The organism is Klebsiella pneumoniae complex sp. WS1778 (genome assembly GCF_049472055.1).
Taxonomy (GTDB): domain Bacteria; phylum Pseudomonadota; class Gammaproteobacteria; order Enterobacterales; family Enterobacteriaceae; genus Klebsiella; species Klebsiella quasipneumoniae.
The window spans coordinates 115,344-567,072 of sequence record NZ_JBKGTJ010000003.1 but is presented as its reverse complement, the minus strand read 5'-3'; the positions used below and the strand labels follow the sequence as shown (position 1 = coordinate 567,072).

Below are 451,729 nucleotides of genomic sequence, written 5' to 3'. Positions count from 1 at the left end.
AGCAGGAACTTGATCTTGCGCTCGGCAATCTCACCGCCGCCGATCACCAGTACGGGCCTTTGTTTCAGTTCGGCAAAAAGGGGCAAGTAATCCACGGGGTAACAACTCTCTTACAATCAGCGATACTGCGACTATAGGGTGCGCCTTAGAGCAAATGAAATTACGAAATGGAATGAGTTGTGACGCAAAGGAATAACGCGATGGAAATCCAAATATCAAAAAGTGCTTAACACGCTATTTTTCCGCTATTTAAGAGCAATTGAAATTGTTTAACCGCAGTCACAGTTTCATACTGTACGCGTCAAATTGTCTCGTTCGTGTAAGGACCCCTTATGTTTTCCGCGTTGTGCCGCCGTCTGCTTCCGCTGGCGCTCGGCACCGGTTTTGTTTTCGCCGCCGCCCCCGCCTTCTGCGCGCTGGGCGACACCGCCAGTAGTCAGGCTCGCCATATCGCCACCGTCTTCCCGGGACGCATGACCGGAACGCCCCCGGAAATGCTCTCAGCTGACTATCTGCGCCAGCAGTTCGCCCGGATGGGCTATCAGAGCGACGTGCGGAGCTTCAATACCCGCTACATCTATACCGACAGCAACCAGCGTAAAAACTGGCATAACGCCACCGGCAGTACGGTGATCGCCGCCCATGAAGGCCAGTCTCGCCAGCAAATCATCATCATGGCGCACCTTGATACCTACGCGCCGCAGAGCGATAAAGACGTCGAAAATAACCTCGGCGGCCTGACGCTGCAGGGAATTGACGACAACGCGATGGGGCTCGGGGTGATGCTGGAGCTGGCGGAGCATTTAAAGAACGTCCCCACCCGCTATGGCATTCGCTTTATCGCCACCAGCGGCGAAGAGGAAGGTCGTCTCGGCGCGCAAAACCTGCTGCAGCGGATGAGCGAGGCGGAAAAGAAAAATACCCTGCTGGTGATCAATCTCGATAACCTGGTGGTGGGCGATAAGCTTTACTTCAACAGCGGCCGCCGCACGCCGGCCTCGGTACGCAAGCTGACCCGCGATCGCGCGTTGGCTATCGCCCGCAGCAAAGGCATTGCCGCCTACACCAATCCGGGACTCAATCCGGCTTACCCGAAAGGCACCAGCTGCTGTAATGACGCCAGCGTCTTCGACAACGCGGGGATCCCGGTGCTGTCGGTGGAAGCGACCAACTGGTCATTAGGCAAGAAAGATGGCTATCAGCAGCGGAGCAAATCGCGCAGCTTCCCGCAGGGCATCAGCTGGCATGACGTGCAGCTGGATAATCAGCAGTATATCGACCACGCGCTGCCGGGACGGATCGAGCATCGCGGGCGCGATGTCGTGAAAGTGATGCTGCCGCTGGTGAAAGAGCTGGCGAAGGTGGAGAAGAAAAGCTGACGGCTGCAAATGAACACGCGGCATCACCCGCGTGTTCTCATGCCCCCCCTTCCCTCAGGAGGCGCTATTAACCCTCGTGCAATCCGCACTCGCGTTTAAGCCCGAAGAACCGGGTCTCTTCTTCTGCCATGCCCGGCTCCCATTTGCGGGTGGTGTGGGTATCGCCTACCGACAGATAGCCCTGATCCCACAGCGGATGGTATTTCAGCCCGTGCTTTTGCAGGTACTGATACACCGTCCGGTTATCCCAGTCGATAATCGGCAACACCTTGAACACCCCGCGCTGGACCGCCAGCACCGGAAGCGTAGCCCGGCTGCCCGACTGCTCGCGGCGCAGACCGGCAAACCACGTCTGCGCGTTGAGCTCTTTCAGCGCCCGGTTCATCGGTTCAACCTTGTTGATCTCATTGTATTTCTCAATGCCCTCAACGCCCTGCTCCCACAGCTTGCCGTAGCGCGCCTCCTGCCAGGCCGCGCTTTCAGCCGCGCGGTAGACCTTCAGGTTCAGCTTGAGTTTATCCGTCAGCTCATCAATAAACTGGTAGGTTTCCGGGAACAGGTAACCGGTATCGGTAAGGATCACCGGAATGTCCGGGCGGATCTGGTTCACCAGGTGCAAACTCACCGCCGCCTGAATGCCAAAGCTTGACGACAGCACATAGTCTCCCGGCAGGTTTTCCAGCGCCCAGGCCACACGCCCTTCGGCGTCGAGCTTTTCCAGCTGGGCGTTGGTTTCCGCGAGTGCCAGAATGCGTTCCACTTTCGGCAATGCATTAAGCGCGTTTAGATCGAGTACGGACATAAGAACCTCGTTTGCCTGTTTTGCCGGGCGGCACTGCGTTTGCCCGGCCTACGGGTTTTACAGGCCCGGATCGCTACGCGCCACCGGGCACCAGGATGTTACTCCCAGAAATCGCGGGCTGGATCGAGCACCGGGCGAATGATGCCCGCACGCACCGTAAAGTCGCCGAAGCCTTCACCCGCTTCGCGCTCTTTCGCCCAGCGCCCTACCAGTTGGTCTAGCGAGTCGAGAATTTCCGACTCGGTAATGTTCTCCCGGTACATCCGCGGGATGCGGGTGCCGCTGCGGTTACCGCCGATGTGCAGGTTATAGCGACCTGGCGCTTTCCCCACCAGCCCCACTTCCGCCAGCATCGCGCGACCGCAGCCGTTCGGGCAGCCGGTGACGCGGGTGACGATATGCTCATCGCTGACGCCGTGCTTGCTCATCACCCCTTCCACCTTGTCGATAAACGACGGCAGGAAACGCTCGGCTTCCGCCATCGCCAGCGGGCAGGTCGGGAAGGAGACGCAGGCCATCGAGTTTTCGCGCTGCGGGGTGACGGCATTCATCAGGCCATGATCCCGCGCCAGCTTCTCGATCCGCGCCTTCTGATCTTCCGGTACGCTGGCGACGATCAGGTTCTGGTTGGCGGTGATGCGGAATTCACCTTGATGGATCTTAGCAATCTCCAGCAGACCGGTTTTCAGCGGGCGCCCCGGATAATCCAGAATGCGGCCGTTTTCAATAAACAGCGTCAGGTGCCATTTATCATCAATCCCCTTCACCCAGCCGATGCGGTCGCCGCGGCCGGTGAATTCGTAGGGGCGGATCGGCTCAAACTTAATACCTGCCCGGCGCTCCACTTCCGCCTTGAAGGTTTCGACGCCAACGCGCTCAAGGGTGTACTTGGTTTTCGCATTCTTACGGTCGGTACGGTTACCCCAGTCGCGCTGGGTGGTCACGACCGCTTCCGCCACCGCCAGAGTATGCTCCAGCGGCAGATAACCGAATTCGCTCGCCGTGCGGGCGTAGGTTTTTTTGTTACCGTGTTCGATAGACAGACCGCCGCCCACCAGCAGGTTAAAGCCCACCAGCTTGCCGTTTTCGGCGATCGCCACGAAATTCATGTCGTTGGCGTGCAGATCGATATCGTTCTGCGGCGGGATCACCACCGTGGTTTTAAACTTACGCGGCAGATAGGTCTGACCGAGGATCGGCTCTTCGTCAGTGGTGGCGACCTTTTTCTGATCCAGCCAGATTTCGGCATAGGCGCGGGTGCGCGGCAGCAGATGCTCGGAGATCTTTTTCGCCCACTCGTAGGCCTCGGCGTGCAGCTGCGACTCGTACGGGTTGGAGGTGCACAGCACGTTACGGTTCATATCGTTGGCGGTGGCCAGCGCGTCCAGCCCCACCGAGTGCAGCATCTGATGCACCGGCTTGACGTTCTTTTTCAGAATGCCGTGGAACTGGAAAGTCTGCCGGTTGGTCAGGCGAATACTGCCGTAAATGGTGTTCTCGGCGGCAAACTTATCGATCGCCTTCCACTGGGTGGTGGTGATCACCCCGCCCGGCAGACGGCAGCGCAGGAGCATTGCATGGCGCGGCTCCAGCTTCTGAGCGGCGCGTTCCGCGCGGATATCGCGATCGTCCTGCTGGTACATACCGTGGAAACGGATCAGCAGGAAGTTATCGCCTTTAAAACCGCCGGTCAGACCGTCGTTTAAATCTTCCGCAATGGTGCCGCGCAGGTAGTTGCTCTCGAGCTTCATACGCTCGGCATCGGTCAGTTTACCTTCGACCACTAAAGGCCCCGGATGTTTTTCGCTCATTAGTAGACATCTCGCTGATAACGGCGCTCAACGCGCAGCTCACTTAAAAATTCGTCCGCCGCTTCGGCGTCCATCGCGCCGTATTCGGCAATCACTTCCAGTAAAGTCTGTTCCACGTCTTTCGCCATACGATTGGCGTCGCCGCAGACATAAATGTGGGCGCCATCATTGATCCAGCGCCACAGCTCGGCCCCCTGCTCACGCAGTTTGTCCTGCACATAGATTTTTTGTTGTTGATCGCGGGACCAGGCCAGATCGATACGGGTCAGCAGCCCCTCTTTTACATAGCTCTGCCACTCCACCTGATAGAGGAAATCTTCAGTGAAGTGCGGGTTGCCGAAGAACAGCCAGTTCTTACCTGGCGCCCCGTCCGCTGCGCGCTGCTGCATGAAGGCGCGGAACGGCGCAATACCGGTGCCCGGGCCAATCATGATCACCGGCGTCTCCGGGTTTGCCGGCAGACGGAAGTTGTCATTGTGCTCGATGAAGACGCGGACTTCGCCATCCTCTTCCACGCGGTCGGCGAGGAAGCTGGAGGCGCCGCCAGCCCGGGCGCGGCCTTCAATGTCATAGCGCACCACGCCCACGGTGACATGCACTTCGCTCTCCACTTCCGCCTGCGAGGAGGCAATGGAGTACAGACGCGGCGTCAGCGGGCGCAGCAGACCGATTAACGCCTCAGCGTCCAGCTGCGCGGGTGAGAAACGGACCATATCGACGATCGGCGTCGCGGCGGCATACTGCTGCAGCTGAGCTTTATTGCCCACCAGCGGCAGCAGCGATTCGCTGCGGGTCAGGGTGGCGTAGTTCTCAACGATAGCGGCGGTGTTGACCGTCAGCTCAAAATGCCACTGCAGGGCTTCCGCCAGCGGCAGGGTTTTGCCCTCGACGGTTACCGGCTCGTCGCCTTTCAGCCACAGCAGCTCCACCAGCTCTTTCACCAGCTGAGGATCGTTTTGATACCAGACGCCCAGCGCGTCACCCGGCTGATAGCGCAGACCGGAATCACCGAGGTCAATTTCGATATGGCGTACATCTTTTTCTGAATCGCGGCCGGTGATTTTCTGGTTGACCGACAGGGTCGCCGTTAGCGGAGCCTCTTTGGTGTATGGGCTGGTATGAATGTCGTTCACTGCGCCGCTGGCGGCCAGTTGAGCGGGCGCGGCGACCGGCGCACGAGCCTTCAGCACCTCAACGACGCGCGCGCGCCATTCAGCGGCCGCAGCCTGATATTCAACGTCGGCGTCGACGCGATCGAGCAGGCGTTCCGCGCCAAGTTCGGCCAGCTTGCTGTCGAAATCTTTGCCGGACTGGCAGAAGAATTCATAAGAGGTATCGCCGAGGCCAAAGACGGCGAATGCGGTTCCGTCCAGCTTCGGCGCTTTTTTAGAGAACAGAAACTTATGCAATGCGACCGCTTCTTCCGGCGGCTCACCTTCCCCCTGGGTGGAGGTCACGACCACCAGCAGTTTTTCAGCAGCAATTTGTTTAAATTTATAATCACCTGCATTCACCAGCTTCACGTTCAGCTTCGCCGCCAGCAGATCGTCACGCAGCGCTTCGGCGACGCGGCGAGCGTTGCCGGTTTGCGAGGCGGAAATCAGCGTGATCGTCGGGACCTCGGCGGCCGGGGCGGGAGCGGCTGCCGCTGCGCCAGAGTGCTGATTCAGCACGCCCCAGAAATAGCCAGACACCCAGGCGAGCTGAGTGGGCGTGAAGTCAGTGGTGGCCGCCTGAAGGCGCGCCAGTTGCTCCGGGTTGAGCGGCAGCAAGTTGGAAGGTGGGGCCTGTGTCGTCATGCGTCGTTTGTTCCAGTAAGCAAAGCTGTTATTCGCACCCTGTCAGCGCGACAAAAACAGAAGAGAATAGAAGGTTAACGGCGGGCATAGTAACAATTAAAGAAGGGATGGAAATAATAAATAACCAAATGGACTAACCGGTTTTAGTTGTAGTTATTAACAACAAAATCGATTAAATAACCATCTGAAATATCGAAACTTTATGGACTTAACCCAGATAAATGTGTCGATTTTCTGTTCAGGGCCGTTTTAGTTAATGCGAAAAAATGTACTTTCCGGTACCCTACGGCGGTTTTTTTCGTCCTGTTGAGAGTCAATGATGTCCACCACGCTGTTTAAAGATTTCACCTTCGAAGCCGCCCACCACCTGCCGCACGTCCCGGAAGGACACAAATGCGGTCGCCTGCATGGCCACTCCTTTATGGTGCGTCTGGAGATAACCGGTGAAGTCGATCCCCATACCGGGTGGATCATGGATTTCGCCGAGCTGAAGGCCGCCTTCAAGCCGACCTACGATCGCCTGGACCACTATTATCTGAACGATATCCCCGGTCTGGAAAACCCTACCAGCGAAGTGCTGGCCAAATGGATCTGGGATGAGATGAAACCGCGAGTCCCGCTGCTGAGCGCGGTGATGGTGAAAGAGACCTGCACCGCCGGCTGCGTCTATCGCGGCGAGTAAGCGAAAAAAAGCCCGGTCAGTATGCTACCGGGCTTTTTTATCAGGCGATATTCAGATATTTGTGCGTCTGCATGGACAGGCGCCAGTTGCGGGCGATGCAGGTGTCGATACACAGGCGCGTCGCGTCTTCTTTCTGACTGATCGGCTGCAGGGCGATGATCCGCGGTTTGTCATCGCTCAGCGTTTCCAGCAGTTCGTCCAGCGCTTCGATGTCGCGGACGCGCCCTACCGGATGCTTGATCTCATCCGCCCGCTGCAAGGCCTGAGACAGCACGTCATACCCGCCGCGCATGTTGACCTTCGGGGAAACCGTCACCCAGGTGTTGTGGCTGCAAAGCACTTCATGGGTGCCGCTGGTTTCAATCTGACAGCTAAAGCCGTTTTGTTCCAGAAGCGAGGTTAACGGCGTTAAGTCGTGAATGCAGGGCTCACCGCCGGTAATGACCACGTGGCGGGCAGTCCACCCCTGACGACCGATAATCGCCAGCAGATCTTCACTGCTTGCCGGCCCCCACTTATCGCTCTCTTTGGTTTTCGCCAGGATGCTGAACAACGACACTTCCCGATCGGCCAGTTTGTCCCAGGTATGCTTGGTGTCACACCACGCGCATCCTACCGGGCATCCCTGCAGACGAATAAAAATGGCAGGCACGCCGGTGAAGTAACCCTCGCCTTGCAGGGTCTGGAACATCTCGTTAATCGGGTACTGCATAGTCATCTCTGTTTAGGGTGATAAACGCTTATTATCGCAGATTTCACTGTCCAGGTCTTGTCCTGCGCTGCGATCGTTTTTCCCTCACGGGGTCGCTTTCTCACCCCGGACGTTATTCATTGTTAATTAAAAGTATGCATCTGTTTTCGTTTATTTCATTAGTGTGGTAAGGATTTAAATAAACAGCGGAGCGTACTGCAGCGAAGAAAGATGTAACAGAAGATGTTTTTCGTGTTATATACCAGAGCATAAAAAACGTCAGTGGAAAAATAAAAACATGTTTAAATACATGCATGTACAAATTGATACATGAAAGAGTGAATTATTTACCTGGTCTGAGAGTCGAATCCAATCCGCCGCCGAAAATAAGCTTAAGCCCCTCTTAATAAAGTCCTGCTGCCCGCCATTTTTTATTTAATCGTCGTTTACTTTGGCCCTCCTAGAATCCCGCAGACCAACCATAATGAGATAGCGTTTATGACCACATTATTCATTACCGGCGTCACCGGTTTTCTGGGCGGCGCGGCGTTAGAGAAAATACTCCATCAGGATAGCCAATTAGATCTGCTGCTACTGGTGCGTGCCAACAGCCCCGAGGCAGGCCTGGAACGGGTCAAGGAAAACATGCGTAAGTTCAACATCGCCGAGGAGAAACTGGCGATGCTGCGACTGCAGCAGATCCTGCTGGGCGATCTCGCCTCTCCGGAGCATTTTCTTAACGATCCGCGGCTTGAGCAAGTCACCCATGTTCTCAACTGCGCCGCTGTCGCCTCGTTTGGCAGCAACCCGCTCATCTGGAAGGTTAACGTTACGGGTACGCTGCGTCTGGCGCAACGGATGGCGCAGGTGGCGGGTCTGCAGCGTTTTCTCCACGTCGGCACCGCAATGTCCTGCTCACCGGAGCCGGATTCGCTGGTCGCCGAGAGCGCGGAGTTTCGGCAGCGCGCCGAGCATCTGGTGGAATATACCCACTCGAAATCGGCCATCGAGCAACTGATGCAGCAGCACTGCCCTACGCTACCGCTGGTCATTGCCCGCCCTTCTATTGTGGTGGGCCATACTCATCACGGCTGCCGGCCTTCCAGCAGTATTTTCTGGGTATTCAGCATGGGACTGATGCTGCAGAAATTTATGTGCGCGATGGAGGACCGAATCGATGTTATCCCGGTGGACTACTGCGCCGACGCCCTGCTGATGCTGCTTAACCAGCCGCTGGCCCACGGCGAGGTAGTGCATATCTCTGCCGGTGAGGAGAACAGCGTGAAGTTTGCCGACATCGACCGGGCGATGGCCCTGGCGCTGGAGCAGGCGCCGGTGGGAGATAAGTACGCCCAGGTGAGTTATGAAACGCTGGTCAAAATGCGTCGCGAACTGAAAGGAATTTTTGGGCCGTGCAATGAGCGACTGATGCTGAAAGCGATGCGCTTATATGGCGCGTTCGCCACGCTGAACGTGCGCTTTAGCAACGACAAGCTGCTGAGCATGGGGATGCCAAAACCGCCGCGCTTTACCGATTACATCGACCGCTGCGTGGAAACCACCCGCGGGCTGTCGATTCCTCAGCAAATGGCCGTCGACTTTAAATAATGGCCGCAGGTATAAAAAAAATGCCAGCCCGAAGGCTGGCATGGTTATTTCATCAGGACAGGATTAAGCCTGGCCTTTGATCTCTTTACGACCATTGAACGGCGCTTGCTCACCCAGCGCTTCTTCGATACGAATCAGCTGGTTGTATTTAGCAACGCGGTCAGAACGGCTCATAGAACCGGTTTTGATCTGGCCTGCAGCGGTACCCACAGCCAGGTCGGCGATGGTCGCGTCTTCAGTTTCGCCAGAACGGTGAGAGATGACAGCGGTGTAGCCAGCGTCTTTCGCCATCTTGATAGCAGCCAGAGTTTCGGTCAGAGAACCGATCTGGTTGAATTTGATCAGGATGGAGTTAGCGATGCCTTTTTCGATGCCTTCTTTCAGGATCTTGGTGTTGGTTACGAACAGGTCGTCACCAACCAGCTGGATTTTGTCGCCCAGTACTTTGGTCTGGTAAGCGAAACCTTCCCAGTCAGATTCGTCCAGGCCATCTTCGATGGAGACGATCGGGTACTGTTTGGTCAGCTCTTCCAGGAAGTGAGTGAACTCTTCAGAGGTGAACGCTTTGTTGCCTTCGCCGGCCAGAACGTATTTACCGTCTTTGTAGAATTCAGACGCTGCGCAGTCCATCGCCAGGGTGATGTCTTTGCCCAGCTCGTAGCCTGCTGCTTTAACCGCTTCAGCGATAACAGCCAGCGCTTCGGCGTTGGAACCCAGGTTCGGCGCGTAGCCGCCTTCGTCACCAACGGCAGTGTTCATGCCTTTGGACTTCAGCACTTTCGCCAGGTGATGGAACACTTCAGAACCCATGCGTACTGCTTCTTTCAGGGTCGGCGCGCCAACCGGCTGAATCATGAATTCCTGGATGTCGACGTTGTTGTCAGCGTGCTCACCGCCGTTGATGATGTTCATCATCGGAACCGGCATGGAGTATTTGCCCGGAGTGCCGTTCAGTTCAGCGATGTGCGCGTACAGCGGCAGGCCTTTGGAGGCAGCAGCTGCTTTGGCGTTCGCCAGAGAAACGGCCAGGATTGCGTTCGCACCGAAGTTAGATTTGTTTTCAGTACCGTCCAGGTCGATCATGATCTTGTCGATGCCAGCCTGATCTTTGGCATCTTTGCCCAGGATTGCCTGAGCGATCGGGCCGTTTACCGCAGCAACAGCTTTGGTTACGCCTTTACCCAGGAAACGGGATTTGTCGCCATCGCGCAGTTCCAGCGCTTCGCGGGAACCAGTAGAAGCACCTGACGGAGCAGCTGCCATACCGACGAAACCACCTTCCAGGTGTACTTCGGCTTCAACAGTCGGGTTACCACGGGAGTCGATGATTTCACGACCGATGACTTTAACGATTTTGGACATTAGGTTTTCCTCAGTACAAGTTAAACTAAAACTCCAGACAAACAATGCACCCGGATGGGTGCATTGCCGTTCTAACTCTTTTTACTTCGCCTGGCGTTTCTGGTACTCGCTGGCGGCTTTCACAAAGCCGGCAAACAGCGGGTGTCCATCACGCGGCGTCGAAGTAAACTCCGGGTGGAACTGGCAGGCCACAAACCACGGATGGTTCGGCACTTCGATGATCTCGACCAACTGATCATCCCCGGAACGGCCCGCAACGCGCAGACCGGCAGCTTCAATCGGTTTCAACAACATGTTGTTGACTTCGTAGCGGTGACGATGGCGCTCGGTGATGGTCGGCTCGCCGTACAGCTGGCGTACCAGAGAATCCTCATCCAGCTGGCACTGCTGCGCGCCCAGGCGCATGGTGCCGCCCAGATCGCTCTTCTCGGAGCGGACTTCAACGTTGCCATCTTCGTCACGCCATTCGGTAATCAGGGCCACAACCGGGTATTTACAGTCTGGCACAAATTCCGTCGAGTTGGCGTTTTCCATACCCGCTACATTGCGCGCGAATTCAATCAGCGCAACCTGCATACCCAGGCAAATGCCCAGATAAGGAATATTGTTCTCACGCGCATAGCGCGCGGTGGCGATCTTACCTTCCACACCGCGGTAGCCGAAGCCGCCCGGGATAAGGATAGCATCTAAATCCTTGAGGATTTCGACGCCGCGCGTTTCCACATCCTGCGAATCGATCAGCTTGATGTTGACGGTAACGCGGTTTTTCAGACCACCGTGTTTCAGCGCTTCAATCACCGACTTGTAGGCGTCCGGCAGTTCAATGTACTTACCGACCATGCCGATGGTGACTTCGCCTGCCGGATTGGCTTCTTCATAGATTACCTGTTCCCATTCGGCCAGGTTTGCTTCCGGACAAGTTAAGCTGAATCGTTTACAAATATAATCGTCCAGCCCCTGAGATTTCAACAGGCCTGGAATTTTATAAATGGAATCGACGTCTTTCAGAGAAATAACAGCCTTTTCCGGAACGTTACAGAACAAAGCAATTTTCGCCCGTTCGTTGGCCGGAACCGCGCGATCGGAGCGGCAAATCAGGATGTCAGGCTGAATACCGATGGAGAGCAGCTCTTTCACGGAGTGCTGAGTCGGTTTGGTTTTGACTTCACCGGCGGCGGCCATGTACGGCACTAAAGTCAGGTGCATAAACAGGGTATGCTCGCGGCCGATCTCTACCGCCATCTGACGAATAGCTTCGAGGAACGGCAGGGATTCGATATCGCCTACGGTACCGCCGATTTCCACCAGCACCACGTCATGGCCTTCGCCGCCAGCCAGTACGCGCTCTTTAATGGCGTTGGTGATGTGCGGAATAACCTGTACGGTTGCGCCCAGATAGTCGCCACGGCGCTCTTTACGCAGCACGTCGGAGTAGATTCGACCGGTGGTGAAGTTGTTACGACGAGTCATCTTGGTGCGGATGAAACGCTCGTAGTGGCCCAGGTCCAGATCGGTTTCTGCGCCGTCTTCAGTAACGAACACTTCCCCATGCTGGATTGGGCTCATGGTGCCCGGATCGACGTTGATATACGGATCCAGTTTCATGATGGTCACGTTGAGACCACGGGCTTCAAGAATGGCTGCCAGGGAGGCTGCGGCAATGCCTTTACCCAGAGAGGATACGACCCCGCCGGTCACAAAAATATAGTTCGTTGTCATGCTGAACCTGAGAAGTTAGGGTAAAACGATGGAATAACCAGGACGGGAAAGTAGTATACCCGAACATGCGTGACGCCACAAACTTTCATTCTTCCCCTCCCCTTCGTTCTTCAAGTTGCACCTGTGTTGCGACCCGAACAACTCGAAGAGGCAGGCTACATGGTGTTTCAACGACATAACGGAAAGAGAAAATAGACGCTTTTGGCGAAATGTTTTTGACGTAAATCAAGCGCTTGTTATTTATAAAATCACACAAATCGCGCTTGATCACGAAAACTCGTTAGAGATCAGTTTCCTGGCGTTTTACCTGTTGCCATACTTCTTCCATGGTATCGAGGTCGACGCCGGTCATTTCCAGGCCGCGGGCGGCGACAATGCGCTCGACTTCGCGAAAGCGCCGCTCGAATTTGCGGTTCGCTTTTTGCAGCGCCACCTCGGCTTTGACCCCTAAATGGCGGGATAAATTCACCGTGGCGAACAGCAGATCGCCCACTTCCTCTTCCAGTTTCGCTTCATCCACCACCGCCTGCTGCGCTTCATGCATCACTTCATCAATTTCTTCATGCACTTTGTCGAGCACCGGGCCCAGCGAGGTCCAGTCAAAACCGACCGCCGAGCAGCGACGCTGGATTTTATGCGCGCGCATCAGCGCCGGCAGGCTATGCGGAATGTCGTCCAGCGCCGAGTGCTGGGCTTTTTCCGCCCGCTCCGCGCTTTTGATCTGCTCCCAGCGGGCCAGGACTTCGCTGCTGTTTCCCGCGGTGGCATCAGCGAAAATATGGGGATGGCGGCGCTCCAGCTTGTCGCTGATGGCGGCGCAGATATCGTCAAAGTTAAAACGTCCCTCTTCCTGCGCCATCTGCGCATAGAACACCACCTGGAACAGCAGATCGCCCAGCTCACCGCGCAGGTCGTCAAAATCCTCTCGCGAAATAGCGTCCAGCACTTCATAGGTTTCTTCGAGGGTATAGGGAGCGATGGTGGCAAAGGTCTGCTCTTTATCCCACGGGCAGCCGTTTTCCGGGTCGCGCAGGCGGCGCATGATGCCGAGCAAGCGGTCAATTTGAGTCATGTGACAATCCTGGAAATTCAAAAAAAAAGTCGGCTGGATAAGGCCTTTCGACCTTATCCGACGTTGCGAAATTGCCGGATGGCGGCTTCGCCTTATCCGGCCTGGAGACGAATTAACCGCCGTGCAGACGACGCGCGTCGATCACATCGGGCACCTGGTTCAGCTTACCGAGCACCCGGCCCAGCACCTGCAGGTTGTAAATCTCGATGGTCATATCGATGGTGGCCAGCTGCTGACGGGTATCGCTGCGGCTGGCAACGCCCAGCACGTTCACCTTCTCATTGGCGAGGATGGTGGTGATATCGCGCAGTAACCCGCTGCGATCGTTCGCCTCCACCCTGACCACCAGCGAATATCCCGCCGAGTAGCTTTCGCCCCATACCGCATCGACGATGCGCTCCGGGGCATGCGACTGCAGTTCAGCGAGCTGATCGCAGTCGGCGCGATGCACGGAAATCCCGCGCCCTTGAGTGATAAAGCCGACGATCTCATCGCCCGGGATCGGCTGGCAGCAGCGGGCAATATGGTGCATCAGATTGCCAACCCCTTCCACCACCACCCGGCCATTATCCTTGGTGCGGTTCTGCGGAGCATAGGTTTTCTGCTGCAGCTGCTTCAGCGCTGCCGCATCCTGCTCGGCGGCGCTCGGTTTATTGAACTGCGCCTGCAGGAAGTTGACCATCTGGTTGAGACGGATATCGCCGCCGCCGATGGCCGCCAGCAGTTCATCGAGCTCGTTGAAATTGTAGCGCGGCAGCAGGTGCTTTTCCGCATCCTTCAGGCTGATGCCCAGATGCTCCAGCTCGTCATCAAGGATCTGCCGGCCGGCAAGAATGTTTTTGTCGCGATCCTGCTTACGGAACCAGGCGTGAATTTTGGAGCGTCCGCGGCTGGTGGTAACGTAGCCGAGGTTAGGGTTGAGCCAGTCGCGGCTCGGGTTCGGCTGCTTCTGGGTAATAATTTCGATCTGATCGCCCATCTGCAGCTGATAGGTAAACGGCACGATGCGGCCGCCGATTTTAGCGCCGATGCAGCGATGACCGACGTCGCTGTGGATATGGTAGGCAAAATCGAGCGGCGTCGACCCCGCCGGCAGGTCCACCACGTCGCCTTTCGGCGTAAAGACATACACCCGGTCGTCAAAGACCTGGCTGCGCACTTCGTCGAGCATTTCGCCGGAGTCGGCCATCTCTTCCTGCCAGGCAATCAGCTTGCGCAGCCAGGCGATACGGTCCTCATAGCCGCGACCGCCGCTGGTACCCGCTCCCGCGCCCTCTTTGTACTTCCAGTGCGCGGCCACGCCCAGCTCGGCGTCTTCATGCATCTGCCGGGTGCGGATTTGAATCTCCACCGTCTTGCCGCTCGGCCCCAGCACCACGGTGTGGATAGACTGGTAGCCGTTGGGTTTCGGGTTGGCCACGTAATCATCGAACTCATCCGGCAGATGACGGTAGTGAGTATGAACGATCCCCAGCGCGGCATAACAATCCTGCAACCGCTCGGCCACGATGCGCACCGCGCGAACGTCAAACAGCTCGTCAAAGGCGAGGTGTTTTTTCTGCATTTTGCGCCAGATGCTGTAGATATGCTTCGGCCGACCATAGACCTCGGCCTTGACCCCTTCGGCTTTCATTTCTGCCCGCAGGTGGCCGACGAACTCGTCGATATAATGCTCGCGGTCGATACGGCGTTCGTGGAGCAGTTTGGCAATACGCTTGTACTCTGCCGGGTGCAGGTAGCGGAAGCAGTAATCTTCCAGCTCCCACTTCAGCTGGCCGATACCTAAGCGGTTCGCCAGGGGAGCATAGATATTGGTGCACTCTTTCGCCGCCAGCACGCGCTCATCTTCCGGCGCGTCCTTGACCTCGCGCAGATGCGCGATACGTTCGGCAAGCTTGATCACCACGCAGCGGAAATCGTCCACCATCGCCAGCAGCATGCGGCGAATGTTATCCACCTGCTCGGAAGATACTGAGTCGGTATGAGTAGCTTTCAGCTGACGGATGGCGGCCATGTCCCGTACCCCGTGAATCAGGGTCACGACCGATTTACCCACGCTCTCCTGCATAACCGCTTCGCTGACGACTTCGCTGTCGGCCAGCGGGAACAGCAGCGCCGCGCGCAGGGTATCGATATCCATACTTAGGGTGGAGAGGATCTCCACCATTTCGACGCCCCGCCACAGCAGCAGGTCCGCCAGCGGGTGTCCTTGCGTTTTTTCGCGACAATAATCCCAGGTTTCGGCTAAGCGCTCACACGACTGCTGGCTGGAAATCCCCAGACTCGCGATCCATTTCTTCGGGTCAAATTCACCAGCTTTATTAAGATGTGCACTTCTTACCGCAACCATTGTCCTCTCCTTAAGGGACCGGCCTGCCGAAGTCGGCAAGCCTCAACTTTCTACATGTCATCCTGCAGGTCGCGTCAGCATTGATGGCCGGGGCGGCTCTTCTGCGACGTTGTGAATGACCTTATGTAAGCCTGCGCTCAAACAACACCATTGATTCCAGATGACCGGTATGCGGGAACATATCCAGCATCGCCAGGCGTTGAATCTGATATCCAGCCTGCAACAGGGTTTCGCTGTCTCGCGCCAGCGTCGCCGGGTTGCAGGAAACATACACCACCCGCCGCGGCGCCAGTTTTATAATATGCGGCATCACGCCCGGCGCGCCGGCGCGGGCCGGGTCCAACAGCACTTTATCAAAGCCGTGCTTCGCCCAGGCCTGGCGGGTGACATCCTCTTCCAGATTTTCATGGAAGAAGGTGACATTGGATAAACCATTGAGGGCGGCATTTTCCCGCCCCTTCTCCACCAGCGCCGGCACCCCTTCCACCCCGGCCACGTGGGCGGCGCGAGTCGCCAGCGGCAGGGTAAAATTGCCCATCCCGCAGAACAGATCCAGCACCCGGTCTTCGGGCTGCAGATCCAGCCACGCCAGCGCGGTACGCACCATCTGCTGATTCACGCCGTCGTTGACCTGGATAAAATCCCGCGGACTGAACACTAAGCGTAGTCCGTCTGAGGTATACCATGGCGCTTCGCCGTGAATATGTTCCAGTATCTCGCTTTGCGGCGCGAGGTACAGGGAAAGACCGTGAGTTTGCGAAAAACGTTCCAGTTTTTCCCTGTCAGCGGCCGGCAGCGCAGCGGTATGGCGCAGCACCATTAGTGGGCCGTTGTCCGCCAGCACCAGCTCGACATGGCCAAGGCAGCGTAATGCGCTCAGCGCGCTTAAGCACTCGCGCACGGCGGGCAGCAGCGCCTCAAGTTGGGGCACCAAAACAGGGCACTGCACCACATCGACGATCGCTTTGTCGCTGGCCTGACGAAAACCCATCTGCAATTGTTGGGTCTTTGGCTGATAATTCAAGCTTAAGCGCGCGCGACGGCGATAGCCCCACGGCTCGCCGGCGATGATCTCATCCACCTCGCGCTTCATCAGGCGCGCCAGCGCGGCGCGTTTACTTTGCTGCTGAAGCGTGATGCTGGCATGCTGCTGTTGGCAACCGCCGCAAACGCCAAAATGGGGGCAGCGCGGCGCCTGGCGCTGCGGGCTGTCGGTCAGACGGCGTTTTACCTGAGCGCGGGCGTACTGCTTTTTGTCTTCCACCAGCACCACCTCAGCCTGCTCCTGCGGCAGCACGCCGCCGACGAACAGCGCTTTCCCCTGGTGGCGGGCCACGCCCTGGCCAAAGGGATCGAGGTCGTTGACTGTAACGGTTATGATCTGGCGCGTCGTCACACGCCGTTTTGCAGAGTAGAATTGCGCCATCGTAGAGAGTTGTCTCAATCAAATAAAACGAGCTCGTTCAGAGCGGCAGCGCCGCGAAGCGCACCGACGCGCACCGAACGATGATGTCTATATTCTCCCATAATGGAACCGCATGACCAACTACAGCCTGCGTGCTCGCATGATGATTCTGATTCTGGCGCCAACCGTCCTGATAGGGCTGTTGCTCAGTGTTTTCTTTGTCGCTCACCGTTATAACGACCTGCAACGTCAGCTGGAGGACGCCGGCACCAGCATTATTGAGCCGCTGGCGGTCTCCAGCGAATATGGCATGAATCTGCAAAACCGCGAATCCATCGGCCAGTTGATCAGCGTTCTGCATCGTCGCCACTCGGAGATCGTGCGGGCCATCTCGGTGTACGATTCGCATAACCGCCTGTTTGTCACCTCCAATTACCAGCTCAACCCCAGCGACCTGCAGATCCCAAAAGGCGAGGCGTTTCCCCGTCGTCTCAGCGTCATCCGCGACGGCGACATGATGATCCTGCGCACGCCGATCGTCTCGGAAAGTTATTCGCCGGATGAATTCCCCGAATCCGATGCCAAAATGCCGGGCAATATGCTGGGCTACGTCGCGCTGGAGCTGGATCTGAAATCGGTCCGCCTGCAGCAGTACAAAGAGATTTTCATCTCCAGCGTGATGATGCTGTTCTGCATCGGCATTGCGCTGATCTTCGGCTGGCGCCTGATGCGCGACGTCACCGGCCCTATCCGCAATATGGTCAATACCGTCGACCGCATCCGCCGTGGGCAGCTGGACAGTCGGGTCGAGGGCTTTATGCTCGGCGAGCTGGATATGCTGAAAAACGGCATCAACTCGATGGCCATGTCGCTGGCGGCGTACCATGAGGAGATGCAGCACAACGTCGACCAGGCCACCTCCGATCTGCGGGAAACCCTTGAGCAGATGGAGATTCAGAACGTCGAACTGGACCTGGCGAAAAAGCGCGCCCAGGAGGCGGCGCGCATTAAGTCTGAATTCCTGGCCAATATGTCCCACGAACTGCGCACCCCGCTCAATGGGGTGATCGGCTTTACCCGCCTGACGCTGAAAACCGATCTCAACGCCACGCAGCGCGACCACCTGACCACCATCGAACGCTCGGCCAATAATCTGCTGGCGATCATCAATGATGTGCTCGACTTTTCCAAGCTGGAAGCCGGGAAGCTGATCCTGGAGAGCATTCCGTTCCTGCTGCGCACCTCGCTTGATGAGGTGGTCACCCTGCTGGCGCATTCCGCGCATGATAAGGGGCTGGAGCTGACGCTGAACATTAAGAACAACGTGCCGGATAACGTCATCGGCGACCCGCTGCGTCTGCAGCAGATTGTGACCAACCTCGTGGGCAACGCCATCAAATTTACCGAGCACGGTAATATCGACGTGCTGGTGGAGCAGCGGGCCATCAGTAATTCGCGGGTGCAGATCGAAATTCAGATCCACGATACCGGCATCGGCATCCCCGAGCGCGATCAGTCCCGGCTGTTCCAGGCCTTCCGTCAGGCCGATGCCAGTATTTCACGCCGCCACGGCGGCACCGGGCTCGGGCTGGTGATCACCCAGCGTCTGGTCAAGGAGATGGGCGGCGATATCTCGTTTCACAGTCAGCCGAACCGCGGCTCCACCTTCTGGTTCCATATCAACCTCGATCTCAACCCGAACGCCATCCCGGATATGCTGAATACCGACGGGCTGGCGGGCAAGCGTCTGGCCTATGTGGAAGCCAACGCGACGGCGGCGCAGTGCACGCTGGAGATGCTGGCCGCCACGCCGCTGGAGGTGATCTACAGCCCCACCTTCTCCTCGCTGGCGGAAGCCCAGTACGACATTCTGCTGGTCGGTATCCCGGTCTCAATGCGCGATTTGTCACCGCACCGGGAAAAATTAGCCAAAGCCTGCGCGATGTCAGACAACGTACTGCTGGCTCTGCCGTGTCATGCCCAGGTTAGCGCCGAAGCCCTGAAACGCGATGGCGTCGCCGCCTGCCTGTTGAAACCGCTCACCACCACCCGTTTACTGCCAGCGCTGGTGGCCACCAATCATGCGACAGCCTCCGCGCCGTTGACGCAGGCCGACAGCCATAAGCTGCCGATGACCGTGATGGCCGTCGACGACAACCCGGCAAACCTGAAGCTCATTGGCGCCCTGCTGGATGACCTTGTGCAGCAGGTGATCCTCTGCGACAGCGGCCAGCAGGCGGTGGACAAGGCCAAGCAACTGCAGATGGATCTGATCCTGATGGATATTCAGATGCCGGATATGGACGGCATCCGCGCTTGTGAGCTTATCCATCATCTGCCGCATCACCAGCTAACGCCGGTTATCGCCGTCACCGCACACGCCCTGGAGGGCCAGCGCGAGAAGCTCCTGAGCGCCGGCATGAACGACTATCTGGCGAAGCCGATCGAAGAAGAGAAACTGCACGCCCTGCTGCTGCGCTATCAGCCCGGAGTACACAGCATCGCCCCAGCGGCGATACCGCCCACAGAGCCGGTCATCGACCATAACCAGACGCTCGACTGGCAGCTGGCGCTGCGCCAGGCGGCGATGAAGCCAGATCTGGCGAGGGAGATGCTGCAGATGCTGATCGCTTTTATGCCGGAGGTACGTAACAAAGTGGAAGAGCAACTGGTTGGCGAGCAGCCGGAAGGGCTGGTAGATCTGATCCACAAACTGCATGGCAGCTGCAGCTACAGCGGCGTGCCGCGGCTGAAAAAGCTGTGCCACACCCTGGAGAGCCAGCTGCGCGCAGGCACCGCCGCCGAGGATCTGGAGCCGGAGCTGCTTGAGCTGTTAGATGAGATGGACAATGTGGCGCGCGAAGCGTGCCGGATGGGAGTGTAAACCCCGGATAGCGGCGCTATGCGCCTCATCCGGGCTACGCCCTACGGTCCGGTATTCGGTTGGTAGCCCCGGTAAGCGTAAGCGCCACCGGGGATGGTTCCCGGATCGCGGTGCTACGCACCTTATCCGGGCTACAAATACCACTGCGCCAGCCGGGATCCCTCAATTACAGCTTACCGCCCATCTGCAAAACCGCGGCGACGTTTCGCGCCGTCATCCGCAGATTGGCGGCGGCATTGGCCAGCGCTTCATCCAGAGTGCAGATGGTGTACAACACGCTGAATACCGCATCCAGCCCGTGCTGATGCACGACGCCGACATCGGCGGTCAGGCTGCCGGCAATCCCGATCACCGGTACGTTAAATCGCTTCGCCACCCGGGCCACCCCCACCGGCACCTTACCGTGGATAGTCTGACTGTCGATACGCCCTTCGCCGGTGATCACTAAATCAGCATCCGCCACCCGCTCCGCCAGCTGCAGCGCATCGGTGACAATCTCAATGCCCGGGCGCAGCTGAGCGCCGCAAAACGCATACAGCGCCGCGCCCATCCCGCCCGCCGCGCCGCCGCCTTCCAGGCTCAGCACGTCGCAATCTAAATCACGGGCGATGATCCGGGCATAGTGCCGCAGGCCGCCGTCAAGCCGGTCAATCATCTGCGCCGTCGCCCCTTTTTGCGGGCCGAATACCGCGCTGGCGCCCTGCGGGCCGGTCAACGGGTTGGTAACGTCGCAGGCCACTTCAATCCGACAATCTGCCAGCCGTGGATCCAGCTCGCTAAGATCGATGCGCGCCAGCGTCTCCAGCGCACCGCCCCCTGGCGCGATCTGCTGACCGTCGGCGGTCAGCAGTTTCGCCCCCAGCGCCTGCGCCATGCCGGCGCCGCCGTCATTGGTCGCGCTGCCGCCAATGCCAATAATGATCTGCCGCACACCAGCGTCCAGCGCATGGCGGATGAGCTCCCCGGTGCCCCAGGAGGTGGTCAGCAGCGGGTTACGCTGCGCCGGGGGAACGCTTTCCAGCCCGCTGGCCGCCGCCATTTCGATAAAGGCGCACTGGCGATCGCCGGACAGCCCATAAAATGCCTCTACCGGCTCCCCCAGCGGCCCGGTCACCGTCAGCGGAACCTGATGCCCGCCGGTCGCCGCCACCATGGCTTCCACCGTCCCTTCCCCGCCGTCGGCAACCGGCAGCCTGACATATTCCGCGTCAGGATAAATCTCGCGAAAGCCTTGCTCTATCGCACTGGCTACTTCCAGCGCGCTCAGGCTCTCCTTCCAGGAATCCGGTGCGATCACTATTTTCATCTGCAGTCCTTACTCTGAGCTAACCCTTGTGGCTATCGCGCAATGCCGGCCCCCGCAGAGGCCGGCGGCCTTTTAGCGCACCATGCATGGACGCTTGTTGTCAAAGGTCCAGCCCGGGATCAGGTACTGCATCGCCATCGCATCATCGCGGGCGCCAAGACCATGTTTCTTATATAGCTCATTTGCCTGCATTACGCGGTCCATATCCAGCTCAACCCCCAGACCCGGCGTGCTCGGCACCTGCACCATTCCGCCTTTAATTTCAAACGGTTGTTTGGTCAGACGCTGATTGCCCTCCTGCCAGATCCAGTGGGTATCGATAGCGGTGATCTTGCCCGGCGCCGCAGCCGCAACGTGGGTGAACATCGCCAGCGACACGTCGAAGTGGTTATTAGAGTGCGAACCCCAGGTCAGGCCAAACTCATGGCACATCTGCGCCACGCGAACCGATCCCTGCATGGTCCAGAAGTGCGGGTCCGCCAGCGGGATATCCACCGACTGCAGGGAGAGCGTATGGCCCATCTGCCGCCAGTCGGTAGCGATCATATTGGTGGCGGTCGGCAGGCCCGTCGCGCGACGGAACTCCGCCATCACTTCGCGGCCGGAGAAGCCCTGCTCAGCGCCGCACGGATCCTCCGCATAGGCCAGCACTCCCTTCAGCTGCTTGCCAATCTGAATGGCTTCTTCAAGCAGCCAGGCGCCGTTCGGATCGAGGGTCACGCGGGCATTCGGGAAGCGCTTCGCCAGGGCGCCGATCGCTTCGGCCTCTTCAAAACCGGCCAGCACGCCGCCCTTCAGCTTAAAGTCGTTGAAGCCATATTTTTCATACGCCGCTTCCGCGAGGCGGACCACCGCATCCGGCGTCATCGCCTCTTCATGGCGCAGGTGATACCACTCGCATTGTTCATCCGGCTGGCTCTGATAGGCCAGCGGCGTGGCGTGGCGGTTACCGATAAAGAACAGGTAGCCCAGCATTTCAACTTCGCTGCGCTGTTGTCCATCGCCGAGCAGCGAGGCGACGTTGACCCCAAGGTGCTGGCCCAGCAGGTCCAGCAGCGCCGCTTCGATTCCGGTCACCACGTGGATGGTGGTGCGCAGGTCAAAGGTCTGCAGGCCGCGGCCGCCGGCGTCACGGTCGGCGAACTGATTGCGCACCGCACCGAGCACGTTTTTATACTCGCCCAGCGTTTTGCCCACCACCAGCGGAATGGCATCCTCCAGAGTCTGGCGAATTTTTTCGCCCCCCGGAATTTCACCGACGCCGGTATGGCCGGCGTTATCTTTGATAATCACGATATTGCGGGTGAAGTACGGAGCGTGGGCCCCGCTCAGATTCATCAGCATACTGTCATGGCCGGCAACCGGGATCACCTGCATGGTGGTGACAACGGGCGTGGAAGAGAAAGTCGTCATAGCATCATCCTTTTGTAATTAGTGGCGGCCGAAAACGGGACGTTTGCGGTCGAATGTCCAGCCGGGGATCAGGTACTGCATCGGGCCCGCGTCGTTGCGTGCGCCGCCCGGCAGCGCTTTATAGGCCTCATGGGCTTTGCGCACCTGCTCCCAGTCAAGTTCCACGCCGAGTCCCGGCGCGTCTGGCACGGCAATCTTGCCGTTAATAATCTGCAGCGGATTTTTGGTCAGGCGCGCCTCGCCTTCCTGCCAGATCCAGTGGGTGTCGATGGCGGTGGGCTGACCCGGCGCCGCGGCGCCGACGTGGGTAAACATCGCCAGGGAAATATCAAAATGGTTGTTGGAATGGCAGCCCCAGGTCAGCCCCCATTCGTCGCACAGCTGCGCCACCCGTACCGCGCCGGAGAGCGTCCAGAAGTGCGGGTCCGCCAGGGGAATATCGACGGCGTTGAGCATCACCGCATGACCCATCTCGCGCCAGTTAGTGGCGATCATATTGGTGGCGACCGGTAGCCCGGTGGCGCGGCGGAACTCGGCCATCACCTCCCGGCCGGAAAAACCCTGCTCGGCGCCGCACGGATCTTCGGCGTAGGTCAGAACATCCTGCAGCCCTTTGCACAGGGCGATCGCCTCATCCAGCAGCCATGCGCCGTTAGGATCGACGGTGATGCGCGCGTCCGGAAAGCGCTTTTTCAGCGCCCGGGCGGTGTCAATTTCCTGCTCGCCGGGCAGCACGCCGCCCTTCAGCTTAAAATCTTTGAAACCGTAGCGATCCTGAGCGGCTTCCGCCAGGCGCACCACCGCTTCGCTGCTCAACGCCTGCTGGTGGCGCAGGCGATACCATTCGTGATCGCCCGGCGTATGGTCCAGATAACCAAGGTCGGTTTTCTGCCGATCGCCGATATAGAACAGGTAGCCCAGCACGGTGACGGCATCACGCTGCTTGCCCGGCCCCAGCAGCTCGCAGACCGGCACATTGAGCACCTTGCCGAGCAGATCGAGCAGCGCGGCCTCCAGCGCCGCTACCGCGTTGACTTTCAGTTCAAAGGTCCACGCCCCTTTGCCAAAGGTGTCGAAATCCGCCGCCTGATTGCCTTTGTGTACCTGCTGCACCACGCGATTCAGCCTGGCGACCTCCTGACCTACCACCTGCGGGATCGCCGCCAGCAGCGTCTGGTAGATAACCTCACCGCCAGGGGCTTCGCCCACGCCGGTGTTGCCGGCGTTATCGGTCAACACCACGATATTGCGGGTAAACCAGGCGTTATGTGCCCCACCGATGTTCAGCAGCATGCTGTCGTGTCCGGCCACCGGAATGACCTTCATCTCTGTAATAATCGGGCTGGATTGGGTAGTCATGATTAACGTCCCGCTACAGGTTTCAGTTCAATACGTTTGATGTCGCCCACCAGCACCAGGTAGCTCAGCACTGCCACCAGGGCATGGATGCCGACGTAAACCAGCGCCCCGTTGAACGAGCCGGTGGTGCCGACGATATAGCCGATAGCGATCGGAGTGACGATACCGGAGATATTGCCGAACATGTTGAACAGGCCGCCGGAAAGACCGCTAATCTCTTTCGGCGCGGTATCCGCCATCACCGCCCAGCCAAGCGCGCCGATCCCTTTGCCGAAGAAGGCCATCGCCATAAAGCCAATCACCATCCACTCCACGTTGACATAGTTACACATCAGCATGGTCATGGAGAGCAGCATCCCCAGTACTATCGGCGTTTTGCGGGCAATGTTCAGCGAGCCGGTGCGGCGCATTAACCAGTCAGAGATCACCCCGCCCAGCACCCCGCCGACGAACCCGCACACCGCCGGAACGGAGGCGACAAACCCCGCTTTGAGGATCGACATGCCGCGCGCCTGCACCAGGTAAACCGGGAACCAGGTAATAAAGAAATAGGTCAGGGCGTTAATGCAGTACTGACCGATATAGATGCCGATCATCATCCGCGATCCGATCAGCTGCTTGATTTGGCCCATTTTGACGCTGAACGGCACCTTCTGCGCGCTGCTCTTTTGATCCATGTTGATCAGGGCGCCGCCTTCGGCGATATATTCCAGTTCCTTCTTGTTTACTCCCGGATGGTTGTTCGGATCGTGGATCACTTTCAGCCAGACAAAGCTAATCACAATCCCCAGGCCGCCCATAAAGAAGAAGACGTGCGACCAGCCCACCTCATGCGTCAGCCAGCCCATGATCGGCGCGAAGATAACGGTGGCAAAGTACTGAGCGGAGTTGAAGATCGCCACCGCCGTGCCGCGCTCCTGCGCCGGGAACCAGGCGGCCACGATACGGCTGTTACCCGGGAACGACGGCGATTCGGCCAGGCCAACGAGGAAACGCAGGGTAAACAGCGCGACGATAATGCCAAAGCCGCTGAAGATGTCGACGAAGCCCTGCAGCAGGGTAAACATCGACCAGATGAAGATCGACCAGAAATAGACGCGCTTCGAACCGAAGCGGTCGAGCAGCCAGCCGCCCGGGATCTGGCCGATGACATAAGCCCATGAGAACGCGGAGAAGACATACCCCATCCCCACCGGATCCAGGCCGATATCTTTGGCCATTTCCGAACCGGCGATCGACAGCGTCGCCCGGTCGCCATAGTTAAAAGAGGTGACGATAAACAGCATCACCACTATCCAGTAGCGGGCATTGGTGCGCTTTTCAGCCGCCGTCGCCGCCTGACTTAATGAACTCATTGTTGTACTCCTGAATCATAGCGTTTAGCTACGTTCATTCTGAACAGCACAACCTGTAGGGTAATCAGAATGACGTGGTCGTGTTTTGATAGTTGTCGTTATATCTGGCACTGCATTTGTCACTGGCTGGAGCAGTATATGAAGAGGCACACCGCGGCTCACCGTGCATCTACACAGCTTTTATGCCGCTATTGCAGGTGGTTTATGGCGTATGCCTGAAAGAATGGGGGGAAGTTCACGGAAATGAAAAACCAGCGCCGCGGGTGGTCAAAAGGGCAGCAAAAAGAGCCGGAGTGTGAAATACCTCTCTTGACGCGGTGAAACTGGCTAGCTTAACCCATGATATTGCTAAGGATATTGTGCATTTGCCTGAAGGCGTGCGGCCCGAAAAGGGCTACACTTTTGCTGTCCGCGTATCTGGCCGCGACAGCTTGAAAGGGCGCCCTCTGCGTAGGGAGAGGGCAGCGCTTTTATTCTAGCAGGGTAGCCCACTGCTCAACCCATGGATTAGAGACGCTCTCCGGCTCCGGATCTTCGCTGGCGTCAATCTTCAGCATCTCGCCGATGCGCTTCGCGCCCTGCTCCTGCAGTAGCTGATCGAACTTCAGGCCGCCGCCGCAAAAGTTGGCGTAGGTGCTGTCGCCCAGCGCGATAATGCCGTAGCGCAGGTGAGGTTGATACATATCTTTGATGCCCTCATACAGCGGGACGATGCTGTCCGGCAGATCGCCCTGCCCGGTGGTGGAGGTGACCACCAGCACATACTTCCCCGTATAGGATTCCCAGTCGTTGACCTGCGGATCCTCATACACGGTAGCCTTGTGTCCCAGTCCGCTGAGGATCGCTTCTGCTTCTTCCGCAACCAGCAGCGAGTTGCCGTACATGGTGCCGACAAAAATTCCGACTTCCGCCATGCTATTATCTCCCAGGATTGTCCTTATTCTCTTCATCCTGACCGCAGTCGTCGGCAAACTCAACCCTTTCATTTAGCGGGAGAAGCCCGCGCCAGCCAAACTGCGACAGCGCACGCATCCAGACGTCGTCAAAACCGGCGCGCAGGGTCAGCGGCTCACCGGTAAAGGGATGAGTTAACGACAGTTCGCTGGCGTGCAGCATCAGGCGGTGGCAGCCGAAATGCTCCGCGGCGCTGCGGTTTTGCCGCAGATCGCCGTGCTTGCTGTCGCCGAGGATCGGATGACGCAGGTGGGCCAGATGGCGGCGCAGCTGGTGCTTGCGGCCGGTTTTCGGCTCCAGTTCCACAAGCCCGTAGCGCGTGGTGGGATAACGCCCGGTAGCGACCGGCATCTCTACCGTCGCCAGACCACGATAATGGGTCACCGCCGGCTGCGGGCCTTTATCTTCGCGGGCGAACTTATCGGCGATTTTATCCAGCTCTTCCACCAGCGGATAATCGAGCAGCGCCTCTTCCATCAGCCAGCCGCGGACGATCGCATGGTAGCGCTTCTGGATCTGATGCTGCTCGAACTGCTGCGCCAGCAGCCGACCCGCCTCGCTTGACAGTCCCATGAGCAGGACGCCGGAGGTGGGCCGGTCGAGGCGATGGGCAGTAAAAACGTGCTGACCGATCTGGTCGCGCACGGTCTGCATCACCACCACTTTCTCATCGCGATCGAGCCAGCTGCGGTGCACCAGCCAGCCCGACGGTTTGTTGACCGCCACCAGCCAGTCGTCCTGGTAGATTATCTCCAGCATCAGGCCTGCTCACCGGCAAACAGCGCGTCCAGCAGCAGCAGCTCCGCCAGCATGGATTCGCGAACCGGGTGGGCTTGATCCAGCGCCATTTCGTAATACGGCGCAACGGCGAAATTTTGCGGCAGCGGCTGGCCGCTCTCCAGCAGCTGATGCATACGCGGGATCAGGACCCACTGCAGCCACTCCAGCGGCTCCAGGGTATCCAGGCAAAACGGCTTATCGCTGGCGAAGGCGCTGCTGTCCGGCGCCGTCTCCTGCCAGTGCTCTGTTTCGCGCAGCAGGGCTTCAATGGCGCGCAGGCGATCGCGCACGCTATCGTGAAGAGTCATGGGGGAAACCTCGATGAGTTAAAAACCGGGCGCAGGATAGCAAATCCGCAGGAGAAATAAAAAAAGGGAGCACTGTATAAACAGTGCTCCCGGTTCGTTTTGCAGCATTCCCGCTACATTGGTGCTCCCTGCTCGTCCTTGAAAACTTTTCCTGAGGTCTCCTGACCATGTTCATCCATAAACTCGTGCATCCTGCTTTCACACCACCCCGATGTGAAATGACTTATCCTTAAGTTTGTCCCGATCTTCCTGATCCACCGTTCATCCTGAGCGGCTCTCATTCTCCATCCTGGAGGTGTCCATTACGCGATCCTGCGTTATCCTTGCTTCATCCTGAAGCCTGTCCTTGCAACGCCATCCTGGCGGGTCCTGCAGAAGCGCCATCATCCTGATGTTCGCTTCATTTCGCGACTTCCTGTCGACAGACATAGGATCACTGATTCTGCCTCTTCTTACAACCCTTCTTGAGACAATCTCTTAAGATTAGTCCCCACTCAAAAGGACGAAAAAATTAAGATCTAATTTAATACCAATAACTTAACAAAAAAAGATTGGATTAAATTTGCCTTAAATGATGATGATCTCTTACAGGTTTTGTAAGAGATCTCTCACAAATGACCAGGCAGACTGGATTACAGCACCGGCTCAAGCTGGTTGAGGAAACCCGCAAGCGAGGGGGAAAGGGTGAGGCGTTTGGCGGTGCCGAGGGTCTCTTTGACGACTTCACCGCTGAGATTACAGACGGAAATGACATCCAGTTCACTCTCGAGGGTAGCGATGAACAGCGTCGGCGCCAGCTTCAGCCGCTTCTGCACCACCAGGTGCCCGATGAGGTTTTCCTGCACCCGCTGGAAATCCTCTTCACTCCAGGTCTGCAGCAGCGTTAGCGTTTCGCCGGCGAACCGGCCGGTCATATCGCCGGCAAACTGAGTGGTATAATAAGAATGAAGCGGCTGTTGTACCACAATATCCAGGGCGCGTTCAACCGCACTGATATTTTGCGCCAGCGAAAACGGCTGCGGCTGCCAGAAAACGGCCTCGTCCTGGGTGTCGACGACGCAAGGCGACGGAACGCCGTAAAGCTCTTCACTGCGCGGCAGGCTGTGGCGCTGCTGCTGCCAGGCGGCGCAATAACGTTGGGTAAAAGCATGCAGCGCTTCTGCGGTCTGATGGTCCACCGGTTTCTCTCTTCACGTTAGACAGGATACACTGGGGTAATAGTGTACCCGCTTTACTATGGTGAAACATGTCTTCTTACGATAATCATCAGGCGCTGGCCGGCCTGACGCTCGGTAAATCAACCGATTACCGCGATACCTATGACGCCTCGCTGCTGCAGGGCGTTCCGCGCAGCCTTAACCGCGACCCGCTTGGCCTGCATGCCGACAACCTGCCGTTTCACGGCGCCGATATCTGGACGCTCTACGAACTCTCCTGGCTGAACGGCAAAGGCCTGCCGCAGGTGGCCGTCGGCCACGTCGAACTGCCCGACACCACCGTCAATCTGGTGGAATCAAAAAGCTTTAAGCTCTATCTCAACAGCTTCAACCAGACGCGTTTCGCCAGCTGGCAGGAGGTTGAAGAGACGCTAACCCGCGATCTGAGCGTCTGCGCGCAGGGCGAGGTCAAGGTGTCGCTGTATCGGCTGGATGAACTGGAAGGCCAGCCGATTGCCCACCTGCACGGCGCCTGCATCGACGATCAGGATATCGAGATCGATAACTATCAGTTCAGCGCCGACTACCTGCAGGGCGCCGCCAGCGGCAAAATCGTGGAAGAGACGCTGGTCAGCCATCTGCTGAAGTCCAACTGCCTGATCACCCACCAGCCGGACTGGGGCTCGGTGCAGATCCAGTATCGTGGGGCGAAAATCAACCGCGAGCAGCTCCTGCGCTATCTGGTTTCTTTCCGCCACCATAACGAATTCCATGAGCAGTGCGTCGAGCGCATCTTTAACGATATTCTCCGTTTCTGCCAGCCGGAATCGCTTTCCGTTTACGCCCGCTATACGCGACGCGGCGGTCTGGATATCAACCCCTGGCGCAGCAACGGCGACTTTTCCCCCGCCACTGGCCGCCTCGCCCGACAATAATAAATAATTTCACAATATGCGTGCGTTTAGGCGCGCGCAAGGTTGTGGAAACGCCGCTCGCAGGGCTATTGTAATCACAGGAAGACCATAAGCGTCCTGTAAGGAGTTCACTTGATTACACATGTTAGCCCGCTTGGTTCAATGGATATGCTGTCGCAGCTGGAAGTGGATATGCTTAAGCGCACCGCCAGCAGCGACCTGTATCAACTGTTTCGCAACTGCTCGCTTGCTGTGCTCAACTCGGGGAGCCTGACCGATAACAGCAAGGAGCTCCTGTCCCGTTTTGAAAATTTCGATATTAACGTGCTACGTCGCGAACGCGGCGTGAAGCTGGAACTGATCAACCCGCCGGAAGACGCCTTCGTTGACGGGCGCATTATTCGTTCCCTGCAGGCCAACCTGTTCGCCGTACTGCGCGACATCCTCTTCGTGTACGGCCAGATCCACAATACCGTTCGCTTCCCGAACCTCGATCTCGAAAGTTCGGTCCATATCACCAACCTGGTGTTCTCGATCCTGCGCAACGCCCGCGCGCTACACGTCGGCGAAGCGCCGAACATGATCGTCTGCTGGGGCGGCCACTCGATCAACGAAAACGAATATCTCTACGCCCGCCGCGTCGGTACGCAGCTGGGACTGCGGGAACTGAATATCTGCACCGGCTGCGGGCCTGGCGCGATGGAAGCGCCGATGAAAGGCGCCGCCGTCGGCCACGCGCAGCAGCGCTACAAAGACAGCCGCTTTATCGGCATGACCGAACCGTCCATTATCGCCGCAGAACCGCCAAACCCGCTGGTCAATGAACTGATCATCATGCCGGACATCGAAAAGCGTCTGGAGGCCTTCGTGCGCATCGCCCACGGGATCATCATCTTCCCGGGCGGCGTCGGCACCGCCGAAGAACTGCTCTACCTGCTGGGTATTCTGATGCATCCGGATAACAAAGCGCAGGTGCTGCCGCTGATCCTCACCGGACCGAAAGAGAGCGCTGACTACTTCCGCGTGCTGGACGAATTTATCACCCATACCCTGGGCGAATCCGCCCGTCGCCACTACCGGATCATCATCGACGACCCGGCGGAAGTGGCGCGGCAGATGAAAAAAGCGATGCCGCTGGTGAAAGAGAGCCGTCGCGAGACCGACGACGCCTACAGCTTCAACTGGTCGATTCGTATCTCGCCGGACCTGCAGATGCCGTTTGATCCGACCCATGAAAACATGGCCAACCTCAAACTCTCCCCGGACCAGCCGGTGGAAGTGCTGGCCGCCGACCTGCGCCGCGCCTTCTCCGGCATTGTCGCAGGTAACGTCAAAGAGGTGGGCATCCAGGCCATCGAGCAGTACGGTCCATACAAGCTGCACGGCGACCCGGAGATGATGCGCCGCATGGACGATCTGCTGCAGGGCTTCGTCGCCCAGCACCGCATGAAGCTTCCTGGCGGTACCGCCTATATTCCCTGCTACGAAATCATCGCCTGATTTCCGTCCCGCCGGGGCAGCGCCTGTTGCCCCGGCGGGCACGCTTTCTCTGACTTCCAAAACGCGCCAAAAACCTTTCTGTGACTAATCAAACACCTGAATTGTTTTTACATAGCCAATCGTTTGCGTTGGTAAAAACTGCGACAATTATCACTGCAAAAAATGGTTTTAAGCGCAAAAACGTCGACCACTTCTCTTTTTTACAGTAAATCCCTCGTTATTACGCCGCCCCGCTTTTATCTCATATGCTGCAAATGGTAGCCTGCGCGCCACAAATCGCTGGCTGATCACCAGAAACAGGCTGTTGGACTAAAAATACGCACATTGAAAGTGGATTATTGCATTTGAGATCGCGATCACTGATGCATAAACCATATAAATGTATCTTTCCGGCCCAATTATTACGGAGAAAATTTCTAAAAAAACCGTAATTAAACGAATTTCGTGTTACGCAATTGTATTTGTTCATTAGATTTTGTTGATTCCTCCAGGAGATACAGATGGAAACCACTCAAACCAGCACCATCGTTTCGGGCGAAACCCGCAGCGGATGGCGTAAAACCGACACCATGTGGATGCTGGGCCTGTACGGTACAGCGATCGGCGCGGGCGTCTTGTTCCTGCCGATCAACGCCGGCGTCGGCGGCATGATCCCCCTGATTATCATGGCGATTCTGGCCTTCCCGATGACCTTCTTCGCCCACCGCGGTATGACCCGCTTCGTGCTCTCCGGCAAAAACCCGGGCGAAGACATTACTGAAGTGGTTGAAGAACACTTCGGCGTAGGCGCAGGTAAGCTGATTACCCTGCTCTACTTCTTCGCTATCTATCCAATCCTGTTGGTCTACAGCGTGGCGATCACCAATACCGTCGAAAGCTTCATGGCGCACCAGCTGCACATGACGCCGCCGCCGCGCGCTATTCTGTCGCTGATCCTGATCGTCGGCATGATGACTATCGTGCGTTTCGGTGAGCAGATGATTGTAAAAGCGATGAGCGTGCTGGTGTTCCCGTTCGTTATCGCCCTGATGGTGCTGGCGCTGTACCTGATCCCGCAGTGGAACGGCGCGGCGCTGGAGACCCTCTCCCTTAGCGGCGCCTCCGTCACCGGCAACGGCCTGCTGATGACCCTGTGGCTGGCGATCCCGGTAATGGTCTTCTCTTTCAACCACTCGCCGATCATCTCCTCCTTCGCGGTTGCCAAGCGTGAAGAGTACGGCGAAGGCGCCGAGAAAAAATGCTCCAGCATCCTGGCTCGCGCCCACATCATGATGGTGCTGACCGTGATGTTCTTCGTCTTCAGCTGCGTCCTGAGCCTCTCTCCGGCAGACCTGGCGGCGGCGAAAGAGCAGAACATCTCGATTCTGTCTTACCTGGCGAACCACTTTAACGCGCCAATCATTGCCTGGATGGCGCCGATCATCGCGATGATCGCCATCACCAAATCCTTCCTCGGCCACTACCTTGGCGCCCGCGAAGGCTTTAATGGCATGGTGATTAAGTCCCTGCGCGGTAAAGGCAAATCGATCGAAATCAACAAACTGAACAAGCTGACCGCGCTGTTCATGCTGGTTACCACCTGGATTGTAGCGACGCTGAACCCGAGCATCCTCGGCATGATCGAGACCCTCGGCGGCCCGATTATCGCGATGATCCTGTTCCTGATGCCGATGTACGCGATTCAGAAAGTGCCGGCGATGCGTAAATACAGCGGCCACGTCAGCAACGTCTTCGTGGTGATTATGGGTCTGATTGCCATCTCCGCGATCTTCTACTCGCTGTTCAGCTAATTCAGTCAACACCTCCCCCCGCGCCGCTGAACGGCGGCGCGCTTTCCGACAGCACGGGAATACATATGATCAGCGTATTCGATATCTTTAAAATCGGCATTGGCCCTTCCAGCTCCCATACCGTTGGACCGATGAAAGCGGGCAAACAATTTACTGACGACCTGATCGCGCGCGGCCTGCTGGCCGAGGTGAGCAAAGTCGTCGTCGACGTCTACGGCTCCCTCTCCCTGACCGGTAAAGGCCACCATACCGATATCGCGATTATCATGGGGCTCGCCGGCAACCTGCCGGACACCGTCGACATTGACGCCATTCCGGGATTTATTCAGGACGTTAACACCCACGGTCGCCTGATGCTGGCCAACGGCCAGCACGAAGTGGACTTCCCGGTCGATCAGTGCATGAATTTCCATGCCGACAACCTGTCGCTGCATGAGAACGGCATGCGCATCACCGCCCTGGCCGGCGACCAGGTGCTCTACAGCCAGACGTACTACTCCATCGGCGGCGGCTTTATCGTCGATGAAGCGCACTTCGGCCAGACCACTGACGCGCCGGTGGCCGTCCCTTACCCCTATAAAAACGCCGCCGACCTGCAGCGTCACTGCCGCGAAACCGGGCTGTCGCTCTCCGGCCTGATGATGCAGAACGAACTGGCGCTACACAGTAAAGAGGCACTGGAGCAACACTTCGCCGCGGTGTGGGAAGTGATGAGCGCCGGGATTGAGCGCGGCATTACCACCGAAGGCGTCCTGCCGGGCAAACTGCGCGTTCCGCGCCGGGCCGCCGCGCTGCGCCGCATGCTGGTGAGCCAGGACACCACCAACAGCGACCCGATGGCGGTGGTCGACTGGATCAATATGTTCGCCCTCGCGGTGAACGAAGAGAACGCCGCCGGCGGCCGGGTGGTAACCGCGCCGACCAACGGCGCCTGCGGTATCGTGCCGGCAGTGCTGGCCTATTACGACAAGTTTATCCGCAAGGTGAACAGCAACTCCCTGGCCCGCTATATGCTGGTGGCCAGCGCGATTGGTTCGCTGTATAAGATGAACGCCTCGATCTCCGGCGCCGAAGTGGGTTGCCAGGGTGAAGTGGGCGTCGCCTGCTCAATGGCGGCGGCCGGTCTGGCGGAACTGCTGGGCGGTAGCCCGGGCCAGGTGTGCATCGCGGCAGAGATCGCTATGGAGCATAACCTCGGTCTGACCTGCGACCCGGTCGCCGGCCAGGTGCAGGTGCCTTGCATCGAACGCAACGCTATCGCCGCCGTGAAAGCGGTCAACGCCGCGCGAATGGCGCTGCGCCGGACCAGCGAGCCGCGCGTCTGCCTCGATAAAGTCATTGAGACCATGTACGAAACCGGCAAAGACATGAACGCCAAGTACCGGGAAACCTCCCGCGGTGGTCTGGCGATGAAGATCGTCGCCTGCGATTAACCTGCTGGCCCGCCACGCGTCGCCGCGGCGGGCCCTCTCACCCACCTTTTGTTATATCAATTAAAATTTAGTTATTTAATGGTTATAAGCGCTGTTTGTTACCTTACGCAAAACGCTAAGGAGAACAGACAATGTCCAACCGATTCCGCCCCGCCTGGCTGCTGGTCCTCGCCGCCCTTTCCGCCTCCGCGCTGGCCAAAGCGCCGGAGACCGTCAACATCGGCTATCAAAAGGCGAACATCTTCGCGCTGCTGAAATATCGCGGCACCCTGGATGAGAGCCTGAAAAAACAGGGCATTGCCGTCCGCTGGGTCGAATTCCCCGCCGGTCCGCAAATGCTGGAGGGGCTCAACGTCGGCAGTATCGATCTGGCCGCCACCGGCGATGCGCCGCCGGCCTTTGCCCAGGCGGCGCAAGCCGATCTGGTCTACCTTGCCCACTCCCCCGCTAACCCAAAAACGGAAGCGATTGTGGTCCCGGAGCAGTCGACGATCCGCAGCGTAGCCGATCTGAAGGGCAAGCGCGTGGGGCTGAACAAGGGGTCCGACGTCAACTACCTGCTGGTCGCCGCGCTGGAAAAAGCGGGCCTCAGCTATAAAGACATCACCCCGGTCTATCTGCCGCCGGCGGACGCCCGCGCCGCTTTCCAGCGCGGGGCGATTGATGCGTGGGTGATCTGGGATCCGTTCCTCGCGGAAGTGGAAACCAACGCGAAAGCGCGACAAATAAGCAACGCCGAGGGGCTGGTGCCGCACTACACCTTCTATCTCGCCAGCCGTAAGTTTGCGGATACCTACCCGGAGACGGCAAAACAGGTGGTGGATGAGCTGGGTAAACTCAGTGTGTGGGCGAACAGCCATCAGGACGAGGCCGCCGGCCTCCTGTCGACCTCAACCGGGCTGGATAAAGCCATCTGGCTGAAGACCCTGGCCCGCCTGCCCTACGGCGCTGAACGCATGACGCCGGCGGTGTATAACGAACAGCAGGCGCTGGCGGATACCTTTACGCGCATCGGCCTGCTGCCGGTGAAAGTCGACGTACGCAGCGCCACCTGGTCGCTGGATAAACCTTAGTTTTCCCGGCGGCGGGAGGCATTGCGCCCCCCGTCGCCGACGGACTTATCCCGCCGTTTTCTCACCATTGCCAATCTGCCAGATGAAGGTCGGCGCCTCACCGTTCACCAGCCAGTTTCCGATATTGCGCGCCTTGTAAATCACCGGATTATGCGAGGCGACCGTCCGCGCATTGCGCCAGTGACGGTCCAGCGCCAGACGGGTACGCGTATCCGACGCCCCGAGGGCATTGAACAGCTCCGTCGCCGCCCGCGGGATCCAGTCGCTGGCGATCACCTGCGCCTGCGCCGCTTCCACTTCCGCCAGCTGGTTGCGCCGGGCGATCAGCGCTTCGTCGTCGCTGACGTGCGCCACATAGGCCTGCTGCAGCGATTCCGCGGCCTGCAGGACCGCGGCCCGGGTCGCCCATGCCCAGCTGCTAATCTGCCCAACGACCTGCAGAACCTGGGCATCATCGCGCGGTACGGCGGCGTTGCCGTGGCTGTACATCCGGGACCGGTGTTTGACGCCCTGCGCGGCATCCCGCTCAACCGCCAGGCCGATGCCCGCGAGGGTCGCCAGCAGCACATGCTGATAGAAGGCGGTCTGATAGCGAAAGCGCTGGGCAAAGTCGTAGACGTGGTCGGTTTCCACCCGGGCGTCGGTGAAGCGGGTGGTCCCGCTGCCGGTCAGCCGCTGGCCAAAGCCATCCCAGTCATCTTCCCGCGCCACGCCGGGCTGTTGGGTGCTGACCAGGGCAATCACATCGCCACCGGTATCGCTGCGCCGGGCAAACACATCGATCCAGTCGGCGTACAGCGCGCCGGTGCTGTAGAACTTCTCGCCGTCGAGTCGCCAGCCGCCCTCTGCCGGCGTCACCCGAGTGTTCACGTCCCCCAGCTTAATCGCGCCGATCTCCGTCCAGCCGCTGCCCACCAGCTCGCCGTCAAGGAAGCGACGAAACCAGCGGTCGCGCCCGGCGGAATCCGGCTGATTCAGCTGATCTTCCACAAAAGCAAAGTGCGCGCGCAGGGCCTGCGGCAGGTTAGAATCCGCTTGCGCCAGCTCAATCAGCAGCGCGCTGAGCTGCGGCAGCGAAGCGCCCCAGCCGCCCTTCTCGCGCGGGATACGCAGCGTGCCGAAGCCCGCTTCTTTCAGCCAGCGGATCGGCTCCTCGGGCAGAACGCGCTGCTGTTCGCGTTCCGCGGCGCCCTGGGCGATGCGGGTGAATATCGGGCGGAAGGCGGCCGCCAGCGCGTCATAATCGGTGCCAGTGGAGAGCAAGGTCATAGTCGGTTCCTTATTCATGAATTGCGTCAATATCTTCTCGTGTCGGTTCATGACGGACCGCCAGCAGGAAGAAAATGGGAATAATGGCGGCAAGCGAGACCACCCAGAACATCTGCGTGCCGAGCGAGGCCTGCAGCAGCGGCAGAATAAACAGCGCCAGCGCGCTGCCGATCCCGGAGAGCGCCCGGCTGAAACCGACCCCGGTGGCGCGAATGGCGGTGGGATAGGAGAGCGCCGGGTAGATCATCAGCTGCGCCCCCGGGCCAAATCCTTCGGCGAAGAGCCACAGTCCCAGCATCGCGATGGCCAGTACGATGCCTGCCGTCGCGTGCGGTTGCCCCACCAGCGCCAGCACAATCAGCGCCACAAACTGCAGGGCAAAGCCGGCTATCGCCACATGACGCGAAGGGTATTTCCACGCCAGATGCATACCAAGCAGCCCGCCGGTAAAGGCAAACAGGGCGTTCAGCCCCAGTGATGCCGAAATAGTTTCGAAGACGCCAGCCCCGAGAAACTGGGCAAGAATTGACGGCAGGAAAAAGGCAATCGCCGTGTACTCGAAGGAGATACAGATATTCATCACCCCGGCGACGATAGTCCGCTCACGGTAGGGTTTTTCGAACAGCACGCGAAAGCTCACTTTCGGCGCCGACGCCGGCTTCGCCGTCGGGAGCTCATGGGCATGGATCCCCCAGGAGTCGCGTAAGATGCGCACCGCAGAGGTCAGATCGCCCTGGTTCGCCGCCCACAGCGGGGATTCGTTCATGAACCGGCTGCGGACGGCGATAATCAGCAGCGCCGGCACGGCGCCGAACAGCAGGGAGGCGCGCCACAGCCAGTCAAGATGCTCCTGCGGCAACAGGAAATAGAGACCGAAGATAATAAGAAAGCAGACGGTTGAGGCGGCGTACCACATCGGGCACCACGCCGCGAGGCGAGCCGCTTTGTTGCCTTTGCCGGCAAAGCGGGAAAACTCGGCCAGATAGGACATCGCCACCGGCAGGTCGATGCCGACGCCGATGCCCATCAGGAAGCGAGCGCCAATCAACACCCAGACGTTTGGCGCCAGCCCGGCGGCGATAGCCGAAATAACGAAAAAGAACATATCGGCCATAAACACCGAATAGCGACCATATTTATCGGTCAGCCAGCCGCCAATAATATTGCCGACAATGGTCCCGACCATAATGGAGGAGGTCACCAGGCCGGTCAGCAGCGGCGAGAGCTGAAATTCACGCACGACGTCATCAATACCGTAAGAGAGCGTGGTTAAGTCATACGCGTCGAGAAAAACGCCGCCCAGCGCGAGGAAGACAATCATCCGCGCATATTTCGCCTGTTCCCTGCCGGAATTAATTAGCCGCGCCACATCCCCGACGCTACTGACCGGTACCGAAGCGATACCGGGATTATCCACTGGTAATGTACTCATTTTTTCACCTTATTATTTTGTGCAGGTCATCAGCGGTTATAAACCTCGAGCGGCGAGAATCAAAACAACAATTCATACTATAAAAATCAATATAATCAATAAGTTAATTAAAATCACCAGCACAAAAAGGACGCGCTTTCGCGCATCCTAAAAGGAAGTAAATAACAACGAAAAGAGACGTCGTGCAGGACGCTTATTCCGCCGATACCGGAACTAATACGTCTTTTACCAGCGGATCGTTGGTGGTTTTTAACCACGTCTGGATCCGTGGGTCAGAAAAGGCCTGTTTTAATTTGACGATATTTTCCTGCGATAAATACGGCGTACCAATCACTAATTGCGAAGCAAAGGTGCGCGGCGCCGGCGGGAATAAAATGCCTTTCTCACGCGGCACTTTCCCGGCGTCAAATTGCGAGACATAGCCGATGGCGGCATCCACCGAATTTAACGCCCGCGGCATGGTCAGCAGATCCAGCTCTTTAAAGACAAACTGATGCGGGTTGTCGACAATATTTTTCAGCTTCGCCGTGCGCGGCTCTACCGCCGGGTCGAGCGAGATCAAACCAATGCGCTGCAGCAGCCACAGAGCCTGTCCCTGATTGGCGCCGTCGTCAGGCACCACGATGGTCGCGCCGTTGGGCAACGCCTGTACCGACGAGTAGCGGTCGGAATAGATGCCGAACGCCCACTGGAACACCGGCACCGTAGTCGACAGCGCAAAGCCATTGGCGTCCACCACTTGTTTAAGCCACCACTGATGCTGATAGATCGTCCCGGCATACTGTCCTTCCGCTACCGCGCGGTCAGCCTGAACCGGATCCTGCACCCCCACCGCCTCCAGCTTCAGGCCGTAATCGGGCGCAATATGCTGATTAATATACTCAATAATCCGCTGCTCGCCGGCCATCGCCGGCTCGTAGTGAATTTTTAACGTGCTGCCGAAGACCACCTGCTGGCTTTGGGTATGTCCCCGCCACCACCAGAAAGCGATGGCGAGCAGGATAATCACCGCCAGCGCCGCCAGCCAGGGCCAGCGCCGCGCTTTACGTAACTCAAATTGCTCTGTTGTCATACAAGGTTCCCCTGCGTGTGGCGTAAACGGTTGACCAGGCGGTCACCCAAAAATTGAATCACCTGGATCGTGGCGATCAGGGCCACGATCGTCGCGATCATGATGTGGTTGTCGAAGCGCTGATAGCCGTACACCACGGCCAGGTAGCCGATGCCCCCGGCGCCGATGGTCCCGGCGATGGCCGAATACTCGATCATCGAGACCAGGTTTAGCGTCACCGCCGCCACCAGCGCCGGCAATGCTTCACTGAGCTGCGCGCTGGCAATGATTTGCCAGCGCGATCCACCGCAGACGACGCCCACCGCGGTGACCTCCGCCGGCAGCTCGCGCAGCGCGTTCTCCACCAGACGGCCAAAGAACGGGACGCCGGCGGCGATCATGGGCACCACCGCGGCGGGGATGCCAATCGTGGTGCCGGTCAGCCAGTAAGTGAACGGGATAATAGCGGCCATCAGCACCAGAAACGGCAGCGAACGTCCCATGTTGACCACCCAGTTCAGCAGCCGGTACAGCAGTGCGTGCGGAAATAATCCCCGCGGCGAGGCGTTAAATAGCACCACCCCCACCAGCCCTCCCAGCGTGACGACAAACAGCATCACAATGGCCACCATTAGCCAGGTTTCGCCATAGGCGGGAAGCAGCAGCGAAGGGATTTCGCTCCAGGGGGTGTCCTGGCTGATGACTGTCGGTTTCATACCGCCTCCCTGAGCAACGGCGCGCTGTCGAGGATCTCCGCCGTCATGCCGAGCTGCGCCAGCAGGCCCTGCAGCCGCGCGGGCGACAGGCGTTCGCCCTGAAAGCGCACTCCAACCTGCAGACGACCGGCCAGTCGACCGTTAATCACCTCGACGTGGCCGCCAAGGAGATCGATCTGCAGCGCCCACTGCTGGCTCAGGCGGCTGATCCAGTCGGTGGCCACCGGCACATCCCAGCGGTAGCTCAGACGCAGCAGCAAATCACTGTGGGCCGCTGCCGCCGGCGTCAGCGGCAACAGCTGCTGGCCGAGCAGGGAATCGGGACGCGCCAGCAGATCTTCGAGCCGCCCGTACTGGACGATCGTCCCGTCGCGGATCTCCGCCACCGCATCCGCCGCCGAGCGCACGGCGTCCATTTCATGGGTGATCAGGACGATCGCCAACTGGTACTCATCACGCAGCCGCTTGAGCAGAGTCAGCACCGAGGCCGTGGCCTGAGGATCGAGGCCGGAGGTGGCTTCATCCGCCAGCAGAACGGACGGGCGCAGCGCCAGCGCGCGGGCAATGGCGATCCGCTGGCGCTGGCCGCCGGAGAGCTGGGCCGGCCAGGCATCCGCTTTGTGGCTCAGGCCGACGCTCTCCAGCAGCTCACCGACCCGCGCCTTGATATCGCGCTCCACCACGCCAAGCCACGCCAGCGGCAGGGCGACATTCTCCCAGGCGGTCCTGCGGCTCAGCAGCGCCGAAGACTGGAAAACGGTGCCAATCGCCCGCCTCTCCCGGCGCAGCGCCTCGCCGGACAGCACCGACAGATCCAGGCCATTGATACGAATGCTGCCGCTGTCCGGGCGCTCCAGCAGGCTGATGCAGCGCGCGAGAGTTGATTTACCGGCGCCGCTCGGCCCCACCACCGCGGTGATGGAGCGCTCAGGCACCTGCAGCGATAGCCCTTTCAGCACCGCGCTGAGCCGGCCATCCGCCGTGCGGTAGCTTTTATGCAGATCATCGATAGCGATCATGTCACCTTCTCCTCTACCGATGCCGCCGTGCGCGCATCGCGTCGGTAGCTGGCGCCCGGGTGAGGCGCGGCCAGACGCGGACCGGCGCCGAACAGTTTTTCGCGCAGGGTCCCCTCACGGTACTCTTGCTTAAAGACGCCGCGCTTTTGCAGCTCTGGCACCAGCAGCTCGACGACGTCGCGGAAGGTTTCGTGGGTGACGGCATAGGCAAGGTTAAAGCCATCGACATCCGTCTCTTCGACCCAGGACTGCAGTTCGTCCGCCACGGTTTGCGCGCTGCCGACCACCAGCGGGCCGAATCCGCCGATACCGGCCCAGTCGGCCAGGGCCTGCACCGTCCACTGCCGGTTCGGGTCCGCAGTGGAGAAGGCCTCCACCGCCGACTGAATGGCGTTGGTGTGCAGATACTTCAGCACCTGATCCGGCTGATACTGGCCGAAATCAATCCCCGTCCAGCCGGAGAGCAGCGCCAGCGCGCCTTCATAACTGACGTACTGCTTATATTCCTGCCATTTCGCCTGCGCCTCGCGGTCGGTGTCGCCAACAATTACCGTCTGCAGATTGAAGATCAGAATGCTGTGCGGATCGCGCCCGGCCTCAGCCGCCCGGCGGCGAATATCCGCCACCGTCTTCTTCAGCAGCACTTTCGACGGCGCAGCGACGAAGACGCATTCGGCATGGCCGGCGGCGAACTGTTTGCCGCGGCTGGACGCTCCCGCCTGATACAGTACCGGTGTGCGCTGCGGGGATGGCTCGCAGAGGTGGATCCCCGGCACGGAAAAGAACTGTCCCTGATGGTTAATGGGATGGATTTTCCGCGGATCGCTGAAGATCTTGCGCTCTCTGTCGCGCAGCACCGCCCCGTCCTCCCAGCTTCCCTGCAGCAGTTTGTAGATCACCTGCAAATACTCATCGGCATAGTCATAGCGGGTGTCGTGGTCGGTCTGAGTTTGCTGGCCGATATTGCGCGCCCCGCTCTCCAGATAGGAGGTGACGATGTTCCAGCCCACCCGCCCTTTGGTCAGATGGTCGAGCGTCGACAGACGACGGGCGAAGGGGTAAGGATGCTCAAACGACAGCGAGGCGGTCAGACCGAAGCCCAGATGCTCCGTCACCAGCGCCATCGGAGTGATCAGGGCCAGCGGATCGTTGACCGGCACCTGCGTCGCCTGGCGGATCGCCGCGTCGCCGCTGCCGTTCAGCACGTCGTAGACGCCAAGCACGTCGGCGATAAACAGCCCGTCGAACTTGCCGCGCTCCAGCAGTCGCGCCAGATCCACCCAGTACTCCAGATCTTTATACTGCCAGGAGCGATCCCGGGGATGCGCCCACAGGCCCGGCGACTGATGACCGACGCAGTTCATATCGAAAGCGTTAAGACGAATTTCACGTTGTGATGACATAGCAATCTCCATAGCGCGGCCCGTCGCCGGGGCGCACGCGGCAAAATGAATCAGGGAAAAGAAAGAGAGGTATTCAGTACGCTGGACATCGGGAGTCCTGCGGGATCCCGAGCGTGAGTAACGCTTGCGCCGCCACCTCAGCGGCATGGTCGGCTACCTGCGGCAGGCCCATCAGTTCGCCAAAACGCCCGCGGGCGGCCGGACCGGCCACCAGCACCGGCAGCGCCTCAACCTGCGGATCAGCCACTGCCCGGGAACGGCTGTCCACCTCCAGGCCCATGCCGAGAGCATCAGCGCGAATAAGGCCGCGGCGGGCAAGGTCCTGTAAAAATGGCTGGCTGTCGGTTAGGGCACGGTGCGCGGGTCCGGTCGTCAGGATCAGATGATCGACGCTCAGGGTTTGCACGCCGCCGCCGCGCCGCGCCAGCGTCAGACGCAGCGTCTCGCCTTCAGCGCTCATCGACTGTAGCCTGGCCGCCTGCACCTGCAGACTGCCCGTGCGCTGGCGCGCCTCCAGCACCTCGGCGACCTGCGGCGCCACGCGGTAGCGGTGGACATCCCAGTAATGGCGCAGATGGCGCAGAAAACGCTGGCGATCGGCGACGCTGAGCGCCTGCCAGATCCGCTGCCCCTGCTGGCGGACCGCATCCAGCACCACCTGCCAGCTCAGGCCCTGCTGCGCCGCATACGCCACATCGAGGCGGATCTGGCGCAGGCGCTGGCGCAAGTTGCCCTGCTGATAGTCGCCGGGCCATGCTGCCCCCGCGCCGCTGAGGTTACCGCGCGACAGCAGGCCGTGGCGCGAAAAGGCGATGATACTGCCGCGGTGGCCCAACCGGTCCAGCGTCGCGACCGTATCGGCCATGGTTAATCCGGTGCCCATCACCGCCACCCGGGCGTGCGGGGCGATGGCGTCGAGCGCGCCAGGCTGCCACGGGTTGGCAATCAGCGCCGGATGGTGACGCCAGGCTTCGGCCTGCGCCGGCAGCGAAGGCGGTGGATGGCTGATCGCCAGCACCAGCAGGTCGGCCTTAAGCTGCAGTCCACCCTCGGTGCGAACCGTCCCCTGATCAAAAGCGAACGCCCGATCGCGCAGGTGGCGCAGCCGTCCGCCGCTGGCGGCCGCGGCGTCGGAAAAACGCTGTGCCACATAGCGACCAAACTGGCCGCGCTGAGGGTAGACGGAACCGTCCGGGCGCAGCGCCTGCGCATCGGCGGCAAAGGCAGGCTGACGGCGGTACCAGCGATCGAAGGCGCCCTCTTCATCACCGGTCAGTTGCATACGGGCGGCCGGGACGTTAATCCGGTGCGTCGGCTCCGCGGTGGAGTAGGCTACCCCGGCGCCGGGAGTCTGACGCGGCTCCAGCAGCGTCACGCGCACCCCGTTCGGCGCCAGGCGCAGAAGCTCAATCGCCACCGCCGCGCCGCTAAAGCCGCCGCCGATAATCACGATATGCGGTTCTGCACTCATCGCCGCCCTCCTCCGGTATGCTGTCTCATGGTCGCGCTCCTGGCCATCAGCTGGTGCTGGCCTGGCGCACCGGGCGCTTATCGCCGCCGATGGTTTCGCCAAAGGGACCGGTGTTCACGCTGCGCGCCTTCGACGAGGCCGCGTTTTCCAGCGGCAGCAGAGGCATCACCAGCTCAGCGAAGCGGTGTGCCTCTTCCAGATGCGGGTAGCCGGAAAAGATAAAATTGCTGATGCCGAGCGCCTGATATTCGCGGATGCGCTCCGCCACCTGCTGCGGATTACCCACCAGCGCGGTTCCCGCGCCGCCGCGCACCAGCCCGACGCCGGCCCACAGATTAGGGGCAATACGCAGATTGTCGCGCGATCCCTGATGCAGGGCGCTCATCCGCGCCTGGCCAGCCGAGTCCATACGGGCGAAGATCTTTTGCGCCTGAGCGATGGTGTCGTCGTCAAGATGGGCGATCAGCCGGTCGGCGGCGGCCCACGCCTCCTCTTCCGTTTCGCGCACGATAACGTGCAGACGGATGCCATATTGCAGGGTGCGTCCGCGGGCCGCGGCGCGCTCGCGCACCACCGCCAGCTTCTCCGCCACCAGTTCCGGCGGTTCGCCCCACGTTAGATAACTGTCGATCTGTTCGGCCGCCACATCGATAGCCGCCTCAGAAGAGCCGCCGAAGTACAGCGGCGGGCCATTCTCCTGAACCGGCGGAAACAGCACTTCCGCCCCCTCGACATGAATATGCTCCCCGTGATAGTCCACTTTCTCCCCGCGCAGCAGGCGGGAGTAAACGTCGAGAAATTCGCGGGTCACCTGGTAGCGTTCGCTGTGGCTGAGAAAGATGCCATCGCCTTTGTTTTCCACCGGGTCGCCACCGGTGACGACATTGATCAGCAGCCGTCCTTCCGATAAACGGTCGAGGGTGGCCGCCATCCGCGCCGCCAGAGTGGGCGGCTGCAGACCCGGTCTGACCGCCACCAGATAGCGCAGACGGCGGGTCAACGGCGCCAGCGCCGAGGCCACCAGCCACGAATCTTCACAGCTTTTACCGGTGGGGATCAGCACGCCGTAATAACCCAGGCTGTCGGCCGCCAGCGCCACCTGCTGCAGATAAGGTAAATCGACCGGACGTCCACCCTCGGTGGTGCCCAGATAGCGGCCATCGCCATGGGTAGGTAAGAACCAGAAGACATTGATCTTGTCGGGAACTTGCTGCGTCATTATCTATTTCCTATATAACCATATCCGATATTTATCGAAGAGAAGTTTTAATTTGGTTATATGAGTGTTAGCGATAATCATGCCAATGGTGAATAAAAAATTACATTTTTAAAATCAAGGGATTGAAAACATCCCACGCGCGTCGTGCTGTTGCAAATCCCGCAGCCGCCGCGCATCCGCTGGCGCATTTGCAACAGCCGTCGGCCTTTCCCCCTCTGGTTTCCGCCGCCGCCGCAGGATAAGTTCAGGAGGTCAACGACCGGAGGCCCGCTATGCTGAACCCAGAATCCCCTTCCACCGCGCCCGCGCTGATCGACCCGGCATCGAAGGCTTTCCAGAGCCTGCTGGACAAGCTCGCGCCGACGGAGGCTACCGTGCTGATCGTGGGCGAAACCGGCACCGGCAAGGAGGTGGTGGCGCGCTATCTCCATCACCACAGTCCCCGCCGCCAGCAGCCGTTTCTGGCCGTTAACTGCGGCGCGCTAACCGAGAGCCTTGCCGAAGCCGAACTGTTCGGCCATGAGAAAGGCGCCTTCACCGGCGCGCAGCAGGGACAGCCCGGCTGGTTTGAAGCCGCGGAAGGGGGGACGCTGCTGCTGGACGAGATCGGCGAATTAAGCCTGCCCCTGCAGGTCAAGCTGTTACGGGTGCTGCAGGAGCGCGAAATTACCCGCGTCGGCTCGCGCAAAGCGATTAAAGTGAATGTCCGGGTGATTGCCGCCACTCACGTCGACCTGGCCCAGGCAATCCGCGAGCGCCGCTTTCGCGAAGATCTCTACTATCGGCTGAATATCGCGGTGGTGCCGCTGCCGCCGCTGCGCCAGCGTCGGCAGGATATCCCGCAGCTGGCGCACCACTTTTTATCGCTCTATGCCCGCCGCCTCGGCCGGCCAACCCTGCGTCTGGCGCCGGAGTCGCTGGCCCGGCTGATGGACTATGCGTGGCCGGGTAATATTCGTGAGCTGGAAAACACCCTGCACAACGCGGTGCTGCTCAGTAAAGAAGAGGAGATTAGCCCCGCCCAGCTGCGCCTGGCGACGCTCAACGACGCCCCGTCGCCGGCGAGCGATCATGAACTGGACGACTTTATTCGCCACCAGCTGGCGCTTCCCGGCGAGCCGCTGTGGCAGCGGGTGACCAGCGCGCTGATCCGCCACGCCATGGCGCATTGCGACGATAATCAGAGCCAGGCGGCCGCGCTGTTAGGGATCAGTCGGCATACCTTACGCACCCAGCTCGCTAACCTCGGGCTGATCAAAAGCCGCCGCCGTCCGCCTGCGCCGCCGCGGGCATTCGCCAGCGCGACCGGGGCCGATCGCGAGCTGCGCATTGGCTACCAGCGCTTCGGCAGCCTCGGGATCCTGAAAGCCCGCCAGAGTCTGGAGACCGCCTTCGCCAGCCTCGGCGTCAACGTGCTGTGGAGCGAGTTTCCCGCCGGACCGCAGCTCCTTCACGCCCTCGCCTGCAACGAGATCGACTTTGGCACCACCGGAGAAGCGCCGCCGGTGTTCGCCCAGGCCAGCAACAGCGAACTGATGTACGTGGCATGGGAGCCGCCGGCGCCGCGCAGCGTGGCGATGGTCGTCCCGCAGGAGAGCGACATTCGCCAGCTCAGCGATCTGCGCGGAAAACGCATCGCCCTCAATAAAGGGTCGAATGTCCACTGGCTGCTGCTGCAGATCCTCGAGGACGCCGGGCTGGGGCTGAACGACGTGCGGGTGGTCTATACCCCGCCGAAATACCCGCTGACCGCCAGCGACTATCTGGCGGTGGACGCCTGGATGATGTGGGATCCGCTGCTCAGCGACGCCGAACACACCGGCGAGCTGCGGGTGGTCGCCAGCGGCGAAGGACGGGTCAACAACCATCAGTTTTATCTCTCGCGACGGGACTATCTCGCTCAGCACGGCGATATCATGCGCCGCCTGCTGACGGAGCTGACCCACACCGGGCAGTTTATCGACTCGCATCGTGGCGAAGCGGCCCGCTTACTCTCAGCAGAGCTGGGGATTGACGCCCGGTCGCTGCGCATCGCCCTCGCCCGCCGTAGCCATCGCCCAAGGCCGATGGATCTGTCAGTGATCCGCGCCCAGCAGACTATCGCCGATCGCTTTTACGCCCTCGGGCTTATCACCAAACCGGTCCCGGTGCGGGAAGCGGTGTGGTACGGCGAGCCCGCGCCCGGCGTCGCCAGCTCGCTGATGGCGGTCAGTTAGCGAAAATTGCGCGTTATCTTCCTGATTGTTCAGGCGCAGATAGCCTCGATCCGATGGCGATGTTACCCTAAAGACGCTGAGAATAAGGGGGTATCTGTGGCTGTTCATCTGTTAATCGTCGACGCGTTAAATCTGATCCGCCGCATCCACGCGGTGCAGGGTTCGCCCTGCGTCGATACCTGCCTGCATGCGCTGGAGCAGCTGATTGTCCACAGTCAGCCCACCCACGCGGTGGCGGTGTTTGATGATGAGGATCGCGCCCACGGCTGGCGCCACCAGCGCCTGCCGGAGTACAAAGCCGGCCGCGCGCCGATGCCGGATACGCTGGTCGCCGAGATGCCGGCGCTGCGGGCCGCCTTCGAACAGCGGGGGATCCGCTGCTGGGCCTCGCCGGGCAGCGAAGCGGACGATCTCGCCGCCACCCTGGCGGTGAAGGTGGCCCAGGCGGGCCATCAGGCCACCATTGTCTCCACCGACAAAGGCTACTGCCAGCTGCTGTCGCCCACCATCCGCATCCGCGACTACTTTCAGAAGCGCTGGCTGGACGCCCCCTTCATCGCCAGTGAGTTCGGCGTCACCCCGGAGCAGCTGGCGGATTACTGGGGGCTGGCGGGGATCAGCAGCTCGAAGGTGCCGGGCGTGGCGGGCATTGGCCCGAAAAGCGCCGCCCAGCTGCTGAACGAGTTTCAGGACCTGGAGGGGCTGTATGCCCGCCTGGCAGAGGTCCCGGAAAAGTGGCGCAAAAAGCTGGCAGCGCATCAGGAGATGGCCTTCACCTGCCGGGAAGTGGCCCGCCTGCAGACCGACCTACAGCTGGATGGCAATCTGCAGCAGCTGCGGCTGACGCGCTGACCCTACCCGAGCGTGGTGCCGGCGCGGCGGCACCGCCTGCTTCCCCCGGGCCGGCCCCTCACCAGGCCGCCTGATATAACTCGACGATATCGGCCAGGCTCGCCTCGCGCGGGTTGCCGCCGGTACACACATCCGCCAGCGCCGCCTGGGCCAGCGCCGGAATATCCTCTTTCCTGACATCCACCTCGCGCAGATGGCCGGGAATACCGACATCGCGGTTTAGCTGGCACACCGCCTCCACCGCCGCCAGACGCGCGGCGCTCAGGCTTAACGCTTCCCCTTTGACGCCCATCGCCCTGGCGATATCGCGATATTTTTCCCCGGTCGCCTCAGCATTAAAGCGCATCACGTGCGGCAGCAGGATGGCATTCGCCACGCCGTGCGGCGTGTTGTAAAAAGCGCCGAGCGGATGCGCCATGCCGTGCACCAGGCCAAGCCCGACGTTGGAAAATCCCATTCCCGCCACATACTGGCCGAGCGCCATAGCTTCCCCCGCTCCGGCGTCGCCGGCAACCGAGCCGCGTAGCGCGCCGGCGATGATCTCGATGGCCTTGAGGTGCAGCGCATCGGTCAATGCCCAGGCGCCGCGAGTGAGGTACCCTTCGATAGCGTGCGTCAGGGCGTCCACGCCGGTGGCCGCCTTCAGCGTCGGCGGCATGGCGTCCATCATATCGGCATCGATAAAGGCCACCTGCGGAATATCGTGCGGGTCGACGCAGACGAATTTGCGCCGCTGTTCTTCATCGGTGATGACATAGTTAATCGTCACCTCCGCCGCGGTCCCCGCGGTGGTCGGCACCGCGAAGATCGGCACGCTGGGCTGACGGGTGGGCGACAGCCCCTCCAGGCTGCGAACATCGGCGAACGCCGGGTTACGCTGAATAATACCGATCGCCTTACAGGTATCCTGCGGCGAACCGCCGCCGATGGCGATCAGGTAATCCGCCCCGCTGCGCTGAAAGGCCTGCAACCCCTGCTGAACCACGGCGATGGTGGGGTTCGGGATCACGTCGCTGAACATGTCCCATGCCAGCCCGGCGGCGTCCAGTTTGTCAGTGACTTTTGCCGCCACGCCGCACTTCGCGAGGGTCCTGTCGGTCACGATCAATGCCTTGCGATAACCGCGCCGCATCACTTCATCGGTTAATGCGTTTATCGCCCCCCGGCCAAACCACGCCGTTTCGTTGAGGATCATTCGGTTTGCCATCGCGTCTCTCCTGTTAGGGTTGCGGCATCACTCTTCAATGCGTAATCCGTAGGTTTTAAACTTCTCCAGCACGATGGCGATCGCCTCGTCATCCAGCACGGGGACCGGGTCGGTAATCGCCAGGGTGCTGAGATAGAGCTGGGCCAGGACTTCCACTTCATGCGCCAGCCAGAGCGCTTTCTCCAGGCTGGCCTCGCAGGCGATCAGGCCATGATGCTGCAGCAGCGTGGCTTTGCGGTGCTTCAGCGCCACCGCGACATGCTCAGACAGTTCGCGGGTGCCGAAGGTGGCATAGGGCGCGCAGGGGATCGAATTCCCGCCGGCGGCGGCGATCATATAGTGGATGGCCGGAATGGGTCGGTTGAGGATCGACACCGCCGTACAATGGACTGCGTGATTGTGAACTACCGCCTGGGCATCGGGCCGCGTCTGGTAGGCCGCCTGATGGAAACGCCATTCGCTGGAGGGCAGTTTTCCCTGCTCATGCTGACCGTCGGCATCAATAAAGACGATCTTGTCTTCCGTCAGTTTTTCATACGGGATGCCGGTGGGCGTGATCAGCATCCCCCCCTGATAGCGCACGCTGACATTGCCGGCGGTCCCCTGATTTAACCCCAGGCGGGTCATTTCCAGGCAGGTATCGATAATCTGCCGGGCCAGTCTGTTTCTTTCCATTGTTTTCCTCTTTTAGCGACTCATCATCCGTCAACGGCAGGGCAACATAATTATTGTTGGCGACCGTGGGATAGGTTGAATAATGATCTCCATCTTCAGCCTGAATAATCGCAGGGGAATTTCCATCGCTATATTTTGTGAACCACGTCAATTATTCCATCATAAAAAAAGGGATGTAACTGGTTAAGCGGATGTTGAAAATGCCCGTTCTTAAAAATATTTCTTCAAGCGGGCATTTTATTTTTCTGTAACATTTGCCCGTTTTCCACGATATATATTCAATCGGTCATTGGCGTTGTGGTTTTGTGAATTTATTTCCTCAAACGGTCAGTCATTTTGAAAAATTAAAGTGACAATTATCACATAAAATGGTCCACAGAGCGTTAAGTGTGACCCTCATCATATTAACAGGCGGTTTTTATTTGAAAATGAAGCCATGAGTTCCGCCGTGACTTTCATTTCACTCACCGGCGCGTCACCTGAGCTCACTTAATTTTGCGGTCTGCTGCAGCACCAGACTGCGCCCTGAATGCTGTTGTAAATGCTTCTGAACTGATGAGGACGCTATGGGAAACACAACGATACCAACGCAAAGTTACCGCGCCATGGAGAGCGGGCAAAGTAAGAGCTACATTATTCCTTTTGCTCTGCTGTGCTCCCTCTTTTTTCTGTGGGCCGTGGCCAATAATCTCAATGATATTTTATTACCGCAGTTTCAACAGGCCTTTACCCTGACTAATTTTCAGGCCGGATTAATCCAGTCGGCTTTTTATTTTGGCTATTTTATTATTCCCATCCCCGCCGGGATGCTGATGAAAAAATTCAGCTATAAAGCCGGCATTCTTACGGGTCTGTTTTTATATGCTTGCGGCGCCGCGCTGTTCTGGCCTGCCGCCGAAGTAATGAATTACACCTTATTCCTGATTGGGTTATTTATTATCGCCGCCGGGCTTGGCTGTCTGGAAACCGCGGCCAACCCATTTGTCACCGTCCTCGGTCCGGAAAGCGGCGGTCACTTCCGCCTGAATCTGGCCCAGACCTTTAACTCATTTGGCGCCATTATTGCCGTGGTATTTGGCCAGAGCCTTATTTTGTCCAACGTCCCGCATCAGCCGCAGGAGGTGCTGGATAAAATGACGCCAGAGCAGCTCGGCGCCTGGAAGCACAGCCTGGTCCTGTCGGTACAAACCCCCTATATGATTATCGTGGCCATCGTGCTGCTGGTCGCCCTGCTGATCGTCTGTACCCGTTTCCCGTCGCTGCAAAGCGATGACCACAGCGACAGCGCGCAGAGCACGTTTCTCGCCTCGCTGTCGCGCCTGATGCGCATCCGCCACTGGCGCTGGGCGGTACTGGCTCAGTTCTGCTATGTCGGTGCGCAAACCGCCTGCTGGAGCTATCTGATTCGCTACGCTGTCGAAGAGATACCGGGCATGACGGCCGGTTTCGCCGCCAACTACCTGACCGGCACCATGGTCTGTTTCTTTATTGGCCGTTTCACCGGCACCTGGCTGATCCGCCGCTTCGCGCCGCATAACGTGCTGGCGGTCTATGCGCTTATCGCCATGCTGCTCTGTCTGCTCTCCGCCTTCAGCGGCGGCCACGTCGGTCTGCTGGCCCTGACCCTGTGCAGCGCCTTTATGTCCATTCAGTACCCGACCATCTTCTCGTTGGGGATTAAGCACCTGGGCCAGGACACCAAATATGGCTCGTCATTTATCGTCATGACCATCATCGGCGGCGGGATCGTCACCCCGGTAATGGGCTTTGTCAGCGACGCCGCCGGCAATATCCCGACCGCCGAACTGGTTCCGGCGCTGTGCTTCGCCATCATCTTTATTTTTGCCCGTTTCCGCTCGCAAGCGGCGACGAACTAAACCTGTTATCCGCATAACCTGAGGGATCTGTAATGAAAAAAATCAGCTTACCGAAGATCGGTATCCGCCCGGTAATCGATGGTCGTCGCATGGGGGTTCGCGAATCGCTGGAAGCGCAAACCATGAACATGGCGAAAGCCACCGCCGCGCTTATCAGTGAGAAGCTGCGCCATGCCTGCGGCGCCCGGGTGGAGTGCGTGATCGCCGATACCTGCATCGCCGGCATGGCCGAGTCGGCCGCCTGTGAAGAGAAATTCAGCAGCCAGAACGTTGGCGTCACCATCACCGTCACCCCCTGCTGGTGCTACGGCAGCGAAACCATCGATATGGATCCGCTGCGCCCGAAGGCCATCTGGGGCTTCAACGGCACCGAGCGTCCGGGAGCGGTCTATCTGGCCGCGGCGCTGGCGGCCCACAGCCAGAAAGGGATCCCGGCGTTCTCCATCTACGGGCATGATGTGCAGGATGCCGATGACACCTCGATCCCGGCGGATGTCGAAGAAAAATTGTTGCGCTTCGCTCGCGCTGGCCTGGCGGTCGCCAGTATGAAAGGGAAAAGCTATCTGTCGCTGGGCGGCGTCTCAATGGGCATCGCCGGCTCCATCGTCGACCACAACTTCTTTGAATCCTGGCTCGGGATGAAGGTTCAGGCTGTCGACATGACGGAGCTGCGCCGGCGAATCGATCAGAAAATCTATGATGAAATCGAGCTGGAGATGGCGCTGGCGTGGGCGGATAAACATTTCCGCTACGGCGAAGATCAGAACGCCGAGCAGTATAAGCGCAATGAGGCGCAGAGCCGCGCGGTGCTGAAAGAGAGCCTGCTGATGGCGATGTGCATCCGCGACATGATGCAGGGCAACGCGAAGCTGGCGGAAAAAGGGCTGGTGGAGGAGTCGCTGGGCTACAACGCCATCGCCGCCGGTTTCCAGGGTCAGCGCCACTGGACCGATCAATACCCCAATGGCGATACCGCCGAAGCGCTGCTCAACAGCTCCTTTGACTGGAACGGGGTGCGCGAACCGTTTGTCGTCGCCACCGAAAACGACAGCCTCAACGGCGTGGCCATGCTGATGGGCCATCAGCTCACCGGCACCGCCCAGGTGTTTGCCGACGTGCGCACCTACTGGTCGCCGGATGCCGTTGAACGGGTCACCGGGCAGCCGCTCACCGGCCGGGCGGAGCACGGCATCATTCACCTGATTAACTCCGGCTCCGCGGCGCTGGACGGCTCCTGCCAGCAGCGCGACGCGCAGGGCAACCCGACGATGAAACCTCACTGGGAGATTGAGCAGAACGAGGCGGATGCCTGCCTCGCGGCCACCGAATGGTGCCCGGCGATCCATGAATACTTCCGCGGCGGCGGCTTCTCTTCCCGCTTCCTGACCGAAGGCGGCGTGCCGTTCACCATGACCCGGGTGAACATCATCAAAGGCCTGGGACCGGTACTGCAAATCGCCGAAGGCTGGAGCGTGGCGCTGCCCAAAGCGATGCACGACCAGCTCGACGCCCGCACCAACTCCACCTGGCCCACCACCTGGTTTGCCCCTCGCCTGACCGGCAAAGGCCCGTTCAGCGATGTGTACTCGGTCATGGCTAACTGGGGCGCCAACCACGGCGTGCTGACCATCGGCCATGTCGGCGCGGATTTCATTACCCTCGCCGCCATGCTGCGCATTCCGGTCTGCATGCACAACGTGGAAGCGGCGAAAATCTACCGCCCCTCCGCCTGGGCCGCGCACGGTATGGACATCGAAGGCCAGGACTACCGCGCCTGCCAGAACTACGGGCCGCTGTATAAGCGTTAACAGGTGGGTTTAGCCCGGTGGCGCAGGCTTACCGGGCCTACAGACGCGCGCTGTTTGTAGGCCGGATAAGCACCGCGCCATTCGGCAATGTTGTTTCGGGAGTCACTATGAAGCAAGACGTAATCCTGGTCCTCGACTGCGGCGCCACGAACGTGCGGGCGATGGCCGTTGACCGACAGGGGAACATTATCGCCCGCGCCGCAACGGCGAACGCCAGCGACATTGCGGCGGAAAAAAGCGACTGGCACCAGTGGTCGCTGGAGGCCATTATGCAGCGCTTTGCCGACTGCTGTCGGCAGATCCATGACCAGCTGGCCTCCTGCACGGTGCGCGGCATCACCGTCACGACCTTTGGCGTCGATGGCGCGCTGGTGGATGAGCAGGGTGCGCTGCTGTATCCGATAATCAGCTGGAAATGCCCGCGCACCGCGGCGGTAATGGACACCATCAGCCGGTATATGTCCGCGCGCCAGCTGCAGCAAATCGCCGGCGTCGGCGCCTTTGCATTCAACACCCTGTATAAGCTGATCTGGCTGAAAGAGAACCACCCGCAGCTGCTGGCGCAGGCCCATGCCTGGCTGTTTATTTCGTCGCTGATCAACCATCGGCTGACCGGGGAGTTCACCACCGACCTCACCATGGCGGGCACCAGCCAGATGCTCGATCTCCGGCAGCGCGATTTCAGCGCGCCGATCCTGCAGGCGACCGGCCTGCCGCGCCGCCTGTTCCCGCAGCTGGTTGAAGCAGGCCAGCCGATCGGCGCCCTGCTGCCGGAGGCCGCTGCGCTGCTGGGCCTTCCCGTCGGGGTCCCGGTTATCTCGGCCGGGCACGACACCCAGTTCGCCCTGTTTGGCGCCGGCGCCGGGCAGGATGAGCCGGTGCTCTCCTCAGGGACCTGGGAGATCCTGATGGTGCGCAGCGCGCAGGTCGACACCTCGCTGCTCTGCGACTACAGCGGCTCCACTTGCGAGCTGGACAGCCAGCCGGGACGCTATAACCCGGGGATGCAGTGGCTGGCCTCCGGCGTGCTCGAGTGGGTGCGCAAGCTACTGTGGAACACTGACACGCCGTGGCAAACGCTGATTGACGAAGCGCAGGCGATCCCGCCCGGTGCCCAGGGCGTCAGAATGCAGTGCGACCTGCTCGCCAGCCAGCACGCCGGCTGGCAGGGCGTCACGCTCAACACCACCCGCGGCCATTTTTACCGCGCCGCGCTGGAGGGGTTAAGCGACCAGCTGGCGAAGCATCTGCAAACCCTGGAAAACATCGGCCGCTTCCGGGCGCAAGAGCTGCTGCTGGTCGGCGGCGGCAGCCGCAACGCGCTGTGGAACCAGATCAAGGCTGACCGGCTGGGAATACCGATCAAAGTTCTCGACGATGCCGAAACCACGGTGGCCGGCGCGGCGATGTTTGGCTGGTATGGCGTGGGCGAGTTCTCTTCCCCGGAACAGGCCAGAGCGCAGGTCGCGTACCGCTACCGCTATTTTTGGCCGCAAACTGAACCTGAATTAACAGAGGAAGCCTGAGATGCTCAAAACCATTTCCCCGCTGATATCGCCGGAACTGCTGAAAGTGCTGGCCGAAATGGGCCATGGGGATGAAATTATTTTTTCCGATGCCCACTTCCCGGCGCACAGCATGGGTCCGCAGGTGATTCGGGCCGACGGCCTGCGGGTCAGCGATCTGCTGCAGGCGATTATCCCGTTGTTCGAGTTAGACAGCTATGCGCCGCCGCTGGTGATGATGGCCGCCGTCGAAGGCGATGCGCTCGACCCGACGGTGGAACAGCGCTATCGGCAGGCGCTTTCGGCGCAGGCCCCCTGCCCGGATATCGTGCGGATTGACCGCTTTGCCTTCTACGACCGGGCGCAAAAAGCCTTTGCGATCGTTATCACAGGAGAGTGCGCTAAGTACGGAAATATCCTTTTAAAAAAAGGAGTCACGCCGTAATCTCATGCCGGAGCGTCTGCCTGATGCAGACGCTCAATCAATGATGGGGTGAGAATAAATGAAAGCGGCCCGCCAGCAGGCGATCGTCGATCTCCTGATCAACCACAGCAGCCTGACCACCGAAACGTTGTCAAAACAGCTCAACGTCAGCAGGGAAACCATTCGCCGCGATCTCAGCGAGCTGCAGGCGCAGGGCAAAGTGCTGCGCAACCACGGCCGGGCTAAAGTGATCCACCAGCGCAGCCAGGACAGCGGCGACCCTTTTCACATGCGGCTGAAAAGCCATTACGCGCATAAAGCCGATATCGCCCGCGAAGCGCTGGCCTGGATTGACGAAGGGATGGTCATCGCCCTCGATGCCAGCTCCACCTGCTGGTATCTCGCCCGCCAGCTGCCGGACCGCCCGCTGCACGTCTTTACCAACAGCCAGCCCATCTGTCAGGAGCTGGCTAAACGCGACCAGATCATGCTCACCTGCTCCGGCGGTACTCTGCAGCGGAAATATGGCTGCTACGTTAACCCGGCGCTGATTTCCCAGCTGAAATCGCTGGAGATCGATCTGTTTATTTTTTCCTGCGAAGGCATCGACCCGCAGGGCGCGCTGTGGGACTCCAATGCCTTCAATGCCGACTTCAAATCGATCCTGCTTAAGCGGGCGGCGCAGTCGCTGCTGCTGATCGATAAAAGCAAGTTCAACCGCTCCGGCGAAGCGAGGATTGGTCATCTGGATGAGGTGACGCATATTGTGTCGGATGCGCCGGAGCCTTAAGCATGCGGCGAAGGCCAGAGGACATGCGCGTCTCTGGCCTCAGGGTGAGTGATTAACGCTCGTCGCGACGTCCGCCAACGGCGGCCCACAGGCGACGCACGTGAACGGTCACCTCTTCACGATCGTGATACAGCTGACGCGCCTGGATCTGGGCGTTAACGCCGTGCTCGTCCAACTGGGCCTGAATGTAGGCCAGATTCTGCGACACCTCTTCATAGCGCTTTTTCATCGGCAGCTTGAGGTTGAAGATGGTCTCCCGGCACCAGCCGTTGACCAGCCACTGCGCCATCAGCGCCGCCACTTTCGCTGGCTTTTCCACCATATCGCAGACCATCCACGAGATGTTATTGCGGTTAGGACGATAGCGGAAACCGTCTTCACGCAGCCAGGTCACCTGGCCGGTATCCATCAGGCTCTGGGCCATCGGGCCGTTATCGACCGAAGAGACCCACATGTTGCGTTTCACCAGCTGATAGGTCCAGCCGCCCGGGCAGGCGCCGAGGTCAACGGCATACATGCCGTTTGCCAGGCGCTCGTCCCACTCGTCCGCCGGAATAAAGACGTGGAACGCCTCTTCCAGCTTGAGGGTGGAGCGGCTCGGCGCGTCGGACGGAAACTTCAGCCGCGGAATGCCCATATAGAACGGCGAGTTATTGTTACTGTACGAGTAGCCGGTATAGCAGCAGCCCGGGGCGGTAAAGAACACATGCACCACCGGACGCTTCGGCGTTTCATAGCTGGTCAGGACGCCCGCTTCGCGCAGCGCCGCGCGCAGCGGCACGGTAAACTTGCGGCAGAACTTCATCAGCTCTTTGCTTTCGTTGGTGTCCGCCACCTCGACGCGCAGATCGCCGCCCTTCTCCACCACGCCCTGCAACATGCCGACGATCGGCGTAATGCGATCCTCCGGCGGCAGGTCGCGCAGCAGTTCGCCAACCACAAACATCTGGCGGGCGAAGATCAGCGAGCTGAACGGCAGATCGCGCACCAGCTTCTCGCCATCATCCTGCTGATAGCCTTCAAAAATCACATAGCCAGAGTCTTCTTTGACCCGGGCGAAACCAAACACCTCGAGGCGGGCTGCCTTATCGGTAATTTCTGCTGCGCACTCTTTCTCAAACCCAGGGCGACAATAGAGGACAACCTTATTCATGAACAACGCCCTTACGTTTCAGACGAATTGCACCAATTAACATTAACACCCAGCCGGCGAGGAAGCTCACGCCGCCCACCGGGGTCACGAACGCCCACAGGCGTAAATGAGAGAGCGCCAGGCAGTAGAGGCTGCCGCTGAACAGCACGGTCCCTAACGCCAGAAACACGCTACTCCAGTAGAACCAGATACTGATCCGACGCTGCATCGCCACCGCCAGACCAAAAATCGCCAGGGTATGGAAGGCCTGATACTCCAGGCCGGTATGGATCCAGGCCATCTCCGCCGCGCCGAGCGATTGACTTAAGACATGCGCGCCGAAGGCACCCAGAGCCACAAAGATAAAGCCGCTAATCGCGGCGAATATCAGCATAAAACGGCTGGTCATGTTGTTACCCTACAAGTAATTATTGTTCATAACGAAAGCGGAATTTTTCTTGTTCACTTGCCGCTTTCGCCAGAATCCACTGCCGGAAAGCGGCTATTTTACCCAGTTCTGCCTGACTGTCATGGCAAACAAGGTAAAACGCATTCTTACTGACCAGAACATCATTAAATGGACACACCAGGCGACCGGCTTCAATTTCGGACTGCGCCATGACATTGTTGGCCAGCGCCACGCCCTGCCCGTGAATGGCCGCCTGCAGCACCATCGCGCTGTGGCTGAAAATCGGCCCCTGCTGCACATTAATATGGCTTAGACCAAGCTGGCGGGTATAAGTTTGCCAGTCGCGGCGGGACGCATCGTGAAGCAGCGTATGTTGCGCCAGATCGGCAGGCGTTTTCAATGCTTTATCGCCGGTGAGCAGCAGCGGGGAACAGACCGGCAGCAGATACTCGGCGTACAGTTTTTCCACACGCAGGCCCGGCCAGTTGCCGCGACCGTAAAAAATCGCCACATCGACATCGTCCGCCAGCTTATCCTCCTGACGGTCCACCGCCTGGATCCTGACGTCGATTCCCGGATAAGCTGAGTTAAAGCTTGTCAGTCTCGGCACCAGCCACTGGATGGCGAAACTTGGCAATAAACTGACCGTTAATGCCCCTTTGGCGCTGCGCGCCTGCAGTTTACGCGTCGCTTCCGTCAGTTGCGAAAAAATCTCTTTAATATCCTGAAAATAGCTCTGCCCTTCTTCCGTTAACAGCAGCGAACGATTGCGCCGACGGAACAGCTTAAGGCCCAGAAAATCCTCGAGAGACTTGATTTGGTGGCTGACTGCGGCCTGCGTCACAAAAAGCTCATCGGCTGCCCGAGTGAAGCTGAGATGGCGTGCGGCTGCATCAAAAACACGTAATGCATTCAGAGGAGGTAATCGCTTCGACATGGTTATTCTGGCTTAGATGTTAACTCAATTTAACAAATAGGAAACAATGGTTAACCTATTAGTTTTTTTTATCTGAGCCATTATAAATTGTCCGTTGAGGTTCTACCAGCAAATACCTATAGTGGCGGCACTTCCTGAGCCGGAACGAGAAGCTTTTTTTGGAATGCGTGTTCCATCAAGCTTTTGGCTTACGGTTGTGATGTTGTGTTGTTGTGTTTGCAATTGGTCTGTCTTTGCAGACCCCGGTAGCAAGGCTACCCCTTTTCACTTCCTGTACATTTACCCTGTCTGTCCATAGTGATTTAATGTAGCACCGCAACGCGCGGTGCTTTTTTTTGCCTTTTTACTGCCTTACTCGTCCAGCTCACCCAGCTGTTTCACGTCAGAGCGATTGATCTGCTGTTTGTTGCCCCACGCGTCCTTATACGAGATCATGCCAGTATCATTATCGGTTTGCGGTTTCCCGTCGGTAACGATGGTCCGCCCATCATTGGTATGCATCACATAGTTAGAGGAACAGGCGCTCAGGCCTAAAGTCAGCATACAGGCAGAGATAATCGCAGCGGCCTTAGTCATTTTCATTTTTCTCTCCTTACGGCTATTTATACTATTCGTGACTCGTTAAGTAATAGGTTAAAACACAAACCCAACACTTTTCAGCATAACCCTCTTTGACCCACGTGGAGTCACATTCGGACAATTCCACAGAGCGCAGAGGCCTTGTCACGCCCGACAAATTGCGCGACGATCGCGGTATTGATACGAGGAATTCCATGAACGCATTCAACCCTGCGCACTTTCGCGCGCAGTTTCCGGCTCTGGCCGATGCCGGCGTCTATCTCGACAGCGCGGCGACGGCGCTCAAACCGCAGGCGGTGATCGACGCCAGCGACCAGTTTTATCGCCTGAGCGCCGGCAACGTCCACCGCAGTCAATTCGCCGCCGCCCAGCGGCTGACCGAGCGCTATGAGGCGGCCCGCGAGCGCGTGGCGGCGTGGCTGAACGCCCCCTCAGGCAAAGATATCGTCTGGACGCGGGGGACCACCGAGGCCATCAATATGGTGGCGCAGAGCTACGTCCGGCCGCGCCTGCAGCCTGGCGATGAAATTCTCGTTAGCGAAGCCGAGCATCATGCCAACCTCGTGCCCTGGCTGATGGTGGCCGGGCAAACCGGCGCCAGAGTGGTCAAGCTGCCGCTCGGCGCCGACCGCCTGCCGGATATCGCCAGCCTCAGCGCGCTCATTACCCCGCGCAGCCGGGTGCTGGCCATCGGCCAGATGTCCAACGTCACCGGCGGCTGCCCGGACCTGGCTCAGGCCATCCGCCTTGCTCACGCCGCCGGGATGGTGGTGATGGTCGACGGCGCGCAGGGGGCGGTGCATTTCCCCGCGGACGTGCAGGCGCTGGATATCGATTTTTACGCCTTTTCCGGCCATAAGCTGTATGGCCCGACCGGGATCGGCGCCCTGTACGGCAAAAGCGAACTGCTGGCGGCGATGTCGCCCTGGCTCGGCGGCGGGAAGATGATCGCCGAGGTCAGCTTTGACGGCTTTACGCCACAGCCGGCGCCCTATGGCCTTGAGGCCGGTACGCCCAATGTCGCCGGGGTTATCGGCCTCAGCGCCGCGCTGGAGTGGCTGGCGCAGAGCGATATCGGCCAGGCGGAAAACTGGAGCCGCAGCCTGGCGAGCCTGGCGGAAGAGGCGCTGGCGAAACGGCCGGGCTTCCGCTCTTTCCGCTGCCAGCAGTCAAGCCTGCTCGCCTTTGAGTTCGACGGTATTCATCACAGCGATCTGGTGACGCTGCTGGCCGAGTCCGGCATTGCCCTGCGCGCCGGGCAGCACTGCGCCCAGCCGCTGCTGGCGGCTTTAGGAGTCAGCGGCACGCTGCGGGCCTCTTTCGCCCCCTACAATACCCAAGACGATGTTGCAGCGCTGGTCCACGCGGTGGATCGCGCCCTGGAAATTTTGGTGGATTAATGACGACCCTGCACCCCTTCGGCACGACCATTACCGACGCCACGCTGCGCCAGACCTTCGCCCCGCTGAACCAGTGGGAGGATAAATATCGGCAGCTGATTTTATTGGGCAAAAAGCTGCCGACGCTGACCGATGAGCGCAAAGCGCAGGCCCATGAGATTGCCGGGTGTGAGAACCGCGTCTGGCTGGGCTATGAGGAGGACGCCGAGGGCAGGCTGCACTTCTTTGGCGACAGCGAAGGAAGGATTGTGCGCGGTCTGCTGGCGGTACTTTTAACTGCCGTGGAAGGAAAAACCCGCGCCGGGATCCTGGCGCAGGATCCGCTGGCGCTGTTCGACGAGCTGGGGCTGCGCGGCCAGCTCAGCGCCTCGCGCAGCCAGGGCCTCAGCGCCCTGAGCGAGGCGGTGCTCGCCGCCGCCCGCGAGCGCTAATCTCAAGCTTTCGCTTACCCGCCGAACTACTTCCCGGAAGCCGCAGCGTCGCGCTGCGCTTTCGCCAGCATCTTCTTCAGGGCATGCGACACCGCGACAAACCCGAAGGTCGCGGTCACCATCGTCGCCGCGCCAAAGCCGGCAGCGCAGTCCATCCGCTTCGGTCCTTCCGCCGTGCTCTTCATCGCGCAGACACTGCCGTCCGCCTGCGGGTAGACCAGCGCTTCCGTAGAGAATACGCAGTCCACGCCGAGCTTGCCTTTACTGTTTTTCACCACCCCAAACTGGCTTTTCAGCCGCTCGCGCAGTTTAGCCGCCAGCGGATCCTGGATGGTCTTCGCCAGGTCAGCGACCTGGATCTGCGTTGGGTCAATCTGGCCGCCCGCCCCGCCGGTGGTGACCAGCGGCACTTTGTAGCGGCGGCACCAGGCGATAAGCGCCGCTTTTGGCCGGACGCTATCGATGGCGTCGATGACATAGCTGAAGCCGGCGCCAAGGTATTCGGCCACGTTTTCCGGGGTTACGAAATCATCCACCACCGTCACCCGGCACTCCGGGTTGATCAGGCGAATACGCTCCGCCATCACCTCCGCTTTCGCCAGCCCGACGTTGCCGCTGAGGGCGTGGATCTGGCGGTTGGTATTGGTAACGCAGACATCGTCCATATCGATAAGGGTGATCGCCCCGATGCCGGTCCGCGCCAGCGCTTCCGCCGCCCACGAGCCGACCCCGCCGATCCCGACCACGCAGACGTGGGCGTCGGCAAAACATTGCAGCGCTTTTTCACCATATAAACGTGCCGTACCGCCAAAACGCTGGCGCCAGGCATCGCTGATTACAACAGACATAGGACCTCAGAACAAAATGACAGCGCCCGGAGGCCGCCGCAAACGGCGTCATCCGGGCGCCCTGGTCAACAGGCACGGCCAGGGGTGTTAGCCGCTAAAAACATTTCCCGCGCCTGGCGCGTTTTTCAGCACCCATACGCGGCCGTAGTGGTTATACCAGCCGGCACGGTGGCCAGCGTCAGGCCCAATGCCCTGATAGATGTCGAAATGCTGGCCTTTGATGGCCCCACCAACGTCGAGGGCGACCATCAGACGCAGTTCGTACTGGCCGTTAAACTTGCCGTTATTATCCAGCAGAGGTACCTCGGCCAGCAAGGTGGTTCCCGGCGGAATAATCGACCGGTCGGAGGCCACCGAGGCGCGGCCGATCAGCGGCACGGCGCTGGCGCCTTTCACCGGCGCGAAAGACTGTGGTTTAAAGAACACGAACGACGGGTTCTGCTCTAGCAGCTCGCGCACTTCCGCTTCGCTGTGCTTTTCACCCCACTCGCGGATCGCCTGCATCGACATATCTTCTTTCTTCACTTCCCCGCGGTCGATCAGCACTTTGCCGATGCTGCGATAGGGCCAGCCGTTTTTCCCGGCATAGCTAAAGAAGTTGAGCGGCGAACCGTCGCCAAAATCGATATAGCCGCTGCCCTGCACGTCCATGATGAAGTTATCCATCAGCGAATTGCTGTACGCCAGCACATAGTTGTCGCTCAGCGCGCCGGCATAAATGCTGGCGCGGGACGGCAGCTTGCCGCGCTTCGGCGGCATCCGGTAAATGGGGTACTGGAATTCGCCCTGACGGGTGTGGCGCGCCTGCACCACCGGCGTGTAGTAGCCGGTAAACTGGACGTTGCCATAGTTGTCGACGCCCTGCATCTGCCAGGCGTCGATGCCAAACTGGCGCAGCGTGCGGGTGTCGCCGCCGGCGCGCAGCCACTCCTGCAGCGCGTTATAGACGTTGCTCTGGCTGTTATAGAGGCGCGGAGAGGCGTTACGAATTTGATTAACCTGCTCGGAGAAGTCGCCGGCGTTGATCGGCGCCCCGACGGCATCCGGCTGGTTTACCAGTGAAAACGGCTGGGTGAACTTGCCATCGCTATATTGCTGACCGCGGTCGGTCGGTTTTGAGGAACAGGCGGCGAGCATAGCCAGCATTGCCCCCGTCGCTACGTATTTTGCCCAACGTCCTTTCATGGTGTCTCATCTTTTGCTGCGAAGCCTTAGTGCGTGTTGAAGATAACAAAGCGCCAGAGCTATTGAAATGCGCGATCTCATCGATGGCACAGATTTGTGTAAAAAAACACCACAACGTGGCGTTTTATAAGCCAATTCTTACAAAAATGTCGATTTGGTCGAAAAAAGGTTGCATCATCTCGCTAGCGGAGTATAGTGCGCTTCCACGGACGCGGGGTGGAGCAGCCTGGTAGCTCGTCGGGCTCATAACCCGAAGGTCGTCGGTTCAAATCCGGCCCCCGCAACCAATTAAAATTTGATGAAGTAAAGCAGTACGGTGACGCGGGGTGGAGCAGCCTGGTAGCTCGTCGGGCTCATAACCCGAAGGTCGTCGGTTCAAATCCGGCCCCCGCAACCAATCAAATTTGACAACGTGAAGCAGTACGGTGACGCGGGGTGGAGCAGCCTGGTAGCTCGTCGGGCTCATAACCCGAAGGTCGTCGGTTCAAATCCGGCCCCCGCAACCAACATCATAAACACCCTCAAGGGTGTTTTTTTGTTTCTGCCGCCGGCAAAACCTCTGCCGAAAACGGGAACGGCCATTGCCGCCCCCATCTCCTGCTTACCCCTTAGGTAACACAATATTGCTGGCCGCCAGCATGCCCATGCGATGGTACATCGCACAGGCCGCCTCGACGATCGGCATCGCCAGCGCCGCGCCGCTGCCTTCCCCCAGCCGCATACCCATATTGAGATACGGTTCGAGTCCGAGGTGCGCCAGCGCGATACGCGCCCCCTTCTCCGCCGAATAGTGGGACGGGATCAGATACGGTTTTACCGCCGGCGCTATCCGGCACGCCGCCAGCGCCGCCGCGTAAGAGAGAAAGCCATCCAGCACCACCGGCAGCCCGCAGGACGCCGCCCCCAGCATGACGCCGGTCATCCCCAGCAGATCAAATCCACCGACTTTGCTCAGCACGTCGAGGCCATCCTTCGGGTCGGGCTGATTAAGGGCGATAGCCCGCCGCACGACCTCCACCTTGTTGCCAACCTTCGCCAGCGGCAAATTGGCGCCAATCCCGACCACCTCCTGCGCATCGCTGCCGGTCAGGACGCTGACCATCGCCGCCGCCGGCGTGGTATTGGCCATCCCCAGTTCGCCGACGCCAAACAGAGTCACGCCCTCCTGCGCCAGCGCGCGGGTGTAGCGCATCACCTCCAGCAGCAGCTCCTGCCCCTGCTCGCGGCTCATGGCCGGGCCGCGGGCAATATTGCCGCAGCCCCGCGCCACCCGCATATTCACCACGCCGGGCAGCGGTTCGCTATCGATCCCGACATCAATCACGTGCACTTGCGCCCCGGCCTGGGCGGCGAGCACGCAGACGCCGGTGGTGCCGCGGGTCATATTGGCGGCCTGGATGGCCGTGACCGCCTTCGGCGAAATCGCCACCCCTTCGTCCCATACCCCATGGTCGGCGCACATCACCAGCAGGGCCTTTTTCGCCACCTGCGGCTGGCCGCCCAGGCCGGGCATTCCCGCCAGCTGCACCGCCAGCGCCTCCAGACGCCCGAGGCTGCCGGGGGGCTTGAGTAAGCCGTCGATGTGTTGCTGTGCCCGCGCCATGGCGTCGGCGTCCGGCGCGGGGATCGCCCGCAGTACCTCGTTTACGCTTTGCATACAGAATCCCTGCCAGGGCTGGCCCGGTCGGCCAGCGATTGAGTTATTTGATTTTGACGCCGATGCCGGAGACCACCAGCCAGACCGCATCCGCCGCGGCCGCCAGGCGCTGATTGACCCGCCCGGCGATATCGCGAAAATGCCGCGCCAGGCGGTTCTCCGGCACAATGCCCATCCCCACCTCGTTGGTCACCAGCACGACGTGCGCCGGGCAGCGCTGACAGGCGGCAATCAGCACGCCAATTTCGTCATCAATAGCCCGCTCCATGGCGGCGTAATCCCAGCCGTCGGGGTCGCTGTCGCCGCCGAGCGCGAACAGCAGGTTGGTGACCATGGTGGTAATGCATTCCAGCAAAATCGCCTCCTCTGGGGCGGTATCCGGGGTGATCAGTTCATCAAGCTGCTGCCAGCGCTCGGCGGTGCGCCAGTGGGCGGGCCTGCCGTCGCGATGATGCTGGATCCTTGCGGCCATCTCGTCGTCAAATATTTGCGAGGTGGCGATATATAAAACCTGCGGCGCATCGGCAATCAGCGCCTCGGCATGGCGGCTTTTGCCGCTGCGCGCGCCGCCGGTAACCAAAGTCAGCATAGGGGCTCCTGATGTTGGCGCATGATGGCGTAAATTTTATCGATGGCGATATGTTCGCGCATGGCATCGGCCAGCAGGTCAAACTGGCGGGTTTTATAGCGGGCATACTCAAGGGCGCTGTCCAGCGGCGCCAGCCCTTTGCGCTGACGCAGGCCGTTGAGCAGCGCCCGGGTAAAGGCATCGTTGTCGAACAGGCCGTGCAGATAGGTGCCAAACGCCAGGCCGTCGTCGCTGACCGCGCCGTCTGCCACTGACTGTCCCGCTTTATGCAGCTGCAGCAGCGGCGCGCAGCCTGCCTCACGGCGCGTCTCGCCCATATGAATTTCGTAGCCACTGACCCGCAGCCCCGCCGCGTCGGCTAACCAGTCCGGGAGGTTAGCCTCCAGGGTCGCCTGCACCTGAGTGGTGGTTTTGCGCTGGGCGAAGTGGGTCACGGTCTTCAGCACCCCCAGTCCGGGCTGGGTGCCAAGGCCAGACTCCACCTCATCGATAATGGTATCGCCGAGCATCTGATAGCCGCCGCAGATCCCCAGCAACGGCACCTTGCGCTGCCGGGCCTGCTCGACCGCGTGCGCCATGCCGCTTTCACGCAGCCAGCACAGATCGCCGAGGGTATTTTTACTGCCCGGGAGAATGACCAGGTCGACGTCGGCCAGCGCCTGCGGGTCGCGGACATAGCGCACCCGGACGTCAGGCTGCGCCGCCAGGGCGTTAAAGTCGGTAAAATTGGCGATATGCGGCAGGTGAACGACGGCGATGTCGATATCGCGCCGGTCGGTGCGGTGGTATTTCCCGGCCTGCAGCGCGACGCCGTCCTCATCCTCAAGGTCAACTTCAAGCCACGGCATAACGCCCAGCACCGGCACGCCGGTCAACGCCTCGATCTGCTCGATCCCCGAGCGCAGGAGCGCCACATCGCCGCGGAATTTATTGATAATCACGCCTTTCACCCGCGCTCGCTCCTCGGGCTGCAGCAGCGCCAGCGTGCCGTAAATCGCGGCAAATACCCCGCCGCGGTCGATGTCGGCCACCAGGATCACCGGGCACTGCGCCATTTCGGCCATGCCCATATTGACGATATCGCGGTCGCGCAGGTTAATTTCCGCTGGGCTGCCGGCCCCTTCCAGCACCAGCGCCTCATACTCCCCGGCCAGGCTCTGGTAGACCGCGAGGATCTGCTCGCGCAGGCGTGGCTTGTACTGGTGATAGCTCACCGCGTCCATGCTGGTCGCCACCTCCCCCATCAGCACCACCTGCGCCTGACGGTCGCTGGTGGGCTTGAGCAAAATCGGATTCATGCGGACATCCGGGGCGATCCCGGCTGCTTCGGCCTGGAAAATCTGCGCCCGGCCCATCTCTTTGCCATCCGGCGTAATGCCGGAGTTCAGCGCCATATTCTGTGATTTAAACGGCGCGGTGCGCAGTCCATCCTGATAAAAAATGCGGCACAGTCCCGCCACCAGCACGCTTTTCCCGACGTCGGAAGCGGTGCCCTGTAACATAATCGCCAGCGTCATGACGCCTCCTTAATCGCGCCTATCGCATCGTTGCGCATCCGCTGAAAAAACTCCGCTTCGGTTTTACACAGCGGCAGCCCCAGTTCGCTATGAAGTTTCACCAGCCACGGCTGGGTCAATCCCGCCCGGGCCATGGTCTCCGCGCAAGCAAACACCTCGCCGGGTTCCCCTTCGGCCAGCACTTCGCCGTGCCGCAGAACGTAAACGGCGTCGCTCACCTCATAGATCAGATCGATATCGTGGCTGGAGATCGCCACGTGGTTGCCGCGATCGGCAATGCGCTTGATGATGTCGATCATCTGCGCGCGCCCGCGGGGATCGAGGCCCGCGGTGGGCTCGTCAAGCAGCAGGTAGCGCGCCTGCAGCACCAGCGCCCCGGCGATCGCCACCCGTTTTTTCTGCCCATGACTGAGGCACTGGATCGGCTGCTGGCGAAATCCCTGGGCATCGACGAGGGTCAGCGCCTCGTCCACCCGGCGGGCGATCTCCTCTTCCGCCACCCCGAGGTTACGCAGACTAAAAGCGATATCGCTATCGATATCGGTATAGAAGATTTGCTGGTCCGGATCCTGAAACACCGTCGCCACCTGCTGGCGCAGCGCCAGCAGGCCGCGCTTGCTGTAGTCCAGCGGTTTTCCCTGCCATAGCACCGCCCCGCTCTGCGGGCGCAGCAGGCCGCTCAGGTTCATAAACAGCGTCGACTTTCCGCAGCCGTTGGCCCCCACCAGGCCGGTCACCGCATGGCGGGAAAAATCCAGCGTCAGCCCTTTAAGCACCGGCTCATCCTGATAGCGAAACCAGAGATCGGTTGTGGCAAGCATACTTATCCTTAAAGGTGAAAATCACCCTGGTACAATTTGATATCCAGCGCCGTGCTCATCTGTTGATAGCGCAGGAGGACGCGGGTGAACAGCAGTCCCACCAGCATCGCCAGCGAGCGATAGCCCTGCGGCACGCTACCATAGCCAAAACGCAGGGTTTGCGCGCGGTGAATCGCCATCGCCTCGTCCAACAGAATAAAAATGAAGCGCCAGGTCAGCAGGATCTGCTCCGTCAGCAGTCGCGGTACACGACCGCGCTTGAGTAAAATAATCAACTGCGGGAAAGGCAGATTGAGCACCAGCCAGAGCGTCGCCGCCATCGCCGCCAGGCTGCGCCAGAAAGTCTCCCCGGCCACGGCCAGCCCCTGGGCGGAAATCCCTATCGAGAAAGCGCCCAGCCGAAAGCTCGCTAACAGCATCTGCGGGTCGCGGCTGACGCTGAACAGAATGGTCAGCACGCCGACCAGCAAAAAGCCAAAGGGCAGCGCCATCCAGCGGCACCAGCGCTTGAATGAGACCCGTAGCAGCCAGCAGGTCAGCGCGGCGGTTAGCGCCAGCGTCAGCGCCTGGCCCCATGCCGGAAGCGTAAAGGCCAGCGCCATCAGCAGCAGCCAGAGCAGAAACTTCCGCTCTGGCGCCACCTGCAGCCAGCGGCTCTGGTAGCTGAGTCGGTCAAACCCGGTCATCACGGCGCTGTCTGCCCCTCGCATATCCGAGAATGTAAAAAATCACCGCCGCGCCCAGCGAGCCCTGCAGGGTAAACAGCAGGCTCTCAATCTCGCCGCTCGCCGGTTCATATAGCGGCTGGAACCAGGGTTGATAATCCGGCGCCACCGCCTGGATCTGGCTCTCCGCTTCGCCGTCCGAGCCGCCAAACTCGCCGCCGTGGTTAATAAAAAATGGCAGGATCATCAGGGCGACCACCATCGCCAACAGGATCAGGGTCTTTTTCATATTAATGTCCCTCCGCGGCGATCAGTCGCCGTTTGGTTAGCTGATCGTAGATCATCACGGTGAGCAACCCTTCCGCGATGGCGATCGGGATTTGCGTCAGGCAGAAGATGCCCATAAACTTGGCGATCGATCCACCTGCTCCGGTTGCCGGATCGGGAAAGGCCACCCCGAGCTGGACGGAGGTGACAAAGTAGGTCATCAGATCCGCCAGCATGGCGCAGAGAAAGACCCCGACATCGCGACGGATCCCCGCCCGACAGGCCAGCTTCCACACCAGATAGCCGACCATCGGACCGATCACCGCCATCGACATCCCGTTGGCGCCAAGGGTGGTCAGGCCGCCATGCGCCAGCAGCAGCGCCTGGAACAGCAGAACGATCGCCCCCAGCACCGCCACTACGCCCGGCCCGAAGAGGATCACCGCCAGACCAACGCCGGTGGGATGCGAGCAGCTGCCGGTCACCGACGGGATCTTCAGCGCCGAAAGAACAAAAATAAACGCCCCGCAGAGAGCCAGCAGCACCTTCTGATTGCTCTCTTCCTGGACGATACGCCGCAGGCGCACCAGGCCGTACCACAGGCAGGGTAAAAACAGCAGCCACCACGCCAGCGCCCACATCGGCGGCAAAAAGCCCTCCATGATATGCATGGCGAACGCCTCCTGTGGGACGATGATCAGCAGAACAGCAGCCGCCAGCCCCCCATACGAAAGCTGCTTCAGCGATTGCACCTGATTCATTACGCCTCCTCCCACTGTTTGTTAACCAGGATGGTCGAGAAATAGGGCAGCGGCTGGTCATCGCTGACCTCGCGCAGGCTGCGCCAGCACTGCTCACCCGGCAGGGTGGCCTCTGACATCATCAGCGCCGCATCCAGCAGCCCCGCCTGCGCCAGCAGCGCCTTAATGCGGGCGAAGCGGCCGTAGACTTTCATCAGAACCAGACTGTCATGCTGGCGCAGCGCCGCGGCAATGTCCGCTTCCGGCGCGGTGCAGGAGATCACCGCCAGCGACTGCTGCTCCATGGCCAGCGGGGTTTTCGCCCGCGCAGCAATGGCGGCGAAGGAGGTAACGCCAGGGACAATCTCCAGCCAGTCCGGGCAGCCAATCCGCTGCAGCAGAAAGACCCAGGTGCTGAACAGCATGGCATCGCCGAGGGTGATAAATCCGACCTGCCTGCCCTCCGCCACTTCCTGGGCCAGCGCCGCGGCGACATCGTTCCACACCGCCTCTTTTTCCGCGCTGTCGGCGCTCATCGGAAAATGGCAGCAGCGGACCTCCGTGTGTGCGCCAAGGTACTCGCGCATGATGGAGAGGGCCAGGCTGTCGCCGCCTTTGCGACCGGCTGGCGCATACAGCACATCCAGCTGGCCGAGGATCCGCGCCGCACGCACAGTGATCAGATCGGCCGCCCCCGGCCCGGTGCTCAGGGCGTACAGTTTGCCGCTCATGCTGCTTTCTCCATCGCGTTATTCAGCGCCTGCTGCAGATGGGCGACGAACATCGCCCGCACCGCCGGATTTTCCCCTAACCCGCTCAGCCACGGCGTTGCCGTGATACCGGCGGCATTGAACAGCGTTTTCCAGGAGTCCTCTTCGTCCGAGGCCATATCGTTAATGGCGTGATCGCCGGCCACCAGCATCAGCGGCATCAGGTGCACGCCGGTCACGCCCTGGCGAGCGAGTTCGTTAATCACGATGTCCACTTCGGGATAGCTTTCCACCGCCCCCACCCGCGCCGGAAAACCCTGCACCGCCATCATATGATCCAGACAGGCGTAGGCCGCGAAGGCGTGGTGGCTGGCGCCATGCCCCATAAATACCACTCGTTCCGTCGCCGCCAGCGGCGGCATCTGCTGGCGCAGGGCCTGCATTAGCTGCACGTAATCGCCATGACCGCTCAACAGCGGCGCGCCCAGCGTCAGACGCTGAAAGCGCGGGCGCATGCTCTGCACTTCGCGAACGATCTTCTCGTACTCGTCGCCGTTGATAATGTGCAGGGACTGGATCGCCACATCCTGGTACCCCTGCTCGGCCAGCTTTTGCAGGGCCTGCAGCGGGGTATCGATATGGATGCCGTCGCGCTGCTGCAGTTTGCGAATAATCATCCCCGAGGTGAAGGCGCGAAACAGCGTGCGGTCCGGGCAGCTGGCGGCCAGATCGCGCTCGCAGGCAGCGATGTTCTTCTCGCGGGTGTCGTGATAGCTGGTGCCAAAGCTCACCACCAGAAGTGCTTTTTTCATATCCTGTTCCTCAAGTCGCCGACAGCCAGCGCGTCAGCCGCGCAGCGAAATCGGCCTGGCTTTGCAGTAATTCATCGCCCGTCACCAGCGGCGCCGGACGGGTAATGACGATGCAGGGGATCCCCGCATCGAGACAGGGTTGTACTTTTTCCTGATAGCCCCCTTCCGCCCCAGAGGCTTTCGTCACCACGACGTCGGCCCGGCACTGGCGATAAAAGGCGGCGTTAAATTCAGCGCTGAACGGCCCGCAGAGGGCAAAGATCTCCCCCACGCCAAATCCCAGTTCGCTGCAGTGCTGAACTACCTCCGGCACCGGCAGCACCCGGGCAAGCAGCGTTTTATCCGCCAGCCCCGCCCGCCAGGCCGCCAGATCTTTGCTGCCGGTGGTCAGCAGGATCCGCTCGCCGAGGCGATGGGCTACCGCGCAGGCCTCGTTCAGATCGCCGACGACGTGAAGAAGCGGATGGCGCAGATCGCTCAGCTGCTCCGGCCTTTGATAGCGGCTGAGCAAGACTCCGACGCTGGCGCAGGCGCGTACAATATTCTCGCTGACCACCTCGGCGTAGGGGTGAGAGGCGTCGATTACCCAGCGGGTGCGTTGCGCCTTCAGCCACTCCGCCATCTGCTGCCACTCCATGCGCCCGCAGCGCACCTGGCCGCGAATATCCCCCGCCAGCTGCTGACCGGTGAGCGTCGCCACCGACAGGGTGTAGCGCACGCCGGCGGCGTCCAGCTGCTGGCAGATCGCCCGCGCATCGCTGGTGCCTCCGATAACCAGCACGTCGCCGTGGTTCACAGCGCGTAGCCTCGCGGGGTAATCATCAGACCTTTATCGATGTATGTCGCTTTGTTGCCGACGATCACCAGGCTGGTCATATCCACCGGGGCGAAATCCATCTCCCCGAGGGTGGTCAGCCATTTCTCCTGCTTTTTACGCCCGGCGGATTTGACCACGCCAACCGGCGTATCCGCGCTTTTGCTGGCCGCCAGCAGCGCAAAGGCGCGCGCCAGATGCCCTTCGCGGCCGCGGCTGCGGGGGTTGTAAAAACAGATAACGAAGTCCGCTTCCCCGGCGGCGACAATGCGTTTTTCAATCACCGACCACGGCGTCAGCAGATCGCTGAGGCTGATATGGCAGAAATCATGCATCAGCGGCGCTCCGAGCAGCGAGGCGGCGGCGATACTGGCCGTCATCCCCGGGATCAGGCGGACCTCAATGTCCAGCTGCTGCTTATTAACCAGCTCCAGCACCAACCCCGCCATGCCGTAGATGCCGGCGTCGCCGCTGCTGATCAGCGCAACGTTGTGCCCGGCCTGCGCCAGCTCGATGGCCGCCTGGCAGCGTTCAATCTCTTTGCACATGCCGGTTTTGATCACCTGCTTGTCACCGGTAAAGGCTTTTACCAGGTGGGTGTAGGTCTTGTAGCCCACCACAATCTCCGCCGCCTGCAGGGCCTCCACGGCTTCCATGGTCATCATCGCCTGCGAGCCAGGGCCAATTCCGATTACGCTTAACATCAGTGTGAAACTCCCAAAGTAATAGTGACGCCCTGCTCGCGCAGGGTTTCGCCGGACAGGTTTCCCTGACTCAGCAGCCAGGCCACCGGGCCGGAGACGCTGCCGACGCCGACCATCTCCCGGACAAAAGACGAGGCCGGAAAGCGGTGCTCGTGCTCGCGCAGCGCCTCGGCGCTGAAGGTTTCGAACGGCACCCGGCAGCGATGAGCCAGCTGGCGGAGCCCCGGCTCGTTTGCCTTCAGGCTCACGCTGCCGATCGCTTTCAACGCCAGTGGGTCAAGGCGCTGGGCAGCAAGCTGGCGCTCCAGCAGCGTACTGAGCAGCGCGCAGGGGGTGTCGCGCCGGCAGCCGATCCCCGCCACCACCCGCTGGGGCACCAGCTTCCAGTGAGGTATCGGCAGCGGCGGCAGCGACCGGCGCAGGGTGATGCAGATCAGCGCGTCGAGCGACGGCAAGCGCGTAAGGTTCCTCACCGGAATAAAGCCGCGCTGGTCGCAGCGGCTTAGCGCCTCGGTAAATTCAGCGTCGCACCACAGTCCCACCCGCTTACCGCTCACCAGCATCTGATTAACGGTTTTCACCGTCGCGCGAAAATCGGTCATCCGGGCGTTCAGCTCAACAGCCAGTGTGTCGAGGGCGGCCAACTCGTTGACGTCGGTTGCGGTGGTGATCACCGGGTCGGCGCCGAGCATCCCGGCGAGATAGCGGGTCAGGGCATTGGCCCCCCCGGCATGGCCGGAGATCAGGCTGATGACGTGCCGGGCGCGCTCATCAATCACCACCACCGCCGGGTCGCTGAGCTTGTCATTCACCAGCGGCGCCAGCACCCGCACGGCAATCCCGGTGGCGCCGATAAAAATCAGCGCCGAAAAGCTGCTGAACGCCTCGCGGGCAGCGCTGGCAAAGCCGCCGTTAAAGGGGATAAACCCCTCCTCCTGCAGCGCCTCGCTGGTGTAGCAGGTGAGCGGCAGCATGGCCGCCAGCCTTTTTGCCAGCCGCACGCCGCCGGGCGTCAGGCAAAACAGGGCAATGGATTCAGGCTTTACGGTATTCATGGCTAAAATCCGCTGCGTACAGTTTGGAGTAGTGATACTCATCGCCGAGGAAGGGACCGACGAGGATCAGCGCCGTTTTGCGGATCCCGGCGTCGCGTACCTTATCGCCGATGTCCGCAAGGGTTCCGCGGACGGTCTGGCTTTCCGGCCAGGTGGCCTTATAGATCACCGCGACCGGGGTGGTCGCCGGGTAGCCGCCCTCCACCAGCCGCTCCGCCACCCGGTGAATACGCTGCACTGACAGGTAAATCGCCATCGAGGTCTGGTGGCTGGCAAAGGCCTCCAGCTGTTCGCGCGCAGGAACCGGCGTGCGCCCTTCCAGACGGGTAATAATCAGACTTTGCGATACCTCGGGCACCGTATATTCCACCCCCAGCTCCGCCGCCGCCCCGAGGAAGGCGCTGACGCCCGGCACCACCTGCCAGCGGATCCCGCGGCGGGTCAGCTCTTCGCCCTGCTCGCGCACCGAGCCGTACAGCGAGACGTCCCCCGTCTGCAGGCGCACCACCGTTTTTCCCGCCTTCACGCCCGCTTCCATCAGATCGAGGATCTGCTCCAGATGCAGCGCGGCGCTGTCGTGACACTCCGCCTGTGGCGGACAGTAGGCCAGCAGCTCGGTGTTAATCAGCGACCCGGCGTAGATCACCACCTGCGCCTGCTGCAGCAGACGGTAGCCTTTGAGAGTAATCAGTTCGCAATCGCCAGGACCGGCGCCGACGAACCACACGCAATGGGGATCAAAAGTCTTAGCCATGGTTTCCTTCCTTCTGACAGGCGATGACAAAAACGGGATTATGGGGTTTGAAGTAGTGGCCGCTGCCCAGCGTGGTCAGCGATGAGACGTTCAGCTGCAGGCAATCAATCTGTGTAATCCCCCGCTGCTGCAGATAGTCGAGAGCCGCATTCAGGTTCTCCTGCAGGATAAAAGTCATCACCAGACGGCCACCGGGATAGAGCTGCTGCCACGACCAGTCAATGAGCTCGTCGAGGCGGCCGCCGCTGCCGCCCATAAAAATGGCGTCGGCGCGTTCGGTCATCACCATCGGCGCTTCGCCGGGCAGGATCTCAATATTGCCGCAGGCGAAATGCTGGCGGTTTTCGTCCAGCAGCCGGAGAGCCGCGGGGTTGCGTTCGATGGAGGTTACCTGCAAAGAGGGATACTGCAGCGCCGCCTCAATCGACACGCTGCCGGTACCGGCGCCGATATCAATCAAGTGGCTTGCCCGGTGTAGCTCAAGTTTGGCCAGCGCCAGCGCGCGAACCGCCTCTTTGGTCATCGGCACCTTCTCGCCGCGCAGAAAAAGCTCATCTTTCATCGAGGATCACCACCGCGTTCATCTCAAATTCGGCATCGACCTCACTGACCGGTAGCCAGTGGATCCGCTCGTTATCCATCGCCAGATTTTCGCCAATCACCATCCAGCGATACCCTTTACCCCGCGCCGCCAGCTGGGCGGCGATTTCCCGCGGCCCGCAGCGCCCGTCGGTCACCATCGCCACCTTGCGCTGGCGCGCCAGCTCATCAAAACAGACGTCCCGTCCGTGGCTGCTGGTCAGCCAGATATCGTTCATATCGATACCGGCCTTCGCGCAGAGATACTGCACCGCGCTGATGCCGGGGATAATGCGCACGCGCTCGATGCCAAAGTGGGCGATCAGCCGCGTGCCGATGCCGTAAAAGAGCGGGTCGCCTGAGGCCAGCACCACCACCTTCTGCGCTGCGCGTTCGCCGAGCCAGACCAGCAGTTCGGCAATATTGGCGCCCAGCGCAAACCGTTCGCCGCGAAATCCGGGGAACTGCTCTAAATGCCGCTTACCGCCTACCAGCGCATCCGCGCTGGCGACCGCATCTTGCGCCGCCGGCGTCATCAGATGCAGGCCTGACGGCCCCATGCCGACCACCGTTAACATGACATCTCCCGCGCAATCTCGGCGATCGGCCGATTGCTGCCGAGAACCTTGTTATCAAAGGAGAACATGATGGCGTCGCAGACGGGCGGCGCTTTGGTAAAGCGCAGCATCTGCATCACCCGCAGACAGATGCGTTCAGCAAGATGGTTATAGATAGGCTGAAAACCGTACGCGTCGATGTGCTCCATCGCCGCTTCGGTGGTATCGCATTCGCTCACCAGCTGCAGCAGCGCCAGCGGTGCCCCCTGCAGCGCCAGATGCGCGACCAGCGTTTCCATGCGCGCATCGGCGATATGGCTGTGGGTATGGAAGATCCCGGCGGCGACTTTAATCAACTTGCCGGGATGGCCAATCAGCACGATCTGACGGAACCCGAGGCGCACGGCCTCTTCAATCATGTAGCCGACGAAGTTGCTCATGGTGACCACCACCTGCGAGTCGATGCCCATCTGCTCACGTACGAAGCGCTCGCCGTGGTTCCCCGGCACCAGCACCACGCGCTCCAGTCCGGCGGCGCGTTTGATCTCCAGCTCGAGGGAGAGCGAGCGCTTCCAGCTCTCTTCCGACATCGGGGTGACGATCCCGGTGGTGCCGATAATCGAAATCCCGCCGAGGATCCCCAGCCGCGCGTTATAGGTTTTTTGCGCCCGCACCTCGCCCTCCGGGGCGAAAATCTCTACCGTCGCCCCGCGCGACGGGCCAATCGCCTCGCGCACCGCCGACTCGATGGTGTGGCGCGGGGTGCGGTTAATCGCCGGGCTGCCGATGGGCAGGCCGATCCCTTTGCGGGTGACTGTGCCGATACCTTCGCCGCCGCGCAGGGTTATCTCGCCGGAGTCGTCGAGCGTCACGCGGGCGAAAATCAGCATCCCGTGGGTGGCGTCAACGTCGTCGCCGCCGTCTTTACGGATGGCGGCGATCGCCTGCTGCCCTTCGACGTGCGGCGACTCGACGTTAAGACACAGCGTGACGCCGGAAGGGGTGACAATGGAGACCTGATGAATGAGGTGCTGGCGCATCACCATCAGCGCCGCCACCTTAGCCGCCGCCGTCGCGCACGAGCCGGTGGTGTAGCCTTTGCGCAGCGCTTTGCCGTTGTGCCACACCGGGGCGTCGAAGGATTGCTCGCTCATCGCGCCTCCCGCAGGTGGTACAGCAGGGCGTTCACAATTGCTGCCGCCACGTTGCTTCCCCCTTTGCGGCCGAGCGCAGCGATAGCCGGCAGGCCGCTCTCGCTGAGCGCCGCTTTCGACTCCGCGGCGCCGACGAACCCGACCGGCACCCCCACCACGCCGCCGATAGCCGTTTCGCGGTGTTCCAGCAGGCGAAACAACGCAGTTGGCGCATTGCCAAAGACAAACACTTTCTCCCCGGGCTCCTGCACCGCAATATCCACCGCCGCCATCGAGCGGGTCATCCCCCGGCTTTGCGCCTCGCGCACCACCCGCGGGTCGCTGATATAGCAGCGGCATTCGCCGCCAAAGCGGGCTAACAGGGTTTTGTTGATCCCGGACAGCGCCATGGTGGTATCGGTATACAGGGTGCAGGGCCGGCTCAGCGCCTCGCTCAGAGCGATCAGGGCATCCGGAGAAAACCACAGAATATCCAGCCACTCGAAGTCAGCGGTGGTGTGGATCACCCGCTTGATAATCGCCTCGTGCAGCGGGCTGGCGAAACGGTAGTCCGGTCGCGTTTCGGCGATGATCTCGCTGATGATGTCGAAGCTTTTCGCCTCAATCGCCTGCGGTTGTTGTATGTACTGCATCAGGTTCTCCTCAGGCCGCGCCGACCAGCCAGTAGCGCAGGCCGATAAACAGCGCCAGCGCCAGGGTTGACGCCACCCACATCAATCGAATGGTTCGGGAAATATCGTCCACCGCAATGTCGCGGACGGCGTCGCCTATCCAGGGTTTTTCAACGCGCTGGCCGAAGTAGTCGTTCGGGCCGCCAAGGCGGATCCCCAGCGCGCCGGCGACGGTCGCTTCCGGCCAGGCGCAGTTAGGACTGCTGTGCTGATAGCGATCGCGCCAGCCCGTCCGCAGCGCCCGGGCGCCATCTTCCCGACATACCACAGCGGCGAGGCTAAGCAGCAGCCAGCTCAGCCGGGCGGGAAGGAAGTTGGCCACATCGTCAAGACGGGCGCTGACCATGCCGATCGCCCGGTATTTTTCGTGCTTATAGCCGACCATGGAATCGAGGGTGTTGACCGCCTTATAGGCCATGGCCAGCGGCGCGCCGCCCAGCAGCAGGAAGAAGAGCGGCGCGATAATGCCGTCGACGGTGTTTTCCGCCACGGTTTCCACCACCGCGCGGTTAATCTGCTGCGGCTGGAGCTGTGTGGTGTCGCGCCCGACAATCCACGACAGCTTGCTACGGCTTTCCGCCAGATCCCCCGCGCGCAGCGGTCGCTCGACGTCCCGCGCCGACTGCGCCAGACAGCGCCCCGCCAGCACGGTGAAGATCATCCATACCTCCACCAGCCATCCCAGCCAGGGGTGGATCCCGCGCGCCAGCGCCAGTACGCCCCAGGCCACAGCCCACGTCAGGCCGGTCACCACCAGCCACATCACTCCGCCGCCGATGCGCAGCGTCCGCTCGCTATGGCAGACGCGCCGCACCACGCGCTGGCTGATGTTGATCAGACGACCTATCCAGCGCACCGGATGCGGCCAGTGCGGCGGATCGCCAATGACGACATCGAGTATCCAGGCCACACACCAGGCGAGAAGAGTCATAGCGTCCTCCTTGCCGCCTGCAGCCAGTGGTTGAGCATGGTGGGTCGCTGGGCAAAATGGACATGGAGATAGCTGGCAAAGGCGCTGCCGGACTGCCATCCTCCCTGCCACTGCTGAAGCGTCTTGCCGTCCCGCTGTTTACGGCAGGCCAGCACGGCGGCGGTGGCGGGAGTAAAATCGGAGTAATGAAATTCATGGCCGCGCAGCCACTCGCCGGGGGCGGCCAGCAGCGTCTGCTGCTGCGCCTGCGCTTCGCAGTAGCCGAACCGGGTCAGACGCGTCCCCATCCGGCTGTAGCCGGGAATGATATCCGCCATCGCATAGCACTCGCCGCCGGTGACCTCCAGGGCGGAGCCCAGATACATCAGGCCGCCGCATTCGGCGTAGATCGCCACCCCGCGCCGGTGCGCCGCGCGGAGCTGCGCCAGCATCTCCTGGTTGGCAGACAGGCCGGCCGCGTGCAGCTCCGGGTAGCCGCCGCCAAGCCAGATCATCTGGCAGGCCGGCAGCTGGCGATCGCGCAGCGGGCTAAAGCGCACGATCTTCACGCCGCAGCGGGCCAGCAGCGCCAGGTTATCGGGATAATAAAAATTGAAGGCCTCGTCGTCGGCGAGGGCCAGCGTCAGCCCTTCGCCGGCGTCGGCGGCAAGCTGCTCCCCCCACTCGCCGGCCGGCAGGTTCGCCAGTTCGCTGAGGGACAGCAGCCGGTCGATGTCAAGGGTGCGCCCCAGCAGGCTGGCAAAATCCCGCCATGCCTGTTGATTAACCACCGACTCGCGGGCGGTCACCAGCCCCAGATGCCGCTCGGGCAGCGCCACGCCTTCCACGCGCGGCACATAACCGAGCACCGGCGCCTGGCAGTAGCGCTCAATGGCGCTTTTCAGCAGCTGGAAGTGAGTGTCGCTGTTGACGCGATTAACGATCACGCCGGCGATATTGAGGGCCGGATCAAAATGTTGAAAGCCCATCACCGTGGCGGCGATGGAGGTCGAGACCGCTTTGCCATCCACCAGCAAAATCACCGGGCAGCCAAGCTGTTTGGCCATCGCCGCGCTGCTGCAGTAGTTGGGGTCGGTGCCGTAGCCGTCATAGAGGCCCATAACCCCTTCAATGACTGCGATATCGGCCTGCTGCAGCTGGTCGGCAAACAGCGCGTTGAGTATCGGGGCGGGAAGCATAAAGCTGTCGAGATTGCGGGAGGCGACGCCGCTGATGGCGGTGTGCCAGGCGGTGTCTAAATAGTCTGGCCCCACTTTACAGGGTTGCACCCGCAAACCGCGCTGTTGGAGCAAGCTGAGCAGGCCGAGCGTCACGGTGGTTTTGCCACAACCGCTACCGGTACCCGCAAGAATGAACGCACGCCTGGTTGCCATACCCTGTCCTGTTCAGGTGGTCAGAGTATAGCTGCGCGCATGCCTGGTCCTGCGACCACGCACCGCTAAGCCACCCACTTCCCACCGAAGTTGTTGGTCTGTTACCGGCAGGCAGGTCTTCTGGCTTAGCTTCGTTCTCGCCCGCCCTTCCCAATCTTACGATCAGTGGTTTTTACGGGGTCGTCAGCATCACAGCAGCGGGGGCTGCGGGGGATTGACACCCCCTTCCCTGACACCAAACTGGTGTCGAACCTGTCGGTTTTATTCGCCGATGCGCCCTGCATCGGCGGTTAATGTTTCAAGCTTACTTTTACCGCCTTATCCCCGCCAGAATGACGCCTGCGGAGTGAAGCGGTTTTGAATAATCATCGGTCTCGTATTAACGGACACTCTATCCCATCACAAAAATAAAAACTGGTGTAGTTTATCCCTCGAATATCATTATTTTGTTGCGCTATGACAATTTATTGCTCTACTGTCGTTTTTTTCATTTTATAATGATGAAGATACTCCGGGATATCAAAAATCGGCAATAGCAAAATATTGTCATTTAAAATGACTCAGTTTGTGATCCGGCATTAATTTGCTGACGAAACGCCTGCGGCGTTACCTGATAGGTCTGGCGAAACACTTTACAAAAATAGCTGGTTTGCGAAAAACCTAAATTCCGCGCAATGCTGGCAATGCTCCAGTCGCTGTGGCAAAGCAGTTCTTTTGCGCTCGCCATCCGCTGCTGATTGACCCAGGCGTTAAAGCCGATCCCCTGATATTTTTTAAACAATTTGCTGAAGTAGTACGGGCTGAGATAGACGTGCGCCGCCACCTCCTCCAGACGCAGTTCATCAGAGAGATGCGCGTCGATATAGCGCAGCGCCTTCTTCATTTTGCCATCGTGCGGCGAGGCCGCCCGGCTGCTCTGCGCCGGGTCGTTCTGCGGCGGGTTATCCTTGATAACCACGAAGTTAAGCTGTTTTTTCAGGCAATTCTCGACGATCAGCTTGAGCAGATCCGCAGAGGCGATAACCCGCGAATAGTCCATCTCAGGCACATCGCGGAACGCCTGAACCAGCGCCGGATCGTCCTGCCAGCGGTCATCCACGTTAAGGATGTCCACCAGTTCGATATCGTTGCTCAGACGAACCTGACCGCAGAGCACAAAGCCCACAAGGTGCCCGGCGATAACCAGCGGAATGGAAAAATCGGTTAACCCGGCGTGGCAGCGGTAGATACAGAGCGCATCGGTTTTCGAGGCCTCGAGGCCGCCGCAGCGGTCGCTCATGCGACAGCGGGAGCTGTGCTGGGGGTGCTGGCGCATCAGCTGGCAGAAAGGGGTGAAGTTAAACAGTTCAGATATTTCATCACCGTGAATATTGACAACCACAACCGCCAGACTGGTGGCCTGCGCAAAATCCTGTGCGATTTTATTAATGAGTTCTGAGTTCAGTGTGCTCGCAGAAATCATGATAAAACCTCTCAGTTAATTTTTTGTTATAAATAAAACATTTCTTTAATATTCACTTCCTTTCATCATCATTTACCGCCAACGATAAAAGAATATTACGATAGCAAAAGTCTCCCATCCGTGGGAGACGTTTTTAGCCAGTTCGTGATACCGGTTCATGAAAATTTTTCGCTATTTCAGCGGATGCATTAATCCTCTAATTTACAGGTATTACACGGTAGATTATTACCAATCAGATAACGATAGATGGCCGCGCCGAGACAGGCGCCGATCAGCGGCGCAATAATCGGCACAATAAAGTACGGTATATCCCTTCCGCCGGTCATCGCGATATCGCCCCAACCCGCCATCCACGTAAACAGCTTCGGCCCAAAATCACGCGCCGGATTCATCGCAAAACCGGTCAGCGGCCCGGTTGAAGCGCCAATGACCGCCACCAGCAGGCCGATCAGCAGCGGGGCCAGCGGCCCTTTCGGTACGCCGTTGCCGTCGTCGGTCAGCGCCATAATCATCCCCATCAGCATGGAGGTGATCACCACTTCAACCAGCGCCGCATGCCAGATGCTCAGCGATGCCGCCGGGTAGGTGCTGAAAATACTCGCCAGCTGCAGGCTCTCTACGCTGCCGCGCGCGATATGGTGGGCGGATTCAAACTCGGTAAACATCGTGCTGTACAGCACATAGGCCAGCACCGCGCCGCCAAAGGCGCCGGCAACCTGTGAAACGATATAGGGGAAAACTTTTCGTCCGGGAAAGCAGGCAAACAGCCATAACGCGACGGTCACCGCCGGGTTGAGATGGCCGCCGGAGATCCCCGAAGTCAGATACACGGCAAGCGAGATCCCCAGCCCCCAGATAATGCATATCTCCCACAGTCCGAGGCTGGCTCCCGCCACCTTTAACGCGCTCAGGCAGCCGATGCCGAAAAACAAAAATAGCCCGGTGCCCAAAAACTCGGCGGTACATTGCGCTTTTAACGAATCATTCATTATGACACCTTCTTAGCAGAGTTCGTGTCCTGACCAGCCAACATCCTGCTGGCAGTAGAGTACAACGGGCACCACTATATGAACTCCCGTCCGCAAATTGTTGGCAACCTGCTGACGGCAGCCTCCGGAAAATTCGGGCATCAATAACAAATTATTGTCATTAAATAACGCAGAATTGCATTGCTCACGCGCGGCTTTCGCCATTATGCCACCACCATGGCATGCAAAAATATTGCTAAAACCAGCTCATCGTTTTCCAACAAACATCACAAATCAGTTTCTCGCGCATAGCAGATAAAATTGAAATCGTCATGAACAAATTTGTAAATATGGAATATACAAAACAAGATAATCACATCAACACAAATAAAAATATTAATTAACATCAAACACTTAAATAAATAAAAGACAATTTTATATTATCCAATACCCACTATTTTTTCACCATCACATTGAAGTCAGCCATTCTTTTTCCTCGCATCTTCTTATAGTCCCCACTATCGGAACACTCCATGCGAGGTCTTTATGCAACAAGAAGCACTAGGAATGGTAGAAACCAAAGGCTTAACCGCAGCCATAGAGGCCGCTGATGCAATGGTTAAGTCAGCCAATGTGATGTTAGTGGGCTATGAAAAGATTGGCTCCGGGCTGGTCACCGTCATCGTGCGCGGCGACGTTGGCGCGGTGAAAGCGGCCACCGATGCCGGTGCCGCCGCCGCACGTAACGTGGGAGAAGTGAAAGCCGTACACGTCATCCCACGCCCTCACACCGATGTAGAAAAAATCTTACCGAAGGGAATTAGCCAATGAGCAGCAATGAGCTGGTTGAACAGATCATGGCTCAGGTGATTGCCCGTGTGGCAACGCCGGAACAGCAGGCCATCCCTACTGAAAACCATCCAATACGAGAGACGGCTATGGCAGAAAAAAGCTGCAGTTTAACGGAATTTGTCGGGACCGCCATTGGCGACACCCTGGGCCTGGTGATCGCCAACGTCGATACCGCCCTGCTGGACGCGATGAAGCTTGAAAAACGCTATCGCTCCATCGGCATTCTCGGCGCCCGCACCGGCGCAGGCCCGCACATTATGGCGGCGGACGAAGCGGTGAAAGCCACCAACACCGAAGTGGTCAGCATTGAGCTTCCGCGCGATACCAAAGGCGACGCGGGCCACGGTTCGCTGATTATTTTAGGCGGCAACGACGTTTCCGACGTTAAGCGCGGTATCGAAGTCGCCCTGAAAGAGCTCGACCGCACCTTTGGCGATGTTTACGGCAATGAAGCCGGACATATCGAGCTGCAGTACACCGCCCGCGCCAGCTACGCCCTGGAAAAAGCCTTCGGCGCGCCGATTGGCCGTGCCTGCGGCATTATCGTCGGCGCACCGGCCTCCGTTGGCGTGCTGATGGCCGATACCGCCCTGAAGTCAGCCAACGTAGAAGTCGTGGCGTATAGCTCTCCGGCGCACGGCACCAGCTTCAGTAACGAAGCCATCCTGGTGATTTCCGGCGACTCCGGCGCGGTCCGCCAGGCAGTCACCTCCGCGCGCGAAATCGGTAAAACCGTCCTTGCGACCCTCGGTGCTGAACCGAAAAACGATCGCCCCTCCTACATCTGATACCCGCGAGGCTGATTCATGAGATCGAAAAGATTTGAAGCACTGGCGAAACGCCCTGTGAATCAGGACGGCTTCGTTAAGGAGTGGATCGAAGAAGGCTTTATCGCGATGGAAAGCCCGAACGATCCGAAACCGTCGATAAAAATCGTTAACGGCGCGGTGACCGAGCTGGACGGGAAACCGGTGAGCGATTTTGACCTGATCGACCACTTTATCGCCCGCTACGGTATCAACCTGAATCGCGCCGAAGAAGTGATGGCGATGGATTCGGTCAAACTGGCCAATATGCTCTGCGATCCGAACGTCAAGCGTAGCGAAATCGTCCCGCTGACCACCGCGATGACGCCGGCAAAAATTGTCGAAGTGGTTTCGCATATGAACGTCGTTGAGATGATGATGGCGATGCAGAAAATGCGCGCCCGCCGCACCCCGTCTCAGCAGGCGCACGTCACCAACGTCAAAGATAACCCGGTACAGATTGCCGCCGACGCCGCCGAAGGGGCATGGCGCGGATTTGACGAACAGGAAACCACGGTTGCAGTCGCGCGCTATGCGCCGTTTAACGCCATCGCGCTGCTGGTCGGCTCGCAGGTAGGCCGCCCGGGCGTACTGACTCAGTGCTCGCTGGAAGAAGCCACCGAGCTCAAGCTCGGCATGCTGGGCCACACCTGCTACGCCGAAACCATTTCCGTTTATGGTACCGAACCGGTCTTTACCGACGGCGACGACACCCCGTGGTCGAAGGGCTTCCTCGCCTCCTCCTACGCCTCTCGCGGCCTGAAAATGCGCTTCACCTCCGGCTCCGGCTCCGAAGTGCAGATGGGCTACGCCGAAGGCAAATCCATGCTGTATCTGGAAGCGCGCTGCATCTACATCACCAAAGCCGCCGGCGTTCAGGGGCTGCAAAACGGCTCGGTAAGCTGCATCGGCGTACCGTCTGCGGTGCCGTCAGGCATTCGCGCGGTGCTGGCGGAAAACCTGATCTGTTCGTCGCTGGATCTGGAGTGCGCCTCCAGTAACGACCAGACCTTCACCCACTCCGATATGCGTCGTACCGCGCGTCTGCTGATGCAGTTCCTGCCGGGTACCGACTTTATCTCCTCCGGTTATTCCGCGGTGCCGAACTACGACAACATGTTCGCCGGTTCCAACGAAGATGCCGAAGACTTTGACGACTACAACGTTATCCAGCGCGACCTGAAGGTCGACGGCGGTCTGCGTCCGGTTCGCGAAGAAGATGTTATCGCCATCCGTAACAAAGCCGCCCGCGCGCTGCAGGCCGTGTTTGCCGGAATGGGGCTGCCGCCGATTACCGATGAAGAAGTGGAAGCCGCCACCTACGCCCACGGTTCGAAAGATATGCCGGAGCGCAACATCGTCGAAGACATCAAATTCGCTCAGGAGATCATCAACAAGAACCGCAACGGCCTGGAGGTGGTGAAAGCGCTGGCGCAGGGCGGCTTCACCGACGTGGCCCAGGACATGCTCAACATCCAGAAAGCCAAGCTGACCGGGGACTATCTGCATACCTCCGCAATCATCGTCGGCGACGGACAGGTGCTATCAGCCGTCAACGACGTTAACGATTATGCCGGTCCGGCAACGGGCTATCGCCTGCAGGGCGAACGCTGGGAAGAGATTAAAAACATCCCTGGCGCTCTTGATCCCAACGAGATTGATTAAGGGGTGAGAAATGGAAATTAATGAAAAATTGCTGCGCCAGATAATTGAAGAAGTGCTTAGCGAAATGAAGGGCAGCGATAAACCGGTCTCGTTTAATGCGCCGGCGGCCTCGACTGCGCCGCAGGCAACCGCGCCTGCTGCCGACGGCTTCCTGACGGAAGTCGGCGAAGCGCGTCAGGGCACGCAGCAGGACGAAGTGATTATCGCCGTCGGCCCGGCTTTCGGCCTGGCGCAGACCGTCAATATCGTCGGCATACCGCATAAGAGCATTTTGCGCGAAGTGATTGCCGGTATTGAAGAAGAAGGCATTAAAGCGCGCGTAATTCGCTGCTTTAAATCCTCCGACGTGGCCTTCGTCGCCGTTGAAGGCAATCGCCTGAGCGGTTCCGGCATCTCTATCGGCATCCAGTCAAAAGGCACCACCGTTATCCACCAGCAGGGCCTGCCGCCGCTCTCTAACCTGGAGCTGTTCCCGCAGGCGCCGCTGCTGACGCTGGAAACCTATCGTCAGATTGGTAAAAACGCCGCCCGCTATGCGAAACGCGAATCGCCGCAGCCGGTCCCGACGCTGAACGACCAGATGGCGCGGCCAAAATACCAGGCGAAATCGGCCATTTTGCACATTAAAGAGACCAAGTACGTGGTGACGGGCAAAAACCCGCAAGAACTGCGCGTGGCGCTTTGATAAAGGATAACTCCATGAATACCGACGCAATTGAATCGATGGTGCGCGACGTATTAAGCCGCATGAACAGCCTGCAGGGCGAGGCGCCGACGGCGGCTCCGGCGGCTGGCGGCGCGCCCCGTAGCGCAAAGGTCAGCGACTACCCGCTGGCGAATAAGCACCCGGAATGGGTGAAAACCGCCACCAATAAAACGCTGGACGACTTTACGCTGGAAAACGTGCTGAGCAACAAAGTCACCGCCCAGGATATGCGTATTACCCCGGAAACGCTGCGCTTACAGGCTTCTATCGCCAGGGACGCGGGCCGCGACCGGTTGGCGATGAACTTCGAACGCGCCGCCGAACTGACCGCGGTACCGGACGATCGCATTCTTGAAATCTACAACGCCCTCCGCCCCTATCGCTCGACGAAAGAGGAGCTGCTGACGATCGCCGACGATCTCGAAAGCCGCTACCAGGCGAAGATCTGCGCCGCTTTCGTTCGCGAAGCGGCAACGCTGTACGTCGAGCGTAAAAAACTCAAGGGCGACGATTAATTACAGGGGCATGTGATGCGATATATAGCTGGCATTGATATCGGCAACTCATCGACGGAAGTCGCCCTGGCGACCCTGAATGAGGCTGGCGCGCTGACGATTACGCACAGCGCACTGGCGGAAACCACCGGGATCAAAGGCACGTTGCGTAACGTGTTCGGCATTCAGGAGGCCCTCGCTCTCGTTGCAAAGCGCGCGGGGATCAATGTCAGCGATATTTCGCTCATCCGCATTAACGAAGCCACGCCGGTGATTGGCGATGTGGCGATGGAAACCATTACCGAAACCATCATCACCGAATCAACCATGATCGGCCATAACCCGAAAACGCCCGGCGGCGCGGGGCTTGGCGTGGGCATCACCATTACGCCGCAGGAGCTGTTAACCCGCCCGGCGGACGCGCCCTATATCCTGGTGGTGTCGTCGGCGTTTGACTTTGCCGATATCGCCAGCGTGATTAACGCTTCCCTGCGCGCCGGATATCAGATTACCGGCGTCATTTTGCAACGTGACGATGGCGTGCTGGTCAGCAACCGGCTGGAAAAACCGCTGCCGATCGTTGACGAAGTGCTGTACATCGACCGCATTCCGCTGGGGATGCTGGCGGCAATTGAGGTCGCCGTCCCGGGGAAGGTCATCGAAACGCTCTCTAACCCCTACGGCATCGCCACCGTATTCCACCTCAACGCCGAGGAGACGAAAAACATCGTCCCGATGGCGCGAGCGCTGATTGGCAACCGTTCCGCCGTGGTGGTCAAAACGCCATCCGGTGACGTCAAAGCGCGCGCGATACCCGCCGGTAACATTGAGCTGCTGGCCCAGGGCCGGAGCGTGCGCGTGGATGTCGCCGCCGGAGCCGAAGCCATCATGAAAGCGGTCGACGGCTGCGGCAAACTCGATAACGTCACCGGCGAGTCGGGGACCAATATCGGCGGCATGCTGGAACACGTGCGCCAGACCATGGCCGAGCTGACCAACAAGCCCAGCAGCGAGATTTTCATTCAGGATCTGCTGGCCGTTGACACCTCGGTTCCGGTGAGCGTCACCGGCGGTCTGGCCGGGGAGTTCTCGCTGGAGCAGGCCGTGGGCATCGCCTCCATGGTGAAATCTGACCGTTTGCAGATGGCGATGATTGCCCGCGAGATCGAGCAGAAGCTCAATATCGACGTACAGATCGGCGGCGCAGAGGCCGAAGCCGCCATTCTCGGCGCGCTGACCACCCCCGGCACCACGCGTCCGCTGGCGATCCTCGACCTGGGCGCAGGCTCCACCGATGCCTCCATCATCAACCCCAAAGGCGAAATCATCGCCACTCACCTCGCCGGAGCTGGCGATATGGTGACGATGATCATTGCCCGCGAGCTGGGGCTGGAGGATCGCTACCTGGCGGAAGAGATCAAAAAATATCCACTGGCGAAAGTCGAAAGTCTGTTCCATCTGCGCCACGAGGACGGCAGCGTGCAGTTCTTCTCCACGCCGCTGCCCCCCGCCGTATTCGCCCGCGTCTGCGTGGTGAAACCGGACGAACTGGTGCCGCTTCCCGGCGACTTAGCGCTGGAAAAAGTGCGCGCCATTCGCCGCAGCGCCAAAGAGCGCGTCTTTGTCACCAACGCCCTGCGCGCGCTGCGCCAGGTCAGCCCGACCGGCAACATTCGCGATATCCCCTTCGTGGTGCTGGTGGGCGGCTCGTCCCTCGATTTTGAGATCCCTCAGCTGGTCACCGATGCGCTGGCGCACTACCGGCTGGTGGCCGGGCGAGGAAATATTCGCGGCAGCGAAGGCCCCAGAAACGCGGTAGCTACCGGGCTGATTCTCTCCTGGCATAAGGAGTTTGCACATGGACAGTAATCACAGCGCCCCGGCTATTGTGATCGCCGCCATCGACGGCTGCGACGGCTTGTGGCGCGAAGTGCTGCTGGGTATCGAAGAGGAAGGCATTCCTTTCCTGCTCCAGCATCACCCGGCCGGGGATGTCGTGGACAGCGCCTGGCAGGCGGCGCGCAGCTCGCCGCTGCTGGTCGGCATCGCCTGCGACCGCCATACGCTGGTCGTGCACTACAAGAATTTACCCGCATCGGCGCCGCTTTTTACGCTGATGCATCATCAGGACAGTCAGGCCCACCGCAACACCGGTAATAACGCGGCACGGCTGGTCAAAGGGATCCCTTTCCGGGATCTGAATAGCTAAGCAACAGGAGAACAGCAGTATGAATAACGCACTGGGACTGGTTGAAACAAAAGGGTTAGTAGGCGCCATTGAAGCCGCCGATGCCATGGTGAAATCGGCCAACGTGCAGCTGGTCGGCTACGAAAAAATTGGCTCGGGTCTGGTGACCGTCATGGTTCGCGGCGATGTCGGCGCGGTCAAAGCGGCGGTGGATGCGGGCAGCGCGGCGGCAAGCGTGGTGGGTGAAGTGAAATCCTGCCACGTGATCCCGCGTCCGCACAGCGACGTTGAGGCCATTTTACCGAAATCAGCCTGATTGATGGCGAATAAGGAGCACCGCGTGAAGCAATCACTGGGATTACTTGAAGTTTGTGGTCTGGCACTGGCTATTAGCTGCGCCGATATCATGGCGAAATCCGCTTCTATCACGCTGGTCGCCCTCGAAAAGACCAATGGTTCAGGCTGGATGGTCATTAAAATTACCGGTGATGTGGCCTCAGTACAGGCGGCCATCACCACCGGTGCACAGTTTGCCGAACAGCGAAACGGTCTGGTGGCTCATAAAGTCATCGCCAGACCCGGAGAAGGGATCCTGCCAGCAGAGGCTCCCCCACCCTCCGTCATGGAACCTGAGCCTGAAGAGTCAGAGACGGCTGATGTCGTTTCTGAAGCGCCAGCAGAAGAGCCCCTCCAGCAACAAGGCGTGGTGAGCTGCAACCTGTGCCTGGATCCAAAATGTCCGCGCCAGAAGGGCGAGCCGCGCACCCTTTGCATTCATCCCGGCAAGCGAGGTGAAGCGTAATGGATAAACAGCTTCTCGAATCAACGGTCAGTAAAGTCCTCGACGAGATGCGTCTGCGGCCCATTCCGCTGGGGGTTTCAAATCGTCATATCCACCTGTCGGCGTCGGATTATGAACGCCTGTTTCCCGGTCATCCCATCAGCGAGAAAAAAGCGCTGCTGCAGCCGGGACAGTACGCTGCGGAGCAAACCGTCACCCTGGTAGGGCCGAAGGGGCAGCTTAAAAATGTGCGCCTGCTCGGCCCGCTGCGCTCGGTAAGTCAGGTGGAAATCTCGCGTACCGATGCCAGAACCCTGGGGGTGGCGGCGCCGCTGAGAATGTCCGGCGATCTGAAGGGGACGCCGGGCATCCGTCTGGTCAGCCCTTTTGGCGAGCTAGAACTCTCGACAGGGGTTATCGTCGCACAGCGGCATATCCATATGTCGCCGCTCGATGCGCTGATCCTGCGGGTCTCGCACGGCGATATGGTTTCGGTGGCCATTGAAGGCGACGAGCGCGGGCTGATCTTCAACAACGTGGCGGTTCGCGTTTCACCGGACATGCGTCTCGAAATGCACATTGATACCGATGAAGCCAACGCCGCCGGCGCTGATAACCCGCAGGCCTTTGCCCGGCTGGTAGGCCCGCGATGAACGGCGAAATTCTGCAGCGCATTGTGGAGGAAATCGTCTCCCGGCTGCAGCGTCGCGCCCATAGCACGGCGACGTTGAGCGTTGCGCAGCTCCGTGATGCCGACTGTCCAGCGCTGTTCTGTCAGCACGCCTCGCTGCGCATTCTGCTCGTTGACCTGCCGCTGCTGGCTCAGCTTGCTGATGCGGAAACCGACGATGCCTCGGCGCGGAAAATTCACGAGGCGCTGGCTTTCGGCATCCGCGTGCAGCTCACCCTGCACAGCCAGCTGCTGCCGGTTATCCCGCTCAAAAAACTGGCGCGCCTGCCGGTGATATTCACCGACGAGCGCGGACTGCCGCTGATCCTGCATGCAGGTTCAGTGCTGAGCTATCGCGACGTCGCGCAGCTGGGCCAGGGGCGTCTGGTTATCCACCGCAAATGCATCGTGACCGCGCTGGCGCGCGAAGCGGCACAGGCGCGGCATATTCAATTCATTAAGCAGGAGTAAATCATGCATCTGGCACGAGTCACGGGCGCGGTTGTCTCCACGCAAAAATCGCCTTCCCTGATCGGCAAAAAGCTGCTGCTGGTGCGGCGGGTCAGCGCCGATGGCGAACTCCCCGCCTCCCCCACCTCCGGCGATGAAGTCGCCGTCGATTCCGTCGGCGCGGGGATCGGCGAGCTGGTTCTGCTCAGCGGCGGCTCCAGCGCCAGGCACGTTTTTTCCGGGCCAAACGAGGCCATCGACCTCGCCGTTGTCGGCATTGTCGATACGCTTTCACGTTAAGGAGCGAATATGGCGATTTATACCCGAACGGGCGACGCTGGCACCACCTCACTCTTTACCGGCCTGCGGGTAAGCAAAACGCATCCGCGGGTTGAAGCTTACGGCACGCTGGACGAGCTGAACGCCGCGCTGAGCCTGTGCGCCTGCGCCGCCGCGGATCAAAATCACCGCGCCTTACTCGAGGCCATCCAGCAGCAAATATTCTGGTTTAGCGCAGAACTGGCCAGCGACAGCGAACAGCCGTCGCCCAAACAGCGCTACATCAGCAGCGAGGAGATTTCCACCCTGGAAGCCGCTATCGATCGGGCCATGGCCCGCGTCGAACCGCTGCATAGCTTTATTTTACCCGGCCGCTGCGAAGCCGCGAGCCGCCTGCATTTTGCCCGCACGCTGGCCCGCCGCGCCGAACGCCGTCTGGTTGAGCTGGCGGCGGAAGTTAACGTGCGCCAGGTGCTGATGCGCTACATCAACCGCTTATCAGACTGCCTGTACGCCCTGGCCCGCGCGGAAGATAGCGATGCGCACCAGAACAATATTATTCGTGAGGTTAGCAGGCGCTATCTGGCCGCCAGCCAGCCGAGCCACAGCAAGGAGACGACGCCCATGGCGCTCTCATTCCACGATCTGCACCAGCTCACCCGCGCCGCGGTTGAGCGCGCGCAGCAGCTTCAGGTGCCGGTGGTGATCAGCATCGTTGATGCCCACGGTACGGAAACCGTCACCTGGCGGATGCCGGACGCCCTGCTGGTCAGCAGCGAACTGGCGCCGAAAAAGGCCTGGACCGCGGTGGCGATGAAAACGGCGACCCATGAGCTGAGCGATGTCGTTCAGCCGGGCGCGGCGCTTTACGGCCTCGAAACGCATTTACAGGGAAAAGTGGTCACCTTTGGCGGCGGTTACGCCCTGTGGCGCGACGGCTCATTAGTTGGGGGTCTTGGCATCAGCGGCGGCAGCGTTGAACAGGACATGGATATCGCACAGACCGCCATTGCGGCCATTAACGTGGGAACACATCAATGAATACTTCTGAACTCGAAACCCTGATTCGCACTATTCTTAGCGAGCAATTAACCACGCCAGCGCAAACGCCGGCCCAGCCACAGGGCAAAGGGATTTTCCAGTCCGTCAGCGAGGCCATCGACGCCGCGCACCAGGCGTTCTTACGTTATCAGCAGTGCCCGCTAAAAACCCGCAGCGCCATCATCAGCGCAATACGTCAGGAGCTGACGCCGCTGCTGGCGAGCCTGGCGGAAGAGAGCGCCAATGAAACGGGGATGGGCAACAAAGAAGATAAATTCCTGAAAAACAAGGCCGCGCTCGACAACACGCCGGGCGTAGAAGATCTCACCACCACCGCGTTGACCGGCGACGGCGGCATGGTGCTCTTTGAATACTCACCGTTTGGCGTTATCGGGTCCGTCGCGCCAAGCACCAACCCGACGGAAACCATCATCAACAACAGCATCAGCATGCTGGCGGCAGGCAACAGCGTCTACTTTAGTCCGCATCCGGGGGCGAAAAAGGTCTCTCTGAAGCTCATCAGCCTGATAGAAGAGATTGCCTTCCGCTGCTGCGGCATCCGCAACCTGGTGGTCACCGTGGCTGAGCCGACTTTCGAAGCAACCCAGCAGATGATGGCCCACCCGCGCATCGCGGTGCTGGCTATCACCGGCGGCCCGGGTATTGTGGCAATGGGCATGAAGAGCGGTAAGAAAGTCATTGGCGCAGGCGCAGGCAACCCGCCCTGTATCGTTGATGAAACGGCGGATTTGGTGAAGGCGGCGGAAGATATCATCAACGGCGCTTCGTTCGATTACAACCTGCCCTGCATCGCCGAGAAGAGCCTGATTGTGGTGGAGAGCGTGGCTGAACGCCTGGTGCAGCAAATGCAAACCTTCGGCGCGCTGCTGCTCAGTCCAGCCGATACCGACAAACTTCGCGCCACCTGTCTGCCTGAAGGCCAGGCGAATAAAAAGCTGGTCGGCAAAAGCCCATCGGCCATGCTGGAAGCCGCCGGGATCGCCGTTCCGGCAAAAGCGCCGCGTCTACTGATTGCCATCGTCAATGCCGACGACCCGTGGGTCACCAGCGAACAGCTGATGCCGATGCTGCCGGTGGTGAAAGTTAGCGATTTCGATAGCGCGCTGGCGCTGGCGCTGAAGGTTGAAGAGGGTCTGCATCATACCGCCATTATGCACTCGCAGAACGTATCGCGCCTGAACCTTGCAGCCCGCACTCTGCAAACCTCGATTTTCGTCAAAAACGGCCCCTCTTATGCCGGGATCGGCGTCGGCGGCGAAGGTTTTACCACCTTTACCATTGCCACACCAACCGGTGAAGGGACAACGTCGGCGCGCACCTTTGCCCGCTCCCGGCGCTGCGTGCTGACCAACGGCTTTTCCATCCGCTAACCGAGGTCGCGATGAATACTTTCTCACTACAAACGCGGTTGTACAGCGGTCAGGGCAGTCTGGCGGTGCTCAAGCGCTTTACCAATAAGCACATCTGGATAATCTGCGATGGTTTTCTGGCGCGCTCGCCGCTGCTGGATACCCTACGTAACGCGTTGCCCGCAGATAACCGCATCAGCGTCTTTAGCGAGATAACGCCAGACCCCACTATCCATACCGTGGTGCAGGGCATTGCGCAAATGCAGGCCCTGCGGCCGCAGGTGGTCATCGGCTTCGGCGGCGGTTCGGCAATGGACGCGGCGAAAGCGATTGTCTGGTTCAGCCAGCAGAGCGGCATCAACATCGAAACCTGCGTGGCGATCCCGACGACCAGCGGCACCGGCTCGGAAGTGACCAGCGCCTGCGTGATTAGCGACCCGGATAAAGGCATTAAGTACCCGCTGTTCAACAATGCGCTGTATCCGGATATGGCGATCCTTGACCCGGAGCTGGTGGTCAGCGTGCCGCCGCATATTACCGCCAACACCGGCATGGACGTGCTGACCCATGCGCTGGAAGCGTGGGTTTCACCGCACGCCAGCGACTTTACCGACGCGCTGGCGGAAAAAGCCGCCAAACTGGTGTTCCAGTATCTGCCCACGGCGGTGGAAAAAGGCGACTGTGTGGCGACGCGAGGAAAAATGCACAATGCCTCAACGCTTGCCGGAATGGCCTTCAGCCAGGCGGGATTAGGGCTTAACCATGCCATAGCTCACCAGCTTGGCGGGCAGTTTCATCTGCCGCATGGCCTGGCCAACGCGCTGCTGTTAACCCAGGTTATCCGCTTTAACGCCGGCAATCCACGCGCCGGCAAACGCTACGCGCGGCTGGCCAAAGCCTGCGGCTTTTGCCCGGCAGAAGCCAACGACATCACGGCAATAAATGCGCTGATTCAGCAGATCGAACGACTCAAGCAGAGCTGTGCGCTTCCCTCGCTGGCCGTTGCGCTTAAAGAAGGAAGATCCGACTTTTCCGCACGTATTCCGGCGATGGTGCAGGCCGCGCTGGCGGACGTTACCTTACGCACCAACCCGCGTCCAGCCTGCGCTGAAGAAATCAGGGAACTGCTGGAGGAACTGCTATGAGCGCCGCCATCAACAGCGTTGAAATCTCCCATAGCGCCGATGAAATCCGCGAGCGCGTGCGCGCAGCAGGCGTCGTCGGCGCGGGCGGCGCGGGGTTTCCCGCCCACGTTAAGCTACAGGCGCAGGTAGAGATTTTTCTGGTGAACGCCGCCGAGTGCGAACCGATGCTCAAGGTCGACCAGCAGCTGATGTGGCAGCAGGCTGCGCGCCTTGTGCGCGGCGTGCAGTACGCAATGACGGCGACCGGCGCGCGCGAAGGGGTCATTGCCCTGAAAGAAAAATACCGCCGGGCTATCGACGCCCTTACCCCGCTGCTGCCTGCCGGTATCCGTCTGCATATTCTGCCGGATGTCTATCCCGCGGGCGATGAAGTGCTGACCATCTGGCTGGCAACCGGTCGCCGGGTCGCGCCCGCCGCGCTGCCGGCCAGCGTCGGCGTGGTGGTCAATAACGTGCAAACGGTCCTCAATATTGCCCGTGCGGTTGAGCAGCAGTTTGCGGTGACCCGCCGCACGCTGACCGTTAACGGCGCGGTCGCCCGACCGCTGACCGTCACGGTCCCCATCGGCATGCCGCTGCGCGAAGTACTGGCGCTGGCGGGCGGCGCGACGGTCGATGACCCCGGTTTTATTAACGGCGGTCCGATGATGGGCGGCCTGATCACCTCTCTCGATAACCCGGTGACCAAAACCACCGGCGGCCTGCTGGTGCTGCCGAAAAGCCATCCGCTTATTCAGCGGAGAATGCAGGACGAACGCACGGTGCTTTCCGTGGCTCGCACCGTCTGCGAGCAGTGCCGGCTGTGTACCGATCTCTGCCCCCGGCATCTGTTCGGCCACGAACTCTCTCCGCACCTGCTGGTGCGGGCAGTGAACTTTCATCAGGCCGCTACGCCGCAGCTGCTGCTTAGCGCCCTCACCTGCTCGGAGTGCAACGTCTGCGAAAGCGTGGCCTGCCCGGTCGGCATTTCGCCGATGCGCATCAACCGCATGCTGAAACGCGAGCTGCGCGCGCAAAACCAGCGCTATGAAGGGCCGCTGTATCCTGCCGACGAAATGGCGAAATACCGCCTCGTACCGGTGAAGCGATTGATCGCCAAACTGGGATTAAGCCCCTGGTACCAGGAGGCGCCGCTGGTTGAAGACCAACCATCAGTAGAAAAAGTGACTTTGCAGCTGCGCCAGCATATCGGCGCCGGCGCGGTGCCCAACGTTGCGGTTGGGGAGCGCGTAACGCGCGGACAATGCGTTGCCGATATTCCGGCAGGTGCATTAGGCGCGCCGGTTCACGCCAGCATTGATGGCGTTGTTACGACCATCAGCGAACAGGCCATCACGGTGGTAAGAGGTTAACCATGTCTCAGGCTATAGGAATTTTAGAACTCACCAGCATTGCCAAAGGGATGGAACTCGGCGATGCGATGCTGAAAAGCGCCAACGTCAATCTGCTGGTCAGTAAGACCATCTGTCCGGGGAAGTTTTTGCTGATGCTCGGCGGCGATATCGGCGCTGTCCAGCAGGCCATTGAAACCGGCACTTCGCAGGCCGGCGAAATGCTCGTCGACAGCCTGGTGCTGGCGAATATTCATCCCAGCGTCCTTCCGGCCATCAGCGGCCTGAATATCGTCGATAAGCGCCAGGCGGTAGGTATCGTCGAAACCTGGAGCGTGGCGGCCTGCATCAGCGCCGCTGACCGGGCGGTGAAAGGCTCAAACGTCACCCTGGTGCGGGTGCATATGGCTTTCGGCATCGGCGGTAAATGCTACATGGTGGTGGCGGGCGACGTTTCTGATGTCAACAACGCGGTGACGGTTGCCAGCGAAAGCGCGGGCGAAAAAGGGCTGCTGGTTTACCGCTCGGTGATCCCGCGCCCGCATGAAGCGATGTGGCGACAGATGGTGGAGGGATGATGGAAAGGCAGCCAACAACGGATCGCATGATTCAGGAATATGTTCCCGGAAAACAGGTGACCCTCGCGCACCTGATTGCCAATCCAGGGAAAGATCTCTTTAAGAAGCTGGGCCTGCAGGATGCGGTATCCGCCATTGGCATCCTCACCATTACGCCCAGCGAGGCGTCGATTATCGCCTGCGATATCGCCACCAAATCCGGCGCGGTAGAGATTGGTTTTCTTGACCGCTTTACCGGCGCCGTGGTGCTGACCGGCGACGTTTCCGCCGTCGAGTATGCCCTCAAGCAGGTGACGCGCACGCTGGGTGAAATGATGCAGTTTACAACCTGCACTATCACCCGGACGTAACGCGATGAAACGTCTGATGCTTATCGGTCCCAGCCAGTGTGGGAAAACCTCGCTCACCCAGGGTCTGCGAGGTGAAGCGCTCCATTACAAGAAAACCCAGGCTATTGAGTGGTCGCCAATGGCCATCGACACGCCGGGCGAATATCTGGAGAACCGCTGCCTTTATAGCGCCCTGTTAACCAGCGCCTGCGAGGCCGACGTTATCGCGCTGGTGCTGAACGCCGACGCCCAGTGGTCGCCGTTTTCTCCGGGTTTTACCGCTCCGATGAACCGCCCGACGATTGGTCTGGTCACTAAAGCCGACCTTGCCGATGCGCAGCGGATATCGCTAATCGGCGAGTGGCTCAGGCAGGCTGGCGCCCAGCAGATTTTTATCACCAGCGCGCTGAATAATCTGGGTCTTGATGCCGTGCTGGATTTTCTGAATTCGAAGGAACCTTTATGTCTTACAAAATAATGGCCATTAATGCCGGCAGCTCATCGTTAAAATTCCAGCTGCTGGAGATGCCTCAGGGCGATATGCTCTGCCAGGGATTGATCGAGCGTATCGGCATGGCAAACGCCCAGGTGACCCTTAAAACGCCGGCGCAAAAATGGCAGGAAACGGCGCCCGTAGCCGATCACCGTGAAGCCGTCACCCTGCTGCTGGAAAAGCTCCTCGACCATCGGATTATCCAGAGTTTGCAGGATATCGATGGCGTCGGCCACCGCGTGGCGCACGGCGGGGAGCGCTTTAAAGATTCGACGCCGGTGACCGATGAGACCTTAGCGGAAATCGAGCGCCTGGCGGAACTGGCCCCGCTGCATAATCCGGTCAACGCGCTGGGCATTAAAGTTTTCCGCCAGTTGCTGCCCGACGCGCCGTCGGTGGCGGTGTTTGATACCGCTTTTCACCAGACGCTGGACGAGCGCGCGTTTATCTATCCGCTGCCCTGGCGCTACTACAGCGAGTTGGGCATTCGCCGTTACGGCTTCCACGGCACCAGCCACAAGTACGTTAGCGCGACGCTGGCGGAAAAGCTGGGCGTACCATTGAGCGCTCTGCGCGTAGTGTGCTGTCATCTCGGCAACGGCAGCAGCGTTTGCGCAATCAAAGGCGGGCGTTCGGTTAACACTTCAATGGGCTTTACGCCGCAGTCCGGGGTGATGATGGGCACCCGCAGCGGCGATATCGATCCGTCGATTCTACCGTGGCTGGCGCTGCATGAGGGTAAAACGCCGGAGCAGCTGAATCAGCTGCTGAATAACGAGTCCGGCCTGCTGGGCGTTTCCGGCGTCTCGCACGATTATCGCGATGTCGAGCAGGCGGCGGACAGCGGTAATCGTCAGGCAGCCCTGGCGCTCTCGCTGTTTGCTGAGCGCATTCGCGCCACTATCGGCAGCTATATTATGCAGATGGGCGGCCTGGACGCGCTGATCTTTACCGGCGGCATCGGCGAAAACTCCGCCCGAGCCAGGAGCGCCATCTGCCATAACCTGAATTTCCTCGGGCTCTCGGTCGATGAAGAGAAAAACCAGCACAACGCCACCTTTATTCAGGCCGAAAATGCGATGGTCAAAGTGGCGGTGATCAAAACTAATGAAGAGCTGATGATCGCCCGCGATGTGATGCGCCTGGCGCTGCCGCAGGCGCGCGAGCTGGCGGTACCAGCCTAAACGACGCATCTCCCCTTTGCGGAGAATCATGGTAACCGGCGGGTCGCCGTGCCACTATGCGCCCTGGCGAAGGTAAGCGGAAAGGTGAAAACGTGGCCGTTGCACAATGTCCCGCCTCGTGCGGAGAACTTATCCAGGGCTGGATCCTCGGCAGCGAGAAGCTGGTCTCCTGCCCGGTGGACTGGTACAGCACCGTCGAGGTCGAGACCGGCAAACCGCGCAACGATGAGCGGCCGCTGTCGCGGGCGATGGTCGACCAGCTGCTGGCCCACTGGGGCTACCCGGCGGCGCTGAGTCAGCAGATCCGCATCACCCTGCACTCGACGATCCCGGTAGCCAAAGGGATGGCCAGCAGCACCGCCGATATCGCCGCCACCGCGGTGGCCACCGCCCATCATCTGGGCCACGCGCTGGATGAGCCGACGCTGGCGCGTCTGTGCGTCGCGCTGGAGCCCACCGACAGCACCCTGTTCCACCAACTGACGCTGTTCGATCATAATACCGCCGCTACCCAAATCGCCTGCCCTGCGCCGCCGGCGCTCGACCTGTTAGTGCTGGAGAGCCCGCTGACGCTGCGTACCACCGACTACCATCAGCTGCCGCGCGAGGCGGGTCTGCTGGCTAACGCCTCCCGGCTGCAGCTGGCGTGGGAGAAAGTGCAGCAGGCCTGCCAGCATGGCAGCCCGCAGCTGCTGGGCGAAGCGGCCACTATTAGCGCCATCGCCAGCCAGCGACTGTTGCCCAAGCCGGGGTTTGACGCGCTGCTGGAGCTGGTGGAAAGCGCAGGATTGTATGGCCTCAACGTGGCGCACAGCGGCAGCGTCGTCGGCCTGCTGCTGGACCGCCGTCGTCATGACGTGGATTTTTTGCAATGGCGGCTGGCAGAGCGCGGCATCGCCGCCCACTGGCCGCAACAGCATCTGCTGGCGATGGTGCCGGGGGGCGTCGCCCTGCAGTAGGGCTCAGGCCTGCGCCCGGCGCAGCGCCGCCAGCAGCTGGTCGTTTTCGCCGGCGCTGCGGATCGCCACCCGGAAATAGCGGCTATCCAGCCCCGGGTAGTTGGCGCAGCTGCGGATCAACACGTGCTGGCGCAGCAGGGCGTATTGCAGGTCAAGATCGGGTCTGTCACAGCGCAAGAACAGGTAGTTGGCGCGCCCGGGCCACACGGTCAGCCCGGCCATCTCCTGAAGCTGCGCGTAGAAACGCGCTCCCTCCTCCTGCAGCCACTGCCAGGTGGCCCGCTGATACGCCCGGTCCTGAAGAATGATCTCCCCGGCCAGAGCGGCATAGGCATTGATGGACCATGGCATTTGTCGCTCGCGCAGCCGGGCCACCGCCCGGGCGTCAGCGTTGAGCAGGTAGCCTAGACGCAGCCCCGGAATAGCATAAAATTTAGTCAGCGAGCGCAGAACCCAGACGTGCGGATACTGCGCCAACAGGGGAATAAACCCCGGCTGATCGGGAATAAAGTCGAGGAAGGCTTCATCGAGGATCAGGCTGATATTCAGCGCCCGACAGCGTTGCGCAATGGCTTCCAGCAGGCCACGCTCCGGCAGCAGACCAGTGGGGTTGTTCGGGGTGCAGAGAAACAGGCAGTCCAGCGCCGGCGTGAGAGCATTGAGGATCCCGTCGGTCAGCTGCCAGCCATCGCGCTCCTGCAGAGCATACTCCACCACCTCGCAGTCCACAGTCTGCAGCGCGCGCCGGTACTCTGCGAATCCGGGAATGACGATCATCGCCCGCCGCGGCTTAAGGCCGTGGACAAGGGTGAAGATCGATTCAGTTTCGCCGTTGCCGGCGAGGATATGCGCCGCCGGCAGCCGATGGTGGGCTGCCAGCGCCTGATGCAGCTGTTGATACTCAACGTCAGGGTAGCGCTCGGCGCAGCCGGGATTGTCGACGATCGCCTGCCTGAGCGAGGCGGGCATTCCCAGCGGATTGATGTTGGCGCTAAAGTCCAGCAGTTCGCCGGGCGCAATGCCCAGCAGGGCGGCGGCCTCGCGGATATTGCCGCCATGGGCGCTTTTCAGTAAGGCCATGTCCCTTTCCTGTGTGGTTATCCGCGGCGGGCCAGCGTCGCGCCGTCGGCGAAGTAGGCTTTAATCCCGGCGAGGATCGACTCGGCCACCTGCTGCTGGAATTTGGCCGTTTTCAGCTTCCGCTCCTCTTCCACGTTACTGATAAACGCCGTCTCCACCAGAATGGAGGGGATATCCGGCGCCTTCAGCACCGCAAAGCCCGCCTGCTCTACCCGGTTCTTGTGCAGGTTATTGATATTGCCCATTTTCTCCAGCACTGCCTTACCAAATTTGAGGCTGTCGGCGATGGTGAGGGACTGCACCATATCGAACATGGTGTGGTCGACATAGCGATCGCCGCTCTTGCTGACCCCACCGATCAGATCCGAGGCGTTCTGCGTCTGGGCGAGATATTTTGCCGCGGTACTGGTGGCCCCCTTGGTGGAGAGCGCAAACACCGAGGAGCCGCTGGGCTGGCGGCTGGTAAAGGCGTCGGCGTGAATCGAAACGAACAGGTCGGCGCGCTGCTTCTGCGCTTTGGCGACACGCACCTTCAACGGGATAAACACGTCTTCGTTGCGGGTCATATAGGCCTTCATATTGCCTTCTTTGTCGATCAGCGCCCGCAGGCGGCGGGCAATTTGCAGCACCACGTCTTTCTCGCGGGTGCGATACTTGCCCACGGCGCCGGAGTCTTCGCCGCCGTGGCCGGGATCGAGCATGATGACAATCGGCCGGTCGCGCCCGGCTTTGCCCGGCTGCGGCCCGCTTTGCGCCGGCGGCACCTGTCGCTCCAGATCGCCTTTGTTGTAATCCTCAAGCAGCGCCAGTAGCGGATCCTGAACATCGGTGGCGTTGGCGGGGTAGAGATCCATCACCAGACGCTCTTTAAAGCCAGCTACCGGCGCGAGGGCAAACAGCTGCGGCTTAACGTTCTGCTTGAGCTCGAAGACCATGCGCACGGTTTGCGGATCAAACTGGCCCACGCGGGCGGACTTAATAAAGGGATCGTCATCGCGGATCTGCCCCCCCATGCCTTTCAGCACCGAGTTGAGATTAACCCCTTCCAGATCCACCACCACCCGTTCCGGATTACTGAGGGCAAACTGCCGGTATTTCAGCACATGATTCGATTCCACCGTGACGCGCGTGTAGGTCGATGCTGGCCAGACGCGAACAGCGACCACCCGCGCGGCGGCGGCCAGCCCAACGGGGCTCACGCTCATTAACCACATGGCGCCCGCGCCCTGCAGCAGACGGCGACGGCTTAATCCAGAGTTGTTTCCCGACATGCCACTCCCAAGCAATAAAAACGCATTTATACCCAAAACAAACAGATTGACCAGAAACTTTAACGAAAGGCATATAACCTGTCATCTATAAAAGGGTAAACATTCATTGACACCCTGCGCCGGGTCACATGTTTTTCGTAGCTTAGCCTCAAATTGGGGCTTGCGTTTAACGGCAAAACAGAATAAAAATACAATAATTACGAATAATCATGCATTGAGGGTTTGTCATGGTGAAGGAACGTCGCACTGAACTGGTAGAAGGATTCCGCCATTCTGTTCCCTATATAAATGCCCATCGGGGAAAAACGTTTGTCATCATGCTGGGCGGCGAAGCCATTGAGCATGAAAATTTCTCAAATATTGTCAATGACATAGGACTACTGCATAGCCTGGGCATTCGCCTGGTGGTGGTCTATGGCGCCCGCCCGCAGATTGACGCTAATCTCGCCGAGCACCACCACGAGCCGGTCTATCACAAGCAGACGCGAGTGACTGACGCCAAAACGCTGGAGCTGGTTAAGCAGGCGGCGGGGATGCTGCAGCTGGAGATCACCGCCCGCCTGTCGATGAGCCTCAACAACACCCCGCTGCAGGGGGCCCATATCAATGTCGTCAGCGGCAACTTTATCATCGCCCAGCCGCTGGGCGTCGATGACGGCGTCGATTATTGCCACAGCGGGCGCATTCGCCGCATTGACGAAGAGGCGATTCATCGCCAGCTCGACAGCGGCGCCATTGTCCTGATGGGGCCGGTCGCGGTGTCGGTCACCGGCGAGAGCTTTAACCTGACTTCGGAGGAGATCGCCACCCAGCTGGCCATCAAGCTGAAGGCGGAGAAAATGATCGGCTTCTGTTCTTCGCAAGGGGTTTACAACCAGGCCGGGGAAATTGTCTCTGAACTGTTCCCCAATGAAGCGCAGGCCCGCGTCGAAGAGCTGGAAGCGGACGAAGATTATAACTCTGGCACCGTACGCTTCCTGCGCGGGGCGGTGAAGGCCTGCCGCAGCGGCGTGCGGCGCTGCCACCTGATCAGCTATCAGGAAAATGGCGCGCTGCTGCAGGAGCTGTTCTCACGCGACGGCATCGGCACCCAGATCGTCATGGAGAGCGCGGAGCAGATCCGTCGGGCGACCATCAACGATATCGGCGGTATTCTTGAGCTGATAAGCCCGCTGGAGCAGCAGGGCATCCTGGTGCGCCGCTCCCGCGAACAGCTGGAGATGGAGATCGACAAGTTCACCATTATTCAGCGCGATAACACCACCATCGCCTGCGCCGCCCTCTATCCTTTCCCGGAAGAGAAGATCGGCGAAATGGCCTGCGTGGCGGTGCATCCGGATTACCGGAGCTCGTCGCGGGGAGAGGTGCTGCTGGAGCGTATTGCCGCCCAGGCCAGACAGATGGGCCTGAGCAAGCTGTTCGTGTTAACCACCCGCAGCATCCACTGGTTCCAGGAGCGCGGCTTCACGCCGGTGGATATCGACCTGCTGCCGGAGAGTAAAAAGCAGATGTATAACTATCAGCGCCGGTCGAAGGTGCTGATGGCCGACCTCGCTTAGCTCCTTCTCCCCCTTTCTAACGGCCGAGGATAGCGCGACGCTCATCACGTTAACCCCGGCCGGTATCCCCCTCTTCGGGCCGATCTGACGTGCGGCACGCGGGCTAAATTCCTGGTTTCCGCGCAGACCATATCTTTCTCGCTGGCTCACCGATATGCTACTGGCTGTCGACAGGATATCGACTGGCGCCACGGCCACCACCCGCCCTGCAAGGATCGCTTAACGAATGGAAACCCAACCGAACTGGCTGATCAGACATATCAACCTCATTACCGCCGCGGTCGCCCTCTATCCGTGGTTGCTGTTGATTTTGTTGCTCTGGGACAACCAGCGCCATCATCAGAATGGCTATGCCGCGCTTGGCGCCGCCGTGGCGATATTATTTCTGCTGGCCCTGACGTCCGGCATGAATCTTCTCATCTCCTCGCTGGTGATTTTTTGTGCCCGCTGTTCCACCCCACCGCTGGCCGGCGGCGCAGCAGTCCGCTTTTTCGCCATGAACTCGATCTCGGCGCTCTGGCTTATCCCTCTGTTCTTCAGTTACTGATTTTTCCGCCAGCCCGGGCAACGGCTGCAGCATTTTCCATCGCCCGGACCCGGCGTCTCAGGGGGCTTCACGCCCGGCGAAAATCTCCGCCAGGCCGCTGCGCCGCTCGGTGCGGGTCACAATGGCCTGGGAGAGCACCTGCTCGTCGGCATAGAGCGACAATCGCCGTTTTGCGCGGGTGATCGCGGTATAGACCAGTTCGCGTGTCACCAGAGGAACGCTGCGCGCCGGCAGGATCAGCGCCGCATGGTCGAACTCGGAGCCCTGCGATTTATGCACGGTCATCGCCCAGGCGGTGTCATGCTCCGGCAGGCGGCTCGGCTGCACCGACTTGATGGCGCCGTCGGGCATCAGGAACCATACCCGCAGCTCGCCGTTGCGCTCCAGGGCGATGCCGATATCGCCGTTAAACAGCCCCAGCGCGCTGTCGTTGCGCGCGATCATAATCGGCCGGCCGTCATACCAGCGGGAGTGGCGCGGCAGGGCGATCGCCCGCTGGCGGTTGAGCCGCTGCTCCAGCCGTTCATTGACGCCGCTCACGCCGTACGGCCCTTCCCGCAGCGCGCACAGCAGCTGAAACTCGCTGAAGGCGGCCAGCATGGCCTGCGGTTCCGCCCGCTCGCGGCGCAGCTGCAGGTAGCGCTCATAGCCCTGCTGGGCCGCGCCGAGCATGGCTTCGTACTCTTCGGTCGTACTGAGGGGATGAAGCGCGATATCGTCAAACGGCTGGCGCAGCGTGGCCTTCATCTCCGCGCGCGCGCCAGCGTTCACCGCCCGCGCCAGGCTCCCGATGCCGGAGTGACTGCCGAAGCGATAGCTCTTTTGCAGCAGGCACAAGCTGTCTCTCAGCGCGCCAGCGATAGCCCCCTCGCCCGCTGGTACCGGCGAACCGGTCAGCCGGGTCAGCTCCTGCGCCCGCGCGGCGGTGTAGCCCGAGCTCGCCCAGGCGCAGATATCGCCCAGCACCGCCCCCGCTTCTACGGAGGCCAGCTGGTCACGATCGCCGAGGAAGATCACCCGCCCGTGAGCCGGCAGCGCGTCGATGAGCCGCGACATCATCGGCAGGTCGATCATCGAGGCTTCATCCACCACCAGCACGTCGAGATGCAGCGGGTTGCCGGCGTGATAGCGCATGCGCTGGCTGCCTGGCTGGGCGCCCAGCAGACGATGCAGCGTGCTGGCCTCGGTGGGAATCAACGCTTTCTGCGCGTCGGTCAGCGGCAGTTTTCTCAGCGCCGCGCCCAGCGATTCGGTCAGGCGCGCCGCCGCTTTCCCCGTCGGCGCCGCCAGACGAATACGACAGCGCGGACTATCTTCAATCTGGATCAGCGCCGCCAGAAGTTTGGCCACGGTGGTGGTCTTCCCGGTCCCGGGACCGCCGGAGATCACCGAGATGCGGCGGGTCAGCGCCACCGCCGCGGCAACTTTTTGCCAGTCGGTTTCGCCGGTAGCAGGGAACAGGGCATTGAGGGTTGCCGCCAGCCGGGCCTCATCCATCTCCAGCACCCGATTGGCTTCGTTGAAGAAGCGGGCGACGGTCAGCTCGTTGCGCCACATCCGGTTCAGATAGAGCCGGTCGCCGCATAAAATCATCGGCGCCGGGGCATCGCCGCAGCTCACCGCCGACGAAGCGAGCAGCAGCGCGGGCCAGTCCTCCGGCGCGCCGGCGTCGGCCAGCAGCCGATCGCGGATCTCCCCCGCTTTCCCGCTCAGCACCTCGTCGCCGCTCAGCCGCGAGAGCGGCAGGCACACGTGCCCCTCTCCGGCATCACGGCTCAGCAAGGCCGCCGCCAGCTTGACCGCCGGCGGGTCGTTTTGCGCCACCATCAGGGCAAACTGGACGTCCAGCGGCCGCAGCAGACGCTGCTCCACCGCCGCCAGCAGTAGTTGATCAAAAGTCATGAGGCCTCCTCCTGAGTTTCTCCGGCAAAAAGCTGATCCAGACCGTCAATCAGCGGTCGCACCGGCCGGGTAGTGAAGATCCCCTGCCCCCCCTCCTGACCGTCCATGCCGCGCAGGAAGAGATAAATCACGCCGCCGAAGTGGCGGTCATAGTCGTAATCGGCCAGCCGGTGGCGCAGATAGCGGTGCAGCGCCAGGCTGTACAGCTGATACTGCAGATCGTAGCGGTGGGCCCGCATCGCCTGCTCCATCGCCGGCCGGGTATAGGCCTCGCGATCTTCCCCCAGCCAGTTGGATTTGTAATCCAGCAGGTAATAGCGGCCTTCGTGGCGGAAGACCAGATCGATAAAACCCTTCAGCATGCCGCGCACCTGGCGGAAATCCAGCGGCGGCGTGTCGGCGGAAAGGGGATCGTACTGGCGGATAAGCGCATCAAGGCGCTCCGCCGTCAGCAGCTGCGCAATGGGCAGGTAAAATGCCATTTCCACCTGTTTATCCCGCGCCGCAAGCTGATTGAGCGCGATATCCGGCCCCGGCAGGCGGGTCTTCAGCACGCCCCCCAGCCAGTCGGTCAGCACCGGCGCCCACTGTGCGTCAAATCCGCTCAGCTGCAGTTTCTCCGCCATCCATCCGTCCGGCACCGGCTGGGTAAAGTCCAGTTCCTCAAACAGACTGTGCAGGAAGGTCCCCGGCGCAGCGCCGCGCGGGAACTGGTGCGGGGTCAGCTGCGGCTCTTCCACCACCTCGCCGACGCCGACGGCATCGATATCCAGACGTGGCAGCAGATCCTGCCCGCTGCTGAAGCCATGCTGCTGCAGACCGGAATAGCTGGTTACCCGCCAGTCATCGGCGATGCGGCGCTGCAGCTCGCGCGCCGATAGCGGGGGGATGCTCGCCGCCGGCGCCTGCCACGGGGTCAGATCCAGCTCGCCCGGCCTCTGCAATGCAATATCGCCATGGCAGAAGTCCGCTAAGCGCGCGGCCAGCCCGGCGGCATCCATGGCTTCGCCCGCCTGCAGCAGCCGCCCCAGGGCGCTTAGATGAAAATCGCTGTTGCCGGACTTTCGGCTGCTGAGGGGCGCTACGCCGAGGCTGCAGTGCCAGACCGCGCGGGTCAAGGCGACGTACAGCAGGCGCAGATCTTCCGCCAGCCGTTCCGCCTCCGCCAGTTCGAGGCTGGCCTCATCCTGGCCCAGATCCAGCACCGCCGCGAACGTCTCGCGATCGTGATAGAACGCCTGGTCCTGTTTGCGAAACCGGGCGATAAACGGCAGCCAGACCAGGGGATATTCCAGCCCTTTTGACTTATGAATAGTGACGATTTGCACCAGGTGCTTATCGCTTTCCAGACGCATCTGCTGGCTGGCAGCGTTGCTGTCCGGCTCGGCGATATGCTGCGTCAGCCAGCGCACCAGGGCATGCTCGCTTTCCAGCTGGCTGGCCGCCTCCTGCAGCAGTTCGCTGATGTGCAATATGTCGGTTAAGCGCCGCTCGCCGCCCCGGGTCGCCAGCAGGTTCTCGGCGATATGCCGGGCCGTCATCAGCGCCCGCAGCATCGGCATCACCCCGCGCTGACGCCAGATCTGGCGGTATTCACTGAACTCCTCCACCAGCGCGTCCCACGCCTGCTCATCTTGATTGAGATTTTCAATATCCAGCGCGGTCAGGCCAAACATCGAGGTCGCCAGCGCGCTGCGCAGGGTATTTTCCCGCTCCGGGGACAACACCGCCTGCAGCAGCCAGAGCAGCTCCTGGGCCTCCAGCGTCTCAAAAACGCTGTCGCGGTTGGAGAGGTAGACCGAAGGGATGCCCAGCGCCTGCAGCGCTTCACGCACCTGCGCCGCCTCCAGCCGGTTGCGCACCAGCACGGTAATATCCGAAGCCTGCACCGGGCGCGAGGTTTCCCCACGCCACAGCAGCGCGCGCCCCTGCTGACCAGCGCTTAGCCAGTCGCGGATCTGCGTGGCGCAGAGCTGCGCCATAAACGTCTGATAATCGCCGGCGCCCACGGTGTCGCCGGGCATCAACCAGACGTTCATCGCCGGTACGTCCGCCGCGTCAACGGTAAAGCGCAGCCCCTGGTTCTTCGCCGCCGCCTTCACCGGCAGGAACGGGATCTCGCGAAACATGAAGGGGTTATCACTGAGGCTGAACAGCCGGTTGACGCTGCCCACCATGCCCGGCGAGGAGCGCCAGTTGGTGTCTAGCGTGTAGTGCGCAGCAACGTCGCCGCGCGCTTTCATATAGGTAAAGATATCGGCGCCGCGAAAGGCGTAGATGGCCTGCTTCGGATCGCCGATCAGCAGCAGCGCCGTCTCCGGCTGCTGGCGCCAGATACGGCGGAAAATCCGGTACTGTTGGGGGTCGGTATCCTGAAATTCGTCGATCATCGCCACCGGAAAACGCTGGCGAATGGCGCTGGCCAGCGCCTCGCCGCTGTCGCCGCGCAGCGCCTCGTCAAGCCGGCTGAGCATATCGTCAAACCCCAGCTCGCCGCGGCGGCGCTTTTCGCGCGCGACCGCATCGCGGATCTCGACCATCGCTCTCGCCAGCACCAGATCGGTGAGCGTCAGCGACGAGGCCAGCAGCGATTCTACGGCGCTAAACAGAGGATGTACGGGCGGTTCGCCACCGGCTTTGGTACGCTCAAGCAGAAACGACTGGGCAAATTTTTCCAGCGCGTCGGGTAACTGATAGCTCAACGTCTCTTCCTGCGCCCAGGCGGTCACTTTCTCAAGCCATTTGCCCTGGTTGCCGCGATTGAACTTCCGCCGGTCAAGACCCGAATCTTCAAGCACGCCTTCGATCTCGCCCACCTGCTCGCGCCACTGCTGCTTGAGCGAGTCAATGCGGTCGATGATTTGCTGATGGCGTTCGGCCAGCGTCTCGTCGGCGGCTGGCGGCGACTTAAGCTGCGGCGCTTCGCCCTGCAGCCAGCGGTCAAGGGACTTCAGCAGATCGCGCGGCCCTTTCCAGACATCGTGGATCACCGCCGCGATATCGCGGGTCAGCGGATAACAGTGACGGCGCCAGAAGTCGGCGCAGGCCTGATAGCGCAGGCGGGATTCATCCTCTATCAGCTGCTGCTCGAACAGCATGCCCGATTCGAAGGCGTTAAGGCTCAGCATCCGCTGGCAAAAACCGTGGATGGTGAACACCGCCGCCTCGTCCATCTGCCGTTCAGCCAGCAGCAATGTCTTTACGGCGTCGTCTTTATCGACGATCTCCGCCAGCAGCGCGCTGTAGAGCGGGTTATCGGATTCACCGCGCATACAGGCGATGCGCAGCTCGTGGATGTTGCTGCGGATACGCCCGCGCAGCTCTTCGGTCGCCGCCTCGGTAAAGGTCACCACCAGCAGTTCTTCAACGCTGATGGCGCGGGGATAGGCTGCCTCGCCGCCCAGCCCCAGCAGCAGCCGCAGATACAGCGCGGCGATGGTAAAGGTTTTTCCGGTGCCCGCAGAGGCTTCTATCAGGCGCTCGCCCCTCAAGGGCAAGCGCAGGGGATCCAAAGACTCAGCGGTGTCGGTCATTCATTCTCTCGCATCAGGGGTAAGGATTGCTGCAATGCGCTGACGTTTTCCCACACTTTGCCGCCTGCCGGCTGGGCATAGTCCGCTTTGCCATTCTGGCTACCGGAAATCTGGGACAATATCGTCATGCCCTGCGGCTCCACCACCGTCTGATGGAAGAAGTCAGCAAGTTTTTGCGGCGTCAGCAGTTTAATCTGAGCCACTACTTTATCACGTGAATCAAAACGCATATTACCGCGATCGAAATCTTTGCTCAGTTTCGATGCCTCTTCGCCCAGCGTCTGCGGCGCCTGCATCATCTGGCTTATCACCGCCTGCTGGAGCTGGGCAAACTCTTCCGGCTTCATCGCCCGCAGCTTCGCCTCCGCGGTGGGGAAGAAGGCCTGGAACCGCTGCCAGAGGAAAGCCGGCTGCTTATCGCTACTTTGCAGCAGGAAGCCCATGCCCCACTGACGTCCCACGTTCATCGGGAAGGCAAAGACCGCGTAGCCGAGCTGCTCTTCGGTACGCAGCTGGTTATAGAACCACGGCTGAATAATCTGTCCCAGCAGGGTGCTGGCGGCGGTGCTGCTGAACTCATCCACGTTGGGCGGTGCGAACACCGCGGCCAGCGCAGAGTCGGTGCTGTTGCCCGCTTTGTTGAAGATCGCCAGCTGCTGCCGGTTCACCACTACATCTTTATTGCGGCACCATTCGTTGCCGTCAGCGCCCAGCTGCTGCTGGATCTGGCGAGCCAGCGTCGTGGCGGCATCGGCGGACATATTGCCGATCACCATCAGTTCAGGGCGTCCCTTGGTTTTCAGGTTGGCGCGGTAGTCGAGCACCTCCTGCAAGGTGATGGAAGGCAGCAACGCCCGGCGTACTTCGCGCTGGAAATACGGAACCTGGGAGACCATCTGGATCGGCATTATCGCCTGATCGTAGGCTTTGCCCTTCTCAGCGGAGTCCATCATTTGCGCATACCACGATTTGGCCTGCTCCAGCTGCTCCTCGGTCGGCGTATAGCTGAAGTACCCCTGCAGCAGGTCGCTGAACAGCGCCGGCAGGTGCTGGGTGTAGCCGTTGGCATTGACCATTAACCCATTATTGGCGCCGGTGGAGAACGAAATGCCGCCGACCGCCGCCTGGTTACTAAGCTGATCGAGGGCGATGCCGGCGAGATAATCATTGAGGGCAAACATCACCTGCCGGCGAGCGCTGTCCATCGCCTGGGGATTACGCAGCACCAGGGAGATATCCGCCTTCGGTTCGCTGGCGAAATACTGGCTCGGGGCATAAACCACCCGCAACGTCGGTTCATCGAGGATCAGCTGCGGGTGCGGCCAGGCTTTATCGCTTTTGATGAGGGTGAAATCATCCGGAATATAGGGGTTGAGCACCGGCAGCTGCAGCTTGATGGCCTGCGCTTTTTGCTGCCAGTCAGCGAAGGTCTGCTCGCTAATCTTATCCACCTGATACGGCGCATCGACAAAATAGGCGGTCTTGTTATGCGGTTCCTGCGGGCTGATATACCAGATGCGCGCGTTCTGCGGGGTCATCATCGCCAGCCGGTCTTTAATCGCCTGCGGGTCGTACCGATCGGCAATGTTGACCACGTCCAGCGCATGCTCGACCGGCACCCGGATCATGGTATCCGCCAGCCATTCCACGTAATCCATATCACGGTTGATCGACGGATAGCGGAAATCCAGCGCCAGCACATGCGCCAGCTCGTCAAAGTAACGTTTGTCGACGCCCTGGGTACGCAGGAGGTTGAGGTAGCTGAATATGGCCGCCGTCACTTCGTCGCGGTGCGCCAGGCCTTTATCGGTGAGGGTGGCAGATATCGCCAGCACGCCGCTGTTGCCGTTCACCACCGGGTCAGAATCCGCGCGAATGCCTTCCGCCAGTCCCTGCTTTTGCAGCCAGTCGGAGAGCGTCCCCGGACTGCGGTTGCCGATCAGGTAAGTGACCAGCTCATCGGTTTTGCTGCGGAAGCGATCGCTGTTGTTGTCGATGCGAAACTCGACGCGCAGCACTTTACGCGGCATCGCCGGCACATAGTGAATAATGATGCCTTTTTGCGCATCGGTTACCACCGGCACGCTTATTTCCGGCCTGCTGATTTGACGATTCGGCACGCGGCCAAAGGTGTCAGCGGCCATGCGCGCCAGCTCCGGCAACGGCTTGTTGCTGTAGATCACCGCCTTCATCAGATTGGCGGAGTACCAGCTATCGCGGAAGGTATGCAGCGCATCAAGTACCGGGCTGCCGGGCTTATCGCTGAGCGTCTCGAGGTTGCCGCCAGAAAAGTGGGCCGCCGGGTGAGCCGGGTTAATGGTTTCTGCGCTGACCTGGGCCATGCGCATCCCGTCTCGCGTCCGGGCCATGGTTAGCTCGGCGTTGACCGCGTTACGTTCGCGGTCGGCATATTTTTTATCCAGCAGCGGCGCGGCAATGGCATCCGCCAGGCGGTCTACGGCCCCGTCCAGCGCATTATTCTCCACTTCGAGATAGAACGCGGTGCGGTAGGGCGCGGTGCTGGCGTTATGGCTGCCGCCGTGCAGTTTAAGAAACTCTGCCAGACTGTCAGGCTGGGGATATTTTTGTGACCCCATCAGCGTCATATGTTCCAGAAAATGCGCCAGACCCTGATGATCGGCCGGATCCTGCAGGGATCCCACCGGTACCACCAGCGCCGACAGCGATTTCACCGCCTGCGGATCGGAAACCAGCAGCACGACCATGTCGTTATCAAGACGGATCGCCTGATACTGACGTGTATCTTTTTCGCTTTTGCGGATCGTCTCCTGAACAGGCTGCCATCCGGTGTCGGCCTGACTAAACGGCGCCCAGAGGGCGGCCAGCACAACAAAAATCTTGAACCATAAACTGCGGGGCATTCACGAACCTCATCATTAACAAACTTGCGCTGCACAGCGTGCAGCCTTTTATGTCCATCAGTCCGTGATACGTTGCGCATAATAAATGAACCGCCATTCACTGCGCAATTTTTATACTATTTAAATTTGTGTGGACCGATGGTAACGATATAGCGGTAACAGATAACGCTGCGTCTGGGCAATGATTTCTTCGTAATGCGCCGGCTCCAGCGAACGCCACAGGCGTTGATACCAGATATCGGCCCCCTCCCCGCTGACCACCATGTTACCTTCGTAGGTCTGCAGGAATTTGCTCCGCGCTTTCTGCTGCGTCTCTTCGTCCATTAAAATGACATCCTTTTCGGCGTCATAACAGGCTTTCAGCCAGGCGCCACCGCTTTCCGGCAGCAGCAGCAGCGGCTGCGACATCCCCAGCAAATAGCCATCCACCAGCTCATTCAGGTACGCCTGCGCCTCGGCGGGCGCCAGCGGCGGAAAACGCCACTCTCCCTCTTTACGCACAAACAGCCGGCTCTCGCCGGTACCGCCGCTGGCACAGTAGACAAGGTGTTCCAGCCAAAGTTGCATCCCCTGGGAGACGCTCAGCAGCGAAGGCCGCCAGCGCAGCAGCCCGTCCGGCTGCACCTGCTGCAGCCAGCCGGTCAGATTTACGCCGCCGCACTGGAGATCGATCTCCATGCTCTGCGCCTGCTGGCGCTCGGCCATCACCCGCTCGGCCAGGGCCTGCATCTCCAGTCGCTGCGTCTCCCACACCAGTTCGCCAAAGGCGCCATACGGCAGCTCGCCGGCGGCGCGGAAGCGGCGGAACATGGCCGAGACGTCCTGCTCCTCGATAAGGGTATTAAGCAATTGCTGGTTCAGTTGATAACGGCTCAGCCCTTCCAGGGTGAAGGGCTCGTCATCGGGAATATCATCCTCTTCCGCACGGAAATTGACCCGCAGACGCTGCTGAAAGAACGCGCGAACCGGGTGCTGCCAGAAGCGCAGGAGCTGCTCGAACGGCAGGCTGTCTATCGGCGGCGGGGTAAGCGGTTGAATGAAGTCGCTATGCGCCTCCCCCTGCTGGCCGGCGGCAGCCAGCCATTCCCGGGCGTAGCTCTTATTCTCGTTATCCTGGAAATTAGCGACGTCGAACGGCATGCGGGTATGCAGATGGGTGATGTGGGCTTTAACCCGCGCCTCGCTGGCGTCGCAATCAAGCTCCTCATCGCCGGCGAGACAGTGGCTCTGGCCGACGTAATCCACCAGCTCCTGCACCAGCACCGAGGGAAAGCGCTCGCTGTTGTCCTGGATAGAACGGCCGATGTAGCTGATATACAGCGTCTGTTCGGCGGACATCAGCGCCTCCAGGAACAGGTAGCGGTCATCATCGCGCCGGCTGCGGTCGCCGCGCTGCGGCTTCTGGCTCATTAAATCAAAACCCAGCGGCGGCAGCGTTCGCGGATAAACCCCATCGTTCATCCCCAGCAGGCAAACCACTTTGAAAGGAATAGAGCGCATCGGCATCAGGGTACAGATATTGACCGGGCCGGCGAGAAAGCGCTGGCTGATCCGTTGCTGATCGAGGCGCTGGGCCAGCTCATCGCGCAGCAGCGTCAACGGCACCTGGTCGCCATACTGCGCCTCCAGACCGCTATCAATCACCGCCAGCCACTGCTGCTCAATCAGCGCCAGCGCCGCTTCGGTCTCACTGTCCGGCAGGAAAAAGTCATTCAGCAGATCGCGACAGACCGGCAGCCACTCCGCCAGCGGCCGCTGTTGGGCGAGACCGCGTCGCCACAGGTTAAGCTGCATCAGCAGCGATGCGAGGTTACCTACCAGCTCGGCGATCAAACCGCTGGATTCGTCATAGGGCAGCACCGACTGCCATTCGCCCTCCCGGCTGTCCATCGCGTAGCCCAGCAGCATGCGGGTAAGGCCGAACCGCCAGGTGTGCTGGCCGGTCGCCGGCAGGTCCAGCTCACGGACGTTGTCGTCATCCATTCCCCAGCGGACCCCGGACTCGTTGACCCACTGGCGCAGGTAGCGCAGACCCTCTTCATTGATGTTAAAGCGCGCCGCCAGCACCGGCACGTCCAGCAGCGCCAGCACATCTTCGCTGGCGAAGCGGCTGTCGGGCAGCGAGAGCAAAGTGATAAACGCCTGCAGCACCGGGTGCGACTCGCGGGCGCGGCGATCGGAGATCGCCCACGGCAGCCAGCGGTCGCCGCTGGCGGCGCCAAACACCGCCTGTATATAGGGGCTGTAGCTGTCGATATCCGCCACCATGACGATGATATCCCGCGGCGTGAGCGTCGGATCCGCCTCCAGCATCGCCAGCAGCCGATCGTGCAGAACCTCCACTTCACGCTGCGGACTGTGGCAGACATGAATGCTCAGGCTGCGGTCATCCTGCGCCAGCGGACGTTTGTCGCGACTGTGGGCGAAAGCCTCCGCGCTCTGCCCGGCCACCGCCGCGTTGCGCAGTTCCAGGATATCCGACTGTAGATTATGCAACAGGTTATCGGGAACGATATCGACAAAGGCGTCCAGCTCCTCATAGCGCTCCAGCCCCGCCAGCAGGTAGATATAATCGCGCCCCAATTTACCCCAGGAGGCGAGCAACGGGTTGCCGACATCCTGCTCCCCGGCGTCATTAAACAACCCCGGCGCCTGCTCGGTGTCGCGAAACAGGGGTAGCGCGCGCGCCTCGCGGTGATGGCGCCGCTGACGCGATAGCAGCTTCGCCAGGAACGCCGGATCTTTAATATCACCCCAGTAATAGCGGCAGGGGTTGGTGAACAGCACATAGACATCGACATGCTTACCCAGCGCCTGCAGCGCCTGTAGGTAGACCGGCGGCAGCGCGGAAATTCCACAGATAAAGACGCGCGACGGCAGCCCGGCGGGCGGTTCATCCGCCTTTTCCAGGGCGCTGATAAAGCGCTGATAGAGATTGGCGCGGTGCCACTGCGGCTGCCCCAGCTCGGCGGTATAGCGCACCAGCGCTTTCCACAGCGGCGCCTGCCACTGCTGGGCGTCGCCGAGGCCGTCAACCCGCTGGTCGGCCTCCCAGCGCATCAGCCATTCCGGGCGATAAACCAGATACTGGTCATAGAGATCCGCTACCCGGGCGGCCAGCTGAAACAGCTTGCGCTTGTCGCCGTCATCGCTCAGATACTGGCGCAGCAGGATAAAATCGTCCTCTTCCAGGTGCTGCGGCAGGAGAGTCATCAGCTTCCAGCTCATGCTCTGCTTGCTGAAGGCGCTTTCGCCAGGGATATCCTTCAGGACGCGCACGAACATATCCCAGATAAAGCTCGCCGGCAGCGGGAACTCGATGTTGGCGGCAATGCCGAAGCGCGAGGCCAGGGTCATCTGCAGCCACTGCGCCATACCGGTACTCTGCACCAGCACCATTTCAGCCTGAAAAGGGTCATCCAACCGCTGGCGCTCGACGATAAACTCCATCAACGCCTCGAGAACATCCAGCCGGTTTGAGTGGTAAACCCTTAACATAATTGCTCCTGACTACTGGCTGACCGGGCAATGCAGCCGGGTCATCTGCGCCCGCTTTGCAACGGGCATACTGATCGTTACCGTGATGCTGACACATCTTTGCGCCGATGTCTGCATACGGCTTACCTGTCCGCCTGCCGGCGGAGACGGCGCAGAGAGCTGACTATAGCGCCAGGCGTCGCGCCATAGCTGACGCGTCTGGTTGAGCTGGTGGACCCCTTGCGCCATTCCGCGCTGATAGCCGCCCAGCGCGGTGACCGTTAGCACCATCAGCGCCATCGCCAGAACGGTCTCCGGCAAGCTAAAACCCCGCTGGCGCTTCATGGCATTTGACATAGGCTCACCTCCCTGAGCGGGCAAAAATCGCTCCAGCCATGGGCGGAGAAATGCACTTGCCCGCCGCGCACCTCGCCGGACTGCCAGACCTGCACCTCGCCGCTGGCGCTGCTGAGCAGCAGCGAACCGTCGTCGAAGATGCGCAGACAGGCGCGCCAGCCCTGCTGCGCCTGCTCGCGGCAGGCCAGCGGCGCCTGCGCCGACCAGGCCTGCTGTTTTCCCCACTGTAGCGCCGAATGGGCCACCGCCGTATCGCGGATCGCCTGCGTTTCGCTGGCGGTTTGCGCCAGCAGCGCCCGCTGCTGCAGGTTAAGCCCCTCCAGGAGCAGGCTGCCGAGAGTCAGCAACAGGAGCACCATCAACAGCGACGACATTCCACGCTGGCGGATCACAGGTTATACCCCGTCACCCGCTGCTCCACCTCGGCCGCCAGACCCATCTGCCGGGCAGAGCGCGCTGCCAGCGTCACGCTCAGCTCCGGCGCGAAGCCCTCGGTCAGCCGACGCTGCACCGCAAAGCGCGTCACCACGATAGCGGCCGGATTGGTGATTTTCTCCCATCCGCTTCCGCGGCAGTCGCTGGCTCCGCGCAGAGTCTCCAGTGCGCCGTCGCGCAGGCGAAAGCCGGTGCTCTCCGCCGCTGCCGCGGGGGAGGTTTCCCATGTCCCATTGCTGTTCGCGTCCCAGCGCACAATCAGGCACTCGCCGTCGGCGGCGAGCTCCAGCCCGGCTCCGCCGCACACTCCCCGGCAGTATCCGGCGCGCTGCAGATGCTTCCCCACGGCATGCACCCGCTGCCACAATTCGTTCTCCAGGGCCAGCTGTTCGCCCTGACGCAGAATATGGCGCTGCAGAGCGGGTAGAAAGCGGCAGGCGCCGATCAGCAGCAGCGAGCCTATCGCCATGGCAATAAGCGCCTCCGCGAGGGAAAATCCGCGGCGGCTCACTGACATCCTCCTGCGCTGTTACTGCGGCATAAACGAATCCGCCCCCAGTGTGAAATCACAATGCTCCAGCTGCCGGCCTCGCTCTGCAGACGCAGATTCCCCGCCCAGGCGGTGCTGCGCAGGCCATAGAATCCCAGGCCAGGGGTGACGCCTGCCAGCGAGATCCCCGGCCAGCGCGGGCGCAGCGTTAAGGGCGACCCGGAGGCGCACGCCGGCCCCTCCCCCTGGGCACTCAGGCACCATCCCTCTTCATCCTGGCCGACGCGAAGCACGCGGTCCCGGTTGTAGGCGTTGGCGTCATCGCGCAGGAAAACCAGGAAATCCCGCACCTGAACGGCGGTTTGCCACAGTCGTTGCTGCTGCTGCCAGCGCTGCCAGCCGTACAGGCCGCCGACGCTGAGGATCATCATTAACGTCAGCGTCACCAGGGTTTCCATCAGGGTATAACCATGTTCTCTGTTCATGGCGCAGAGTATGCCGCTGCGGTTAGCCCTGGCGCGACGACGGAAAATGGCTTTCCCGGCCAGACACGCAAAAAAGGTTTGCATGACCAACAGCAGAACATTTTTTTGCGAGCCTCTTTCCAGCTTTACCGCCCACCAACGCCTGCGGCCAGCGGGCGGGATGAAGCGTTCCTATCGTAATGGCAACGAGGGTAGCCCCCCCTATTCAGGTGGTGAAAACGGCATAAAAAAACCGGCGCCATCAGACGCCGGTTGGTCATATCTGCAGAGGGGGTTAAATCGCCACCGGCGCTTTGATTCCCGGGTGCGGATCGTAACCTTCAATCTCGAAGTCTTCAAAGCGGTAGTCGAATATCGACTCCGGCTTGCGTTTGATGACCAGCTTCGGCAGCGGACGCGGTTCGCGGCTCAGCTGCAGATTGGTCTGCTCGAGATGGTTGCTGTACAGATGAGTGTCGCCACCGGTCCAGACGAAATCGCCGACCTGCAGATCGCACTGCTGCGCCACCATATGCACCAGCAGCGCGTAGCTGGCGATGTTGAACGGCAGGCCGAGGAATACGTCGCAGGAGCGCTGATACAGCTGGCAGGAGAGCTTGCCGTCAGCGACGTAGAACTGGAAGAAGGCGTGGCACGGCGCCAGGGCCATTTTATCCAGCTCGCCGACGTTCCACGCCGAGACGATGATCCGGCGGGAGTCCGGGTCGTTTTTCAGCTGCTCCATCACTGTGCTGATCTGGTCGATATGACGACCGTCCGGCGCAGGCCAGGAACGCCACTGTTTGCCGTAGACCGGTCCCAGGTCGCCATTTTCATCTGCCCACTCGTCCCAGATGGTGACGTTGTTGTCGTGCAGATAGGCGATGTTGGTGTCGCCCTGCAGGAACCACAGCAGTTCATGGATGATGGAGCGTAAATGACAGCGCTTGGTGGTCACCAGCGGGAAGCCTTCCTGCAGGTTAAAACGCATCTGATGGCCGAAAATAGAGATCGTGCCAGTGCCGGTGCGGTCATTTTTTGGCGTGCCCTCGGCGAGCACTTTCTGCATCAAATCAAGATACTGTTTCATGGTTCCTCAAGAATTCAGTTGCTGCGGACGGTGGCGGTAAGCCCAAACCATCATGATGATACCCGCAAGCACCATCGGGATCGAAAGAATCTGCCCCATGCTGATGTACTGCACCCAGCCGCCGGTGAACTGGGCGTCGGGCTGGCGGAAGAATTCCACGATAATGCGGAACAGGCCGTAGCCAATCAGGAACAGGCCGGAAACGGAACCGGTCGGGCGCGGTTTACGGATAAACAGGTTCAGGATCAGGAACAGCACCACGCCTTCCAGCGCCAGCTCGTACAGCTGCGACGCGTGGCGCGGCAGCGCGCCGTAGGTATCAAACAGCGATTGCCATTCCGGATGGGTCGGCAGCAGCGCCAGATCTTCGGCACGGGAGCCCGGGAAAATCATCGTGTAATGGAAGCTCGGGTCCACGCGGCCCCACAGCTCGCCGTTGATAAAGTTGCCCAGACGCCCGGCGCCAAGGCCAAACGGGATCAGCGGCGCGATAAAATCGGAGACCTGGAAGAAGGTGCGTTTGGTGCGTCTGGCGAAGATAATCATCACCAGGATCACGCCGATCAGGCCGCCGTGGAACGACATACCGCCATCCCAAACGCGGAACAGATACAACGGATCGGCAAGAAATACCGGCAGGTTGTAGAACAGCACGTAACCGATACGGCCGCCCAGAAAGACGCCGAGGAAGCCCGCGTAAAGCAGGTTTTCCACTTCATTTTTCGTCCAGCCGCTGCCCGGACGATTCGCCCGACGGGTGGCCAGCCACATCGCAAAGACAAAGCCCACCAGGTACATCAAACCGTACCAGTGGAGGGAGACCGGGCCTAGAGAAAAAATGACCGGATCGAACTCCGGAAAATGCAGGTAGCCACTATTCATCTGTCACCATAAAGACTTGTTATTCCGCCGAAAGTGGACAGCGGTGATGATCCATGCCCGATTAAAACGGGCACGCCGAAGGAGGCGAATCATAGCATAAGCCAGGAGTGCGATCCGCGCCGGCGTGTAAAAGATATGTATACGGATGCTAACAGAAGCCGTTTCGCCGGCTGTACTGTATTTTGCCGGATGGTGTGAACAGAGTATTCCCGGGTTACGGCTTACGCCTCACCCGGGCTATCGCTACCGCCCGCCGCGGATCAGGCCGCCGAGACCGCGACGCTCCATAAAGGCCGCCACCTGATGGCGCACCTCGGCGGTCATCTGGGCTTCGAGGCTGCGACGAGACAGCTCCTGCGCCTCTTCGATATCGATGCGGCGCAGCAGATATTTCACCCTCGCCACCGAGCGGCCGTTCATCGACAGGTGGCGATAACCGAGACCGACAAGGATCGTCACGCACATCGGGTCGCCTGCCATCTCGCCGCACAGTCGCAGATCGATGCCAAAGCGCTCCGCGTCATGAGCGATCATCGCCAGCGCCCGCAATACCGCAGGATGCAAGCTGTCATACATGCTGGCGACCCGGGTATTGTTACGGTCGACGGCCAGCAGGTACTGGGTCAGGTCGTTCGTTCCTACCGAGATAAAATCGATCCGGCTGGCCAGCTGCGGCAGCATAAAGACCATCGACGGCACCTCCAGCATCACCCCCAGACGCGGACGCGGGATGGCGTAGCCGATCATCTCTTCCACTTCCCGACTGGCGCGGTCGATCAGTCGGCGGGCCTCATCGACCTCTTCCAGACTGGTCACCATCGGCAGCAAAATGCTGAGGTTGCCAGTAGCGGCGTTGGCGCGCAGCATCGCCCGCACCTGGATCAAAAAGATCTCCGGCTGATCGAGGGTGATGCGGATCCCGCGCCAGCCGAGGCATGGGTTCTCTTCACTGATCGGCATGTACGGCAGCTGTTTATCCGCGCCGATGTCCAGGGTACGCAGGGTCACCGGTTTGCTGTTAAACATCTGCAGCATGCCCTGATACTGAGCGACCTGCTCCTCTTCAGAGGGGAAGCCGCTCTGCAGCATAAAGGGAATTTCGGTACGGTACAGACCAATGCCGTCCACAAAACTGCCGAGCTTCTCTTCGTGCTCCGGGCTTAAGCCGGCGTTGAGCATGACTTTTACCCGCTCGCCGCTTTTCAACTCCGACGCACGCTGGAGATCGTCCTCCGCCAGGCGGCTGAGCTCGTTCTCTTCACTGATAAGGCGCTGATATTCCTGTAACAGAACAGGTTCAGGATCCACCAGCAGCTCACCGCGATAGCCATCGACAATCAGCGTATGGCCATGCAACAGCGAGGGCTGAATATCGGCGCCCATCACCGTTGGGATGCCAAGGGCCCGCACCATAATGGCGGCATGGGAGTTGGCGGCGCCATCGCGCACTACCACGCCGGCCAGGCGATCCTGCGGCACTTCCGCGAGGGTGGTGGCCGACAGCTCGTCCGCCACGAGGATAATGCGCGCCGGCCAGGTGTTGGGGCCCTGAATACTGTCGTCGAGATGGAACAGCAGACGCTGACCCAGCGTGCGCAGGTCGCCGGCCCGCTCTTTCAGATAGCCGTCGCTCAACGCGGCAAACTGTTCGGCGAACTTCTCAATGATCTTTTTGACCGCCCACTCGGCGACGGCGCCTTTGTCGACTTCGGCAAAGAGCTCGCGACGCAGGCGGGCGTCGGAGAGCAGGTGCGAATAGAGATCGAAGATCGCCGCCGTCTCTTTTTGCGCGCCGGCGGCGTAGCGTTTGCTGTAGCGACGAAACTCGTTGGCCGCTTCTTCCAGCGCGCCGGTCAGGCGTTCACGTTCCGAGGCGGTATCCAGCGTCGAGGCTTCATACACCTGTTCCATCAGCGGCAGGCTGACGTCCATCCAGCCCTCGGCGATCGCCACCCCGGAAGAGGCCGGCAGCGCGCGAATGCGCGTCTGACGATACTGGCCAAACAGGGCGTTCAGCTGGGACTGGGAGAGGATCGCCGCCATCTGGGTGGCGAGGGTGACGAGGAAAGACTCTTCGCTTTCATCAAACTGGCGCAGCTCACGCTGCTGGACCACCAGCACGCCCAACAGCTGGCGGCGCTGGATGATCGGCACGCCAAGGAAGGCGCGGAAGCGGTCCTCTTTGACGGCGGGGATATACTTGAAGCTGGGGTGTTTTTGCGCATCGGCGAGGTTGATGGGCTCCGCCAGGCGGCCAACCAGCCCCACCAGGCCTTCATCGAACGCCAGCGCAACGGTGCGCCCGCGAGGTTTTTTTAACCCGCGGGTGGCCATCAGGTAATAGCAGCGTCGGTCATTGTCAGCCAGGTAAACCGAGCAGACTTCCGTCTCCATCGCCTGGCAGACATCTGTCACCAGAATATCCAGCGCCTCGTTTAAACGCGGCGCACTCGCGACCTTCTCGACTATTTCTCGCAACCGAGTGAGCATAATGTGCGTGGCTTAACCTCTTTTACGTCGATAAGCAGGCGCGCTTTGCGGCTTAGGGGCGCTCTCCGCCAGCGACATGGTTACGCTGGCGAACTCTTTCATCACCCGGCGGTAGACGTCGCGTTTGAACGACACCACCTGACGAACCGGGTACCAGTAACTCACCCAGCGCCAGCCATCAAATTCAGGCGTGCTGCTGGTTTGCATATTGATGTCCGCGTCGTTACCGATCAACTGCAAAAGAAACCACTTTTGTTTCTGGCCGATACAAACCGGCTTTGTGTCCCAACGCACCAAACGTTTAGGCAACTTGTAACGCAGCCAGTTACGGGTTGAGGCCAGGATCCGCACATCTTTACGGCTTAACCCGACCTCTTCAAACAATTCCCGATACATCGCCTGCTCTGCGGATTCTCCTGGATTTATGCCCCCTTGCGGGAACTGCCACGAGTGCTGACCATAGCGTCGGGCCCACATGACCTGGCCCTGACGATTACAGATTACAATACCGACATTTGGGCGGTAGCCATCGTCATCAATCACCGGACTACCTCAAGATAAGCTTCAATGTGAATGATTGTTTCACACTCGTCGGAAACGGTAAACCACTCTGTTCGCACACTGAGAACGGATAACATTTGAATAACTCACAGTAATTGCCAGAGTTATAAACAGCGAAAGCGCCCGACGGCCGATTTTATTCACTTTTTCTGTGGATAGAGTTGTGAAGAAGTACGGAATTAACCCGGGAAAACCCGGAGTAATCTGAACATCGCACCGCTAACACCTTCTAATAATGATAGCATATTCATTTAGTTAGAATATATTCCTTTCACTTATTACAGCATAACGTGACGATCATCACACATACGATCCGCCGACTGATGAAAGATCGAACAATGTCGATTTTATCCACAGATTACGCGCAGGTCGCGGGCAGATTTTCTCTAAAAATTCGATTTTCGTCGCACGTCAAGGCTGTAAATCGAACCAGTAGTGGGGCTTTTCCCCAGTTATCCCACTTTTCTGTGGATAACATGGTGTAAGATCCTGTTTATTGTCAGTGACCAGTTCTGGAAAACCTGTTTTCATGGTTTTCACCTGCAGCGCAATGACCTTAAAAAGGCATATAAATCATGGGATTGGTATAGTTACTCAGAAAACGGTAAACTCTATCCACAACGCGCAAAATTAGCGCTCATTTTTTAGCCAAAGGTGTCGCCCTATGCCCGCTATCGCTCCTCTCTCCTCTCCGCCGCAAAGTCAGGAACAGCTGTTGGCCCAGGCCCGACAGCTGGCCGGCTATACGCTGGGCGAGCTGGCGGCGCTGGCCGGGATCCCCATTCCCCGCGACCTGAAGCGTGATAAAGGCTGGACGGGCATCCTGCTGGAGCTGTGGCTGGGGGCCAGCGCGGGCAGTAAACCTGAACAGGATTTCGCCGCGCTGGGGGTGGAGCTCAAAACGATCCCTATCGACAGCCGGGGTCGTCCGCTGGAGACCACCTTTGTCTGCGTCGCTCCGTTAACCGGCAATAGCGGCGTCACCTGGGAGAGCAGCCATGTGCGGCATAAGCTGCAGCGCGTCCTGTGGATCCCGGTGGAAGGAGAGCGCACCATTCCTCTGGCGGCGCGGCGCGTCGGCGCACCGCTGCTGTGGAGTCCGAACGAAGAAGAGGAGCGCCAGCTGCGCATGGACTGGGAAGAGCTGATGGATCTTATTGTCCTCGGTGAGGTGGAGCGCATTACCGCCCGCCACGGCGAGGTGCTGCAGTTAAGACCGAAAGCGGCCAACAGCAAGGCGTTGACCGAAGCCATCGGCGCCCGCGGGGAGACGATCCTCACCCTGCCGCGCGGTTTCTACCTGAAAAAGAATTTCACCGCCGCCCTGCTCGCCCGCCATTTCTTGTTACAACACGATTAATTTTTTGTTCTGCGTTGGGGCGTGCATATAATTGCTGCTTTCTATTTTGCAGGACTTTGAACAATGTTATTTGCATGGATAACCGATCCTAACGCCTGGCTGGCGCTGGGCACCTTGACGCTGCTGGAGATCGTGCTCGGGATCGATAATATTATTTTTCTCTCTCTGGTCGTGGCCAAGCTCCCCACCGCCCAGCGCGCTCACGCGCGACGGATCGGTTTAATGGGGGCGATGGTCATGCGCCTGGCGCTGCTGGCCTCTATCGCCTGGGTCGTTAAGCTGACCAACCCGCTCTTCACCGTCCTCGGTCAGGAGATTTCGTTTCGCGATCTGATCTTGCTGTTAGGCGGACTGTTCCTTATCTGGAAAGCCAGTAAAGAGATCCATGAGTCTATCGAAGGTGAAGAGGAGGGGCTGAAAACTAACGTTCACTCCTTCCTCGGCGCCATCGTGCAGATCATGCTGCTGGACATCATCTTTAGCCTCGACTCGGTGATCACCGCCGTCGGTCTGTCGGACCATCTGTTTATTATGATGGCGGCGGTCGTGATTGCGGTGGGGGTAATGATGTTCGCCGCACGACCTATCGGCGATTTCGTTGACCGTCATCCGTCGGTGAAAATGCTGGCTCTGTCGTTCCTGATCCTCGTTGGCTTTACCCTAATGCTGGAAAGTTTCGACGTCCATGTGCCGAAGGGATACATCTACTTCGCCATGTTCTTCTCTATTGCGGTGGAGAGCCTTAACCTGCTGCGCAATAAGAAAAACCCGCTGTAAACCACAAAATTGCAGCCTGGCCACAGGCTGCAACCCTTTTTCAGACTTTACTGCTTTTTATGTCTCACAAATCAGGCTATTAATAGATGGGTATGGGGTGCAGCTACTCAAGAGGTGATGACGATGAAAAAATGGGCAGTATTGATTTCCGCCGTAGGACTGGCGTTCTCGGTTTCCGGTTGCAGCAGCGATTACGTCATGGCGACCAAAGATGGGCGCATGATCCTGACCGACGGTAAACCTACCGTGGATGACGATACCGGTCTTATCAGCTACGAAGATCAGCAGGGTAATAAAATGCAGATCAATCGTGACGACGTTTCACAAATCATTAAGCGTTAATTTTTCCCCGTCGGCCCCAGCCTCTGTTGACGCTGCGCTTACCGACAACCAGTCTTCTGAGAAGAGTCGGGACACACCAGGACACCGCGGGTTTCACCCACCGCTCCTCCTCGTCACCCGGCTTTTTTGATTTTTTTACTTCCTCTTTTTCTCACCCTCTGCCATGTTGATACTCCTTTGTCGGGGAATGCCTGACCTTATAAATAAAAAGGAAGCTGGCTATGCAGTATCACCGTATCCCACACAGTTCACTTGAAATCAGCACCCTCGGGCTGGGAACCATGACCTTTGGCGAGCAGAACAGCGAAGCCGATGCCCATCAGCAGCTCGACTATGCGGTCGCCAACGGCATCAATCTGATCGATGTCGCCGAAATGTACCCTGTCCCGCCGCGCCCGGAGACCCAAGGGCTGACCGAAACCTACGTCGGCAACTGGCTGGCGAAACGCGGCAATCGCGAAAAGCTGGTGCTCGCCTCGAAGGTCAGCGGGCCCGCGCGCAATAACGACAGCAGTATTCGACCAAACCACGTCCTGGACCGGAAAAATATCCGCGAGGCGCTGCACGCCAGCCTGAAGCGTCTGCAGACCGATTATCTCGACCTGTACCAGGTACACTGGCCGCAGCGCCCCACCAACTGCTTTGGCAAACTGGGCTACACCTGGGCCGACGCCGCCCCTGCAGTGACGCTGCTGGATACCCTCGAAGCGCTGACCGAGTTCCAGCGCGCCGGCAAGATCCGCTACATCGGCGTATCGAATGAAACCGCCTTCGGCGTGATGCGTTATCTGCACCTGGCGGATAAGCACGACCTGCCGCGGATCGTGACGATTCAGAATCCTTACAGCCTGCTGAACCGCAGCTTTGAAGTCGGCCTCGCGGAAGTGAGTCAGTTCGAAGGCGTGGAGCTGCTGGCCTACTCCTGCCTGGCTTTCGGCACCCTGACCGGGAAGTACCTCAACGGCGCGAAGCCGGCGGGGGCGCGCAATACGCTGTTCAGCCGCTTTACGCGCTACAGCGGCGAGCAGTCGCAGAAAGCGGTGGCGGCCTATGTGGATATCGCCAAACGCCACGGCCTCGATCCGGCGCAAATGGCGCTGGCCTTTGTGCGTCGGCAGCCGTTTGTCGCCAGCACCCTGCTGGGGGCGACGACCATGGCGCAGCTGCAGGCCAACGTGGAAAGTTTGCAGCTTGAGCTGAGCGAAGAGGTATTAGCGGAGATTGAAGCGGTGCATCAGGTTTATACCTACCCGGCACCGTAGCACAACCTGTCGACGCCAGCTTCTGGCGTCGCGTTGTTGCCCGGTGGCGGCTACGCCTTACCGGGCCTACGCTACCCAGGGCGGGTAGCCGCCTCAGTAGCCGCGGTAGCCCGGATCAGGCGCAAGCCGCAACCCGGGAGGTTCTCTCTGCCGCGCGCCTGGCAGGGGCGACGATTTCAAGTCAACCGCGACGAGAAGTTATTTACGCCGCCCCCAGACCCACAGCGCGGCGATGGCCACAGCAAACACCGCGCCAAAGCCTATTCCCACAGCGACCGGCGGCACGCCCACGCTTACCGCCAGAGAATAGAGCCCCAGCATCAGCAGCATCGCCACGTTTTCGCCCAGGTTCTGTACCGCAATGGCGTTACCCGCCCCGACCGAATGTTTCCCGCGCTCCTGCAGCAGCGCATTCAACGGCACGATAAAGAAGCCGCCGAACACCCCGAGCAGCAGCAACAGACCGAACGCCGGCAGCAGCGACTGCTGCACGGCAAAGGCTATCACCGCGATACCGATCAAAATCCCGGCCGGCATACAGCGCGACACTGTCTCCAGGGTCACCAGCTTCGCCGCCGCCCCGGCTCCCAGTACAATCCCCACCGCCACCATCGCATTAAGATAAGTGGGCATGGCGTTGCTGGTAATACCCAGCGCCACCGGCACCCAGATCACCAGCAGGAAGCGCAGGGTCACGCCAGCGCCCCAGAACAGGCTGGTGCCCATCAGCGAAAAGCGGGTTTCGCCGTTGCGCCACAGCGTGCGGCAGGCGCTGAAGAAGCTGTGCGTCATCGGCTTGAAACGCCATGACTGCCCCGGACGCGCCGCCGGCAGCCTGGGTATCCACAGGTTAGCCACCACCGCCCCACCGTAGACCAGCGCGCAGACGATCAGCGCCGCCAGCACGTGCCAGTCGGCGAGGATCCCGCCGGCCATGGAGCCCAGCAGGATCGCCGCGATGGTCGAGGACTCCATCAGTCCGTTAGCCTTCACTAACTTATCGCCGGTGGTCAGTTCGCCGAGAATGCCATACTTGGCCGGCGAATAGGCGGCGGCGCCAATCCCCACCAGCGTATAGCCGATAAACGGATTCACGCCGAAGCAGATACAGCCGGCGCCGAGCAGCTTCAGGCCGTTGGCCACCATCATTACCCGGCCTTTGGCAAAGCTGTCGGCGAACTGGCCGACAAAGGGGGCAAAAAGGATGTAAGCGCCCACAAACAACATCTGCAGGACCGGCTGGCTCCACTCCGGATAATAGAGCTGCTTCATCAGCGCCAGGGTGGCGAAGAGAAGCGCATTGTCGCCGAAGGCCGACAGGAACTGGGCGCAGATCACCGCCATCATCCCTTTCGAATACAGCGACGGGTTAGTATGCACTGACTCACTCATGGGTTGTTTCCGCCTCGTCGACCATATTTTTCAGGGTGACATAGTCTGGCTTGCCGCTGCCGAGCACCGGCAGCTGTTTCAGCCAGCGTATATCGCGCGGCACCGCCAGCTCCGGTACGCCGTGCTGGCGAGCGTAGCGCAGCAGGGCTTCGCGAGTCAGTTCATTATCGGTGGTAAACAGCACCAGCGCCTCGCCTTTGCTGGCGTCCTGTTTAATCGCCGTGGCGTGCATTTTGTCCGGCGACGCGCCGAGGGCCACCTGCTCCACCATCTCAAGAGAGATCATTTCGCCAGCGATTTTGGCGAAGCGCTTCGCACGGCCCTGGATGCGGACATAGCCCTGCTCATCGAAAGTCACGATATCGCCGGTGTCATACCAGCCCGCTTCCTTTTCGCCGTGTTGATTTTCCGCCGTCGGCGCTTCCAGCACCCCGGGATTTTCCACCCGCAGGTAGCCTTTCATAATGTTCGGCCCTTTCAGCTGCAGTCGTCCCCCCTGCTCAATGCCAGGCATCGCCAGCAGGCGGGCGTCCATCCCCGGCAGAATCCGCCCCACGGTGCCGACCTTCGCCGCCATGGGCACGTTGATCGAGACCACCGGGGCGCACTCGGTCACACCGTAGCCTTCGAGAATACGCAGGCCGAATTTATCCTGCCACAGCTGTTTGGTGCTCTCCTGCAGCTTCTCCGCCCCGGCGACCACGTAGCGGAGACGATAGAAATCATAGGGGTTAGCGAAGCGAGCATAGTTGGCGAGGAAGGTTGAGGTGCCGAACAGCACCGTGCAGTTGCGATCGTAGACCAGCTCAGGCACCACGCGATAGTGCAGCGGGCTGGGATAGAGAAACACCTCCGCGCCGGTAAGCAGCGGCGTCAGCAGGCCGACAGTGAGGCCAAAAGAGTGGAACAGCGGCAGCGCCGACATAAAGCGGTCGTTAGCGGTAAAGTCGGCGATGGTTTTGATCTGCTCGACGTTGGCCAGCAGGCTTTTATGGCTGTGCACCACCCCTTTCGGGTTGCCCTCCGAGCCGGAGGTGAAGAGGATCATCGCCGCGTCTTCCGGCTGCTGCTTAACCTGCGCCAGACGCGGCGCCAGCAGATGGCCGAAAATCCACAGTTTGTCTGCGGGGGTGATATCGCCTTTGAGATCTTCCAGGAACACCCAACGCACCTGGGTCAACTGCTCCGGCAGGTGCCAGAGCTTGCCTTTATCGAGGAAGGTGCGCGAGGTAAAAATGGTCTTGAGTTCCGCGGCGGCGATGGCGCTGCTGAGTCCTTTCACCCCGGCGGTATAGTTCATCATCGCCGGAATGCGCCCGCGGGCGATCGCGCCGAAAATCACCGCTGCGCTGATGCCGGCGTTGGGTAGCATCAGGCCTATCTTCTCGCCCTGCTGACTGTATTTTTCCAGAATGCGGGCGACAAACAGGGTTTTGGTCAGCAGCTTGCGATAGGTATCCGGCTGGAAGTTGATATCCTCCACGCAGGGTTTGCGCGCGCCGAAGCGGTCTTGCGCCGCCAGCAGCGACTCATACAGGGTTTCCCGCGGGCGCACCGCCATCCGGGCCTCCATCATGATCTGATGCAGCATTTCCCCGGCGATTTTGCGCCGGTCGCGGGCGCGCGGCGCCTCGGGCATCGGCAGATGGGTAGGCGGCAGCAGGTGCAGCTGAATCCGCGGGAACAGGCGACGCTTTACCAGCCCCTTCAGCCGGCTGAAGGGCGTCAGTTCAGCGCCTTCAATGCGCAGCGGCACGATGGTCGCCTGCGATTTGGCGGCGACAAAGGCGGCGCCGTCATAAATTTTCATCAGCGAGCCGCTGACCGAGATTCGCCCTTCCGGGAAGATGACCACCGGCCGCCCCTGTTCGATCAGGCGCACCAGATATTTGATCGACATCGGCTTGGTCGGGTCCAGCGGCACAAAATCGATAATCGGCGTCAGCGCGCGCATAAACCAGCGCTGGCTGATTGAGGTATAGACGGCAAAAACCGGTCGGACCGGCAAAAACAACGCCAGCAGAATGCCGTCGAGGAAAGAGACGTGGTTCGGGGTAATTAAGACTTTTTGCTGGTGCAAAGCCTGCGTGTCGCCGGTCAGTCTGACCCGGTATAACCCCTTGAACAGCAGTCTGAAAAATCCCAATAGCATAACAACTCCATGTGACCGGTGATGAGTCAAAGCAGGTTACACGAGAAGGCGTGGGAAAGCAGTGCGGCGGGGGGATTTTCAGAATAAAAAAAACCTGCGCATCCGCGCAGGCTGGTGTAAGACGTCCAGTACGAAGAGCGTACCTGAGAAACTCACCTATCAATACCTCTGGGATCTCGATTGTCGCGTTTTTCGCCCGCTTCGGGCCAGCGGGAAAACGCAAGTGAGTGAGCCTAAGTGCAACCAGTTATTACGATTTTCGCTATCTGTAACAACGCCGGCGACGGGCAAAAAAAAACCTGCGCATCTGCGCAGGCTGGTGTAAGTAAAGTGGTCAACTTGACGTTGACTCCACCTATCAATACCTCTGGGAGAGCCAGAATATCAACCTGCTCGGCGGACAAACCAGCGAACATTCGCAACAGCGCATCGCAAAGTGTAAGCAAAGGTTTGTATTTCCCCGAGCCGGTTTCAATTACTGATAGCGTCAATGTAAACAGGTCACCGATAAGCCCGCTCTGAATCACATTTGCGCCATTCCTTCGCCGCCGCGCCTTGAATCTGCCGCTCTTTCCCGTAACATAGCAGTATGTAAACGCTTACCCTATAAAAGGCATGGTATGGCGACAATTAAGGATGTAGCCCGACTCGCAGGAGTCTCCGTCGCTACCGTCTCCCGCGTCATCAACAACTCTCCCAAAGCCAGCGAAGCCTCGCGTCAGTCCGTGGGCGCGGCGATGGAAACCCTCAACTATCACCCCAACGCGAACGCCCGGGCGCTGGCCCAGCAGTCCACGGAAACCGTCGGCCTGGTGGTGGGCGATGTCTCCGACCCCTTCTTCGGCGCGATGGTCAAAGCCGTCGAACAGGTGGCCTACCGCACCGGCAATTTTTTGCTGATTGGCAATGGCTACCACAACGTGCAAAAGGAGCGCCAGGCGATAGAGCAGCTGATCCGCCACCGCTGCGCGGCGCTGGTGGTGCACGCCAAAATGATCCCCGATGAGGAACTCGCCGGGCTGATGAAACAGATCCCCGGCATGGTGCTGATCAACCGCATCCTGCCCGGATATGAAACTCGCTGCGTGGCGCTGGACGATCGCTACGGCGCCTGGCTGGCGACCCGACACCTGATCCAGCAGGGGCACACGCGTATCGGCTATCTGTGCTCAAACCACAATATCTCTGATGCGGAAGATCGCCTGCAGGGGTACTACGCGGCGCTGGAGGAGAGCGGCCTGCCCTGCAACGACCGGCTGGTCACGTTTGCCGAGCCGGATGAAAGCGGCGGCGAACAGGCGATGACCGAACTGCTTGGCCGCGGCCGCCACTTTAGCGCCGTCGCCTGCTATAACGACTCGATGGCCGCCGGCGCGATGGGGGTGCTGAACGACAATGGTATCGACGTCCCGCGGGAAATTTCGCTGATCGGCTTCGACGATGTCCTGATTTCGCGCTATGTCCGCCCGCGGCTGACCACTGTCCGTTATCCGATCGTCACGATGGCGACCCAGGCGGCCGAGCTGGCCTTAGCCCTGGCGGAGCAGCGCCCGGCGCCGGAGATCACCCACCTGTTCAGCCCGACGCTGGTGCGCCGTCATTCGGTGGTGGCCCCGCAGGAAGGCGATAAGTCGTAGCGATAGAGATGCACGGCGGTGGCCGGGTAATCCAGCCCCTCGCCGATGTAGCGCCAGCCGAAGCGTTCATAAAAATCGCGGCAGGTGGAGTAGAGATAAAGCTCCTGATAGCCCGCGCGGCGGGCATAATCGATCACATGCCGCTGCAGCTGTCCGGCCAGCCCCTGACCGCGAGCGGCGGGCGCGACGTACAGCGCCGCCAGCCAGGGAAACAGATCCTGGCGGCTTATCAAATCGCAGCGCCAGAGGCCAATCGTTCCGAGCAGTTGCTCCCCTTCCACGGCAATAAAGGTCAGCGGTAGCGCCTCCGCCGTCTGGCTATGCTGCACAATGCTGGCGAAAAATTCCCGCGGCAGCGCCTCGCCGCCAAAGGCCTGCCACAGCCAGTCGGTCACCTGCCGGGCGAACTGCGGCGCGGCGTACAGCGGCAGGATCGTCATACCAGCTTCCCCTGAAAAATCGGCACCGAATCGAACAGATAGCCGTCAAAGTCCGGGGCGTCTTCATCGGACAGCTCCAGCAGACTGTTTTTGACGTTTTCCAGATGCTGCCACATCGCCTGCCAGGCGCCCATCACATCGCGACGCCGCAGCGCGGCGAGCAGCGTCTGCCGGTCGCCGAGCCACTTCAGCCGCCAGGCGCGGCTGGCAATATGCACATTGAACTGCTGCCACAGCGGGCTGCTGTCCATCTGCAGCCAGATCCGCTCCACCGTCGCCAACAGCATCTGGTTCTGCGTCGCACCGGCCAGCACCAGATGGAACAGGCGGGCGTTATCCTGGGCGGTATCGTTGAGAGCGATAGCCCGCTGCTCCTGCTCGATAATCCGCTTCAGATTGTCGATATCGGCGCGGGTGGCCATTTTCGCGGCAAAGGCGGCGATATTGCTCTCCAGCAGCTGGCGCGCCTGGAGAATTTCAAACGGACCGACGTCGCTGCTGAGCAACTGCTCTTCTTCGCTGTCGTTTTCATGCGGGATACGCATGACGTACACCCCGGATCCCTGACGGATATCCACCGTCCCCTGCAGCTCCAGCATCAGCAGCGCTTCGCGCACAATGGTCCGGCTGACGCCATAGGTTTCGGCAATATGGCGTTCCGGCGGCAAACGCGACCCGACCGGGTAGCGCCCCTGCGCAATCTGGGCGCGCAGGTCATCACCAATCTCCTGATAGGGCTTCTTTTCCGGCGGAATTATCGCTTTTTCCACAAAATCACCTGTGCGTTACATGCCTGCGAGTCGAATACGCCGCTATCTTAGCAAAGATTGCTCCCCGCTAGCGGTATTCATCGTCGATATCCAGCACCAGCTCACGCCGTTCGCCGAGCTGACGAAACCAGTGCGCCGAAGCTTTGGGCCGCCGGGCGCGATGGTTTTGCAGATCGATTTCGATTAGCCCGTAGCGGTTTTTAAAAGCGTTCATCGGCGACACGTTGTCGGTAAACGCCCACAGCATATAGCCCTGGCAGTTGGCCCCTGCCTCGCGGGCGCGCAGGGTGTGCCAGAGATGTTCGCTGATAAAACGAATGCGGTAGCTGTCATCGATGACGCCTTCGCGGTTACGGAACTGGCCTTCGTTTTCCACCCCCATCCCGCTCTCGGCCACGAACCACGGGATGTTGCGATAGTCATTTTTGATCCGCATCGCCATATCAAAGATGATTTGCGGGTAGATTTCCCAGCCGCGGGAGGCGTTCATCCGCCGGCCGGGCAGCTCAAACGGCTCATAATACCAGGCTGGATGGAACGGGGTATGCGGATGCCAGGCCCGCGACGGGGCTTTGACCCGGTGCGGATAGTAAAGGTTAATCCCCAGCTCATCGACGGTGTGCTCGCGGATAATCGCCAGCTCCTCCGCGCTGGCCTCCCACGTCACCTGATGCTGCTCAAGCAGCGCGAGAAGCGCCGGCGGCCAGACCCCGTGCACCAGTGGGTCGAGAAACATACGGTTGTAGAACAGATCGTAGATCTCCGCCGCGCGCAGGTCATGCGGGGCGCGGGAGCGTGGGTAGGTCACCTCCGGATTGAGGATGCAGCCGACGGTCCCGGGATAGCCGAGTTCGCGAAATCGCTTCACCACGCAGGCGGTCGCCAGCACCTTATGGTAGTTCCACTGCATCCAGGTGCTGGTGTTCTGCTCATAGGGCCAGCGCAGGGCATCCAGATAGACCCGGGTCTGCACCACGATCGGCTCATTAAAGGAAAACCAGCGGGTTACCTTCAGGTGGTAGCGGGCAAAGACCTGCTCCGCGTAGCGCACAAACAGCTCAACCACTTTTTTCGACCCCCAGCCGCCATACTTTTCCAGCAGATAGCCCGGTAATTCGTAATGCTCAAGGCAGATCATCGGCGTAATGCCGTTGGCCAGTAGCGCATCGAACAGCTGGTCGTAATAGGCCGCATACTCCTCATCCACCGTGACGTTTTCATAGTCGATCAGAAAGCGCGACCAGTTGATCGAGGTGCGGTAGTGGGTCAGCCCGGCCAGCTTCATCAGCTGCACGTCTTCCTGAAAGCGGTTAATAAAATCGGTAGCCACCGCCGGGCCATAGCCGTTATGCCAGACGTGGCGGTCGTTTTTGTACCAGAGATCGGGCCAGGAGTCCTGCCCCGGTTTTTTTCCGCTCCAGCCCTCGGTCTGCCAGGCGGAAGCCGCCGCGCCAAGGATAAAATCATCGGGAATGGTCATCCGTACGCTAGTCATAGGCTCCTCAGACAGGGTTGGCGGTCTGTTGATTGTCGGCCTGACGCTGTGCGGCATCGGCACGGCGGGAGGCAATTTTGACGAAAGGCAGATAGATAAGCACCGCGACGACGATGCAGATAAGCTGGGTCACCACCGCTCCCATCGAGCCGGCGGTGGACAGCCAGGCGTTGATCAGCGGCGGCGTGGTCCAGGGCACCATCACCACCGCCTTGCCGGCGAAGCCGGTCAGGGTGGCGAAATAGCCGATGCTGCCGGTCACCAGCGGGGTGATGATAAACGGGATGGCGAGGATCGGGTTGAGCATGATCGGCATCCCGAAGATCACCGGCTCGTTAATATTGAACAGCCCCGGGCCTATCGACAGCTTGGCGATCTCTTTCATCTCTTTGCGCCTGGTGGCGATCATCACCGCAATCAGCAGGCCGATGGTCAGCCCCGAGCCGCCGATGCTCATGTAAACATCCCAGAAGGGCATCGTGATGATGTTCGGTACCTCTTTCCCCTGCTCAAAGGCGCTCATATTGACGGTGATCGCCCCCAGCAGCAGCGGCTCGCGGATCGGCTTGATCATCTGGTTGCCGTGAATACCGATCACCCAGAACAGCTGGGCGACGAACATCAGCAGCAGGATCCCCGGCAGGCTCTGCACCACCCGCTCCAGCGGCTGCTGCACCACCTGGTAGACCGCATCGTAGAGATACATTCCCGTCAGCTGGTGGAAGAGAAAACCAAAGGTGGCGATCGCGGTGGTGGTGATGATCGCCGGGATCAGCGCGGAAAAAGAGGCAGAAACGTTCGGCGGCACGGTATCCGGCATCTTGATCTTCAGCCCCTTGCGCCCCTCCAGCCAGCAGTAAATCTCGACCGACAGAATGGCGATGAACATTCCGAGGAACAGACTACGGGTATCGGAGAACTGACGCAGCAGGACATCTTTCACCACGTGCATCTGGCCATCGACCATCATCTCCACCGTGGTCGGCGTGACGCAGATAAAGCAGATCACCGCCAGCAGGCCGGGAAACAGGCTTTTGATGCCGTTGATCCGCCCCAGCTCAATGCCGATCAGAAACACGGCGCCGATATTGAGGAAGTTGAGCGTGGCGTAGTTCAGCGCGCTGGTGATCGGCTTCAGAGCCGCGAGAAAGGAGAGTGAGGAAAAGCTGGCGAGCCCATTCTTCGGATCCAGCACCATATTGGAGATCAGCACCGAAAAGGCCCCGACGATGATCACCGGCATCAGGGTAATAAACGCCGATTTGATCGCCATAATGTAGCGATAGCTGTTGAATGTCGTCGCGAAACGCCCCAGCGCGTCGATCAGTTTGTCCTGTAATGCCATAAAAGAGTACCTCAGAGTAAAGGGCTTATTGCGGCCAGGTAGACAGCCAGAGACTTTTGGCATACCAAAACATAGTCGCCAGGCAAAAATTGTTCTGTGACAGCGCTCGCAACCCGCTTCGTGGTATCCCAAATATCGATAAAAACAACCATTGGCATACCAGATAGCGCCGGTTGGTCAGTTCCTGCTAAAAGCGTGATCGCGATGGTTTTTCCGCCCCGCCCCGTCGATATGTCCCTTTTCGGTCTGTGATAAACTGCGCCTTACCACGTGAAATCAGGAATCGATGAATGGCTACAATGCTGGATGTCTCAATTCGCGCAGGCGTCTCGAAAGCGACGGTTTCCCGCGTGTTGAACGGCACAGGTCAGGTGAAAGAGAGCACCCGCCAACAGGTCTTTAAAGCGATGGAAGAGCTGGGCTACCGGCCGAATTTCCTTGCCCGCTCGCTGGCCAATCAGACCAGCAACAGTATCGGGCTGGTTGTCTCCACCTTTGACGGCTTCTACTTTGGCCGTCTGCTGCAGCAGGCGTCACGCCAGACAGAAGCCTGGGGAAAACAGCTTATCGTCACCGACGGCCATGATACGCCGGAGCGCGAAGAGGAAGCGGTGCAGATGCTCGCCGACCGGCAGTGCGATGCGATCATCCTCTATACCCGGCATATGAGCGAGAAGGCGATCATGTCGCTGATTAACTCGATCGCCATGCCGCTGGTGGTGATTAACCGTGATGTGGCGCAGGCCCGCGAACGCTGCGTGTTTTTCGAACAGCAGGAAGCCGCCTTCCAGGCCGTGGAGTATCTGATTACCCAGGGCCACCGCGATATCGCCTGCATCACCGTCCCGATGCACACCCCCACCGGCCAGGCGCGCCTGCAGGGCTATCGCAACGCGCTGATAAAACATGGTATTGAATGGGATCCGAGCCGGGTGAAATACGGGGACTCGACGATGACCCGCGGCTACGAGCTGTGCCGGGAACTGCTGGACGAGAAAGCCCGCTTCAGCGCGCTGTTTTCCTGTAACGATGATATGGCGCTGGGGGCCTCAAAGGCGCTGCATCAGGCGGGGCTGCGTATTCCGCAGGATGTGTCGCTGTTTGGCTTCGACGATGCGCCAAGCGCGAAATGGCTGGAGCCGGGGCTGTCGACGGTCTATCTGCCCATCGACAACATGATCACCACGGCTATCGATCAGGCGATCAAGCTTGCTAATCAGCAGCCGATCGAAACGATCCCGCCGTTCACCGGCACGCTGGTGTTGCGCGAGTCGGTAACGACGGGACCTTTTTTTAAATAAGCTCTAAGGCCAGCAGCTCCTGGATGGTCTGGCGACGACGGATCAGCCGCGCCTTGCCGCCATCAAACAGCACCTCCGGCAGCAGCGGACGGCTGTTATAGTTGGATGACATCGAGGCCCCGTAGGCGCCAGTGTCATGGAGCACCAGATAATCCCCTGGGGCCACCGCCGGCAGCAGACGGGTCTCGACTTTACCCCCTTCCTGCTGGGTAAAGACGTCTCCGGACTCGCACAGCGGCCCGGCCACCACGGTCTCCACCTGCGGCGCGGCGCTGAGATCGCGCCCATCCGCCGCCAGAGCGGTGATATGGTGATAGCTGCCGTACATCGCCGGGCGCATCAGGTCGTTAAAGCCGGCGTCAATCAGCACGAAGTGGCGGCTGCCCATCTCTTTCACGCTGCGCACCTGCGACACCAGCACGCCGGACTCGGCCACCAGGAAGCGTCCGGGTTCAATCTCCAGTTTCACCGGGTGCCCCAGATGGGTGGCGATCTGCTCCCGGGCGCGGTTCCACAGGCCGTAATAGTGGGCGGTGTCGATGGCCTCTTCACCCTCGCGGTAAGGAATAGACAGGCCGCCGCCGGCGGAGATGGCCTGCAGATCCTGGCCAAAGTCGACAACCTGGCGCACCATCGCGCCGCACACCTGCTCCAGGTGACCGTAGTCGACGCCAGAGCCGATATGCATATGGATCCCCACCAGCTGCAGCTGATAACGACGCATCACTTCCAGCGCCGCCGGCAGATGGCTGTACCAGATGCCATGCTTGCTGTTCTCACCGCCGGTATTGGTTTTCTGGCTGTGGCCGTGGCCAAAGCCCGGGTTGACGCGTAGCCAGACGCGATGGCCCGGCGACACCTCCCCCAGCTGGCTTAGCATGTCGATCGAACCGGCGTTCACCGGGATCTGTAACGCCTTGACGCGATCGAGGGTGGCGTCGTCGATCAGATCGGCGGTGAAGACAATATCCTCTGGATTCTGCTGCGGATCGTAGCCTGCCGCCAGCGCACGCTCGATCTCCCCCAGCGACACCGAGTCCACCTTCACCCCCTGCTCACGCATCAGACGCAGAATATGGATGTTAGAGCAGGCTTTTTGCGCAAAACGCACCACGTCAAACTGGCTGAGCTGGGCAATCTGGCGGCGAATAATCTGCGCATCATAGACCCAGACCGGGCAGCCAAATTCCGCCGGCAGGCGCAGCAGGTTGTCCGCGGTTAGATCGGTATCAGTGGCGTAAAGCGAATGTGGCATAAAAACTCCGGTGCAGTGCGTGTGTTGGTCGCTGTTTTTTCTGATTACGCCACAGTGCCTGACCAATAAAAAATATCGTTTTATCGCGACTCTATGCAAAAATGATATGGTTACAGCCGAGCCTCAGGGAGACCGCATGCCAGCCGTCAATTTGCGCCATATCGAAATCTTTCACGCGGTGATGACCACCGGCAACCTGACCGAAGCCGCGAGGATGCTGCACACCTCGCAACCCACCGTCAGCCGCGAGCTGGCGCGCTTTGAGAAGGTGCTCGGCCTTCAGCTGTTTGAGCGGACCCGCGGTCGCCTGCAGCCAACCGTGCAGGGCCTGCGCCTGTTTGAGGAGGTTCAGCGTTCCTGGTACGGCCTGGACCGCATCGTCAGCGCCGCTGAGAGCCTGCGCGAGTTTCGCCAGGGCGAGCTGTCGATCGCCTGCCTGCCGGTGTTTTCCCAGTCCTTTCTGCCGCTGCTGTTGCCGCCGTTTCTCGCCCGCTACCCGGAGGTCAGCCTGCAGATCGTCCCTCAGGAGTCGCCGCTGCTGGAGGAGTGGCTCTCCGCCCAGCGCCATGACCTTGGCCTGACGGAGACCTTGCATACCCCGGCGGGCACCGAACGCACCCCGCTGCTGACGCTGAATGAAGTCTGCGTGCTGCCTGCCGGCCATCCGCTGGCGGCGCAGACGACGCTGACCCCCGCCGATTTTCAGGGCGAAAACTACATCAGCCTGTCGCGCACCGACAGCTATCGCCAGCTGCTCGACGCCCTGTTCCTTGAGCATCAGGTTAAACGGCGGATGGTGGTCGAAACCCACAGTGCGGCCTCGATCTGCGCCATGGTGCGCGCCGGCGCCGGGATCTCGGTGGTTAACCCGCTGACCGCCCTGGACTATGCCGATAGCGGCGTGGTGGTGCGCCGCTTCAGCGTTGAGGTGCCGTTTACCGTCAGCCTGATCCGCCCGCTCCATCGCCCGCGCTCGGCGCTGGTCGATGCCTTCGTGACGCACCTGCAGCAGAGTCTGCCGCAGATCCTCGCGCCGCTGGCGTCGGTCATGCAGAGAGCATAAAGTTGACCGCGTCTTCCGCATGGATCGCCGCGGTGTCAAAGACCGGCAGCGGGCTGAGCTCGGCAGGCACCAGCAGGCCTATCTCCGTACAGCCGAAAATAACCCCTTCCGCTCCCTGCTCCGCCAGGGCGGCGATCGTCTGCAGATAATAGTCCCGCGACGCCTCGCTGAAGGTGCCGAGACAGAGCTCGTCGAAGATGATCTGATTGATCCGCGCCCGATCGTCGGTCTCGGGGATCAGCGTCTCGATGGCAAACTGCTCCTGCAGACGACCGCGATAAAAGGTCTGCTCCATGGTATAGCGAGTGCCCAGCAGCGCGACCCGCCGCTGGCCTTTGGCGGCAATCGCCCGCCCGGTGGCATCGGCGATATGCAGAAAGGGAACCTGGCAGCGGGCGGCGATGGCATCCGCTACCTTGTGCATGGTGTTGGTGCACAGGACAATGCCCTCGGCGCCCGCCTGCTGGAGCCCGACCGCGGCTTCGGCAAGGATCGCCCCGGCGCGATCCCAGTCGCCGGCGGACTGACAGGCTTCGATGTCGTGAAAATCGACGCTGTGCAGCACCAGGCTGGCGGAGTGCAGCCCGCCCAGTCGCGCCTTCACGCCTTCATTAATCAGGCGATAGTAAGGGATCGTTGACTCCCAGCTCATGCCGCCTAACAGGCCAATGGTTTTCATCTTCTGCTCCTTATGTCGTTTCTGCCAGTGAAACAAACTTGTGATCAACTTTCCACTTCTCTGGCCGCGTATTTCTTTTTCATGAAGAGTGGGATAAGTTAAGTGAAACAACGTTTCATTTTAACAACAGGAGCGCCCGATGTTTATTTTCCATAAAGACACCACCCTTGAAGACCTCGGCAATGGCGTAACCCGCCGCATTCTGGCGCACGACGGCAAAATGATGGCCGTAGAGGTGAATTTTGCCGCCGGCGCCGTCGGCCCGATGCATAACCATCCTCACGAACAGCTCACCTATGTGCTCTCGGGCGAGTTCGAGTTCACTATCGGCGAGGAGACGCGCGTCGTCAGCGCTGGCGATACGCTGTATAAGCAGCCGGGGATCATGCACGGCTGCTTCTGTCTGCAGCCCGGCACGCTGCTCGACACCTTTACCCCGATCCGCGAAGATTTTCTCGCACGCTGATGAAAGACGGGGGCGATCGCCGCCCCCGATCCAGGTTTCACAGCACGCGCTAAAAAAGATGCCGCCCCAATCATTATCCTGGTAATAATATTTCCCGCTCAGTTCAGACTGATTATTCCTTGTTTTCAAGCTCCCTCAGATCCTTAAAGTGCTTACCACCTCACCTTTTTGAAACATCGTTTCGACTTTGATCACATTTCCATCCAGATCTGCATGACGCGGAAATAAATCGCAATAAAATGAAATTAAAACGGTGTTTTATAAAAAAAGATCAGCATGAAAAAGAACCTGACGGCCCCTCCCCGCTGGGCCAGATAAAACTTAAGCCATTCATTAACAAGGATATGTTAACCAGAGGAAACGTTCAGACTTTTTGCGTTGGTCGCGGCAAAAGGCCGACAGCGCCGCGTCACCCGATCCGTATTACAACTCGTAAGCCAGGTAGGTATGTATGAATGAAAACAAGCTGCTGGGATTGGCATGGATATCGCCCTATATCATCGGGCTGATTGTCTTTACTGCTTTTCCTTTTGTTTCATCTTTCTTTCTCAGTTTTACTGAGTACGACTTGATGAGTCCGCCGGTATTTAACGGCATTGAAAACTATCGCTATATGTTGACCGAGGATAGCCTGTTCTGGAAATCGATGGGGGTGACCTTTGCCTACGTCTTTTTAACCATCCCCTTAAAACTGGCTTTCGCCCTCGGCATTGCCTTTGTGCTCAATTTCAAACTTCGCGGCATCGGCTTTTTCCGAACCGCCTACTACATCCCGTCGATCCTCGGCAGCTCGGTGGCGATTGCCGTGCTGTGGCGCGCCCTGTTCGCCATTGACGGCCTGCTGAACAGCTTTCTCGCCGTCTTTGGCATCGATGCCGTCAACTGGCTGGGGGAACCCTCGCTGGCTTTAATGTCGGTCACCCTGCTGCGCGTCTGGCAGTTTGGCTCCGCGATGGTCATCTTCCTCGCCGCCCTGCAGAACGTCCCGCAGTCGCAGTATGAGGCGGCAATGATCGACGGCGCCTCGAAGTGGCAGATGTTTATGAAGGTCACCGTGCCGCTGATCACCCCGGTGATTTTCTTCAACTTTATTATGCAGACTACCCAGGCGTTCCAGGAGTTTACCGGCCCGTACGTGATAACCGGCGGCGGCCCGACCTATTACACCTACCTGTTCTCGCTCTACATCTACGATACCGCCTTTAAGTACTTCGACATGGGCTATGGCGCCGCGCTGGCGTGGGTGCTGTTCCTCGTCGTGGCGGTCTTTGCGTCGATCGCCTTTAAGTCATCGAAATACTGGGTCTTCTACTCCGCCGATAAGGGAGGCAAAAATGGCTGATATTCAACAGATGGCGCTGGTGATGAGCGACGCCGATCGTGAGGTCGCCCGTACGCTGCGCCGGGAAAAAGTGAGCCGGGTGGTGCGCTACGTCGTGCTGATATTCGTCGGCCTGCTGATGCTCTACCCGCTGGCGTGGATGTTCTCCGCCTCGTTCAAGCCGAACCATGAGATCTTCACCACCCTCGGGCTGTGGCCGACCCACGCCACCTGGGACGGGTTTATCAACGGCTGGAAGACCGGCACCGAATACCATTTCGGCCACTATATGCTGAACACCTTTAAGTATGTGATCCCGAAGGTGGTGTTAACCATCATCTCCTCCACCATCGTGGCGTACGGCTTTGCGCGCTTTGAGATCCCGTGGAAGAAGTTCTGGTTCGCGACGCTCATCACCACCATGCTGCTGCCGAGCACCGTCCTGCTGATCCCGCAGTACCTGATGTTCCGTGAAATGGGAATGCTGAACAGCTATCTGCCGCTCTATCTGCCGCTGGCCTTCGCCACCCAGGGATTCTTTGTCTTTATGCTGATCCAGTTTCTGCGCGGCGTCCCGCGGGATATGGAAGAGGCGGCGCAGATCGACGGCTGCAACTCCATCCAGGTGCTGTGGTATGTGGTGGTGCCGATCCTCAAGCCGGCCATTATCTCGGTGGCGCTGTTCCAGTTCATGTGGTCGATGAACGACTTTATCGGTCCGCTGATCTACGTCTACAGCGTCGATAAGTATCCCATCGCGCTGGCGCTAAAAATGTCTATCGACGTCACGGAAGGCGCGCCGTGGAACGAAATTCTGGCAATGGCGAGCATCTCCATTCTGCCGTCCATCATCGTCTTCTTCCTGGCTCAACGCTACTTCGTGCAGGGCGTGACCAGCAGCGGAATCAAAGGTTAAGAGGGAAATATCATGGCTGAAGTGATTTTCAACAAACTGGAAAAAGTTTACTCCAACGGGTTTAAAGCGGTGCATGGTATCGACCTGAAGATTGCCGATGGCGAATTTATGGTGATCGTCGGCCCTTCCGGCTGCGCCAAATCGACCACCCTGCGCATGCTGGCGGGTCTGGAGACCATCAGCGGCGGCGAGGTGCGGATCGGCGACAAGATCGTCAACAACCTGGCGCCTAAATCCCGTGGTATTGCGATGGTGTTCCAGAACTACGCTCTCTATCCGCATATGACGGTGAGGGAAAACCTCGCCTTCGGCCTGAAGCTGAGCAAGCTGCCCAAGGCGCAGATTGATCGGCAGGTGGAGGAAGCGGCGAAAATCCTCGAACTGGAGGAGCTGCTGGAACGTCTGCCGCGCCAGCTCTCCGGCGGCCAGGCGCAGCGCGTGGCGGTGGGCCGGGCGATCGTCAAAAAACCGGACGTCTTCCTGTTCGACGAGCCGCTCTCCAACCTGGACGCCAAGCTGCGCGCCTCGATGCGCATCCGCATTTCCGATCTGCATAAGCAGTTGAAAAAATCCGGTAAACCGGCGACCACCGTCTACGTTACCCACGATCAGACGGAAGCGATGACCATGGGCGACCGCATCTGCGTGATGAAGCTCGGCCACATTATGCAGGTCGATACCCCGGACAACCTTTACCACCAGCCGAAAAATATGTTTGTCGCCGGCTTTATCGGCGCGCCGGAAATGAATATTCGCCCCAGCCAGCTGGTTGAGCATGACGGCCGCCTGTGCCTGACCCTTGGCGACCAGCGCCTGCCGTTGAACGACCGTCTGGCGGAGAAAGTCGGCGCCTATCAGCATCAGGAGGTGTTCTACGGGGTCCGCCCGGAATTCGTGTCGCTCTCCGACGCACCGTTCGCCGAAGGCAGCTGCATGGGCGAGATGGTGCGGGTGGAAAACATGGGTCATGAGTTCTTTGTCTATCTGCAGGTCGCGGGCTACGAGCTGACCGCTCGCGTGCCGTCGGACGATGCGAAGCCGATGATTGCTAAGGGACTGAATCGAAAAGTCTATTTCACCTTTGATCTTAACAAGTGTCACATCTTTGACGCCAAAACCGAACAGAACCTCTCTCTGTGAACCCTGGAGCATAACAATGAAAAACGTGCTGATAAGCGCCACCCTCTCCGCCACCCTGGGCCTTAGCGCCTTCTCCTCGCTGGCGCAGGATGTCGACCTGCGCATGTCCTGGTGGGGGGGCAATGGCCGCCATCAGGTGACCCTCAAGGCGCTGGAGGCTTTTCACCAGCAATATCCTGATATCAATGTCAAAGCGGAATATACCGGTTGGGACGGCCATCTTTCGCGCCTGACCACCCAGATAGCCGGCGGCACCGAGCCTGACGTGATGCAGACCAACTGGAACTGGCTGCCGATCTTTTCGAAAAATGGCGATGGCTTTTACGATCTCAATACCCTGAAAGACGAGATCGATCTCAGCCAGTTTGACGCCAAAGAGCTGCAGTCCACCACGGTCAACGGCAAGCTCAACGGCATCCCGGTGTCGGTCACCGCCCGCGTTTTCTACTTTAACGACGAAGCGTGGAAAAAGGCGGGCATCCCCTTCCCGAAAACCTGGGATGAACTGCTGGCGGCGGGAAAAACTTTCGAAAGCAAACTCGGGAAACAGTACTACCCGGTGGTGCTTGAGCACCAGGACGTGCTGGCCCTGCTCAACTCTTACATGGTGCAAAAATACAACCAGCCGGCCATCGATGAGAAGGGCCGCAAATTCTCCTACAGCAAAGCGCAGTGGGCGGACTTCTTCGGCATGTATAAGAAGCTTATCGACAGCCATGTGATGCCGGACACCCGCTACTATGCCTCGTTCGGCAAGAGCAACATGTACGAGATGAAGCCGTGGATCCAGGGTGAATGGGGCGGGACCTACATGTGGAACTCCACCATCAATAAATATTCCGACAATCTGAAGCCGCCGGCGAAGCTGGTGCTGGGGGAATACCCGATGCTCCCCGGCGCCACCGATGCCGGACTGTTCTTCAAGCCTGCGCAGATGCTGTCCATTGGCAAATCGACGAAAAACCCGCAGGCGGCGGCGAAATTGATTAACTTCCTGCTGAACAGTAAAGAAGGGGTGGATATTCTGGGTCTGGAGCGTGGCGTGCCGCTGAGCAAAGCGGCGGTCACCTACCTGACCGAGGACGGGATCATCAAAGCCGACGATCCGGCGGTGTCCGGCCTGAAGCTGGCGCAATCCCTGCCCACCACCCTGCCGGTCTCGCCGTACTTCGACGACCCACAGATCGTCGCCCAGTTCGGCACCACCCTGCAGTACATCGACTACGGTAAAAAGTCGGTGGAAGAAGCGGCCGAGGACTTCCAGCGCCAGACCGACCGCATTCTGCGCCGCGCGATGCGTTAACCTGCCCACCTGAACTCTCCCGCGGCGTCCGCCGCGGGAGAGCCTGCCTGAGTATCCTGTCAGAAGAAATATCAGAAGAAATATTTAAAGCGCACCCGGGCGCCATAGCGTTCGTCGGGATTCCCGCTCTTCGCCGCCGTGGAATCGAGCCACGAGGCGTAGGCGCCAAGGTAAATATTGAAGTTCGGCATCGCCATAATATTCGGCAACTGCCAGGATGTATGCACGGTATGGATGTCATAGCGCCCCGGCGCGAGGATTGCGCAGTCGCCATCGCACTCGCCATTCACCCCGGCCATGTTGAACTGATCGATTTTGTTATGCGCGTAGATATAGCCCAGCTCCACGCGATGCCACAGGGCATTGATTCCGGCGCTGAAGTCGGTTTCATCCGCCGCGTCCAGCAGGGCAGTACTCAGATTGACCACCGCCCCATCGTGCGGATCGCTTTTCAGGGTGTTCCAGCTCATGGTCATCCCGTAGCCGGTGCGGTTTGACTGGTCGACCCAGCGCCCGCTCTGACTCTGATAGCCGTAGGCGTTGTTGACGAGGTTGCTCTCTATCGCTGCCGCCGCCGACCACGCGCCGGACTGCCACACCGCCACCGGCCGCACGTACACTACGTTTTTGCGGTTTTCCAGCGCATTACCGTGATAGTTCTGATCGACAAACAGCGAACTGCCGTCCTCCACCAGGGTATTGACCTCGAAATACCAGTTATCTACGGTTTTGCTGAACAGGAGGTTGCCGCCGCTGCTGCTGCGCCCGCGCCCCTCTTTCATCATGTAAATATAGCCATAGCCGTCGGAATAAAGGTCGTTGGCGGTATTTCCTGAATATTCAATAAAGGTATCCTGATTCAGGGGGAACATATCCCAGGCTTCAAAGCGGCCTATTTTTATTTTCCAGTCATCCTGCTGACCAAAGAAAAATACCGCATCGTCGAGATTCATTTTGCCATCCATATCCGCCAGCGGCTGCACGCTGAATCCGGCATATTTCCCGTCGTCGCCATTACGTCTGCCATCAAAACCCAGCAGAATACGGCCATTAATATCCCAGCGTTCTTTCTCGCCGGGCGCCCAACTTTTATTCGCGCTGGTTTTGACCGACGTCAGGCTACCGGTGCGGCTGGCGCCATCAAGATTAAATTCGACGTCGCCATAAAATTTTAATTCGCCATTGTCGTTCAGCTGCAGGCGCGGCGTAGCCGGCGCCGCGCGGGCGACCGTCGTGGCCTGCTGCTGGCCTTTCAGCGTCTTAATCTCCGCCTCTGCGCTGGCGGCGCGCGCCTCCGTCGCCTTCAGCCGCTGCTCCATTTGCGCCAGCCGCTCTTCCAGCGATAACGGCGCCTGCGCCATCGCCTGTGGCAGATACAGAGACGTGAGAAAACACCCGACCCAGATTTTATTCATCGGTAAACCCTTTTATTATGGAATGAACTGAATTTTTTATTAATGGGTAATGCACGACGATACAGGCAATAATAACCCGCCCATCGTCAAAGACGGGTTATTAACGACAACAGCCTTTTTATTATTCGAGCTGCCAGGCTCCGGCTTCGGTTAATGCCGCCGAACCGCTCCAGGCAAATAACGCTAATTCACGGCGGGGAGCCTGCGGATAGATACGGCTGCTCAGGCAGGCCTCGCCGTCATTGACAAAAACCTCCACCGAAGAGCTATCGAAAAATATCCGCAGATTGAGATCCGCCCCGGCGGTCAACGGTACGCTGCGCGTCCCGCACAGGCCATACTGCGGATAATGCCGCTCCAGCACCAGACGCTGCTGTTGGGCATCCACGTAGAGGCGCAGGCCATCGCCAAAGCGCAGACCATACTGCTCGGCGCTGCTGCTGGCGCAGTTCCAGCGCAGGTTGACCTCCATCGCCTCGCAGTTGTCGACCATCGTGGTCTGCTGATTGTTCAGGGTGCTTACCGGCCACGGGAACCAGGCGCCGCGCAGGCTCTCCACTTCTTTCGCCGGGCGCATCTGCAGGCGGTTATCCGCGCTCAGGCTCAGCTCGCGCGGCAGGGAGAGCATGCCCGCCCAGCCGTCCTGCTGCTCCGGCAGCGGCGATTCCCACATATCCAGCCAGCCAATCACGATCCGCCGGCCATCGGGGGTGGCGAAGCTTTGCGGCGCATAGAAATCGTGGCCGTGATCCATCTCCGTGAACTCGCCGTGACGGACGAATCGCTGCCCCGGCTGCCACTCGCCGATCAGATAGCCGCTCTGGAACAGGTTGCGGTTGCGGAACCCCTCGGCCTGCATCCCCTGCGGGGAAAACATCAGGACGCGTTTGCCGTTGAGGGTGAAGAAGTCCGGGCACTCCCACATATAGCCCATGGTACTTTCCGCTTCATCCAGCACCCCCGCGTCCTGCCACTGGCGCAGATCGGCTGAACGGTACAGCCGTACCTGACCGGTGTCGCCTTCGCGCGCGCCGACGATCATGTACCAGCTGTCTCCCTCCCGCCAGACCTTCGGGTCGCGGAAATGGTGCATGCCCGGCGGAGTGTCGACCACCATCCCCTGGCGCTCGAAGTGGATCCCGTCCCGGCTGGTGGCCAGGCACTGTACCTGATACAGATTGGCTTCGTCGCCAGAGTCGCCGTGGAATTTATGCCCGGTGTAAATCAGCGCCAGGGTATCGCCATCGACCACCGCCGAGCCGGAGAAGCAGCCGTCTTTATCCTCCGGCCCCTCCGGCGCCAGGGCCACCGGCAGATGCTCCCAGTGCACCAGATCCTTGCTCCGCGCATGCCCCCAGTGCATCGGCCCCCACTGGGTGGAGTACGGGTGATGTTGATAAAAAGCATGGTACCAGCCGTCGAACCACACCAGACCGTTTGGGTCGTTGATCCACCCGGCGCGGGCCGCCAGGTGATAGTGCGGATACCAGCGCAGATTGAGCGCCTGGCGTTGTGTCTGGAGTACCTGTTCAGCCCTGGAGATTGTGTAAGTCATCGTTTTCACTCTTTTTGATTCAGATAGCGGTAGGTTGCGACATCAGCGGATCGGCGGAGGATTTGCCGGAGCGCAACAAGAAGATGGAAATAAAGGTGGTGCAGAACACCAGCAGGCCCATGATCAGATAGGACTGGGCGAAGCCATATTTTTCATAGCTGTAGCCCGCCAGCGGCGACAATACGCTGGCGATAATCGAGCTGGTGCAGGCGAAGCCCACCAGATAGAGGGTGGAGGAGAGGCGTTTATCGAAGTTGATGCTGTTGTACTTAAAGATAGCCACCAGCAGTATCGGCAGCTCCACCGCGTGCAGCAGTTTGGTGATGGAGATCAGCAGCGGCCCCTCCACCAGGCCGGAGGCCACCATGCGCATCGCCATCACCATGCCGGCGAAAATCAGACCGTTTTTGGCCCCGATGCGGTTCACCAGCCACGGCGCGCAGAACATGCCGGCCGCCTCGAGGAACACCTGGAAGGAGTTAAGGTAGCCATACATCTCATTGCCTTCCTGCAGGGTCGCGAACTGCGATGAGAAATAGACCGGGAACTGCTGGTCATAGACGCCGTAGATGCAGGTGCCGATGACGAAGAAGACCAGCGCCCAGAAGCGCGGCAGCGTCAGCAGGCGCAGCGCATCTTCCAGGGTCACCTTGCCGCCTGAAACCGCCTCCTGCATCGCATGCGGTGCCGAGGAGACGCGCAGCCGGGCCAGCAGAATAAAAAACACCAGTCCGGAGCAGCTGGCGACGAGGAAGTTAAGCTGCGGGTTGATGTTAAACAGCAGACCGGCGAAGAAGGTGGCCACCGCCCAGCCCAGCGAGCCCCACATCCGCGCCCTGCCGAATTCAAACTGGCTCTGGCGCGCCACGCGCTCGGTATAGGATTCCAGCACGCCAATGCCGCCGTTAAAGGTCAAGCCGATGTAGATCCCGCCGAAGATGCTGCCCAGCAGGACGTTAATTTTCAGCAGATGGCCGAACAGCAGATACGCCGGACCGGAGAGGATCAGCAGCGCGGTGATATACCAGAGCAGATGTTTGCGCAGCCCCAGCTTATCCTGGATAAAGCCATAGCAAACTTGCGCAAACAGCGCGGAAACCGACAGCACGGCGTAGATGATACCGGTATCGCCGGCCTTCAGCCCCACCTCCTGGTGCAGCCAGATGGAAAGCAAGGAGCCGGATGACGACCAGGTCACGAAAAAGAAAAACAGTAAGGCACTGAGCAACGGGTAGCTGTGTGAGTGATGCGCTTTCATCATGACATTCTCGTGTTAGAGGAATGCAATTATGGTAACGTTAACAAAAAACAAAGCGCAGAGGGATTCGCTGCGATATATGATGTTAATCACAAAAGTTAACGTTAACATAATGAAGATGCGATCGCGATCAAAAATCAACCGCAACATCGCTCACGACGGCGTTAGCAGAAAATCGTTTCACGCTTTTACATCAGCGACTTAGTTGTATAGCCTGTACTCTGCAGCAATGGCGGAGGAAAAAATGGCATCCCTGAAAGATGTAGCAAAACTGGCGAATGTATCTCTGATGACCGTCTCACGGGCGCTGAACACCCCGGAGCGGCTCAAGCCGGAGACGCTGGCCCGCGTGCAGGCCGCCATCGCCGAAACCAACTACGTCCCCGACCTCTCGGCGAAAAAGATCCGCGGGGCGCGGGCCACCCCCAGCACCATCGGCGTGCTGGCGCTGGATACCGTCACCACGCCCTTTTCGGTGGAAATCACCCTGTCGATCGAAGAAACGGCCCGCGCCCACGGCTGGAACAGCTTTGTGGTCAATATGTTTTCTGACGATCGGCCGGAAGCAGTGGTCGACCTGCTCCTCTCCCACCGTCCGGACGGCATCATCTTTACCACCATGGGCCTGCGTCAGGTGCCGCTGCCGGACAAACTGCTGACCCTGCCCTGCGTGCTGGCTAACTGCGAAAGCCTCAGCCAGCCGGTGGCCAGCTATATCCCGGACGATGAACAGGGCCAGTACGACGCGGTAAAAGCCCTGCTTGCCGCCGGCTATCGTTGTCCGCTGTGCCTGCACTTACCCGCCAGCCAGCTGGCGACAATCCGCCGCCGCCAGGGGCTGGAGCGCGCCTGCCGGGAGGCGGGCATCGAACCGGAGAGCCTGACCCACTCGTATATGGCCCAGGGCGATGAGCATTACCACGATATTCCCGCGGTGGTGCTGGCGCATATCCGCGAGGGTAAACCCGGCTTCGACTCGGTGATCTGCGGTAACGATCGCATCGCCTTTATGGTCTATCAGACGCTGCTGGGCCAGGGGTTACGCATTCCACAGGACGTGGCGGTGGTGGGATACGACAATATGGTGGGCATTGGCGATCTGTTTCTGCCGCCGCTCTCCACGGTGCAGCTGCCGCACTACGACATCGGGCGCCTGAGCGCCCTGCATATCATTCACGGCGACAACCATCGGGAGACGCGCAAGGTCGCCAGCCCGTGGTTGCCGCGCGCCTCGCATTAACGGTTACCGATATTGCGCAGCTTCTCGCCCGCCATCAGGTTGCGCTCAATGTGTTCAAGGCTGACATTTTTGGTCTCCGGGATCAGCCAGAAGGTGACGCCGATAAAGGCCACGTTGAGCACCGTGTAGAGCCAGAAGGTCCCGGCGGCGCCGATCGCGTCAAGCAGCGTCAGGAAGGTGGCGCCGATGATCATGTTCGACACCCAGTTGGTGGTGGTGGAGCAGGTGATGCCGAAGTCGCGGCATTTCAGCGGCTGGATCTCGGAGCAGAGGATCCACACCACCGGCGCCGCGCTCATCGCATACCCGGCAATACACATCATGGTCATGCCGACGGAAAGCCAGGAGAGGCCGCTGGAGGCGGTGCCATTGTCGAACTGCATCAGGCAGTAGCCAAGCACCAGGGTGCCCAGCGCCATCACGCTGAAGCCGATTTTCAGCGCCGGCTTGCGGCCTGCTTTATCCACCGTGAACACCGCGATAAAGGTGGCAAACATAAAGGTCAGGCCCACCACCAGGGTGGCGATCATCTGCTGTTCGGTAGTGGTAAAACCCGCCATTTTGAAAATACGCGGGGCGTAGTACATGATGATGTTCATGCCGGTGAACTGCTGCATCGCCTGCAGCAGCATGCCAAGGAACACCGCCCGGCGTACGTTACGATTGACCTTGAACAACGCCCAGCCGCCCTGCTTCAGCTTCAGGCTTTCGCGGATCTCGTTAAGCTCAGCGCGCGCCTTCTCCGAGGTATCGCGCAGCATCCGCAGCACCTCTTCCGCTTCGATATGGCGCCCTTTCTCCGCCAGCCAGCGCGGGCTGTTCGGCAGAAAGACGACCAGAACGATCAGGATCACCGCCGGCAGCGCCAGCACGCCCAGCATGGCGCGCCAGTTACCGCTGTAGCTAAAGGCGGTATCGGAAAGAAACGCCAGCACAATGCCGAGGGTCACCATCAGCTGATACATACTGATCATTTTGCCGCGCACGTTCTCGCTGGCCATTTCGGAGAGGTACAGCGGCGCGGTGTAAGAGGCGATCCCAACGGCCACCCCCAACACCACGCGGGCCACCAGCAGCACTTCGACGCTGGCGGCAAAAGCGGAGCCGATAGAGCCGGCGACAAAGAGCACAGCCCCCGCCATCAGGCTATATTTGCGGCCAAGGCGGAACGACAGCCAGCCGTTAAACAGCGCGCCTATCGCCGCCCCCAGCATCATGCTGCTGACCACCCACTCCTGAAGCTGGCTGGATAAGGTGAAGTGGTCGGTAATAAAGGGCAGCGCCCCGGATATCACGCCGATATCCAGGCCAAAGAGCAACCCCGCCACCGCCGCGGCGATAGAAACAAACCAGTTCATCCGCCGGGTGTCACGTTGCGCCCGCGGCGTTAATGCAGAGTCGTTACTGATTGAAGTCATTTTTATTCCTGCCACACAGAGAAAGACATAGGACGAAAGTACGTGACTGGCGGAGGAGTTTGTCAGGCTGGATACGCCAAAGATATGGACTATTTTGCTGGCAAGATGGGTTTTGTGATGGACATTAAAGTTTCAACGTAACGAAAAATTCGTTTCGCATCGTTAATAACCCTGTTCATACAGGGCGGTAACATTAATTCTGCATTATGGAATATGGACGATCCTCATTTTACGGTATGGACAATAATTGCTCAGACGGCCGGAGCGGTGTGTGCCGCGCCGGCCGTCGCCGTCGGTTAGCGCGCCAGCCAGCCGCCGTCCACCGCCACCGTGTAGCCATTGATGTAATCGGAGGCTGGGGAAGCGAGGAAGACCACCGGCCCCATCAGGTCGGCCGGCAGGCCCCAGCGCCCGGCGGGAATGCGGTCGAGGATTTCGCTACTGCGCTGCTCGTCAGCGCGCAGCTGCTGGGTGTTATTGGTCGCCATATACCCCGGGGCGATGGCGTTGACATTGATATTGTGTTTAGCCCACTCGTTGGCCAGCAGGCGGGTAACGCCCATCACCGCGCTTTTGGACGCGGTATACGACGGCACACGGATCCCGCCCTGGAACGACAGCATCGAGGCGATGTTAATGATCTTCCCGCCGCTGCCCTGGGCGATAAAGTGCTTCGCCGCCGCCTGGGACATGAAAAATACGCTCTTGATGTTGAGGTTCATCACGTCGTCCCAGTCCTTTTCGCTGAACGCCAGCGCGTCCTCGCGGCGGATCAGGCCGGCATTGTTGACCAGAATATCAATATGGCCAAACTCCGCCACCGCCCGCTCCAGCAGCTGAGGGATACCGTCGATCTGGCGCAGGTCGGCAGTCAGGCTGAGAAAGCGGCGTCCCAGCGCCGTCACCCGCTCGATGGTTTCCACCGGCTCGACAATATTGATACCGACGATATCGCAGCCCGCTTCCGCCAGCCCGAGGGCCATCCCCTGACCTAAACCGGTATCGCATCCGCTCACGACGGCCACTTTTCCCTGCAGGGAGAATGCATCAAGAATCATAATGTGTTCCTTAGTCGTTCAGAGCCTGCAGTATGCAGGCAAGGTTCTCTCGGCCCGGCTCGCGCCGGCGGCGCGACTGAGCGTGGGGCGAACTCACGGGCATAGCCCATCATAAAAATAAAACAGAGTTCCGTTTTACTGATGGGTGCCATCTTAGCCCCGCCCTCTGTCATTTTCAATGATATTTAAAACGTTGTTTCATTTTTTATGACGCCGATTACAAAAAAAGAAAACGCGAACGGATCCGGTAACCCACGCCGGACAGGAAGCGGTTTTAAAAGGATGATGATTCAATCGGTTGTCCGGAGAGGCGGCCAAAGTGAGGCCAGCAGGCCGCAGAAGATGCAGGAATTACGCTGAACTGCGTGGGATATCACAAATAATGAAACCTTGTTTTGATAAATTGACACCCATCTTTTAAAACACATCACTCAGCGACACGCCTCTGGTCCAGCGGCATCGCAGGAAAGAAAGGAGCACTACATGGCTAAAGGCATGCGGGTCAAACTGAATTACCACGTCAGCCGCGATCCGGATACCGGGGCGGAAGTCACCCGCTTAACCCCCCCGGAGGTCACCTGTCATCGCAACTACTTCTATCAGAAGTGCTTTTTTAACGATGGCAGCCATTTACTGTTCGCCGGCGAGTTTGACGGCCACTGGAACTACTATCTGCTGAATATCGCCAGCGCCGAAGCCGTCCAGCTGACGGAAGGCGCCGGGGATAACACCTTCGGCGGCTTCCTCTCCCCGGACGATAAGTCACTCTATTACGTGAAAAATGACCGTACCCTGCTGGAGGTGAACCTCACCACCCTCGCCGAGCGTGAAGTTTACCGCGTCAGCGAGGCGTGGGTCGGCTATGGCACCTGGGTGGCAAACAGCGATTGCAGCAAACTGGTAGGCATTGAGATTGCGAAAAGCGACTGGACGCCGCTCAACGACTGGCAGATTTTCCATGACTTCTTCCACAAAGGACCGCATTGCCGCCTGCTGCGCGTCGACCTGTGCAGCGGTGAGAGCCAGGTGATCCATGAGGAAAAAATCTGGCTGGGACACCCGATCTATCGTCCCTTCGACGACCATACCGTCGCCTTCTGCCATGAAGGGCCGCACGATCTGGTTGACGCCCGCATGTGGCTGGTCAATGAAGATGGCAGCAACGTGCGTAAAGTCAAAGCGCATGCCCCGGGGGAAAGCTGCACCCATGAATTCTGGGTCCCGGACGGTTCAGCGCTGATCTACGTCTCCTATCTGAAAGGCCAGCAGGGGCGGACGATCTATCGCTTTGATCCGGAGAGCGGCGTCAACGAGGCCCTGATGACGATGCCCGCCTGCTCGCATCTGATGAGCAATTTCGACGGTACGCTGCTGGTGGGCGATGGATCAGGCACGCCGGTGGATGTCAAAGATACCGGCGGCTACTCCATTGATAACGATCCTTATCTGTACGTCTTTAACGTGGCGGAGAAGCGCTACTTCCGCGTCGCGCGCCATGATACCTCGTGGGCGACGGTGGCCAACAGCCGCCAGGTGACGCACCCGCACCCCTCGTTTACGCCGGACGACAGCGCCATTCTGTTCAGCTCTGATAAAGACGGCAAGCCGGCCATCTATATCGCGAAATTACCTGACCATCCGCCGATGCTGAGCGCCTGAGCCCCGGCGAACGTTTTTCTGTAACTGGCCTTGCCCTCCTTCGCGGAGGGCTTTTTTTTGTTCCCCCGCTTTGGCCCATAAAAAACCCCGGCTGACGGCGCCGGGGAAAACAGACGATGAGGGCCTGATGGAAATCAGAATGAGTAAGCCACCCCGACGCGGAAACGGGTCTGGCGATCGCTGCGGTCATTCACGCCGACGTTGCCGATTTCACCATACGGCGACCAGTTGTTATCCAGCTTATAGGCCACCTTCACGTTATATTCCTGCGAGTAGGGTTTGTTGTCGTTGCGGTTCACCCCTTCCGAACTGCGGGCATAGACATAGTTCAGCTCGGTGCGCCAGTCGCCGAGAGCAAACCCGGCCCACGCGTCGCCGCGATTCACCTTGTCATCATCTTTGCCGGCATCATTCGGATAGCGGGTGTACTCATAGCGATAGCGAGCGGCGACATAGAAGCCATTGTCGAAACTGTATTGTACGTGCAGGTGCGGCTTGTAGATGGAGCGGCTGTCGTTGCTCTCTATGGTAAACCCGGGGGTGAGGAACAGGTTCGATGTCGCTTTCCAGCGCCAGCTGATGGTGTCTTCATGGCCGTTGCCCACCACGTCCGAATAGGGTTGCGAACCGTTGTCGCCGCCTGAACGCCATTTGGCCTCTACGGTAAAGCCTAGCCCGTTGGCGAAGCGGTGGGACACCGAGACGCGGTCAGCATTGCTTTTATCGCTCTTGCCGCCATCAATAAATTCATGACGTAAATCTATCGTGACCGCGGTTGCCGCAAAAGACATACCGCAGAGGGCGGCCAGAACCAGAGATCGTTTCAACATAGGGTACCCCTTATAATAAATAAAATGTCATTTCGTTTTTATGAAACGTTATTTTATTTTTTAAGCACCTTAGTTTTAGTGACCAGGATCGTAGTTATTTGTTTCAAAAAAGGTGGCACAACAAGACGTGACGGAGCTCAATAAATTGGCGGTGGGTGAGGGAAATACGGGAGAAAAAAGAGGGGTCGGCAAAGCGCGGCGCATAAAAAAGGCCTCCCGCAGGAGGCCATGGAAATCGACATGCAGCGCTACGCGCGTTCTACCGCCAGCGCCACGCCCTGACCGCCGCCGATGCACAGCGTCGCCAGCCCTTTACGCGCATCGCGCTTGATCATTTCATGCACCAGCGACACCAGAATCCGACAGCCGGAGGCGCCGATGGGGTGGCCGAGGGCGATCGCGCCGCCGTTAACGTTGACCCGTCGCTCATCCCACTCCAGTACCCGGCCAACGGAGATAGCCTGAGCGGCAAAGGCCTCATTGGCTTCGATCAGATCGACGTCGTCCAGCCGCCAGCCGGCCCGCTCAAGACAGCGACGAGTGGCGTGCACCGGCGCGATGCCCATCAGCGCCGGATCGACGCCGACACTGGCGAAGGCGCGGATCCGCGCAAGGATCGGCAGCCCCAGCGCCTCGGCTTTCGCCTCACTCATCATCATCACCGCCGCCGCGCCGTCATTGATGCTGGAGGCGTTGCCGGCGGTTACCGATCCGAGACGATCGAAGGTAGGCTGCAGGCTGGCCAGCCCTTCCGCGCTGGCATCCACCCGCGGTTGTTCATCGGTATCCACGGTGCGCGCCGCGCCGTTATGCTCGGTAACGACCGGGACAATCTCATCGCGAAAGCGTCCGGAATCAATCGCCTTGCGCGCTTTCTGCTGCGAGCTGAGCGCCCAGGCGTCCTGCAGTTCGCGGCTGATGCCATATTCCCGGGCGAGGTTCTCCGCCGTGACGCCCATATGATAATCGTTGAAGGCGTCCCACAGGCCGTCATGGACCAGGCTGTCAATCAGCTGGCTGTTGCCCAGCTGGGCGCCGGTGCGGCTGTCGGTGAGGACATGCGGAGCGCGGCTCATGTTCTCCTGGCCGCCGGCGATCACCACGTCCGCCTCCCCGCACTGGATCGCCTGGGTGGCGAGGTGCAGGGCTTTCAGGCCGGAACCGCAGACGTCGTTAATGGTGATCGCCGATACGGTGTTGGGCAACCCGCCGCGAATAGCAGACTGACGGGCCGGGTTTTGCCCGGTTCCCGCGGTCAGCACCTGGCCGAGGATCACCTCATCCACGCTCTGCGGATCGATTCCCGTCTTCTCCACCAGCGCCTTCACCACCACGCTGCCCAGCTCAACGGCTGAATGGCGCGATAACGCGCCCTGAAAGCAGCCAATCGGCGTACGTAGCGCCCCGACGATCACGACATCCTTCATCCTCTACCCCTGCCCGTGCTTTTGCGCAAAGAAACAGCGATATACTAGATAATTGTTATCAAAAAACTTTGTAATTGTTTAAAAAAGTGAAGCCAATCACAAAGAAATAGCTATTCGTTAACGCTCACGCCGCTGCAGATGCTGACGCAGCCAGCTGCCGGCCGCCCCGGGCGGCGCTTTCTTATTCCACAGCAGATCCACCGAAATCGCCCGCGGCCAGCCGGGGATATCGAGCGCCACCAGTCCGCCCTGCGGCGCAAACTCCGCCACCAGCGCACAGGGCAGAATGCACCAGCCGAAGCCCTGCACCGCCATGCTGAGCAGCAGCAGGTAGTTTGGCGCCGACCAGACCTGCCCGGCGGCAGGCTCCGTCGCGCTGGCCAGAAAGGTGCTCAAACGCAGCTCGCGCCAGCTGCGCAGCTCATCCCAGACAACCTTGCCCTGCCCCGCCAGCGGATGGTCAGGCGCCACGTAAATGCCCATCGCCGTCTGCAGCGGCAGGCGGGTGCTGCCGATATCGGTCGGGTAGCGCTCTCTCGCCTCAATCAGTCCCACCTGGGCGCGGGATTTTTGCAGGAGATCGATCACGTCCTCATCTTCGCCAATCAAGCATTCAAATTCGGTATGAGGGAAGCGGCGGTCAAACTGCACAAGCAGATCTTCCAGCACGTCCGGGTGCAGGGTGTCCGAGAGCACAAAGGTCAGCCGCGGCTCCGTCTCGCCGGACAGCGATACCGCCAGCTCATCCAGCCGCTCGCTGGCGGCGAGGATCGCTTTGACATAGCTCAGCACCTGCTCCCCCTGCGGCGTCAGCGTCGGCTGCCGCGTTGCCCGATCGAAGAGAGTCACCCCGAGGTCAGCCTCCAGGTTGGCGATAGCGGTACTGATCGTCGACTGGCTTTTGCGCAGGCGACGGGCGGCGGCGGAGAACGACCCGCTGTCAACGGCCTCGACAAAGGCGGTTAACGCTTCCGGTGAATAACGCATGATGTATCTATTTTATCGATGGTTTCTATCTTTTGTTTATCACATTTTTCCATAAACTGCCGGGTAATTTCCTGTTCAGGCTAAAACTGGAGGTAGCTCGCCATGCAACAGACCCCACATCAGCGCAAGACGCTCACCGAGCGCGTTATCCACGCCATCACCTTCGAAGGGCTGGCGACGCTGATCCTCGCCCCCACCGCCGCCTGGCTGATGCAGCGTTCGGTGGTGGAGATGGGCGGACTGAGCATTCTCCTCGCCACCCTGGCGATGGTATGGAACATCATTTATAACGCGGCTTTCGATCGCCTGTGGCCAGTCTCCCGCGTCCCTCGCCGGCTGAAAGTGCGGGCGCTGCACGCGATCGGCTTCGAGACCGGCTTTGTTATCATCGGCGTCACCATGGTGGCCATCGTGCTGGGGGTATCGCTGCTGCAGGCGTTTATGCTGGAGATCGGCTTCATGCTCTTCTTCCTGCCCTACACCATGGCGTTTAACTGGGTCTGGGACACCCTGCGCGAGCGCGTTATCCGTCACCGCCGCCCGCGCCAGGCGGCGCGCGGCTAGCCTCGCGGCGGATCCTTCGCGATCCGCTGCCACTTTATCACCAAAAACTATCGCAACAGACGAACCATAAATATGGTAAATTGCACTCCTTTTTTTTGGTTTGACGGTTGATAAAGTCGCATAATGTCTAAAATTTGGTCTAAAGAAGAAACTCTATGGAGTTTTGCCTTATATGGCACTGCAGTAGGCGCTGGGACGCTATTTCTACCGATCCAGCTGGGTTCGGCTGGCGCCATTGTCCTTTTCATCACCGCGCTGGTCGCCTGGCCGCTCACCTACTGGCCTCACAAAGCGCTGAGCCAGTTTATTCTCTCGGCCAATATCGCGCCGGGAACCGGGATCACCGGCGCAGTAAATCACTACTATGGTAAGAAAATTGGCAACCTGATCACCGGGCTCTATTTCCTCGCCTTCTTTGTGGTCGTGCTGATCTACGCCGTGGCCATCACCAACTCGCTGGCCGAGCAGGTGGCACATCGCACGCCGATGACGCCTGCGCTACGCGCGCTGCTGAGCCTGGGGGTCGTGCTGGTCCTTAACCTGATCTTTCTCATGGGCCGGCAAATCACCATCAAGGTGATGGGCTTTCTGGTCTTCCCGCTTATCGCCTGCTTCCTGTTTCTCTCCCTCTATTTAATCCGCGACTGGCATCCGGAACATCTCACCAGCCAGATGCAGTTCAGCTCGCAGACGCTCCACCAGGTCTGGATCTCCATACCCGTGATGGTTTTCGCTTTTAGCCATACGCCGATCATCTCGACTTTTGCTATCGACCAGCAGGAGAAGCACGGCGACCTGGCCATGGGTAAATGCAAAAAAATCATGAAGGTGGCCTATACCATCATCTGCGCCAGCGTGCTGTTTTTCGTCTTCAGCTGCCTGCTGGCCATCCCGGCGACCTATATTGAGACCGCCCGCGATCAGGGGGTGACCATCCTCTCCGCCCTGTCGATGGTGCCGGGCGCGCCGGGCTGGCTGGCGGTGACCGGCATTATTGTCGCCGTGGTCGCCATGTCGAAATCCTTTCTCGGCACCTACTTCGGGGTCATTGAAGGCGCCAGCGAAATCGTCAAAAGCTCGCTGGGCCTGATGGGCGTGCGCAAGAGCCGCGCCTTCAACCGCGCGATGTCGATCATGCTGGTCTCTGCCTTCACCTTTGCGGTGTGTTTTATCAACCCGAATGCGATCTCGATGATCTACGCCATCAGCGGACCGCTTATCGCCATGATCCTGTTTATCATGCCCACGCTGTCAACCTGGCTTATCCCGGCGCTGAAGCCGTATCGCTCGGTGGGTAACGCCATCACTCTGGTGGTCGGCCTGCTCTGCGTCTCCGTGATGTTCTTCGGCTAATCCGTCTCCGGCGACAGCGGCTTGCCTGAGCCGCTGTCGCACATTCTGACAATATTCTCACCCTTCCCTTCCTTGTTAGCGCATTACACTTACGGCTTAGCCACCGTGAGGAGAGTTCCTATGTCCAGTGTCACCTTATCCGGTCGCGGCACGCTCGGCGATCGCCAGGTCTATCGGTTGGGTTACGGCGCCATGCAGCTGGCCGGCCCCGGCGTTTTCGGCCCGCCGAAAGATCCAGAAGAAGCGGTGCGCGTGCTGCAGGCCGCCGTCGAAGCCGGGGTAAACCATATCGATACCTCGGATTTCTATGGCCCCCATGTGACCAATCAGCTGATCCGCAAAGCGCTCCACCCCTACCCCGACGATCTGTGCATTGTCACCAAGGTCAGCGCCCGTCGTGACGAGAAAGGCAACTGGCTGCCGGCCATATCGCCCGCTGAACTGACCCAGGCCGTCGAGGACAATTTGCGTCACCTGGGGCTCGACGTGCTGGAGGTGGTGAACCTGCGCAGTATGCTGAGCCCCCACGGCCCGGTAGAAGGGTCGCTGGAGGCGCCGCTCGCCACCCTGCTGGAGCTGAAGGAGCGAGGATTGATCCGCCATATTGGCCTCAGCAACGTGACGGCAAAGCAGGTGGCGGATGCACAGAAAATGACGCCTATCGTCTGCGTGCAAAACCTCTATAACATTGCCCATCGCGCCGACGACGCGCTGGTGGATGCGCTGGCCGCCCAGCACATCGCCTGGGTTCCCTTCTTCCCGTTGGGCGGTTTTACTCCCCTGCAGGCGCAGGAGCTGAACGAGGTCGCGGCCTCGCTTGAGGCGACGCCGATGCAGGTCGCCCTCGCCTGGCTACTCCAGCGCGCGCCCAATATTCTGCTGATCCCAGGCACCTCATCCCGGACGCACCTGGCGGAAAATATTGCCGCCGCCGGGCTAATTTTGCCGGCGGATGCGCTGCGCACCCTGGATAATATCGCCACCCGCAAGCATCCCTGACCCGTCAGGCCGAAAGGAGGGAACGACTTCCCTCCTCAATATTTGCCTGGAAAAACCTCATCACTGCTGGCACTATAGATCCTACAAATGGGGCGTGATCGACGATCGTTCTCTCATTATCCCCGTTAATTAAACTTAAGTTTTTTATCCTTCGACCGGTCTCCAGCTTGGAGGCCGTTGTCGTTTTTGTCATGACCAAAATTTGAAACGCTTGATTACAGGAAACACAATATCGAATTCCAAGTTTATACATATCAATCTGGCTGCAAAGATAGTCAATAACATCAAACGCTCATAAAAACATCTGATTAACCCAATCAGAATGTTGCTATTGCTATAAGAAAAATCAAACGCCTCACGACAACTATTTACAAGGGATGCACATGACAGAGGGAACGATAAAGACCAGTAAGTATGAAATTATTGCTATTTTCAGAGAGGAGTTGCGCAAACGTACTGAAATTGAAATATTTTTTAACAACACCAGTATCATAACCCAACTGACGCGCGTGGACTTTGCCGAGTTCCATATTCAGACCCATCGCAAAATCCCGCCCGGGCATAAAATTCGCTTTCTCCTGCATAGCGATTCAGGGAAAATAGAGTTTAATGCGGCCCTGACAAAACATGACAATAGCGGTGTCGATAAAGGTATCCGCTACGCCTTTTCCTTGCCTGAATGCCTGCAGGTGGTGCAGCGTCGCCGCGATCCCCGCTTTCGTTTACGCCACGAGCATGATTTTTATTGCCGCGGTCGCCATAAAAATGGCGAAAACTATCTTTTCGACATCAAGGACATTTCAGACGGCGGTTGCGCACTGATGACCAAAACGCCGAATCTGAAATTCCTCAGTCATAACGCATTGCTGAAAAACGCCGTACTGATGCTGGCGGAATATGGCGAGATCACCATCGACCTGGTGGTAAAGAATGTCATTATTATCACCCTTGATGACCCTAATGAAGAGAGCGAAAGCTACTATCAGATATCCTGCCAGTTTAAGTTCCGCCATCTCGACGACCAGCGCAGAATAGAGAAAATTCTGCTGGACCTGATCTTAGAAGCCAAGCGAAAAAAGAGAATCTGATACCCTTGGAAAGTATATTGCTGTACACCAATGATAATCTCATTGGTCACTCAATCTATCACTACCTTATTGATAGTCATGAAAACGCCACCCGTTTTGGCTATGACGAAGTCATCCATGGGAAACAGCTGCCTGAGGCCCAAACGGTTATTTTCAATTTAATCAATAAGGATATTTCTGCCATCAGAATCGTTGATCTATTGAATGCGCTCCGCCTTTCCCTGCAACGCTGCCAGCAGCCGGTGCTGATGATAAAAAGCGACATTGCCGGACTGTGCAGAGAGTTAATAACCGTCGATAATGCCATGATTATTAGTGAAAAATCGCCGCTATCTATGTTTGCTTCTATTATCCAGCGGGCGAAGGGCGCCAGCGAACAACCGCCGCGACGATTGCGCAAACAGCTGTCGCCGCGGGAGTGCCAGATCCTCGAGCTGCTGATTGCCAACAATAATAATAAGCGGATTGCCGCCCTGCTCGGCATTGCCCATAAAACGGTCCACAGCCATCGAATCCATATCATGCAAAAGCTGGGCATTGATAATTCCCGCACGATGAACCAGCGTATTGCCGCCCTCCATCAATGCTAAATTACGCAGAGGTAAATCAATAGCGGATAAAGCGTACTTATTCGTTGTTGATTTACATTTCCTGCCATTCCCATTAATCATCAGGTAGCCTATAATTAACCTATCCTCTGCTTATTGTCTGACTAACCTCGTGAAGAGGGATAATGAACACTAAAATATTCGAAGACAACATTTTATCTCGTAATGATATCGCTGTACGCTACGTCTTTCAGAAAATGTTTTCCCCACAAGGTACCTTAGTCGCGGTTGAATGCTTAAGCCGCTTCGATAATCTTCCCGTTTCGCCAGAATATTTTTTCCGCCATGCCACCGCGGCAGTTCGTGAACGTATTTTTCTCGAGCAACTGGGGTTGATTGAACAGCATAAAGCATGGTTTTTACGTAACCATATTTCCGCTACCATTAACGTTGATGACCATATCCTGACTCTGCTGCGCCAGAAGGAAATAAAAGAGAAAATCGCCGCCCTGACCTGCGTCCATTTTGAAGTGACCGAAAACGCCGAGAAACTTCTGAATAATTCCCTGGCCGCCTGGCAAAGCCCGCAGGATACCTCGCTGTGGCTCGATGACTTCGGCTCTGGCTACGCGGGGATTAACGCCATCAGCGGTTATCATTTTGACTATGTCAAAATTGATAAAGATTTTTTCTGGCATCTGATGCGCAAAGAGTCCGGCCGTCAGCTGATGGATGCGCTGGTCACCTTTTTATCCCGCAATCATCACAACGTGATTATTGAAGGCGTGGAAAGCGAAGCCCATAAAAAATGGCTGCAGGGTATGGAGTGGTTTGCTATTCAGGGGCATTACTGGCAGGAAGTCAGCATTGAGCAACTGGTTGCCGACGATATTGGCATATAAAAAAGCCGGGCTTGCCCGGCTTTTTCGTCCCGCTTAATTATAAACTAATTCCCACGTTGCCCAGCTGGTAATTGGCCCGCTGGTGGCGCTTTTCGGGGTCGGCGAAACGTAGCCCACATAATAGGTGAACAGGCCGCCGCTGACCGCGTTTTCCTGTAAATGCACCTGATTTTGCTGCGGATCCGCAGGGACAATTTTATTACTCTTATCCAGCGTATTATTATCATTGGTCGACAGCGCCAGATAAATATTCTGCGCGCCGTCTGGCAAGGTATTGGCCAGATAGCCCGCGTTCTCATTGCCAACCGCCGTCAGTAAAAAACCGTCGATCCAGCGAACGCTGACCCGTCGCACCTCGTCCTGCGAAGCGGCGCCGCCGTCATGACGTAGCTGGCAGTTTGACAGCGCCAGGGTAAAAGGCTGCGGCTTCATAAACGCGCCGGCCCCGCGATCGTGCACTTCCGCCAGGCTGACCGGCGCCAGCCAGACGTTGCCGCTGCCGGCATGCTGGCCGCCATTGAGCGCGACGCTGCAGGAGATATCCGTCACCCGCCCGGCAAAATCGACCCGTCCGCGGTCGTAATTGGTCTCGAAACCCCACGCCGAGGGGGCGGCGAGGCTGCCGCAGAGCAGCAGCCACGCGATAGTATGTTTCGGCAATCCCTTCATTCCCCCTCCCGTATTAATCGTACGTCAGGTTAAAGATCATATGCGACTCCACCTCGCCGGTGCTGGTCGTCGGGCCATACTGATAAAAGCGCGCGTGCAGCGGTATGGTGATGTAGCGGGTCTCCTGATTATTCAAGCGGCCAACGGTATATTTCTTATTAAACTGCAGCGGGGATCCATCCTTCAGCACCTGGATGCCGACGCCTTTCGCCATCCCGCTGCCGGCCTTTTCATTCAGCAAGGCGCCCATGGTGGCGGTGGTGCTGGTAGCCAGGGTGCCGGAGAAAGAGGTGCTGATGTTGGCATATCCCGTTTCACTCAGGCCGCCGCTGCACTGCAGCTCAATATTAAAATCCTTCCCGCCCGCGGTGGTGCCAACCCCTTTCAGGTCAGTACGTCTGATGGCGCCCACATCAACATTCATATTTTTCCCACTCAATACCGAACAGGAGGGCGAGACCACGGTGATCGCGTTGGCGCTCAGATAGGTTTCGAGGATCGGGTTGCCGCCGCTCTCCCAGTCGTAGGAGGTGTATTTTCCCGCCGCGAGGGTACCGCTGCCGGTGGTTGCCGCGGTTTTGATAATCTCCAGCGTAAAACGTGATCCTTCAAGGGAATAGTTGGTGGTGTTATACACTCGGGACGAATAGACGTCGGGATAGACGATATTCACCGTCGCGCCGCCGCGGCTGAAACGCATACCAATTCCCGGCACGTTGGTGGAATAAATTTTATTCCCCAGGTCCGTGGCCCCTGGCGACACGATCTTCGCCGCGAAGCGGTTGGTGCCGGAGGTACAGCGATAGCTCGCCCCGCCGGGGGCGCTCATCGTCCAGTCGCGGGTGAGGATCACCGAACCCACCGGCAGATCCGGGGGCACCACCACCCTGCCCACCACCATGTCCAGCATCACCGTTGGCGAAGAAAGGCGCGTACAGACGGCCCAGGACGAGGTGGTGCCCAGCGCCATCAAGACGATAAAAAGCGTCAGTAATTTCCTCAGCGACATACGCTATCCTTTGTTGTTTGCTGTCCCAGATCCACCGAACACTGCCCGCCGCTCCACTTCACAATCGCGCGTTTGGCGTTCGCATCGCTGATAAACATCATGCTGCCCTGACCGACGACGCCGATCTCCTTGCCGTCGGGGGAGAATATACTCGCCGCAAACGGCAGCGGCTCATGGTTCGCCTGGCGCGCCTGCAGGGTGAGGTTGTTCTGCACCGTGGTGCCAAACGCCACCTTAACCACGCTGCCTTCCCACGGCACAACCTGCGCCACGGTGCGATCGAAGGCCACGTCGTCATGGCTGCCTTTCGGGTCGATCTCGACGGCGTTAATTCGGTACGGGCGCAGATACGGCAGGATGGCGTAACCATTGCTGTCCACGCGGGTGCCCGGCGATCCCGGGAGCATAGCGCCGGCCGCGTCTTTGGCTTCAATCAGCGCCATCGTCGAGCCGCTTTCCGGTGAGAGCACCACGCCGCCGCTGTGGGCGATCATCGTCCCGCTGGCGCCAATGCCGCTCTGACGATAGCCTTCGCCCTGGCTGTAGCTGCCGTTGAGGGTGGTCCATGGCGTACGGTAGCTGCCGTTGAGCGCCACATCATGCTGACCGCCGGTGGCGGTGGTGGTCGACACGCCGTAGTTAAGGTTGTTTTCACTGTCCAGCGAACCGTTGATACCAATCTGCGAGCTGGCAAAGCGCGAGTTGTTGAACGAGGTGTTCGACGTCAGGTTGGCGGTGCGGTTGTCGCCAAACCACAGCGGGTAGCTGAAGTTGAGTGAAATGCGATCGTCGCGGCGATGGCCGGAGCTGTCCGGGGTATAGACGCGCTGGGCGCTCGCCGACCAGGAGAGACGACCAAACGAATTGTTATAGCTGACCTGATACTGCTTCTCGGTCCCGGAGCGGTTCCAGTAATCGGAAATACGACCGCTGAGATAAAACCCGCCCCAGCCGTCAGGCAGGTTCTGGTTTACCGTGAAGGTCATGCCGTTTTTTTGCCGCCAGAGGGTGTAGTTGCTGCGGCTGTTTTTTTCCTGATCGACGGCGTACAGCGCGTCGTTGAGGTTGTAATAACCTTTCGTCGAGTAGCGATACGCCGCCAGCACGATGCTGGTCTGGGTATCGGTGAACATGCGGTTAAAGGTGGCGCGATAGCTCTGCCCCGAGTCATCATGGCTATCGCTTTTCAGCCGAGAATGGGTGACGTCAAAAGAGAGGGCGCCGATCCCGGTGTTCATCCCGGTGCCCACCAGGAAGGCCTGATAGTCGTCAAAGCCGGTGACCCCGGTGTAGCCGGTCAGCAGGTTATTGATCCCGTGCTGCCAGGTCGCCTGATAGAGCATCGGCTTATTGCGCAGCCCGCTGTCGTCCACTTTACCGGCGGAGAGCGCGTAGCGGGTCATGCCCGGACGCAGCAGCTGAGCAACGGAGGCGTAAGGCACGCTGAACACTTCCACCGAGCCATCCGCCTCTTTTACCGAAACCTCAAGATCGCTGCCATAGCCGGATGGATAGACATCCTGCAGCGTAAACGGCCCCGGCGGAACGGTGGTCTGATAGATAATGTTGCTGCCCTGGCGCACGGTGACGAGGGCGTTGCTCTGCGCCACGCCGCGAATTTCCGGGGCATAGGAGCGCATGCCGTCCGGGAACATATTGTCATCGGTGGAAAGATTAACCCCACGCAGACCGATGGTGTCGAAAAATTCACCATTGGTAAAGATCTGCCCACCGCTGACGATGGAGTTGATCTGCGGGATCGGCCGCTGGAGATAGGTCTGGTTGCTGTTCCAGTGCGCTTTACCCTGCTGCTGCTGCCAGTTCAGGTTACCGATATGCTTCAGCAGCCAGCCGTCCCACGACAGGCCGGCATTGACGCCAAGGTAGGCGCTGCTGTTATCCGACCCGCCGACCGAAGAGGTGTGGCTGTTCCAGGCGTTGGCCATCCAGCCAAGATTAAGCGCGGTAATGCCTTTGTCCCAGAACTCCGGGCTGACATAGTTTTTCAGGCGTTGATCTTCATAGATCTGCGGCACCGAAATGTTCAACCGCAGGGAGGACTGGACCAGGTTGTCTTTGACGTTGTCTTCGTTGCGCCAGGATTTGAGGCTACCGCAGTAGCCTTCCTGTTCGCTCAGCTGCGGATTGAGCTTTTCCGCCGCGATGCCGTACTGCGTCAGCATCGCTTTGGTGTAGCAGACCCCAAGGTTACCGTCTTTGTCGCGCGCGATGCGCAGATCGTAGCGCCCTTTCCATTCGTCGTTGGTGTAGACGTCAAGGGAGTAAGTGCCTTCGGTAATCGCGCTGGTCGAGAAGCGTGACAGGTCGACCTTTTCGCGACTGCCGACAATAAAGCCGTCGTTAAATTGATATACCGTTCCCGGGTTTTCCTGTCCGCTGGAAAATGGCGGAAAGCAGCACAGCGCGATGGCGATCGCGGTGCTTAATCTTCCCGGGCAGAATGACCTCTGCTTCATTAGCTTTTCCCTTATTTAACGGCCACTTTCACTGCGACATCGGCGCCATAGTCATTAATGTTGTTAACGGTCAGGGTTTCGCCGCGGTTGACGGCGGAGGAAAGCGCCACCGTCTGGCTGGACTGCGGCGCCAGCATCACGGTTTTGCTGTTCAGGGCTTTACCGCCGTCGCGGGAAATACGGCTGACGGTAATGTAGAACGGCGTCGGGTTGCTGATGGCGAGACTACTGCCGCTGGCGGTCAGGGTCAGCTTCTCGGCCGCCGCATCGCGGTTGCCCAGTCCGGCAGGACGATAAATAAATTTAAAGCGCGAACGGATCGCCAGCTGCAGCACGTTCTGGCCTTCATTTTTCTGATTGGCCACCACCGGCGGAATTTCCAACAGATTCAGCCACCACAGCGTCTCTTTATCTTTCGCCAGACCGGCGCTGCTGCCGAGCTTAATACGCAGCGTCTGGCCGCTCTTGGCGTCAACGCGCGAAATCGGCGGGGTGATAATAAACGGGGTGGTGATGGTATCCGGAGTGGCATCGGCATCGCCGTTATCCAGCCAGGCCTGCGCCAGCGCCGGACGGTCGGCGTTATTTGAAAGCTGTACCGTTATTTCTTTTTCATTTCCTGGATAAATAAAGCGGGTACCGTTAACAATAATATTGTTGGCGTGGGCCGCAAAACTAAAAATGAAACAGAAAAAAAGGGCAATACGCTTCATGCTGACCTCAGAATAAAAATACAAGCGGCGGTCATCGCCGCTTTATTATTGTTATTAACTGCCCCATCGCGGGGCAGTTTTATTTTCTGACGGAATTACTGGTAAGTAATTTCGTAAGTCGCGTAGCTGTTAACCACACCAGTGGTCACAGTGGTCGGCGCGCTGGTGGCGTAGCCTACGTAGTAGGTGAAACGCGCGCCATCAGCGACAGCGGAAGCGTCGCCTTTCGCTTTCGGCTGAGTGCTGTCACCCGGGATGATTTTGTTGGTCAGCGCGGTAGCGTTGTCAGTAGACAGTACCAGCTGGATGTTCTGAGCACCGGAAGCTTCGGTGTTCGCCAGGTAGCCCTGTTGTTTGCTGGTAGCGCCAGCCAGCAGGTTACCGCCGGTCCAGTTTACGCCCAGTTTGCTTACGTCATCCTGTTTGGTGCCGTCAGCAGCCTGGCAGTTAGAGACGTCAATGGTGAAAGATTTCGGTTTCAGGTAAGTATCCGCTGCTGCCGCTTTAACTTCAGTCAGAGTTACCGGAGACAGGTAAACGTTCGCATCGCTGCCCTGGCCGTTAACAGAAACAGTACAGGATACATCGGTAACTTTACCGAAGAAATTAACCTGGCCGCCGCCAACATTGGTATCAGCTGCATGGGCAGCAGTCATGCCAAAAAACGCGGTTGCCATTGCTGCAGAGAGAAGAACCTTTTTCATTGCCATTTCCTTGTCAGAGTGAATTACGAATCAATGAGCACACTGTGAATTCGCATAGAACCAGAAACATCAGGCGATGCTGATTTATGCCACTGCTAATAGAATCTTCGACTGACCGGGAGCCGCAATATTTAAGGCGTCAGGTAACGAACTTAAAAATATAAGTTCGCTGGTGCTATCGGCGTCAAAGAATGCTATTTATTCGCCGACAAATATACATTTGTTCACGTTTCATTAAGTTATATAACAGATAATCGATAACTATTAATAAATGCTTATTGATAGATCAAAACGGGGTGATGGATGTTTACAGCGCGGAAAGCCTAACGCCAGGGCATGAGAGAAATGGCCGTCTCAGCATGCCGAAATGGCCGCCAGAGGGCTATTGCGAATCGTCCGAATCCGCCCCAACGGCGGCTAAAAACCGCCCAACTAATTCATACAACGAATGGTAACCGCGTAAATGAGGCGCATTCTACATTCTGATCGCAGGCAGTCCGCGTGATACTCCCATCAAAAAATAATCAATAATCCATTGTTTTTAAATTAAAAAATAGAGAAACATTCATATCTCCGTCATCAAACCGCCATAAAAATGTGATCTAAATCGCACTTTTTGCCACGCGCGTTATAGTTAGCAGACTTATTATAAGCCCATCGAAAGCAAACACGCTTTCCACCATAAAAGTTAAAAGGACAAACACCATGAAAAACGTAAAATTACTCGCCGCTGCCGGTATGCTCTCCCTGGTCTCTTTCGCTAGCTTCGCTCATCCGGTGAGCGTAACAGCAGACACCCTGGACAGCGCAGAAGCGAAAATCGCGACCATTGCGAAAGAACAAGGCGCTTCCTACCACATCACTGAAGCGTACACCGGCAACCAGGTCCATATGACCGCCGAGCTCTCTAAATAAGCGAATGGTTGCAGAGGGAGCTGCCGGACAGGCCGCCTGCGGGCGGCTGGTCTGGCTCCCGCCGCCCACCCCGCACACAGCAATGTCGAGCCCCGTTATGGGGCTTTTTTCGTTTTTGCCCCCGCCGCCTGACGCGCCAGCGCGCGCTGAATAGACAACACGCTCGCCAGCACCACGATCAGCCCGACCAGCGCCATCCCCTGGATCTTTTGGCCAAGGAAAATCCACCCCAACACCACGGCGGTCACCGGGCTCAGCAGGCTCATTGCCGATACCGCCACCGGCGAGAGGCGGCCAATCCCCCGGAACCACAGGCCATAGGCCAGCATCGCGCCCGCCACGCACAGCCACAGATAGCCGGCCACCTGCAGCGCTGTCACCTGTTGTAAAGGGGGATCAACGATCAGCGCCACGGGCGCCAGCACCACCCCGCCGATCGCCAGCTGCCAGCCGGTTAACGCGACGATCGGCAGGGAGAGCGCCCAGCGGCGGGAGAGCCAGGTGCCCAGCGCCATACTGATCGCCCCGAGAAACGCCGCGCCGATGCCCAGCGGGTCGAGGACGGTGCGCGGCGACAGCAGCAGCATGGCCATACCGAGTATGCCGGCGAGGGCTGAGAATACCGCCAGCCAGGGCGAGCGCTGCCGGTCTACGCACCAGGCGAGAAGCATCACCAGCAGCGGCTGGATCGCGCCAATCACTGCCGCCAGACCGCCGGGTAAGCGATAGGCGGCGATAAACAGCAGCGCCTGAAATGCGCCGATATTTAAGATGCCGGTAACGATAAGCTTTAGCCATTCGCCGCGCTGTGGAAAGCGGCGGCTCCAGATCAGCAGGGCGATGCCTGCCGGCAAAACCCTCAGCAGGGCGGCGATAAACGGCCGGTCGGGGGGAAGAAACTGGGAGGTGACGATGTAGGTCGTCCCCCAGATAGCGGGCGCCAGCGCCGTGAGCAGCAGGTCGAGCATCAGACTACGCGAGAGAAAAGCCATGATTTTATCTTCACTTCAAGTTAAATTGGTGCCGCAAGTATGTACACGCAATTATCTTGATATCAAGACAAGTGAGCACTTATGGACAAATCACCGCCGATCGACGCCGTTGATCGGATCCTTGCCCAGTGGCAGCGGGAGCGGCCAGACCTCGACTGCAGCCCAATGGGGCCAATTGGCCGTCTGAAACGATGCGCCATGCTGCTGGAGCCGCAGGTGGAAGTGGCTTTTACACGCCATGAGCTGGTGCGCTGGGAGTTTGACATGCTGGCGACGCTGCGCCGAGCCGGGGCGCCGTTCATTCTTTCGCCTACCCAGCTCTTCTCCACGCTGATGATCACCTCCGGCACCATGACTCATCGCCTGAAGGCATTGGAGAAACGCGGATTTATTACCCGCCTGCCCAATCCGGAAGACGCCCGCAGTATGCTGGTCGCCCTGACGCCCGCCGGACGTGAACGCATCGATGAAGCGGTGGAGACCCATGTCGATAATGAACGGCAGCTGCTGGCGGGGCTCAGCGATGGCGAGCGCCAGCAGCTGGATCAGGCGCTGCGGGTATTGATGCGCCTGCTGGAGAGCCGTTAACAGCCGGCGGCGATAAAGTCGCCGTTAGCGCTGATCGGCACCACGGTGAAAAACAATGTCGCGGCAAAGAGGATCAGCGCCAGCCCGCCGAGGATCTTCACCAGCGGCACCAGCCAGGGCCGCGGACGGCTGGTCGCCGTCAGCCGGTTGACGGTACGGTGACGGGCATAGTGCACCGCCAGCGACAGACCAAGGATCGACAGTGCGGTGCCCAGCGCCATGGTCATCACCGCGGCGATGCCCCAGCTGACGATCCCCAGCGCGTTGGCGAACAGCAGGATCATAATCGCTCCGCTGCAGGGCCGGGCGCCGATGGCCAGCACCACGCCCAGGCGTGTCTTCCAGTCGGCGCCCTGCAGGTCGTGTCCCACGCCGTGGTGCCCGCAGCACGAGGCATCATGCTGATGCGCCGGCCTCAGGGCGCGTATTCTCCTTTTACCCGGCAGCAGGCTCTGCAGCGCACGACAGATAACGTAAACCCCAAAGGCGGCGATGGTCAGGGCGCTGATCTTCTCGACGTACCAGCGGCTGGCGCTGAGATCGCCAGCGGCCAGATTCAGCCCCACCGCGAGAATAAAGACAAACAGGATGGCGCTGACGCCCTGCAGCAGGCTGCCGAGAAAAGGCACCACCCGCGCCGCGGTCAGGCTCTCCTGATTGGTGCTCAGGTAAGTGGTGACGATAAACTTGCCGTGGCCCGGTCCGATAGCGTGGAGCACGCCGTAGAGAAAAGCGCCCACCAGCAGCCAGACGCCGCCGCTGTACTGATGGTTGTTCAGCAGCAGAAGGTACATCACCAGATAGCGATGCAAGGTAATTTGCGTGGCGAGGCACCACTGGAGGAAGTCGCTCCAGTGGCTGTGCAAGGTGATGCCGGCGGCCAGCAGAAGAAGGCCGCCGCTCCCGGCGGCCAGCAGGCGCCAGTCGCGTTGCGAAGTCGGTATCATCATCGGTAAGCCATGGTGAAAAGAGATCAACCGCCAGACGACAATCTCATGCCCGGCGAACAATAGTGCCTGGATAATTTGTCGGATTTTTCTCGTCAATGCTTAAGGTCACAAGGCTCCGCATTATCAGCATCAGCGGGCTCCTACACCTACCCTCTGCCCTACCTTTGCACAAAGCATTTTCATATTTTCAGCATACCACAGACGTTTGTTTTTGCTGTTGACGCCCTGCATAACATATTAGAGCAATCGTTACACACCTAAAAAAGATAAAAATAAATCAGTTATCGCTATCCTGGCACTTTTTGTACTTTATCATCCTGCGCATCAGGCACGAATATTCATTAACTGCTATTAATTTAATATATTCATTAACAGGACCACCCCCATGAAAAGATGCTTACTCGCCCTGGCGTGCGTCGCGCTGCTGACGCCCTCGCTTTCGGCGCAGGCGACCTGGCGCAGCGACCAGCGCCAGGACGCTCGCGATATCCGCCAGGATAGCCGCGAGCAGGGCCGTGAAACCAAGCAAGAGTGCGTCAGAAATAATAATCAAAGCAACGCCAGCTGCCGTCACGATAAGCGGGAAAACCGCCGCGAAGGTCGTCAGGAAGCCCGCGACGAAAAATGGTAAGTCAGCCTGCTCCGGTGGATATCAGATCGCGGACTTCTGCCACCGGAGCCTTTAACACCGCCTGCGACGCCGGACCGTCGCGTCTGTCCCCTACCTGCTCTTTATTCTTAGCTCGCAGCAGAATATTACCCACACCAGTCTGCAGCCTATGCCTCTCTTATACCCACCGCCTGATATCACCGCTTCCGCCGATTACCGCCCGCGCTCCCACAGCACCATTAAGATTAAGCTCAACCCGTTAAATAAGACGTAAAGTGCCCTCACAGAGACAATGGCTATTATCCCCAGGCTTTTTGCAGTATGGTTTAATCTCTGTTGTAGTTTTGCAGTGAATGCTATCCAGACGGTTCAAGGTTGTATTCTGTCTGAGAAATTACTCATGCCATTCCCGTCGCTGAGATACGGGAGGCCGGCTGGCTGACGCCGTGCCGCCCCAACTGCCGGGAAATAAATCATGACGGCATTGATGGCCGCCTTGCCGTGGCCGGAAGCCAGTGCCTCCATCATCAAGCGGGCATCATCAAGAGGATCAGGGATGTACAGGACGTGGAAACCTCCAGGAAAGATTCGCCAGTTCAACCAGCTAACCCTTTCTTTACCCTTCAGCATACGGCGTCTTATCGCTGGGGATGGCGATAGCCCATGATACCGCATGCTCCCGTAGCAAATAAAAACGTTATCAGCACGCTGTTTAAAAATAAAAAGGCAGTCGCATTTAACAATGACCTGACGCAGGCCTGGAAAGCGTAATATTTGCCTGCCATAAAAGGGAACACTATGACGAATAACGCCGAGATTAAAAAAAGGAACTTCCTGACTCAGAATGAAATCGAGTCACTACTTAAAGCCGCCGATAGCGGTCCCTATGCCGCACGTAATTATTGCCTGACGCTGCTGTGCTTCATCCATGGTCTGCGCGCCAGCGAGATCTGTCGCCTGAGAATATCCGATATCGACCTTGCTTCCCGCTGCGTTTATATCCATCGGCTAAAAAAGGGGTTTTCGACCACCCACCCTTTGCTGAATAAAGAGATCCACGCCCTAAAGCGCTGGCTGGCCATTCGCAACACCTGGCCGCAGGCCGCCAGCGAGTGGCTGTTTCTCTCCCGCAAAGGCAATCCCCTTTCCCGCCAGCAGTTTTATCAAATTATCGCCTCCTCTGGCGACCAGGCGGGATTGCCGCTGGAGATCCACCCGCACATGCTGCGCCACTCCTGTGGCTTTGCGCTGGCCAATATGGGTATCGATACCCGTCTGATCCAGGACTATCTCGGACACCGCAATATTCGCCATACCGTCTGGTATACCGCCAGCAACGCGGGACGCTTCTATGGTATCTGGGACAATACGCGCGACAAACAGCGCCTGTCGCTGCTTCAGTAAGCCTGACGCCACGGATGGCGTTGTACCGCGTTGCGGGGAAATTAAATAGCAATAAATTAACCCTCAGTTAATTATGATTACTGTTCCCGCAAGTTCTTATTTAATCCTGCGGTCTCATCGTTAAATTGACCCTGTATTAATTCCGGTTTTGCCGTGATTCTTTATTGTTGGCTAAAAATCCATCCCGCTATTTTTTTAAAATCTACCGAGTGAAAAATCCCTTTTATTTTATGCACATGCTATAAAACCCGAGCAGATCTATTGTGACCTTGCTTAAAATCTCTAAAATTAAGAATTATCGCCAGGCGATATTTTGACTGGCTGTAAATATAATATGCTATCTATACGTGGTTAATCGCCTTCACCTTGTACCGTTCTTACATTACGGATCTTTTCCGTCATGGCGTATGGTTTCGCCATGACGACCCCTCACCTCTTTTTCAGGAGTAATTATTGTGAACCGACGTCGTTTTCTTACCGCCAAAGAAGTTCAGGCTATGATGCAGGCCGCGCGTCAGGGCGCCACCGGCGAGCGGGACTACTGTCTCATCCTTCTCGCCTTTCGCCACGGGATGCGCATCAGCGAACTGCTGGATCTGCACTATCACGATCTGGATCTACGGGAAGGCCGGGTCAATGTGCGGCGGTTGAAGAACGGTTTTTCAACTATTCACCCGCTGCGCTTTGATGAACGTGAGGCCATTGAGCGCTGGAGTCAGGTCCGCGCCGGCTGGAAAGCGGCGGCCAAAACCGACGCGCTTTTTATCTCCCGTCGCGGGACCCCGCTCTCACGCCAGCAGGCGTATCGTATTATTCGCTCCGCCGGGGAAAAGGCGGGTACCGTGACGCAGACCCACCCCCATATGCTGCGTCACGCCTGCGGCTACGAACTGGCGGAAAGAGGTACAGATACCCGTTTGATCCAGGATTACCTCGGTCATCGTAATATTCGACACACGGTACGCTACACCGCCAGCAATGCGGCGCGTTTCGCTGGAATATGGGAAAGAAATAATCTTATTGGAGAAAGCATTGCAGAATCGGGAGTTGATACAACTGATTGAATTTAATTAAAAAAATAAACCGTGAACAGGTCAATTGGGGCCAAACTGTTTATATCATAAAAATGTTTTGACATATTTTGCAACTCACCACGCCATATTTCTGCAGAAAAATTATTAACTACATGTTTTTAATATATTTTTAAAGCGTCAATTACGCACTTTTCCCCACCCTGCCCTCCCGTTGCATTGGCGCGCCTTCGCCAGCGGTATCTCTCTTCCTTTCGCACTCTCGCTAACATCACCAGATTAAATAACCAATAAAACCACATTAAACAGATTTTAATACCGAAAAACAGGCAAGATTAAACAACGAACAGATCGTTTATCTCAACGAGTCAAAATGGCCCCAATTGTCTCATCGGTTGGGCGAAAACTGTGCAGAGCCGGCAGCCAGACCACTCGGCTGAAATCTGAAATGCCTGGAAGGCACAACGGCTGCCAATCCGGTTCGTTATTTCGACATCGTTCAAAGGAAAACAGTATGAAAATCAAAACACTGGCAATGATTGTTGTGTCAGCCCTGTCTCTGAGCTCCGCGGCGGCCCTGGCCGATACCACCACGGTTAACGGCGGGACCGTCCATTTTAAAGGGGAAGTCGTTAACGCGGCCTGTGCGGTGGATGCCGGCTCTATCGATCAAACCGTCCAGTTGGGCCAGGTGCGTTCCGCGAAGCTGGCCACGGCGGGGAGCACCAGTTCGTCCGTTGGTTTCAACATTCAGCTGGATGATTGCGACACCACGGTAGCAACCAAAGCGTCCGTCGCCTTCGCCGGTACGGCCATCGACAGCAGCAATACCACCGTTCTGGCGCTGCAAAACTCTGCCGCCGGCAGCGCGACCAACGTCGGCGTGCAGATCCTCGACAACACCGGCACGCCGCTGGCGCTGGACGGCGCCACCTTCAGCGCAGCCACCACGCTGAATGACGGCACCAACATCATTCCGTTCCAGGCACGTTACTACGCCACTGGCGCCGCGACCGCCGGTATCGCGAACGCTGACGCCACCTTCAAAGTGCAGTACGAGTAAGGCAAACATCAGGCAAGGAAGCCATCCGGGCCAGGAGGGCCCGCGCTTAATTTTGCAACCGGGGTGAAACGATGCAGGGAATGAAATCGGGTCTGCTACTGCTGCTGCCTCCGCTGGCGCTGGCCGGTAATCAGTGGAACGTCACGCTGCCGGGGGGCAGCATGCGCTTTCAGGGCCTGATCATGGCCAGTTCCTGCCGCGTCGAAGCCGGCGATCGGCAGATGACGGTCAATCTGGGACAGATCAGCAGTAACCGATTTCACGACGTGGGCGAAGACAGCAACCCGATCCCTTTCACGATTCATTTACAGGATTGCAGTACGGCAGTCAGCCAGCATGTCGGGGTGGCATTTCACGGCGTGGCTGACGGCAAAAACCCCGACGTGCTGTCGGTGGGTGAAGGCCCGGGGATCGCCAGCGGGATCGGCATCGCGCTGTTCGACAGTCACGGCCAGCAGCTGCCTCTCAATCGTCCGCCGGATCGCTGGGTGCCGCTCTACCGCGGACCGACGACGCTAAATTTCGTCGCCAAATATCGGGCGACCGGACGCCAGGTCACCGGCGGCGCGGCCAACGCCCAGGCCTGGTTCTCATTAACCTATCAGTAATCAACCCGCAGACCAGCAGGACAACACCGTGAGCAGACAAGGAGATAATGTGAGAAAAACAGCAACGACGATACGCGGCATACTGACGGGATGTGTGCTTTTCGCCGCCGGCGCGTTGAGCGCCAGCGCGCACGCGGGCGTCGCGCTGGGCGCGACTCGGGTCATCTACCCGGCGGGTCAGAAACAGGTCCAGCTGGCGGTGACCAATAACGACGACAACAGCACCTGGCTTATTCAGTCATGGGTGGAAAATGCCGATGGGCAGCGAGACGGCCGGTTTGTTATCACTCCCCCGCTGTTTGCCATGCAGGGCAAAAAAGAGAATACCCTGCGCATTATCGATGCGACCAATAACCAGCTGCCGCAGGATCGGGAAAGCCTGTTCTGGATGAACGTGAAGGCTATTCCCTCAATGGATAAATCGAAGCTCAGCGACAACACCCTCCAGTTGGCGATTATCAGCCGCATCAAGCTCTACTACCGACCGGCAAAACTGACCCTGCCCCCGGATCAGGCGGCGGACAAGCTGACCTTTAGCAGCAATGGATCGTCGCTAACGCTGACGAATCCTACCCCTTATTACCTGACGGTGACCGAACTGAACGCCGGAACGCGCATTCTGGAAAACGCCCTGGTGCCGCCGATGGGTAAAACCAGCGTCAAGCTGCCTGCGGATGCCGGCAACACCATCACCTATCGCACCATTAACGATTACGGCGCGCTGACGCCGAAAATGAATGGCGTACTGCGTTAAATCTGGTGTGCCCCGCCGCGCGGGCCACGCTGCGCATGACCAGAAGCACTGACAGCCGGGCAACGTCGGACCGGAGGGATTATGTCACATCGAAAATATGGACTGGACCATGGGGGTCGCCGAAGCGCCCGGCGCCTGATTACGCCGGCGCTGACGCTGTGGCTCTGCTCACAGCCGTTCGCCGCGCAGGCGGACCTCTATTTTAACCCCCGCTTTTTAGCTGACGATCCGGCGGCGGTGGCAGACCTGTCGGGATTTGAAAAAGGCCAGGAGGTCCCGCCGGGCACCTATCGCGTCGATATTTATCTCAATAACGGCTATATGACCACCCGGGACGTCACTTTCCAGGCCGATGCCCAAGGCAATGGCCTGTCGCCCTGCCTGACCCGCGGCCAGCTGGCGAGCATGGGGGTGGATACCGGACGGGTGACGGGCATGGCGGCCCTGGACAGTACGGCCTGCGTGCCGCTAACGACGCTCATCAGCGAAGCCACCACCCGCTTCGATGTCGGCCAACAGCGCCTGTATCTCACCGTACCCCAGGCGTTTATGGGCAGCCACGCCCGCGGGTATATCCCGCCGGAGCTATGGGATAACGGCATCACCGCCGGGCTGGTTAACTATAACTTCACCGGCAACAACGTCCATAACACCACCGGGGGCAACAGCCGTTACGCCTATCTGAATCTGCAAAGCGGCCTGAATTTCGGCGCCTGGCGCCTGCGCGATAACAGCACCTGGAGTTACAGCAGCGGCGGCAGCGCGTCATCCAATGAGAACCGCTGGCAGCACGTCAACAGCTGGCTTGAGCGGGACATCATTTCCCTGCGATCGCGGCTTACCCTCGGGGATAGCTACACCAACGGCGATGTCTTCGACGGGATCAACTTCCGCGGCGCGCAGCTGGCCTCGGATGACAATATGCTGCCGGACAGCCAGAAAGGCTTCGCGCCGGTGATCCACGGGATCGCCCGCGGCACCGCGCAGGTGTCAGTCAAACAAAACGGCTACGAAATCTACCAGAGCACGGTGCCGCCGGGGCCGTTTACCATCGACGATCTCTACGCCGCGGGCAACGGCGGCGATCTGCAGGTCACCATTAAAGAAGCGGATGGCACCCGCCAGGTCTTCAGCGTGCCCTGGTCAACGGTGCCGGTGCTGCAGCGCGAAGGCCATACCCGCTTCGCCCTCACCGCCGGGGAGTACCGCAGCGGCAACAACCAACAGGAAACGCCCGATTTTTTCCAGAGCACGGCCATGCATGGCCTGCCGGCCGGCTGGACCCTGTACGGCGGCACCCAGCTGGCGGACCGCTATCGCGCCTTTAACCTCGGGGTGGGGAAAAACATGGGCTATTTCGGCGCCTTATCGCTGGATATCACCCAGGCCAACGCCACCCTGCCTGACGACAGCGAGCATCAGGGACAGTCGGTGCGTTTTCTCTATAACAAGTCACTGGATGAGACCGGCACCAACCTGCAGCTGGTGGGCTACCGCTACTCCACCCGCGGCTACTATAACTTTGCCGATACCACCTACCGCCGGATGAGCGGCTACAGCGTGGAAACCCAGGACGGGGTTATCCAGGTGAAACCCAAATTTACCGACTACTACAATCTGGCTTACAGCAAGCGCGGTAAGGTGCAGCTGAGCGTGACCCAACAGCTGGGGCGCACCGCCACCCTCTATCTGAGCGGCAGCCACCAGACCTACTGGGGCACCGACGATGCCGATGAGCAACTGCAGGCCGGCCTCAACGCCGCCGTAGACGATATCAACTGGTCGCTAAGCTACAGCCTGACGAAAAATGCCTGGCAGCAGGGGCGCGATCAGATGCTGGCGGTCAACGTCAATATCCCCTTCAGCCACTGGCTGCGTTCCGATAGCCGTTCGGTCTGGCGGCACGCCAGCGCCAGCTACAGCCTGTCGCACGATCTCAATGGCCGCATGACCAATCTGGCGGGCCTGTACGGCACCCTGCTGGAAGACAATAACCTCAGCTATAGCGTGCAGACCGGCTATGCGGGCGGCGGCAACGGCGACAGCGGGAGCACCGGCTATACCGCGCTCAACTACCGCGGCGGCTACGGCAACGCCAACGTCGGCTACAGCCGCAGCGATGGTTTCAAACAGCTCTACTACGGGGTCAGCGGCGGCGTGCTGGCGCACGCCAACGGCATCACCCTGAGCCAGCCGCTGAACGATACCGTAGTGCTGGTGAAAGCCCCCGGCGCCGGCGGCGTGAAGGTAGAAAACCAGACCGGGGTACGCACCGACTGGCGCGGGTATGCCGTCCTGCCGTATGCCACCGAGTATCGCGAAAACCGGGTCGCGCTGGACACCAATACCCTGGCCGACAATGTCGATCTTGACGATGCAGTGGTCAGCGTGGTGCCTACCCATGGGGCGATCGTCCGCGCCAGCTTTAACGCCCAGGTGGGAATGAAGATTCTGATGACGCTGACCCATCGCGGCAAACCGGTGCCGTTTGGCGCCCTCGCCACCAGCGACAGCAACCAGAGCGGCAGCATCGTCGCGGATAAAGGTCAGGTCTACCTCAGCGGGATGCCGCTGGCGGGCAAGGTGCGGGTGAAATGGGGCGATGGCCCGGACGCCCAGTGCGTGGCCGATTATCGTCTGCCGCCGGAGAGCCAGCAGCAGTCGCTCAGCCAGCTGTCCGTCGCGTGTCGCTAAGGAGATGATGATGAGAACACCGCAGTTTCTGCTGAGCGCCCTGCTCGCTCTGTTCGCGCCGCTGGCCTTCGCTGCCGACAGCACGATCGCCATCAGCGGCTATGTGCGCGACAACGCCTGCGCGGTGGCCGGAGAGTCGAAGGATTTCACCGTCGATTTGCAGGACAACGCCGCGAAGCAGTTTTACGCCGTCGGGGCGACGACCCCGCCGGTGCCGTTCCGTATCGTTCTATCGCCCTGCGGCACTTCCGTCACCGCGGTGAAGGTCGGTTTCACCGGCGTGGCGGACAGCGTCAATACCAGCCTGTTAAAACTCGACGCCGGCGCCTCGGCGGCGGCGGGAATGGGGGTGGACATTCTCGACCAGCAGCAGTCCCGGCTGCCTGTCAATGCCCCGTCGTCAGCCATCGCCTGGACCACGCTGATGCCGGGCCAGACCAACATCCTGAACTTTTACGCCCGTCTGATGGCCACGCAGGTGCCCGTCACCCCCGGGCATGTCAATGCGACAGCAACATTCACCCTGGAATTTCAGTAAGTGGAGGCTGAAATGAAATGGACCCACGTGGGCTGGCTGCTGGCCGGCCTGTTAACCGCGAGCCCTTCCCTGCGGTCGGCCGACGTCACCCTTACCGTCAACGGGAAGGTGGTGGCCAGACCCTGCACGGTCTCCACCGTCAATGCCACCGTCGAGCTGGGCGATCTCTACACCTTCAGCCTGATTGGCGCAGGCTCGGCATCGGCCTGGCACAGCGTGGCGCTGGATCTCAGCAACTGCCCCGTCGGTACCTCACGGGTGAAGGCCACCTTCAGCGGAACGGCGGACAGCACCGGCTATTACAAAAACCAGGGGACGGCGGGCAATATTCAGCTCGAATTGCAGAGCGAGGATGGCACCACGCTGAACAATGGCAGCAGCCAGTCGGTACAGGTGGATGAGGCCAGCCAGTCAGCCCGCTTCCCGTTGCAGGTCAGGGCCCTGTCGGTCAACGGCGGTGCCACGCAAGGCACCATTCAGGCGGTGATTAACGTGACCTATACCTACGCCTGAGCCAGGAGAGCATCATGATGAAAAAAATTATCCCTTTATTCACCACCCTGCTGCTGTTGGGCTGGTCGATGAACGCCTGGTCCTTCGCCTGCAAAACAGCCACCGGCGCGACGATCCCCATCGGCGGCGGCTCAGCCAACGTCTACGTTAACCTGACCCCGGCGGTCAACGTCGGGCAAAACCTGGTGGTCGACCTCTCCACGCAGATTTTTTGCCATAACGACTATCCGGAAACGATCACTGACTACGTGACCCTGCAGCGCGGATCCGCCTATGGCGGTGTGCTGTCAAGTTTCTCTGGCACCGTGAAATATAATGGCACCTCTTACCCCTTCCCGACCACCACGGAAACGGCGCGGATGATTTACGATTCCCGGACCGATAAGCCCTGGCCGGCCGTCCTGTATCTGACGCCGGTCAGCACCGCCGGCGGGGTGGCGATCACCGCAGGATCGTTAATCGCGGTGCTGATCCTGCATCAGACCAACAACTACAATAGCGACTCCTTCCAGTTCATCTGGAATATCTACGCCAATAACGACGTGGTGGTCCCCACCGGCGGCTGCGATGTCTCCGCCCGCGATGTCACCGTCACCCTCCCCGACTACCCGGGCTCCATGGCCGTGCCGCTCACCGTGCACTGCGCGCAGAGCCAACAGCTGGGGTATTACCTCTCCGGCGCCACCGCGGACAGCGCTAACGCGATCTTCACTAACACCGCCTCCGCCTCGCCGGCGCAAGGGATAGGCGTCCAGCTTACCCGCAACGGCAGCGCCGTGCCGGCGAACAGCACGGTCTCACTGGGCACCGTCGGAACCTCGCCGGTCAATCTCGGCCTGACGGCGACCTACGCCCGGACCACAGGCCAGGTAACCGCCGGCAACGTGCAGTCGATCATCGGCATTACCTTTGTCTATCAATGATGACCGAGTACATCCTCTCTCCCTGCTCGCTGGCCGCCCGTGGGTTGAGCCAGCTGATGCACAACGCGGGGAAGCGGCCCGTCGTGCTGCCGGTGGAGGGCGTCTCTCTGCGGGAGCTGGCCGCGGTGAAGCGGATCGTGGTCTTTCTTCCTGACGATCCCCTGTGGATGCTCACCACACTGCGCCAGGCGGCCAGGCTGCTCGACCAGGCATCACGCCCGTTGCCGATGCTGATGCTTAGCCGCAGCCCGGCCATCTGGCTGTGGCGAACGCTGCTTTATCAGGTGAGCCATCCGGATCGTTTGCGCAACGTCCATGCCGCTCCTGCCGACCTCCCCTGCGCGCAACTGATCCATCGGCTGAAGAACGCGCCGCGGCTTGAACGCCTTGCCAGTGAAGCCGCCCTGATCCACCGAAAACGGGCCGCCGGTTTAAGTCATGCCGAGCTCAAAGCGCTCCTCGCCCTGCTGCAAGGGCAGACGATAGGCGAGCAGTCGCAACGTCTCGGATTGAGCCAGAAAACGCTCTACGCTCAGCGGCTGGCGGGGGTGAAAAAGCTGGTGGAATATCACCCGCATCTGGCCCCTCGCTTTCCGCACAGGCAGCCGCCTCGTTCATCAGCAAACTCACGGTCGGCATTTGTACAGGCATGAGGGGAAGCGATGAGTGACTAAAGGCGTGGATTCGCTGGCGAGAGAAAAGCGCACCGGTTTACACCGGTGCCGGTACGTCAGGCGCGAATATCGTCGTATTCACGGGTGTTATCGAATTCATGTTTGGCAAACGGGCAGAGAGGAATAATCTTCCGCTGCTCCTGGCGCATTTTTTCCACCACCTTCGCCACCAGCTGTTTCCCCACCCCCTGGCCTTTCAGGCTGGGATCGACATCGGTATGTTCGATAATGCTGAGGTGTTCGCCGGTGGGAACAAAAACAATCTCCGCGACCTGGTTACCCTGCGCGTCGTTAACATAAAATTTGTTGTGCCCTTCCAGTATTTCCATCTTCTCCTCGCTTATTTATGACGATATTGCAGCGCGCCGCTCGGGCAGGTATCGATCACCTTCACCACCGTCGCGACATCTACTTCATCCGGGATGATCCACGGCTTACGCTTGAGATTGAACAGCTTCGCGCTGCCGCGCACGCAGTTCCCGGAATGCTGACAGATCGCCGTATTAAAGTAGACGTCGATTTTCTCCCCGGTGTAGGCCCGGTAGCCGGCTTCCAGTAATTCCTTATCCATGACATTGCCTCGGTCTTGTTTCATGACTTTCAGGCTAAGCATAGTCCTCCGCTTGACGGCTGACTATGCGCAAGTCGGTAATGGGCGTGAGGAGAGCGATTTGGCGCATCCTCCCCCTCTCCCGGCGCGCAAGGATCCCGCAGTCAACGAACGGTTGACTTTCATTCCCGCAACGAGGCGATTACACTCATGACACACTGGTAAGAGCACTCAGGGATGTTCCATTGAATCATATTGCCACCATAGCCCGCCCAGCGCGGCTACTGCTCGTCTTGCCGCTGACCGGCTGCTCACTCTCACCAGCGATCCCGGTACTGGGCGCCGCATTCCCCGGCTGGTTTTTCTGCTTGTTGGGCGGGGCGTTTTTACTGATCCCCTGCCATATCCTGATTACCCGTAAAGGCTGGCAGCCTCGCTTTTCTCCCCTGGTCTTCAGCTATGTCGCGCTGATGTTCCTGTTCGCCACACTGCTGTGGTTTCTGTTTTTTGTTCACTGATCGCTTATGACTACTTCCCGCACTCCCCTGTTACGCAAGAAATGGCCTCTGCTGGCGCTGGTCCTGGCCGCCATCCTGGCACTGATCCTGGTTATCTGGCAGTTGCAAACGTCGCCAGAGACCAATGACGCCTATGTCTACGCCGATACCATCGATGTGGTGCCCGAGGTCAGCGGGCGCATCGTGGAGATGCCCATTCGCGATAACCAGCGGGTGAAAAAAGGCGATCTGCTGTTCCGCATCGACCCCCGCCCCTATCAGGCGATGCTCGATGACGCGAAAGCGCGGCTGACGACCCTCGACGCGCAGATTATGCTGACCCAGCGCACCATCAAAGCGCAGGAGTATAACGCCCAGTCGGTGGCGGCCGCCGTCGAGCGCGCCAGAGCGCTGGTCAAGCAGACCACCTCCACGCGCATCCGCCTTGAGCCGCTGGTGCCGCAGGGGTTTGCCTCGCAGGAAGATCTCGATCAGGCGCGCACCGCCGAGAAAGCGGCGCGGGCGGAGCTGGAGGCCACGCTGCTGCAGGCCAGACAGGCCTCGGCGGCTGTGACCGGCGTGGATGCCATGGTGGCGCAACGCGCCGGGATCCTGGCGCAAATCGCCCTCGCCGAACTGCATCTGGAATTCACCGAAGTGCGCGCGCCGTTCAACGGCGTGGTGGTGGCGCTGAAAACCACCGTCGGCCAGTACGCTTCGGCGCTGAAGCCAGTCTTCACCCTGCTGGATGACGACCGCTGGTATGTGATCGCTAACTTCCGCGAAACCGACCTGAACAACGTGCACCCTGGGGTGGCGGCGCGCATCACCGTGATGACCAACCACAACCGGACCTTTAACGGGGTGGTGGATTCGGTCGGCTCCGGCGTCCTGCCCGAAGGCGGGAGCGTCATCGAAGGCCTGCCGCTGATCCAGAAAAGCATTAACTGGGTCCACGTCTCGCAGCGCTTCCCGGTGAAAATCGCCGTCAGCGATCCCGATCCGGAACTGTTCCGCATGGGCGCCTCGGCCAGCGCCGTGCTGCAGCCGTAGCCGGGCGACGCGATGTTTCCTCTCGCCCATTTTTTACGCCAGGAACTGCGCGACGCACCGGGACGCGCCAGCTACACGCTGCGCCTGACGCTGAGCTGTGCGGTGCTCATCACCCTGTTCATGACCCTGCAGATCCCCTTTCTGGCCGTCGCGCTGATCGTCGTGTTCTACGTCAGCCAGCCTAACGTGTTGATGATTAAGTTAGTCAGCGTGGTCTTTTTTGTCACCGTCAGCGTGGCGCTCGGCGGCGTGCTGCTGATCATCAAGTGGACCTATGACTACCCGCTGATCCGCCTGGCGGCCTCCGTGGCGCTCTTTTTCTGCGCCATCTATCTAATGCGGGTGCTGGGCAAGCTGGGACTGGCCTTTTTCGTGGTGGCGCTGGCGGTGATTTACGCCCAAACCTTCCCGTCGATGACCAGCCAGAGTGAAATCCTGGTGCGGCTGCTGCTCTGGCTGTGGGTGGCGATTAACACCGCGATCCTCGTCACCCTGCTGGTCAACGCCTGTTTTCAGCAGGCCTTTCCCGGCAACCAGTTTAAGGCGCGTCTGGCGGAGATGCTGCAGGCGGTCGCCAGCCGGCTGGCAGACCCGGACGCTGAAGCGCCACCGACCTTCGGCGAGACCGCCGCGCAGTTCAACCAGCTGCAGTCGCTGTTCGCCCAGGCCAGCCGGGCGACGCCGGAGATCGCCGCCGATCCCCAGGCCTGGCGCTCGCGGCTGGCCGCCACCCTGCGCTGCTACCAGCTGGCGGCGCTGCTGCAAGCGGACGAGGCCGATAGCGACGATCGCCTGCGGCTGTCGCAGGCGGTGCTGCAGCTGAAGAGTGCCCTCAGCGAGGGGCCGTTTGACGGCGCTATTCCTCCCCTGGCGCTCAGCGGCCGCGGCGTCAATCGCGCCGTTCTGCAGGCGATGGCAGCCCTTCTGCAGCGGCTGGCCCAGGGTGAGCCCGTTGCTCTGCCACAGGGCGAGGTGGAGAAGCCGCCCCTGCTAGCGCCGGACGCCTGGCGCAACCCGGCGTATCTCCATTTTGCGCTCAAGACCCTGCTGGCGACGCTAATCTGCTATGTCTTCTATACCGCTGCCGACTGGCAGGGACTGCATACCATTATGCTGAGCTGCGTGATCGTCGCCCAGCCCGGGCTGGGCGCCACGATGCAAAAGACGTGGCTGCGCATCGGCGGCGCGCTGTTCGCCACTCTGCTGGCGCTGCTGTTAATCGTTTTTGTCCAGCCCTGGACCGACTCGCTGTCGGGGCTGCTGGCGATGTCCCTGCCAGTGCTGGCGCTGGCGGCCTGGATTGCCGCCGGTTCGGAGCGTATCGCCTACGCCGGGATCCAGATTGGCTTCACCTTTGCGCTGGCCTTCCTCAGCTGGTTTGGTCCGCTGACTAACCTCACCGAGCTACGGGACCGGGTGCTGGGTATCCTGCTCGGGGTGCTGGTCTCCTCCATTGTCCATTTATATCTCTGGCCGGACAGCGAAGCGCCGCAGCTGAAATCGCGCCTCGCCGGACTCTATCGCCGGCTGGCGGACTGCCTCGCCGCCCCGCACGATGCGGTGCCGCTGGCCCCTCTGTTTGTCGCCTTCACCGACAGCGAAGCGCTTATCCATCGGGTTCGCGCCGAACCGCTGGGCACGTATGCCCACCCCTGGCCCCAGGCGAAAAACTGGCCGATGCGCGCCACCCTCGCCCGGGCCGAGGAGATCGCCCGCCTCACCGAAGGGTACCGGCTCAACGCCGCGCCGGGAGACCCGACCCTGGCCCGCTGCGCCGAACAGCTGCGGCGCTACGCCGAACGTATCGAACAGGAGGCAACGGCCCCTGCCGAACCGCTGGCCACCGACCTGACTAACCCCTTTGGCCCGGCGCTGGCCGCCGCGCTGGCCACCCTGCCCGACTGGGGCCCGACACCGATAGCGACTGAGCAACAGGCTAAAACGTCATGATGATCCTTCCTTTCTCCGCGCGGCTGCGCGACACTCTCCTTACCCTGACGCTGACGCTGCTCAGCGGCTGCGCGCTGATTCAGGACGAGCCTGCCCAGGTCGCCATCGTCAATCCGCAGCAGGCCCAGCTGGCGCAGGTGATCCACCTAGCGAACAGCAACTGGCCGGCAGCCCGCTGGTGGGAGGCCTACGATGACCCTCAGCTCAATATGCTGATCAATCGGGCGCTGCAGAATTCGCCGACCATGCAGGCCGCCCGGCTGCGCATCTCCCAGTCGCAGTCTACGGTGGAACTCGCCCAGTCGGCGATGGGCCTGCAGGCCACCGCCGTCGCGGCGCAAAACCGCCTGCGGATCACCGACAAATCCTTTAGCTGGCCCTACTCCTACTCCCTGCCGGTGGATAAGAACGGTCCGTGGTATACGCTGAACACCGTTGGCGTCGGGGCGCAGCTGAATATCGATCTCTGGGGAGCCGATCGCGCCCGGGTCGCCGCCGCCATTGGCGAGAAAAACGCCCGGCTGGCGGAGACCGCCGGCATTGAGCTCGACATCGCCAGCAGCGTGGCGCAGCTCTATTTCGCCATGCAGGCGACATTCCAGAAAATCGCGCTGCTGCAGGAGCTGGAGGGCATTGCCCAGTTCTCGGTGACGGCCCACGAGCACCGGACCCAACGCGGTGTGGAGGATAGCGTGGATGTGGCCAACGCCCAGGCCGAACAGCTCGCCGCCCGCCAGCAGATCATTAGCGCCGAGGGGATGCTGACCCAGTATCGTGAAACCCTGCGGGCGCTGATCGGCGCCGATGCGCAAAGCATGCCGGCGATCCATCCGGTAGCGCTGCCTGCGCTCCAGGAGACGCTACCGCCGTCGCTCTCTTTCGAGCTGCTGGCCCGCCGCCCGGACCTGCAGGCGCTGCGCGGGTACGTGACCGCCTCCCTGAGCCAGGTCGACGCGGCGAAAGCGGCCTTCTATCCCCATTTTGATATCAAAGCGTTCTGGGGCTATAACGCCCTGAGCGTCGGGGATCTGTTTAAGTCCTCTTTCCAGCAGATCAACCTGCTGCCCGGGCTCTATCTGCCGATCTTCGACGGCGGTCGTCTGAACGCCAATCTGCAGTCGGTGCGCACCGCCAGCAATATTCTGATCAAACAGTACAACCAGGCGGTGCTGGACGCGGTTCGCGATGTCGCCATCAGCTCCAGCCAGCTTAACGACCTGAATCAGCAGCGTGCGCTGCAGCAGCTGAAGGTCACCGCGGCGCAGACCACCACCGACAGCGCTCGCGCCCATTATCAGCGCGGCCTGCTCAGCCGCTACGCCGCCGAAGAGGCCCGACGGGCGGTTCTTGCCCAGCAGCTGTTGCTGCTGGACATTGAGGCCCAGCGGCTGAGCACCGACATTACCCTGATCAAAGCCCTGGGCGGCGGCTACCGCGGCCAGTAACAAAAATGCCTTCCCCGGAGGGGAAGGCATTCAAACTGCAGCCAAAGGGCAATCTTCAGGGATTGCCCGGCGGCACTGCGCTTGCGCGGGCCTACAGCCAACCGCATAACGGTTTGATATTGCTGCCTTTCGTAGGCCGGGTAAGGCGAAGCCGCCACCCGGCAGAAAGGCGGGCACAATAACCAAACAGGTTTGTCATCAGCAAGAATGCCTTCCCGGATGGGGAAGGCATTTAACAGAAGACGCGGGATTGATGCGCGGCGATTACACCAGGGCGCGCAGCTCTTCGCGCATGTAGGTGGAAAAGAATTCCGGATGCTTAATCACCAGCCGTTCGCCGGCGGCGACCCGTTCAGCCCACTCCGCCACTTTGTCGGTAAACCCGGCGCTCCAGCCCTGCTGCTGACCGCGCTCAGCGACATCGGCCGGGCTGGCTGGCACGCCCAGTTCTTTCAAATATTTGAGAATTCCCTTCGCGGTACTTTCATCCATAGACTGTGGTACTGGCTCAGACGTATTCATACCACCGATGAAATCCAATGCTTTATCAATGACTGCTGGCATAGGTGTGTCCTTATATTAACCACATAGTAAACCTGGCTACACTATGGACCGGAAAGCGACGTGATTTCAAAGAACACGCTCACGTTATGGGACATCGCGCATTCAGAAAAGGGGATTTTGCACAGCTGAGGCGGGGATTGGACAAAAAACAAGCCGGTCCCGGGGGACCGGCCTGGGGATCGCGTCAGGCGTTGCTGACGGATTTTTGCGCGGCGCTGGACTGACTGTTCTCCAGCATCCGGCGGACCGGGACAATCAGCACGGCCAGTACGGCGGCGCAGATCAGCAGCGCGATAGAGCAGCGGGCAAAGAGGTCCGGCAGCAGCGACAGCTGATCGGCCTTCACATGACCGCCAATCAGCCCCGCCGCCAGGTTACCCAGCGCGCTGGCGCAGAACCACAGCCCCATCATCTGGCCGCGCATTCTCTCCGGCGCCAGCAGGGTCATGGTCGCCAGACCAATCGGGCTCAGGCACAGTTCGCCGAGCGTCAGCATCAGGATGCTGCCCACCAGCCACAGCGGCGACACACCGGCCCCGCCGTTGTTCAGGACGTTCTGCGCCGCCAGCATCATCAGGCCAAAGCCCGCCGCCGCGCACAGGATGCCAATGACGAATTTGGTCATACTGCCCGGACGGACGTTTTTGCGCGCCAGCGCTGGCCACGCCCAGCTGAAGACCGGCGCAAGCAGAATGATAAACAAGGCGTTAATCGACTGGAACCAGACCGCGGGGATCTCAAAACCGCCGATCATCCGGTTGGTGTAGTCGTTAGCAAACAGGTTGAAGGAGGTCGGTTTCTGTTCAAACGCGGACCAGAAAAAGGCCGCCGAGACCAGCAAAATAAAGCATACCAGCAGGCGCGCCCGCTCTTTACGGCTCAGGCCGGCGAAGACGAACAGCCAGATGAAATAGAGCGCCACGGAGGCGGCAATCACATAGACCAGCACGCTGGCCACCGCCACCGGGTTAATCACGATCGTGCCCAGGCTAATGAGCGTGACCAGCACCGCCACTCCCAGGGCCAGCGCCAGCAGCCACGCCCCAACGCCATTCTTTTTCGCCACCGGGCTGTTCCAGGTGGAATCGAGGCCAACCTCCGCGTCATAGCGCTTCATCGACGGTACGGCAAAGAGACGGAAAATGATCAACGCCACCAGCATCCCGATCCCCCCGATGCCGAAGCCCCAGTGCCAGCCATGGGATTTAATCAGCCAGCCGGAGATTAACGGCGCGATAAACGAGCCGATGTTGATCCCCATGTAGAACAGCGAGAAACCACCGTCGCGGCGCGCGTCGCCTTTTTTATACAGGGTACCGACAATCACCGAGATACAGGTTTTAAACAACCCGGAACCGAGGACGATAAACATCAGGCCGATAAAGAACAGGTCGTTGCCCAGCCATGCCGACAGGGCGATCGACAGGTGCCCGAGGGCGATAAGAATCGAGCCGTACCAGACGGCGCGCTGCTGGCCTAGCCAGTTATCCGCCAGCCAGCCGCCCGGCAGCGCGGCCAGATACATACTGCCGGCAAAAATCCCGACGATCGCCGAGGCGTTCTCCCGCGCCAGCCCCATCCCGCCGTCGTAAACCGTCGCCGCCATAAACAGGATCAGTAAGGGACGGATCCCGTAAAACGAGAAACGCTCCCACATTTCAGTGAAGAACAGGGAGCCCAGCGGATAAGGATGGCCGAAAAAGGTACGGCTTTCGTTTTTATTAACAGAGGAATGCATAAATTCTCCAGAAAAGGTGCGCCGCAGCGCAAGTTAACCGTATAAAGCGGGCTGACGATTTATAATTTGTTTGTCTTAACATCAGATACGAGCATTTTTAACCATTTGATAACCATGCAGTGGTTTTGTCCAGCCCCTTACCGTTCCTTTTTAGATGAAAAGTCGACAAACATCTAGTTTTATAGATTTAATGTTCGCAAAAACGTAAACGGCGTTGACATTATGCCATTGTGCAGAATACATAATTTTATTTATTAAAAACAGTAAGTTGATTGATTAACAAAGGACAAAAACCGTCGGTGCGGGCAGGGCATATAACGACAGCAAAAGTAAGGGAAACGGGCCGGAGGAGGCAGAAATAGCGCTAAGGGAGAATATTGTTAAGCCATCCAGGTGCTACCCCCGGAGAGCCAACCGTGCGGCAGGATTTACAAGGCTTGCCGGCTGCTATAGCCGGCGCCATTTTGCGCGCTATTTTACACGCTGCCCCGCCCGATCAATGACCCGCTCACCGTCTTCCTTCACGAAGGCGCCTTTTTGCGGCGCCGGCAGGATCTCCAGCACCACCTCTGACGGGCGGCAGAGCCGGGTGCCCCGCGGCGTCACCACGATCGGGCGGTTAATCAGGATCGGATGCTGGAGCATAAAGTCGATTAACTGGTCATCTGTAAACCGGTCTTCCGCCAGGCCCAGCGCATCGTAGGGTTCGACGTTTTGCCGCAGCAGCGCCCGCACCGGGATCGCCATCGCGGCGATCAGCTGACGCAGCTCATCGCGCGACGGCGGCGTCTCCAGATAATAGATAATGGTGGGCTCAGCGCCGCTGTTGCGGATCAGCGCCAGGGTATTACGCGAGGTGCCGCATTCAGGGTTATGGTATATGGTGATGCTCATAGCACGTTCTCATGGCTGATTGAAGGAGAGACGCAGCGCCAGCGCGGCCAGCGTCACAAGCAGCACCGGCAGGGTCATGGTGATGCCGCAGCGGAAATAATACCCCCAACCGATGGTGATGTGCTTCTGCGTCAGCACATGCAGCCAGAGCAGCGTGGCCAGGCTACCAATCGGCGTGATTTTGGGCCCCAGATCGCAGCCGATGACGTTGGCATATATCATGGCCTCTTTGATCGTCCCTGTTGCCGCACTGCCATCAATCGACAGGGCGCCGACCAGTACGCTGGGCATATTATTCATGATCGAAGAGAGGAAGGCCGACAGGATACCGGTGCCCAGCGTCGCGGCCCACAGCCCGCGCTCCGCCAGCATGTTCAGCACCGTGGTCAGATAATCCGTTAATCCGGCGTTTCGCAGGCCATACACCACCAGATACATCCCCAGCGAGAAGATCACAATCTGCCATGGGGCGCCGCGCAGCACCTTGCCGGTGTTAATCACCCGCCCGCGCTTCGCGACAGCAAACAGGATCCCCGCTCCCGGCGCCGCGATGGCGCTGACCGGGATCCCCAGCGGGTCAAGAACGAAAAAGCCGACCAGCAACAGCAGCAGCACGCCCCAGCCGGTGCGGAACGTCGCCGGATCTTTTATCGCCGTGGCCGGCGCTTTCAGTAACGCCATATCCCAGGCGGGTGGGATATCCTTGCGAAAGAACAAGTGCAGCATCGCCAGGGTGGAGAGGATTGCCGCGAGATCGACCGGCACCATCACCGAAGCGTACTCCCTGAAGCCAATGGCAAAGAAATCTGCCGACACGATATTCACTAAATTCGACACCACCAGCGGCAGGCTGGCGGTATCGGCAATAAACCCGGCTGCCATGACAAAGGCCAGCATCGTTCCCTTACTGAACCCCAGCGCCCGCAGCATGGCAATTACGATGGGCGTGAGGATCAGCGCCGCGCCGTCGTTGGCAAACAGCGCCGCCACCGCCGCGCCGAGCAGGATAATCCAGGTAAACAGCAGACGACCCCGCCCTCTTCCCCAGCGGGAAACGTGTAGCGCGGCCCATTCAAAAAAGCCGGACTCGTCGAGCAGCAGGCTGATAATGATCACGGCGATAAACGTGGCGGTGGCATTCCAGACGATATGCCACACCACCGGGATATCGGCTATCTGTACGCCACCGGTGACCAGCGCCAGCGCCGCGCCAAAGGCCGCGCTCCAGCCGATCCCTACCCCCCGCGGCTGCCAGATCACCAGCACCAGGGTCAGGACAAAAATCGCACCTGCCAGCAACATCGTTCCTCCACCAATCACATTCGAAAAATCATATATGATAAGATAAATTTTTTTACCGACAACCTGGCCCGTCGGTCAGTCTGCTGATCATCAGCCGCACATCGTCCTGCTGACTTAGCCAGGCCTGCTCAATCACCTGCGCCGCCCAGGCCGGCATCTGCGGAGAGAGGCGATAATGGACCCACTTACCCTGTTTTCGATCCCGCAGCAGCCCACTCTCCCGCAGCATTGCCAGATGGCGGGAGATCTTGGGCTGGGACTGGGCGAGCGCCGTACAGAGATCGCACACGCACAGCTCTCCCCGCGCCTTGAGCAACAGCACGATCCCCAGCCGGGTTTCATCGGCGAGGTTTTTGAACAGTTGCAGGGGTAATAAAGACATGGTTTCTCCTCAAGCGTGACGGACAGCATACGGGACCACGATTAAAGATCAATATACATTCGAAAATACATATATGTTTTTTTCACAGCTGCGATAAATCTCCCTGCAGTTGCAACACGCGCCTCCTGCTCAATAGCACGCAAAAATGCCGCGCTTTCTTTTATCCATCATTGAAATGTGTCAGGCTGAAGATCCCATCGGATTGACAGGGTTTTCAGGATGAGTACGATTTATGTGGTTGTTTTAACGTATATAAAACCGCTCGAAGAGATTGACAACGCGATCCCCGCCCACGTCGAATGGCTCAAAAAATGCTATGCTGACGGCCTCTTTCTCGCCTCCGGCCGCCGTATTCCTCGTACCGGCGGGGTGATTCTGGCGAAATGCGACAGCCGGGAAATTCTGGAATCGCGTCTGGGCCAGGATCCCTTCCAGCAGCTGGGCCTCGCCCATACGGAGATTATTCCCTTTGAGGCCAGCATGGCGTCGCCCGCGCTGCAGTCGCTGTTATAAGCCTGTTCCGGAGGAAAAATGCAGCCATCCTTTCACTGGATTAATGAACCTGCCGAGTGGCACCGCGATGCCGACGGCCTGACGGTGGTCACCGATAAGCATACCGACTTCTGGCGCCATACCTGGTATGGCTTCGAACGCTTCTCCGGCCATCTTTATGCCGCTGAGGTGGAGGGCGATTTTACCCTGCAGGCAAAAATCTGTGCGGATTTCACCACGCTTTACGACCAGGCCGGGCTGATGATGATGGCGGACGAGCAGACCTGGCTGAAAGCGGGGATTGAGTTTAATGACGATGCCCCGGCCATCGGCAGCGTGCTGACGTTAACCCACTCCGACTGGGCCACCGGGCTTTTCCCCGGCGACCCGCGCACTTTCTGGCTACGGCTGACCCGCAAAGGCGATGCGTTAAGGCTGCAGTATTCGACCGACGGCGAGCGCTGGCCGCTGCTGCGTCTTGGCTACTTTCCGCCAGGCCCGGTAAAAGCCGGCGTTATGTGCTGCTCACCGGAGCGCGGCGGACTGGCGGTTGCATTTCGGGATATTCAGCTTTCCCCGCCGCTGGACAAAGCGCTGCACGATCTGAGCTGAACGCTAGCGGGAAGACCCGACTTTCTCTGCATCCTGAGGGCCAGGATTGCAGGGTTCGCGGGTGCCGGGCAGGTAAAAATGGCCGTGCTTATCGGGATCGGTGCCGCCCGGGCACCCTGCCCTGCCTGAGGAGTTATCGCTACTGCCGCCGTCCGAACCGTTGCCGCCGTCGGCGCTCGATATTACCGACTGGCCGTGATGGCCATGCGCTGCAGTGGCTGAAAACGCCACCAGCGCGAACACACAGACCATTAAGCGTCTGCCCATTGCTGCCTCTCCCTTATTGAAATTCCCCGCCCATCGCGTTGACGATGGGATAAGCCGTTACACCGCGATAAAAAACTGCTTTATCCGCAGGGAGTATAGGGTTAAGGCAGAGGGAAAGACAGTGCCGGTGTCTTCAGACATTTCGCACGCAAAATAGCCTTTATGCCGCGGTATGCGCTATCAGAAAATCAATCAGGGCTTTCACCCTTTTCGTTTTACCCGCGTTTTTCGGGTAATAGAGATAAACCGGCGGATAGGTTTTCCAGTAGTCCTCCATCACCGGTAGAAACTGTTCACGATCGGGCTGTAGCCGCCAGATAGGTTCAAACAAGCGGCCAATCCCCAGTCCATGGCGGATACCGTCTGCCATGACGTCAATATCATTGCTGATTAACTGCCCCGGCATCTCCACGGTGAGTTGCTCGCCGTGGTCATTGAGGATCAGCGGCAGGATACGGTGGTTGGTAATAAAGCGATAGCCAATCAGCCGGTGATGGCTGAGATCGGCGGGCGACTCAGGCACGCCATATTCGGCCAGATAGGCTGAGGAGGCATATAACCCTTCGCGAAACGGTTTCATTAACGGGCGGGCGACCACCCCGCCTTCGAGAATATCGCCAAAGCGGATCCCAAGGTCGAATCGTTCTTCAATGATATTGACGGTACCGTCATAGACCGATATTTCCAGCTGGATCCCCGGGTATTGCTGACAGAAAGCCGCCATCGCCGGTTTAAGAATAAGCAGGTAGGCAAAGCGCGAGAGCGTAATTCTCACCGCCCCGGAGGGTTCCCGATTCTGATCGCGGAGGCTCTCCAGCGATGTTTCCAGAACCTCGACCGCCGCAGCGGTTTGCTCCAGCAACTGTTGGCCAGTTTCCGTCAGCTCGATTCGCCGGGTGGTACGCACAAAAAGCGGATGACCGATATGCTCCTCCAGCAACTTGAGGGCATTGCTAACAGACGGCGGCGTGATTTCTAATTTCCTCGCCGCGGCCGAGATATTGCCTTCGCGCGCAATGCTCTGAAAGATGCGTATTTGATTATAAAGGGCGTTATTCATAGCATCTCCTTGCGACAGTCTCGCCTGATTATTAAGTACAGGCTAAATATTCTTAAGTCAATGACCGCCTAATCTTCACTCCCTGTGGCTCGTATACTTTTGTCTCTTCCCGCTGATAACGACTTTCCGGAGACAACGATGCGAATTTTATGTCTGGATATCCCCGCGCCCGGCGCAACGCTGGAACACTATGCGCCGCACCTTACCGCGGAAGCCCTCCATGCCTGGGGGCTGTATAAATCTGGCTTTATCCGCGACATCTATTTCCGTCAGGACCGACCCGGCGTCGCTATTTTCCTCGAGTGCGACACCGTGGAAGAGGCGAATAACATCATGGCCGAATTTCCGCTGGCGAAGGCGGGTTTATTAACCTTCGAGTGTATTCCACTCGGCTCGTTTATTAACTGGGAAAACCTCTTCTCTGCCGAATTTAAACCTCAGGAGTAACGATGAGAAAGCCTCATATCCTTATCGTTTCCGGACATCCGGATCTTAACCATTCCATCGCCAACGCCAACATCCTCGATGAGCTGGCGACCGCCCTGCCTGATGCGGAAATCCGTCGTCTGGACTGGCTCTATCCGGACGGCAAATTCAACATCGCCGCAGAGCAGGAAAGCCTGCTGCAGGCGGATGTGATTGTCTGGCAGTTTCCCTTTAGCTGGTATGGGCTGCCCGGGTTAATGAAACAGTGGCTGGACGAGGTCTTTGTCCACGGCTTCGCCCATGGCTCAACGGCGAAACTGGGTGGTAAAAAGCTGATCCTCTCCTTCACCACGGGAGCGCCACAGACGCTCTATACCGCTGACGGTTTCTTTGGCCATGCCATTGAGGAGTATCTCCTTCCCTTCGAGACCACGGCCAGGCTGTGCAATCTTGAGCTGCTGGCGCCGGTTTATACCTGCGGCATTAGCTACGCCGACCGGGATGCCGACAAAATCGCTCAGCAAAAAACGCGTGCCCGGGAACACGCGGCCAGACTGATCGCACGGCTTAAAACTCTGGTGGAATAACCCAAAGGGAGAAAATAAAGATGCAGTATACCCGGCTCGGGAAGAGTGACTTACTGGTCTCCCGCATCTGCATGGGATGTATGGGGTTTGGCGATCCGTCAACGGGCCAGCATCGCTGGACGCTGGACGAAACAGCCAGCAGGGAGATCATCCGCTACGCGCTGGAACAGGGCATCAATTTTTACGATACCGCCATCGCCTATCAGAACGGCTCCAGCGAACGGTACGTTGGCCGGGCGCTGCGGGAGATGGCAAAACGCGAGGATGTGGTGCTGGCCACCAAGTTTCTGCCACGAACCGCTGCCCAGATTGCCGGGGGGATCAGCGGAAAACAGGCGATCACCCGCTCGCTTGACCAGAGTCTGCGAAACCTCGGGATGGACTACATCGACCTCTACATTTACCACATCTGGGATTACAACACCCCGGTTATCGACGTGCTGGAGGCGCTGCATGCCGCTGTCGCCGCCGGCAAGGTGCGCGCGATTGGCATTTCCAATTGTTATGCCTGGCAGCTGGCGAAGGCGAACGCCCTTGCCGAACGCGAAGGGCTCACGTCCTTTGTTTCTGTGCAGAGCCACTACAACCTGATTATGCGTGAAGACGAACGAGAGCTGTTCGGGCTGTGCGCGGAAGATAATATCGCGATGACTCCCTATAGCGCGCTGGCCAGCGGCCGTCTCGCCCGCTTAGAAGGCCACACGCGGCGAGCGGTGGAAGATGATTATGCCCGGGGCAAATACGACCGCACGGCAGAGCAGGATCGGAGCATTATTGCCCGCGTCGCCGAACTTGCCGAACGGCATCAGGTCTCCATGACCGAAATTTCGCTGGCCTGGCTGCTGACTAAAGTCACCGCCCCGGTGGTCGGCGCCACGCAAAAGCATCATGTTGACGGCGCGGTCAACGCTGTAGCCCTTCAACTGAGCCCGGAAGAAATCCGCTATCTGGAAGAAGCCTATCAGCCGCACTTCCTCACAGGCGTGATGGCGCAAAACACGCCGCAAGCCAAAGACCATCCTCAGGTGTGGACGCGATAACGATCCGCCCAGTGGATCGGAAAGGAGCAAATATGAAAAACGTGATTGCCGCGGCAGCCTTGTCGCTTGTGCTGTCTGATTTTGCTTATGCCAACGAACAAAGAGATGAAGCTATGATGAAAATTACCCCTTCTACCCTTACGGACGCTGATATTCAAGCGGTGTCGCCGGCGCTGGCGCGCTTCGGCCGCGAGGCCATCAGCAACGACCTCTGGCAACGTGACGCCCTGTCCGCCCGCGACCGTAGCATCGTGACCATGGCGATGCTGATTGCCCGCAACCAGCCAGAAGAGCTGAAGCACTATATTGCCGTCGCGCTCGATAGCGGCGTGACGCCAGCGGAAGTGTCAGAGATCATTACTCACCTCGCCTTCTACGCTGGCTGGCCCAATGCGATGTCAGCCGTCAGCGTCGCTAAAGCCATCTTTGAAGCCAGGGGCGTGACGGCAGAGGCCCTGCCCGCCGCCTCGCCGACGCTGCTGCCCCTCAATGAACAGGTAGAAAAGCAGCGTGCAGATACCGTGGAGAAAAATGTCGGCCCCATTTCGCCTGGCCTGGTTAAATTTACCGCCGACCCGCTGTTTCTCGACCTCTGGCAACGGCCCGCGCTTACCCCCCGCGACAGAAGCCTGGTGACGGTCAGCGCGTTAATCGCCGCCGGACAGAGCGCGCAGATTGGCTACCACCTAAACAGAGCCATGGATAATGGGCTTTCGGCTGAAGAGGCCGGAGAAGTGGTTGCCCAGGCGGCGTTCTACGCGGGATGGCCAAATGCGTTTACCGCTGCTCCTGTGGTCGGTGAGGTATTGCGATCGCGCGAGAGCAAAACTGAATAAAAAAGAATAAAGGACAGGGAAGCTGTCCTTTATTCGTCGTTAATTGTTAATTTAAAGGTACCACGAGGGCTTTCGATTAGGTCTCACGGAAAGAACATAAACGGTCTATCGAAGTATGGAGACTTCGATCGTGAATCTGTTCAGATCGCTCATTGAGAAAATTTCCGTTCCGTATGCCGTCATGAGTCTCATCCTTTGAAAGCAGCGATCGCTGTGGCGAGACTGTAGCGCGGACATGTCTATTTGGTCAGGCCATGACTGACCTCCCCCCACCGCATATCGCAAGAATTTGCTTTCTCAGCCAGCGGTGACCGGGGTCGCGTTCCATCCTTGGGTGCCACATCTGCGATACCGTAATACGACGGCTTTTGAACGGCAGCTCGAAAACGTGTACCTGGTCCGTTACCTGCTGATTGAGTAAATAGAGTGCGGGTATCATGGCGATAAGATCCGATTCCAGCGCCACGGACAGTGCTGTCGGAAATCCCGGTACGACGCTCGCAATTTTACGTTTTGTCCCCAGTTCGGCCAGCGCATCGTCAACGGATCCGTGCAACGCGCCCTCGGGTGACGCTACCACATGGCCCCAGGCGACATAATCACTCACGCCTATTTCTGCCTGCTTAGCCAACGGGTGCCCTTTACGCACGACGCCAACAAACCGATCCTCAAACAGTCGTTGCAGCCGTATTTCTGGCCCCATATTACTCTGAACGCCAATCTCCAGATCAACCAGCCCTTCCCGAAGATAGCGCGACGTTTTTTCCGGCTTAGGCGCGAAGCGTATACAGACGTCAGGCGCGGCGTCGGCAACCGCTGCGATGAGCGCAGGCCCAAACGCCACCACAAAACCATCGTTTGCCCTGATGGTAAAAAGACGCGCCAGACTTCGCGCGCAGAACGTTTCCGTTGAGGGCTGCAATACTGCCCTGGCCTCGTGCACTGCACGCCTGGCGCGATCCCGGGTCGCTTCGGCCCACGGGGTCAGTACCATGTTACGCCCGGCGCGCACCAGGATCGGGTCTCCTGTGACATCGCGTAACCTGCTTAATGTTCGGCTCATGGCCGAGGTGCTGAGGTTCAGACGACGTGCCGCACCTGCGACACTCGCTTCACTCAGCAATATGTCGAGAGCTACCAGCAAATTAAAATCGGGATCAGACATTACCCTTTCTCCCAGCACATTAAGATAAGGCGTTTGATGCAACAATAAAGTGAAAATAGTGCGCCTTCCGCCTGGTAAAAGCCATCTTTATAGTTTTGTCATCCATACACTCTTCTCAGAGGACAAATGATGACGCTCTTTTCCAGCCAACCCGGCGACGAAGGACTGCCTGGCCCGGCGCGCGCACGGGTGATGGCCGCAATCATGACCACCACCTTAATGGGCGTGTTTGATGGCACCATGATCAACATTGCCCTGCCCTCAATGGCTCAGGAGATGCAGGTACCTGCCGGTATTGCCGTCTGGTTCGCCAACGGGTATCTGCTGGCGGCTGCGATGACGCTGGCGATATTCGCGGCGCTTGCGGCCCGTCTGGGTTATCGCCCCGTATTTCTGGCGGGCCTGACGACCTTTACCCTGACATCACTGGGTTGCGCGCTGGCGAATAAGCCCGAAGTGCTTATCGGTATGCGCGTGCTTCAGGGGATCGGCGGCGCGGCAACGCTGAGTATTGCCCCCGCAATACTCAGGTCCGTATTTCCCGGACGATTACTTGGCCGCATTCTGGGATTCCATGCCCTGCTCATTGCCTCCAGCTCCGCTATCGGCCCGGTATTGGGTGGTACGATCCTTCACACCCTGAGCTGGCAATGGCTGTTTGCGATAAACGTTCTTCCCGGCACCCTCGCCTTACTGCTGGCGGTCAGAGCGCTGCCGCGGGATGCGATCCGTATACAGGCGCCCTTCGACACCCTGGGCGCCATATTGTCGGCGCTGCTGTTGGGTTCGACGATCATGGCGGCGAACAGCCTACAGAACGCCACTTATCAATTCGGCAGCCTTAGCTGGATGGCCCTCGCTGCGCTGAGCGGCATGGCTTTTATCTGGCAAATCCGCCGCACGGGTCATCCCTTACTGCCGCCGACCATGTTTAAAAATGAACGTTTTACCCTCGCGGCTTTCACGTCGATGATTGCTTTTGTCAGCCAGGGGATCACCTTTATTGCGCTACCCTTCCTGTTTCAGAGCGAATACGGCTACAGTCCGGTAGTGTCTGCCCTGCTGTTTACGCCGTGGCCATTAGGGATCGTGCTGATTGCGCCGCATGCAGGCCGTTGGGCGGACACGATATCAGCCCCGGCGATATCCACCCTGGGGCTGGTAATATTTGTCGTCGGTTTGATCCTGCTGGCGACGTTACCCGCCAGCCCTTCAATGTGGGATATCTGCCTGCGAAGTCTGGTGTGCGGAATAGGGTTTGGCTGCTTTCAGAGTCCCAATAACCGGGAAATGCTCTCAAACGTTATTCGTGAGCACGCGAGTTATGCGTCCGGTGTTTTATCCATTATGCGCACTTTCGGGCAGTGCCTGGGAGCCGCCGCCGTAGCCGTTCTGCTGGCAGCAGATGAAAGGGCAATTCATGTTGCGCTGTGGAGCGCCGCCGCGGCCTCTGCGGTATCGGTCGTCGTCAGCGCGAGCCGGTTGCGTAAAATCACTCATCCTGCGGAAACAGGATAAGTGCGAAAATATCACTAAACGCTACGACTCCAGCGCCAGCAGCGCAAAACGCCGATCCGGCAACCAAAGTGGAGTCCTCCGTCGGAGTTCAATAGACTAACAGAAAGCTATAACCGCTTATTTTTCAAGGGAAAATTGAGTTGGGTAGACTTCAGGAGACTTGAAATTGGAGCGGGCGAAGGGAATCGAATAAAAATCCATTCCACTTCTGTAACCTACTGACAGATAACGATATTGCGATCAGCATAGGTAACTGATTACGTGATAATAGAGGATCATTATCGTGTCAATCAAGGGCCAGGCTTACCTTTACAAGCGAAAAGATGGAATCTGGATGTTTCAGATCTTCGTCCCTAAGTACCTCAGATTTTTATATCCTTGCCGGATGTGGCGCAAAACCACTTCAACCCGCGATCTCAATGAGGCTCGACGGTTCAGGAATCACCTGTTATTAGAATGGGAAGAGCTAAAGCGGAAGTACAATCCGAGCAACCCCGATCAGTGGTTGCAGCAGTCAATAGCCGCCTTGCATACCGAAGGGAAGAAGAACAAAAGCCGCCCTCAACCCGTAGCGCGATCCTGTTCGATTCCCACTTTGTGCCTATTACGTGACGAATACGCCGAAAGCTACAAAGACCGCCGCTCTTATTCAACACTGAGCAAATCGGCGCGAGCCGTTGAGCTATTCCTTGAAAGTGCCAAACAACCGGACATTGCTTTGGAAAGGATAGGCCGCCGCCTGGTGACTGAGTTCCTCGAGACACAAAAGGAGAAGGGAGCCGCCGATCAATCTCGTCAAAACTGGCTAACGTGTTTAGGGAGCCTCTACGAGTTTGCAAAGCGCCGCTACGATGGCATACCAGACCGCAACCCTTTTCACGGTCATAACCTCGAAGCGAGAGCCAGCATTGTAAGCTATGAACCATTTGAGCCTGATCAGATGCAAAAACTACTGGATGCAGCAGAGCCGGAGATCAGGAACATTATAGTAATGGGACTGTTTTCAGGATGCCGCCTTGATGAACTGGCAAGCCTCAAGAAGTCAGAGATCCAAACGGTGGAAGGTGTACGCTGTTTCTACATTTCGAAATCAAAGACCAAGGCGGGGGTACGGTACGTCCCTCTTCATTCCCGATTAGCTGCAATTGTCGATGTATACCTAAGCCATAGCTACGGAGAATACCTATTCCCACAGGCTAATAAGATTAACCGTGCTGACGGTAAAAAAGGCCCGTTTTACTCTCAAGCGTTCACCAGGCTACGCCGTCGTGTATTGCCTACTGCTACAGATCGTCAATGCTTCCACAGCTTGCGGGGAATGTTTATCACCTGCTTAGACCGCGCCGGGGTTAGCGAGACCAGGATCGGCAGCATTACGGGCCACACAGAGCAGAAGGCGAAAACCGAAGCATTCCGTACCTACAGCCAGGGGGCCAGCATGGAGGAATTAAAACAAATAATAGAGCTTGTATCATATCCAGAAATAGAAAAAGGGGCGTAATGCCCCTTGCTTTTAGCCACCTGTGGTTGATTGACCGCTATTTATTTGCAATGTTAATGATTGTTCAAAACTACGGGCAGAAGCCCTCGCCTGAAAATCAATATAATCGCTGAGTCTAGAGGCGTCACTAACCAGGGTCAGAGGTACCTCCGGGGCTACTGTTAAATTAAATACAGGATTCACCTGATAACTCATTGCCGGGGTTGATGGCAGCGCTTGAGCACTATCACGGAGAGGAGAGCCATTAGTGTCATATTGGTTGGCTGCTGTCCCTGTTGATGATGGTCCCATCCCCAGCCATGACATTACTGCCGGTCCTACGCTCTGCGTATCGATTCCTGTGTTTGACCTAATCCAAGCTGCCACAGCATCCGCAGATCCGCCTATGGCCCCGTTATATAGCTGTTGGGCCGCAGGCTGGTTGTTATCACCACTAAACCATTCAGGGAACTTGGATTTTAGGTAATCGTTAATAGCCTGCACGCTCTGACTGATTTGCACTGTTGCACCTGTCACCTGTGTAGCCAGATTGCCTAATCCCTCTCCGAGGAGATGAGCGCTTTCATTGAGATTCTTAGTGTTTTCAGTTAGTTGATCACCAGATTTTCCAAATCCATCCATAAACCCGGTAAACAGATTAATGTCCAGGCCGTTTGTCAGAGCCGCCATTTTCGTAGAAAGATCCCCGTACTCCATTATCTGTTTTATTTGTTCATCGTTTAACGTCTGACCGCTCTCTTTAAGCTGTTTCAGCGTCTTGATAAACTCTGCCCCGTTATTCATGAACATGTCAGTGTAGTGCATCAGGTCATCACCTAAACTCTCGATCAGCGTACCAATCTGAGCCTGTTTCATCCCTCTACGTTGACCTTCATTTACGGTTGCCTGGATAAAATCGAGTGGGGAATCCTGGAATTTCCCGATCTGCTCCTTTGACCATCCAAATTTGTTCATGATGGTAGTGATCCCACCGTCTCCGCCTTTCCATTCGCCATTTTTCATCTGAGCATCGTTAACCGTCATAGCAAGGCGTTCTCGAACGTCTTTCATGTTATCGACGGCTTTTGAGGTATTAGCGGAATCAACGCCATGCTGTTGACCCCATGTCACCATCGTCTTGATTGCATTAGGATTAGTCTTAACTCGCTCGCTCATCCTGATCAGTTCGAGGTTTTCATCCCCTGTCTGTTTAATACGTGCAGCGAGGTTGCCTGCGGCGAACATGCTCCCAATTCCCGTTGCAGCACTCTGCAATCTGGCAATGCCAAATTCTTTGCTGTTAGGATCTTTGAACTTCTTCGCAGCCCCAACATAGTTTGTTTTCTGTGCCTGAGCGGCTTTCTGTGCGGCTGCTGCTGCCCTGCGCTCCAGGGTGATGCGCTCACGAATGAGAGCATTCATTCGGGCGCTGGTAATTTGTCCCTGAGCAAAAGCCTCTGTTTGTTGACGGATGTAGCGGAGAGCTTCAAATTGAGACTTAGGATCTAATCCATACTTACCTTTAATCCCGCCTAGCTGTAGCCCTGCATGACGGAGTTTTAGCTCTGCTGTCTCCTGGCGGCGCTGTAGCTGCTGCTGCGCTCTCAGATTGGCTTTTTCTTCCCTGGCTTTCTGTTTCTCAGCCGCACGCTGAGCTTTCATTTCGGCAGCATTACGAGGTTTATCGTTAAATCGGGCATCATCAGCCATCTGGCGCGCCTTCTGTCTACGTTGTTTCTGCTGCTGAAAGCGGATTTTGGGGTCTTGTATCTTCTGGAAATATTTGTGCAGGTCATCAGCAGCTTTCTTCGCGGTGGCAATGCTGCTTTTATCGACTACGAATGTTACGGTATTTTTCAGAGTACTAACGGAGAGATCTAATGACATTATTCGCCTCCTTTAGCCAGGAGTTCCCTGATAGCTGTGTCTACATTCTGCCCTCTGTAAATGCGTTGTTTCAGGGCAGGATACGAAATTTCGAGCATCTCTGCCAACGCCTTGATTTTTATCAGGTCGGTAGCGTTGTTGGCATCTAACGCAATGTGAATACCGTGGGATTTTGATTTTAAAATCAGTTGCATAATAGGTTTTCTCCATAGAAAACAAAAAAGGCCTGAAAGGAACCCCGGAGATTTGCGCTCTCATGTGTCGGAATCCCAAACAGGCCTAAATCTAAATTATTAAATTGTATTACGAGCCGAGCGTGATTTTCACTTGCATACCTAACCCGTGCGAGACAGGTAGCGCAGTATTCTCGGTGATACAGTTCCACTCTGAGCCTCGCTCATTCTGGTATCCCCAGCTATAGAATTCAGCCGGAGCCGCATCAAGCAGAGCAAACGTAGAGCTTGCTGCTCCATACATCACTTGATAGACACCAGAGCCTTTGCTAAATACCGGGATAGCGATCATGTCGGCATCTTCCGGCATCTGTGCAAGGAGTAGCGGATCAGTCACTTTGATAACATCGATAGGGCTGCCTGGCATAGAGAATGTACTAACACCCGGCAATAGCTCATTACGCTGGAATACGATGTTACGGCTATCGTATGGGGCTACATACTGGAACGCAGTAGCCATTGCATCAGAGAAACGCAGGGAGCTAAAGGCCGCAGGCTTTGCGAATACAACCACTCTCTCAATCATTCCGGCTAATCCGCCTGCTGCCTGTTGGATTTTATCCAGCACATCATCCAGATCTTTAGCTGGGGTAGCTGCGCTCACAGTGTGAGTCATTGGAGAGACACCAAATAACGTTGAATAATCGATTAACAGGTCGTTGGTTTTCGGTGTATACACCTGACCTTTGAACAGAGCACGTGCAAGATAGCTCTCACGAGTACGCATGTAGGCAATCTTATGTTTGGCGGTATACTCTGCATAAAGATCAGCTACGGTTTCCTCGAAGGGGGTGCCTTGTTTACGTTTGCCCTGCACATCTGCTGGGGTGAACATGTCCTCCCTCAGGAAGAACGGCGCTTCAATCAACCATTCCTGCCCGTTCTGGCGTGCCGTTACGTTATGTTCGCTTGATCCGCGTGAGGTAGGCTCGTTGAACAGGGAATAGTTATCTTCTACGAGCTGAGAAACGATAACTTTTGGAGAGGTGATTCCTACGCCATCAAATAAATCTAGAGCATTAAATAGGTAGTTGCGTTCTGGCAATGCCTGGAAAATAGGAGCCAGGTCTACGACTTCGCTCCCAATTGCTAATTTCGTCATTTTTTATCCTTTATTATTATGATGTGTAGAATACACGGCAAACAAATCCCTTAGCTTCAAGGGCTGCTACAGCGGCTGCTTTATCAGCTACATTAACATTATCGATTTTTAATCCTACGTATGAGCCGACGTTAGGCGCACGTAGAACATTTACGGCCTTATTAGAGCCAGCGCTAACAAAATCAGAAACTACGATGAGAATGTCATCTCCGCTGGTATACGCAGCGCCTGTAGAGGTGATAGCATCTCCGCATTCTACGTCAGCAGGGAGAGACGCAAAGGTTTTACTGTCGACTGCTGCAAATGAGTCTGTAGCGAAGCTGATAATGTCTGTGAGGGATTTACGGTAGGGAAATAGGTCTGTCAGATTGATCATGTTTTTTCCTGTTATTATTTATTAATTCGTTGATTAATCCGGTCTTGCATAGAGATTTTCTGAGGCGCTAACAGTTTAGTAATAAGAGCGTCCACCTCATCCATAGAGACGTCTAGCGATTTGGCAATAAACTGTTTCTGCGCCTCGCTGAGATTTTTAAAATCGTCGTGCATTTTCTGGATTTTATGGTTTTGTGGTTCGTTTAGTAGAAGCACGTAATGCCTCCTTTTTTTTATTTATAAAACACCTGTATTTACTCTCTTAAAAATAAATACAGCTATTTTAGATAGAAGAAAAGCCGGGTCATTACCCCCGGCTTTGTACAGGAATCACAGTATGATAGCTCTTAGGATTGCATCTCATAAAGGAAAGGTGATTTTACATGCCAGCTATTATCATAAATCCTAACGAACTAGTTATAGAGATAATACGATAATAGTTAAATAAAATCACAGGGAAATAGAAATTTCCTTTTTCAAATACACTGGAAGGAAGAGCAGCAGGGGGATCACCAATCCCTGCCGCTTTCCTGGAGGAACAACCGAACAATAAATAACATTAACGGAGGAAATTACACCAGCAATGTATTCCAAGAAGGATTTTTCAGGGGAGCTACATAAAATGTTACTTTTAAATAACCCCATACTCTTATCTTACCATCAAAACCTTACTCTGTCAAGAGATTATTGACATTATATTTAAAATGTGTTATTTGAGAGTAACAATTAGGAACATTCCTAGTATGGGAACATTCCTAGTATAGGATTATTCCTAGTAGTTGTATAAATTTTCTCGTGTTTTGGTGTTCGGCGCCAGTTCAAGCGCCATTTCGCAGGTTTCCTCAATACTCTGCAATAGCAGCAGCAGAGCATCAGAAATTTCTTCTGAAATACTATCAGCCTCCTCCTGTGTTAGCGATGAATGTTCCATAGCCGCTATACGGCTCGCTACGTCGCCAACGTGCGAAAGCATTGCTTGTGCTAAATCTTGCGCGTTAATCGCCGCCAGGAGGCTTTCAGGCGTTCTGTCGCGTTGCATTTCGTTCAATAGCTTCAGCATAGGGATAGCGTGATTATCGTGGTAGGTTTGTAGGACAGATTGCAGAGTGTTGTATGAGGTGGAGTTATTCATTATTGATCCTTTAATTGTGTTATTGCTGTTTTGATTTTATTGCCTAGTACGATGAGAGGCATTTATCCAAGATTTCCTCAAGCGCTGCTATTTTTTCCTCTTCACTCAGATAGGCATCTTCTAAAATAAAATCCATTTCCCTTACCTGCCCCTGGCACCAATTGAGGATTCTATTAAAGTGTTTAGTTTTTGTTGTTTCTTGGTGCATCATTCCTCCTTATCGCCGTATACTACGTCAAAATCTCTTACCAGGTTGTTTAATCCGTTAACGCTGAGATAGCCACAGTATGAAACATAGTCCTCAAAACCTAAAATCTGGTATTTGCGTAGGTCTGTGCTATCTACAATGTACGATTTTCGTTTACGAGGATTGAAATAGACACCATCATCACAGGATGAGAGAATGTCATCTAGAGCGTTCTGCTCTTCCTCTGATAACGGAGGGCTATCGTGCTCGATTATTTCTGTTTTCCATTCTCCGGGAACACTATTCCATTCCATAGAGAGGCGGGATAGCTCTCTAAACTCTCTACGGCTGGCTAGCGATTTAGCGGGGGGTAATACTGTGGATTGTCGTTCAATACGTGCTAGTACGTTACGTTGTTTTTTGCTCATTATTATTGTTCCGTTTAACGGAAAACATCCCTGAATAATAAACTGTTATGTAAATAAATAATGTCCAATAAAGCATTATGATCATAGATGTTTCCTGATTGTTATTTAGTTGGTTGTCGTGATGAAGCTCACCGTTTCGTTTACGGTAATGTCGTAATACTTGCCGTGACGCTCCATTGTAATAACGGCGGCATCTTGCATTAATAGCATCCAATACCGCGCCCCGCTTTCGCTTATTCCTACACCATCAGCAAGGTGTTTCACTGTGGCACGGATCTTTCCGTGTTCACGTATTAGAGATGCGAGATGATAATAAAGACGCTGGCAAATGGTGTTACATTCGATTTGGTGATGCGTGGATTCGTTCAATAAGTAAAGTTTGTTCAATGTTACTCCTCTAGTTCCAATTACGTTTGATTGTTGCTATTCCCATTCCCAGGGATTCAGCAGCTTGTTTTTGTGTCATCCCCTGCGCTTTACAGTCCTGTACTCTCTCGCGAGTCTCATTTCCTTTAACCTTTTTTCTAGGTTTCTCAAAGTTGAAACATTCGATAGATGCACCGGGAAAATAGTATTCCTTGATGTACTCGGCAGTGGATAAATCCGGCACAACGAACACGAGAGGCTCGCGTATGGCTGTATTTCTGATCGATGTGCGACTAATAAACTGGTAACAGCGTTCATAATTCATCGCGGCACGTTGTTTCTGTTCGAACTCCTCAACGTTCCATCCATTTAGATCAGCATACTGCCGCCATTTACCCTGAAAATCCCTGTCCAGATTGCTGCATCCGAGAAATACAGCATTGTGCATGTGCTGGTAATAGTTCAGGCCGTAGGAAGCCATTGAAACACGCTCACCACGAGAGCCACTGGAGAGAATCTCATCCCCTATCGTTGTGAATTCACAAATAGATTTGTCTCTGTTGGTGGCAAAAATGAACTCGCCAGGAACACGGCGGATGATTTCCTGCAAATGGTCGTTAAACACGTGCTGTAGGCTCGTGAGAGTGCATCTGTTCGCACATACTGCCATCAGGGTGATAGCACCTCGTTTATGCTTCCTGCGCTCCACAGGCGGCTGTAGGTGTTCTCCTGCCTCTTCTACCGTATACCCTGCCACATGCTCAGCAGCCCAGCAGAACAGACTACGAGATGCCCCTGCACCTAACACTGTGAGATTTTCAGCCCACTGTGCGGATTTGATAATCGGTGATGCAGTGAATGCAAAAAGATGTTTATTTTCCTCATAGAGGAGGCCAGCACCTTGCAGGATAGCCCACAGGAGGCGTTTTAGTTCCTCGCCATTAGCCTGTTTCTCGTGCCAGTATTTATAGAGATCATCACGGTAGTTTTCATTTAAAAATAAAAGCCCGTCTCTCTCTTCCAGCCATTTAATAAACGGGAAGTTTTCCTCTGTTCTGTCTGTATGTGTAGCTTTTATGTATGCACCGAACATGGCATCCGGGATTTCATCAACAAAAATACTGAAATTACGGAGAAGGTTTTGGAGTTCCGTTTCAAACTCAGCACGATAGCAGTAGTGTTTAAAACACTCATGCGTGCAGATAATAACAGAATGTTGAAAGTCATTTTCCAACGTACTGATAAGATTTTTTACTGCGTTCAGTTCAATGTCTACGTGATAGCTTCGTACATCCCTGTGCTCTAGCTCAGATTTCACCTGTTCACACAAATCATGTGTCGGCATCACGAGGAGGTAACGAGGGGGGATTGCATCAGAGTTGGTTAATAAACTGGATTTAATGTATTGCTGTAATGTCGTGGATTTTCCAGATCCGCAAATTGCATCAACGTAGGCTACTATCGGTCTTTTTTGAGTCATTATTTTCCTCTTGCTGTAGGATTGCTGTGATTAATTCATTAACTAATGCTGCTGCGGGTTTATCCTCGCGGTTAGCTCGTTCAATTAGTAGTTTGTGGGTTTCAATGCTAAAACGAATGTTCATCTATTGTTCACTCCTGTATTTGTCATAAGCGGCGAGGGCGGCAGCGAACATTTCATAACGTTCCTGATACCCCCTGCTGCGTGCGCTGTGCATGGATGCGTAAATAACGTGGCGTTTAACCTTGCCGCCAATCAGGGCACGCAACACCTGATCCTCGTTCCAGTATTTCAATTTGTATCTCCTGTGGATTTTGGACGTAAAAAACCCCGAGTAGATGTCCCTACCCAGGGTCAATGTCAGAAGGTTTTCTCCCCTTCCTACTACTCATAATACAACATTTACTAAGGTTTGTCAATACCTAACATGATCTTTTTTAAGGATTTTTTAAATGTCAATACACATAGAGCAAATTATTATTAAAATCCAATAGTTAATATGAAAAATAATGAGGTATCATTTCCGGCTCTTCATGCATGTGAGCCGATTATTGCAGCTATGCTGCATTGCACAGACACATTTAGAAGGTATCAAAATTATGTAAAGGGGCTTATCATTAAAATGATACCCTTTTTACCTTCTATAATGTAAGGCGAACAATGAGCTGGCGCAGCAGCGAATTTGCATGATAAAAGTAGTATAGAATGTTAAATTATTGATTAATTTATTAATTAATAGATTAATTGATCATTAATTAGTCATTCCGCGCACAGCGCAATAGCTATTGTGCAGCGTTTCACGCAGCAGAGCCTGCACAAGTAAGTGTATTATCTATTAATTGATTAATTGTTAATTCATTAATTGATTAATTAATAAATAATTAACTATTTATCTATACAGGAAGAATGTCTCTCTATCAAGGAATGTTTCTGTGTAAGATTCTTTCCTGTATAGCTGTTTTCCATGCGCGGAATTGCGCATAACAGTTCTCTACCATTATTATCAGGAACATAACACAAATCACTCATTACATTCGTGTGCTCTGTGTTCTGACGTTAACACGTTCCTGATGAGCCGGAAATTTTCATAAGATAATTCATGCAATAACCTAGGAATAATCCTAGATAATCAATTACTAATTCATACATTATTCATGCAATAAAAAGCGCTTGTAACGCTCTATAAGCGACATTCTCACTTTCAAAGCATCTTTGGTCACAATTGATCAAATACAGTCATAGCAAGGCATACAGCGCTATTTGTTATGAAAACTACTTTTGGTCACATGCAAGATTTGTGTTATTTGTTGAACGAGATTTCAAAAGAGAATGTTATTTGTCATACAAATGTACATCATGCACCAAATAAGTGCAATCTGTTAACATTTAATTGATAATGATTATCATTTCCATCCAATCACTCATTTAGCTATCTAAACGTCCATTCAATAGGACATTTAGGTTATCTGTCCTATGTAACCTACTGTTTATATAGCAATATCGATTTACCTCGATTTATTGCCGATTTAATTGGCTATTTCCGGTGCCAAATCGCCCATGAAAAATAAATTTATTGACATGAAAATCAACATGTGATAATGGATTGCAATGATAAATTTATTCAATAAAATCAATGACTTGATATTTTAAACTCCCTAAATTTTCAAAGTGGGGGCGGCTGAAAACGCCGTTAAGCACCTCTCGCAACCGCGCTCAGCTAAATCGCATTTAATCGCTTTTAATACGAATTAATCCCCTTTTAATCCCTCGATAATCATTCCAATAAGACATTTATGAAAATATGTTAAAAATGATCTTGCTATCTGTCTGTTTTTGATCAATATTTATCTCAACAAGACACATTGAGGAGGTAAGAGAATGGCAATCAGTAAAGGTGCAAAACGCACAGACGGACTAGAGAGCGCCGAACAGGTGCAGATGGTAGTAGAGGAAATCGCAAAGAAAAGTCAGACAGTGGCGGATCTGTTCCTGTTAGGAGTAGAGACACAGCTCCGTGGCGTGGACATGCGGGAATGGAAATGGAGTGATCTGGATATTGGTAGCAAAGTGCTGCGCATTACACAGGACAAAACCAAAGAAGCGGTAGAAGTGGAACTCACGGAGACAGCAAGGGAGGTGTTGAAAGCTCGTTATAACGAGCGTGGGGAGAATGTATACGTGTTCCAGAATGACAGCAACCGTAGCAGAGGTAAGCCGATCAGCCGTTCCAAAATCCATGCAGAGATTCAGTATGCCGTGGATAAACTCAAGATGCGCGGCCTACTTCCACAGGACGCAGTGATCAGCATGCACAGTTCACGTAAGACGGTTGCCACTATAGCGCATTCGAAAGGGGAGGATTTAGAGGTTATTAGCAAGATGTTAGGGCATCGCTCCACAGAGCATACACGCGCCTACCTGGGTATCACACAGGCCAAAGTAGACGCCCTGAGAACGAAATATTCAACGGGAATTAAGAGAGGAAGCCGCTCATGAAACCATTAATCGTGCTAACGCTGGCGCTGCTTCCAGCCCTCGCCCACGCAGGGCGCATCACGTTAACACTGACTGACGAACAGGAGACAGGTAACACGAAGATTTGTATCTATAGCAACGCCAATTACACGGAGACTGTGACAGTTAAGCCATCGCAGCAATGCCGTTACACAATGACATTTGAGGAATGAACGATTGAAAAAGGAGGAAGAGCCGATTACCAGCTTTATCTGGTGTGGGGCTACGGTGTGCGTTTATACAAAGGTAGTGAAGTTTGCAGGGACGACAATACAGCGTCACCTGTTACCAACCAATCTTAGAAAAGCAGTTGCTCAACAAGTGGCAGGGGCAGCCAACCACCAAGAAGCCCGCCCCCGCCGTATTCAACATTCCCAACGGAGAGAAGGAAATGCCGAACAGCAGCATTATGGCGTTAGCGCTCGCGCTGTGCAACGCCGGAACAAATAGCCGGGTGACAATCCCCCGTTTAACCGGGAGAGAATTACGAGAATTGCTGGAATGGCTGTCAGTGCTGAGAGTGACAGTATAAATCAAATATAAGCGGTACATAAGGGCCTACACGGCCCTTTCTCCATTTAAAGCTGCACCCTACAGCCTAACAATAAAACCCCTTAAAATGCGTTAAAGAGCATTTTAGAGGCATTGGACAATACAAGCCATTTAGCGCCGTGATGGGACACTGTATGCATGCCATTATATTAAGCATCCGTAAGCCAATCAGTGGAGATCTCTTGCCACTTATTGATTTCCTCATCATAGAAGAACACATCATCAATACCGTGTTCGAGAAGATTTATTGGTTTACGAATGTTTCTAATCCCTCCTAAATCAGCCCTCTCTTGAGCAGGGATCAACATCCTCAGATTATGTTCTTCAACTAAACAATCTAATGTACTTCCAACAGGATCACAGCCATCCCAGGCGAATGACTTTTCGAACTGTTCTCCCCCTCGGGTGTAACGAACCTGTAATTCTTTATCTTCTGCCATTTAGTCTTCCTCTCTCCACCTAATGCCCATTATCAACACCAGAATAGCCCTATCCCCAACTAACGCAATCTACCACTGTTAGCAGTGGTCTGTGCAATGTAAAACGAGATCGATTGGTTAAACTGCCAGCAACGACTAGGAGCAATTTGCATTTTGGCATTTACGAAACCTTACCTTTGTGTGATTTTTAACCATTTTTTAATGATTGCAATTTACACGATAAAAATAATTCCTTTTTTTACAGTCACCTACAATCTACATCATTTTTTGTTGACGTAGATTGAAAGTTAATTCATAATATCCAAGCGATCAGTGTATCTTTGCAAAAGATAGGCGGTTATTGGATACTCCCGTTTTTAGTCAACCGGGAGGTTTTCTCATGAGTATTGGTTCATTACGTCTCGTCTTTGTTTCTGGTGTAATCACCATTATCATCTTTTCATTGCTCTACCTTGCACTTTGGACAGAAAACTCTCTCGACTCTGTTACTAACTTCGGTTGGATGTTAACCGAACTGGCCAAGCGCTTATTAAAGCCATAGCAGCCATAAAGCCCCGTTAGTGGTACACGCAACAAGCGGAGCGTAGCGACTTCATCAGATTGTCAGAGCGATCCCACCTTATCAGGGTGCTCGTGTACCTTTCGGAGCGTGAGCGAAGCGCTGGCAGAGCCTGTATGTCGTGTACAGGTACGTTTACCACTATTCACCTGTTTATCCCTCAGTGAGGGGCATCGGGCTTAAATGCGTGTGATCAGTCTGTCGATGACATAACGATGCCTGGATGGGCTTTTTCTTCACGTTTTACTATCGCGGTGTGAGGATGCAACTGCCGCCAACGCTGAGTTATACTGTCATCTCACCATGTAACTTAGCGTGACAGTTACCAAGGGCGGATCACAACGGTAGAACCCATAGGCGACTAAAATAGGTAACTATTTAAGTTGCTGATAGAGAAGGCTTTTAAGGCTTCTCCACTTGGGGAGAGATCTGGAGCGGGCGAAGGGAATCGAACCCTCGTATAGAGCTTGGGAAGCTCTCGTTCTACCATTGAACTACGCCCGCGAAGAGGTGCGAGAAGCATTATAGCCCTTACGCACCCTGTGACAAGCCTGCCGGATGCTGACTGGCGATAAAATAACCTTTTAGCACTTAGGTTTACTTCCCTGCGGCGGCAGGTAACGCAGCGGATCGATGGCCGTCGCCCGGTAGCGGATCTGGAAATGCAGCCGCACTGAGTCGGCATCCGTACTGCCCATGGTGGCAATTTGCTGGCCGGCCTTCACGCTCTGGCCATTATTCACCATTAGCTTATCGTTGTGGGCATAGGCGGTGATGTAATCCTCGCTGTGCTTAATCATGATCAGATTGCCATAGCCGCGCAGCTGATTGCCGACGTAGACCACCTTGCCCGCCCCGGCGGCATACACCGGCTGACCGCGGGTTCCGGCGATATCAATGCCTTTATTGCCGCCATCGGCGGTGGAATAAGGCAGGACCACTTTGCCGCTGGTCGGCCAGCGCCAGCAGCGCTGTCCCACCGGCGGCCAGGAGGACTGAGGTACTGCGGACGAAGGCGTGACCGCCGCGGTGCGCGTAGAGGAAGATTTTTTCTTCGTTGTCTTCGTTGAACTGCTGCCGTTAAGCTTCAGCTTCTGCCCCACCTCAATGGTGTAAGGCGGGGAGATGTTATTCAGGCGGGCCAGATCGCGAACGCTGGTGCCGGTGGTGCGTGAGATGCCATACAGGGTATCGCCGCGTTTAACGGTGTAGGTCGTACCGGAATCGGAGGTGCTGGAGCAGCCAGCCAGCGCCAGGCTTACCACCAGCATCAGTGTCATATAAACGCGTTTCATCATCAGGCATCCTGCACTTAACACAACCACTTACCTCGCAATCAGGGCGAATATCATACCAGTCCGCGGCGCAGGGCGTCATCCCTGATGGCGAAACCAATCCCCCCAGCCATCGAATACGGCCCGCGACGAACAGTGATTGCTGTTGGTGCCGCACGTCATGATGATCTTCCCCAACATGCGGGTGGCCGCTCACAGAGCCGCCTCCAGGGCTTGTTTTGGTAATGCCTTTCTGCCATTTATGGGCTAACCTAGTGGCCTGAGTACATGACCCGGCGGGTTTGTGCCGGGTCTTTTTTTATTTTCAGGAGTCGTCATGGCCGGGGAACACGTCATTTTACTGGATGAGCAGGATCAGCCTGCCGGTATGCTGGAGAAGTATGCCGCCCATACGCTTGATACCCCTTTACATCTCGCGTTTTCCTGCTGGCTGTTTAACCAGCAGGGTCAGTTGCTGGTCACTCGTCGTTCGTTGGGCAAAAAAGCCTGGCCCGGGGTATGGACCAACTCGGTCTGCGGACACCCCCAGCAGGGCGAGACCTTCGAGCAGGCCGTCACGCGCCGCTGCCGCTTCGAACTCGGCGTGGAGATCGCCGATATCGCGCCGGTTCACCCGGCCTTCCGCTACCGGGCGGTCGCCCCAAACGGTATCGTTGAGAACGAAGTATGCCCGGTGTATGCCGCGCGCGTGGTGAGCGAAGTGCAGCCTAATGACGATGAAGTCATGGATTATCAGTGGGTTGACCTGGCAACGATGTTAAGCGCGCTGGCCGCCACGCCCTGGGCGTTTAGCCCGTGGATGGTGCTGGAAGCGGAAAATCGGGACGCCCGCCAGGCGCTGACCGACTTTGTTGCGCGTCTGCGCGGGTAAGCTGACTCGTCTCGCTGCCGCCACCACCCGGCGTAAAAAGCGGCGCCATAACGGTCATCGTTGCCTGGCGGCGCTACGCTTGCACAGGCCTACGGTTCTGCGCTGTTGCGTAGCCCGGATAAGGCGTTTACGCCGCCATCCGGGAGCCCCCGGCCTGCGCTGAGTCGGGTTACGCCAGCCTTCAGACCTCACGTCAGACATAAAAAAACCCGGCAAGCCGGGTTTTTTGCAATGCACAAGACGCGATTATTTCTGCGGACGCATTGCCGGGAAGAGGATCACGTCGCGGATGGTGTGGCTGTTAGTGAACAGCATCACCATGCGGTCGATACCAATACCCAGACCGGCGGTCGGCGGCAGGCCGTGCTCCAGCGCGGTCACGTAGTCTTCATCGTAGAACATTGCTTCGTCGTCGCCTGCGGCTTTCGCATCAACCTGATCCTGGAAGCGCTGCGCCTGGTCTTCGGCGTCGTTCAGCTCGCTAAAGCCGTTACCGATCTCACGGCCGCCAATGAAGAATTCAAAGCGGTCGGTGATTTCCGGGTTCACGTCGTTACGGCGCGCCAGCGGAGAAACTTCCGCCGGGTATTCGGTGATGAAGGTCGGCTGAATCAGGTGCGCTTCCGCCACTTCTTCGAAGATCTCGGTCACGATACGGCCCAGACCCCAGCTCTTCTCCACTTTGATGCCGATAGACTCAGCGATCGCTTTCGCGGAATCGAAGTTATCCAGATCCGCCATCTCGGTTTCCGGACGGTATTTCTTGATCGCTTCGCGCATGGTCAGTTTTTCAAACGGCTTGCCGAAGTCGAACACCTGGTCGCCGTAAGGCACTTCGGTGTTGCCGAGGATGTCCTGCGCCAGGGTGCGGAACAGGGATTCGGTCAGCTCAATCAGATCTTTGTAATCCGCATAAGCCATGTAGAGTTCCATCATGGTGAACTCTGGGTTATGACGAACGGAGATCCCTTCGTTACGGAAGTTACGGTTGATCTCGAAGACGCGTTCGAAGCCGCCCACCACCAGACGCTTGAGGTACAGTTCCGGCGCGATACGCAGGTACATGTCCAGATCCAGCGCGTTATGATGGGTGATGAACGGACGCGCGGAAGCGCCGCCCGGGATCACCTGCATCATCGGGGTTTCCACTTCCATAAAGCCGCGGCCAACCATGAACTGACGGATGCCCGCCAGGATCTGCGAACGCACTTTGAAGGTCTTGCGCGATTCATCGTTGGAGATCAGGTCGAGGTAACGCTGACGATAGCGCGCTTCCTGATCCTGCAGGCCATGGAACTTGTCCGGTAACGGGCGCAGGGCTTTGGTCAGCAGACGCAGCTCGGTGCAGTGGATAGACAACTCACCGGTTTTGGTCTTGAACAGCTTACCGCGGGCGGCAATGATGTCGCCGAGGTCCCATTTTTTGAACTGGTCGTTGTAAACGCCTTCCGCCAGATCGTCACGCGCCACGTACAGCTGGATGCGGCCGCCAACGTCCTGCAGGGTGACGAAGGACGCTTTACCCATGATACGACGGGTCATCATGCGGCCAGCCACGGCCACTTCAACGTTCAGCGCTTCCAGCTCTTCGTTTTCTTTGCCATCGAAGTCAGCGTGCAGTTGGTCAGAGGTATGGTCACGACGGAAATCGTTCGGGAAAGCGACGCCCTGCTCACGCAGCGCAGCCAGCTTCTCGCGACGGGTTTTCAGTTCATTATTAAGGTCAATTGCCGCGTCAGCGCCCTGTGCTTGTTGTTCAGACATGTTGGTTCCTCATAACCCTGCTTTCAAACTTGCTTCGATAAATTGGTCCAGGCTGCCGTCGAGCACCGCCTGAGTGTTGCGGGTTTCCACCCCGGTACGCAGATCTTTAATACGCGAGTCATCCAACACGTAAGAGCGGATCTGGCTGCCCCAGCCGATATCGGACTTGTTGTCTTCCATCGCCTGCTTCTCGGCATTTTTCTTCTGCATCTCCAGCTCATAAAGCTTCGCTTTCATCTGCTTCATGGCCTGGTCTTTGTTTTTGTGCTGCGAACGGTCGTTCTGGCACTGCGTTACCAACCCGGTCGGGATGTGGGTAATACGCACCGCGGATTCTGTACGGTTAACGTGCTGCCCACCGGCGCCGGAGGCGCGGTATACGTCAATGCGCAGGTCAGCCGGGTTAATTTCGATATCGATATCGTCTTCCACTTCCGGGTAAACGAACGCGGAGCTGAAGGAGGTATGACGGCGGCCGCCGGAATCGAACGGGCTCTTACGCACCAGACGATGAACGCCGGTTTCGGTACGCAGCCAGCCGTAGGCGTAATCACCAATGATCTTGATGGTCACGGATTTAATCCCTGCGACTTCACCTTCGGATTCTTCGATGATTTCGGTCTTAAAGCCGCGCGCTTCCGCCCAGCGCAGGTACATGCGCATCAGCATGCTGGCCCAGTCCTGGGCTTCGGTGCCGCCGGAACCGGCCTGTATATCAAGGTAGCAATCGGCGCTGTCGTATTCGCCGGAGAACATGCGGCGGAACTCAAGCTGCGCCAGCTTCTCTTCAAGGGTATCCAGCTCGGCGACGGCTTCGTTGAAGGTCTCTTCGTCGTCCGCTTCCACGGCCAGATCCAGCAGGCCGGCAACGTCTTCCAGCCCCTGGGACATCTGATCCAGGGTATCTACGATGGCTTCCAGGGAAGAACGCTCTTTACCCAGCGCCTGAGCGCGTTCAGGTTCGTTCCAGACGTCCGGCTGTTCCAGCTCGGCGTTTACTTCTTCGAGACGCTCTTTCTTGGCATCGTAGTCAAAGATACCCCCTAAGAACGTCGGAGCGCTCCGTGAGGTCCTGAATGCGGTTTTTTACCGGATTTATTTCAAACATGGTCGGTTTCTTTTAATGGATTTGTCAAAATGCGGTGATAAGAGCGGAATTCTACCGGATTCGCGCCCTTATTCATACACTGTTGTCAATTTGGCCAGAGGTGATCGATGATCAGCTGCAGGCTGCGGTTGCCGCGGAACTCATTGATGTCGAGCTTGTAGGCTAACTGGACTTCGCGCACGCCGTTGTCGGGCCAGATGGAAGTATCCACGTTGAAGGCGATACCGTCCAGCAGGGGGCCGCCGTCAACTGGCTCGACCATCACCTTCAGGTGACGCTCGCCCACTAGCCGCTGCTGCAGCAGACGGAAACGGCCGTCAAAGAGTGGTTCCGGGAACATCTGTCCCCACGGCCCGGCGTCGCGCAGCATCTGCGCTACTTCCATGCTCATCTCCGCCGCCGTCAGCGGGCCGTCGGAGACCACCTCGCCCTGCAACAGCGCGGGATCCAGCCACTCGGTCACCAGCTCGCCGAAGCGCTGCTGAAACTCCTCAAAGCGCGCCTCTTCCAGCGATAATCCTGCCGCCATCGCGTGGCCGCCGAACTTCAGGATCAGCCCCGGATAGAGCGTATCAAGGCGCTCCAGCGCATCGCGCATATGCAGCCCCTGAATGGAGCGGCCGGAGCCTTTCAGCGTGCCGTCGCCGGTGGGCGCAAAGGCGATCACCGGCCGGTGGAAACGTTCCTTAATTCGCGAGGCGAGGATGCCGACCACCCCCTGGTGCCACTGCGGATGGTACATCGCCAGCCCGCCGGGCAGGGTGTCGCTACTGCGTTCCAGCTGTTGACACAGGGTCAACGCTTCCGCCTGCATCCCCTGCTCGATCTCTTTGCGCGTCTGGTTGAGCGCGTCAAGCTCGTTGGCTAACACGCGCGCTTCGCCGATGTTATCGCACAGCAGCAGCGCGACGCCGACCGACATGTCGTCCAGCCGTCCCGCCGCGTTCAGGCGCGGCCCGAGGGCGAAACCGAGGTCGCTGGCCGCCAGCTTTTGCGGATCGCGGTTGGCAATCTCCAGCAGCGCCTTAATGCCGGGCCGGCACTTGCCGGCGCGAATGCGGCTTAACCCCTGCCAGGTGAGAATACGGTTGTTAGCATCCAGCGGCACGACGTCGGCAACGGTGCCAAGCGCCACCAAATCCAGCAGCTCGGCAAGGTTCGGCGCGGCGATGCCGCGGGCGTCGAACCAGCCGTTATCACGCAGAAAGGTGCGCAGCGCCAGCATCAGATAGAACGCCACCCCCACCCCGGCCAGCGATTTCGATGGGAAGTCGCAATCGCGCAGGTTAGGGTTAACGATGGCCTCCGCCGCCGGCAGCGTCTCCCCCGGCAGGTGGTGATCGGTCACCAGCACCGGGATCCCCAGGGCATGGGCATGATCGACGCCGGCATGGGACGAGATCCCATTGTCGACGGTCATGATCATCTGCGCGCCGCGGGCGTGAGCCTGATCGACCACTTCCGGGCTTAAGCCGTAGCCGTCTTCAAAACGGTTCGGCACCAGGTAGGAGACGTTGCCGTAGCCCAGCGCGCGCAGGGCCAGCACGCTGAGCGCGGTGCTGGTGGCGCCGTCGGCGTCAAAATCGCCGACCACGACAATGTGCAGCCCTTTCTGGAATGCGTCGTGCAGCATCCCGACCGCTTTTTCAACGCCGGTGAGCTGTGTCCAGGGGAGCATGCCTTTGACGCTGCGCTCCAGCTCCTGGGCGCTGCGCACCCCGCGGCTGGCATACAGCCGCTGCAGCAGCGGCGGCAGATCGGCGGGTAAATCGACGCCGTCAACCGCCTCGCGGCGGCGTAGTTGTATCTGTTGTTTCACGCGAATCAGTTACCGCTTGTCTGTTTTTTATGCTCGTCGAGGAACGCCTTCAGCTCTTTCGGCCCCTGATAGCCCGGCAGCACCATGCCGTTGCTGAGGACCATCGCCGGGGTGCCGTTGACGCCCATTTGCACGCCGAGGGTGTAATGTTTGGCGATATCCACGCTGCAGCTCGCCGGCTGCACGCCCTTGCCGTTCATGGCGTCATCCAGCGCTTGGTTGCGATCTTTCGCGCACCAGATGGCCTTCATGTCCTGCTCCGCCTGGCTCTGCAGTCCCTGGCGCGGGAAGGCCAGGTAGCGCACGGTGATCCCCAGCGCGTTGTAGTCGCTCATCTGCTCATGCAGCTTGTGGCAATAACCGCAGGTGATGTCGGTGAAGACGGTAATGACGTGCTGCTCCTTCGGCGCTTTGTAGACAATCATTTCGTTGCTCAGCGCGTTCAGCTTCCCCAGCAGCAGCTGGTTAGTGACGTTGACCGGCTGCGCGCCGCTCACGTCGTACATCGGCCCCTGGATGATGTGCTTGCCATCGTCGGTGACATACAGCACGCCGCTGTCGGTCAGCACCGTGCTCATCCCGGAAACCGGCGACGGTTGAATATCGGTGCTCTGTACACCCAGCTTCGCCAGCGACTGTTTAATTGCCGCGCTATCGGCATGCGCCGCCCCGGAAAGGGAAGCCGCCAGCAAGGTGAACATCAATAAACCTTTTTTCATACTCAGTCCTTTTATTCAGCACTCACGCCCGCGGGTGGTGCTGTTGATGAAGTTGTCGCAGACGCTCGGTCGCCACGTGGGTGTAAATCTGCGTGGTGGAGAGATCGCTGTGTCCTAACAGCATCTGCACCACACGCAGGTCGGCGCCATGATTGAGCAAATGCGTGGCGAACGCATGGCGCAACACGTGCGGGGAGAGCTTTTCGCTGTCGATCCCCGCCAGCACGGCATAGTGTTTAATCCGGTGCCAGAAGGTCTGGCGCGTCATCTGCTGGGCGCGCTGACTGGGAAATAAGACATCCGACGCCACGCCGTTCAGCAGCCAGGGGCGACCATACTCGAGGTAATTTTCCACCCACAGTACCGCCTCTTCCCCCAGCGGCACCAGCCGCTCTTTGTTGCCTTTCCCCACCACCCGCAGCACGCCCTGTCGCAGGCTGATGTCGCTCATCGTCAGCCCCACCAGCTCCGAAACGCGCAGGCCGGTGGCATACAGCACCTCCAGCATCGCTTTATCGCGCAATTCCAGCGGCTGCTCCACCAGCGGGGCCTGCAGCAGACGCTCAACCTGCGCCTCACTGAGATCCTTCGGCAGCCGCTGCGGCAGCTTTGGCGAGGCCAGCAGCGCGCTGGGGTCGTCCGGGCGAATTTTTTCCCGGTACAGATGCTGGAAGAAGCGACGCACAGCGCTCAGCAGGCGCGCGGTGCTGGTGGCTTTATAGCCGCCGGACTGCCGCTCGGCCAGCAGCGCCTGCAGGTCGTCGCTGCCGACGCTTGCCAGCGACAGACCGCGATGGTGCAGCCACTCCACGAGCATCGTCAAATCACGACGATAGGCGCTGAGCGTATTCTCCGCTAGGTTGCGCTCCAGCCAAAGGGCATCGAGAAACTGTTCGATTAGTGCCAGATCCTGTTTCACATCGGCCTCTTTGTTCGTTAAACGCTCTCATTATGCCTTAAGAGGACGCCTTTCTGGTACACTGCCCGCCATTCACGGCAAGAATCGAGATGTTTACGCGATGAATATAGGTCTGTTTTACGGCTCCAGTACCTGCTATACCGAAATGGCCGCGGAGAAAATCCGCGATATCATCGGCCCCGAGCTGGTGACGCTGCACAATCTGAAAGATGACTCCCCCGCGCTGATGAGCCAGTACGACGTACTGATCCTCGGCATCCCGACCTGGGATTTCGGCGAAATTCAGGAAGACTGGGAAGCGGTCTGGGACCAGCTGGACACCCTGGACCTGGAGGGCAAAATCGTCGCGCTCTACGGCATGGGCGATCAGTTGGGCTACGGCGAATGGTTCCTTGACGCGCTGGGCATGCTGCATGACAAGCTGGCGACCAAAGGCGTGAAGTTTGTCGGCTACTGGCCAACCGAAGGCTATGAGTTCACCAGCCCGAAACCGGTGATCGCGGATGGCCAACTGTTCGTTGGCCTGGCGCTGGATGAAACCAACCAGTACGACCTGAGCGACGAGCGCATCCAGAGCTGGTGCGAGCAGATCCTCGGCGAAATGGCCGAACACTTTTCCTGACGCGGCTTACTCCTGCGCCGGTTTTTGCAGCACCAGCCGGCGCAGATCGCGCCACTCTCCGGCGTCCATGCTGTCCGCCGCCAGCCAAAGATGCTGTCCGCGCCGGGTATCGACATGGCGCAAACGCAGCAGCATACCGCTATTGATAACCCACGGCGTCCCGAGGATCTCCCAGTCGGCGTTTTGCCAGCGCAGCCGGGAATCGGTGAGCAGTTTTATCTCCCCGCGACGGGCATGGATCCGTCGCTGGCTGCGCACACAGTCAAAGACCACCAGCGACAGCAGCAGCAGCCAGATCGGGGTGTAGCTTAACGGCCAGGGAACCAGCAGCACCAGCGCCGCCACAACGCCGTGGAGCAGCAGAGAAAACCACTGCGCGCGCCAGGAGATACGGAGATCAGATTGCCACAGGACCACGTTCCCGATTCCGTGTCTGAATTAAGGTTACCATCCGCTGCAGCTCCGCATCGGCCGGTTTGCCATGGTTCATCAGCCAGTTGAATAGATCCGGATCGTCATTTTCCAGCAGGCGAATGAACAGCTGTTTGTCAGTGTCGCTGAGGGTATCGTACTCATACTCAAAGAACGGCATGATGGAGATGTCGAGTTCGCGCATCCCGCGGCGGCATGCCCAGTGGATACGAGCTTTATTGTTAATGTCCATGTTGACCTTCCAGCAGCAAAATATTGGTTAGTTTAACCCGTTTTCTGCCGTAACTTTACAGGAATATCGCTGAATGCGAGCATCCTTCCATAAAAACCATAAAATAATGATGGGCTTATTGTTTTCCCACGCCGGGCCTTCACCAAACGTCAGCGCACAAATGGCCTGTTGAAAGCACTTGCAATGCACTATAGCTCTTTTACCATTGGTCACACACACTGCGTTAAGCGATTCAGGATATGACTATGGCTTTTACACCTTTTCCTCCGCGTCAGCCTTCCTCTTCCGCTCGTCTGCCGTTAACGCTGATGACCCTGGATGACTGGGCGCTGGCGACGATTAGCGGGCCAGACAGCGAAAAATACCTGCAGGGGCAGATTACCGCCGATGTGAGCAGTCTCACCGATGCTCAGCATCTGCTTGCCGCCCACTGTGACGCCAAAGGCAAGATGTGGAGCAACCTGCGCGTATTCCGTCGCGACGGCGGCTTCGCGTGGATTGAACGCCGCAGCCTGCGCGACGCGCAGCTGACCGAGCTGAAAAAATATGCCGTCTTCTCCAAAGTCACCATCGCCGCCAACGACGATCTGGTTCTGCTGGGGGTGGCCGGCTTCCAGGCGCGCGCCGCGCTGGCGCCGCTGTTCGCCGCTCTGCCCGACGCCGCCACTCCGGCGGTCAGCGAAGGCGCCACCAGCCTGCTGTGGTTTGAACACCCGGGCGAGCGCTTCCTGCTGGTGACCGATGTCGACACCGCCAACCGCGTCACCGACGCGTTGCGCGGCGAAGCGCAGCTCAACAACAGCCAGCAGTGGCTGGCGCTGAATATTGAAGCCGGTCTACCGGTTATCGACAGCGCCAACAGCGGGCAGTTCATTCCGCAGGCCACCAACCTGCAGGCGCTGGGCGGCATCAGCTTCAAAAAAGGCTGCTACACCGGTCAGGAGATGGTGGCGCGGGCGAAATACCGCGGCGCCAATAAGCGCGCGCTGTGGACGCTGTCAGGTACCGCCAGCCGGGTGCCGGAAGCCGGGGAAGACCTGGAGCTGAAGATGGGCGACAACTGGCGCCGCACCGGTACGGTACTGGCAGCCGTACAGTTGGATGACGGAAGCCTGATGGTCCAGGTAGTGATGAATAATGACATGGAACCGGACAGCGTGTTCCGCGTGCGCGACGATGCCGGCAGTCTGAGCATCAAACCATTGCCGTATTCGCTGGAAGAAGATTAAGGAAAAGTTCCCGGCTTGCGGCGCTTGCGCCTTAGCCGGGCTACCCGGCCGCAGAGTATTGTAGCCACGGTAAGCGCAGCGCCACCGTGGGATGTTTATCAGGACTGGCCGATGTAAAGATAGATCGCCAGGAAGTGACACACGCTGCCGCCGAGCACGAAGCCGTGCCAGATAGCGTGGTTATAGGGAATACGTTTGCAGACGTAGAAGATGACCCCCAGTGAGTACACCACCCCGCCAACCGCCAGCAGCGTTACGCCACCCACCGCCAGCTTCACCGCCAGCTGATAGACCACAATAAGCGACAGCCAGCCCATGGTCAGATAGGTCACCAGCGACAGAATTTTAAAGCGGTGCGCGATGGTCAGCTTAAACAGGATCCCCAGCAGCGCCAGGCTCCAGATGACGATCATCAGCCCCTTCGCCAGCGGCGAGTTCAGCCCCACCAGCAAAAACGGCGTATAGGTCCCGGCGATTAACAAGTAGATAGCGCAGTGGTCGAATTTCTTCAGCCACTGTTTCGCCCGCTGATGCGGGATCGCGTGATAGAGCGTGGAGGCGAGGAACAGCATAATCATGCTGCCGCCGTACAGGCTGTAGCTGGTGATCGCCGTCGCGCTGGCGTTGGTGTCCACCGCCTGCACCAGCAATAGCACGAGCCCGACGATACCGAACACCAGCCCGATCCCGTGGCTGATGCTGTTGGCAACTTCCTCTGCCAGAGAATATCCCTGAGTGATTAATGGTTTGCGCACCATATTGGACTCCTGAAAACAAGAACGCTTTCATTGCTCACTTAGGGTAACTGAGAATGATTCCAGTGAACACCTGTTAGCTAAAATAAAAAGATGTATATTTGTAAATACATTAAAATCAAAAGGTTAAATTTTTATTTCAACTCACAGCTGTTCCTGCTTACCTTAAAGCGTTTTGAATTCAATGACATAAAACTGGCTCTCGCCAGGATAGATGTCGCTGATGACCTGCCGCAGCTGCCCCAGGGTCATATTCTCCTGTTGAGCATGCTGTTCAGTCAGCGTATCGAGGGTCACTGTCGAGGTCGCGGTCACGGCGATGGTGCAAAAATAGCCGTCGTCTTCATAGCGCCCAACGCGCAGCACATCGCCGACCTTAAAGTGCGACTCCGCCGCATCGCGAATGGTGATGGTTTTGCGCCCGGCGAGGATGTCGTTCTGAAAACGCTGAAAAAAGGTAATGTCATTGGCCTGCATGATATAATTCCGTCCTGGTCATTATGAATTGTGAGTTCGCCCTGTGAGTATGTTCTCCCACGCCGCTGTCGCCAGTCTCAATAATCTTGAGATGATGGTCTACCACTACGTCATAAAGAATCGCGACAAAGTGATGTACATGACCATCCGCGAACTGGCCGAAGCCGCCGGCGTCTCCACCACCACCGTGTTGCGCTTCTGCCGCAAACTGCAGTGCGAGGGCTACTCTGAATTTCGCGTACGTTTTAAATTATATCTTGAGCAGAACGAGCCTCAACAGGCAAATATCGGCGCCAGCGAAATCATGAGCTTTTTTAAAAGCGTTAATAATGACGAGTTCGATGGGTTACTAGACCAGGCCGTCGATATTATTCTCGCCTCAGAACGTATTATTTTTGTCGGCGCGGGCACCTCGGGCGCGCTGGCGAAATACGGCGCCCGTTTCTTCTCCAACGTCGGGAAATTTAGCAACCATATTGACGACCCCTATTTTCCGGTGACCAACGATATGGCCCGCAACGCGCTGGCGATCGTGCTTTCCGTCTCCGGCGAAACAGAAGAGATCCTGCGTTTCGCCAGCCAGTTCAGCCTGCATCATTGCAAGGTGATGTCGATTACCAGTCACGAGCATTCGCGGCTGGCCAAACTGGCCGATTTCAATCTCTCCTGGCACGTCCCGCAGACCCGCATTGGCGGCGTCTACGATATTACCACGCAAATTCCAGTGATCTATATTCTCGAATCGCTCGGGCGTAAATTAGCGCGCAAAATCAGCTAAAAATAACAGCCTGTTTTTTTGATGTAACATATTACCTTTGGAGAAATTTGTTATATCGTGACATTCAATTTCACTTTGCTAGACTCGAGCGCAATAGTTATTAGAGAGATTAGCCAGGATGAAAAAATTAACCCTTCCGAAAGATTTTTTATGGGGCGGCGCGGTCGCCGCGCATCAGGTTGAAGGCGGCTGGGATCAGGGCGGCAAAGGGCCCAGCATCTGCGACGTGCTGACCGGCGGGGCGCACGGCGTGCCGCGCGAAATCACCCACCAGGTCGAAGCGGGAAAATACTACCCGAACCACGAAGCCGTCGACTTCTACGGTCGCTACAAAGAAGACATCAAACTGTTCGCCGAGATGGGCTTCAAATGCTTCCGCACCTCCATCGCCTGGACCCGCATCTTCCCGCAGGGTGACGAAACCCAGCCGAATGAAGAGGGACTGAAGTTCTACGACGACATGTTCGACGAGCTGCTGAAATACAACATCGAGCCGGTGATCACCCTCTCCCACTTCGAGATGCCCCTGCACCTGGTGCAGCAGTACGGCGGCTGGACCAACCGCAAAGTGGTCGATTTCTTTGTGCGCTTTGCCGAAGTGGTTTTCGAGCGCTATAAGCACAAAGTGAAATACTGGATGACCTTCAACGAGATCAATAACCAGCGCAACTGGCGCGCGCCGCTGTTCGGCTACTGCTGCTCCGGGGTGGTCTATACCGAGCATGACAATCCGGAAGAGACCATGTACCAGGTGCTGCACCATCAGTTCGTCGCCAGCGCGCTGGCGGTGAAAGCGGCGCGTCGTATTAACCCGGACATGCAGGTCGGCTGCATGCTGGCGATGGTCGCCCTCTACCCTTACTCCTGCAAACCGGAAGATGTGATGTTCGCCCAGGAGTCGATGCGCGAACGCTACGTCTTTACCGACGTCCAGCTGCGCGGTTACTACCCGAGCTATGTGCTGAATGAGTGGGAGCGCCGCGGCTTCAACATCAAGATGGAAGATGGCGATGCGCAGATCCTGCGCGAAGGCACCTGCGCTTATCTTGGCTTCAGCTACTACATGACCAACGCGGTGAAAGCCGAAGGCGGCACTGGCGACGCCATTTCCGGCTTCGAAGGCAGCGTGCCGAACCCGCACGTCAAAGCCTCCGACTGGGGCTGGCAGATTGACCCGGTCGGTCTGCGCTATTCCCTGTGTGAACTGTATGAGCGCTACCAGAAGCCGCTGTTTATCGTCGAGAACGGCTTTGGCGCCTACGATAAAGTCGAAGCCGACGGCAGCATCAACGATGACTACCGCATCGACTATCTGCGCGCCCACATCGAAGAGATGATCAAAGCGGTCACTTATGACGGCGTCGATCTGATGGGCTATACCCCATGGGGCAGCATCGACTGCGTCTCCTTCACTACCGGGCAGTACAGCAAACGCTACGGCTTCATCTACGTCAACAAACACGACGACGGCACCGGCGACATGTCCCGCTCGCGCAAGAAGAGCTTTAACTGGTACAAAGAAGTCATCGCCAGCAACGGCGAGAATCTGTAATTGACCGCCCTCTCCCGGCCGGGAGAGGGCAAATCGCTTATCTGCCAGACACTTCTTTACAGCTTTACCATTGCCAAAACGCGTTCGCCCGATAAGATAGGCCTCGTGAATATTTGAGGCGCTCATGATTAAGCGACAACGCAAAGCCATTCTTTTTGTCCTCCTGGCCTGTCTGGTGGTGCTGGTCTGCACCGCCCAGCGAATGGCCGGGATGCACGCGCTGGTCATGAACCTCACCGCCGACAGCCCGTCACTGCAGCAAACCCAGGATAAAGCCGACGCGCCGGTCACGCCGTGCGAACTCAGCGCCAAGTCGCTGATGGCCGTCCCGCCGATGCTGTTTGAAGGGGCGCTGCTGGCTATCACCCTGCTGCTGGCGGTGCTGGCGGCGATCCCGCCGCGTATCGAGCGCCAGTGGCCTCCCCGCGTTATCTCCCCGCCCCGATTGCGGGTGCATCTGCGATTATGCGTCTTCCGTGAGTGACTGATTTTCCTGACAGTTCAGGTTAATTCATCATTTATGGAGCAAATTTATGTCTATGTTATTCAGGCGACTACTGGTCTGCCTGCTTTGGCTATGGCTGCCCGTCAGTCAGGCCGCCGACAGCGGCTGGCTACGCGCCGCCGACAATCAACACGCCAGCGTCCGCCTGCGGGCGCAAACCGAGAGCAATGGCGATACCCGCCTGCTTTTAGACGTGGCGCTGGAAAAGGGCTGGAAAACCTACTGGCGCTCGCCGGGGGAAGGCGGCATCGCGCCGGCTATCGCCTGGCACACGCCGCTGGAGGTTGACTGGCGCTGGCCGACGCCGCAGCGCTTCGACGTCGCGGGCATTTCCACTCAGGGCTATCACGGTGACGTCAGCTTCCCGATGACGCTGCGCGGGAAGATACCACCGACGCTCAGCGGCGTACTGACGTTATCCACCTGCAGCAATGTCTGCATTCTTACTGACTATCCCTTTTCGCTGGATATGACGGCCCCGCCAGGGGAGGGTTTTGGCTACGATTTCACCCGCGCGATGGGCACGCTGCCGCTGGGCGATGGTCTGACTTCGCAGCTGACCGCCAGCTACGTCAGCGGCAAACTGACGGTGACCGCTCGCCGCGATGCCGGCTGGCAGCAGCCAGCGCTGTTTATCGACAGCATGGAGGATGTCGATTTCGGCAAGCCGAGCTTTACCAGCCGCGGCGATACGCTGACCGCCACCATACCGGTCACCGATAGCTGGGGCGAAGCGGCGCCGGATCTGCGCGGTAAAACCTTGTCGCTGGTGCTGGCGGATAGCGGCCAGGCGCAGGAAAGCCAGATCGCCATCAGCGCCGGCAGCGCCGCGCCGGAGCTGACGTTAGGCTGGGTGCTGCTGATGGCGTTGGCCGGGGGGCTTATCCTCAATGTGATGCCTTGCGTGCTGCCAGTGCTGGCCATGAAGCTCGGCTCGCTGGTGCAAACCGAACATCGCGAACGCGGCGCGGTGCGGCGGCAGTTCCTCGCCTCGGCGTGCGGGATCGTCGTCTCGTTCCTGGCGCTGGCGCTGATGATGACCGCGCTACGCCTGGGTAATCAGGCGCTCGGCTGGGGGATCCAGTTCCAGAGCCCGTGGTTTATCGGCGCCATGGCGCTGGTGATGATCCTGTTCAGCGCCAGTCTGCTGGGGCTGTTCGAAATCCGCCTCTCCTCCAGCGCCAGTACCTTCCTCGCCACCCGCGGCGGCAACGGCTTAATGGGCCATTTCTGGCAGGGCGCCTTCGCCACCCTGCTGGCGACCCCCTGCACCGCGCCGTTCCTTGGCACCGCCGTGTCGGTGGCGCTGGTGGCGCCTCTGCCGCTGCTGTGGGGCATTTTCTTCGCCATGGGGATCGGCATGAGCCTGCCGTGGCTGCTGATCGTTGCCTGGCCGGGGCTGGCGCAACGACTGCCACGTCCCGGCCGCTGGATGAATCATCTGCGCGTACTGCTGGGGCTAATGATGCTTGGTTCAGCGCTATGGCTGGTCAGCCTGCTGACGATCCACATCGGCCGTACGCCGGTGCTTACCCTGCTGGTAATTCTGTCCATCGCCCTGCTAGTGGCCACCGCCTGGCGCTACCGCTGGCGGACGGCGCTGCGCGCGGGCGCCCTGGCCATCGTGGTGGCGGGCGCCGTCGCCTTAGTCTCCCGATCTGACGGCGAGGGCCCGCGCCGCGACCGGGTTAACTGGCAGCCGCTCAGCGAGCAGGCTATCGCCAGCGCCCTGGCGGAACATAAGCGGGTGTTTATTGATGTCACCGCCGACTGGTGCGTGACCTGTAAAGCCAATAAATACAACGTGCTGCTGCGCGATGACGTCCAGCAGGCGCTGTTAGCGCCGGACGTGGTCGCCCTGCGCGGCGACTGGAGCCGCCCCTCCGCCACGATTAGTCAGTTTTTAACCACTCGCGGCAGCGCCGCTGTGCCGTTTAACCAGATTTACGGACCGGGATCGCCGCAGGGAGAGATCCTGCCTGCGCTGTTAGATCGCGAACACCTTCTCGCCACCCTGTCCGTCGCCCAAGGAAAATAACATGAGAGCTATCACCGCCTTATTGCTGCTGTGCATATCCGCCTTCAGCTTCGCCGCCCCGGCGGAAGAACCACAAGCAAACGCTAATGACCAGCTGGCGCAGCTGCTGTTTAACGATCCGAACAGCCCGCGCACCGGCGCGAAAGCGCCAAAACTGACGATCGTCTCGTTTACCGATTACAACTGCCCTTACTGCAAACAGTTTGATCCGCTGCTGGAAAAAATCGTCCACGATAACCCGGACATTCAGCTGATCGTTAAGCTGCTGCCGTTCAAGGGGCAAAGTTCGGTCAATGCCGCCAAAGCGGCGCTATCGACCTGGCGCCAGCAGCCCGATAAGTTCTGGGCGCTGCATCAGCGGCTGATGGCGAAAAAAGGCTATCACGATGACGCCAGCATCGCCGCGGCGCAGAAGAAAACCGCCACCGATAGTGTAAATATCGATGACAAGACCATGGATTCGCTGAAGATGAACCTGATTTTGTCGCAGGTGCTGAATATTCAGGGCACCCCGGCGACCATCATCGGCGATCAGATGGTGGCCGGCGCGATCCCTGCTGATGAGCTGGAGGGGCTGGTGAAAGAGCAGCTGGCGAAAGCCCGTGGCCAGTAAAATCAGGCGCTGGCTGCGCGAGCTGGCGGTGTGGCTGCTGATTGGCGCGGCGGTGAGCCTGGCGGTGGATTATTTTCGCCAGCCCGCGCTGCCGCAAAACGTCAGCGCCACATCGCTGCACGCCCTCGACGGCAGGACGGTGGATCTGAACGCCATGAGCCAGCAAAAGCCGCTGCTGCTGTACGTTTGGGCCACCTGGTGCGGAGTTTGTCGCTACACCACGCCGTCGGTGGCATCGCTTGCCGCCGACGGCGGCAATGTGCTGACGGTGGCCCTGCGCTCCGGCGATAACGCCGCGCTGGAGACGTGGCTTGCCAGAAAGAAACTGACGCTGCCGACGGTAAATGACCCGAGCGGCCAGCTGGCGCGGCAGTGGGATATTCGGGTGACGCCAACGCTGGTGGTGATTTATCGAGGCGAGGTGAAGTCGGTTACCACCGGCTGGACCAGCAGTTGGGGAATGCGCCTGCGGCTGTGGCTGGCCTCCTGGTAGGCCGCCGGGTTACCCGGCTCGCGCTGCGCTTAGCCGGGCTACGGGTACTGAGGCTGTGGCCGGCCTCCTGTTAGACCGTCGGGCTTTAGCGGTTTTTATGCCGGGTGGCGGCTACGCCTTACCCGGCCTACCATTCGGCTTTGACCCCGTAGGGCCGGCAAGCGCAGCGCCGCCGGGCAATAGACATCTACGGGTTATTTCCCGCCCGCCAGTTCAAGGAAGCTACCCGTCACATACGACGCTTTGTCGCTCAGCAGCCAGGCAATGGCCTGAGCGACCTCTTCCGGCTGGCCGCCGCGCTGCATCGGTAGCGAACCTTTCACTCGATCCACGCGCCCCGGTTCCCCCCCGGAGGCGTGCATTTCGGTATAAATCAGCCCCGGACGGACGCCGTTGACCCGGATCCCCTGCGCCGCCACCTCCAGCGCCAGCCCGGTGGTCAGGGTATCCACCGCCCCTTTCGACGCGGCATAGTCAACGTACTCTCCCGGCGCGCCAAGGCGCGAGGCCGCCGACGACACGTTAACTATCGCCCCGCCCTTACCGCCATGCCGATGCGCCATGCGCTTGACCGCCTCGCGGCAGCAGAGGAAATAGCCGGTGACGTTGGTCGCCAGCACGCGGTTAATACGCTCGGCGCTCAGGCTCTCCACCGTACACTGGGTAAAGAGGATCCCGGCGTTGTTGACCAGCGCCGTCAGCGGCTCGCCCATGCGGTCAATCGCCTCAAACATCGCCATCACCTGCGCTTCATCGCTGATGTCCGCCCGCAGCGCCGTGGCTTTGCCGCCAGACGCCAAAATGGTATTCACCACCTCGGTGGCGGCATTAATGTTGTGATGGTAATTGACCGCCACGGTATACCCTTCCTGCGCCAGCAGCAGCGCCGTCGCCCGGCCTATTCCGCGGCTCGCGCCGCTTATCAGAGCGATTCCCATACCTTCCCTCCAAAAAATAAAGGCGCCGCAGCGCCTTTAAAAGTATAGATAATACGCAAACTTACTGGTATTCGCTCATCGGTACGCAGGAGCAGAACAGGTTGCGGTCGCCGTACACATCGTCCAGACGCTTCACCGTCGGCCAGTATTTGTTGTGCAGACCCGCCGGGAATACCGCCAGCTCGCGGCTGTACGGATGGTTCCACTCGCCCACCAGCTCGCCCTGGGTGTGCGGTGCGTTCACCAGCGGGTTGTCTTCCAGCGGCCATTCACCGGCTTTGACGCGGTCGATTTCCGCGCGGATCGCCAGCATCGCGTCGATAAAGCGGTCCAGCTCCACTTTGCTTTCCGATTCCGTCGGCTCAACCATCAGCGTACCCGCTACCGGGAAGGACATGGTTGGCGCATGGAAGCCAAAGTCGATCAGACGCTTGGCGATATCCAGTTCGCTAATGCCGGTCTCTTCTTTCAGCGGACGAATATCGAGAATACATTCGTGCGCCACGCGACCATCGCGACCGGTGTAGAGCACCGGGTAGGCGTCTTTCAGACGGGTAGCGATGTAGTTGGCGTTAAGGATCGCGTTCTGGCTCGCCTGCTTCAGCCCTTCCGCGCCCATCATGCGAATATACATCCAGCTGATCGGCAGGATGGACGCGCTGCCGAACGGCGCGGCGGAAACCGCGCCCTGACGGGTCAACATCCCTTCAATCTGCACCACACTGTGACCCGGCACGAACGGCGCCAGGTGCGCTTTCACGCCGATTGGGCCCATACCCGGGCCGCCGCCGCCGTGCGGAATGCAGAACGTTTTATGCAGGTTGAGGTGCGAAACGTCGGCGCCGATATAGCCCGGAGAGGTGATCCCGACCTGGGCGTTCATGTTAGCGCCGTCAAGGTAAACCTGGCCGCCGAACTGGTGCACGATCTCGCACACTTCGCGAATGGTCTCTTCATATACGCCGTGGGTCGACGGATAGGTGACCATGATGCAGGAGAGATTCGCCCCCGCCTGCTCTGCTTTTTCACGCAGGTCAGCGAGATCGATATTGCCGTTTTTGTCGCACGCAACCACCACCACCTGCATACCCGCCATCTGCGCGGAAGCCGGGTTGGTGCCGTGCGCGGAGCTTGGGATCAGGCAGATATCGCGATGGCCTTCGTTGCGGCTCTCGTGATAGTGGCGAATCGCCAGCAGGCCAGCATATTCGCCCTGCGCGCCGGAGTTCGGCTGCATGCAGACGGCGTCATAGCCGGTCAGTTTCACCAGCCAGTCGGAGAGCTGGGCGATCATCTGGTGATACCCTTCCGCCTGCTCGACCGGGCAGAACGGGTGCAGCTCAGCGAATTCCGGCCAGGTGATCGGGATCATCTCCGCCGCGGCGTTCAGCTTCATGGTGCAGGAACCCAGCGGGATCATCGCCTGGTTCAGCGCCAGATCTTTACGCTCCAGGGCGTGCATGTAGCGCATCATCTCGGTCTCGCTGTGGTAGCGGTTGAACACCGGATGGGTGAGGATCGCATCGTCGCGCAGCATCGCCGCCGGGATGGAACGGCTGTCCAGCGCCACGTCTTTATCCAGGGTATCGATGTCCAGACCATGATCGTCGCCGACGATGGCGCGGAACAGGTTGAGCACGTCTTCGCGGGTGGTTGCTTCGTCGAGCGTAATGCCCACCGCGCCGTGAATATCGCTGCGCAGGTTAATCTGCAGGGCTTCGGCACGCGCCAGCACCGCGGCTTTATCCGCCACTTCCACGCACAGGGTGTCGAAGTAGTGCGCATGGCGCAGCTTCAGCCCTTTCTTCTGCAGGCCGTCGGCCAGAATGTCGGTCAGGCGATGAATGCGGCCTGCGATACGTTTCAGACCCGCCGGGCCGTGGAAAACCGCGTACAAGCTGGCGATGTTGGCCAGCAGCACCTGCGAGGTACAAATGTTGGAGTTCGCTTTCTCGCGGCGGATGTGCTGTTCGCGAGTCTGCATCGCCATGCGCAGCGCGGTGTTACCCGCCGCATCTTTCGATACGCCGATAATCCGGCCCGGCATGGAGCGTTTGAATTCATCTTTCGCTGCGAAGAAGGCCGCGTGTGGGCCGCCGTAGCCCATCGGCACGCCGAAGCGTTGGGCGGAGCCGAAGACGATATCCGCGCCCTGCTTGCCCGGAGCCGTCAGCAGCACCAGCGCCATAAAGTCGGCGGCGACGCTGACTATCACTTTGCGCGCTTTCAGCTCGGCGATTAGTTTGCTGTAATCGTGGATTTCGCCGGTGGTGCCCACCTGCTGCAGCAGCACACCGAAGACAGCCTGGTGATCGAGCACTTTGTCGGCGTCATCGACGATCACGTCGAAGCCGAAGGTTTCCGCACGGGTGCGCACCACGTCCAGGGTTTGCGGATGGACATCGGCGGCAACGAAGAAGCGGTTGGCGTTTTTCAGTTTGCTGACGCGTTTGGCCATCGCCATCGCTTCGGCGGCGGCGGTCGCTTCATCGAGCAGCGAAGCGGAAGCGATATCCAGCCCGGTGAGATCGAGAGTGACCTGCTGGAAGTTGAGCAGCGATTCCAGGCGGCCCTGGGAGACTTCCGGCTGGTAAGGGGTATAGGCGGTATACCAGCCCGGATTTTCCAGCATGTTGCGCTGAATAACCGGCGGCAGCTGCACGGCGGTGTAGCCCATGCCGATGTAAGACTTGAAGCGCTTGTTGCGACCGGCGATCGCCTTCAGCTCTGCCAGCGCGGCGAATTCGGTTGTCGCGTCGCCCACCTGCGGTGGGGTCGCCAGCTGGATATCCTGCGGCACAATCTGGCCGATCAGGGCGTTAAGCGAATCCGCGCCGACGGTCTTCAGCATCTCTTGCTGCTGCTGAGCGTCCGGGCCAATGTGACGTTCAATAAAGGCGTCGCGGTTTTCAAGCTGACTTAAAGTCTGAGTCATGAGCGATGGTTCCTGAAACGTGCGGTGAATCGTGATTGTCTGACTGGTTTGCCCGGCAAGCGCTGATGCTTACCGGGCCGGAATACGCAAAATCATTCGCGCGGCAGGAAGCCAACGCCCCTGCAGCGTGAAGGATGACGCGTATTTATTCGTCTTCTAACAGAGCTTCATACGCGGCGGCATCCAGCAGCGCGGCAACCTGCGCTTCGTCGCTGGCTTTGATCTTGAAGATCCAGCCGTCGGTGTACGGGTCGCTGTTGACCAGTTCCGGCGAGTCGTTCAGCTCTTCGTTAACGGCAACGATTTCACCGCTAATCGGGGCATAAATATCGGAAGCCGCTTTCACGGATTCGGCAACCGCGCAATCGGCGCCCGCTTCGACGGTGGCGCCCACTTCCGGCAGATCAACGAATACCATATCGCCCAGCAGCTCCTGCGCATGCTCGGTGATCCCGACGGTATAGGTGCCGTCCGCTTCTTTACGCAGCCATTCGTGTTCTTTGCTGTATTTCAGTTCTGCTGGTACGTTGCTCATCAATTCATCTCCAAAAAAGGGAAATCACACAATGGCTTTGCCATTGCGTACAAAACCAGGTTTAGTCACTTTTACCGGCATTTCACGGTTACGAATTTGCACCACCGCGGTGTCGCCAATCCCGGCCGGCACGCGAGCCAGCGCGATGCTGTAGCCCAGCGTCGGCGAGAAGGTGCCGCTGGTGATAATGCCTTCTTTTTGGTTACCGTCGCTATCGGTAAAGCGCACCGGCAGGCCGCCGCGCAGGACGCCTTTCTCAGTCATCACCAGGCCAACCAGCTGTTCGGTGCCCTTTTCACGCTGCATCTCCAGCGCTTCGCGACCGATAAAGTTACGATCCGCCGGTTCCCAGGCAATAGTCCAGCCCATATTCGCCGCCAGCGGAGAGACGCCTTCGTCCATCTCCTGGCCATACAGGTTCATTCCGGCCTCCAGGCGCAGGGTATCGCGCGCGCCGAGACCGCATGGCTTAACGCCAGCGTCCAGCAGACCGCGCCAGAAATCCGCCGCCTGCTCGTTCGGCATGGCGATTTCATAGCCCGCTTCGCCGGTATAGCCTGTGGTGGCGATAAACAGCTCGCCGGCCTGCACGCCGAAGAACGGCTTCATACCTTCCACGGCCTGACGCTGCGCGTCGGTAAACAGCGTCGCCGCCTTCGCTTTCGCCTGCGGACCCTGGACCGCGATCAGCGACAGATCGTCGCGGACGATGATTTCGAGGCCGTAGGGTTCAGCTTGTTCGGAAATCCAGGCGAGGTCTTTTTCGCGGGTGGCGGAGTTAACAACGAGGCGGAAATAATCTTCAGAGAGGAAATAGACAATCAGGTCGTCGATGACGCCGGCGGAGGCGGTCAGCATGCCGGTGTAGAGCGCTTTGCCTGGGGTGGTGAGCTTCGCCACGTCGTTGGCCAGCAAATAGCGCAAGAACTCTCTGGTCCGGCTGCCATGGAAATCAACGATGGTCATATGCGACACATCGAACATGCCTGCGTCGCCGCGCACCGCATGGTGCTCATCAATCTGGGATCCGTAATGCAGCGGCATCATCCAGCCATGGAAATCCACCATGCGCGCGCCGCACAGCGTGTGTTGTTCATACAACGGAGTCTGTTGAGCCATCTTTTCCTCATCGAATAAAAACGGAACCAGCCACAAGATTGTCGGCGATTTTTCGCCACGAAATCGGGTGTCGGCATCGCTGACGAACGCCGACGCAAACGTTCTCTTTTGCCTGAACTTACCACCGAACCCGGCACTAAACCATAAGCTCATTCAGGGCATCACATTAGCTTATGACTAAAATCCGCCGAAAAGCCTACAGAGTTATTGACTGGAAAAAAGCGATTTATGCCACATAAAATTAACATTAAGGCGGCACTGATTAGGGAATGATGGTGTTTTGTGCGATTTTATCGTCCTAATTTCTTTAACAAAAAAAAGGACGCATTAATAAATCTAATGCGAAAAAAGAGGTGAAATTAGAATATTTCAAATGAGGGGGAAAACCCGGCGCGCAGGCCGGGTGAAAGAAGTGTGACGCGGTTAACGTAACCAGGCAGGCAGATCGTTGAGGCCCATCGCCTGGCGAATCAGCTGCGGTTTCACGCCCGGCAGCGTATCGGCCAGTTTCAGCCCCATGTCGCGGATGAATTTCTTCGCCGGATGGCTACCGGAAAACATGTCGCGGAAGCCCTGCATGCCCGCCAGCATCAGCGCGGCGCTGTGCTTGCGGCTACGCTCGTAGCGGCGCAGATAAAGATGCTGGCCGATATCCTTGCCCTGGGCGTGCATGCGCTTCAGTTCGTCAATAAGCTCGGCGGCATCCATAAAGCCGAGATTGACGCCCTGCCCGGCCAGCGGGTGGATGGTATGCGCGGCATCGCCGACCAGCGCCAGGCGGTGGGCGGCGAACTGGCGGGCATAGCGGCCGGTCAGCGGGAAGACTTCACGTGCGCTTTCCAGCTGGCAGAGGCCAAGGCCATTATCGAAGGCGATATTCAACGCCTGATTAAAGGTGGCTTCATCAGCCTCCTGCATCCGCTGCGCCTCCGCCGGCGACAGCGACCAGACGATCGAGCACAGATGCGGATCGCAGAGCGGCAGGAAGGCGAGGATCCCGTCGCCATGGAACGCCTGGCGGGCCACCGCCTGATGCGGCTCAGCGGTACGGATGGTCGCCACCAGCGCATGATGATGGTAATCCCAGAAGGTCAGCGGAATATCGGCTTTATTGCGCAGCCATGAATTGGCACCATCGGCGCCGATCACCAGCCGCGCGGTGAGCATGCTGCCGTCCTGCAGGCTGAGAAAGGCTTCATTCTCGCCCCACGCCACCTGCTGCAGTTGCGCAGGCGCCAGCAGGGTAACGTCAGCGCAGCGCTGCGCCTTCTGCCACAGCGCATAATGCACCACAGCGTTTTCAATAATGTGGCCCAGATGGCTGAAGCCCATGCTCTGGTCATCAAAGCTAATGCGGCCGAAGCTGTCTTTGTCCCACACTTCCATTCCGTGATAGCAGCTGGCGCGCTGGGCGACGATCTCTGACCAGACGCCGATGCGGGTCAGTAGCTTTTCGCTGGCGGCGTTAATTGCCGACACGCGCAGCGCCGGCGGCGCATCGGCGGCCAGCGGCTGCGGCTCCGCTTTCTCCAGCACCGCGACGCGCAGGCCGCTGCCCTGTAAACCGCAGGCTACAGCCAGCCCCACCATTCCACCGCCAACAATGGCAACATCAACACTTTGCACGTTCTACTCCTTAACGGGGAACCCAACCGAGGGTACGCTGCGCCAGCGCATCGCGCGCCGGGGTAAATAATTCCATGGCCATCAGACCGACATTGCGCCCCACCACCAGCGGCGCCCAACGGTTGGCAAACAGATGCACCAGCCCATCGGTCACGCCGATGGTGGTGGCTTTATCCCCTGCCCTGCGCGCCTGATAGCGACACAGCAGCGGATAATGGCCGACATCTTCGCCGCTGAGATGGGCGTCAGCGAGCAACTCCGCCAGGCTCATCACATCGCGCAGGCCGAGATTAAAGCCCTGCCCGGCAATCGGGTGCAGCGTCTGCGCCGCGTTGCCGACCAGCGCCAGGCGGTGCGACACCGCGCGGCTGGCGGTGGTGAGAGCCAGCGGATAGACGCTGCGCTTCCCGGCGTGAGTAATGCGCCCCAGCCGCCAGCCGAACGCCTGCTGCAGCTCCTGACAAAAACGTTCGTCAGACCAGCTCAGCACCTCATCGCGGCGCGACTGCGGATGACACCACACCAGCGAGCAGCGCCCTTGCGACATCGGCAGCATCGCCAGCGGGCCATGCTCGGTAAAACGTTCGAACGCGCGGCCTTCGTGGGGCAGCGCGGTGCTCACGTTGGCGATAATCGCCAGTTGCTCATAGGGCTGCTGTTGCCAGCTGATGCCGCAGCGGGCGCCCAGCGACGAACGCGAACCGTCCGCCGCCACCAGCAGCTTACCGCTGATCGTTTCGCCCCCCTCAAGGGTAAGGCTGACGCTCTCCTGGCGACGGCTGACCGCTTCCACTTTCGCCGGGCAATGTAGCGTCACGCCCGGTGCCTCGCGCAGCAGGCTAAACAGTCGCTGGCCGACATCGTGGAGTTCAACCACCTGACCCAGCGCCGACAGGCTATAATCCGCCGCCGCCAGATTCACAAAACCAGCATGGCCGCGGTCGCTGACGTGTACCCGCTGGATAGGCGTCGCCCGCTCGGCGAGACGTTGCCAGACGCCGATGCGCGCCAGTTGCTGGCAGGTGCCGGCGGCCAGGGCGATCGCCCGGTCGTCGAAGCCGGGATGGCGAGCCGACTGGGGATCCTGCGCCTCAATCAGATGGACCGGCAGCGCGCCGCCGGTCATACGGGAGATGGCCAGGGCGAGCGTCGCGCCGGTCATCCCGCCGCCGACAATCAGCACGCTCATGACTGGCGCGCCGCCGCCATCAGCGCCTCGATCTCATCCGCCTTCTTCACCACGCTGGCGGTGAGATTTTCGTTGCCGTCTTCAGTAATCACGATGTCATCTTCAATACGAATGCCGATGCCGCGATACTGCGCCGGTACGTCGGCGTCGGCGGCGATATACAGCCCCGGCTCGACGGTCAGCACCATTCCCGGTTCCAGGACGCGCGAACGGTCGGTGTCGTAATTACCGACATCGTGCACATCCAGCCCCAGCCAGTGGCTCAGACCGTGCATAAAGTACGGGCGGTGGGCGTTGTTGGCGATCAGCTCGTCAACCTCGCCTTTGAGGATCCCGAGCCGCACCAGGCCGGTGATCATGATGCGCACCACTTCCTGATTCACCTGGCAGATTGAGGTGCCCGGGCGGTAGAGTTCCAGCGCGGTCTCCAGCGATTCCAGCACGATATCGTAGATTTCGCGCTGCGGCTGGCTGAATTTGCCGTTCACCGGGAAGGTGCGGGTAATGTCGCCGGCGTAGCCGCGATACTCGCAGCCGGCGTCAATCAACACCAGATCGCCGTCGCGCAGTTCAGATTCATTTTCGGTGTAGTGCAGAATGCAGCCGTTTTCGCCGCCGCCAACGATGGTGTTATAGGAGGGGAAACGCGCGCCGTGGCGATTGAATTCATGAAGAATTTCGCCTTCCAGCTGATACTCGAACATGCCTGGGCGGCATTTTTCCATCGCCCGGGTATGGGCCAGAGCGCTAATTTCACCGGCGCGGCGCATCACGGCCAGCTCTTCCGCCGATTTGAACAGGCGCATCTCATGCACAATGGGCCGCCAGTCGATGACCGAGTTCGGCGCCTGCAGGTTCTGGCGCGAGCCTTTGCGAAGTTTTTCGAGGGCGTTGAACACAATCTGATCGGCATAGGCATATTCGCCCTGGGCGAAATAGATAGCGTCCAGACCGTTGAGCAGCTGATACAGCTGCTGGTTGATTTCGCTGAACGCCAGCGCCCGGTCAACGCCAAGCTTCGCCGGCGCGGCTTCCTGGCCCAGACGGCGACCGAACCAGATCTCAGCGGTCAGATCGCGAACCCGGTTGAACAGCACGCTATGGTTGTGGGTTTCATCGCTTTTAATCAACACCAGCAGCGCTTCCGGTTCGTTGAAGCCGGTGAAGTACCAAAAATCGCTGTTCTGCCGGTAGGGATATTCCGAATCTGCACTGCGCACCGCTTCCGGTGCGGCGAAAATCAGCGCCGCGCTGCCTGGCTGCATCTGCGCCAACAGCGCCTGGCGACGCGAGAGAAATTCCTGCTGAGTCATGACGCCCCCTGAACGAATTTTAGTTAGTGTAATGTCGGTTTGCGGACTTCCGGTGCGGTTGGCTGCTGACGCGCAAAGGTGTCGTGGCACAGCAGTGCGGCAACGCGGACATACTCGATAATCTCCTCCAGAGACATCTCCAGCTCTTCCTGATCTTCGTCTTCATCGTAGCCTAGCTGGGCAATATTACGCAGATCGTCAATCGCTTCCCCGGTTTCGTCTTTCACTTTATCCAGCTTCGGCTGGCTCACGCCAAGGCCAAGAAGGAAGTGGTTGACCCAGCCGGCGAGAGCGTCGGCGCGATCAAAGACGCTCACCGCATCGCCTTCCGGCAGATACAGTTGAAAGAGGAAGCCGTCGTCATCCAGTGAGTCGCTGATGGCGGAATGCATGTTACGCAGCGCCTGGGCCAGCTCATGGCCGAAGGCGAGACCTTCGTTGGTCAGGTCGTGCACCAGCGGCTGCCAGCTGCTGTCCGTGTTGCCGCCGCACAGCAATCCGCTGATCAAACCGTGCATCTCGGCCGGGGTAAGCCCTACCCCTTGTTGGTTCAGTAACTGGTCTACATCGTTGTAACCAGGCATTTCGTTCTGTATAGACATGCGCATTCGTCATCGTTGGGAGGAATATTCATGGTATGCTACCACTTTGGACCCTGGTGAACCAGAATAGGGCTTGTATCTTCGCACCAGGGTAGCTATAGTGTCGCCCCTTCGCAGACCCGGGTCAGGGTGTGAAGGCAGCGCAGTCAATCAGCAGGAAGGTGGCATGTCTGCACAACCCGTAGATCTCCAAATTTTCGGCCGTTCACTGCGAGTGAATTGCCCGCCTGAACAAAGGGATGCCCTGAATCAGGCAGCTGAAGACCTTAATCAGCGGTTGCAAGATTTAAAAGAACGCACTAGAGTCACAAATACTGAGCAGCTGGTCTTCATCGCCGCGTTGAACATCAGCTATGAGTTGACTCAGGAAAAAGCGAAGACCCGCGACTACGCTTCCAGCATGGAGCAGCGCATTCGCATGCTTCAGCAGACCATCGAGCAAGCATTGCTTGAGCAAGGTCGCATAAGCGAAAGACCAGGGTCGAAGTTTGAATAACACTTTGCAGTTAACTGTGTTAGAGTAACTCCAGGAACAAAATTTCTCTGAGATGTTTGCAAGCGGGCCAGTCCCCTGAGCCGATATTTCATACCACAAGAATGTGGCGCTCCACGGTTGGTGAGCATGCTCGGTCCGTCCGAGAAGCCTTAAAACCGTGACGACACATTCACCTTGAACCAAGGGTTCAAGGGTTACAGCCTGCGGCGGCATCTCGGAGATTCCCTTCCTCACTTCGCATTATTTCCCCACACCTGTTTTCGGCTGACGCCGCACTGTATTACACTGCTTTCTATTGTTTCGCCTGCTCGCCATGAGACCTGCATGACCCTACAGCCCGATACCCTGCTTTCCCGCCAGCATATTCGCCAGCAGATCCGCGAGCGTCGACGCGCGCTCAGCCCTGAGCAACAGCGGCAGTTTGCCCTGCAGGCCGCAGAGCGAATGATGGCCTGGCCGCCGGTGGTTCTCGCCCACACCGTGGCGCTGTTTCTCTCCTTTGACGGCGAGCTGGACACCCAACCGCTGATTGACCAGCTCTGGCGGGCCGGCAAGCGGGTGTATCTCCCGGTGCTGCATCCGTTTAGCCACGGTAACCTGTTGTTTTTACATTACCATCCGCAGAGCGAACTGATAGTGAATCGCCTGAAGATCCGTGAACCGAAGCTCGACGTGCGCGACGTGCTGCCGCTCGCTGATCTCGATGTGCTGGTCACCCCGCTGGTGGCCTTCGATGCCGGCGGACAACGGCTGGGGATGGGTGGCGGTTTTTACGACCGGACGCTGCAAAACTGGCAGCAGTATCGCCTGCAGCCGGTGGGCTACGCGCACGACTGCCAGCAGGTGGACACCCTGCCGAGCGAAGAGTGGGATATCCCGCTGCCGGCGGTGATCACCCCGGGCAAAACCTGGTGTTGGTAGGTACGTGGGGAGAAGAATTTCTGCCTGGAAGGTGTTAACAAAAAAACGGGCAGGCACGCGACCTGCCCGAGAGGCAAAAATGGTTAGAACAGCAGACGGGCGCGGATAGTCCCCGGGATCGCTTTCATCGCCTGCAGCGCCTGCTGGGCAACATCTTCTTCCGCTTCGATATCAATAACCACGTAACCCATCTGCGGCGACGTTTGCAGATACTGGGCGGCAATATTGATGCTCTGCGCGGCGAAGATCTGGTTGATGGCGGTCAGGACGCCCGGCCGGTTCTCATGGATGTGCAGCAGACGGCGTCCACCGTGCAGCGGCAGAGAAACTTCCGGGAAGTTGACCGCCGACAGGGTAGACCCGTTGTCAGAGTACTTCGCCAGCTTGCCGGCCACTTCCAGACCGATGTTCTCCTGCGCTTCCTGAGTGGAGCCACCGATATGCGGCGTCAGGATCACGTTATCAAACTCGCACAGCGGCGAAGTGAAGGGGTCGCTGTTGGTCGCGGGTTCGGTCGGGAAGACGTCGATCGCCGCCCCGGCCAGATGCTTACTCGCCAGCGCATCGCATAGCGCCGGAATATCCACCACGGTACCACGGGAGGCGTTGATCAGCAGCGCGCCCGGCTTCATCAGCGCCAGCTCTTCCGCGCCCATCATATTTTTGGTGGAGGCGTTTTCCGGCACGTGCAGGCTGACCACATCACTCATGTTCAGCAGGTCGGAGAGATGCTGTACCTGAGTGGCGTTGCCCAGCGGCAGTTTGTTTTCAATATCATAGAAGAAGACATGCATCCCCAGCGATTCCGCCAGAATGCCGAGCTGGGTGCCGATGTGGCCGTAACCGATAATCCCCAGTTTCTTGCCGCGCGCTTCAAAGCTCCCCACCGCCAGCTTATTCCATACGCCGCGATGCGCCTTGGCGTTGGCTTCCGGCACGCCGCGCAGCAGCAGCAGCAGCTCACCGATCACCAGCTCGGCCACCGAACGGGTATTGGAGAATGGCGCGTTAAACACCGGAATACCGCGTTTCGCGGCGGCGTCCAGATCGACCTGGTTGGTACCGATGCAGAAGCAGCCGACGGCAACCAGTTTTTCCGCCGCGGCGAAAATCTCTTCAGTCAGGTGGGTACGGGAACGCAGGCCGATGAAATGGGCATCACGGATCGACGCTTTCAGCTGTTCGGAATCCAGCGCGCCTTTATGAAATTCAATGTTGGTGTAACCTGCCGCGCGAAGGCTATCGATTGCCTTTTGATGCACACCTTCAACCAGCAGAAATTTAATCTTGTCTTTTTCCAGTGATACCTTAGCCATTTCCCCGTCCTGTTTTGTCTTAACTGATGTCGTGCTGAACGAAAGTTCGTCTCAGCAACATATCAAAAAAAACTATCGCGGCAATATGAACGTTTGCGTCGCTGTCCTGAAGAAATGTCATTCAGAAGGAAATGGCAGGACAAAACACCAGAAAGATAATGAACGGTAGCGCGTTAATCAGAATGGTTGCACAAATGTGACAGAAGTCACTAAATTGCGCCAGGTGAAAAAATATTTGCGAGGGAGCCGGTTGGCTCCCTGCGGACAGACTATTTTACGATGGTTTTCACACCGTCAGCGGTGCCGATCAGCGCCACGTCGGCGCCGCGGTTGGCGAACAGCCCCACGGTCACGACGCCAGGAATGCCGTTAATCGCGTTTTCCAGCGCGATAGCATCGAGAATTTCCAGGCCGTGCACGTCAAGGATCACGTTGCCGTTATCGGTCACCACGCCCTGACGGTATTCCGGACGGCCGCCCAACTTGACCAGCTGGCGCGCCACGGCGCTGCGCGCCATCGGAATGACCTCAACCGGCAGCGGGAATTTACCCAGAATATCGACCTGCTTGGAGGCATCGGCGATGCAGATAAATTTATCCGCTACCGAGGCGATGATCTTCTCACGGGTCAGCGCCGCGCCGCCGCCTTTGATCATCTGCATGTGGCCGTTGATCTCATCCGCGCCGTCAACGTAGATCCCCAGGCGATCGACGCTGTTGAGATCGAAGACGGTGATCCCGAGGCTTTTCAGCTTCTCGGTGGAGGCATCGGAGCTGGAAACCGCCCCTTCGATTTGCCCCTTCATGGTGCCCAGCGCGTCAATAAAATGGGCCGCCGTCGAGCCGGTGCCTACGCCCACAATGGTCCCTGGCTGTACGTATTGCAGCGCCGCCCAACCTACCGCTTTTTTCAGTTCATCCTGCGTCATAATTATGGTCCGAGATGTGAATGCCTGTGGCGCATTATAGAACATCGACAGTGGAAATGTCCCTGCGATGCAGATCACACAACAGAGCAGACCAATTTCGTCTGTATCAAATAAAAATTTATGTCATAGTGCGAGATAACGATTAGTTATGGGGGCACGCCAGAATAATGAAACGACCGGACTACAGGACACTACAAGCGCTGGACGCGGTGATTAGAGAACGAGGATTTGAGCGCGCCGCGCAGAAGCTATGTATTACCCAGTCCGCCGTCTCACAGCGTATTAAGCAACTGGAAAATATGTTCGGCCAGCCGCTGCTGGTACGTACCGTGCCGCCGCGCCCAACCGAGCAAGGGCAAAAATTGCTGGCGCTGTTGCGCCAGGTTGAACTGCTGGAGGAAGAGTGGCTGGGGGACGAGCAGACTGGCTCCACGCCGCTGCTGCTGTCGCTGGCGGTGAACGCCGACAGTCTGGCGACCTGGCTGCTGCCGGCGCTGGCTAATGTGCTGTCGGACTCCCCTATTCGTCTCAACCTGCAGGTGGAAGATGAAACCCGCACCCAGGAACGCCTGCGCCGTGGCGAAGTGGTCGGCGCGGTAAGTATCCAGCCACAGGCGCTGCCAAGCTGCCTGGTGGATCAGCTCGGCGCGCTCGATTACCTGTTTGTCGCCTCAAAAGAGTTTGCGCAACGCTATTTCCCCAACGGCGTAACGCGCTCGGCGCTGCTGAAAGCGCCGGTCGTCGCTTTCGATCATCTGGATGATATGCATCAGGCATTTCTGCAGCAAAACTTCGACCTGCCGCCGGGTAGCGTCCCCTGCCATATCGTCAACTCGTCGGAAGCCTTCGTCCAGCTGGCGCGCCAGGGCACCACCTGCTGCATGATCCCCCATCTGCAGATCGAAAAAGAGCTCAACAGCGGCGAGCTTATCGACCTCACTCCCGGCCTGTTTCAGCGCCGTATGCTTTACTGGCACCGCTTTGCCCCGGAAAGCCGCATGATGCGCCGGGTGACCGATGCGCTCATCGACTACGGCCACAAGGTGCTGCGTCAGGATTAAGCCGCGGGCATAAAAAAAGCCACTTCGCTGAAGTGGCTTTTTTGTTTCTATCGCTTACTGGGCCGGTTTCGGCGCTTCAGCCGGTTTCGCCGGCGTGGCCGGGGCCGCAGCCTGCGCCGGCTGCAGTTCAAACACGACGTCGACCTGGTCGTCAAACTGGATGGTGGCCTGCTCGTAGGTTTCCTGGGCGGAAACCGGCGCAGCGTCAGCGGCCTTCATCATGCGAACCATCGGGCTCGGCTGATAATTAGAGACGTGGTAGCGCACGCTGTACACCGGACCCAGCTTGCTGTGGAAACCTGCGGCCAGCTCCTGCGCCTGATGCACGGCGTCGTCGATCGCCGCTTTACGCGCTTTATCTTTGTAGGCGTCCGGTTGCGCAACGCCCAGCGAGACGGAGCGAATTTCGTTCAGACCGGCTTTCAGGGCGCCGTCCAGCAGACCGTTGAGTTTATCCAGCTGGCGCAAGGTCACTTCGACAGTGCGCACCGCGCGGTAGCCTTTGAGAATGCTTTTCCCGTTCTGATAGTCGTAATCAGGTTGAGTGCGCAGATTCGCCGAGTTGATGTCTTTTTTCGCAATGCCGCTCTTTTCGAGGAAAGAGAGGTATTGCGCAACGCGATCGTCAGCCTGTTTTTTTGCCGATGCGGCATCTTTTGCCGCCACGTTCACTTCGATCGCCAGGGTGGCGATATCCGGAACCGCAGCAACGCTTGCTGTGCCTGAAGTCACAATATGCGGACCGTCCGGCAATTCGCTGGCCTGTGCCGCCATCGTGCTAAATCCGAGTGTTGCCGCCAGGGCTAAGACTTTTAACTTCACTGTCGTTTCTCCATGTTACTTAAATCGCCCTTACGGGACGCATGCCAGCAAGCTTAGCGCGTACAGCGGGAAAGTCCATCGGACAACGCTTAGTTGAGCAACGCCTGGATATGGCCGACGCCCTCTTTTGCCAGCTGAAACGCAATAAACCACATGACGGCGCCGACCACAATGTTGATGATCCGCTGGGCTCTGGCGGTACGCAGCCGCGGCGCCAGCCATGCGGCCAACAGCGCCAGACCAAAGAACCACAGGAAAGAGGCGCTAATGGTTCCCAGCGCAAACCAGCGCTTCGGCTCCATCGCCAGCTGGCCTCCCAGGCTGCCCAACACCACAAAGGTATCCAGATAAACGTGCGGATTCAGCCAGGTGACCGCCAGCATAGTGATAATGATTTTCCAGCGCCCCTGCTGCATCACCTCGGCGCTGGCGAGCTCAAGATTCTGGCTGAACGCTGTTTTCAATGCGCCAAAGCCGTACCACAGTAAAAAGGCCACGCCGCCCCAGGTCACGAGCGCCAGTAGCCAGGGGGACTGCATCAGCAGCGCGCTGCCGCCAAAAATGCCGGCGCAGATCAGCAGCAAGTCGCTGACGGCGCACAGCAAGGCAATCATCAGGTGATACTGACGACGGATCCCCTGGTTCATCACGAAAGCATTTTGGGGGCCAAGCGGCAAAATCATTGCCGCTCCCAGGGCAAGGCCCTGAAAGTAATAGGTAAACATGAGGATTTTTCCGCTGTGTTCGAGAGTGGCGCTGACTATAACGCGAATAAATTATTAGCGGAAATTGAAAGTATTAATCATTAATAAGCAAAGCTAATAATGAGCCATTAAAAAAGGCCGGCATCGCCGGCCTGAGTCACTGAGTGGCGGTTTACTCGGCTTTTTCCGGCAGACGCACCACATGAACATCCATCTGCGGATAAGGGAAGCTGATGCCGTTGGCGTCAAATTCACGCTTGATGCGCTCGAGGATATCCCAGTAGACGTTTTGCAGATCGCTGCTTTTGCTCCAGACGCGCACCACGAAGTTCACCGACGAAGCGCCGAGTTCGTTCAGGCGAACCGTCATTTCCCGATCGCGCAGAATACGATCGTCAGATTCGATAATCGAGGTCAGGAGCTGCTTCACCTTGTCGATATCGGCATCGTAAGAGACGCCGATAATAAACTCATTGCGGCGCGCCGGTTCACGGGAGAAGTTAATGATGTTGCCGGCGATGATTTTGCCGTTCGGCACCACCACCACTTTACCGTCGGCGGTACGCAGGGTAGTGGAGAAAATCTGTACGTTAAGCACCGTACCCGCTACACCACCAAGGTCGACATACTCGCCGGCGCGGAAAGGGCGGAACATCACCAGCAGTACGCCAGCCGCGAGGTTAGACAGTGATCCCTGCAGCGCCAGACCGACGGCTAAACCCGCGGCGCCCAGCACCGCAATGACCGAGGCGGTCTGCACGCCCACGCGTCCCAGGGCGGCAATCAGCGTAAAGGCGATAACCGCATAGCGCACCAGCGCGGAGAGGAAATCGGCAACGGTGGCGTCAATTTTACGCGCCAGCATCAGGCGGTTGACGGTATTAGAGACGACGCGCGCCACGATCATCCCGACGATCAGGATAGCGATAGCCGCGACGATGTTGACGGCATAGCTCAGCAGCAGCTCCTGGTTGCGTGCCAGCCACGTCCCGGCGTGGTTGATGCTATCGACAACGTTCAAATCTTCCATTTAACATTCCTTATGAATCCCCCAGGGGGAAGTAAATAACTCAGCCTGCGACAGGGCAGTCAGGTTATAGGGTAAACAATAAGTGCACGTTTTGCCAAATGGATCACAGTTTTCTGCTGAGCTATCCTGTTGTTAAGATAATAAAAAAGCCCGCATTGCTGCGGGCTTCGGGGTAAGAAACAGATTTTTCTTACAGAACGTCGATCGCGTTCAGCTCTTTAAATGCCTGCTCCAGACGAGTCACCATGGAAGTCTGTGCAGCACGCAGCCATACGCGCGGGTCGTAGTATTTCTTGTTCGGCTGGTCTTCGCCTTTCGGGTTGCCCAGCTGGCCCTGCAGGTAAGCTTCGTTCGCTTTGTAGTACTGCAGTATACCGTCCCAGGTTGCCCACTGGGTGTCGGTATCGATGTTCATTTTCACTACGCCGTAGCTGACGGAGTCTTTGATTTCCTGAGCGGAAGAACCGGAACCGCCGTGGAAGACGAAGTTCAGGCTGTTGTGCGGCAGGTTGTGTTTCTTGGAAACATATTCCTGAGAATCGCGCAGGATAGTCGGGGTCAGAACGACGTTACCCGGTTTGTACACGCCGTGTACGTTACCGAAGGAAGCGGCGATGGTGAAGCGCGGGCTGATTTTGCTCAGCTCGGTGTACGCGTAATCCACGTCTTCCGGCTGGGTGTACAGGGCGGAAGCGTCCATGTGGCTGTTGTCCACGCCGTCTTCTTCGCCACCGGTGCAACCCAGTTCGATTTCCAGGGTCATGTCCATTTTGGCCATGCGCGCCAGGTATTTAGAGCAGATTTCGATGTTTTCGTGCAGGGACTCTTCAGACAGGTCGATCATGTGAGAAGAGAACAGCGGTTTGCCGGTAGCGGCGAAGTGTTTTTCACCCGCGTCCAGCAGGCCGTCGATCCACGGCAGCAGTTTCTTCGCGCAGTGGTCAGTGTGCAGGATAACCGGCACGCCGTAGTGCTCAGCCATCTGGTGCACGTGGTGCGCGCCAGAGATAGCGCCGAGGATAGCAGCACCCTGAGGAACGTCAGTTTTCACGCCTTTACCTGCGATGAACGCTGCGCCGCCGTTAGAGAACTGAACGATAACCGGAGAGCGTACTTTCGCAGCAGCTTCCAGAACGGCGTTGATGGAGTCAGTCCCTACGCAGTTTACCGCCGGCAGTGCAAAGTTGTTTTCTTTCGCTACCTGGAACACTTTCTGAACGTCGTCGCCAGTGATGACGCCCGGTTTTACGAAATCAAAAATTTTAGACATGTTACTTAGTCCTGTATCTGTATCTTCGACCGTTGAAGAAGGTTCGCGAGCCCTTAAGCGCGCTGAAAAACAGGCGGGTTTCCCCGCCTGAACTGAATTACTGCTTAGCGCGCTCTTCGAGCATCGCTACTGCCGGCAGGACTTTGCCTTCGACGAATTCAAGGAACGCGCCGCCGCCAGTGGAGATGTAGGAAATTTTGTCAGCGATACCGAACAGGTCGATCGCTGCCAGGGTGTCACCGCCGCCGGCGATGGAGAAACCTTCGCTGTCCGCGATAGCGTTAGCCACGATTTCAGTCCCTTTACGGAAGTTCGGGAATTCGAATACGCCAACCGGGCCGTTCCACAGAATGGTTTTGGCGTTCTTCAGAATTTCAGCCAGTTTCTGTGCGGAAACGTCGCCAAGGTCCAGAATCTGCTCATCATCTTTGATGTCGTTAACAGATTTCAGAGTCGCCGTTGCGGTTTCGGAGAACTCGGTCGCGACGCGAACGTCAGTCGGAACCGGGATATCGCAGGTGCTCAGCAGGCGCTTGGCTTCATCAACCAGGTCCGCTTCGTACAGGGATTTGCCGACGTTGTGGCCCTGGGCGGCAACGAAGGTGTTAGCGATACCGCCGCCGACGATCAGCTGGTCAGCGATTTTAGACAGGGAATCCAGCACGGTCAGCTTAGTGGATACTTTAGAACCACCGACGATAGCGACCATCGGACGAGCCGGCTCTTTCAGCGCTTTACCCAGCGCGTCCAGTTCAGCGGCCAGCAGCGGGCCTGCGCACGCCACGTCAGCAAATTTGCCGATACCGTGGGTGGAAGCCTGCGCGCGGTGCGCGGTACCGAAGGCGTCCATCACGAACACGTCGCACAGCGCGGCGTATTTTTTAGACAGCGCTTCGTCGTCTTTTTTCTCGCCTTTGTTAAAGCGAACGTTTTCCAGCACCACCAGCTCGCCGGCAGCCACTTCAACGCCGTCCAGGTAGTCTTTAACCAGACGTACCGGGTTGGACAGTTTGTCTTTCAGGTAATTAACAACCGGCAGCAGAGAGAATTCTTCGTTGTACTCGCCTTCGGTCGGACGACCCAGGTGGGAGGTTACCATCACTTTCGCGCCCTGCTTCAGCGCCAGTTCGATGGTCGGCAGAGATGCACGGATACGCGCGTCGCTGGTTACTTTCCCGTCTTTAACTGGTACGTTCAGATCCGCACGGATAAAAACGCGTTTACCAGCCAGATCCAGATCGGTCATCTTAATTACAGACATGGTGAATCCTCTCGTTGATTCATAAAGTTTTGTCGACGTTTACGCGTCGAACCTGAAACCAATAGCCGCCATCGCTAACGTCGTGTCGAGCATTCGGTTAGCAAAGCCCCATTCGTTATCGCACCAGACCAGCGTTTTGATCAGATGCGCGCCACTGACCCGGGTTTGCGTGCCATCAACAATAGCACTGTGCGGATCGTGGTTAAAATCTGTCGAGACCAACGGTAATTCCGTATAGTCAACTATACCATGAAATGCACCTTGTGCTGCTTTTTGCAGCAACTGGTTGACTTCACATGCTTTTACCGGTTTTTTAACCGTCACGCTCAGGTCAATTGCCGTCACGTTTATCGTCGGCACCCGCACGGCAATCGCTTCAAAACGGTCGTTAAACTGCGGGAAAATACGGGTTATCCCTGCCGCCAGTTTGGTATCCACCGGAATGATCGACTGGCTGGCCGCGCGGGTACGCCGGAGATCCGGATGATAGGCGTCAATCACCTGCTGGTCATGCATCGCCGAGTGAATGGTGGTGACGGTGCCGGACTCGATGCCATAGGCATCATCTAACAGTTTAATGATCGGAATAATGCAGTTGGTGGTACAGGAGGCGTTGGAGACAATACGGTGCTCGGCGCGGAGTTCATCCTGATTGACGCCATACACCACCGTCGCGTCGAGGTCGTTGCCGCCGGGATGGGAGAAGAGCACTTTCTTCGCCCCCGCCTGCAGGTGCGCCTCACCGTGCTCACGGCTTCCGTAAACGCCGGTGCAGTCGAGCACCACGTCTACCGCCAGCTCGCGCCAGGGCAGCGCCGCAATGGTCGGCTCGTGCAGCAGACGGATGGCATCATCGCCAACAAACAACTGCTCGCGCTCCTGACGAACATCCCAGGCGAAACGGCCATGGCTGGTGTCATATTTCAACAGATGCGCGATGCCCTCAGCATCCGCCAGCTCATTGATTGCCACCACGGTGATTTCCGCACGGCGCCCGGATTCATATAGCGCACGAACCACATTGCGTCCAATACGACCGAAGCCATTAATCGCGATGCGAATGGTCATAGATCTCCTGCAAGGCTGTCCCTGTGATGAGGTGGCTGACAGAGTAATCCAGCTACGCTCTGAGGGAAACCTTACCAGCTGCAAACTGCGACTGATTGATTAATTGTCGAACATTTAAACGACTGAAACGCTTCAGCTAGAATAAGCCAAACGAGGAATAAAAGGAATGTTTGTCCAGCGCAATAAACCAGCTATATGACTCACATCACATTTTTGCTGGAATAATTTACAACCGTATTACATGGTTCAGGAATAGCAGATACAAAAAAGCCGGGTGACGAGGTAAAAGCAAAAACGGTAACCCTTGGGTTACCGTTTTTGGTGCTTGCCCCCTCTCCTGTGGGAGAGGGTTGGGGTGAGGGCATTAGCCCGCACCGTACCAGCGATTACAGCAGCGCTTTCGCTTTAGCGACCACATTGTCGACGGTGAAGCCGAACTCTTCGAACAGCTGCTCAGCCGGCGCAGACTCACCGAAGGTGGTCATGCCAACGATAGCGCCGTTCAGGCCAACATATTTGAACCAGTAGTCAGCGATACCCGCTTCCACAGCAACGCGCGCGGTCACGGCTTTCGGCAGTACGGATTCACGATAAGCCGCATCCTGCTTGTCGAACGCGTCGGTGGACGGCATGGAGACCACGCGCGCCTTCACGCCTTCGGCGGTCAGTTTGTCCCACGCGGCAACCGCCAGCTCAACTTCCGAACCGGTGGCGATGAAGATCAGCTCCGGCTGGCCGGCGCAATCTTTCAGCACGTAACCGCCGCGGGCCACGTTCGCCAGCTGCTCTGCGGTACGCTCCTGCTGCGCCAGGTTCTGACGGGACAGGATCAGCGCGGTCGGGCCGTCCTGACGCTCAACGCCATATTTCCACGCAATCGCGGATTCCACCTGGTCACACGGACGCCAGGTGGACATGTTCGGGGTCACGCGCAGGGAAGCCACCTGCTCTACCGGCTGGTGAGTCGGGCCATCTTCGCCCAGACCGATGGAGTCATGGGTGTAGACCATCACCTGACGCTGCTTCATCAGCGCCGCCATACGTACCGCGTTACGCGCATATTCCACGAACATCAGGAAGGTGGAGGTGTACGGCAGGAAACCGCCGTGCAGCGCGATACCGTTGGCGATAGCGGTCATACCGAACTCACGCACGCCGTAGTGAATGTAGTTACCGGCAGTATCTTCATTGATCGGCTTAGAACCAGACCACAGGGTCAGGTTAGATGGCGCGAGATCTGCGGAGCCACCGAGGAATTCCGGCAGCAGCGGACCGAACGCTTCGATGGCGTTCTGAGAGGCTTTACGGCTGGCGATTTTCGCCGGGTTGGCCTGCAGCTTCGCGATGAACTCGTTGGCTTTCGCGTCGAAGTCAGACGGCATCTCGCCTTTCATACGACGGGTGAATTCGGCGGCTTCCTGCGGGAAAGCTTTGGCGTAGGCAGCGAACTTCTCATTCCAGGCCGCTTCTTTCGCCTGGCCAGCTTCTTTGGCATCCCACTGCGCATAGATGTCAGACGGGATGTCAAACGGCGCGTGTTTCCAACCCAGCGCTTCGCGGGTCAGGGCGATTTCGGCGTCGCCCAGCGGCGCGCCGTGGGAGTCGTGGGTACCGGCTTTGTTCGGCGAACCGAAACCGATGATGGTTTTGCACATCAGCAGGGATGGTTTGTCGGTAACCGCGCGCGCTTCTTCTACCGCGCGTTTGATGGCGTCAGCGTCGTGACCGTCAACGCCGCGCACCACGTGCCAGCCGTAGGCTTCAAAGCGTTTGGCGGTATCGTCGGTGAACCAGCCTTCAACGTGGCCGTCGATGGAGATGCCGTTGTCATCATAGAAGGCCACCAGTTTGCCCAGCTTCAGGGTACCAGCCAGGGAGCACACTTCGTGAGAAATGCCTTCCATCATGCAGCCATCGCCCATGAAAGCGTAGGTGTAGTGGTCGACGATGTCGTGCCCCGGACGGTTGAACTGCGCCGCCAGAGTTTTCTCGGCGATAGCCATCCCGACCGCGTTAGCGATACCCTGGCCCAGCGGACCGGTAGTGGTTTCCACGCCCGCGGTGTAGCCGACTTCCGGGTGGCCCGGCGTTTTAGAGTGCAGCTGGCGGAAGTTTTTCAGCTCTTCAATCGGCAGATCGTAGCCAGTGAGGTGCAGCAGGCTGTAAATCAGCATCGAACCATGGCCATTGGACAGTACAAAACGGTCACGGTCAGCCCAGGCCGGATTGTTCGGGTTATGGTTCAGGAAATCACGCCACAGCACTTCGGCAATGTCAGCCATACCCATCGGGGCACCCGGGTGGCCGGATTTGGCTTTCTGTACAGCGTCCATGCTCAGCGCACGAATAGCGTTAGCAAGCTCTTTACGTGAGGACATTTTGACTCCAGTTCGGACTGTTGAAGGCCATGCCCTTAACGACTTGACGAGAGCGCGTTTTGGGCTACGCCGGAAAAAAGTGTGAACAATGTAACCCAAGCGACAAGTCATGTACATGGAGCATCCTTTTGCCCTTTAAGAAATCTCTGGAACAGGTTGTGCTACGCCGGAATCCGCTCGCCCGTATCCTGCGATACTCTTTATAATTTACGCAGAATACGGTTCCCTGCCGTCGCCGTATTGTCGGATAAACAACCATAAGATTGTGGAAGATAAAAAAATGAAAATTCGCTCAACCGTACTTGCTCTTGGGATCGCAGCAACGCTCACCGGATGTCAGAACATGGACTCCAACGGTCTGCTCAGCTCAGGGGCCGAAGCCTTCCAGGCATACTCCCTCAGCGACGCGCAGGTGAAAACCTTAAGCGACCAGGCCTGTAAAGAGATGGACGCCAAAGCGAAAATCGCCCCGGCCAGCAGTGAATACAGCCAGCGGCTGAACAAAATCGCGGCTGCGCTGGGCGATAACATCAATGGTCAGCCCGTGAACTACAAGGTCTATGAGACCAAGGATGTCAACGCCTTCGCCATGGCCAACGGCTGCATCCGCGTCTACAGCGGGCTGATGGATCTGATGAACGATAATGAAGTCGAGGCGGTGATCGGCCACGAAATGGGCCACGTCGCGCTGGGCCACGTGAAGAAAGGGATGCAGGTTGCCCTGGGCACCAACGCCGTGCGCGCGGCGGCGGCCTCCGCCGGCGGCATCGTCGGCAGCCTGTCCCAGTCGCAGCTCGGCGATCTGGGTGAAAAACTGGTGAACTCGCAGTTCTCCCAGCGCCAGGAATCGGAAGCGGACGACTACTCTTACGACCTGCTGCGTAAGCGCGGCATCAATCCGTCGGGACTGGCCACCAGCTTCGAAAAACTGGCCAAGCTGGAAGCCGGCCGTCAGAGCTCGATGTTTGACGATCACCCGGCATCGGAAGCCCGCGCGCAGCATATTCGCGATCGCATGAAGGCCGACGGGATTAAATAACCGCCAGCGGGAGGCATGTCTGCCTCCCTTTTTTATCTACCAGTAAAAATATTTAGCCGCATCAATTGATAATTTAAGCGCACAAACCGTTAATTATGATTGCACCTCGTCGCAGCCAATTATTTTATATGCTGTTACTCAGCAATATATTATTTGGCAAATGAAAAACGGCGTACGCAATCCGCCTTTCAGAACCGGGTTCGACCAAATATTAAATAGTCCACCCCTCTTCGCCAAACGCAGCCAGCGCGCGCCACACCGCTTGTTTCCTGCCGATACCATTGCTCACACAATGATTGCTTTCGACATTATTTCAGGAGAATATCGCGATTGCAGTGATTCCCTTGAATATATCGACAGACAGAGAAGTGCCCTCAGTGAAAAAAGAATTACCATTCATCGCACTTGGCATTATTGCCGCCGCACCGGCTTTCGCCAGCCAACAATCGACCAGCCAGGGCTTTATTGACGACAGTCATCTGGATCTCTTTTTACGTAACGCTTATATCAAACGCGATTATCGCGATGGGCTGCCGGATAAAGCCGAATGGGGCCAGGGAATTATCGCCACCTTCGAGTCCGGCTTTACTCAAGGGCCGGTCGGCTTCGGCGTTGACGGCATTGCGCAGTACGCCGTGCGCCTCGACGGCGGCCGCGGCCGTAGCGGCGCGGGCGGTATCGACTTTTTCGCCCAGGATGACGACGGCCGGGCAAAATCCGACCTCGCGAAATTCGGCGCCACCGGCAAAATGCGCTTTTCGAATACCGTGCTCAGCTACGGCAGCCAGCGCCCAATGCTGCCCATCGTCTACGCCGACGACTCGCGACTGCTGTACGAGAGCTATACCGGTACCATGCTGACCTCAAGAGAAATCGACGGTCTGGACATTAACGCCGGCTACCTGACCGATCAGCAGCGTAAAAGTGACGACAGCCACAACAGCGGTCTGAAAAGCCTCACCTTCGGCGGGGCAAGCTACCGGTTCAACGACCAGCTCAGCGGCGCGCTGTACGCGTCGCATGTCGAAGATGTGCTGAACAAACAGTATCTTGGCCTCAACTTTAAGCAGCCGTTCGCCGCCAGCCAGCAGCTGATTCTCGATTTCAACGGCTATCACTCACGTCTGGATCAAGAATATGCCGATGCCAATGACACCGGACGCAGTAACAACATCTGGAGTCTGGCCGCCAGCTATATCTGGGATATTCACACCTTTAAAGTCGCTTACCAGCAAAGCAGCGGCAGCACCGGCTACCACTATGGCGGCTACCAGAACCAGGGCGGCGTCGGCGATGGCGGGAACACCATCTGGCTGGCCAACTCCTACTGGTCTGATTTTAACGGGGAAGATGAACGTTCCTGGCAGGCATCGTACGGACTGGATTTTGCCGGGCTGGGGCTACCGGGGCTGACCTGGACCACCGCCTACGTGCGCGGGGATAATATTAAAACGTCAGAGACCAGCAACGGCAAAGAACACGAATGGTTCAATCAGGTTCAATACCAGGTGCAAAACGGGGCGGCGAAAGATTTGAAATTCAGACTCCGGTATTCGGTACTGCGGGTTTCCAGCAACGCCAGCGACTATAACGTCAGCGGCAATGAAGTGCGGTTCTACGTCGAATATCCGTTTAACGTGTTTTAAGCACGTCATGAACCCTCTCCTGCGGGTCGGCCCTCTCCCGGCGCGCAGGAGCAACCGTCCGGCGCCTTGATTAACCCCCTGTGCCGTACGGTACCCTCTCCCCGGAAGGGAGAGGGTTGGGGTCACTGTGTTATCATTAATACAGCGTCTTCTGCGGCGGGCCGGCAAAGCGCAGCGCGCCAATCTGGCCCATCTTCACTTCCACCACCGATGGCCCCGGCATCGCCAGCGCCTCGGTCATCACCGCCTGAAAATCCTCAGCCCGATCCACGCTCCACGCCTGCAGACCCATCGCCTGCGCCAGCAGGGTAAAGTCCGGCGTGTGCAGCTCGTTGTAATACTGGCGACCGCCAAAGTACTTATCCTGAATACCGCGCATTACGCCGTAGCCGCCGTCGTTCATAATCAACAGCGTCACGTTGGCCTTCTCCTGCGCCAGAGTCGCCACTTCGCCAAGGTTCAGGCTCAGGCCGCCGTCGCCGACCAGGCCGACCACTTTCCGTTGCGGATTGGCAATCGCGGTGCCCACCGCCATCGGCAGCCCCATACCGATGGCTCCGGCCAGAGAATGGATATTCATCAGCGGACCGTGAGCGCGGAACAGACGGCTGCCCCACAGGCTGCCGGAAACGGTAATATCGCGCACCAGAATGCCGTCATCGGGCAGCGCCTGCGCAATCGCGTCATTCAATTTAGCGTAAGCGCCGCACTGGTCGCGCAGCCCCTGCTCCGCCGCCTCTACCGCCTCTTTAAGTTGGCTATCCCAATGCGCATCGCCCCACATCCGGCCCTGTACCCGCTTCGCCAGCGCGTCTAATAAAGCGCGGCAGTCCGCCACCAGCGTGTTGTCCATCAGGTAGTTACGGCTGGCCGCCGCCGGGTCGATATCAATCTGCACCCTCGGCGTGGGCAGCGCCAGCGTCCACGAGCGCGTTTCGTTGCTGCGCAGCCGGGAACCGGCCACAAGTGTGAAATCACATTGTGAAATCAGCGCTTCAACCGAGGGAGAATTATGAAACGCGCGCAAGCTGGCGCGATGGCTGTCTGCCAGAATGCCGCGGCCGTGGGTGCTGGAGATCACCGTCACCCCGGCATCCGCCAGCGTCTTCACCGCCTCGCCGCTCTCTAACGCGCCGCCGCCAAGCCACAGCAAGGGCCGCTTCGCCTGCTTAAGCTGCGCCCACAGCGCATCGACCATCGCCGGTTCCGGCTCAACCGCCGGAGCGCGTTTCAGCGGCGCGGTCAGCAGTGAAAACGGTATTTTGGCGCTCTGAATGTCGATTGGGATCTCCACCGAGACCGGGCCGCACGGCGGCGTCTGCGCCTCCTGAATCGCCTTATGCAGGATAGCCACCGCCTGGTTGGCGTTGCTAATGCGGTAAGCGCGCTTCGAACTGGCTTTCAGAAAGGTCAACTGATCGCGGGTTTCGTGAATAAAACCGGTGTCGGCGTCCAGCCAGGCTTTTTCGACCTGTCCGGTCAGGTGCAGCAGCGGCGTACCGGCGTTCATCGCCTCAACCAGCGCGCCGACCGCATTACCTGCCCCCGCGCCGGTACTGGTCAGCGCCACGCCGAGCCCTGAAAAACGGCCGTGGGCGTCAGCCATGGTCACCGAGCCCGCTTCACCTCGCGCCGGAACAAAGCGGATTTTTTCCCGCTGGCCGACGGCATCGGCGATCGGCAGGTTATGGATAGAAATGACGCCATAAATGGCTTCAACGTGATACTGCTCCAGCGTTCTGGCGATGGCATCGCCGACGGTTATCATTTCGCTCATTGCTCACCCTTTCTCAGTCGCACCAGTGGTTGACGCTATTACCCGTCGCCAGATAAATGCTCTTTTGCTGCATCCAGGCCTTCAGCCCCTGGATCCCTTTTTCGCGGCCCAGACCGCTCTCTTTAAAGCCCCCAAACGGGGTCGAAATGGAGAAAACTTTGTAGGTGTTGATCCACACCGTACCGGCTTCCAGCTGCTCGCTCAGACGCAGCGCGCGGCCGGTATCGCGCGTCCAGATCCCCGCCGCCAGCCCAAAGACCGAATCATTGGCCTCACGGATTAACGCCGCTTCATCGCGAAAACGCATCGCCACCAGTACCGGCCCGAAGATCTCTTCCTGGCAAACGCGGGCCTGATTGTTCAGCCCTTCAATGATGGTCGGCAGGAAATAGCTGCCTGCCGCCAGTGCCGGATCCGCCGGGATCTCGCCGCCGCATAGCACCCTGCCGCCTTCGCGTTTCGCCAGCTCGACGTACTCCTGCACGCTCTGGCGGTGTTTATCGTTGATCAGCGGCCCGACGTGGGTGCCAGCGTTGAACGGGTGACCAACCCGCAGCCCTTGGGTTAACTCCAGCAGGCGGGCCATTAATTGCGGGTACACTCTGTCATGAACAAACAGCCGCGAGCCGGCAATACAGGCCTGGCCGCCGGAGCTGAAAATGCCGTAGCAGATGCCCCGCGCCGCCTGTTCGATATCGGCATCTTCCAGCACGATGGTCGGTGATTTGCCGCCCAGCTCCAGCGACGCCGGGATCAGTTTTTCCGCCGCCACATGCGCCAGGTGACGTCCGGTGGTGGTGCCGCCGGTAAAGGAAATTTTGCGCACCTTAGGATGGCGGGCCAGCGCATCGCCGATAATCGATCCTTTACCCGGCAGCACGCTCAGCAGTCCGGCGGGTAAACCGGCCTGCTCAAAGATCTTCGCCAGCTCCAGCGCCATCAGCGGCGTGGCTTCCGCCGGTTTGAGGATCACCGCATTTCCGGCGGCGATCGCCGGGGCCACCTTCTGCATTTCGCTGGCGATCGGCGAGTTCCACGGGGTGATCGCCGCCACCACGCCCAGCGGCTCATAGCGGCTCAGGGTCAATAGATCCGCCTGCCGCGGCGTCGGCAGCTCGCCCTCCAGCAGTTCACAGGCGGCGGCAAAATAGCGCGCCGTCCCCGCCGCGCTCATCACCAGTCCCCGCGCCTCCGCCAGCGGCTTACCGTTATCGCGGCTCTGCTTTTGGCTTAACTCATCAAGTTGCACCTCTATCAGTTCCGCGACCTTATGCAGGATCTTCGCCCGCTGATGCGGCAGCATCGCCCGCCACGTTGGCTCCCGCCAGGCGCGGTCGGCACAGTCGATCGCCTCCTGCAGATCATCGAGGCTTGCCGCATGCAGCGCCGCGTTAATAGCGCCATCCGCCGGAAACTGGCTGTGCATCAAATTGCCGCCGCCGCGACGCCACTGGCCGCCGATAAAAATGTCTAATTCGTCCATCTCAGCCTCTCTGCGTTATGCCAGTTCACGGCAGGCGCGTACCGCGCTCAGTGCCGCGAGGGTCGATGTTTTCGGATTGCTGGCGAGCGGCAGGCCGCTCAGCTCCAGGTGAAACTCGCCGAACAATCCTTCGGCGTGTAGCGTATGGGTGTTGCGTTGCGTAGCCGGATCGACCATCAGCTGTACCCGGGTCGCGTCAAGGCCGATACCGCCCAGCGCGATGGTTGCCGCCACGTTGGCATTCGCAGGGAATAACCGGGCCGCCTCGCGGGCGCTGCCTTCGAAGAAAATCTGCGCTTCATTGACCGCGCTGAGGTCGATAAGCTGTTCGGCATAGCTGCCGCGCCAGCTGGCCGGGCTTTTACGCGACCGATAGGTCACTCGTTCAAGCCCCCCCTCTTTCGCTGCCGCCAGGCCATCTATTCCGGCCACCGCGCCAGCCAGCAGCGTCAGCTTGCCACCCGCCTGGCGTAAACGCTGTTCCAGTTCGCTGTCCGCCAACGCACCGGTCGAGATCACTGCCAGATGCCAGCCGCGCGCCAGCACCGCTTCGCCGTACTGCGCGACCGCCTGCTGACTGGCGCATTCCAGCACCAGATCCGGCGTCCCACCGCATTGCAGCGGATCGGTAAGCGGCGTCACCGTTTGACCAAACTGCAGGCAGATCGCTGCGTGATGCGATTCACGCGCCACGATCCACTCCACCCTCACCTGCGGCGGCAGGCGTTCAATCACCGCCTGGGCCATCGCGCCATAGCCAATTAACATGACCTTTTTCATCATCTTTCCTTACAGATGGCGACAGAAACCGCCGGAAACGTCCAGCGCCGCGCCGGTGGTAAAGGAGGCCAGCGGCGAAGCGAGGAATAGCAGCGCTTGCGCTGGCTCCTGCGGCTTACCGAGACGCGCCATCGGGATCCCCCGCTTACGGGCGATATCGGCGGTCCACTGCTGCCAACTCTGGCTCTTATCGCTTCGGCTCTCAAAACGGCGCTGCCACTGCCCGGACTCCACCATCCCCAGCAGAATGGAATTCACTCGAATGCCTTTATCCACCAGCTCTTTCGAAAGAGTCAGCGTCATATTGAGCAGCGCGGCGCGGGCGGCAGAGGTGGCGATCATGTGCTCTTCCGGCTGTAACGCCAGCAGCGAGTTCACACAGGTAATCGAGGCGATATCCGACGCCTCAAGCAGCGACTGAAAGGCCTTTACCGGGTTAATCACGCCGAACAGTTTCAGTTCGGCTTCGTGCAGCCAGGCCTCGCGTGGCGTATCGGCGAAGTGGGCGACATAGCCCTGGCCGGCGTTATTAATCAGCATATCGACGCCGCCGAAACGCGCGGCGACCGCGGCGGCGAACGCCTCAACTTCCGCTTCGTTCAGTACGTCACAGCGCCAGGAGAACACCTCGCCTTCTGGATATTCGTTTTGCAGTGCTGCATAGGCGCTGGCCAGACGATCCGGGTTGCGGCCGCAAAAGGCGACCTTCGCCCCTTCGCCCAGCAACAGGCGCAGCGTTTCAAAGCCGATTCCTGACGAACCGCCGGTGACGACCGCGACGCGTCCTTCAATTTGTGCATTCATCGCGCACCTCTTCCCCTATGCGTAAAAGCTGTTGATTAAAAAAGATTTCATTATCGAGATAGCTGGCATGCCCAGCCTGCGGGATGGCGATGTAAGGAGCGCCGTAACGCAGCGCCACTCCTTGCACTAACTCCGGTTGGGTAATGGCATCCTGCTCGCCACACCACACGGAGAGACGACCGCGATAGTCGGCGAGCCAACGGTGAATGTCGTCATGAGCCAGCATCCAGGCCGCGGCGAGATAACCGTCGCGGCGTAGCCTGCACATCCCCGCCGCCACCGTCGCCACATCAGCTTCGCGCGCGCCAGGGCGCAGAAGTTTTGCCGCTCGCCCCTGGGCCATCGCCTCGCCGCCTTGCGCTATCTGCTGCTGACGCCCTAGCCAGACGTTTTCCCGCTGTGCGACCTCCGCCTGACCGTAGCCCTGCGCGACGTCGGCCAGCACCAGATAAAGCACCCGCTGCGGATATTTCGCGGCGAAGGCAGCCGCCACCAACGCGCCCAGCGAATGGCCGACCAGTACGGTTTGTTCTACCCCGGCACGGTCCAGCATCAGCGCCAGCGCGTCAGCGTAATCGCCAGCATCCGCCGGCGCCGCCGCAAGCATCGGGCTTTCGCCATAACCGGGCATATCCCAGGCCAGGACGCGGTAGCCGGGCAGCGCCATCTGTTTATGCCAGGAGGCTGCGCCGGAACTGATGCCGTGCAGCAGCGTCAGCGGTACCCCGCATCCTTGTTCACGAAAACCCGTCATCATCGCTCCTTAGTTACGCTTCACTTTTGACAGCGGATGATCTTCCGGATAAGTCGGAACATGCGGTTTCGGCGTGCCCAGCATCACGCACATCAGCGCCTCCTCTTCGCCGTGGTTAAACAAACCGCGGTAAATTCCAGGCGGCACCGAGATCAGATCGCGTTCGCGCAGTACCGTTTCGGTATAGTTGTCGCCATCCTGAATCATCAGGGTGATCTGCCCTTTGAGCATGAAGAACACCTCTTCTACGTCATCATGCAGATGCAGCGGGCCTTCACATTTGGACGGCAACACCATGGTGGAAAAGGTGAAGTGCTCCGCCGGAACGGTGTTGGTATCGCTGGCGACGCCGGTGGCGCCGGTGCCGATGTAGCGCATCTGCGCGCGGCGATATTTGGGGTCGAAATCGGCCTGGAATTTCAGCGCATTCCAGTCGTATTTACGGCCTTCGAAGCGCGCGATACGCGACTCCACCCACTCTTCCATCGTCAAATGGTCAGGTTTCAAACTCTGTTTTGCAGTTACGGTTGAATCAGTCATCGTTTTATCCTCAGTAACGTCTCAGCAGCGGCAGTAACAGGGCGCAGCCCACCGCCGCCATCACTGCCAGAAAAATCAGGCCGGAATCCATGCTATGGGTGAAGGCGATAAGCGCGCCCATCACCGCCGGCGATAGCGCCCCGGCAAAGTTTCCCAGCCCGTTGAAAATCCCCCCCGCCGTGGCGCTGACCCGTGGATGGGTCGCTTTAGCCAGTAGGGCGAAAATGTTCGGCGCGCCGGTGCCCCACATAAAGGTGCTAAAGCTCATCGCCGCGATTACCGGCAGCGGCGTGGTGAAATGCATCACTGCCGCCAGGCCAATACCCGCGCCTGCCAGGGAAATAAAGCAGGCGGCGGCGCGCCTATCGACGCGGTCGGACAGCCAGGCGCCGATAATTTCGCCTAGCAACATGGCGATAAACGGCATCGACGACAGCCAGCCGGCGTGTTCCAGATGAATGCCTTTACCTTTAATCAGGTAGCCCGGCAGCCAGCCGTTGATCCCCCACAGATAGGCGAGAAAGGCGATGTTGAAGATGCAGATCATCCAAAAATGCGGACTCACAAAGAGCTCGCGACGCGCGCTGCGGCGCGCTTCCTGCGAGGTTTTATCGCTGCTCGCTCTCGCCTCCAGTTGCACGCCGCGCAGCCCGATGCGCACAAAAATCAGCACCGGTACCGTCAGCATCGCCATCACGAAAAATGTGCTCTGCCAGCCGAAAGTATTAAGTAGCCAAATTGACAGCGGGAATCCCAACGCTGCGCCAACCGGCGTGCCGAGCAGCCACAGCATGGTGGCGCGGGCCTGTAGCCGCTGCGGGAAGGTGTGGCGCACCACGGCAAACGCCAGCGGGAACAGCGGCCCTTCGGCGATGCCCAACAGGACGCGTAGCATCACCATCAGCGCGTAGTTGTGGGTGAAACCCATGATCACCATCAGGATGCACCACACCACCATCATTCCAGTCAGCAGACGCAGCGGCGCAATCCGGTCGCCAAGGCCGCTTAATAACACTGACGAGAAGCCGTAACTCAGCAAAAAGGCGCTCATCAGAATGCCCAGCCGGGTGGTGTCGAAATCGATGCCCATCGCCTGCTGGAAGTGACTATCGGAAAACAGCGCGGCGATACTGATTTTGTCGAAAAAAGCCAGCAGCACGCAGGCCAGCAGGGACAGCGGAATGGCCCAACGAACTGCTTTTTCAGGCGTGCGGACGCCCTCGCCGCTCGCCTCTGCAGGCGCGGCGTTGGTCTCTAATGTGGTCATTTCTCCCCCTTAAGGGTTCGCGTTACTTATCGCAATGACATCAGCGAGAAAGTCGGGTCAGCGAGCGGGACGTTAGAGAGATCCCTTCCCGCCGCCATCCAGCGCTTCGCCAGCTTCACGATACGTGCATTATTGAAGGCCACCAGCTGAGTTAAGCGTCCATCGGCATTCAGGGAGAAGTAGATCGCGCCCTGCGGCTCGTCACGCACAATGGTGCGGCTGCCCGCCTGCGGGATCCCGAGGATCTGGATATTGCGATCGTATTGATCCGACCACAGCCAGGGCGCCTCGTCGTAGCCGCTGGCCTGCGGATCGAGCATCGCTTTCGCCGTTGCGATGGCCTGATTTTGCGCAAAGGCCCACGACTGAATGCACAGGCCGTACTGATGGTGCTGAGCGACATCGCCAGCGGCGAAAATCGCCGGATCGTTACTGCGCCCCTGGGCATTAACGACAATCCCGCGATCGACAGTGAGCCCGGCATCGCGCGCCAGTTCGAGATTCAGATCGACGCCGATCCCCACCACTACCGCATCGAAGGTTTCCCGCTGGCCGTCGCAGTGCATAGTCGGCAGGCCGTTATCATCTTCCAGCTCCAGCGCGCCGCAGCCGCCGCGAATCTCAACGCCCTGCTGGCGATGTAGTTGCGCCAGCGCCTGCGAGACCTCCATACTGACCGAGCGCATGCACAGCGCCGGCTGCTGCTCGTAAAGGGTTACGGCCACGTCGCTTTTGCGCGCCGAGGCGGCGATTTCGAGGCCAATCCAGCCGCCGCCAACGATCGCCAGCCGCGTTGCCGATGCCAGCCGCTGCTTCAGACGCTGCGCGTCCTGCCAGTGGCGCAGGGTATAAACCTGCGGATGCTGCGCCCAGCCCTCGGACGGCAGTCGCGCCCGGCCGCCGGTGGCGATCAACAGTTGGTCATATGCCAGCGTTTCACCGTTGCTCAGCGCCACGGTTTTATTTTGCCGATCGATCGAATCCGCACGCAGCGGGCGATACCAGCGTAGGTTCAGCGCCTGCTGCGCCTCGGCGCTAAATAACCGCGGCAGCGCCGGTTCGGCCTCCAGCAACGCCGCCTTCGACAACGGCGGGCGCTCGTAAAAGTCCCATTGCTCTTCGGCAACCACGCAAATCTCGCCGCTAAACCCTTCATCACGCAGCGTTTTCGCCGCCCAGCCGCCAGCCTGGCCGCCGCCGATAATGACAATCCGCGCCGTCATACCGCCTCCGGTTTTTTCTGCTGGCGACGGGTATCGTGATCGATACCGCCTTCCACCGCCCATTCGGTAAAGGACACGAGTGAATGCTCCAGCTCGCGCGGCTGCCAGTTTTCCGTCAGATAGTCATCGTTGGTGTAGTATTCAAAAGCGCCGCCGGTCGGGCTGTTGACATACCAGAAGTAGGCTGAGGAGACCGGATGGCGACCTGGACCGATAAAAGTGCTCCAGGCGTTTTTATTCATCGCAATGCCGCCGCCGATCACTTCATGTATATCCCGCACGGTAAACGCGACGTGGTTAAGCCCCCGTTTTCGGTTCGGCAATTGCAATAAGAAGAGGTTATGGTGGCCGCCGCGCACGCCGCAGCGCAGGAACACCGCGCGATTGATGTAACGGTCTGACACCTGGAAGCCGAGTACTTCGCGATAGAAACTTTCCACCGCCGCCAGTTCTTCCACGAAGAACACCACGTGGCCGACATTAATGGGCTGCGCGCGGTCGTATACCGGGCTCGGAGTGTCGATGCGACGCACATCGCCCCACTGGTTAATCGGCTCGACGTTCAGTTCCACCGCTGTTTGCTGGCTAACCTGCACCCGCAGCGTCATACCGTTAGGGTCACGACACTCCAGCGCGCCATCGATTTCACGGAAACCGGGCTGACGTTCCAGCTTCGGGCGCAGCGCATCCAGCGTCGCCCGATCCGCCACGCCCCAGGTCATGCGACGCAGGGTGTTGCCCGCCTCAAAAGCTGGCGGTAAGTCAGCGGCATCGGTTGGGTTAAGTTCGACCCGCGCGCCGCTAAGGGTGGCAAACGCGCGGCCGCTGGCGTCGGCGGTCAGGCCAAAATCGCGCATAAATTTGGCGCAGTGGTTCAGGTCGTCTACGCCAAATTCCAGCTTTTCAATTCCGGTAATACTCATTATTCGTCGCCTCTTTACCGTTCAGTCGCCCGAATTTGGGCGTAAGACATGCCCGACGCAATCAAGCGCCTGCTGTTAAGTTGTTGATTTAACTTGCCTGTGACAAATATCCGAGGAAGCCGGAAATTTTGTCCGCCGCCATACTGACGTCGTTCTGCAACCGCTCGCGATCGCTTTGCGGGATCTCGTCCGACGGCACCAGAATGCTGACGACCGCCGCCACCCGGCCGCTGCGGTCAAAGACCGGATAGACAATCGATGAGATGCCGTGGCGGTAGAACGATTCGCCAATCACGTAGCCGCGAGCTTTATCCTGCTGCACCATCTGCCACAGCGCTTCGCGGTCATGCAACTGGCCCGGCGTATTGCCCGGCAGCCGTTCATCCGGGAACAATTGTTCAAACTCGCTGCGAGAAACATCGGTCAGCAGCATGCGGCCAAGCGAGGTGCAGTGCACCGGTAGCCGCGTTCCGACGCTGACCTGGTTGATGCGCGAACCGGCGGCGCTGACGCGGGCGATGTAGATAATGTCGCGGCCGTCGCGGATCGCCAGATGGCTGCTGCACTGGCTGATATCGCGCAGTTGCTCGATGACCGGCTGACCCACCTGAGCGACATCCAGGGAGGCGATATATTCAAAGCCCAGACGCAGTACGTTCATGCCCAGCGAAAAGGTATTGGTGCGGGCGTTACGCTCGAGAAAGCCCATATATTCCAGCGTCTGCACCACGCGATAGGCGGTCGCTTTCGGCATATCCACCAGCCGATGCAGCTCGGCAAAGGTCAGATCGCGATGCTGTTCGCCAAACGCCAGCAGCAGTTGTAAACCACGCTCCAGACCCGGTACCAGGTACTTCACTTCCTGATCGTTCGCCATACCGCCTCACTTGTTAGTTAAAGACAAAACCGCCGTTGACCGGGATCAGCTGGCCAGTGATAAAGCGCGAAAGATCGCTCAGCAGCCAGACCACGCTGCCGGTGACATCTTCCGGCTGCTGCGCGCCGCTGAGCGCGCGGCCGTTCTCATACAGCTGATGACGCTCGGCGGGAACGTATTCCGTGGCCTCAACGCGGGTCAGTCCCGGCGCGATGGCGTTGATACGGATCCGCTTTTCACCCAGTTCGCGGGCCATGGAACGGGTCATCGCAATCACCGCGCCCTTACTGGCGACATAGGCCATCAGCCGCGGCGCGCCCCACAGCGCGGTATCCGAAGCGACGTTGACGATCGCCGACCCTTCGCGCAGCAGCGGTACCGCCTCGCGGGTCACCAGCCAGGTGCCTTTGACATTGACCGTCATCACCCGATCCCACAGGTCCGGATCGTAATCGATCATATTTTTACCGCCGACGCCGGTGGCCATCGCCGCGTTATTGACTAAGCCATCGACAGGCCCCTGCGCGCCGATGGCGCTGAAGACCTGCTCGATCGATGCTTGACTGGCAAGATCGATGGCGTGGGATTCGATCTGATAGCCCTTCTGCTGCAGGCGATGAGCGCTTTCCGCCAGCTCCCCCTGCAGGATGTCGCACATCACCACCGTCGCGCCCTGCGCGGCGCAGGCTTCGGCAAAGTGGTAGCCCAGGCCGCGCGCCGCGCCGGTGACGACAATACGTTTACCGTTTAGCAGGCCGTTCATCAGGCGGCACCCTGCTGCGCTTCGCGGAGCGCTAACTGCTCTTTCGCCGCTTTCTGCATCATGCGGCGCAGGCGGGACAAACCGACGTCATGTTGATAAAGGTATTCATGATCGCGGGCGTTCGGCGCCAGGCTCTCCAGCACCACGCGATCCTGCTCCAGTACTTCCCAGTGTAGTTTTTCCAGACGGTTGCGGTACATAAAGCGCCACAGATCGCGCTGCCAACCTTGAACGCCGCGGATGCGCCAGAAGAAGACGCGGCAGTTGTCGTTATCTTCCGGAACCACCATGCCGACGATCCAGAAGTGGCCGCCCGGCCCGAAACGCTTTTTGTACGGAATAGACAGGCGCATCCAGTAGGCGCCGCTGTTGCCCAGTTCAACCCAGTCAAAGTTGACGCCGCTCTGCCCTTTTTTCTCGAAGATAAAGCCGGTTTTCGTCGGCTGCAGCACCATATCGGCTTTGCGATCGCCTTCCGCCATCGAGTGCGATGACGAGTGCAGATAGGTACCGTGCATCGGGTCCATCACGTTTTCCAGCGCGTACTGGTAGTTGCATTTCCACGCCGCGGTGCACAGGAAGTGACTGTATTTTTTGTGGTCGGCCAGCTCCTCCGGGAAGCTCAGTTCATCAGGCTGCTGGTCGGCGGTGACGCCGAACCACAGGAAGATTGCCCCGTGCGCTTCCTGCACGTTGTAGCTGCGCACGCACTGCTGGCCGACCAGCGGGCAGCGGTCAACCGCCGGGACGTCTTTGACTTCGCCGTTGCCGGCGACTTCCACGCCGTGATACCAGCAGGCGATACGATCGCCTAAGTTCCAGCCCATCGACAGGCGCGCGCCGCGATGCGGGCAGCGGTCTTCCAGGGCCTGCACCTGGCCATCTTTATTCCGCCAGACTACGATCTGCTCGCCGAGACGGGTAATGCCTACCGGCGCAGACTGCACTTCCCAGCTCGCCAGCACCGGATACCACAGGCCGCGCAACCCTTTATCAAGATAGTTTTGTACCGTTGTCGTCATCGCTGTATCCTCAGTAACCGTTGACCTGTAAGAATGCCTGGAAACTGCTTTCGCTCCATGGTTCGCCCTGCTGGTCATGCATCCTGACGCCATTGAGGCCGTTCACCAGCTCACCGAGGCTTTCCGCGCCCTGCTCGAACAGCGTTTCCAGAGTGGCGATAAGCTGCAGTTCCCAGTTTTCCGGCACCCGGCTGCGGGTTTGCCAGATCAGATTGTGATAGTCGCCAGGCTTATGGATATTGCCGTTTCCGCCTTCCGCCGGTGGCGTAAACTGGCGGCTTTCCGGTAGCGCCGGGTTGAAGTCCAGGGATTCGCTCATGCCACGTTCTCCTCGATAAAGGTAATCTGGATCTGATTGTCGTATACCCGCACCGGGTAACGATTAAGGTTGCGACCGCCGGGGCCATGCAGGCACTGGCCGGTTTTCACGTCGAATACCGCCTCATGCAGCGGGCATTCCACCTTGCCATCTTCGACAAAGCCCTGGCTCAGTAGCGCATAGGCGTGAGGACAAACGTCTTCCAGCGCGTAATATTCACCATCAATCAGATAAATGCCGATCTCCTTACCGTCGATATTGCCGCTATATGGAAAATCTTCTTGTACTTGCTCCGCGTCACATACGCCTATCCAGCTCATCGCAATCCTCCAGGCCGTTGTTTCATATATGAAACTGTGTTTCTTATTTAATACGACCAATATAAAAGCGGCGAATGTTTCGTCAAGCGTTAATGTGACGAACTTGTTAATGAATGGCTTTTAAATTAGCTAAGTGTGCAATTGATCACGAAAAACTGCATTCAGATGAAATGATGATATTTAAAGCGGTGATCCATTATAAATAAAAATTCCGATTTAAATTTCACATACGACTATTGACTTCTTTTCAAATCGATCATTAAAAATGGGCAGCAGCGGAAACCATGGTGTTTCACCCATGAAACAACTCTTTATTTAATCATTTAAAAACAATGAGTTTCACAGGTGAACCATTTTACTCACGTAACTATTTCTGGCGTTAAAAAATAATAACTGGCAATCATTAAATTAAGCGTGGAGACAACGAATGGCGGCAAGATGGCAAGGGGTAATAGCATTACTTTTGTTAATAATTATTTCCTACGTCGATCGGGTAAATATCTCGGTGATGATCCTTAACCCGGAATTCGCTGCCCATTTCCAGTTAAATGAAAACAGAATGTTACAAGGCATGCTAATGACATGCTTTCTTCTGGGTTATGGGTTTTCGGCATTATTATTAACACCAGTTATAGAAAGTAGATGGCATTATCGTCAGGGGCTGTTAATCAGCATTGTTATATGGGCGCTGGTGTGCGCCATTTCCCCATTACTCGGTTCACTGGTGGGAATGTTGATCGCGCGCATCGTGCTTGGCGTGGCGGAGGGACCGCTGTTTTCACTGAAAACGCGCTTTATCAACGACAACTTTGCCGCCGATGAAATCGGCAAACCGAATGCGGTAACCGCCCTTGGCGTATCGTTGGGGCTAGCGGTAGGCTTCCCACTGGTCACCTGGCTGATGGCGCACGTTGGCTGGATCGGCTCCTTCTATGCGCTGGCGCTGATGAATCTCCTGCTCGGCGGCGGGTTAATCTGGCGGTTTCTCCCCGCGCCAAAAGTGACTGCACAGCGCGCGAAGTCTGGCTTTAGCCAAACTTTTGCCCTCGCCTGGCGTACGCCGCTGCTTGGCTGGATCCTGCTGGTAGAAATTGCCACCCTCAGCTATCTGTGGGGGAGTAGCGCCTGGCTGCCAGCCTGGCTGCGCGATGAGCATCATTTCTCGCTACAGGCCACCGGCCTGCTGGCGGCTGTCCCCTTTCTGTTAAGCCTGGGCTCAAAGTTCCTTGGCGGCGTGCTCCTCGACAAAATGCGCCCGGAGCAGGCGCCGCTGTTGTTTATTATTGGCGGTCTACTCACCGCCGGTTCCGTGCTGGCGCTAATCCTCAGCGAACAGCCGGCGATGCTGGCGCTGTTTATGCTGGCGGCGAACGTGTTCTGGGGATTACAGGGGGCAGCGATCCCCGCGGTGGTTCAGCATCACGCCCCGCGCGAAGCGGTGGGCAGCGCCTATGGCATCATTAACGGCATTGGAAACATCTGCGCGGCGTTTATTCCGCTGCTGATGGGAGTGGTAATGAAATCAGTGGGATCGGTCAGTTCAGGTTTTTCCGTACTGGTGGCATCGCAGCTGATTACGCTGTGCGCCGGCGGCGCACTGCTGCTGCGCATGCGTCGCGCAGCAGCAGTAAACGCGTCTATACCCTAAATAAGTTGCAGGACAAAACGGCTAGCCGTTTTGAACAGCGCTTGCGCTGGCCCTGTAAGGACGAGGCCCAGGGATGGGCCGAGTTATTGCCCACGCCTATGCAACTTGAAATATGACGGGAACAGATTTATTCGCCCTTCTTCGCCGCCTGGATGTACAGCATCTCCAGCGCCAGAGTCGCCGCCGCCAGGGCGGTGATTTCGGACTGATCGTAGGCCGGGGCGACTTCCACCACGTCCATCCCGACGATGTTCAGATCCTTCAGGCCGCGCACCAGCTTGATCGCGCGGTCGGAAGTCAGCCCGCCGATCACCGGGGTACCGGTTCCTGGCGCAAACGCCGGATCCAGGCAGTCGATATCAAAGGTCAGGTACACCGGCATATCGCCAACGATCTGCTTCACCTGGGCAATCACATCATCGACGCTGCGGTCGTTAACCTGGCCCGCATCAAGCACGGTGAAACCGTTATCTTTATCGAATTCGGTGCGAATACCGATCTGTACGGAGTGGTTGGGATCGATAAGCCCTTCGTTCGGCGCGGTGTAGAACATGGTGCCGTGGTCGAACTCGCAGCCGTTGGCGTAGGTATCGGTGTGGGCATCGAAGTGCACCAGCGCCATTTTACCGAAGTGTTTGGCGTGGGCGCGCAGCAGCGGCAGCGTAACAAAGTGGTCGCCGCCAAAGGAGAGCATGCGCTTGCCGGCCGCCAGCAGCTTCTCGGCGTGGGCCTGCAGCTTCTCGCTCATTTCGCGCGCGTCGCCGAAGGCATACACCAGATCCCCGCAGTCAACCACGTTCAGGCGTTCGCGCATGTCGAAGTTCCACGGAAAACGATTGTGCTCCCAGGCGAGATTGGTGGAAACCTGACGGATCGCCGCCGGGCCATGACGGCCGCCCGCGCGCCCGGAGGTCGCCATATCGAACGGTACGCCGGTGATGACCCAGTCAGCATCGCTGTCGTAAGGCATGAAATTCATTGGTAAACGCAGGAAGCCAAAGGCATTGGATACCAGGGAGTTATCGTATTGATGACCTAAAGTGCTCATGGATATGACCTCTTTTCACAGTCGTGGAACGTAAAAAATAAGTATAAAAAAACCCCTCCGCGTCGTTAGGCCCGACGAGGAAGGGTTTGATAGATAAATCGCTTATTGGCGTGAATTATCGCCGGTAATGCATACGGGTTCAAGTGAGTATCGCCGTCTGCCGGATGACGGCTTCGCCTTATGCGGCCGACATACGCAGGCCCGGTCAGCGCAGCGCCACCGGGCATCAGCGGCTACTCGTCTTCCAGATAAGTGTACCCGTACAAACCCGCCTCGAACTCTTCGAGGAATTGCTGCTGCAGCGCGTCGTCCAGGCCGGTGTTTTTCACCTGATCGCGGAACTGGGTCAGCAGCGTGTTTGGATCCAGCTGCACGTACTGCAGCATATCCGCCACGGTATCGCCCTCGTCGGACAGCTCAACCTCAACGCTGCCGTCAGGGAAGACAAACACGTCCACCGCCTCGGTATCCCCGAACAGGTTGTGCATGTTGCCAAGGATTTCCTGATAGGCACCGACCATAAAGAAGCCCAGCATCGGCGGGTTCTCCGGGTCATATTCCGGCATCGGCATGGTGGTGGCGATCCCGTCGCCGTCCACGTAGTGATCGATGGCGCCGTCAGAGTCGCAGGTGATGTCCAGCAGCACCGCGCGGCGTTCCGGCGACTTGTTCAGCCCTTCCAGCGGCATCACCGGGAACAGCTGATCGATCCCCCACGCATCCGGCATCGACTGGAACAGCGAGAAGTTGACGTAGATTTTATCCGCCATGCGCTCCTGCAGCTCATCGATAATCGGACGATGAGCGCGGTTGCTCGGGTCGAGTTGCTTCTGCACTTCATGACACATGTTCAGATACAGCTGTTCTGCCCAGGCGCGCTCCTGCAGGTTGAAAGTGCCGGAGGAGTAGCCGATATGGATATCGTGCAGGTCCATCTGGCTGTCGTGCAGCCATTCGCGCAGCGAGCGGCGATTGCCGGTTTCGTGCATCTCCAGCCAGGTTTCCCACATGCTCTGCAGCGGACGCGCGGCGTCTTCCGCCGGCGGGGTCGCCTCGGTGTATTCGTTGCGCTCCACGCCGATGATATTGGAAACCAGCACGGTGTGGTGCGCGGTCACCGCGCGGCCGGACTCGGTGATGACCGTCGGGTGCGGCAGGCCGTTCTCTTCGCAGGCGTCGCCGATGGCCCAGATAATATTGTTAGCGTATTCGTTCAGGCCGTAGTTCACCGAGCAGTCGGATTGCGAACGGGTTCCTTCGTAATCCACACCCAGGCCACCGCCGACGTCGAAGCACTGGATATTAACGCCCAGCTTATGCAACTCGACGTAGAAACGCGCCGATTCACGCACGCCGGTGGCGATATCGCGAATGTTGGCCATCTGCGAGCCGAGGTGGAAGTGCAGCAGTTGCAGACTGTCGAGGTGCCCTGCGGCACGCAGGATCTCCACCAGCTGCAGAACCTGGGTGGCCGCGAGACCGAACTTAGACTTCTCACCGCCGGAGGACTGCCATTTACCGGACCCCTGCGAGGCCAGACGCGCACGCACGCCAAGGCGCGGCACCACGTTCAGGCGCTCGGCTTCTTCCAGCACGATGGCAATTTCCGACATCTTCTCGATGACCAGATAGACCTTGTGGCCCATCTTCTCGCCCACCAGCGCCAGACGGATGTATTCGCGGTCTTTATAACCGTTACAGACGATGACGCTGCGGGTCATCCCGGCGTGCGCCAGCACGGCCATCAGTTCCGCTTTCGAACCGGCTTCCAGACCCAGCGGCTCGCCGGAATGGATCAGCGATTCGATGACGCGACGATGCTGGTTCACCTTGATCGGGTAGACCAGGAAGTAATCGCCGTTATAGCCGTAGGATTCGCGCGCGCGCTTGAACGCGGCGTTGATTGAACGCAGGCGGTGCTGCAGGATCTGCGGGAAGCAGAACAGCGCCGGCAAGCGCTGCCCTTGCGCTTCGCGCGCTTTGACTAATTCAGCGAGATCAACGCGCGCTTCCGGGACGTCCGGATCCGGGCAAACGCTGATGTGGCCCAGTTCGTTGACGTCATAATAGTTATTGCCCCACCAGGCAATATTATAAGTACGCAGCATCTTGCTGGCTTCCTGGGAGCTCATCGCTACCTCCTGCATGGAACGTAGTACACCGTGTTCGCCTGCTGACGAAGGCGAAACCATAGACATGTCGTCAGACATAGCGAACCTCAATTTTTAATAATAAGTGTAAGACAGTTAACTACTATCGCAGTCCAAAGATGCGATAACAACCCATGAACAGTCCTAAAGCCCAGCACTATCTGCTGGTTTTGCGACTGCGCGACCGGTTTCTTATTCATATCATCGTAAAACACGTAGCCGAACAGAGTATGACAGTCCGGAGAAACCACGAGAAAACTCTTGCCTGGCAAGAGCGCCCTTGTTCAGTTTTCTGACGGCCGACCGGCCCTGGAATCCTGAGAAGCGCCGAGATGGGGTGAACATCGGCTGGTTTGCATGAGAGAGATGCAGGTTGCGGAGTGCTGACGCGCGACAGAACGACGCGACGAAACAAGCGAAAAACGTTGGTTCATTATCTGGTATCACCTCCACACCGCCCTGCGACAGGGTCGGCGACAAGCCAAAGCTATACATACCGGGCAACAAGCGCTATGCCGTTGCGAGATTCTGTAAATACAGACTGCTTAACCCGGCTGGAAGTGGCACCACAGGGCCATGCCCCGTGCGCTTTTTTAATGAGCCGCGCGCGGCGTTTTATACCGAGAAGCGGGGTAAAAAGCAAAATAAAAATGTGCCCGTTTGCGCGGTTGTCAGGAAATTTTGCCAGGCGAGTTTTTCGATAAATGCGACCGCCATCAAAAAAGGCTGGAAATAGGCTCAAGATTTGACCTAAAATGGCCGTCCAGAAGTTAATCCGTCTATACTGATTAACACTCAGACTGCTCGTGTCGCTACCTGCGCGGCTTTGCGCTGATTATCCACCAAAGCCACATTACACAACAGTATGAGCTATCCGAATCGTCCACAGGTGAAATAAAATATGGCAAAACACCTTTTTACGTCTGAGTCCGTATCAGAAGGGCATCCTGACAAAATTGCTGACCAAATCTCCGATGCCGTGCTGGATGCGATCCTCGAGCAGGATCCGAAAGCGCGTGTCGCATGTGAAACCTATGTCAAAACTGGCATGGTGCTGGTAGGCGGCGAAATCACCACCAGCGCATGGGTTGACATCGAAGAGATCACCCGCAACACCGTCCGCGAAATTGGCTACGTGCATTCCGATATGGGCTTTGACGCCAACTCGTGTGCCGTACTGAGCGCCATTGGTAAACAGTCTCCGGACATCAACCAGGGCGTTGACCGTGCCGATCCGCTGGAACAGGGCGCAGGCGACCAGGGGCTGATGTTTGGCTACGCCACCAACGAAACCGACGTGCTGATGCCGGCGCCGGTGACCTACGCTCACCGTCTGGTGCAGCGCCAGGCTGAAGTACGTAAAAACGGCACCCTGCCGTGGCTGCGTCCGGATGCGAAAAGCCAGGTGACCTTCCAGTATGACGACGGCAAAATCGTCGGCATCGACGCGGTGGTGCTGTCCACGCAGCACGCCGAAGATATCGACCAGAAATCGCTGCAGGAAGCGGTGATGGAAGAGATCATCAAACCGATTCTGCCGACCGAATGGCTGAGCGCGTCCACCAAATTCTTCATCAACCCGACCGGCCGTTTCGTCATCGGCGGCCCGATGGGCGATTGCGGTCTGACCGGTCGTAAGATCATCGTCGATACCTACGGCGGCATGGCTCGTCACGGCGGCGGCGCGTTCTCCGGTAAGGATCCGTCTAAAGTTGACCGTTCTGCAGCCTATGCGGCTCGCTATGTAGCGAAAAACATCGTTGCCGCAGGCCTGGCTGACCGTTGCGAAATTCAGGTTTCCTACGCCATCGGCGTTGCAGAGCCGACGTCCATCATGGTGGAAACCTTTGGTACTGAAAAAGTGCCTTCTGAACAGCTGACCCTGCTGGTGCGCGAGTTCTTCGACCTGCGTCCGTACGGCCTGATTCAGATGCTGGATCTGCTGCACCCGATCTACAAAGAAACCGCTGCCTACGGTCACTTTGGTCGCGAACATTTCCCTTGGGAAAAAACCGACAAAGCGGCCCTGCTGCGCGAAGCGGCCGGTCTGAAATAATCTCTCCGCTTCCTCTCTTTAAGGCCAGCCTCGCGCTGGCCTTTTTATTCCCTGACCTTCCCTGCCGTACCTTGCTTCAACGTAGCGCAACATCTCAATGAAAGCGATTACATTATGGTAATGGTCGATTGCTGCCTGCGTGCGTCATCTCATAGGGGTGTTTTTCACAATGTTACATATTGTTTCGGTTAACTCTGATTACCGTTTTTCAAATTGTCGACTATCCTTGTTTATATTGCTGATTTAAAAAGCATTTAATGCATTACGTTTCTTTACCTTTGTGGAAACGATTACACAGCCGTGATTATAATCACGTTTTTTTACCGACGAGTGTCCTACGCTAACCATCGACAGAATCAATAACTCAACTGGAGGGCGTTATGCCTGACAACAAAAAACAAGGGCGTTCAAACAAGACCATGACGTTCTTCGTCTGTTTCCTCGCCGCGCTGGCTGGCCTGCTGTTTGGCCTTGATATCGGTGTTATTGCGGGTGCCTTACCCTTTATTGCCAATGAGTTCCAGATTTCCGCCCACACTCAGGAGTGGGTGGTCAGCTCCATGATGTTCGGCGCCGCCGTCGGTGCGGTCGGCAGCGGCTGGCTCTCCTTCAAACTGGGCCGTAAAAAGAGCCTGATGATCGGCGCCATCCTCTTTGTCGCCGGCTCTCTGTTCTCCGCCGCCGCGCCAAACGTCGAGATCCTGCTGGTTTCCCGCGTGCTGCTGGGCCTGGCGGTAGGCGTCGCCTCATACACCGCGCCGCTGTATCTATCGGAAATCGCTCCGGAGAAAATTCGCGGCAGTATGATTTCCATGTACCAGCTGATGATCACCATCGGGATCCTTGGCGCTTACCTCTCCGACACCGCCTTTAGCTACAGCGGCGCATGGCGCTGGATGCTCGGCGTGATCATTATTCCGGCGGTATTGCTGCTGATCGGCGTTATCTTCCTGCCGGACAGCCCGCGCTGGTTCGCCGCCAAACGCCGCTTTGTCGATGCCGAGCGCGTGCTGCTGCGCCTGCGCGATACCAGCGCCGAAGCGAAACGCGAGCTCGACGAAATCCGCGAAAGCCTGAAGGTAAAACAGTCCGGCTGGTCGCTGTTTAAAGACAACAGCAACTTCCGCCGCGCGGTGTTCCTCGGCATTCTGCTGCAGGTAATGCAGCAGTTCACCGGGATGAACGTCATCATGTACTACGCGCCGAAGATCTTTGAGCTGGCAGGCTACGCCAACACCACCGAGCAGATGTGGGGGACGGTCATTGTCGGTCTGACTAACGTGCTGGCCACCTTTATCGCCATCGGTCTGGTCGACCGCTGGGGCCGTAAACCGACGCTGATCCTTGGCTTTATCGTCATGGCAGCGGGAATGGGCGTCCTGGGCAGCATGATGCACATCGGAATTCACTCCTCAACCGCCCAGTACATCGCCGTCCTGATGCTGCTGATGTTTATCGTCGGTTTCGCCATGAGCGCCGGCCCGCTGATTTGGGTACTGTGTTCTGAAATCCAGCCGCTGAAAGGCCGCGACTTCGGTATCACCTGCTCAACGGCGACCAACTGGATTGCCAACATGATTGTCGGCGCCACCTTCCTGACCATGCTCAATTCGCTGGGCAGCGCCAACACCTTCTGGGTCTACGGCGGTCTGAACGTGCTATTTATTCTGCTGACGCTGTGGCTGATCCCGGAAACTAAAAACGTCTCGCTGGAACATATCGAACGCAACCTGATGCAGGGTCGTCCGCTGCGCGAGATCGGCGCCCGCGATTAATCCGTCTGAGCTTCCTCCCCTTTCGGGAGGAAGCTTCCGCTTGCTCTCCCCCCTCCGCCGCACTATCCTCTGGCGCTATGAAAACACCCCGTATTCCCATCGCTATTCAGCAGGCCGTGATGCGCAGCCTGCGGGAGCATCTCGCCAAAGCGAACCTCAAGCTGGAACGCCGCTACGCAGAGCCGACGTTGGTCTACCAGCAGCGCGGTACCTCCGCCGGCACCGCCTGGCTGGAGAAAAACGAAATTCGTTTAAATCCGGTGCTGCTGCTGGAAAATCAGCAGGCGTTTATCGATGAAGTGGTGCCCCATGAGCTGGCGCACCTGCTGGTGTGGCAACACTTTGGCCGGGTAGCCCCGCACGGTAAAGAGTGGAAATGGATGATGGAGGGCGTGCTGGGCGTTCCCGCACGTCGCACCCATCGCTTTGAACTCGATTCGGTCCGCCAGAATACCTTCCCCTACCGCTGCCGCTGCCAGCAGCATCAGCTCACCGTCCGTCGCCATAACCGGGTGGTGCGCGGCGAAGCCACTTACCGCTGCGTGCGCTGCGGCGATCTGCTGGTGGCTGAAGAATAACCATTGGAATTAATTAGAAACTTTCTGATCTGACTGATTGCATCCGGCACCCTCATTCGCTACGTTGCGGGCTCGTTTTGACACGGAGTGAACGATGTCCCGTATGCATGTTTTAGCCGTTGCAGTATTGAGCACGGCAGTGAGTGGCCCGCTTGCGGCCGCAGAAATTACCAGTTTTTCCCAGGCCAAGGCCGCTGGCGTCAAAGTAAACGCCGACGTTCCCGGCGACTTTTACTGCGGCTGTAAAATTGCCTGGCAGGGTAAAAAAGGCGTTATCGATCTGGAATCTTGTGGCTATAAAGTGCGTAAAAATGAGAACCGCGCCAGCCGGGTTGAATGGGAACACGTGGTGCCGGCGTGGCAGTTCGGCCATCAGCGCCAGTGCTGGCAGGAGGGTGGTCGTAAAAACTGCGCCAAAGATCCTGAGTACCGCAAGATGGAAAGCGACATGCACAACCTGCAGCCGGCGGTGGGAGAAGTGAATGGCGATCGCGGCAACTTTATGTACAGCCAGTGGAACGGCGGTGAAGGCCAGTACGGCCAGTGCACCATGAAGGTCGATTTTAAAGATAAAATCGCTGAGCCCCCTGCCCGCGCCCGCGGCGCCATCGCCCGCACCTACTTCTATATGCGCGACCGCTACCAGTTAAATCTTTCCCGCCAGCAAACTCAGCTGTTTACCGCCTGGAACAAACAGTATCCGGTCACCGCCTGGGAGTGTGAACGCGATGAGCGCATCGCGAAAGTGCAGGGCAACCATAATCCTTATGTCCAGCAGGCTTGCCAGGCGCAAAAGAGCTAACCTACACTAGCGGCAATTGTTAATTTGCAGCCCTGTGCTTCCCGCCTAATGGCGGGAAGCTGGCATCTGCGCAAAGAACGGAATATCAAGCATGCGCATTCCTCGCATCCATCATCCAGAACCCCTCATTGTCGGCAGCCTGATCGCGCTGAGCGATGACGCGGCCAACCACGTCGGGCGCGTTCTGCGCATGACCGCCGGTCAGCACCTTCAGCTATTCGACGGCAGTAACCAGGTGTTTGACGCCGTCATCACCGAGGCCGGTAAGAAAAGCGTCACGGTTGAAGTCCTCAGTGGCGAACCCGACGATCGGGAATCGCCGCTGCATATCCATTTAGGCCAGGTGATGTCCCGCGGCGAAAAAATGGAATTCACCATCCAGAAATCGATCGAACTCGGGGTAAGCCTCATAACGCCACTGTTTTCCGAGCGCTGCGGCGTTAAACTGGACGCCGAACGTTTGCAGAAAAAGATCCAGCAGTGGCAGAAAATCGCTATTGCCGCCTGCGAACAGAGCGGTCGTAACGTGGTACCGGAAATTCGTCCGGCGATGCAGCTGGAGGAGTGGTGCGCCGAGCAGGACAGCGGGCTGAAGCTCAACCTGCACCCGCGCGCCAGCGCCAGCATTAACACGCTGCCGCTGCCGGTTGAACGCGTCCGTCTGCTGATTGGCCCGGAAGGCGGGCTGTCGGCTGAAGAGATAGCAATGACCGCGAAATACCAGTTTACTGATATCCTGTTGGGACCGCGCGTTCTGCGTACAGAGACTACTGCGCTCACCGCCATTACTGCCCTGCAGGTGCGTTTTGGCGACTTAGGTTGAGGCGTTAACGGAGAAGAACCATGATCAAGCTCGGCATCGTGATGGATCCCATCGCAACCATCAACATCAAGAAAGACACCAGCTTCGCTATGTTGCTGGAGGCGCAGCGTCGCGGCTATGAACTCCATTACATGGAGATGAACGACCTTTATTTGATCAACGGCGAGGCCCGCGCCCGGACGCGCACACTGAGCGTCGAACAGAACTACGACAAATGGTATGACTTTACCGGCGAGCAGGATCTGCCGCTGGCGGATCTTGACGTCATTCTGATGCGTAAGGATCCACCGTTCGATACCGAATTTATTTATGCGACCTATATTCTGGAACGAGCGGAAGAGAAAGGCACGCTTATCGTCAACAAGCCGCAGAGCCTGCGCGACTGTAACGAGAAGCTGTTCACCGCCTGGTTCTCCGAACTGACCCCGGAAACGCTGGTCACCCGCAATAAAGCCCAGCTTAAAGCCTTCTGGGAAAAACACGGCGATATCATCATGAAGCCGCTCGACGGCATGGGCGGCGCCTCTATTTTCCGCGTCAAAGCCGGCGATCCGAACCTCGGCGTGATCGCCGAGACGCTGACCGAGCTGGGCAGCCGCTACTGCATGGCGCAGAACTATCTGCCGGCCATTAAAGATGGCGACAAGCGCGTGCTGGTGGTGGATGGCGAGCCGGTACCTTACTGCCTGGCGCGCATTCCGCAGGGCGGCGAGACTCGTGGCAATCTGGCCGCCGGCGGCCGCGGCGAAGCCCGCCCGCTAACCGAAAGCGACTGGGATATCGCCCGCCGCGTCGGCCCGACGCTGAAGGCTAAAGGCCTGATTTTCGTTGGCCTGGATATCATTGGCGACCGTCTGACGGAAATTAACGTCACCAGCCCCACCTGCGTCCGTGAGATCGAGGCCGCCTTCCCGGATATTTCGATCACCGGCATGCTGATGGACGCTATCGAAAGACGTCTCGCCCGATAAGCACTACGGCGGACGAACGTCCGCTCAGGGCACAGCGAGCGCGGATTGCCGCGCTGGTGAAACCCTTCCAGCCAGGCGCCGCTCGGGCGCCTGCCAGATAAAGTGCATCGACACCATTCTACTTTGCCCGCATACTGGGTGTTGCTTTTTGAACCAGGAACAGAACCTCTGACAATGAATTTACAGCATCACTTTCTGATTGCCATGCCTGCGCTTCAGGACCCCATTTTCCGCCGCTCCGTGGTCTATATCTGCGAGTATAACGACGAGGGTGCCATGGGCATTATTATCAATAAGCCGCTGGAAAATCTGCAGGTGGAAGGGATCCTTGAGAAGCTCAAAATTGTCCCGGAGCCGCGTAATCCGGAGATCCGCCTGGATAAACCGGTGATGCTGGGCGGCCCGCTGGCGGAAGACCGCGGCTTTATTTTACATACCCCGCCCTCTGACTTTTCCTCAAGCATCCGTATCTCGGATAACACGGTGATCACCACCTCGCGGGATGTCCTCGAAACCTTAGGCACCGACCGGCAACCGGGCAACGTGCTGGTTGCCCTGGGCTACTCTTCGTGGGAGAAAGGGCAGCTGGAGCAGGAGATTCTAGATAATGCCTGGCTTACCGCCCCGGCTGACCAGAATATTCTCTTCCGTACGCCCATCGCCGATCGCTGGCGCGAGGCGGCTAAACTGATTGGCATCGACATCGTGACGATGCCAGGCGTCGCGGGGCATGCATAATGAGCGGTACCTTTCTCGGCTTTGATTTCGGGACCAAAAGCATCGGTGTGGCGGTAGGGCAACGGATCACCGCAACCGCCCGGCCACTGCCGGCGCTGAAGGCGCAGGACGGTAAACCGGACTGGAATATCATCGAAAAATTGCTTAAGGAGTGGCAGCCGGAGGCGGTAATCGTCGGCCTGCCGCTGAATATGGACGGCACTGAGCAACCGCTGACCGCGCGCGCGCGTAATTTCGCCAATAAAATTCATGGCCGCTTTGGCGTCGCGATCCTTCTCCACGATGAACGTCTGAGTACGGTTGAGGCCCGGGCGGGCCTGTTCGAACATGGCGGCTATCGGGCGCTGAATAAAGGCAGCGTCGATTCGGCCTCTGCGGTGGTCATTCTGGAAAGCTACTTCGAGCAGAGCTTTTAAGCCCTGCTCTTCTGCGCCGCCGGCGAACCGCAGACGGCGCAGCTCCCCCGCCTAGTGGCGCAGATGTTCGTTAGCCCAGCTCACCGCCTGGGTGCGATTCTTAACGCTCAGCTTACGGAACACGTTATACAGGTGCGTCCGCACCGTGTTCTCACTGATAAACAGCGCGCGGGCAATATCGAGGTTGGTCGCGCCGCAGCGCAGTTCGTTGAGGATCTCGCATTCTCGTTCGGTCAGCGGCGAGTTCTCAACCGGCGCCGATGCATGGTCCGCAGCGTACATCGCCGGGTGCATCACGCTCAATTCAGCCGTCTGTTCGCCGTTCAGCACGGCCTTGACGCCCTCAATTAAGCGCGATTCATCATCGTCATGGCGGAACACGCCATATAAAGCCGGCCACTGCGCCATTTCGTATAACTCATACTTTTGTGCGCTATTAATAATCAACAAACGAGGGTTATCTGCCTGCAAGCGAATAATATCCCGCCATACCCCGTTTAATTTCTTATTTGACACTGCAATATCAAATAATATTACAGAATCTTTTGCCAGACGCTGCGCCAGCGGTTTATTAATATTTTGTAAAACCACCGGTGCCACCAGGGTTTCGCTCAGATAGCTGGCAAAGGCTTTGCTTTGAATAGACGGGTGGGTAATAAAGGTTACCTGACGAGAAGATGATGAATTTACATTTAAATTAATCACTTAAAACTCTCCTTAGCAGCTATCCACCGTCATGGTGGTTAAATGAATAAAAAAATATACAATCAGCCGTGAATTTATAAATAGCATTGGCAATTTACAAATTGAAACGTTATTCCATGAGAATCATCCTATTCCCGTAAACAGCATAAATCGAATGACTCAAAGCTGTCAAAAGGTAATCAAACTTTTTTCCTGGAAATGCGTATTCACTGCCGACATATCTCAACCGAATATCTTATTTGAATTTATTCACAAAGATTATTTGTATTATCAAATAATATCCAGAAACAGCTTTTAAACATTTAGTTAACACACCATTTCAACCACCCAACTCGCTTCACACTCCCCTTACAGCTCGCCTGCGGCCACACGTTGCTGAAAACTCTGGGTAAATGTCAACATTCCGGCCTGCATCCCGGTCTGCATTACTCCGGGCAGCTGGTGCACTTTTCCTTCGCGGATCAAATTCGCCACTGCCGGCGTATTAACCAGAAGCTCGTATAGCGCAACTCTGCCGCCCTGACGTGCGGGTAATAATTTTTGCGCCAGCACCGCGCACAGGCTTCCGGCCAGCTGACTTCGAACCTGATCTTTCTCCTCTGCCGGAAAGACATCGATCAATCTCTCCACCGCCGGCGCCGCGCCGCGGGTGTGTAATGTCGCCATCACCAGATGCCCGGTCTCCGCCGCAGTTAACGCCAGACGAATGGTTTCGCTGTCGCGTAGCTCGCCGAGCAGGATCACATCCGGATCCTGACGCAGCGCCACCCGAAGCGCTGCGGAGAACGAAGGACAGTGCCGGCCAATCTCCCGCTGCTGAATCAGGCATCGCTCGCTGTGATGAATAAACTCCACCGGATCCTCCAGCGTCAGAATATGGCCATCAAGATGCTGGTTGAGATGGCCGACCATCGCCGCCAGGGTGGTCGACTTGCCGCTGCCCGTCGCCCCGGTGACCAGCAGCAAGCCACTCTCTTCCGCCAGCAGCTCGCTTAGCGCAGGCGGTGCGCCCAGCGCCTCCAGGCGCGGACATTGGCTGGGCAACAGGCGCAGCACCAGCGATATTCCGCGCGTATGGGCGAAAGCGCTGGCGCGTAGCCGTGAACCACAGGCCAGAGTCAGCGCAAAGTCTATCTGGCCGTGCTCCTGCCAGTGCTGTAACTGTGCGGCATCGAGCCAGTCGTTGAGTAAATCTGCAATATCCGGCGCGGGAAAGGGCGCGGGCTCCAGCTTACCCTGCCGCCGCCAGCGCGGTGCGGCGGAATTGCACAGGTGTAGATCGGAGACATTATGCTTTACACTAAGGGCTACGATTTCTTCCAGCTTCATAACTCATCCTCGGAATATGAACGATATTGCGCATAACCTGGCACAGGTCCGGGACAAAATCTCCGGTGCCGCCGCCCGTTGCGGGCGTGCGCCAGAAGAAGTGACATTGCTTGCAGTGAGTAAAACGAAACCTGCGAGCGCGATCGAAGAAGCCATCGCGGCAGGCCAGCGGGCATTTGGTGAAAACTACGTCCAGGAGGGCGTGGAGAAGATTAACCATTTCCAGCAGGCAGGCGTCAGTGGACTGCAGTGGCACTTTATTGGTCCCTTGCAGTCCAACAAAAGCCGGCTGGTGGCCGAACATTTTGACTGGTGCCACACCGTCGATCGGTTGAAAATCGCCACCCGCCTGAACGAGCAGCGCCCGGCGCATTTGCCGCCGCTGAAGGTGCTGATTCAAATCAACATCAGCGATGAGCAGAGTAAATCCGGCATCCCGCTGGAAGCGCTCGATGCCTTAGCCGCGGAGATCGCTGAGTTACCTCATCTGGAGCTGCGCGGCCTGATGGCGATCCCCGCGCCTGAGTCAGAATATGTAAGGCAGTTTGCCGTCGCCCAGCAAATGGCGGTAGCATTTGCGCGGTTAAAAACGCGGTACCCCACGGTCGATACGTTGTCTCTGGGAATGTCGGACGATATGGAAGCCGCTATCGCGGCGGGAAGCACGATGGTGCGCATCGGCACGGCCATTTTTGGTGCGCGCGACTACAGCAAATAATAAGGAATCTGAGGAACGCCATGAAGACGTTGACTTTCCTGCTTTCAACGGTCATTGAGCTTTATACAATGGTCGTGTTGTTACGCGTCTGGATGCAGTGGGCGCGCTGCGACTTTTACAACCCGTTTTCGCAGTTTGTGGTAAAGGCCACCCAGCCGATTGTCGGGCCGCTGCGCCGGATCATCCCGGCAATGGGGCCGATTGACAGCGCCTCGCTGCTGGTGGCATTCATCCTCTGCGTCATCAAAGCGGTCGTCCTGTTTATGGTGATCACCTTCCAGCCGATCATCTGGATCTCCGCCCTGCTTATTCTGCTGAAAACCATCGGCTCGCTGATCTTCTGGGTGCTGCTGCTGATGGCGATCATGAGCTGGGTCAGCCAGGGACGCAGCCCGGTGGAGTATGTGCTGATGCAGCTGGCGGACCCGCTGCTGCGTCCAATCCGCAACCTGCTGCCGTCGATGGGCGGTATCGATTTCTCGCCGATGGTGCTGGTGCTGCTGCTGTACGTGATCAATATGGGGGTCGCCGAGGTGCTGCAGGCTACCGGTAACGTACTGCTGCCGGGGCTGTGGATGGCGCTATGAGTGCCGTTGAACGCTGCGCTGACGGGCTGGTGCTGAGGCTGTATATTCAGCCGAAGGCCAGCCGCGACAGCATCGTGGGCGTACATGGCGACGAGCTCAAAGTCGCCATTACCGCCCCGCCCGTTGATGGCCAGGCCAATGCCCATCTGGTGAAATTTCTCGCCAAACAGTTCCGCGTCGCCAAAAGCCAGGTACTGATTGAAAAAGGCGAGCTGGGCCGCCATAAGCAAGTTAAAATCATCGCCCCACAACAGATCCCGACTGCGGTCGCGGCGCTAACTGAATAAACAGGATTCATCATGCAAAAAGTCGTCCTCGCTACCGGTAACGCCGGTAAAGTGCGCGAACTGGCCTCGCTGCTGGAAGATTTTGGTCTCGATATCGTCGCTCAGACCGAGCTCGGCGTCGAGTCTGCGGAAGAGACCGGTCTGACCTTCATTGAAAACGCGATTCTGAAAGCGCGTCATGCGGCGCAGATCACCGGCCTGCCGGCTATCGCCGACGATTCCGGTCTGGCCGTCGATGCCCTTGGCGGCGCGCCAGGCATCTACTCCGCCCGCTATGCCGGCGTCGACGCCAGCGACCAGCAGAATCTTGAGAAACTGCTCGACGCCCTGCAGGACGTGCCGGACGACCAGCGCCAGGCGCAGTTCCACTGCGTACTGGTCTATCTACGCCATGCCGAAGATCCCACGCCGCTGGTGTGCCACGGCAGCTGGCCTGGGGTGATCGCCCGGGAAGCCGCAGGTCATGGCGGCTTCGGCTACGACCCGATTTTCTTCGTCCCGTCAGAGGGAAAAACCGCGGCCGAACTGAGCCGTGAAGAAAAGAGCGCCATTTCCCATCGCGGGCAGGCGCTTAAACTGTTACTGGATGCATTACGTAATGGCTAATTTGCCACCGCTGAGTCTCTATATCCATATTCCCTGGTGCGTGCAGAAATGCCCGTACTGCGACTTTAATTCGCATGCACTGAAAGGCGAGGTGCCGCACGATGACTACGTCCAGCATCTGCTGAACGATCTGCGGGCCGATGCGCAGTATGCCCAGGGACGGGAAATAGGCACCATTTTTATCGGCGGCGGTACGCCGAGCCTGCTGTCAGGCCCGGCCATGCAAACCCTGCTCGATGGCGTCCGCGCCTGCCTGCCGCTGGCCGCCGGGGCGGAAATCACCATGGAAGCCAACCCGGGCACCGTGGAGGCCGATCGCTTCGTTGATTACCAGCGCGCCGGGGTGAATCGCATCTCTATCGGCGTACAAAGCTTTAGCGAACCAAAGCTGCAGCGGCTGGGGCGGATCCACGGCCCGGAAGAGGCCAAACGCGCGGCACGCCTCGCCAGCGGCCTGGGCCTGCGCAGTTTCAACCTCGACCTGATGCACGGTTTGCCGGACCAGTCGCTGGAGGAGGCGCTGGACGATCTGCGTCAGGCCATTGCTCTCAACCCGCCGCATCTCTCGTGGTACCAGCTGACCATTGAGCCGAACACCTTGTTCGGTTCCCGGCCGCCGGTGCTGCCGGATGACGACGCGCTATGGGATATTTTTGAGCAGGGACATCAGCTGCTGAGCGCCGCCGGCTACCAGCAGTACGAGACTTCCGCTTACGCCAAAGCGGGCTATCAGTGTCAGCACAATCTCAACTACTGGCGCTTTGGCGACTATCTCGGCATCGGCTGCGGCGCGCACGGCAAGATAACCTTCCCGGACGGGCGCATCCTGCGTACCGCCAAAACCCGCCACCCGCGCGGCTATATGGAAGGCCGCTACCTCGAACGCCAGCATGATGTGGAAGAGGCGGATAAACCGTTTGAGTTCTTTATGAACCGTTTTCGCCTGCTGGAGGCCGCGCCGCGCGCGGAATTCCGCCGTTATACCGGTCTTGATGAAGCGGCGATCCGTCCGCAGCTGGACGCGGCGATAGCCCACGGCTATCTGCAGGAAGACGCGCAGAACTGGCAGATTACCGAGCATGGAAAGCTGTTTTTAAATTCTCTTCTCGAACTATTCCTCAGCGAATAAATATCGTTATCCCATTCCCGGCAGCAATATGGCGGGAATGGGAATCACTCGATTCCTCCGCCATATATACCTTATTACATCCGTTCCATTGTTATTAAATATTCCACTCTCAAATTAATTTGCATTAATTAATACAAACCAAATATCAATCCTTCAATAAGATCGGTTATTTCATTACCTCATTGCCAGAAAGTGTGAGTCAGGCAGCTTAAAGATGTACGACAACAAAGATAATATGTCATACAGAAATAAAGCATGATGCTTAAGATATTGACCCATTACCCCAAGTGCATGGAGCCAACTAATGAAAAAATATCCTTTTTCTCGTTCTCTGGTAGGTATAGCTTTACTGGCCCTACTCTCTGCAGGTGCCGTCGCGGCTGAAAAAATAACATTAAAACTGGCGCATAACCTTGAGCGCAGCCATGTGGTGCATCAGGCGTTTGAGGAGATGTCCAAAGAGGTAAACCAGCTTTCTGACGGTAAGATGAAGATTCGCATTTACCCCAGTAGTCAGATGGGCAGCGCTCGCGAGACCATGGAGTTATTACAAAATGGCGCGCTGGATATGACCAAAGGTTCCGCCAGCGATCTGGAATCTTTCGATAATATTTACGCCATATATAATTTACCATTCTTGTTTAACGACCAGAACCACTTCAATAACGTGGTCTTCGGCGAGGTGGGTAAAGAAATAATGAACTCGACGAAAGAGAAAGGATTTTTTGCCCTTTCCGCTTATGTCGCCGGGACGCGAAGTTTTTATGCAAAAAAGCCCATCACCAGGCCGGAAGATTTAAAAGGACTGAAGATCCGCGTTCAGGCCAGTCCGACAACGTTAAAAATGGTCGAATTAATGGGCGGTTCCCCAACCCCCATCTCCTTTGGTGAAGTTTATACCGCCATGCAGCAGGGGGTGGTGGACGGCGCGGAGAATAACGTTCCCTCCTGGGTGCAGACGCGCCATATCGAAATCGCGAAAGTATTCTCTGAAGATGAGCATGCCTCCATCCCTGATTTCCTCGTTATCTCCAGTAAAACCTGGGACAAGCTGACGCCGGATCAGCAACAAATCCTGATCAAAGCGGCGAAAGCGTCAGAGGTTTATCAGCAACAGCTGTGGCGGAAAATCGACGCCGATACCCGCGCGCAGGCCAAAGCTATGGGGGGCGAAATTATCAAAGTGGATAAAGCGCCGTTCCGCGCAGCCGTGCAGCCGCTATTCGATGACTTTAAAAAAGATCCTGTACAGGCCGCCCTGCTGGCCAAATTTGAAGCTGCCGCGGAATAACCATTAACGGGCCAGCCGCAGGCCCGTCTTCACCAGGAAATCAACGATGATACTTAACCGCATCAAGCTGGCGGTGGACCGCACCATCGCCGCCTTCTCTGTCGCTGTTATGATTGCGCTGGTTGTCTGCGTCGTCTGGCAGGTATTCAGCCGCTACGTGCTTAACCAGCCAAGCACCCTGACCGATGAGCTGGCGCGCTTCTTAATGATCTGGGTCGGGCTACTGGGCGCGGCCTACACCGTCGGCGCCCAGCGTCACCTGGCGATTGATTTACTCACCATGACGCTCTCTCCCCGCAGGCAGGCGCTGTTCAGCGTCATTATTAACCTGCTGATCCTGCTGTTTGCCGGCGCAGTGATTGTGACCGGCGGCGTAAAACTGATTGCAAAAACGCTGTCGACCGCCCAGGTCTCAGCCGCGATGCAGATCCCCATGGGCTACGTGTATCTGATCCTGCCGCTCACCGGCATCATGATGATGTTTTACGCATTGTGTTTTATCAATAACGGCCTGAAAAACATGAAACATGCAGAAGAAGGAGCAACTCATGGATAGCGCTATTGCACTGACGCTGTTTGGCGTTTTCTTTATTCTGGTTTTTATCGGCGTTCCCATCTCCTTCGCCATCGGTATCGCTACCGTTGGCTCGATGCTGCTGATGTTTCCCTGGGATATCGCGGTGATAACCGTGTCTCAACGCCTGGCGAACGGGCTTGATAACTTCGCGCTGCTGGCCATCCCCTTTTTTATCTTTGCCGGAACCCTGATGAACAGCGGCGGGATTGCAATACGCTTAATCAATCTGGCGCAGGTGATGGTTGGGCGAGTGCCCGGATCGCTGGGGCACGTTAACGTGCTGGCCAATATGATGTTCGGCTCGATTTCCGGTTCAGCCGTCGCGGCCGCCGCGGCGGTAGGCGGGACGCTGAATCCCATTCAGAGGCAAAAAGGCTACGATCCGACCTTTTCCACAGCGGTAAACGTTTCATCCTGCATCACGGGTCTGCTTATTCCGCCGTCAAACGTGCTGATCGTTTTTTCCCTGACAGCCGGCGGCGTCTCGGTCGCCTCGCTGTTTATGGCCGGTTATCTGCCGGGCATTCTGATGGGTCTGTCCATCATGCTGGTCTGCGGTTGCATCGCTAAACGCCGCGGCTATCCGGTTTCCGAACGGCCGACCTGTGCCCAGGCGGCAAAGGCTTTTTCCGACGCCCTACCCAGCCTGCTGCTGGTCATTATTGTGATGGGCGGGATCCTCGGCGGTATTTTCACCGCCACTGAGGCGTCCGCCATCGCCGTGGTCTACACCTTTATTCTCTCGGTGCTGATCTATCGTGAAGTCAAATGGCGCGATCTGCCGCAGCTGATTCTGGAGTCGGTGGTGACGACCTCTATCGTTCTGCTGCTGATTGGCTTTTCGGTCGGCATGTCGTGGGCGATGACCAATGCCGATATTCCCTACATGATAAGCGATGCGCTAATGGGGGTGTCGGAAAACCCAGTGGTGATCCTGCTGCTGATTAACATTGTGCTGCTAATCGTCGGCATTTTTATGGATATGACCCCAGCGGTGCTGATTTTCACGCCGATATTTCTGCCCATTGCTGAGGATTTGGGCATGAACCCGGTTCATTTCGGCATCATGATGGTCGCTAACCTGTGCATCGGCCTGCTGACCCCGCCGGTTGGCAGCGCGCTGTTTGTCGGCTGCTCCATTTCAGGGGTGAAAATTCAGCAGCTCATCAAACCGTTGCTGCCGTTCTACGCCGCCCTGCTGATCGCGCTGATGATGATTGTTTATATCCCGCCGATCTCGCTGTTTATTCCACAGCTGCTAGGGCTGATGTGATCGCCTGAGCGTCGTCGCTACCTGCGGGCGCAGGTAGCGAAATCAAGCTATTTTAACGAGCCAACCAGCGCTTTGCGGCTGTCCTCAAGGGAGACCACCCGGCTGCAGACGTCTTTACCAAACTGCTGGAAATCGGCCTCCTGGTTTTTCCACTCATCCTGGATAGCGGTTTGCAGACCGCCGAGGCTGCCGAGAATGCCCTGCAGCGGGTTGCCGCCGCCTTTGAGCACCGCTTTCGCCCCCATCTCGTTAATGCTGTCCTGCAAAATGCCGCCCATCGCCTGATTTACCAGCTGCTGGCCGTCGGCGCGCACCTGGTCGATGGCTTTATAGTGGAAGGTCAGGCCATCGCTGCGGCGCTCAATGATGCGGTTCATCTGTTCTTTCAGCTGCGCGTCCAGCTTGGTCAGACGACCGTGCATACTGCTATTGGCGCCGACCTGTTCGGTAATGATTTTATCCAGCGCCTTGCGGCCTTTTTCGACTCGCGAACGCGCGCCTTCGTCAATCCACGGCAGGCTGCTACGCAGACTGGCCTGGTAATCCTGCGCCTGTTCGCGCTGGGCGGCGCTGAGCGCATAAGCCTTGCCGTTAAAGGTCAGGTTGCCGTCCGGTTTGATCACCAGATTGCCGTTTTCCCCTTTCACCTGTACCTGCTGAGGGGTGAGGATCACATCGTCACGCGGCGTGACGCTACACTGGTAGTCCGCATGGGCAGACAAAGCGGTGATGGAGAGCGCCACCGCCAGCAGCGTTTTACGCATCATAAAACTCCCTTAAGACAAAACGGGCCGGCAGTTGCCGACCCTTGTCAAACTTAGTCCCACCAGACGTCAAAAAGTTCGCTGGTGCGCACATCCTCTAACTTACGCGCTTCCAGCCATTTGCGCACGATGGCCTGATGCTCTTCGGTGCATTTACCGATCTCCTGCATGCAGATCAGCCCCTCCCAGGAGAGATAGCCGCTGCCGTCAAAGGCCAGCTTGTTCGGCTCAATCACCTCTTCGATCAGATCGTTGACCGTCTGGTCGATCTGCTCTTCACTGGTCCCTTCCGGGAAACGCCAGGCGACGGAGAAGCCTAACTCCTGAAACTCGTCGATATGCATTTTTTTACGCAGACGACGGCTACGATTCTTGGCCATTATTTCACCCTCTCGAACATTAAGTCCCATACGCCGTGGCCGAGACGATGGCCACGCTGTTCAAATTTGGTTACCGGGCGCGATTCCGGGCGCGGTACGTAATCGTTGCTTGCCGACTGGTTACGATACCCTTCCAGCGAGGACATCACTTCCAGCATATGGACGGCATAGGCTTCCCAGTCGGTCGCCATATGGAAGACGCCGCCGAGCTTCAGTTTGCTTTTCACCAGCTCGGCGAAAGGCGGCTGTACGATACGACGTTTATTATGGCGCGCTTTATGCCACGGGTCAGGGAAAAACAGCTGCACCATATTCAGCGAGTTATCCGGAATCATAGTGTGCAGCACTTCCACCGCATCGTGACACATCACGCGCAGGTTTTGCACACCTTCTTCTTCGGCCGAGGCCAGACAGGCGCCGACGCCCGGGGAGTGCACTTCGATGCCGAGGAAATTCTGTTCCGGTTTGGCTTTTGCCATCGCCACCAGCGATGCGCCCATCCCGAAGCCAATTTCGAGGGTGACCGGCGCTTCGCGGCCAAACAGGGCGGCGAAATCGAGCGGCGCATCGTTGAATTCAACGCCCATCACCGGCCAAATGTTATCCAGCGCATGCTGCTGCCCTTTCGTCAGGCGGCCCTGGCGACGAACGAAGCTACGAATACGGCGCAGCGGGCGACCGTTTTCATCGAATTCCGGAGAAATGACGTCGTTTTTCATAAAAGTTTGGTCTGCTTGTGAATGTGTTCGGAAAACGGGCATTATCCAAAGTTACCCGGCGGATGCAAGGGTTTACAGCCACTCGCCCTTATGCTGCAATCTGCCCCCCTGTAATCGCGATCCCGGAGCCGTAGCTTTGACTTTTCTCGCCACGCAATTTTCAGCCCAGGTCCTGGACTGGTACGACAAATACGGGCGTAAAACCCTGCCCTGGCAAATCGCCAAGACGCCCTACAAAGTATGGCTCTCCGAAGTGATGTTGCAACAAACCCAGGTGACCACGGTTATCCCCTATTTTGAACGCTTTATGGCGCGTTTCCCTACGGTGGTCGATCTCGCCAACGCGCCGCTGGATGAAGTGCTGCATCTGTGGACCGGACTGGGTTATTACGCGCGGGCGCGCAACTTACACAAAGCGGCGCAGCAGGTGGCGACGCAGCACGGCGGCGAATTCCCGCAGACCTTTGACGAAGTGGCGGCGCTTCCCGGCGTCGGGCGCTCAACGGCGGGGGCCATTTTATCGCTTTCGCTCGGTCAGCATTATCCGATTCTCGACGGCAACGTGAAGCGCGTGCTCGCCCGCTGCTATGCTGTCAGCGGCTGGCCGGGGAAAAAAGAGGTGGAAAAACGGCTGTGGGAGATCAGCGAAGCGGTCACGCCGGCGAAGGGCGTGGAGCGTTTTAACCAGGCGATGATGGATCTCGGGGCGATGGTTTGCACCCGCTCGAAGCCGAAGTGCGAACTGTGCCCGCTGAGCAACGGCTGCGTGGCCTACGCCAATCATTCATGGGCAGAATATCCGGGCAAAAAACCGAAGCAGACCATTCCGGAACGCACCGGCTATTTTCTGCTGATGCAGCACGGTGACGAGGTGTTTCTCGCCCAACGTCCGCCGGTGGGTCTGTGGGGCGGATTGTTCTGTTTTCCGCAGTTTGCCGACGAAGCGGGCCTGCGCGAGTGGCTGGCACAGCGCCAGATTAAGGCCGATAATCTGACGCAGCTCACCGCTTTTCGCCACACTTTCAGCCATTTCCACCTGGATATTGTGCCGATGTGGCTTACAGTGCACTCATCTGGCGCATGCATGGATGAAGGCAACGCACTCTGGTATAACTTAGCGCAGCCGCCGTCGGTTGGTCTGGCGGCCCCCGTGGAGCGCTTGTTGCAACAGTTAAAAGCCGGAACGCCGGTATAAATTTTCGGCTATCAAAGAGGATTGATTATGAGCAGAACCATTTTTTGTACCTTCCTGCAGCGTGAAGCGGACGGCCAGGATTTTCAGCTGTATCCGGGCGAACTCGGGAAGCGCATTTACAACGAAATCTCCAAAGAAGCCTGGGCGCAGTGGCAGCACAAGCAGACCATGCTGATCAACGAGAAAAAGCTCAGCATGATGAACCCGGAGCACCGCAAGCTGCTGGAGCAGGAAATGGTGCAGTTCCTGTTTGAAGGGAAAGATGTGCACATCGAAGGCTATACGCCGCCGGAAAAACAGTAAGGGCCCTGCGGCCTTTTAAAAACAAACACAACACGCACGCCCGGAATGATGAAAAAATACTTAGCGCTCGCGCTGATTGCGCCGTTGCTCGTTTCGTGTTCCAGCTCCAATAAAAAAGGCGCCGAATACAACGAGGCCTGGGTCAAGGATACCAACGGTTTTGATATCCTGATGGGCCAGTTTGCCCACAACATCGAGAACATTTGGGGGTACAACGAAGTCCTGCTCGCCGGGCCGAAGGACTACGTCAAATACACCGACCAGTATCAAACCCGCAGCCACATCAACTTCGATGAAGGGACGATCACCGTCGAGACCATCGCCGGCACCGATCCGCGCGGACGACTGCGCCAGGCGATCGTCAAAACCCTGCTGATGGGCGATGACCCCAACTCCATCGACCTCTATTCCGATGTCGATGACATTCAGATCTCCAAAGAGCCGTTCCTCTATGGCCAGGTGGTGGATAACACCGGGGCATCGATTCGTTGGGAGTGGCGCGCCGCGCGCTTTGCCGACTATCTGCTGCAAACACGCCTGAAGAGCCGCAACAACGGCCTGCGCGTGGTCTACAGCATCACCATCAACCTGGTGCCGAACCACCTCGACAAACGTGCGCATAAATACCTCGGCATGGTGCGTCAGGCCTCGCGTAAGTATGGGGTTGATGAGTCGCTGATCCTCGCGATTATGCAGACCGAATCCTCCTTTAACCCTTATGCGGTCAGCCATGCCGACGCCATGGGGCTGATGCAGGTAGTCCAGCACAGCGCCGGCAGAGACGTCTTCCGTTCCCAGGGTAAATCGGGCCTGCCAAGCCGCAGCTATCTGTTCGACCCGGCGAATAACATTGACACCGGTACTGCCTACCTGGCGATGCTGAACAATGTCTACCTTGCTGGCATCGATAACCCCACCTCGCGTCGCTACGCGGTGATCACCGCCTATAACGGCGGCGCCGGCAGCGTGCTGCGGGTCTTCTCCAGCGATAAAGTCCAGGCGGCCAATATCATCAACAGCATGGCGCCAGGTGACGTCTACCAGACGCTGACCACCCGTCACCCGTCGGCGGAATCGCGCCGCTATCTGTATAAAGTTAACACGGCGCAGAAAAGCTACCGCCGTAAATAACCCCCTCCTGACACCGGCCTCAGCCACGCGCTGAGGCCGCTTTTTTTCTGCGCCATACTGTGGAATATCTTTCGGTTTTCTGCGGCAGTTAACAGAAGCCTTCAGCTGGTGAATGATAGAATCGCATCAAAATAACGGGATTAATGTTATTTTAAAAACATAACAAGCCCACATTCGTGAGGATAACTACATGAATCTTAAGCTGCAGCTCAAAATACTGTCGTTCCTGCAGTTCTGCCTTTGGGGGAGCTGGCTCACCACGCTTGGCTCATACATGTTTGTCACGCTGAAGTTTGATGGCGCGGCTATCGGCGCAGTGTATAGCTCGCTCGGTATCGCCGCGGTGTTGATGCCGACGCTGCTCGGCATCGTCGCCGATAAGTGGATCAGCGCCAAATGGGTGTATGCCGCTTGCCACCTGGTGGGCGCGCTGACGCTGTATCTGGCGGCGCAGGTCACCACGCCGGGCGAGATGTTCCTTGTGATCCTCCTCAACTCGCTGGCCTATATGCCGACGCTGGGGCTGATTAACACCATCTCTTACTACCGCCTGCAGTCGGCGGGGCTGGATATCGTCACCGATTTCCCGCCGATCCGGATCTGGGGCACCATCGGCTTTATCTTCGCCATGTGGGGCGTCAGCTTCTCCGGCTTCGAACTGAGCCATATGCAGCTGTACATTGGCGCGACGCTGTCGGTCCTGCTGACGCTGTTCACCCTGACGCTGCCGACGATCCCGGTGGCTAACGCCCAGCGTAATCAAAGCTGGACGGAGATGCTGGGGCTTAACGCTTTTGCGCTGTTTAAAAACAAGCGCATGGCAATCTTCTTTATCTTCTCGATGATGCTAGGCGCCGAGCTGCAAATCACCAACATGTTCGGTAATACCTTCCTGCACAGCTTCGATAAAGATCCGCTGTTTGCCGGCAGCTTTATCGTCGAACACGCCTCGGTGCTGATGTCGATCTCGCAGATCTCCGAGACGCTGTTTATCCTGACCATTCCGTTCTTCCTCAGCCGCTACGGCATTAAGAACGTGATGCTTATCAGTATCGTGGCGTGGATGCTGCGCTTCGGCCTGTTCGCCTTCGGCGATCCGACACCGTTCGGCACCGTGCTGCTGGTGCTGTCGATGATCGTCTACGGCTGCGCTTTCGACTTCTTCAACATCTCTGGTTCAGTGTTCGTGGAGAAAGAGGTGCGTCCGGAAATCCGCGCTAGCGCCCAGGGCATGTTCCTGATGATGACCAACGGCTTCGGCTGTATCCTCGGTGGCATGGTGAGCGGCAAAGTGGTGGAGCACTTTACCGTCGAAGGGATCACTAACTGGCAGAGCGTGTGGCTGATTTTCGCCGGCTATTCGCTGGTGCTGGCTTTTGCCTTCGTGGCGCTGTTCAAATACAAACACGTCAGACAACCGACCGCCGCGCAGCAGAGCGCGTGATCGTCAAAAGCAAAACGCCCCGCCGGTTCAGCGGGGCATTTTTTATCCCTTCAGCACGTAGCCATACAGCCGCTTAATGCCGTCCGGATCCGTCTCGCTATATACCCCCTGCAGCTCCGGCGAGAAGCCCGGCAGCATATTAACCCCCTCCTCCAGCGCGAGGAAATAGCGCAGTACAGCGCCCCCCCAGACCTCACCGGGCACCACGCATAATACCCCCGGCGGATACGGCAGCGCCCCTTCCGCCGCGACGCGGCCCTCCGCCTCGCTCAGACGCACCAGCTCCACGTCGCCGCGGATAAATTCGCGGTTGGCATCCTGGGGATTCATCACCACCCGCGGGAAGCTCCGTTTACGGAACATCTCTTTTTGCAGGCTCTTCACGTCAAAGCTGACGTACAGATCGTGCATCTCCTGGCACAGTTCGCGCAGGGTATAGTCGCGATAACGCACCGGGTATTTGTTATAGATGGTCGGCAACACATCGGCCAGCGGCGTATCCGCTTCAATATGCTGTTCAAACTGCCCCAGCATCGCCACCAGCTGCGCCATTTTTTCGGCGCTTTCCGCCGGCGTCAGCAGGAACAGAATCGAGTTGAGATCGCACTTCTCCGGCACGATGCCGTTTTCCCGTAGGTAATGCGCCAGAATGGTCGCCGGGATGCCGAACTCACTGTACTCCCCGCTCTCCGCGTCGATGCCCGGGGTGGTCAACAACAGCTTGCACGGGTCGACAAAATACTGGTCGTCGGCATAGCCCTCGAAGCCATGCCAGCGCGCGCCCGGTTCGAAGCTGAAGAAACGGCGCTCCCGGGCGATCGCCTCAGTCGGGTGATCCTGCCACGGGCGCCCCGCCACTATCGGCGGAATAAAAGGCTGGATCATCTTGCAATTGGCGATGATCGCTTTGCGCGCCTCGATGCCCAGCGCCACGCATTCGGCCCACAGGCGGCGGCCGCTCTCGCCTTCGTGGATTTTGGCGTTGACGTCCAGTGCGGCGAACAGCGGATAAAACGGGCTGGTAGAGGCATGCAGCATAAAGGCGTTATTCAGCCGCTTGTGCGGACAGAAGCGCGCCTGGCCGCGCAGATGGTTATCCTTTTTATGGATCTGCGACGTCTGCGAGAAACCGGCCTGCTGCTTGTGAACGGACTGGGTGACAAAAATGCCCGGATCGTCCGGGGTCAGCTCCAGCAGCAGCGGCGAACAGTCGGCCATCATCGGGATAAACTGCTCATAGCCCACCCACGCCGAGTCGAACAGGATGTAATCGCAGAGGTGGCCGATTTTATCGACCACCTGGCGGGCGTTATAGACCGTGCCGTCATAGGTTCCGAGCTGGATCACCGCCAGACGAAACGGGCGAGAGGCCGTGGCTTTCTCTGGCGCCGCTTCACGGATGAGATCCCGCAGGTAGCGCTCATCAAAGCAGCGCTCGTCAATACCGCCGATAAAGCCGAACGGATTGCGCGCGGCTTCAAGATAGACAGGCGTCGCTCCAGCCTGAATCAGCGCCCCGTGATGGTTTGACTTGTGGTTGTTGCGATCGAACAGCACCAGATCGCCGCGGGTCAACAGCGCGTTGGTCACGACTTTGTTGGCCGCCGAGGTGCCGTTAAGGACGAAGTAGGTTTTATCCGCATTAAAGACCTTCGCGGCGAACTTCTGCGCGTGCTTGGCCGACCCTTCGTGGATCAGCAGATCGCCTAATTTTACGTCGGCGTTACACATATCGGCGCGAAAGAGGTTTTCGCCAAAAAAGTCATAGAACTGGCGGCCTGCGGGATGCTTTTTGAAAAAGGCCCCGTGCTGGTGTCCCGGACAGGCAAAGGTGCTGTTATCCATTTCGACGTACTGGGTCAGCGTATTGAAAAACGGCGGCAGCAGACGCGCTTCATAATCGCAGGCCGCCGCTTCCAGCTCCAGCCACTCCTGATCTTTACCGGCGATCACCGCCTGTACCCCCTCCGGCTTATCGACCGCCGTCTCGCTCAGCAGGTAGACCGGCAGGTTAAATCCGCTACGCCTGAGGAGGGCGAGGATGCCGCTGCGACTGTCCGCCGCGGTGATGACGACTGCCGCCACATCGGTAAAATCGGTACTGTCCAGCGCCACAACGCGACGGTGGGTGGACAAGCGGGTGACCAGCTCGCAGCTGGCGGCAATGTGCATGGATTTCATAAGCGCAAATGCCCGTATCGGGAGTGTAAAAATCTCAGGCAAGGGAAACCTTGCCCAACGATGTGTCCGGGTCTGACGGATTCAGCTCCGACCGCCGGACATCAGTAAAAGCAGACGCGTCCGATCTTACTGTTGCCCTACAGTGAGCATACGTGTCCTTCACCGCATGGTGAACAGAGGGGTAAGCGTAGCAAGATGAGGCAGCCCACGCATCTGTGCGCGGCGTCGCTGGCGAGGTAATGGCAGTGTCGTCATCGGCGGCCTCATATCAGGGAGGAGAAAATTCGCGCAATCATGGCACCTTTCCCCGACAGGCGCAAGATGAAAACCGTATGCACTTATATCACGGATACACAAGCTTTCACGGCGGGTTAACGTCATAATCATTCGGTTATCAGGGATATTTAACAGGAGTCAGCGTGGTTACAGGACCTTTTATTAATGCCAGCGCGGTGCTGGTCGGCGGCGTGTTAGGCGCCTTACTCAGCCAGCGGTTGCCGGAACGGATCCGCACATCCATGACCTCAATTTTTGGTCTGGCGTCATTAGGCATCGGCATTTTACTGGTGATCAAATGCGCCAATCTGCCGGTGATGGTGCTGTCGACCCTGGTGGGAACGCTGCTCGGCGAAATTTGTAATATGGAAAAAGGGATTAATACGCTGGTCAGTCAGCTCCAGCAGTTGCTGACGCCGAAGGGTAAGAAAAAAGCCTCGGCTCATGACTCCTATATTCAGAGCTATGTGGCGATTATCGTCCTGTTCTGCGCCAGCGGCACCGGCGTCTTCGGCGCCATGCGCGAAGGGATGACCGGCGACGCCAGCATTCTGATTGCCAAAGCGTTTCTCGATTTTTTCACCGCCACCATTTTCGCTTGTACCCTGGGCATTGCCGTCGCCGCCATCAGCGTACCGATGCTACTTATCCAGCTGACTCTCGCGGCCTGCGCGGCGATCATTATGCCGCTCACCACGCCGATGATGCTGGCGGATTTCAGCGCCGTCGGCGGTATGCTGCTGGTGGCCACCGGGCTGCGCATCTGCGGAATAAAAATGTTTGCCGTGGTGAATATGCTGCCTGCGCTGGTGCTGGCGATGCCGATCTCAGCGGCCTGGACGCTGTTTTTTGCCTGAAGACGCGTGCTTTTAGCGCAATGTGGTGATAGATTGTTCAGTCTGCTGCAAAACAGATAAATTTCGTTGACGAGGCGCGGCGATTACGGTTTAATGCGCCCCGTTGCCCGGATAGCTCAGTCGGTAGAGCAGGGGATTGAAAATCCCCGTGTCCTTGGTTCGATTCCGAGTCCGGGCACCACTATTTAAAGAACCCGCCTACAAGGCGGGTTTTTGCTTTTCTGTAGCCCGACTCTTCATCGAACTCCGTTCGATTATTCGCCGCGCAGCGGCTCACCCCTTCGGGGCCAGCGCGACACGCGCGCTGTTCAACGCCTGCGGCGTTAGTCCGAGTCCGGGCACCACTATTTAAAGAACCCAGCCTATGGCTGGGTTTTTGCTTTTCTGTAGCCGGACTCTCCATCGAACTGCGTTCGATTATTCGCCGCACAGCGGCTCACCCCTTCGGGGCCAGCGCGACACGCGCGCTGTTCAACGCCTGCGGCGTTAGTCCGAGTCCGGGCACCACTATTTAAAGAACCCGCCCACAAGGCGGGTTTTTGCGTTTCTGTAGCCGGACTCTTCATCGAACATCGCTAACCCGTGATTCTCTGCTGCACTTTTCTCCTGGTGAGCCAGCTGCCACTTAACGGCCAGCGCAGACCGCCTCTCCCCATAGAATCTTTTCGCAAATACATTTTCAAATATCAGATAACCCGCTGATTCAAATCGCCATTCTGTCGTTAAAAGCGGCTAAAAACGCCCTTTTCTGGCAATCGATCCGCCCAGGCGGCTACCCTGCTTTCCCTCCGGATGGCTGAACAGCATCTTATATTCCATTTTGCGCTAAATGACAGATAAATGTTCTTTAAATTACCGATTTCACAGACCTACCATGCAAAAATATCTTAAACGAGTGGGTAAATGGTTATGTCACTGTTTCATTCCGTGAGCGACCTGATCGGTCATACTCCCCTGCTCCAGTTGCACAAACTGGATACCGGGCCCTGCAGTCTGTTTTTAAAACTGGAAAATCAGAACCCGGGCGGATCAATTAAAGATCGGGTTGCGCTGTCGATGATTAACGAAGCCGAGCGTCAGGGCAAACTGGCGCCCGGCGGGACAATTATCGAAGCCACTGCCGGCAATACCGGCCTCGGCCTGGCGCTGATCGCGGCGCAGAAAAATTACCGCCTGATCCTGGTGGTGCCGGACAAAATGAGCCGCGAGAAAATCTTTCACCTGCGGGCGCTGGGCGCGACGGTGCTGCTCACCCGTTCCGACGTCAATAAAGGTCATCCGGCCTATTACCAGGATTATGCCCGCCGCCTTGCCGATGAAACGCCGGGGGCTTTTTATATCGATCAGTTTAACAACGACGCTAATCCGCTGGCGCACGCGACCTCCACCGCGCCGGAACTTTTCCAGCAGCTGGAGGGCGACATCGACGCCATCGTCGTCGGCGTTGGCTCTGGCGGCACGCTGGGCGGGCTTCAGGCCTGGTTTGCAGAACACTCGCCGAAAACGGAATTTATCCTCGCCGATCCGGCGGGCTCGATCCTTGCCGATCAGGTTGATACCGGACGCTACGGCGAAACGGGATCCTGGCTGGTCGAAGGGATTGGAGAAGATTTCATCCCGCCGCTGGCCAGGCTGGAGGGGGTGCATACCGCCTATCGCGTCAGCGACCGCGAAGCGTTCCACACCGCGCGCCAGCTGCTGCAGGTCGAGGGTGTGCTGGCCGGATCCTCCACTGGCACCCTGCTCAGCGCCGCGCTGCGCTACTGCCGGGCGCAAAGCCGTCCGAAGCGGGTGGTGACCTTCGCCTGCGACAGCGGCAATAAATACCTGTCAAAAATGTTCAACGACGACTGGATGCGCCAGCAAGGGCTGATCGCCCGCCCCGAACAGGGCGATCTCAGTGATTTTATCGCCCTGCGCCATGACGAAGGCGCTACCGTCACGGCCGCGCCGGACGACACCCTGGCCGCGGTCTTTACCCGCATGCGGCTGTATGACATCTCCCAGCTGCCAGTTCTGGAGGATGGCCGCGTGGTCGGCATCGTCGATGAGTGGGATTTGATCCGCCACGTACAGGGCGATCGCCAACGCTTCTCCCTGCCGGTCAGCGAAGCGATGAGCCGCCATGTTGAAACTCTCGATAAGCGTGCGCCAGAGAGCGAACTGCAGGCCATTCTCGATCGCGGTCTGGTGGCGGTGATCGCTGACAACGCGCGTTTTCTTGGCCTGGTCACCCGCAGCGATGTACTGACCGCCTGGCGTAACCGAGTAGCACAATAAGGAATTTTTTATGTCATCTATCCACACCCTGAGCGTACATAGCGGAACCTTCACCGACAGCCACGGCGCAGTGATGCCGCCTATTTATGCCACCTCCACTTTCGCTCAGCCGGCGCCGGGGCAGCATACCGGCTATGAATATTCCCGCAGCGGGAATCCTACCCGCCATGCGCTGGAGACGGCGATCGCCGACCTGGAAAACGGTACGCGCGGCTACGCGTTCGCCTCCGGGCTGGCCGCCATCGCCACCGTGCTGGAGCTGCTGGATAAGGACAGTCACCTGGTGGCGGTCGATGATGTGTATGGCGGCACTTACCGCCTGCTGGAAAACGTACGCCGCCGTAGCGCTGGTCTGCAGGTGAGCTGGGTGAAACCCGACGACCTGGCGGGAATTGAAGCGGCGATCCGCCCCGATACGCGCATGATCTGGGTGGAAACGCCCACCAACCCGCTGCTGAAGCTGGCGGATCTCAGCGCTATCGCCGCTATCGCGCGCCGCCATAACCTGATCAGCGTCGCCGATAACACTTTCGCCTCGCCGGCGATCCATCGCCCGCTGGAGCACGGGTTTGATATTGTGGTCCACTCCGCGACTAAGTACCTCAATGGCCATTCCGATGTCGTCGCCGGCCTGGCGGTGGTCGGCGATAACGCCGCGCTCGCGGAGAAGCTTGGCTACCTGCAGAATGCGGTAGGCGGCGTACTCGACCCGTTCAGCAGCTTCCTGACGCTACGCGGCATCCGCACCCTGGCGCTGCGGATGGAGCGCCACAGCGCGAACGCGCTGCAGCTCGCCGAATGGCTGGAACAGCAGCCGGAGGTAGAGCGAGTCTGGTTCCCCTGGCTGGCCTCGCACCCGCACCATCAGCTGGCGCGCCGGCAAATGGCCCTGCCCGGCGGCATGATTTCGGTAGTGGTGAAAGGCGATGACGGTTACGCCGAACGCATCATCAGCAAGCTGCGCTGGTTCACCCTTGCGGAGAGTCTGGGCGGCGTCGAGAGCCTGGTGAGCCAGCCCTTCAGCATGACCCATGCCTCGATCCCGCTGGAGAAGCGCCTGGCGAACGGCATCACGCCGCAGCTGATCCGCCTGTCGGTCGGGATCGAAGATCCTCACGATCTGATTGCCGACTGGCAGCAGGCGCTTCGGGAGGAGTGATTATTCCGACGCGCGGGTCGTCGCCAGCGCGTCAGGCATTCCCTGCTGAAGGTGGGCGATAAACTGCGTCAACTTCGGCAGGGGCCGGCGATCCTGGCGCCAGAGCAGATGCACGGGCCTCGGCTGTGGGGTCCACGCCTCCAGCACCCGCACCAGGCTGCCGCTGGCCAGCGCATCGGCCAGCAGTACCTCCGGCTGCATCAGCAGCCCAGCCCCGGCGATCGCCGCCTGGCGCAGCGCATAGCCATCGTTACAGCGCAAAACCGCATCGCGCTTCCAGCGCACTTCCCCTTCCATGCCCGGCAGCCGCCACTCGTTGCGGGCGGTCCAGACCGTATGGGACAGGCAGAGATGATCGGCGAGATCTTCCGGCCTCCCGGGCGTTCCGTAACGCGCCAGATAAGCCGGCGCGGCGCAGATCACCATCCGATACGGCGCCAGGTAGCGAGCCACCAGATCCTCCTGATGGATCTCGCCAATGCGGATCGCCAGGTCGAACCCCTCATCCACCAGATCGACCATCCGGTTGGTCAGATCCAGTTCCACCCGGACCGCTGGCCAGGCCTGCAGAAAGGTGGCGGTCAGGGGCGCGATCACGCTGGCGCCGAACGAGGTGGGCGCGCTCACCCGCAGGGTGCCGGCGGGCGCCAGCCGCAGCCGCTCAACGGCGCTTTCGGCGATGGAGACCTGCTCCATCACCCGTTTCGCTTCGTCAAAATAGACCCGCCCGGCGTCGGTGAGGCTCTGGCGTCGGGTGTTACGCTCCAGCAGGCGCGTCGCCAGCTGGGTTTCCAGCTGGGCGATATATTTCCCGACCATCACCGCCGACAGCCCCAGGCGCGACGCCGCCCCGGTAAAGCTGCCGCACTCCACCACGGCAATAAACGTCTCCATCCCTCGCAGCTTATCCATATTGCTAACCTCTGGTTAGTAATGTTCTAACTTTTAGCCAGTTTATCCGATATCCGTTTTATTAAAGAATAGCCTCTCACCTCATCAGGAGTCTGCCATGAAAATTATCGTTATCGGTGCCAGCGGCACCATTGGTCGCGCGGTCAGCGAAGAACTGAGCCAGAGACATGACGTTATCCGCGTCGGCCGCACCCGGGGGGATTATCAGGTGGATATCACCTCGCAGGAGAGCGTCGAGGCGCTGTTTGCGCAGACCGGCGAAGTAGACGCCATCGTCTCCACCACCGGTAATCTACACTTTGGGCCGTTAAGCACCATGACCGACAGCCAGTTCAACCTCGGTCTGCAGGACAAACTGCTGGGGCAAATTCGCCTGGCGCTGGTCGGCCAGCATTTCCTGGGCGACGGCGGGTCGATTACCCTGGTCAGCGGCATTGTCGCGCAGGAGCCGATTGCTCAGGGCGTCAATGCCACGACGGTCAACGCCGGTCTGGAAGGCTTTGTGCGGGCCGCCGCCTGCGAACTGCCGCGCGGGATCCGCATCAATCTCATCAGCCCCACCGTGCTCAGCGAGTCGCTGGCGGCCTACGGCGACTTTTTCCCTGGCTTTGCCAGCGTTCCCGCCGCCGCCGTAGCACAGGCCTATCGCCGCAGCATTGAAGGGGTGCAAACCGGCCGCATCTACCCGGTCGGCTACTAGCCTGTGCCGGCCCGCCGGGGCCGGCGCTTACATCAGGCCGTCGTTGCAGGTACACTGACGGCTGATTGTCTCCGGCCGAAAAACTGATGTTGAAAAAATTATCCTTAATTATCCCGCTGCTGGCGCTTATCGTGCTGCTGGTCTGGTGGTTCACTCCGCATTACACCGAGGAAGACGAAGCTTACTACCGGGCGGTATTTTGCGTGATCGATCATGACGACAGCCGCCAGTTCCTCCACGATATGCAAAACATCGTCGAGGGGGGGAATTCTGACTACGCGCTGCATAAAGCACATTACCTGCCGGCGCTGGGGCAGCGGATGCTGGACACCTGGCATCAGCTCAGCCCGCAGGAACAGCAGGCGCTGCGTCAGGACCAGCAGCGCTGTGGCGAGATATTACGAGCAAAACAGCAGGGTAAATAATCCCGGCGGGCTGGCGAAACCGCAGCCCGTCACAGCGCCCGATAAGATCCCGCTGTTGACGAGCCGATCGCTGTCACAAAATCCTCCTCTATCACCGAGCCACAGGAGGACGTTTTTTTCTGCAGTCGTATACGATAAAAAGTAGTTGATCTGGTACGAACTAACTCTTATTTTGCTTCTCAGTTTTCAAAATGAGATAAAACTGATGCCTGTCATTATTGCCAGTAGTGTTAAAGAAGCCAAAGCGTTAATTAACGGTGGGGAATACAGGGAAATTATTCTTAACTTCGATATTGATGCCGATGACTTTTTCTCTCTCGCCAGCCATTCGGCTGGGACAAAAATCTCCATCTCCGACCGAAACGATCGTTCTCCGGTAAAATCAGCAAAATAATTAACCCGTGAGGGACATCTATGTGGTTGTTTATTGGTACCTTTGCGGTGGCTTTTCTCGCAGCGCTGATGTTGGTCTGGCTGGATGATCGCATCGTCGATACGGAGTGACCCCAGCGCTGAACGCTAGCGTCACTCCCTCTCGCTATTGAAGCGAAGAGGATGCGCCGCCGCTAAGCGGCGCACAGCAGGACCGTTACAGGGAGGCCGCCAGCCGCTCAACGGCGGTCAGCAGCCCGGCTTCCGACACCGTTGAGTAGGAAAGACGCAGGGTACGGGTATCCGGATTATCGTGATAAAACGCTTCCCCCGGAACGTATACCACGCCGTTTTCCAGCGTTTTCTTCATCCATTCCATGGTATCGAACGGATAGCGGAAACGCGCCCACAGGAACATCCCCCCCTGCGGGCGGCTGAATTCCAGGTGCTCGCCAAGGCGGCTTTCCAGCGCATCGGCCAGCGCCACGCACTTCTTGCGATAGTCTTCGCGAATCAACGCAATCTGGTTATCCAGCCGGTTCAGGCTGAGGTATTCCGCGGTGATCACCTGCGACAGCATATTGGTATGCAGATCCGCCGCCTGCTTCACGATCACCGTCTGCTGCGCCAGCCAGTCCGGCATGACGATCCAGCCGATACGCATCCCCGGCGCGAGGATCTTTGAAAACGTCGAGGTGTAAACCACTTGATCTTCACAGCCCAGCTCAACAGCGTGCTGATAGAGCGGGCGTCGCACGGCGTCAGTAAAGCTAATTTCACCGTAGGGATCGTCTTCCAGAATGACGAAGTCATATTTTTTCGCCAGCTCGACCAGCCGGCGACGACGCGCCTCGCTCAGCGTTTTACCGCCGGGGTTGCCGAACGTCGGCACCAGGTAAACAGCTTTGACGCGGGTGGTCTCCAGCAGGTCAGCCAGCTGCTCCACCAGCATCCCGTCATCATCGGTATCGACGCTGAGAATATTGGCCTGCGCCAGCTGAAACACCTGCAGCGCCGCCAGATAGGTGGGTCGCTCAACGACGATAGTATCGCCTGGATCGAGCAGCGTGCGGGCAACGATATCCAGCGATTGCTGGGAGCCGGAGGTGATATAGACCTGAGCGGCTGAACAGGTCACGCCACGGGAGTGGCAGATTTCACTCACCGCCTGACGCAGCGGCGGGTAGCCTTCCGTCAGACCGTACTGAAATGCGTCATGAAAACGCTCGCTCATCACCTTCTGCACCGCCAGCTCCAGGCCTTCGGTATCAAACAGTTCCGGGGCCGGAATGCCGCCGCCAAGCGAGATCACGCCCGGCAGTTTACTGTGCTTGAGAAGTTCGCGGACGGCGGAGGGCTTGAGTTCACCCGCGCGGGCGGCGAGACGCCGATCGTGCATACTATTTTCCTTTTCTGTCTTGTTGTTGTGTTAATTATCTTGGCTTTGTTGCAGGTGTTCCCCGGCGGCGCTTACCAGTCCGGGCTATCCTTGTTCGTGTCTCTGCGCTCTCCCCGGACAGGGCAGGAGCCGCTATCCGGGGTCAGCACGTCACGCTTTGTCTTTCAATACGATCAGCGGCTCTATGTCGCTCTCTTTTTTCACCACCAGCGACGAATCGCCGCGCAGGCAGGTACCGCCGTAGTTACCGCCGACGGTAAAGGTGCACACCTGGATATACTTGCCATCCACTTTCGGCAGGCACCACAGCTGCTGGTAGATATTCTTGCGATCGACAAACTGGCCGCTGGTCTTATCCAGAACCTCATCCTGAGGCCCGATCAGGTCGATATTGTTCCCGCAGCGCCCGGAAATGGGCTTCACCGCATAGCCGGTTTTCGCCAGCTCGTCGTTAACCACAAAATCGGTATCCAGCAGATAGCGATGATGCGGGAACAGCGACCACAGCACCGGCAGGATCGCTTTGTTGCCCGGGATCACCGTCCACAGGGGTTCGAATACCAATACTTCAGGACGCAGCAGGACGTCAATCAGTCGCACCTCATTCTGTGGATGCCCGGTACGAATCGGCACCGCCGCGTACTCATCGGCGCTGACTTCGCGCACCTGCTCAATGGCGGTTTCCCATGCCCAGGTTTTCCAGACGCAGTTGACCAGCCGCCCGTCGGCGTCGATCAGCTGGCCGGCCGCATCCCAGCGCAGTTCATCGAGGCCAAAGAGAATTTTGCTCTCGAAACCGGCCTGGGTCAGCGAACGCTGGATAAACTTCGCGTGGTAATTCTCTTCCAGATCCTTGTCCTGCATGATGTGCACGAAAGGCCGCGCCCGGCTGTGTTTCCACGCTCCCGCCAGTTCATCGAGCAGACCTTCCGCCGGATTGTGACCAGTGCCATAGTAGCCCTGCTTCAACCACTGCTCGAGGATCAGCCCGCCTTCGGTATGGCAGGAGGCGGAGTCGGCATTGTACTCGTATACCTTCAGCCCGCGCTCGTCCATGCAAAAATCCATGCGCCCGGTGATCATATGATGACGCCGGCGCTGCCAGGAGAGACGCAGACGCGGCCAGAGGATTTTCGGGATATCGAACAGCGCCAGCAGGTTATCATCCTTCATCACCTTATCGGTGGCGTGCAGATACATCAGGTGCAGCTCGTTGGTGGCTTTAATCAGCTCCTGTTCGGCGCTTTCGCTGATAGTGAAATACTGATAAGGATCCTGATTGATAAAATGGCCGTTGGCCGCCACGTAGGCTTTCTGCAGCGGATCTTTCTCGTTCAGCCATTTGCCGCGGAACTGGCCGTTGTTCGGCAGCCGCGCGCCCTTGATCGCCATCGCCTCACCCGGCAGTACCGGCTGCGGCAGGCTGTGTTCGGTATCGGCGGTCTGGATCATCCAGCCTAAAATTTCGGTATCGGCAAAGGTATCTTTGATGGTGTACCGGCCGGCGTTGACCTCGAGGGTCAGCTCGCGGGTCCACTGCTGGCCCTGCGGCAGCGGCGAGTGAATGACGTTCTGCTCGGCGATACGCACCTTATTGCCGACAAGCTGGGTGATCACCGCGACATGGCCGGTGTGCTTGAACTCGCCGCCCTTCTGCCAGATCAGCAGCGAACCAGCGATCGGCGGACGACGGGAGCCGTTGGCGAAGGCCTGAAGCGGGAGAATGTTGTCATTGACCACTTCGCGCAGAAAGCGCAGGGAGAAGATTTCATAGGCCATCCCCACATCGGTAAAGACAAACCCGTAGGTCAGGAACAGAAAGCGGCGCGCAAACTCCACGCACTGCCATTTATGCCCCATATACTCATTGCCGATGTAGCTGCGAAACGTCGCGTCATCCGGATAATCCTGTGGATTTAAGCTACTGTAATTCGATGAATAAATCGCTACGCCGCCGGGCGCGTAGCCTAACAATGTCCCAAACGGGGCGTCACTGCTTGTCGATCCTTTGCTCATTTAGCCTGACCTCAAATTAATGCAGCCCGGGCAGTTGGCGAAACAAAACTCCCTCTTCTTATCCTGCCGCAGGCACTTACCAGACAGAGGTGTAACGATGATACCACTCATTCGTTTCGCTAATCGTGCCGTTAAGGAAAATAACCCTGCAGCCGGAAGCAGAAGTGATATCGTTATCGGTGATATAACAAAAAACAACGCAACATCAGGAGTCGACAATGAGCACACCCTCGCATCTGAATGCCCAACCGCTGGTCTGGGGACACGGCCCGCGGACGTTTGAGGTGTTCCTTGAGCCCACCTGCCCCTACTCTGTCCGCGCGTTTAATAAACTCGACGATCTGCTCGATGAGGTCGGCGCCGATAACGTCACCATCAAGATACGGCTGCAATCGCAGCCGTGGCATCTGTTCTCCGGGGTGATTGTCCGCTGCATCCTCGCCGCGTCCACCCTGCCGCATGGCAGAGAGCAGGCGCATAAGGTGATGCAGGCCGTGGCAGACCATCGGGAAGAGTTTGAGTTTACCGATCACTGCAGCGGGCCGAACATGAACGCCACCCCGCAGCAAATCATTGAACGCATTGAGCGCTACAGTCACGTGCTGCTGGGGGCCGCCTTTGCCCGCCCGGAGCTGCAGGACGTGATCAAATGGCACAGTAAATATGCCCGCCAGAACGGCATCCATGTCTCGCCGACCTTTATGGTCAATGGCCTGGTGCAGCCGGATCTGGGCAGCGGCGATGATGTCAGCGTGTGGGCCGCGCGGATTATGGCCTGAGGTCACCTGCTACACTTTTTGTACATCCACGAAAAAGGCAAACCAGCATGTCAGAGCAAAACTACCAGCCACCAAAAGTGTGGGAATGGAAGCAAAACAGCGGCGGCGCGTTCGCCAACATCAACCGTCCCGTTTCCGGCGCGACTCATGAACGCGTCCTGCCGGTGGGAACCCATCCGCTCCAGCTATACTCACTCGGCACGCCCAACGGCCAGAAGGTGACGATCATGCTGGAGGAGCTGCTGGCGTTAGGCGTCAGCGGCGCGGAGTACGACGCCTGGCTGATACGCATTGGCGAAGGGGATCAGTTTTCCAGCGGCTTTGTCGAGATCAACCCGAACTCGAAGATCCCGGCCCTCAGCGACCATTCCACCACGCCGCCGACCCGGGTATTTGAGTCCGGCAACATTCTTCTCTATCTGGCGGAAAAATTTGGTTTCTTCCTGCCGAAAGATCCTGCCGGTCGCACCGAAACCCTCAACTGGCTGTTCTGGCTGCAGGGCGCGGCGCCGTTCCTGGGCGGCGGCTTCGGCCACTTCTATAACTATGCGCCAGTGAAGATCGAGTACGCGATCGACCGCTTTACGATGGAAGCCAAACGCCAGCTCGACGTGCTGGACAAACAGCTCGCCCGTGGTCGCTATGTAGCCGGCGAGGAGTACACCATCGCCGATATGGCTGTCTGGCCGTGGTATGGCAACGTCGTGCTGGGCAATGTCTATAACGCAGCGGAGTTTCTCGACGCCGGGAGCTATAAAAACGTGCTGCGCTGGGCGCAGGATGTGGGCAACCGCCCGGCGGTCAAGCGGGGACGCATCGTGAACCGCACCAACGGCCCGCTCAATGAGCAGCTGCATGAGCGCCACGACGCCCGCGACTTTGACACCCAAACGGAAGATAAGCGCCAGGCGTAACGCTCTGACCCACCGGAGGCAACCGCCTCCGGTTGTTAGCTTTCCAGCCGATAGCCCGCCATAAAGTAGCGCATCGCGGTCGAGGAACCACTCTCTTTGAAGAAGTCCATCACCATATCTCTGTCAAGGCCATAGCGACGGGTCAGGATCCCCGCCTCCCACGCGCTGAGCTGGCGGTCGCCGGTTTTTTCAAACATGCGGTGCGAGTAACCAAGCACAAACCCGCGTTTATAGTCGGCGCAAAAATTCGCCGCATGCGCGGCGGTATCAGCATAGGATGCCTGTAGCCCCGCCATTAAGCCTTTGCCAAAATGATTTTCCATCAAGCTCTCCCAATCGTTATATAATAAATTATATAGCGTTTTTTTGAGCGAGCGGTAGCGCTATTTATGACGTTTGCGTTAGCGTAAATACTTATCAAACCATGCCAGCGTGCGTTGCCAGGCCAGATCCGCCGCAGCCCGATCGTAGCGCGGCGTAGAATCATTATGAAAGCCGTGATTCACGCCCTGATAGAGATAGGCCTCGTAGACTTTATGGTGTTCCTTCAACGCCTGTTCATAGGCAGGCCAGCCTTCATTAATGCCGCTATCGAGGCCGGCATAGTGCAGCAGCAGCGGCGCTTTAATTTTATCGACCTCCTTCAGCGGCGGCTGGCGGCCGTAAAACGGCACCGCGCAGGCCAGCTCTGGAATGGCGACCGCCGCCGCGTTGCTGACGCCGCCGCCGTAACAAAAACCGGTGATACCGACCTTCCCCGTCGCCTGCGGATGCTTCGCCATAAACGCGACCGCCGCAAAAAAATCATTCATCAGCTTCACGGGATCGACTTTCTGCTGGAGCGCGCGGCCTTCATCATCATTCCCCGGATAGCCGCCGACGGAGCTCAGGCCATCCGGCGCCAGCGCGATATACCCCGCTTTCGCTACCCGCCGGGCGACGTCTTCAATATAGGGATTCAGGCCGCGGTTCTCATGTACCACCACAACGGCGGGCGCTTTATCGGCTATTTTCGTCGGCGTCACCAGGTAAGCCCGCACTTCGCCGTGGCCGTCAGGAGAGGGATAATGAATATACTCCGGGCGGATATCCGGGTCAGTGAACGGTACCTGCTCTGCCAGGGCATAGTCGGGCTTCAGCAGATTAAACAGCGCCAGCGCGGTCATCCCGCCGACGGCATATTTCCCCGCCAGCTGGAGAAACTCGCGTTTGCTGATTTTACCGTGGGCATAGTAGTCATAATACTCGAGCAGCTGCTGCGGGAAATCTTTGGCCGTTAATCGCGTCATCACCCTGCCTCCGTTGTTTATCGCCTTTTAAGCAAAGCAGAAGCCCGGACATACGCCAGCGCAGTAAAGCAGAAACGGGGAGAAAAAAGCCCGGCAGCTGCCACCGCCGGGAGAGAAGGGATTAGTGTTTCACTTTGGTCAGACGATCGAGGTAGCCCATCACAAAGGCCGACAGCACGAAGGTCAGGTGGATAATCACGTACCACATCAGCTTATTGTCCGGGACGTTTTTCGCATCCATAAACACCCTCAGCAGGTGAATAGAGGAGATCGCCACGATGGAGGCGGCAACCTTATTTTTCAGCGAAGTCGCGTCCATTTTGCCCAGCCAACTGAGTTTTTCTTTACCCTCGTTAATATCCAGCTGCGAGACAAAATTTTCATACCCAGAGAACATCACCATCACCAGCAAACCGCCCACCAGGGTCATATCCACCAGCGACAGCAGGGTCAGAATCATATCCGACTCACTGACGCTAAAAATATGCGGCAGTATGTGGAAGATCTCCTGAAAAAATTTGATGGTCAGCGCAATCAGACCGAGCGAGAGGCCAAAATAAACCGGCGCCAGCAGCCAGCGCGAGGCGTACATAGCATTTTCCAGAAAGCGTTCCATAAGATCCTGTCAGTTAACAAAAAGAAGCGACATTATATCCCAGACAGATAACGTGATGGCAACGCCAGGCCAACACTTCGCTGGCAGACGACAATAAAAAAGGCCGGCGCGCGGCCAGCCTTTTCAGGAAAAGCATCGGGTTATTTGGCTTTGACGGTCTCTTCGCCCACCAGCCCGATCTTGAGATATCCCGCCTGATGCAGGGTATCCATCACTTTCATCATCGTCTCGTAATCGACGGTTTTATCCGCGCGGAAGAAGACGGTGGTATCTTTTTTGCCGGCGGTCAGGCTATCCAGGGCGTTAATCATATTCGCTTCGGTCACCGGGTCGTTGCCGAGGAACATGCTCTTATCCGCCTTCACCGACAGGTAGATAGGTTTTTCCGGTCGCGGTTGCGGCTGGCTGGAGGAGGCCGGCAGATTCACCTTCACGTCGACCGTCGCCAGCGGCGCGGCCACCATAAAGATAATCAGCAGAACCAGCATGACGTCGATAAACGGCGTCACGTTGATCTCATGCATTTCGCCGTTATCGTCCAGATTTTCATTAAGACGCATCGCCATAGCCGATCAACCTACCCGTAATTTCTGCGCGCTGCGCACCGGCTTCACGCCGCTGGCGCTGAGGTCCAGGTCGCGGCTTTGCAGCAGGAGTACCTGAGCGGCGACATCGCCGAGCGAGGCCTTATAGCTGCCGATCATGCGGGCGAAGATGTTATAGATGACCACCGCCGGGATGGCGGCGAACAGGCCGATGGCCGTCGCCAGCAGCGCTTCCGCGATGCCCGGCGCCACCACCGCAAGGTTGGTGGTCTGGGTCTGAGCGATGCCGATAAAGCTGTTCATGATGCCCCAGACGGTCCCGAACAGGCCCACGAACGGCGAAATGGCGCCGATGGTGGCCAGGTAGCCGTTGCCGCGCCCCATATGGCGACCGACGGCCGCGACGCGGCGTTCAAGGCGGAAACCGGTTCTTTCCTTGATGCCTTCATTGTCTTCGGCGCCGGCGGAGAGTTCGAGTTCGTTCTGCGCTTCATTGATAAGCTGGGTGGTGAGGCTTTTCGCCTCAAAGGCGCTGGCGATATCGCTGGCCTGATCGAGAGAGCGGGCTTCCGCCAGCTGCTGCTGTTCGCGTTTGAGGCGACGCTTACTGGCGAGGATTTCCGCCCCTTTGCCGAAGAAGATGGCCCAGGTGACGACTGACGCCAGAATCAGGCCAATCATCACCACCTTAACGACAATATCAGCATGATGATACATACCCCAAACGGAGAGATCCGCCTGCATCAAATTATTACCCACGCTCTATCTCCACGACGATAATCACAAAATCTGCCCTCAATAATATCAAAACGACATCGAATTGATAGTGGTTCTCATTAGTATTTACACTGTGCAGCAAATCACGTTTATTTTCCTTGCGCTTACGCAGTAAAAAAGTGGCTAACCGCGGGCCTGGTAAAATTTTCGCCTGTATCGGCAGCGCGCTGGTACAGAAAAGAAGAATCATGCTAGTTTAGACGTCCAGACGTATAAAAACAGGTTCATCAACATGGCTGATAAACATCTTGATACCGCGCTGGTCAACGCCGGGCGGAGCAAAAAGTACACCCAGGGCTCAGTGAACAGCGTGATCCAGCGCGCGTCATCGCTGGTTTTCGACACCGTAGAGGCCAAAAAGCACGCCACTCGCAATCGGGCCAACGGCGAGCTGTTTTACGGGCGTCGCGGCACCCTGACCCACTTCTCGCTGCAGGAAGCGATGTGCGAGCTGGAAGGCGGCGCCGGCTGCGCCCTCTTCCCCTGCGGCGCCGCCGCGGTAGCCAACACTATCCTGGCGTTTGTCGAGCAGGGCGACCATGTGCTGATGACCAATACCGCCTATGAGCCAAGCCAGGACTTTTGTACCAAAATTCTCGCTAAACTCGGCGTCACCACCAGCTGGTTCGATCCCTTAATCGGCGCTGATATTGCCCAACTTATTCGGCCGGAGACCCGCGTGGTGTTCCTGGAATCGCCCGGATCCATCACCATGGAAGTGCATGATGTGCCAGCGATTGTCGCCGCCGTGCGTCAGGTCGCGCCGGAAGCGATTATCATGATCGATAACACCTGGGCGGCGGGGATTCTGTTCAAAGCGCTGGATTTTGGCATTGATATTTCCATCCAGGCAGGCACCAAATACCTGATCGGCCACTCCGACGCCATGGTCGGCACCGCGGTGGCGAACGCGCGCTGCTGGCCGCAGCTGCGTGAGAATGCCTATCTGATGGGGCAAATGCTGGACGCCGATACCGCCTATATGACCAGCCGCGGCCTGCGCACGCTGGGCGTCCGCCTGCGTCAGCATCATGAAAGCAGCCTGCGCATCGCCGAGTGGCTGGCGCAGCATCCGCAGGTGGCGCGGGTCAACCACCCCGCCCTGCCCGGCAGTAAAGGCCATGAGTTCTGGAAACGCGATTTTACCGGCAGCAGCGGGCTGTTCTCGTTTGTGCTCAACAAGCGTCTCAACGACGCTGAGCTGGCAGAGTATCTCGACAACTTCTGCCTGTTCAGCATGGCCTACTCGTGGGGCGGCTTTGAATCGCTGATACTGGCCAATCAGCCGGAGCAAATCGCTCACATCCGACCGGATGCGGAAGTCGACTTCAGCGGCACGCTGATCCGTTTGCACATTGGTCTCGAAAATGTTGACGATCTGCAGGCGGATTTAGCAGCGGGCTTCGCGCGTATCGTGTAAAGTGACAGTCAGTGGCAACAATAGCGGACGCTTTTTATCGGAGCGGCCGCTTTTGTTGCGCCCGGGATCAAGGTGCTCGGGTCTCTTCAGGAGTACACTAGTCAACAATACGGTACCACTTAGGAAAGTCCATGGTTGTCATTCAAGAGATTGTCGCCGCGCTGTGGCAACATGATTTTGCCGCACTGGCGAACCCTCATGTTGTGGGCGTTGTATATCTGGTTATGTTCGCGACCCTGTTTCTGGAAAACGGGCTGCTGCCTGCCTCCTTTTTACCTGGAGACAGCCTGCTGCTGCTCGCCGGCGCGCTGATTGCTAAAGGCGTCATGGACTTTGTGCCCACTATCGCCATTCTGACCGCCGCCGCCAGCCTCGGCTGCTGGCTGAGCTATGTACAGGGGCGCTGGCTGGGCAATACGCAAACGGTGAAAGGCTGGCTGGCGCACCTGCCGCATAAGTACCATCAGCGCGCCACCTGCATGTTTGACCGCCACGGTCTGCTGGCGCTGCTCGCGGGCCGCTTTCTGGCCTTTGTCCGTACCCTGCTGCCAACCATGGCGGGGATTTCCGGTCTGCCGAACCGCCGCTTCCAGTTCTTCAACTGGCTGAGCGCCCTGCTGTGGGTCGGCGTGGTCACGGGCCTCGGCTATGCGCTGAGCATGATCCCGTTCGTGAAACGTCATGAAGATCAGGTGATGACCTGCCTGATGATCCTGCCAATTGCCCTGCTGCTGGCTGGCCTGCTCGGCACGCTGTTCGTGGTGATCAAAAAGAAATACTGCAGCGCCTGACGTTGACTGCCGGGGGGGCTGCGCCCGCCCGGCCTGCTCCCTCCCCCGGTCTTACATCCCCTGCATCATACGAATACGCGCGGCGTCTTCCCCGGGCGTCATCCCGAAGTAGCGCTTAAACTCGCGGCTGAACTGGGAAGGACTTTCATAGCCCACCTGTATCGCCGCCGCGCTGGCCTTCATGCCGTCATGGATCATCAGCATGCGCGCCTTGTGCAAACGGTAGGTTTTCAGATACTGCAGCGGCGAAGTGCTGGTCACCGCTTTAAAATTATGGTGAAACGCCGACACGCTCATATTCGCTTCGGCCGCCAGCCGATCGACGCTGAGGTTTTCGGTGTACTGACTCTCGATATGCTTGAGCACGCGGCTAATCAGGCTGAAGTGGGTCTGCCGGCTGACCAGCGCCAGCAGCGCGCCGCCGCAGGGTCCCGTCAGCACATAGTAGAGGATTTCACGGACGATCTGCTTGCCAAGGATCCGCGCGTCCAACGGCCGCTCCATCACGTCGAGCAGCCGTTCAGCAGCGCACAAGATGTCCTCCGAAAGCACTGCGGAGTTTATCCCGCTGGAGGCAACGGCGGGCTGAAACAGCGGATCCTCGCCAATGTCCATCAGCAGCTCCTGCAGCTGCAGGATATCGACGTTCAGGCGCATCCCGGCCAGGGGCACCTCCGGGGTGGCAAAGGTTTCGCACTCGAAGGGCAGCGGTACGGTCAGCAGTAGATATTCGTTTGTATCGTAGCGAAACGTCCGCTCATTGATATAACCAATTTTATGGCCAGAAAAGAGAAAAACGATCCCCGGCTGGTACATCACCGGCATCCGCGGTCCCGGCTGCGTCCCGTACAGCAGGCGAACGTCAGGTAGCAGCGAACTTAACATTTCGTGCTTATCTTTCAGCTGGTTAACCTTCTCTGTCAGTGTCCGACATATCTCTGCGTGTTGCATTGCCACCGTCTCTCCCGATGTTTCTTCACCTATATATTGTGCGCAGGTCGCCGCGGATTCTCCAGCCATATGGAGAAATAGGCAAGACATAGGCAGAAATGTGCATTGAGGGGCAACGGCGCGAGGACCACAATAACCGTCATCGGGCAGCGGTATCGTCCCTGTCGGCAGTTTTACTCTTTGGAGGACCCAAGCAATGAATAATTTTGACCTGCATACCCCAACCCGCATTCTGTTTGGCAAAGGCGCGATTGAAAAGCTGCGTGAACAGATCCCGGCGGAAGCTCGCGTACTGATCACCTACGGCGGCGGCAGCGTGAAAAAAACGGGCGTCCTGGATCAGGTACTGACCGCCCTGAATGGCCTGGACGTCCTTGAATTTGGCGGCATCGAGCCGAACCCGTCTTACGAAACCCTAATGAATGCGGTGAAGCTCGCCCGCGAAGAGAAGGTCACTTTCCTGCTGGCGGTCGGCGGCGGTTCGGTGCTGGATGGCACCAAATTTATCGCGGCAGCAGCCCACTATGACGCCAACATTGATCCGTGGGAAATTCTGGAAACCTATGGCAGTAAGATCGCCAGCGCCATTCCAATGGGCTCGGTTCTCACTCTGCCGGCGACCGGTTCTGAATCAAACAAAGGGGCGGTGATTTCGCGGAAAACTACCGGCGACAAACGCGCGTTTATGTCTTCGCACGTTCAGCCTCAGTTCGCGATCCTCGACCCGGTCTACACCTATACCCTGCCGCCGCGCCAGGTCGCCAACGGCGTGGTTGACGCTTTCGTCCATACCGTCGAACAGTACGTCACCTACCCGGTTGACGGCAAAATTCAGGACCGCTTCGCCGAAGGCATTCTCCTGACCCTGATCGAGGATGGCCCGAAAGCGCTGCAGGAGCCGGAAAATTATAACGTGCGCGCCAACATTATGTGGGCCGCGACCCAGGCGCTGAACGGCCTGATCGGCGCTGGCGTGCCGCAGGACTGGGCAACGCATATGCTTGGTCACGAACTGACGGCGATGCATGGTCTCGATCACGCCCAGACGCTGGCTATCGTTCTGCCGGCGCTGTGGAATGAGAAGCGCGATACCAAGCGCGAGAAGCTGCTGCAATATGCTGAGCGCGTGTGGCATATCACCGAGGGCTCCGACGACCAGCGCATCGATGCCGCCATCGCTGCGACGCGCCAGTTCTTCGAGCAGATGGGGGTGCCGACCCGCCTTTCCGATTACGGTCTCGACGGGAGCTCCATCCCGGCGCTGCTGGCGAAACTGGAAGAGCACGGCATGACCAAACTGGGCGAGCATCAGGATATCACCCTTGACGTCAGCCGCCGTATCTACGAGGCTGCCCGCTAAGTTACCCCGCCTGATTCACCTCTCCTTACGTTAAACAAACGTCGGGGAGGGGTGTTTTTACTACCGTTTTTAGCTATTTCGTCCAGACTTAATGCTACCCCTCGGCGGATCCTGCTTCGCCGAGTTCATTAACAGGAGGAAGGCATGACACATCCAACCGTTATAAAACTACACGACGGCAACCTGATGCCGCAGCTGGGTCTCGGCGTGTGGAAAGCTGGCAACGAGGAAGTCGTCTCCGCCATTCATAAGGCGCTGGAAGTCGGTTATCGCTCTTTTGACACCGCCGCCGCGTACCAAAATGAGGCTGGCGTCGGCAACGCGCTGCAAAGCGCTGGCGTCAATCGCGATGAGCTGTTCATCACCACCAAGCTATGGAACGACGATCAAAAACGGCCGCACGAGGCGCTGAAAGAGAGTCTCAGCAAGCTGAAACTGGACTATGTGGATCTCTATTTAATCCACTGGCCGGTGCCGGCTATCGGCCATTACGTCGAGGCCTGGCAGGCGCTGATTGAGCTGCAGCAGCAGGGGCTGGCGAAGAGCATCGGCGTGTGTAATTTCCAGGTGCCGCATCTGCAGAAGCTGATTGATGAAACCGGCGTCGCGCCGGTGATCAACCAGATAGAGCTGCATCCGCTGCTTCAGCAGCGGCAGCTGCACGCCTGGAACGCCACCCACAAGATCCAGACCGAATCCTGGAGCCCGCTGGCCCAGGGCGGTAAGGGCGTCTTCGATCAGAAAGTCATCCATCAGCTGGCTGATAAATATGGTAAAACGCCGGCGCAGATTGTCATCCGCTGGCATCTAGACAGCGGTCTGGTGGTGATCCCGAAATCCGTCACGCCGTCGCGCATCGCTGAAAACTTTAACGTCTGGGATTTTCGCCTGGATAAAGAGGAGCTGGGTGAGATTGCGAAGCTGGATCAGGGCAAGCGTCTGGGTCCTGACCCGGATCAGTTCGGCGGATAACAGGTAAAAAAGCCGGGCTGCGCTGATGCGTGCCCGGCTTGAGAAACCACCCGGCCAGCGAAACGCAGCCGGGCGCAAAGTCAGGCTTAACGCCCGGCGACTTTACCCCGTTTGACGGGCTTTTTCGCCGTTGCGCCACCGTTAGAACGCTGATGCGCAATCGGCGTGTGCTTGGTCAGCGCCGGGCGGGTATGACGGTTCTGGCGACGCGCTTCGCGCATCTCATCCAGGGTCGGCGCCGGCACCAGGCAGTCGCGACGAGAGCCAATCAGGTGTTTCTTGCCCATCGCCTCCAGCGCCTGACGGATCAGCGGCCAGTTGGCCGGATCGTGGTAGCGCAGCAGCGCTTTGTGCAGACGGCGTTGTTTATCGCCCTTCGGCACCACCACCTCTTCACTCTTATAGCCGATCTTGCCCAGCGGGTTTTTGCCGGTGTAATACATGGTGGTCGAGTTCGCCAGCGGCGACGGATAGAAGTTCTGCACCTGGTCGAGACGGAAGCGGTGCTTCTTCAGCCACAGCGCCAGGTTCACCATGTCTTCATCACGGGTCCCCGGGTGGGCGGAGATAAAGTACGGGATCAGATACTGCTCTTTACCCGCCTGCTTCGAATAGGTGTCGAACAGCTCTTTAAAGCGGTCGTAGCTGCCCATTCCCGGCTTCATCATCTTCGACAGCGGGCCCTCTTCGGTATGCTCCGGCGCGATCTTCAGATAGCCGCCGACGTGGTGGGTCGCCAGCTCTTTAATATAGCGCGGATCTTCGACCGCGATGTCATAGCGTACCCCGGAGGCGATAAGGATCTTCTTGATGCCCTTCAGCTCGCGGGCGCGACGGTAAAGGTTGATCGTCGGCTCATGGTTGGTATCCATGTGCGGGCAGATATCCGGGTAGACGCAGGAGAGACGGCGACAGGTCTGCTCGGCGCGTGGCGATTTGCAGCGCAGCATATACATGTTGGCGGTGGGTCCGCCGAGATCGGAGATCACGCCGGTAAAGCCCGGCACCGTGTCGCGAATGGCTTCGATCTCATTGATGATCGAATCCTCAGAACGGCTCTGGATAATGCGTCCTTCGTGCTCGGTGATCGAGCAGAACGAACAGCCGCCGAAGCAGCCGCGCATGATGTTGATAGAGAAGCGGATCATCTCATACGCCGGGATGCGCGCATCGCCATAGGAAGGATGCGGCACGCGCTTGTAGGGCAGCGCGAAAACGCTGTCCATCTCTTCGGTGGAGAGCGGGATTGCCGGCGGGTTGATCCAGATGTAGCGCTCGCCGTGCTTTTGCATCAGCGCCCGGGCGCAGCCGGGGTTGGTTTCATGGTGCAGAATGCGCGAGGCGTGAGCGTACAGGACCTTATCGCCTTTCACCTTCTCGAAGGAGGGCAGCAGCACATAGGTCTTTTCCCACGGTTTTGGCCGCGGCGGCTGCACGACAACGGCTTTAGCCTCGGCTTTTTTCGGGGCCACCGGTTTGTTGTCTGCACACGGCAGATCTTCACCATACGGGTGCGGGATGGGGTCGATTTTGCCCGGGGTATCCAGACGGGTGGAGTCAACGCCGCTCCAGCCCGGGAGGGCCTCTTTCACCATGATGGCGGTATTGCGCACATCGCGGATCTGATCGATGGTTTCGCCCATCGCCAGGCGATGAGCCACTTCCACCAGCGGACGCTCGCCGTTGCCGAACATCAGCATATCGGCCTTGGAGTCCACCAGCACCGAGCGGCGCACGGTATCGGACCAGTAATCATAGTGGGCGGTACGGCGCAGGCTGGCTTCGATGCCGCCGAGGATCACGGGCACATCTTTCCACGCCTCTTTACAGCGCTGGGTGTAGACCAGGGTGGCGCGGTCCGGACGCTTGCCCGCCACGTTGCCGGCGGTGTAAGCGTCATCATGACGCAGCTTACGGTCGGCGGTGTAGCGGTTGATCATCGAGTCCATGTTGCCGGCGGTCACGCCGAAGAACAGGTTCGGTTTGCCCAGACGCATGAAGTCGTCTTTGGTGTTCCAGTCCGGCTGGGAGATGATCCCCACGCGGAACCCCTGCGCTTCCAGCATACGGCCGCAGATGGCCATCCCGAAGCTCGGGTGGTCGACGTAGGCGTCGCCGGTCACCAGAATAATGTCGCAGCTATCCCAGCCAAGTTGATCCATCTCTTCACGCGACATCGGTAAAAATGGCGCAGGGCCGAAACAGGCAGCCCAGTATTGCGGCCAGGAAAAAAGGTCACGATCCGGTTGGATCAGGGATATTGCGCTCATATTGCTTCCGGGGAAAATGATAAAAAAATAACCAAAAGGGCGTGAATTATAAGCCGGAATGATAGTGGAAATGAAGGAGGATTTTCTCAAACCCTGACCGTATGCCGGCCAGGGTCGAAGAGATTACGGCGCGGGATTCACCAGCATCTGGCCAATCGAACCGCGGTCGGCCAGCTCCAGCGTCTGGCTCAGATACTGGAACGGGAAGTGCGGCCACGACGGCTGGGCGTAGTAGACCAGCAGTTCGACCTGCCCGTCGACCCACACGGTGTCCTTCCAGCCACGGTCTTCCGGGAAAGGGGTCGAACCGTTGACGTTACGGATCTGGAACATCACCCCTTCAATATGGAACGACTGCGGGCGGTCGGCGCGCACTGTCCAGCGCTCCCAGGTCCCCTGCTGCGCCGTAATATCAATACGCTGCGGATCCCATAGCTGACCGTTAATCCCTGGATCGTCGCCGAGGGTGATATCCCGGCTGCGGATCGGCGTACCGGAGAGCAGCTCGGTCGGCAGCAGACGCACCGGCAGACTGTCGGTGACCAGCGGCAGCAGCCCGGTCGGGCGCAGGGTCAGCACCAGCGTGGAGACCAGAATGCTGGACGGTTCAAAAAAGCCGCGGATACGGTCGACAATGCTCGCCGCTTCGCCGCAGGTAATGGACACTTCATCGCCGTTGGTCATATCGACCAGGATTTCACGCCGTTCCCCCGGCGCCAGCGACAGCTGCTTGAGCGAAACCGGCGCCGGCAGGAACCCCTGGTCGCCGGAAATGACATGCAGCAGTCGGCCATCGCTCATCTGTAGCTGATAGCGCCGGGAGTTGGAGGCGTTCAGCAGGCGCAGTCGCACCCAGCCGCGCGACACTTCGACATAGGGGCTCTGCACGCCATTGACCAGCAGCGTGTCGCCGACGAAGCCGCCGCTGCCCGGTTCGCTATATTCCGGCGTGCCGAAGTTATCCAGCCGTTTATCCTGAATTATCACCGGGAAGTCATCGACGCCATAGTGGTTAGGGATCGGCAGGTTCTTGCTCACCTCATCCTCCACCAGCCACATGCCGGCCAGACCGTTATAGACCTGCTTCGCCATCCGGTTCGGCGTATTGGCCTGGTACCACAGCGTCGCCGCACTCTGGCGGATCGGCAGCACCGGCGCCCAGTCGGCGTTCGGCGACATCATGCGCGCCGCGCCGCCGATCAGCGGGCCCGGCACCTGCAGGCCGCGGATGGTCATCGCGACGTTCTCTGTCAGACGGTTGCTGTAGATAAGCTTGACGTCGTCTCCGCTCCAGACGCGGATCGTCGGCCCCATATAGCGGCCATTGATCCCCCAGACGGGGGCGCGGGTGCCTGGCGTAAACGACCAGTGCGAACGCTGCAGCGTCAGAAACAGCGGCTGACCGCGACGGGATTCCAGCAGCGGCGGAACCGGCAGCGCAGGCTGCTGGCCGGCGGCATGGGCCTTCAGCGGCGCGGCGCCAGCGCACAGCGCTACGCCGGAAGCCTTAATAAACTGACGCCGACTGAGTGACATATTAACTCCATGACATACTGACAAATGAAAAAGGGAATTCGTTTCCCGCCAGCAATACGCGCGCGGTGGCGGCGTTTCCTGTCTTATTGCTTGCCGGCCGCTTCGCGCTCGGCCACTTCGTTGTCCAGCTCAGCGATTTTGGCGGCCATCAGCTCGCGGCAATGCGTCGCCAGCGCGCGCACGTTGTCTTTACCGAACTGGCTGGTATCCACCGGCGGCAGCATTTCCACAATCACCAGACCGTTGTTCCAGCGATTGAGCTTTATTTTATTCGATGTATTCGAGACACACACCGGAATAATCGGCACTCCGGCGGCAATAGCCGCGTGGAAGGCGCCGGTTTTAAACGGCAGCAGACCGCGGCCGCGGCTGCGGGTCCCTTCCGGGAACATCCAGAACGAAATTTTACGCTTTTTAAAGGCGTTAACGACCTCGGCAATGGTGCCGTGCGCTTTGGTTCGATTATTACGGTCAATCAGCAGATTACCGGTCAGCCAGTACAGCTGGCCAAAGAACGGGATCCACAGCAGGCTCTTTTTCCCCACGGTAACCGTCGGGGCCTGCACGATGTTAGACGCCGTCACCATATCATAGTTGTTCTGGTGGTTAGCGATGTAGATCGCGTTGCCATAGCTTTCCGCGTCGGCAGGTTTGCGCAGCTCCACCTTCAGGCCAAACACCGGGGATAAGCGGCCAAACAGATGGCCGAAAGTGGCAACGTGTTTTGGATTACGCGGGCTGAACAAGCAGTACAGACAGCCAAGTATGCACACCACGATGCAATAAATGACCACGAAAATTACTCGAAAAATGAATAGCATAGCTACCTCTAAAACCCAAACCGCTTAGAATTATTCGCTGCTGGCAGAAGGCAGGCTCACGAGTTCTGCGCAGGCCGGGACCGTTCTTCCTGGGTCCCTGATGATGGACATTGTTAATCGCAACGCCTGAATAAACAACGATTTTGCGGCATTTTTTCGCCTCCTCCCGTCAAAGACGGGAGGAGAAGCGCTTACTCTTCGCTATCGCCTGCCGCGGCACGGCGCGGCGAGTCAATTTCAACACGGTCAATTTTCTGCAGCCCGCGCATCAGCGAACCGCGGCGGCCGCGCTCGCCGGTGACTTTTTGCAGCTCTTCCGGACGCAGTTTGATCTTCCGTTTGCCGACGTGAATGGTCAGCGTACTCTGCGGCGGCAGGACAAACAGATGTGCGAGGCCGTCCTGGCCGGCGGCGGCTTCCGCCGCGGGAATGTTGATGATTTTGTTGCCCTTGCCTTTCGACAGCTGCGGCAGATCGCTGACCGGGAACATCAGCATCCGCCCGGCGGCGGTGATGGCCAGCAGCATATCGGACTCGTCCTCAATGACCAGCGGCGGCATCACATGCGCGTTGTCAGGCAGGGTGATCAACGCTTTACCGGCGCGGTTGCGCGCCACCAGATCGTTAAAGGTGCAGACAAAACCGTAGCCGGCGTCGGAGGCCATCAGCAGTTTCTGATCGTCGCCTTCCATCAGCATATGTTCCACGGTCGCGCCCGGCGGCAGCGTGAGCTTACCGGTCAGCGGCTCACCCTGGCCACGCGCCGAGGGCAGAGTAATCGGATCGATGGCATAGCTGCGCCCGGTGGTATCGATAAACACCACCGGCTGGTTGCTCTTGCCCTTCGCCGAGGCTTTCCAGCTGTCGCCCGCCTTATAGCTTAAGCCCTGGGCGTCAATGTCGTGCCCTTTGGCGCTGCGCACCCAGCCCATCTGCGACAGAACGATAGTCACCGGCTCAGACGGCAGCATGTCATGCTCGCTCATCGCTTTCGCTTCTTCACGCTCGTGAAGCGGCGAGCGGCGATCGTCGCCGAAAGCATCGGCATCGGCCTGCAGCTCTTTCTTCAGCAGATTGTTCATCTTACGTTCAGAGGCCAGAATCGCCTGCAGCTGATCGCGCTCTTTTTCCAGCTCGTTCTGCTCGCCGCGGATCTTCATCTCTTCCAGTTTGGCGAGATGGCGCAGCTTCAGTTCCAGAATCGCTTCCGCCTGGGTTTCGCTGATGGCAAAGCGCGACATCAGAGCTGGCTTCGGCTCATCTTCCGTGCGGATGATCTCAATGACTTCATCGATATTAAGGAACGCCACCAGCAAACCTTCGAGGATATGCAGGCGCTTAAGGACCTTCTCTAACCGGTGGTTCAGACGGCGACGTACGGTATCACGACGGAACACCAGCCATTCGCTGAGGATCTCCAGCAGGTTTTTTACCGCCGGGCGGCCGTCGAGACCGATCATATTGAGGTTGATGCGGTAGCTCTTCTCCAGATCGGTGGTGGCGAACAGATGGTTCATCACCTGCTCCATATCCACCCGGTTGGAGCGCGGGACGATCACCAGACGGGTCGGATTTTCGTGGTCCGATTCGTCGCGCAGGTCATCCACCATCGGCAGCTTTTTATTGCGCATCTGCGCCGCAATTTGCTCCAGAACTTTGGCGCCGGAGACCTGGTGCGGCAGCGCGCTGATCACTACCGCGCCGTCCTCTTTGCTCCACACCGCGCGCATGCGCACAGAGCCGCGTCCGTTCTGGTAGATTTTGCGAATTTCCGCCCGCGAAGTGATGATCTCCGCCTCGGTCGGGAAATCCGGCCCCTGCACGATATCCAGCAGTTCGTCGAGGGTCGTTTTCGGCTGCTCAATCAGCGTAATCGCCGCTTTCGCTACTTCACGCAGGTTGTGCGGCGGAATATCGGTCGCCATGCCCACCGCGATGCCGGTGGTGCCGTTGAGCAGGATGTTTGGCAGGCGCGCCGGCAGCATTTTCGGCTCCTGCAGCGTGCCGTCAAAGTTTGGCACCCAGTCGACCGTCCCCTGCCCCAGCTCGCTGAGCAGCAGCTCGGCATACTTCGACAGGCGGGATTCGGTGTAACGCATGGCGGCGAAGGATTTCGGATCGTCCGGCGCCCCCCAGTTCCCCTGGCCATCCACCAGCGGATAGCGATAGGAGAAGGGCTGCGCCATCAGCACCATCGCTTCATAGCAGGCGCTGTCGCCGTGCGGGTGATATTTACCCAGCACGTCGCCGACGGTGCGGGCGGACTTTTTGAATTTGGCGCTGGCGTTCAGCCCCAGTTCGGACATCGCATAGACGATGCGACGCTGGACCGGTTTTAAGCCATCGCCAATAAACGGTAATGCCCTGTCCATGATCACGTACATGGAGTAGTTCAGGTAAGCATTTTCCGTAAATTCATGCAGCGCAAGGCGCTCTGCCATATCGCTCATTAATCGTGGATCCTCAATCTGGGTACCGACCGTTCGGACGGCAAAACTACCCGCGATAATACCCGATCTCACGCCCTGAGTCACAGGCCGTGAGATCGGTTGAGGATTCCGTCACCTTAATCAGGCCAGCGGCAGATAAATATCGGTTTGCAGCTCATGCTCAGCCACCTCATGGACAAAATTGAGGTAACGGAAGTACACCGGAAAATCCCGTAACGTCTCGCCTGAAGCGGGTAACCAGTCGCGATAGAGAAACCAAACGCTGTTCGCCAGCGTGTCCAGCGAGCCGTGATGGCGCACGACGGCGCAGCGTCCGCTGGGGATTTCGCCGTTAATCACGCCAAAGGCGTTTTCACCGACCGGCCGTGCGACCGTACCGCAGATGTCAAAACGAAATTCCCCCTGCGGGGTGGTCTGCGGATCGTCCCAGGCGATCCCCCAGGTATCGCAGGTGGCGATGGGCGATAATCCGCTCGTTTTACGCCAGGCGATAAAACGCGCGGCGGTGGCGTTGACAAGGTCCGGGCTGCCGCGATGTTGCAGTACGGCTATCCGGGTGGTGGGGAACGAAATAATGTTGACGTCCATCGACGTTTGCTCCTGTAGCGTATGTTTCGGTACGCGTCGATGCCACTCGGCCCAGTCCGGTTGCTGACGGAACTGGGTCGGGCTTTGGTCAAACGCGGTACGGAAGGCACGACTGAACGACTCCGCATTCTGAAATCCGGCATCAAGGGCAATATCGATGACTTTATCGCGGGGGTTGAACGCCAGGCGCCAACAGGCGCGTCGCAGACGCAACCACTGAATATACCGGTACAAGGGAATGCCGGTATAAGCGCTAAATTGCCGGTGAAAATGGTAAGGCGAACTGTGCGCTATCGCGCTCAGCATCTCCAGCGACAGCGGCTCATCAAGATGGTGCGCAATGTACCTACAGACGCGCTGGAAGCGCCCGACATACCCCGGGCTGGCCTTAATATCGTTCATCGTCTCCTCCTCGCGACATACTCTGACAGAGCGAGGATAGCGATGCCTGACCGATCTTGCGCTTATCCGACGGAGACTTATGGCGCGATTTTACGGATCTGTTTAACGTCGATTTCCACCGAGTTCCAGTCCTTATCGACTTCCCCCTGAATTTCTACCGTGTCCTGTGGGCCGACGGTGACGCCGTTCCAGCGTTTGTGGTCGATATCGACATTGATCACTCCGGTAGCATCCTGGAACTTATACAGATCGTCGGAAACGCGCTCGGTGATTTTGCCGCGCAGGGTCACCCAGGTATCGTCCCGCAGCGATTTGACATTGGTGACGGTGGTGATCGCGCCGCTCGGGCCGGTGAAGCCGCCGCCCTGGGTGGTAGTGGTAGTAGACGGTCCGGTGAATCCTCCCTGCCCGGCGGCCAGTACCGGCATGGAAACCAGGGCAATAATCGCGGTCATCGCAGCAATTTTTTTCATCTTATATTCTCCCTTTTGTGTTGGTATGGCTCCTATTACGCCCGACAAAACTTAACGACTTCTTAAGCGGAAAAAAGAAATTTTAATGCTGTACATCACCCGCTTCAACGCGGTTTACTGCGCAAAGAATCAGGATCGTCAGAGGGAAACATGCGCATATTATTGGTGGAAGATGACAAGTTAATCGGCGATGGCATTAAGGCCGGGCTAAGCAAAATGGGCTTCAGCATCGACTGGTTTACCGCCGGGCTGGAGGGCAAAAACGCCCTATACAGCGCCCCCTACGACGCGGCAATTCTTGATCTCACTCTTCCTGGCGTTGATGGCCTCGATATTCTGCGCGAGTGGCGCGACAAAGGCCGCCATGAACCGGTGCTGATCCTCACCGCCCGCGATGCGCTCAGCCAGCGGGTGGAGGGGCTGCGCCTGGGCGCCGATGATTATCTGTGCAAACCTTTCGCCCTGATTGAGGTAGCGGCCCGCCTCGAAGCATTGATCCGCCGTGCCCACGGCCAGAGCAGCAGCGAGTTGCGCCACGGCAAGGTACGCCTTGACCCGAACCGCTTAACCGCCAGCCTCGACGGCGAAAGCCTGACGCTGAAGCCGAAGGAGTTCGCCCTGCTGGAACTGCTGCTGCGTAACGCCGGGCGCGTGCTGCCGCGTAAGCTTATTGAAGAAAAGCTCTACAACTGGGACGACGAGGTCTCCAGCAACGCCGTGGAAGTTCACGTCCACCATCTGCGGCGCAAACTCGGCAGTGAATTTATCCGCACCGTCCACGGCATCGGCTATACCCTGGGTGACGCATGAAACGACTTGCCCGCCTGAGCCTGCGCCTGCGCCTGACGCTGCTGTTTGCCGTGCTGACCGCCGCCGCCTGGGGCGTGGCCAGCGTGATCGCCTGGCAGCAAACCAGTAAAAAGCTGGATAAGCTGTTTGATACCCAGCAGCTGCTGTTCGCCCGCCGCCTGAGCGCCATGCATTTCGATGAACTGCGCGCCCCGCCGGTATCGCTCGGGGAAAAGAAAAAGGTGCGCCACGGGCATATCGACGACGATGCGCTGGCGTTCGCCATCTTCACCCGCGACGGCAAAATGGTGCTTAACGACGGCGAGAACGGAGAGGATATACAGTGGCACTCGCAGCGTGAGGGCTTTAGCGATGGCTACCTGCGCGGCGATGATGACGAGTGGCGCTTCCTGTGGTTAACCACCGCCGATGGCCGCCACCGCATCGCCGTCGGCCAGGAGTGGGATTATCGCCGCGAAATGGCGATGGACATTGTCACCTCGCAGCTCACTCCGTGGATGGTCGCCCTGCCGCTGATGTTCGTGCTGCTCATCGTGCTGTTAAGCCGCGAACTGGCGCCGTTGAAACATCTGGCGCGCACGCTGCGTCTGCGCGCGCCGGACTCGGCGGAATCGCTCAGCGTGGAGAAGATCCCCCCTGAAGTCCGCCCACTGGTCGAAGCGCTGAATCAGCTGTTCCAGCGCACCCACGACGTCATGCTGCGCGAGCGTCGGTTTACCTCTGATGCCGCCCACGAGCTGCGCAGCCCGTTGGCGGCGCTGAAGGTGCAGACTGAAGTCGCCCAGCTCTCTCTGGACGATCCACAAGGGCGGGAGAAAGCCCTGGCTCAGCTCCATCAGGGGATCGATCGCGCCACCCGTCTGGTGGATCAGCTGCTGACGCTGTCGCGGCTGGACTCGCTCGCCCAGCTGGACGACCTGCAGCCGGTCGCCCTCGACGACCTGCTGCAGTCGGCGGTAATGGAGATGTACCACCCGGCGCAGCAGTCCGGGATTGAGCTGCGCCTGCATCTTAATGCCTCTGGCATCTCCCGCACCGGCCAGCCGCTGCTCCTCAGCCTGCTGGTGCGCAATCTGCTGGATAACGCGGTGCGCTACAGCCCGCGCGGCAGCCAGGTCGATATCACCCTCAACGCCCGCGAGTTTCGGGTCCGCGATAACGGCCCCGGCATCAGCCCGCAGGCGCTGGCGCGCATCGGCGAGCGTTTCTATCGCCCACCGGGTCAGGATGCTCCGGGCAGCGGCCTGGGCTTGTCTATCGTCCGGCGCATCGCCTCGCTGCATGGCATGCGCGTCGAGTTTGCCAACGCCCGCGACGGCGGCTTCGAAGCCCGCGTTGGCTGGTAGCGGGATTATTGCTCATTTAGCAAAAGACTTTGCACATTTTGCTCATTTTACTGCCCCGCTTCGCGGGGTAAGATCGTCGGCAAATTTTCAAGATTGAGGACAACTAATGAGCAACATCCTGATTATCAATGGCGCAAAAAAATTCGCCCACTCGAATGGCCAACTGAACGACACCCTGACCGAGGTCGCGGAGAGTTATCTGCGCGACGCCGGGCACGATGTTAAAAGCGTTCGCGCCGAAAGCGAGTACGACGTAAAAGCCGAAGTGCAGAATTTCCTCTGGGCCGATGTGGTGATCTGGCAGATGCCGGGCTGGTGGATGGGCGCCCCGTGGACGGTGAAAAAATATATGGATGACGTCTTTACCGAAGGCCACGGTTCGCTGTACGCCAGCGACGGCCGTACCCGCTCCGACGCCAGCAAAAAATATGGCTCCGGCGGCCTGGTGCAGGGGAAAAAATATATGCTCTCCCTGACCTGGAACGCGCCAATGGAGGCCTTCACCGACAAAGAGCAGTTCTTCCACGGCGTTGGCGTTGACGGCGTTTACCTGCCGTTCCATAAAGCCAACCAGTTCCTGGGTATGGAGGCGCTGCCAACCTTTATCGCCAACGACGTGATAAAAATGCCTGATGTCCCGCGGTATATCGCAGAATATCGCAAGCATCTGGCGGAAATTTTTGGTTAACTAGGGGTCTATGCTCTACATATTTCGAGTTATTGGAACCTGGAGTATGACAAGATCCACACAGAAGGAGTTGAGTTAACCATGTTAACAGTGATTGCAGAAATCCGTACCCGTCCGGGCCAGCACCACCGCCAGGCGGTTCTCGATCAGTTCGCGAAAATTATTCCGACCGTTTTGCAGGAAGCCGGCTGCCACGGCTATGCGCCTATGGTGGATCATGCCGCTGGCGTCAGCTTCCAGACCACCGCTCCTGACTCTATCGTCATGGTGGAGCAGTGGGAAAGCGTCGCGCATCTTGAAGCGCACCTGCAGACCCCGCACATGAAAGCCTGGTCGGAAGCGGTCAAAGGCGATGTGCTGGAGACCACCATCCGTATCCTGCAGGCCGGCGTCTAAGCCCGCCGACGCTGAAACGGAATAAGAAAAGGGAGCCTGAGGCTCCCTTTTACGTCTGGCGCAGCGTGCGGTCTTACACTTCCAGGTCCGCCATATCGCCCTTCTCCTGCAGCCAGTTGCGACGGTCTTCAGAACGTTTCTTGGCCAACAGCATATCCATCATCGCCGTGGTCTGCTGCTCATCCTCATCGCTGATCACCAGCTGCACCAGGCGGCGGGTATTCGGGTCGAGGGTGGTTTCCCGCAGCTGCATCGGGTTCATCTCGCCGAGACCTTTAAAGCGCTGGACGTTTGGCTTGCCTTTCTTGCGCTTCAGCTGCTCCAGCACGCCGGTTTTTTCTTCTTCCGTTAGCGCGTAGTAAACCTCTTTGCCGAGGTCGATACGGTACAGCGGCGGCAGCGCCACGTAGACGTGCCCCTCTTTCACCAGAGTACGGAAATGTCTCACGAACAGCGCGCACAGCAGCGTGGCAATGTGCAGGCCATCGGAGTCCGCATCCGCCAGAATACAAATTTTGCCATAGCGCAGCTGGCTTAAATCATCGCTATCCGGGTCAATACCAATCGCCACCGAAATGTCGTGCACTTCTTGCGAAGCTAACACTTCATCGGAAGAGACTTCCCAGGTATTAAGGATCTTGCCTTTCAGCGGCATGATCGCCTGATATTCACGATCGCGCGCCTGCTTGGCTGACCCGCCCGCCGAGTCCCCTTCGACGAGGAACAGTTCGGTACGGTTCAGATCCTGGGCGGTGCAGTCGGCCAGCTTACCCGGCAGCGCCGGACCGCTGGTCAGCTTTTTGCGCACCACTTTCTTGGCGGCGCGCAGACGACGCTGGGCGCTGGAGATGGCCATCTCCGCCAGCAGCTCCGCAGCCTGCACGTTCTGGTTCAACCACAGGCTGAAGGCGTCTTTCACCACGCCAGAGACGAACGCCGCGCACTGGCGCGACGACAGGCGCTCTTTGGTTTGCCCGGCGAACTGCGGATCCTGCATCTTCACCGACAGCACGTAGGCGCAGCGATCCCAGATATCTTCCGCCGACAGTTTCACCCCGCGCGGCAGAATATTACGGTACTCGCAGAACTCACGCATCGCGTCCAGCAGCCCCTGGCGCAGGCCGTTGACGTGCGTCCCGCCCTGCATGGTCGGGATCAGGTTGACATAACTCTCGGTCAGCAGCTCGCCGCCTTCCGGCAGCCACAGCAGCGCCCAGTCCACCGCCTCCGTCTCACCGGAGAAGGTGCCGACGAAGGGTTTTTCCGGCAGCAGCGGCAGGCCGTTCACCGCTTCGCTAAGGTAGTCGTTAAGGCCATCGGCATAGCACCAGCTCTGCTCGCTGTTGTTGACCTGATCGCGAAAAACAATTTCCACGCCCGGGCACAGCACCGCTTTCGCTTTTAACAAGTGGGTCAAACGCGAAACGGAGAAGCGCGGGCTATCGAAGAAGCTTTCGTCAGGCCAGAAATGGACGCTGGTCCCGGTGTTGCGTTTACCGCAGGTGCCGGTGACGTGCAGGTCTTCTACTTTCTCACCATTCTCAAAGGCGATGCTGTAGACCTGACCGTCGCGACGCACGTTGACCTCCACGCGTTTAGACAGGGCGTTGACCACCGAAATCCCCACCCCGTGCAGGCCGCCGGAAAACTGGTAGTTTTTGTTGGAAAACTTACCGCCCGCGTGCAGTCGGCAGAGGATCAGCTCAACCGCCGGCACCCCCTCTTCCGGGTGAATGTCGACCGGCATCCCGCGCCCGTCGTCAATCACCTCGAGGGACTGGTCGGCGTGAAGGATCACTTCCACGCGTTTGGCGTGGCCTGCCAGCGCTTCGTCCACACTGTTATCAATCACTTCCTGACCAAGATGGTTAGGACGGGTGGTGTCGGTATACATGCCCGGACGGCGGCGCACCGGCTCTAGCCCGGTGAGTACCTCAATGGCATCAGCGTTATATGAAGATTGCGTCATGGTGTGTATTCGTAGGTCGTTCAGGGCCGTTTAGCGCAGGCCGAGAAATTCGATAATCTGAGTGAAATGATCGTCAAAGCCGACAAATGCGTGATTACCGCCCTCCTCCACCGTCTGCCGGCAGGAGGCGTAGTAATGAACGGCCTGGCGGTAATCAAGCACTTCATCCCCGGTCTGCTGCAGCAGCCAGAGTAAATCCGGCGCTTCGAGCGGGTCGATTTGCATGACTTTGAGATCGTAAATATGGCGAGACTCTAGCACATATTGTTGCCCGGTGTACGGATTCTCATTGTGGCCGAGAAAATTGTTCAGCAGCTCAAACGGCCGCACCGCCGGGTTAACCACGACCGCTGGCAGCATAAAGCATTGCGACAGCCAGGTGGCGTAGTAGCCGCCCAGCGACGACCCTACGACCCCCAGCGGCTCGCCGCCGTGCTCCAGCACGATGGACTCCAGCAGCTCCGCCGTTTCCGCCGGGTAAGGCGGCAGCTCAGGCACCACCATGGCGATCTCAGGATAGTGCTGCGCCAGCCAGGTCTTTAACGCCGTCGCCTTCGCCGAGCGCGGGGAACTGTTAAAGCCGTGCAGATAAAGAAGCGTCGCCATCAGTAGCCTTCTGAAGCAATATCCGGATGAAACGCCGCGCCTTCCAGGCGGCACACTTCGGTGGTCAGCGTTCCGTCAGGGTGAAGCTCCAGCCAGCGCCAGCCCGGCGACACCGTATCGAGGGTGAAATTGGCGCAGTGCGGCTTGAACTGAACGCAGGTCGACGGCGTCGCCATCATACGTCGGCCATTCCAGTCGAGATCCAGTTCCTGATGAATATGGCCGCACAGCAGATGCTTCACCCGCGGCCAGGCGCTCAGCGCGCTGTCCAGCGCGCCAGCGTTGCGCAGACTGTGTTGATCCAGCCAGCTGCAGCCGGCCGGCAGCGGATGATGATGCAGCAGAAGTAAGGTATAACGCTCCGGCGCCTCCGCCAGCTTATGTTCGAGCCATTCCAGCTGGAAGTCGCTCAGCTCACCATGGGGAACGCCAAACACCTGGCTATCCAGCAGCAGGATCTGCCAGTGGTCGCCGAGAAACACGCGCTTGGCGGGGGAAATGCCCGACTCCTGCAGGGTGCTGTACATCGCCGGCTGGAAATCATGGTTGCCCGGTAGCCAGACGCAGGGTGCAGCAAAACTCGCGATGCCCTCAGCAAAATGCTGGTAGGCCGCGGAGGAGTGATCCTGCGCCAGATCGCCTGTTGCGACAATCAAATCGCATGGACGCTGTGAGGCATGAATGGCCGACAGTACGGCCTGATAGCTTTCCCAGGTATTGATGCCTAACAACGTTTCATGTTTTTCAGCAAACAGGTGAGTATCAGTAATTTGTAAGATCCTGACTCTGGCCTCACCAGCCAGAGGTAGGTTTAACAGGCTTTCCAAATGGTGTCCTTAGGTTTAACGACGCTAACAAACCGGAATCGCCATCGCTCCATGTGCTAAACAGTAACGCAGCCAGTCGGCCAGAAACTGGTTAATTTGATGCTTTTCGTCGCGTTGATGCAACTTTTTATTAGGATAATCATATCGCGCTTTGAAGCGAAAGATCTGCTGACTCGAACACACTTCGGCCACCATGGCGTCATGGTAGAGGCGAACGGTCATGGATGGCAGACTCCAGTAGCTCACCGCTGGCAGAGTCTGCTCTATCGCCACCAGAGTAGTGTAGCGGGTTGATTCCGTTATCGTTAACCGATATTGCGCGCTTCCCACCTGATAGCTCACCTTCTCACCCGCTGCATCCGTTCGCGGCAACAGGCGGCGCAACTGGGCGAAATTGGTCTCGCACAGGCGCATCATCTCAGGGAAGTCAGGTGTATAACGCTTCATTTTGTCCACTCGTTTCGTAAATTGTGATAATGCAATTGCAGCCATTGCAAGGCGATGACAGAGGCTGCGTTGTCGATTTTCCCCTCTTCTACCCACTGGTAAGCCTGCTCCCGGCTTACCACATGCACCCGAATATCCTCATTTTCCTCGGCCAGGCCGTGAATGCCTTTTGCCGTCGATGCATCAACTTCGCCCACCAGGATCGATAACCGTTCACTGGTGCCGCCAGGACTGGCCAGATAGCTTAATATTGGTTTCGTCCGCCCAACTTCAAGCCCGGCCTCTTCCAGCGCTTCCCGACGGGCGACATCTTCCACCGTCTCACCCGCCTCGATCATGCCGGCGACCATTTCCAGCAGCCAAGGGCTCTCGCTGGTATCATAGGCGGCGATACGGATTTGTTCGACCAGCACCACTTCGTCCCGCACCGGGTCAAAGGGTAGCAAGACGGCGGCATGCCCGCGCTCAAAAATTTCACGGGTGACTTCGCCGCTCATGCCGCCGTTAAACAGGCGGTGGCGAAAACGGTATAAATCGAGTGAAAAAAAACCACGATACAGCGTTTCGCGTGCAATAATTTCTACATCATTTTTGGAGAAGGTAATTCCCTGGTGGATGGGTTTGCTCATTGTTATGTCCTGCTAATCCGAAATGAGGGATTTCCAGACCGTTTGGCTACCGTTTTACGGTCCGTATGTTAGATTGGTGCAAATTACCGCCGGATGGCACGTAACGCCAACTTTTTACGGCGGCAGAATCGATACAATCAGCGGAATTTTTCTTAGAATTAGACCAGCGCTAAATGCTTCACAACAAGGAATGCAAATGAAGAAATTGCTCCCCATTCTTATCGGCCTGAGCCTGACCGGGTTCAGCGCCATGAGCCAGGCGGAAAACCTGCTTCAGGTTTACCAGCAGGCGCGCATCAGCAACCCCGATCTGCGTAAATCGGCAGCCGATCGTGACGCCGCATTCGAAAAGATCAACGAAGCGCGCAGTCCATTACTGCCTCAGCTCGGGCTGGGAGCGGATTATACCTATACCAGCGGCTTCCGTGATTATAAAGACCAGAATTCTAACGTCACCAGCGGCTCGCTGCAGTTAACGCAGGTTCTGTTTGATATGTCGAAATGGCGCGCCCTGACGCTGCAGGAAAAAGCGGCAGGCATTCAGGATGTCACGTATCAGACCGATCAGCAAACGCTGATTCTGAATACCGCGACGGCCTATTTCAAAGTGCTGGCCGCCATCGATACGCTCTCTTATACCGAAGCGCAGAAACAGGCTATTTACCGTCAGTTGGATCAAACCACCCAGCGCTTTAACGTCGGTCTGGTGGCGATCACCGACGTGCAGAACGCCCGCTCACAATACGACGCCGTGCTGGCGAACGAAGTGACCGCGCGTAACGATCTCGACAACGCCGTGGAAGAGCTGCGCCAGGTTACCGGCAACTACTACCCGGAGCTGGCCTCCCTGAACGTAGACGGCTTCAAAACCAGCAAACCGCAGGCGGTGAACGCCCTGCTGAAGGAAGCGGAGAACCGCAACCTGTCGCTGCTGCAGGCGCGTCTGAATCAGGACCTGGCCCGCGAGCAGATTCGCCAGGCGCAGGACGGCCATTTGCCGACCCTGGATTTAAACGCCTCTTCTGGCGTTTCCAACAACCGCTACAGCGGCTCAAAAAGCATCTCGCAAGATGCTGATATCGGTCAGAATAAAATCGGCCTGAGCTTCTCCCTGCCGCTGTACCAGGGCGGGATGGTTAACTCGCAGGTCAAACAGGCGCAGTACAATTTCGTCGGCGCCAGCGAGCAGCTGGAAAGCGCTCACCGCAGCGTGGTCCAGACCGTGCGTTCTTCGTTTAACAACGTGAATGCCTCTATCAGCAGCATCAACGCCTACAAACAGGCGGTGGTCTCTGCGCAAAGCTCCCTGGATGCGATGGAAGCTGGCTACTCGGTGGGTACCCGTACTATCGTTGACGTCCTCGACGCCACCACCACGCTGTACAACGCCAAACAGCAGCTCTCTAATGCGCGCTACAACTACCTGATCAACGAGCTGAACATAAAGTCGGCGTTAGGTACGCTGAACGAGCAGGATCTGATCGCCCTGAACAATACCTTGGGCAAACCGATCTCGACCTCTGCCGACAGCGTCGCGCCGGAAAATCCGCAGCAGGATGCTACTGCCGATGGTTACGGCAACACGACTGCGGCTATGAAGCCGGCGTCCGCACGGACGACGACCCATAGCAGCGGCAGCAATCCGTTCCGTCAGTAATTTTCATACTGTGACGCGCATCGCCTGTCCGTCGGACAGGCGATGCGTTAAACGTAAGGCAACGTAAAGATCCCCCGCTTAGCGCCCCTCTTCGCTTCATTTTCCACCACTCATCCTCTATCCTGAGCGTTAACACACGCCATACCACTGGGTCCTGGAAGACAAATATGAAACGGACAAAAAATATTAATCATTCGTCGTTCCGCAAAAGCTGGAGCGCACGCCACCTGACGCCGGTCGCCCTGGCCGTCACCGCGGTCTTTATGCTTGCCGGTTGTGAAAAAAGCGACGAAACGGTCTCGCTGTACCAGAACGCCGATGACTGCTCCGCCGCCAACCCGGGCAAAGCAGCCGAATGCACCACGGCCTACACCAACGCGGTGAAAGAGGCAGAGCGCACCGCGCCGAAATATGCCACCCGCGAAGACTGCGTCGCCGAGTTTGGCGAAGGTCAGTGCCAGCAAACGCCTGCCCAGGCGGGCGTCGCCCCGGAAAACCAGGCCCAGGCGCAAAGCAGCGGCAGCTTCTGGATGCCGCTGATGGCCGGTTACATGATGGGCCGCCTGATGGGCGGCGGCATGGCGCAACAGCAGCCGCTGTTCAGCTCCAAAAACCCTGCCAGCCCAGCCTACGGTCAGTACACTGACGCCAGCGGTAAGAGCTATGGCGCCGCCCAACCGGGCCGCACCATGAACGTGCCGAAAACCGCGATGGCGCCGAAACCGGCAACCACCACGACCGTCACCCGCGGGGGCTTCGGCGAGTCGGTGGCGAAGCAGTCGACTATGCAGCGTAGCGCCGCAGGCTCAACCTCTTCTTCTCGCTCAATGGGCGGCTAAGCAACATGGAAAGAGTCAGCATTACCGAGCGCCCGGACTGGCGCGAGAAAGCGACCGAATACGGCTTCAACTTCCACACCATGTACGGCGAGCCCTACTGGAGCGAAGAGGCTTATTACAAGCTGAGCCTCGCCCAGGTGGAAAAGCTGGAGGAGGTCACCGCCGAGCTGCATCAGATGTGTCTTCAGGTGGTGGAAAAAGTGATCGCCAGCGATGAGCTGATGGCCAAATTCCGCATCCCTAAACACACCTGGGGCTTTGTGCGCCAGTCGTGGAAAACCAACCAGCCGTCACTTTACTCACGTCTCGACCTGGCCTGGGATGGCGTCGGCGAGCCGAAGCTGCTGGAGAACAATGCCGACACGCCGACCTCGCTGTATGAAGCGGCCTTCTTCCAGTGGATCTGGCTGGAAGACCAGCTCAACGCCGGCAAGCTGCCGGCGGGCAGCGACCAGTTCAATAGCCTGCAGGAGAAGCTGATCGATCGCTTCGGTGAGCTGCGCGAGCAGTTTGGCTTCCAGCTGCTGCATATGGCCTGCTGCCGCGATACCGTTGAAGATCGCGGCACCGTGCAATATCTGCAGGACTGCGCCGCCGAGGCGGGGCTGGCGACGGAATTCCTCTACATCGAAGATATTGGACTGGGTGAAAAAGGCCAGTTTACCGATCTCCAGGATCAGGTGATTGGCAACCTGTTCAAGCTCTATCCGTGGGAGTTTATGCTGCGGGAGATGTTCTCCACCAAGCTGGAAGACGCCGGCGTTCGCTGGCTGGAGCCGGCGTGGAAGAGCATCATCTCCAACAAAGCGCTGCTGCCGATGCTGTGGGAAATGTTCCCCAATCACCCGAATCTGCTGGCGGCTTACTTCAGCGAAGATGCCCATCCGGAGATGGAGAAGTACGTCATTAAGCCGATCTTCTCCCGCGAAGGCGCCAACGTGTCGATCGTTGAACAGGGCAAGGTGGTGGAGTCGGTGGAAGGTCCGTATGGGGAAGAAGGCACTATCGTGCAGGAATTTTACCCGCTGCCGAAGTTTGGTGACAGCTACACGCTGATTGGCAGCTGGCTCATCAACGATCAGCCCGCCGGGATCGGCATTCGTGAAGACCGGGCGCTGATTACCCAGGATCTGTCGCGTTTCTATCCGCACATTTTCGTCGAATAATGTCGCGCTCCGGCGACGATACCGCCGCCGGAGCTCAATTTTTATCAGGCGCCAACCACCACCGACAGCATACTCAGCGAACCCATCTCGATGCCATCGACCGGGGTCGAAATCGCCTCAACGCCATCCCATGCCCCCAGCACGTATAACAGCGGCAGGAAATGCTCCGCCGTGGGGTTGGAGAGCGAGCCCCCTTCGTGTGCCAGGTAGTTAACCAGCGGGTGCTGATCGTCCGGGCCCTGCCACTGCAGATTCGCCTTCACGTAGTTGTTGAAGGACTCCGCCCACGGATACGGCGTGTTCTCGCCATGCCAGCGGGCGGTACGCAGGTTATGCACCACGTTGCCGCTGGCCACCAGCATAATCCCTTCATCACGCAGCGAGGCCAGCTTTCGCCCCATTTCGAGATGCCAGGCCGGCGGTTTGGTGCTGTCGATGCTCAGCTGAACCATCGGGATATCCGCCTGCGGATACATCTTGATCAGCACGCCCCACGAGCCATGGTCAAATCCCCAGGCTTCTTTATCGAGAGTGACCGGCACCGGCGAGAGCAGCTCCACCAGCCGTTGCGCCAGCGCCGGGGAGCCCGGCGCCGGGTAATGGGTGTCATACAGCGCCTGCGGGAAACCGCCAAAGTCGTGAATGGTCTTCGGGGCCTCCATCGCCGTCACGCCCGTACCGCGCGTGAACCAGTGCGCAGAGACCACCACGATCGCTTTCGGACGCGGCAGGGTTTCGCCCAGGTGAGCCCAGGCGCGGGTATAGCGGTTGTCTTCCAGCACGTTCATTGGGCTGCCATGGCCGAGAAACAACGCGGGCATTCGGGTACGGGACATGATGATATCCTTAGGGTGTCAATGTGATGTGCTCACATTACGCGCTTTTGCGCCAGGATAAACTCAGATAACCATGATGATGATCGTCAGAAAATTTGAATGTAATTCGCGGTAAAGGGAGCTGTCCCGTACGCGCATCCTCAGGCAATATACTCCTATGCACTTATTTTCGCAGGGAGAGAAGCGATGTCATCACCCTTAATATTGACGCTGTTAGCCGGTAGCGCAACCTTTATAGGCGCCATTTTCGGCGTGATTGGCCAGAAACCCTCTAACCGCCTGCTGGGCTTCTCCCTCGGCTTTGCCGCCGGGATCATGCTGTTGATTTCGTTGATGGAAATGCTGCCTGCCGCGCTGGCCGCCGAGGACATGTCGCCGCTGCTCGGCTACGGAATGTTTGTTTTCGGCCTGCTGGGCTACTTTGGTCTCGATCGCCTGCTGCCGCATGCCCACCCGCAGGATTTGATGACCCCCGCCGCGCCGCGCCCGCGCAATTTACGCCGCACCGCCACTCTGCTGACGTTGGGTATCAGCCTGCATAACTTTCCGGAAGGGATCGCCACCTATGTCACGGCCAGCAACAACCTCGAGCTTGGCATGGGAGTGGCGCTTGCCGTCGCCCTGCACAATATTCCTGAAGGACTGGCCGTTGCCGGGCCGGTATATGCCGCCACCGGATCGCGCAGTAAGGCGGTGCTCTGGGCCGGTCTTTCCGGCATGGCGGAGATTTTGGGCGGCGTGCTGGCGTGGCTGATTCTGGGTAGCCTGGTCTCGCCGATGGTCATGGGCGCGATCATGGCCGCCGTCGCCGGGATTATGGTGGCGCTGTCGGTCGATGAACTGATGCCGCTGGCGAAAGAGATCGATCCGCAAAGCAACCCGAGCTATGGCGTTCTATGCGGGATGTCGGTGATGGGGCTGAGTCTGGTGGTGCTCCAGACGATGGGCATCGGTTAAGGCACAGAAACAAAACAGCCCACTAATAAGCGGGCTGTTTTCACTGGCGTTGTCAGCCGCTGATTAGCTGGCTTTACGCTCATGTTCGCGACGATAGGCCACCAGATCTTCAATCGTGACCACCGCCATATTGTGCTGCTGAGCGAACGCGATGCACTCCGGCGCGCGCGCCATGGTGCCATCGTCATTGGTCAGCTCGCACAGCACGCCTGCCGGTTTGAAGCCAGCGAGGGTCACGAGGTCAATAGTGGCTTCGGTATGGCCGCCGCGGGTCAGTACGCCGCCCGGCTGCGCCCGCAGCGGGAAAACGTGGCCAGGACGGTTGAGATCGGAAGGTTTCGCGCCGTCGGCAATCGCCGCGCGGACGGTGGTCACGCGGTCAGCAGCGGAAACGCCGGTGGTCACGCCTTCCGCCGCTTCGATGGTTACGGTAAAGCCGGTGCCGTAGGCGCTGGTGTTGTTCTCCACCATCATCGGCAGATCCAGCTGTTTGCGGCGATCTTCGGTCAGGCACAGGCACACAATGCCGCTGCCGTGACGAATGGTCAGCGCCATCTGCTCTACGGTCATGGTTTCGGCGGCGAAGATCATATCGCCTTCGTTTTCACGGTCTTCATCGTCAAGCACCATCACGCCGCGGCCTTCGCGCAGGGCGTCCAAAGCGTGTTCCACACGTTCAAAAGCGGTACCAAAAGAAGAAAGGAGCGTCTGATTCATGGTAAAAAAACCTCATTAAAATTATGGTTACCAGAATCAGGGCAGTCTTAGGAGCGCCGGTTTAGCGGCAAAAGTCAACGCGAGCGGGCCTGGGCCCGACTGTGCCGTTACTCTCTCCCATCCGGACTTTAACCGTCGGCCCCGGAATTACACCGGATCTGCTGACCTTCCCGTAGTCACGGGAAGCGCTCGCGGGCTTTCAACGCCATGGTTGATTTACCGCCGGTGGGGAATTTCGCCCCGCCCTGAGAATAAGCGAGATAACTATAACGCTATTGACTATCCTCGGCAATGCATAAGCTTCAAACATTTCTGGTTTATAGGCGGCCTGGTTCGCACTACAATGATCAATCATCCGACCCGAGCAGGAAACCACCATGATTGACCCGAAAAAAATTGAACAAATCGCCCGCCAGGTCCATGAGTCGATGCCAAAAGGACTTCGCGATCTGGGTGAGGATGTTGAAAAGAAAATCCGCCAGGCGCTGCAGTCGCAGCTGACCCGTCTGGACCTGGTCAGCCGCGAAGAGTTTGACGTGCAGACTCAGGTTCTGCTGCGGACCCGCGAAAAACTGGCGCTGCTGGAACAGCGCCTGAATGACCTCGAAAACCGCCCGGCGACGACGCCTGACAGCGAAGAGCAGCAGTAAAAAAACGGGCCCTCAGGGGCCCGTTTGCGTTGGCTTAGTGTGCGGCTTCCGCCGGGCTGTTCACCTGACGACAGTACAGTTCATAGCGCTGGCAAAACCATTCACGATGTTCTTCATCCATATTGCCGACAATGGCCTGAAGATCAACTGGCTGGCCCTGGGCGTGCATTCTGGCGAAACTCCGTGCCAAAAAATCAAAATTCTTCATTGAATACATGTCGTTATGGTTCATGCGCATACTCCTTCAGCGGTGGATGTTCTGATCAGTCATATGCCTTTTACTCACTTCAGTATTTACGCTTACCTTAACGCCATCTGTACGAAAAATGCGCTTAATATGATTATTTATTGCGCCAAATCATTTTCCACATCATTAAATAAAAACGGCCCGCGATATCGCTATCGCAGGCCGTGATGCCGCACCGTTATGGCGGGGGAATAACGAAACGGTTATTTTTCGCTATCTTTTTGTATTTTCTTAATAATGTTGGTGGTTGAGCAACCATCTTCAAAGTTGAGCACCAGCACTTCGCCACCGTTCGCCCAGACCTCTTCACTGCCGGCGATCTGCTCCGGTTTGTAGTCGCCGCCTTTCACCAGCAGATCCGGCAGGATCCCGGCAATCAGGCGCTGCGGTGTATCTTCTTCGAAGGAGACCACCCAGTCGACCGCCTCCAGCGCCCCCAGCACGATCATCCGCTGCTCCAGCGGGTTTACCGGGCGGGTTTCGCCTTTCAGTCGTTTGGTGGAGGCATCGCTGTTGACCGCCACGATCAGACGGTCGCCCAGTTTGCGCGCATTCGCCAGATAGGAGACATGGCCGGCGTGCAGAATGTCGAAGACGCCGTTGGTCATCACCACTTTCTCGCCGCGCTTGCGCGCCGCCGCAACCGCCTGTTTGAGTTCTTCTTCGCTCATCACGCCAAAGCCGGTCTCAGCCCGGCCGCGGACCGCGTTTTCCAGCTCGACAGGGGAAACGGTGGATGTACCCAGCTTACCGACCACCACGCCCGCCGCGGCGTTAGCGAAATAGCAGGCCTCTTCCAGGGTGTTGCCGGACGCCAGGGTCGCCGCCAGCACGCCAATCACCGTGTCGCCGGCGCCGGTGACATCGTACACTTCCTGAGCCTGGGTCGGCATATGCAGCGGCGGACGCCCCGGCTGCAGCAGCGTCATCCCCTGCTCAGAGCGCGTCACCAGCAGCGCTGACAGTTCGAATTCGGCGATAAGCTTCATGCCGCGCTCAACGATCTCCGCTTCGTCCTGGCACTTGCCCACCACCGCTTCAAACTCAGAGAGGTTCGGGGTGAGCAGCGTCGCGCCGCGATAGCGTTCGAAATCGGTGCCTTTCGGATCGATCAGTACCGGCACGCCTGCTTCACGGGCGAGCTTGATCATCGTCTGGACGCTGGTCAGCGCCCCTTTGGCGTAATCCGAGAGAACCAGCGCGCCAATGGCGCCCAGCGCCTGCTGAATGCGCTCGTGCATCGGCTGCGGATCAACGCCGGAGAAGCCCTCTTCAAAGTCGAGGCGGATCAGCTGCTGGTTGCGCGACAGCACCCGCAGCTTGGTGATGGTCGGGTGAGTCGGGACGGAGACGAAGTCGCACTTCACATTGACGTTGGCCAGCGCCTGGCTCAGCGCGCGAGCGGCGTCATCAATCCCGGTCAATCCCACCAGGCGCGACGTTGCCCCCAGGGAGGCGATGTTCATCGCTACGTTTGCCGCGCCGCCAGGACGTTCTTCGATATTTTCCACCTTCACCACCGGCACCGGGGCTTCCGGGGAAATACGACTGGTGGGGCCGTACCAGTAGCGGTCCAGCATCACATCACCCACCACCAACACTCCTGCACGTTCAAACTCCGGCAGCGTTACTTTCATGACTCTCTCCTGCGAGACGCAAACTTTGCGCGCGATAATAGCACACCCGATTTTATAGTTAAGCCATCAGCCACTTCTGCCAGCTGGCGCTGACCTGCTCACGTTCCCGGCTGAATGCCTCCGGCGCCACGTGTCCCGGCAGCTCCTGCAGGGCCAGGTGATGGAGCGCATCACGCAAGGTGGTGTACGCGTGCGTTAAAGCTCGCGCTTCCTCCTCGTCCATGATGTCGTTCTGCGCCAGCAGCTCGAGAATACGCACGTTATCAGACCAGCGGGTCAGCTTTGGCTTGTCGCTGGCATAGCGTAGGACCAGATACTGGGTAATAAATTCAATATCCGTGATCCCACCGGCATCGGCTTTGATATCAAAACGATCGGCATGTTTGTTGCCAAGGTGGGCGCGCATCTTCTCGCGCATCTCGCGAACCTCGGTCTGCAGGGTCGCGCCATCCCGCACGGTGGTCAGAATATCGCGCCGAATGGCGTCAAATCGCGCCTGCAGCGCCGGGTCGCCATAGACCACGCGAGCGCGCACCAGCGCCTGATGCTCCCATGTCCAGGCTTCGTTCTGCTGATAGTCGGCAAACGCGTCAGCGGTGGTGACCAGCATCCCCGCCGCGCCGGAAGGGCGCAGCCGGGCGTCAACCTCGTAGAGAATACCGGACGAAGTGCGGGTGCTGAACAGATGCATGATCCGCTGAGCCAGCCGCAGGTAGAACTGACGGCCGTCGATCTCCCGCTCGCCGTCGGTCATCACCTCCGGCGGGCAGTCATGGAGGAACACCAGGTCGAGATCGGAACTGTAGCCCAGCTCCCAGCCGCCGAGCTTGCCGTAGCCGACGACGGCGAAGCCGCGCCCCTGGCGATCGTGCAGATGGGTCGGCTGGCCGTAGCGGGCCACCATCTGTCCCCATGCCTGCTGCACCACCGCGTCGAGGATGGCTTCGGCAAGCCAGGTTAAGTGATCGCTAACCTTCATCACCGGTAGCGTGCCAGCGATATCCGCCGCGGCGATATGCAGCAGCTGCGCCTGCTTGAACTGGCGCAATGCCTCCAGCTGCTGCTCTTCATCCTCTTCCGGCACCCGCAGCAGATACTGACGCAGCTCATCGCGATAGGCATCGGTCGCCGTCGGCTGATAGAGGGTGTTGGGATCCAGCAGCTCATCAAGCAGCAGGGGGTGGCGCGCCAGCTGGCTGGCGACCATCGGCGACGCGGCGCAGAGCGTAATCAGGTGCTTCAGCGCGCCGGGGAATTCGCTCAGCAGTTCAAGATAGGTGGTGCGAGTGACGATCCCGGTCAACAGCGGCGTGATCCGCGCCAGAGGCAGCGGCGCATCGGCGCGCGAGCAGATTTCGCTCAGCAGATGCGGCATCAGTTGATCCAGCACCTGGCGGCCGCGCGGGCCGATGGTGCGCCGATCCAGCTCTTTACGGAAATCGGCAATCAGCGCCAGCACGCTGCGGCGGTCGGCGTCGTTTAAATGCGCCAGCGCCGGGCTGGCGTCATCTTCTTCCAGCGCATCCTGCCACAGCTCGCGCCAGTACTCGGCGAGCTGCTCATCCGGCGACTGAGCCTCATCATCGCCGATCAGCTCATTAAACACCCGCCGCACGCTGGCCATATGGCTCGCCAGCTGCGCACTCAGCGTCTCCCAGTCATCGGTATGCATCCCCCACGCCAGCCTGGCGCGGTTCAGTTCATCCTGCGGCAGAGTCTGGGTCTGCTCATCGTTGATGCTCTGCAGCAGATTTTCCAGCCGGCGCAGGAACAGATAGGCCGCGCGCAGCAGCGCCGCGTCGCCTTCCGGCAGCAGATGCAGCTCATCAATCGCCGCCAGCGTCGGCAGCAGCGCCCGCTGCTGCAGCGCAGGTTCGCGACCGCCGCGGATCAGCTGAAAGACCTGCACGATAAATTCAATTTCACGGATCCCGCCGGCGCCGAGCTTGATGTTGTCTTTCAGCCCGCGACGCCGCACTTCGCGAGCGATCATCCCTTTCATGTTACGCAGCGACTGGATCACGCTGAAGTCGATATAGCGGCGGAAGACGAAGGGGCGAAGCATCGCGCGCAGCTCGCTGGCGTAGGCGTCGTCGTTATCGCCCATGATCCGCGCTTTCACCATCGCGTAGCGTTCCCAGTCCCGGCCTTGCTCCTGGTAATAATCCTCCAGCGCCGCAAAGCTGAGCACCAGCGGCCCGCTGTCGCCAAACGGTCGCAGGCGCATGTCCACCCGATAGACAAAGCCGTCCTGCGTCGGCTGGTCGAGCGCCTTGATCAGCCGCTGTCCCAGGCGGGTAAAGAACTGGGCGTTATCCAGCTCGCGGCGGCCGCCGCGGGTGGCGCCATGCTCAGGCCAGGCAAAAATCAGATCGATATCGGAAGAGAAGTTCAGCTCGCCGCCGCCCAGCTTTCCCATCCCGAGGATCAGCAGCGGCTGCGGCTGACCCTCGGCGTTGCAGGGCGTTCCCCACTCCTTACAGCAGGCGGCATACAGCCAGTCGCGAGCGGCGACAATCAGGGTCTCTGCCAGGACGCTCAGCTGCTGCAGCGTCTCTTCTTCGTTTACCAGCGACAGCGCCTGCGCCCAGGCAATGCGGACCATCATCTGGCGGCGGAAAAGACGCAGCTCTCGCATCAACCCCGCTTCGTCAGCCACCGCTTGCAGGCGATCCTGCAGCCAGGTCTCGTAATGCCGCCACTCTTCCGCCTCCGGCGAGGAGTCCGCAAGCTCGTTCAGCCAGCCTGGCTGGGCGATCACACTCTGTTCGACAAAATCACTGAACGCCATCACCGACCGGGCCTGCGGGCTCAGTTCGGCGACGGGAAAATCCGCTGGCAGGCGGTCAGCGACCGTCTGCCAGTGCTGCTGTAACTGCGAAGAAAGCGGCATCATAGGGCTCCCTGGCCTGTAATTATCGTTTTCCACTATGCAGCCAGAACGGCTCGGCAGCCAGCGCCTGGCGACGGAAATATTCAAAGACGCTGCGGTCGTCATGCTCTATCGCACGCTGAAGCTCCTGCCAGTTCTCCAGCCACGGCGCGACGGCGTCGCCATAGGCGCCCGCCAGCAGCTGGACGCTGTCGATATCGCGGGACAGCTTCGGCAACTGGTCGGCGGCATCTTCAACCGCCAGATGCTGCACGGCGCTGCGCAGCTCGGCCGCCACCCGCGAGAGGTTAATATCGGCAAACCGTTTGAACGATCCGGCTATTTTTTTCTCTCCCGCCTCGTTGAGGAACGGACGCCAGCCGCGCTGGACCAGCCATTCGGTCAGCGCCAGTTTGGCGGCGACGACCTCGGTGCAGAATAACGCCTCCTCGGCGGTGTCCGCGGCCAGCAGCGCGGCTTCGGCGTCGTTCAGCAAGGCGCGGAGGTGGGTGGTCGCCTTCCGCGGCACGATGCCGCCGAACAGCACGAGGGCATGGCGCACGCGGGCCAACGCCAGCAGGATTTCCGCTTTAGCTTTCGCGTTGCCGCGCAGCCAGACCTCATCGTGATACAGCCAGTGCGCCAGGGCGCTCTCCAGCGCCGCCTCCAGCCCCTGCTCCACGCTGGCCTTCGCCGCCACCGGCAGCACCGCCAGCCGGGCCACCGGGCGCTCATTGTTGCCTTGCGCCAGATGATACCCGCGCGCGGCTTTGCTCAGGCTCCCCTGACGCAGGACGCCGCTCTCCAGCAAACGATGCGCGAAGCGCAGCAGATCGGCGGTCTCCCCGGCGAGCAACTCCAGCTCCAGCTCGCAGATCGGCTCCTGATGCTCGCCCGCCTTCACTTCGCCGCGATCGAGGGCAATCTCAATCTCACTCTTTCCTTCCTGGATCACCCAGCGTTCACGGGCAAAGTCGGTGCTGAACAGCGGCTGGACATGCTCCGCCAGCGCGGCCGGAAGTTCTCCTTGCGGCCAGACCTCCGCCGGCAGGCGCTCAAGCGCCAGCTCCGGTTTATCCAGGGGAATATTGTATTCCGGGCGCTGGTGCAGGCCGCCCACCACCCGACCGGCGATTTTCAGCGTCATTTCATAACGGCCCTGATCGCCGCGGATGCGCAGCCCCATGTCGTGACGACGCAGCCAGTTATCGGCGGTTTCGTAATAAATGTTCAGCAACTGGCCCGCGGGCGTATGTTTCGCCTCGAGCGCATTGAGCTGCTCGCGCAGCGTCTCTACCCCATCCTGAGCGACGATAAACTTAAGTTCGATTTCTTGAGCCATGACTGAATTCTTCCGCTTCTGTGCTGCGCCGACAAATTGCGGCGAACTTACGACGATATTTTTTGTCAGTAGATAGTATTTTGCGGCGAATCGCCATGCAACGCGCTTTTTGCCGGGCCACCTCCTGGATGATTCCGATTGTGGCGGAAAACTTTGCGTCGCTCTGGCGATGCCTCTACTATCGTTCCACTTTTTATGACCAAACGATGACCTGATGCCAAAATTACGCCTGATTACTTTTACTTTGCTCGCGCTTAGCGCCGCCACGGCGGTTCACGCAGAAGAAAAGCGCTACGTTTCCGATGAGCTGAACACCTGGGTTCGCAGCGGCCCGGGCGATAATTATCGTCTGGTCGGCACCATCAACGCCGGGGAAGAAGTGGCGGTGCTGCAAACCAACGACAGCACCAGTTACGCGCAGATCCGCGACGCCAATGGGCGTACTGCCTGGATCCCGCTGAAAGAGCTGAGCAACGAGCCCAGCCTGCGCACCCGCGTCCCGGATCTGGAAAACCAGGTCAAAACGCTGACCGATAAGCTGAATAATATCGACGCCACCTGGAACCAGCGCACGGCGGATATGCAGAAGAAAGTCGCCGGCAGCGACAGCGTGATCAACGCGCTGAAAGACGAGAACCAAAAGTTGAAAAATGAGCTGGTTGTCGCGCAGAAGAAGGTGAATGCGGCGAATCTGCAGCTTGATGACAAACAGCGCACCATTATCATGCAGTGGTTTATGTACGGCGGCGGCGTGTTGGGCGTCGGTCTGCTGCTGGGTCTGGTGCTGCCGCATCTGGTGCCAAGCCGCAAACGTAAAGACCGGTGGATGAACTAATTCGTCTTCTCTGCCAGACTTACGTATCATCTTGCAAAAAACAGATACGGGAGAATCAGGCGTGAAGAGTTATCTGGTCGGCGGTGCGGTGCGCGACGCGCTGTTAGGACTGCCGGTCAAAGACCGAGACTGGGTGGTGGTGGGCGCCACCCCGCAACAGATGCTTGACGCGGGCTATCAGCAGGTAGGCCGCGACTTTCCCGTGTTCCTTCATCCGCAAAGCCGGGAAGAGTATGCCCTGGCCCGCACCGAGCGCAAATCCGGCGCAGGCTATACCGGTTTTACCTGCTATGCCGCCCCGGACGTCACCCTCGAAGCGGATCTGCTGCGCCGTGACCTGACGGTCAACGCCCTCGCCCAGGACGCCGACGGCGCAATTATCGACCCCTACGGCGGACAAAACGATCTCCGCCAGCGTCTGCTGCGCCATGTCTCCCCCGCCTTTAGCGAAGATCCGCTGCGCGTGCTGCGCGTGGCGCGCTTTGCCGCCCGCTATGCCCATCTCGGTTTTCGCATTGCCGAAGAGACCCAGACCCTGATGGCCGCCATGGTTGAGGCCGGCGAACTGGCCCATTTAACGCCGGAGCGGGTGTGGAAAGAGACGGAAAGCGCGTTGACCACCCGCAACCCGCAGGTCTTTTTTCAGACGCTGCGCGACTGCCAGGCCCTCAAGGTGCTGTTCCCGGAGATTGACGCCCTGTACGGTGTGCCGGCCCCAGCCAAATGGCACCCGGAAATCGACACCGGCCTGCACACCCTGATGACCGTCACGATGGCCGCGATGCTGTCGCCGGACGTCGATGTGCGCTTCGCCACCCTATGCCATGACCTCGGCAAAGGGCTGACGCCGAAAGCGCTCTGGCCGCGTCACCACGGCCATGGCCCGGCGGGAGTCAAGCTGGTGGAACAGCTCTGCGCGCGTCTGCGGGTGCCGAACGATATCCGCGATCTCGCGAAACTGGTGGCGGAGTATCATGATCTGATCCACACCCTGCCGATCCTGCAGCCGAAAACCCTCGTCAAACTCTTCGACAGCATTGACGCCTGGCGTAAACCGCAGCGCGTGCAGCAGATCGCCCTCACCAGCGAAGCCGACGTTCGCGGGCGCACCGGTTTCGAGGCTAGCGATTATCCGCAGGGGCGCCTGCTATTAGAGGCCTGGGAAGTGGCGCGGTCGGTCTCCACCAAAGAGGTGGTGGCGGCGGGGTTTAAAGGGGCGGAAATTCGCGAGGAGCTGACGCGGCGGAGAATTGCGGCGGTGGCGCAGTGGAAGGAACAGCGTTGCCCCCAGCCGCAAGGCTGAGGGCGCAGGCCTTAGAAGAAGACCACGTAAACCGCTGCCGCGACGATAAAGCGGTAGATAGCGAACGGAATGAACGAGATCCGTTTGATCAGCTGCAGGAAGGTTTTAATCGCAATCAGCGCCACGATAAACGCCATCACGAAGCCGACGGCAAACATCGGGACATCGCCCATGTTGAGGAAGCCGATGCTCTTGTAGACGTCCAGCACCGTGGCGCCCATCATCATCGGTACCGCCAGCAGGAATGAGAATTCCGACGCCGCGTAGCGGCTGACGCCCATCAGCATGCCGCCGGAGATGGTCGCCCCTGAGCGGGAGAAGCCCGGCCACAGCGCCAGGCACTGGAAGCAGCCGATAACGAACGCCTGACGATAGGTCATATCGTCAATCCCGACCGCGCGCGGCTGTTTCGGCTTCAGCACTTCCGCCGCAATTAACAGCACACCGCCGACAATCAGGGCGTACATCACGTTTACCGGGTTAAACAAAGACTTAATGGTGTCGTGGAAAATAAGCCCCATCACCACCGCGGGGATCATGCCGAGAAGGATATGGATAAGCGACAAGCGACCGCTGCCTTTACCTTCGTGCTCCGGCGGCCTGCCGAAATGGATGCCGATCAGGCCGAACAGGCGACGCCAGAACATGACCACCACGGCGAGTATCGAGCCTAGCTGAATAACCACTTCAAAGGTATTTGCCGTATCACCTTCAAACCCCAGCAGGTGACCAACAATAATCATATGACCGGTACTGGAAACAGGTAAAAACTCTGTCAACCCCTCAACCACACCCAATATTGCCGCCACCAGCAGCGAGTGTATATCGCTCATCCAATTAAACCCTTTAAAAAAGTAAAATGAAAAAAACCAGGAACACGGTATCGTTCAACAGGCACAACCCGACTGCCAGAGGGCGCACAATCCGCAGCATACACGGCGTACACAAGGATTCGCCTGCCGTTCTGGTAGAAGATCGCCAGTAAAATTGCCTGATGACCGGATGCTATGACCGGTATAAACGCAATTTGTTTAACAAGTATGACCTGAAAAGTTTTGTTTCAGATTAAGGCCACGTTCAATAATCACCCCGACGTTTGCCGCGCGAGCCACGGCGCCAGGTTTGCTGACTTTAATGCGCACCCATGGCGACTGGAATGTCTCCAGCAGCAGGTCGGCCACCTCTTCCGCCACCCGCTCCACTAACGCGAATTTTCCCCCCTCAACATGCGCGATGACGCGCTCGCTGATATCAGCATAGCTGAGGCAATCGCTGACATCATCGCTGGCGGCCGCTTTGCGGTTATCCCATGCAATTTCGATATCGAACACCAGCTTCTGCTCAATGGTTTGTTCCCAGTCATAAACACCAATGGTGGTGATTACCGAAAGTTGCTCTATAAATACAATATCCATCACGCCCTGCCTGCTTTTTAGCTAAACCGGATACCACTTCCGGCGAATTATGCGTATTATCCACAGATGCAGAGAATACAACGACATTTTCAAAACGGAACAGCGTTATGAGTGCAATCGCGCCTGGACTGGTACTCCTCGCCTACCTCTGCGGCTCCATTTCCAGCGCCATTCTGGTATGTCGCCTTGCTGGCCTGCCCGACCCACGCGACAGCGGCTCAGGCAACCCCGGGGCCACTAACGTACTACGAATTGGCGGAAAAGGGGCGGCCGTAGCGGTACTTATTTTTGATGTGCTGAAGGGCATGCTGCCGGTATGGGGCGCCTGGGCGCTGGGCCTGACGCCGTTCTGGCTGGGTTTAGTGGCGATTGCCGCCTGCGTGGGCCATATCTGGCCAGTTTTCTTTCATTTCCGCGGCGGTAAAGGCGTCGCCACGGCCTTCGGCGCTATCGCCCCCATCGGCCTCGACCTGACCGGCGTGATGGCCGGGACCTGGCTGCTGACCATCCTGCTCAGCGGTTACTCTTCCCTTGGCGCTATCGTCAGCGCGCTGATCGCTCCGTTCTACGTCTGGTGGTTTAAACCGCAGTACACCTTCCCGGTGTCGATGCTCTCCTGCCTGATCCTCCTGCGCCATCACGACAACATTCAGCGTCTGTGGCGCCGCCAGGAGAGCAAAATCTGGACGCGTGTGAAGAAGAAAAAAACGCCAGAAGAGAAGTAATCTCCCCTCCCGGCCCCGCCAGCCGGAGGGATCCCCGCTTCTATTTACCTGTCTCACCCGCCTTTTCGCCTTACGTCGTCATGATTGGCGATCTTCACCACATCCCTCTTTTGTAACAATGCGTTAGCGGTGACCCACAGCAAAAATCACGCCAGCGACCAGCGGCGCGGCGTTCCCCCCGCTGGCGCCTTTTCCGCCGCGGCCAGGCAGCGGATCAGGATATTGACGGCAATGATTATCCGGGTGAATAATCCGGAGCGGTTATGCCGCTTTCCCCTTGCGCCCAATGCGACGCTGCGGGTAACAGATGACATAAGCGTTTCGTATGACCGGGATAATCTCCCGCCGATCAATACTCATTGCTGCTGTTTTATCTTGATTTTGCAGGGGCGCAACATTGCACGGCACCGTGTTACCACCACTCAAAAAAGGCTGGCAGGCCACGCTGGATCTGCGCTTTCAGCAGGCCGGCGGCAAGACCGTTCTCGCCAGCGCCCAACACGTCGGCCCGCTGACCGTCCAGCGCCCGTTTTACCCGGAAGAAGAGACCTGTCACCTCTATCTGCTTCACCCCCCCGGCGGCATCGTCGGCGGTGATGAACTGACGATTAGCGCCCACCTTGATCCCGGCTGCCATACCCTGATCACCATGCCTGGCGCCAGCAAGTTTTACCGCAGCAGCGGCGCGCAAGCGCTTTTGCGCCAGCAGTTGACCCTCGCCCCGCAGGCGACCCTGGAGTGGCTCCCGCAGGATGCCATCTTCTTTCCCGGGGCGAACGCCCGGCTGTCCACCGCCTTTCACCTGTGTGCCTCCAGCACCCTGCTGGCCTGGGATCTGCTCTGCCTTGGCCGCCCGGTGATCGGCGAAACCTTCAGCCACGGCACCCTCAGCAACCGGCTGGAGGTATGGGTGGACGATGAGCCGCTGCTGGTCGAGCGCCTGCACCTGCAGGAGGGAGAGCTCTCCAGCATCGCTGGACGTCCCTGGGTCGGCACGCTGCTGTGCTATCCGGCAACCGATGCCCTGCTCGACGGGGTGCGCGACGCGCTGGCGCCGCTCGGCCTCTACGCCGGCGCCAGCCTGACCGACCACCTACTGACGGTGCGCTTCCTCAGTGACGATAATCTGATTTGCCAGCAGGTGATGCGCGACGTCTGGCAGTTTCTGCGTCCTCATCTCACCGGCAAGTCCCCCGTACTCCCCCGAATCTGGCTGACTTAAGAGAACGTTATGGAACTGACCCCCCGAGAAAAAGACAAGCTGTTGCTGTTTACCGCCGCGCTGGTGGCGGAACGCCGCCTGGCCCGCGGCCTGAAGCTCAACTATCCGGAATCCGTGGCCCTGATCAGCGCCTTTATTATGGAAGGCGCCCGCGACGGCAAAAGCGTGGCCTCGCTAATGGAGGAAGGTCGTCACGTCCTGACCCGCGAGCAGGTGATGGAAGGCGTCCCGGAAATGATCCCGGATATCCAGGTCGAAGCCACCTTCCCGGACGGCTCGAAGCTGGTCACCGTTCACAACCCGATTATCTGAGGCAGCGCCATGATCCCTGGTGAATATCACGTTAAGCCCGGCCAGATAGCCCTCAACACCGGCCGGGCGACCTGTCGCGTGGTCGTTGAAAACCACGGCGATCGGCCGATTCAGGTCGGTTCGCACTACCATTTCGCCGAGGTCAACCCGGCGCTGAAGTTCGACCGTCAGCAGGCCACCGGCTATCGCCTGAATATCCCGGCCGGCACGGCGGTACGCTTTGAACCTGGCCAGAAACGCGAGATTGAGCTGGTGGCCTTCGCCGGTCACCGCGCCGTCTTCGGCTTCCGCAGCGAAGTCATGGGCCCACTGGAGGCAAACGATGAGTAATATTTCACGCCAGGCCTATGCCGACATGTTCGGCCCCACCGTCGGCGATAAGGTGCGCCTGGCCGACACCGAGCTGTGGATCGAGGTGGAGGACGATTTGACCACCTACGGGGAAGAGGTCAAATTCGGCGGCGGCAAAGTGATCCGCGACGGGATGGGCCAGGGACAGATGCTGGCCGCCGACTGTGTTGACCTGGTGCTCACCAACGCGCTGATCGTCGATCACTGGGGCATCGTTAAGGCCGATATCGGCGTGAAGGACGGCCGGATCTTCGCCATCGGCAAAGCCGGCAACCCCGACATCCAGCCCAACGTCACCATCCCCATCGGCGCCGCGACGGAAGTGATTGCCGCCGAAGGAAAAATCGTCACCGCCGGCGGGATCGATACCCATATTCACTGGATCTGTCCGCAGCAGGCGGAAGAGGCGCTGGTCTCCGGCGTGACCACCATGGTCGGCGGCGGCACCGGCCCGGCGGCGGGTACCCATGCCACCACCTGCACCCCGGGGCCTTGGTATATCTCACGCATGCTGCAGGCGGCCGACAGCCTGCCGGTTAATGTCGGCCTGTTGGGCAAGGGCAACGTTTCTCAGCCGGACGCTCTACGCGAGCAGGTGGCGGCGGGCGTTATTGGCCTGAAGATCCATGAGGACTGGGGCGCCACCCCGGCGGCGATCGACTGCGCATTAACCGTCGCCGATGAGATGGATATTCAGGTCGCCCTGCACAGCGACACCCTCAATGAGTCCGGTTTTGTGGAAGATACCCTCGCCGCCATCGGCGGGCGCACCATCCACACCTTCCATACCGAAGGGGCCGGCGGCGGCCATGCGCCGGACATCATCACCGCCTGCGCCCACCCGAACATTTTGCCGTCCTCCACCAACCCAACGCTGCCCTACACCCTCAACACCATCGACGAACATCTCGATATGCTGATGGTCTGCCACCATCTGGACCCGGACATCGCCGAGGACGTGGCCTTTGCCGAGTCGCGCATTCGCCGGGAAACCATCGCCGCAGAAGACGTGCTGCACGACCTTGGCGCCTTCTCGCTCACCTCCTCCGATTCGCAGGCCATGGGCCGCGTCGGAGAAGTGGTTCTCCGCACCTGGCAGGTGGCGCACCGCATGAAGGTGCAGCGCGGCGCGCTGGCGGAGGAGACCGGGGATAACGACAACTTCCGCGTGAAGCGCTACATCGCCAAATACACCATCAACCCGGCGCTGACCCACGGCATCGCGCACGAAGTCGGCTCCATTGAGGTGGGTAAGCTGGCGGACCTGGTGGTCTGGTCGCCTGCCTTCTTCGGCGTGAAACCGGCCACCGTGATCAAGGGCGGCATGATCGCCATCGCGCCGATGGGCGATATCAATGCCTCTATTCCGACCCCGCAGCCGGTACACTACCGTCCGATGTTTGGCGCGCTGGGCAGCGCCCGCCATCACTGCCGCCTCACCTTCCTGTCGCAGGCAGCGGCGGACCATGGCGTAGCCGAGCGGCTGAACCTGCGCAGCGCGATTGCCGTGGTGAAAGGCTGCCGCACGGTGCAGAAAGCCGACATGGTGCACAACAGCCTGCAGCCTAACATCACCGTCGACGCGCAGACCTATGAGGTGCGGGTGGATGGCGAACTCATCACCAGCGAGCCGGCAGAGGTTCTGCCGATGGCGCAACGTTATTTTCTGTTTTAAGGAGTGCGGATGCTTTATTTAACTCAACGTCTGGAGACCCCCGCCGCCGCGACCGCCAGCGTTACGCTGCCGATTGATGTTCGCGTCAAAAGCCGGGTAAAAGTCACCCTCAACGATGGCCGGGAAGCCGGTCTGCTGCTGCCCCGCGGCCTGCTGCTGCGCGGCGGCGATGTGCTGAGTAACGAAGACGGCACCGAATTTGTGCAGGTGATTGCCGCTGATGAAGGGGTGTCGGTGGTGCGCTGCGACGACCCGTTTATGCTGGCGAAGGCCTGCTATCACCTCGGCAACCGTCACGTACCGCTGCAGATTATGCCAGGCGAGCTGCGCTACCATCACGATCACGTGCTGGACGATATGCTGCGCCAGTTCGGCCTGACGGTGACCTTTGGCCAGCTGCCGTTCGAGCCGGAAGCCGGCGCTTACGCCAGCGAAAGCCACGGTCATCATCATGCTCATCATGACCACCACGCTCACAGCCACTAGCATGTCGACAGCGGAACAACGCCTGCGGCTGATGCAGCTGGCCAGCAGCAACCTGCCGGTAGGAGGTTACAGCTGGTCCCAGGGGCTGGAGTGGGCTGTGGAAGCCGGCTGGGTGCCGGACGTCGCGGCCTTCGAGCGCTGGCAGCGACGGCAGATGACGGAAGGCTTTTTTACCGTTGACCTGCCGCTGTTCGCCCGCCTGTACCGCGCCTGCGACCAAGGCGATATCGCCGCGGCCCGGCGCTGGACGGCTTATCTGCTGGCCTGCCGGGAGACCCGTGAACTGCGGGAGGAAGAGCGCAACCGCGGCGCGGCGTTTGCCCGCCTGCTGGGCGACTGGCAGCCGGACTGTCCGCCGCCGTGGCGCACGCTGTGCCAGCAAAGCCAGCTCGCCGGGATGGCCTGGCTCGGCGTGCGCTGGCGCATCGCGCTGCCCGAGATGGCCTTAAGCCTGGGCTACAGCTGGATTGAGAGCGCCGTAATGGCCGGCGTCAAGCTGGTGCCCTTCGGCCAGCAGGCCGCCCAGCAGCTCATTTTACGTCTTTGCGACCACTATGCAGCGGCGATGCCCCGCGCACTGGCCGCGCCGGACGGCGATATCGGATCGGCCACGCCGCTCGCCGCCATCGCCTCTGCCCGGCATGAAACCCAATACTCCCGATTATTCCGTTCCTAGGAGAAGCCATGAATTCTTATAAACACCCGCTGCGCGTCGGCGTCGGCGGCCCGGTCGGCTCTGGTAAAACCGCCCTGCTGGAAGCGCTGTGCAAAGCGATGCGCGATACCTGGCAGCTGGCGGTGGTCACTAACGACATCTATACCAAAGAAGATCAGCGCATCCTCACCGAAGCGGGCGCGCTGGCCCCTGAACGCATTGTCGGTGTAGAAACCGGCGGCTGCCCGCACACGGCGATCCGCGAAGATGCCTCGATGAACCTCGCCGCCGTGGAAGCGCTGAGTGAAAAGTTCGGTAACCTCGACCTTATCTTCGTGGAAAGCGGCGGCGATAACCTGAGCGCCACCTTCAGCCCGGAGCTGGCGGATCTGACCATCTACGTCATTGACGTGGCCGAAGGGGAGAAGATCCCGCGCAAAGGCGGGCCGGGGATCACCAAATCCGATTTTCTGGTGATCAATAAAACCGACCTTGCCCCCTATGTCGGCGCTTCGCTGGAGGTGATGGCCAGCGATACCCAGCGTATGCGCGGCGATCGCCCATGGACCTTCACCAATCTGAAGCAGGGAGACGGCCTGAGCACCATTATCGCCTTCCTCGAAGACAAAGGCATGCTCGGCAAATAGGCCTGTTGCACCAGCCGGGCGCAGACGCGTCCGGATGGTGCAACCCATGCTCTCTCTTCTATCACCCTGCGCTCCCCTCCCCGCCACGCCTACCCTGCAATATGGCATAAGGTTTGCTAATTCAAGTCATGCCTAACCATTAAGGAATGACTATGTCATCACTGGATCTCAACCCTGAATTACCCGCGACAGCGCGGACTTCCGGCTCCCGGGAAACCTTAGAAGATTACACCTTACGTTACGCCCCGCTGAGCTTCCGCCGCTGGGGACCGGGCGTCGTCGCGGTCACGGCGCTGGGCGGCATCGCCTATCTGGCGGACTTTTCCATCGGCGCCAGCATCGGTATGGCCTGGGGCACCAGCAACGCCATCTATTCGATCCTGGTGGCGGCGCTGGTGATCTTCCTCACCGGCATTCCGCTGGCGATCACCGCCGCGCGCTACAACATTGACCTTGACCTGATCACCCGCAGCGCCGGCTTCGGCTATTTCGGCTCGGTGATCACCAGCATTATTTTTGCCGGCTTCACCTTTATCTTCTTCGCCCTCGAAGGCTCGATCATGGCCCAGGGGCTGCTGGTGGGCCTCGGGATACCGCTGTGGATGGGGTATCTGATCGCCACCCTGATGGTGCTCCCGCTGGTGGTCTATGGCATGAAAGCCCTGACCCGCCTGCAGGTATGGACCACTCCACTGTGGCTGGTGCTGATGGTGGTGCCGGTGGTGTGGCTGATTGTCAAAGATCCGCAGCTGGTGGACGGCTTCCTGCATTTCGCTGGTAAAAACAGCGCGTCGACGGTGGATATCACCGCCATCATGCTCGGCGCCGGGGTATGCCTGTCGCTTATCATGCAAATTGGCGAGCAAATTGATTACCTGCGCTTTATGCCGCCTAAAACCGCGGAGAACCGTAAAACCTGGTGGCTGGCGGTCTTTTCCGCCGGTCCGGGCTGGGTGGTGCTAGGCGCGATCAAACAGATCATCGGCGCCTTCCTCGGCTTCTATCTATTGACCCGTTTTCCGGCGGTGCACAATACCGAACCGGTGCAGCAGTTCGTCAGCGTCTTCGATAATCTGGTGCCCGGCTGGCTGGCCCTGACGCTGGCGGTGGTGCTGGTGGTGATCTCGCAGATCAAAATTAACGTCACCAATGCCTACTCCGGCTCGTTGGCGTGGACCAGCGCCTGGACCCGCACCACCAAACGCTATCCGGGGCGGATTATTTTTGTGGTGGTCAATCTGGCGATTGCCCTGGCGCTGATGGAAGGCGATATGTTCAGCGCCCTGTCGTGGATCCTCGGCTTTTACTCCAACTTCGCTATCGCCTGGGTCGTGGTGGTGGCGACCGACATCACCTTTAATAAAGGCTTGCTCAAGCTGGCCCCGGCGCAGCCGGAATATCGTCGCGGCATGATCTACAACGTTAACCCGGTGGGCGTGGTTTCCTTTGGCCTGGCCGCCGGGCTGTCGATCTGCGCTTTCTTCGGCCTGCTGGGGACGACGCTGGCGCCGTTCTCGCCGCTGATCGCGCTGGTCGTCGCCTTTGTCATGACCCCGCTGATGGGGATCCTCACCCGCGGGCGCTACTATATTAAGCAGGTGGATGACGGGATCGCCGAACCGCGCTATGACGCGGCGGGGAACGCCTCGACCACCGTGTATCAATGCGTTAGCTGTGAGGAAGAGTACGAGCGCCCGGACGTGATGCATTCACATAAGCATCAGGGTGCCATCTGCTCACTGTGTAAAAGTATGGAGTAGTCAGGTAGGCAGGCCGACGTGACGTCGGCCTGTTTCAGGACGCTTTAGGCGGCAGGTAGTTCGGCCAGCGGCCAGCGCGGGCGGACCGTCACGCCGAGCTCAGCTTTGGCGCCGGTTTGCAGACGCACCATGCCGGCGTAGGCGATCATCGCGCCGTTATCGGTACAGAACTCAGGGCGGGCGTAGAATACCTCACCGCCGCGTTTTTGCATCATCTCCGCCAGCTTCGCCCGCAGGGTGCGGTTGGCGCTCACGCCTCCCGCCATCACCAGACGCTTAAAGCCGGTTTGCTCCAGCGCGCGGCGACATTTAATCATCAGCGTATCGACAACCGCATCCTCAAACGCGCGAGCGATGTCGGCGCGGGTTTGTTCATCGTCGCCGTTGCTGCGAATGGTGTTGGCGGCGAAGGTCTTCAGTCCGGAGAAGCTGAAGTCCAGCCCCGGACGGTCGGTCATCGGACGCGGGAAGACGAAGCGGCCTTCAGTACCCTGGGACGCCATTTTCGACAGCATCGGCCCGCCGGGATAATCCAGCCCCAGCAGTTTCGCGGTTTTATCAAAGGCTTCGCCCGCCGCATCGTCAATCGACTCGCCCAGCAGTTCGTACTGGCCGATACCGGTGACGCTGATCAGCTGCGTATGGCCGCCGGAAACCAGCAGCGCGACGAACGGGAACGCCGGCGGGTTATCTTCCAGCATCGGCGCCAGCAGGTGCCCTTCCATATGGTGTACCGGGATCGCCGGCACGTTCCAGGCGAAGGCCAGCGACCGGCCAACGGTCGCCCCGACCAGCAGCGCGCCGACCAGCCCAGGACCCGCCGTATAGGCGACGGCGTCGATATCTTTCGCCGTCAGGCCGGCCTCTTTCAGCGCCGCCTGGATCAGCGGCACAGTTTTGCGCACGTGGTCGCGCGATGCCAGCTCCGGCACCACGCCGCCGTAGTCCGCATGCAGTTTCACCTGACTATACAATTGGTTGGCTAACAGACCTTGCTGGTCGTCATAAATCGCGATGCCGGTTTCATCGCAGGATGTTTCAATGCCCAGTACACGCATGAGTTGTTTTACCTCGCTTCAATACCGCGCAGTGTAGGTCCAATGACCGGCGATGTAAAACTTTGCTCACCCCTGGTGTTCTCTTCGTGTATACTCCTCACCCTTATAAAAGTCCCTTTCAAAAAAGGCGCAGGTGCTTTACAAAGCAGCAGTAGTTGCAGTAAAATTCCGCACCATTTTGAAATAAGCTGGCATTGCGGCCAGCGGCAAACCGAATTAATCAAAGGTGAGAGGCACATGCCGGTAATTAAAGTACGTGAAAACGAGCCGTTCGACGTAGCTCTGCGTCGCTTCAAGCGTTCCTGCGAAAAAGCAGGTGTTCTGGCGGAAGTTCGTCGTCGTGAGTTCTATGAAAAACCGACTACCGAACGTAAGCGCGCTAAAGCTTCTGCAGTGAAACGTCACGCGAAGAAACTGGCTCGCGAAAACGCACGCCGTACTCGTCTGTACTAATCTGTTGAGAGCGACGCTCTCAATTCAGACCGAGTTGTAGTTGTAAGGCCGTGCTTCCGAAAGGAATGCGCGGCTTATTTTCGTTTATAGTCATCAGAAATAACGGGGCTTATGGCTGGACGAATTCCACGTGTATTTATTAGCGATCTGCTTGCCAGAACCGACATCGTCGATCTGATCGATGCGCGGGTAAAGCTGAAAAAGCAGGGCAAAAATTTTCACGCGTGCTGTCCGTTCCATAACGAAAAAACCCCCTCTTTCACCGTCAACGGTGAAAAACAGTTTTACCACTGCTTCGGCTGCGGGGCGCACGGCAATGCTATCGATTTCCTGATGAACTACGACAAGCTCGAGTTCGTGGAAACGGTCGAAGAGCTGGCCGCCATGCACAACCTCGAAGTGCCTTATGAAGCAGGCAACGGACCCAGCCAGATAGAGCGCCATCAACGGCAGAACCTCTACCAGTTACTGGATGGTCTGAATACGTTTTATCAACAGTCTCTGATGCAGCCCGCCGCCGACCCTGCGCGCCAGTACCTGGCAAAACGGGGGTTAAGCAGCGAGGTGATTACGCGCTTTGCCATCGGCTATGCTCCCCCAGGTTGGGATAACGTTTTAAAACGTTTTGGCGGCAATCAGGAAAACCGCCAGTCGCTTATTGATGCCGGCATGCTGGTCACCAACGATCAGGGACGCAGTTACGACCGCTTCCGCGAACGGGTGATGTTCCCCATCCGCGATAAGCGAGGCCGGGTGATTGGGTTTGGCGGACGGGTGCTGGGCGATGCCCTGCCGAAGTATCTCAACTCCCCGGAAACCGACATATTCCATAAAGGCCGTCAGCTATATGGCCTGTATGAAGCGCAGCAGGACAACCCCGAACCACCGCGTTTGCTGGTTGTCGAAGGCTATATGGACGTCGTGGCGCTGGCGCAGTACGACATCAATTATGCTGTCGCCTCGCTGGGTACCTCGACCACGGCCGATCATATCCAGCTGCTGTTCCGGGTGACCAATAACGTCATCTGCTGCTACGACGGCGACCGGGCCGGCCGCGATGCCGCCTGGCGCGCGCTGGAGACGGCGCTGCCGTACATGACCGATGGTCGCCAGCTGCGTTTTATGTTTCTGCCTGACGGCGAAGACCCGGATACGCTGGTGCGTAAAGAGGGCAAAGCGGCGTTCGAGGCGCGGATGGAGCAGGCTCAGCCGCTCTCCACGTTCTTGTTTAACAGCCTGCTGCCGCAGGTCGACCTCAGCACGCCGGACGGGCGCGCGCAGCTGAGCACGCTGGCGCTGCCGCTGATAACCCAGGTGCCGGGCGAAACCCTGCGCATCTATTTGCGTCAGGAGCTGGGCAACAAGCTGGGCATTTTAGATGACGCCCAGCTTGAACGTTTAATGCCAAAACAGGCGGAAAATGGCGCCCCGCGCCCCGCACCACAGCTAAAACGCACGACCATGCGTATACTGATAGGACTGCTGGTGCAAAACCCGGATCTGGCGCCGTTAGTCCCACCGCTGGAGGGGCTGGACTCGCGCAAAATGCCGGGGCTGAGCCTGTTCGGCGAGCTGGTGAAGAGCTGTCTGGCGCAGCCTGGTCTGACAACCGGGCAACTTTTAGAGCAATATCGCGGCACAAAAGAGGCCGCAACCCTTGAAAAACTGTCGATGTGGGACGATATAGCAGATAAAGATATCGCTGAACAAACCTTCACCGACTCGCTCAACCATATGTTTGATTCACTGCTGGAACTGCGACAGGAAGAGTTGATAGCTCGCGATCGCACACACGGTTTAAGCAGTGAGGAACGCCGGGAGCTCTGGACCATCAGCCAGGAGCTGGCGAAAAAATAAATGACAGACTCAGTCATTCACGTTGCATTGACGCAGCAGCAGAACGCAGAGCAACGTGAAGGACACCGTATTTAACGGCTTAAGTGCCGAGTATCGATCGGGAAGCCCCCGACAGCCGCGCAGAGGCGCAGCGGCAATAATATAAGTACGCCCTCGCTTTAAATGTCGACAGCCCGCCTGCCGACACCAATCAAACGAATTAAGTGTGGATACCGTCTTATGGAGCAAAACCCGCAGTCACAGCTGAAGCTTCTTGTCCAACGTGGTAAGGAGCAAGGCTATCTGACCTATGCCGAGGTCAATGACCATCTGCCGGAAGATATCGTCGATTCCGATCAGATCGAAGACATCATCCAAATGATCAACGACATGGGCATTCAGGTGATGGAAGAAGCACCGGATGCCGATGATCTGATGCTTGCCGAAAACACCGCGGATGAAGATGCTGCCGAAGCCGCCGCGCAGGTGCTCTCCAGCGTGGAATCCGAAATCGGGCGTACGACCGACCCGGTGCGCATGTACATGCGTGAAATGGGTACCGTAGAGCTGCTGACCCGTGAAGGCGAAATCGACATCGCCAAACGCATTGAAGACGGCATCAACCAGGTGCAGTGCTCCGTTGCCGAATACCCGGAAGCGATCACCTACCTGCTTGAGCAGTACGACCGCGTGGAAGCGGAAGAAGCCCGTCTGTCCGATCTGATCACCGGTTTCGTCGATCCGAACGCCGAAGAAGATATGGCGCCGACCGCCACCCACGTTGGCTCCGAGCTGTCTCAGGAAGAGATGGATGACGACGAAGACGAAGACGAAGATGAAGACGCCGACGACAACAGCGATGACGACAACAGCATCGACCCTGAGCTGGCCCGTGAGAAGTTCGCCGAGCTGCGTACCCAGTACGAGCTGACCCGCGACACTATCAAAGCCAAAGGTCGTAGCCATGCCGCCGCCCAGGAAGAGATCCTGAAGCTGTCTGAAGTCTTCAAGCAGTTCCGCCTGGTGCCGAAGCAGTTCGATTACCTGGTCAACAGCATGCGTAGCATGATGGATCGCGTTCGTACTCAGGAACGTATCATCATGAAGCTGTGCGTTGAGCAGTGCAAAATGCCGAAGAAAAACTTCATCACCCTGTTCACCGGCAACGAAACCAGCGAAACCTGGTTCAACGCCGCGGTGGCGATGAACAAGCCGTGGTCCGAGAAGCTGCTGGAAGTGAAAGAAGACGTGCAGCGCGGCCTGCAGAAGCTGCAGCAGATCGAAGAAGAGACCGGCCTGACCATCGAGCAGGTGAAGGATATCAACCGTCGCATGTCCATCGGTGAAGCGAAAGCCCGCCGTGCGAAGAAAGAGATGGTGGAAGCGAACCTGCGTCTGGTTATCTCTATCGCCAAGAAATACACCAACCGCGGTCTGCAGTTCCTCGACCTGATTCAGGAAGGCAACATCGGTCTGATGAAAGCGGTGGATAAGTTCGAATACCGTCGCGGCTACAAGTTCTCGACCTACGCTACCTGGTGGATCCGTCAGGCGATCACCCGCTCCATCGCGGATCAGGCGCGCACCATCCGTATTCCGGTGCATATGATTGAGACCATTAACAAGCTCAACCGTATCTCCCGTCAGATGCTGCAGGAGATGGGCCGTGAACCGACCCCGGAAGAGCTGGCTGAGCGCATGCTGATGCCGGAAGACAAAATCCGTAAAGTGCTGAAGATCGCCAAAGAGCCTATCTCCATGGAAACGCCGATCGGCGACGATGAAGATTCGCATCTGGGGGATTTCATCGAGGATACCACACTCGAGCTGCCGCTGGATTCCGCGACCACCGAGAGCCTGCGTGCGGCAACGCACGACGTGCTGGCCGGCCTTACCGCTCGTGAAGCGAAAGTCCTGCGTATGCGTTTCGGTATCGACATGAACACCGACCACACGCTGGAAGAAGTGGGTAAACAGTTCGACGTTACTCGCGAACGTATCCGTCAGATCGAAGCGAAGGCGCTGCGTAAACTGCGCCACCCGAGCCGTTCTGAAGTGCTGCGTAGCTTCCTCGACGATTAATCGTCGCGGGACAGCGTCCAAAGCCGGTTAAAAAGCTCCCTGCGGGGAGCTTTTTTTATGGCGTTTCGCTGGCCGCTCGGGGAAAGCCGCCGCTCTCCGCTACTGACCGCGGGTCGCCAGGGCATCATCCAGTTCACGATAGGCCGCCACCAGCTTATCGAGCATCGCCCGGTTTAAACCGCTGGGATTGGGCAGCACCCACACCTGGGTCGTGCCAATGGTCATCGCCTGTTTCCCCCACTTCGCCCCGCGCTGGTTAAAGGCCAGCTCGAAGGCCTGCTTGCCGAGCACCGCCAGGGCCTGCGGCTGATACTCCTCAATCTTCTTCACCAGTTCACGGCCGCCGCTGCGCAGCTCCTGCAGGGCGACCTCGCTGGCCTGCACCGTCGGACGCTCAACCAGCATGGTGATGCCGCAGCGCGTATCCAGCAGCTGCAGCTCCTCTTCCGGCCTGAGCTGCCGATCGGTAAAGCCGGCCTGATGGATGACCTTCCAGAAGCGGTTGCCAGGATGGGCAAAATGAAAGCCGGTATGGGCGGAAGACTTCCCCGGGTTGATACCGCAAAAGACGACGCGCAGGCCCGGCGCAAGGATATCGCTAATCATGTTTTCTCCGGCTGTATGGCTAAAACATGATTATAAAGGATTGAAAATGCATTGTTTATAAAAACAGCAGCTGCGCGCTTTACGCTGGATTGCAACCGTCAGTTACTTTATAATCCCTCGCCACGGCCCCTTAGCTCAGTGGTTAGAGCAGGCGACTCATAATCGCTTGGTCGTTGGTTCAAACCCAACAGGGGCCACCAAATTTTAGCAGTAAATACATACAGTTAGGCCACTCGAAAGAGTGGCTTTTTTGTTTCTAAATTTTAGAACAGCGATAAAATGGCAACATAAGCCGTTGAGCAATGCGCGTGGTCAGCATTTTCTTGCCATTCCGCTAAGAGGATAAAAAAATCCGTTATCGCGAAAAGGAAAATTTACGCTTACGCTAAAATAGACAGTGCTCTATCCTGGCAAAAGTTTGCGCAGGCCATCTGCGTTGTCCACCTCCCGAAGCCAGTCCATCATTGCCGCGTTCCTGTTTACTCTGTCTTACTACGCAAGGTCGGCATAAAACACCTTTCATTCCCGCAACGCTGGAATTCATACTGCTCACGATAACTTTAACAATTCAGGCCAATTTCCGAAAAATACCCCTTCCCTGTACCAGCTGATCAAAATCAACGCCCCCCTCCCGTCGCTCATATATACAACCCGCTGACTCACACAAAAGGATGAAAATATGAAAATACGGGATATATCAGTCAGTACCTGTCTGGCACTGTTATTAACGGGTTGCGTAGCTAAACCACCGATGGCGACGGAAAGCGAAATGAAAGAAGCCGCCGCTTTTGCCTTTAATGTCGATGTTTCGCAGGTGACCATTTCCGATGCGAAGCAGCAGGATGTGAAAACCAACTTTGTGGCGACCATCGGCAACACCCGCCATCGCTGCTATGTGACTAAAGCCGCCGAGCCGAAACTGTATGGACTGATCCCGCTGGGCGGCAGTAGCACCGTCTCGGATGCCATCTGTGCCGGCGCGAACCCGACGCCAGCGAGCAAAACCTGCGACGCCCTGTCGAAAAAAGCGGGCCGCTGCTGATCTTCGGCGCAGAAATTGGCCGCTAACTGCATGTTTAGTCACTTTTTCTGCCGCTTTACCGCGGTCGCTTAGTTCAGCGACCGCACCTGCTGATAAGAATTGAGCCGTTCCCGCAGCGAAGTCAGCCAGGCATCTGGCTCCTGACGGCAGATTTCGGTGAGGATCGGCGTCAGCACCAGCTCGGCTTCATGGAAGTCGGTCCACTCCGGCGGCTGCAGGGAAAAAGGATCGTTCATCAGCCAGATCACCATCGGCGTCCAGGTGCGCGGATCCAGCTGCAGATAATCCTGACAGCGCATCATATCGCGCGTCCGCGCCTCAGTGGTCGTCACGTCCTTTCCCACCGCGGCGTTACTTATTGCCAGGACGATTATTCCTGCCATCAGACGTTTCCAAGCCCATTTTCGCCAGAGGGGGCGCTTTGCTTTTACCATTGTTATTATTTTACCTGCCAGCTGTCACCGGACGATATTCCCGGCACCTCACCTTAAAAAGCGCAGATTAATCGTTTGCATTTTTTTTAACAGCAGACAGCGCTGAAGCAAGCGAACGCCTTTTCCTACAGCTGTCATCCCGATATGCAAATATATTCGGCAGGCACACATCCACAATATTTTCCCGGCCGAAAACGATTTGTGTTACAATTGCGCCTTATTACGGCACCGATAAAAATAACCCCCGCCGCACCTGCATCAGGCATCGCCCTCTTTTTTCATATCAGGATTTACGCCCCCATGAATGCGATAATCATTGACGATCATCCATTGGCACGTATCGCCATTCGCAACCTTCTCGACAGCAACGGCATTACCGTCGCAGCGGAACTCGACAGCGGCGCCCATGCGGTACAGACCGCCGAAACCATGCAGCCTGACCTGCTGATCGTCGACGTTGATATTCCGGAACTCAGCGGCATAGACGTTCTGGAGCAGCTGCGAAAACGCCGCTATCGGGGAAAAATCATCGTCATTTCCGCCAAGAATGAACTGTTTTACGGCAAACGTAGCGCCGACTGCGGGGCCAATGGTTTTGTGAGTAAAAAAGAGGGAATGAATAATATCCTCGCCGCGATCGACGCGGCCAATAATGGCTACAGCTATTTCCCTTTTTCACTGGAGCGCTTCTGCACCCACGGCATCACCGATCAGGACCGACTGGATACGCTGTCAACGCAGGAGATGAAGGTCTTCCGCTATATTCTCAGCGGCATCGACTACACCACCATCGGCAGCAAAATGAATATCAGCAATAAGACGGTAAGCACCTATAAGGTCCGTCTGATGGATAAATTAGGCTGCAGCTCCCTGCTTGAGCTTTATGACTTTGCGCAACGCAATAAAATAGGGTGATGGCATGGTCGTTCGTCTTATTTTATCCCTGATTGTCGGGCTGGCGCTGAGTCTCTCTCCCTCCGCGTTTGCCATGAAGCAACTGGAGCTGAAAAGCCATGCCCACATTGCGGCGATCGACATTCCGCTCAACGATAAGGCAAAGGCCTGGCTGGCCGCCCAGCCAACGCTGATCGTCGGCACCTGGCTCCCTGAGATGACGCCCGTCGTCTACGACAGCGACGAAGAAAGCTATCAGGGGATTAACGCCGACTATCTGGCGCTGATGGCGCACAGCCTCGGGCTAAAGGTGGTTATCCGCCAATATGACACCGAGCAGCAGGCGCTGGCCGCCCTGGCCGACCGCCAGGTCGATACCCTGCTCACTCAGGTGGCGCACCGGGATGCGCTCGCCCCGGGCCTGGTTCAATCCGCACCGCTGATCAAAACCTGGCCGACGCTGGTCACCTCGCTAAAATCCCCCCTGCCGCCGCTAACCACCGACCGCCGCGTCAAGCTAGCCTGCACCCGCGATTGCGCCTTTTTCGATATTATTCAACAGGCGTTTCCCAACGCCAAAATCACCCTTTATGATAGCGACTATCAGGCCCTCGCCTCGGTGGTCAGCGGCGAGAATCAGTATTTCATCGGCAACAACATCACCACCGGCCACTGCATCTCGAAATATTTCTCGCAATCGCTGGTCATCACGCACTATTTTCGTCAGCAGGAGCAGCACAACCGCTTTGTCACCCGTGAAGATCGACCGGCGCTGCACCAGCTCCTTGACCGTTTTATCCACGCCATCGACAGCGATACCGCGATGCGGATCATGCAAAACTGGCTCAACCGCGGCGATCTGTCGTTTCTTAATACCCCGTTGCCTTTTACCGCTGAGGAGCAGCGCTGGCTGCGGAAGCATCGTCACATCCGCCTGCTGGTTAACCCCTACTTTCCACCTTTTACCCTGGTGGATGACGAAGATGAGCTGCGCGGCATCATGGCCGATATGCTGAATATTTTCTCACTACAGACCGGGCTGCAGTTTGACCCTATTCTGGTGCGCAATCGTCAGGATCTGGCAAAGCGCATGGAAAAAGAGGATTGGGCGATCATGCCCGCCGCGACCCTGACCCCGCAGCCGCAGGCTTACGTCACCCTCAGCGAGCCGCTCATTAACGTGGCCTTTGTGCTGGTCGCCCGCGGCAGCGCGCCCGACCCGCATCTGCTGACGCGCCCGGCACGGATCGCCCTGCCGGTGGGGCCGATCGCCGCCCACGACCTGAAAGCGCGCTTTCCGCAGGTTAACTGGGTGGAGACGGATAACGTTGGTGTCGCCATGAAGATGGTGGAGGAAGGCGAGGTGGATGCCGCCGTGGCCTCGGAGCTTTCCGCCCGCTATATGATCGATCACTACTATCCGCAAGATCTTCACTACACCCGCATCGATGGACTCCCGGTCGCCGCCATTCGGCTGGCGATCCCACGCGATGAACCGGTGCTGGCCGCCGTGCTCAACAAAGCGCTGCAGGCCATTCCGCCGCGGGACATTCTGCAGATGACCGAGAAGTGGTCGAAAATCTCCAGCCAGCAAATAGAGAACTGGAGCCAGTACAGCCGCCAGTTTTACCAGCTGATCGCCTTCGCGCTGGTGCTGATCGCCATCAGCCTCGGCTGGGGACTCTCCCTGTGCCGGGAAGTACGCAAACGCAAAGACTCTCAGCAGCGGCTGGAAGAGGAGCTGGCGCAGAAGGAAGCCCTCTCCTGCGCGCTGGAGCGGGAAAAAGACAAAGCGATTCAAGCGACAAAAGCCAAGAGTCGCTTTCTGGCCAGCATGAGCCACGAGCTGCGCACGCCGGTGAGCGCCATCGTCGGCTTTCTGGAACTGCTGGCGAAACCGGAGCTGAACGTCGGTCAGCGTAAAGAGGCGATCGAGCTGGCTGGGTCGACGGCGCAAACCCTGCTGGGACTTATCGGCAATATTCTCGATATCGACAAGATTGAGTCGGGAAAATACCAGATCACCCCACAGTGGAGCGATGTGGCGCAGGTGGTGTCGCAGCAGTGCCACACCTTCGGCGCGCTGGCGCAGCAGAAGGGGATCGCGCTGCATAGCCATCTCCCTCTGCAGGAGGGGATCGCGCTGTGGGTCGACCCTCAGGCGCTGCGGCAAATTCTCAATAATCTCATCGGCAATGCGCTGAAGTTTACCGCCGAGGGCGCGATTCAGATCTCCTGCCGGCTGGCGCAGGCGGATGAGACACAGGGAGAACTGACCCTCATCGTTAGCGACAGCGGCTGCGGGATCAGTGAAGCTGAGCAGGCCACCCTCTTTCATCGCTATGCCCAGGCGCGCCAGGGACGCCAGCAGACCGGCTCCGGGCTGGGGCTGGTCATTTGCCAGGAGCTGGTTACGCTGATGCAGGGCCGGCTGGAGATGGTCAGCCGTCCGGGTGTGGGGACCACTTTCACCATCACGCTGCCGGTCAGGGTGAGTCGCTGCGCGATTCACGCGCCACAGGCGTTGCCCGCCAGGCCGCAGGCCCTGCCCGGGCTGTCGATATTGATAGCGGACGACCACCCCACCAACCGGCTGTTGCTCAAACGCCAGCTCAACACTATCGGCTACAGTGTCGATGAAGCCTGCGACGGTGAAGAAGCGGAGAATAAGCTCGCCGGCAAACATTACGATCTGCTGATCACGGACCTCAATATGCCGAAGAAAGATGGCCTGGCGCTGGCGGCGTCGTTACGCCGACGCTACCCGAGCCTGGTGATTTGGGGAGTGACCGCCAGCGCGCTGCCGCAGTCGCGGGAGGCATGTCTGGCCAGCGGCATGAATATGTGTCTGTTTAAGCCAGTGTCGGTTCAGACGCTGAGCCATGAGCTCAGCCGCTTAGCGGTGGGCCACGCATCACCTAACGTCGCCCGGCATCTGAAGCTCAGCGTGCTGACCGAAAATACGGGGGGAGACCAGGCGCTGATGGCTGAGATGCTGGAGACGTTCCGCGATGCGTCGGCCACAGATTTACAGGCCGCCGGACAGGCTATCGCCCGGCATGAACCGCAGACCTTTCTGCGGGCGCTGCACCGTCTGCACGGTTCAGCACAAATCCTGGGGATTACTGCGCTACAACAACTGTGCGCCCCTTTTGAGGCTAAGCGGCCTGATTCGCTGACGCCGGCAAGCTGTCTGGAGGTGGTACAGCGCATCACCGGCGTCATGCGCGAGATCGATGGCGAAATCGACGCCCTCATCGGCCGCTAGCCGTTCCGGTCGGGCAGTCCGCTGCCCGACCGTTAAAGGGACATCCTTGTCAGTCTCTTCCTCTGCGCTCTCTCAGGGTGGAACAGGTATCAGTTACCCGCCACCAGCATCTCGCTGTCCACCACGATGCCCTCTTCAGCGCCTTTCAGCACCAGATTCGCTTCGTAATACTTCCCGGCTTTCAGCAGTTTTTGCGCCTGCGCCACCGCCTTACGGGTCTGGTTAAGCGGCATCAGATACTGGTTCTCAATCACGCCAATACCGGCCAGGCGCAGGGTATCGATAGCCCCTTTCTGATCGCCTTTCGCCAGTTTTTCGTTGGCAGATTTAATGGCACTCTCTTTTTCCGGGGTGGCCACATAGTCTTCAGACAAGGCGATGGTCGCATTGATCACCACATAGCGATCGGCGATCATTTTGGCTGTCGCGTCGGTTTTCACGAACTTCGCCCAGCTGGCGTCATCGGCGGCCAGCAGCGCGGCGGCGTCGTCTGTCAGTTTTTTGGCGCTCTCCGGCTGGCCGTGAAACAGCGCCAGACGGGCGAACTGGACGTCGCGCATCGCGTTCGCGCCCTGAACCGCCACCTGTAACACATCGGCGGCTTCTTTCTGCACCTGCGCTGTGGCTGCCGCGGCAGGCGCTGCCGTCGCGTTATCTGCTGCCCACACCGGAGAGGTACCCATCATGGTTGCCAGCAGGCTCGCCAGAATGACTTTTTTCATCGTTAACTCCTGATTAAAATCGGTAAGCATCACCAAACGCAGCCAGCTTAAAAAATATCGTGGTTATTGAGAATCAGAGCCCGGAATCGATATTGCGGGCCTTGTCTGACAGCTGTCAGACAAGGCGTATAAAGTGACCTCAGCACTCTTATTTACGCCTGGCGATGGCACGGCCTACTATTTTCCTCAGACCTTTCTTTTGGCCCGCTGAATAAATCATAACGTTTTTATTCAGCGTCAGGCCGCCAACCGGATCTGCGGAGCAATTATGTTTATGTTTAGCCATTACACCTTAAATGCGTTTAGCCCACGCGTCTTCATTCGATATAAACGGCATGCCGGCATGATGGCCGCCCTGCTGTTTATCTGCGGAGCCTGTTGTCTGGCCTGGCCATTGGTCGCCGGCTGGTATCTCGCCACGGTGACCGGCATGTTGCTCATGATCTGCGGCTTCTATTCGCTATACAGCCTGATTGTTTTCCGTCAGCAGCACTGGAAATCACGCCTGGTGGCGCTGATCTTCGCCATCGCCTGGATCGTGCTCGGCCTGAGTTTTGTCGTCAATCCCCTCAACGGCATGAGCAGTCTGGCCTTTTTATTCGGCTTTTTATTTGTTCTCGGCGGTATTTCCCGCATCGTCAGCGGATGTAAAACCCGAAAACAAAGCGGCGCTGGCTGGAATATTTTTATCGGTCTGCTGGATTTAATTATCGCCTGCCTGTGGCTGGCAATGAACCCGCAGCAAAGCTGGTTATTTATTACCGCATTTATCGGCGTTGAAATGATATTTAGCGCCATCGGCTTTCTGGTCCTGAGAAATAAGATGAAGCATGCTCGGGCTTAAGCCGTATTTTATGACTGGAGAAGAAAATGAATTTACCTAAAGCACTCGTATTGACCGTGGCGGCGACCACATTCTGTCTGATGACCAGCCCGGCATTCGCGGTACAGGAAACCACACCGCAGAATATGACCTGTCAGGAATTTATGGATATGAACCCGAAAAGCATGACCCCGGTGGCCTTCTGGGTAGTGAATCGCAACACCGACTTCAGCGGCGGGGACTATGTCGACTGGCATGAAGTCGAGACCGTCTCGGTGCCGAAAATGCTGCTGCAGTGCCACAAGAACCCCGCAGCTAAACTCGGCGACCTCAACTCTGTTATTAAAAAATAAGCCTTCCCCCGGCGCTCGCCGGGGAAAGTTAACCTCGTTACCCGCCGTTATGCGGCGGGCCCCGTCACACTCATCGCTAGCGCATTCGCACGGCAGAGGATGGCCAATTTGGCCCACTGCGCGACGCGCTCAAACGCTACAGCAATCGTCTGTCGGACGCCCTGTTCTCCATGGCTCGTATCGAGGAGGCTAGGCCTGATGCTTGCGCTTGAACTGGCTGGCGTCGATATCGTACTGCTTCATTTTGCGCCACAGGGTGGTGCGGCCAATATTCAGCAGTTGCGACATCTCCTGCACCCGCCCGCTGGTCACCCGGGCAGCGTGAATGATGGCCTCTTTTTCGATGGCGCTAAAGGTCAGGCTGGCCGGCAGCAGCGATGAGCCGCTATCGACCCCCGGCCGATCGGAAAAGAGATATTCCGGCAGGTTGCTTAGCCGAATGTGGCCGTTGTCGCTGCTGATGGCAATGTTCTCTATCACGCTGTTAAGCTCAAAATCATTTCCCGGCCACGAGTAGGCCACCAGCTGGGCCAGCGCGTCATCGTCCACTTTCAGCCGCGAAGAGAAACGCTTCTCCAGGCTCTTCAGCCGGTTATGCACCAGCGACGGGATGCTGTTGCGCCGGGCGCGCAGCGGGGGGATGACAATCTCGAAGGAGTGCAGCGCATAGTACAGCTGGCGGCTAAAGCGGTTCTGTTCCACCAGGTTGGCCAGATCGACGGTGGTGGTGGCGATCACCTTCACATCCACCGGGATCAGGCGGCGGGCGTCGAGGCGGGTAAGCACTCCCTGCTTAATCACCTGCAGCAGGGCCGACTGCAGCTCCGGCGCCAGATACTCAATTTTTTCCAGAAACAGGGTGCCGCCATTGGCCAGCTCAAGGCGGCTCAGGCGGCCATTTTCATCGTCAGTGGGGGCGCTGCCCATAAAGTCCTGGCCCAGCACGCTGTCGGCATACAGCTGGCAGTTGACGGCGATGTAGGGCCCGCCCGCCCGCTCGCTTTCATTGTGGATGGCCTGGCTCAGCAGCTCTTTCCCCACCCCTTCTTCACCGCACAGCAGCACCGGGAAGCCGCCGCGCGCCGCCTGGCGGCCAAAGTGGATCAGCCGCCGGGTTTCCGGATCGTCGGCTGACATCTGCTCAAAGGTGTGGCTGACTTTGCCCAGCTGGCTGGTCATCAGCTGCCGCATCTGCTCCACCGGGTGCAGCAGCAGAATAAAGCTGTTGCCTTGCGCCTCGACGATCGGTTTTAAGGTGATCACCGCGTCGATAAACTGGTGCTGGCTTTCAAAGGTAACTTCAACGTGATTCAGGCCGCGGGCGTGTTTGATGGCCCGGCGCAGCAGCGCCGGAAGGGTCACCAGATCGGCGATATTTTTCCCCTGGCTGGCCTGGGCATCAAGATGCAGCAGTCTCGCCGCCTGAACATTGAGAAATTGCAGCACCCCCTGTTCGTTCCACGCCATCACCCCGTCGTCCATACTCTCCAGCAGGCCGTACATCTGATTAAGGTGGCGGTTGGATTCCGCCAGCAGGCTGTCGGTGAGCAGGGAATTGCCCACCTCGCGGGCGATGGCCAGCGTCAGGGAAAGGTCGGCGCTGGACTGGTGCTCCACCAGACAGCAAAGCGAGATAGAGCCGAACAGGCGCCCGTGGTTATCGAACACCGGCGTCGAACAAAAGCTCCATGGCTGCAGGGCCTGCTTAAAATGCCGATCGCCGGCGGTGTTGATCGGCTGCCCCTGCATCGCGGCCAGCGACAGCGCGCAGGTGCCGATAATGCTCTCCGCGCAGTAGCTGCCGTCGCGAAATCCCAGGTCAGCCAACTGCGCCAGCGTTTGCGGTTCGCCGCAGCGGCTCAGGATGCAGGCGGTCTCATCAAGAATAAACAGCGCGCAGGGGCGACCGTCCATAAACTCCCAGGCGTCCTCCAGCGCCGCCTGACCGATGGTCAGCAGCGCGGTTTTACGCCGACAGATAGAGTCAAAAGTCAGGCCCTGGGCCTGGTGCGGCGTTTGCCAGGTTTCACGCTGCATAAACTTGCTGCAGCGATGCCATGACTGGGCGATGACGGCAGAGACCGCCTTCCCGGTATCCTGAGTCTGAACAGTCATACTGTTTTCCGCGTTTTACCATAGAGAACCCCTCCGGCAGCCACTGCCAGAGGGGAGAAAGAAAAACCGCTGACCGGCGCCAGCGGTTTAGCCACCGCGAATTAACGCGCCAGCCACTGCTGGCCTAACAGATCGGCGGTGAGGATAGCGGCGTGCACGCTTTCCGGGGTCACCGCGAACGGCATATTGTGGATGGTCTCCCCTTCCGCGCAGGTGGCTTTCGCCACCGCGGCGATTTTCGCGTCGATCCCCTCTTTGACGCCCATCTGCGCGAGGGTCACCGGCAGGCCGACGCGCTGGCAGAAGCCCAGCACGGTTTCAATCTCGTCCATCGGGCTGTTCTGCAGCACCAGCTGCGCCAGGGTGCCGAAGGCCACTTTCTCGCCGTGATACAGGTGGTGACACTCTTCCAGAATGGTGAAACCGTTGTGGATCGCGTGGGCGGCGGCCAGGCCGCTACTTTCAAAGCCAATGCCGCTGAGGTAGGTGTTCGCCTCGATGATGCGCTCCAGCGCTTCGGTCACCACCCCGGCCTGCGCCGCCAGACGGGCCTTTTCGCCCTCCGCCAGCAGCGTATCATAGCACAGGCGGGCCAGGCTCAGCGCCGCCTCGGTGGACTGCCCCCCGGCCATGCTGGTGGCGCGCGCATCGTAGCAGGCTTTAGCCTCGAACCAGGTGGAGAGCGCATCGCCCATGCCGGAGACCAGCAGGCGTACCGGCGCTTTGGCGATAATCGCCGTGTCCATCACCACCATATCCGGGTTTTTCGGATAGATCAGATACTCTTCAAACTCGCCCGCTTCGGTGTAGATCACCGACAGCGCGCTGGTCGGCGCATCGGTCGAAGCGATGGTCGGGATCACCACCACCGGCAGCTTCTGGTAGTACCCGATCGCCTTCGCGGTATCGAGGGTCTTACCGCCGCCGATGCCGACCACGCCGCGGCAGCCCTGTTTTTTCAAAATCGCCATCAGGCGGTTAATTTCCGCATGGCTGCATTCGCCGTTAAACCGTTCCGCATGGCAGCGAATATCGTGACTCTGCAGGCCATTCACCACTTTCTCCCCCGCCAGCTTCATCACGAAGTCGTCAGCGATGACGAAGAAGCTCTCCGCCAGGTTTTTAGCATATTGACCGAACAGAACAGCAGCATCAGGACCCTGAAGATATTTGGCTGGAGATTGAATAACTTTTAGCATTCCTTTCACCCTCAAATAAGTGCGCATGTAGACATGATGAGCCCTGGCGTTATCCGCGCCGGCCGGTAAAGCGCGGCCTCAACGGAATGTACCGGAGCAGTGCGATCACTGTAGGGCCGGCAGGGAACAAAAAAATCTTTCGCCTTTTTGTTCTGATATGAAACACAGGTTAAATTTTTACGTTCCATATTGGAACAAAAAGCCCTGTTCTCCGTCAGGATTGCGATCCCGATCCGCTCCTCTGCCGCATAATTCCCCTACCATCCCCCTTTAGCGGCAGGCTTTTCCCGCGCAGCTGCGTGAAAATCAGCGAAAAATTTTTTCCGCCTACTGTGCCGGCTGCGATGACCGGGGCTTAAAGCAGGTGAAAAAAAGCGCGCTAGCTCGCATTTTCACCGTTTTCTCAGCAAAAACGTTCCATAAAGAAACAAAATAAGCAGGCGATGTTTCGTAATGAAACCCGATCGCCGGGGCATTCTTTTTTTCGTCCGCTCAGCCAGAATCATCATATCGCCAGGCACGCTGCACCGTCAGACGATACCCCTACGCGATGACCGCCTCCGCCAGCAGAGAGGCCGCATCGAACCTTCTCCAACGGAGCACTGAATAATGAAAAAGCTGATTAACCGTGTTGAAGATGTACTGAATGAACAATTACAGGGGCTGGCTAAAGCCCACCCGCAGCTTACCCTGCATCAGGACCCGCTGTACGTCACCCGCGCCGATGCGCCGGTGGCCGGCAAGGTCGCTCTCCTCTCCGGCGGCGGCAGCGGCCATGAGCCAATGCACTGCGGCTATATCGGCCAGGGGATGCTTTCTGGCGCCTGCCCGGGGGAAATCTTCACCTCGCCGACGCCAGATAAAATGTTCGAATGCGCGATGCAGATTGACGGCGGCGAAGGCGTCCTGCTGATTATCAAAAACTACACCGGCGACATCCTGAACTTCGAAACCGCCACCGAGCTGCTGCATGAGAGCGGCATTAAAGTCACCACCGTGGTGGTCGACGACGACGTGGCGGTGAAGGACAGTCTCTATACCGCAGGCCGCCGCGGCGTCGCCAATACCGTACTGATCGAAAAACTGGTCGGCGCCGCCGCCGAGCGCGGCGATTCGCTGGAGGCCTGCGCTGAACTGGGGCGCCGCCTGAATAATCTCGGCCACTCCATTGGCATCGCCCTCGGCGCCTGCACCGTACCGGCCGCCGGACAACCTTCCTTTACCCTGCAGGACGATGAAATGGAGTTCGGCGTCGGCATTCACGGCGAGCCGGGCATCGACCGCCGTCGCTTCAGCTCGCTGGACCAAACCGTCGATGAGATGTTCGATACCCTGCTGGAGAATGGCGCCTATAGCCGCACGCTGCGCCAGTGGGATACCGTCAAGGGCGCGTGGCAGGAAGTGAAGCAGAGCAAAACCGCGCTGCAAAACGGCGACCGGGTCATCGCGCTGGTCAATAACCTCGGCGCCACCCCGCTGTCCGAACTGTACGGCGTGTATCACCGTCTCGCCCAGCGCTGCGAAGCGTCCGGCATCATCATCGAACGCAACCTCGTCGGTAGCTACTGCACCTCGCTGGATATGGCGGGCTTCTCCATCACTCTGCTGAAAGTGGATGATGAGACGCTGGCGCTATGGGACGCCCCGGTTCATACCCCGGCGCTGAACTGGGGAAACTAAGGAGCACGACATGTCACTGAACAGAACGCAAATCGTCGACTGGCTGTACCGCTGCGGCGATATCTTCACCAAAGAGAGCGATTTTCTCACCGGCCTCGATAAAGAGATCGGCGATGCCGATCACGGCCTGAACATGCACCGCGGCTTCAGCAAGGTGGTGGAAAAGCTGCCGTCGATTGCCGATAAAGATATTGGCTTTATCCTCAAAAACACCGGCATGACGCTGCTCTCCAACGTCGGCGGCGCCAGCGGCCCGCTGTTCGGCACCTTCTTCATTCGCGCCGCGCAGGTCACTCAGGCTCACCAGAGCCTGACGCTCGACGAACTGTACCTGATGATCCGCGAAGGCGCGGACGGCGTCGTCAACCGCGGCAAAGCGGAGCCGGGGGATAAAACCATGTGCGACGTCTGGCTGCCGGTGGTGGACTCCCTGCGCCAGTCCAGCGAGCAGCACCTGTCGATCGCCGCCGCGCTGGATGCCGCCTGCAAAGCAGCGGAAGCCGGCGCCCACAGCACCATCACCATGCAGGCGCGCAAAGGCCGCGCCAGCTACCTTGGCGAACGCAGCATCGGCCATCAGGATCCGGGCGCCACGTCAGTGATGTTTATGATGCAGATGTTGGCCGCCGCGGCCAAAGAGTAAGGAAATCGCGATGGTAAACCTGGTTATTGTTTCTCATAGCGCCCGGCTGGGCGAAGGTGTCGGAGAACTGGCCCGGCAGATGTTAATCAACGACGGCTGCAAGCTGGCGATCGCCGCCGGGATCGACGACCCCGACAGCCCGATCGGCACCGACCCGATCAAGGTCATGGAAGCGATCGAATCCGTCGCCGACACCGACCATGTGCTGGTGATGATGGATATCGGCAGCGCGTTGCTCAGCGCCGAGACCGCTCTCGATCTGCTCGATCCGGCGATTGCCGCGAAGGTGCGGCTGTGCGCCGCGCCGCTGGTGGAGGGGACGCTGGCGGCCACCGTCAGCGCCGCTTCCGGCGCCGGGATCGACAAAGTGATCGCCGACGCCATGAACGCCCTGGAGGCCAAACGGATCCAGCTGGGTTTACCTTCGCCAACCCCTGACGCCGCCCCGACGCCGACGCTTGCCGACGATGGCGACAGCAAATCGCTTGCGGTGGTCATACAGAACCACAACGGCCTGCACGTGCGTCCGGCGTCGAAGCTGGTCGCCGCGCTGGCAGGCTTTAACGCCGATCTGCTGCTGGAGAAAAACGGGAAGTGCGTCAAACCGGACAGCCTCAACCAAATCGCCCTGTTGCAGGTGCGACGCAACGACAAGCTGCGCCTGCTGGCCCGTGGGCCAGAGGCCGATGCGGCGCTGGCGGCGTTTCAGGCGCTGGCCGCCGATAACTTCGGCGAATCGCCTGCGGCGCAACCGGCAGCAGCCCCGGCCGCCTCCGGGCGCGTCGAAGGCATCGCGCTGCGCTATCCGCTGGCCCTGATCCAACCGGTGCGTCCGGCCGCCGCCGATGTCGCCCGCGAGCAGCAGCGACTGCGCCGGGCCATCGACCAGACGCTGGCGGAGCTCACCGCCCTGACCGAGCTGGCGGAGAATAAATTTAACGCCGACATCGCGGCGATTTTCGCCGGGCACCACACCCTGCTCGACGATGAGGATCTGTTTGATGCCGCCAACGATCGTCTGCTCACCGAGCCGTGCTCGGCGGAATGGGCGTGGCATCAGGTGCTGATGGAGCTCAGCCAGCAGTATCGCCAGCTGGATGATCCCTATCTGCAGGCGCGCTATATCGATATCGAAGATATTCTGCAGCGCACCCTGCGCCATCTGCAGGACGTTCAGGAGACGCTGCCGACGCCCGGCGAGCCGACCATTATTATCGCCGACAACATGTTCCCGTCGACCGTCCTGCAACTGGATGCCAGTCGAGTCAAAGGCCTGTGCCTGCGCGACGGCAGCGAACAGGCCCACGGCGCGATTATCGCCCGCGCGGCGGGGATCGCCTGGCTGTGCCAGCAGGGCGAGGCGCTGAACAGCGTGCAGCCCGGCGAGCCCATCGCGCTCGATATGCGCCACCAGCGCCTTATCCGCCACTAAATCCACTTTGACCGTTACCGCTCCGGAGGTCTGCCTCCGGAGGGTGAGTTTTCGCTTACTCTTCAGGAACCACTATGTCTCAATTCTTTTTTAACCAGCGCGCCAGCCTCGTCAACGATGTGATTGAGGGAACCATCATCGCCAGTCCGTGGAATAACCTCGCCCGGCTGGAGAGCGACCCGGCGATCCGGGTGGTGGTCCGTCGCGACCTGAATAAAAACAACGTGGCGGTGATCTCCGGCGGCGGCGCCGGCCACGAACCGGCGCACGTCGGCTTTATTGGTAAAGGCATGCTGACCGCCGCAGTCTGTGGCGATCTGTTCGCCTCGCCGAGCGTCGACGCGGTGCTTACCGCCATTCAGGCGGTGACCGGCGAGGCGGGCTGCCTGCTGATCGTAAAAAACTATACCGGCGACCGACTGAACTTCGGCCTGGCGGCGGAGAAAGCGCGCCGTCTTGGCTACAACGTGGAAATGCTGATCGTTGGCGACGACATTTCGCTGCCGGATAACAAACAGCCGCGGGGCATCGCCGGTACGCTGTTCGTCCATAAGGTGGCGGGCTATTTTGCCGAACGCGGCTACAACCTCGCCACCGTTCTGCGCGAAGCGCGGTACGCCGCCAACCACACCGCCAGCATCGGGGTGGCGCTGGCCAGCTGCCATCTGCCACAGGAGGCCGACAGCGCGCCGCGCCATCAGGCCGGTCACGCCGAGCTGGGAATGGGCATCCACGGCGAGCCTGGCGCCTCCACCATCGCCACGCAAAACAGTGCGGACATCATCAACCTGATGGTGGAAAAACTGACCGCCGCCCTGCCGGAAACCGGCCGTCTGGCGGTGATGCTCAATAACCTCGGCGGCGTGTCGGTGGCCGAAATGGCGATCCTGACCCGCGAACTGGCTAACACGCCGCTACAGGCGCGCGTTGACTGGCTGATTGGCCCGGCCTCGCTGGTGACGGCCCTGGATATGAAGGGTTTCTCGCTGAGCGCCATCGTGCTGGAAGAGAGTATTGAGAAAGCGCTGCTGGCGGATGTGGAAACCGCCGGCTGGCCACGGCCGGTGCAGCCGCGGACAGTTAACATCATGCCCTCCACTCTCGCCAGCGCACGCGTCGACTTTACGCCCTCTGCCAACCCGCAGGTGGGCGATTACGTCGCGCAGGTGACCAGCACCCTCGTCGGGCTTGAAGATCATCTCAACGCGCTGGATGCCAAAGTGGGCGATGGCGATACCGGCTCCACCTTCGCCGCCGGGGCGCGTGAGATTGCCGACCTGCTGCAGCGCCAGCAGCTGCCGCTCAACGATCTACCCACGCTGTTCGCGCTCACGGGCGAACGCCTGACGGTGGTGATGGGCGGCTCTAGCGGGGTATTGATGTCGATCTTCTTCACCGCTGCCGGGCAGAAACTGGAGCAAGGCGCCAGCGTGGCCGAGGCGCTGAACGCCGGTCTGGAGCAGATGAAATTTTACGGCGGCGCCGATGAAGGCGACCGGACAATGATCGATGCTCTGCAGCCGGCGCTGACGGCGCTGCTGGCCGAACCGGAGAACCTGCAGGCCGCTTTTGCCGCGGCGCAGGCCGGCGCGGATCGCACCTGCCAGTCGAGCAAAGCCGGCGCCGGACGAGCGTCCTATCTCAACAGCGACAGCCTGCTCGGCAACATGGACCCAGGCGCCCACGCGGTGGCGATGGTGTTTAAGGCGCTGGCGGAACGATAAGCCTCCCCGGTGGCGCTGCGCTTACCGGGGCAACGTCACAGCGCCGAAGGGTAGGTCGGGTAAGGCGTTAGCCGACACCCGACAAAAAACGGCATCGCGGTTAGCCCGGATAAGGCACTACGCGCCGCTATCCGGGTTTTACCACGATGGCTTTTTACTTGCTGTGCCAGTACGCCTGCGAACGCACCAGCTGCTGATCGATGCTCTCATCTTCAAAGCGCGCCAGCAGCGATTTCACCACCGCGCCTTCACCGGTCAGCCAGATGAAATAATCCTCCGCCGGCACCTTCACCTGGGCCAGACGCTCGGCGACGAACGCCGGATTGTGGCCCACCACCCACTCGATGTTAAAGCCGTCGAGATCCGCCAAATAATCTTTATATGACGCATCAGCGATAGTGACGATGGCCGTCACCTGCGGCGTCACCGCCAGCTGACGCAATCCCAGCAGGCGACGACGCAGCGCCGGCATACCGGACTCATCGCAGACATATAACTGCCAGGCGTAATCCTCCGGCACCACCAGCGAGCCGCGCGGACCGCCGATCACCAGCTTATCGCCCACTTTTGCCTCCAGCGCCCAGCGGCTGGCAATTCCGCCATCGTGGATAAAGAAGTCATACGCCAGCTCATGGTGTTCGGCATCGTACAGCGGCGTATAGTCGCGGGTAGCAGGCCGCACGCCCTCACCCCAGTCGATCCCCTCCTCGGTCACCTGCGGCGGCGCAAACGCCGCGCCCGGCTCCGGGAAGAAAAGCTTGGTGTGGTCGTCAAAGCCGCGGGAAACGAAACCTTCCAGCGCCTCGCCTCCCAGCACGATGCGCTGGAAGGCCGCGCCTGCGCGCTCCACGCGCAGCACCGTCAGCTCACGGAAACGCAGCTCATTGCGGACACGCTGCGGGTACTTGTCTGCTTTGGTTTTTGTCATCATCGATCGCCTTCGTGAACAGTAAATAGATATATCTAAACTCGATGCAAATGATAATGATTGCCAACTAAAAAGAATGCAAGTCTTTTTTTGATATAGTCAAAACAAACCGCATTAAAATACGTATATCAAAAATAAATATATAAATATCAAAGCATTAAAAAATAAATCGTAAGTTGCATTGCGAATATTCACTTTTTAGATATAAATTAGATATATCAAAAAACAACGAGAGGTAACCATGCGACATCATCATGAAGAGGGGCGTGGGCCACGCGGGCGCCACAGCGATCCCAGCGAACACGGCGAACATGGCCGCCGCGGCGGCGGACGTCGCCAGCGTTTCTTTGGCCACGGCGAACTGCGGCTGATTATTCTGGACATCCTCAGTCGCAGCGCCAGCCACGGCTATGAGCTGATCAAAGAGATCGAAACCCTCACCCAGGGGAACTACAGCCCCAGCCCGGGGGTGATCTACCCGACGCTGGATCTGCTCCAGGACCAGGGCCTTATCAGCGTGGAAGACGACAACGGACGCAAAAAAATCGTCATCAGCGAAGAGGGGAAACAGCTGCACGCGGAGAACCAGGAGCACCTGGCCCATATCCAGGAGCGTTTGCAGGCGCGGATGGTCGGCTGCGAGCTGCGCAGAGATCCGCAGATGAAGCGCGCGCTGGAGAATTTCAAAGCGGTCCTCGACCTGAAAGTGAACCAGCAGGCCAGCAGCGCCGCCCAGCTCAAGCAGATCATTGGCATTATCGACCGAGCGGCGATGGAAATATCCCAGCTAGACTAAGCCTCTTTTCTCACCATCGGCTGCCCCGCGCTGGGGCAGCCCGCACCACGACGGATCGTCCCGCTAAAGGCCGCAAGGCAGAAAATCTCGCCAGCTCAGGAATAAAACGTGCCAATAATGGCGCCATGAGATTAAATTTTACACATTTCGTCTTTTACTTTGCATTTATCCCGATTTTCACCGCTTCTGCCGAACTGGCGTAATCCCTGCAATACTTAATCCAGTATCGTGTGATACGTCCGCCCCAGGAGCACATTTTGAACAGGTTACCTTCCAGCGCATCGGCTCTGGCCTGCAGCGCACACGCACTGAATCTCATTGAAAAGCGCACGCTTGACCATGAGGAAATGAAAGCACTTAACCAGGAGGTTAGAGAATACTTTAAAGAGCATGTGAATCCGGGGTTTTTAGAGTATCGAAAATCGGTCACAGCCGGCGGGGATTACGGAGCCGTAGAGTGGCAAGCGGGAGGGTTAAATACGCTTGTCGACACCCAGGGACAGGAGTTTATCGACTGCCTTGGCGGGTTTGGCATCTTCAATGTAGGGCACCGTAATCCAGTTGTGGTATCCGCCGTCGAGAATCAACTCGCGAAACAACCGCTTCACAGTCAGGAACTGCTGGACCCGCTACGCGCGATGCTGGCGAAAACCCTGGCGGCCTTAACGCCCGGCAAACTGAAGTACAGCTTCTTCTGCAACAGCGGTACCGAATCGGTAGAGGCGGCCATCAAGCTGGCGAAAGCCTATCAGTCGCCGCGAGGTAAATTCACCTTCATCGCCACCAGCGGCGCCTTCCACGGCAAATCGCTGGGGGCGCTGTCGGCCACCGCCAAGTCGACTTTCCGCAAACCGTTTATGCCGCTGCTGCCGGGCTTCCGCCATGTGCCGTTCGGCGATATCAACGCCATGCGCACCATGCTGAGCGAGTGCAAGAAAACCGGCGACGACGTCGCGGCGGTGATCCTTGAGCCGATTCAGGGCGAAGGGGGGGTGATCCTGCCGCCGACGGGGTATTTGCCGGCGGTGCGCAAACTGTGCGACGAGTTTGGCGCCCTGCTGATCCTCGACGAAGTGCAGACCGGTATGGGCCGCACCGGCAAGATGTTCGCCTGCGAGCATGAGAACGTTCAGCCTGACATCCTGTGTCTGGCGAAAGCGCTCGGCGGCGGCGTGATGCCGATCGGCGCGACGGTGGCTACGGAGGAGGTCTTCTCGGTGCTGTTCGACAACCCGTTCCTGCACACCACCACCTTCGGCGGCAACCCGCTGGCCTGTGCGGCGGCGCTGGCGACCATCAACGTGCTGTTGACGCAAAACCTGCCGGCGCAGGCGGCGCAGAAAGGCGATATACTGCTGGACGGTTTCCGCCTGCTGGCGCAGGAGTATCCGGACCTGGTGAATGATGTGCGCGGGAAAGGCATGCTGATGGCCATCGAGTTTGTCGATAACGAGATTGGCTACGACTTTGCCAGCGAGATGTTCAGGCAGCGGGTGCTGGTCGCCGGGACGTTAAACAACGCCAAGACGATCCGCGTTGAACCGCCGCTGACGCTCACCCTTGAGCAGTGCGAGCAGGTGCTGAAGGCGGCGCGTAAGGCGCTGGCGGCTCTGCGCGTCTCGGTTGCAGAGGCGTAATTCACACACAACCCTCTCCCGGTCGGGAGAGGGTATTTTCGTTATACCACCCGCACGCCTGCCGGCATGACGCGCTCCGGCGTCAACAGCACGCTTTCGCTTTCGTCTTCGGTTTCTGCGCATAACAGCATGCACTCAGAAGTTTCACCACGCATTTTGGCTTTCGCCAGATTACACAGCACCACCACCGTTTTCCCCAGCAGCTCCTCTTCGCTGTAGTAGGGCACCAGGCTGGTGACCGTCTGCAGCGTGCGGCCGCCGACATCAATCCGCGCAATGTACAGTTTGTCAGCATTGTCATGGCGCTTCACCTCGACAATCTTGCCGACGCGCATCTCCAGTTTGGCAAAATCAGCGTAAGCTACGGTATCCATCTCTCACCTCTAGTAAATTTTTACTAAAAGATAGCAAATTTTTGCCGTTCGTCTGCATGATACTGAGAATAATGCTACTTCTGTCACGCTATCGCCGGGGAAAATAGCCCTCCCACGCAGGCGTTTTTTACTGAAATAAGGTGCAGGACGCGACGCTTGCTTTACAATGGATGAGCAAACATGGGCAACGTCCGATAAAGGAAAAAGATGGCAACGCTAAAAGACATTGCGACCGAAGCGGGTGTTTCGCTGGCGACGGTTTCCCGGGTGTTAAACGACGATCCCACCCTGAATGTAAAAGAAGAGACCAAGCATCGTATTCTGGAGATTGCGGAGAAGCTGGAGTATAAAAGCAGCAGCGCGCGTAAAACCCAGGTCCTACCCGTCGGCCATCATCATATCCTGGCGCTGTATAGCTACCAGCAAGAGCTGGAAATTAACGACCCTTACTATCTTGCCATTCGCCACGGTATTGAAACCCAATGCGAAAAGCTCGCCATCGAGCTCACCAACTGCTATCTCAATAACACCCTGCCCGAGCTGAAAAAGGTCACCGGCGTATTGATTATCGGCCAGCCGACGCGCGAGCTGCGCGAGACCGCCAGCGCGCTGACCGACAATATTTGCTTTATTGATTTCCACGAAGCCGGTAGCCCGTACGATGCGGTGGATATCGACCTGGTACGTATCGCTAAAGAGGTGGTCGACTTCTTTATCCAGCAAGGCGCGTCGCGTATTGGATTTATCGGCGGCCAGGACCAGCCCGGCAAGGCCGATATTCGTGAAGTGGCGTTTGTGGAGTACGGCCAGTTGAAGGGCGTGGTTTCAGCCGATGATATCTGGCGCGGCGGTTTTTCCAGCTCGTCCGGTTATGAGCTGGCGAAGCAGATGCTGGCGCAAGCGGAGTTTCCGCGGGCGCTGTTTGTCGCCTCGGACTCCATCGCCATCGGCGTGCTGCGCGCCATTCACGAACGCGGGCTGGCGATCCCGGAAGATATTTCGCTGATTAGCGTCAACGATATCCCCACCGCGCGCTTTACCTTCCCGCCGCTGTCGACGGTGCGGATCCACTCCGAAATGATGGGCAGCCAGGGGGTGAACCTGCTGATCGAGAAGGCCCGCGATGGCCGCGCCCTGCCGCTTAACGTTTTTGTTCCCAGCGTGTTGAAGCTGCGCGGAACCACCCGTTAATCCAACCACATCCCGGCGGCGCTACGCTTAGCCGGGCTACCGGTCCTGGCCGGAACGCCACTCTGTAGGCCGGGTAAGGCGAAGCCGCCACCCGGCACAAAAGCGGCTCATTTTGTGATCAAGTTAAAGTAAATCATCCCTGACGATTTTATTTAGTAAAAGTTTTACTAAAATGAGGTTTATCTTATTAAGCCGTTCAGGGAGGCGATATGAATCGCTGGGAAAACCTTCAACTCACTCATGAAAACAGGCTGCCGCCGCGGGCGTATTTCTTCTCTTACGACTCACTGGCCCAGGCGCGGACCTTCGCCCGCGAAACCAGCAGCCGCTTCCTGTCCCTCAGCGGGCAGTGGAACTTCCGCTTTTTCACCAACCCGCTGCTGGTACCGGAGAGCTTTACCTCGTGCTTTCAGAACGAGTGGGGGCCGATTACCGTACCGGGTATGTGGCAGATGGAAGGCCACGGTCAGCTGCAGTACACCGACGAAGGTTTCCCCTTCCCCATCGACGTGCCGTATGTTCCGACCGATAACCCGACCGGCGCCTACCAGCGCCTGTTCACCCTCGGCGACGGCTGGCAGGGCAAACAAACCATCATCAAATTCGATGGCGTCGAAACCTATTTCGAAGTCTACGTTAACGGCCAGTACATCGGCTTTAGCAAAGGCAGCCGCCTGACCGCCGAGTTCGATATCAGCGCGGCGGTGAAAACCGGCGACAACCTGCTGTGCGTGCGCGTGATGCAGTGGGCGGACTCCACCTATATTGAAGATCAGGACATGTGGTGGTCGGCGGGCATTTTCCGCGACGTCTATCTGGTGGGGAAAAATCCGCTGCACGTGCAGGATTTCACCGTGCGCACCGATTTTAACGATGACTACATCGACGCGACCCTCTCCTGCCAACTGACGCTGGAAAACCTGGCTCCGCAGACGGCGGCGGCGGCGCTGGAATATACCCTGTTCGACGGCGAAAAGGCGCTATATTCGGGCAACGTCGGTCAACTGCAGGTCAGTCAGCAGCTGAACACCGGCTTCACGATTGATGTGAGCGCGCCGCAGCAGTGGTCGGCGGAAAGCCCGTATCTCTATCATCTGGTGCTGACGTTAAAGAACGCCGCCGGCGAGGTGCTGGAAATCATCCCGCAGCGCGTCGGTTTCCGCGATATCAAAGTGCGTGACGGCCTGTTCTATATCAATAACCGCTACGTGATGCTGCACGGCGTAAACCGCCACGATAACGATCATCTGAAAGGCCGCGCGGTCGGCATGGATCGCGTGGAAAAAGATCTGCTGCTGATGAAACAGCACAACATCAACTCGGTTCGCACCGCCCACTACCCGAACGACCCGCGTTTCTATGAAATGTGCGATATCTACGGACTGTTCGTGATGGCGGAAACCGACGTGGAGTCCCACGGTTTCGCCAACGTCGGCAACCTCAGCGCCATCACTGACGACCCGGCCTGGGAACACATCTACGTTGAGCGCATCGTGCGCCACGTCCACGCGCAGAAAAACCATCCGTCGATCGTCATCTGGTCGCTGGGTAACGAATCCGGTTATGGCTGCAACATCCGCGCCATGTACCACGCCACTAAAGCGCTGGATGATACCCGGCTGGTGCACTACGAAGAGGATCGCGACGCCGAGGTGGTGGATATCATCTCCACCATGTACACCCGCGTGCCGCTGATGAACGAATTTGGCGAACATCCGCATGAAAAACCACGCATTATCTGTGAGTACGCCCATGCGATGGGCAACGGTCCCGGCGGATTAACCGAATACCAGAACGTCTTCTACCAGCACGACTGCATCCAGGGCCACTACGTGTGGGAATGGTGCGATCACGGTATTCAGGCCACCGACGAAAACGGCGCGGTGTGGTACAAATTCGGCGGCGATTATGGCGACTACCCGAACAACTACAACTTCTGCCTCGATGGTCTGATTTTCTCCGACCAGACGCCGGGGCCGGGCCTGCGCGAATACAAACAGGTCATCGCCCCAGTGAAAGTACAGGCGCGGGATATCTGCCGCGGCGAACTGCGAGTGGAAAACAAACTGTGGTTCTCCACTCTCGATGACTACACCCTGCGCGTTGAAGTGCGCGCCGAAGGCGAAACGCTCTCCAGTCAGCTGCTGAAAGTGAAAGACCTGGCGCCGAATAGCGGCCGCGACCTGCAAATCGCCCTGCCGCAGCTCGACGAGCGTGAAGCTTTCGTCAACATCATGGTGACCAAAGATTCGCGTACCCCGTATAGCGAAGCCAATCACGATATCGCCGTCTATCAGTTCCCGCTTAAAGCGCGAACCGCGGCGCGAACCCCGCTGTTAAACGCCAGCGCCACGCCGCTGCAGATTGTCGATGAACGCCTCAGCTACACCATCTGCGGCCATAACTTCCGCGTGGTGTTCAGTAAGGTCAGCGGCAAACTGAGCGAATGGCAGGTCAACGGCGTCGACCAGGTAACCCGCGAGCCGAAGATCAATTTCTTCAAGCCCATGATTGATAACCATAAACAGGAATACGAAGGACTGTGGCAGCCGGCCCACCTGCAGATAATGCAGGAACATCTGCGCGAATTCAGCGCCGAAATAGAGGGCGAAACGGTGGTGATCACCACCCGCAGCGTAATTGCGCCGCCGGTGTTCGACTTCGGTATGCGTTGTACCTATCGCTGGCAGATTACCCCACAGGGCCACATCAACGTTGAGCTGGCCGGCGAGCGCTACGGCGACTATCCGCACATCGTCCCGTGCATCGGCTTTATGCTGGGCATTAACGGTGAGTTCGACCAGGTGAACTACTATGGCCGCGGACCGGGCGAGAACTACGCCGACAGCCAGCAAAGCAACATCATTGATATCTGGCATACCACCGTCGACGATATGTTTGTCAATTATCCGTTCCCGCAGAACAACGGCAACCGTCAGCACGTGCGCTGGGCATCGTTCAGCGACCGCCACGGCAGCGGTCTGCTGGTCGTACCGCGCAATCCGCTCAATATCAGCGCCTGGCATTATACGGCGGAAAACCTGCACGCCGCCCAGCACTGCAACGAACTACAGCGCAGCGATGACATCACTCTGAATATCGATGCGCAACTGCTCGGCCTCGGCTCCAACTCCTGGGGCAGCGAAGTGCTGGATAGCTGGCGCGTCTGGCTCAACACCTTCAACTATGGCTTTACGCTGCTGCCGCTGGAGGGCGGATGCGGCACCTCGCAGGTACTGGCGAACCATAGCTTCGGCGCCGGTTTCTTTTCCCCCGTTGCACACAGCGAGGCTGAACAATGAGAATTCTCGATAATTTAGAACAGTTTCAGCAGGTTTATCATAGCGGCCGCAAATGGCAGCGCTGCGTGGAAGCCATCAATAACATCGACAACATCCGCCCGGGCGTGGCGCATTCCATTGGCGATTCGCTCTCCTATCGAGTGGAAACCGATAGTACGACCGACGCGCTCTTTGTCGGCAACCGCCGCTACTTTGAGGTGCACTATTACCTGCAGGGGCAGCAGAAAATCGAGTTTGCCGCCAAAGAAAATCTGCAAACTGTCGCCTGCTACCGCGACGAAACCGATCGCGAATACCTGAAAGGGATCGGTGAAACGGTGAAGGTTCACGAAGGGCAGATGGTGATTTGCGATATCGACGAAGCCTACCGCTTTATCTGCGATGCGCCGGTAAAAAAAGTGGTGCTGCGAGTCACGGTTGAAGACGGCTACTTCCTCAATAAGTAAACCCGCGTTAAGCGACAAGGGAGGTCAACGGGTACGCCCGTTGGCCTTTCGGTTCCAGCCCGCTGCGGCGGGTAGATGAATGATTGGAGGACGTATGTCCGAAGCTGTACGTGCCAAAATCGGCAAGTTCGCGCTGTTATCGATGGCCTTTACCGCCGTCTTTAACGTGCGAAATATCGTCAATAACAACATTGAGTTAGGGCTCAGTTCCGCGCCTATCTTCTTATTCGCCACTATCGTTTACTTTATCCCGTTCGTGTTTATCATCGCCGAATTCGTCTCGGCCAATAAACACTCCGAATCCGGGATGTACGCGTGGCTGAAGCAGCCGCTGGGCACACGCGCCGCCTATCTTGGTTCCTTCCTCTACTGGTTTGTGAACCTGTTCTTTTTCCTCTCGCTGTTGCCGAACGTGGTGGCCTACGCCTCATACGCGATCACCGGTTACGCGATCCCCTTCTCGCCGATGGTGACCTCGCTTATCTCCATCGTGCTGTTCGCCATGGCTACCCATATATCCACCAAAGGGGCGACCTGGCTGGGTAAAATTTCCGAATGCGTGGCCTACGGCGTGTTCGCTTTGTTCGCGATTTACGTCGTCGGCGCGCTGACCGCGCTGGGTTCCGGTCACGTCCCGGCGCAGCCGATTACCCTGGCGGCGATGGAACCGACCATCAACTGGGCGACGCTCGGTATTATGTGCTGGATTTTCCAGGCCGCGGGCGGCGCGGAAACCGTTGCCGCCTACCTCAACGACACCAAGGGCGGGCAGAAATCCTTTATTAAAGTCATCATCACCGCCGGGGTGCTGATTGGCGGTATGTATGCCTTAGGTTCGCTGCTGGTTAACGTCTTTGTCGCCCGAGAGAACCTGACCTTCGCCGGCGGAATGGTGGAAATCTTTACCGGTCTCGGCGCCTACTTCCACATTTCTGAAGCGCTGATGGGCCGCTTCGTCGGCATCATTCTGTTTATCGCCATCTTCGGCAGCATGATGATGTGGACCGCCGCACCGGTCAAAATCCACTTCTCGGAAATCCCGAAAGGTATCTACGGCCAGAAAACCACCGAGTTGAACGCTCACGGCGTGCCGGTACGCGCCGCCTGGTGGCAGTTCCTGTTCGTCTTCCTGATGCTGATTGTTAACGGCTTCGGTTCCGCCAGCGTGCAGCAGATGATGAACACCGCCATTAATCTCACCGCTGGTACCGCCATGCTGCCGCCGCTGTTCATCATGGCCGCCTACTTCGTCTTCCGCTGGAAACACGATGACACGCCGCGCGACTTCCGTATGGGCTCAAGAAAAGTGGGCATGAGCGTGGTATCGATGCTGATAGTGATTTTCGTGGTTAGCATGACCGCTTCCGCCTTCCCGCCGGGCGTCGATCTGGTTAACGCTTTCTTTATCAACGTCTTTATGACCGCGGTCTTCTCCGGCCTGGCGTGGTGGTGGATCACCCGCTTTGAAAAAAAGCAGCAACGTCTGCGCGCCGCGGCGCCGGTTAACACTGCCGCCGCCGGTAAATAACGTTCCTGTCGTCCCGTCAGCCCCTCATCGGCTGGCGGGATTTTTTTAACCCTCACCTGATTACGTATTACTCAACCTTTTTCGTGATCGAGTTAAAGCTATTCGGTTTCTTTACTTCTATTTACTAAAACTTTTACTAAAATCGACATTAATTCTTAACTACCTCTACCCTACAAACAACACAACCCCCTTCAGCGACCCTCTGAAGGACAATGTGTGGAGATGTGTTATGTCTGATACTAAACGTAATACCATCGGCAAGTTCGGCCTGTTATCGCTGACCTTTGCCGCCGTTTACAGTTTCAATAACGTCATCAACAACAATATCGAACTGGGGCTGGCGTCGGCGCCGATGTTCTTCCTCGCTACCCTGTTCTACTTCATTCCGTTTTGCCTGATTATCGCCGAGTTCGTGTCGCTGAATAAAAACTCCGAGGCCGGGGTTTACGCCTGGGTGAAGAGTTCGCTCGGCGGCCGTTGGGCGTTTATCACCGCCTATACCTACTGGTTCGTAAACCTGTTTTTCTTCACCTCGCTGCTGCCGCGCGTGATCGCCTATGCCTCTTACGCCTTCCTCGGCTACGAATACATTCTGACGCCGTTCGCCACTACTGTGTTGAGCATGGCGCTGTTCGCTTTCTCCACCTGGATCTCCACCAACGGCGCGAAAATGCTGGGGCCTATCACCTCCGTCACCTCATCGCTGATGCTGCTGCTGACGCTCTCTTATATTCTGCTGGCCGGTTCCGCACTGGTGGGCGGCGTGCAGCCAGCGGATCCGATCACCGTCGAAGCGATGATCCCTAACTTCAACTGGGCGTTCCTCGGTATTACCACGTGGATCTTTATGGCGGCGGGCGGCGCGGAATCGGTGGCGGTGTACGTCAACGATGTGAAAGGCGGCTCGAAATCCTTCGTTAAAGTGATCATCCTCGCCGGGATCTTCATCGGCGTGCTGTACTCGATCTCCTCCGTGCTGATCAACGTCTTCGTCAGCAGCAAAGAGCTGAAGTTTACCGGCGGATCGGTGCAGGTGTTCCACGGCCTGGCGGCTTACTTTGGCCTGCCGGAAATGCTGATGAACCGCTTCGTCGGCCTCGTTTCGTTTACCGCGATGTTTGGCTCGCTACTGATGTGGACCGCCACTCCGGTTAAAATTTTCTTCTCGGAAATTCCCTCCGGCATCTTTGGTAAAAAAACCGTCGAGCTCAATGAGAACGGCGTCCCGGCGCGCGCGGCCTGGATCCAGTATCTGATCGTTATTCCACTGATGATCATCCCGACGCTGGGATCCAACACCGTGCAGGATCTGATGAACACCATCATCAACATGACCGCCGCCGCTTCCATGCTGCCGCCGCTGTTCATCATGCTGGCCTACCTCAACCTGCGCCGCAAACTCGACCATCTGCCGCGCGATTTCCGCATGGGCTCGCGTACCACCGGCATCGTGGTGGTATCCATGCTAATTGTGATTTTCGCCATCGGTTTCGTCGCCTCAACCTTCCCAACCGGCGGCAACATCCTGACCATTATTTTCTACAACGTTGGCGGGATCGTGATTTTCCTTGGCTTCGCGTGGTGGAAATACAGCAGATACGTCAAAGGATTAACCCAGGAACAACAACAAATAGAAGCGGCTCCGGCTTCCCATACCTCTTAAATACCTTAAAAAAATGAAAACTAACTCTTACTTATACGGGGCACTCGTTGCCCTAACTTTTTGCGCCCCTGCGGCGGCCGCTGAGACCGTCCATCCGGCCGAGCACGACGATACCAAAACGCCGGAATTAACCACCACCTCCTATCGCTTTTACGGCGAGTTGGGGGTTGGCGGATACATGGATTTAGAAGGCGAGGACAAACATAGATACAGCGATGGCACCTATATCGAGGGCGGGCTGGAGGTCAAAAACGGCCACTGGTTCGGGCTGATTTACGGCGAAGCCTGGACGGTACAGGCCGATAGCCAGGGCAATGCCTGGACGCCCGGCCACAGCTGGGGTGGCGTGGAAGGCGGCCTTAACCGCCTCTATGGCGGCTATAAAACCGATAACAACACCGAGATCATGCTCAGCCTGCGCCAGGATTCGTCGCTGGACGACCTGCAGTGGTGGGGCGACTTTACCCCCGATCTGGGTTATGTGATCCCCAATACCCGCGACATCATGTACGCGCTGAAAGTACAAAACCGCAGCGGCGATTTCCGCTATAGCGTCACCGCCACGCCGGCCGGTCATCACGATGAAAGCAAGGCCTGGCTGCACTTCGGCAAATATGATCGCTATGACGATAAGTACACCTACCCGGCAATGGTCAACGGCTACGTTCAGTACGACATCGTCAAAGATGTCACCTGGATGAACGGCCTTGAAGTGACCGACGGCACCGGACAGCTATTCCTGACCGGCGTTCTGTCGCCCAATCTGGCCTTCCGCGCCTGGCACCATACCGGCCGCGCCAAAGGGCTGGATGTTCCCGGCAGCGAAACCGGCTTTATGGCCAGCGCCATGTATGAAGCATTAAGCGGACTCTACTTCTCCACCGCATACAGCTACGCCAAACACCGCCCGGACCACGCCGCTGATGAAACCACCGCGTTTATGCAATTTGGCATCTGGTACGAATACGGCGGCGGGCGTTTCGCCACCGCCGCCGACAGCCGTTTCTATACCAGCAACGCCAGCGGCGACCCGAGCGACAAAATTTTCCTGATGCAATACTTCTACTGGTAACAAGGAGCCGAGATACCATGAACCTCACCACTACGCTGACGCCGCTGGCCTGCGCGCTGATGCTGAGTTTTTCCGCCCACGCCGTCACCGCGCAGGCGTTTAAAAACGTCATCGACCGCAGCGGCGCGCCGCAGTATATGCAGGATTTCGACGCCGATGACCACCAGCGCTTCAACCCCTTCTTCGACCTCGGGGCGTGGCACGGCCACCTGCTGCCCGACGGCCCGGCGACCATGGGCGGCTTCCCCGGCCCGGCGCTGCTGACCGAAGAGTACATCAACTTTATGGCCACCAACTTCGATCGCCTGACGGTGTATCAGAACGGCAAAAAGGTCGATTTCACCCTGCAGGCCTGGAGCCTGCCCGGCGCGCTGAAGCAAACGCTGACCGCGCCCGGCGTGAAGGTGGAGATGACGCTGCGCTTCGCCAGCGCCCACACTTCACTGCTGGAGACCAAAATCACCAGCAACACTCCGCTGAAGCTGGTGTGGGATGGCGAACTGCTGGAAAAACTGGCCGCCAAAGAGGGTAAAGCGCTATCGGACAAAACCATTGATGAAGCCTTCCCGGACTATCAGCGCCGTCTGAGCGCCACGCCCGACGGCCTGACGGTCAGCTTTGGCAAGGTTCGCGCCGCCTCCGACCTGATGACCTCCGGCGAATCGCAGTATCAGATCCACCGTTCGCTGGTAACCGAGACCCGTATCGACGGCCACCGCTTTACCAGCAGCGCGGAGATCCGCGGCTCCACCATCCTGTACACTACCTATTCGCACCTACTTACCGCGGAGCAAGCGCGCCAGGAAAAAGCGCAAATCCGCGATATTCTGGCGCGCCCGGCGTATTATCTCGCCGCCTCCGAACAGCGCTGGGACGGCTATCTGCAAAAAGGGCTCATTAATCCGGACGCCACCGCCGAACAGACTCGCGTAGCGGTGAAAGCCATTGAGACGCTCAACGGCAACTGGCGCGCGCCGGGCGGCGCGGTGCATTACCACACCGTCACCCCATCCGTGACCGGCCGCTGGTTCTCCGGCAACCAGACCTGGCCGTGGGATACCTGGAAGCAAGCCTACGCCATGGCCCACTTCAACCCGGATATCGCCAAAGAGAATATCCGCGCCGTCTTCTCCTGGCAGATTAAAGCCAATGATAAGGTGCGTCCGCAGGATGCCGGATTTGTGCCCGATCTGATTGCCTGGAACCTGAGCCCCGAGCGCGGCGGCGACGGCGGCAACTGGAACGAACGCAACACTAAGCCAAGCCTCGCGGCCTGGTCGGTGATGGAGGTGTATAACGTCACCAAAGATAAAGCGTGGCTGGAAGAGATGTATCCGAAGCTGGTGGCCTATCACGACTGGTGGCTGCGCAATCGCGACCATAACGGTAACGGCGTGCCGGAATATGGCGCGACCCGCGATAAGGCGCACAACACCGCCGACGGCGCCATGCTGTTCACGGTGAAAAAAGGGCAAACCGAGCAGACGCTTTCCGGCCTCAGCGCATACGAGCAGGTGACGGCCAAAGGCGATTACGACAGCCTCGAAATCCCGGCGCAGGTAGCGGCATCGTGGGAATCCGGGCGAGACGATGCGGCGGTATTTGGTTTTATCGATAAAGAACAGCTGGATAAATATGTCGCCAACGGCGGCAAACGCAGCGACTGGACGGTCAAATTCGCCGAAAACCGCGACCGCGACGGCAACCTGCTGGGGTATTCGCTGCTTCAGGAGTCGGTCGATCAGGCCAGCTATATGTACAGCGATAACCACTATCTGGCGCAGATGGCGACCGTTCTTGGCAAAGCGGAAGAGGCAAAGCGCTATCAGGCGCTGGCGGCGAAGCTGGCGGATTATATCAATACCTGCATGTTTGACCCGCAGACCCGCTTCTATTACGACATTCGTATCGAGGAACAACCGCTAGCCAACGGCTGCGCCGGTAAACCGATCGTCGAGCGCGGCAAAGGGCCGGAAGGCTGGTCGCCGCTGTTTAACGGCGCGGCGACGCAGCAACATGCTGACGATGTGATTTCGGTGATGCTCGACCCGAAAGAGTTCAACACCTTTGTGCCGCTGGGCACCGCCGCACTGACCAACCCGGCCTTTGGCGCCGATATTTACTGGCGTGGACGGGTGTGGGTGGATCAGTTCTGGTTCGGCCTGAAGGGAATGGAGCGCTACGGTCATCGCGATGAGGCGCTGAAGCTGGCGGACGCCTTCTTCCAGCACGCCAAAGGCTTAACCGCCGATGGCCCGATTCAGGAGAACTACAATCCGCTGACCGGCGCCCAGCAGGGGGCGCCCAACTTCTCGTGGAGCGCGGCGCATTTATATATGTTGTATAACGAGTTTTTCCGTAAGCCGTAGCGTTTTCCCCTCACCCTACCCCTCTCCCACAGGGAGAGGGTCGGGGTGAGGGCTCGTCTCACACCTGCGGCAGCAGGCCGATAAAGCTGCGCTTCTGCCGCGGCTGCGACATCATCTCCTCCAGCTTTTCGACGCAGGCTAAATAGTGCGGGGTTTTCTTGTGCGCCAGCACCGCCTCATCGTCTTTATAGGCTTCGTAGATAAAAAAGCGGGTCTTCACTTCCGGATCCTGCAGGACATCAAAGCGCAGGTTGCCCGGCTCCCGCAGCGCGCCTTCGTGGTTGGCGCGAAATACCTCGAGAAACTCGTCGACCCGCTCCGGTTTGATATTGATCTCCACCAGCGTCACGTTCATTTCCGCTCTCCCTGTTTCTCTTCCTGCCAGAACTGGTACGCTTCGCGCGCGTTCAGATTCTCATGCACCACCTTTTTCACCGCCTTCAGCATCGCCCGTGGGGCGCTGGACTGGAAGATATTGCGTCCCATATCCACCCCGGACGCCCCCTGGTCGATCGCCCGCCAGCACATCTCCAGCGCCTCATGCTCCGGCAGCTTTTTGCCCCCGGCGATGACGATCGGTACCGGGCAGCTGGCGGTCACTTTCTCAAAACCGTCCTCAACAAAATAAGTCTTCACAAACTGCGCCCCCATTTCGGCGGCAATCCGGCTGGCCAGCGAGAAGTAGCGGGCGTCGCGGGCCATCTCTTTGCCGACGCCAGTGACCGCCAGTACCGGCATACCGTAGCGGTTGCCGGCGTCCACCAGTTTGATGATGTTATTGATCGACTGATGTTCGTATTCGCTGCCGATATAGACCTGCGCCGCCACCGCGCAAACGTTGAGACGCAGGGCGTCCTCCATCGCCACCGCCACGCATTCGTTGGAGAGTTCACTCAAAATCGAGTTACCGCCGGAGGCGCGCAGCACCACCGGTTTATTGGTCGCCGCCGGTACCTGACTGCGCAATACGCCGCGGGTACACATCAGCACGTCGGTCTCCTCGAACAGCGGCGCAATCGACAGGTCGATACGCTCCAGCCCAGTAGTTGGCCCTTGGAAGTAACCGTGGTCGAAGGCCAGCATGACCGTGCGGTTGCTGTGCGGATTAAAAATGCGCGCCAGCCGCGACTGCATGCCCCAGTCCAGCGAGCCGCAGCCTTTCAGGGTGTACAGCGTGTTCTGCTGCGGGCGGTCGAGGCCGAAGTCCTTGCCCTCTTTGATATCATCTAAATCAGCCATCTCATCCTCCGTCAGAAGTCGTAGTTATTGATGTTCTCTTTGCTGAACACCACGCGCTCCGGCAGCAACACGATACCGTTGCCCTTCGCCTCATACTGGTAGCCCTGCACGCTGTTCGGTTCGACCTTCAGCGAGCCGATATCTTTCACCTCAACGCTATCGCCGACGTTAAGATCGCCCTTTTTCAGTAATCGATCGGCGACATTAACCGCAATTTTGCCCTGCTGAACCACATCCCACAGACCAAAGGCTTTCACCGTGCCGCGCTCCACGTAGGGGCGCATCACATTGGGGGTACTAAAGCCGACGATCGCCACGCCCTGACGCTTGAGGTTCTCCGCCGCCTGCGCCGCCGCCGGCAGGGCATTGGCATCCGGCGCGATAATGGCGTCGAGATCCGGATACGCTTTTAAGATCCCCTCGGCAGTTTGCAGCGATTTGGTGGCATCGTTATAGCCAAACTGGGTGGTGACGATTTGCCACTGCGGATGTTCTTTTTCGATTTTGGCTTTGGCTTCCTTCACCCACTGGTTCTGGTCGGTCACCGTCGGGCTGGAGTAGAAAAACGCCACTTTGGCAGCGGGCTTCGTCACCTGCTTTTCCGCCATCTCCACCAGCAGGCCGCCGAGCTGCTGCGGCGTGCCCTGATTGATATAGATGCTGCGGCACTCCGGCTTGGTATCGGAATCCCAGGTCAGGACTTTCACCCCGCGCTGCATCGCCCGCTTCAGCGCCGGACACAGGCCGTCCGGTGAGACGGCTGAGACGATAATCGCGTTGTAGCCCTGGTTGACGAAGTTGTTGATAAGCTGCACCTGGCCGGAGACGCTGGGCTCGGTTGGGCCGTCATAGGTGACATCCACGCCCAGCGCTTTCCCCGCCTCTTTCGCGCCGTTGCCGCCGCTGGTAAAGAAGCCGACGCCGACCAGCTTAGGAATAAAGGCGATACGGTCCGCCGCTTGCGCGGTTGCCACGCTCATCGCCAGCGCCAGCGTGCTGACCTGCAGGATACGTTTTGTTTTCATTGTTGTGCTCCGATTGTTTTACGCGAGAAAAGACGCCGCCAGGTCGCGCGCACCCATTCACGGTGCAGGCTCAGCGAACGCCCCATCACCACCACAACCAACAGCGCCCCTGACAGCGCGCTCGACACCTGGTTGGGGATGCCGACCATCTGTAAACCCTGTTGCAGATACCCCACCAGCAATGCCGCCAGCGCGGTACCCAGTATCGATCCCGAGCCGCCGTAAATATTGGCCCCACCGAGCACCGCCGCGGTCAGCGCCGGCATCAGCAGGTCACGGCCTAAATCCGAACGCGCCGAGCCGAAATAGGAGACCATCACCAGCGCCGCGACCGCCGAGGCAATACCGACCAGGCCATACAGCACATACGGGATGCCGTTCACCGACAGCGCCGCATAGCGCGCGGCGCGCGGGTTTTGCCCGAGTAAAAAGAGGTGGCGGCCAAAGCGCCCGCGATGGGCCAGCAGCCAGAAGAGAAAGGTGACACCCGCGAACAGCACCAGCGGCAGCGGCAGCCCGCCCAGAGTTAAATTGGCGAAGGCGGTGAAGCTGTCGGGAAAGCCGCCGATCCCCTCATAACCGGTGGCGCCGGCCATGCCGGAAAGCAGCAGCGCGCCGCCGCCGTACAGATACAGCGTCCCGAGGGTGATCACCAACGGGCTGATGCCGGTGTAGTGGATCAGCGCGGCGTTGATTAGCCCGCACAGCAGCCCCAGCAGCAACGTCAGCGACACCGCCAGCCACAGCGGCCAGCCCGCCTGGGTCATCACCCCGAGGGCGATGGCGCACAGTCCGATGGTCGAGCCCAGCGAAATATCGATCCCGCCGCTGATAATCACCAGCGTCAGCGGCAGCGCGACGATGCCGATGCAGATAAAGTCGCTGGTGCTAAAGAGCAGCATATTGAGATCCAGCATGCGCGGATTCAGCGCGCCGAACAGCAGGATTTCCACGACTAATAACGCCAGCAGCGCGCTTTCCCAGTTAAGCTTCAGCTTCATTTAAGCCACCTCTTTGCTTTTGCGTTCGGGAAAGCGGGCAACCTGTTTGCCCCCTTTGTTGCCGGGCTGGAAACGACTGTACTTCAGCGCCCGCTGATGGCGGGCCAGCGCCTGGCGCAGGCGTCCATCAAGCACCAGCACCCCGAGCAGCACCAGGCCGGCGATAAAGTCATTCCACCAGGCAGGAAGGCGGAACAGCACCAGCACGGTGTCGATTTGGGTGAGGAAAAAGGCGCCGAGAAACGCGCCGAGCAGCGTACCGGTGCCGCCGAGCAGCGATATTCCGCCCAGCACGCAGGCGGCGATGGCTTTCATCTCCAGGCCGCTGCCGGTCTGATTGGGCACAAAGCCAATCTGCGCGGCGAAGACGATCCCGGCGCAGGCCGCCAGCATACCGTTGAGGGTAAAAGCCAGCATCCGTGTGCGATTGACCGCCACGCCCAGCTGGCGGGCAGCGGCGAGGTTATCGCCAACGGCATAGAAATCACGTCCAGAGGCGGTGCGCGACAGCAGCCAGCCGCCCGCCAGCAGCAGCGCCAGCACCAGCCAGCCCAGCGGCGACACGCCGATAAACGCGGGCTCCGAGAGCGATTTCAGGCTGTCGGGCAAGCCTTCGATCCATTTCCCTCCGGTCCACAGCAGCATCACCCCGCGATACAACCCCAGCGTGCCGAGCGTCGCGACGATCGCCGGAATGCGCAGCCCCACCACCAGCAGGCCGTTAAAAGCCCCGGCCAGCGCGCCTATCGCCAGCGCGAAGGCGATCGCCGTCGCCAGCCCGTAGCCGTTGTTCAGCGCTACCCCAACGGCGATGGCGCTCAGGCCAACGGTGGAGCCCACCGACACGTCGATATTGCGGGTCAGCATCACCAGCGTCGCCCCCAGCGCCAGCAGGCACAGGATTTGTGAGCTGGCGAAAATCATCGCCAGCGTCTGCAGGCTGAAATAGGCCGGATTGAGCGCCACCAGCACGGCAAACAGCGCCACGATGGCAAAAAAGGCGCTCAGTTCGCGATTCTTGAATAACGTTTTCATGCCTGCCCTCCGAAGGCCAGGGTCATCATGCGATCGACGGTCACCGCCTGCCGCGCCAGCTCGCCGCTGTGGCGGCCCTGATGCATCACCAGCACCCGGTCGGCCAGACCGACGAACTCCTCCACATCGGAAGAGATCATCAGCACCGCCACATTTTGCGCGGCGACGCTTTTCAGCAGCTGATAGATATCGGCGCGGGCGGAGACATCCACGCCGCGCGTCGGCTCATCGACAATCAGCAGCAACGGATTAGCTTCCAGACAGCGCGCCAGCAGCACCTTCTGCTGGTTGCCGCCGGAGAGAGTGCGTACCGGCTGGTCGCCATCGGCCAGCTTGATCCCCAGCGCCCGGTGATAGCGCTCGACCACCGCCGCCTCCCGTTTCCCCTGCTGCCACCACGACGGCTGATTGAACATCACCGTGTTCCAGCGCACCGGCGCATCGAGAAACAGCCCGGAGACCTGGCGGTCTTCCGGCAGATAGACCAGCCCGCTGGCCAACCTGGCGCGGGTGCTCTCCTGACTAATCTCGCGGTTCTCCAGCCAGATCCTCCCGGCGCGCGGCGGACGCAGGCCGTATAAGGTTTCGGCAAATTCGGTGCGCCCGGATCCCACCAGCCCGGCAAGGCCGACGATCTCCCCGGCGCGGATCTCCAGACTGAGATCGATAAAACCTTCGCCAGTTAGATCCTCCACCCGCAGCACGGGAAAATCCTGCGCCTGGGTACGGCGATTGCCCGGTAGCGCCAGCCACAGCTTTTGCGTGTCGCTCAGCGCATGGTCGCGGCTGGCCGGCGTCATGGCGCTGATAAGCTGTTGGTCGCCGTAGCCCGCCGTTTCGCCACTGAGCACCACTGCCCCGTCGCGCATCACCGACACATGGCTGGCCAGCTGGCGGATTTCCGGCAGTTTGTGCGAGATAAAGACGATCCCAACGTCCAGCGCCTGTAACGCGCGGATCTGGCTAAACAGTCTCTCGGTTTCACCCGGCGTTAAAGAGGCGGTGGGTTCATCCAGGATCAGGATCCGCGCCTCGCGCATCAGGCCGCGCAGGATCTCGACCATCTGTTGATCGGCCACTTCCAACGTGCTGGCGCTGGCATCGAGGTTGATCTGGCAGTTCAGCTGCTGCAGTTTTTCCTGCAGCCGCGCGGTGGTATCCGCCCGCTTCGGCAGACGAAAGAGAATGTTCTCGCGCACGCTGAGGTTGGGAAACAGCATTGGCTCCTGCGGCACCAGATAGATGCCCAGCTGGTGGGCCAACGCCGGGTTAAGGCGCGCAAACGCGCGTTCGCCGATCGTCAGTTCACCGCTATCCGGGGTTTCGACGCCGGCGATGATCTTCATCAGCGTCGATTTACCCGCGCCGTTGCCCCCCATCAGCGCATGCACCTGGCCCGCGCATAGCGTAAAGTCGATGCCCTTCAGCACGGCAACGCCGGAGAACTGTTTGCGGATCTGGCGAGCTTCAAGCAGTGGCTTCATCGTCGCGCCTCGTTTGAACAAATGATTTTTAAATTTAATAATGTTCAAAAGCGTAGACGGTGAACTATATTTACAACCGTGCGAAGATCACAGTTTGGCGCTTTAGATCGTCCGGAAAAAAGCGGCCAGAGATGAAAGATCCGTTTTGCCAGTCGGCTCACACTTTCCGGCCGCGCAATAGCGAACATATGATCTAAATTTTTATAAGAGTTCAATTTATGAGCGAAAAACGCATTACGGAAGACCATCGCTACGCCGGGCTGGCGTTAGCCGAGGAAGAGCTGGTGGCGCGGGTGGCGTGGTGTTACTACCACGACGGCCTGACGCAAAACGACATCGGCGAGCGTTTGGGGCTGCCGCGGCTGAAGATTTCCCGCCTGCTGGAGAAAGGCCGCCAGTCCGGGGTGATCCGCGTGCAGATCAACTCGCGCTATGAGGGCTGTCTGGCGCTGGAAAGTGAACTCCAGCAGCGCTTTGGCCTCAAGATTGCCCGTGTGCTGCCGGCGCTCAACACCCCGCCGATGAATACCCGGCTGGGGATCGGTGCCGCGCAGTCGCTGATGGGCATTCTGCAACCGGGACAGCTGCTGGCGGTCGGCTTCGGCGAAGCCACCATGAGCTGCCTGCAGCATCTCAGCGGCTTTATCGGCTCGCAGCAGGTGCGACTGGTCACTCTCTCCGGCGGCGTCGGCCCCTATATGACCGGCATCGGCCAACTGGATGCCGCCTGCAGCGTCAGTATTATTCCGGCGCCGCTGCGGGTCTCGTCGGCGGAGGTCGCTGAGATCCTGCGCCGCGAATCCAGCGTGCGCGATGTGATGCTGGCGGCGACGGCGGCGGACGCGGCGGTGGTTGGCATTGGCGCTATCGATCAGCGGCGCGACGCGACCATTCTGCGCTCCGGCTATATCAGCGAGGGCGAACAGCTGATGTACGCCCGCAAAGGGGCGGTCGGCGACATTTTAGGTTATTTCCTGCAGGCCGACGGCCGGCCGGTAGAAGGACTGGAGATCCATCGGGAACTGCTCGGCGTGACCCTTGATGAGCTGGCGCAGCTGCCGACCATCGTCGGCGTCGCCGGGGGAGAACAAAAAGCGCAGGCGATTCATGCCGCTCTGATTGGCAAGCGCATTAATGGCCTGGTAACGGAAGAGACAACAGCACGCGCGGTGCTCGCACTGGCCTCCTGACGGCCCGGCGCCGCGCGACAACAGTGAGGCGCATGTCATGAGTTACCTGTTAGCGTTAGATGCCGGGACCGGCAGCATACGGGCGGTCATTTTCGATCTTAATGGCCGCCAGCTGGCGGTGGGCCAGGCCGAATGGAAACACCTGAGCGTCGATAACGTCCCCGGCTCGATGGAGTTCGACCTTACCACCAACTGGCAGCTGGCCTGCCAGTGCATTCGCCAGGCGCTCGACGCCGCCCGGCTCTCTGCCGCCGATATTCAGTCCGTCGCCTGCTGTTCGATGCGCGAAGGGATCGTCCTCTATGACCGCAACGGCGAGGCCATCTGGGCCTGCGCCAACGTTGATGCCCGCGCCAGCCGCGAAGTGGCGGAGCTTAAGGAGATCCACGACTATCGTTTTGAATCCGAGGTGTACGAGGTCTCCGGGCAAACGCTGGCGCTCAGCGCCATGCCACGCCTGCTGTGGCTGGCGCACCATCGTCCCGATATCTACCGCAAGGCGGCGACTATCACCATGATCAGCGACTGGCTGGCGGCGAAGCTTTCCGGCGAGCTGGCGGTCGACCCGTCAAACGCAGGCACCACCGGCATGCTCGATCTGTTCAGCCGCGACTGGCGTCCGGCGCTGCTGGATATGGCCGGGCTACGCGCCGATATGCTCTCGCCGGTGAAAGAGACCGGCACGCTGCTGGGCGCCGTCACCGAAGCTGCAGCCCAGCAGAGCGGCCTGCGCGTCGGGACGCCGGTGGTGATGGGCGGCGGCGACGTGCAGCTCGGCTGCCTCGGGCTCGGGGTGGTACGCGCCGGGCAAAGCGCGGTACTCGGCGGCACTTTCTGGCAGCAGGTGGTCAATCTGCCGCAGGTGCGCACCGACCCGCAGATGAATATCCGCGTCAATCCTCACGTGATCCCCGGCATGGCGCAGGCGGAATCGATCAGTTTCTTTACCGGACTGACCATGCGCTGGTTCCGCGACGCCTTCTGCGCTGAAGAAAAGCTGATTGCCGAGCGTCTCGGCGTCGATGCCTATTCGCTGCTGGAGGAGATGGCCAGCCGCGTACCCGCCGGTTCCCACGGCGTGATGCCTATTTTTTCCGACGCCATGCACTTTAAGCAGTGGTACCACGCTGCGCCATCGTTTATTAACCTCTCCATCGATCCGGAGAAGTGCAATAAAGCCACCCTGTTCCGGGCCCTGGAGGAGAACGCGGCGATTGTCTCCGCCTGCAACCTGGCGCAGATTTCGCAGTTTTCCGGGGTGACTTTCGACAGCCTGGTGTTTGCCGGCGGCGGTTCGAAGGGAGCGCTGTGGAGCCAGATCCTCAGCGACGTCACCGGCCTGCCGGTGCGGGTGCCGGTGGTCCGCGAAGCCACTGCCCTCGGCTGCGCCATTGCCGCCGGCGCTGGCGCCGGGCTGTACGGCGATATGGCCAGCGCTGGAGAAAAGTTAGTGAGCTGGCACCGCGAATTCAGCCCTAATCCGCAGCATCGCGAGCTTTATCAGGAGATGATGAGTAAATGGCAGTCGGTGTATGCCGATCAGCTTGGTCTTGTCGATAGCGGGCTGACAACATCGATGTGGCAGGCGCCGGGTCTGGAACGCCGCCAGCGCGTTGCGTCTTCCCCGTCACCCTAACCACCGGTACCGATCCGCCTTTCTCCCTCTCCCTTTGGGAGAGGGCCGGGGTGAGGGGCAACGCTTCGCCGTTCTTTGAATCCCATCACAATCACCGCACTCCCCTTTTCCCTTTTTCTCCACGACGGCTAAATTAGTAACTCATCCGACCACATAACAATAATTTTACATTGGAAGCCATTATGAGCCGCTATCCGTCGCTTTTCGCCCCGCTTGAGCTGGGCTTCACTACCCTTAAAAACCGCGTGTTGATGGGCTCCATGCATACCGGTCTGGAAGAACTGCCCGACGGCGCGCAGCGGTTAGCGGCCTTTTACGCCGAGCGTGCGCGTCACGGCGTGGCACTGATCGTCACCGGCGGCATCGCTCCCGCCCCGTCCGGGGTGACCATGGCCGGCGGCGCGGTGCTCAACGATGCCAGCCATCTGGCGCATCATCGCCAGATCACCGACGCGGTACATCAGGAAGGCGGCAAAATCGCTCTGCAGATCCTGCACACCGGGCGCTACAGCTACCAGCCCGCGCTGGTCGCCCCCTCGCCTCTGCAGGCGCCGATTAACCGGTTCACCCCTCATGAGCTGAGCCACAACGAGATCCTCACGCTGATCGATGATTTTGCCCACTGCGCCCAGCTCGCGCGGGAAGCGGGCTATGACGGCGTCGAGGTGATGGGCTCTGAGGGCTATCTGATTAACGAATTCCTCGCCGCGCGCACTAACCAGCGCAGCGATCAATGGGGCGGCGATTACGCGCGCCGTATGCGATTCGCCGTTGAAGTGGTCAAGGCCGTGCGCCAGCGCGCCGGTCACGATTTCATTATCATCTACCGCCTATCGATGCTCGATCTGGTCAACGACGGCAGCACGCTGGCGGAAGTCACTGAACTGGCCAAAGCGATTGAAGCGGCGGGAGCGACCATCATCAACACCGGGATCGGCTGGCACGAAGCGCGCATTCCAACCATCGCCACGCCGGTACCGCGCGGCGCCTTTAGCTGGGTCACCCGCAAGCTGAAAGGCGCGGTATCGATCCCGCTGATCACCACCAACCGCATCAACGATCCGCAGGTCGCGGAGGATATTCTCGCCCGCGGCGATGCCGATATGGTATCGATGGCCCGCCCGTTCCTCGCCGACGCCGAATTTATGTCAAAAGCGCAGAACGATCGTGCCGATCAGATCAACACCTGCATCGGCTGCAACCAAGCGTGTCTCGATCGGATCTTCGTCGGCAAAGTCACCTCCTGTCTGGTCAACCCGCGCGCCTGTCATGAAACCCTGATGCCGGTCCTGCCTGCCAACGCGCCTAAACGGCTGGCGGTGGTCGGCGCCGGGCCGGCCGGTCTGGCCTTTGCCGTTAACGCCGCCGCCCGTGGCCATCAGGTCACGTTGTTCGATGCGCTGCCGGAGATCGGCGGCCAGTTTAATATCGCCAAACAGATCCCTGGCAAAGAGGAGTTCCACGAGACGCTGCGTTACTACCGCACCATGCTCGATCTTAACGGCGTCGATCTGCGCCTGAACACCCGCGTTACGGCAGATGATCTGCTGGCTTTCGATGAGACGATCCTCGCCACCGGTATCGCCCCGCGCCTGCCGGCGATCGCCGGGATCGATCATCCCAAGGTGCTCAGCTACCTGGATGTCTTGCGCGACAAAGCGCCGGTTGGCGCGAAGGTGGCGATCATCGGCTGCGGCGGCATCGGCTTCGACACCGCGATGTACCTAAGCCAGTCGGGCGTGGCCACCAGCCAGGATATCGGCGAATTCTGTCGCGAATGGGGTATCGATACCAGCCTGCAAACGGCGGGAGGGCTGAGTCCTGAGGGCCCGCAACTGAGTCAAAGCCCGCGACAAATTGTGATGCTGCAGCGCAAAGCGAGCAAACCGGGCGAAGGGCTCGGCAAAACCACCGGCTGGATCCATCGCGCGACGCTGCTGGCGCGCGGCGTGAAAATGATCCCGGGGGTCAGCTATGAGAAGATCGATGATGAGGGGTTACATGTGACTATCGGCGGTGAACGCCAGCTGCTGGCGGTGGATCATGTGATTGTCTGCGCCGGTCAGGAGCCGCGCCGCGATCTGGCGGAACCGCTGCGCGAGGCAGGGAAAACGGTGCATTTGATCGGCGGCTGCGACGTGGCGGCGGAGCTGGATGCGCGCCGGGCGATTGCCCAGGGCACGAAGCTGGCGCTGACGATTTAGCCGTGTCCCGGGGGCGGCGCGATGCGCCTTCCCCGGGCTACCACGATAATCCCGCACGCTAGCCCGGCGAAGGCGTCAGCCGGTAGCCGGGGAAACAGCAACACGAATCAGCGCTGCTTACGCACCTTGGTCGCTTTCAAAATGACGAACTTATTGTTCGTCGCAATCGTCGTGCAATTACCAAACGCGCGCTTCAGCTTACGGAAGTAATCGAGGTGGCGGTTGCCGACGACGTACAGCTCGCCGCCGTATTTCAGGCTGCGGCGGGCGTCGTTAAACATCTGCCAGGCAATATGGTCGGTAATGGCGTGCTGCTGATGGAACGGCGGATTGCACAGGATCGCCGTAAAGCGGTCCGGCTCAATGCCGGAGAGCGAGTTGTTGACCATAAATTCACAGCGGTCGATATCGTCCGGCAGGTTGTGCTCGACGTTCAACCGGCTGGAAGCCACCGCCATGTGCGACTCATCGGTGAACATGACCCGCGCGTTCGGGTTCTGCGCCAGCGCCTGCAGGCCAATCACCCCGTTGCCGCAGCCGAGATCGGCGATCTCGCCTTCTAAATTAGACGGTAAATGCTGCACGAAGAAGCGCGCGCCGATATCCAGACCGCTGCGGGCAAAAACGTTGGCATGGTTGTGGATGGTCCACGGCGTGCCGTCCAGCTTCCAGCTGTAGGTTTGCGGCGCATCGGCCAGCTCAGGGGCGGTGAAAACGCAGTGGATCAGACGCGCTTTTTTCCATGCCAGCGAGGTGGTGGTGGTGCCGAGAATTTTTTCAAACAGCGCCAGCGTCGAGTTATGCACATCGCGGGCTTTCGCCGCGGCGATAATACGGGTTTCCGGCGTCACCACTTGGCGCAGGGCGCGCAGCTGCTGTTCCAGCAGCGCCAGCTGCTTTGGCACCTTAATCAGCACCAGCGCCGGCGCGGCCGGCAGCGGGCTCAGGCTATCCTGAAAGCGCACGCTCTCTTCATCAATGCCGTTCATCCGCAGGTTGTGGCGGGTCGCCAGCTCGGAAATAAAGGAATCGTTGATGCTGACGGGGTTGCGCTCCGCCAGCGCGCAGGCGAGCGCGCCGAAGCCGTCGTTGAAGATGAGCGTCAGGCCGTCGACGTCATTCACCTGTTGCAGCAGATATTCATCCGCCGCTTCCCACGCCTGAAGCGCTTCTTCTTCAGCGTTAGGTGGGAACCGCTCTAATGTGAATAACTCACCGTTTAACTCTGCCTGGCTCATCGCCTCTCCGCCTCCGGAATAGTAAAACCCGCGAGTTTATACGCAAATCCTGTCCAGTTGAAGAGAGATCGCTGATCATCGCCGCTCAGCGTAGATCGCCCTCGCCATCGGCTTGCAGCAGCGTTATCGACGCGCGGGCGCCGGGCATCAGCTGCTGCAGATAGCCTACCAGCCGCTCTCCCGCCTCTTGCAGGGCCGACAACGGCATCGCCGGCAGGCTTTCGAGAATAAACCACATCGTCTGCGCGCCGCTGTCCAGCCGGGTACGTACGCCCTGTCGCCAGTTCCAGCGTCGGCAGGTTACGCCTATATCATCCCGCCAGATGACTTCGCCCGGCTCCGGATATTCCACCACCGGCTCTGCCGATTTTAGCGTATCGAATGGCTCATCGCCGCGGGCAATGGCCAGCCGCGGTTCGCCACGGTAGGCGGCCAGATTTTCCCCACCGACCGGGACGGCATAGCGAATGCTGATCGCGTTGTAGATATCCACTACCGGATCGATGGCCGGCAGGCTCCCCTCTTTCAGCACCCGCTTGCGCAGCGCCTGCGCCGAACAGGGGGTACGTTTCGCCTTCGCGCCGAAGGCGCTGAAGGCTTCATCCCATGCCGCCAGGTGCGCTTGCGCCCAGGGCACATCATCCTGCTGCACCGCCTGGCAGGCCTCGGCCAGCGCCTGCTCCGCGATGGCGGGGTTGGCCACCGGCGCACTCTCCACCACAATACTTAATGCCCGAAAGCCCGGCGCCAGGCGGCTGACCGCAGATTCGATTGACGGCGTTACGCTACGCATTCGATAATCCTGTAATGACCAATTTGTTTCATCATAGTGACCAATGAACGTAAAAGTCAATATAACGACCGATTCAGGATCTGATGTCGACCAGGTAAGTCGCGCCGTCGCCACGCGGCTGAAGGCCTACCGTAAAGCGAAAAAAATGTCGCTGGACGAGCTGTCGCGCCGGGCCAGCATCAGCAAAGGTATGCTGGTCGAGATGGAAAAAGAGGCCGCCAACCCCAGCATTGCGATCCTCTGCAAACTCGCCGCCGCGCTGGGCGTTTCGGTGGCGGATATCGTCAATGTGGCAAGCGAACCCGCGTTGCATATTATTCCCGCCGAGCAGATCCCCACCCTCTGGCAAGGCCCGCTGGGAGGCAGCGCCAGGCTTCTCGCCGGCACCGCCGGGCCGAATATGATTGAGCTGTGGCGCTGGGAGATGCAGCCCGGCGAAGCCTTTACCTCGCCCGGCCACCCGGCGACGACCTTCGAGCTGCTGCACGTGGAAGCCGGCGCGCTGACGCTGACGCTTGGCGAGACCTGCCGCACGGTGGCGGTCGGAGAATCCGCGGTGGCCCGCACCGAAATAGAGCACGGTTACCGCAATGAGGGTACTGCGCCGCTGGTCTTTACCATGACCGTGGCTGAACTGCCCTCCTGACAGACGTAATGATAAGACGATGACAAAACTCATTTATTTACAGGGCTATCCTGAATCGCTGCTGGCGCAGGTGACCACGTTAATCGAGCAAGACCGCCTCGGCGAGGTGCTGCAAAAGCGCTATCCGCAAGGGCACGACGTTAACAGCGATAAAGCGCTATATCAGTACACCCAGGACTTGAAAAACCGCTTTCTGCGCGGCGCGGCGCCGATCAACAAAGTGATGTATGACAGTAAGATCCACGTGCTGAACAATGCGCTCGGCCTGCATACCGCCATTTCCCGCGTTCAGGGCGGCAAGCTGAAAGCCAAAGCGGAGATCCGCGTGGCGACGGTATTTCGCGACGCGCCGGAGGCCTTTCTGCGCATGATCGTGGTTCATGAGCTGGCGCATCTGAAAGAGAAGGATCACAACAAGGCTTTCTATCAGCTGTGCTGCCATATGGAGCCGCAATACCACCAGCTGGAGTTCGACACCCGCCTGTGGCTGACGCACCTTTCGTTGAAGCGTTCTGCGTAGTCACGCACTGGTTTTGTCATGGGGGCATGATAGAGTGGCGACAGGTTCCCTTTAATGGAGTTCGTCACCGTTTATGATACGTTTCGCAGTTGTTGGCACAAACTGGATCACTAAGCAGTTTGTCGATGCCGCCCATGAAACCGGCAAATATAAACTTTCCGCCATCTACTCCCGCAGCCTCGAACAGGCGCAAGCCTTCGCCAATGACTATCCGGTCGAGCATCTGTATACCTCGCTGGAGGCGCTGGCGCAAAGCGACGCCATTGATGCGGTGTATATCGCCAGCCCGAACTCCCTGCACTTCCCGCAGACGCGGCTGTTCCTGAGCCACAAGAAGCACGTCATTTGCGAAAAACCGCTGGCGTCGAATCTACAGGAGGTCGAGGCGGCCATCGCGGTGGCGAAAGCCAACCACGTGGTGCTGTTTGAAGCCTTCAAAACAGCCAGCCTGCCCAACTTTCTGCTGCTGAAGGAAACCCTCGGCAAAGTGGGTAAACTGCGTAAAGCCTTCATAAACTACTGCCAGTACTCTTCGCGCTACCAGCGCTACCTCGACGGCGAAAACCCCAACACCTTTAATCCGGCGTTCTCCAACGGTTCGATTATGGATATCGGCTTCTATTGCCTGGCGTCCGCTGTGGCGCTGTGGGGCGAACCGCGGGCCGTTCATGCCACCGCCAGCCTGCTGGACAGCGGCGTGGACGCCCAGGGCACCGTGGTGCTGAGCTATGACGACTTCGACGTGACGCTGCATCACTCCAAGGTGAGCGACTCGGCGATCCCCAGCGAAATTCAGGGGGAAGAGGGGGTACTGGTGATCGAAAAAATCTCCGAGTGCCAGAAGCTGGCGTTTGTGCCGCGCGGCGGCAAAGCCCAGGACCTGACGCAGCCGCAGCATATCAATACTATGCTGTATGAGGCGGAGACCTTCGCGCGGCTGGTGGAAACAGAGGATGTCGACCATCCGGGCCTGGCTGTGAGCCGTATCACGGCGAAACTGTCGAGCGAAATTCGTCGCCAGACCGGGGTGATCTTCCCGGCCGATACGCAGCCGCTGGCGTAAAAGAGTGTAAAGGCCCGTCTGGCCGCCATTGACGAAAACCGCCTCGTGACATATTTTGTTACGAGCAAAGGGGAGTAACTTCCTTGCCGGCCGATCGTCATTACGATGCGTGTAATACCGCATCCGGTCGCCGGGCAATCACCAAAGCCCATCGCGATGAACTTTGGTTGTTGTAAGTGAGACCTTGCCGGAAGGCGAGGTCTATGCATAAAAGCGCAGCGGCTGCCGTCTTCCGACGTCAGCCGTTTTTGTTTTTATGTAAGGAATATCAAATGAATACTGTCGGCACGCCGTTGCTATGGGGTGGATTCGCTGTCGTCGTCGCGATCATGTTGGCGATCGACCTGCTGCTTCAGGGACGACGCGGTTCGCATAGCATGACCATGAAGCAGGCCGCTGGCTGGTCTATCCTCTGGGTCACACTTTCTCTGTTGTTCAACGCCGCGTTCTGGTGGTATCTGGTGCAAACCCAGGGCCGCGCCGTCGCCGATCCGCAGGCCCTGGCCTTCCTCACCGGTTATCTGATTGAAAAAGCGCTGGCGGTCGATAACGTCTTCGTCTGGCTGATGCTATTCAGCTACTTCGCCGTGCCGCCTGCTCTGCAGCGCCGGGTGCTGGTGTATGGCGTCCTCGGGGCGATTGTTCTGCGCACCATTATGATCTTCGCCGGCAGCTGGCTTATCTCCCAGTTCGACTGGCTGTTGTACGTCTTCGGCGCCTTCCTGCTGTTTACCGGCGTGAAGATGGCGCTGGCGAAAGAGGATGATTCCGGCATCGGCGACAAACCGCTGGTGCGCTGGATCCGCAGCCATCTGCGAATGACCGATAAAATCGAGAGCGAGCGCTTCTTCACCCGTAAAAACGGGGTGCTGTTCGCCACGCCGCTGCTGCTGGTGTTGATTCTGGTCGAGCTGAGCGATGTGATATTCGCCGTCGACAGTATCCCGGCGATCTTCGCGGTCACCACCGACCCGTTTATCGTGCTGACCTCGAACCTGTTTGCCATTCTCGGCCTGCGCGCCATGTACTTCCTGCTGGCGGGGGTCGCTGAGCGCTTCTCGATGCTCAAATATGGCCTGTCGGTGATCCTGGTGTTTATTGGCGTGAAGATGCTGATCGTCGACTTCTACCATATCCCGGTCGCCATCTCGCTGGGGGTCGTGGGCGGCATCCTGACCGTCACGCTGTTGATTAACGCCTGGGTCAACAAGCAGCACGACAAGCAGCGCAAACTGCCTGAATAACCTGCCTGGCGCGCCGTCGGCTCCCGCTGACGGCGCGGTAATCGGCTATAACAGACCTTCTCGTAACGAGAATGCCTGCTCATGTCACAATTATGTTACTGCATAGTTAAAAAATAAGATCCAGATTAAAATCACAGTATTTTACGCTTCCCGCCAGGCTTTCTTTCCGTATACTCGGCTATGCAAACATCTATTTACATCCTGACATAAACGTAACAAATAATACGTGGCTGGGATGGCTTGCTACATCACTGGAAGGAATGAATTATGACAACACGCACTCCCCCATCAGGGTGGCTCTCCCGCCTGGCGCAAGGCAGCCTGGTGAAACAAATTTTAATCGGCCTGGTGCTTGGCGTGCTGCTGGCGCTGGTCTCTAAGCCAGCGGCTATCGCCGTCGGCCTGCTGGGGACCCTGTTCGTCGGCGCGTTAAAGGCGGTAGCGCCGGTGCTGGTATTGATGCTCGTCATGGCCTCGATCGCCAACCATCAGCACGGACAAAAAACCAGTATTCGCCCTATTCTGTTTCTCTATCTGCTGGGCACCTTTAGCGCGGCGCTGACTGCGGTGTTGTTCAGTTTTCTCTTTCCGTCGACTCTGCACTTAACCACCGCCGCCGACAGCATCACGCCGCCGTCGGGGATTGTTGAGGTGCTGCGTAGTCTGCTGATGAGCATGGTGTCCAACCCGGTCGACGCCCTGCTGAACGCCAACTATATCGGTATTCTGGTGTGGGCGGTGGGGCTTGGCTTCGCCCTGCGCCATGGTAACGACACCACGAAAAACCTGATCAACGATATCTCCCACGCGGTGACCTTTATCGTTAAAGTGGTGATCCGCTTTGCGCCGCTGGGGATCTTCGGCCTGGTCTCTTCCACCCTGGCGACCACCGGTTTTGAAACGCTGTGGGGCTACGCCCAGCTGCTGCTGGTACTGGTGGGCTGTATGCTGCTGGTGGCGCTGGTGATTAACCCGCTGCTGGTGTTCTGGAAGATTCGCCGTAACCCCTATCCGCTGGTGCTGACCTGCCTGCGCGAAAGCGGCGTCTACGCGTTTTTCACCCGCAGCTCCGCCGCCAATATTCCGGTGAATATGGCGCTATGCGAGAAGCTGAACCTGGATCGCGATACCTATTCGGTCTCCATTCCGCTGGGGGCGACCATCAATATGGCGGGCGCGGCAATCACGATTACCGTGCTGACGCTGGCGGCGGTCCATACGCTGAACATTCCGGTGGATCTGCCGACGGCGCTGTTGCTGAGCGTGGTCGCTTCGCTGTGCGCCTGCGGCGCCTCCGGCGTGGCGGGCGGTTCGCTGCTGCTGATCCCGCTGGCCTGTAATATGTTTGGTATTCCGAACGATGTGGCGATGCAGGTGGTTGCCGTCGGCTTTATCATCGGCGTGCTGCAGGATTCCTGCGAAACCGCGCTGAACTCCTCCACCGACGCCCTGTTTACCGCCGCCGCCTGCATGGCGGAAGACGACCAGCTGGCGAAAAACGCCCTGCGCAGTTAATGCCTTTCCCCTCCGCTACCGCGCGGAGGGGCTCTCTTCCTGCACCGCGTTTTCAACCCTGAACGGATCGATACCCCGCTTTTGCATCCGGCGGAAGCGAATGATATTCAGGCCGTTGACGATCAGGAAACTGCCTTCAATCAGCGTCCCGCCAATCGAACCCAGCCACAGGTTATGCGTCACCCAGCAGGCGGTGGAGCACCACATCACGCAGCGGACGGTCAGCCCTTTACAGCGAAACAGCGCCCAGGTGCTGGCGACAGTGCCAATAATCGGCAGCAGCTCCATAGCATGCTGCAGCTTGCCAAGGCCGAGGATCAACGTCAGCAGGATAAAGACTGTCATCACCCACAGGCTGCGGGTGCGCAGGGAAATGACCGTGCGGAGCGCATTAAGCCCGGCGCTCATCCCGGCAGGCGCGGCGCCCATCAGGAAAAAATGGACGCCGATAACGGCGCTATAGACCGCCAGCTGAAGCCTGAAGCGACGTTCGTCGCGGTTGATAAAGGTGGTAATGCCGATAAGAAAGGCGATGACGCCGACGCCCTGAGCCAGCCAATACGCGGTCATGAAAGCTCCCTGAGAGAAAAAACAAACGGCGCTTCACAGGCTGAAACGCCGCTGCTGCTTACCCGATGACGCTGCGCTATCAGGCCAATGCGCGATCAACGCCGCCCGGGCGCCAATATGAATGCGCCTTTACAGGGTAACACCGCTTTTAAAGATGGCCAGCTCGCGGAAGTCATTCTGCTCATTACAGGTCGGTTTGCCGTTGGCGAAAGCCACAATGGTATCCACGAACTCCTCCAGCAGCTGTGGCATCGCTTTGCCGTGGATCAGCTGTCCGGCATCGAAGTCGATCCAGTGCTTTTTCTTTGCCGCCAGCTCGCTGTTGGTGGCGATCTTCACCGTCGGCACAAAGCCGCCGTACGGCGTGCCGCGGCCGGTGCTGAACAGCACCATATGGCAGCCGGCGCCGGCCAGCGCGCTGGTGGCGACGGCATCATTGCCTGGCGCGCTCAGCAAGTTCAGACCATGAACCTTCAGACGTTCGCCGTAGCGCAGGACATCCACGACCTGGCTGGAGCCCGCTTTCTGGGTACAGCCCAGCGACTTATCCTCGAGGGTGGTGATCCCCCCGGCCTTGTTGCCCGGCGAGGGGTTTTCGTAAATAGGCTGGTCGTGCGCGATAAAGTACTGCTTAAAGTCATTGACCATAGTCACCAGCTTGTCGAAGGTCGCTTCGTCGCGGCAGTGGCTCATCAGCAGCTGTTCAGCGCCGAACATCTCCGGCACTTCGGTCAGCACGGTGGTGCCGCCGTTGGCGATCACATAGTCTGAGAAGCGCCCCAGCATCGGGTTGGCGGTAATACCGGACAGGCCGTCAGACCCGCCGCACTCGAGGCCAAACTTCAGCTCGCTCAGCTTACCCGGCTGACGTTTATCCTGACGCATCACGTCATACAGCTGGTGGAGATGCGCCACTCCCGCCTCCACTTCATCGTCCTGATGCTGACAAACCATAAAGTGCACGCGCTGCGGATCATACTCGCCCAGCGTTTCGCGAAAGGCCTCCACCTGGTTGTTTTCACAGCCAAGGCCCACCACCAGCACCGCCCCGGCGTTCGGATGGCGAACCATATTCTGCAGCATGGTGCGGGTATTGAGGTGATCGTCCCCGAGCTGCGAGCAGCCATAGGTATGGCTGAAGAGATGCACCCCATCGATGTCCTCCGCGCCGTTTGCCTCTTTCAGAAAACGGTTCTGCATCTGGCGGGCCATGGCGTTGACGCAGCCGACGGTCGGCAGGATCCACAGCTCATTGCGCACGCCGACGTCACCATTGGCGCGACGATAAATCTGCACTTCGCGATCCGCTGGCTGCGGCGGTTGGGCAACCTGCTCCGGTTGATAGCGATACGCGTCAAGGTCGCTGAGATTGGTGCGCGTATTGTGCGCATGGACATGCTCGCCCGGCGCGATATCCGCCAGCGCATGGCCAATCGGCAGCCCATACTTAACGACGTTTTCCCCTTTCGCGATAGCGCGCAGTGCAAACTTGTGTCCGCGAACGATATCCTGACCGAGGGTGACCGGGTCATTGTCGATCGTCACCACGCTACCGGCCGTCATATCCGCCAGCGCGACCGCGACGTTATCCTGCGAATGGATTTTGATGTATTGCATATCAACCGACCTCTGGTCTTAGTTCAGTTCAATGGCGAAATAGTCACGCGCATTGTTAAAGCAAATGTTTTTCACCATCTCGCCCAGCAGCGCGATATCCGCAGGCGCTTCGCCGGCGGTCACCCAACGGCCGATCATCTGGCACAGAATGCGGCGGAAGTATTCGTGGCGCGTGTAGGAGAGGAAGCTGCGGCTGTCGGTCAGCATCCCGACAAAGCGGCTCAGCAGGCCGAGCTGCGCCAGCTGGGTCATCTGCCGCTCCATGCCGTCTTTCTGATCGTTGAACCACCAGCCGGAGCCGAACTGCATCTTGCCCGGCATCCCTTCGCCCTGGAAGTTACCGATCATGGTGCCCAGCACTTCGTTATCGCGCGGGTTCAGGCAGTAGAGAATGGTTTTCGGCAGCAGGTTCTCTTCGTTCTGCTTGCTCAGCAGCTTAGACAGCTCTTCAGCCATCGGGCGATCGTTGATCGAGTCAAAGCCAACGTCCGGGCCTAACAGTTTGAACTGACGCAGGTTGTTATTGCGCAGCGCGCCGATGTGGTACTGCTGCACCCAGCCGCGACGAGCATACTCTGCGCCGAGGAACACCAGCACCGCGGTTTTGAACTGCGCCACTTCGCGTTCGCTAAGGGTTTCGCCAGCCAGGCGACGCGCCAGAATGGCGTCCAGCTCGGCGTCGGTCGCTTCCGCAAACAGCACTACGTCCAGGGCGTGGTCGGAGACTTTGCAACCGTGAGCGGCAAAGTGGTCCAGACGTTTGGTCAGCGCGCTTTGCAGGTCCGCAAAACGGCGAATATCGGTGTCGGACACTTCACCCAGCTTAGCCATATAGTCATTGAAGGTCGCCTGCTCGATGTTGAACGCTTTATCCGGACGCCAGCTCGGCAACACCTTGATATCAAATGAAGTGTCTTTGGCGACAACCGCATGGTGTTCCAGGGAATCAATCGGATCGTCGGTGGTGCCGACCATCTTCACGTTCATCTGCTTCATGATCCCGCGGGCGGAGAAGGCGTCCTGCGCCAGTAACGCATTGCACTGTTCCCAGATCTCATCGGCGGTGGAAGGTGACAGCAGCTTACCTGTAATACCAAATGGGCGACGCAGCTCTAAATGGGTCCAGTGGTATAACGGGTTGCCAATTGTGTGAGGCACGGTGGCTGCCCAGGCGTCAAATTTCTCGCGATCGGAGGCATCCCCGGTACACAGACGCTCCGGCACGCCGTTAGTGCGCATCGCGCGCCATTTGTAGTGATCGCCTTTCAGCCAGATGTCATACAGATTTTTGAAACGATAATTTTCGGCAACCTGCTGCGGCGGAAGGTGGCAATGGTAGTCGAAAATAGGCTGATCTTTCGCGTAATCGTGGTACAGGCGGCGGGCAAATTCGCTATCGAGTAGAAAATCTTCGGTCATAAACGGTGTCATTCGTGTGTCCTCTTCGCTCCGGAACAGGAGCCTTTCAGATGATTGACTACAATGCTGACAAAGTTATCACACCAATTTCCACAGACCGAACTGTTTTTCGTGAGTTAGATCAATAAACGCTGATAAAAAAAACCGCCTCTCCACGGCAAACGTCTCGCCAGGGCGCGCCGTATCTGGCTTTCCTCGCCAGTCATAAAGACCACACTAACTTTCCCACTTTTGTGACAGCACTCAACTTTTAAAGTTGTATGACAAGTTATCTTTCTGCCGTCGCAACATATAAACCGACGGAATGCTTTACCGGTGTTGATGGCATCGGCTTATACGGAATGGATACCGACTTTTTACATAACAACTGATGGTAAGGTTCGGGCCAGAGGGGACCGCCCTCCTGAACCCTCCGTTTCGCTTTCCCGACCGCGTATCGCCGTCAGGAGAGGCCGCACCTGGTGCGGAGAAATTACAGACGATGAGGTTTACATGCGTAAAATTAAAGGGTTACGTTGGTACATGATCGCACTGGTGACGCTGGGCACCGTGCTGGGCTACCTGACCCGTAACACCGTGGCGGCGGCCGCGCCGACGCTGATGGAAGAGTTACACATCTCGACCCAACAGTACTCCTATATCATTGCAGCCTATTCCGCTGCCTATACCGTCATGCAGCCTGTCGCAGGCTATGTCCTTGATATTCTGGGGACTAAAGTCGGCTATGCCTTCTTCGCTATCGCCTGGGCGATATTCTGTGGCTCGACCGCCCTCGCCGGCAGCTGGGGTGGCCTGGCGCTGGCCCGCGGCGCGGTGGGCGCGGCGGAAGCAGCGATGATCCCCGCCGGGCTGAAAGCCAGCTCCGAATGGTTCCCGGCGAAAGAGCGCTCTATCGCAGTGGGCTACTTCAACGTGGGTTCCTCTATCGGCGCCATGATCGCGCCGCCGCTGGTGGTGTGGGCGATTGTCATGCACAGCTGGCAGATGGCGTTCATTATCTCCGGGGTGCTGAGCTTCGCCTGGGCCATCGCCTGGCTGATCTTCTACAAACACCCGCGCGATCAGAAGAAATTATCTGACGAAGAACGCGACTACATCATTGGCGGCCAGGAGTCTCAACACCAGACCAATAACGCGAAGAAAATGTCGCCGTGGCAGATCCTGCGCAACCGTCAGTTCTGGGGTATCGCCCTGCCGCGTTTTCTCGCCGAGCCGGCCTGGGGTACCTTTAACGCCTGGATCCCGCTGTTCATGTTTAAGGTTTACGGCTTTAACCTGAAAGAGATCGCCATGTTCGCCTGGATGCCGATGCTGTTCGCCGACCTCGGCTGCATCGTCGGTGGATACCTGCCGCCGCTGTTCCAGCGCTGGTTCGGCGTCAATCTGATCGTGTCGCGTAAAATGGTGGTCACCATGGGCGCCCTGCTGATGATTGGCCCGGGGATGATCGGCCTGTTCACCAGCCCGTACGTGGCGATTGCCCTGCTGTGCATCGGCGGGTTCGCTCACCAGGCGCTGTCCGGGGCGTTGATTACCCTCTCTTCCGACGTCTTTGGCCGTAACGAAGTCGCTACCGCCAACGGTCTGACCGGGATGGCCGCCTGGCTGGCGAGCACCATGTTCGCCCTGGTCGTCGGCGCGCTGGCAGACACCATCGGCTTCAGCCCGCTGTTTGCCGTACTGGCGGTCTTTGACCTGCTGGGCGCGCTGGTCATCTGGACGGTGCTGAAAAACAAACCGGCTGACGATGACACGCCGCCGCTTAGCAGCCGCAAACCGGCCACCCAGAGTTAGAGACGCTTATGCTGAGGTGATCGCCTGCCAAGCCGCCTTCTCAGGCGGCTTTTTCATCCCTGCCAGTGGTGGAAATCGCGTAAAAGTGGTATAACAAATCGAATATTGTCGCCATCTTGCGGGAGCGAATATGGAAATCATTGAACCACGCCGTCTTTATCAGCAGCTTGCCGCTGAGCTGAAGACGCGCATCGAACAAGGTGTCTACCTTGTAGGGGATAAGCTGCCCGCCGAGCGCTTTATCGCCGATGAAAAAAACGTTAGCCGCACCGTGGTTCGTGAAGCCATTATCATGCTGGAAGTGGAAGGGTATGTCGAAGTCCGCAAAGGGTCGGGCATTCACGTTATCTCTAACCATCCGAAATACCAGCAAGTGGCCGATGAAAGCCTTGAGTTCGCCAACTATGGCCCCTTTGAGCTGCTGCAGGCGCGGCAGCTTATTGAAAGCAATATCGCCGAATTCGCGGCCACTCAGGTGACCAAGCAGGACATCATGAAGCTGATGGAGATTCAGGAGAAAGCGCGCAACGAGAAGTGTTTCCGCGACTCCGAGTGGGATCTGCAGTTTCATGTCCAGGTGGCGCTGGCCACGCAGAATAGCGCCCTGGCGGCGATCGTGGAAAAAATGTGGACCCAGCGCGTGCATAACCCGTACTGGAAAAAGCTGCATGAGCATATTGACCTGCGCACCGTCGATAACTGGTGCGACGACCACGATCAGATCCTGAAGGCTCTGCTGCGAAAAGATCCGAACGCCGCCAAACTGGCGATGTGGCAGCATCTGGAAAATACCAAGCAAATGCTGTTTAACGAAACCAGCGACGACTTTGAATTTAATGCCGATCGCTACTTATTTGCCGAAAACCCGGTGGTTCATCTCGATACGGCGGCCAACGGCGCGAAATAAGCCTTTATCCCCCCGGCGCGCGGCCCCTGCGCGCCTGTTCCCCAGGCAGGCTGAGGTAAGCAAAACATATATAGTGTCAGCCTGTGTAAATCCTCTCGCCTCACATCGCCGCAATCAGCAAAATCAACGAGCAACACATTGCAATTTCTCTGACGGAAAGTCAGGCGATTTGTTACAATTAGATGCATTTTGCCGTTCTGGGAGTAGGTATTGACTTACTTCAGTTTTATACAGGGAAGCGTTCAGAGCGCCGAAGCAGCGACCATAATCTCATAAAAATCTTGTCGCCCTACATGCCACGCGCTCAGACGTGCCGTTAACCGATGTACCAGGAATCGTGAATGGAACTATTAACCCAGTTATTGAATGCCTTGTGGGCTCAGGATTACGAAACGCTCGCGAATCCCTCCATGATTGGCATGCTGTATTTTGTCTTGTTTATGATTTTGTTCCTTGAGAACGGGTTACTGCCTGCCGCGTTTTTGCCGGGGGACAGCCTGCTTGTGCTCGTGGGCGTGCTGATCGCCAAAGGGGCGATGGGCTTTCCGGAAACGTTGCTGCTGCTCACCGCCGCCGCCAGCCTCGGCTGCTGGCTGAGCTACATCCAGGGGCGCTGGCTAGGCAACACACGGATCGTGCAAAACTGGCTGTCGCATCTGCCCTCTCACTATCATCAGCGCGCGCATCACCTGTTTCATAAGCATGGCCTCTCCGCGCTGCTGATCGGCCGCTTCATCGCCTTCGTGCGCACGCTGCTGCCGACCATCGCCGGGCTTTCCGGTCTCAATAACGCCCGCTTTCAGTTCTTTAACTGGATGAGCGGCCTACTGTGGGTGCTCATCCTGACCTCGCTGGGCTATCTGCTGGGCAAAACCCCGGTATTCCTTAAGTATGAAGATCAGCTGATGTCCTGCCTGATGCTCCTGCCGGTTGCGCTGTTGGTCTTCGGACTGATCGGCTCGCTGGTGGTGCTGTGGAAGAAAAAATACAGAAGCCGGGGCTGATGATGGTCATAAAACGCCCTTCCCTGCGCCAGCTCAGCTGGCTGCTGGGTGGCTCTCTTTTGCTCTGCTCGCTGTTCTGGCTCTGGCTGGCGGTTCAGCAGCAGGAGGCCACGCTGGCGATCCGTCCGGTTGGCCAGGGCGTCAGTATGCCGGATGGTTTCTCCGTCTGGCATCACCTCGACGCTAACGGTATCCGCTTCAAGAGCATTACGCCGCAAAAGGATGGCCTGCTGATTAAGTTTGATTCCACCGCCCAGGGCGCGGCGGCGAAAGAGGTTCTCGGTCGCGCTCTGCCACATGGTTATATTATCGCCTTGCTGGAGGACGATAACTCGCCCACCGCCTGGTTATCCCGCCTGCGTGACGCGCCGCATCGGCTCGGGTAAACGGCCACCAGACTGCGTTTTCAACACAGTCTGGTGGTTTCCCGCATTTGTTACTATGCTTAAACCTGCGTGAATCAACGCATTCACGTTTACCAACGGGAACGGGTTTATCCTCCGGGTATACCCTAAGACAATGGAAGGTACTATCCATGAAACACCGCATCGCTCTGCTTCTGGCCCTGTCTTCACTTAGCGCCAGCGCCATAGCCGCCTCTCCCTGCCAGGAAAAAGAGCAGGATATTCAACGAGAGATCAGCTATGCCGAAAAGCATCACAATCAAAGTCGCATTGATGGGCTAAATACCGCGCTACGTCAGGTACGGGAGAACTGCAGCGACAGTAAACTCAAAGCCGATCATCAGCAAAAAATTGCCAAACAGCGGGAAGAGATCGCTGAACGTCAGCGCGATCTGCAGGAAGCCCGGAAGAAAGGCGATGCGGACAAAATCAACAAACGCCAGCATAAACTCAATGAAGCGCAACAGGAGTTGAAAACGCTGGAGTCTCGGGATTACTAATCACCATTAACTTTCGCAATACGGACCACGCTACAGGAGAACGACATGGCTAAAGAGAATGTGACTGACGACCTTCGTGCAGAACTGAAAACGCTGGCGGACACCCTGGAGGAAGTACTGAATTCCTCGGCGGACAAGTCGAAAGAAGAGATGGGTAAACTGCGCAGTAAAGCGGAGAGCGCGCTGAAAGAGAGCCGCGCCCGCCTGGGTGAGACCAGCGAAGCGATTTTGCGTCAAACTCGTGAGACCGCCGCGCGAGCGGATGATTATGTTCGCGAAAATCCGTGGACTGGGGTCGGGATTGGCGCCGCCGTCGGGCTGGTGCTGGGTGTCCTGCTGTCGCGTCGCTGATTATGGCGAATACACAACACACGCAGGGGCCGGGTCAGCGCGTCTTCTCCATTGGCCAGCGTATCGTTACGCTGCTGGTCGAAATGGTGGAAACAAGGCTGCGCCTGGTCGTCGTGGAGCTGGAGGAGGAGAAAGCCAACCTCTTCCAGTTGCTGATCATGACCGGACTGACGCTGCTGTTTGCCGCGTTTGGCCTCATGAGTCTGCTGGTGCTGGTTATCTGGGCCGTTGACGCTCAGTACCGCCTGCACGTCATGATCGCCACCACCGTCGTGCTGCTACTCGCCGCCGCGATTGTCGGAATCCTTACCTTACGTAAGGCGCGACGCTCCACGCTGCTGCGCCTCACGCGAAGAGAGCTGGAGAACGACCGTGCCCTTCTGGAGGAAGATAAACCATGAATGGCCGACAGGAGTGTGAACGGCAAAAGGCGCAACTGCTGCGCCAGATCCAGCAGCAACGGCTGGAGCTGAGCGCCTGTCGCCGCCACTGGCTGGATGCGACTGCGCCCTTAGACCGAGGCTGGCATACGCTGCTCAGTTTACGTTCGTGGCTGATGGTAGGCAGCGGTCTGATGGCCGTGTGGTCCGTACGGCACCCGCATTTTTTAATGCGCTGGACCAAACGCGGACTGGGTTTATGGAGTACCTGGCGGCTGGTCCGCGGGATTATGCGCCAGTCGACAGTCCGCTAGCCGCCCGGAGCGCGGGCGCTTTTCCCGGCGCCCCGCTCTGCCACTTCCCTGCCCGATACGCAACGCCGTTCGTAACAGCTTGCCTCCTGGCCGCCATCCGCGGTCAGCCAGTCCTCTTACCCGCCTGGCCAGGCCTATACCAGGAGCGGTAGTGATCTATCGCGTTCAGGAATCTTTCGCCCCCCTCTTGCCGATTACTCAGAAACTTTGAACTAGATCTACAGTTTTCCTTGCTAACAATTCCCTCTCCGCCTCGCTACTATCCTCTCCATCGACAGCAACACCGTGTAACTACGCGGGATTGCGCTAAAAAACAAAACCGCCGCCCTTTGGGTTTTCTGGAGTAAGAAATGAAAAAATTAGAAGATGTTGGTGTACTGGTAGCGCGCATTCTGATGCCGATTCTGTTTATCACTGCAGGATGGGGCAAAATCACCGGTTATGCGGGAACCCAGCAGTATATGGAAGCCATGGGCGTACCGGGTGCGCTGCTGCCGCTGACCATCCTCCTTGAATTCGGCGGCGGACTGGCGATTCTGTTCGGTTTCCTGACCCGGACCACCGCGCTGTTCACCGCAGGCTTTACCCTGTTGACCGCGTTCCTGTTCCACAGCAACTTTGCGGAAGGCGTGAACTCCCTGATGTTCATGAAAAACCTGACCATCGCTGGCGGTTACCTGCTGCTGGCCATTACCGGACCGGGCGCATTCAGCATCGACCGTGTACTGAATAAGAAATGGTAAGCGCACTATACTGAATGAAAAAAGCGAGGAGACCACTCCTCGCTTTTGCTATCTGAAGTCAGAAGGAGGAACAAAGATGGGACAATTAGTCGACGGCGTCTGGCAGGATACCTGGTATGACACAAAATCCACCGGTGGGCGTTTTAAGCGTTCCGTTTCCGCCTTCCGTAACTGGCTCACCGCCGATGGCGCGGCCGGCCCGAGTGGCGAAGGGGGATTTGCGGCGGAAAAAGATCGCTATCATCTGTACGTCTCTCTCGCCTGCCCGTGGGCGCATCGCACGTTAATTATGCGTAAGCTGAAAGGACTGGAGCCCTTTCTTCCTGTCTCCGTGGTCCATCCGCTGATGCTGGAAAACGGCTGGACCTTTGACGACAGCTTCCCGGAAGCCACCGGTGACACCCTTTATCAGCACGATTTTCTCTATCAGCTGTATCTGCACGCCGACCCGCACTACACCGGCCGCGTCACCGTCCCGGTACTCTGGGATAAAAAACAGCAGACCATCGTCAGCAATGAGTCGGCAGAAATCATCCGTATGTTTAATACCGCCTTCGATGGCCTGGGCGCCAGAGCCGGGGATTACTACCCGCCGGCGCTGCGGGAACAAATTGATGAGCTGAACGGCTGGATCTACGACAACGTCAATAACGGCGTGTATAAAGCCGGCTTTGCCACCAGTCAGCAGGCTTACGACGAAGCGGTGGATGCGGTGTTTACCTCACTGGAGCGGCTGGAGCAGATCCTCGGTCAGCATCGTTACCTGACGGGCAATCAGCTGACGGAAGCGGATATTCGCCTGTGGACGACGCTGGTACGCTTCGACCCGGTGTATGTGACCCATTTTAAATGCGACAAACGACGCATCAGCGATTATCTCAATCTCTACGGTTTTCTGCGCGACATCTACCAGATGCCGGGTATCGCGGAGACGGTGAGTCTTCCGCATATTCGTCACCACTATTACCGCAGCCATAAAACCATTAACCCTACCGGCATCATCTCCATTGGGCCGCAGCAGGATCTCAGCGAACCGCACGGTCGCGACCAGCGCTTCCGTTGATCCGTCGGGCGCCAGTGATGGCGCCCAATAATTCAGAAAACAGATATTTACCCACCATTCATTCACGTCTATTCTTATTGCGATCGCTTAAAAAACAAGTGATTGACGGTTAATTGAGGCGTAGAAATGGACTGGTATCTCAAGGTATTAAAAAACTATATAGGATTTGGCGGCCGTGCGCGGCGCAAAGAGTACTGGATGTTTATTCTGGTCAACCTCATCCTGACCGGCGTATTGAGCATCATCGATAAAATGCTGGGCTGGCAGCGGGCGGGCGGCGAAGGCATTCTGACGACCATCTATGGCATACTGGTCTTTTTACCGTGGTGGGCGGTGCAGTTTCGGCGTCTGCACGACACCGACCGCTCGGCATGGTGGCTGCTGCTGCTGTTGATCCCGGTCATCGGCTGGCTGGTGATTCTGATCTTTAACTGCCAGCGCGGAACGGAAGGCAACAACCGATTCGGCCCCGATCCAAAACCCTTTTCATACTAAATCTTCCTGCTCCTCCCGCTAGCGGGAGGAGCGTTCTCGACTATCTGCCGGCAAAAAGCTTAGGGATCTCGCGCAGGCACCAGGACTTCGCTTCGCCCATGCTGTCCCGTCGCCAGGCCATGATAATGTCAATTTCATTGGTATATTCCGGACTGACCACCCGCAAGCGTCCTTCGGCAATATCCTTCTCCACCAGCGGATAGGGCATGGTCGCCACGCCTAACCCGGCCAGCAGCGCCTGGCGCTTATCTTCAATGGTGCTCACCGTTAAGCGCGGCTGTTTATCCAGCAGCTGAACGGTGAGAACGGGCCGCTCGCGCGCGGTATCCGCCACCGCGACGCCACGGTATTTCACGCGGGTGACCTCAGAGAGCGGTTCAGGCTCCTGGTGGATCGGGTGGTCCGGCGCCGCGACGTACACGCTGAGCACCGAATAGAGTTTGCGCGAGTTAATCTCCGAGGAGGAACGAAAATGCATATCCGGCGCGACAACGATATCCGCCCGCCCCTGCTCCAGCCGCTCCCAGGCACCGGCCAGCACCTCGGTGATAATCGACAGCTGGGTGTTGGACTTGGTCGCCAGTTTCTCAATCAGCGGAAACAGATCCGGCGTGGGCACCAGCGCTTCAGTGACGATCGTCAGGTGAGTTTCCCAGCCGCGTGACAGGGCTTCGGCGTCGGTGGTGAGCTTGTCCGCCGCCTCGAGCAGCACGCGCCCGCGCTCCAGCAGCATCCGTCCGACATTGGTGAACTTTGTGCGATGACCTGAGCGGTCAAACAGCACCACGTCCAGCTCCTCCTCCAGTTTTTGCATGGTGTAGCTCAGGGCGGAAGGCACGCGTCCCAGCTCATCAGCCGCGGCAGCGAAGCTCCCGCGACGGTCGATCGCATCCATCACGCGTAACGCTTCCAGCGTTAATGCTCTCTCTTTGGCCATCGCTTTCTCATTCAGGAAATTTGAACATACCGGGCAGAATATCTGGCTAACAATACAGCGTCCATACCTTTACCATTGATTTAGTGTAAAGAGAGGTCAAGAACATGATTACTACCCGAACAGCCAAACAATGCGGACAAGCAGACTTCGGCTGGCTGCAGGCCCGCTACACCTTCTCCTTTGGCCACTACTTCGACCCGAAATTACTGGGCTTCGCGTCCTTACGCGTTCTCAATCAGGAAGTGCTGGCGCCAGGCGCTTCCTTCCAGGCCAGAACGTACCCAAAAGTCGATATCCTGAACCTGATTCTGGAAGGCGAAGCGGAGTATCGCGACAGCGACGGCAACCACGTGCAGGCCAAAGCCGGTGAAGCACTGCTGATCGCCACCCAGCCTGGCGTGAGCTATAGCGAGCATAATCTGAGCAAAGAGCAGTCGTTAACGCGGATGCAGCTGTGGCTTGATGCCTGCCCGCAGCGGGAAAACCCGTTGCAGCAGAAAATCGAGGTCGCCAACGCGCCGCTACAGCTGCTGGCCTCACCGGATGGGGGGAATAATAGCCTCCAGCTTCGCCAGCAAGCCTGGGTCTATCATATCGCGCTGGAAAAAGGTGAGCAGATCAACGTGCAATTGCATGGGCCACGCGCCTACCTGCAGTCGATCCACGGCACGGTCCATGCCGTCGCGCAGGAACAACCAAAACAGGCTCTCACCTGTGGTGATGGAGCATTTATTCGTGACGAAGCTAACATTACCCTCGTCGCCGATACGCCGCTGCGCGCTTTGCTGATAGATTTACCGGTGTAACAACGGAAGTGATGGAGTCTGTCAGTGAGTAAGAAGAAAAACAGAAAAAAGGCGTCTCCGACGCCGCTAGCCCCGACGCCGCCGGAAACCGTCGGCGTCGTCAGCTTTGGTTATGATGAGATGCTTAGCGAACTGGAAGCCATTGTTGCCGAGGCGGAGATTCGCCTGCGGGATGAAGAAAGTCTCGCCTGAACCTGCAGTATGGATTATTCGGCTATCCTTGATGACTTCCCACTTATATCGGCCCCGAAAGGGGCCGATGGCATTATTCACTCAGCGCGTCGGCAAGATCTTTTTTCACCTGGGTACGCTGCTCGGGTGTCAGTACCTGATTCACATCAAAATAGTACTTCACGCGATAATAACGTACCTGTTGATCAATTTTACTGAAAGCCGCCAGCTGATCCTTCACCGCTTTCTCATTCCATTTACCGGAATCAATCACGTTAATCAGCGCGCCATCTTTAATGTCTTGCTGTGAAATCTGCTGCACATTATTTTCCAGCTGCTGATGCAGGCTTTTAATTTTCGCCACCTGATCGCTGGTGAGTTTTAAGTGCTGGACAATAGGATCCTACGCTGGCGCTGGCGCCGCCTGCACGTCCGCGGCCTGTGCCGTCAGAGAGAAACCGCTGGTCAGAAGGGTGGCGAACGCAATACGGGTTATTAATTTCATTGTCTTATCCTGATGTGAAATTGCCAGAAATAGCGGTTTATTATTTTACAGCCGGGAGTGAATAATTGTAAAAAATAATACCTAAAGATTATTTTAATTCGTGATAAGAATAAAAACACCAAACACATTGATTACATGAATGAGGTCACTATGTTAATTCGTACACTCCATACAACAACATTAACTCATTACTTTCAATTAAAGAAGCAGATCAAATAGTTGACAGTGGTGACTTTTTCTTTAATTTAATCAGCGCACATCACGTTATCCAGTGAATCAGGGATATCATTAAAAAAATAAATAGGGAGATAGGTATGTTATTACGCTTTCGTGTATTACCGTTGGTATTTTTCATATTGTTGTTAAGCGGCTGCGGCCTGGCCTCTAAAGCCTTTTATTCCGCAGGCGATAAATTATTTCAGCCGGGAGATGACGCCGTCGCTTCGATGCAAACGTATTCCGTCGCGCAGTTTCTGCAGCCGTTTACTCTCAATCCGGCGAAGGCCAGCAGCGATTATCTGGGTAAATGGGTTAAAGTGCGCGGCGTGATTGTCGACATTCGCAGAATGAGCGGCATCGCCGGCAGCTACTATTTTATCGTGACCATGCGCGACGAGCAGAATAAAACGGATAAACGTCTGACCTTTAATTTTGGATCGCATAACAGCGCAGACGTCGAGTCTTTAAGCAACGGCAGCATCGCCACGATTATCGGCCAGGTTCATCAGGTGCAAGATTCTACGGTACCGACGCTACAGAATCCTAAGGTGGTTAAATAACGCTAGCTGACCGGTAAGCCGCGGGTTTTTGGTATAGCGTCGTGGACAGTCATTCATTCGCGTCACGGATTCAGATAGCAAAAACCCCGCCGAAGCGGGGTTTTCTAAGGAGTGAAACTGACCGATAAGCCGGGTTCTGTCGTGGACAGTCATTCATCTAGGCCAGCAATCGCTCACTGGCTCAAGCAGCCTACCCGGGTTCAGTACGGGCCGTACCTTATGAACCCCTATTTGGCCTTGCTCCGGGTGGAGTTTACCGTGCCACGGACTGTTACCAGCCGCGCGGTGCGCTCTTACCGCACCCTTTCACCCTTACCTGATCCCGCTTGCGCGGGCCATCGGCGGTTTGCTCTCTGTTGCACTGGTCGTGGGCTGTGACACCCCCCAGGCGTTACCTGGCACCTTGCCCTATGGAGCCCGGACTTTCCTCCCCTCCGCCCGTCTCCCCCCGAAGGAGGACGACGACGAAGCGGCGACTGTCTGGTCAGCTTCGGCGCGCAGTATAGTGGGTTTACCGCCCGTTGTCATCCCTCTGTCGTCATCCCGACCAGCAGGGTGGCGGCGATATTGCGCGATGCATGATAAATATTATCAAACGCGCCGCGAAACGCCGCTTCCTGCGTCACAACTGAGGTTAACACGCGGAAACGGCATCAATACCGCGTCCATGCTCGCCCCGCCGTGGCAGTCTGGCACTGTTGCACCAGGCATAACCACCAGGCCGCGCAGGGGCTCTTCTTGTTAGCGAGTCACTTCCACTTTCGCCAGCTTTTCGTAGTAGCATGCCAGCGCGCTATGGTCAGCGGTGCCCAGACCGTCCGCACGCAGCGCCTGCATCATCTCCATTACCGCCGCTGTCAGCGGCAGTTGAGCGCCCACGCCATGGGAGGTATCCAGCGCATTGGCCAGATCTTTAATATGCAGATCGATCCGGAAGCCCGGCTTGAAGTTACGATCCATCACCATCGGCGCTTTGGCATCCAGCACGGTACTCCCCGCCAGACCGCCGCGGATCGCCTGATAAACCAGATCCGGATTGACGCCGGCTTTGGTGGCCAGGGTCAGCGCTTCGGACATGGCAGCGATGTTCAGGGCGACGATCACCTGATTGGCCAGTTTGGTCACATTGCCCGCGCCAATGTCGCCGGTATGCACCACGGAGCCGGCCATCGCTTTCATCAGATCGTAATATTTGTCGAAGATCGCCTTGTCGCCGCCGACCATCACCGACAGGGTGCCGTCGATCGCTTTTGGTTCGCCGCCGCTTACCGGCGCGTCCAGCATATCAATACCTTTGGCCTTCAGCGCTTCGCTAATTTCCCGGCTGGCCAGCGGCGCAATAGAGCTCATGTCGATCACCACGGTGCCCGGTTTCGCGCCTTCAATAATGCCGTTTTCCCCCAGCGCCACCTCTTTGACATGCGGCGAGTTCGGCAGCATGGTGATGATCACATCGCACTGCTCGGCAATCGCCTTCGGCGTGGCCGCGGTCTCTGCGCCCGCGGCGATCACGTCGGCAATCGCTTCCGGATTACGGTCAGACACCACCAGCGAGTAACCCGCCTTCAGCAAATTTTTGCTCATCGGCTTGCCCATAATGCCAAGACCGATAAAACCCACTTTGATTGTCATATTGTTCTCTCTCTTCATCCTGGTGATTATTTTTTAAAGGCATCAGCAAGTTTCTGGGTTGCGGAACGGAAGACCCCCAGATCGCTGCCGACGGCGACAAAAGTGGCGCCCCACTCCAGGTAGCGCCGCGCATCGGCCTCTACCGGCGCCAGAATGCCGCTTGGCTTACCGTGCTTCTTCGCGCTGGCGAAGATATGCTGGATGGCGCGCTGCACCTCAGGATGGGCGGCATTGCCCAGATGACCTAACGCGGCGGCCAGGTCGCTCGGGCCGACGAACAGGCCGTCGACACCTTCGGTCGCGGCAATCGCCTCGACGTTGTCCACCCCGGTTTGGCTCTCAATCTGTACCAGAATGGAAATGTTTTTATTGGACTGCGCGAAGTAGTCCGGCACGGTGCCGAACATATTGCCGCGATGGGAAACGGAGACTCCGCGGATCCCTTCCGGCGGGTAGCGAGTAGAAGCCACCGCCTGCGCCGCCTGTTCCGCTGTCTCGACAAATGGCACCAGGAAGTTATAGAAGCCGATATCCAGCATGCGCTTAATGATGATGGGCTCGTTGGTCGGCACGCGCACCACCTGAGCGCTGGAGCTGCCTTTCAGCGCCATAAGCTGTGGGATAAGCGTGGTGACGTCGTTCGGCGCATGTTCCGCGTCCAGTACCAGCCAGTCGAAACCCGCCAGACCCAACACCTCGGTGCTGATCGGATTGGCCAGCGCGCACCAGCAGCCAATCTGCACCTGATGAGCCGCCAGCGCGGCCTTAAATTTGTTCGGGAAAATTGCGTTATCCATGATTTTTACCTTGCGTTAATCGTTGCTAACTTCTGCAATTCATTCGTTATATCACCAGCCCGGCGAGAGAGCCCCATTAGGCTGGAAAAGCGTATCGCCTGACCCCAAATATTATCCGCAGAATAAACCAGCGAATGGGTGTCCTTTTTTATTTCCTGCCCTTGAGTCCGGAAAATGTAAGCCCATCGCAAATTAACCATCTTTTAATATTCGTTAGGTGACTGCTAAATTATTAACCCGCGATTAAAAGGCAAACCATGCGCATATCGGACGTCACAAAAACACGACTCAGTATAGTCAGCTCCCACTCGCCAGACACTATGCATAAACACAATATAAACACATTTTTTAAAGCCTTAGTTGGGCAATCGCCTTAAGCTATGGGCGCTAATCCACACTTCTTACGATTCCCCACCCTCCGCGCGCGTCCATGGCGACAAGGAGTGATTCAGATCACATCTTCACGCCGACACACCTGACATGCTTTATTTCATTATTCTGCTTAACAACGCCAGAATTACCATTTAATGATATTTTTAGCACCTGTTTGGAGATAACTGGACAATGGCTGATATTTCAATTCGACAACAATCGCCTACCGCGTTTTATATAAAAGTTGACCCGACAGATAATGTGGCGATTATTGTCAACGATCGGGGATTAACCGCCGGAACGCGTTTCCCGGACGGCCTGACGCTCATCGAGCACATTCCACAGGGTCATAAAGTCGCCCTGGTGGATATCCCAGCCCACGGTGAAATTATCCGTTACGGAGAAGTCATTGGCTTGGCAATGCGCGACATCCCCAAAGGAAGCTGGATTGACGAGTCGTTAGTGGCGTTGCCCACCGCACCGCCGTTGAACACCCTGCCGCTGGCCACCAAAGTGCCGGCCCCGCTGCCGCCGCTGGAAGGCTATACCTTCGAAGGCTACCGCAATGCCGACGGCAGCGTGGGCACCAAAAATCTGCTGGGTATCACCACCAGCGTGCACTGCGTTGCGGGCGTGGTCGATTACGTGGTGAAACTCATTGAACGCGACCTGCTGCCGAAATATCCCAACGTCGACGGCGTGGTGGGTCTGAATCACCTCTATGGCTGCGGCGTAGCGATTAATGCGCCAGCGGCGGTGGTGCCGATACGCACCATCCACAATATCGCCCTTAACCCGAACTTCGGCGGCGAAGTGATGGTCATTGGCCTTGGCTGTGAAAAGCTGCAGCCCGAGCGGCTGCTGCAGGGGACGGAAGATGTCAAAAGTATCCCGGTGGACAGCGCCAGTATCGTCAGCCTGCAGGATGAAAAGCACGTGGGCTTTAAATCGATGGTCGATGACATTCTGCAGGTCGCCGAGCGCCATCTGGCGAAACTCAACCAGCGTCAGCGGGAAACCTGCCCGGCTTCTGAACTGGTGGTGGGTATGCAGTGCGGCGGCAGCGACGCTTTCTCCGGCGTGACCGCCAACCCGGCGGTGGGTTACGCTTCCGATCTGCTGGTGCGCTGCGGCGCGACGGTGATGTTCTCAGAGGTGACCGAAGTCCGCGACGCTATCCATCTGCTGACGCCGCGGGCGATCAACGAAGAGGTGGGTAAACGCCTGCTGGAAGAGATGGCCTGGTACGATAACTATCTCGATATGGGCAAAACCGACCGCAGCGCCAACCCCTCACCCGGTAACAAGAAAGGCGGCCTGGCCAACGTGGTGGAAAAAGCGCTGGGGTCGATTGCCAAATCAGGAAAAAGCGCCATCGTTGAGGTGCTTTCCCCCGGGCAGCGCCCGACCAAACGTGGCCTGATTTACGCCGCCACCCCCGCCAGCGATTTTGTCTGCGGCACCCAGCAGGTGGCCTCTGGCATCACGGTGCAGGTGTTCACCACCGGCCGCGGCACGCCTTACGGACTGATGGCGGTACCGGTGATAAAAATGGCGACTCGCACCGAGCTGGCTAACCGCTGGTATGACTTAATGGACATTAACGCGGGCACCATCGCCACCGGCGAAGAGACGATTGAGGAGGTGGGGCTGAAGCTGTTCGAATTTATTCTCGACGTCGCCAGCGGACGCAAGAAAACCTTCTCCGATCAATGGGGTCTGCATAACCAGCTGGCGGTGTTTAACCCGGCGCCGGTGACCTGATCGAGAGCGTAAGGCTTTAACCTTTTTAGCCAGGATTTATCCAGGCTGTTTGGTTAGGGGGGCCGTGCGGCAAGGAAGGCGGGGCTGCACTTTTCATCCAACATTTCTTCCGACATTTCTTCCGACATGTCGGATGACGCTCAAGCCGCCCTCCACTATCTGAAGGGCTGCTTGCCAGACTTCAATTGGGTCTACAGGATCACTCCCCCTGCTGCTCCAGGGCATACTTATACAACGCATTTTTCTTCACGCCGTGGATTTCCGCGGCCAGCGCGGCGGCTTTCTTCAGCGGCAGTTCCGCCTGCAGCAGCGCCAGAGTCCGCAGCGCGGCTGCCGGCAGCGCCTCTTCCTGCGCCTTAAAACCTTCGACGATCAGCACCATCTCGCCTTTGCGACGGTTTTCGTCTTCCTTGACCCACGCCACCAGCTCGCCAATCGGCGCGCCGTGGATCGATTCCCAGGTTTTGGTCAGCTCGCGGGCCAGCACCACATAGCGAGATTCTCCCAGTACCGCGCAGATATCTTCCAGACTCTCCACCAGCCGGTGGGTCGACTCATAGAAGATAAGGGTGCGCGGCTCTTCTTCCAGCGCTTTAAGGGTATCGCGACGGCCTTTCGATTTCGCCGGCAGGAAGCCTTCATAACAGAAACGGTCGGAAGGCAGGCCAGCGGCGCTCAGGGCGGCGATAGCCGCACAAGGACCCGGCAGCGGCACGACGCGGATATTGGCTTCGCGGCAGGTACGCACCAGATGATAGCCTGGGTCGTTAATCAGCGGCGTGCCCGCATCGGAGACCAGCGCGATGTTTTGCCCTTCTTTCAGTTTAGCGAGAAGTGTTTCCGCCTTTTGCTGCTCGTTATGGTCGTGAAGCGCAAATAAACGGGCGTTAATCGCAAAATGTTGCAGCAGCAAACCGGTGTGGCGGGTATCCTCCGCAGCAATTAAATCAACGGCTTGCAACACTTCCAGTGCGCGCTGCGTGATATCAGACAGATTTCCTATCGGAGTGGGCACAATATAGAGCTGCCCCTGAGAATTATCCGCTGATTCGTGTTGTTTCATTGTCTCGTCCGTATTGCCGATTTAATATTGAGCATTGAGCCAAAAAAATATCACTGGACACTTATGGTACCGTCAACATTTCTTCGTTCTAAGCCCGCGCGCTGTCTGCCCGTATTGCTGGCGACTCTTCTTTTTGCTGGCTGCGGCACCCACACGCAGGATCAAAGCACGGCGTTTATGCAGGGTACGTCGCAGGCCAACTCCAGTTTCTACTTGCAGCAGATGCAGCAAAGCACGAATGATAGCAAGACCAACTGGCAATTACTCGCCATTCGTGCACTGCTGCAGGAAGGAAAGCAGCAGCAGGCCATCGACCTGTTTAACCAGCTGCCGTCCAACCTGGACAGCACCCAGGCCCGTGAACAGTCACTGCTGGCAATAGAAGTAAAGCTGGCGCAGAACGACTATCAGGGGGCCCGTACTCTGCTGGCTAAGCTTGACCCGGCAAGCCTGGAGCAGCCTCAGCAGGCGCGCTACTGGCAGGCGCAAATCGATGCCAGCCAGGGCAAACCCTCGGTGACTCTGCTGCGCGCCTTAATCGCCCAGCAGTCGCTGCTGAGCGATGCCAAACAGCGCCAGCAAAATATTGACGCGACCTGGCAAGCGCTGACTGCGATGACCCAGGATCAGGCCAATGCGCTGGTGATCAATGCCGATGAAAACACCCTCCAGGGCTGGCTGGATCTGCAGCGGATGTGGTTTGACAACCGCAACGATCCCACACTGCTGAAAGCCGGCGTCAAAGACTGGCAGACGCGCTACCCGCAAAACCCTGGCGCCAAAATGCTGCCAACGGCGCTGGTGAACATGCAAAACTATAAGCCCGCCTCCATCAACAAGATTGCGCTTTTCCTGCCGCTGAACGGCCAGGCCTCGATCTTCGGCCGCACCATCCAGCAGGGCTTCGAAGCCGCCAAAAACGGCGCGCCGTCGGTGACGGGCAGCGCGGTTCCCGCTCAGGTCGCTCAGGCGGCGAACACGTCCGGTAACGATGACGTGGTAAGCCCGTCGCAGGCGGAAATTAGCGATCTGACGGCTGCCGGAAGTCGCGCTGAACCGGTGCAGGCCCCGGCGCAAACTCAGGCAACGCCAGCGGCGGAGCCGGCGGCTCAGGCGCCGGAAGCGACCACCACGCCGCAGACCACCGCGTCCCCGGTCACCCAGCCGGTCACCGCCCCGGCCGCACAGCCGCAGCCAGTGGTCGCCACCGCCGCCAATCCCTCTGCGGAACTGAAAATTTACGATACCACCAGCCAGCCGATCGGCCAGCTCCTTGCCCAGGCTCAGCAGGACGGCGCCACCCTGGTCGTCGGGCCGCTGCTAAAAGAGAATGTCGAAGATGTTCTCAAGAGCAATACGCCGCTCAACGTGCTGGCGCTCAACCAGCCGGAGAAGGTCGAAGGCCGCGCTAATATCTGCTATTTCGCGCTGTCACCGGAAGACGAAGCGCGTGACGCCGCCCGACACATCCATCAACAGGGCAAACAGACGCCGTTGTTGCTGGTTCCGCGCGGCGCGCTGGGCGATCGTGTGGTCAACGCGTTTGCCGACGAGTGGCTGAAGCTGGGCGGCGCCAGCGTCCTGCAGCAGCGTTTTGGCTCCACGGCGGAGCTGCGCGCCGGCGTTAACGGCGGAGGGGGCATTGCGCTGAGCGGCACCCCGGTCTCCACCCTGCCATCAGCGCAGAACAGCGTCCTCGGCACGGCGGATGAAATGCCGGTTAGCAGCGGCGGCAGCGTCGACGCGGCCTATATCCTCGCCACCCCGGAACAGATTGGCTATATCAAACCCATGATCGCGATGCGCAACGGCAGCCAGAGCAATGTCACCCTGTACGCCAGCTCGCGCAGCGCACAGGGCACCGCAGGTCCGGATTTCCGTCTGGAGATGGAAGGCCTGCAGTATAGCGAAATCCCGATGCTGGCTGGCAGCAACCCGGCGTTGATGCAGCAGGCGCTGTCTGCGGTGCGCAATGACTACTCGCTGGTGCGTCTGTATGCGATGGGCGCTGACGCCTGGTCGCTGGCAAACCACTTCACGCAAATGCGCCAGACGCCGGGCTTCGAGCTGAACGGGAATACCGGCGATCTGACGGCGACTCAGGACTGCGTGATTACCAGGAAACTGTCATGGCTCAAATACCAGCAGGGACAAATCGTCCCGGCCAGCTAAGCAAACAGACCGGCGATGCATGGGAAAACCGTGCTCGCCGCTGGCTGGAAAGCCAGGGCCTGCGTTTTATTGCCGCCAATGCTCGCGAGCGTGGCGGCGAAATTGACCTCATTATGCGCGACGGCGCCGTCACCGTCTTTGTCGAGGTGCGCTATCGCCGCAGCGCTCTGTACGGTGACGCGGCGGCCAGCGTCACCCCGCAAAAACAGCAACGCCTGCTTAAAGCCGCCCGTTTGTGGCTCTGCCGACAGAATGGGAGCTTTGAGACTGTGGATTGCCGTTTCGATGTGGTAGCCTTCACCGGAAACGACATCCAATGGCTAAAAAACGCCTTTGGCGAATAGCGTAATACCAGAAGTAAGGGATCCCGTGCTCGACAGAATCAAAGCCTGCTTTACCGAAAGCATTCAAACCCAAATTGCCGCAGCAGAAGCACTCCCGGACGCCATCTCCCGGGCGGCGATGACGCTCGTGCAGTCCCTGCTCAACGGCAACAAAATCCTCTGTTGTGGTAATGGCACTTCCGCCGCCAACGCACAGCATTTTGCTGCCAGCATGATTAATCGTTTTGAAACGGAACGCCCTGGTTTACCCGCCATTGCACTAAACACCGATAATGTGGTCTTAACTGCCATCGCTAACGATCGCCTGCATGACGAGATTTACGCCAAGCAGGTGCGCGCCCTGGGACACGCTGGCGATGTGCTGCTGGCAATCTCCACGCGCGGTAACAGTCGGGACATCGTCAAGGCGGTGGAAGCCGCCGTGACCCGCGACATGACCATCGTCGCGTTAACCGGCTATGACGGCGGTGAGCTGGCGGGCCTGTTAGGTCAGCAGGATGTCGAAATCCGCATCCCCTCACACCGCAGCGCGCGTATCCAGGAGATGCATATGCTGACCGTCAACTGTCTGTGCGATTTGATAGATAACACTCTTTTTCCACACCAGGACGATTAAGGAGAACACATGAAGGCTCTCTCGCCCCTCGCCATCCTGCTTTCAGCACTACTGCTGCAGGGCTGCGTTGCCGCCGCGGTAGTCGGAACGGCAGCAGTCGGCACTAAAGCCGCAACGGACCCGCGTACGGTGGGAACCCAGGTCGATGACAGCACCCTGGAACTGCGCGTTAATAGCGCCTTGTCGAAAGATGAACAGATTAAGAAACAGGCCCGCATCAACGTTACCGCTTATCAGGGCAAAGTCCTGCTGACCGGTCAGTCGCCGACGCCGGATCTCTCTGCCCGCGCCAAGCAAATCGCCATGGGTGTGGAAGGAACCACGGAAGTGTTTAACGAAGTGCGCCAGGGCCAGCCGATTGGTTTAGGCACCGCCTCTTCTGATACCTGGATTACCACCAAGGTGCGTTCGCAGCTGCTGAGCACCGATCAGGTCAAATCCTCGAACGTGAAGGTGACCACGGAAAACAGCGAAGTCTTCCTGATGGGACTGGTGACCGACCGTGAAGGCCGCGCGGCGGCGGATATCGCCAGCCGGGTGAGCGGTGTGTCCCGGGTGACCACCGCCTTTACCTACATTAAATAAAGCTGCAATTTCCCGGCTGGCGCTACGCTTAGCCGGGCCACCGCCCCCTGTCCGTTGTGTGCCGGGTAAGGCGTAGCCGCCGCCCGACACTCCATCCGGCTATCCGTACGTTTACGGCAAACTACACCAGCGCCAGCGCTCCAACAATCGCACCGCACAGCGCCACCAGCCCGCCAGTCAGCCACAGCGCTTTGGCCGGAAAGGCTTTGCGCAGCATAATCAACGATGGCACGCTCACTGCCGGCAACGTAATCAGCAGCGCCAGCGCCGGCGCAACGCCCATCCCCGCCAGCATCATCGTCTGGACAATCGGAATTTCCGCCGCGGTAGGGATCACAAACAGACAGCCGGCGATCGCCATCGCGATGACCCAGAACAAGGTATTATCCACCACGCCATCGGCGTGCGGGAACAGCCAGACGCGCGCCGCCCCCAGCACCAGTACCGCGAGGATATAAACCGGGATGGTGTTCCAGAACAACGTCCACAGCGCCCGCAGCCAGCGGCTAAAGAAGCCGCCCTGGGCCGCTTTCGCTTGCGCTTCAGGCACCACGGCAGGCTGCGTCGCCGCCTCTTTTACCCATTTCTGCACCAGCGTCGCGACAATCAACACCGTCGCCAGGCCCGCCACCAGGCGAACCAGCGCAAACTGCCAGCCCAGCACGAAGCCCATAAACACCAACGTCGCCGGGTTGAGCAGCGGGTTGCCCATCCAGAACGCCAGCGCCCCGCCCATCGACACCTGCTGTTTGCGCATCCCGGCCGCGACCGGCGCGGCGCAGCAGGTGCACATCATGCCTGGCAGCGAGAAAATCGTCCCGAGCAGCGTCCCCTGAAAACGCGATTGTCCCAGGGTGCGCAGCAGCCAGTCGCGCGGGATCAGCACCTGAATCAGCGACCCGAGCAGCACGCCGAGCACCGCCGCTTTCCAGACGGCAAGGAAGTAAACCACCGCGTAGTCCCACGCCGCCTTCAGCGGGTTAGCGTCGGCCTGGGCGAGAATGGATTTACCGATACTGTGGGTTTCCGCAGCGGTGAAGGCTTTCCCGTAGTATGGCTGCCATTTGACGAACCACAGGCCGACAATCACGACGAGAAAGAAAAGCGCGGGCTTCCACCATTGAAATGGTGACGCCGCCTGAGATGAAGACTGACCAGCCATAGCATTCCCCAGCAAGAAATGTGGATATGAATTGAAGCCGTGAATACTACGCCGGAAGCCTGCGTTTGCAAACCGCTATTCCGCCTGCCGCGCGGCACGCTCCCGCAGCTCGGACGATGAGAGAATTTGCACCCCTTCGTGAGTAGGCGACAGCGCCTCCGCCAGCAGGGCAATCGCCACGTCGCGGGCCGCAATGGATTTCCAGTTCCCCGGTAAGAGTCGGAACAGCGGTTCGAGGAAGGTCTCATTGGCCCGCTTTTTTTCCCGCTCGCCTGAGAGCATTGACGGCCGGGCAATGGTCAGCCGCGGCCAATCCTGCTCGATCAGCGCCGCCTCCATTTCCCCCTTCACCCTATTGTAGAAAAACGGCGAGTGGGCGTTGGCGCCCATCGCGCTGACCACCAGCATATGTTGCGCACCCAGCCGTTTGCCGGTCAGCGCGGTATCAACCACCAGCGTGTAGTCAGCATGGACAAAGGCCTCTTTGCTCCCGGCCTCCCGGCGCGTCGTTCCCAGACAGCAGAAAACGATATCCACCGGGTCAACCACCTGCGCCAGGGCATCGGTCAACTGGGGATCGTGCGGATTAAACACCCCTTCCGCCGGCGCCAGTGGGCGACGCGTCGGGGCGGCGATGGCGCTGATGCTCGGCTCATTCTGCAGCAGCCGAAGTAAGTGACCGCCAACTAACCCGGTCGCGCCGGTCAATAATACCTGACTCATTGATTCTCCTTTACAGAATTCTCCGCCTTGCACTTTCGGGCTCATGTTCCAGGCTTAATACCTTACAAGGTAAGTATCCACCATCATCATGGAATTACCTCATTGACCATCCAGATAGCGGAGGAAACATGAGTAAAAAGATAGCCGTGCTCATTACCGACGACTTTGAAGATTCTGAATTTACCTCTCCCGCCGAGGCGTTTAAGCTCGCCGGGCATCAGGTCGTGACCATCGAAAAGCAGGCTGGCAAGACGGTGAAGGGTAAACAGGGAGAAGCAGAGGTCGCCATCGATCGGGCCATTGATGACGTCACACCGGGTGAATTTGATGCCTTGTTGCTGCCCGGGGGCTATTCCCCTGACCAGCTGCGCGGGGATGAACGCTTTGTCACCTTTACCCGCGATTTTGTCAACGGCGGGAAGCCGGTCTTCGCCATCTGCCACGGCCCGCAGCTGCTGATCAGCGCCGATGTGATCCGCGGGCGTAAGCTCACGGCGGTGAAGCCTATCGTGGTGGATGTGAAAAACGCCGGGGGCGAGTTTTACGACCAGGAGGTGGTGGTCGATAACGAACAGCTGGTCACCAGCAGAACGCCGGACGATCTGCCGGCCTTCAATCGCGAAGCGCTACGCCTGCTCGGCGCCGGCATCGCGCCGCCAGTGTAGCTTTTTCCCGAACCCCAGCGTGTTGTCGGTAAACTTGATTTCGTCCGGACGAATCTCCCAAACCGGCGCCGACAGCATGCGGGCCACCGGGAAGCGCTTGACGTAGCGCTGACGCATACGCGCCTCTTCGTCGCCGCGCAATCGGCGGATCTCGCCCTGGAACTGCACGCCGCGGATCAGGGCCACGGTTTTTGGCTGGCCGTTGACCGTGCCGGCCACCTTCGCCCGCTCGCCGGTCATCTGGCCGTGGCGGGTGTGCTCATCGCTGAGCAGATAAAAGGCCACGCTATCCGGGTCATAGACGTAAAAGGCGTTCGCACACCACAGCTCGTCGTCGCGGGAGACGCACCAGGTGACGACGTGCTGTTTACTCAGCCAGCGGCCAATGGCGGCAAGCGTATCCATCTTTCTTCTCCATTATGCTATGGTGCCTACACCTTACCATAGTGACTTTATAACCGTGTGCTGGTTTCTGTATCTCATTCGAACCGCGGATAATCGCCTCTATACCGGCATCACCACCGATGTGCCGCGCCGCTTTCGCCAGCATCAGGCAGGGAAAGGCGCGAAGGCGTTGCGCGGCAAAGGCGACCTGCAGCTGGCCTTTAGCCATGAAGTTGGTGAACACTCACTTGCTTTGCGGCTGGAATACCGCATTAAGCAGCTAACGAAGCGCGAAAAAGAGCGCCTCGTTGCCGGAGAGGATACCGTCGAAACCCTGCTGGCAAGGCTCAAAAACGATTAAAGTGGTCGCTGTATTCGACCTGTCCGTGGACACCTTCGAGGGCGTCATCCGCCAGGCGGTGCACCTGGAACGCCTCCGCGCTGTCCGGCCAGCGGCAGCGGAGATCGAAGCGCGCGGCCGGTTCAAAACCAAAACGACGGTATAACTCCGGGTCGCCCAGCGTCACCACCGCGGCATAGCCAAACTCATTCAGCGAATCCAGCCCTTCATAGACCAGCTGCCGGCCAATGCCCTGTCCACGGTAGCGTTCATCCACCGCCAGCGGCGCCAGGCCGACCCATTGTAGCTCTTCACCTTCCACCGCAACCGGGCTGAAGGCAACGTAGCCGATCACCTGGCCTTCATCATCCGTCGCCACTACCCCCAGCGTGATCAGTCCATCTTCACGCAGATCGTGCACCAGCTCCGCTTCGGCATCGCGGCCGAAGGTACGACGCAGCAGCGCGTCGATTCCCGGTGCATCAATCCCAATTTCCACTCGAATCAGCATGCCTCACCTACCGATGTCTGTTCAGGTTTCTGCGGGCTCTTCAGTCCAGCTTCGACAAAATCCGCCAGTTGCAGCAACATCACGCGCAGCGCTTTGGGCATCTGCTCGAGCTCAATGGCGTCCATCAAATTTTTTACATACAGCCCCAGCTCCGTATCGCCTTCAATAACCAGACGACGCTGGAAGAATAGCGTATCCGGATCCTGCTTGCGCGCGGCGATCATTAACAGATCGCTGGCGTCGGCGCTGAAGCTGACGTCGGCGTCCGCCTGCTGGCTGACCACCAGGCGACCATCGACTACCGAGGTATACCACAGCAGACCGATGTCACGCACATGAATACTTAACCAGCGCCCCTCGAGAAACTCCAGCTCTCCCTCCGCCAGCGCCTGGCGAAACTGCCAACTAAGCACCTGCTCCAGCACCTGGCGCTTGAGGGCAAAAGGCGCCAGCTTAACCGGCACGCTCATTAAAGACGGGCCAAAGTGGACCAGCCGGGAACGCAGTTTATCCAACACAAGCTTTACTCCATGAATGCAATTGTGCCGCTATTGTGCCATATCACATAAACAACATAGCGGCGTAAATCAACAAAAACGCGATGACGGCAGCCCGTTATTGGCGCCGCCAATACACTTTTAACTGCCTCAAATCAAAAATTGTCACCAGAAGGTTAACTAAAATCCCTGCTCGTTAACCATTCAGCGTCCCTGACGGGCCGCATTTTTCAGGAAAAATTATGGAGCTGCTCTGCCCAGCCGGTAACCTTCCGGCGCTTAAGGCGGCCATCGAAAACGGCGCCGATGCCGTCTATATCGGGCTGAAAGATGACACCAACGCCCGCCACTTTGCCGGCCTTAATTTCACCGAAAAGAAACTGCAGGAAGCCGTCAGCTTTGTGCATCAGCACCGTCGTAAGCTGCATATCGCCATCAACACCTTCGCCCACCCCGACGGCTACGCCCGCTGGCAGCGCGCGGTGGATATGGCGGCTCAGTTGGGCGCCGATGCGCTCATTCTGGCCGATATCGCCATGCTGGAGTACGCCGCGGAGCGCTATCCGCATATAGAACGCCATGTCTCGGTACAGGCTTCCGCCACCAATGAAGAGGCCATTCGCTTCTATCATCGCAACTTCGACGTGGCGCGCGTCGTACTGCCGCGGGTGTTATCTATTCACCAGGTGAAACAGTTGGCTCGCGCCACGCCGGTGCCGCTGGAAGTCTTTGCCTTCGGCAGCCTGTGCATCATGGCGGAAGGCCGCTGCTATCTCTCTTCCTACCTGACCGGCGAATCGCCCAACACCGTCGGCGCCTGCTCGCCTGCCCGCTTCGTGCGCTGGCAGCAAACCCCACAGGGGCTGGAATCGCGCCTCAATGAAGTGCTGATTGACCGCTATCAGGATGGGGAAAACGCCGGTTACCCGACGTTGTGTAAAGGCCGCTACCTGGTCGATGGCGAGCGCTATCACGCGCTGGAGGAACCCACCAGCCTCAATACCCTGGAACTGTTGCCGGAGTTGATGGCCGCCAATATCGCCTCAGTGAAAATCGAAGGCCGTCAGCGCAGCCCGGCCTACGTCACCCAGGTAGCGAAGGTCTGGCGCCAGGCGATCGATCGCTGCAAAGCCGATCCACAGAATTTCGTGCCGCAATCCGCATGGATGGAAACCCTTGGCTCCATGTCCGAAGGGACACAAACCACCCTTGGCGCCTACCACCGTAAATGGCAGTGAGAAACATGAAATATTCATTAGGGCCGGTGCTTTACTACTGGCCAAAAGAGACGCTGGAAGATTTTTACCAGCAGGCAGCAAACTGCAGCGCCGACACCATTTATCTCGGCGAAGCGGTGTGCAGCAAACGCCGCGCCACCAAAGTCGGCGACTGGATTGAGATGGCGAAAGCGTTGGCCGGAAGCGGCAAACAGGTGGTGCTGTCTACCCTCGCGCTGGTGCAGGCCTCCTCCGAACTGGGCGAGCTAAAGCGCTATGTCGATAACGGGGAGTTCCTGATTGAGGCCAGCGATTTGGGCGTGGTCAATCTCTGCGCCGAACGCAAGCTGCCGTTCGTCGCCGGGCATGCGCTGAACTGCTACAACGCCGTTACCCTGCGCCTGCTGTTAAAACAGGGCATGGTGCGCTGGTGCATGCCGGTGGAGCTTTCCCGCGACTGGCTGGCTAATTTACTGACCCAGTGCGAAGAGCTGGGCATTCGCAATCAGTTTGAAGTCGAAGTGCTGAGCTACGGCCATCTGCCGCTGGCTTATTCCGCCCGCTGCTTTACCGCCCGCTCGGAAGATAGGCCAAAGGATGAGTGCGAGACCTGCTGCATCAAATACCCAACCGGACGCAGCATGCTGTCCCAGGAGAACCAGCAGGTGTTCGTGCTCAACGGTATCCAGACCATGAGCGGCTATGTCTACAACCTGGGCAATGAGCTGACGTCCATGCACGGCCTGGTGGATATGGTACGCCTGTCGCCGATGGGCAACGAGACCTTCGCCATGCTCGACGCCTTCCGCGCCAATGAAAACGGCGCTGCGCCGTTGGCGCTCACCGGCAACAGCGATTGCAACGGCTACTGGAAACGGCTGCCCGGGCTGGCGCTGCAGGCCTGATAAACCGCTCACTTTGTTAACAGCAGTGCTCAGATTTTAATGCATTATTAAAGATGCAGCTTTTCTGGCTGGCGCGTCCTGGATGCACCAGGCTGGAAGAAGACCTTCAATCTGATGACGATGCTGTAGCAAAGTGAGCCTTTATGACTGACAAATCTGTTCCGTTCTCGGTGCTCGATCTGGCGCCGATCCCGCAAGGATCTTCTGCCAAAGAAGCCTTTACCCACTCTCTGGATCTCGCCCGGCTGGCCGAATCGCGCGGTTATCACCGCTACTGGCTGGCGGAGCACCACAATATGGTCGGCATTGCCAGCGCAGCGACCTCGGTGCTGATTGGCTATCTCGCCGCCAATACCACTACCCTGCATCTGGGTTCCGGTGGCGTGATGTTGCCCAACCATTCGCCGCTGGTGATCGCCGAGCAGTTCGGCACCCTGAACACCCTCTATCCCGGGCGTATAGACCTCGGCCTTGGCCGCGCGCCGGGCAGCGATCAGCCCACCATGCGCGCCCTGCGTCGCCATATGAGCGGCGATGTCGATAACTTCCCGCGCGACGTGGGGGAACTGGTGGACTGGTTTGACGCCCGCGATCCGAACCCGCACGTGCGCCCGGTTCCCGGCTACGGGGAGCGCATTCCGGTGTGGCTGCTGGGTTCAAGCCTCTACAGCGCCCAGCTGGCGGCGCAGCTCGGTTTGCCGTTCGTATTCGCCTCGCACTTCGCGCCGGATATGCTGTTCCAGGCCCTGCACCTGTATCGCAGCAACTTTACGCCCTCCGCGCGGCTGGAAAAACCGTATGCCATGGTGTGCATCAATATCATCGCCGCCGACAGCAACCGCGATGCGGAGTTTCTCTTCACTTCCATGCAGCAGGCGTTTGTGAAGCTGCGTCGCGGCGAAACCGGACAGCTGCCGCCGCCGGTGGAAAATATGCATCAGCTGTGGTCAGCGTCCGAGCAGTATGGCGTGCAGCAGGCGCTGCGCATGTCGCTGGTGGGTGATAAAACTAGAGTCCGCCACGGCTTAGAGTCGATTATGCGGGAAACCGAGGCGGACGAAATCATGGTCAATGGCCAGATCTTCGACCACCAGGCGCGGCTGCATTCTTTCGATTTAGCGATGCAGGTGAAAGAGGAATTGTTGGGATAGTGAGCTATGCGGCATTTTTGCCGCATTTCTTTTCGCCCCCTAAACCATTTTGTGATCGTCTTCATTCATATTTTCGCATAACCCCCGTCTTATTACGTTGAGCGTAATTACATTACCTCTGGCGTAATTGTCCCCCTCATTCAACGGTGTTAGTTTTCCTCTGTTTTATTTTTCAACCCTGAATCTGGTAAAAGAGAATACCCATGAGCCAACCAACTGCCCGTGCTATGTGGATCGGCGAGTGCTTATTAAAAGCGCTGTTAATGGAGGTCTCCGCCTGGCCTAAACCCGGCCTTGTTACACCCCATTCACAAGGGGCGCATAAAGATATGGATATCTGGTTATTTATTACCAGCACATCGGCTATTGCCCCCTGTTTTAGCGCCTGCGCCCATGCCGGGGAAAATCATCAGGGCTCACCAGGGGAACTCTTTACAACAATACGTGCCATTGGCATTCATTATGAAAATACGCTGCTGCGGGCAACACAGCAGGTTAATACTCAGCGCGGCATTCTTTTTTCCGGCGCGATTCTGGCGACAGCGGCAGGATGGCTTTCCGGGCGCGGGGAAACCCTCTCTTATCACGCCTTAAGCCAGTGCGTCGCTGAACTCTGCCGCGATCTCTGCCGTCGGGATTTCTCCGTCCTGGCCGAACGCCCGGCGCAAACCCACGGTGAGAGATTGTATGTCGGATTCGGCATTACCGGCGTGCGCGGCGAGGCAGAGCAAGGCTTCCCACTGGCTTGCCAGATTGGCTTACCCGCGCTGCATCAGGCGCTGGACAACGGGCTGGCCTGGCGGGAAGCGCTAATTCATACGCTGCTCACCCTAATGGCCCATTGCGATGACACTACCGTGCTGTTTCGCGGCGGCCAGCAGGCGCTGGCGGAAATGAAGCAATATGCCCGGCGTCTGATGACGCAGGGCGGAATGTTTAACCCTGCGATCGAGCAGGAGCTGGCTGATTTTAATTCATGGTGCCTGGATAGGTGGGTCAGCCCTGGCGGTTCGGCCGATTTATTAGCGCTGTGTCTGGCGATGTATTTTCTTTGCCGCCAGCCGCAAGGAGATATGACATAAGGAAGAATATGAACATCTATTTTTATACTTTATTAACGTATGGCTTAACGATTGTAATTTCATTTGCGGTTGTCGGCATCATTGTTGGCGTCAACAAGATGATGAATAAATTAAATATCACCGACGATTAATTTACGAACTTTACCTTTGCCATCAGGAATATAGTTATGGATATCTTTGTTAAGCTCTTTTCGGGCATTGGCACTTTTTTTATAGAAGATCCGAAAATAGCCATTGCACGTTTTCTGCTCATTGTTCTCGGCTTTATATTGGCCTGGATGGGATTCCGCCGTAAGCTTGAACCGTTAATTATGGTGCCGATGGGCCTCGGTATGATTGCGGTTAACGCCGGGGTACTGTTTCTGGCGGGGGGACAAACCGGGACCTTAATTCTCGACCCGATGGTCAGCGAGCCTAACGAGCTGGTAAACCTGATGCAGGTAAACTTTCTGCAGCCGGTCTATAACTTCACCTTTAGCAATGGCCTCATCGCCTGTATCGTTTTCTTCGGCATTGGCGCAATGAGCGACATCAGCTTTATTCTGCTCCGTCCCTGGGCCAGCATTGTTGTCGCCCTGTTCGCCGAGGCGGGAACCTTCGCCGCGCTGCTGCTGGGTATTGAAGTATTCGGCCTGCCTGCCAACGAAGCCGCGTCGATTGCTACTATCGGCGGCGCAGATGGGCCGATGGTGCTCTTTGCCTCCCTTATCCTCGCACCGAACCTGTTCGTCCCCATCGCCATTATCGCTTATCTCTACCTGAGCCTGACCTATGCCGGTTATCCGTACCTGGTGCGCCTGCTGGTACCGAAAAAATACCGTGGCATGGAAGTTGAAATTGAATACCCCACCGTATCGAAGAAAGCGAAATTCATCTTTACCGTCTGCGCCTGCCTGCTGTTGTGCCTGCTGCTGCCGGTCGCCGCGCCGCTGATCCTCTCGTTCTTCCTCGGGATCGCGATTAAAGAAGCGGAGATCGAACCGTTCCAGAAATTACTGGAATCCACGCTGACCTATACCGCAACGCTGTTTCTCGGCCTGCTGCTGGGCACACTGTGCGAAGCGCAAACGATTCTCGACCCGAAAGTGGCCATCATCCTGATCCTTGGTATCGGCGCGCTGGCCATTTCCGCCGTCGGCGCTCTGCTGGGCGGCTGGTTTATCTGGTTTATCTCGAAGGGGCGTTATAACCCGGCTATCGGTATCGCGGGCGTCTCCTGCCTGCCGACGACGGCAAAAATCGCGCAGAAAGAGGTTAACCATGAGAATCCCTACGCCATCATTCTGCCGCTGGCAATGGGTGCGGGCGTGAGCGGTCTGATCGTCTCGGCTATCGCCACCGGGATCTTTATCTCCACGCTATTCCTGCTGAATTAATGGAGTCAACCCATGCTAAAAGAGCACAACTGGCATCAACTCAAGGACGATACGGTACAGCGCCTGAATCAGCTGGCCCCGTATTTCCGTGACGGCAAAATTATCGACGCCAAAGATACTGTCGCCGCGCTGGAAGCCGTTATTCGAAGCTTCGATCGCGTCAATATTGAGGGCAATAACCAGAAACAGGCGGATTTTCTCTCCGAATGCCTGTGCCAGCTTGATCCGCAAAAGATCTCCGGCCTGCATATGGTGCAGTCATCCGTACCGTTGTCCAGC

437 protein-coding genes, 6 tRNA genes, 2 other RNA genes, 7 pseudogenes and 2 riboswitches (2 of these 454 only partly in view) are annotated in these 451,729 nt (G+C 58.5%); of the genes and pseudogenes, 224 read left to right on the top strand and 228 right to left on the bottom strand.

The annotated features are described in order from the left end of the window. Positions 1-86, bottom strand: the 5' end (the start) of a protein-coding gene (gene cysG, locus ACLEXF_RS17305) for a siroheme synthase CysG (RefSeq protein WP_407259982.1). The gene continues 1,321 nt to the left of window position 1, outside the view; the window shows 86 of its 1,407 coding nt (coding positions 1-86); it begins with the start codon at positions 84-86; its stop codon lies beyond the left edge, outside the window. A gap of 246 nt (positions 87-332) precedes the next feature. On the opposite strand from cysG, the gene ACLEXF_RS17300 reads away from it, so the two are divergent. Then, positions 333-1,379 carry an aminopeptidase gene (locus ACLEXF_RS17300; protein ID WP_017899183.1) on the top strand — a complete coding sequence of 349 codons (1,047 nt, stop codon included), beginning with the start codon at positions 333-335 and terminating at the stop codon, positions 1,377-1,379. Between the two features lie 67 nt (positions 1,380-1,446). On the opposite strand, the gene cysH is transcribed toward ACLEXF_RS17300, so the two are convergent. From cysH to cysJ, 3 genes are all read right to left on the bottom strand, one after another. Further along, entirely contained in the window at positions 1,447-2,181 is a 735-nt protein-coding gene (gene cysH / locus ACLEXF_RS17295) for a phosphoadenosine phosphosulfate reductase (protein ID WP_004205586.1), read from the bottom strand. Between the two features lie 98 nt (positions 2,182-2,279). Further along, complete coding sequence (gene cysI / locus ACLEXF_RS17290) at positions 2,280-3,992, bottom strand: assimilatory sulfite reductase (NADPH) hemoprotein subunit (protein ID WP_004205585.1); 1,713 nt, start codon at positions 3,990-3,992, stop codon at positions 2,280-2,282. Then, positions 3,992-5,791, bottom strand: coding sequence for an NADPH-dependent assimilatory sulfite reductase flavoprotein subunit (gene cysJ, locus ACLEXF_RS17285; protein WP_407259612.1), 1,800 nt, complete (start codon positions 5,789-5,791; stop codon positions 3,992-3,994). Before cysJ ends, cysI begins: the two co-directional genes overlap by 1 nt. A gap of 316 nt (positions 5,792-6,107) precedes the next feature. Here cysJ and queD point away from each other — a divergent pair, with 316 nt between their 5' ends. After that, the gene (gene queD, locus ACLEXF_RS17280; RefSeq protein WP_004174641.1) at positions 6,108-6,473 is read left to right on the top strand and encodes a 6-carboxytetrahydropterin synthase QueD; all 366 of its coding nucleotides are present in this window, start codon (positions 6,108-6,110) and stop codon (positions 6,471-6,473) included. A 40-nt stretch (positions 6,474-6,513) separates the two neighbouring features. Here the strand turns inward: queD and queE are convergent, their stop codons facing one another. Beyond that, positions 6,514-7,185, bottom strand: a complete 672-nt coding sequence (gene queE, locus ACLEXF_RS17275; RefSeq protein WP_004205582.1) for a 7-carboxy-7-deazaguanine synthase QueE — start codon at positions 7,183-7,185, stop codon at positions 6,514-6,516. 477 nt (positions 7,186-7,662) lie between these two features. On the opposite strand from queE, the gene ACLEXF_RS17270 reads away from it, so the two are divergent. Further along, positions 7,663-8,772 carry an SDR family oxidoreductase gene (locus tag ACLEXF_RS17270; RefSeq protein WP_243817601.1) on the top strand — a complete coding sequence of 370 codons (1,110 nt, stop codon included), beginning with the start codon at positions 7,663-7,665 and terminating at the stop codon, positions 8,770-8,772. 63 nt (positions 8,773-8,835) lie between these two features. Here ACLEXF_RS17270 and eno read toward each other — a convergent pair whose 3' ends face one another. The 5 genes from eno to rlmD form a co-directional block, all read right to left on the bottom strand. Beyond that, complete coding sequence (gene eno, locus ACLEXF_RS17265) at positions 8,836-10,134, bottom strand: phosphopyruvate hydratase (protein WP_002915213.1); 1,299 nt, start codon at positions 10,132-10,134, stop codon at positions 8,836-8,838. Positions 10,135-10,215: 81 nt separating this feature from the next. After that, complete coding sequence (gene pyrG / locus ACLEXF_RS17260; RefSeq protein WP_004205579.1) at positions 10,216-11,853, bottom strand: glutamine hydrolyzing CTP synthase; 1,638 nt, start codon at positions 11,851-11,853, stop codon at positions 10,216-10,218. A gap of 280 nt (positions 11,854-12,133) precedes the next feature. Further along, on the bottom strand, positions 12,134-12,925 hold the full coding sequence (gene mazG, locus ACLEXF_RS17255; RefSeq protein ID WP_004205577.1) for a nucleoside triphosphate pyrophosphohydrolase: 792 nt from the start codon (positions 12,923-12,925) through the stop codon (positions 12,134-12,136). A 112-nt stretch (positions 12,926-13,037) separates the two neighbouring features. After that, a complete protein-coding gene (gene relA, locus ACLEXF_RS17250; RefSeq protein ID WP_004205575.1) occupies positions 13,038-15,275 on the bottom strand; it encodes a GTP diphosphokinase in 2,238 nt (745 codons plus the stop codon). A gap of 121 nt (positions 15,276-15,396) precedes the next feature. After that, complete coding sequence (gene rlmD / locus ACLEXF_RS17245; protein ID WP_407259611.1) at positions 15,397-16,701, bottom strand: 23S rRNA (uracil(1939)-C(5))-methyltransferase RlmD; 1,305 nt, start codon at positions 16,699-16,701, stop codon at positions 15,397-15,399. Positions 16,702-16,813: 112 nt separating this feature from the next. On the opposite strand from rlmD, the gene barA reads away from it, so the two are divergent. Then, the gene (gene barA / locus ACLEXF_RS17240; protein ID WP_407259610.1) at positions 16,814-19,564 is read left to right on the top strand and encodes a two-component sensor histidine kinase BarA; all 2,751 of its coding nucleotides are present in this window, start codon (positions 16,814-16,816) and stop codon (positions 19,562-19,564) included. Between the two features lie 166 nt (positions 19,565-19,730). Here the strand turns inward: barA and ACLEXF_RS17235 are convergent, their stop codons facing one another. The 8 genes from ACLEXF_RS17235 to syd form a co-directional block, all read right to left on the bottom strand. Continuing rightward, complete coding sequence (locus tag ACLEXF_RS17235) at positions 19,731-20,870, bottom strand: glycerate kinase (RefSeq protein WP_004205570.1); 1,140 nt, start codon at positions 20,868-20,870, stop codon at positions 19,731-19,733. A gap of 72 nt (positions 20,871-20,942) precedes the next feature. Further along, complete coding sequence (gudD, locus tag ACLEXF_RS17230; protein WP_407259609.1) at positions 20,943-22,283, bottom strand: glucarate dehydratase; 1,341 nt, start codon at positions 22,281-22,283, stop codon at positions 20,943-20,945. Positions 22,284-22,301: 18 nt separating this feature from the next. Beyond that, a complete protein-coding gene (locus ACLEXF_RS17225) occupies positions 22,302-23,642 on the bottom strand; it encodes an enolase C-terminal domain-like protein (RefSeq protein ID WP_023319020.1) in 1,341 nt (446 codons plus the stop codon). A gap of 2 nt (positions 23,643-23,644) precedes the next feature. Further along, the gene (locus ACLEXF_RS17220) at positions 23,645-24,997 is read right to left on the bottom strand and encodes an MFS transporter (RefSeq protein ID WP_004205562.1); all 1,353 of its coding nucleotides are present in this window, start codon (positions 24,995-24,997) and stop codon (positions 23,645-23,647) included. 470 nt (positions 24,998-25,467) lie between these two features. Beyond that, entirely contained in the window at positions 25,468-25,911 is a 444-nt protein-coding gene (locus tag ACLEXF_RS17215) for a flavodoxin (protein WP_004205560.1), read from the bottom strand. Positions 25,912-25,915: 4 nt separating this feature from the next. Further along, positions 25,916-26,710 (bottom strand): tRNA pseudouridine(65) synthase TruC, encoded by a 795-nt coding sequence (gene truC, locus ACLEXF_RS17210; protein ID WP_004205557.1) that lies wholly within the window; start codon positions 26,708-26,710, stop codon positions 25,916-25,918. Beyond that, complete coding sequence (locus tag ACLEXF_RS17205; RefSeq protein ID WP_002915249.1) at positions 26,710-27,039, bottom strand: YqcC family protein; 330 nt, start codon at positions 27,037-27,039, stop codon at positions 26,710-26,712. The genes truC and ACLEXF_RS17205 overlap by 1 nt, the downstream gene beginning before the upstream one ends. A 632-nt stretch (positions 27,040-27,671) precedes the next feature. Continuing rightward, positions 27,672-28,217 carry a SecY-interacting protein gene (syd, locus tag ACLEXF_RS17200; RefSeq protein WP_004205553.1) on the bottom strand — a complete coding sequence of 182 codons (546 nt, stop codon included), beginning with the start codon at positions 28,215-28,217 and terminating at the stop codon, positions 27,672-27,674. A gap of 68 nt (positions 28,218-28,285) precedes the next feature. Here syd and queF point away from each other — a divergent pair, with 68 nt between their 5' ends. From queF to ACLEXF_RS17175, 5 genes are all read left to right on the top strand, one after another. Continuing rightward, a complete protein-coding gene (gene queF / locus ACLEXF_RS17195; protein WP_017899188.1) occupies positions 28,286-29,131 on the top strand; it encodes an NADPH-dependent 7-cyano-7-deazaguanine reductase QueF in 846 nt (281 codons plus the stop codon). A gap of 111 nt (positions 29,132-29,242) precedes the next feature. Beyond that, complete coding sequence (ppnN, locus tag ACLEXF_RS17190) at positions 29,243-30,610, top strand: nucleotide 5'-monophosphate nucleosidase PpnN (RefSeq protein WP_004205551.1); 1,368 nt, start codon at positions 29,243-29,245, stop codon at positions 30,608-30,610. Between the two features lie 500 nt (positions 30,611-31,110). After that, positions 31,111-32,400, top strand: coding sequence for an HAAAP family serine/threonine permease (locus ACLEXF_RS17185; RefSeq protein WP_004205549.1), 1,290 nt, complete (start codon positions 31,111-31,113; stop codon positions 32,398-32,400). A 65-nt stretch (positions 32,401-32,465) separates the two neighbouring features. Then, on the top strand, positions 32,466-33,833 hold the full coding sequence (locus ACLEXF_RS17180) for an L-serine ammonia-lyase (protein WP_017899189.1): 1,368 nt from the start codon (positions 32,466-32,468) through the stop codon (positions 33,831-33,833). Positions 33,834-33,964: 131 nt separating this feature from the next. Next, positions 33,965-34,906 carry an aliphatic sulfonate ABC transporter substrate-binding protein gene (locus ACLEXF_RS17175; RefSeq protein ID WP_004205545.1) on the top strand — a complete coding sequence of 314 codons (942 nt, stop codon included), beginning with the start codon at positions 33,965-33,967 and terminating at the stop codon, positions 34,904-34,906. Positions 34,907-34,951: 45 nt separating this feature from the next. On the opposite strand, the gene ACLEXF_RS17170 is transcribed toward ACLEXF_RS17175, so the two are convergent. From ACLEXF_RS17170 to ssuD, 8 genes are all read right to left on the bottom strand, one after another. Next, positions 34,952-36,175, bottom strand: coding sequence for an acyl-CoA dehydrogenase family protein (locus ACLEXF_RS17170; RefSeq protein WP_064183183.1), 1,224 nt, complete (start codon positions 36,173-36,175; stop codon positions 34,952-34,954). Between the two features lie 10 nt (positions 36,176-36,185). Then, positions 36,186-37,607 (bottom strand): MFS transporter, encoded by a 1,422-nt coding sequence (locus tag ACLEXF_RS17165; RefSeq protein ID WP_065696857.1) that lies wholly within the window; start codon positions 37,605-37,607, stop codon positions 36,186-36,188. A gap of 193 nt (positions 37,608-37,800) precedes the next feature. Continuing rightward, entirely contained in the window at positions 37,801-38,679 is an 879-nt protein-coding gene (locus ACLEXF_RS17160) for a MetQ/NlpA family ABC transporter substrate-binding protein (RefSeq protein WP_004205538.1), read from the bottom strand. Continuing rightward, on the bottom strand, positions 38,676-39,374 hold the full coding sequence (locus tag ACLEXF_RS17155; RefSeq protein ID WP_017899192.1) for a methionine ABC transporter permease: 699 nt from the start codon (positions 39,372-39,374) through the stop codon (positions 38,676-38,678). The genes ACLEXF_RS17160 and ACLEXF_RS17155 overlap by 4 nt, the downstream gene beginning before the upstream one ends. Further along, positions 39,371-40,393, bottom strand: coding sequence for a methionine ABC transporter ATP-binding protein (locus ACLEXF_RS17150; protein ID WP_023319026.1), 1,023 nt, complete (start codon positions 40,391-40,393; stop codon positions 39,371-39,373). Before ACLEXF_RS17150 ends, ACLEXF_RS17155 begins: the two co-directional genes overlap by 4 nt. Beyond that, entirely contained in the window at positions 40,390-41,796 is a 1,407-nt protein-coding gene (locus ACLEXF_RS17145) for an LLM class flavin-dependent oxidoreductase (protein ID WP_423265795.1), read from the bottom strand. Before ACLEXF_RS17145 ends, ACLEXF_RS17150 begins: the two co-directional genes overlap by 4 nt. A 73-nt stretch (positions 41,797-41,869) precedes the next feature. Then, entirely contained in the window at positions 41,870-43,267 is a 1,398-nt protein-coding gene (locus tag ACLEXF_RS17140) for an FAD/NAD(P)-binding protein (RefSeq protein WP_108433598.1), read from the bottom strand. Positions 43,268-43,313: 46 nt separating this feature from the next. Then, positions 43,314-44,486, bottom strand: a complete 1,173-nt coding sequence (gene ssuD, locus ACLEXF_RS17135) for an FMNH2-dependent alkanesulfonate monooxygenase (protein ID WP_407259608.1) — start codon at positions 44,484-44,486, stop codon at positions 43,314-43,316. A gap of 272 nt (positions 44,487-44,758) precedes the next feature. Here ssuD and ACLEXF_RS17130 point away from each other — a divergent pair, with 272 nt between their 5' ends. Both ACLEXF_RS17130 and xni read left to right on the top strand, forming a co-directional pair. Continuing rightward, positions 44,759-46,702, top strand: a complete 1,944-nt coding sequence (locus ACLEXF_RS17130) for a sigma-54-dependent Fis family transcriptional regulator (RefSeq protein WP_023319030.1) — start codon at positions 44,759-44,761, stop codon at positions 46,700-46,702. A 96-nt stretch (positions 46,703-46,798) separates the two neighbouring features. Then, positions 46,799-47,554 carry a flap endonuclease Xni gene (xni, locus tag ACLEXF_RS17125; protein WP_023319031.1) on the top strand — a complete coding sequence of 252 codons (756 nt, stop codon included), beginning with the start codon at positions 46,799-46,801 and terminating at the stop codon, positions 47,552-47,554. Between the two features lie 58 nt (positions 47,555-47,612). Here xni and fucO read toward each other — a convergent pair whose 3' ends face one another. Continuing rightward, positions 47,613-48,761: a lactaldehyde reductase gene (fucO, locus tag ACLEXF_RS17120; protein ID WP_064178245.1), complete on the bottom strand. Its 1,149-nt coding sequence runs from the start codon at positions 48,759-48,761 to the stop codon at positions 47,613-47,615. Positions 48,762-48,788: 27 nt separating this feature from the next. Further along, on the bottom strand, positions 48,789-49,436 hold the full coding sequence (gene fucA, locus ACLEXF_RS17115; RefSeq protein WP_002915470.1) for an L-fuculose-phosphate aldolase: 648 nt from the start codon (positions 49,434-49,436) through the stop codon (positions 48,789-48,791). 566 nt (positions 49,437-50,002) lie between these two features. Here fucA and fucP point away from each other — a divergent pair. The 5 genes from fucP (at position 50,003) to fucR (ending at position 55,840) form a co-directional block, all read left to right on the top strand. After that, positions 50,003-51,313: an L-fucose:H+ symporter permease gene (gene fucP, locus ACLEXF_RS17110; protein WP_023319034.1), complete on the top strand. Its 1,311-nt coding sequence runs from the start codon at positions 50,003-50,005 to the stop codon at positions 51,311-51,313. A gap of 32 nt (positions 51,314-51,345) precedes the next feature. Further along, a complete protein-coding gene (fucI, locus tag ACLEXF_RS17105; protein WP_062913570.1) occupies positions 51,346-53,121 on the top strand; it encodes an L-fucose isomerase in 1,776 nt (591 codons plus the stop codon). 107 nt (positions 53,122-53,228) lie between these two features. Further along, a complete protein-coding gene (gene fucK / locus ACLEXF_RS17100; protein WP_023319036.1) occupies positions 53,229-54,647 on the top strand; it encodes an L-fuculokinase in 1,419 nt (472 codons plus the stop codon). Position 54,648: 1 nt separating this feature from the next. Further along, the gene (gene fucU, locus ACLEXF_RS17095; protein ID WP_017899197.1) at positions 54,649-55,071 is read left to right on the top strand and encodes an L-fucose mutarotase; all 423 of its coding nucleotides are present in this window, start codon (positions 54,649-54,651) and stop codon (positions 55,069-55,071) included. Between the two features lie 58 nt (positions 55,072-55,129). Continuing rightward, on the top strand, positions 55,130-55,840 hold the full coding sequence (fucR, locus tag ACLEXF_RS17090) for an L-fucose operon activator (protein WP_087770889.1): 711 nt from the start codon (positions 55,130-55,132) through the stop codon (positions 55,838-55,840). A gap of 52 nt (positions 55,841-55,892) precedes the next feature. On the opposite strand, the gene rlmM is transcribed toward fucR, so the two are convergent. The 4 genes from rlmM to ACLEXF_RS17070 all read right to left on the bottom strand — a co-directional run bounded on the left by rlmM (position 55,893) and on the right by ACLEXF_RS17070 (position 58,894). Continuing rightward, entirely contained in the window at positions 55,893-56,993 is a 1,101-nt protein-coding gene (gene rlmM, locus ACLEXF_RS17085; RefSeq protein ID WP_423265794.1) for a 23S rRNA (cytidine(2498)-2'-O)-methyltransferase RlmM, read from the bottom strand. Further along, positions 56,986-57,381: a DUF423 domain-containing protein gene (locus tag ACLEXF_RS17080; protein ID WP_002915543.1), complete on the bottom strand. Its 396-nt coding sequence runs from the start codon at positions 57,379-57,381 to the stop codon at positions 56,986-56,988. Before ACLEXF_RS17080 ends, rlmM begins: the two co-directional genes overlap by 8 nt. A 19-nt stretch (positions 57,382-57,400) precedes the next feature. Beyond that, a complete protein-coding gene (gene gcvA / locus ACLEXF_RS17075; protein WP_002915545.1) occupies positions 57,401-58,318 on the bottom strand; it encodes a glycine cleavage system transcriptional regulator GcvA in 918 nt (305 codons plus the stop codon). 351 nt (positions 58,319-58,669) lie between these two features. Beyond that, a complete protein-coding gene (locus tag ACLEXF_RS17070) occupies positions 58,670-58,894 on the bottom strand; it encodes a YgdI/YgdR family lipoprotein (RefSeq protein WP_002915549.1) in 225 nt (74 codons plus the stop codon). 197 nt (positions 58,895-59,091) lie between these two features. Between ACLEXF_RS17070 and csdA the strand changes: the two genes are divergently transcribed. Together csdA and csdE are read left to right on the top strand one after the other, a co-directional pair. Continuing rightward, complete coding sequence (csdA, locus tag ACLEXF_RS17065; RefSeq protein WP_004205516.1) at positions 59,092-60,297, top strand: cysteine desulfurase CsdA; 1,206 nt, start codon at positions 59,092-59,094, stop codon at positions 60,295-60,297. Continuing rightward, positions 60,297-60,728 (top strand): cysteine desulfurase sulfur acceptor subunit CsdE, encoded by a 432-nt coding sequence (csdE, locus tag ACLEXF_RS17060; RefSeq protein ID WP_043520790.1) that lies wholly within the window; start codon positions 60,297-60,299, stop codon positions 60,726-60,728. The genes csdA and csdE overlap by 1 nt, the downstream gene beginning before the upstream one ends. Positions 60,729-60,754: 26 nt before the next feature. Here the strand turns inward: csdE and tcdA are convergent, their stop codons facing one another. Both tcdA and mltA read right to left on the bottom strand, forming a co-directional pair. Then, positions 60,755-61,576, bottom strand: a complete 822-nt coding sequence (gene tcdA / locus ACLEXF_RS17055; protein WP_004205514.1) for a tRNA cyclic N6-threonylcarbamoyladenosine(37) synthase TcdA — start codon at positions 61,574-61,576, stop codon at positions 60,755-60,757. An 87-nt stretch (positions 61,577-61,663) separates the two neighbouring features. Then, positions 61,664-62,761, bottom strand: a complete 1,098-nt coding sequence (mltA, locus tag ACLEXF_RS17050; protein ID WP_002915579.1) for a murein transglycosylase A — start codon at positions 62,759-62,761, stop codon at positions 61,664-61,666. A 210-nt stretch (positions 62,762-62,971) separates the two neighbouring features. Here mltA and ACLEXF_RS17045 point away from each other — a divergent pair. The 3 genes from ACLEXF_RS17045 to ACLEXF_RS17035 all read left to right on the top strand — a co-directional run bounded on the left by ACLEXF_RS17045 (position 62,972) and on the right by ACLEXF_RS17035 (position 63,267). Next, positions 62,972-63,048, top strand: a tRNA-Met gene (locus tag ACLEXF_RS17045). Positions 63,049-63,081: 33 nt separating this feature from the next. Then, positions 63,082-63,158 (top strand) — tRNA-Met (locus ACLEXF_RS17040). A 32-nt stretch (positions 63,159-63,190) separates the two neighbouring features. Beyond that, positions 63,191-63,267 (top strand) — tRNA-Met (locus ACLEXF_RS17035). Between the two features lie 95 nt (positions 63,268-63,362). On the opposite strand, the gene cobT is transcribed toward ACLEXF_RS17035, so the two are convergent. The 21 genes from cobT to pduF form a co-directional block, all read right to left on the bottom strand. After that, positions 63,363-64,418: a nicotinate-nucleotide--dimethylbenzimidazole phosphoribosyltransferase gene (gene cobT / locus ACLEXF_RS17030; protein ID WP_023319039.1), complete on the bottom strand. Its 1,056-nt coding sequence runs from the start codon at positions 64,416-64,418 to the stop codon at positions 63,363-63,365. A 43-nt stretch (positions 64,419-64,461) separates the two neighbouring features. Then, positions 64,462-65,007 carry a bifunctional adenosylcobinamide kinase/adenosylcobinamide-phosphate guanylyltransferase gene (cobU, locus tag ACLEXF_RS17025; RefSeq protein ID WP_043520796.1) on the bottom strand — a complete coding sequence of 182 codons (546 nt, stop codon included), beginning with the start codon at positions 65,005-65,007 and terminating at the stop codon, positions 64,462-64,464. Beyond that, positions 65,001-66,524: a cobyric acid synthase gene (locus ACLEXF_RS17020; protein ID WP_065802653.1), complete on the bottom strand. Its 1,524-nt coding sequence runs from the start codon at positions 66,522-66,524 to the stop codon at positions 65,001-65,003. Before ACLEXF_RS17020 ends, cobU begins: the two co-directional genes overlap by 7 nt. Then, entirely contained in the window at positions 66,521-67,345 is an 825-nt protein-coding gene (locus tag ACLEXF_RS17015) for an energy-coupling factor ABC transporter ATP-binding protein (RefSeq protein WP_023319040.1), read from the bottom strand. The genes ACLEXF_RS17020 and ACLEXF_RS17015 overlap by 4 nt, the downstream gene beginning before the upstream one ends. 8 nt (positions 67,346-67,353) lie before the next feature. Next, positions 67,354-68,031, bottom strand: a complete 678-nt coding sequence (locus ACLEXF_RS17010; protein ID WP_049092081.1) for an energy-coupling factor ABC transporter transmembrane protein — start codon at positions 68,029-68,031, stop codon at positions 67,354-67,356. Beyond that, complete coding sequence (locus ACLEXF_RS17005) at positions 68,018-68,299, bottom strand: energy-coupling factor ABC transporter substrate-binding protein (RefSeq protein WP_004205507.1); 282 nt, start codon at positions 68,297-68,299, stop codon at positions 68,018-68,020. The genes ACLEXF_RS17010 and ACLEXF_RS17005 overlap by 14 nt, the downstream gene beginning before the upstream one ends. Before the next feature lies 1 nt (position 68,300). Next, a complete protein-coding gene (gene cbiM / locus ACLEXF_RS17000; protein WP_004205506.1) occupies positions 68,301-69,038 on the bottom strand; it encodes a cobalt ECF transporter S component CbiM in 738 nt (245 codons plus the stop codon). Continuing rightward, on the bottom strand, positions 69,038-69,748 hold the full coding sequence (locus tag ACLEXF_RS16995) for a cobalt-factor II C(20)-methyltransferase (protein WP_423265793.1): 711 nt from the start codon (positions 69,746-69,748) through the stop codon (positions 69,038-69,040). The genes cbiM and ACLEXF_RS16995 overlap by 1 nt, the downstream gene beginning before the upstream one ends. Further along, on the bottom strand, positions 69,745-70,539 hold the full coding sequence (gene cbiK / locus ACLEXF_RS16990) for a sirohydrochlorin cobaltochelatase (protein WP_017899205.1): 795 nt from the start codon (positions 70,537-70,539) through the stop codon (positions 69,745-69,747). Before cbiK ends, ACLEXF_RS16995 begins: the two co-directional genes overlap by 4 nt. A 10-nt stretch (positions 70,540-70,549) precedes the next feature. Then, positions 70,550-71,335 (bottom strand): cobalt-precorrin-6A reductase, encoded by a 786-nt coding sequence (locus ACLEXF_RS16985; protein WP_205426324.1) that lies wholly within the window; start codon positions 71,333-71,335, stop codon positions 70,550-70,552. Continuing rightward, a complete protein-coding gene (locus ACLEXF_RS16980; protein WP_205426325.1) occupies positions 71,332-72,057 on the bottom strand; it encodes a precorrin-3B C(17)-methyltransferase in 726 nt (241 codons plus the stop codon). Before ACLEXF_RS16980 ends, ACLEXF_RS16985 begins: the two co-directional genes overlap by 4 nt. Then, on the bottom strand, positions 72,057-73,112 hold the full coding sequence (cbiG, locus tag ACLEXF_RS16975) for a cobalt-precorrin 5A hydrolase (protein WP_148390263.1): 1,056 nt from the start codon (positions 73,110-73,112) through the stop codon (positions 72,057-72,059). The genes ACLEXF_RS16980 and cbiG overlap by 1 nt, the downstream gene beginning before the upstream one ends. Continuing rightward, complete coding sequence (locus tag ACLEXF_RS16970) at positions 73,093-73,866, bottom strand: cobalt-precorrin-4 methyltransferase (RefSeq protein ID WP_053810000.1); 774 nt, start codon at positions 73,864-73,866, stop codon at positions 73,093-73,095. Before ACLEXF_RS16970 ends, cbiG begins: the two co-directional genes overlap by 20 nt. Then, positions 73,859-74,428 carry a decarboxylating cobalt-precorrin-6B (C(15))-methyltransferase gene (locus ACLEXF_RS16965; protein WP_080838210.1) on the bottom strand — a complete coding sequence of 190 codons (570 nt, stop codon included), beginning with the start codon at positions 74,426-74,428 and terminating at the stop codon, positions 73,859-73,861. The genes ACLEXF_RS16970 and ACLEXF_RS16965 overlap by 8 nt, the downstream gene beginning before the upstream one ends. Continuing rightward, positions 74,418-75,023 carry a cobalt-precorrin-7 (C(5))-methyltransferase gene (locus ACLEXF_RS16960; protein WP_109938188.1) on the bottom strand — a complete coding sequence of 202 codons (606 nt, stop codon included), beginning with the start codon at positions 75,021-75,023 and terminating at the stop codon, positions 74,418-74,420. The genes ACLEXF_RS16965 and ACLEXF_RS16960 overlap by 11 nt, the downstream gene beginning before the upstream one ends. After that, positions 75,017-76,156: a cobalt-precorrin-5B (C(1))-methyltransferase CbiD gene (gene cbiD, locus ACLEXF_RS16955; RefSeq protein ID WP_080841389.1), complete on the bottom strand. Its 1,140-nt coding sequence runs from the start codon at positions 76,154-76,156 to the stop codon at positions 75,017-75,019. The genes ACLEXF_RS16960 and cbiD overlap by 7 nt, the downstream gene beginning before the upstream one ends. Beyond that, entirely contained in the window at positions 76,153-76,788 is a 636-nt protein-coding gene (locus ACLEXF_RS16950; RefSeq protein WP_069602797.1) for a cobalt-precorrin-8 methylmutase, read from the bottom strand. Before ACLEXF_RS16950 ends, cbiD begins: the two co-directional genes overlap by 4 nt. A gap of 10 nt (positions 76,789-76,798) precedes the next feature. Beyond that, positions 76,799-77,758 carry an adenosylcobinamide-phosphate synthase CbiB gene (gene cbiB, locus ACLEXF_RS16945; RefSeq protein WP_004205489.1) on the bottom strand — a complete coding sequence of 320 codons (960 nt, stop codon included), beginning with the start codon at positions 77,756-77,758 and terminating at the stop codon, positions 76,799-76,801. Further along, complete coding sequence (locus ACLEXF_RS16940; protein ID WP_407259607.1) at positions 77,755-79,131, bottom strand: cobyrinate a,c-diamide synthase; 1,377 nt, start codon at positions 79,129-79,131, stop codon at positions 77,755-77,757. Before ACLEXF_RS16940 ends, cbiB begins: the two co-directional genes overlap by 4 nt. 93 nt (positions 79,132-79,224) lie before the next feature. Continuing rightward, positions 79,225-79,402, bottom strand: a riboswitch (cobalamin riboswitch). Between the two features lie 279 nt (positions 79,403-79,681). After that, entirely contained in the window at positions 79,682-80,593 is a 912-nt protein-coding gene (pocR, locus tag ACLEXF_RS16935) for a transcriptional regulator PocR (protein ID WP_004205486.1), read from the bottom strand. A gap of 188 nt (positions 80,594-80,781) precedes the next feature. After that, positions 80,782-81,582 (bottom strand): propanediol diffusion facilitator PduF, encoded by an 801-nt coding sequence (gene pduF / locus ACLEXF_RS16930; protein ID WP_004105118.1) that lies wholly within the window; start codon positions 81,580-81,582, stop codon positions 80,782-80,784. A 525-nt stretch (positions 81,583-82,107) separates the two neighbouring features. Between pduF and pduA the strand changes: the two genes are divergently transcribed. The 21 genes from pduA (at position 82,108) to ACLEXF_RS16825 (ending at position 98,882) form a co-directional block, all read left to right on the top strand. After that, positions 82,108-82,392: a propanediol utilization microcompartment protein PduA gene (gene pduA, locus ACLEXF_RS16925; RefSeq protein WP_001183618.1), complete on the top strand. Its 285-nt coding sequence runs from the start codon at positions 82,108-82,110 to the stop codon at positions 82,390-82,392. Further along, a complete protein-coding gene (gene pduB / locus ACLEXF_RS16920; RefSeq protein WP_200982262.1) occupies positions 82,389-83,201 on the top strand; it encodes a propanediol utilization microcompartment protein PduB in 813 nt (270 codons plus the stop codon). Before pduA ends, pduB begins: the two co-directional genes overlap by 4 nt. A gap of 18 nt (positions 83,202-83,219) precedes the next feature. Further along, on the top strand, positions 83,220-84,884 hold the full coding sequence (gene pduC / locus ACLEXF_RS16915; RefSeq protein WP_004105132.1) for a propanediol dehydratase large subunit PduC: 1,665 nt from the start codon (positions 83,220-83,222) through the stop codon (positions 84,882-84,884). Between the two features lie 10 nt (positions 84,885-84,894). Then, the gene (gene pduD, locus ACLEXF_RS16910; RefSeq protein ID WP_004205483.1) at positions 84,895-85,569 is read left to right on the top strand and encodes a propanediol dehydratase medium subunit PduD; all 675 of its coding nucleotides are present in this window, start codon (positions 84,895-84,897) and stop codon (positions 85,567-85,569) included. A gap of 14 nt (positions 85,570-85,583) precedes the next feature. Continuing rightward, positions 85,584-86,105 (top strand): propanediol dehydratase small subunit PduE, encoded by a 522-nt coding sequence (gene pduE / locus ACLEXF_RS16905; protein ID WP_064178234.1) that lies wholly within the window; start codon positions 85,584-85,586, stop codon positions 86,103-86,105. Positions 86,106-86,120: 15 nt separating this feature from the next. Then, the gene (gene pduG / locus ACLEXF_RS16900; RefSeq protein ID WP_108433604.1) at positions 86,121-87,953 is read left to right on the top strand and encodes a propanediol dehydratase reactivase alpha subunit PduG; all 1,833 of its coding nucleotides are present in this window, start codon (positions 86,121-86,123) and stop codon (positions 87,951-87,953) included. Continuing rightward, positions 87,943-88,293: a propanediol dehydratase reactivase beta subunit PduH gene (gene pduH, locus ACLEXF_RS16895; RefSeq protein ID WP_004205479.1), complete on the top strand. Its 351-nt coding sequence runs from the start codon at positions 87,943-87,945 to the stop codon at positions 88,291-88,293. The genes pduG and pduH overlap by 11 nt, the downstream gene beginning before the upstream one ends. Before the next feature lie 19 nt (positions 88,294-88,312). Continuing rightward, positions 88,313-88,588 carry a propanediol utilization microcompartment protein PduJ gene (gene pduJ, locus ACLEXF_RS16890; RefSeq protein ID WP_001057755.1) on the top strand — a complete coding sequence of 92 codons (276 nt, stop codon included), beginning with the start codon at positions 88,313-88,315 and terminating at the stop codon, positions 88,586-88,588. Between the two features lie 3 nt (positions 88,589-88,591). After that, complete coding sequence (locus ACLEXF_RS16885) at positions 88,592-89,074, top strand: BMC domain-containing protein (RefSeq protein ID WP_085955473.1); 483 nt, start codon at positions 88,592-88,594, stop codon at positions 89,072-89,074. After that, complete coding sequence (locus ACLEXF_RS16880) at positions 89,074-89,706, top strand: phosphate propanoyltransferase (protein WP_064150829.1); 633 nt, start codon at positions 89,074-89,076, stop codon at positions 89,704-89,706. Before ACLEXF_RS16885 ends, ACLEXF_RS16880 begins: the two co-directional genes overlap by 1 nt. Next, positions 89,703-90,194 (top strand): microcompartment protein PduM, encoded by a 492-nt coding sequence (gene pduM, locus ACLEXF_RS16875; protein WP_407259606.1) that lies wholly within the window; start codon positions 89,703-89,705, stop codon positions 90,192-90,194. The genes ACLEXF_RS16880 and pduM overlap by 4 nt, the downstream gene beginning before the upstream one ends. Positions 90,195-90,197: 3 nt before the next feature. Next, entirely contained in the window at positions 90,198-90,473 is a 276-nt protein-coding gene (gene pduN / locus ACLEXF_RS16870) for a propanediol utilization microcompartment protein PduN (RefSeq protein WP_000549823.1), read from the top strand. A 9-nt stretch (positions 90,474-90,482) separates the two neighbouring features. After that, positions 90,483-91,493 (top strand): two-domain cob(I)yrinic acid a,c-diamide adenosyltransferase PduO, encoded by a 1,011-nt coding sequence (gene pduO, locus ACLEXF_RS16865; protein ID WP_064178231.1) that lies wholly within the window; start codon positions 90,483-90,485, stop codon positions 91,491-91,493. Next, positions 91,490-92,884, top strand: coding sequence for a CoA-acylating propionaldehyde dehydrogenase PduP (gene pduP, locus ACLEXF_RS16860; protein ID WP_407259604.1), 1,395 nt, complete (start codon positions 91,490-91,492; stop codon positions 92,882-92,884). The genes pduO and pduP overlap by 4 nt, the downstream gene beginning before the upstream one ends. A gap of 11 nt (positions 92,885-92,895) precedes the next feature. After that, positions 92,896-94,008, top strand: coding sequence for a 1-propanol dehydrogenase PduQ (pduQ, locus tag ACLEXF_RS16855; protein WP_407259603.1), 1,113 nt, complete (start codon positions 92,896-92,898; stop codon positions 94,006-94,008). Next, positions 94,005-95,360: a cobalamin reductase PduS gene (gene pduS, locus ACLEXF_RS16850; protein WP_080936016.1), complete on the top strand. Its 1,356-nt coding sequence runs from the start codon at positions 94,005-94,007 to the stop codon at positions 95,358-95,360. The genes pduQ and pduS overlap by 4 nt, the downstream gene beginning before the upstream one ends. Positions 95,361-95,362: 2 nt before the next feature. Continuing rightward, positions 95,363-95,917 (top strand): propanediol utilization microcompartment protein PduT, encoded by a 555-nt coding sequence (pduT, locus tag ACLEXF_RS16845; RefSeq protein WP_004205470.1) that lies wholly within the window; start codon positions 95,363-95,365, stop codon positions 95,915-95,917. Then, the gene (gene pduU, locus ACLEXF_RS16840; protein WP_004205469.1) at positions 95,917-96,267 is read left to right on the top strand and encodes a propanediol utilization microcompartment protein PduU; all 351 of its coding nucleotides are present in this window, start codon (positions 95,917-95,919) and stop codon (positions 96,265-96,267) included. Before pduT ends, pduU begins: the two co-directional genes overlap by 1 nt. 4 nt (positions 96,268-96,271) lie before the next feature. Further along, positions 96,272-96,724: a propanediol utilization protein PduV gene (pduV, locus tag ACLEXF_RS16835; protein ID WP_004105216.1), complete on the top strand. Its 453-nt coding sequence runs from the start codon at positions 96,272-96,274 to the stop codon at positions 96,722-96,724. Further along, the gene (locus ACLEXF_RS16830) at positions 96,709-97,923 is read left to right on the top strand and encodes an acetate/propionate family kinase (RefSeq protein WP_062914408.1); all 1,215 of its coding nucleotides are present in this window, start codon (positions 96,709-96,711) and stop codon (positions 97,921-97,923) included. The genes pduV and ACLEXF_RS16830 overlap by 16 nt, the downstream gene beginning before the upstream one ends. Before the next feature lie 92 nt (positions 97,924-98,015). Then, positions 98,016-98,882, top strand: a complete 867-nt coding sequence (locus tag ACLEXF_RS16825) for an L-threonine kinase (protein ID WP_139789909.1) — start codon at positions 98,016-98,018, stop codon at positions 98,880-98,882. Positions 98,883-98,885: 3 nt separating this feature from the next. On the opposite strand, the gene cobD is transcribed toward ACLEXF_RS16825, so the two are convergent. Next, positions 98,886-99,962 carry a threonine-phosphate decarboxylase CobD gene (gene cobD, locus ACLEXF_RS16820; protein ID WP_423265792.1) on the bottom strand — a complete coding sequence of 359 codons (1,077 nt, stop codon included), beginning with the start codon at positions 99,960-99,962 and terminating at the stop codon, positions 98,886-98,888. A 17-nt stretch (positions 99,963-99,979) separates the two neighbouring features. Next, positions 99,980-101,233, bottom strand: coding sequence for an N-acetylmuramoyl-L-alanine amidase AmiC (gene amiC, locus ACLEXF_RS16815; protein ID WP_017899228.1), 1,254 nt, complete (start codon positions 101,231-101,233; stop codon positions 99,980-99,982). Positions 101,234-101,460: 227 nt separating this feature from the next. Here amiC and argA point away from each other — a divergent pair, with 227 nt between their 5' ends. Together argA and ACLEXF_RS16805 are read left to right on the top strand one after the other, a co-directional pair. Next, positions 101,461-102,792 (top strand): amino-acid N-acetyltransferase, encoded by a 1,332-nt coding sequence (argA, locus tag ACLEXF_RS16810; protein WP_004149616.1) that lies wholly within the window; start codon positions 101,461-101,463, stop codon positions 102,790-102,792. A gap of 226 nt (positions 102,793-103,018) precedes the next feature. Then, positions 103,019-103,339 carry a hypothetical protein gene (locus tag ACLEXF_RS16805; protein WP_053809986.1) on the top strand — a complete coding sequence of 107 codons (321 nt, stop codon included), beginning with the start codon at positions 103,019-103,021 and terminating at the stop codon, positions 103,337-103,339. Between the two features lie 57 nt (positions 103,340-103,396). Here ACLEXF_RS16805 and recD read toward each other — a convergent pair whose 3' ends face one another. The 12 genes from recD to rppH form a co-directional block, all read right to left on the bottom strand. Further along, entirely contained in the window at positions 103,397-105,241 is a 1,845-nt protein-coding gene (gene recD, locus ACLEXF_RS16800; RefSeq protein WP_135711827.1) for an exodeoxyribonuclease V subunit alpha, read from the bottom strand. Further along, positions 105,238-108,774 (bottom strand): exodeoxyribonuclease V subunit beta, encoded by a 3,537-nt coding sequence (gene recB, locus ACLEXF_RS16795; RefSeq protein WP_117131814.1) that lies wholly within the window; start codon positions 108,772-108,774, stop codon positions 105,238-105,240. Before recB ends, recD begins: the two co-directional genes overlap by 4 nt. After that, positions 108,771-111,656 (bottom strand): pitrilysin, encoded by a 2,886-nt coding sequence (ptrA, locus tag ACLEXF_RS16790; RefSeq protein WP_230354723.1) that lies wholly within the window; start codon positions 111,654-111,656, stop codon positions 108,771-108,773. The genes recB and ptrA overlap by 4 nt, the downstream gene beginning before the upstream one ends. A gap of 120 nt (positions 111,657-111,776) precedes the next feature. Beyond that, on the bottom strand, positions 111,777-115,154 hold the full coding sequence (gene recC, locus ACLEXF_RS16785; RefSeq protein WP_053809982.1) for an exodeoxyribonuclease V subunit gamma: 3,378 nt from the start codon (positions 115,152-115,154) through the stop codon (positions 111,777-111,779). Between the two features lie 12 nt (positions 115,155-115,166). Then, positions 115,167-115,490 (bottom strand): prepilin-type N-terminal cleavage/methylation domain-containing protein, encoded by a 324-nt coding sequence (locus tag ACLEXF_RS16780; RefSeq protein ID WP_023319073.1) that lies wholly within the window; start codon positions 115,488-115,490, stop codon positions 115,167-115,169. Next, positions 115,475-115,882 carry a DUF2509 family protein gene (locus tag ACLEXF_RS16775; RefSeq protein ID WP_032426115.1) on the bottom strand — a complete coding sequence of 136 codons (408 nt, stop codon included), beginning with the start codon at positions 115,880-115,882 and terminating at the stop codon, positions 115,475-115,477. Before ACLEXF_RS16775 ends, ACLEXF_RS16780 begins: the two co-directional genes overlap by 16 nt. Beyond that, positions 115,879-116,436, bottom strand: coding sequence for a prepilin peptidase-dependent protein (locus ACLEXF_RS16770; protein ID WP_023319075.1), 558 nt, complete (start codon positions 116,434-116,436; stop codon positions 115,879-115,881). Before ACLEXF_RS16770 ends, ACLEXF_RS16775 begins: the two co-directional genes overlap by 4 nt. Then, positions 116,433-116,984, bottom strand: a complete 552-nt coding sequence (locus tag ACLEXF_RS16765) for a prepilin peptidase-dependent protein (RefSeq protein WP_423265791.1) — start codon at positions 116,982-116,984, stop codon at positions 116,433-116,435. The genes ACLEXF_RS16770 and ACLEXF_RS16765 overlap by 4 nt, the downstream gene beginning before the upstream one ends. A 190-nt stretch (positions 116,985-117,174) precedes the next feature. Continuing rightward, entirely contained in the window at positions 117,175-117,969 is a 795-nt protein-coding gene (gene thyA, locus ACLEXF_RS16760) for a thymidylate synthase (protein ID WP_108433612.1), read from the bottom strand. Positions 117,970-117,975: 6 nt separating this feature from the next. After that, a complete protein-coding gene (gene lgt, locus ACLEXF_RS16755; RefSeq protein WP_004205445.1) occupies positions 117,976-118,851 on the bottom strand; it encodes a prolipoprotein diacylglyceryl transferase in 876 nt (291 codons plus the stop codon). A 243-nt stretch (positions 118,852-119,094) separates the two neighbouring features. Continuing rightward, on the bottom strand, positions 119,095-121,341 hold the full coding sequence (gene ptsP / locus ACLEXF_RS16750; RefSeq protein ID WP_004205444.1) for a phosphoenolpyruvate--protein phosphotransferase: 2,247 nt from the start codon (positions 121,339-121,341) through the stop codon (positions 119,095-119,097). Between the two features lie 12 nt (positions 121,342-121,353). Further along, positions 121,354-121,884, bottom strand: a complete 531-nt coding sequence (rppH, locus tag ACLEXF_RS16745) for an RNA pyrophosphohydrolase (protein WP_004205443.1) — start codon at positions 121,882-121,884, stop codon at positions 121,354-121,356. Between the two features lie 453 nt (positions 121,885-122,337). On the opposite strand from rppH, the pseudogene ACLEXF_RS16740 reads away from it, so the two are divergent. The 5 genes and pseudogenes from ACLEXF_RS16740 to ACLEXF_RS16720 all read left to right on the top strand — a co-directional run. Next, a pseudogene (locus ACLEXF_RS16740) lies at positions 122,338-122,478 on the top strand (hypothetical protein); the annotation flags it as partial. Between the two features lie 88 nt (positions 122,479-122,566). Next, the gene (gene mutH / locus ACLEXF_RS16735; protein WP_023319078.1) at positions 122,567-123,262 is read left to right on the top strand and encodes a DNA mismatch repair endonuclease MutH; all 696 of its coding nucleotides are present in this window, start codon (positions 122,567-122,569) and stop codon (positions 123,260-123,262) included. Positions 123,263-123,325: 63 nt separating this feature from the next. Continuing rightward, on the top strand, positions 123,326-124,039 hold the full coding sequence (locus ACLEXF_RS16730; RefSeq protein WP_004205441.1) for a TerC family protein: 714 nt from the start codon (positions 123,326-123,328) through the stop codon (positions 124,037-124,039). A gap of 123 nt (positions 124,040-124,162) precedes the next feature. Continuing rightward, a complete protein-coding gene (locus ACLEXF_RS16725; RefSeq protein WP_002915974.1) occupies positions 124,163-124,381 on the top strand; it encodes a YgdI/YgdR family lipoprotein in 219 nt (72 codons plus the stop codon). A 221-nt stretch (positions 124,382-124,602) separates the two neighbouring features. Beyond that, a complete protein-coding gene (locus ACLEXF_RS16720) occupies positions 124,603-125,643 on the top strand; it encodes an NADP(H)-dependent aldo-keto reductase (RefSeq protein ID WP_101856044.1) in 1,041 nt (346 codons plus the stop codon). Between the two features lie 198 nt (positions 125,644-125,841). Here the strand turns inward: ACLEXF_RS16720 and lplT are convergent, their stop codons facing one another. After that, entirely contained in the window at positions 125,842-127,035 is a 1,194-nt protein-coding gene (lplT, locus tag ACLEXF_RS16715; RefSeq protein WP_023319080.1) for a lysophospholipid transporter LplT, read from the bottom strand. Further along, the gene (aas, locus tag ACLEXF_RS16710; protein WP_130947897.1) at positions 127,028-129,187 is read right to left on the bottom strand and encodes a bifunctional acyl-ACP--phospholipid O-acyltransferase/long-chain-fatty-acid--ACP ligase; all 2,160 of its coding nucleotides are present in this window, start codon (positions 129,185-129,187) and stop codon (positions 127,028-127,030) included. The genes lplT and aas overlap by 8 nt, the downstream gene beginning before the upstream one ends. A 620-nt stretch (positions 129,188-129,807) precedes the next feature. Between aas and galR the strand changes: the two genes are divergently transcribed. After that, entirely contained in the window at positions 129,808-130,824 is a 1,017-nt protein-coding gene (gene galR, locus ACLEXF_RS16705; RefSeq protein WP_128336000.1) for an HTH-type transcriptional regulator GalR, read from the top strand. Here the strand turns inward: galR and ACLEXF_RS16700 are convergent. The 4 genes from ACLEXF_RS16700 to ACLEXF_RS16685 all read right to left on the bottom strand — a co-directional run bounded on the left by ACLEXF_RS16700 (position 130,785) and on the right by ACLEXF_RS16685 (position 134,874). Then, a complete protein-coding gene (locus tag ACLEXF_RS16700) occupies positions 130,785-131,264 on the bottom strand; it encodes a GNAT family N-acetyltransferase (RefSeq protein ID WP_017899241.1) in 480 nt (159 codons plus the stop codon). The two genes, galR and ACLEXF_RS16700, sit on opposite strands and share 40 nt — an antisense overlap. After that, on the bottom strand, positions 131,261-132,034 hold the full coding sequence (locus ACLEXF_RS16695) for a GntR family transcriptional regulator (protein WP_004205433.1): 774 nt from the start codon (positions 132,032-132,034) through the stop codon (positions 131,261-131,263). The genes ACLEXF_RS16700 and ACLEXF_RS16695 overlap by 4 nt, the downstream gene beginning before the upstream one ends. Before the next feature lie 67 nt (positions 132,035-132,101). Next, positions 132,102-133,529 carry a glycoside hydrolase family 1 protein gene (locus tag ACLEXF_RS16690; protein ID WP_407259601.1) on the bottom strand — a complete coding sequence of 476 codons (1,428 nt, stop codon included), beginning with the start codon at positions 133,527-133,529 and terminating at the stop codon, positions 132,102-132,104. 7 nt (positions 133,530-133,536) lie between these two features. Further along, positions 133,537-134,874, bottom strand: coding sequence for a PTS sugar transporter subunit IIC (locus tag ACLEXF_RS16685; protein ID WP_004205429.1), 1,338 nt, complete (start codon positions 134,872-134,874; stop codon positions 133,537-133,539). Positions 134,875-135,173: 299 nt separating this feature from the next. Here ACLEXF_RS16685 and ACLEXF_RS16680 point away from each other — a divergent pair, with 299 nt between their 5' ends. Beyond that, on the top strand, positions 135,174-136,175 hold the full coding sequence (locus ACLEXF_RS16680) for a LacI family DNA-binding transcriptional regulator (RefSeq protein ID WP_004229436.1): 1,002 nt from the start codon (positions 135,174-135,176) through the stop codon (positions 136,173-136,175). On the opposite strand, the gene lysA is transcribed toward ACLEXF_RS16680, so the two are convergent. Beyond that, positions 136,168-137,430: a diaminopimelate decarboxylase gene (gene lysA, locus ACLEXF_RS16675; RefSeq protein ID WP_004205426.1), complete on the bottom strand. Its 1,263-nt coding sequence runs from the start codon at positions 137,428-137,430 to the stop codon at positions 136,168-136,170. The genes ACLEXF_RS16680 and lysA overlap by 8 nt on opposite strands. A 136-nt stretch (positions 137,431-137,566) precedes the next feature. Between lysA and ACLEXF_RS16670 the strand changes: the two genes are divergently transcribed. Then, a complete protein-coding gene (locus tag ACLEXF_RS16670; protein ID WP_053810907.1) occupies positions 137,567-138,493 on the top strand; it encodes a LysR family transcriptional regulator in 927 nt (308 codons plus the stop codon). Here the strand turns inward: ACLEXF_RS16670 and ACLEXF_RS16665 are convergent. After that, complete coding sequence (locus ACLEXF_RS16665; protein WP_407259600.1) at positions 138,477-139,172, bottom strand: aspartate/glutamate racemase; 696 nt, start codon at positions 139,170-139,172, stop codon at positions 138,477-138,479. The two genes, ACLEXF_RS16670 and ACLEXF_RS16665, sit on opposite strands and share 17 nt — an antisense overlap. A gap of 139 nt (positions 139,173-139,311) precedes the next feature. Between ACLEXF_RS16665 and ACLEXF_RS16660 the strand changes: the two genes are divergently transcribed. From ACLEXF_RS16660 to ACLEXF_RS16640, 5 genes are all read left to right on the top strand, one after another. Beyond that, positions 139,312-139,638 (top strand): cupin domain-containing protein, encoded by a 327-nt coding sequence (locus ACLEXF_RS16660; RefSeq protein WP_407259599.1) that lies wholly within the window; start codon positions 139,312-139,314, stop codon positions 139,636-139,638. A gap of 451 nt (positions 139,639-140,089) precedes the next feature. Next, on the top strand, positions 140,090-140,980 hold the full coding sequence (locus ACLEXF_RS16655; protein WP_004205419.1) for a carbohydrate ABC transporter permease: 891 nt from the start codon (positions 140,090-140,092) through the stop codon (positions 140,978-140,980). Next, the gene (locus ACLEXF_RS16650) at positions 140,973-141,875 is read left to right on the top strand and encodes a carbohydrate ABC transporter permease (RefSeq protein ID WP_119620965.1); all 903 of its coding nucleotides are present in this window, start codon (positions 140,973-140,975) and stop codon (positions 141,873-141,875) included. Before ACLEXF_RS16655 ends, ACLEXF_RS16650 begins: the two co-directional genes overlap by 8 nt. 12 nt (positions 141,876-141,887) lie before the next feature. Further along, positions 141,888-143,015 carry an ABC transporter ATP-binding protein gene (locus ACLEXF_RS16645; RefSeq protein ID WP_004205417.1) on the top strand — a complete coding sequence of 376 codons (1,128 nt, stop codon included), beginning with the start codon at positions 141,888-141,890 and terminating at the stop codon, positions 143,013-143,015. Between the two features lie 16 nt (positions 143,016-143,031). Further along, a complete protein-coding gene (locus ACLEXF_RS16640) occupies positions 143,032-144,318 on the top strand; it encodes an ABC transporter substrate-binding protein (RefSeq protein WP_004205415.1) in 1,287 nt (428 codons plus the stop codon). Positions 144,319-144,389: 71 nt separating this feature from the next. On the opposite strand, the gene ACLEXF_RS16635 is transcribed toward ACLEXF_RS16640, so the two are convergent. From ACLEXF_RS16635 to ACLEXF_RS16620, 4 genes are all read right to left on the bottom strand, one after another. Further along, positions 144,390-145,733: a carbohydrate porin gene (locus ACLEXF_RS16635; RefSeq protein WP_049004100.1), complete on the bottom strand. Its 1,344-nt coding sequence runs from the start codon at positions 145,731-145,733 to the stop codon at positions 144,390-144,392. A 121-nt stretch (positions 145,734-145,854) separates the two neighbouring features. Beyond that, positions 145,855-147,288, bottom strand: a complete 1,434-nt coding sequence (locus ACLEXF_RS16630; RefSeq protein WP_325950003.1) for a glycoside hydrolase family 32 protein — start codon at positions 147,286-147,288, stop codon at positions 145,855-145,857. A gap of 19 nt (positions 147,289-147,307) precedes the next feature. Next, positions 147,308-148,549 carry an MFS transporter gene (locus tag ACLEXF_RS16625; protein WP_004205406.1) on the bottom strand — a complete coding sequence of 414 codons (1,242 nt, stop codon included), beginning with the start codon at positions 148,547-148,549 and terminating at the stop codon, positions 147,308-147,310. Positions 148,550-148,561: 12 nt separating this feature from the next. After that, positions 148,562-148,696, bottom strand: a complete 135-nt coding sequence (locus ACLEXF_RS16620; protein ID WP_017899252.1) for a hypothetical protein — start codon at positions 148,694-148,696, stop codon at positions 148,562-148,564. A 94-nt stretch (positions 148,697-148,790) separates the two neighbouring features. Here ACLEXF_RS16620 and ACLEXF_RS16615 point away from each other — a divergent pair, with 94 nt between their 5' ends. Next, on the top strand, positions 148,791-149,786 hold the full coding sequence (locus ACLEXF_RS16615) for a LacI family DNA-binding transcriptional regulator (protein WP_064150848.1): 996 nt from the start codon (positions 148,791-148,793) through the stop codon (positions 149,784-149,786). Here the strand turns inward: ACLEXF_RS16615 and araE are convergent. Next, positions 149,783-151,204 (bottom strand): arabinose-proton symporter AraE, encoded by a 1,422-nt coding sequence (gene araE / locus ACLEXF_RS16610; protein ID WP_064150849.1) that lies wholly within the window; start codon positions 151,202-151,204, stop codon positions 149,783-149,785. The genes ACLEXF_RS16615 and araE overlap by 4 nt on opposite strands. Positions 151,205-151,500: 296 nt before the next feature. Next, complete coding sequence (gene kduD / locus ACLEXF_RS16605) at positions 151,501-152,262, bottom strand: 2-dehydro-3-deoxy-D-gluconate 5-dehydrogenase KduD (RefSeq protein ID WP_012540639.1); 762 nt, start codon at positions 152,260-152,262, stop codon at positions 151,501-151,503. 483 nt (positions 152,263-152,745) lie between these two features. On the opposite strand from kduD, the gene ACLEXF_RS16600 reads away from it, so the two are divergent. After that, complete coding sequence (locus ACLEXF_RS16600; RefSeq protein WP_004205399.1) at positions 152,746-153,921, top strand: oligogalacturonate lyase family protein; 1,176 nt, start codon at positions 152,746-152,748, stop codon at positions 153,919-153,921. Between the two features lie 134 nt (positions 153,922-154,055). Here the strand turns inward: ACLEXF_RS16600 and ompK26 are convergent, their stop codons facing one another. The 3 genes from ompK26 to ACLEXF_RS16585 all read right to left on the bottom strand — a co-directional run bounded on the left by ompK26 (position 154,056) and on the right by ACLEXF_RS16585 (position 157,165). Beyond that, positions 154,056-154,751, bottom strand: a complete 696-nt coding sequence (gene ompK26 / locus ACLEXF_RS16595; protein ID WP_004205398.1) for a KdgM family porin OmpK26 — start codon at positions 154,749-154,751, stop codon at positions 154,056-154,058. A 248-nt stretch (positions 154,752-154,999) separates the two neighbouring features. Next, on the bottom strand, positions 155,000-156,178 hold the full coding sequence (locus ACLEXF_RS16590; RefSeq protein ID WP_004205397.1) for an acetyl-CoA C-acetyltransferase: 1,179 nt from the start codon (positions 156,176-156,178) through the stop codon (positions 155,000-155,002). Positions 156,179-156,295: 117 nt separating this feature from the next. Then, a complete protein-coding gene (locus ACLEXF_RS16585; protein ID WP_004205395.1) occupies positions 156,296-157,165 on the bottom strand; it encodes a LysR family transcriptional regulator in 870 nt (289 codons plus the stop codon). A 102-nt stretch (positions 157,166-157,267) separates the two neighbouring features. Between ACLEXF_RS16585 and ACLEXF_RS16580 the strand changes: the two genes are divergently transcribed. From ACLEXF_RS16580 to mrkJ, 6 genes are all read left to right on the top strand, one after another. Further along, on the top strand, positions 157,268-157,729 hold the full coding sequence (locus ACLEXF_RS16580) for a multidrug/biocide efflux PACE transporter (RefSeq protein WP_017899256.1): 462 nt from the start codon (positions 157,268-157,270) through the stop codon (positions 157,727-157,729). A gap of 123 nt (positions 157,730-157,852) precedes the next feature. Further along, positions 157,853-159,082 (top strand): amino acid permease, encoded by a 1,230-nt coding sequence (locus ACLEXF_RS16575; RefSeq protein WP_004205392.1) that lies wholly within the window; start codon positions 157,853-157,855, stop codon positions 159,080-159,082. 120 nt (positions 159,083-159,202) lie between these two features. Next, positions 159,203-160,081: an aldo/keto reductase family oxidoreductase gene (locus tag ACLEXF_RS16570; protein WP_064795091.1), complete on the top strand. Its 879-nt coding sequence runs from the start codon at positions 159,203-159,205 to the stop codon at positions 160,079-160,081. 383 nt (positions 160,082-160,464) lie between these two features. Further along, the gene (mrkH, locus tag ACLEXF_RS16565) at positions 160,465-161,169 is read left to right on the top strand and encodes a transcriptional activator MrkH (RefSeq protein WP_004205390.1); all 705 of its coding nucleotides are present in this window, start codon (positions 160,465-160,467) and stop codon (positions 161,167-161,169) included. Between the two features lie 5 nt (positions 161,170-161,174). Beyond that, positions 161,175-161,759 carry a transcriptional regulator MrkI gene (gene mrkI / locus ACLEXF_RS16560; RefSeq protein ID WP_025999151.1) on the top strand — a complete coding sequence of 195 codons (585 nt, stop codon included), beginning with the start codon at positions 161,175-161,177 and terminating at the stop codon, positions 161,757-161,759. 143 nt (positions 161,760-161,902) lie between these two features. Then, entirely contained in the window at positions 161,903-162,619 is a 717-nt protein-coding gene (mrkJ, locus tag ACLEXF_RS16555; RefSeq protein ID WP_004205387.1) for a cyclic-di-GMP phosphodiesterase MrkJ, read from the top strand. Positions 162,620-162,652: 33 nt separating this feature from the next. On the opposite strand, the gene mrkF is transcribed toward mrkJ, so the two are convergent. The 5 genes from mrkF to mrkA form a co-directional block, all read right to left on the bottom strand. Then, positions 162,653-163,288: a type 3 fimbria minor subunit MrkF gene (gene mrkF, locus ACLEXF_RS16550; RefSeq protein WP_023319092.1), complete on the bottom strand. Its 636-nt coding sequence runs from the start codon at positions 163,286-163,288 to the stop codon at positions 162,653-162,655. Between the two features lie 13 nt (positions 163,289-163,301). After that, positions 163,302-164,297 (bottom strand): type 3 fimbria adhesin subunit MrkD, encoded by a 996-nt coding sequence (gene mrkD, locus ACLEXF_RS16545; RefSeq protein WP_004205385.1) that lies wholly within the window; start codon positions 164,295-164,297, stop codon positions 163,302-163,304. Continuing rightward, positions 164,288-166,774: a type 3 fimbria usher protein MrkC gene (mrkC, locus tag ACLEXF_RS16540; RefSeq protein ID WP_004205384.1), complete on the bottom strand. Its 2,487-nt coding sequence runs from the start codon at positions 166,772-166,774 to the stop codon at positions 164,288-164,290. The genes mrkD and mrkC overlap by 10 nt, the downstream gene beginning before the upstream one ends. A gap of 11 nt (positions 166,775-166,785) precedes the next feature. After that, positions 166,786-167,487: a type 3 fimbria chaperone MrkB gene (gene mrkB / locus ACLEXF_RS16535; protein ID WP_004205383.1), complete on the bottom strand. Its 702-nt coding sequence runs from the start codon at positions 167,485-167,487 to the stop codon at positions 166,786-166,788. Positions 167,488-167,582: 95 nt separating this feature from the next. Continuing rightward, on the bottom strand, positions 167,583-168,191 hold the full coding sequence (gene mrkA, locus ACLEXF_RS16530) for a type 3 fimbria major subunit MrkA (RefSeq protein ID WP_000756959.1): 609 nt from the start codon (positions 168,189-168,191) through the stop codon (positions 167,583-167,585). Between the two features lie 705 nt (positions 168,192-168,896). On the opposite strand from mrkA, the gene ACLEXF_RS16525 reads away from it, so the two are divergent. Then, a complete protein-coding gene (locus tag ACLEXF_RS16525; RefSeq protein ID WP_002916131.1) occupies positions 168,897-169,106 on the top strand; it encodes a DUF1471 domain-containing protein in 210 nt (69 codons plus the stop codon). Positions 169,107-169,201: 95 nt separating this feature from the next. Here ACLEXF_RS16525 and ACLEXF_RS16520 read toward each other — a convergent pair whose 3' ends face one another. Further along, positions 169,202-170,098 carry an EamA family transporter gene (locus ACLEXF_RS16520; protein ID WP_048295557.1) on the bottom strand — a complete coding sequence of 299 codons (897 nt, stop codon included), beginning with the start codon at positions 170,096-170,098 and terminating at the stop codon, positions 169,202-169,204. Between the two features lie 81 nt (positions 170,099-170,179). Between ACLEXF_RS16520 and ACLEXF_RS16515 the strand changes: the two genes are divergently transcribed. Beyond that, the gene (locus ACLEXF_RS16515) at positions 170,180-170,686 is read left to right on the top strand and encodes a MarR family winged helix-turn-helix transcriptional regulator (protein ID WP_004205381.1); all 507 of its coding nucleotides are present in this window, start codon (positions 170,180-170,182) and stop codon (positions 170,684-170,686) included. Here ACLEXF_RS16515 and ACLEXF_RS16510 read toward each other — a convergent pair. Then, positions 170,683-171,636 (bottom strand): nickel/cobalt transporter, encoded by a 954-nt coding sequence (locus tag ACLEXF_RS16510; protein WP_407259597.1) that lies wholly within the window; start codon positions 171,634-171,636, stop codon positions 170,683-170,685. The genes ACLEXF_RS16515 and ACLEXF_RS16510 overlap by 4 nt on opposite strands. 385 nt (positions 171,637-172,021) lie before the next feature. Here ACLEXF_RS16510 and ACLEXF_RS16505 point away from each other — a divergent pair, with 385 nt between their 5' ends. Beyond that, a complete protein-coding gene (locus ACLEXF_RS16505) occupies positions 172,022-172,267 on the top strand; it encodes a hypothetical protein (RefSeq protein ID WP_043520897.1) in 246 nt (81 codons plus the stop codon). 348 nt (positions 172,268-172,615) lie between these two features. Here ACLEXF_RS16505 and ACLEXF_RS16500 read toward each other — a convergent pair whose 3' ends face one another. Continuing rightward, positions 172,616-172,876, bottom strand: a complete 261-nt coding sequence (locus tag ACLEXF_RS16500; protein WP_017899261.1) for a hypothetical protein — start codon at positions 172,874-172,876, stop codon at positions 172,616-172,618. Positions 172,877-173,044: 168 nt separating this feature from the next. Here ACLEXF_RS16500 and fimB point away from each other — a divergent pair, with 168 nt between their 5' ends. From fimB to ACLEXF_RS16450, 10 genes and pseudogenes are all read left to right on the top strand, one after another. Continuing rightward, on the top strand, positions 173,045-173,650 hold the full coding sequence (gene fimB / locus ACLEXF_RS16495; RefSeq protein ID WP_004205366.1) for a type 1 fimbria switch DNA invertase FimB: 606 nt from the start codon (positions 173,045-173,047) through the stop codon (positions 173,648-173,650). A gap of 455 nt (positions 173,651-174,105) precedes the next feature. Beyond that, entirely contained in the window at positions 174,106-174,714 is a 609-nt protein-coding gene (gene fimE, locus ACLEXF_RS16490) for a type 1 fimbria switch DNA invertase FimE (protein WP_004205365.1), read from the top strand. Positions 174,715-175,195: 481 nt separating this feature from the next. After that, positions 175,196-175,744, top strand: coding sequence for a type 1 fimbrial major subunit FimA (fimA, locus tag ACLEXF_RS16485; RefSeq protein ID WP_004205364.1), 549 nt, complete (start codon positions 175,196-175,198; stop codon positions 175,742-175,744). Between the two features lie 71 nt (positions 175,745-175,815). Further along, positions 175,816-176,352: a fimbrial protein gene (locus ACLEXF_RS16480; RefSeq protein WP_004205362.1), complete on the top strand. Its 537-nt coding sequence runs from the start codon at positions 175,816-175,818 to the stop codon at positions 176,350-176,352. A 70-nt stretch (positions 176,353-176,422) separates the two neighbouring features. Continuing rightward, positions 176,423-177,106 carry a fimbria/pilus periplasmic chaperone gene (locus ACLEXF_RS16475; RefSeq protein ID WP_407259981.1) on the top strand — a complete coding sequence of 228 codons (684 nt, stop codon included), beginning with the start codon at positions 176,423-176,425 and terminating at the stop codon, positions 177,104-177,106. 81 nt (positions 177,107-177,187) lie between these two features. Continuing rightward, complete coding sequence (locus ACLEXF_RS16470; RefSeq protein WP_407259596.1) at positions 177,188-179,800, top strand: fimbrial biogenesis usher protein; 2,613 nt, start codon at positions 177,188-177,190, stop codon at positions 179,798-179,800. Between the two features lie 10 nt (positions 179,801-179,810). Further along, on the top strand, positions 179,811-180,338 hold the full coding sequence (locus ACLEXF_RS16465; protein WP_201357547.1) for a fimbrial protein: 528 nt from the start codon (positions 179,811-179,813) through the stop codon (positions 180,336-180,338). A gap of 27 nt (positions 180,339-180,365) precedes the next feature. Continuing rightward, positions 180,366-180,851, top strand: coding sequence for a fimbrial protein (locus ACLEXF_RS16460; protein ID WP_072500825.1), 486 nt, complete (start codon positions 180,366-180,368; stop codon positions 180,849-180,851). A gap of 17 nt (positions 180,852-180,868) precedes the next feature. Beyond that, a complete protein-coding gene (locus ACLEXF_RS16455) occupies positions 180,869-181,774 on the top strand; it encodes a fimbrial protein (RefSeq protein WP_407259980.1) in 906 nt (301 codons plus the stop codon). Beyond that, positions 181,771-182,421, top strand: a pseudogene (locus tag ACLEXF_RS16450) (EAL domain-containing protein); the annotation flags it as partial. The gene ACLEXF_RS16455 and the pseudogene ACLEXF_RS16450, both read left to right, overlap by 4 nt. An 83-nt stretch (positions 182,422-182,504) precedes the next feature. On the opposite strand, the gene ACLEXF_RS16445 reads toward ACLEXF_RS16450, so the two are convergent. Together ACLEXF_RS16445 and yjdI are read right to left on the bottom strand one after the other, a co-directional pair. Next, positions 182,505-182,777: a GNAT family N-acetyltransferase gene (locus tag ACLEXF_RS16445; protein ID WP_002916201.1), complete on the bottom strand. Its 273-nt coding sequence runs from the start codon at positions 182,775-182,777 to the stop codon at positions 182,505-182,507. 11 nt (positions 182,778-182,788) lie between these two features. Continuing rightward, positions 182,789-183,019 carry a 4Fe-4S mono-cluster protein YjdI gene (yjdI, locus tag ACLEXF_RS16440; protein WP_004205354.1) on the bottom strand — a complete coding sequence of 77 codons (231 nt, stop codon included), beginning with the start codon at positions 183,017-183,019 and terminating at the stop codon, positions 182,789-182,791. A gap of 224 nt (positions 183,020-183,243) precedes the next feature. On the opposite strand from yjdI, the gene ACLEXF_RS16435 reads away from it, so the two are divergent. From ACLEXF_RS16435 to ACLEXF_RS16420, 4 genes are read left to right on the top strand one after another with little or no spacing between them, the layout of a single operon-like run. Continuing rightward, complete coding sequence (locus tag ACLEXF_RS16435) at positions 183,244-183,516, top strand: YtcA family lipoprotein (RefSeq protein WP_004205353.1); 273 nt, start codon at positions 183,244-183,246, stop codon at positions 183,514-183,516. A gap of 6 nt (positions 183,517-183,522) precedes the next feature. Continuing rightward, on the top strand, positions 183,523-184,548 hold the full coding sequence (gene mdtN / locus ACLEXF_RS16430) for a multidrug transporter subunit MdtN (protein WP_004205352.1): 1,026 nt from the start codon (positions 183,523-183,525) through the stop codon (positions 184,546-184,548). Between the two features lie 12 nt (positions 184,549-184,560). Further along, positions 184,561-186,498, top strand: coding sequence for a multidrug efflux transporter permease subunit MdtO (gene mdtO / locus ACLEXF_RS16425; RefSeq protein WP_407259595.1), 1,938 nt, complete (start codon positions 184,561-184,563; stop codon positions 186,496-186,498). Beyond that, positions 186,495-187,943, top strand: a complete 1,449-nt coding sequence (locus ACLEXF_RS16420) for an MdtP family multidrug efflux transporter outer membrane subunit (protein ID WP_322357634.1) — start codon at positions 186,495-186,497, stop codon at positions 187,941-187,943. Before mdtO ends, ACLEXF_RS16420 begins: the two co-directional genes overlap by 4 nt. A gap of 264 nt (positions 187,944-188,207) precedes the next feature. Here the strand turns inward: ACLEXF_RS16420 and ACLEXF_RS16415 are convergent, their stop codons facing one another. The 5 genes from ACLEXF_RS16415 to ACLEXF_RS16395 all read right to left on the bottom strand — a co-directional run bounded on the left by ACLEXF_RS16415 (position 188,208) and on the right by ACLEXF_RS16395 (position 192,823). Continuing rightward, the gene (locus ACLEXF_RS16415; RefSeq protein WP_004205347.1) at positions 188,208-188,507 is read right to left on the bottom strand and encodes a DUF1889 family protein; all 300 of its coding nucleotides are present in this window, start codon (positions 188,505-188,507) and stop codon (positions 188,208-188,210) included. 184 nt (positions 188,508-188,691) lie between these two features. Then, on the bottom strand, positions 188,692-190,245 hold the full coding sequence (locus ACLEXF_RS16410; RefSeq protein ID WP_043520908.1) for a peptide MFS transporter: 1,554 nt from the start codon (positions 190,243-190,245) through the stop codon (positions 188,692-188,694). A gap of 471 nt (positions 190,246-190,716) precedes the next feature. Beyond that, positions 190,717-191,139 carry a glutaredoxin-dependent arsenate reductase gene (gene arsC, locus ACLEXF_RS16405; protein WP_043520910.1) on the bottom strand — a complete coding sequence of 141 codons (423 nt, stop codon included), beginning with the start codon at positions 191,137-191,139 and terminating at the stop codon, positions 190,717-190,719. Between the two features lie 9 nt (positions 191,140-191,148). Beyond that, positions 191,149-192,441: an arsenic transporter gene (locus tag ACLEXF_RS16400; protein WP_043520911.1), complete on the bottom strand. Its 1,293-nt coding sequence runs from the start codon at positions 192,439-192,441 to the stop codon at positions 191,149-191,151. Positions 192,442-192,493: 52 nt separating this feature from the next. Next, positions 192,494-192,823 carry a metalloregulator ArsR/SmtB family transcription factor gene (locus tag ACLEXF_RS16395; protein ID WP_004205342.1) on the bottom strand — a complete coding sequence of 110 codons (330 nt, stop codon included), beginning with the start codon at positions 192,821-192,823 and terminating at the stop codon, positions 192,494-192,496. Between the two features lie 219 nt (positions 192,824-193,042). Between ACLEXF_RS16395 and ACLEXF_RS16390 the strand changes: the two genes are divergently transcribed. Next, entirely contained in the window at positions 193,043-193,336 is a 294-nt protein-coding gene (locus tag ACLEXF_RS16390) for a YciI family protein (RefSeq protein ID WP_004205341.1), read from the top strand. Between the two features lie 18 nt (positions 193,337-193,354). Further along, complete coding sequence (locus ACLEXF_RS16385) at positions 193,355-193,927, top strand: DUF1349 domain-containing protein (protein WP_004205340.1); 573 nt, start codon at positions 193,355-193,357, stop codon at positions 193,925-193,927. A gap of 3 nt (positions 193,928-193,930) precedes the next feature. On the opposite strand, the gene ACLEXF_RS16380 is transcribed toward ACLEXF_RS16385, so the two are convergent. Beyond that, positions 193,931-194,194, bottom strand: coding sequence for a hypothetical protein (locus ACLEXF_RS16380; protein ID WP_004205339.1), 264 nt, complete (start codon positions 194,192-194,194; stop codon positions 193,931-193,933). A 160-nt stretch (positions 194,195-194,354) separates the two neighbouring features. Then, complete coding sequence (locus ACLEXF_RS16375; RefSeq protein ID WP_004205338.1) at positions 194,355-195,254, bottom strand: LysR family transcriptional regulator; 900 nt, start codon at positions 195,252-195,254, stop codon at positions 194,355-194,357. A gap of 138 nt (positions 195,255-195,392) precedes the next feature. Between ACLEXF_RS16375 and ACLEXF_RS16370 the strand changes: the two genes are divergently transcribed. The 4 genes from ACLEXF_RS16370 to ACLEXF_RS16355 are packed head-to-tail and all read left to right on the top strand — an operon-like array spanning position 195,393 to position 198,143. After that, positions 195,393-195,701, top strand: coding sequence for a hypothetical protein (locus ACLEXF_RS16370; protein ID WP_017899806.1), 309 nt, complete (start codon positions 195,393-195,395; stop codon positions 195,699-195,701). A 2-nt stretch (positions 195,702-195,703) separates the two neighbouring features. Further along, positions 195,704-196,267 (top strand): NAD(P)H-dependent oxidoreductase, encoded by a 564-nt coding sequence (locus ACLEXF_RS16365; protein ID WP_043520917.1) that lies wholly within the window; start codon positions 195,704-195,706, stop codon positions 196,265-196,267. Positions 196,268-196,287: 20 nt separating this feature from the next. Beyond that, positions 196,288-197,307 (top strand): aldo/keto reductase, encoded by a 1,020-nt coding sequence (locus tag ACLEXF_RS16360; protein WP_004205333.1) that lies wholly within the window; start codon positions 196,288-196,290, stop codon positions 197,305-197,307. Positions 197,308-197,339: 32 nt separating this feature from the next. Then, positions 197,340-198,143 carry a carboxymuconolactone decarboxylase family protein gene (locus ACLEXF_RS16355; RefSeq protein WP_043520918.1) on the top strand — a complete coding sequence of 268 codons (804 nt, stop codon included), beginning with the start codon at positions 197,340-197,342 and terminating at the stop codon, positions 198,141-198,143. Between the two features lie 247 nt (positions 198,144-198,390). On the opposite strand, the gene ACLEXF_RS16350 is transcribed toward ACLEXF_RS16355, so the two are convergent. Beyond that, positions 198,391-199,308: a LysR family transcriptional regulator gene (locus ACLEXF_RS16350; RefSeq protein ID WP_043520920.1), complete on the bottom strand. Its 918-nt coding sequence runs from the start codon at positions 199,306-199,308 to the stop codon at positions 198,391-198,393. A gap of 129 nt (positions 199,309-199,437) precedes the next feature. Here ACLEXF_RS16350 and ACLEXF_RS16345 point away from each other — a divergent pair, with 129 nt between their 5' ends. Further along, positions 199,438-200,826, top strand: a complete 1,389-nt coding sequence (locus tag ACLEXF_RS16345) for an MFS transporter (protein WP_043520921.1) — start codon at positions 199,438-199,440, stop codon at positions 200,824-200,826. A gap of 283 nt (positions 200,827-201,109) precedes the next feature. Beyond that, a complete protein-coding gene (locus tag ACLEXF_RS16340; RefSeq protein WP_114259929.1) occupies positions 201,110-202,327 on the top strand; it encodes a tyrosine-type recombinase/integrase in 1,218 nt (405 codons plus the stop codon). 12 nt (positions 202,328-202,339) lie between these two features. Here ACLEXF_RS16340 and ACLEXF_RS16335 read toward each other — a convergent pair whose 3' ends face one another. The 10 genes from ACLEXF_RS16335 to ACLEXF_RS16290 form a co-directional block, all read right to left on the bottom strand. Beyond that, positions 202,340-204,193, bottom strand: a complete 1,854-nt coding sequence (locus tag ACLEXF_RS16335; RefSeq protein WP_117094758.1) for a hypothetical protein — start codon at positions 204,191-204,193, stop codon at positions 202,340-202,342. After that, a complete protein-coding gene (locus tag ACLEXF_RS16330) occupies positions 204,193-204,387 on the bottom strand; it encodes a hypothetical protein (protein WP_102008051.1) in 195 nt (64 codons plus the stop codon). The genes ACLEXF_RS16335 and ACLEXF_RS16330 overlap by 1 nt, the downstream gene beginning before the upstream one ends. A gap of 109 nt (positions 204,388-204,496) precedes the next feature. Then, positions 204,497-205,528: a major capsid protein gene (locus ACLEXF_RS16325; protein WP_114259931.1), complete on the bottom strand. Its 1,032-nt coding sequence runs from the start codon at positions 205,526-205,528 to the stop codon at positions 204,497-204,499. A gap of 16 nt (positions 205,529-205,544) precedes the next feature. After that, positions 205,545-205,904, bottom strand: a complete 360-nt coding sequence (locus tag ACLEXF_RS16320; protein WP_114259932.1) for a hypothetical protein — start codon at positions 205,902-205,904, stop codon at positions 205,545-205,547. 771 nt (positions 205,905-206,675) lie between these two features. Continuing rightward, positions 206,676-207,035, bottom strand: coding sequence for a hypothetical protein (locus tag ACLEXF_RS16315; protein WP_114259934.1), 360 nt, complete (start codon positions 207,033-207,035; stop codon positions 206,676-206,678). Between the two features lie 207 nt (positions 207,036-207,242). Further along, complete coding sequence (locus ACLEXF_RS16310) at positions 207,243-207,650, bottom strand: hypothetical protein (protein ID WP_114259936.1); 408 nt, start codon at positions 207,648-207,650, stop codon at positions 207,243-207,245. 105 nt (positions 207,651-207,755) lie between these two features. Continuing rightward, positions 207,756-208,037, bottom strand: coding sequence for a hypothetical protein (locus ACLEXF_RS16305; protein WP_114259937.1), 282 nt, complete (start codon positions 208,035-208,037; stop codon positions 207,756-207,758). Positions 208,038-208,047: 10 nt separating this feature from the next. Further along, positions 208,048-209,496, bottom strand: coding sequence for a hypothetical protein (locus ACLEXF_RS16300; protein ID WP_139619927.1), 1,449 nt, complete (start codon positions 209,494-209,496; stop codon positions 208,048-208,050). Beyond that, complete coding sequence (locus ACLEXF_RS16295; protein ID WP_167876603.1) at positions 209,462-209,620, bottom strand: hypothetical protein; 159 nt, start codon at positions 209,618-209,620, stop codon at positions 209,462-209,464. The genes ACLEXF_RS16300 and ACLEXF_RS16295 overlap by 35 nt, the downstream gene beginning before the upstream one ends. Further along, positions 209,621-209,791: a hypothetical protein gene (locus ACLEXF_RS16290; RefSeq protein WP_167876602.1), complete on the bottom strand. Its 171-nt coding sequence runs from the start codon at positions 209,789-209,791 to the stop codon at positions 209,621-209,623. Positions 209,792-211,374: 1,583 nt separating this feature from the next. Between ACLEXF_RS16290 and ACLEXF_RS16285 the strand changes: the two genes are divergently transcribed. From ACLEXF_RS16285 to ACLEXF_RS16275, 3 genes are all read left to right on the top strand, one after another. Continuing rightward, entirely contained in the window at positions 211,375-211,992 is a 618-nt protein-coding gene (locus ACLEXF_RS16285) for a tyrosine-type recombinase/integrase (protein WP_114259939.1), read from the top strand. Then, positions 211,989-212,183 (top strand): hypothetical protein, encoded by a 195-nt coding sequence (locus ACLEXF_RS16280; RefSeq protein WP_114259940.1) that lies wholly within the window; start codon positions 211,989-211,991, stop codon positions 212,181-212,183. Before ACLEXF_RS16285 ends, ACLEXF_RS16280 begins: the two co-directional genes overlap by 4 nt. Before the next feature lie 83 nt (positions 212,184-212,266). After that, positions 212,267-212,542 (top strand): hypothetical protein, encoded by a 276-nt coding sequence (locus ACLEXF_RS16275; RefSeq protein ID WP_114259941.1) that lies wholly within the window; start codon positions 212,267-212,269, stop codon positions 212,540-212,542. A gap of 169 nt (positions 212,543-212,711) precedes the next feature. Here the strand turns inward: ACLEXF_RS16275 and ACLEXF_RS16270 are convergent, their stop codons facing one another. After that, complete coding sequence (locus ACLEXF_RS16270) at positions 212,712-213,002, bottom strand: hypothetical protein (RefSeq protein WP_004213507.1); 291 nt, start codon at positions 213,000-213,002, stop codon at positions 212,712-212,714. Positions 213,003-213,381: 379 nt separating this feature from the next. Here ACLEXF_RS16270 and ACLEXF_RS16265 point away from each other — a divergent pair, with 379 nt between their 5' ends. Beyond that, positions 213,382-213,543: a hypothetical protein gene (locus ACLEXF_RS16265; RefSeq protein WP_004174465.1), complete on the top strand. Its 162-nt coding sequence runs from the start codon at positions 213,382-213,384 to the stop codon at positions 213,541-213,543. A gap of 448 nt (positions 213,544-213,991) precedes the next feature. Here ACLEXF_RS16265 and ACLEXF_RS16260 read toward each other — a convergent pair. Further along, a tRNA-Gly gene (locus tag ACLEXF_RS16260) sits at positions 213,992-214,065 on the bottom strand. Between the two features lie 80 nt (positions 214,066-214,145). Then, positions 214,146-214,859 (bottom strand): amidase activator ActS, encoded by a 714-nt coding sequence (actS, locus tag ACLEXF_RS16255; protein WP_017899801.1) that lies wholly within the window; start codon positions 214,857-214,859, stop codon positions 214,146-214,148. 313 nt (positions 214,860-215,172) lie between these two features. Here actS and idi point away from each other — a divergent pair, with 313 nt between their 5' ends. Further along, positions 215,173-215,727 carry an isopentenyl-diphosphate Delta-isomerase gene (idi, locus tag ACLEXF_RS16250; RefSeq protein WP_004205328.1) on the top strand — a complete coding sequence of 185 codons (555 nt, stop codon included), beginning with the start codon at positions 215,173-215,175 and terminating at the stop codon, positions 215,725-215,727. Positions 215,728-215,973: 246 nt separating this feature from the next. On the opposite strand, the gene lysS is transcribed toward idi, so the two are convergent. From lysS to xerD, 5 genes are all read right to left on the bottom strand, one after another. Next, positions 215,974-217,491 (bottom strand): lysine--tRNA ligase, encoded by a 1,518-nt coding sequence (gene lysS, locus ACLEXF_RS16245; RefSeq protein ID WP_002916299.1) that lies wholly within the window; start codon positions 217,489-217,491, stop codon positions 215,974-215,976. A gap of 9 nt (positions 217,492-217,500) precedes the next feature. Then, positions 217,501-218,599, bottom strand: a protein-coding gene (gene prfB / locus ACLEXF_RS16240) for a peptide chain release factor 2 (RefSeq protein ID WP_095858446.1) whose coding sequence is annotated in 2 segments (ribosomal slippage) — positions 217,501-218,523 and positions 218,525-218,599 — 1,098 coding nt in all. Because the reading frame shifts where the segments join, the coding sequence is not laid out codon by codon here. Positions 218,600-218,684: 85 nt separating this feature from the next. Next, positions 218,685-220,418, bottom strand: coding sequence for a single-stranded-DNA-specific exonuclease RecJ (gene recJ, locus ACLEXF_RS16235; protein ID WP_004205327.1), 1,734 nt, complete (start codon positions 220,416-220,418; stop codon positions 218,685-218,687). A gap of 5 nt (positions 220,419-220,423) precedes the next feature. After that, positions 220,424-221,137 carry a bifunctional protein-disulfide isomerase/oxidoreductase DsbC gene (gene dsbC, locus ACLEXF_RS16230; protein ID WP_004205326.1) on the bottom strand — a complete coding sequence of 238 codons (714 nt, stop codon included), beginning with the start codon at positions 221,135-221,137 and terminating at the stop codon, positions 220,424-220,426. A gap of 22 nt (positions 221,138-221,159) precedes the next feature. Beyond that, positions 221,160-222,056 carry a site-specific tyrosine recombinase XerD gene (gene xerD / locus ACLEXF_RS16225; RefSeq protein ID WP_004144729.1) on the bottom strand — a complete coding sequence of 299 codons (897 nt, stop codon included), beginning with the start codon at positions 222,054-222,056 and terminating at the stop codon, positions 221,160-221,162. A gap of 100 nt (positions 222,057-222,156) precedes the next feature. Between xerD and fldB the strand changes: the two genes are divergently transcribed. Beyond that, positions 222,157-222,678 carry a flavodoxin FldB gene (fldB, locus tag ACLEXF_RS16220; protein ID WP_004205324.1) on the top strand — a complete coding sequence of 174 codons (522 nt, stop codon included), beginning with the start codon at positions 222,157-222,159 and terminating at the stop codon, positions 222,676-222,678. Between the two features lie 6 nt (positions 222,679-222,684). Here fldB and ACLEXF_RS16215 read toward each other — a convergent pair whose 3' ends face one another. Together ACLEXF_RS16215 and sdhE are read right to left on the bottom strand one after the other, a co-directional pair. Beyond that, positions 222,685-223,095 carry a protein YgfX gene (locus ACLEXF_RS16215; protein ID WP_004205323.1) on the bottom strand — a complete coding sequence of 137 codons (411 nt, stop codon included), beginning with the start codon at positions 223,093-223,095 and terminating at the stop codon, positions 222,685-222,687. After that, on the bottom strand, positions 223,076-223,342 hold the full coding sequence (gene sdhE, locus ACLEXF_RS16210; protein ID WP_043520925.1) for an FAD assembly factor SdhE: 267 nt from the start codon (positions 223,340-223,342) through the stop codon (positions 223,076-223,078). Before sdhE ends, ACLEXF_RS16215 begins: the two co-directional genes overlap by 20 nt. A 245-nt stretch (positions 223,343-223,587) precedes the next feature. Here sdhE and ygfZ point away from each other — a divergent pair, with 245 nt between their 5' ends. Then, entirely contained in the window at positions 223,588-224,571 is a 984-nt protein-coding gene (gene ygfZ, locus ACLEXF_RS16205; RefSeq protein WP_043520927.1) for a tRNA-modifying protein YgfZ, read from the top strand. A 98-nt stretch (positions 224,572-224,669) separates the two neighbouring features. Here ygfZ and trhA read toward each other — a convergent pair whose 3' ends face one another. Next, the gene (trhA, locus tag ACLEXF_RS16200; protein ID WP_004205319.1) at positions 224,670-225,329 is read right to left on the bottom strand and encodes a PAQR family membrane homeostasis protein TrhA; all 660 of its coding nucleotides are present in this window, start codon (positions 225,327-225,329) and stop codon (positions 224,670-224,672) included. Positions 225,330-225,491: 162 nt separating this feature from the next. Further along, a complete protein-coding gene (gene yqfB / locus ACLEXF_RS16195; protein ID WP_004205318.1) occupies positions 225,492-225,803 on the bottom strand; it encodes a N(4)-acetylcytidine aminohydrolase in 312 nt (103 codons plus the stop codon). Between the two features lie 49 nt (positions 225,804-225,852). Between yqfB and ACLEXF_RS16190 the strand changes: the two genes are divergently transcribed. The 6 genes from ACLEXF_RS16190 to ACLEXF_RS16165 all read left to right on the top strand — a co-directional run bounded on the left by ACLEXF_RS16190 (position 225,853) and on the right by ACLEXF_RS16165 (position 231,782). Further along, on the top strand, positions 225,853-226,581 hold the full coding sequence (locus ACLEXF_RS16190; protein WP_004205316.1) for a MurR/RpiR family transcriptional regulator: 729 nt from the start codon (positions 225,853-225,855) through the stop codon (positions 226,579-226,581). A 118-nt stretch (positions 226,582-226,699) separates the two neighbouring features. Further along, entirely contained in the window at positions 226,700-228,133 is a 1,434-nt protein-coding gene (gene bglA / locus ACLEXF_RS16185) for a 6-phospho-beta-glucosidase BglA (RefSeq protein ID WP_043520929.1), read from the top strand. A 124-nt stretch (positions 228,134-228,257) separates the two neighbouring features. Further along, complete coding sequence (locus ACLEXF_RS16180) at positions 228,258-228,617, top strand: hypothetical protein (protein WP_017899797.1); 360 nt, start codon at positions 228,258-228,260, stop codon at positions 228,615-228,617. A 49-nt stretch (positions 228,618-228,666) separates the two neighbouring features. After that, positions 228,667-230,676, top strand: coding sequence for a protein-disulfide reductase DsbD family protein (locus ACLEXF_RS16175; protein WP_407259592.1), 2,010 nt, complete (start codon positions 228,667-228,669; stop codon positions 230,674-230,676). A gap of 1 nt (position 230,677) precedes the next feature. After that, positions 230,678-231,289, top strand: a complete 612-nt coding sequence (locus tag ACLEXF_RS16170; RefSeq protein WP_017899795.1) for a DsbA family protein — start codon at positions 230,678-230,680, stop codon at positions 231,287-231,289. Continuing rightward, positions 231,279-231,782, top strand: a complete 504-nt coding sequence (locus tag ACLEXF_RS16165) for a protein disulfide oxidoreductase (RefSeq protein ID WP_004205308.1) — start codon at positions 231,279-231,281, stop codon at positions 231,780-231,782. The genes ACLEXF_RS16170 and ACLEXF_RS16165 overlap by 11 nt, the downstream gene beginning before the upstream one ends. Before the next feature lie 194 nt (positions 231,783-231,976). Here ACLEXF_RS16165 and ACLEXF_RS16160 read toward each other — a convergent pair whose 3' ends face one another. From ACLEXF_RS16160 to ACLEXF_RS16125, 8 genes are all read right to left on the bottom strand, one after another. Continuing rightward, entirely contained in the window at positions 231,977-232,720 is a 744-nt protein-coding gene (locus ACLEXF_RS16160) for an SDR family oxidoreductase (protein ID WP_043520930.1), read from the bottom strand. A 61-nt stretch (positions 232,721-232,781) separates the two neighbouring features. Beyond that, on the bottom strand, positions 232,782-235,655 hold the full coding sequence (gcvP, locus tag ACLEXF_RS16155; protein WP_043520931.1) for an aminomethyl-transferring glycine dehydrogenase: 2,874 nt from the start codon (positions 235,653-235,655) through the stop codon (positions 232,782-232,784). Between the two features lie 145 nt (positions 235,656-235,800). Further along, on the bottom strand, positions 235,801-236,190 hold the full coding sequence (gene gcvH, locus ACLEXF_RS16150; protein ID WP_002916479.1) for a glycine cleavage system protein GcvH: 390 nt from the start codon (positions 236,188-236,190) through the stop codon (positions 235,801-235,803). A 24-nt stretch (positions 236,191-236,214) separates the two neighbouring features. After that, on the bottom strand, positions 236,215-237,309 hold the full coding sequence (gcvT, locus tag ACLEXF_RS16145) for a glycine cleavage system aminomethyltransferase GcvT (RefSeq protein WP_004205303.1): 1,095 nt from the start codon (positions 237,307-237,309) through the stop codon (positions 236,215-236,217). Between the two features lie 423 nt (positions 237,310-237,732). Continuing rightward, on the bottom strand, positions 237,733-238,935 hold the full coding sequence (gene ubiI / locus ACLEXF_RS16140) for an FAD-dependent 2-octaprenylphenol hydroxylase (RefSeq protein WP_284127147.1): 1,203 nt from the start codon (positions 238,933-238,935) through the stop codon (positions 237,733-237,735). Between the two features lie 10 nt (positions 238,936-238,945). After that, the gene (ubiH, locus tag ACLEXF_RS16135) at positions 238,946-240,124 is read right to left on the bottom strand and encodes a 2-octaprenyl-6-methoxyphenyl hydroxylase (protein WP_198079818.1); all 1,179 of its coding nucleotides are present in this window, start codon (positions 240,122-240,124) and stop codon (positions 238,946-238,948) included. Beyond that, on the bottom strand, positions 240,121-241,437 hold the full coding sequence (gene pepP / locus ACLEXF_RS16130) for a Xaa-Pro aminopeptidase (RefSeq protein ID WP_048295580.1): 1,317 nt from the start codon (positions 241,435-241,437) through the stop codon (positions 240,121-240,123). The genes ubiH and pepP overlap by 4 nt, the downstream gene beginning before the upstream one ends. A gap of 23 nt (positions 241,438-241,460) precedes the next feature. Then, the gene (locus tag ACLEXF_RS16125) at positions 241,461-242,039 is read right to left on the bottom strand and encodes a YecA family protein (protein WP_002916486.1); all 579 of its coding nucleotides are present in this window, start codon (positions 242,037-242,039) and stop codon (positions 241,461-241,463) included. A gap of 166 nt (positions 242,040-242,205) precedes the next feature. Between ACLEXF_RS16125 and zapA the strand changes: the two genes are divergently transcribed. The 3 genes from zapA (at position 242,206) to ACLEXF_RS16110 (ending at position 243,456) form a co-directional block, all read left to right on the top strand. Then, positions 242,206-242,535, top strand: coding sequence for a cell division protein ZapA (gene zapA / locus ACLEXF_RS16120; RefSeq protein ID WP_004205298.1), 330 nt, complete (start codon positions 242,206-242,208; stop codon positions 242,533-242,535). 41 nt (positions 242,536-242,576) lie between these two features. Next, positions 242,577-242,760, top strand: a non-coding RNA gene (gene ssrS / locus ACLEXF_RS16115) — 6S RNA. 99 nt (positions 242,761-242,859) lie between these two features. Further along, a complete protein-coding gene (locus ACLEXF_RS16110) occupies positions 242,860-243,456 on the top strand; it encodes a 5-formyltetrahydrofolate cyclo-ligase (protein WP_048295581.1) in 597 nt (198 codons plus the stop codon). Positions 243,457-243,539: 83 nt separating this feature from the next. On the opposite strand, the gene serA is transcribed toward ACLEXF_RS16110, so the two are convergent. Continuing rightward, on the bottom strand, positions 243,540-244,772 hold the full coding sequence (gene serA, locus ACLEXF_RS16105; RefSeq protein ID WP_043520934.1) for a phosphoglycerate dehydrogenase: 1,233 nt from the start codon (positions 244,770-244,772) through the stop codon (positions 243,540-243,542). Positions 244,773-245,041: 269 nt separating this feature from the next. Then, positions 245,042-245,701, bottom strand: coding sequence for a ribose-5-phosphate isomerase RpiA (gene rpiA / locus ACLEXF_RS16100; RefSeq protein WP_002916495.1), 660 nt, complete (start codon positions 245,699-245,701; stop codon positions 245,042-245,044). A gap of 167 nt (positions 245,702-245,868) precedes the next feature. On the opposite strand from rpiA, the gene argP reads away from it, so the two are divergent. Further along, entirely contained in the window at positions 245,869-246,762 is an 894-nt protein-coding gene (gene argP, locus ACLEXF_RS16095; RefSeq protein WP_002916497.1) for a DNA-binding transcriptional regulator ArgP, read from the top strand. A gap of 54 nt (positions 246,763-246,816) precedes the next feature. On the opposite strand, the gene ACLEXF_RS16090 is transcribed toward argP, so the two are convergent. The 7 genes from ACLEXF_RS16090 to tkt all read right to left on the bottom strand — a co-directional run bounded on the left by ACLEXF_RS16090 (position 246,817) and on the right by tkt (position 255,295). After that, positions 246,817-247,584: an oxidative stress defense protein gene (locus tag ACLEXF_RS16090; RefSeq protein ID WP_004205295.1), complete on the bottom strand. Its 768-nt coding sequence runs from the start codon at positions 247,582-247,584 to the stop codon at positions 246,817-246,819. Positions 247,585-247,673: 89 nt separating this feature from the next. Further along, complete coding sequence (gene argO, locus ACLEXF_RS16085; RefSeq protein ID WP_004205294.1) at positions 247,674-248,309, bottom strand: arginine exporter ArgO; 636 nt, start codon at positions 248,307-248,309, stop codon at positions 247,674-247,676. Between the two features lie 151 nt (positions 248,310-248,460). Next, on the bottom strand, positions 248,461-249,318 hold the full coding sequence (locus tag ACLEXF_RS16080) for a small-conductance mechanosensitive channel MscS (protein WP_017899785.1): 858 nt from the start codon (positions 249,316-249,318) through the stop codon (positions 248,461-248,463). 190 nt (positions 249,319-249,508) lie between these two features. Then, entirely contained in the window at positions 249,509-250,588 is a 1,080-nt protein-coding gene (gene fbaA, locus ACLEXF_RS16075; RefSeq protein WP_004205292.1) for a class II fructose-bisphosphate aldolase, read from the bottom strand. 97 nt (positions 250,589-250,685) lie between these two features. Then, the gene (pgk, locus tag ACLEXF_RS16070) at positions 250,686-251,849 is read right to left on the bottom strand and encodes a phosphoglycerate kinase (RefSeq protein WP_004205291.1); all 1,164 of its coding nucleotides are present in this window, start codon (positions 251,847-251,849) and stop codon (positions 250,686-250,688) included. Positions 251,850-251,888: 39 nt separating this feature from the next. After that, complete coding sequence (gene epd / locus ACLEXF_RS16065; RefSeq protein WP_407259591.1) at positions 251,889-252,917, bottom strand: erythrose-4-phosphate dehydrogenase; 1,029 nt, start codon at positions 252,915-252,917, stop codon at positions 251,889-251,891. 386 nt (positions 252,918-253,303) lie between these two features. Next, complete coding sequence (gene tkt / locus ACLEXF_RS16060; RefSeq protein ID WP_017899782.1) at positions 253,304-255,295, bottom strand: transketolase; 1,992 nt, start codon at positions 255,293-255,295, stop codon at positions 253,304-253,306. Positions 255,296-255,575: 280 nt separating this feature from the next. Between tkt and ACLEXF_RS16055 the strand changes: the two genes are divergently transcribed. Continuing rightward, on the top strand, positions 255,576-256,334 hold the full coding sequence (locus ACLEXF_RS16055; RefSeq protein ID WP_017899781.1) for a M48 family metallopeptidase: 759 nt from the start codon (positions 255,576-255,578) through the stop codon (positions 256,332-256,334). 377 nt (positions 256,335-256,711) lie between these two features. Then, complete coding sequence (locus ACLEXF_RS16050; protein ID WP_211777356.1) at positions 256,712-257,980, top strand: OprD family outer membrane porin; 1,269 nt, start codon at positions 256,712-256,714, stop codon at positions 257,978-257,980. Positions 257,981-258,116: 136 nt separating this feature from the next. On the opposite strand, the gene ACLEXF_RS16045 is transcribed toward ACLEXF_RS16050, so the two are convergent. The 14 genes from ACLEXF_RS16045 to ACLEXF_RS15980 form a co-directional block, all read right to left on the bottom strand. Continuing rightward, complete coding sequence (locus ACLEXF_RS16045; protein ID WP_049116101.1) at positions 258,117-259,757, bottom strand: thiamine pyrophosphate-binding protein; 1,641 nt, start codon at positions 259,755-259,757, stop codon at positions 258,117-258,119. Between the two features lie 13 nt (positions 259,758-259,770). Beyond that, positions 259,771-261,240: an aldehyde dehydrogenase gene (locus ACLEXF_RS16040; protein WP_004205148.1), complete on the bottom strand. Its 1,470-nt coding sequence runs from the start codon at positions 261,238-261,240 to the stop codon at positions 259,771-259,773. 15 nt (positions 261,241-261,255) lie between these two features. Next, a complete protein-coding gene (locus ACLEXF_RS16035) occupies positions 261,256-262,020 on the bottom strand; it encodes an aspartate dehydrogenase (RefSeq protein WP_017899778.1) in 765 nt (254 codons plus the stop codon). A 9-nt stretch (positions 262,021-262,029) separates the two neighbouring features. Continuing rightward, positions 262,030-262,824, bottom strand: coding sequence for an SDR family oxidoreductase (locus ACLEXF_RS16030; protein ID WP_017899777.1), 795 nt, complete (start codon positions 262,822-262,824; stop codon positions 262,030-262,032). After that, positions 262,808-263,578 carry an alpha/beta fold hydrolase gene (locus ACLEXF_RS16025; RefSeq protein WP_205426349.1) on the bottom strand — a complete coding sequence of 257 codons (771 nt, stop codon included), beginning with the start codon at positions 263,576-263,578 and terminating at the stop codon, positions 262,808-262,810. Before ACLEXF_RS16025 ends, ACLEXF_RS16030 begins: the two co-directional genes overlap by 17 nt. A gap of 9 nt (positions 263,579-263,587) precedes the next feature. Beyond that, a complete protein-coding gene (locus ACLEXF_RS16020) occupies positions 263,588-264,118 on the bottom strand; it encodes a cupin domain-containing protein (protein WP_025999198.1) in 531 nt (176 codons plus the stop codon). Between the two features lie 10 nt (positions 264,119-264,128). Further along, a complete protein-coding gene (locus ACLEXF_RS16015; RefSeq protein WP_004205154.1) occupies positions 264,129-265,385 on the bottom strand; it encodes an MFS transporter in 1,257 nt (418 codons plus the stop codon). A gap of 26 nt (positions 265,386-265,411) precedes the next feature. Beyond that, positions 265,412-266,608: an NAD(P)/FAD-dependent oxidoreductase gene (locus ACLEXF_RS16010; RefSeq protein WP_407259590.1), complete on the bottom strand. Its 1,197-nt coding sequence runs from the start codon at positions 266,606-266,608 to the stop codon at positions 265,412-265,414. Continuing rightward, complete coding sequence (locus tag ACLEXF_RS16005; RefSeq protein ID WP_064178210.1) at positions 266,605-267,531, bottom strand: VOC family protein; 927 nt, start codon at positions 267,529-267,531, stop codon at positions 266,605-266,607. Before ACLEXF_RS16005 ends, ACLEXF_RS16010 begins: the two co-directional genes overlap by 4 nt. Before the next feature lie 88 nt (positions 267,532-267,619). Then, a complete protein-coding gene (locus tag ACLEXF_RS16000; RefSeq protein ID WP_004205158.1) occupies positions 267,620-268,408 on the bottom strand; it encodes an IclR family transcriptional regulator in 789 nt (262 codons plus the stop codon). Positions 268,409-268,421: 13 nt separating this feature from the next. Further along, a complete protein-coding gene (locus ACLEXF_RS15995; RefSeq protein WP_057212961.1) occupies positions 268,422-269,171 on the bottom strand; it encodes an SDR family oxidoreductase in 750 nt (249 codons plus the stop codon). Then, the gene (locus tag ACLEXF_RS15990) at positions 269,171-270,193 is read right to left on the bottom strand and encodes an aromatic ring-hydroxylating oxygenase subunit alpha (protein ID WP_004205160.1); all 1,023 of its coding nucleotides are present in this window, start codon (positions 270,191-270,193) and stop codon (positions 269,171-269,173) included. Before ACLEXF_RS15990 ends, ACLEXF_RS15995 begins: the two co-directional genes overlap by 1 nt. 10 nt (positions 270,194-270,203) lie before the next feature. Beyond that, positions 270,204-270,512 (bottom strand): recombinase-like helix-turn-helix domain-containing protein, encoded by a 309-nt coding sequence (locus ACLEXF_RS15985; protein WP_004144765.1) that lies wholly within the window; start codon positions 270,510-270,512, stop codon positions 270,204-270,206. Then, positions 270,509-270,832 carry a Rieske (2Fe-2S) protein gene (locus tag ACLEXF_RS15980; RefSeq protein ID WP_004151769.1) on the bottom strand — a complete coding sequence of 108 codons (324 nt, stop codon included), beginning with the start codon at positions 270,830-270,832 and terminating at the stop codon, positions 270,509-270,511. The genes ACLEXF_RS15985 and ACLEXF_RS15980 overlap by 4 nt, the downstream gene beginning before the upstream one ends. A gap of 427 nt (positions 270,833-271,259) precedes the next feature. Between ACLEXF_RS15980 and ACLEXF_RS15975 the strand changes: the two genes are divergently transcribed. After that, the gene (locus tag ACLEXF_RS15975) at positions 271,260-272,480 is read left to right on the top strand and encodes an MFS transporter (protein ID WP_080841414.1); all 1,221 of its coding nucleotides are present in this window, start codon (positions 271,260-271,262) and stop codon (positions 272,478-272,480) included. A 127-nt stretch (positions 272,481-272,607) separates the two neighbouring features. Here ACLEXF_RS15975 and speB read toward each other — a convergent pair whose 3' ends face one another. From speB to ACLEXF_RS15955, 4 genes are all read right to left on the bottom strand, one after another. Further along, positions 272,608-273,528, bottom strand: a complete 921-nt coding sequence (gene speB / locus ACLEXF_RS15970) for an agmatinase (protein WP_004205166.1) — start codon at positions 273,526-273,528, stop codon at positions 272,608-272,610. A gap of 233 nt (positions 273,529-273,761) precedes the next feature. After that, on the bottom strand, positions 273,762-275,738 hold the full coding sequence (gene speA / locus ACLEXF_RS15965; protein WP_004205167.1) for a biosynthetic arginine decarboxylase: 1,977 nt from the start codon (positions 275,736-275,738) through the stop codon (positions 273,762-273,764). Positions 275,739-275,746: 8 nt separating this feature from the next. Continuing rightward, the gene (gene yqgB, locus ACLEXF_RS15960) at positions 275,747-275,878 is read right to left on the bottom strand and encodes an acid stress response protein YqgB (RefSeq protein WP_002916578.1); all 132 of its coding nucleotides are present in this window, start codon (positions 275,876-275,878) and stop codon (positions 275,747-275,749) included. An 84-nt stretch (positions 275,879-275,962) separates the two neighbouring features. Beyond that, positions 275,963-276,112 carry a hypothetical protein gene (locus ACLEXF_RS15955; protein ID WP_418268681.1) on the bottom strand — a complete coding sequence of 50 codons (150 nt, stop codon included), beginning with the start codon at positions 276,110-276,112 and terminating at the stop codon, positions 275,963-275,965. Between the two features lie 467 nt (positions 276,113-276,579). On the opposite strand from ACLEXF_RS15955, the gene metK reads away from it, so the two are divergent. From metK to ruvX, 8 genes are all read left to right on the top strand, one after another. Next, positions 276,580-277,734, top strand: a complete 1,155-nt coding sequence (gene metK, locus ACLEXF_RS15950) for a methionine adenosyltransferase (protein ID WP_004205170.1) — start codon at positions 276,580-276,582, stop codon at positions 277,732-277,734. A 380-nt stretch (positions 277,735-278,114) separates the two neighbouring features. Next, on the top strand, positions 278,115-279,509 hold the full coding sequence (locus ACLEXF_RS15945) for a sugar porter family MFS transporter (protein ID WP_004205171.1): 1,395 nt from the start codon (positions 278,115-278,117) through the stop codon (positions 279,507-279,509). 77 nt (positions 279,510-279,586) lie between these two features. Beyond that, positions 279,587-280,087 carry a SprT family zinc-dependent metalloprotease gene (locus tag ACLEXF_RS15940; RefSeq protein ID WP_004205173.1) on the top strand — a complete coding sequence of 167 codons (501 nt, stop codon included), beginning with the start codon at positions 279,587-279,589 and terminating at the stop codon, positions 280,085-280,087. 94 nt (positions 280,088-280,181) lie between these two features. Then, entirely contained in the window at positions 280,182-280,889 is a 708-nt protein-coding gene (gene endA, locus ACLEXF_RS15935) for a deoxyribonuclease I (RefSeq protein ID WP_004205174.1), read from the top strand. Positions 280,890-280,980: 91 nt separating this feature from the next. After that, complete coding sequence (rsmE, locus tag ACLEXF_RS15930) at positions 280,981-281,712, top strand: 16S rRNA (uracil(1498)-N(3))-methyltransferase (RefSeq protein WP_032456614.1); 732 nt, start codon at positions 280,981-280,983, stop codon at positions 281,710-281,712. A 20-nt stretch (positions 281,713-281,732) separates the two neighbouring features. Beyond that, a complete protein-coding gene (gene gshB / locus ACLEXF_RS15925) occupies positions 281,733-282,683 on the top strand; it encodes a glutathione synthase (RefSeq protein WP_004205176.1) in 951 nt (316 codons plus the stop codon). A gap of 174 nt (positions 282,684-282,857) precedes the next feature. Beyond that, positions 282,858-283,421, top strand: coding sequence for a YqgE/AlgH family protein (locus tag ACLEXF_RS15920; RefSeq protein ID WP_002916603.1), 564 nt, complete (start codon positions 282,858-282,860; stop codon positions 283,419-283,421). After that, positions 283,421-283,837, top strand: coding sequence for a Holliday junction resolvase RuvX (gene ruvX / locus ACLEXF_RS15915; protein WP_004205178.1), 417 nt, complete (start codon positions 283,421-283,423; stop codon positions 283,835-283,837). Before ACLEXF_RS15920 ends, ruvX begins: the two co-directional genes overlap by 1 nt. A 51-nt stretch (positions 283,838-283,888) precedes the next feature. Here the strand turns inward: ruvX and ACLEXF_RS15910 are convergent, their stop codons facing one another. Both ACLEXF_RS15910 and ACLEXF_RS15905 read right to left on the bottom strand, forming a co-directional pair. After that, positions 283,889-284,542, bottom strand: coding sequence for a LuxR C-terminal-related transcriptional regulator (locus tag ACLEXF_RS15910; protein WP_043520939.1), 654 nt, complete (start codon positions 284,540-284,542; stop codon positions 283,889-283,891). Positions 284,543-284,890: 348 nt separating this feature from the next. Then, entirely contained in the window at positions 284,891-285,871 is a 981-nt protein-coding gene (locus ACLEXF_RS15905) for a type IV pilus twitching motility protein PilT (protein WP_004205180.1), read from the bottom strand. Between the two features lie 16 nt (positions 285,872-285,887). Between ACLEXF_RS15905 and ACLEXF_RS15900 the strand changes: the two genes are divergently transcribed. The 8 genes from ACLEXF_RS15900 to ACLEXF_RS15865 all read left to right on the top strand — a co-directional run bounded on the left by ACLEXF_RS15900 (position 285,888) and on the right by ACLEXF_RS15865 (position 292,339). Beyond that, entirely contained in the window at positions 285,888-286,589 is a 702-nt protein-coding gene (locus ACLEXF_RS15900; RefSeq protein ID WP_004205181.1) for a YggS family pyridoxal phosphate-dependent enzyme, read from the top strand. 20 nt (positions 286,590-286,609) lie between these two features. Continuing rightward, positions 286,610-287,176, top strand: coding sequence for a YggT family protein (locus ACLEXF_RS15895; RefSeq protein ID WP_109938294.1), 567 nt, complete (start codon positions 286,610-286,612; stop codon positions 287,174-287,176). Continuing rightward, on the top strand, positions 287,173-287,463 hold the full coding sequence (gene yggU, locus ACLEXF_RS15890) for a DUF167 family protein YggU (RefSeq protein WP_023319134.1): 291 nt from the start codon (positions 287,173-287,175) through the stop codon (positions 287,461-287,463). The genes ACLEXF_RS15895 and yggU overlap by 4 nt, the downstream gene beginning before the upstream one ends. Positions 287,464-287,475: 12 nt before the next feature. Then, on the top strand, positions 287,476-288,069 hold the full coding sequence (locus ACLEXF_RS15885; RefSeq protein WP_004205185.1) for an XTP/dITP diphosphatase: 594 nt from the start codon (positions 287,476-287,478) through the stop codon (positions 288,067-288,069). After that, a complete protein-coding gene (hemW, locus tag ACLEXF_RS15880; protein WP_094333717.1) occupies positions 288,062-289,198 on the top strand; it encodes a radical SAM family heme chaperone HemW in 1,137 nt (378 codons plus the stop codon). The genes ACLEXF_RS15885 and hemW overlap by 8 nt, the downstream gene beginning before the upstream one ends. A 304-nt stretch (positions 289,199-289,502) precedes the next feature. Then, a complete protein-coding gene (locus ACLEXF_RS15875; protein ID WP_004205187.1) occupies positions 289,503-290,489 on the top strand; it encodes a TRAP transporter substrate-binding protein in 987 nt (328 codons plus the stop codon). Between the two features lie 46 nt (positions 290,490-290,535). Beyond that, positions 290,536-291,045, top strand: coding sequence for a TRAP transporter small permease (locus ACLEXF_RS15870; protein WP_004205188.1), 510 nt, complete (start codon positions 290,536-290,538; stop codon positions 291,043-291,045). Then, the gene (locus ACLEXF_RS15865; RefSeq protein ID WP_049004133.1) at positions 291,038-292,339 is read left to right on the top strand and encodes a TRAP transporter large permease; all 1,302 of its coding nucleotides are present in this window, start codon (positions 291,038-291,040) and stop codon (positions 292,337-292,339) included. The genes ACLEXF_RS15870 and ACLEXF_RS15865 overlap by 8 nt, the downstream gene beginning before the upstream one ends. A 47-nt stretch (positions 292,340-292,386) precedes the next feature. Here ACLEXF_RS15865 and ACLEXF_RS15860 read toward each other — a convergent pair whose 3' ends face one another. The 3 genes from ACLEXF_RS15860 to trmB are packed head-to-tail and all read right to left on the bottom strand — an operon-like array spanning position 292,387 to position 294,202. Next, a complete protein-coding gene (locus ACLEXF_RS15860; RefSeq protein WP_146411919.1) occupies positions 292,387-293,106 on the bottom strand; it encodes a DUF2884 domain-containing protein in 720 nt (239 codons plus the stop codon). A gap of 50 nt (positions 293,107-293,156) precedes the next feature. Continuing rightward, complete coding sequence (locus ACLEXF_RS15855; protein ID WP_002916620.1) at positions 293,157-293,483, bottom strand: YggL family protein; 327 nt, start codon at positions 293,481-293,483, stop codon at positions 293,157-293,159. After that, positions 293,483-294,202: a tRNA (guanosine(46)-N7)-methyltransferase TrmB gene (trmB, locus tag ACLEXF_RS15850; protein ID WP_004205192.1), complete on the bottom strand. Its 720-nt coding sequence runs from the start codon at positions 294,200-294,202 to the stop codon at positions 293,483-293,485. The genes ACLEXF_RS15855 and trmB overlap by 1 nt, the downstream gene beginning before the upstream one ends. A 136-nt stretch (positions 294,203-294,338) precedes the next feature. On the opposite strand from trmB, the gene mutY reads away from it, so the two are divergent. The 4 genes from mutY (at position 294,339) to ACLEXF_RS15830 (ending at position 298,275) form a co-directional block, all read left to right on the top strand. Then, positions 294,339-295,397: an A/G-specific adenine glycosylase gene (gene mutY / locus ACLEXF_RS15845; protein ID WP_017899765.1), complete on the top strand. Its 1,059-nt coding sequence runs from the start codon at positions 294,339-294,341 to the stop codon at positions 295,395-295,397. A 27-nt stretch (positions 295,398-295,424) separates the two neighbouring features. Continuing rightward, positions 295,425-295,700, top strand: a complete 276-nt coding sequence (locus tag ACLEXF_RS15840) for an oxidative damage protection protein (RefSeq protein ID WP_004105744.1) — start codon at positions 295,425-295,427, stop codon at positions 295,698-295,700. A 48-nt stretch (positions 295,701-295,748) separates the two neighbouring features. Continuing rightward, on the top strand, positions 295,749-296,831 hold the full coding sequence (gene mltC, locus ACLEXF_RS15835; RefSeq protein ID WP_002916629.1) for a membrane-bound lytic murein transglycosylase MltC: 1,083 nt from the start codon (positions 295,749-295,751) through the stop codon (positions 296,829-296,831). Positions 296,832-297,021: 190 nt separating this feature from the next. Continuing rightward, positions 297,022-298,275, top strand: coding sequence for a nucleoside permease (locus ACLEXF_RS15830; protein ID WP_023319141.1), 1,254 nt, complete (start codon positions 297,022-297,024; stop codon positions 298,273-298,275). A gap of 42 nt (positions 298,276-298,317) precedes the next feature. Here the strand turns inward: ACLEXF_RS15830 and ACLEXF_RS15825 are convergent, their stop codons facing one another. After that, complete coding sequence (locus tag ACLEXF_RS15825; protein WP_101993848.1) at positions 298,318-300,456, bottom strand: ornithine decarboxylase; 2,139 nt, start codon at positions 300,454-300,456, stop codon at positions 298,318-298,320. A gap of 419 nt (positions 300,457-300,875) precedes the next feature. Between ACLEXF_RS15825 and ACLEXF_RS15820 the strand changes: the two genes are divergently transcribed. From ACLEXF_RS15820 to ACLEXF_RS15805, 4 genes are all read left to right on the top strand, one after another. Further along, complete coding sequence (locus tag ACLEXF_RS15820; RefSeq protein ID WP_004205197.1) at positions 300,876-301,589, top strand: DUF554 domain-containing protein; 714 nt, start codon at positions 300,876-300,878, stop codon at positions 301,587-301,589. 105 nt (positions 301,590-301,694) lie between these two features. Further along, positions 301,695-301,770 (top strand) — tRNA-Phe (locus ACLEXF_RS15815). A gap of 722 nt (positions 301,771-302,492) precedes the next feature. Then, positions 302,493-303,869, top strand: coding sequence for a pyridoxal-phosphate dependent enzyme (locus ACLEXF_RS15810; protein WP_017899761.1), 1,377 nt, complete (start codon positions 302,493-302,495; stop codon positions 303,867-303,869). A gap of 10 nt (positions 303,870-303,879) precedes the next feature. Further along, a complete protein-coding gene (locus ACLEXF_RS15805; RefSeq protein ID WP_004205199.1) occupies positions 303,880-305,028 on the top strand; it encodes a trans-sulfuration enzyme family protein in 1,149 nt (382 codons plus the stop codon). On the opposite strand, the gene ACLEXF_RS15800 is transcribed toward ACLEXF_RS15805, so the two are convergent. After that, positions 305,029-305,940: a LysR family transcriptional regulator gene (locus ACLEXF_RS15800; RefSeq protein ID WP_004205200.1), complete on the bottom strand. Its 912-nt coding sequence runs from the start codon at positions 305,938-305,940 to the stop codon at positions 305,029-305,031. Between the two features lie 97 nt (positions 305,941-306,037). Here ACLEXF_RS15800 and ACLEXF_RS15795 point away from each other — a divergent pair, with 97 nt between their 5' ends. From ACLEXF_RS15795 to ACLEXF_RS15785, 3 genes are all read left to right on the top strand, one after another. After that, positions 306,038-306,640 carry a short chain dehydrogenase gene (locus ACLEXF_RS15795; protein ID WP_004205201.1) on the top strand — a complete coding sequence of 201 codons (603 nt, stop codon included), beginning with the start codon at positions 306,038-306,040 and terminating at the stop codon, positions 306,638-306,640. An 86-nt stretch (positions 306,641-306,726) separates the two neighbouring features. Further along, positions 306,727-307,065, top strand: coding sequence for a hypothetical protein (locus ACLEXF_RS15790; RefSeq protein ID WP_136023349.1), 339 nt, complete (start codon positions 306,727-306,729; stop codon positions 307,063-307,065). Between the two features lie 205 nt (positions 307,066-307,270). Next, a complete protein-coding gene (locus tag ACLEXF_RS15785) occupies positions 307,271-307,459 on the top strand; it encodes a hypothetical protein (protein WP_004205204.1) in 189 nt (62 codons plus the stop codon). Between the two features lie 195 nt (positions 307,460-307,654). Here ACLEXF_RS15785 and ACLEXF_RS15780 read toward each other — a convergent pair whose 3' ends face one another. The 3 genes from ACLEXF_RS15780 to ACLEXF_RS15770 all read right to left on the bottom strand — a co-directional run bounded on the left by ACLEXF_RS15780 (position 307,655) and on the right by ACLEXF_RS15770 (position 311,036). Beyond that, entirely contained in the window at positions 307,655-308,836 is a 1,182-nt protein-coding gene (locus ACLEXF_RS15780) for a PLP-dependent aminotransferase family protein (RefSeq protein WP_004205205.1), read from the bottom strand. Between the two features lie 150 nt (positions 308,837-308,986). After that, positions 308,987-310,852 (bottom strand): bifunctional glutathionylspermidine amidase/synthase, encoded by a 1,866-nt coding sequence (gss, locus tag ACLEXF_RS15775; RefSeq protein WP_004205206.1) that lies wholly within the window; start codon positions 310,850-310,852, stop codon positions 308,987-308,989. Positions 310,853-310,928: 76 nt separating this feature from the next. Then, positions 310,929-311,036, bottom strand: a complete 108-nt coding sequence (locus tag ACLEXF_RS15770; protein ID WP_032426103.1) for a hypothetical protein — start codon at positions 311,034-311,036, stop codon at positions 310,929-310,931. Between the two features lie 34 nt (positions 311,037-311,070). On the opposite strand from ACLEXF_RS15770, the gene ACLEXF_RS15765 reads away from it, so the two are divergent. Then, on the top strand, positions 311,071-311,631 hold the full coding sequence (locus ACLEXF_RS15765; RefSeq protein WP_004150918.1) for a DsbA family protein: 561 nt from the start codon (positions 311,071-311,073) through the stop codon (positions 311,629-311,631). Between the two features lie 47 nt (positions 311,632-311,678). After that, positions 311,679-312,545, top strand: a complete 867-nt coding sequence (gene yghU / locus ACLEXF_RS15760; protein WP_002916742.1) for a glutathione-dependent disulfide-bond oxidoreductase — start codon at positions 311,679-311,681, stop codon at positions 312,543-312,545. A gap of 35 nt (positions 312,546-312,580) precedes the next feature. On the opposite strand, the gene ACLEXF_RS15755 is transcribed toward yghU, so the two are convergent. From ACLEXF_RS15755 to exbB, 5 genes are all read right to left on the bottom strand, one after another. Further along, positions 312,581-312,868, bottom strand: a complete 288-nt coding sequence (locus tag ACLEXF_RS15755) for a DUF2623 family protein (protein ID WP_004205207.1) — start codon at positions 312,866-312,868, stop codon at positions 312,581-312,583. A 78-nt stretch (positions 312,869-312,946) separates the two neighbouring features. Then, on the bottom strand, positions 312,947-313,834 hold the full coding sequence (yghX, locus tag ACLEXF_RS15750) for a YghX family hydrolase (protein WP_023319154.1): 888 nt from the start codon (positions 313,832-313,834) through the stop codon (positions 312,947-312,949). A gap of 121 nt (positions 313,835-313,955) precedes the next feature. Continuing rightward, positions 313,956-314,450: a TIGR00645 family protein gene (locus tag ACLEXF_RS15745; protein WP_004105804.1), complete on the bottom strand. Its 495-nt coding sequence runs from the start codon at positions 314,448-314,450 to the stop codon at positions 313,956-313,958. 140 nt (positions 314,451-314,590) lie between these two features. Continuing rightward, positions 314,591-315,016 carry a TonB system transport protein ExbD gene (gene exbD, locus ACLEXF_RS15740; RefSeq protein ID WP_002916785.1) on the bottom strand — a complete coding sequence of 142 codons (426 nt, stop codon included), beginning with the start codon at positions 315,014-315,016 and terminating at the stop codon, positions 314,591-314,593. 6 nt (positions 315,017-315,022) lie between these two features. Next, positions 315,023-315,754 carry a tol-pal system-associated acyl-CoA thioesterase gene (gene exbB / locus ACLEXF_RS15735; protein WP_004174395.1) on the bottom strand — a complete coding sequence of 244 codons (732 nt, stop codon included), beginning with the start codon at positions 315,752-315,754 and terminating at the stop codon, positions 315,023-315,025. A gap of 250 nt (positions 315,755-316,004) precedes the next feature. Here exbB and metC point away from each other — a divergent pair, with 250 nt between their 5' ends. Further along, positions 316,005-317,192, top strand: a complete 1,188-nt coding sequence (metC, locus tag ACLEXF_RS15730; protein WP_043520946.1) for a cystathionine beta-lyase — start codon at positions 316,005-316,007, stop codon at positions 317,190-317,192. Positions 317,193-317,323: 131 nt separating this feature from the next. Further along, entirely contained in the window at positions 317,324-317,983 is a 660-nt protein-coding gene (yghB, locus tag ACLEXF_RS15725; RefSeq protein ID WP_004205217.1) for a DedA family general envelope maintenance protein YghB, read from the top strand. 51 nt (positions 317,984-318,034) lie between these two features. On the opposite strand, the gene ACLEXF_RS15720 is transcribed toward yghB, so the two are convergent. Then, positions 318,035-318,934 (bottom strand): AraC family transcriptional regulator, encoded by a 900-nt coding sequence (locus ACLEXF_RS15720; protein WP_023319156.1) that lies wholly within the window; start codon positions 318,932-318,934, stop codon positions 318,035-318,037. Positions 318,935-319,130: 196 nt separating this feature from the next. Between ACLEXF_RS15720 and yqhD the strand changes: the two genes are divergently transcribed. Further along, the gene (yqhD, locus tag ACLEXF_RS15715; protein WP_044524721.1) at positions 319,131-320,294 is read left to right on the top strand and encodes an alcohol dehydrogenase; all 1,164 of its coding nucleotides are present in this window, start codon (positions 319,131-319,133) and stop codon (positions 320,292-320,294) included. A gap of 144 nt (positions 320,295-320,438) precedes the next feature. Continuing rightward, positions 320,439-321,266 (top strand): 2,5-didehydrogluconate reductase DkgA, encoded by an 828-nt coding sequence (gene dkgA / locus ACLEXF_RS15710; protein WP_004205220.1) that lies wholly within the window; start codon positions 320,439-320,441, stop codon positions 321,264-321,266. An 86-nt stretch (positions 321,267-321,352) separates the two neighbouring features. Here the strand turns inward: dkgA and ACLEXF_RS15705 are convergent, their stop codons facing one another. From ACLEXF_RS15705 to ACLEXF_RS15680, 6 genes are all read right to left on the bottom strand, one after another. Further along, positions 321,353-323,626 (bottom strand): YgiQ family radical SAM protein, encoded by a 2,274-nt coding sequence (locus ACLEXF_RS15705; protein ID WP_270036468.1) that lies wholly within the window; start codon positions 323,624-323,626, stop codon positions 321,353-321,355. Between the two features lie 33 nt (positions 323,627-323,659). Then, positions 323,660-325,072 (bottom strand): cell division protein FtsP, encoded by a 1,413-nt coding sequence (ftsP, locus tag ACLEXF_RS15700; protein ID WP_004205222.1) that lies wholly within the window; start codon positions 325,070-325,072, stop codon positions 323,660-323,662. A gap of 83 nt (positions 325,073-325,155) precedes the next feature. Then, positions 325,156-325,893 (bottom strand): 1-acylglycerol-3-phosphate O-acyltransferase, encoded by a 738-nt coding sequence (plsC, locus tag ACLEXF_RS15695; RefSeq protein ID WP_004205223.1) that lies wholly within the window; start codon positions 325,891-325,893, stop codon positions 325,156-325,158. A gap of 191 nt (positions 325,894-326,084) precedes the next feature. Beyond that, complete coding sequence (gene parC / locus ACLEXF_RS15690; protein WP_004205224.1) at positions 326,085-328,343, bottom strand: DNA topoisomerase IV subunit A; 2,259 nt, start codon at positions 328,341-328,343, stop codon at positions 326,085-326,087. A 120-nt stretch (positions 328,344-328,463) separates the two neighbouring features. Continuing rightward, on the bottom strand, positions 328,464-329,333 hold the full coding sequence (locus tag ACLEXF_RS15685; RefSeq protein ID WP_004205225.1) for an AraC family transcriptional regulator: 870 nt from the start codon (positions 329,331-329,333) through the stop codon (positions 328,464-328,466). Between the two features lie 77 nt (positions 329,334-329,410). Beyond that, a complete protein-coding gene (locus ACLEXF_RS15680; protein ID WP_230127726.1) occupies positions 329,411-329,806 on the bottom strand; it encodes a YgiW/YdeI family stress tolerance OB fold protein in 396 nt (131 codons plus the stop codon). A 150-nt stretch (positions 329,807-329,956) separates the two neighbouring features. Here ACLEXF_RS15680 and qseB point away from each other — a divergent pair, with 150 nt between their 5' ends. The 4 genes from qseB to ACLEXF_RS15660 all read left to right on the top strand — a co-directional run bounded on the left by qseB (position 329,957) and on the right by ACLEXF_RS15660 (position 333,046). Further along, a complete protein-coding gene (qseB, locus tag ACLEXF_RS15675; protein ID WP_023319162.1) occupies positions 329,957-330,616 on the top strand; it encodes a quorum sensing response regulator transcription factor QseB in 660 nt (219 codons plus the stop codon). Further along, positions 330,613-331,962 carry a quorum sensing histidine kinase QseC gene (gene qseC / locus ACLEXF_RS15670; RefSeq protein WP_032456627.1) on the top strand — a complete coding sequence of 450 codons (1,350 nt, stop codon included), beginning with the start codon at positions 330,613-330,615 and terminating at the stop codon, positions 331,960-331,962. The genes qseB and qseC overlap by 4 nt, the downstream gene beginning before the upstream one ends. Positions 331,963-332,068: 106 nt before the next feature. Continuing rightward, positions 332,069-332,650, top strand: coding sequence for an NAD(P)H-dependent oxidoreductase (locus ACLEXF_RS15665; protein WP_023319164.1), 582 nt, complete (start codon positions 332,069-332,071; stop codon positions 332,648-332,650). Positions 332,651-332,731: 81 nt separating this feature from the next. Beyond that, positions 332,732-333,046: a putative quinol monooxygenase gene (locus ACLEXF_RS15660; protein WP_004205233.1), complete on the top strand. Its 315-nt coding sequence runs from the start codon at positions 332,732-332,734 to the stop codon at positions 333,044-333,046. A gap of 73 nt (positions 333,047-333,119) precedes the next feature. Here the strand turns inward: ACLEXF_RS15660 and parE are convergent, their stop codons facing one another. The 5 genes from parE to nudF are packed head-to-tail and all read right to left on the bottom strand — an operon-like array spanning position 333,120 to position 337,524. Next, the gene (gene parE / locus ACLEXF_RS15655) at positions 333,120-335,015 is read right to left on the bottom strand and encodes a DNA topoisomerase IV subunit B (RefSeq protein ID WP_004205235.1); all 1,896 of its coding nucleotides are present in this window, start codon (positions 335,013-335,015) and stop codon (positions 333,120-333,122) included. Between the two features lie 30 nt (positions 335,016-335,045). Continuing rightward, positions 335,046-335,621, bottom strand: coding sequence for an esterase YqiA (gene yqiA, locus ACLEXF_RS15650; protein ID WP_004205236.1), 576 nt, complete (start codon positions 335,619-335,621; stop codon positions 335,046-335,048). Beyond that, complete coding sequence (cpdA, locus tag ACLEXF_RS15645) at positions 335,621-336,448, bottom strand: 3',5'-cyclic-AMP phosphodiesterase (protein ID WP_004205237.1); 828 nt, start codon at positions 336,446-336,448, stop codon at positions 335,621-335,623. The genes yqiA and cpdA overlap by 1 nt, the downstream gene beginning before the upstream one ends. Positions 336,449-336,472: 24 nt before the next feature. Continuing rightward, a complete protein-coding gene (locus ACLEXF_RS15640) occupies positions 336,473-336,895 on the bottom strand; it encodes a DUF1249 family protein (protein ID WP_004205239.1) in 423 nt (140 codons plus the stop codon). Further along, complete coding sequence (gene nudF / locus ACLEXF_RS15635) at positions 336,892-337,524, bottom strand: ADP-ribose diphosphatase (RefSeq protein WP_004205241.1); 633 nt, start codon at positions 337,522-337,524, stop codon at positions 336,892-336,894. The genes ACLEXF_RS15640 and nudF overlap by 4 nt, the downstream gene beginning before the upstream one ends. 196 nt (positions 337,525-337,720) lie before the next feature. Here nudF and tolC point away from each other — a divergent pair, with 196 nt between their 5' ends. The 3 genes from tolC to ACLEXF_RS15620 all read left to right on the top strand — a co-directional run bounded on the left by tolC (position 337,721) and on the right by ACLEXF_RS15620 (position 341,186). Next, positions 337,721-339,181: an outer membrane channel protein TolC gene (gene tolC, locus ACLEXF_RS15630; RefSeq protein ID WP_004205242.1), complete on the top strand. Its 1,461-nt coding sequence runs from the start codon at positions 337,721-337,723 to the stop codon at positions 339,179-339,181. A gap of 167 nt (positions 339,182-339,348) precedes the next feature. Then, a complete protein-coding gene (locus ACLEXF_RS15625; RefSeq protein WP_002916849.1) occupies positions 339,349-340,020 on the top strand; it encodes a DUF1190 family protein in 672 nt (223 codons plus the stop codon). Positions 340,021-340,025: 5 nt separating this feature from the next. Continuing rightward, positions 340,026-341,186, top strand: a complete 1,161-nt coding sequence (locus ACLEXF_RS15620; RefSeq protein WP_017899748.1) for a glutathionylspermidine synthase family protein — start codon at positions 340,026-340,028, stop codon at positions 341,184-341,186. A gap of 44 nt (positions 341,187-341,230) precedes the next feature. Here ACLEXF_RS15620 and ygiD read toward each other — a convergent pair whose 3' ends face one another. Next, entirely contained in the window at positions 341,231-342,022 is a 792-nt protein-coding gene (ygiD, locus tag ACLEXF_RS15615; protein WP_004205244.1) for a 4,5-DOPA dioxygenase extradiol, read from the bottom strand. 186 nt (positions 342,023-342,208) lie between these two features. Between ygiD and zupT the strand changes: the two genes are divergently transcribed. Further along, entirely contained in the window at positions 342,209-342,979 is a 771-nt protein-coding gene (gene zupT, locus ACLEXF_RS15610; protein WP_214455745.1) for a zinc transporter ZupT, read from the top strand. Between the two features lie 63 nt (positions 342,980-343,042). Here the strand turns inward: zupT and ribB are convergent, their stop codons facing one another. Continuing rightward, positions 343,043-343,696 (bottom strand): 3,4-dihydroxy-2-butanone-4-phosphate synthase, encoded by a 654-nt coding sequence (ribB, locus tag ACLEXF_RS15605; protein ID WP_017899745.1) that lies wholly within the window; start codon positions 343,694-343,696, stop codon positions 343,043-343,045. A gap of 105 nt (positions 343,697-343,801) precedes the next feature. Beyond that, a riboswitch (FMN riboswitch) is annotated at positions 343,802-343,953 on the bottom strand. A 120-nt stretch (positions 343,954-344,073) separates the two neighbouring features. On the opposite strand from ribB, the gene ubiK reads away from it, so the two are divergent. Beyond that, positions 344,074-344,346, top strand: a complete 273-nt coding sequence (ubiK, locus tag ACLEXF_RS15600; protein ID WP_048295602.1) for a ubiquinone biosynthesis accessory factor UbiK — start codon at positions 344,074-344,076, stop codon at positions 344,344-344,346. A gap of 34 nt (positions 344,347-344,380) precedes the next feature. Here ubiK and glgS read toward each other — a convergent pair whose 3' ends face one another. After that, the gene (glgS, locus tag ACLEXF_RS15595) at positions 344,381-344,578 is read right to left on the bottom strand and encodes a cell surface composition regulator GlgS (protein ID WP_004205248.1); all 198 of its coding nucleotides are present in this window, start codon (positions 344,576-344,578) and stop codon (positions 344,381-344,383) included. Here glgS and ACLEXF_RS15590 point away from each other — a divergent pair. Next, a pseudogene (locus ACLEXF_RS15590) lies at positions 344,570-344,716 on the top strand (hypothetical protein); the annotation flags it as partial. The gene glgS and the pseudogene ACLEXF_RS15590 overlap by 9 nt on opposite strands. Positions 344,717-344,796: 80 nt before the next feature. Here the strand turns inward: ACLEXF_RS15590 and hldE are convergent. Genes hldE through ACLEXF_RS15575 form a run of 3 tightly spaced genes read right to left on the bottom strand, consistent with a single transcriptional unit; the run spans position 344,797 to position 350,444 of the window. Continuing rightward, complete coding sequence (gene hldE, locus ACLEXF_RS15585; RefSeq protein WP_064187774.1) at positions 344,797-346,230, bottom strand: bifunctional D-glycero-beta-D-manno-heptose-7-phosphate kinase/D-glycero-beta-D-manno-heptose 1-phosphate adenylyltransferase HldE; 1,434 nt, start codon at positions 346,228-346,230, stop codon at positions 344,797-344,799. A 58-nt stretch (positions 346,231-346,288) separates the two neighbouring features. Next, positions 346,289-349,126: a bifunctional [glutamate--ammonia ligase]-adenylyl-L-tyrosine phosphorylase/[glutamate--ammonia-ligase] adenylyltransferase gene (gene glnE, locus ACLEXF_RS15580; RefSeq protein ID WP_177951915.1), complete on the bottom strand. Its 2,838-nt coding sequence runs from the start codon at positions 349,124-349,126 to the stop codon at positions 346,289-346,291. 19 nt (positions 349,127-349,145) lie between these two features. Continuing rightward, positions 349,146-350,444 (bottom strand): inorganic triphosphatase, encoded by a 1,299-nt coding sequence (locus ACLEXF_RS15575; RefSeq protein WP_407259588.1) that lies wholly within the window; start codon positions 350,442-350,444, stop codon positions 349,146-349,148. 214 nt (positions 350,445-350,658) lie between these two features. Between ACLEXF_RS15575 and ACLEXF_RS15570 the strand changes: the two genes are divergently transcribed. Beyond that, entirely contained in the window at positions 350,659-351,279 is a 621-nt protein-coding gene (locus tag ACLEXF_RS15570; protein WP_004205252.1) for a TIGR04211 family SH3 domain-containing protein, read from the top strand. A gap of 61 nt (positions 351,280-351,340) precedes the next feature. Further along, the gene (locus tag ACLEXF_RS15565) at positions 351,341-352,582 is read left to right on the top strand and encodes a multifunctional CCA addition/repair protein (RefSeq protein WP_017899740.1); all 1,242 of its coding nucleotides are present in this window, start codon (positions 351,341-351,343) and stop codon (positions 352,580-352,582) included. An 11-nt stretch (positions 352,583-352,593) separates the two neighbouring features. Here ACLEXF_RS15565 and bacA read toward each other — a convergent pair whose 3' ends face one another. Both bacA and folB read right to left on the bottom strand, forming a co-directional pair. After that, positions 352,594-353,415, bottom strand: a complete 822-nt coding sequence (gene bacA / locus ACLEXF_RS15560) for an undecaprenyl-diphosphate phosphatase (protein ID WP_004205255.1) — start codon at positions 353,413-353,415, stop codon at positions 352,594-352,596. Positions 353,416-353,613: 198 nt separating this feature from the next. Continuing rightward, on the bottom strand, positions 353,614-353,997 hold the full coding sequence (folB, locus tag ACLEXF_RS15555) for a bifunctional dihydroneopterin aldolase/7,8-dihydroneopterin epimerase (protein ID WP_004150923.1): 384 nt from the start codon (positions 353,995-353,997) through the stop codon (positions 353,614-353,616). A gap of 107 nt (positions 353,998-354,104) precedes the next feature. Between folB and plsY the strand changes: the two genes are divergently transcribed. Further along, positions 354,105-354,722 (top strand): glycerol-3-phosphate 1-O-acyltransferase PlsY, encoded by a 618-nt coding sequence (plsY, locus tag ACLEXF_RS15550; protein ID WP_004205257.1) that lies wholly within the window; start codon positions 354,105-354,107, stop codon positions 354,720-354,722. A gap of 149 nt (positions 354,723-354,871) precedes the next feature. Further along, positions 354,872-354,973 (top strand): annotated as a pseudogene (locus ACLEXF_RS15545) (hypothetical protein); the annotation flags it as partial. 10 nt (positions 354,974-354,983) lie between these two features. Here the strand turns inward: ACLEXF_RS15545 and ACLEXF_RS15540 are convergent. After that, positions 354,984-355,130: a hypothetical protein gene (locus tag ACLEXF_RS15540; protein WP_032447021.1), complete on the bottom strand. Its 147-nt coding sequence runs from the start codon at positions 355,128-355,130 to the stop codon at positions 354,984-354,986. On the opposite strand from ACLEXF_RS15540, the gene ACLEXF_RS15535 reads away from it, so the two are divergent. The 8 genes from ACLEXF_RS15535 (at position 355,120) to ACLEXF_RS15500 (ending at position 361,830) form a co-directional block, all read left to right on the top strand. Continuing rightward, a complete protein-coding gene (locus ACLEXF_RS15535) occupies positions 355,120-355,944 on the top strand; it encodes an urease accessory protein UreD (protein WP_250689814.1) in 825 nt (274 codons plus the stop codon). The two genes, ACLEXF_RS15540 and ACLEXF_RS15535, sit on opposite strands and share 11 nt — an antisense overlap. Positions 355,945-355,953: 9 nt before the next feature. Beyond that, on the top strand, positions 355,954-356,256 hold the full coding sequence (locus tag ACLEXF_RS15530; protein WP_002916871.1) for an urease subunit gamma: 303 nt from the start codon (positions 355,954-355,956) through the stop codon (positions 356,254-356,256). Positions 356,257-356,265: 9 nt separating this feature from the next. Continuing rightward, positions 356,266-356,586 (top strand): urease subunit beta, encoded by a 321-nt coding sequence (locus tag ACLEXF_RS15525; protein ID WP_064183227.1) that lies wholly within the window; start codon positions 356,266-356,268, stop codon positions 356,584-356,586. Further along, complete coding sequence (ureC, locus tag ACLEXF_RS15520) at positions 356,579-358,282, top strand: urease subunit alpha (RefSeq protein WP_004205260.1); 1,704 nt, start codon at positions 356,579-356,581, stop codon at positions 358,280-358,282. The genes ACLEXF_RS15525 and ureC overlap by 8 nt, the downstream gene beginning before the upstream one ends. A gap of 9 nt (positions 358,283-358,291) precedes the next feature. Beyond that, entirely contained in the window at positions 358,292-358,768 is a 477-nt protein-coding gene (ureE, locus tag ACLEXF_RS15515; RefSeq protein ID WP_017899736.1) for an urease accessory protein UreE, read from the top strand. A 1-nt stretch (position 358,769) separates the two neighbouring features. After that, on the top strand, positions 358,770-359,444 hold the full coding sequence (locus ACLEXF_RS15510; protein ID WP_004205263.1) for an urease accessory protein UreF: 675 nt from the start codon (positions 358,770-358,772) through the stop codon (positions 359,442-359,444). Positions 359,445-359,452: 8 nt separating this feature from the next. Further along, entirely contained in the window at positions 359,453-360,070 is a 618-nt protein-coding gene (gene ureG, locus ACLEXF_RS15505; protein ID WP_002916877.1) for an urease accessory protein UreG, read from the top strand. A gap of 152 nt (positions 360,071-360,222) precedes the next feature. Then, a complete protein-coding gene (locus ACLEXF_RS15500; protein ID WP_023319174.1) occupies positions 360,223-361,830 on the top strand; it encodes a purine-cytosine permease family protein in 1,608 nt (535 codons plus the stop codon). 44 nt (positions 361,831-361,874) lie between these two features. Here ACLEXF_RS15500 and tsaD read toward each other — a convergent pair whose 3' ends face one another. Then, complete coding sequence (gene tsaD, locus ACLEXF_RS15495; RefSeq protein ID WP_002916879.1) at positions 361,875-362,888, bottom strand: tRNA (adenosine(37)-N6)-threonylcarbamoyltransferase complex transferase subunit TsaD; 1,014 nt, start codon at positions 362,886-362,888, stop codon at positions 361,875-361,877. 237 nt (positions 362,889-363,125) lie between these two features. Between tsaD and rpsU the strand changes: the two genes are divergently transcribed. The 3 genes from rpsU (at position 363,126) to rpoD (ending at position 367,259) form a co-directional block, all read left to right on the top strand. Further along, complete coding sequence (rpsU, locus tag ACLEXF_RS15490; RefSeq protein WP_001144069.1) at positions 363,126-363,341, top strand: 30S ribosomal protein S21; 216 nt, start codon at positions 363,126-363,128, stop codon at positions 363,339-363,341. A gap of 111 nt (positions 363,342-363,452) precedes the next feature. Beyond that, positions 363,453-365,198 (top strand): DNA primase, encoded by a 1,746-nt coding sequence (gene dnaG / locus ACLEXF_RS15485; RefSeq protein ID WP_017899733.1) that lies wholly within the window; start codon positions 363,453-363,455, stop codon positions 365,196-365,198. Between the two features lie 219 nt (positions 365,199-365,417). After that, positions 365,418-367,259 (top strand): RNA polymerase sigma factor RpoD, encoded by a 1,842-nt coding sequence (gene rpoD / locus ACLEXF_RS15480; protein WP_004174339.1) that lies wholly within the window; start codon positions 365,418-365,420, stop codon positions 367,257-367,259. A 99-nt stretch (positions 367,260-367,358) separates the two neighbouring features. Here the strand turns inward: rpoD and mug are convergent, their stop codons facing one another. Beyond that, positions 367,359-367,865 carry a G/U mismatch-specific DNA glycosylase gene (gene mug, locus ACLEXF_RS15475; RefSeq protein WP_423265790.1) on the bottom strand — a complete coding sequence of 169 codons (507 nt, stop codon included), beginning with the start codon at positions 367,863-367,865 and terminating at the stop codon, positions 367,359-367,361. Between the two features lie 124 nt (positions 367,866-367,989). Between mug and ACLEXF_RS15470 the strand changes: the two genes are divergently transcribed. Both ACLEXF_RS15470 and ACLEXF_RS15465 read left to right on the top strand, forming a co-directional pair. Then, positions 367,990-368,065 (top strand) — tRNA-Ile (locus tag ACLEXF_RS15470). A 569-nt stretch (positions 368,066-368,634) separates the two neighbouring features. Next, positions 368,635-368,907 carry a hypothetical protein gene (locus ACLEXF_RS15465; protein WP_004205279.1) on the top strand — a complete coding sequence of 91 codons (273 nt, stop codon included), beginning with the start codon at positions 368,635-368,637 and terminating at the stop codon, positions 368,905-368,907. Between the two features lie 68 nt (positions 368,908-368,975). On the opposite strand, the gene ACLEXF_RS15460 is transcribed toward ACLEXF_RS15465, so the two are convergent. Continuing rightward, positions 368,976-369,341, bottom strand: a complete 366-nt coding sequence (locus ACLEXF_RS15460) for an HdeA/HdeB family chaperone (RefSeq protein WP_072140372.1) — start codon at positions 369,339-369,341, stop codon at positions 368,976-368,978. 300 nt (positions 369,342-369,641) lie between these two features. Between ACLEXF_RS15460 and evgA the strand changes: the two genes are divergently transcribed. Beyond that, positions 369,642-370,256: an acid-sensing system DNA-binding response regulator EvgA gene (evgA, locus tag ACLEXF_RS15455; protein ID WP_004205283.1), complete on the top strand. Its 615-nt coding sequence runs from the start codon at positions 369,642-369,644 to the stop codon at positions 370,254-370,256. Positions 370,257-370,260: 4 nt separating this feature from the next. Then, entirely contained in the window at positions 370,261-373,503 is a 3,243-nt protein-coding gene (locus tag ACLEXF_RS15450) for an ATP-binding protein (RefSeq protein WP_194425937.1), read from the top strand. A gap of 89 nt (positions 373,504-373,592) precedes the next feature. Here ACLEXF_RS15450 and ACLEXF_RS15445 read toward each other — a convergent pair whose 3' ends face one another. Continuing rightward, positions 373,593-374,255, bottom strand: a complete 663-nt coding sequence (locus tag ACLEXF_RS15445; protein WP_072140371.1) for a YfdX family protein — start codon at positions 374,253-374,255, stop codon at positions 373,593-373,595. Between the two features lie 238 nt (positions 374,256-374,493). Between ACLEXF_RS15445 and ACLEXF_RS15440 the strand changes: the two genes are divergently transcribed. The 3 genes and pseudogenes from ACLEXF_RS15440 to ACLEXF_RS15430 form a co-directional block, all read left to right on the top strand. Then, positions 374,494-375,069: an HdeD family acid-resistance protein gene (locus tag ACLEXF_RS15440; protein ID WP_108450841.1), complete on the top strand. Its 576-nt coding sequence runs from the start codon at positions 374,494-374,496 to the stop codon at positions 375,067-375,069. A 26-nt stretch (positions 375,070-375,095) separates the two neighbouring features. Continuing rightward, positions 375,096-375,401 (top strand): acid-activated periplasmic chaperone HdeB, encoded by a 306-nt coding sequence (gene hdeB / locus ACLEXF_RS15435; RefSeq protein ID WP_101993891.1) that lies wholly within the window; start codon positions 375,096-375,098, stop codon positions 375,399-375,401. 80 nt (positions 375,402-375,481) lie between these two features. Continuing rightward, a pseudogene (locus ACLEXF_RS15430) lies at positions 375,482-375,613 on the top strand (cob(I)yrinic acid a,c-diamide adenosyltransferase); the annotation flags it as partial. On the opposite strand, the gene dhaR reads toward ACLEXF_RS15430, so the two are convergent. After that, complete coding sequence (gene dhaR, locus ACLEXF_RS15425) at positions 375,591-377,516, bottom strand: dihydroxyacetone kinase operon transcriptional regulator DhaR (RefSeq protein WP_004206088.1); 1,926 nt, start codon at positions 377,514-377,516, stop codon at positions 375,591-375,593. The pseudogene ACLEXF_RS15430 and the gene dhaR sit on opposite strands and share 23 nt — an antisense overlap. A 101-nt stretch (positions 377,517-377,617) precedes the next feature. Then, on the bottom strand, positions 377,618-378,715 hold the full coding sequence (locus ACLEXF_RS15420) for a glycerol dehydrogenase (protein ID WP_080936088.1): 1,098 nt from the start codon (positions 378,713-378,715) through the stop codon (positions 377,618-377,620). Positions 378,716-378,966: 251 nt separating this feature from the next. Between ACLEXF_RS15420 and ACLEXF_RS15415 the strand changes: the two are divergent. From ACLEXF_RS15415 to ACLEXF_RS15395, 5 genes and pseudogenes are all read left to right on the top strand, one after another. Beyond that, a pseudogene (locus ACLEXF_RS15415) lies at positions 378,967-379,151 on the top strand (hypothetical protein). A gap of 173 nt (positions 379,152-379,324) precedes the next feature. Next, positions 379,325-380,395 carry a dihydroxyacetone kinase subunit DhaK gene (dhaK, locus tag ACLEXF_RS15410; protein ID WP_004206091.1) on the top strand — a complete coding sequence of 357 codons (1,071 nt, stop codon included), beginning with the start codon at positions 379,325-379,327 and terminating at the stop codon, positions 380,393-380,395. A gap of 10 nt (positions 380,396-380,405) precedes the next feature. Continuing rightward, positions 380,406-381,038, top strand: coding sequence for a dihydroxyacetone kinase subunit DhaL (gene dhaL / locus ACLEXF_RS15405; protein ID WP_017899726.1), 633 nt, complete (start codon positions 380,406-380,408; stop codon positions 381,036-381,038). Positions 381,039-381,048: 10 nt separating this feature from the next. Beyond that, positions 381,049-382,470 carry a dihydroxyacetone kinase phosphoryl donor subunit DhaM gene (gene dhaM / locus ACLEXF_RS15400; protein ID WP_060656495.1) on the top strand — a complete coding sequence of 474 codons (1,422 nt, stop codon included), beginning with the start codon at positions 381,049-381,051 and terminating at the stop codon, positions 382,468-382,470. A 74-nt stretch (positions 382,471-382,544) separates the two neighbouring features. After that, on the top strand, positions 382,545-384,194 hold the full coding sequence (locus ACLEXF_RS15395) for a glycerone kinase (protein WP_043520960.1): 1,650 nt from the start codon (positions 382,545-382,547) through the stop codon (positions 384,192-384,194). A gap of 154 nt (positions 384,195-384,348) precedes the next feature. On the opposite strand, the gene ACLEXF_RS15390 is transcribed toward ACLEXF_RS15395, so the two are convergent. After that, entirely contained in the window at positions 384,349-385,125 is a 777-nt protein-coding gene (locus tag ACLEXF_RS15390) for a siderophore-interacting protein (protein ID WP_072206923.1), read from the bottom strand. Positions 385,126-385,363: 238 nt separating this feature from the next. Between ACLEXF_RS15390 and ACLEXF_RS15385 the strand changes: the two genes are divergently transcribed. Continuing rightward, positions 385,364-385,918 carry a PadR family transcriptional regulator gene (locus tag ACLEXF_RS15385; RefSeq protein ID WP_043520961.1) on the top strand — a complete coding sequence of 185 codons (555 nt, stop codon included), beginning with the start codon at positions 385,364-385,366 and terminating at the stop codon, positions 385,916-385,918. Positions 385,919-386,175: 257 nt separating this feature from the next. After that, positions 386,176-387,555: a putrescine aminotransferase gene (ygjG, locus tag ACLEXF_RS15380; protein WP_032426172.1), complete on the top strand. Its 1,380-nt coding sequence runs from the start codon at positions 386,176-386,178 to the stop codon at positions 387,553-387,555. A 41-nt stretch (positions 387,556-387,596) separates the two neighbouring features. On the opposite strand, the gene ACLEXF_RS15375 is transcribed toward ygjG, so the two are convergent. Next, positions 387,597-387,929 (bottom strand): tRNA-binding protein, encoded by a 333-nt coding sequence (locus tag ACLEXF_RS15375; RefSeq protein WP_048295612.1) that lies wholly within the window; start codon positions 387,927-387,929, stop codon positions 387,597-387,599. Positions 387,930-388,136: 207 nt separating this feature from the next. On the opposite strand from ACLEXF_RS15375, the gene ebgR reads away from it, so the two are divergent. From ebgR to ygjK, 7 genes are all read left to right on the top strand, one after another. Beyond that, a complete protein-coding gene (ebgR, locus tag ACLEXF_RS15370) occupies positions 388,137-389,120 on the top strand; it encodes a transcriptional regulator EbgR (protein ID WP_009485173.1) in 984 nt (327 codons plus the stop codon). A 209-nt stretch (positions 389,121-389,329) separates the two neighbouring features. Next, positions 389,330-392,422, top strand: a complete 3,093-nt coding sequence (ebgA, locus tag ACLEXF_RS15365; RefSeq protein WP_423265789.1) for a beta-galactosidase subunit alpha — start codon at positions 389,330-389,332, stop codon at positions 392,420-392,422. Then, a complete protein-coding gene (locus tag ACLEXF_RS15360) occupies positions 392,419-392,868 on the top strand; it encodes a beta-galactosidase subunit beta (protein ID WP_339110466.1) in 450 nt (149 codons plus the stop codon). Before ebgA ends, ACLEXF_RS15360 begins: the two co-directional genes overlap by 4 nt. A gap of 94 nt (positions 392,869-392,962) precedes the next feature. After that, positions 392,963-394,396, top strand: coding sequence for an amino acid permease (locus ACLEXF_RS15355; protein ID WP_339110465.1), 1,434 nt, complete (start codon positions 392,963-392,965; stop codon positions 394,394-394,396). A 229-nt stretch (positions 394,397-394,625) separates the two neighbouring features. Beyond that, positions 394,626-396,059 carry an amino acid permease gene (locus ACLEXF_RS15350; protein WP_017899717.1) on the top strand — a complete coding sequence of 478 codons (1,434 nt, stop codon included), beginning with the start codon at positions 394,626-394,628 and terminating at the stop codon, positions 396,057-396,059. 13 nt (positions 396,060-396,072) lie between these two features. After that, complete coding sequence (ygjJ, locus tag ACLEXF_RS15345) at positions 396,073-397,131, top strand: protein YgjJ (RefSeq protein ID WP_423265788.1); 1,059 nt, start codon at positions 396,073-396,075, stop codon at positions 397,129-397,131. 17 nt (positions 397,132-397,148) lie between these two features. Continuing rightward, entirely contained in the window at positions 397,149-399,500 is a 2,352-nt protein-coding gene (gene ygjK, locus ACLEXF_RS15340) for an alpha-glucosidase (protein ID WP_065903902.1), read from the top strand. Between the two features lie 58 nt (positions 399,501-399,558). Here the strand turns inward: ygjK and lsrG are convergent, their stop codons facing one another. Genes lsrG through lsrA form a run of 6 tightly spaced genes read right to left on the bottom strand, consistent with a single transcriptional unit; the run spans position 399,559 to position 405,284 of the window. Further along, the gene (gene lsrG, locus ACLEXF_RS15335) at positions 399,559-399,855 is read right to left on the bottom strand and encodes a (4S)-4-hydroxy-5-phosphonooxypentane-2,3-dione isomerase (protein WP_004181386.1); all 297 of its coding nucleotides are present in this window, start codon (positions 399,853-399,855) and stop codon (positions 399,559-399,561) included. Further along, positions 399,852-400,739, bottom strand: coding sequence for a 3-hydroxy-5-phosphonooxypentane-2,4-dione thiolase (lsrF, locus tag ACLEXF_RS15330; RefSeq protein WP_004206100.1), 888 nt, complete (start codon positions 400,737-400,739; stop codon positions 399,852-399,854). The genes lsrG and lsrF overlap by 4 nt, the downstream gene beginning before the upstream one ends. Before the next feature lie 11 nt (positions 400,740-400,750). Next, positions 400,751-401,764: an autoinducer 2 ABC transporter substrate-binding protein LsrB gene (gene lsrB, locus ACLEXF_RS15325; protein WP_032456641.1), complete on the bottom strand. Its 1,014-nt coding sequence runs from the start codon at positions 401,762-401,764 to the stop codon at positions 400,751-400,753. Beyond that, positions 401,761-402,765 carry an autoinducer 2 ABC transporter permease LsrD gene (gene lsrD / locus ACLEXF_RS15320; RefSeq protein ID WP_065696789.1) on the bottom strand — a complete coding sequence of 335 codons (1,005 nt, stop codon included), beginning with the start codon at positions 402,763-402,765 and terminating at the stop codon, positions 401,761-401,763. The genes lsrB and lsrD overlap by 4 nt, the downstream gene beginning before the upstream one ends. Next, the gene (gene lsrC / locus ACLEXF_RS15315; RefSeq protein WP_004206103.1) at positions 402,766-403,800 is read right to left on the bottom strand and encodes an autoinducer 2 ABC transporter permease LsrC; all 1,035 of its coding nucleotides are present in this window, start codon (positions 403,798-403,800) and stop codon (positions 402,766-402,768) included. Beyond that, positions 403,797-405,284 (bottom strand): autoinducer 2 ABC transporter ATP-binding protein LsrA, encoded by a 1,488-nt coding sequence (lsrA, locus tag ACLEXF_RS15310; RefSeq protein ID WP_017900672.1) that lies wholly within the window; start codon positions 405,282-405,284, stop codon positions 403,797-403,799. The genes lsrC and lsrA overlap by 4 nt, the downstream gene beginning before the upstream one ends. Positions 405,285-405,502: 218 nt before the next feature. Between lsrA and lsrR the strand changes: the two genes are divergently transcribed. The 3 genes from lsrR (at position 405,503) to ACLEXF_RS15295 (ending at position 410,314) form a co-directional block, all read left to right on the top strand. After that, positions 405,503-406,474: a transcriptional regulator LsrR gene (gene lsrR, locus ACLEXF_RS15305; RefSeq protein ID WP_004206105.1), complete on the top strand. Its 972-nt coding sequence runs from the start codon at positions 405,503-405,505 to the stop codon at positions 406,472-406,474. A 37-nt stretch (positions 406,475-406,511) separates the two neighbouring features. After that, complete coding sequence (gene lsrK, locus ACLEXF_RS15300; protein WP_017900671.1) at positions 406,512-408,110, top strand: autoinducer-2 kinase; 1,599 nt, start codon at positions 406,512-406,514, stop codon at positions 408,108-408,110. A 182-nt stretch (positions 408,111-408,292) separates the two neighbouring features. After that, entirely contained in the window at positions 408,293-410,314 is a 2,022-nt protein-coding gene (locus ACLEXF_RS15295) for an NADPH-dependent 2,4-dienoyl-CoA reductase (RefSeq protein ID WP_062913590.1), read from the top strand. Positions 410,315-410,421: 107 nt separating this feature from the next. On the opposite strand, the gene rlmG is transcribed toward ACLEXF_RS15295, so the two are convergent. After that, positions 410,422-411,552 carry a 23S rRNA (guanine(1835)-N(2))-methyltransferase RlmG gene (gene rlmG / locus ACLEXF_RS15290; protein ID WP_049093393.1) on the bottom strand — a complete coding sequence of 377 codons (1,131 nt, stop codon included), beginning with the start codon at positions 411,550-411,552 and terminating at the stop codon, positions 410,422-410,424. Positions 411,553-411,637: 85 nt separating this feature from the next. Continuing rightward, the gene (locus ACLEXF_RS15285; protein ID WP_049093394.1) at positions 411,638-412,345 is read right to left on the bottom strand and encodes a B3/B4 domain-containing protein; all 708 of its coding nucleotides are present in this window, start codon (positions 412,343-412,345) and stop codon (positions 411,638-411,640) included. Between the two features lie 43 nt (positions 412,346-412,388). Between ACLEXF_RS15285 and ACLEXF_RS15280 the strand changes: the two genes are divergently transcribed. From ACLEXF_RS15280 to sstT, 5 genes are all read left to right on the top strand, one after another. Next, on the top strand, positions 412,389-412,991 hold the full coding sequence (locus tag ACLEXF_RS15280; RefSeq protein ID WP_049093395.1) for a helix-turn-helix domain-containing protein: 603 nt from the start codon (positions 412,389-412,391) through the stop codon (positions 412,989-412,991). Between the two features lie 19 nt (positions 412,992-413,010). Next, on the top strand, positions 413,011-413,511 hold the full coding sequence (locus ACLEXF_RS15275; protein WP_023319188.1) for a M48 family metallopeptidase: 501 nt from the start codon (positions 413,011-413,013) through the stop codon (positions 413,509-413,511). 73 nt (positions 413,512-413,584) lie between these two features. Continuing rightward, the gene (locus ACLEXF_RS15270) at positions 413,585-414,574 is read left to right on the top strand and encodes a Gfo/Idh/MocA family protein (RefSeq protein WP_032456647.1); all 990 of its coding nucleotides are present in this window, start codon (positions 413,585-413,587) and stop codon (positions 414,572-414,574) included. Positions 414,575-414,846: 272 nt separating this feature from the next. Continuing rightward, complete coding sequence (locus tag ACLEXF_RS15265; protein ID WP_004188496.1) at positions 414,847-415,818, top strand: TerC family protein; 972 nt, start codon at positions 414,847-414,849, stop codon at positions 415,816-415,818. Between the two features lie 267 nt (positions 415,819-416,085). Beyond that, positions 416,086-417,333: a serine/threonine transporter SstT gene (sstT, locus tag ACLEXF_RS15260; protein WP_004206115.1), complete on the top strand. Its 1,248-nt coding sequence runs from the start codon at positions 416,086-416,088 to the stop codon at positions 417,331-417,333. Positions 417,334-417,348: 15 nt separating this feature from the next. On the opposite strand, the gene ACLEXF_RS15255 is transcribed toward sstT, so the two are convergent. The 3 genes from ACLEXF_RS15255 to uxaC form a co-directional block, all read right to left on the bottom strand. Then, positions 417,349-417,903 carry a YgjV family protein gene (locus tag ACLEXF_RS15255; RefSeq protein WP_004206116.1) on the bottom strand — a complete coding sequence of 185 codons (555 nt, stop codon included), beginning with the start codon at positions 417,901-417,903 and terminating at the stop codon, positions 417,349-417,351. Between the two features lie 129 nt (positions 417,904-418,032). Then, positions 418,033-419,520 carry a UxaA family hydrolase gene (locus ACLEXF_RS15250; protein ID WP_017900666.1) on the bottom strand — a complete coding sequence of 496 codons (1,488 nt, stop codon included), beginning with the start codon at positions 419,518-419,520 and terminating at the stop codon, positions 418,033-418,035. 18 nt (positions 419,521-419,538) lie between these two features. Beyond that, complete coding sequence (gene uxaC / locus ACLEXF_RS15245; RefSeq protein ID WP_004206118.1) at positions 419,539-420,951, bottom strand: glucuronate isomerase; 1,413 nt, start codon at positions 420,949-420,951, stop codon at positions 419,539-419,541. A 480-nt stretch (positions 420,952-421,431) separates the two neighbouring features. On the opposite strand from uxaC, the gene ACLEXF_RS15240 reads away from it, so the two are divergent. The 11 genes from ACLEXF_RS15240 (at position 421,432) to ACLEXF_RS15190 (ending at position 428,894) form a co-directional block, all read left to right on the top strand. Further along, positions 421,432-422,733: an MFS transporter gene (locus ACLEXF_RS15240; protein WP_004206119.1), complete on the top strand. Its 1,302-nt coding sequence runs from the start codon at positions 421,432-421,434 to the stop codon at positions 422,731-422,733. A 130-nt stretch (positions 422,734-422,863) separates the two neighbouring features. After that, positions 422,864-423,640: a transcriptional regulator ExuR gene (exuR, locus tag ACLEXF_RS15235; protein ID WP_004206120.1), complete on the top strand. Its 777-nt coding sequence runs from the start codon at positions 422,864-422,866 to the stop codon at positions 423,638-423,640. A 341-nt stretch (positions 423,641-423,981) separates the two neighbouring features. Continuing rightward, complete coding sequence (gene yqjA, locus ACLEXF_RS15230) at positions 423,982-424,644, top strand: DedA family general envelope maintenance protein YqjA (protein ID WP_004206121.1); 663 nt, start codon at positions 423,982-423,984, stop codon at positions 424,642-424,644. An 8-nt stretch (positions 424,645-424,652) separates the two neighbouring features. After that, positions 424,653-425,030 (top strand): EnvZ/OmpR regulon moderator MzrA, encoded by a 378-nt coding sequence (gene mzrA / locus ACLEXF_RS15225; protein ID WP_074186567.1) that lies wholly within the window; start codon positions 424,653-424,655, stop codon positions 425,028-425,030. A gap of 149 nt (positions 425,031-425,179) precedes the next feature. Further along, entirely contained in the window at positions 425,180-425,548 is a 369-nt protein-coding gene (locus ACLEXF_RS15220; protein ID WP_004206124.1) for a DUF1090 domain-containing protein, read from the top strand. Between the two features lie 45 nt (positions 425,549-425,593). Further along, complete coding sequence (locus ACLEXF_RS15215) at positions 425,594-425,899, top strand: DUF883 family protein (protein WP_002917916.1); 306 nt, start codon at positions 425,594-425,596, stop codon at positions 425,897-425,899. Between the two features lie 2 nt (positions 425,900-425,901). Then, positions 425,902-426,300, top strand: coding sequence for a phage holin family protein (locus tag ACLEXF_RS15210; protein WP_023291093.1), 399 nt, complete (start codon positions 425,902-425,904; stop codon positions 426,298-426,300). Beyond that, on the top strand, positions 426,297-426,593 hold the full coding sequence (locus ACLEXF_RS15205) for a YqjK-like family protein (protein ID WP_423265787.1): 297 nt from the start codon (positions 426,297-426,299) through the stop codon (positions 426,591-426,593). The genes ACLEXF_RS15210 and ACLEXF_RS15205 overlap by 4 nt, the downstream gene beginning before the upstream one ends. A gap of 350 nt (positions 426,594-426,943) precedes the next feature. Then, complete coding sequence (locus tag ACLEXF_RS15200) at positions 426,944-427,336, top strand: DoxX family protein (RefSeq protein ID WP_002917920.1); 393 nt, start codon at positions 426,944-426,946, stop codon at positions 427,334-427,336. 76 nt (positions 427,337-427,412) lie between these two features. Then, positions 427,413-428,399 carry a glutathione S-transferase family protein gene (locus ACLEXF_RS15195; protein ID WP_004206129.1) on the top strand — a complete coding sequence of 329 codons (987 nt, stop codon included), beginning with the start codon at positions 427,413-427,415 and terminating at the stop codon, positions 428,397-428,399. Between the two features lie 126 nt (positions 428,400-428,525). Then, positions 428,526-428,894 carry a DUF805 domain-containing protein gene (locus ACLEXF_RS15190; RefSeq protein ID WP_017900662.1) on the top strand — a complete coding sequence of 123 codons (369 nt, stop codon included), beginning with the start codon at positions 428,526-428,528 and terminating at the stop codon, positions 428,892-428,894. Positions 428,895-428,934: 40 nt separating this feature from the next. On the opposite strand, the gene ACLEXF_RS15185 is transcribed toward ACLEXF_RS15190, so the two are convergent. Continuing rightward, positions 428,935-429,831, bottom strand: a complete 897-nt coding sequence (locus ACLEXF_RS15185) for a LysR family transcriptional regulator (protein WP_004144865.1) — start codon at positions 429,829-429,831, stop codon at positions 428,935-428,937. Positions 429,832-429,935: 104 nt separating this feature from the next. On the opposite strand from ACLEXF_RS15185, the gene ACLEXF_RS15180 reads away from it, so the two are divergent. Both ACLEXF_RS15180 and ACLEXF_RS15175 read left to right on the top strand, forming a co-directional pair. Continuing rightward, positions 429,936-430,637, top strand: a complete 702-nt coding sequence (locus ACLEXF_RS15180; protein WP_004206132.1) for a pirin family protein — start codon at positions 429,936-429,938, stop codon at positions 430,635-430,637. A gap of 24 nt (positions 430,638-430,661) precedes the next feature. Next, the gene (locus ACLEXF_RS15175) at positions 430,662-430,829 is read left to right on the top strand and encodes a hypothetical protein (RefSeq protein WP_004206134.1); all 168 of its coding nucleotides are present in this window, start codon (positions 430,662-430,664) and stop codon (positions 430,827-430,829) included. 73 nt (positions 430,830-430,902) lie between these two features. Here the strand turns inward: ACLEXF_RS15175 and ACLEXF_RS15170 are convergent, their stop codons facing one another. Continuing rightward, a complete protein-coding gene (locus ACLEXF_RS15170; protein WP_335895596.1) occupies positions 430,903-431,205 on the bottom strand; it encodes a Spy/CpxP family protein refolding chaperone in 303 nt (100 codons plus the stop codon). Positions 431,206-431,627: 422 nt separating this feature from the next. Here ACLEXF_RS15170 and ACLEXF_RS15165 point away from each other — a divergent pair, with 422 nt between their 5' ends. Then, entirely contained in the window at positions 431,628-432,092 is a 465-nt protein-coding gene (locus ACLEXF_RS15165) for an OB-fold putative lipoprotein (protein ID WP_043520971.1), read from the top strand. 109 nt (positions 432,093-432,201) lie between these two features. On the opposite strand, the gene rnpB is transcribed toward ACLEXF_RS15165, so the two are convergent. From rnpB to garL, 4 genes and pseudogenes are all read right to left on the bottom strand, one after another. Beyond that, positions 432,202-432,584: RNase P RNA component class A (gene rnpB / locus ACLEXF_RS15160), an RNA gene on the bottom strand. A gap of 32 nt (positions 432,585-432,616) precedes the next feature. Then, a pseudogene (locus ACLEXF_RS15155) lies at positions 432,617-432,762 on the bottom strand (glycerate 2-kinase); the annotation flags it as partial. A gap of 71 nt (positions 432,763-432,833) precedes the next feature. Then, positions 432,834-433,724 carry a 2-hydroxy-3-oxopropionate reductase gene (gene garR / locus ACLEXF_RS15150; protein WP_004206137.1) on the bottom strand — a complete coding sequence of 297 codons (891 nt, stop codon included), beginning with the start codon at positions 433,722-433,724 and terminating at the stop codon, positions 432,834-432,836. 26 nt (positions 433,725-433,750) lie between these two features. Continuing rightward, positions 433,751-434,521 (bottom strand): 2-dehydro-3-deoxyglucarate aldolase, encoded by a 771-nt coding sequence (gene garL / locus ACLEXF_RS15145; protein ID WP_004206138.1) that lies wholly within the window; start codon positions 434,519-434,521, stop codon positions 433,751-433,753. Positions 434,522-435,085: 564 nt separating this feature from the next. Here garL and garD point away from each other — a divergent pair. Next, positions 435,086-436,657, top strand: a complete 1,572-nt coding sequence (garD, locus tag ACLEXF_RS15140; protein ID WP_004206139.1) for a galactarate dehydratase — start codon at positions 435,086-435,088, stop codon at positions 436,655-436,657. A gap of 199 nt (positions 436,658-436,856) precedes the next feature. Here garD and rsmI read toward each other — a convergent pair whose 3' ends face one another. Continuing rightward, positions 436,857-437,720 carry a 16S rRNA (cytidine(1402)-2'-O)-methyltransferase gene (gene rsmI / locus ACLEXF_RS15135; protein ID WP_004144878.1) on the bottom strand — a complete coding sequence of 288 codons (864 nt, stop codon included), beginning with the start codon at positions 437,718-437,720 and terminating at the stop codon, positions 436,857-436,859. A 63-nt stretch (positions 437,721-437,783) separates the two neighbouring features. Here rsmI and ACLEXF_RS15130 point away from each other — a divergent pair, with 63 nt between their 5' ends. From ACLEXF_RS15130 to dolP, 4 genes are read left to right on the top strand one after another with little or no spacing between them, the layout of a single operon-like run. Beyond that, on the top strand, positions 437,784-439,892 hold the full coding sequence (locus ACLEXF_RS15130; RefSeq protein ID WP_407259583.1) for a penicillin-binding protein activator: 2,109 nt from the start codon (positions 437,784-437,786) through the stop codon (positions 439,890-439,892). After that, positions 439,850-440,236, top strand: coding sequence for a YraN family protein (locus tag ACLEXF_RS15125; protein ID WP_004206155.1), 387 nt, complete (start codon positions 439,850-439,852; stop codon positions 440,234-440,236). The genes ACLEXF_RS15130 and ACLEXF_RS15125 overlap by 43 nt, the downstream gene beginning before the upstream one ends. Positions 440,237-440,261: 25 nt before the next feature. Further along, positions 440,262-440,852, top strand: a complete 591-nt coding sequence (diaA, locus tag ACLEXF_RS15120; protein ID WP_002918211.1) for a DnaA initiator-associating protein DiaA — start codon at positions 440,262-440,264, stop codon at positions 440,850-440,852. Positions 440,853-440,861: 9 nt separating this feature from the next. Next, a complete protein-coding gene (gene dolP / locus ACLEXF_RS15115; RefSeq protein WP_002918214.1) occupies positions 440,862-441,437 on the top strand; it encodes a division/outer membrane stress-associated lipid-binding lipoprotein in 576 nt (191 codons plus the stop codon). 121 nt (positions 441,438-441,558) lie between these two features. Here the strand turns inward: dolP and ACLEXF_RS15110 are convergent, their stop codons facing one another. Together ACLEXF_RS15110 and ACLEXF_RS15105 are read right to left on the bottom strand one after the other, a co-directional pair. Continuing rightward, positions 441,559-442,599 carry a permease gene (locus ACLEXF_RS15110; protein ID WP_004206156.1) on the bottom strand — a complete coding sequence of 347 codons (1,041 nt, stop codon included), beginning with the start codon at positions 442,597-442,599 and terminating at the stop codon, positions 441,559-441,561. A gap of 75 nt (positions 442,600-442,674) precedes the next feature. Further along, positions 442,675-443,322, bottom strand: a complete 648-nt coding sequence (locus tag ACLEXF_RS15105; protein WP_017899894.1) for an NAD(P)H-binding protein — start codon at positions 443,320-443,322, stop codon at positions 442,675-442,677. Positions 443,323-443,450: 128 nt separating this feature from the next. Here ACLEXF_RS15105 and ACLEXF_RS15100 point away from each other — a divergent pair, with 128 nt between their 5' ends. Further along, positions 443,451-443,987, top strand: a complete 537-nt coding sequence (locus ACLEXF_RS15100) for a type 1 glutamine amidotransferase domain-containing protein (protein ID WP_004206160.1) — start codon at positions 443,451-443,453, stop codon at positions 443,985-443,987. Here the strand turns inward: ACLEXF_RS15100 and ACLEXF_RS15095 are convergent. Continuing rightward, positions 443,949-444,392: a YhbP family protein gene (locus tag ACLEXF_RS15095; RefSeq protein WP_004206161.1), complete on the bottom strand. Its 444-nt coding sequence runs from the start codon at positions 444,390-444,392 to the stop codon at positions 443,949-443,951. The genes ACLEXF_RS15100 and ACLEXF_RS15095 overlap by 39 nt on opposite strands. 49 nt (positions 444,393-444,441) lie before the next feature. Between ACLEXF_RS15095 and ACLEXF_RS15090 the strand changes: the two genes are divergently transcribed. Then, positions 444,442-444,732: a GIY-YIG nuclease family protein gene (locus ACLEXF_RS15090; protein WP_025999208.1), complete on the top strand. Its 291-nt coding sequence runs from the start codon at positions 444,442-444,444 to the stop codon at positions 444,730-444,732. Here ACLEXF_RS15090 and ACLEXF_RS15085 read toward each other — a convergent pair. Together ACLEXF_RS15085 and ubiT are read right to left on the bottom strand one after the other, a co-directional pair. Beyond that, positions 444,719-445,222 (bottom strand): GNAT family N-acetyltransferase, encoded by a 504-nt coding sequence (locus ACLEXF_RS15085; protein ID WP_053809927.1) that lies wholly within the window; start codon positions 445,220-445,222, stop codon positions 444,719-444,721. The genes ACLEXF_RS15090 and ACLEXF_RS15085 overlap by 14 nt on opposite strands. Then, positions 445,216-445,740, bottom strand: a complete 525-nt coding sequence (ubiT, locus tag ACLEXF_RS15080; RefSeq protein ID WP_002918231.1) for a ubiquinone anaerobic biosynthesis accessory factor UbiT — start codon at positions 445,738-445,740, stop codon at positions 445,216-445,218. Before ubiT ends, ACLEXF_RS15085 begins: the two co-directional genes overlap by 7 nt. A gap of 221 nt (positions 445,741-445,961) precedes the next feature. Between ubiT and ubiU the strand changes: the two genes are divergently transcribed. The 6 genes from ubiU to mdcA form a co-directional block, all read left to right on the top strand. Further along, positions 445,962-446,957 (top strand): ubiquinone anaerobic biosynthesis protein UbiU, encoded by a 996-nt coding sequence (ubiU, locus tag ACLEXF_RS15075; protein WP_004206164.1) that lies wholly within the window; start codon positions 445,962-445,964, stop codon positions 446,955-446,957. 5 nt (positions 446,958-446,962) lie between these two features. Continuing rightward, on the top strand, positions 446,963-447,841 hold the full coding sequence (locus ACLEXF_RS15070; RefSeq protein WP_023291112.1) for a U32 family peptidase: 879 nt from the start codon (positions 446,963-446,965) through the stop codon (positions 447,839-447,841). Between the two features lie 143 nt (positions 447,842-447,984). After that, a complete protein-coding gene (locus ACLEXF_RS15065; protein WP_407259582.1) occupies positions 447,985-448,992 on the top strand; it encodes a luciferase-like monooxygenase in 1,008 nt (335 codons plus the stop codon). Positions 448,993-449,195: 203 nt separating this feature from the next. Then, a complete protein-coding gene (locus ACLEXF_RS15060; protein WP_117131921.1) occupies positions 449,196-450,074 on the top strand; it encodes a triphosphoribosyl-dephospho-CoA synthase in 879 nt (292 codons plus the stop codon). Between the two features lie 167 nt (positions 450,075-450,241). Further along, the gene (gene madB / locus ACLEXF_RS15055; RefSeq protein ID WP_043520977.1) at positions 450,242-451,450 is read left to right on the top strand and encodes a Na+-transporting malonate decarboxylase, carboxybiotin decarboxylase subunit; all 1,209 of its coding nucleotides are present in this window, start codon (positions 450,242-450,244) and stop codon (positions 451,448-451,450) included. Positions 451,451-451,462: 12 nt separating this feature from the next. Next, on the top strand, positions 451,463-451,729 hold the start of the coding sequence (gene mdcA, locus ACLEXF_RS15050) for a malonate decarboxylase subunit alpha (protein WP_064187867.1). It continues 1,401 nt past the right edge of the window; 267 of the gene's 1,668 nt are visible here — the first part of the coding sequence; it begins with the start codon at positions 451,463-451,465; its stop codon lies beyond the right edge, outside the window.

What these genes read in the sequence shown, in the direction of transcription:
- ACLEXF_RS17300 (WP_017899183.1), top strand. Translation starts at nt 333, where the DNA reads ATGTTTTCCGCGTTGTGCCGCCGTCTGCTTCCGCTGGCGCTCGGCACC.
- cysH (WP_004205586.1), bottom strand. Translation starts at nt 2,181, where the DNA reads ATGTCCGTACTCGATCTAAACGCGCTTAATGCATTGCCGAAAGTGGAA.
- cysI (WP_004205585.1), bottom strand. Translation starts at nt 3,992, where the DNA reads ATGAGCGAAAAACATCCGGGGCCTTTAGTGGTCGAAGGTAAACTGACC.
- cysJ (WP_407259612.1), bottom strand. Translation starts at nt 5,791, where the DNA reads ATGACGACACAGGCCCCACCTTCCAACTTGCTGCCGCTCAACCCGGAG.
- queD (WP_004174641.1), top strand. Translation starts at nt 6,108, where the DNA reads ATGATGTCCACCACGCTGTTTAAAGATTTCACCTTCGAAGCCGCCCAC.
- queE (WP_004205582.1), bottom strand. Translation starts at nt 7,185, where the DNA reads ATGCAGTACCCGATTAACGAGATGTTCCAGACCCTGCAAGGCGAGGGT.
- ACLEXF_RS17270 (WP_243817601.1), top strand. Translation starts at nt 7,663, where the DNA reads ATGACCACATTATTCATTACCGGCGTCACCGGTTTTCTGGGCGGCGCG.
- eno (WP_002915213.1), bottom strand. Translation starts at nt 10,134, where the DNA reads ATGTCCAAAATCGTTAAAGTCATCGGTCGTGAAATCATCGACTCCCGT.
- pyrG (WP_004205579.1), bottom strand. Translation starts at nt 11,853, where the DNA reads ATGACAACGAACTATATTTTTGTGACCGGCGGGGTCGTATCCTCTCTG.
- mazG (WP_004205577.1), bottom strand. Translation starts at nt 12,925, where the DNA reads ATGACTCAAATTGACCGCTTGCTCGGCATCATGCGCCGCCTGCGCGAC.
- relA (WP_004205575.1), bottom strand. Translation starts at nt 15,275, where the DNA reads ATGGTTGCGGTAAGAAGTGCACATCTTAATAAAGCTGGTGAATTTGAC.
- rlmD (WP_407259611.1), bottom strand. Translation starts at nt 16,701, where the DNA reads ATGGCGCAATTCTACTCTGCAAAACGGCGTGTGACGACGCGCCAGATC.
- barA (WP_407259610.1), top strand. Translation starts at nt 16,814, where the DNA reads ATGACCAACTACAGCCTGCGTGCTCGCATGATGATTCTGATTCTGGCG.
- ACLEXF_RS17235 (WP_004205570.1), bottom strand. Translation starts at nt 20,870, where the DNA reads ATGAAAATAGTGATCGCACCGGATTCCTGGAAGGAGAGCCTGAGCGCG.
- gudD (WP_407259609.1), bottom strand. Translation starts at nt 22,283, where the DNA reads ATGACGACTTTCTCTTCCACGCCCGTTGTCACCACCATGCAGGTGATC.
- ACLEXF_RS17225 (WP_023319020.1), bottom strand. Translation starts at nt 23,642, where the DNA reads ATGACTACCCAATCCAGCCCGATTATTACAGAGATGAAGGTCATTCCG.
- ACLEXF_RS17220 (WP_004205562.1), bottom strand. Translation starts at nt 24,997, where the DNA reads ATGAGTTCATTAAGTCAGGCGGCGACGGCGGCTGAAAAGCGCACCAAT.
- ACLEXF_RS17215 (WP_004205560.1), bottom strand. Translation starts at nt 25,911, where the DNA reads ATGGCGGAAGTCGGAATTTTTGTCGGCACCATGTACGGCAACTCGCTG.
- truC (WP_004205557.1), bottom strand. Translation starts at nt 26,710, where the DNA reads ATGCTGGAGATAATCTACCAGGACGACTGGCTGGTGGCGGTCAACAAA.
- ACLEXF_RS17205 (WP_002915249.1), bottom strand. Translation starts at nt 27,039, where the DNA reads ATGACTCTTCACGATAGCGTGCGCGATCGCCTGCGCGCCATTGAAGCC.
- queF (WP_017899188.1), top strand. Translation starts at nt 28,286, where the DNA reads ATGTCTTCTTACGATAATCATCAGGCGCTGGCCGGCCTGACGCTCGGT.
- ACLEXF_RS17185 (WP_004205549.1), top strand. Translation starts at nt 31,111, where the DNA reads ATGGAAACCACTCAAACCAGCACCATCGTTTCGGGCGAAACCCGCAGC.
- ACLEXF_RS17180 (WP_017899189.1), top strand. Translation starts at nt 32,466, where the DNA reads ATGATCAGCGTATTCGATATCTTTAAAATCGGCATTGGCCCTTCCAGC.
- ACLEXF_RS17175 (WP_004205545.1), top strand. Translation starts at nt 33,965, where the DNA reads ATGTCCAACCGATTCCGCCCCGCCTGGCTGCTGGTCCTCGCCGCCCTT.
- ACLEXF_RS17170 (WP_064183183.1), bottom strand. Translation starts at nt 36,175, where the DNA reads ATGACCTTGCTCTCCACTGGCACCGATTATGACGCGCTGGCGGCCGCC.
- ACLEXF_RS17165 (WP_065696857.1), bottom strand. Translation starts at nt 37,607, where the DNA reads ATGAGTACATTACCAGTGGATAATCCCGGTATCGCTTCGGTACCGGTC.
- ACLEXF_RS17160 (WP_004205538.1), bottom strand. Translation starts at nt 38,679, where the DNA reads ATGACAACAGAGCAATTTGAGTTACGTAAAGCGCGGCGCTGGCCCTGG.
- ACLEXF_RS17155 (WP_017899192.1), bottom strand. Translation starts at nt 39,374, where the DNA reads ATGAAACCGACAGTCATCAGCCAGGACACCCCCTGGAGCGAAATCCCT.
- ACLEXF_RS17150 (WP_023319026.1), bottom strand. Translation starts at nt 40,393, where the DNA reads ATGATCGCTATCGATGATCTGCATAAAAGCTACCGCACGGCGGATGGC.
- ACLEXF_RS17145 (WP_423265795.1), bottom strand. Translation starts at nt 41,796, where the DNA reads ATGTCATCACAACGTGAAATTCGTCTTAACGCTTTCGATATGAACTGC.
- ACLEXF_RS17140 (WP_108433598.1), bottom strand. Translation starts at nt 43,267, where the DNA reads ATGAGTGCAGAACCGCATATCGTGATTATCGGCGGCGGCTTTAGCGGC.
- ssuD (WP_407259608.1), bottom strand. Translation starts at nt 44,486, where the DNA reads ATGACGCAGCAAGTTCCCGACAAGATCAATGTCTTCTGGTTCTTACCT.
- ACLEXF_RS17130 (WP_023319030.1), top strand. Translation starts at nt 44,759, where the DNA reads ATGCTGAACCCAGAATCCCCTTCCACCGCGCCCGCGCTGATCGACCCG.
- fucO (WP_064178245.1), bottom strand. Translation starts at nt 48,761, where the DNA reads ATGGCAAACCGAATGATCCTCAACGAAACGGCGTGGTTTGGCCGGGGG.
- fucA (WP_002915470.1), bottom strand. Translation starts at nt 49,436, where the DNA reads ATGGAAAGAAACAGACTGGCCCGGCAGATTATCGATACCTGCCTGGAA.
- fucP (WP_023319034.1), top strand. Translation starts at nt 50,003, where the DNA reads ATGGGAAACACAACGATACCAACGCAAAGTTACCGCGCCATGGAGAGC.
- fucI (WP_062913570.1), top strand. Translation starts at nt 51,346, where the DNA reads ATGAAAAAAATCAGCTTACCGAAGATCGGTATCCGCCCGGTAATCGAT.
- fucK (WP_023319036.1), top strand. Translation starts at nt 53,229, where the DNA reads ATGAAGCAAGACGTAATCCTGGTCCTCGACTGCGGCGCCACGAACGTG.
- fucU (WP_017899197.1), top strand. Translation starts at nt 54,649, where the DNA reads ATGCTCAAAACCATTTCCCCGCTGATATCGCCGGAACTGCTGAAAGTG.
- fucR (WP_087770889.1), top strand. Translation starts at nt 55,130, where the DNA reads ATGAAAGCGGCCCGCCAGCAGGCGATCGTCGATCTCCTGATCAACCAC.
- rlmM (WP_423265794.1), bottom strand. Translation starts at nt 56,993, where the DNA reads ATGAATAAGGTTGTCCTCTATTGTCGCCCTGGGTTTGAGAAAGAGTGC.
- ACLEXF_RS17080 (WP_002915543.1), bottom strand. Translation starts at nt 57,381, where the DNA reads ATGACCAGCCGTTTTATGCTGATATTCGCCGCGATTAGCGGCTTTATC.
- gcvA (WP_002915545.1), bottom strand. Translation starts at nt 58,318, where the DNA reads ATGTCGAAGCGATTACCTCCTCTGAATGCATTACGTGTTTTTGATGCA.
- ACLEXF_RS17070 (WP_002915549.1), bottom strand. Translation starts at nt 58,894, where the DNA reads ATGACTAAGGCCGCTGCGATTATCTCTGCCTGTATGCTGACTTTAGGC.
- csdA (WP_004205516.1), top strand. Translation starts at nt 59,092, where the DNA reads ATGAACGCATTCAACCCTGCGCACTTTCGCGCGCAGTTTCCGGCTCTG.
- csdE (WP_043520790.1), top strand. Translation starts at nt 60,297, where the DNA reads ATGACGACCCTGCACCCCTTCGGCACGACCATTACCGACGCCACGCTG.
- tcdA (WP_004205514.1), bottom strand. Translation starts at nt 61,576, where the DNA reads ATGTCTGTTGTAATCAGCGATGCCTGGCGCCAGCGTTTTGGCGGTACG.
- mltA (WP_002915579.1), bottom strand. Translation starts at nt 62,761, where the DNA reads ATGAAAGGACGTTGGGCAAAATACGTAGCGACGGGGGCAATGCTGGCT.
- cobT (WP_023319039.1), bottom strand. Translation starts at nt 64,418, where the DNA reads ATGCAAAGCGTAAACGAGGTACTGCGGGCGATCCCCGCGCCGGACGCC.
- cobU (WP_043520796.1), bottom strand. Translation starts at nt 65,007, where the DNA reads ATGCTGACTTTGGTTACCGGCGGCGCGCGCAGCGGCAAAAGCCGCCAT.
- ACLEXF_RS17020 (WP_065802653.1), bottom strand. Translation starts at nt 66,524, where the DNA reads ATGACGCTGGCGATTATGTTACAGGGCACCGCTTCCGACGTCGGGAAA.
- ACLEXF_RS17015 (WP_023319040.1), bottom strand. Translation starts at nt 67,345, where the DNA reads ATGCTTGCCACAACCGATCTCTGGTTTCGCTATCAGGATGAGCCGGTG.
- ACLEXF_RS17010 (WP_049092081.1), bottom strand. Translation starts at nt 68,031, where the DNA reads ATGACCGGGTTTGACCGACTCAGCTACCAGAGCCGCTGGCTGCAGGTG.
- ACLEXF_RS17005 (WP_004205507.1), bottom strand. Translation starts at nt 68,299, where the DNA reads ATGAAAAAGACCCTGATCCTGTTGGCGATGGTGGTCGCCCTGATGATC.
- cbiM (WP_004205506.1), bottom strand. Translation starts at nt 69,038, where the DNA reads ATGAATCAGGTGCAATCGCTGAAGCAGCTTTCGTATGGGGGGCTGGCG.
- ACLEXF_RS16995 (WP_423265793.1), bottom strand. Translation starts at nt 69,748, where the DNA reads ATGAGCGGCAAACTGTACGCCCTGAGCACCGGGCCGGGGGCGGCCGAT.
- cbiK (WP_017899205.1), bottom strand. Translation starts at nt 70,539, where the DNA reads ATGAAAAAAGCACTTCTGGTGGTGAGCTTTGGCACCAGCTATCACGAC.
- ACLEXF_RS16980 (WP_205426325.1), bottom strand. Translation starts at nt 72,057, where the DNA reads ATGTTAAGCGTAATCGGAATTGGCCCTGGCTCGCAGGCGATGATGACC.
- cbiG (WP_148390263.1), bottom strand. Translation starts at nt 73,112, where the DNA reads ATGAATACCGTAAAGCCTGAATCCATTGCCCTGTTTTGCCTGACGCCC.
- ACLEXF_RS16970 (WP_053810000.1), bottom strand. Translation starts at nt 73,866, where the DNA reads ATGGCTAAGACTTTTGATCCCCATTGCGTGTGGTTCGTCGGCGCCGGT.
- ACLEXF_RS16965 (WP_080838210.1), bottom strand. Translation starts at nt 74,428, where the DNA reads ATGAAAGATGAGCTTTTTCTGCGCGGCGAGAAGGTGCCGATGACCAAA.
- ACLEXF_RS16960 (WP_109938188.1), bottom strand. Translation starts at nt 75,023, where the DNA reads ATGTTAACGGTGGTCGGCATGGGGCCGTCAGGCCTGCATCTGATGACG.
- cbiD (WP_080841389.1), bottom strand. Translation starts at nt 76,156, where the DNA reads ATGAGCGAGCAATCCTTCGACGCCCCGGTGTGGCACAACGGCAAAGCG.
- ACLEXF_RS16950 (WP_069602797.1), bottom strand. Translation starts at nt 76,788, where the DNA reads ATGCAGTACATACAACAACCGCAGGCGATTGAGGCGAAAAGCTTCGAC.
- cbiB (WP_004205489.1), bottom strand. Translation starts at nt 77,758, where the DNA reads ATGACTCTTCTCGCCTGGTGTGTGGCCTGGATACTCGATGTCGTCATT.
- ACLEXF_RS16940 (WP_407259607.1), bottom strand. Translation starts at nt 79,131, where the DNA reads ATGGCAACCAGGCGTGCGTTCATTCTTGCGGGTACCGGTAGCGGTTGT.
- pocR (WP_004205486.1), bottom strand. Translation starts at nt 80,593, where the DNA reads ATGATTTCTGCGAGCACACTGAACTCAGAACTCATTAATAAAATCGCA.
- pduF (WP_004105118.1), bottom strand. Translation starts at nt 81,582, where the DNA reads ATGAATGATTCGTTAAAAGCGCAATGTACCGCCGAGTTTTTGGGCACC.
- pduA (WP_001183618.1), top strand. Translation starts at nt 82,108, where the DNA reads ATGCAACAAGAAGCACTAGGAATGGTAGAAACCAAAGGCTTAACCGCA.
- pduB (WP_200982262.1), top strand. Translation starts at nt 82,389, where the DNA reads ATGAGCAGCAATGAGCTGGTTGAACAGATCATGGCTCAGGTGATTGCC.
- pduC (WP_004105132.1), top strand. Translation starts at nt 83,220, where the DNA reads ATGAGATCGAAAAGATTTGAAGCACTGGCGAAACGCCCTGTGAATCAG.
- pduD (WP_004205483.1), top strand. Translation starts at nt 84,895, where the DNA reads ATGGAAATTAATGAAAAATTGCTGCGCCAGATAATTGAAGAAGTGCTT.
- pduE (WP_064178234.1), top strand. Translation starts at nt 85,584, where the DNA reads ATGAATACCGACGCAATTGAATCGATGGTGCGCGACGTATTAAGCCGC.
- pduG (WP_108433604.1), top strand. Translation starts at nt 86,121, where the DNA reads ATGCGATATATAGCTGGCATTGATATCGGCAACTCATCGACGGAAGTC.
- pduH (WP_004205479.1), top strand. Translation starts at nt 87,943, where the DNA reads ATGGACAGTAATCACAGCGCCCCGGCTATTGTGATCGCCGCCATCGAC.
- pduJ (WP_001057755.1), top strand. Translation starts at nt 88,313, where the DNA reads ATGAATAACGCACTGGGACTGGTTGAAACAAAAGGGTTAGTAGGCGCC.
- ACLEXF_RS16885 (WP_085955473.1), top strand. Translation starts at nt 88,592, where the DNA reads ATGGCGAATAAGGAGCACCGCGTGAAGCAATCACTGGGATTACTTGAA.
- ACLEXF_RS16880 (WP_064150829.1), top strand. Translation starts at nt 89,074, where the DNA reads ATGGATAAACAGCTTCTCGAATCAACGGTCAGTAAAGTCCTCGACGAG.
- pduM (WP_407259606.1), top strand. Translation starts at nt 89,703, where the DNA reads ATGAACGGCGAAATTCTGCAGCGCATTGTGGAGGAAATCGTCTCCCGG.
- pduN (WP_000549823.1), top strand. Translation starts at nt 90,198, where the DNA reads ATGCATCTGGCACGAGTCACGGGCGCGGTTGTCTCCACGCAAAAATCG.
- pduO (WP_064178231.1), top strand. Translation starts at nt 90,483, where the DNA reads ATGGCGATTTATACCCGAACGGGCGACGCTGGCACCACCTCACTCTTT.
- pduP (WP_407259604.1), top strand. Translation starts at nt 91,490, where the DNA reads ATGAATACTTCTGAACTCGAAACCCTGATTCGCACTATTCTTAGCGAG.
- pduQ (WP_407259603.1), top strand. Translation starts at nt 92,896, where the DNA reads ATGAATACTTTCTCACTACAAACGCGGTTGTACAGCGGTCAGGGCAGT.
- pduS (WP_080936016.1), top strand. Translation starts at nt 94,005, where the DNA reads ATGAGCGCCGCCATCAACAGCGTTGAAATCTCCCATAGCGCCGATGAA.
- pduT (WP_004205470.1), top strand. Translation starts at nt 95,363, where the DNA reads ATGTCTCAGGCTATAGGAATTTTAGAACTCACCAGCATTGCCAAAGGG.
- pduU (WP_004205469.1), top strand. Translation starts at nt 95,917, where the DNA reads ATGGAAAGGCAGCCAACAACGGATCGCATGATTCAGGAATATGTTCCC.
- pduV (WP_004105216.1), top strand. Translation starts at nt 96,272, where the DNA reads ATGAAACGTCTGATGCTTATCGGTCCCAGCCAGTGTGGGAAAACCTCG.
- ACLEXF_RS16830 (WP_062914408.1), top strand. Translation starts at nt 96,709, where the DNA reads ATGTCTTACAAAATAATGGCCATTAATGCCGGCAGCTCATCGTTAAAA.
- cobD (WP_423265792.1), bottom strand. Translation starts at nt 99,962, where the DNA reads ATGGCCTTACTGAAAAGCGCCCATGGCGGCAATATCCGCGAGGCCGCC.
- amiC (WP_017899228.1), bottom strand. Translation starts at nt 101,233, where the DNA reads ATGTCGGGAAACAACTCTGGATTAAGCCGTCGCCGTCTGCTGCAGGGC.
- argA (WP_004149616.1), top strand. Translation starts at nt 101,461, where the DNA reads ATGGTGAAGGAACGTCGCACTGAACTGGTAGAAGGATTCCGCCATTCT.
- ACLEXF_RS16805 (WP_053809986.1), top strand. Translation starts at nt 103,019, where the DNA reads ATGGAAACCCAACCGAACTGGCTGATCAGACATATCAACCTCATTACC.
- recD (WP_135711827.1), bottom strand. Translation starts at nt 105,241, where the DNA reads ATGACTTTTGATCAACTACTGCTGGCGGCGGTGGAGCAGCGTCTGCTG.
- recB (WP_117131814.1), bottom strand. Translation starts at nt 108,774, where the DNA reads ATGACCGACACCGCTGAGTCTTTGGATCCCCTGCGCTTGCCCTTGAGG.
- ptrA (WP_230354723.1), bottom strand. Translation starts at nt 111,656, where the DNA reads ATGCCCCGCAGTTTATGGTTCAAGATTTTTGTTGTGCTGGCCGCCCTC.
- recC (WP_053809982.1), bottom strand. Translation starts at nt 115,154, where the DNA reads ATGTTAAGGGTTTACCACTCAAACCGGCTGGATGTTCTCGAGGCGTTG.
- ACLEXF_RS16780 (WP_023319073.1), bottom strand. Translation starts at nt 115,490, where the DNA reads ATGTCAAATGCCATGAAGCGCCAGCGGGGTTTTAGCTTGCCGGAGACC.
- ACLEXF_RS16765 (WP_423265791.1), bottom strand. Translation starts at nt 116,984, where the DNA reads ATGCAAACCTTTTTTGCGTGTCTGGCCGGGAAAGCCATTTTCCGTCGT.
- thyA (WP_108433612.1), bottom strand. Translation starts at nt 117,969, where the DNA reads ATGAAACAGTATCTTGATTTGATGCAGAAAGTGCTCGCCGAGGGCACG.
- lgt (WP_004205445.1), bottom strand. Translation starts at nt 118,851, where the DNA reads ATGAATAGTGGCTACCTGCATTTTCCGGAGTTCGATCCGGTCATTTTT.
- ptsP (WP_004205444.1), bottom strand. Translation starts at nt 121,341, where the DNA reads ATGCTCACTCGGTTGCGAGAAATAGTCGAGAAGGTCGCGAGTGCGCCG.
- mutH (WP_023319078.1), top strand. Translation starts at nt 122,567, where the DNA reads ATGCCCGCTATCGCTCCTCTCTCCTCTCCGCCGCAAAGTCAGGAACAG.
- ACLEXF_RS16730 (WP_004205441.1), top strand. Translation starts at nt 123,326, where the DNA reads ATGTTATTTGCATGGATAACCGATCCTAACGCCTGGCTGGCGCTGGGC.
- ACLEXF_RS16725 (WP_002915974.1), top strand. Translation starts at nt 124,163, where the DNA reads ATGAAAAAATGGGCAGTATTGATTTCCGCCGTAGGACTGGCGTTCTCG.
- ACLEXF_RS16720 (WP_101856044.1), top strand. Translation starts at nt 124,603, where the DNA reads ATGCAGTATCACCGTATCCCACACAGTTCACTTGAAATCAGCACCCTC.
- lplT (WP_023319080.1), bottom strand. Translation starts at nt 127,035, where the DNA reads ATGAGTGAGTCAGTGCATACTAACCCGTCGCTGTATTCGAAAGGGATG.
- aas (WP_130947897.1), bottom strand. Translation starts at nt 129,187, where the DNA reads ATGCTATTGGGATTTTTCAGACTGCTGTTCAAGGGGTTATACCGGGTC.
- galR (WP_128336000.1), top strand. Translation starts at nt 129,808, where the DNA reads ATGGCGACAATTAAGGATGTAGCCCGACTCGCAGGAGTCTCCGTCGCT.
- ACLEXF_RS16700 (WP_017899241.1), bottom strand. Translation starts at nt 131,264, where the DNA reads ATGACGATCCTGCCGCTGTACGCCGCGCCGCAGTTCGCCCGGCAGGTG.
- ACLEXF_RS16690 (WP_407259601.1), bottom strand. Translation starts at nt 133,529, where the DNA reads ATGACTAGCGTACGGATGACCATTCCCGATGATTTTATCCTTGGCGCG.
- ACLEXF_RS16685 (WP_004205429.1), bottom strand. Translation starts at nt 134,874, where the DNA reads ATGGCATTACAGGACAAACTGATCGACGCGCTGGGGCGTTTCGCGACG.
- ACLEXF_RS16680 (WP_004229436.1), top strand. Translation starts at nt 135,174, where the DNA reads ATGCTGGATGTCTCAATTCGCGCAGGCGTCTCGAAAGCGACGGTTTCC.
- lysA (WP_004205426.1), bottom strand. Translation starts at nt 137,430, where the DNA reads ATGCCACATTCGCTTTACGCCACTGATACCGATCTAACCGCGGACAAC.
- ACLEXF_RS16670 (WP_053810907.1), top strand. Translation starts at nt 137,567, where the DNA reads ATGCCAGCCGTCAATTTGCGCCATATCGAAATCTTTCACGCGGTGATG.
- ACLEXF_RS16665 (WP_407259600.1), bottom strand. Translation starts at nt 139,172, where the DNA reads ATGAAAACCATTGGCCTGTTAGGCGGCATGAGCTGGGAGTCAACGATC.
- ACLEXF_RS16660 (WP_407259599.1), top strand. Translation starts at nt 139,312, where the DNA reads ATGTTTATTTTCCATAAAGACACCACCCTTGAAGACCTCGGCAATGGC.
- ACLEXF_RS16655 (WP_004205419.1), top strand. Translation starts at nt 140,090, where the DNA reads ATGAATGAAAACAAGCTGCTGGGATTGGCATGGATATCGCCCTATATC.
- ACLEXF_RS16650 (WP_119620965.1), top strand. Translation starts at nt 140,973, where the DNA reads ATGGCTGATATTCAACAGATGGCGCTGGTGATGAGCGACGCCGATCGT.
- ACLEXF_RS16645 (WP_004205417.1), top strand. Translation starts at nt 141,888, where the DNA reads ATGGCTGAAGTGATTTTCAACAAACTGGAAAAAGTTTACTCCAACGGG.
- ACLEXF_RS16640 (WP_004205415.1), top strand. Translation starts at nt 143,032, where the DNA reads ATGAAAAACGTGCTGATAAGCGCCACCCTCTCCGCCACCCTGGGCCTT.
- ACLEXF_RS16635 (WP_049004100.1), bottom strand. Translation starts at nt 145,733, where the DNA reads ATGAATAAAATCTGGGTCGGGTGTTTTCTCACGTCTCTGTATCTGCCA.
- ACLEXF_RS16630 (WP_325950003.1), bottom strand. Translation starts at nt 147,288, where the DNA reads ATGACTTACACAATCTCCAGGGCTGAACAGGTACTCCAGACACAACGC.
- ACLEXF_RS16625 (WP_004205406.1), bottom strand. Translation starts at nt 148,549, where the DNA reads ATGATGAAAGCGCATCACTCACACAGCTACCCGTTGCTCAGTGCCTTA.
- ACLEXF_RS16620 (WP_017899252.1), bottom strand. Translation starts at nt 148,696, where the DNA reads ATGTTGCGGTTGATTTTTGATCGCGATCGCATCTTCATTATGTTAACG.
- ACLEXF_RS16615 (WP_064150848.1), top strand. Translation starts at nt 148,791, where the DNA reads ATGGCATCCCTGAAAGATGTAGCAAAACTGGCGAATGTATCTCTGATG.
- araE (WP_064150849.1), bottom strand. Translation starts at nt 151,204, where the DNA reads ATGACTTCAATCAGTAACGACTCTGCATTAACGCCGCGGGCGCAACGT.
- kduD (WP_012540639.1), bottom strand. Translation starts at nt 152,262, where the DNA reads ATGATTCTTGATGCATTCTCCCTGCAGGGAAAAGTGGCCGTCGTGAGC.
- ACLEXF_RS16600 (WP_004205399.1), top strand. Translation starts at nt 152,746, where the DNA reads ATGGCTAAAGGCATGCGGGTCAAACTGAATTACCACGTCAGCCGCGAT.
- ompK26 (WP_004205398.1), bottom strand. Translation starts at nt 154,751, where the DNA reads ATGTTGAAACGATCTCTGGTTCTGGCCGCCCTCTGCGGTATGTCTTTT.
- ACLEXF_RS16590 (WP_004205397.1), bottom strand. Translation starts at nt 156,178, where the DNA reads ATGAAGGATGTCGTGATCGTCGGGGCGCTACGTACGCCGATTGGCTGC.
- ACLEXF_RS16585 (WP_004205395.1), bottom strand. Translation starts at nt 157,165, where the DNA reads ATGCGTTATTCACCGGAAGCGTTAACCGCCTTTGTCGAGGCCGTTGAC.
- ACLEXF_RS16580 (WP_017899256.1), top strand. Translation starts at nt 157,268, where the DNA reads ATGCAACAGACCCCACATCAGCGCAAGACGCTCACCGAGCGCGTTATC.
- ACLEXF_RS16575 (WP_004205392.1), top strand. Translation starts at nt 157,853, where the DNA reads ATGTCTAAAATTTGGTCTAAAGAAGAAACTCTATGGAGTTTTGCCTTA.
- ACLEXF_RS16570 (WP_064795091.1), top strand. Translation starts at nt 159,203, where the DNA reads ATGTCCAGTGTCACCTTATCCGGTCGCGGCACGCTCGGCGATCGCCAG.
- mrkH (WP_004205390.1), top strand. Translation starts at nt 160,465, where the DNA reads ATGACAGAGGGAACGATAAAGACCAGTAAGTATGAAATTATTGCTATT.
- mrkJ (WP_004205387.1), top strand. Translation starts at nt 161,903, where the DNA reads ATGAACACTAAAATATTCGAAGACAACATTTTATCTCGTAATGATATC.
- mrkF (WP_023319092.1), bottom strand. Translation starts at nt 163,288, where the DNA reads ATGAAGGGATTGCCGAAACATACTATCGCGTGGCTGCTGCTCTGCGGC.
- mrkD (WP_004205385.1), bottom strand. Translation starts at nt 164,297, where the DNA reads ATGTCGCTGAGGAAATTACTGACGCTTTTTATCGTCTTGATGGCGCTG.
- mrkC (WP_004205384.1), bottom strand. Translation starts at nt 166,774, where the DNA reads ATGAAGCAGAGGTCATTCTGCCCGGGAAGATTAAGCACCGCGATCGCC.
- mrkB (WP_004205383.1), bottom strand. Translation starts at nt 167,487, where the DNA reads ATGAAGCGTATTGCCCTTTTTTTCTGTTTCATTTTTAGTTTTGCGGCC.
- mrkA (WP_000756959.1), bottom strand. Translation starts at nt 168,191, where the DNA reads ATGAAAAAGGTTCTTCTCTCTGCAGCAATGGCAACCGCGTTTTTTGGC.
- ACLEXF_RS16525 (WP_002916131.1), top strand. Translation starts at nt 168,897, where the DNA reads ATGAAAAACGTAAAATTACTCGCCGCTGCCGGTATGCTCTCCCTGGTC.
- ACLEXF_RS16520 (WP_048295557.1), bottom strand. Translation starts at nt 170,098, where the DNA reads ATGGCTTTTCTCTCGCGTAGTCTGATGCTCGACCTGCTGCTCACGGCG.
- ACLEXF_RS16515 (WP_004205381.1), top strand. Translation starts at nt 170,180, where the DNA reads ATGGACAAATCACCGCCGATCGACGCCGTTGATCGGATCCTTGCCCAG.
- ACLEXF_RS16510 (WP_407259597.1), bottom strand. Translation starts at nt 171,636, where the DNA reads ATGATGATACCGACTTCGCAACGCGACTGGCGCCTGCTGGCCGCCGGG.
- ACLEXF_RS16505 (WP_043520897.1), top strand. Translation starts at nt 172,022, where the DNA reads ATGAAAAGATGCTTACTCGCCCTGGCGTGCGTCGCGCTGCTGACGCCC.
- ACLEXF_RS16500 (WP_017899261.1), bottom strand. Translation starts at nt 172,876, where the DNA reads ATGCTGAAGGGTAAAGAAAGGGTTAGCTGGTTGAACTGGCGAATCTTT.
- fimB (WP_004205366.1), top strand. Translation starts at nt 173,045, where the DNA reads ATGACGAATAACGCCGAGATTAAAAAAAGGAACTTCCTGACTCAGAAT.
- fimA (WP_004205364.1), top strand. Translation starts at nt 175,196, where the DNA reads ATGAAAATCAAAACACTGGCAATGATTGTTGTGTCAGCCCTGTCTCTG.
- ACLEXF_RS16480 (WP_004205362.1), top strand. Translation starts at nt 175,816, where the DNA reads ATGCAGGGAATGAAATCGGGTCTGCTACTGCTGCTGCCTCCGCTGGCG.
- ACLEXF_RS16470 (WP_407259596.1), top strand. Translation starts at nt 177,188, where the DNA reads ATGTCACATCGAAAATATGGACTGGACCATGGGGGTCGCCGAAGCGCC.
- ACLEXF_RS16465 (WP_201357547.1), top strand. Translation starts at nt 179,811, where the DNA reads ATGAGAACACCGCAGTTTCTGCTGAGCGCCCTGCTCGCTCTGTTCGCG.
- ACLEXF_RS16455 (WP_407259980.1), top strand. Translation starts at nt 180,869, where the DNA reads ATGAAAAAAATTATCCCTTTATTCACCACCCTGCTGCTGTTGGGCTGG.
- ACLEXF_RS16445 (WP_002916201.1), bottom strand. Translation starts at nt 182,777, where the DNA reads ATGGAAATACTGGAAGGGCACAACAAATTTTATGTTAACGACGCGCAG.
- yjdI (WP_004205354.1), bottom strand. Translation starts at nt 183,019, where the DNA reads ATGGATAAGGAATTACTGGAAGCCGGCTACCGGGCCTACACCGGGGAG.
- mdtN (WP_004205352.1), top strand. Translation starts at nt 183,523, where the DNA reads ATGACTACTTCCCGCACTCCCCTGTTACGCAAGAAATGGCCTCTGCTG.
- mdtO (WP_407259595.1), top strand. Translation starts at nt 184,561, where the DNA reads ATGTTTCCTCTCGCCCATTTTTTACGCCAGGAACTGCGCGACGCACCG.
- ACLEXF_RS16420 (WP_322357634.1), top strand. Translation starts at nt 186,495, where the DNA reads ATGATGATCCTTCCTTTCTCCGCGCGGCTGCGCGACACTCTCCTTACC.
- ACLEXF_RS16415 (WP_004205347.1), bottom strand. Translation starts at nt 188,507, where the DNA reads ATGCCAGCAGTCATTGATAAAGCATTGGATTTCATCGGTGGTATGAAT.
- ACLEXF_RS16410 (WP_043520908.1), bottom strand. Translation starts at nt 190,245, where the DNA reads ATGCATTCCTCTGTTAATAAAAACGAAAGCCGTACCTTTTTCGGCCAT.
- arsC (WP_043520910.1), bottom strand. Translation starts at nt 191,139, where the DNA reads ATGAGCATCACCATATACCATAACCCTGAATGCGGCACCTCGCGTAAT.
- ACLEXF_RS16400 (WP_043520911.1), bottom strand. Translation starts at nt 192,441, where the DNA reads ATGTTGCTGGCAGGTGCGATTTTTGTCCTGACCCTGGTGCTGGTGATC.
- ACLEXF_RS16395 (WP_004205342.1), bottom strand. Translation starts at nt 192,823, where the DNA reads ATGTCTTTATTACCCCTGCAACTGTTCAAAAACCTCGCCGATGAAACC.
- ACLEXF_RS16390 (WP_004205341.1), top strand. Translation starts at nt 193,043, where the DNA reads ATGAGTACGATTTATGTGGTTGTTTTAACGTATATAAAACCGCTCGAA.
- ACLEXF_RS16385 (WP_004205340.1), top strand. Translation starts at nt 193,355, where the DNA reads ATGCAGCCATCCTTTCACTGGATTAATGAACCTGCCGAGTGGCACCGC.
- ACLEXF_RS16380 (WP_004205339.1), bottom strand. Translation starts at nt 194,194, where the DNA reads ATGGGCAGACGCTTAATGGTCTGTGTGTTCGCGCTGGTGGCGTTTTCA.
- ACLEXF_RS16375 (WP_004205338.1), bottom strand. Translation starts at nt 195,254, where the DNA reads ATGAATAACGCCCTTTATAATCAAATACGCATCTTTCAGAGCATTGCG.
- ACLEXF_RS16370 (WP_017899806.1), top strand. Translation starts at nt 195,393, where the DNA reads ATGCGAATTTTATGTCTGGATATCCCCGCGCCCGGCGCAACGCTGGAA.
- ACLEXF_RS16365 (WP_043520917.1), top strand. Translation starts at nt 195,704, where the DNA reads ATGAGAAAGCCTCATATCCTTATCGTTTCCGGACATCCGGATCTTAAC.
- ACLEXF_RS16360 (WP_004205333.1), top strand. Translation starts at nt 196,288, where the DNA reads ATGCAGTATACCCGGCTCGGGAAGAGTGACTTACTGGTCTCCCGCATC.
- ACLEXF_RS16355 (WP_043520918.1), top strand. Translation starts at nt 197,340, where the DNA reads ATGAAAAACGTGATTGCCGCGGCAGCCTTGTCGCTTGTGCTGTCTGAT.
- ACLEXF_RS16350 (WP_043520920.1), bottom strand. Translation starts at nt 199,308, where the DNA reads ATGTCTGATCCCGATTTTAATTTGCTGGTAGCTCTCGACATATTGCTG.
- ACLEXF_RS16345 (WP_043520921.1), top strand. Translation starts at nt 199,438, where the DNA reads ATGACGCTCTTTTCCAGCCAACCCGGCGACGAAGGACTGCCTGGCCCG.
- ACLEXF_RS16335 (WP_117094758.1), bottom strand. Translation starts at nt 204,193, where the DNA reads ATGTCATTAGATCTCTCCGTTAGTACTCTGAAAAATACCGTAACATTC.
- ACLEXF_RS16330 (WP_102008051.1), bottom strand. Translation starts at nt 204,387, where the DNA reads ATGCAACTGATTTTAAAATCAAAATCCCACGGTATTCACATTGCGTTA.
- ACLEXF_RS16325 (WP_114259931.1), bottom strand. Translation starts at nt 205,528, where the DNA reads ATGACGAAATTAGCAATTGGGAGCGAAGTCGTAGACCTGGCTCCTATT.
- ACLEXF_RS16320 (WP_114259932.1), bottom strand. Translation starts at nt 205,904, where the DNA reads ATGATCAATCTGACAGACCTATTTCCCTACCGTAAATCCCTCACAGAC.
- ACLEXF_RS16315 (WP_114259934.1), bottom strand. Translation starts at nt 207,035, where the DNA reads ATGAATAACTCCACCTCATACAACACTCTGCAATCTGTCCTACAAACC.
- ACLEXF_RS16310 (WP_114259936.1), bottom strand. Translation starts at nt 207,650, where the DNA reads ATGAGCAAAAAACAACGTAACGTACTAGCACGTATTGAACGACAATCC.
- ACLEXF_RS16300 (WP_139619927.1), bottom strand. Translation starts at nt 209,496, where the DNA reads ATGACTCAAAAAAGACCGATAGTAGCCTACGTTGATGCAATTTGCGGA.
- ACLEXF_RS16295 (WP_167876603.1), bottom strand. Translation starts at nt 209,620, where the DNA reads ATGAACATTCGTTTTAGCATTGAAACCCACAAACTACTAATTGAACGA.
- ACLEXF_RS16285 (WP_114259939.1), top strand. Translation starts at nt 211,375, where the DNA reads ATGGCAATCAGTAAAGGTGCAAAACGCACAGACGGACTAGAGAGCGCC.
- ACLEXF_RS16280 (WP_114259940.1), top strand. Translation starts at nt 211,989, where the DNA reads ATGAAACCATTAATCGTGCTAACGCTGGCGCTGCTTCCAGCCCTCGCC.
- ACLEXF_RS16270 (WP_004213507.1), bottom strand. Translation starts at nt 213,002, where the DNA reads ATGGCAGAAGATAAAGAATTACAGGTTCGTTACACCCGAGGGGGAGAA.
- ACLEXF_RS16265 (WP_004174465.1), top strand. Translation starts at nt 213,382, where the DNA reads ATGAGTATTGGTTCATTACGTCTCGTCTTTGTTTCTGGTGTAATCACC.
- actS (WP_017899801.1), bottom strand. Translation starts at nt 214,859, where the DNA reads ATGATGAAACGCGTTTATATGACACTGATGCTGGTGGTAAGCCTGGCG.
- idi (WP_004205328.1), top strand. Translation starts at nt 215,173, where the DNA reads ATGGCCGGGGAACACGTCATTTTACTGGATGAGCAGGATCAGCCTGCC.
- lysS (WP_002916299.1), bottom strand. Translation starts at nt 217,491, where the DNA reads ATGTCTGAACAACAAGCACAGGGCGCTGACGCGGCAATTGACCTTAAT.
- dsbC (WP_004205326.1), bottom strand. Translation starts at nt 221,137, where the DNA reads ATGAAAAAAGGTTTATTGATGTTCACCTTGCTGGCGGCTTCCCTTTCC.
- fldB (WP_004205324.1), top strand. Translation starts at nt 222,157, where the DNA reads ATGAATATAGGTCTGTTTTACGGCTCCAGTACCTGCTATACCGAAATG.
- sdhE (WP_043520925.1), bottom strand. Translation starts at nt 223,342, where the DNA reads ATGGACATTAACAATAAAGCTCGTATCCACTGGGCATGCCGCCGCGGG.
- ygfZ (WP_043520927.1), top strand. Translation starts at nt 223,588, where the DNA reads ATGGCTTTTACACCTTTTCCTCCGCGTCAGCCTTCCTCTTCCGCTCGT.
- trhA (WP_004205319.1), bottom strand. Translation starts at nt 225,329, where the DNA reads ATGGTGCGCAAACCATTAATCACTCAGGGATATTCTCTGGCAGAGGAA.
- yqfB (WP_004205318.1), bottom strand. Translation starts at nt 225,803, where the DNA reads ATGCAGGCCAATGACATTACCTTTTTTCAGCGTTTTCAGAACGACATC.
- ACLEXF_RS16190 (WP_004205316.1), top strand. Translation starts at nt 225,853, where the DNA reads ATGTTCTCCCACGCCGCTGTCGCCAGTCTCAATAATCTTGAGATGATG.
- bglA (WP_043520929.1), top strand. Translation starts at nt 226,700, where the DNA reads ATGAAAAAATTAACCCTTCCGAAAGATTTTTTATGGGGCGGCGCGGTC.
- ACLEXF_RS16180 (WP_017899797.1), top strand. Translation starts at nt 228,258, where the DNA reads ATGATTAAGCGACAACGCAAAGCCATTCTTTTTGTCCTCCTGGCCTGT.
- ACLEXF_RS16175 (WP_407259592.1), top strand. Translation starts at nt 228,667, where the DNA reads ATGTCTATGTTATTCAGGCGACTACTGGTCTGCCTGCTTTGGCTATGG.
- ACLEXF_RS16170 (WP_017899795.1), top strand. Translation starts at nt 230,678, where the DNA reads ATGAGAGCTATCACCGCCTTATTGCTGCTGTGCATATCCGCCTTCAGC.
- ACLEXF_RS16160 (WP_043520930.1), bottom strand. Translation starts at nt 232,720, where the DNA reads ATGGGAATCGCTCTGATAAGCGGCGCGAGCCGCGGAATAGGCCGGGCG.
- gcvP (WP_043520931.1), bottom strand. Translation starts at nt 235,655, where the DNA reads ATGACTCAGACTTTAAGTCAGCTTGAAAACCGCGACGCCTTTATTGAA.
- gcvH (WP_002916479.1), bottom strand. Translation starts at nt 236,190, where the DNA reads ATGAGCAACGTACCAGCAGAACTGAAATACAGCAAAGAACACGAATGG.
- gcvT (WP_004205303.1), bottom strand. Translation starts at nt 237,309, where the DNA reads ATGGCTCAACAGACTCCGTTGTATGAACAACACACGCTGTGCGGCGCG.
- ubiH (WP_198079818.1), bottom strand. Translation starts at nt 240,124, where the DNA reads ATGAGCGTGCTGATTGTCGGCGGCGGGATGACCGGCGCGACGCTCGCC.
- pepP (WP_048295580.1), bottom strand. Translation starts at nt 241,437, where the DNA reads ATGACTCAGCAGGAATTTCTCTCGCGTCGCCAGGCGCTGTTGGCGCAG.
- ACLEXF_RS16125 (WP_002916486.1), bottom strand. Translation starts at nt 242,039, where the DNA reads ATGTCTATACAGAACGAAATGCCTGGTTACAACGATGTAGACCAGTTA.
- zapA (WP_004205298.1), top strand. Translation starts at nt 242,206, where the DNA reads ATGTCTGCACAACCCGTAGATCTCCAAATTTTCGGCCGTTCACTGCGA.
- ACLEXF_RS16110 (WP_048295581.1), top strand. Translation starts at nt 242,860, where the DNA reads ATGACCCTACAGCCCGATACCCTGCTTTCCCGCCAGCATATTCGCCAG.
- serA (WP_043520934.1), bottom strand. Translation starts at nt 244,772, where the DNA reads ATGGCTAAGGTATCACTGGAAAAAGACAAGATTAAATTTCTGCTGGTT.
- rpiA (WP_002916495.1), bottom strand. Translation starts at nt 245,701, where the DNA reads ATGACGCAGGATGAACTGAAAAAAGCGGTAGGTTGGGCGGCGCTGCAA.
- argP (WP_002916497.1), top strand. Translation starts at nt 245,869, where the DNA reads ATGAAACGACCGGACTACAGGACACTACAAGCGCTGGACGCGGTGATT.
- argO (WP_004205294.1), bottom strand. Translation starts at nt 248,309, where the DNA reads ATGTTTACCTATTACTTTCAGGGCCTTGCCCTGGGAGCGGCAATGATT.
- ACLEXF_RS16080 (WP_017899785.1), bottom strand. Translation starts at nt 249,318, where the DNA reads ATGGAAGATTTGAACGTTGTCGATAGCATCAACCACGCCGGGACGTGG.
- fbaA (WP_004205292.1), bottom strand. Translation starts at nt 250,588, where the DNA reads ATGTCTAAAATTTTTGATTTCGTAAAACCGGGCGTCATCACTGGCGAC.
- pgk (WP_004205291.1), bottom strand. Translation starts at nt 251,849, where the DNA reads ATGTCTGTAATTAAGATGACCGATCTGGATCTGGCTGGTAAACGCGTT.
- epd (WP_407259591.1), bottom strand. Translation starts at nt 252,917, where the DNA reads ATGACCATTCGCATCGCGATTAATGGCTTCGGTCGTATTGGACGCAAT.
- tkt (WP_017899782.1), bottom strand. Translation starts at nt 255,295, where the DNA reads ATGTCCTCACGTAAAGAGCTTGCTAACGCTATTCGTGCGCTGAGCATG.
- ACLEXF_RS16055 (WP_017899781.1), top strand. Translation starts at nt 255,576, where the DNA reads ATGAAAATTCGCTCAACCGTACTTGCTCTTGGGATCGCAGCAACGCTC.
- ACLEXF_RS16045 (WP_049116101.1), bottom strand. Translation starts at nt 259,757, where the DNA reads ATGAGCGAAATGATAACCGTCGGCGATGCCATCGCCAGAACGCTGGAG.
- ACLEXF_RS16040 (WP_004205148.1), bottom strand. Translation starts at nt 261,240, where the DNA reads ATGGACGAATTAGACATTTTTATCGGCGGCCAGTGGCGTCGCGGCGGC.
- ACLEXF_RS16035 (WP_017899778.1), bottom strand. Translation starts at nt 262,020, where the DNA reads ATGAAAAAGGTCATGTTAATTGGCTATGGCGCGATGGCCCAGGCGGTG.
- ACLEXF_RS16030 (WP_017899777.1), bottom strand. Translation starts at nt 262,824, where the DNA reads ATGAATGCACAAATTGAAGGACGCGTCGCGGTCGTCACCGGCGGTTCG.
- ACLEXF_RS16025 (WP_205426349.1), bottom strand. Translation starts at nt 263,578, where the DNA reads ATGACGGGTTTTCGTGAACAAGGATGCGGGGTACCGCTGACGCTGCTG.
- ACLEXF_RS16020 (WP_025999198.1), bottom strand. Translation starts at nt 264,118, where the DNA reads ATGACTGATTCAACCGTAACTGCAAAACAGAGTTTGAAACCTGACCAT.
- ACLEXF_RS16015 (WP_004205154.1), bottom strand. Translation starts at nt 265,385, where the DNA reads ATGACCACATTAGAGACCAACGCCGCGCCTGCAGAGGCGAGCGGCGAG.
- ACLEXF_RS16010 (WP_407259590.1), bottom strand. Translation starts at nt 266,608, where the DNA reads ATGACGGCGCGGATTGTCATTATCGGCGGCGGCCAGGCTGGCGGCTGG.
- ACLEXF_RS16005 (WP_064178210.1), bottom strand. Translation starts at nt 267,531, where the DNA reads ATGAGTATTACCGGAATTGAAAAGCTGGAATTTGGCGTAGACGACCTG.
- ACLEXF_RS16000 (WP_004205158.1), bottom strand. Translation starts at nt 268,408, where the DNA reads ATGGCGAACGATCAGGAAGTGAAGTACCTGGTACCGGGTCTGGAGCGT.
- ACLEXF_RS15995 (WP_057212961.1), bottom strand. Translation starts at nt 269,171, where the DNA reads ATGAACGGCCTGCTAAACGGTAAACGTATTGTCGTCACCGGCGCGGCG.
- ACLEXF_RS15990 (WP_004205160.1), bottom strand. Translation starts at nt 270,193, where the DNA reads ATGACGACAACGGTACAAAACTATCTTGATAAAGGGTTGCGCGGCCTG.
- ACLEXF_RS15985 (WP_004144765.1), bottom strand. Translation starts at nt 270,512, where the DNA reads ATGAGCGAATCCCTGGACTTCAACCCGGCGCTACCGGAAAGCCGCCAG.
- ACLEXF_RS15980 (WP_004151769.1), bottom strand. Translation starts at nt 270,832, where the DNA reads ATGAGCTGGATAGGCGTATGTGACGCGGAGCAAGTACAAGAAGATTTT.
- ACLEXF_RS15975 (WP_080841414.1), top strand. Translation starts at nt 271,260, where the DNA reads ATGGCGGCAAGATGGCAAGGGGTAATAGCATTACTTTTGTTAATAATT.
- speB (WP_004205166.1), bottom strand. Translation starts at nt 273,528, where the DNA reads ATGAGCACTTTAGGTCATCAATACGATAACTCCCTGGTATCCAATGCC.
- speA (WP_004205167.1), bottom strand. Translation starts at nt 275,738, where the DNA reads ATGTCTGACGACATGTCTATGGTTTCGCCTTCGTCAGCAGGCGAACAC.
- yqgB (WP_002916578.1), bottom strand. Translation starts at nt 275,878, where the DNA reads ATGAATAAGAAACCGGTCGCGCAGTCGCAAAACCAGCAGATAGTGCTG.
- ACLEXF_RS15955 (WP_418268681.1), bottom strand. Translation starts at nt 276,112, where the DNA reads ATGAACCAACGTTTTTCGCTTGTTTCGTCGCGTCGTTCTGTCGCGCGT.
- metK (WP_004205170.1), top strand. Translation starts at nt 276,580, where the DNA reads ATGGCAAAACACCTTTTTACGTCTGAGTCCGTATCAGAAGGGCATCCT.
- ACLEXF_RS15945 (WP_004205171.1), top strand. Translation starts at nt 278,115, where the DNA reads ATGCCTGACAACAAAAAACAAGGGCGTTCAAACAAGACCATGACGTTC.
- ACLEXF_RS15940 (WP_004205173.1), top strand. Translation starts at nt 279,587, where the DNA reads ATGAAAACACCCCGTATTCCCATCGCTATTCAGCAGGCCGTGATGCGC.
- endA (WP_004205174.1), top strand. Translation starts at nt 280,182, where the DNA reads ATGTCCCGTATGCATGTTTTAGCCGTTGCAGTATTGAGCACGGCAGTG.
- rsmE (WP_032456614.1), top strand. Translation starts at nt 280,981, where the DNA reads ATGCGCATTCCTCGCATCCATCATCCAGAACCCCTCATTGTCGGCAGC.
- gshB (WP_004205176.1), top strand. Translation starts at nt 281,733, where the DNA reads ATGATCAAGCTCGGCATCGTGATGGATCCCATCGCAACCATCAACATC.
- ACLEXF_RS15920 (WP_002916603.1), top strand. Translation starts at nt 282,858, where the DNA reads ATGAATTTACAGCATCACTTTCTGATTGCCATGCCTGCGCTTCAGGAC.
- ruvX (WP_004205178.1), top strand. Translation starts at nt 283,421, where the DNA reads ATGAGCGGTACCTTTCTCGGCTTTGATTTCGGGACCAAAAGCATCGGT.
- ACLEXF_RS15905 (WP_004205180.1), bottom strand. Translation starts at nt 285,871, where the DNA reads ATGAAGCTGGAAGAAATCGTAGCCCTTAGTGTAAAGCATAATGTCTCC.
- ACLEXF_RS15900 (WP_004205181.1), top strand. Translation starts at nt 285,888, where the DNA reads ATGAACGATATTGCGCATAACCTGGCACAGGTCCGGGACAAAATCTCC.
- ACLEXF_RS15895 (WP_109938294.1), top strand. Translation starts at nt 286,610, where the DNA reads ATGAAGACGTTGACTTTCCTGCTTTCAACGGTCATTGAGCTTTATACA.
- yggU (WP_023319134.1), top strand. Translation starts at nt 287,173, where the DNA reads ATGAGTGCCGTTGAACGCTGCGCTGACGGGCTGGTGCTGAGGCTGTAT.
- ACLEXF_RS15885 (WP_004205185.1), top strand. Translation starts at nt 287,476, where the DNA reads ATGCAAAAAGTCGTCCTCGCTACCGGTAACGCCGGTAAAGTGCGCGAA.
- hemW (WP_094333717.1), top strand. Translation starts at nt 288,062, where the DNA reads ATGGCTAATTTGCCACCGCTGAGTCTCTATATCCATATTCCCTGGTGC.
- ACLEXF_RS15875 (WP_004205187.1), top strand. Translation starts at nt 289,503, where the DNA reads ATGAAAAAATATCCTTTTTCTCGTTCTCTGGTAGGTATAGCTTTACTG.
- ACLEXF_RS15870 (WP_004205188.1), top strand. Translation starts at nt 290,536, where the DNA reads ATGATACTTAACCGCATCAAGCTGGCGGTGGACCGCACCATCGCCGCC.
- ACLEXF_RS15865 (WP_049004133.1), top strand. Translation starts at nt 291,038, where the DNA reads ATGGATAGCGCTATTGCACTGACGCTGTTTGGCGTTTTCTTTATTCTG.
- ACLEXF_RS15860 (WP_146411919.1), bottom strand. Translation starts at nt 293,106, where the DNA reads ATGATGCGTAAAACGCTGCTGGCGGTGGCGCTCTCCATCACCGCTTTG.
- ACLEXF_RS15855 (WP_002916620.1), bottom strand. Translation starts at nt 293,483, where the DNA reads ATGGCCAAGAATCGTAGCCGTCGTCTGCGTAAAAAAATGCATATCGAC.
- trmB (WP_004205192.1), bottom strand. Translation starts at nt 294,202, where the DNA reads ATGAAAAACGACGTCATTTCTCCGGAATTCGATGAAAACGGTCGCCCG.
- ACLEXF_RS15840 (WP_004105744.1), top strand. Translation starts at nt 295,425, where the DNA reads ATGAGCAGAACCATTTTTTGTACCTTCCTGCAGCGTGAAGCGGACGGC.
- mltC (WP_002916629.1), top strand. Translation starts at nt 295,749, where the DNA reads ATGAAAAAATACTTAGCGCTCGCGCTGATTGCGCCGTTGCTCGTTTCG.
- ACLEXF_RS15830 (WP_023319141.1), top strand. Translation starts at nt 297,022, where the DNA reads ATGAATCTTAAGCTGCAGCTCAAAATACTGTCGTTCCTGCAGTTCTGC.
- ACLEXF_RS15825 (WP_101993848.1), bottom strand. Translation starts at nt 300,456, where the DNA reads ATGAAATCCATGCACATTGCCGCCAGCTGCGAGCTGGTCACCCGCTTG.
- ACLEXF_RS15810 (WP_017899761.1), top strand. Translation starts at nt 302,493, where the DNA reads ATGGTTATGTCACTGTTTCATTCCGTGAGCGACCTGATCGGTCATACT.
- ACLEXF_RS15805 (WP_004205199.1), top strand. Translation starts at nt 303,880, where the DNA reads ATGTCATCTATCCACACCCTGAGCGTACATAGCGGAACCTTCACCGAC.
- ACLEXF_RS15800 (WP_004205200.1), bottom strand. Translation starts at nt 305,940, where the DNA reads ATGGATAAGCTGCGAGGGATGGAGACGTTTATTGCCGTGGTGGAGTGC.
- ACLEXF_RS15795 (WP_004205201.1), top strand. Translation starts at nt 306,038, where the DNA reads ATGAAAATTATCGTTATCGGTGCCAGCGGCACCATTGGTCGCGCGGTC.
- ACLEXF_RS15790 (WP_136023349.1), top strand. Translation starts at nt 306,727, where the DNA reads ATGTTGAAAAAATTATCCTTAATTATCCCGCTGCTGGCGCTTATCGTG.
- ACLEXF_RS15785 (WP_004205204.1), top strand. Translation starts at nt 307,271, where the DNA reads ATGCCTGTCATTATTGCCAGTAGTGTTAAAGAAGCCAAAGCGTTAATT.
- ACLEXF_RS15780 (WP_004205205.1), bottom strand. Translation starts at nt 308,836, where the DNA reads ATGCACGATCGGCGTCTCGCCGCCCGCGCGGGTGAACTCAAGCCCTCC.
- gss (WP_004205206.1), bottom strand. Translation starts at nt 310,852, where the DNA reads ATGAGCAAAGGATCGACAAGCAGTGACGCCCCGTTTGGGACATTGTTA.
- ACLEXF_RS15765 (WP_004150918.1), top strand. Translation starts at nt 311,071, where the DNA reads ATGAGCACACCCTCGCATCTGAATGCCCAACCGCTGGTCTGGGGACAC.
- yghU (WP_002916742.1), top strand. Translation starts at nt 311,679, where the DNA reads ATGTCAGAGCAAAACTACCAGCCACCAAAAGTGTGGGAATGGAAGCAA.
- ACLEXF_RS15755 (WP_004205207.1), bottom strand. Translation starts at nt 312,868, where the DNA reads ATGGAAAATCATTTTGGCAAAGGCTTAATGGCGGGGCTACAGGCATCC.
- yghX (WP_023319154.1), bottom strand. Translation starts at nt 313,834, where the DNA reads ATGACGCGATTAACGGCCAAAGATTTCCCGCAGCAGCTGCTCGAGTAT.
- ACLEXF_RS15745 (WP_004105804.1), bottom strand. Translation starts at nt 314,450, where the DNA reads ATGGAACGCTTTCTGGAAAATGCTATGTACGCCTCGCGCTGGCTGCTG.
- exbD (WP_002916785.1), bottom strand. Translation starts at nt 315,016, where the DNA reads ATGGCGATGCGTCTTAATGAAAATCTGGACGATAACGGCGAAATGCAT.
- metC (WP_043520946.1), top strand. Translation starts at nt 316,005, where the DNA reads ATGGCTGATAAACATCTTGATACCGCGCTGGTCAACGCCGGGCGGAGC.
- yghB (WP_004205217.1), top strand. Translation starts at nt 317,324, where the DNA reads ATGGTTGTCATTCAAGAGATTGTCGCCGCGCTGTGGCAACATGATTTT.
- ACLEXF_RS15720 (WP_023319156.1), bottom strand. Translation starts at nt 318,934, where the DNA reads ATGCAACACGCAGAGATATGTCGGACACTGACAGAGAAGGTTAACCAG.
- yqhD (WP_044524721.1), top strand. Translation starts at nt 319,131, where the DNA reads ATGAATAATTTTGACCTGCATACCCCAACCCGCATTCTGTTTGGCAAA.
- dkgA (WP_004205220.1), top strand. Translation starts at nt 320,439, where the DNA reads ATGACACATCCAACCGTTATAAAACTACACGACGGCAACCTGATGCCG.
- ftsP (WP_004205222.1), bottom strand. Translation starts at nt 325,072, where the DNA reads ATGTCACTCAGTCGGCGTCAGTTTATTAAGGCTTCCGGCGTAGCGCTG.
- plsC (WP_004205223.1), bottom strand. Translation starts at nt 325,893, where the DNA reads ATGCTATTCATTTTTCGAGTAATTTTCGTGGTCATTTATTGCATCGTG.
- parC (WP_004205224.1), bottom strand. Translation starts at nt 328,343, where the DNA reads ATGAGCGATATGGCAGAGCGCCTTGCGCTGCATGAATTTACGGAAAAT.
- ACLEXF_RS15685 (WP_004205225.1), bottom strand. Translation starts at nt 329,333, where the DNA reads ATGAACGATATTAAGGCCAGCCCGGGGTATGTCGGGCGCTTCCAGCGC.
- ACLEXF_RS15680 (WP_230127726.1), bottom strand. Translation starts at nt 329,806, where the DNA reads ATGAAAAAAATTGCTGCGATGACCGCGATTATTGCCCTGGTTTCCATG.
- qseB (WP_023319162.1), top strand. Translation starts at nt 329,957, where the DNA reads ATGCGCATATTATTGGTGGAAGATGACAAGTTAATCGGCGATGGCATT.
- qseC (WP_032456627.1), top strand. Translation starts at nt 330,613, where the DNA reads ATGAAACGACTTGCCCGCCTGAGCCTGCGCCTGCGCCTGACGCTGCTG.
- ACLEXF_RS15665 (WP_023319164.1), top strand. Translation starts at nt 332,069, where the DNA reads ATGAGCAACATCCTGATTATCAATGGCGCAAAAAAATTCGCCCACTCG.
- ACLEXF_RS15660 (WP_004205233.1), top strand. Translation starts at nt 332,732, where the DNA reads ATGTTAACAGTGATTGCAGAAATCCGTACCCGTCCGGGCCAGCACCAC.
- parE (WP_004205235.1), bottom strand. Translation starts at nt 335,015, where the DNA reads ATGACGCAATCTTCATATAACGCTGATGCCATTGAGGTACTCACCGGG.
- yqiA (WP_004205236.1), bottom strand. Translation starts at nt 335,621, where the DNA reads ATGGCGACGCTTCTTTATCTGCACGGCTTTAACAGTTCCCCGCGCTCG.
- ACLEXF_RS15640 (WP_004205239.1), bottom strand. Translation starts at nt 336,895, where the DNA reads ATGAAGCGTTATACACCTGACTTCCCTGAGATGATGCGCCTGTGCGAG.
- nudF (WP_004205241.1), bottom strand. Translation starts at nt 337,524, where the DNA reads ATGAGCAAACCCATCCACCAGGGAATTACCTTCTCCAAAAATGATGTA.
- tolC (WP_004205242.1), top strand. Translation starts at nt 337,721, where the DNA reads ATGAAGAAATTGCTCCCCATTCTTATCGGCCTGAGCCTGACCGGGTTC.
- ACLEXF_RS15625 (WP_002916849.1), top strand. Translation starts at nt 339,349, where the DNA reads ATGAAACGGACAAAAAATATTAATCATTCGTCGTTCCGCAAAAGCTGG.
- ACLEXF_RS15620 (WP_017899748.1), top strand. Translation starts at nt 340,026, where the DNA reads ATGGAAAGAGTCAGCATTACCGAGCGCCCGGACTGGCGCGAGAAAGCG.
- ygiD (WP_004205244.1), bottom strand. Translation starts at nt 342,022, where the DNA reads ATGTCCCGTACCCGAATGCCCGCGTTGTTTCTCGGCCATGGCAGCCCA.
- zupT (WP_214455745.1), top strand. Translation starts at nt 342,209, where the DNA reads ATGTCATCACCCTTAATATTGACGCTGTTAGCCGGTAGCGCAACCTTT.
- ribB (WP_017899745.1), bottom strand. Translation starts at nt 343,696, where the DNA reads ATGAATCAGACGCTCCTTTCTTCTTTTGGTACCGCTTTTGAACGTGTG.
- ubiK (WP_048295602.1), top strand. Translation starts at nt 344,074, where the DNA reads ATGATTGACCCGAAAAAAATTGAACAAATCGCCCGCCAGGTCCATGAG.
- glgS (WP_004205248.1), bottom strand. Translation starts at nt 344,578, where the DNA reads ATGAACCATAACGACATGTATTCAATGAAGAATTTTGATTTTTTGGCA.
- hldE (WP_064187774.1), bottom strand. Translation starts at nt 346,230, where the DNA reads ATGAAAGTAACGCTGCCGGAGTTTGAACGTGCAGGAGTGTTGGTGGTG.
- glnE (WP_177951915.1), bottom strand. Translation starts at nt 349,126, where the DNA reads ATGATGCCGCTTTCTTCGCAGTTACAGCAGCACTGGCAGACGGTCGCT.
- ACLEXF_RS15575 (WP_407259588.1), bottom strand. Translation starts at nt 350,444, where the DNA reads ATGGCTCAAGAAATCGAACTTAAGTTTATCGTCGCTCAGGATGGGGTA.
- ACLEXF_RS15570 (WP_004205252.1), top strand. Translation starts at nt 350,659, where the DNA reads ATGCCAAAATTACGCCTGATTACTTTTACTTTGCTCGCGCTTAGCGCC.
- bacA (WP_004205255.1), bottom strand. Translation starts at nt 353,415, where the DNA reads ATGAGCGATATACACTCGCTGCTGGTGGCGGCAATATTGGGTGTGGTT.
- folB (WP_004150923.1), bottom strand. Translation starts at nt 353,997, where the DNA reads ATGGATATTGTATTTATAGAGCAACTTTCGGTAATCACCACCATTGGT.
- plsY (WP_004205257.1), top strand. Translation starts at nt 354,105, where the DNA reads ATGAGTGCAATCGCGCCTGGACTGGTACTCCTCGCCTACCTCTGCGGC.
- ACLEXF_RS15530 (WP_002916871.1), top strand. Translation starts at nt 355,954, where the DNA reads ATGGAACTGACCCCCCGAGAAAAAGACAAGCTGTTGCTGTTTACCGCC.
- ACLEXF_RS15525 (WP_064183227.1), top strand. Translation starts at nt 356,266, where the DNA reads ATGATCCCTGGTGAATATCACGTTAAGCCCGGCCAGATAGCCCTCAAC.
- ureC (WP_004205260.1), top strand. Translation starts at nt 356,579, where the DNA reads ATGAGTAATATTTCACGCCAGGCCTATGCCGACATGTTCGGCCCCACC.
- ureE (WP_017899736.1), top strand. Translation starts at nt 358,292, where the DNA reads ATGCTTTATTTAACTCAACGTCTGGAGACCCCCGCCGCCGCGACCGCC.
- ACLEXF_RS15510 (WP_004205263.1), top strand. Translation starts at nt 358,770, where the DNA reads ATGTCGACAGCGGAACAACGCCTGCGGCTGATGCAGCTGGCCAGCAGC.
- ureG (WP_002916877.1), top strand. Translation starts at nt 359,453, where the DNA reads ATGAATTCTTATAAACACCCGCTGCGCGTCGGCGTCGGCGGCCCGGTC.
- ACLEXF_RS15500 (WP_023319174.1), top strand. Translation starts at nt 360,223, where the DNA reads ATGTCATCACTGGATCTCAACCCTGAATTACCCGCGACAGCGCGGACT.
- tsaD (WP_002916879.1), bottom strand. Translation starts at nt 362,888, where the DNA reads ATGCGTGTACTGGGCATTGAAACATCCTGCGATGAAACCGGCATCGCG.
- rpsU (WP_001144069.1), top strand. Translation starts at nt 363,126, where the DNA reads ATGCCGGTAATTAAAGTACGTGAAAACGAGCCGTTCGACGTAGCTCTG.
- dnaG (WP_017899733.1), top strand. Translation starts at nt 363,453, where the DNA reads ATGGCTGGACGAATTCCACGTGTATTTATTAGCGATCTGCTTGCCAGA.
- rpoD (WP_004174339.1), top strand. Translation starts at nt 365,418, where the DNA reads ATGGAGCAAAACCCGCAGTCACAGCTGAAGCTTCTTGTCCAACGTGGT.
- mug (WP_423265790.1), bottom strand. Translation starts at nt 367,865, where the DNA reads ATGATTAGCGATATCCTTGCGCCGGGCCTGCGCGTCGTCTTTTGCGGT.
- ACLEXF_RS15465 (WP_004205279.1), top strand. Translation starts at nt 368,635, where the DNA reads ATGAAAGAAGCCGCCGCTTTTGCCTTTAATGTCGATGTTTCGCAGGTG.
- ACLEXF_RS15460 (WP_072140372.1), bottom strand. Translation starts at nt 369,341, where the DNA reads ATGGTAAAAGCAAAGCGCCCCCTCTGGCGAAAATGGGCTTGGAAACGT.
- evgA (WP_004205283.1), top strand. Translation starts at nt 369,642, where the DNA reads ATGAATGCGATAATCATTGACGATCATCCATTGGCACGTATCGCCATT.
- ACLEXF_RS15450 (WP_194425937.1), top strand. Translation starts at nt 370,261, where the DNA reads ATGGTCGTTCGTCTTATTTTATCCCTGATTGTCGGGCTGGCGCTGAGT.
- ACLEXF_RS15445 (WP_072140371.1), bottom strand. Translation starts at nt 374,255, where the DNA reads ATGCTTACCGATTTTAATCAGGAGTTAACGATGAAAAAAGTCATTCTG.
- ACLEXF_RS15440 (WP_108450841.1), top strand. Translation starts at nt 374,494, where the DNA reads ATGTTTATGTTTAGCCATTACACCTTAAATGCGTTTAGCCCACGCGTC.
- hdeB (WP_101993891.1), top strand. Translation starts at nt 375,096, where the DNA reads ATGAATTTACCTAAAGCACTCGTATTGACCGTGGCGGCGACCACATTC.
- dhaR (WP_004206088.1), bottom strand. Translation starts at nt 377,516, where the DNA reads ATGACTGTTCAGACTCAGGATACCGGGAAGGCGGTCTCTGCCGTCATC.
- ACLEXF_RS15420 (WP_080936088.1), bottom strand. Translation starts at nt 378,715, where the DNA reads ATGCTAAAAGTTATTCAATCTCCAGCCAAATATCTTCAGGGTCCTGAT.
- dhaK (WP_004206091.1), top strand. Translation starts at nt 379,325, where the DNA reads ATGAAAAAGCTGATTAACCGTGTTGAAGATGTACTGAATGAACAATTA.
- dhaL (WP_017899726.1), top strand. Translation starts at nt 380,406, where the DNA reads ATGTCACTGAACAGAACGCAAATCGTCGACTGGCTGTACCGCTGCGGC.
- dhaM (WP_060656495.1), top strand. Translation starts at nt 381,049, where the DNA reads ATGGTAAACCTGGTTATTGTTTCTCATAGCGCCCGGCTGGGCGAAGGT.
- ACLEXF_RS15395 (WP_043520960.1), top strand. Translation starts at nt 382,545, where the DNA reads ATGTCTCAATTCTTTTTTAACCAGCGCGCCAGCCTCGTCAACGATGTG.
- ACLEXF_RS15390 (WP_072206923.1), bottom strand. Translation starts at nt 385,125, where the DNA reads ATGATGACAAAAACCAAAGCAGACAAGTACCCGCAGCGTGTCCGCAAT.
- ACLEXF_RS15385 (WP_043520961.1), top strand. Translation starts at nt 385,364, where the DNA reads ATGCGACATCATCATGAAGAGGGGCGTGGGCCACGCGGGCGCCACAGC.
- ACLEXF_RS15375 (WP_048295612.1), bottom strand. Translation starts at nt 387,929, where the DNA reads ATGGATACCGTAGCTTACGCTGATTTTGCCAAACTGGAGATGCGCGTC.
- ebgR (WP_009485173.1), top strand. Translation starts at nt 388,137, where the DNA reads ATGGCAACGCTAAAAGACATTGCGACCGAAGCGGGTGTTTCGCTGGCG.
- ebgA (WP_423265789.1), top strand. Translation starts at nt 389,330, where the DNA reads ATGAATCGCTGGGAAAACCTTCAACTCACTCATGAAAACAGGCTGCCG.
- ACLEXF_RS15360 (WP_339110466.1), top strand. Translation starts at nt 392,419, where the DNA reads ATGAGAATTCTCGATAATTTAGAACAGTTTCAGCAGGTTTATCATAGC.
- ACLEXF_RS15355 (WP_339110465.1), top strand. Translation starts at nt 392,963, where the DNA reads ATGTCCGAAGCTGTACGTGCCAAAATCGGCAAGTTCGCGCTGTTATCG.
- ACLEXF_RS15350 (WP_017899717.1), top strand. Translation starts at nt 394,626, where the DNA reads ATGTCTGATACTAAACGTAATACCATCGGCAAGTTCGGCCTGTTATCG.
- ygjJ (WP_423265788.1), top strand. Translation starts at nt 396,073, where the DNA reads ATGAAAACTAACTCTTACTTATACGGGGCACTCGTTGCCCTAACTTTT.
- ygjK (WP_065903902.1), top strand. Translation starts at nt 397,149, where the DNA reads ATGAACCTCACCACTACGCTGACGCCGCTGGCCTGCGCGCTGATGCTG.
- lsrG (WP_004181386.1), bottom strand. Translation starts at nt 399,855, where the DNA reads ATGAACGTGACGCTGGTGGAGATCAATATCAAACCGGAGCGGGTCGAC.
- lsrF (WP_004206100.1), bottom strand. Translation starts at nt 400,739, where the DNA reads ATGGCTGATTTAGATGATATCAAAGAGGGCAAGGACTTCGGCCTCGAC.
- lsrB (WP_032456641.1), bottom strand. Translation starts at nt 401,764, where the DNA reads ATGAAAACAAAACGTATCCTGCAGGTCAGCACGCTGGCGCTGGCGATG.
- lsrD (WP_065696789.1), bottom strand. Translation starts at nt 402,765, where the DNA reads ATGAAGCTGAAGCTTAACTGGGAAAGCGCGCTGCTGGCGTTATTAGTC.
- lsrC (WP_004206103.1), bottom strand. Translation starts at nt 403,800, where the DNA reads ATGAAAACGTTATTCAAGAATCGCGAACTGAGCGCCTTTTTTGCCATC.
- lsrA (WP_017900672.1), bottom strand. Translation starts at nt 405,284, where the DNA reads ATGAAGCCACTGCTTGAAGCTCGCCAGATCCGCAAACAGTTCTCCGGC.
- lsrR (WP_004206105.1), top strand. Translation starts at nt 405,503, where the DNA reads ATGAGCGAAAAACGCATTACGGAAGACCATCGCTACGCCGGGCTGGCG.
- lsrK (WP_017900671.1), top strand. Translation starts at nt 406,512, where the DNA reads ATGAGTTACCTGTTAGCGTTAGATGCCGGGACCGGCAGCATACGGGCG.
- ACLEXF_RS15295 (WP_062913590.1), top strand. Translation starts at nt 408,293, where the DNA reads ATGAGCCGCTATCCGTCGCTTTTCGCCCCGCTTGAGCTGGGCTTCACT.
- rlmG (WP_049093393.1), bottom strand. Translation starts at nt 411,552, where the DNA reads ATGAGCCAGGCAGAGTTAAACGGTGAGTTATTCACATTAGAGCGGTTC.
- ACLEXF_RS15285 (WP_049093394.1), bottom strand. Translation starts at nt 412,345, where the DNA reads ATGCGTAGCGTAACGCCGTCAATCGAATCTGCGGTCAGCCGCCTGGCG.
- ACLEXF_RS15280 (WP_049093395.1), top strand. Translation starts at nt 412,389, where the DNA reads ATGAACGTAAAAGTCAATATAACGACCGATTCAGGATCTGATGTCGAC.
- ACLEXF_RS15275 (WP_023319188.1), top strand. Translation starts at nt 413,011, where the DNA reads ATGACAAAACTCATTTATTTACAGGGCTATCCTGAATCGCTGCTGGCG.
- ACLEXF_RS15270 (WP_032456647.1), top strand. Translation starts at nt 413,585, where the DNA reads ATGATACGTTTCGCAGTTGTTGGCACAAACTGGATCACTAAGCAGTTT.
- ACLEXF_RS15265 (WP_004188496.1), top strand. Translation starts at nt 414,847, where the DNA reads ATGAATACTGTCGGCACGCCGTTGCTATGGGGTGGATTCGCTGTCGTC.
- sstT (WP_004206115.1), top strand. Translation starts at nt 416,086, where the DNA reads ATGACAACACGCACTCCCCCATCAGGGTGGCTCTCCCGCCTGGCGCAA.
- ACLEXF_RS15255 (WP_004206116.1), bottom strand. Translation starts at nt 417,903, where the DNA reads ATGACCGCGTATTGGCTGGCTCAGGGCGTCGGCGTCATCGCCTTTCTT.
- ACLEXF_RS15250 (WP_017900666.1), bottom strand. Translation starts at nt 419,520, where the DNA reads ATGCAATACATCAAAATCCATTCGCAGGATAACGTCGCGGTCGCGCTG.
- uxaC (WP_004206118.1), bottom strand. Translation starts at nt 420,951, where the DNA reads ATGACACCGTTTATGACCGAAGATTTTCTACTCGATAGCGAATTTGCC.
- ACLEXF_RS15240 (WP_004206119.1), top strand. Translation starts at nt 421,432, where the DNA reads ATGCGTAAAATTAAAGGGTTACGTTGGTACATGATCGCACTGGTGACG.
- exuR (WP_004206120.1), top strand. Translation starts at nt 422,864, where the DNA reads ATGGAAATCATTGAACCACGCCGTCTTTATCAGCAGCTTGCCGCTGAG.
- yqjA (WP_004206121.1), top strand. Translation starts at nt 423,982, where the DNA reads ATGGAACTATTAACCCAGTTATTGAATGCCTTGTGGGCTCAGGATTAC.
- ACLEXF_RS15220 (WP_004206124.1), top strand. Translation starts at nt 425,180, where the DNA reads ATGAAACACCGCATCGCTCTGCTTCTGGCCCTGTCTTCACTTAGCGCC.
- ACLEXF_RS15215 (WP_002917916.1), top strand. Translation starts at nt 425,594, where the DNA reads ATGGCTAAAGAGAATGTGACTGACGACCTTCGTGCAGAACTGAAAACG.
- ACLEXF_RS15210 (WP_023291093.1), top strand. Translation starts at nt 425,902, where the DNA reads ATGGCGAATACACAACACACGCAGGGGCCGGGTCAGCGCGTCTTCTCC.
- ACLEXF_RS15205 (WP_423265787.1), top strand. Translation starts at nt 426,297, where the DNA reads ATGAATGGCCGACAGGAGTGTGAACGGCAAAAGGCGCAACTGCTGCGC.
- ACLEXF_RS15200 (WP_002917920.1), top strand. Translation starts at nt 426,944, where the DNA reads ATGAAAAAATTAGAAGATGTTGGTGTACTGGTAGCGCGCATTCTGATG.
- ACLEXF_RS15195 (WP_004206129.1), top strand. Translation starts at nt 427,413, where the DNA reads ATGGGACAATTAGTCGACGGCGTCTGGCAGGATACCTGGTATGACACA.
- ACLEXF_RS15190 (WP_017900662.1), top strand. Translation starts at nt 428,526, where the DNA reads ATGGACTGGTATCTCAAGGTATTAAAAAACTATATAGGATTTGGCGGC.
- ACLEXF_RS15185 (WP_004144865.1), bottom strand. Translation starts at nt 429,831, where the DNA reads ATGGCCAAAGAGAGAGCATTAACGCTGGAAGCGTTACGCGTGATGGAT.
- ACLEXF_RS15180 (WP_004206132.1), top strand. Translation starts at nt 429,936, where the DNA reads ATGATTACTACCCGAACAGCCAAACAATGCGGACAAGCAGACTTCGGC.
- ACLEXF_RS15165 (WP_043520971.1), top strand. Translation starts at nt 431,628, where the DNA reads ATGTTATTACGCTTTCGTGTATTACCGTTGGTATTTTTCATATTGTTG.
- garR (WP_004206137.1), bottom strand. Translation starts at nt 433,724, where the DNA reads ATGACAATCAAAGTGGGTTTTATCGGTCTTGGCATTATGGGCAAGCCG.
- garL (WP_004206138.1), bottom strand. Translation starts at nt 434,521, where the DNA reads ATGGATAACGCAATTTTCCCGAACAAATTTAAGGCCGCGCTGGCGGCT.
- garD (WP_004206139.1), top strand. Translation starts at nt 435,086, where the DNA reads ATGGCTGATATTTCAATTCGACAACAATCGCCTACCGCGTTTTATATA.
- rsmI (WP_004144878.1), bottom strand. Translation starts at nt 437,720, where the DNA reads ATGAAACAACACGAATCAGCGGATAATTCTCAGGGGCAGCTCTATATT.
- ACLEXF_RS15130 (WP_407259583.1), top strand. Translation starts at nt 437,784, where the DNA reads ATGGTACCGTCAACATTTCTTCGTTCTAAGCCCGCGCGCTGTCTGCCC.
- ACLEXF_RS15125 (WP_004206155.1), top strand. Translation starts at nt 439,850, where the DNA reads ATGGCTCAAATACCAGCAGGGACAAATCGTCCCGGCCAGCTAAGCAAA.
- dolP (WP_002918214.1), top strand. Translation starts at nt 440,862, where the DNA reads ATGAAGGCTCTCTCGCCCCTCGCCATCCTGCTTTCAGCACTACTGCTG.
- ACLEXF_RS15110 (WP_004206156.1), bottom strand. Translation starts at nt 442,599, where the DNA reads ATGGCTGGTCAGTCTTCATCTCAGGCGGCGTCACCATTTCAATGGTGG.
- ACLEXF_RS15105 (WP_017899894.1), bottom strand. Translation starts at nt 443,322, where the DNA reads ATGAGTCAGGTATTATTGACCGGCGCGACCGGGTTAGTTGGCGGTCAC.
- ACLEXF_RS15100 (WP_004206160.1), top strand. Translation starts at nt 443,451, where the DNA reads ATGAGTAAAAAGATAGCCGTGCTCATTACCGACGACTTTGAAGATTCT.
- ACLEXF_RS15095 (WP_004206161.1), bottom strand. Translation starts at nt 444,392, where the DNA reads ATGGATACGCTTGCCGCCATTGGCCGCTGGCTGAGTAAACAGCACGTC.
- ACLEXF_RS15085 (WP_053809927.1), bottom strand. Translation starts at nt 445,222, where the DNA reads ATGCTGATTCGAGTGGAAATTGGGATTGATGCACCGGGAATCGACGCG.
- ubiU (WP_004206164.1), top strand. Translation starts at nt 445,962, where the DNA reads ATGGAGCTGCTCTGCCCAGCCGGTAACCTTCCGGCGCTTAAGGCGGCC.
- ACLEXF_RS15070 (WP_023291112.1), top strand. Translation starts at nt 446,963, where the DNA reads ATGAAATATTCATTAGGGCCGGTGCTTTACTACTGGCCAAAAGAGACG.
- ACLEXF_RS15065 (WP_407259582.1), top strand. Translation starts at nt 447,985, where the DNA reads ATGACTGACAAATCTGTTCCGTTCTCGGTGCTCGATCTGGCGCCGATC.
- ACLEXF_RS15060 (WP_117131921.1), top strand. Translation starts at nt 449,196, where the DNA reads ATGAGCCAACCAACTGCCCGTGCTATGTGGATCGGCGAGTGCTTATTA.
- madB (WP_043520977.1), top strand. Translation starts at nt 450,242, where the DNA reads ATGGATATCTTTGTTAAGCTCTTTTCGGGCATTGGCACTTTTTTTATA.